Source organism: Tundrisphaera macrotermitis, assembly GCF_051175315.1.
GTDB lineage: Bacteria > Planctomycetota > Planctomycetia > Isosphaerales > Isosphaeraceae > Tundrisphaera.
On the sequence record NZ_CP195100.1, the window covers coordinates 1,319,670 to 1,781,042 of the forward strand.

Annotated in this window: 358 protein-coding genes, 6 tRNA genes and 2 pseudogenes (2 of these 366 running past the window's edge); 182 read left to right on the forward strand and 184 right to left on the reverse strand. The window is 70.3% G+C overall.

Features of this window, described 5'->3' with window-relative positions; translation table 11 throughout:
• The 4 genes from TA3x_RS05675 to TA3x_RS05690 all read right to left on the reverse strand — a co-directional run.
• On the reverse strand, positions 1-203 hold the beginning of the coding sequence (locus tag TA3x_RS05675; protein WP_435019149.1) for a PP2C family protein-serine/threonine phosphatase. It extends 1,099 nt beyond the left edge of the window; only the first 203 of its 1,302 coding nucleotides appear in the window; the start codon lies at positions 201-203; the stop codon falls past the left edge of the window.
• Positions 204-240: 37 nt separating this feature from the next.
• Positions 241-1,311, reverse strand: coding sequence for a sigma-70 family RNA polymerase sigma factor (locus TA3x_RS05680; RefSeq protein WP_435019151.1), 1,071 nt, complete (start codon positions 1,309-1,311; stop codon positions 241-243).
• Positions 1,312-1,401: 90 nt separating this feature from the next.
• The gene (locus tag TA3x_RS05685; protein ID WP_435019153.1) at positions 1,402-1,992 is read right to left on the reverse strand and encodes a TetR family transcriptional regulator C-terminal domain-containing protein; all 591 of its coding nucleotides are present in this window, start codon (positions 1,990-1,992) and stop codon (positions 1,402-1,404) included.
• Between the two features lie 288 nt (positions 1,993-2,280).
• On the reverse strand, positions 2,281-2,793 hold the full coding sequence (locus tag TA3x_RS05690) for a hypothetical protein (protein ID WP_435019155.1): 513 nt from the start codon (positions 2,791-2,793) through the stop codon (positions 2,281-2,283).
• Positions 2,794-3,094: 301 nt separating this feature from the next.
• Here TA3x_RS05690 and TA3x_RS05695 point away from each other — a divergent pair, with 301 nt between their 5' ends.
• Positions 3,095-3,604 (forward strand): heme-binding protein, encoded by a 510-nt coding sequence (locus TA3x_RS05695; RefSeq protein WP_435019157.1) that lies wholly within the window; start codon positions 3,095-3,097, stop codon positions 3,602-3,604.
• Between the two features lie 56 nt (positions 3,605-3,660).
• Here TA3x_RS05695 and TA3x_RS05700 read toward each other — a convergent pair whose 3' ends face one another.
• From TA3x_RS05700 to TA3x_RS05725, 6 genes are all read right to left on the reverse strand, one after another.
• Positions 3,661-5,577 (reverse strand): response regulator, encoded by a 1,917-nt coding sequence (locus TA3x_RS05700; RefSeq protein ID WP_435019158.1) that lies wholly within the window; start codon positions 5,575-5,577, stop codon positions 3,661-3,663.
• 54 nt (positions 5,578-5,631) lie between these two features.
• A complete protein-coding gene (locus TA3x_RS05705) occupies positions 5,632-6,081 on the reverse strand; it encodes a response regulator (RefSeq protein WP_435019159.1) in 450 nt (149 codons plus the stop codon).
• A gap of 2 nt (positions 6,082-6,083) precedes the next feature.
• On the reverse strand, positions 6,084-8,360 hold the full coding sequence (locus TA3x_RS05710) for an ATP-binding protein (protein ID WP_435019160.1): 2,277 nt from the start codon (positions 8,358-8,360) through the stop codon (positions 6,084-6,086).
• A 172-nt stretch (positions 8,361-8,532) separates the two neighbouring features.
• Positions 8,533-8,979, reverse strand: coding sequence for a response regulator (locus TA3x_RS05715; protein WP_435019162.1), 447 nt, complete (start codon positions 8,977-8,979; stop codon positions 8,533-8,535).
• Positions 8,980-9,002: 23 nt separating this feature from the next.
• Positions 9,003-11,291, reverse strand: a complete 2,289-nt coding sequence (locus tag TA3x_RS05720) for an ATP-binding protein (protein WP_435019163.1) — start codon at positions 11,289-11,291, stop codon at positions 9,003-9,005.
• A gap of 279 nt (positions 11,292-11,570) precedes the next feature.
• Positions 11,571-13,187, reverse strand: a complete 1,617-nt coding sequence (locus TA3x_RS05725; protein ID WP_435019165.1) for a SpoIIE family protein phosphatase — start codon at positions 13,185-13,187, stop codon at positions 11,571-11,573.
• A gap of 189 nt (positions 13,188-13,376) precedes the next feature.
• Between TA3x_RS05725 and TA3x_RS05730 the strand changes: the two genes are divergently transcribed.
• Complete coding sequence (locus TA3x_RS05730; protein WP_435019167.1) at positions 13,377-14,639, forward strand: SGNH/GDSL hydrolase family protein; 1,263 nt, start codon at positions 13,377-13,379, stop codon at positions 14,637-14,639.
• A 10-nt stretch (positions 14,640-14,649) separates the two neighbouring features.
• Here the strand turns inward: TA3x_RS05730 and TA3x_RS05735 are convergent, their stop codons facing one another.
• Together TA3x_RS05735 and TA3x_RS05740 are read right to left on the reverse strand one after the other, a co-directional pair.
• Positions 14,650-15,537 (reverse strand): RAD55 family ATPase, encoded by an 888-nt coding sequence (locus TA3x_RS05735; RefSeq protein ID WP_435019169.1) that lies wholly within the window; start codon positions 15,535-15,537, stop codon positions 14,650-14,652.
• A 125-nt stretch (positions 15,538-15,662) separates the two neighbouring features.
• Entirely contained in the window at positions 15,663-17,456 is a 1,794-nt protein-coding gene (locus TA3x_RS05740) for a glycoside hydrolase family 15 protein (RefSeq protein ID WP_435019171.1), read from the reverse strand.
• Between the two features lie 157 nt (positions 17,457-17,613).
• On the opposite strand from TA3x_RS05740, the gene TA3x_RS05745 reads away from it, so the two are divergent.
• From TA3x_RS05745 to TA3x_RS05755, 3 genes are all read left to right on the forward strand, one after another.
• Complete coding sequence (locus tag TA3x_RS05745; protein ID WP_435019173.1) at positions 17,614-18,339, forward strand: arginyltransferase; 726 nt, start codon at positions 17,614-17,616, stop codon at positions 18,337-18,339.
• 67 nt (positions 18,340-18,406) lie between these two features.
• On the forward strand, positions 18,407-20,017 hold the full coding sequence (locus TA3x_RS05750; RefSeq protein ID WP_435019175.1) for a hypothetical protein: 1,611 nt from the start codon (positions 18,407-18,409) through the stop codon (positions 20,015-20,017).
• Between the two features lie 92 nt (positions 20,018-20,109).
• Positions 20,110-22,608, forward strand: coding sequence for a heavy metal translocating P-type ATPase (locus TA3x_RS05755; RefSeq protein ID WP_435019177.1), 2,499 nt, complete (start codon positions 20,110-20,112; stop codon positions 22,606-22,608).
• 24 nt (positions 22,609-22,632) lie between these two features.
• Here the strand turns inward: TA3x_RS05755 and TA3x_RS05760 are convergent, their stop codons facing one another.
• From TA3x_RS05760 to TA3x_RS05785, 6 genes are all read right to left on the reverse strand, one after another.
• Positions 22,633-23,325, reverse strand: a complete 693-nt coding sequence (locus TA3x_RS05760) for a CAAX prenyl protease-related protein (RefSeq protein ID WP_435019178.1) — start codon at positions 23,323-23,325, stop codon at positions 22,633-22,635.
• Positions 23,322-24,005, reverse strand: coding sequence for an HAD family hydrolase (locus TA3x_RS05765; protein ID WP_435019180.1), 684 nt, complete (start codon positions 24,003-24,005; stop codon positions 23,322-23,324). The genes TA3x_RS05760 and TA3x_RS05765 overlap by 4 nt, the downstream gene beginning before the upstream one ends.
• Entirely contained in the window at positions 24,002-25,318 is a 1,317-nt protein-coding gene (locus TA3x_RS05770) for a lactate racemase domain-containing protein (RefSeq protein WP_435019182.1), read from the reverse strand. Before TA3x_RS05770 ends, TA3x_RS05765 begins: the two co-directional genes overlap by 4 nt.
• Before the next feature lie 112 nt (positions 25,319-25,430).
• Positions 25,431-26,240 (reverse strand): hypothetical protein, encoded by an 810-nt coding sequence (locus tag TA3x_RS05775; protein WP_435019184.1) that lies wholly within the window; start codon positions 26,238-26,240, stop codon positions 25,431-25,433.
• A 326-nt stretch (positions 26,241-26,566) separates the two neighbouring features.
• Positions 26,567-27,397 carry a DedA family protein gene (locus TA3x_RS05780; protein WP_435019186.1) on the reverse strand — a complete coding sequence of 277 codons (831 nt, stop codon included), beginning with the start codon at positions 27,395-27,397 and terminating at the stop codon, positions 26,567-26,569.
• 151 nt (positions 27,398-27,548) lie between these two features.
• Entirely contained in the window at positions 27,549-27,713 is a 165-nt protein-coding gene (locus TA3x_RS05785; protein ID WP_435019187.1) for a hypothetical protein, read from the reverse strand.
• A 290-nt stretch (positions 27,714-28,003) separates the two neighbouring features.
• Here TA3x_RS05785 and recO point away from each other — a divergent pair, with 290 nt between their 5' ends.
• From recO to TA3x_RS05810, 5 genes are all read left to right on the forward strand, one after another.
• A complete protein-coding gene (recO, locus tag TA3x_RS05790; RefSeq protein ID WP_435019188.1) occupies positions 28,004-28,750 on the forward strand; it encodes a DNA repair protein RecO in 747 nt (248 codons plus the stop codon).
• A 3-nt stretch (positions 28,751-28,753) separates the two neighbouring features.
• Positions 28,754-30,064, forward strand: coding sequence for a tetratricopeptide repeat protein (locus TA3x_RS05795; protein WP_435019190.1), 1,311 nt, complete (start codon positions 28,754-28,756; stop codon positions 30,062-30,064).
• An 81-nt stretch (positions 30,065-30,145) separates the two neighbouring features.
• A complete protein-coding gene (lptE, locus tag TA3x_RS05800) occupies positions 30,146-30,670 on the forward strand; it encodes an LPS assembly lipoprotein LptE (RefSeq protein WP_435019192.1) in 525 nt (174 codons plus the stop codon).
• On the forward strand, positions 30,664-31,506 hold the full coding sequence (gene folP / locus TA3x_RS05805) for a dihydropteroate synthase (protein ID WP_435019194.1): 843 nt from the start codon (positions 30,664-30,666) through the stop codon (positions 31,504-31,506). Before lptE ends, folP begins: the two co-directional genes overlap by 7 nt.
• 109 nt (positions 31,507-31,615) lie before the next feature.
• The gene (locus tag TA3x_RS05810; RefSeq protein WP_435019196.1) at positions 31,616-32,878 is read left to right on the forward strand and encodes a glutamate-5-semialdehyde dehydrogenase; all 1,263 of its coding nucleotides are present in this window, start codon (positions 31,616-31,618) and stop codon (positions 32,876-32,878) included.
• 196 nt (positions 32,879-33,074) lie between these two features.
• Here the strand turns inward: TA3x_RS05810 and TA3x_RS05815 are convergent, their stop codons facing one another.
• From TA3x_RS05815 to TA3x_RS05835, 5 genes are all read right to left on the reverse strand, one after another.
• Entirely contained in the window at positions 33,075-35,651 is a 2,577-nt protein-coding gene (locus tag TA3x_RS05815) for a YfbK domain-containing protein (protein WP_435019198.1), read from the reverse strand.
• Between the two features lie 18 nt (positions 35,652-35,669).
• Positions 35,670-36,212, reverse strand: coding sequence for an RNA polymerase sigma factor (locus TA3x_RS05820; protein ID WP_435019200.1), 543 nt, complete (start codon positions 36,210-36,212; stop codon positions 35,670-35,672).
• 158 nt (positions 36,213-36,370) lie between these two features.
• A complete protein-coding gene (locus TA3x_RS05825; RefSeq protein WP_435019202.1) occupies positions 36,371-36,940 on the reverse strand; it encodes an elongation factor P in 570 nt (189 codons plus the stop codon).
• A gap of 264 nt (positions 36,941-37,204) precedes the next feature.
• The gene (locus tag TA3x_RS05830; RefSeq protein WP_435019204.1) at positions 37,205-38,503 is read right to left on the reverse strand and encodes a serine/threonine-protein kinase; all 1,299 of its coding nucleotides are present in this window, start codon (positions 38,501-38,503) and stop codon (positions 37,205-37,207) included.
• A 141-nt stretch (positions 38,504-38,644) separates the two neighbouring features.
• Positions 38,645-39,424 (reverse strand): 3-ketoacyl-ACP reductase, encoded by a 780-nt coding sequence (locus tag TA3x_RS05835; RefSeq protein ID WP_435019206.1) that lies wholly within the window; start codon positions 39,422-39,424, stop codon positions 38,645-38,647.
• Between the two features lie 98 nt (positions 39,425-39,522).
• Here TA3x_RS05835 and TA3x_RS05840 point away from each other — a divergent pair.
• From TA3x_RS05840 to csrA (TA3x_RS05855), 4 genes are all read left to right on the forward strand, one after another.
• A tRNA-Arg gene (locus tag TA3x_RS05840) sits at positions 39,523-39,596 on the forward strand.
• A 45-nt stretch (positions 39,597-39,641) separates the two neighbouring features.
• Positions 39,642-39,714: transfer RNA gene (locus TA3x_RS05845), tRNA-Arg, on the forward strand.
• A gap of 209 nt (positions 39,715-39,923) precedes the next feature.
• A complete protein-coding gene (locus TA3x_RS05850) occupies positions 39,924-40,667 on the forward strand; it encodes an RNA polymerase sigma factor (protein ID WP_435019208.1) in 744 nt (247 codons plus the stop codon).
• A gap of 209 nt (positions 40,668-40,876) precedes the next feature.
• Positions 40,877-41,098 (forward strand): carbon storage regulator CsrA, encoded by a 222-nt coding sequence (csrA, locus tag TA3x_RS05855; RefSeq protein ID WP_435019209.1) that lies wholly within the window; start codon positions 40,877-40,879, stop codon positions 41,096-41,098.
• A 23-nt stretch (positions 41,099-41,121) separates the two neighbouring features.
• Here the strand turns inward: csrA (TA3x_RS05855) and TA3x_RS05860 are convergent, their stop codons facing one another.
• On the reverse strand, positions 41,122-41,691 hold the full coding sequence (locus TA3x_RS05860; RefSeq protein ID WP_435019211.1) for a DJ-1/PfpI family protein: 570 nt from the start codon (positions 41,689-41,691) through the stop codon (positions 41,122-41,124).
• A gap of 156 nt (positions 41,692-41,847) precedes the next feature.
• Between TA3x_RS05860 and TA3x_RS05865 the strand changes: the two genes are divergently transcribed.
• Positions 41,848-41,922, forward strand: a tRNA-Glu gene (locus TA3x_RS05865).
• Here TA3x_RS05865 and TA3x_RS05870 read toward each other — a convergent pair.
• Positions 41,904-43,259, reverse strand: coding sequence for a dicarboxylate/amino acid:cation symporter (locus TA3x_RS05870; RefSeq protein ID WP_435019213.1), 1,356 nt, complete (start codon positions 43,257-43,259; stop codon positions 41,904-41,906). The two genes, TA3x_RS05865 and TA3x_RS05870, sit on opposite strands and share 19 nt — an antisense overlap.
• The gene (locus tag TA3x_RS05875; RefSeq protein ID WP_435019215.1) at positions 43,256-44,194 is read right to left on the reverse strand and encodes a histone deacetylase family protein; all 939 of its coding nucleotides are present in this window, start codon (positions 44,192-44,194) and stop codon (positions 43,256-43,258) included. Before TA3x_RS05875 ends, TA3x_RS05870 begins: the two co-directional genes overlap by 4 nt.
• A gap of 241 nt (positions 44,195-44,435) precedes the next feature.
• On the opposite strand from TA3x_RS05875, the gene TA3x_RS05880 reads away from it, so the two are divergent.
• From TA3x_RS05880 to TA3x_RS05900, 5 genes are all read left to right on the forward strand, one after another.
• Positions 44,436-46,085 (forward strand): ArnT family glycosyltransferase, encoded by a 1,650-nt coding sequence (locus tag TA3x_RS05880; RefSeq protein WP_435019217.1) that lies wholly within the window; start codon positions 44,436-44,438, stop codon positions 46,083-46,085.
• Positions 46,082-47,434: a nicotinate phosphoribosyltransferase gene (locus TA3x_RS05885; RefSeq protein ID WP_435019219.1), complete on the forward strand. Its 1,353-nt coding sequence runs from the start codon at positions 46,082-46,084 to the stop codon at positions 47,432-47,434. The genes TA3x_RS05880 and TA3x_RS05885 overlap by 4 nt, the downstream gene beginning before the upstream one ends.
• A gap of 322 nt (positions 47,435-47,756) precedes the next feature.
• Positions 47,757-48,644 (forward strand): ParB/RepB/Spo0J family partition protein, encoded by an 888-nt coding sequence (locus TA3x_RS05890; RefSeq protein WP_435019221.1) that lies wholly within the window; start codon positions 47,757-47,759, stop codon positions 48,642-48,644.
• Positions 48,645-48,989: 345 nt separating this feature from the next.
• A complete protein-coding gene (locus tag TA3x_RS05895; protein ID WP_435019223.1) occupies positions 48,990-49,676 on the forward strand; it encodes a hypothetical protein in 687 nt (228 codons plus the stop codon).
• Between the two features lie 190 nt (positions 49,677-49,866).
• Positions 49,867-49,941 (forward strand) — tRNA-Pro (locus TA3x_RS05900).
• A gap of 18 nt (positions 49,942-49,959) precedes the next feature.
• Here the strand turns inward: TA3x_RS05900 and deoC are convergent.
• The 3 genes from deoC to rnc all read right to left on the reverse strand — a co-directional run bounded on the left by deoC (position 49,960) and on the right by rnc (position 52,875).
• Entirely contained in the window at positions 49,960-50,712 is a 753-nt protein-coding gene (gene deoC, locus TA3x_RS05905) for a deoxyribose-phosphate aldolase (RefSeq protein WP_435019225.1), read from the reverse strand.
• A gap of 14 nt (positions 50,713-50,726) precedes the next feature.
• Positions 50,727-52,013, reverse strand: coding sequence for a hypothetical protein (locus tag TA3x_RS05910; protein ID WP_435019227.1), 1,287 nt, complete (start codon positions 52,011-52,013; stop codon positions 50,727-50,729).
• 136 nt (positions 52,014-52,149) lie between these two features.
• Positions 52,150-52,875 (reverse strand): ribonuclease III, encoded by a 726-nt coding sequence (gene rnc, locus TA3x_RS05915; protein WP_435019229.1) that lies wholly within the window; start codon positions 52,873-52,875, stop codon positions 52,150-52,152.
• 224 nt (positions 52,876-53,099) lie between these two features.
• Between rnc and TA3x_RS05920 the strand changes: the two genes are divergently transcribed.
• From TA3x_RS05920 to TA3x_RS05930, 3 genes are read left to right on the forward strand one after another with little or no spacing between them, the layout of a single operon-like run.
• Positions 53,100-54,056: a tetratricopeptide repeat protein gene (locus TA3x_RS05920; RefSeq protein ID WP_435019231.1), complete on the forward strand. Its 957-nt coding sequence runs from the start codon at positions 53,100-53,102 to the stop codon at positions 54,054-54,056.
• Positions 54,057-54,075: 19 nt separating this feature from the next.
• Positions 54,076-55,017 (forward strand): nitrilase-related carbon-nitrogen hydrolase, encoded by a 942-nt coding sequence (locus tag TA3x_RS05925; protein ID WP_435019233.1) that lies wholly within the window; start codon positions 54,076-54,078, stop codon positions 55,015-55,017.
• Entirely contained in the window at positions 55,014-58,814 is a 3,801-nt protein-coding gene (locus TA3x_RS05930) for an FG-GAP-like repeat-containing protein (RefSeq protein WP_435019235.1), read from the forward strand. Before TA3x_RS05925 ends, TA3x_RS05930 begins: the two co-directional genes overlap by 4 nt.
• Here the strand turns inward: TA3x_RS05930 and TA3x_RS05935 are convergent.
• The 5 genes from TA3x_RS05935 to TA3x_RS05955 are packed head-to-tail and all read right to left on the reverse strand — an operon-like array spanning position 58,750 to position 65,409.
• Positions 58,750-59,751 carry a cation diffusion facilitator family transporter gene (locus tag TA3x_RS05935; protein WP_435019237.1) on the reverse strand — a complete coding sequence of 334 codons (1,002 nt, stop codon included), beginning with the start codon at positions 59,749-59,751 and terminating at the stop codon, positions 58,750-58,752. The genes TA3x_RS05930 and TA3x_RS05935 overlap by 65 nt on opposite strands.
• A 49-nt stretch (positions 59,752-59,800) precedes the next feature.
• Positions 59,801-62,278, reverse strand: coding sequence for an O-antigen ligase family protein (locus tag TA3x_RS05940; protein ID WP_435019239.1), 2,478 nt, complete (start codon positions 62,276-62,278; stop codon positions 59,801-59,803).
• Complete coding sequence (locus tag TA3x_RS05945) at positions 62,199-63,368, reverse strand: MraY family glycosyltransferase (RefSeq protein WP_435019241.1); 1,170 nt, start codon at positions 63,366-63,368, stop codon at positions 62,199-62,201. Before TA3x_RS05945 ends, TA3x_RS05940 begins: the two co-directional genes overlap by 80 nt.
• Positions 63,365-63,637, reverse strand: a complete 273-nt coding sequence (locus TA3x_RS05950) for a hypothetical protein (RefSeq protein WP_435019243.1) — start codon at positions 63,635-63,637, stop codon at positions 63,365-63,367. The genes TA3x_RS05945 and TA3x_RS05950 overlap by 4 nt, the downstream gene beginning before the upstream one ends.
• Positions 63,637-65,409: a proline--tRNA ligase gene (locus TA3x_RS05955; protein WP_435019245.1), complete on the reverse strand. Its 1,773-nt coding sequence runs from the start codon at positions 65,407-65,409 to the stop codon at positions 63,637-63,639. The genes TA3x_RS05950 and TA3x_RS05955 overlap by 1 nt, the downstream gene beginning before the upstream one ends.
• Positions 65,410-65,903: 494 nt before the next feature.
• On the opposite strand from TA3x_RS05955, the gene TA3x_RS05960 reads away from it, so the two are divergent.
• From TA3x_RS05960 to rnr, 3 genes are all read left to right on the forward strand, one after another.
• Positions 65,904-66,980, forward strand: coding sequence for a hypothetical protein (locus TA3x_RS05960; RefSeq protein WP_435019247.1), 1,077 nt, complete (start codon positions 65,904-65,906; stop codon positions 66,978-66,980).
• Positions 66,981-67,125: 145 nt separating this feature from the next.
• A complete protein-coding gene (locus tag TA3x_RS05965; RefSeq protein ID WP_435019249.1) occupies positions 67,126-68,121 on the forward strand; it encodes a 3'-5' exoribonuclease YhaM family protein in 996 nt (331 codons plus the stop codon).
• Between the two features lie 40 nt (positions 68,122-68,161).
• Positions 68,162-70,432: a ribonuclease R gene (gene rnr, locus TA3x_RS05970; protein WP_435019250.1), complete on the forward strand. Its 2,271-nt coding sequence runs from the start codon at positions 68,162-68,164 to the stop codon at positions 70,430-70,432.
• Between the two features lie 26 nt (positions 70,433-70,458).
• Here rnr and TA3x_RS05975 read toward each other — a convergent pair whose 3' ends face one another.
• Positions 70,459-70,731 (reverse strand): hypothetical protein, encoded by a 273-nt coding sequence (locus TA3x_RS05975; RefSeq protein WP_435019252.1) that lies wholly within the window; start codon positions 70,729-70,731, stop codon positions 70,459-70,461.
• Positions 70,732-71,067: 336 nt separating this feature from the next.
• Between TA3x_RS05975 and TA3x_RS05980 the strand changes: the two genes are divergently transcribed.
• From TA3x_RS05980 to TA3x_RS05990, 3 genes are all read left to right on the forward strand, one after another.
• Positions 71,068-72,072: a HEAT repeat domain-containing protein gene (locus TA3x_RS05980; protein ID WP_435019254.1), complete on the forward strand. Its 1,005-nt coding sequence runs from the start codon at positions 71,068-71,070 to the stop codon at positions 72,070-72,072.
• A gap of 25 nt (positions 72,073-72,097) precedes the next feature.
• Positions 72,098-73,516, forward strand: coding sequence for an APC family permease (locus tag TA3x_RS05985; RefSeq protein ID WP_435019256.1), 1,419 nt, complete (start codon positions 72,098-72,100; stop codon positions 73,514-73,516).
• Between the two features lie 437 nt (positions 73,517-73,953).
• On the forward strand, positions 73,954-75,513 hold the full coding sequence (locus TA3x_RS05990; RefSeq protein WP_435019258.1) for a hypothetical protein: 1,560 nt from the start codon (positions 73,954-73,956) through the stop codon (positions 75,511-75,513).
• A 159-nt stretch (positions 75,514-75,672) separates the two neighbouring features.
• On the opposite strand, the pseudogene TA3x_RS05995 reads toward TA3x_RS05990, so the two are convergent.
• A pseudogene (locus tag TA3x_RS05995) lies at positions 75,673-76,176 on the reverse strand (DinB family protein); the annotation flags it as partial.
• Between the two features lie 183 nt (positions 76,177-76,359).
• Here TA3x_RS05995 and TA3x_RS06000 point away from each other — a divergent pair.
• Complete coding sequence (locus TA3x_RS06000; RefSeq protein ID WP_435019260.1) at positions 76,360-76,842, forward strand: hypothetical protein; 483 nt, start codon at positions 76,360-76,362, stop codon at positions 76,840-76,842.
• A 591-nt stretch (positions 76,843-77,433) separates the two neighbouring features.
• Here the strand turns inward: TA3x_RS06000 and TA3x_RS06005 are convergent.
• The 12 genes from TA3x_RS06005 to TA3x_RS06060 form a co-directional block, all read right to left on the reverse strand.
• Complete coding sequence (locus tag TA3x_RS06005) at positions 77,434-78,348, reverse strand: phosphatidate cytidylyltransferase (RefSeq protein ID WP_435019262.1); 915 nt, start codon at positions 78,346-78,348, stop codon at positions 77,434-77,436.
• Between the two features lie 21 nt (positions 78,349-78,369).
• A complete protein-coding gene (locus TA3x_RS06010) occupies positions 78,370-79,182 on the reverse strand; it encodes an isoprenyl transferase (RefSeq protein WP_435019264.1) in 813 nt (270 codons plus the stop codon).
• 68 nt (positions 79,183-79,250) lie between these two features.
• Positions 79,251-80,546, reverse strand: coding sequence for an adenylosuccinate synthase (locus TA3x_RS06015; protein WP_435019266.1), 1,296 nt, complete (start codon positions 80,544-80,546; stop codon positions 79,251-79,253).
• 109 nt (positions 80,547-80,655) lie between these two features.
• The gene (carA, locus tag TA3x_RS06020) at positions 80,656-81,795 is read right to left on the reverse strand and encodes a glutamine-hydrolyzing carbamoyl-phosphate synthase small subunit (RefSeq protein WP_435019268.1); all 1,140 of its coding nucleotides are present in this window, start codon (positions 81,793-81,795) and stop codon (positions 80,656-80,658) included.
• Between the two features lie 120 nt (positions 81,796-81,915).
• Entirely contained in the window at positions 81,916-83,664 is a 1,749-nt protein-coding gene (locus TA3x_RS06025; protein WP_435019270.1) for an ABC transporter permease subunit, read from the reverse strand.
• Positions 83,665-83,703: 39 nt separating this feature from the next.
• Positions 83,704-86,433 (reverse strand): MMPL family transporter, encoded by a 2,730-nt coding sequence (locus TA3x_RS06030; RefSeq protein ID WP_435019272.1) that lies wholly within the window; start codon positions 86,431-86,433, stop codon positions 83,704-83,706.
• A 251-nt stretch (positions 86,434-86,684) separates the two neighbouring features.
• Entirely contained in the window at positions 86,685-87,851 is a 1,167-nt protein-coding gene (locus TA3x_RS06035) for a M48 family metallopeptidase (protein WP_435019273.1), read from the reverse strand.
• 91 nt (positions 87,852-87,942) lie between these two features.
• Entirely contained in the window at positions 87,943-89,292 is a 1,350-nt protein-coding gene (locus TA3x_RS06040; RefSeq protein WP_435019275.1) for a Mov34/MPN/PAD-1 family protein, read from the reverse strand.
• Positions 89,289-90,569: a HesA/MoeB/ThiF family protein gene (locus tag TA3x_RS06045; protein ID WP_435019277.1), complete on the reverse strand. Its 1,281-nt coding sequence runs from the start codon at positions 90,567-90,569 to the stop codon at positions 89,289-89,291. Before TA3x_RS06045 ends, TA3x_RS06040 begins: the two co-directional genes overlap by 4 nt.
• A 45-nt stretch (positions 90,570-90,614) precedes the next feature.
• Positions 90,615-91,268: a ubiquitin-conjugating enzyme E2 gene (locus TA3x_RS06050; protein ID WP_435019279.1), complete on the reverse strand. Its 654-nt coding sequence runs from the start codon at positions 91,266-91,268 to the stop codon at positions 90,615-90,617.
• A 61-nt stretch (positions 91,269-91,329) separates the two neighbouring features.
• The gene (locus tag TA3x_RS06055; protein ID WP_435019281.1) at positions 91,330-91,629 is read right to left on the reverse strand and encodes an EsaB/YukD family protein; all 300 of its coding nucleotides are present in this window, start codon (positions 91,627-91,629) and stop codon (positions 91,330-91,332) included.
• A gap of 160 nt (positions 91,630-91,789) precedes the next feature.
• A complete protein-coding gene (locus TA3x_RS06060; RefSeq protein ID WP_435019283.1) occupies positions 91,790-92,620 on the reverse strand; it encodes an RING finger protein in 831 nt (276 codons plus the stop codon).
• Between the two features lie 157 nt (positions 92,621-92,777).
• Here TA3x_RS06060 and TA3x_RS06065 point away from each other — a divergent pair, with 157 nt between their 5' ends.
• The 3 genes from TA3x_RS06065 (at position 92,778) to TA3x_RS06075 (ending at position 95,886) form a co-directional block, all read left to right on the forward strand.
• Complete coding sequence (locus TA3x_RS06065; RefSeq protein WP_435019285.1) at positions 92,778-93,644, forward strand: DMT family transporter; 867 nt, start codon at positions 92,778-92,780, stop codon at positions 93,642-93,644.
• 142 nt (positions 93,645-93,786) lie between these two features.
• Entirely contained in the window at positions 93,787-94,269 is a 483-nt protein-coding gene (locus TA3x_RS06070) for a fasciclin domain-containing protein (RefSeq protein WP_435019287.1), read from the forward strand.
• Between the two features lie 153 nt (positions 94,270-94,422).
• The gene (locus TA3x_RS06075; protein WP_435019289.1) at positions 94,423-95,886 is read left to right on the forward strand and encodes a sulfatase family protein; all 1,464 of its coding nucleotides are present in this window, start codon (positions 94,423-94,425) and stop codon (positions 95,884-95,886) included.
• 96 nt (positions 95,887-95,982) lie between these two features.
• Here TA3x_RS06075 and groL read toward each other — a convergent pair whose 3' ends face one another.
• The 5 genes from groL to TA3x_RS06100 all read right to left on the reverse strand — a co-directional run bounded on the left by groL (position 95,983) and on the right by TA3x_RS06100 (position 101,091).
• Complete coding sequence (groL, locus tag TA3x_RS06080) at positions 95,983-97,608, reverse strand: chaperonin GroEL (RefSeq protein ID WP_435019291.1); 1,626 nt, start codon at positions 97,606-97,608, stop codon at positions 95,983-95,985.
• Between the two features lie 75 nt (positions 97,609-97,683).
• Positions 97,684-97,974 (reverse strand): co-chaperone GroES, encoded by a 291-nt coding sequence (gene groES, locus TA3x_RS06085; RefSeq protein ID WP_435019293.1) that lies wholly within the window; start codon positions 97,972-97,974, stop codon positions 97,684-97,686.
• Between the two features lie 244 nt (positions 97,975-98,218).
• Positions 98,219-99,217, reverse strand: coding sequence for a membrane dipeptidase (locus tag TA3x_RS06090; protein WP_435019295.1), 999 nt, complete (start codon positions 99,215-99,217; stop codon positions 98,219-98,221).
• Between the two features lie 60 nt (positions 99,218-99,277).
• Positions 99,278-99,487, reverse strand: coding sequence for a hypothetical protein (locus TA3x_RS06095; RefSeq protein WP_435019297.1), 210 nt, complete (start codon positions 99,485-99,487; stop codon positions 99,278-99,280).
• Between the two features lie 146 nt (positions 99,488-99,633).
• Entirely contained in the window at positions 99,634-101,091 is a 1,458-nt protein-coding gene (locus tag TA3x_RS06100; RefSeq protein ID WP_435019298.1) for a hypothetical protein, read from the reverse strand.
• Between the two features lie 218 nt (positions 101,092-101,309).
• Between TA3x_RS06100 and nuoL the strand changes: the two genes are divergently transcribed.
• From nuoL to TA3x_RS06115, 3 genes are all read left to right on the forward strand, one after another.
• Positions 101,310-103,511: an NADH-quinone oxidoreductase subunit L gene (gene nuoL, locus TA3x_RS06105; RefSeq protein WP_435019300.1), complete on the forward strand. Its 2,202-nt coding sequence runs from the start codon at positions 101,310-101,312 to the stop codon at positions 103,509-103,511.
• A 19-nt stretch (positions 103,512-103,530) separates the two neighbouring features.
• The gene (locus TA3x_RS06110) at positions 103,531-105,216 is read left to right on the forward strand and encodes a complex I subunit 4 family protein (RefSeq protein WP_435019302.1); all 1,686 of its coding nucleotides are present in this window, start codon (positions 103,531-103,533) and stop codon (positions 105,214-105,216) included.
• 149 nt (positions 105,217-105,365) lie between these two features.
• A complete protein-coding gene (locus TA3x_RS06115) occupies positions 105,366-105,866 on the forward strand; it encodes a hypothetical protein (protein WP_435019304.1) in 501 nt (166 codons plus the stop codon).
• Positions 105,867-105,869: 3 nt separating this feature from the next.
• Here the strand turns inward: TA3x_RS06115 and TA3x_RS06120 are convergent, their stop codons facing one another.
• The 3 genes from TA3x_RS06120 to TA3x_RS06130 all read right to left on the reverse strand — a co-directional run bounded on the left by TA3x_RS06120 (position 105,870) and on the right by TA3x_RS06130 (position 108,888).
• Positions 105,870-107,219 (reverse strand): Gfo/Idh/MocA family protein, encoded by a 1,350-nt coding sequence (locus TA3x_RS06120; protein ID WP_435019306.1) that lies wholly within the window; start codon positions 107,217-107,219, stop codon positions 105,870-105,872.
• Positions 107,220-107,434: 215 nt separating this feature from the next.
• The gene (locus tag TA3x_RS06125; RefSeq protein WP_435019308.1) at positions 107,435-108,442 is read right to left on the reverse strand and encodes a CPBP family glutamic-type intramembrane protease; all 1,008 of its coding nucleotides are present in this window, start codon (positions 108,440-108,442) and stop codon (positions 107,435-107,437) included.
• 65 nt (positions 108,443-108,507) lie between these two features.
• Complete coding sequence (locus TA3x_RS06130) at positions 108,508-108,888, reverse strand: DUF2784 domain-containing protein (protein ID WP_435019310.1); 381 nt, start codon at positions 108,886-108,888, stop codon at positions 108,508-108,510.
• A 403-nt stretch (positions 108,889-109,291) separates the two neighbouring features.
• Between TA3x_RS06130 and TA3x_RS06135 the strand changes: the two genes are divergently transcribed.
• The 3 genes from TA3x_RS06135 to TA3x_RS06145 all read left to right on the forward strand — a co-directional run bounded on the left by TA3x_RS06135 (position 109,292) and on the right by TA3x_RS06145 (position 113,059).
• On the forward strand, positions 109,292-111,802 hold the full coding sequence (locus TA3x_RS06135; protein ID WP_435019312.1) for a diguanylate cyclase: 2,511 nt from the start codon (positions 109,292-109,294) through the stop codon (positions 111,800-111,802).
• Positions 111,803-112,111: 309 nt separating this feature from the next.
• The gene (locus TA3x_RS06140; protein ID WP_435019314.1) at positions 112,112-112,441 is read left to right on the forward strand and encodes a PadR family transcriptional regulator; all 330 of its coding nucleotides are present in this window, start codon (positions 112,112-112,114) and stop codon (positions 112,439-112,441) included.
• On the forward strand, positions 112,442-113,059 hold the full coding sequence (locus tag TA3x_RS06145) for a hypothetical protein (RefSeq protein ID WP_435019316.1): 618 nt from the start codon (positions 112,442-112,444) through the stop codon (positions 113,057-113,059).
• Between the two features lie 94 nt (positions 113,060-113,153).
• On the opposite strand, the gene TA3x_RS06150 is transcribed toward TA3x_RS06145, so the two are convergent.
• Together TA3x_RS06150 and TA3x_RS06155 are read right to left on the reverse strand one after the other, a co-directional pair.
• A complete protein-coding gene (locus TA3x_RS06150) occupies positions 113,154-113,708 on the reverse strand; it encodes a YcxB family protein (protein ID WP_435019318.1) in 555 nt (184 codons plus the stop codon).
• Positions 113,709-113,913: 205 nt separating this feature from the next.
• Positions 113,914-115,635 carry an ArnT family glycosyltransferase gene (locus TA3x_RS06155; RefSeq protein ID WP_435019320.1) on the reverse strand — a complete coding sequence of 574 codons (1,722 nt, stop codon included), beginning with the start codon at positions 115,633-115,635 and terminating at the stop codon, positions 113,914-113,916.
• A 312-nt stretch (positions 115,636-115,947) separates the two neighbouring features.
• Between TA3x_RS06155 and TA3x_RS06160 the strand changes: the two genes are divergently transcribed.
• Entirely contained in the window at positions 115,948-116,073 is a 126-nt protein-coding gene (locus TA3x_RS06160; protein ID WP_435019322.1) for a hypothetical protein, read from the forward strand.
• Between the two features lie 642 nt (positions 116,074-116,715).
• Positions 116,716-121,230, forward strand: a complete 4,515-nt coding sequence (locus tag TA3x_RS06165; protein ID WP_435019324.1) for a Calx-beta domain-containing protein — start codon at positions 116,716-116,718, stop codon at positions 121,228-121,230.
• A gap of 525 nt (positions 121,231-121,755) precedes the next feature.
• On the opposite strand, the gene TA3x_RS06170 is transcribed toward TA3x_RS06165, so the two are convergent.
• A complete protein-coding gene (locus tag TA3x_RS06170) occupies positions 121,756-124,380 on the reverse strand; it encodes a sigma-70 family RNA polymerase sigma factor (RefSeq protein ID WP_435019326.1) in 2,625 nt (874 codons plus the stop codon).
• A gap of 75 nt (positions 124,381-124,455) precedes the next feature.
• Here TA3x_RS06170 and TA3x_RS06175 point away from each other — a divergent pair, with 75 nt between their 5' ends.
• Positions 124,456-125,136, forward strand: coding sequence for a PEP-CTERM sorting domain-containing protein (locus TA3x_RS06175; RefSeq protein ID WP_435019328.1), 681 nt, complete (start codon positions 124,456-124,458; stop codon positions 125,134-125,136).
• A 235-nt stretch (positions 125,137-125,371) separates the two neighbouring features.
• A complete protein-coding gene (locus tag TA3x_RS06180) occupies positions 125,372-127,759 on the forward strand; it encodes a sigma-70 family RNA polymerase sigma factor (protein ID WP_435019330.1) in 2,388 nt (795 codons plus the stop codon).
• 235 nt (positions 127,760-127,994) lie between these two features.
• On the opposite strand, the pseudogene TA3x_RS06185 reads toward TA3x_RS06180, so the two are convergent.
• From TA3x_RS06185 to cimA, 7 genes and pseudogenes are all read right to left on the reverse strand, one after another.
• Positions 127,995-128,171 (reverse strand): annotated as a pseudogene (locus TA3x_RS06185) (histidine kinase); the annotation flags it as partial.
• A gap of 398 nt (positions 128,172-128,569) precedes the next feature.
• Positions 128,570-128,656: transfer RNA gene (locus tag TA3x_RS06190), tRNA-Ser, on the reverse strand.
• 24 nt (positions 128,657-128,680) lie between these two features.
• Positions 128,681-129,064, reverse strand: a complete 384-nt coding sequence (locus TA3x_RS06195; RefSeq protein WP_435022301.1) for a bifunctional nuclease family protein — start codon at positions 129,062-129,064, stop codon at positions 128,681-128,683.
• Between the two features lie 198 nt (positions 129,065-129,262).
• On the reverse strand, positions 129,263-132,169 hold the full coding sequence (locus tag TA3x_RS06200; RefSeq protein WP_435019332.1) for a valine--tRNA ligase: 2,907 nt from the start codon (positions 132,167-132,169) through the stop codon (positions 129,263-129,265).
• The gene (locus TA3x_RS06205) at positions 132,166-132,510 is read right to left on the reverse strand and encodes a hypothetical protein (protein ID WP_435019334.1); all 345 of its coding nucleotides are present in this window, start codon (positions 132,508-132,510) and stop codon (positions 132,166-132,168) included. Before TA3x_RS06205 ends, TA3x_RS06200 begins: the two co-directional genes overlap by 4 nt.
• Before the next feature lie 811 nt (positions 132,511-133,321).
• Positions 133,322-134,953: a serine/threonine-protein kinase gene (locus TA3x_RS06210; protein WP_435019336.1), complete on the reverse strand. Its 1,632-nt coding sequence runs from the start codon at positions 134,951-134,953 to the stop codon at positions 133,322-133,324.
• Between the two features lie 29 nt (positions 134,954-134,982).
• Positions 134,983-136,575: a citramalate synthase gene (cimA, locus tag TA3x_RS06215; RefSeq protein ID WP_435019337.1), complete on the reverse strand. Its 1,593-nt coding sequence runs from the start codon at positions 136,573-136,575 to the stop codon at positions 134,983-134,985.
• Between the two features lie 208 nt (positions 136,576-136,783).
• Here cimA and TA3x_RS06220 point away from each other — a divergent pair, with 208 nt between their 5' ends.
• The 18 genes from TA3x_RS06220 (at position 136,784) to TA3x_RS06305 (ending at position 166,255) form a co-directional block, all read left to right on the forward strand.
• Positions 136,784-137,764, forward strand: a complete 981-nt coding sequence (locus TA3x_RS06220; protein ID WP_435019339.1) for a glycoside hydrolase family 43 protein — start codon at positions 136,784-136,786, stop codon at positions 137,762-137,764.
• A 290-nt stretch (positions 137,765-138,054) separates the two neighbouring features.
• On the forward strand, positions 138,055-138,741 hold the full coding sequence (locus TA3x_RS06225; RefSeq protein WP_435019341.1) for a uracil-DNA glycosylase family protein: 687 nt from the start codon (positions 138,055-138,057) through the stop codon (positions 138,739-138,741).
• Between the two features lie 125 nt (positions 138,742-138,866).
• Entirely contained in the window at positions 138,867-139,289 is a 423-nt protein-coding gene (locus TA3x_RS06230) for a BlaI/MecI/CopY family transcriptional regulator (RefSeq protein ID WP_435019343.1), read from the forward strand.
• Between the two features lie 852 nt (positions 139,290-140,141).
• The gene (locus TA3x_RS06235) at positions 140,142-144,194 is read left to right on the forward strand and encodes a DUF642 domain-containing protein (RefSeq protein WP_435019345.1); all 4,053 of its coding nucleotides are present in this window, start codon (positions 140,142-140,144) and stop codon (positions 144,192-144,194) included.
• Positions 144,195-144,554: 360 nt separating this feature from the next.
• Positions 144,555-145,484, forward strand: a complete 930-nt coding sequence (locus TA3x_RS06240) for an NAD-dependent epimerase/dehydratase family protein (RefSeq protein ID WP_435019347.1) — start codon at positions 144,555-144,557, stop codon at positions 145,482-145,484.
• A gap of 274 nt (positions 145,485-145,758) precedes the next feature.
• Positions 145,759-146,721 carry an NAD-dependent epimerase/dehydratase family protein gene (locus TA3x_RS06245; RefSeq protein WP_435019349.1) on the forward strand — a complete coding sequence of 321 codons (963 nt, stop codon included), beginning with the start codon at positions 145,759-145,761 and terminating at the stop codon, positions 146,719-146,721.
• Positions 146,715-148,103: a glycosyltransferase family 4 protein gene (locus tag TA3x_RS06250; protein WP_435019351.1), complete on the forward strand. Its 1,389-nt coding sequence runs from the start codon at positions 146,715-146,717 to the stop codon at positions 148,101-148,103. The genes TA3x_RS06245 and TA3x_RS06250 overlap by 7 nt, the downstream gene beginning before the upstream one ends.
• 21 nt (positions 148,104-148,124) lie before the next feature.
• Positions 148,125-148,865, forward strand: coding sequence for a PEP-CTERM sorting domain-containing protein (locus TA3x_RS06255; protein WP_435019353.1), 741 nt, complete (start codon positions 148,125-148,127; stop codon positions 148,863-148,865).
• Positions 148,866-148,980: 115 nt separating this feature from the next.
• The gene (locus TA3x_RS06260) at positions 148,981-150,111 is read left to right on the forward strand and encodes a hypothetical protein (protein ID WP_435019355.1); all 1,131 of its coding nucleotides are present in this window, start codon (positions 148,981-148,983) and stop codon (positions 150,109-150,111) included.
• A gap of 29 nt (positions 150,112-150,140) precedes the next feature.
• On the forward strand, positions 150,141-151,109 hold the full coding sequence (locus TA3x_RS06265) for a redoxin domain-containing protein (protein WP_435019356.1): 969 nt from the start codon (positions 150,141-150,143) through the stop codon (positions 151,107-151,109).
• 158 nt (positions 151,110-151,267) lie between these two features.
• A complete protein-coding gene (locus tag TA3x_RS06270) occupies positions 151,268-152,371 on the forward strand; it encodes a hypothetical protein (protein WP_435019358.1) in 1,104 nt (367 codons plus the stop codon).
• 318 nt (positions 152,372-152,689) lie between these two features.
• Positions 152,690-152,929 (forward strand): CPCC family cysteine-rich protein, encoded by a 240-nt coding sequence (locus TA3x_RS06275; RefSeq protein ID WP_435019360.1) that lies wholly within the window; start codon positions 152,690-152,692, stop codon positions 152,927-152,929.
• Positions 152,930-153,376: 447 nt separating this feature from the next.
• The gene (locus TA3x_RS06280; protein ID WP_435019362.1) at positions 153,377-156,754 is read left to right on the forward strand and encodes a PVC-type heme-binding CxxCH protein; all 3,378 of its coding nucleotides are present in this window, start codon (positions 153,377-153,379) and stop codon (positions 156,752-156,754) included.
• A complete protein-coding gene (gene bioF / locus TA3x_RS06285) occupies positions 156,751-157,965 on the forward strand; it encodes an 8-amino-7-oxononanoate synthase (RefSeq protein ID WP_435019364.1) in 1,215 nt (404 codons plus the stop codon). Before TA3x_RS06280 ends, bioF begins: the two co-directional genes overlap by 4 nt.
• A gap of 78 nt (positions 157,966-158,043) precedes the next feature.
• Positions 158,044-160,539, forward strand: a complete 2,496-nt coding sequence (locus tag TA3x_RS06290; RefSeq protein ID WP_435019366.1) for a bifunctional serine/threonine-protein kinase/formylglycine-generating enzyme family protein — start codon at positions 158,044-158,046, stop codon at positions 160,537-160,539.
• Between the two features lie 88 nt (positions 160,540-160,627).
• Entirely contained in the window at positions 160,628-165,043 is a 4,416-nt protein-coding gene (locus TA3x_RS06295; RefSeq protein ID WP_435019368.1) for a PQQ-binding-like beta-propeller repeat protein, read from the forward strand.
• Positions 165,044-165,448: 405 nt separating this feature from the next.
• Entirely contained in the window at positions 165,449-165,928 is a 480-nt protein-coding gene (locus TA3x_RS06300; RefSeq protein ID WP_435019370.1) for an Hsp20/alpha crystallin family protein, read from the forward strand.
• 141 nt (positions 165,929-166,069) lie between these two features.
• A complete protein-coding gene (locus TA3x_RS06305) occupies positions 166,070-166,255 on the forward strand; it encodes a hypothetical protein (protein WP_435019372.1) in 186 nt (61 codons plus the stop codon).
• A 2-nt stretch (positions 166,256-166,257) separates the two neighbouring features.
• Here the strand turns inward: TA3x_RS06305 and cobA are convergent, their stop codons facing one another.
• The gene (cobA, locus tag TA3x_RS06310; protein ID WP_435019374.1) at positions 166,258-167,811 is read right to left on the reverse strand and encodes a uroporphyrinogen-III C-methyltransferase; all 1,554 of its coding nucleotides are present in this window, start codon (positions 167,809-167,811) and stop codon (positions 166,258-166,260) included.
• A gap of 20 nt (positions 167,812-167,831) precedes the next feature.
• Positions 167,832-168,866 (reverse strand): twin-arginine translocase subunit TatC, encoded by a 1,035-nt coding sequence (gene tatC / locus TA3x_RS06315; RefSeq protein WP_435019376.1) that lies wholly within the window; start codon positions 168,864-168,866, stop codon positions 167,832-167,834.
• 446 nt (positions 168,867-169,312) lie between these two features.
• On the opposite strand from tatC, the gene csrA (TA3x_RS06320) reads away from it, so the two are divergent.
• Positions 169,313-169,504 carry a carbon storage regulator CsrA gene (gene csrA, locus TA3x_RS06320; RefSeq protein WP_435019377.1) on the forward strand — a complete coding sequence of 64 codons (192 nt, stop codon included), beginning with the start codon at positions 169,313-169,315 and terminating at the stop codon, positions 169,502-169,504.
• Positions 169,505-169,547: 43 nt separating this feature from the next.
• Here the strand turns inward: csrA (TA3x_RS06320) and TA3x_RS06325 are convergent, their stop codons facing one another.
• Positions 169,548-170,435, reverse strand: a complete 888-nt coding sequence (locus tag TA3x_RS06325; protein ID WP_435019379.1) for a sugar phosphate isomerase/epimerase family protein — start codon at positions 170,433-170,435, stop codon at positions 169,548-169,550.
• 278 nt (positions 170,436-170,713) lie between these two features.
• Here TA3x_RS06325 and TA3x_RS06330 point away from each other — a divergent pair, with 278 nt between their 5' ends.
• On the forward strand, positions 170,714-173,458 hold the full coding sequence (locus TA3x_RS06330) for a glycosyl hydrolase (RefSeq protein ID WP_435019381.1): 2,745 nt from the start codon (positions 170,714-170,716) through the stop codon (positions 173,456-173,458).
• Between the two features lie 10 nt (positions 173,459-173,468).
• On the opposite strand, the gene TA3x_RS06335 is transcribed toward TA3x_RS06330, so the two are convergent.
• The 4 genes from TA3x_RS06335 to TA3x_RS06350 all read right to left on the reverse strand — a co-directional run bounded on the left by TA3x_RS06335 (position 173,469) and on the right by TA3x_RS06350 (position 179,807).
• Positions 173,469-174,605: a hypothetical protein gene (locus TA3x_RS06335; protein WP_435019383.1), complete on the reverse strand. Its 1,137-nt coding sequence runs from the start codon at positions 174,603-174,605 to the stop codon at positions 173,469-173,471.
• 63 nt (positions 174,606-174,668) lie between these two features.
• Positions 174,669-175,661 carry a type I phosphomannose isomerase catalytic subunit gene (locus tag TA3x_RS06340; protein ID WP_435019385.1) on the reverse strand — a complete coding sequence of 331 codons (993 nt, stop codon included), beginning with the start codon at positions 175,659-175,661 and terminating at the stop codon, positions 174,669-174,671.
• Positions 175,662-175,803: 142 nt separating this feature from the next.
• The gene (locus tag TA3x_RS06345; RefSeq protein WP_435019387.1) at positions 175,804-177,276 is read right to left on the reverse strand and encodes an APC family permease; all 1,473 of its coding nucleotides are present in this window, start codon (positions 177,274-177,276) and stop codon (positions 175,804-175,806) included.
• A 71-nt stretch (positions 177,277-177,347) separates the two neighbouring features.
• The gene (locus tag TA3x_RS06350) at positions 177,348-179,807 is read right to left on the reverse strand and encodes a M28 family metallopeptidase (protein ID WP_435019389.1); all 2,460 of its coding nucleotides are present in this window, start codon (positions 179,805-179,807) and stop codon (positions 177,348-177,350) included.
• Positions 179,808-180,064: 257 nt separating this feature from the next.
• Between TA3x_RS06350 and TA3x_RS06355 the strand changes: the two genes are divergently transcribed.
• Both TA3x_RS06355 and TA3x_RS06360 read left to right on the forward strand, forming a co-directional pair.
• Positions 180,065-180,589 (forward strand): hypothetical protein, encoded by a 525-nt coding sequence (locus TA3x_RS06355; protein ID WP_435019391.1) that lies wholly within the window; start codon positions 180,065-180,067, stop codon positions 180,587-180,589.
• Between the two features lie 58 nt (positions 180,590-180,647).
• On the forward strand, positions 180,648-181,154 hold the full coding sequence (locus TA3x_RS06360) for a hypothetical protein (RefSeq protein ID WP_435019393.1): 507 nt from the start codon (positions 180,648-180,650) through the stop codon (positions 181,152-181,154).
• A 21-nt stretch (positions 181,155-181,175) separates the two neighbouring features.
• On the opposite strand, the gene TA3x_RS06365 is transcribed toward TA3x_RS06360, so the two are convergent.
• From TA3x_RS06365 to TA3x_RS06375, 3 genes are read right to left on the reverse strand one after another with little or no spacing between them, the layout of a single operon-like run.
• A complete protein-coding gene (locus TA3x_RS06365) occupies positions 181,176-182,285 on the reverse strand; it encodes an ABC transporter ATP-binding protein (RefSeq protein WP_435019395.1) in 1,110 nt (369 codons plus the stop codon).
• Complete coding sequence (locus TA3x_RS06370; RefSeq protein ID WP_435019397.1) at positions 182,282-183,328, reverse strand: hypothetical protein; 1,047 nt, start codon at positions 183,326-183,328, stop codon at positions 182,282-182,284. Before TA3x_RS06370 ends, TA3x_RS06365 begins: the two co-directional genes overlap by 4 nt.
• Positions 183,325-185,244: a M20/M25/M40 family metallo-hydrolase gene (locus tag TA3x_RS06375; RefSeq protein ID WP_435019399.1), complete on the reverse strand. Its 1,920-nt coding sequence runs from the start codon at positions 185,242-185,244 to the stop codon at positions 183,325-183,327. Before TA3x_RS06375 ends, TA3x_RS06370 begins: the two co-directional genes overlap by 4 nt.
• Positions 185,245-185,418: 174 nt before the next feature.
• Between TA3x_RS06375 and TA3x_RS06380 the strand changes: the two genes are divergently transcribed.
• The gene (locus TA3x_RS06380) at positions 185,419-186,507 is read left to right on the forward strand and encodes an aminopeptidase (RefSeq protein ID WP_435019401.1); all 1,089 of its coding nucleotides are present in this window, start codon (positions 185,419-185,421) and stop codon (positions 186,505-186,507) included.
• Positions 186,508-186,551: 44 nt separating this feature from the next.
• Positions 186,552-187,868: a hypothetical protein gene (locus TA3x_RS06385; RefSeq protein ID WP_435019403.1), complete on the forward strand. Its 1,317-nt coding sequence runs from the start codon at positions 186,552-186,554 to the stop codon at positions 187,866-187,868.
• Positions 187,869-187,874: 6 nt separating this feature from the next.
• Here TA3x_RS06385 and TA3x_RS06390 read toward each other — a convergent pair whose 3' ends face one another.
• The 4 genes from TA3x_RS06390 to TA3x_RS06405 form a co-directional block, all read right to left on the reverse strand.
• On the reverse strand, positions 187,875-189,308 hold the full coding sequence (locus TA3x_RS06390; protein ID WP_435019405.1) for a sigma-54-dependent transcriptional regulator: 1,434 nt from the start codon (positions 189,306-189,308) through the stop codon (positions 187,875-187,877).
• Positions 189,309-189,402: 94 nt separating this feature from the next.
• Positions 189,403-190,944: a trypsin-like peptidase domain-containing protein gene (locus TA3x_RS06395; protein WP_435019407.1), complete on the reverse strand. Its 1,542-nt coding sequence runs from the start codon at positions 190,942-190,944 to the stop codon at positions 189,403-189,405.
• Between the two features lie 97 nt (positions 190,945-191,041).
• Positions 191,042-192,262 carry a tetratricopeptide repeat protein gene (locus TA3x_RS06400; protein WP_435019409.1) on the reverse strand — a complete coding sequence of 407 codons (1,221 nt, stop codon included), beginning with the start codon at positions 192,260-192,262 and terminating at the stop codon, positions 191,042-191,044.
• A gap of 89 nt (positions 192,263-192,351) precedes the next feature.
• A complete protein-coding gene (locus TA3x_RS06405; protein WP_435019411.1) occupies positions 192,352-194,013 on the reverse strand; it encodes a tetratricopeptide repeat protein in 1,662 nt (553 codons plus the stop codon).
• Between the two features lie 419 nt (positions 194,014-194,432).
• On the opposite strand from TA3x_RS06405, the gene TA3x_RS06410 reads away from it, so the two are divergent.
• On the forward strand, positions 194,433-194,879 hold the full coding sequence (locus tag TA3x_RS06410; protein ID WP_435019413.1) for a hypothetical protein: 447 nt from the start codon (positions 194,433-194,435) through the stop codon (positions 194,877-194,879).
• Between the two features lie 94 nt (positions 194,880-194,973).
• On the opposite strand, the gene TA3x_RS06415 is transcribed toward TA3x_RS06410, so the two are convergent.
• Positions 194,974-195,576 (reverse strand): hypothetical protein, encoded by a 603-nt coding sequence (locus TA3x_RS06415; RefSeq protein ID WP_435019415.1) that lies wholly within the window; start codon positions 195,574-195,576, stop codon positions 194,974-194,976.
• Between the two features lie 268 nt (positions 195,577-195,844).
• Between TA3x_RS06415 and TA3x_RS06420 the strand changes: the two genes are divergently transcribed.
• From TA3x_RS06420 to TA3x_RS06440, 5 genes are all read left to right on the forward strand, one after another.
• A complete protein-coding gene (locus TA3x_RS06420; RefSeq protein ID WP_435019417.1) occupies positions 195,845-196,828 on the forward strand; it encodes a GDP-mannose 4,6-dehydratase in 984 nt (327 codons plus the stop codon).
• Between the two features lie 90 nt (positions 196,829-196,918).
• Positions 196,919-197,908 carry a DHH family phosphoesterase gene (locus TA3x_RS06425; protein ID WP_435019419.1) on the forward strand — a complete coding sequence of 330 codons (990 nt, stop codon included), beginning with the start codon at positions 196,919-196,921 and terminating at the stop codon, positions 197,906-197,908.
• A 160-nt stretch (positions 197,909-198,068) separates the two neighbouring features.
• Complete coding sequence (locus TA3x_RS06430; protein ID WP_435019421.1) at positions 198,069-198,596, forward strand: ubiquinol-cytochrome c reductase iron-sulfur subunit; 528 nt, start codon at positions 198,069-198,071, stop codon at positions 198,594-198,596.
• Positions 198,589-200,379, forward strand: coding sequence for a cytochrome b N-terminal domain-containing protein (locus TA3x_RS06435; protein ID WP_435019423.1), 1,791 nt, complete (start codon positions 198,589-198,591; stop codon positions 200,377-200,379). Before TA3x_RS06430 ends, TA3x_RS06435 begins: the two co-directional genes overlap by 8 nt.
• Positions 200,380-200,857: 478 nt before the next feature.
• Positions 200,858-201,610, forward strand: coding sequence for a gamma-glutamyl-gamma-aminobutyrate hydrolase family protein (locus TA3x_RS06440; protein WP_435019425.1), 753 nt, complete (start codon positions 200,858-200,860; stop codon positions 201,608-201,610).
• A gap of 739 nt (positions 201,611-202,349) precedes the next feature.
• Here TA3x_RS06440 and thiC read toward each other — a convergent pair.
• Positions 202,350-203,693 (reverse strand): phosphomethylpyrimidine synthase ThiC, encoded by a 1,344-nt coding sequence (gene thiC, locus TA3x_RS06445; RefSeq protein WP_435019427.1) that lies wholly within the window; start codon positions 203,691-203,693, stop codon positions 202,350-202,352.
• Positions 203,694-203,975: 282 nt separating this feature from the next.
• On the opposite strand from thiC, the gene TA3x_RS06450 reads away from it, so the two are divergent.
• The 5 genes from TA3x_RS06450 (at position 203,976) to csrA (TA3x_RS06470) (ending at position 207,950) form a co-directional block, all read left to right on the forward strand.
• Positions 203,976-204,899, forward strand: coding sequence for a DUF1571 domain-containing protein (locus TA3x_RS06450; RefSeq protein WP_435019428.1), 924 nt, complete (start codon positions 203,976-203,978; stop codon positions 204,897-204,899).
• Positions 204,900-205,078: 179 nt separating this feature from the next.
• Positions 205,079-205,366, forward strand: a complete 288-nt coding sequence (locus TA3x_RS06455) for a hypothetical protein (RefSeq protein ID WP_435019430.1) — start codon at positions 205,079-205,081, stop codon at positions 205,364-205,366.
• Positions 205,367-205,408: 42 nt separating this feature from the next.
• Positions 205,409-206,713, forward strand: a complete 1,305-nt coding sequence (locus tag TA3x_RS06460) for a PmoA family protein (RefSeq protein ID WP_435019431.1) — start codon at positions 205,409-205,411, stop codon at positions 206,711-206,713.
• Positions 206,714-207,086: 373 nt separating this feature from the next.
• Positions 207,087-207,560, forward strand: a complete 474-nt coding sequence (gene fliW, locus TA3x_RS06465) for a flagellar assembly protein FliW (RefSeq protein WP_435019433.1) — start codon at positions 207,087-207,089, stop codon at positions 207,558-207,560.
• 123 nt (positions 207,561-207,683) lie between these two features.
• Positions 207,684-207,950: a carbon storage regulator CsrA gene (gene csrA / locus TA3x_RS06470; protein WP_435019435.1), complete on the forward strand. Its 267-nt coding sequence runs from the start codon at positions 207,684-207,686 to the stop codon at positions 207,948-207,950.
• A gap of 172 nt (positions 207,951-208,122) precedes the next feature.
• On the opposite strand, the gene TA3x_RS06475 is transcribed toward csrA (TA3x_RS06470), so the two are convergent.
• Entirely contained in the window at positions 208,123-208,632 is a 510-nt protein-coding gene (locus TA3x_RS06475) for an FHA domain-containing protein (RefSeq protein ID WP_435019437.1), read from the reverse strand.
• Between the two features lie 257 nt (positions 208,633-208,889).
• Here TA3x_RS06475 and TA3x_RS06480 point away from each other — a divergent pair, with 257 nt between their 5' ends.
• Positions 208,890-211,730 carry a hypothetical protein gene (locus tag TA3x_RS06480; protein ID WP_435019439.1) on the forward strand — a complete coding sequence of 947 codons (2,841 nt, stop codon included), beginning with the start codon at positions 208,890-208,892 and terminating at the stop codon, positions 211,728-211,730.
• A gap of 95 nt (positions 211,731-211,825) precedes the next feature.
• Here the strand turns inward: TA3x_RS06480 and purH are convergent, their stop codons facing one another.
• The 5 genes from purH to TA3x_RS06505 all read right to left on the reverse strand — a co-directional run bounded on the left by purH (position 211,826) and on the right by TA3x_RS06505 (position 217,688).
• Entirely contained in the window at positions 211,826-213,424 is a 1,599-nt protein-coding gene (gene purH, locus TA3x_RS06485; RefSeq protein WP_435019441.1) for a bifunctional phosphoribosylaminoimidazolecarboxamide formyltransferase/IMP cyclohydrolase, read from the reverse strand.
• Between the two features lie 86 nt (positions 213,425-213,510).
• Positions 213,511-214,764 (reverse strand): PQQ-binding-like beta-propeller repeat protein, encoded by a 1,254-nt coding sequence (locus TA3x_RS06490; RefSeq protein WP_435019443.1) that lies wholly within the window; start codon positions 214,762-214,764, stop codon positions 213,511-213,513.
• A 166-nt stretch (positions 214,765-214,930) separates the two neighbouring features.
• Complete coding sequence (locus tag TA3x_RS06495) at positions 214,931-215,731, reverse strand: hypothetical protein (protein WP_435019445.1); 801 nt, start codon at positions 215,729-215,731, stop codon at positions 214,931-214,933.
• Positions 215,732-215,912: 181 nt separating this feature from the next.
• Entirely contained in the window at positions 215,913-216,443 is a 531-nt protein-coding gene (rimI, locus tag TA3x_RS06500; RefSeq protein WP_435019447.1) for a ribosomal protein S18-alanine N-acetyltransferase, read from the reverse strand.
• Positions 216,444-216,812: 369 nt separating this feature from the next.
• A complete protein-coding gene (locus tag TA3x_RS06505) occupies positions 216,813-217,688 on the reverse strand; it encodes a DUF1571 domain-containing protein (protein WP_435022303.1) in 876 nt (291 codons plus the stop codon).
• Between the two features lie 516 nt (positions 217,689-218,204).
• Here TA3x_RS06505 and TA3x_RS06510 point away from each other — a divergent pair.
• The 3 genes from TA3x_RS06510 to TA3x_RS06520 are packed head-to-tail and all read left to right on the forward strand — an operon-like array spanning position 218,205 to position 219,907.
• A complete protein-coding gene (locus tag TA3x_RS06510) occupies positions 218,205-218,879 on the forward strand; it encodes an MBL fold metallo-hydrolase (protein WP_435019449.1) in 675 nt (224 codons plus the stop codon).
• A 34-nt stretch (positions 218,880-218,913) separates the two neighbouring features.
• On the forward strand, positions 218,914-219,633 hold the full coding sequence (locus TA3x_RS06515) for a metallophosphoesterase (protein ID WP_435019451.1): 720 nt from the start codon (positions 218,914-218,916) through the stop codon (positions 219,631-219,633).
• A 19-nt stretch (positions 219,634-219,652) separates the two neighbouring features.
• Positions 219,653-219,907, forward strand: a complete 255-nt coding sequence (locus tag TA3x_RS06520) for a hypothetical protein (protein ID WP_435019453.1) — start codon at positions 219,653-219,655, stop codon at positions 219,905-219,907.
• Between the two features lie 43 nt (positions 219,908-219,950).
• Here TA3x_RS06520 and TA3x_RS06525 read toward each other — a convergent pair whose 3' ends face one another.
• The 7 genes from TA3x_RS06525 to TA3x_RS06555 form a co-directional block, all read right to left on the reverse strand.
• Positions 219,951-220,664, reverse strand: coding sequence for a DUF3179 domain-containing (seleno)protein (locus TA3x_RS06525; protein ID WP_435019455.1), 714 nt, complete (start codon positions 220,662-220,664; stop codon positions 219,951-219,953).
• A gap of 84 nt (positions 220,665-220,748) precedes the next feature.
• On the reverse strand, positions 220,749-220,898 hold the full coding sequence (locus TA3x_RS06530; protein WP_435019457.1) for a hypothetical protein: 150 nt from the start codon (positions 220,896-220,898) through the stop codon (positions 220,749-220,751).
• Between the two features lie 187 nt (positions 220,899-221,085).
• Positions 221,086-222,126: a DUF1559 domain-containing protein gene (locus TA3x_RS06535; RefSeq protein ID WP_435019459.1), complete on the reverse strand. Its 1,041-nt coding sequence runs from the start codon at positions 222,124-222,126 to the stop codon at positions 221,086-221,088.
• A 108-nt stretch (positions 222,127-222,234) separates the two neighbouring features.
• On the reverse strand, positions 222,235-222,459 hold the full coding sequence (locus TA3x_RS06540; RefSeq protein ID WP_435019461.1) for a hypothetical protein: 225 nt from the start codon (positions 222,457-222,459) through the stop codon (positions 222,235-222,237).
• 701 nt (positions 222,460-223,160) lie between these two features.
• Positions 223,161-224,894: a peptidyl-prolyl cis-trans isomerase gene (locus tag TA3x_RS06545; RefSeq protein WP_435019463.1), complete on the reverse strand. Its 1,734-nt coding sequence runs from the start codon at positions 224,892-224,894 to the stop codon at positions 223,161-223,163.
• 147 nt (positions 224,895-225,041) lie between these two features.
• The gene (gene mfd / locus TA3x_RS06550) at positions 225,042-228,335 is read right to left on the reverse strand and encodes a transcription-repair coupling factor (protein ID WP_435019465.1); all 3,294 of its coding nucleotides are present in this window, start codon (positions 228,333-228,335) and stop codon (positions 225,042-225,044) included.
• A 95-nt stretch (positions 228,336-228,430) separates the two neighbouring features.
• Positions 228,431-229,252 carry a hypothetical protein gene (locus tag TA3x_RS06555; RefSeq protein ID WP_435019467.1) on the reverse strand — a complete coding sequence of 274 codons (822 nt, stop codon included), beginning with the start codon at positions 229,250-229,252 and terminating at the stop codon, positions 228,431-228,433.
• A 148-nt stretch (positions 229,253-229,400) separates the two neighbouring features.
• Here TA3x_RS06555 and TA3x_RS06560 point away from each other — a divergent pair, with 148 nt between their 5' ends.
• From TA3x_RS06560 to TA3x_RS06575, 4 genes are all read left to right on the forward strand, one after another.
• The gene (locus TA3x_RS06560) at positions 229,401-230,111 is read left to right on the forward strand and encodes a DUF429 domain-containing protein (protein WP_435019469.1); all 711 of its coding nucleotides are present in this window, start codon (positions 229,401-229,403) and stop codon (positions 230,109-230,111) included.
• A 521-nt stretch (positions 230,112-230,632) separates the two neighbouring features.
• A complete protein-coding gene (locus TA3x_RS06565) occupies positions 230,633-233,398 on the forward strand; it encodes a hypothetical protein (RefSeq protein ID WP_435019471.1) in 2,766 nt (921 codons plus the stop codon).
• A gap of 269 nt (positions 233,399-233,667) precedes the next feature.
• Positions 233,668-234,180 (forward strand): hypothetical protein, encoded by a 513-nt coding sequence (locus tag TA3x_RS06570; RefSeq protein ID WP_435019473.1) that lies wholly within the window; start codon positions 233,668-233,670, stop codon positions 234,178-234,180.
• Between the two features lie 24 nt (positions 234,181-234,204).
• Positions 234,205-234,675, forward strand: a complete 471-nt coding sequence (locus tag TA3x_RS06575; protein ID WP_435019475.1) for a peroxiredoxin — start codon at positions 234,205-234,207, stop codon at positions 234,673-234,675.
• A gap of 4 nt (positions 234,676-234,679) precedes the next feature.
• Here the strand turns inward: TA3x_RS06575 and TA3x_RS06580 are convergent, their stop codons facing one another.
• The 6 genes from TA3x_RS06580 to TA3x_RS06605 form a co-directional block, all read right to left on the reverse strand.
• Entirely contained in the window at positions 234,680-235,321 is a 642-nt protein-coding gene (locus TA3x_RS06580; RefSeq protein WP_435019477.1) for a sigma-70 family RNA polymerase sigma factor, read from the reverse strand.
• A gap of 107 nt (positions 235,322-235,428) precedes the next feature.
• The gene (locus TA3x_RS06585) at positions 235,429-236,142 is read right to left on the reverse strand and encodes an HAD family hydrolase (RefSeq protein WP_435019479.1); all 714 of its coding nucleotides are present in this window, start codon (positions 236,140-236,142) and stop codon (positions 235,429-235,431) included.
• Positions 236,139-237,500, reverse strand: coding sequence for a phosphoglucosamine mutase (gene glmM / locus TA3x_RS06590; RefSeq protein ID WP_435019481.1), 1,362 nt, complete (start codon positions 237,498-237,500; stop codon positions 236,139-236,141). Before glmM ends, TA3x_RS06585 begins: the two co-directional genes overlap by 4 nt.
• A 207-nt stretch (positions 237,501-237,707) precedes the next feature.
• On the reverse strand, positions 237,708-238,361 hold the full coding sequence (locus tag TA3x_RS06595; protein WP_435019483.1) for a Uma2 family endonuclease: 654 nt from the start codon (positions 238,359-238,361) through the stop codon (positions 237,708-237,710).
• Positions 238,362-238,382: 21 nt separating this feature from the next.
• Positions 238,383-239,918, reverse strand: a complete 1,536-nt coding sequence (locus tag TA3x_RS06600; protein WP_435019485.1) for a YifB family Mg chelatase-like AAA ATPase — start codon at positions 239,916-239,918, stop codon at positions 238,383-238,385.
• Positions 239,919-240,012: 94 nt separating this feature from the next.
• Positions 240,013-241,005: an N-acetylmuramoyl-L-alanine amidase gene (locus TA3x_RS06605; protein ID WP_435019487.1), complete on the reverse strand. Its 993-nt coding sequence runs from the start codon at positions 241,003-241,005 to the stop codon at positions 240,013-240,015.
• A 110-nt stretch (positions 241,006-241,115) separates the two neighbouring features.
• Between TA3x_RS06605 and TA3x_RS06610 the strand changes: the two genes are divergently transcribed.
• Positions 241,116-241,538 carry an archease gene (locus TA3x_RS06610; protein ID WP_435019489.1) on the forward strand — a complete coding sequence of 141 codons (423 nt, stop codon included), beginning with the start codon at positions 241,116-241,118 and terminating at the stop codon, positions 241,536-241,538.
• 2 nt (positions 241,539-241,540) lie between these two features.
• On the opposite strand, the gene TA3x_RS06615 is transcribed toward TA3x_RS06610, so the two are convergent.
• The 3 genes from TA3x_RS06615 to trxB form a co-directional block, all read right to left on the reverse strand.
• Positions 241,541-242,512, reverse strand: coding sequence for a carbohydrate kinase family protein (locus TA3x_RS06615; RefSeq protein ID WP_435019491.1), 972 nt, complete (start codon positions 242,510-242,512; stop codon positions 241,541-241,543).
• 94 nt (positions 242,513-242,606) lie between these two features.
• A complete protein-coding gene (gene ftsH / locus TA3x_RS06620; protein ID WP_435019493.1) occupies positions 242,607-244,664 on the reverse strand; it encodes an ATP-dependent zinc metalloprotease FtsH in 2,058 nt (685 codons plus the stop codon).
• A gap of 203 nt (positions 244,665-244,867) precedes the next feature.
• Positions 244,868-245,887 carry a thioredoxin-disulfide reductase gene (gene trxB / locus TA3x_RS06625; protein WP_435019495.1) on the reverse strand — a complete coding sequence of 340 codons (1,020 nt, stop codon included), beginning with the start codon at positions 245,885-245,887 and terminating at the stop codon, positions 244,868-244,870.
• Positions 245,888-246,232: 345 nt separating this feature from the next.
• On the opposite strand from trxB, the gene TA3x_RS06630 reads away from it, so the two are divergent.
• On the forward strand, positions 246,233-246,505 hold the full coding sequence (locus tag TA3x_RS06630; protein ID WP_435019497.1) for a carbon storage regulator: 273 nt from the start codon (positions 246,233-246,235) through the stop codon (positions 246,503-246,505).
• Here the strand turns inward: TA3x_RS06630 and TA3x_RS06635 are convergent.
• The 9 genes from TA3x_RS06635 to TA3x_RS06675 form a co-directional block, all read right to left on the reverse strand.
• Positions 246,444-247,151, reverse strand: a complete 708-nt coding sequence (locus tag TA3x_RS06635) for a response regulator (protein WP_435019499.1) — start codon at positions 247,149-247,151, stop codon at positions 246,444-246,446. The two genes, TA3x_RS06630 and TA3x_RS06635, sit on opposite strands and share 62 nt — an antisense overlap.
• 34 nt (positions 247,152-247,185) lie before the next feature.
• Positions 247,186-248,016, reverse strand: a complete 831-nt coding sequence (gene pstB, locus TA3x_RS06640) for a phosphate ABC transporter ATP-binding protein PstB (protein ID WP_435019501.1) — start codon at positions 248,014-248,016, stop codon at positions 247,186-247,188.
• A gap of 7 nt (positions 248,017-248,023) precedes the next feature.
• The gene (pstA, locus tag TA3x_RS06645; protein WP_435019503.1) at positions 248,024-248,953 is read right to left on the reverse strand and encodes a phosphate ABC transporter permease PstA; all 930 of its coding nucleotides are present in this window, start codon (positions 248,951-248,953) and stop codon (positions 248,024-248,026) included.
• Positions 248,950-249,912, reverse strand: a complete 963-nt coding sequence (gene pstC, locus TA3x_RS06650) for a phosphate ABC transporter permease subunit PstC (protein WP_435019505.1) — start codon at positions 249,910-249,912, stop codon at positions 248,950-248,952. Before pstC ends, pstA begins: the two co-directional genes overlap by 4 nt.
• Before the next feature lie 19 nt (positions 249,913-249,931).
• Entirely contained in the window at positions 249,932-250,957 is a 1,026-nt protein-coding gene (locus TA3x_RS06655; protein WP_435019507.1) for a PstS family phosphate ABC transporter substrate-binding protein, read from the reverse strand.
• An 81-nt stretch (positions 250,958-251,038) separates the two neighbouring features.
• Positions 251,039-252,346: a sensor histidine kinase gene (locus TA3x_RS06660; RefSeq protein ID WP_435019509.1), complete on the reverse strand. Its 1,308-nt coding sequence runs from the start codon at positions 252,344-252,346 to the stop codon at positions 251,039-251,041.
• A 111-nt stretch (positions 252,347-252,457) separates the two neighbouring features.
• A complete protein-coding gene (locus tag TA3x_RS06665) occupies positions 252,458-254,047 on the reverse strand; it encodes a serine/threonine-protein kinase (RefSeq protein ID WP_435019511.1) in 1,590 nt (529 codons plus the stop codon).
• 140 nt (positions 254,048-254,187) lie between these two features.
• Positions 254,188-254,946 (reverse strand): SPFH domain-containing protein, encoded by a 759-nt coding sequence (locus TA3x_RS06670; RefSeq protein ID WP_435019513.1) that lies wholly within the window; start codon positions 254,944-254,946, stop codon positions 254,188-254,190.
• A gap of 297 nt (positions 254,947-255,243) precedes the next feature.
• A complete protein-coding gene (locus TA3x_RS06675) occupies positions 255,244-256,281 on the reverse strand; it encodes a putative zinc-binding metallopeptidase (protein ID WP_435019515.1) in 1,038 nt (345 codons plus the stop codon).
• Between the two features lie 142 nt (positions 256,282-256,423).
• On the opposite strand from TA3x_RS06675, the gene TA3x_RS06680 reads away from it, so the two are divergent.
• The 4 genes from TA3x_RS06680 to TA3x_RS06695 all read left to right on the forward strand — a co-directional run bounded on the left by TA3x_RS06680 (position 256,424) and on the right by TA3x_RS06695 (position 259,890).
• Positions 256,424-257,401 (forward strand): D-alanine--D-alanine ligase family protein, encoded by a 978-nt coding sequence (locus TA3x_RS06680; protein ID WP_435019517.1) that lies wholly within the window; start codon positions 256,424-256,426, stop codon positions 257,399-257,401.
• A 91-nt stretch (positions 257,402-257,492) separates the two neighbouring features.
• Positions 257,493-258,074, forward strand: coding sequence for a tetratricopeptide repeat protein (locus TA3x_RS06685; RefSeq protein WP_435019519.1), 582 nt, complete (start codon positions 257,493-257,495; stop codon positions 258,072-258,074).
• A gap of 262 nt (positions 258,075-258,336) precedes the next feature.
• Positions 258,337-259,215, forward strand: coding sequence for a 4-(cytidine 5'-diphospho)-2-C-methyl-D-erythritol kinase (gene ispE / locus TA3x_RS06690; protein WP_435019521.1), 879 nt, complete (start codon positions 258,337-258,339; stop codon positions 259,213-259,215).
• A gap of 33 nt (positions 259,216-259,248) precedes the next feature.
• A complete protein-coding gene (locus TA3x_RS06695; RefSeq protein WP_435019523.1) occupies positions 259,249-259,890 on the forward strand; it encodes a septation protein SpoVG family protein in 642 nt (213 codons plus the stop codon).
• Between the two features lie 87 nt (positions 259,891-259,977).
• Here the strand turns inward: TA3x_RS06695 and mutS are convergent, their stop codons facing one another.
• Together mutS and TA3x_RS06705 are read right to left on the reverse strand one after the other, a co-directional pair.
• Positions 259,978-262,611: a DNA mismatch repair protein MutS gene (gene mutS / locus TA3x_RS06700; protein WP_435019525.1), complete on the reverse strand. Its 2,634-nt coding sequence runs from the start codon at positions 262,609-262,611 to the stop codon at positions 259,978-259,980.
• Positions 262,612-262,720: 109 nt separating this feature from the next.
• Complete coding sequence (locus tag TA3x_RS06705) at positions 262,721-263,080, reverse strand: STAS domain-containing protein (RefSeq protein ID WP_435019527.1); 360 nt, start codon at positions 263,078-263,080, stop codon at positions 262,721-262,723.
• A gap of 339 nt (positions 263,081-263,419) precedes the next feature.
• Between TA3x_RS06705 and sppA the strand changes: the two genes are divergently transcribed.
• On the forward strand, positions 263,420-265,213 hold the full coding sequence (gene sppA / locus TA3x_RS06710; RefSeq protein ID WP_435019529.1) for a signal peptide peptidase SppA: 1,794 nt from the start codon (positions 263,420-263,422) through the stop codon (positions 265,211-265,213).
• Positions 265,214-265,218: 5 nt separating this feature from the next.
• Here the strand turns inward: sppA and TA3x_RS06715 are convergent, their stop codons facing one another.
• The gene (locus TA3x_RS06715; RefSeq protein ID WP_435019531.1) at positions 265,219-265,683 is read right to left on the reverse strand and encodes a hypothetical protein; all 465 of its coding nucleotides are present in this window, start codon (positions 265,681-265,683) and stop codon (positions 265,219-265,221) included.
• 131 nt (positions 265,684-265,814) lie between these two features.
• Between TA3x_RS06715 and TA3x_RS06720 the strand changes: the two genes are divergently transcribed.
• A complete protein-coding gene (locus tag TA3x_RS06720) occupies positions 265,815-266,690 on the forward strand; it encodes a deoxyribonuclease IV (protein WP_435019533.1) in 876 nt (291 codons plus the stop codon).
• Between the two features lie 48 nt (positions 266,691-266,738).
• Complete coding sequence (gene ppk1, locus TA3x_RS06725) at positions 266,739-268,958, forward strand: polyphosphate kinase 1 (protein ID WP_435019535.1); 2,220 nt, start codon at positions 266,739-266,741, stop codon at positions 268,956-268,958.
• Between the two features lie 2 nt (positions 268,959-268,960).
• Here ppk1 and sixA read toward each other — a convergent pair whose 3' ends face one another.
• The 5 genes from sixA to TA3x_RS06750 all read right to left on the reverse strand — a co-directional run bounded on the left by sixA (position 268,961) and on the right by TA3x_RS06750 (position 274,172).
• Positions 268,961-269,449 carry a phosphohistidine phosphatase SixA gene (sixA, locus tag TA3x_RS06730; RefSeq protein WP_435019537.1) on the reverse strand — a complete coding sequence of 163 codons (489 nt, stop codon included), beginning with the start codon at positions 269,447-269,449 and terminating at the stop codon, positions 268,961-268,963.
• Between the two features lie 37 nt (positions 269,450-269,486).
• The gene (locus TA3x_RS06735; protein WP_435019539.1) at positions 269,487-270,350 is read right to left on the reverse strand and encodes a dimethylarginine dimethylaminohydrolase family protein; all 864 of its coding nucleotides are present in this window, start codon (positions 270,348-270,350) and stop codon (positions 269,487-269,489) included.
• A gap of 35 nt (positions 270,351-270,385) precedes the next feature.
• On the reverse strand, positions 270,386-271,654 hold the full coding sequence (locus TA3x_RS06740; RefSeq protein WP_435019541.1) for a TIGR00300 family protein: 1,269 nt from the start codon (positions 271,652-271,654) through the stop codon (positions 270,386-270,388).
• A 96-nt stretch (positions 271,655-271,750) separates the two neighbouring features.
• Positions 271,751-272,773 carry a DUF1573 domain-containing protein gene (locus tag TA3x_RS06745; protein ID WP_435019543.1) on the reverse strand — a complete coding sequence of 341 codons (1,023 nt, stop codon included), beginning with the start codon at positions 272,771-272,773 and terminating at the stop codon, positions 271,751-271,753.
• A 94-nt stretch (positions 272,774-272,867) separates the two neighbouring features.
• Positions 272,868-274,172, reverse strand: coding sequence for a glucuronate isomerase (locus TA3x_RS06750; RefSeq protein WP_435019545.1), 1,305 nt, complete (start codon positions 274,170-274,172; stop codon positions 272,868-272,870).
• 96 nt (positions 274,173-274,268) lie between these two features.
• Here TA3x_RS06750 and TA3x_RS06755 point away from each other — a divergent pair, with 96 nt between their 5' ends.
• Positions 274,269-275,009 (forward strand): phosphopantothenoylcysteine decarboxylase domain-containing protein, encoded by a 741-nt coding sequence (locus TA3x_RS06755; RefSeq protein WP_435019547.1) that lies wholly within the window; start codon positions 274,269-274,271, stop codon positions 275,007-275,009.
• Between the two features lie 39 nt (positions 275,010-275,048).
• The gene (locus TA3x_RS06760; protein ID WP_435019549.1) at positions 275,049-276,152 is read left to right on the forward strand and encodes an acyltransferase family protein; all 1,104 of its coding nucleotides are present in this window, start codon (positions 275,049-275,051) and stop codon (positions 276,150-276,152) included.
• Between the two features lie 26 nt (positions 276,153-276,178).
• On the opposite strand, the gene TA3x_RS06765 is transcribed toward TA3x_RS06760, so the two are convergent.
• Complete coding sequence (locus TA3x_RS06765) at positions 276,179-276,784, reverse strand: hypothetical protein (protein ID WP_435019551.1); 606 nt, start codon at positions 276,782-276,784, stop codon at positions 276,179-276,181.
• A gap of 395 nt (positions 276,785-277,179) precedes the next feature.
• Between TA3x_RS06765 and TA3x_RS06770 the strand changes: the two genes are divergently transcribed.
• Positions 277,180-279,552 (forward strand): DUF1592 domain-containing protein, encoded by a 2,373-nt coding sequence (locus tag TA3x_RS06770; protein ID WP_435019553.1) that lies wholly within the window; start codon positions 277,180-277,182, stop codon positions 279,550-279,552.
• Positions 279,549-280,901: a DUF1552 domain-containing protein gene (locus tag TA3x_RS06775; protein ID WP_435019555.1), complete on the forward strand. Its 1,353-nt coding sequence runs from the start codon at positions 279,549-279,551 to the stop codon at positions 280,899-280,901. Before TA3x_RS06770 ends, TA3x_RS06775 begins: the two co-directional genes overlap by 4 nt.
• A 49-nt stretch (positions 280,902-280,950) precedes the next feature.
• Here TA3x_RS06775 and TA3x_RS06780 read toward each other — a convergent pair whose 3' ends face one another.
• Positions 280,951-283,041, reverse strand: a complete 2,091-nt coding sequence (locus tag TA3x_RS06780; protein ID WP_435019557.1) for a sulfotransferase domain-containing protein — start codon at positions 283,039-283,041, stop codon at positions 280,951-280,953.
• 152 nt (positions 283,042-283,193) lie between these two features.
• The gene (locus TA3x_RS06785; protein ID WP_435019559.1) at positions 283,194-284,939 is read right to left on the reverse strand and encodes an arylsulfatase; all 1,746 of its coding nucleotides are present in this window, start codon (positions 284,937-284,939) and stop codon (positions 283,194-283,196) included.
• A 151-nt stretch (positions 284,940-285,090) separates the two neighbouring features.
• Here TA3x_RS06785 and TA3x_RS06790 point away from each other — a divergent pair, with 151 nt between their 5' ends.
• The 5 genes from TA3x_RS06790 (at position 285,091) to TA3x_RS06810 (ending at position 292,778) form a co-directional block, all read left to right on the forward strand.
• Positions 285,091-286,278 carry a M24 family metallopeptidase gene (locus TA3x_RS06790; RefSeq protein ID WP_435019561.1) on the forward strand — a complete coding sequence of 396 codons (1,188 nt, stop codon included), beginning with the start codon at positions 285,091-285,093 and terminating at the stop codon, positions 286,276-286,278.
• Positions 286,279-286,326: 48 nt separating this feature from the next.
• Positions 286,327-287,796, forward strand: a complete 1,470-nt coding sequence (locus TA3x_RS06795) for a trypsin-like peptidase domain-containing protein (RefSeq protein WP_435019563.1) — start codon at positions 286,327-286,329, stop codon at positions 287,794-287,796.
• Between the two features lie 405 nt (positions 287,797-288,201).
• On the forward strand, positions 288,202-290,094 hold the full coding sequence (gene dnaG / locus TA3x_RS06800; RefSeq protein ID WP_435019565.1) for a DNA primase: 1,893 nt from the start codon (positions 288,202-288,204) through the stop codon (positions 290,092-290,094).
• A gap of 26 nt (positions 290,095-290,120) precedes the next feature.
• Positions 290,121-291,806 carry an RNA polymerase sigma factor RpoD gene (gene rpoD / locus TA3x_RS06805; protein ID WP_435019567.1) on the forward strand — a complete coding sequence of 562 codons (1,686 nt, stop codon included), beginning with the start codon at positions 290,121-290,123 and terminating at the stop codon, positions 291,804-291,806.
• Between the two features lie 234 nt (positions 291,807-292,040).
• Complete coding sequence (locus TA3x_RS06810) at positions 292,041-292,778, forward strand: zinc ribbon domain-containing protein (RefSeq protein WP_435019568.1); 738 nt, start codon at positions 292,041-292,043, stop codon at positions 292,776-292,778.
• 31 nt (positions 292,779-292,809) lie between these two features.
• Here the strand turns inward: TA3x_RS06810 and cax are convergent, their stop codons facing one another.
• Entirely contained in the window at positions 292,810-293,979 is a 1,170-nt protein-coding gene (gene cax, locus TA3x_RS06815) for a calcium/proton exchanger (RefSeq protein ID WP_435019570.1), read from the reverse strand.
• A 175-nt stretch (positions 293,980-294,154) separates the two neighbouring features.
• Between cax and trxA the strand changes: the two genes are divergently transcribed.
• The 5 genes from trxA (at position 294,155) to TA3x_RS06840 (ending at position 298,620) form a co-directional block, all read left to right on the forward strand.
• Entirely contained in the window at positions 294,155-294,487 is a 333-nt protein-coding gene (gene trxA / locus TA3x_RS06820) for a thioredoxin (protein WP_435019572.1), read from the forward strand.
• The gene (locus TA3x_RS06825) at positions 294,484-295,164 is read left to right on the forward strand and encodes a phosphoribosylanthranilate isomerase (protein ID WP_435019574.1); all 681 of its coding nucleotides are present in this window, start codon (positions 294,484-294,486) and stop codon (positions 295,162-295,164) included. The genes trxA and TA3x_RS06825 overlap by 4 nt, the downstream gene beginning before the upstream one ends.
• Positions 295,165-295,265: 101 nt before the next feature.
• The gene (gene ahcY, locus TA3x_RS06830; protein ID WP_435022305.1) at positions 295,266-296,597 is read left to right on the forward strand and encodes an adenosylhomocysteinase; all 1,332 of its coding nucleotides are present in this window, start codon (positions 295,266-295,268) and stop codon (positions 296,595-296,597) included.
• A gap of 217 nt (positions 296,598-296,814) precedes the next feature.
• Entirely contained in the window at positions 296,815-298,113 is a 1,299-nt protein-coding gene (locus TA3x_RS06835; protein WP_435019576.1) for a DUF1015 domain-containing protein, read from the forward strand.
• Between the two features lie 30 nt (positions 298,114-298,143).
• Positions 298,144-298,620 (forward strand): SEC-C metal-binding domain-containing protein, encoded by a 477-nt coding sequence (locus tag TA3x_RS06840; protein WP_435019578.1) that lies wholly within the window; start codon positions 298,144-298,146, stop codon positions 298,618-298,620.
• A gap of 97 nt (positions 298,621-298,717) precedes the next feature.
• Here TA3x_RS06840 and TA3x_RS06845 read toward each other — a convergent pair whose 3' ends face one another.
• From TA3x_RS06845 to TA3x_RS06855, 3 genes are all read right to left on the reverse strand, one after another.
• Complete coding sequence (locus TA3x_RS06845; protein ID WP_435019580.1) at positions 298,718-298,894, reverse strand: DUF1328 domain-containing protein; 177 nt, start codon at positions 298,892-298,894, stop codon at positions 298,718-298,720.
• A gap of 74 nt (positions 298,895-298,968) precedes the next feature.
• Positions 298,969-299,391 carry a CsbD family protein gene (locus TA3x_RS06850; RefSeq protein ID WP_435019582.1) on the reverse strand — a complete coding sequence of 141 codons (423 nt, stop codon included), beginning with the start codon at positions 299,389-299,391 and terminating at the stop codon, positions 298,969-298,971.
• A gap of 178 nt (positions 299,392-299,569) precedes the next feature.
• Positions 299,570-299,830 (reverse strand): hypothetical protein, encoded by a 261-nt coding sequence (locus TA3x_RS06855; RefSeq protein ID WP_435019584.1) that lies wholly within the window; start codon positions 299,828-299,830, stop codon positions 299,570-299,572.
• A gap of 299 nt (positions 299,831-300,129) precedes the next feature.
• On the opposite strand from TA3x_RS06855, the gene TA3x_RS06860 reads away from it, so the two are divergent.
• The 6 genes from TA3x_RS06860 (at position 300,130) to TA3x_RS06885 (ending at position 304,593) form a co-directional block, all read left to right on the forward strand.
• Positions 300,130-300,564 carry a hypothetical protein gene (locus TA3x_RS06860; protein WP_435019586.1) on the forward strand — a complete coding sequence of 145 codons (435 nt, stop codon included), beginning with the start codon at positions 300,130-300,132 and terminating at the stop codon, positions 300,562-300,564.
• A 182-nt stretch (positions 300,565-300,746) separates the two neighbouring features.
• On the forward strand, positions 300,747-302,312 hold the full coding sequence (locus TA3x_RS06865) for a GTPase (RefSeq protein WP_435019588.1): 1,566 nt from the start codon (positions 300,747-300,749) through the stop codon (positions 302,310-302,312).
• A gap of 147 nt (positions 302,313-302,459) precedes the next feature.
• Positions 302,460-302,963 carry a hypothetical protein gene (locus tag TA3x_RS06870; RefSeq protein ID WP_435019590.1) on the forward strand — a complete coding sequence of 168 codons (504 nt, stop codon included), beginning with the start codon at positions 302,460-302,462 and terminating at the stop codon, positions 302,961-302,963.
• A gap of 54 nt (positions 302,964-303,017) precedes the next feature.
• Positions 303,018-303,230: a DUF883 family protein gene (locus TA3x_RS06875; protein WP_435019592.1), complete on the forward strand. Its 213-nt coding sequence runs from the start codon at positions 303,018-303,020 to the stop codon at positions 303,228-303,230.
• Positions 303,209-303,676, forward strand: a complete 468-nt coding sequence (locus tag TA3x_RS06880) for a phage holin family protein (protein ID WP_435019594.1) — start codon at positions 303,209-303,211, stop codon at positions 303,674-303,676. The genes TA3x_RS06875 and TA3x_RS06880 overlap by 22 nt, the downstream gene beginning before the upstream one ends.
• Positions 303,673-304,593, forward strand: a complete 921-nt coding sequence (locus tag TA3x_RS06885; RefSeq protein WP_435019596.1) for a lipid kinase — start codon at positions 303,673-303,675, stop codon at positions 304,591-304,593. Before TA3x_RS06880 ends, TA3x_RS06885 begins: the two co-directional genes overlap by 4 nt.
• Here the strand turns inward: TA3x_RS06885 and TA3x_RS06890 are convergent.
• A complete protein-coding gene (locus tag TA3x_RS06890) occupies positions 304,588-305,031 on the reverse strand; it encodes a CBS domain-containing protein (RefSeq protein ID WP_435019598.1) in 444 nt (147 codons plus the stop codon). The genes TA3x_RS06885 and TA3x_RS06890 overlap by 6 nt on opposite strands.
• Positions 305,032-305,111: 80 nt before the next feature.
• A complete protein-coding gene (locus tag TA3x_RS06895; protein WP_435019600.1) occupies positions 305,112-306,506 on the reverse strand; it encodes a sigma-54-dependent transcriptional regulator in 1,395 nt (464 codons plus the stop codon).
• Positions 306,507-306,832: 326 nt separating this feature from the next.
• Here TA3x_RS06895 and TA3x_RS06900 point away from each other — a divergent pair, with 326 nt between their 5' ends.
• The 4 genes from TA3x_RS06900 (at position 306,833) to TA3x_RS06915 (ending at position 310,304) form a co-directional block, all read left to right on the forward strand.
• The gene (locus TA3x_RS06900) at positions 306,833-307,030 is read left to right on the forward strand and encodes a hypothetical protein (RefSeq protein WP_435019601.1); all 198 of its coding nucleotides are present in this window, start codon (positions 306,833-306,835) and stop codon (positions 307,028-307,030) included.
• 175 nt (positions 307,031-307,205) lie between these two features.
• Entirely contained in the window at positions 307,206-308,270 is a 1,065-nt protein-coding gene (locus tag TA3x_RS06905) for an ATP-binding protein (protein ID WP_435019603.1), read from the forward strand.
• Between the two features lie 112 nt (positions 308,271-308,382).
• The gene (locus TA3x_RS06910; protein ID WP_435019605.1) at positions 308,383-308,880 is read left to right on the forward strand and encodes a hypothetical protein; all 498 of its coding nucleotides are present in this window, start codon (positions 308,383-308,385) and stop codon (positions 308,878-308,880) included.
• A 281-nt stretch (positions 308,881-309,161) separates the two neighbouring features.
• Complete coding sequence (locus TA3x_RS06915) at positions 309,162-310,304, forward strand: hypothetical protein (RefSeq protein ID WP_435019606.1); 1,143 nt, start codon at positions 309,162-309,164, stop codon at positions 310,302-310,304.
• On the opposite strand, the gene dprA is transcribed toward TA3x_RS06915, so the two are convergent.
• The gene (gene dprA, locus TA3x_RS06920) at positions 310,267-311,394 is read right to left on the reverse strand and encodes a DNA-processing protein DprA (protein WP_435019608.1); all 1,128 of its coding nucleotides are present in this window, start codon (positions 311,392-311,394) and stop codon (positions 310,267-310,269) included. The genes TA3x_RS06915 and dprA overlap by 38 nt on opposite strands.
• On the reverse strand, positions 311,391-312,518 hold the full coding sequence (gene aroB / locus TA3x_RS06925) for a 3-dehydroquinate synthase (RefSeq protein WP_435019610.1): 1,128 nt from the start codon (positions 312,516-312,518) through the stop codon (positions 311,391-311,393). The genes dprA and aroB overlap by 4 nt, the downstream gene beginning before the upstream one ends.
• Before the next feature lie 191 nt (positions 312,519-312,709).
• Here aroB and TA3x_RS06930 point away from each other — a divergent pair, with 191 nt between their 5' ends.
• The 10 genes from TA3x_RS06930 to TA3x_RS06975 all read left to right on the forward strand — a co-directional run bounded on the left by TA3x_RS06930 (position 312,710) and on the right by TA3x_RS06975 (position 323,064).
• Positions 312,710-313,816, forward strand: a complete 1,107-nt coding sequence (locus TA3x_RS06930; RefSeq protein ID WP_435019612.1) for a site-2 protease family protein — start codon at positions 312,710-312,712, stop codon at positions 313,814-313,816.
• Complete coding sequence (locus TA3x_RS06935; protein WP_435019614.1) at positions 313,803-314,594, forward strand: homocysteine S-methyltransferase family protein; 792 nt, start codon at positions 313,803-313,805, stop codon at positions 314,592-314,594. Before TA3x_RS06930 ends, TA3x_RS06935 begins: the two co-directional genes overlap by 14 nt.
• Before the next feature lie 552 nt (positions 314,595-315,146).
• Positions 315,147-315,635, forward strand: coding sequence for a YkgJ family cysteine cluster protein (locus TA3x_RS06940; protein WP_435019616.1), 489 nt, complete (start codon positions 315,147-315,149; stop codon positions 315,633-315,635).
• A 3-nt stretch (positions 315,636-315,638) separates the two neighbouring features.
• The gene (locus TA3x_RS06945; protein ID WP_435019618.1) at positions 315,639-316,193 is read left to right on the forward strand and encodes an HYExAFE family protein; all 555 of its coding nucleotides are present in this window, start codon (positions 315,639-315,641) and stop codon (positions 316,191-316,193) included.
• A 3-nt stretch (positions 316,194-316,196) separates the two neighbouring features.
• Positions 316,197-316,433 carry a hypothetical protein gene (locus TA3x_RS06950; RefSeq protein ID WP_435019620.1) on the forward strand — a complete coding sequence of 79 codons (237 nt, stop codon included), beginning with the start codon at positions 316,197-316,199 and terminating at the stop codon, positions 316,431-316,433.
• Positions 316,434-316,485: 52 nt separating this feature from the next.
• Positions 316,486-317,472: a biotin synthase BioB gene (gene bioB, locus TA3x_RS06955; RefSeq protein WP_435019622.1), complete on the forward strand. Its 987-nt coding sequence runs from the start codon at positions 316,486-316,488 to the stop codon at positions 317,470-317,472.
• Between the two features lie 10 nt (positions 317,473-317,482).
• Entirely contained in the window at positions 317,483-318,715 is a 1,233-nt protein-coding gene (locus TA3x_RS06960; protein ID WP_435019624.1) for a beta-ketoacyl-[acyl-carrier-protein] synthase family protein, read from the forward strand.
• A 130-nt stretch (positions 318,716-318,845) separates the two neighbouring features.
• The gene (locus TA3x_RS06965; RefSeq protein ID WP_435019626.1) at positions 318,846-319,631 is read left to right on the forward strand and encodes an ABC transporter ATP-binding protein; all 786 of its coding nucleotides are present in this window, start codon (positions 318,846-318,848) and stop codon (positions 319,629-319,631) included.
• Entirely contained in the window at positions 319,631-321,814 is a 2,184-nt protein-coding gene (locus tag TA3x_RS06970) for an ABC transporter permease subunit/CPBP intramembrane protease (protein ID WP_435019628.1), read from the forward strand. Before TA3x_RS06965 ends, TA3x_RS06970 begins: the two co-directional genes overlap by 1 nt.
• Positions 321,811-323,064: an amidohydrolase family protein gene (locus TA3x_RS06975; protein WP_435019630.1), complete on the forward strand. Its 1,254-nt coding sequence runs from the start codon at positions 321,811-321,813 to the stop codon at positions 323,062-323,064. The genes TA3x_RS06970 and TA3x_RS06975 overlap by 4 nt, the downstream gene beginning before the upstream one ends.
• A gap of 94 nt (positions 323,065-323,158) precedes the next feature.
• Here TA3x_RS06975 and TA3x_RS06980 read toward each other — a convergent pair whose 3' ends face one another.
• Complete coding sequence (locus tag TA3x_RS06980) at positions 323,159-325,102, reverse strand: putative bifunctional diguanylate cyclase/phosphodiesterase (RefSeq protein ID WP_435019632.1); 1,944 nt, start codon at positions 325,100-325,102, stop codon at positions 323,159-323,161.
• Positions 325,103-325,476: 374 nt separating this feature from the next.
• Here TA3x_RS06980 and TA3x_RS06985 point away from each other — a divergent pair, with 374 nt between their 5' ends.
• The 3 genes from TA3x_RS06985 to def all read left to right on the forward strand — a co-directional run bounded on the left by TA3x_RS06985 (position 325,477) and on the right by def (position 327,312).
• Entirely contained in the window at positions 325,477-325,818 is a 342-nt protein-coding gene (locus TA3x_RS06985) for a rhodanese-like domain-containing protein (protein ID WP_435019634.1), read from the forward strand.
• A 77-nt stretch (positions 325,819-325,895) separates the two neighbouring features.
• The gene (locus TA3x_RS06990; RefSeq protein WP_435019636.1) at positions 325,896-326,759 is read left to right on the forward strand and encodes a dienelactone hydrolase family protein; all 864 of its coding nucleotides are present in this window, start codon (positions 325,896-325,898) and stop codon (positions 326,757-326,759) included.
• Positions 326,760-326,784: 25 nt separating this feature from the next.
• Complete coding sequence (gene def, locus TA3x_RS06995) at positions 326,785-327,312, forward strand: peptide deformylase (protein ID WP_435019637.1); 528 nt, start codon at positions 326,785-326,787, stop codon at positions 327,310-327,312.
• 34 nt (positions 327,313-327,346) lie between these two features.
• Here def and TA3x_RS07000 read toward each other — a convergent pair whose 3' ends face one another.
• Complete coding sequence (locus tag TA3x_RS07000) at positions 327,347-329,530, reverse strand: sulfatase-like hydrolase/transferase (RefSeq protein WP_435019639.1); 2,184 nt, start codon at positions 329,528-329,530, stop codon at positions 327,347-327,349.
• Between the two features lie 201 nt (positions 329,531-329,731).
• On the opposite strand from TA3x_RS07000, the gene TA3x_RS07005 reads away from it, so the two are divergent.
• Positions 329,732-331,492, forward strand: a complete 1,761-nt coding sequence (locus tag TA3x_RS07005) for a hypothetical protein (protein ID WP_435019641.1) — start codon at positions 329,732-329,734, stop codon at positions 331,490-331,492.
• A gap of 27 nt (positions 331,493-331,519) precedes the next feature.
• Here TA3x_RS07005 and mqnC read toward each other — a convergent pair whose 3' ends face one another.
• The 3 genes from mqnC to TA3x_RS07020 form a co-directional block, all read right to left on the reverse strand.
• Positions 331,520-332,620: a cyclic dehypoxanthinyl futalosine synthase gene (gene mqnC, locus TA3x_RS07010; protein WP_435019643.1), complete on the reverse strand. Its 1,101-nt coding sequence runs from the start codon at positions 332,618-332,620 to the stop codon at positions 331,520-331,522.
• Positions 332,556-333,407 (reverse strand): menaquinone biosynthetic enzyme MqnA/MqnD family protein, encoded by an 852-nt coding sequence (locus tag TA3x_RS07015; RefSeq protein WP_435019645.1) that lies wholly within the window; start codon positions 333,405-333,407, stop codon positions 332,556-332,558. The genes mqnC and TA3x_RS07015 overlap by 65 nt, the downstream gene beginning before the upstream one ends.
• Positions 333,408-333,506: 99 nt before the next feature.
• Positions 333,507-334,037, reverse strand: a complete 531-nt coding sequence (locus TA3x_RS07020; RefSeq protein WP_435019647.1) for a DinB family protein — start codon at positions 334,035-334,037, stop codon at positions 333,507-333,509.
• 229 nt (positions 334,038-334,266) lie between these two features.
• Between TA3x_RS07020 and TA3x_RS07025 the strand changes: the two genes are divergently transcribed.
• Complete coding sequence (locus TA3x_RS07025; protein ID WP_435019649.1) at positions 334,267-334,650, forward strand: TraR/DksA family transcriptional regulator; 384 nt, start codon at positions 334,267-334,269, stop codon at positions 334,648-334,650.
• The gene (gene lspA / locus TA3x_RS07030; protein ID WP_435019651.1) at positions 334,647-335,228 is read left to right on the forward strand and encodes a signal peptidase II; all 582 of its coding nucleotides are present in this window, start codon (positions 334,647-334,649) and stop codon (positions 335,226-335,228) included. The genes TA3x_RS07025 and lspA overlap by 4 nt, the downstream gene beginning before the upstream one ends.
• On the opposite strand, the gene glnA is transcribed toward lspA, so the two are convergent.
• Entirely contained in the window at positions 335,216-336,628 is a 1,413-nt protein-coding gene (glnA, locus tag TA3x_RS07035) for a type I glutamate--ammonia ligase (protein ID WP_435019653.1), read from the reverse strand. The two genes, lspA and glnA, sit on opposite strands and share 13 nt — an antisense overlap.
• 160 nt (positions 336,629-336,788) lie before the next feature.
• Here glnA and TA3x_RS07040 point away from each other — a divergent pair, with 160 nt between their 5' ends.
• Entirely contained in the window at positions 336,789-337,160 is a 372-nt protein-coding gene (locus TA3x_RS07040; RefSeq protein WP_435019655.1) for a DNA polymerase ligase N-terminal domain-containing protein, read from the forward strand.
• Here TA3x_RS07040 and TA3x_RS07045 read toward each other — a convergent pair.
• Positions 337,076-337,867, reverse strand: a complete 792-nt coding sequence (locus TA3x_RS07045; protein WP_435019657.1) for a hypothetical protein — start codon at positions 337,865-337,867, stop codon at positions 337,076-337,078. The genes TA3x_RS07040 and TA3x_RS07045 overlap by 85 nt on opposite strands.
• A gap of 238 nt (positions 337,868-338,105) precedes the next feature.
• Between TA3x_RS07045 and TA3x_RS07050 the strand changes: the two genes are divergently transcribed.
• The 3 genes from TA3x_RS07050 to TA3x_RS07060 are packed head-to-tail and all read left to right on the forward strand — an operon-like array spanning position 338,106 to position 341,532.
• A complete protein-coding gene (locus tag TA3x_RS07050) occupies positions 338,106-339,014 on the forward strand; it encodes a hypothetical protein (protein WP_435019659.1) in 909 nt (302 codons plus the stop codon).
• The gene (locus tag TA3x_RS07055; RefSeq protein WP_435019661.1) at positions 339,011-339,778 is read left to right on the forward strand and encodes an ABC transporter ATP-binding protein; all 768 of its coding nucleotides are present in this window, start codon (positions 339,011-339,013) and stop codon (positions 339,776-339,778) included. The genes TA3x_RS07050 and TA3x_RS07055 overlap by 4 nt, the downstream gene beginning before the upstream one ends.
• A complete protein-coding gene (locus TA3x_RS07060; protein ID WP_435019662.1) occupies positions 339,775-341,532 on the forward strand; it encodes a putative ABC transporter permease subunit in 1,758 nt (585 codons plus the stop codon). Before TA3x_RS07055 ends, TA3x_RS07060 begins: the two co-directional genes overlap by 4 nt.
• On the opposite strand, the gene TA3x_RS07065 is transcribed toward TA3x_RS07060, so the two are convergent.
• The 3 genes from TA3x_RS07065 to TA3x_RS07075 all read right to left on the reverse strand — a co-directional run bounded on the left by TA3x_RS07065 (position 341,504) and on the right by TA3x_RS07075 (position 344,714).
• Positions 341,504-341,824, reverse strand: coding sequence for a VanZ family protein (locus tag TA3x_RS07065; RefSeq protein WP_435019664.1), 321 nt, complete (start codon positions 341,822-341,824; stop codon positions 341,504-341,506). The genes TA3x_RS07060 and TA3x_RS07065 overlap by 29 nt on opposite strands.
• A 212-nt stretch (positions 341,825-342,036) precedes the next feature.
• Positions 342,037-342,543, reverse strand: a complete 507-nt coding sequence (locus tag TA3x_RS07070; protein WP_435019666.1) for a tRNA (cytidine(34)-2'-O)-methyltransferase — start codon at positions 342,541-342,543, stop codon at positions 342,037-342,039.
• Positions 342,543-344,714 (reverse strand): hypothetical protein, encoded by a 2,172-nt coding sequence (locus TA3x_RS07075; RefSeq protein ID WP_435019668.1) that lies wholly within the window; start codon positions 344,712-344,714, stop codon positions 342,543-342,545. The genes TA3x_RS07070 and TA3x_RS07075 overlap by 1 nt, the downstream gene beginning before the upstream one ends.
• Before the next feature lie 206 nt (positions 344,715-344,920).
• Between TA3x_RS07075 and rsgA the strand changes: the two genes are divergently transcribed.
• The gene (gene rsgA, locus TA3x_RS07080; RefSeq protein ID WP_435019670.1) at positions 344,921-346,063 is read left to right on the forward strand and encodes a ribosome small subunit-dependent GTPase A; all 1,143 of its coding nucleotides are present in this window, start codon (positions 344,921-344,923) and stop codon (positions 346,061-346,063) included.
• Between the two features lie 283 nt (positions 346,064-346,346).
• Here the strand turns inward: rsgA and TA3x_RS07085 are convergent.
• Positions 346,347-346,419, reverse strand: a tRNA-His gene (locus TA3x_RS07085).
• 284 nt (positions 346,420-346,703) lie between these two features.
• On the opposite strand from TA3x_RS07085, the gene TA3x_RS07090 reads away from it, so the two are divergent.
• From TA3x_RS07090 to purN, 5 genes are all read left to right on the forward strand, one after another.
• Positions 346,704-347,051 (forward strand): hypothetical protein, encoded by a 348-nt coding sequence (locus TA3x_RS07090; RefSeq protein ID WP_435019672.1) that lies wholly within the window; start codon positions 346,704-346,706, stop codon positions 347,049-347,051.
• 229 nt (positions 347,052-347,280) lie between these two features.
• Positions 347,281-347,706 carry a TPR end-of-group domain-containing protein gene (locus tag TA3x_RS07095; protein ID WP_435019674.1) on the forward strand — a complete coding sequence of 142 codons (426 nt, stop codon included), beginning with the start codon at positions 347,281-347,283 and terminating at the stop codon, positions 347,704-347,706.
• Between the two features lie 17 nt (positions 347,707-347,723).
• Positions 347,724-348,554 carry a purine-nucleoside phosphorylase gene (locus tag TA3x_RS07100; protein WP_435019676.1) on the forward strand — a complete coding sequence of 277 codons (831 nt, stop codon included), beginning with the start codon at positions 347,724-347,726 and terminating at the stop codon, positions 348,552-348,554.
• 55 nt (positions 348,555-348,609) lie between these two features.
• Entirely contained in the window at positions 348,610-351,420 is a 2,811-nt protein-coding gene (gene ileS / locus TA3x_RS07105; protein WP_435019678.1) for an isoleucine--tRNA ligase, read from the forward strand.
• Between the two features lies 1 nt (position 351,421).
• A complete protein-coding gene (gene purN / locus TA3x_RS07110; RefSeq protein ID WP_435019680.1) occupies positions 351,422-352,075 on the forward strand; it encodes a phosphoribosylglycinamide formyltransferase in 654 nt (217 codons plus the stop codon).
• Here the strand turns inward: purN and TA3x_RS07115 are convergent.
• From TA3x_RS07115 to TA3x_RS07130, 4 genes are all read right to left on the reverse strand, one after another.
• Complete coding sequence (locus TA3x_RS07115) at positions 352,070-352,921, reverse strand: hypothetical protein (RefSeq protein WP_435019682.1); 852 nt, start codon at positions 352,919-352,921, stop codon at positions 352,070-352,072. The genes purN and TA3x_RS07115 overlap by 6 nt on opposite strands.
• Positions 352,922-353,200: 279 nt before the next feature.
• On the reverse strand, positions 353,201-355,033 hold the full coding sequence (gene glmS, locus TA3x_RS07120) for a glutamine--fructose-6-phosphate transaminase (isomerizing) (RefSeq protein ID WP_435019683.1): 1,833 nt from the start codon (positions 355,031-355,033) through the stop codon (positions 353,201-353,203).
• Positions 355,034-355,085: 52 nt separating this feature from the next.
• On the reverse strand, positions 355,086-355,808 hold the full coding sequence (locus TA3x_RS07125) for a queuosine precursor transporter (protein ID WP_435019685.1): 723 nt from the start codon (positions 355,806-355,808) through the stop codon (positions 355,086-355,088).
• Between the two features lie 4 nt (positions 355,809-355,812).
• Positions 355,813-356,040, reverse strand: a complete 228-nt coding sequence (locus TA3x_RS07130; RefSeq protein WP_435019687.1) for a hypothetical protein — start codon at positions 356,038-356,040, stop codon at positions 355,813-355,815.
• A gap of 233 nt (positions 356,041-356,273) precedes the next feature.
• Here TA3x_RS07130 and TA3x_RS07135 point away from each other — a divergent pair, with 233 nt between their 5' ends.
• The 3 genes from TA3x_RS07135 to recN are packed head-to-tail and all read left to right on the forward strand — an operon-like array spanning position 356,274 to position 360,282.
• Entirely contained in the window at positions 356,274-357,860 is a 1,587-nt protein-coding gene (locus tag TA3x_RS07135; protein WP_435019689.1) for a class I SAM-dependent methyltransferase, read from the forward strand.
• Entirely contained in the window at positions 357,784-358,545 is a 762-nt protein-coding gene (locus TA3x_RS07140; RefSeq protein WP_435019692.1) for an alpha/beta hydrolase, read from the forward strand. Before TA3x_RS07135 ends, TA3x_RS07140 begins: the two co-directional genes overlap by 77 nt.
• Positions 358,546-358,584: 39 nt before the next feature.
• Positions 358,585-360,282 carry a DNA repair protein RecN gene (gene recN / locus TA3x_RS07145; protein ID WP_435019694.1) on the forward strand — a complete coding sequence of 566 codons (1,698 nt, stop codon included), beginning with the start codon at positions 358,585-358,587 and terminating at the stop codon, positions 360,280-360,282.
• 20 nt (positions 360,283-360,302) lie between these two features.
• Here recN and TA3x_RS07150 read toward each other — a convergent pair whose 3' ends face one another.
• From TA3x_RS07150 to TA3x_RS07170, 5 genes are all read right to left on the reverse strand, one after another.
• Positions 360,303-360,953 carry a LutC/YkgG family protein gene (locus tag TA3x_RS07150; protein WP_435019697.1) on the reverse strand — a complete coding sequence of 217 codons (651 nt, stop codon included), beginning with the start codon at positions 360,951-360,953 and terminating at the stop codon, positions 360,303-360,305.
• Positions 360,950-362,368 carry a LutB/LldF family L-lactate oxidation iron-sulfur protein gene (locus TA3x_RS07155; protein WP_435022307.1) on the reverse strand — a complete coding sequence of 473 codons (1,419 nt, stop codon included), beginning with the start codon at positions 362,366-362,368 and terminating at the stop codon, positions 360,950-360,952. Before TA3x_RS07155 ends, TA3x_RS07150 begins: the two co-directional genes overlap by 4 nt.
• Before the next feature lie 2 nt (positions 362,369-362,370).
• Positions 362,371-363,114, reverse strand: coding sequence for a (Fe-S)-binding protein (locus TA3x_RS07160; RefSeq protein WP_435019699.1), 744 nt, complete (start codon positions 363,112-363,114; stop codon positions 362,371-362,373).
• Between the two features lie 252 nt (positions 363,115-363,366).
• Positions 363,367-363,807, reverse strand: coding sequence for a hypothetical protein (locus TA3x_RS07165; RefSeq protein ID WP_435019701.1), 441 nt, complete (start codon positions 363,805-363,807; stop codon positions 363,367-363,369).
• A gap of 354 nt (positions 363,808-364,161) precedes the next feature.
• The gene (locus tag TA3x_RS07170; protein ID WP_435019702.1) at positions 364,162-365,136 is read right to left on the reverse strand and encodes a hypothetical protein; all 975 of its coding nucleotides are present in this window, start codon (positions 365,134-365,136) and stop codon (positions 364,162-364,164) included.
• Between the two features lie 191 nt (positions 365,137-365,327).
• On the opposite strand from TA3x_RS07170, the gene TA3x_RS07175 reads away from it, so the two are divergent.
• Positions 365,328-365,576, forward strand: a complete 249-nt coding sequence (locus tag TA3x_RS07175; protein WP_435019704.1) for a hypothetical protein — start codon at positions 365,328-365,330, stop codon at positions 365,574-365,576.
• Positions 365,577-365,658: 82 nt separating this feature from the next.
• Here the strand turns inward: TA3x_RS07175 and TA3x_RS07180 are convergent, their stop codons facing one another.
• Positions 365,659-366,687: a hypothetical protein gene (locus TA3x_RS07180; RefSeq protein WP_435019706.1), complete on the reverse strand. Its 1,029-nt coding sequence runs from the start codon at positions 366,685-366,687 to the stop codon at positions 365,659-365,661.
• Between the two features lie 621 nt (positions 366,688-367,308).
• On the opposite strand from TA3x_RS07180, the gene TA3x_RS07185 reads away from it, so the two are divergent.
• Positions 367,309-368,199, forward strand: a complete 891-nt coding sequence (locus TA3x_RS07185) for a hypothetical protein (RefSeq protein WP_435019708.1) — start codon at positions 367,309-367,311, stop codon at positions 368,197-368,199.
• Between the two features lie 16 nt (positions 368,200-368,215).
• Here the strand turns inward: TA3x_RS07185 and TA3x_RS07190 are convergent, their stop codons facing one another.
• Together TA3x_RS07190 and TA3x_RS07195 are read right to left on the reverse strand one after the other, a co-directional pair.
• Entirely contained in the window at positions 368,216-369,064 is an 849-nt protein-coding gene (locus TA3x_RS07190; RefSeq protein ID WP_435019710.1) for an SIR2 family NAD-dependent protein deacylase, read from the reverse strand.
• A 104-nt stretch (positions 369,065-369,168) separates the two neighbouring features.
• Complete coding sequence (locus TA3x_RS07195; protein ID WP_435019712.1) at positions 369,169-371,103, reverse strand: ABC transporter ATP-binding protein; 1,935 nt, start codon at positions 371,101-371,103, stop codon at positions 369,169-369,171.
• Between the two features lie 618 nt (positions 371,104-371,721).
• Between TA3x_RS07195 and TA3x_RS07200 the strand changes: the two genes are divergently transcribed.
• Positions 371,722-372,018, forward strand: a complete 297-nt coding sequence (locus tag TA3x_RS07200; RefSeq protein WP_435019714.1) for a hypothetical protein — start codon at positions 371,722-371,724, stop codon at positions 372,016-372,018.
• Positions 372,019-372,309: 291 nt separating this feature from the next.
• Here TA3x_RS07200 and TA3x_RS07205 read toward each other — a convergent pair whose 3' ends face one another.
• Positions 372,310-381,237 carry a GH36-type glycosyl hydrolase domain-containing protein gene (locus TA3x_RS07205; RefSeq protein ID WP_435019716.1) on the reverse strand — a complete coding sequence of 2,976 codons (8,928 nt, stop codon included), beginning with the start codon at positions 381,235-381,237 and terminating at the stop codon, positions 372,310-372,312.
• A 606-nt stretch (positions 381,238-381,843) separates the two neighbouring features.
• On the opposite strand from TA3x_RS07205, the gene TA3x_RS07210 reads away from it, so the two are divergent.
• The 8 genes from TA3x_RS07210 to TA3x_RS07245 all read left to right on the forward strand — a co-directional run bounded on the left by TA3x_RS07210 (position 381,844) and on the right by TA3x_RS07245 (position 402,441).
• Positions 381,844-383,430, forward strand: coding sequence for a PfaD family polyunsaturated fatty acid/polyketide biosynthesis protein (locus tag TA3x_RS07210; protein ID WP_435019718.1), 1,587 nt, complete (start codon positions 381,844-381,846; stop codon positions 383,428-383,430).
• Between the two features lie 124 nt (positions 383,431-383,554).
• Positions 383,555-390,130 (forward strand): SDR family NAD(P)-dependent oxidoreductase, encoded by a 6,576-nt coding sequence (locus tag TA3x_RS07215; protein WP_435022309.1) that lies wholly within the window; start codon positions 383,555-383,557, stop codon positions 390,128-390,130.
• Positions 390,131-390,171: 41 nt separating this feature from the next.
• Positions 390,172-396,939 carry a beta-ketoacyl synthase N-terminal-like domain-containing protein gene (locus TA3x_RS07220; protein ID WP_435019720.1) on the forward strand — a complete coding sequence of 2,256 codons (6,768 nt, stop codon included), beginning with the start codon at positions 390,172-390,174 and terminating at the stop codon, positions 396,937-396,939.
• Positions 396,936-397,982 (forward strand): 3-oxoacyl-ACP synthase III, encoded by a 1,047-nt coding sequence (locus TA3x_RS07225; RefSeq protein ID WP_435019722.1) that lies wholly within the window; start codon positions 396,936-396,938, stop codon positions 397,980-397,982. Before TA3x_RS07220 ends, TA3x_RS07225 begins: the two co-directional genes overlap by 4 nt.
• Positions 397,983-397,984: 2 nt before the next feature.
• On the forward strand, positions 397,985-398,899 hold the full coding sequence (locus TA3x_RS07230; RefSeq protein WP_435019724.1) for an alpha/beta fold hydrolase: 915 nt from the start codon (positions 397,985-397,987) through the stop codon (positions 398,897-398,899).
• On the forward strand, positions 398,896-400,584 hold the full coding sequence (locus tag TA3x_RS07235; RefSeq protein WP_435019726.1) for a fatty acid CoA ligase family protein: 1,689 nt from the start codon (positions 398,896-398,898) through the stop codon (positions 400,582-400,584). Before TA3x_RS07230 ends, TA3x_RS07235 begins: the two co-directional genes overlap by 4 nt.
• Positions 400,581-401,600 (forward strand): NAD-dependent epimerase/dehydratase family protein, encoded by a 1,020-nt coding sequence (locus tag TA3x_RS07240; RefSeq protein WP_435019728.1) that lies wholly within the window; start codon positions 400,581-400,583, stop codon positions 401,598-401,600. The genes TA3x_RS07235 and TA3x_RS07240 overlap by 4 nt, the downstream gene beginning before the upstream one ends.
• Positions 401,593-402,441 carry a class II glutamine amidotransferase gene (locus TA3x_RS07245; RefSeq protein WP_435019730.1) on the forward strand — a complete coding sequence of 283 codons (849 nt, stop codon included), beginning with the start codon at positions 401,593-401,595 and terminating at the stop codon, positions 402,439-402,441. The genes TA3x_RS07240 and TA3x_RS07245 overlap by 8 nt, the downstream gene beginning before the upstream one ends.
• Positions 402,442-402,451: 10 nt before the next feature.
• Here the strand turns inward: TA3x_RS07245 and TA3x_RS07250 are convergent, their stop codons facing one another.
• Entirely contained in the window at positions 402,452-402,910 is a 459-nt protein-coding gene (locus TA3x_RS07250; protein ID WP_435019732.1) for an acyl-CoA thioesterase, read from the reverse strand.
• 980 nt (positions 402,911-403,890) lie between these two features.
• On the opposite strand from TA3x_RS07250, the gene TA3x_RS07255 reads away from it, so the two are divergent.
• Together TA3x_RS07255 and TA3x_RS07260 are read left to right on the forward strand one after the other, a co-directional pair.
• Positions 403,891-404,781: a tyrosine recombinase XerC gene (locus tag TA3x_RS07255; RefSeq protein ID WP_435019734.1), complete on the forward strand. Its 891-nt coding sequence runs from the start codon at positions 403,891-403,893 to the stop codon at positions 404,779-404,781.
• A gap of 279 nt (positions 404,782-405,060) precedes the next feature.
• The gene (locus tag TA3x_RS07260) at positions 405,061-406,575 is read left to right on the forward strand and encodes a sigma-54-dependent transcriptional regulator (protein WP_435019736.1); all 1,515 of its coding nucleotides are present in this window, start codon (positions 405,061-405,063) and stop codon (positions 406,573-406,575) included.
• Positions 406,576-406,728: 153 nt separating this feature from the next.
• Here the strand turns inward: TA3x_RS07260 and TA3x_RS07265 are convergent, their stop codons facing one another.
• Genes TA3x_RS07265 through TA3x_RS07275 form a run of 3 tightly spaced genes read right to left on the reverse strand, consistent with a single transcriptional unit; the run spans position 406,729 to position 412,928 of the window.
• Positions 406,729-408,255, reverse strand: coding sequence for a sulfatase family protein (locus tag TA3x_RS07265; protein ID WP_435019738.1), 1,527 nt, complete (start codon positions 408,253-408,255; stop codon positions 406,729-406,731).
• Positions 408,256-408,303: 48 nt separating this feature from the next.
• Positions 408,304-409,155, reverse strand: a complete 852-nt coding sequence (locus TA3x_RS07270; protein WP_435019740.1) for a hypothetical protein — start codon at positions 409,153-409,155, stop codon at positions 408,304-408,306.
• A gap of 50 nt (positions 409,156-409,205) precedes the next feature.
• Positions 409,206-412,928: a PVC-type heme-binding CxxCH protein gene (locus TA3x_RS07275; RefSeq protein ID WP_435019742.1), complete on the reverse strand. Its 3,723-nt coding sequence runs from the start codon at positions 412,926-412,928 to the stop codon at positions 409,206-409,208.
• Between the two features lie 346 nt (positions 412,929-413,274).
• Here TA3x_RS07275 and TA3x_RS07280 point away from each other — a divergent pair, with 346 nt between their 5' ends.
• Positions 413,275-415,269 (forward strand): S8 family serine peptidase, encoded by a 1,995-nt coding sequence (locus TA3x_RS07280; RefSeq protein WP_435019744.1) that lies wholly within the window; start codon positions 413,275-413,277, stop codon positions 415,267-415,269.
• 397 nt (positions 415,270-415,666) lie between these two features.
• Here TA3x_RS07280 and TA3x_RS07285 read toward each other — a convergent pair whose 3' ends face one another.
• On the reverse strand, positions 415,667-417,130 hold the full coding sequence (locus TA3x_RS07285) for a sulfatase (RefSeq protein ID WP_435019746.1): 1,464 nt from the start codon (positions 417,128-417,130) through the stop codon (positions 415,667-415,669).
• A 216-nt stretch (positions 417,131-417,346) separates the two neighbouring features.
• Here TA3x_RS07285 and TA3x_RS07290 point away from each other — a divergent pair, with 216 nt between their 5' ends.
• The 5 genes from TA3x_RS07290 to TA3x_RS07310 all read left to right on the forward strand — a co-directional run bounded on the left by TA3x_RS07290 (position 417,347) and on the right by TA3x_RS07310 (position 422,598).
• Complete coding sequence (locus tag TA3x_RS07290) at positions 417,347-417,829, forward strand: DinB family protein (protein ID WP_435019748.1); 483 nt, start codon at positions 417,347-417,349, stop codon at positions 417,827-417,829.
• 200 nt (positions 417,830-418,029) lie between these two features.
• Complete coding sequence (locus TA3x_RS07295; protein WP_435019750.1) at positions 418,030-419,253, forward strand: aldo/keto reductase; 1,224 nt, start codon at positions 418,030-418,032, stop codon at positions 419,251-419,253.
• A 158-nt stretch (positions 419,254-419,411) separates the two neighbouring features.
• Positions 419,412-420,998, forward strand: a complete 1,587-nt coding sequence (locus TA3x_RS07300) for an ArnT family glycosyltransferase (RefSeq protein ID WP_435019752.1) — start codon at positions 419,412-419,414, stop codon at positions 420,996-420,998.
• Between the two features lie 65 nt (positions 420,999-421,063).
• Positions 421,064-421,591, forward strand: a complete 528-nt coding sequence (moaC, locus tag TA3x_RS07305; RefSeq protein ID WP_435019754.1) for a cyclic pyranopterin monophosphate synthase MoaC — start codon at positions 421,064-421,066, stop codon at positions 421,589-421,591.
• A gap of 2 nt (positions 421,592-421,593) precedes the next feature.
• Positions 421,594-422,598 carry a polyprenyl synthetase family protein gene (locus TA3x_RS07310; protein WP_435019756.1) on the forward strand — a complete coding sequence of 335 codons (1,005 nt, stop codon included), beginning with the start codon at positions 421,594-421,596 and terminating at the stop codon, positions 422,596-422,598.
• Between the two features lie 10 nt (positions 422,599-422,608).
• Here TA3x_RS07310 and TA3x_RS07315 read toward each other — a convergent pair whose 3' ends face one another.
• The 8 genes from TA3x_RS07315 to TA3x_RS07350 are packed head-to-tail and all read right to left on the reverse strand — an operon-like array spanning position 422,609 to position 429,515.
• Positions 422,609-423,520, reverse strand: a complete 912-nt coding sequence (locus tag TA3x_RS07315) for a cobalamin-binding protein (RefSeq protein ID WP_435019758.1) — start codon at positions 423,518-423,520, stop codon at positions 422,609-422,611.
• On the reverse strand, positions 423,520-424,107 hold the full coding sequence (locus TA3x_RS07320) for a Uma2 family endonuclease (RefSeq protein ID WP_435019760.1): 588 nt from the start codon (positions 424,105-424,107) through the stop codon (positions 423,520-423,522). Before TA3x_RS07320 ends, TA3x_RS07315 begins: the two co-directional genes overlap by 1 nt.
• A gap of 22 nt (positions 424,108-424,129) precedes the next feature.
• On the reverse strand, positions 424,130-424,705 hold the full coding sequence (locus TA3x_RS07325) for a Uma2 family endonuclease (protein WP_435019762.1): 576 nt from the start codon (positions 424,703-424,705) through the stop codon (positions 424,130-424,132).
• The gene (locus tag TA3x_RS07330) at positions 424,702-425,760 is read right to left on the reverse strand and encodes a sialidase family protein (RefSeq protein WP_435019764.1); all 1,059 of its coding nucleotides are present in this window, start codon (positions 425,758-425,760) and stop codon (positions 424,702-424,704) included. The genes TA3x_RS07325 and TA3x_RS07330 overlap by 4 nt, the downstream gene beginning before the upstream one ends.
• 10 nt (positions 425,761-425,770) lie before the next feature.
• Positions 425,771-426,358 carry a Uma2 family endonuclease gene (locus TA3x_RS07335; protein WP_435019766.1) on the reverse strand — a complete coding sequence of 196 codons (588 nt, stop codon included), beginning with the start codon at positions 426,356-426,358 and terminating at the stop codon, positions 425,771-425,773.
• Positions 426,359-426,365: 7 nt separating this feature from the next.
• Positions 426,366-426,950, reverse strand: coding sequence for a Uma2 family endonuclease (locus TA3x_RS07340; RefSeq protein WP_435019768.1), 585 nt, complete (start codon positions 426,948-426,950; stop codon positions 426,366-426,368).
• A gap of 15 nt (positions 426,951-426,965) precedes the next feature.
• On the reverse strand, positions 426,966-428,204 hold the full coding sequence (locus tag TA3x_RS07345; protein ID WP_435019770.1) for a M16 family metallopeptidase: 1,239 nt from the start codon (positions 428,202-428,204) through the stop codon (positions 426,966-426,968).
• Between the two features lie 51 nt (positions 428,205-428,255).
• On the reverse strand, positions 428,256-429,515 hold the full coding sequence (locus TA3x_RS07350) for a M16 family metallopeptidase (RefSeq protein ID WP_435019772.1): 1,260 nt from the start codon (positions 429,513-429,515) through the stop codon (positions 428,256-428,258).
• Positions 429,516-429,795: 280 nt separating this feature from the next.
• Between TA3x_RS07350 and TA3x_RS07355 the strand changes: the two genes are divergently transcribed.
• From TA3x_RS07355 to TA3x_RS07370, 4 genes are all read left to right on the forward strand, one after another.
• The gene (locus TA3x_RS07355) at positions 429,796-430,863 is read left to right on the forward strand and encodes a DUF1559 domain-containing protein (protein WP_435019774.1); all 1,068 of its coding nucleotides are present in this window, start codon (positions 429,796-429,798) and stop codon (positions 430,861-430,863) included.
• A gap of 138 nt (positions 430,864-431,001) precedes the next feature.
• Positions 431,002-431,307, forward strand: a complete 306-nt coding sequence (locus tag TA3x_RS07360; protein ID WP_435019776.1) for a hypothetical protein — start codon at positions 431,002-431,004, stop codon at positions 431,305-431,307.
• 119 nt (positions 431,308-431,426) lie between these two features.
• Positions 431,427-432,980, forward strand: coding sequence for a carboxypeptidase-like regulatory domain-containing protein (locus TA3x_RS07365; protein ID WP_435019778.1), 1,554 nt, complete (start codon positions 431,427-431,429; stop codon positions 432,978-432,980).
• A gap of 256 nt (positions 432,981-433,236) precedes the next feature.
• Entirely contained in the window at positions 433,237-434,694 is a 1,458-nt protein-coding gene (locus tag TA3x_RS07370; RefSeq protein ID WP_435019780.1) for a carboxypeptidase-like regulatory domain-containing protein, read from the forward strand.
• Between the two features lie 10 nt (positions 434,695-434,704).
• On the opposite strand, the gene TA3x_RS07375 is transcribed toward TA3x_RS07370, so the two are convergent.
• Together TA3x_RS07375 and TA3x_RS07380 are read right to left on the reverse strand one after the other, a co-directional pair.
• Complete coding sequence (locus TA3x_RS07375; RefSeq protein WP_435022311.1) at positions 434,705-435,235, reverse strand: GNAT family N-acetyltransferase; 531 nt, start codon at positions 435,233-435,235, stop codon at positions 434,705-434,707.
• 54 nt (positions 435,236-435,289) lie between these two features.
• Complete coding sequence (locus tag TA3x_RS07380) at positions 435,290-437,269, reverse strand: Nramp family divalent metal transporter (RefSeq protein ID WP_435019782.1); 1,980 nt, start codon at positions 437,267-437,269, stop codon at positions 435,290-435,292.
• Positions 437,270-437,514: 245 nt separating this feature from the next.
• Here TA3x_RS07380 and TA3x_RS07385 point away from each other — a divergent pair, with 245 nt between their 5' ends.
• The 4 genes from TA3x_RS07385 to TA3x_RS07400 all read left to right on the forward strand — a co-directional run bounded on the left by TA3x_RS07385 (position 437,515) and on the right by TA3x_RS07400 (position 440,896).
• Positions 437,515-437,898: a hypothetical protein gene (locus tag TA3x_RS07385; RefSeq protein ID WP_435019783.1), complete on the forward strand. Its 384-nt coding sequence runs from the start codon at positions 437,515-437,517 to the stop codon at positions 437,896-437,898.
• Positions 437,899-438,047: 149 nt separating this feature from the next.
• Positions 438,048-438,464, forward strand: coding sequence for a hypothetical protein (locus tag TA3x_RS07390; RefSeq protein ID WP_435019785.1), 417 nt, complete (start codon positions 438,048-438,050; stop codon positions 438,462-438,464).
• 842 nt (positions 438,465-439,306) lie between these two features.
• Complete coding sequence (locus tag TA3x_RS07395) at positions 439,307-439,798, forward strand: hypothetical protein (protein ID WP_435019787.1); 492 nt, start codon at positions 439,307-439,309, stop codon at positions 439,796-439,798.
• A gap of 429 nt (positions 439,799-440,227) precedes the next feature.
• The gene (locus tag TA3x_RS07400; RefSeq protein WP_435019789.1) at positions 440,228-440,896 is read left to right on the forward strand and encodes an RNA polymerase sigma factor; all 669 of its coding nucleotides are present in this window, start codon (positions 440,228-440,230) and stop codon (positions 440,894-440,896) included.
• 701 nt (positions 440,897-441,597) lie between these two features.
• Here TA3x_RS07400 and TA3x_RS07405 read toward each other — a convergent pair.
• The 4 genes from TA3x_RS07405 to TA3x_RS07420 form a co-directional block, all read right to left on the reverse strand.
• On the reverse strand, positions 441,598-442,650 hold the full coding sequence (locus TA3x_RS07405; RefSeq protein ID WP_435019791.1) for an aldo/keto reductase: 1,053 nt from the start codon (positions 442,648-442,650) through the stop codon (positions 441,598-441,600).
• A 32-nt stretch (positions 442,651-442,682) separates the two neighbouring features.
• Positions 442,683-442,991, reverse strand: a complete 309-nt coding sequence (locus TA3x_RS07410; RefSeq protein WP_435019793.1) for a hypothetical protein — start codon at positions 442,989-442,991, stop codon at positions 442,683-442,685.
• Positions 442,992-442,999: 8 nt separating this feature from the next.
• Positions 443,000-443,851 carry a DUF72 domain-containing protein gene (locus TA3x_RS07415; RefSeq protein ID WP_435019794.1) on the reverse strand — a complete coding sequence of 284 codons (852 nt, stop codon included), beginning with the start codon at positions 443,849-443,851 and terminating at the stop codon, positions 443,000-443,002.
• Between the two features lie 72 nt (positions 443,852-443,923).
• On the reverse strand, positions 443,924-445,348 hold the full coding sequence (locus tag TA3x_RS07420) for an ascorbate-dependent monooxygenase (RefSeq protein ID WP_435019796.1): 1,425 nt from the start codon (positions 445,346-445,348) through the stop codon (positions 443,924-443,926).
• Positions 445,349-445,524: 176 nt separating this feature from the next.
• Here TA3x_RS07420 and TA3x_RS07425 point away from each other — a divergent pair, with 176 nt between their 5' ends.
• On the forward strand, positions 445,525-446,463 hold the full coding sequence (locus tag TA3x_RS07425; RefSeq protein WP_435019798.1) for a hypothetical protein: 939 nt from the start codon (positions 445,525-445,527) through the stop codon (positions 446,461-446,463).
• An 11-nt stretch (positions 446,464-446,474) separates the two neighbouring features.
• Here the strand turns inward: TA3x_RS07425 and TA3x_RS07430 are convergent, their stop codons facing one another.
• The 3 genes from TA3x_RS07430 to TA3x_RS07440 are packed head-to-tail and all read right to left on the reverse strand — an operon-like array spanning position 446,475 to position 448,785.
• The gene (locus tag TA3x_RS07430) at positions 446,475-447,359 is read right to left on the reverse strand and encodes an SGNH/GDSL hydrolase family protein (protein WP_435019799.1); all 885 of its coding nucleotides are present in this window, start codon (positions 447,357-447,359) and stop codon (positions 446,475-446,477) included.
• 53 nt (positions 447,360-447,412) lie between these two features.
• A complete protein-coding gene (locus TA3x_RS07435) occupies positions 447,413-448,390 on the reverse strand; it encodes a 2Fe-2S iron-sulfur cluster-binding protein (protein WP_435019801.1) in 978 nt (325 codons plus the stop codon).
• A gap of 26 nt (positions 448,391-448,416) precedes the next feature.
• Positions 448,417-448,785 carry a group I truncated hemoglobin gene (locus tag TA3x_RS07440; protein ID WP_435019803.1) on the reverse strand — a complete coding sequence of 123 codons (369 nt, stop codon included), beginning with the start codon at positions 448,783-448,785 and terminating at the stop codon, positions 448,417-448,419.
• Positions 448,786-448,899: 114 nt separating this feature from the next.
• Between TA3x_RS07440 and TA3x_RS07445 the strand changes: the two genes are divergently transcribed.
• The gene (locus tag TA3x_RS07445) at positions 448,900-449,376 is read left to right on the forward strand and encodes an RrF2 family transcriptional regulator (RefSeq protein WP_435019805.1); all 477 of its coding nucleotides are present in this window, start codon (positions 448,900-448,902) and stop codon (positions 449,374-449,376) included.
• A gap of 8 nt (positions 449,377-449,384) precedes the next feature.
• Here the strand turns inward: TA3x_RS07445 and TA3x_RS07450 are convergent, their stop codons facing one another.
• From TA3x_RS07450 to TA3x_RS07460, 3 genes are all read right to left on the reverse strand, one after another.
• Complete coding sequence (locus TA3x_RS07450) at positions 449,385-451,838, reverse strand: hypothetical protein (RefSeq protein ID WP_435019807.1); 2,454 nt, start codon at positions 451,836-451,838, stop codon at positions 449,385-449,387.
• Between the two features lie 91 nt (positions 451,839-451,929).
• Entirely contained in the window at positions 451,930-452,940 is a 1,011-nt protein-coding gene (locus tag TA3x_RS07455; protein ID WP_435019809.1) for an aldo/keto reductase, read from the reverse strand.
• Positions 452,941-453,201: 261 nt separating this feature from the next.
• Positions 453,202-453,777 carry a tetratricopeptide repeat protein gene (locus tag TA3x_RS07460; protein WP_435019811.1) on the reverse strand — a complete coding sequence of 192 codons (576 nt, stop codon included), beginning with the start codon at positions 453,775-453,777 and terminating at the stop codon, positions 453,202-453,204.
• Between the two features lie 266 nt (positions 453,778-454,043).
• Here TA3x_RS07460 and TA3x_RS07465 point away from each other — a divergent pair, with 266 nt between their 5' ends.
• From TA3x_RS07465 to TA3x_RS07485, 5 genes are all read left to right on the forward strand, one after another.
• Positions 454,044-455,003: an energy-coupling factor ABC transporter permease gene (locus tag TA3x_RS07465; protein WP_435019813.1), complete on the forward strand. Its 960-nt coding sequence runs from the start codon at positions 454,044-454,046 to the stop codon at positions 455,001-455,003.
• A 7-nt stretch (positions 455,004-455,010) separates the two neighbouring features.
• The gene (locus tag TA3x_RS07470) at positions 455,011-455,661 is read left to right on the forward strand and encodes an energy-coupling factor transporter transmembrane component T family protein (RefSeq protein WP_435019815.1); all 651 of its coding nucleotides are present in this window, start codon (positions 455,011-455,013) and stop codon (positions 455,659-455,661) included.
• A complete protein-coding gene (locus TA3x_RS07475) occupies positions 455,658-456,485 on the forward strand; it encodes an energy-coupling factor ABC transporter ATP-binding protein (protein WP_435019817.1) in 828 nt (275 codons plus the stop codon). The genes TA3x_RS07470 and TA3x_RS07475 overlap by 4 nt, the downstream gene beginning before the upstream one ends.
• Before the next feature lie 64 nt (positions 456,486-456,549).
• Complete coding sequence (locus TA3x_RS07480) at positions 456,550-457,746, forward strand: selenium-binding protein SBP56-related protein (protein WP_435019819.1); 1,197 nt, start codon at positions 456,550-456,552, stop codon at positions 457,744-457,746.
• Positions 457,747-457,757: 11 nt separating this feature from the next.
• On the forward strand, positions 457,758-458,342 hold the full coding sequence (locus tag TA3x_RS07485; protein ID WP_435019821.1) for an SCO family protein: 585 nt from the start codon (positions 457,758-457,760) through the stop codon (positions 458,340-458,342).
• Here the strand turns inward: TA3x_RS07485 and ada are convergent.
• The 3 genes from ada to TA3x_RS07500 all read right to left on the reverse strand — a co-directional run.
• Positions 458,274-459,347 (reverse strand): bifunctional DNA-binding transcriptional regulator/O6-methylguanine-DNA methyltransferase Ada, encoded by a 1,074-nt coding sequence (gene ada / locus TA3x_RS07490; RefSeq protein WP_435019823.1) that lies wholly within the window; start codon positions 459,345-459,347, stop codon positions 458,274-458,276. The two genes, TA3x_RS07485 and ada, sit on opposite strands and share 69 nt — an antisense overlap.
• A 104-nt stretch (positions 459,348-459,451) precedes the next feature.
• Entirely contained in the window at positions 459,452-461,104 is a 1,653-nt protein-coding gene (locus TA3x_RS07495) for a CRTAC1 family protein (protein WP_435019825.1), read from the reverse strand.
• A protein-coding gene (locus TA3x_RS07500; protein ID WP_435019827.1) for an alpha/beta hydrolase crosses the window boundary here: on the reverse strand, positions 461,086-461,373 show its 3' end. Its footprint extends 492 nt past the window's final position; 288 of the gene's 780 nt are visible here — the last part of the coding sequence; the start codon falls outside the window, past its right edge — the gene reads right to left on this strand; the stop codon is at positions 461,086-461,088. Before TA3x_RS07500 ends, TA3x_RS07495 begins: the two co-directional genes overlap by 19 nt.

Here is a 461,373-nt window from a genome sequence, read left to right on the forward strand (position 1 = left end):
TAGTACGGCGATTCCAGGCCGCGGCGGCTCAGGGAGATGTGGCCATCGGTGGGCTGGTGGCGACGGACCCGGGCGGCATAGGCCCGGACCATCTCCTGGGGGTCGTCGTGCAGGCTCATCTCCCGCATCGTCTCGACGACATGGTCGAGCTTTTCCCGCCAGCCTTCGTTCTCGGCGTCGAAAAATCCGCGATGCGGTGCCATCGAAGTCGTTCCGGGGGGGATGGAGGAGGCTCCGCCGTCAGGAGACGGCGGCTTCCAGTTTCTGCTCCACGGCGATCTTTCGCAACTTGATCTGGGCCCGCGCCTCGAGTTGGCGGATCCGTTCCTTGGTCACGCCCAGCTCGCGGCCGAGCTGTTCCAGGGTCTGTTCGCCGGCGCCGTCCAGGCCGAACCGGCTCACGATGATCCGCCGTTCCCGGTCGTCGAGCCGCCCGAGCATCCCCTTGACCGCGTCCCGCATCCTCCGCTGGGCGCTCTCGTACTCGTGCTCGTCGGTCCGGTTGTCGGCGGCGGCCTCGAACAGGTCCTCGTGCCCGGTGACGAAGCGATCGCGGCGATGGTTCTCGATCGGTATCGAGCGGATGAAGTTCTTCATGATCGCCCAGCTGGCGTAGGTGCTGAACTTGTTGCCCCGGGCGTAGTCGAACTTTTCAACGGCCCGGATCAGCGACATGTTCCCGTCGGACACCAGCTCGAAGAAGTTGTCGGAGCGCCCGACGTGCTTCTTGGCGATCGAGACCACCAGGCGAAGGTTGGCGCGGATGATCTGATTCTTGACGGCCAGCGCCTCCTCCAGCAGGCGTTCGATCTCGTCCAGGGCGGCGGTCGTCGCCTTGGCCGGGTCGAGGTTGGCGCGGAGGGTGAGGGCGCGGTGCTTCAGGTAGTTCATCTTGCGGAACAGGTGTGCTTCCTGCTCGCGGCTCAGCAACGGGACGTCATAGAGGCTGGCCAGGTAGGGCGGGACGCCCTCGGGCGGGCGGACCCGGCGAGGGGTCTTGCCGTCCGGAGACTCCGGCATCGGGGCCAGGATCTCGGCCCGGGCCGACTTGTCCTCGAAGCTGGGATGCTCCATCGCCTCGATCTTCTGATCCAGAAGGCGGCGGGCACGCACCTCGTTGATGATCCGCAGGACCGACGCCTTGGACCGGCCCATCTGGGCGGCCAGCGCCTCGATCGACGTCCCCTGAATGTGCTGACGGTGCAGCTTGGCCTTGGCGGCATCGTCGATCAGGATGCCCCGGGTCGGGCTGGCGGCCTTGGCGGTGGCCGCCCGTTCGCTGGGGTTCACGGCGGTATCGCGAGCGTCCATGGTAGGCTCCTCTCGCCGGGGCACCTTCGTGCGGCCAGCGTCCCGATTCGAATGGATCATTCAACCCGCAGAGATCGACTCGGCCCTACGTCAGGCCAGCGGTCGTCCGATGGACCCGAACACGACATGCAAGAAGGTTTCCAGGGGCGCCGAGCTACGCATCGTCTTGGCGCGGAGCATGGCACCTTGCCAGCTGTTGAGCCAGAACTCGGCCAGATCCCGAACATCCACCGAGGCCTCGACCTCGCCGAGTTCCCTGGCCTGGGCCAGGCACACCGCGAGTCGATCCACCCATCCCTCGAAAATCCTCTCCAAACGCTCCCGGAATGCCTCGCTGTGGTCGGCCATCTCCTGACTCAAGTTCCCGACCAGGCAACCTTCTCGGCACTCGCGGGCCTCCAGGCAGTCGCGGAGCGACTCGAAGTACCGACGGAGGCGATTCAAAGGAGAATGGGATTCGTCACCCAGGATCCGGTCCAGCTCTTTCCCTTTCCTCTCATCGAACCGATTCAAGACCTCGAGCGCGAATTCCTCCTTGCTGCCGAAGTAGTAGTAGAACGACCCCTTGGGGATGCCCGTGGTTCGGAGGATCCCCTCCAGACCGGCGCCGTTGAATCCCTTCTCCAGGAAGGTCTTCCGGCCGGCTTCGAGCAGAATATCCCGGGCCGTTTCCTTGCTCACGATCGTCTCGCCTTCGGAAGCTCGGCCTGTTGACGGTCAGGACGGGCGAGTTGCCAACCCCGATCGCCAATTATTAGACCGATCGACTACTCATTGCAAGAAGATTATCGATAATCTTTACGAACCTCCCGCAACTTTGTTCGTTCTTGCGAAGTTGGAGCCACGGTGATGATTTTTAGAACAAATTCGTGAAGTGGGATCACCGCGGCCCGATGCGTTCGGTTAGGCATCGGGGACGCGGTGATCCGGGGCGGTCGAGGTGATTCGGGGTGGGAGGCTCTGCCCCCGTTAACGAGGCGGGAATCCCAGGGTCGTGCCGGCGGGCGGGGCGGGCATGGCCGGAGCGGCCGCCGGGGCCGAAGGGGCGGGCATCGCCATCCGGGCCGGACTGAAGCTTCCCCGGACCAGGGCCCGCTCGGCCGCGGCATTCTGGACCGCGAGCGGTGATAGGCCCATGCTGAACAGCGGATTGGCGAACCCGACGCCGGACGGCCCATAGCCCGGGGCGCCGGGGATCACGCCGCCGTAGAGCGGGGAGACGCCGTAGGGCCCGCCGAGGACGGGATAGCCGGTCGCCACCACACCGGAGCCGAATCCCCAGGGGACGCCATAACCGTAGGCCGGATAGACATATCCATATCCATATCCAGGGACGCCATATCCGTAGCCATATCCGCCGTAGGCAAAGCCCCCACCGAACGGATACTGCGCCTGGGCCGATGGGGCGAGGCCCAGGCCGAGGCAAAGTGCGATTCCGAATCGCAGGAGGCGGCTCGGAAACAAGGAGATGACCAGTCGCATCGCGTTCCTCCCAGGTGAGGGCGGCCCGGATCAAGCGGCCGTCCGACGTTCGCTCGGAAGCTCCGAAACTTGATTCTAGATTTCAAACGTGCCGCGGTCTCGCCCGGACCGCGAAAGCGGCCATAATCAAAGGATCCGCCCAACCCCAACGCCCGAGAGCACCATGAGCATCGCCCGCCCACGCCTGGCCTTGATTCATCCGATCCTTGCGGCCTGCCCTTTCTTCTTCATTACGACGGCTGCCAGGGCCTGGGACGAAACGAAATCGACATCGCCCGCCAATTTCGTCGCCGAGGCGCCCTTGCCCAAAGGATTCCCGGCCCCCGGGGCCGTCGGCGAGGTGGTTGAGAAGCAGTATCCCCCGCTCCGATCCTACTCGGCGACCGGGCCCGGCGCCTTCGGCGACTGCTTCGGCTATCTCTCCCGCCACAAGCATGAGATGACGGCACCGGTCGTGATGGACGCCGCCTCGACGCAGGACGGGAAGCCCCGCGGGCTGTTCGGATCGCCGATCGCCGTGGACCGGATGCACTTCCTTCTCGAAACCCCCTCGCTCGATGAGCCCAAGACCGAGGGGTCGGTCACGGTCGCCGACATGCCCGGCCTGCGCGTCCTGAGCATCGCCCACCAGGGCGCGATGTCCCCCGAGACGGTCAAGGAGGCCGAGGCGAAGCTCTCCGAGGCAATCGCGGCCCGCCCCGAGTTGGAAGCGGCCGGCCCCATCCGGGTCCTGGGCTACAACTCCCCGTTCGTCGCCCGGGCCAAGCAGTACTGGGAGATCCAGAAGCCGATCAAGGACAAGGCCCGCTGAACCCTCGGCGACGTCTCCGAAGGCCCCCCGCCTTCGGGACGTCCGGCCGCGGCCGATCAGGTAGGCACGGCATCGCGTCGGGCCAGGATTGAGAGCAACGTGTCATAGTCCACCGGCTTCACCAGGTGATGGTCGAAGCCGGCCTCGCGCGAGCGGCGGATCGCCTGCTCCTCTCCGTAGCCGGTGATGGCGACGATGAACGCCGCCTTGAGCCTCTCGTCGCGGCGCAGTTGCTCGGCCACCTGATACCCATCCATCCCGGGCAGGCCGATGTCGAGGAGCACCACCTCGGGGCGATAGTCGCGCGCGGCCGTCAGGGCTTCGAGCCCGTTGTGGACCGAGTGGACCTCGTAACCGGAGATCTGGAGAAGCTCCGACAGGGCGTTGGCCGTATCCATGTTGTCGTCGACGACCAGGACGCTGGAGCCGGGCCGGGGGGCCTGGCTACTCGGGGGCGGGCTGATGCCGGCCGGCTCGGCGGCGTGGGGCTTGGAGGCCGGCAGCCGGATGGTGAACTCGCTCCCGCAGTTCCGCCCTTCGCTCGACGCGGTGATCCGGCCGCCGTGCAGTTCGACAAGCTTGTGGACGATGGTCAGCCCGATCCCCAGGCCCCCCTGGGACCGGTCGAGCGACTGGTCGACCTGCGAGAAGAGATCGAAGATCCTGGGCAACATCTGCGATTCGATCCCGACGCCGTTGTCCCGGACCGAGATCACGAATTCGTGGCCCGTGAACCGCGCCGAGAGGTCGATCCGGCCTCCCGTCTCCGTGTACTTGGCGGCATTGGTCAGGAGGTTGACGAAGATCTGCTCCAGCCGGGTCGGATCCCCCATCAGTTCGAGGGGCTCGTCCGGAATCGATAGGTTCAGGGTATGGCGCTGTTCCTCGATCTGGGGCCGTGTGGTCTCGACGGCCCGGGCCAGGATCGGCCCCAGTTCGACCCATTCGGGGCGGAGCCGGATCTTGCCCCGGGTGATCCGCGAGACATCCAGGAGGTCATCCACCAGCCGGGACAGGTGCTTGACCTGATGGACGATCACCTCCTTGGTCCAGCTCAGCCGCTCGGGAGAAAGCCCCGGGCGGAGGGCGAGTTGGGAGGAGTTGTGGATCGCCGACAGCGGGTTGCGCAGCTCGTGGGCCAGCATGGCCAGGAACTCATCCTTGCGGCGATCGGCCTCCTTGAGGGCCTCCTCGGCCTTCTTCCGCTCGGTCATGTCGCGGATGACCTTGGTGTAACCCTTGAGCTGGCCATGGTTGTCGAGCAGGGGCATGACCAGGCCGCTGCCCCAGAATCGGGTGCCATCCTTGCGGACGTGCCATCGTTCGTCGTCGCCCCGGGTCGGGCGGCCGGCCCGATTCAACTCGCGGCGAGGGATGTCCGCCTGGATGTCCTCGGCGGTGAAGAGGATGCTGTGGGGTTGGCCGAGGATCTCCGACTCGCGATAGCCCAGGACGTTGGTGGCCCCCGAGTTCCAGCTGGTCAGCCGGCCCTCGGTGTCCATCGTCATGATGGCATAATCCTTGACGCTATCCAGGATCAGGCGGTGCATCCGCTCGCGTTCGAGCAGCTCGACCTCGGCACGACGCCGCTCCGCCCGCTCGCTGGCCTCGGTCAAGGCGCGGCGCACCGCCGGCCCCAGCCGATCCAGGCGTTGCTTGAGGACGTAGTCGGTCGCCCCGCGCTTGAGCATCTCGATGGCGACTTCCTCGCCGAGGACTCCCGAGACGAACAGGAACGGCGTGTCCGGGGTCAGCTTCCGGGCCAGTTCCAGGGCGGAGAGGCCGTCGAAGCTGGGGAGGGAGTGATCGGCGAGGATCACCGAATGGCGGTGCGTTTCCAACGCGGCGATGAATTCATCCCGCCCGTCGACGCGCGAATATTCGAATTTCAGGTCGTCTTTCCGCAGGCACTTGCAGACCAATTCAGCGTCCAGGACGCTATCTTCCAGGTGCAGGATGAAAATCCGGGTCACATCAATTACCTCGGCGGAAATCCTTCGACGCGCGCATCCCCATCATCATTGATTTTATCGTTTCGGGCGGAGGCTGCCCGGCGGGGGCTCGTTGAGCAGGGCCCAGAACATGCCGAGTTCCTGGATCGCCCCGATGAAGTCCTTGAAGGCCACCGGCTTGACCACGTAGGCGTTGACGCCCAGCTTGTAGCTCTTGAGCAGGTCCTTCTCCTCGCGCGAAGCCGTCAGGACCACCACCGGGATGGCTTGCAAATCCGGGTCCTTCTTCAGCTGCTCCAGGACCTGGTGCCCGTCGATCTTGGGGAGCTTGAGGTCGAGCAGGACGACGGCGGGGTTCCCCTTCGGCCGATCGCTGTACTCTCCCTCGCACCTCAGGTAGTCGAGGGCGTCGGCACCGTCGCGGGTGACGACGACATCGTTGGCCAGTTGGCTGCGCCCGAGGGCGACCAGGGTTAGCTCGATGTCGTTCGGATTGTCCTCGACCAGCAGGATCGGCTTGAGCATGCTTAACCTCGCCCCCTCGTCCCATCCGTGGTTTCAGCGACAGATCTCGGCAAGGCGAAGAAGAAGGCCGCGCCCCGGTCGGGTTCCCCCTCGGCCCAGGCCCGGCCGCCGTGCCGGCCCATGATCCTGCGGACGTTGGCGAGGCCGATGCCCGTCCCTTCGAAGTCTTCCTGGCGGTGCAGCCGCTGGAAGACCCCGAACAGCTTGTCCACATACCGCATATCGAATCCGATCCCGTTGTCGCGGACGTGGAAGATGATCTCGGGCCCGGCGGCCCGGGCGCCGATCTCGACGACCGCTTCGGGGCGGTTGCGAGTGTACTTCACGGCGTTGGAGGCGAGGTTGCCCAGGGCCAGGCGGATCATCATGAGGTCCCCCTCGATCGTCGGCAAGGGGTCAATCTTCCAGGTGATCGAGCGGCCGCCCGCCTCCATCATCGCCTCGCGGACGACCTCATTGGCGAGGATGTTCATGTCGATCGGCACCGGATGGATCGTGGTGCGGCCCATCCGGGAGAACGCCAGGAGGTTGTCGACCAGGGTGCCCGCGTTCTGGGCCGCGTCGATGATGGTGTTCAGGTAGCGCCTCCCCTCGGCGCTGAGCCGATCCCCCTCCTCCTCGCGGAGCATGTCCGAGTAGCCGACGATGTGGCGGAACGGGGCGCGGAGGTCGTGGGACACCGAATAGGAGAACGCCTCCAGTTCCTTATTGCTCCGCTCCAACTCGGTGCTGAACTGGGCCCGCTCCTCGGCGTGGCGGAGGACGATGCCGACGATCGAATGTCGCAGCTCCGATGCCGCCTCGATCTCGGAGTCGAGCCACGGCTTCGATTGGAATCGCACGGTCTCCAGCCACGACTCGAACGATCGCCTCGGGTGGATCCGTCCGCCTTCCTCGGCCACCATCGCCTTGGAGGGGTCGCCCCCCCAGGCCACGGTCCGGATCACCTCCGGGCGGAACCAGAGGATGAACCCCCGATGGAGCTTCGAGATCGAGATGGCGATCAGACCGCTGGCCTCGTCCTTGAAATCCGAGGCCCCCAGGACCTCCCCTTCCAGGGACTCCCTCACGACCAGATCGTCGCGCCCCTCGCGCACCAGCCAGTCGGCGATCCGCTCGACCTCCTCGGGCCCGGGGGTCACCCCGATCAGGACGGTGCGCCCCTCGTTGAGGACCGCGGCGCCGGTCGCGTCGGTGAGTTTGAGCAGTTCGTCGCCGTGCTTTTCCAGCCCGGCCACGAAGTCTTCCTCCTCGGTCATCGCGGCCAGGAGCCGGGAATGGATCGCCTTGCGGCCGATCCGAAGCTCGGACTCGATCCGCTGCGTCTTGGCGGCCAACTGGATCGAGAAGACCTGGCCGATGAAGTCGCACGCGGCCCGATCGCGGAACGGGACGAACCGGGGCTCCCGATTGTGGCAGGCGATCAACCCCCACAGGGCACCTTCGCGGAGGATCGAAATCGACACCGAGGACGCCGTCCCCATGTTGATCATGTATTCGATGTGGACCGGCGAGACGGCCCGCAAGGTCGAGAAGCGCAGGTCGATGGGCTGGCCCTCCCGCCCCTCCGGGACGATCGGGACCGGGGCATGCCCGACGTCGAAGATCGAGCGGACGCGATTGGTCCGATAAAGTTCCCGGGCCGGGGCCGGGATGTCGCTCGCGGGGAATCGCATATCCAGATAAGAGGGGAGATTCTCGTTGCGATCCTCGGCGATGACAGTCCCATTCCATCCGTCGTCGAATCGGTAGACCAGCGTGCGATCGAACCCGATGAGCCGCCGGATCTCGGCGGCGACCAGCGAGCACAGGGCCTCGATCGTCGTGGCCTGATCGAGCCGGTTGAGGATGTCCCGCGCGAACGGGCCGGCTTCCGCCCACGAATCCGCCCGCGAACCACCGAGTCCCGACGGCTCGAATTCGAGGATGAGGCCGTCGGCACCTCGGTGGATGATCGCGTCGAACTCGGCCTCCCGGCCCGCGAAATCCATGGAGAGGGTCCGGAGGAGCTGGGGAGCCTGGTCGATGGCCGGGTGGTCCAGGGATTCGCGGATCAACCGGCCGAAATCGACGCCGAGCCAGTCGGCGATGCCGGTCCCGATCAGGTCTTCCGCCCGTCGCCCGAGCACCGTGCCGGCATTCCGGCCCGCGTGGGCGATGCGGAGGTCGGCCTCGTCCAGGATCAGGAGCGTCCCGTGAGGTTGGATCGAGCCGGGGGCGTGAATCGGCTCGCGATCGCAGTTGCTCAGGTCGACCGCGCCAGGAGGAGTCGTTGTCATCGGCCAGCCCTTTTCACGCCAGAAGGTCCTGCCGACGGGCCGATGAGGGGACCTGGCCCGCCCACCGGATTTCCCCCCCTGTCCGGCGCCGGACGACCGAGGCGTTGCGGATGGAGCGCCCCCCGGGGGATCTATAGCATTCCACGTACCAGTCTCGCCGATTGCCGCCCATTCAGGCCTGCTTGACGGGGAGGGTCACGGTGTTGAACCAGTACTCATTGAGGAGCCGGATCGAGCGGAGGAAGCGGTCGAAATTCACCGGCTTGATCAGATAGCTGTTGGCGCCGTATCGATAGCAGTCGTCGATGTCCCGGGGATTCGACGAGGTGGTGAGGATCACCACCGGCGTGAGCCGGGTCTCTTCGTTCGACTTGATCTGTTCGAGGACCTCCCGGCCGTCGGTGCCGGGCATGTTGAGGTCGAGCAGGATCATGGCGGGACGGGGTGCCTTGCCCGGGCCGGCATAGACGCCCCGCCGGAAGAGATAATCGATGGCCTCCTCGCCATCAGTGCATCGGAAGATCGGGCGAGTCACCTCGCTCTTGCGGAAGGCCCTTTTCGTCGCCTCGAAATCCTCGTCGCTATCCTCAACCACGAGAATCACCTGACCGCAAGACATGCCGGACCTCCCCCCCTCTTCGATCAACCGCGGAGCGTGAAGTAGAACGTCGTGCCCTTGCCCGGGGCGGATTCCACCCAGATCGTCCCCCCATGTCGTTCCACGATCTTCTTGGCGATGGTCAGCCCGGCACCGGTGCCGCCCCCGAATTTATCGCGGGCGTGGAGCCTCTTGAAGAGCCGAAAGATCGTGGCCTGGTAGCGCTCCGCGATCCCGATCCCGTTGTCTCTCACATAGAGTACCATCGAGGCCGGTTCGGCCCCAGGGCTCGGCTCGACGATCGGCCGGATGGGTTCTTCATACCCGACTTCGACCCACCGATCCACCTTGTCGGTGTACTTCAGCGCGTTGGCGATCAGATTGCTGAAGATCTCGCCGACCTGGACCCGGTCGCACATCGCGACCGGCAGCCGTCGGGGGATCCGGACCTCGGCCCCGGATTCCGACAGGGTCAGCGCCAGGTTGTCGAGGACTTCGGTCACGACCTCGTGGAGGTCGACCGGGCTGAAGGACAGGCCGACCCGGCCCAGCTGGGAGTACCGGAGAAGCGATTCGATCAGGTCCTCCATCCGCTGGGTCAGCCGGACCATCGTGTTCAGCTTGGAGACGCCGTCCTCTTCGAGCCGGTCGGCATAATCCTCCAGCAGGAAGCTGGCGTAATTGTGGATGCCCCGGAGGGGCTCCTTGAGGTCGTGCGAGGCGATGTAGGCGAAGGCGTCCAGGTCGGTGTTGCTCCGCTCCAACTCCTCGTTGAGCCGGGTCAGTTCCTCGGCGCGGCGGACGACCACGGCGATGATCGCGTCGCGGAGGCCGCGGGCCACGTCGATCTCGCAGGCCTGCCAGGGGAGCGACTTGAGACGGACGACTTCCTTCCACAGCTCGAACGACGTCCGGGGGGAGAGCGGGACGCCATCCCGCGCCGCCTCGACCGGCTTGTTGGGGTTGCCCCCCCAGTCGACCGTCTGGATGACCTCGGGGCGGAACCACAGGACGTGGTGGCCCTGGGATTTGGACGTGGCGATCGAGACCAGGCCGCAGGCCTTGTCCCGGAATTCGGCCGCATCCGGGTAGATCCTCGGCAGCGAGTCGGTGAAGAAGACATCGCTGGAGGCGTGGACCCGCAGCCACCTGACCAGGTCCAGGATCTGGTCCTCGTCCGGGGTCTCCCCCAGGGTGGCGACATGGGACCCGTGGACGATCGCCGCCCCGGTCGCCGCGGTCAGTTCGAGCAGGGCCGAGCCCGGGGTGGTCAGCCCCTCCACCAGGTCCGACGCCTCCGACATCCGCTGCATCAGGCTCTCGCGGATCGCCTGGAGCCGGGAGCGGTGGCCGATGTCCTCGCTATCCTCCTTGACCCCGAGCTGGACCGAGGTCAGGACGCCCAGGAACTCGCAGGTCGCGCGGACCTCCGGCGGGACGTAGCGCCCCCCCCGGTAGTGCATGCACGAAAGGAGGCCCCAGAGTCGCCCCTCGCGCGTCAGGGAGATCGACATCGAGGCCCCGGCGCCCATGTTCTCCAGGTACTTGATATGAATCGGCGAGACGCTCCGCAGGACCGAGAGGCTGAGGTCGAGCGGGCGTCCGTTGCCCGGATTGTTGGCGGGGATCAGCTCGGAGGGGGTCGAGGCGACGTCGGCGATCAGGCGGATCGGGTTGAGGTGGTACAGCCGCCTCGCCTGCTCCGGGATGTCGCTGGCCGGGAAATGCAGCCCCAGCAGGGGTTCCAGGCCATCCCGCTTGTCTTCGGCGAAGACGTGCCCATTCCAGGCGGGGTCGAACCGGTAGACGGTCACACGGTCGAACCCGGCCAACGACCGGAGTTCCGACGCGGCGACCTGGCAGAAGTCGCGGAGGGTGGACGTCCCCTGGAGCCGGGACATGGCCCGGCGAATCGATTGGGAGTGGTCGCCGCTGGCCCGGTCGGCCTTCAGCCGCCCGTTCTCGATCTCCAGGATCAGGACGCCGTCGACGTTGCGGTGGGCGGACCCGTCGAATGTCCGCGCCTGCTCGCCGGACCCGAACGTGAACCGCAGCGGGTTGCCCGCCCGGGCATCGGGCGAGAGCAGCGTCTCGCGAAACCCGTCCCAGCGGGCCGGATCGACCAGGATGCTGAGCGGCTTGCCGAGGAGATCGGCGGGGCGATGGCCGACCACTTCCTCCGCGTTGTCGCTGATCTGCTCGATGAGCAGCCCGGGCTTGCTGAGGGCGAACAGGACGCCGTGGGACTGGATCCGGCCGGGGATGTGGATCGGCTCTTTATCGCAATTCGTGACGTCGACGCTGTGACCGGCCACGTCCTGGCTCAAACGCATCGTGGGGCATCCTCGCGGGATCGGGCGGGGTCGGTGTCCGGATCACCCGGACAGCCTCGGGCCCACCCCATGGGGATGGTGGCCCGGCTGCACTCCGATCCCGGATGGGTCAGATCCCACGGGCGCGGTCCAGGACGGGCCATTCTCGGGGTCAATCATCGATACTGTCAAGTCGGCTCGGTCACGCCGGTCGCCCCAACCGGCGGCAGGTCGCGCACACTCCTGCCTTCACAGGAGATCGGATCCGGGACCCGCCGGGCCGGCGATGCCGCGGGAGGGTCAGGCATCCCGGCCGAAGCAGACGATGGCGATGTCGTCGCTCTGGGGATGGCCGAGGGCATGGACCCGGACGGCCTTGAGGATCGACCGGCCGATGGCCTGGACGCCCGGCGGGGACTGGGCCAGCGTCGCCCGGATGGCCTCCACCCCGAACAGGCGATCGTGGGCGTTGATCGCCTCGCTGACGCCGTCGGTGTAGGCGACCACGACATCCCCGGGGTCGAGCCCGACGGTCGTGATCCGATAGGGATGGTCGATCACCACGCCGAGGGGCGGCCCCGCGTCCTCATCGCCGACCACCTCGATCCTCCCGTTCGCCCGCCGGATCATCGGCGCGGGATGGCCGGCGTTGACGATCAGGATCCGATCCTTCGGGGCGTCGACGACGATCAGCAGGAACGTCACGAAGCGGTCGAGGATCTCGGCATCGAACAGGTGTCGGTTGAGACCGGCGACCACCAGTTCCGGCGAGGCCTCGGCGCGGACCCGGTGGCGGACCTCCGAGGAGAGGTGCGACATCAGCAAAGCGGCGGACATCCCCTTGCCCACCACGTCGCCGACCGCCACGCCCCACCGAGTCCACTCGTGCCGGCCGTCGGCCTCCGCCGGCTCGATCGGGATGTAGTCGTAGTAGTCGCCGCCCACCTCCTGGGCCGGCTCGTAATGTTCCCAGGTGGTGTAGCGGTCGCTGCGTGGTCGGTGTCGGGGCAGGAGGGCCCGCTGGACCTCGCCGGCCGCCGCCCATTCCCCCTTGTTCCAGAGCAGGCGGTGGTTCTCCACGGCCACCCCGACGGGGACCGCCACCGCAGCCAGCAGGTCGAGGTCGTCGGCCCGGAACCCCGGGCCCCCCGGGCGGCTGCTCAGCTGGATGATCCCGATCGACAGGCCGGAGCGCGCCAGCAACGGGACGCACAGGATCGTCCGCGAGAGGCCATCCGAGCCGTCCTCGGTGCAGATCAGCCCTTGTCCCTGTCGGATCGCGTGGTCCCGGGCGCTGAGGCTCAGGCTCAGCGGGGCATCGCCGTCGCGGTGGCGGATCGCGCGCTGGACCATGTTGGATCCGGGCTCGCCGGTCAGGATGAAGCCTCCTTCGGCCTCGTCGAACACCTCGAACAGGGTGCCCAGCGTCCGGCCCAAAGCCTCGTCCAGCTCGATCGTCCCGCCGAGGTTGCGGTTGATCTCCAGGACTGCGCGGAGGACGTCCTCGGGGCGGGCGACGCTGGAGACGATGTCCAGCGAGGTGAGATTGCCTAGCGTCCCCAGGATCGTCGATCCGTTCTCCTCGGTCTCGATCCGCACCGCCTCGCGGCGATACACCAGGATGTTCCCGCAGATCCGGATCCGATGATTATCGTCGAGCCGGCGCGGGTGGTGGGGCGAGAGCCGCTCCCCATCCAGGTAGGTCGCGTTCCGGCTCTCCCGATCCTCGACGAAGAACCCGCCGTCCCGGCGGAAGATCCGGGCGTGCGACCACGACACGTCCTTGCGGTTCAGGAAGATGTCCGAGCCCGGGTCGCGGCCGATCCGGACCTGATCCTTCGTCATTTCGAAGAGCCGGCGCGGCAGATACGTGCTGATCAGTTCGATCGTCGGCGCGACCGGCGACGCGTCGGGCATGGCGATCGACCTCGCTCCTCAAGACCAGCGGCACCGGAAGGCCGGGGCGACATCGCTCGGGCCTCGGTCGTCGGAAGGGGTGGAGTTGCAGACCATTATCGCGGCGGGCTGGCCGGTTGACTATACTTTCAGCCCCACATCCTCCGGGAAAATCGAAAACGAGGCCGGGGGTCCACGGGGAACCCATCGATGGTGTCCTGTTTTGCAATCGCCGTCGCGGCCGCCTGGATCGGGGCCGGGCCCCGGGTCGAGCAGGCCGAGCGGATCGTCTTCCTGGGCGACAGCATCACCTACGCCGGGACCTTCGTGCAGGATGTCGAGGCCTACCTCGCCACCCGGTTCCCCGATCGGCCACGCCGCGTCCTCAACCTCGGGCTGCCCTCGGAGACGGCCTCGGGGCTCTCGGAGAAGGAACACCCGTGGCCCCGGCCCACGGTCCATGAGCGGCTGGCCCGGGCCCTGGACGCCACCCACCCCGACCTCGTCGTGGCCTCCTATGGCATGAACGACGGGATCTTCCACCCGTTCGACGAAGGTCGATTCGCGGCGTTCCGCTCGGGGATGGAAGGGCTCCACGAGCAGGCAACAAGGGCCGGGGCCTCGGTGCTGATCGCCACGCCGTTCCCGTTCGACGTCCGCCCGACCGCCGATAAGGCCCGCCCGCTCGGGGCAGACGATTACGGATACAGCCATCCCTATGTCGATTACGACCGGACGCTGGGCCGCTATGCCCGATGGCTCGTGGGCCAGAAGGAACGGGGATGGGCCGTCGCTGATGTCCACTCCCCGGCCAGCCAGGCGATGGCGAGTTTCGCCGCCCTGGACCCCACCTACGCGATGGCCCGGGATGGCATCCACCCCGGCCCGGCCGGTCACTGGCTGATCGCCGAGTCGTTGCTCGCCGCCTGGGGCCTGCCGGAAGAGGTCGATGATGCCGCGATCGACGCGAAGGCGATGGCCGCGACGCAGGGCCGGGTCGAGGGACTGGCCAACGAGGACGGCACGATCCGGTTCGCCTGGACCACGCGCGTGCCGATGCCCCATGCCGCCGGCTGGGACCGCCTCCCGGCCGGCGCACCGCCCCGCATCGATCGCTTCAACCGGCATCGGCTCGCCGTCGCCGGCCTTCCCGACCCGCGTTACGTGTTGATGGAAGACGGACGCCGGATCGGCGAGTTCGACCGCGCGGCGTTGGCCGGAGGGATCGACCTCACGGCCCTGCCCGACCTGTCGTCCAACCGCCGGTCGGCGGCGATCCGGCCGATCCTGGAGGTCCGATCGCGGATGCTCGCGGCCGCGTGGCTCTTCGCCATCGGCCACAAAAGGCCGGGGGTGGCGCCCGGCCTGCCCCTGGAGGAAGCCCAGGAGAAGGCCGAGGCGATGGACCGCGAGATCCGCCGCCTGGCCCATCCTGTCCCGATCCGACTCGAACTGAGGCCCGTCGCCCGCTGACCGCTCCGGCTCAGTCGATCACCATCCCCTGATCGGTCAGGCGGTAGGGGCGGATGTCGTCCGAGCCTGCGCTCCCCCGATGCTTGGCGACGTAGAGGGCCCGGCCCATCCGGCCGGCCTCCTTGGTCCGCCCCATCAGGATGATCGTGTTGGCGTTGGAGAAGATGTCCCCCTCGCCGATCGGCTGGGCCATGAGGTCGTCGAGCAGGACGTGGGGCGTCGTGTAGAGGTACAGGCAGCCGATCGACTTCGAGTCGTAGCGATGGGCCTCGACCTGCGGCTCGTTCGCGCGGAACTGCTCGCGGAAGACCTCGCGGGCGGCCCAGTCGTCGTCCTTGCGGAGGATGTGCTGGTACAGGTACTCGAAGAACTCGAACTGGATCGACTCCGAGAACCGCTCGGTGGGCTCGATCCCATCGACGACCACCCGCCGCGTCCCCCGGACGAAGTGGGAGTAGAAGTAGGCGGCCGAGCCCCGGAGGTTCCGCGCCAGGTCGGACTTCCAGGCGTGCCACTCGTCGGCCTCCAGGTCGCGGCGGGTCACGCGGCGTCCGGCGCGGGCGAAGGGGTGGAAGTAGTCCCCCCACTTGCGCTCGAAATCCCACACGGCGTCGAGATCCAGGGGAGCGTCGGCGGGCTGCTCGGCCAGATCCCAGCCGAATTGGTCGCGGGCGTAGGCCTCGTGATTCTGGCCGTCCCCCCGGCTGCTGAGGTCGCAGATGATTCCGCGCCGGCCGTCGGCGACCTGTCCATGATTCGCCCACCGCAGGCCGAGCTGGGTCTTGCCGACCCCGGTCGCCCCCGCCAGGACGGTCAACGTCCCGGGCAGGAGGCCCCCGCCAAGCATCCGGTCCAGCCCTTCGATCCCGAACGCTTGCCGTGTCGTCGCCGTCGCCATCGCGTGTCCGTCCTCGATCCTCGACGGTCGGCGGGGCCGGCCCCGGCGGGCGCATCCGTCCGACCAAAGGCCCATTCTAGGCCGACCCCGGGGGCGACGGAATGGTTCGCCCCGGGCCCGCGGGCTCAGGTCGATGGTTCCACGTGGATCGGCCACCGGTGCTTGGACAGGGCGAAGGCGGAATTGACCAGCGAGATGTGGGAGAAGGCCTGGGGGAAATTCCCGGTCATCCGCCCGGCGACCGGGTCGTACTCCTCGGAGAGCAGGCCGACGTCGTTGCACAGGGACAGCAAGCGATCGAACATCGCCCGGGCTTCCGCCTCCCGGCCGAGCAGGTTGAGGCAATCCACCATCCAGAACGAGCAGGGCATGAAGGTGCCCTCGCCGGGGGGCAGCCCGTCCACGTCCTCATCATCGGCCTGGTAGCGGTCGATTAGCCCGCCCCGGTTCAGTTCCCGGCCGATCGCCTCGATGGTCGACCGGACCCGGGGATCGGTGGCGGGAAGGAAGCCGACCAGGGGCATCATCAAAAGGCTGGCGTCGAGCCGATCCGAGCCATAGCTCTGGACGAAGGCGCCGCGGGCGGCGTTGAAACCCTCGCGGCAGACCTCGGCGTGGATCTTGTCGCGGGTCTCGCGCCAGCGTTCGAGCGGCCCCTCCAGGCCAAACTCCTCGATGCCCCGGACCCCGCGGTCGAAGGCGACCCAGGCCATCATCTTGGAGTGGGTGAAGTGGCGGCGGGGACCACGCACCTCCCAGATCCCCTCGTCGGGCTCGTGCCAGAACCGCTCCAGCGACTCGTACAGGGCGCGGCCGAAGGCCCAGCCCTCCTCGTCCACCTCCAGCCCGGCGCGGCGGCATTCGTACATGGTCGCGGCCAGCTCGCCGAAGACGTCGAGCTGGAACTGGGTGGCCGCCCCGTTGCCGATCCGGACCGGGCCGGCCCCTTCGTACCCCGCGAGCCAGGGGAGGATCTGCTCGGGCAGCCGGCGCCGGCCGTCCAGCCCGTACATGATCTGGAGCGTCTCGGGGGTGCCGGCCACCGCGCGGTGGAGCCACGCCCGCCAGGCGCGGGCCTCGTCCAGGTAGCCGGCGTTGGCCAGGGCATAGAGGGTGAAGGTCGCGTCGCGGACCCAGCAGAAGCGGTAATCCCAGTTCCGGACCCCGCCGAGTTGCTCGGGGAGCGAGGTCGTGGGGGCCGCCACGATCCCGCCCGTCGGCTCGTAGGTCAGGGCCTTGAGAGTGATCAACGACCGGAGCACGGCGTCGCGCCAGGGCCCGTCATAGTTGCATCGCGACGACCACTCGTTCCACCAGGCCTCGGTCTCGACGAGCGATTCTTCGGCGTCGACCTCGCGCGGCTCGGGGCGGAACGAGGGGTGCCAGGTCATCACGAACGAGACGCGGTCCCCTTCCCCCACGACGAACTCGGCCACGGTCGTGAGGTTCTCGCCCCGGAGCGGGATGTCGGCCATGAGCCGGATGTGGTCGGGGCCGGCCGTCGCCGTGAGGCCCCCCGGGCAGGCGACCACCCACGGGACGATCGACCCGTAGTCGAACCGGAGGATCAATTCGAGATTCATCGGGACGCGGCCGCGCACCCCTTCGACGATCCGGATCAGGTCGGGCGCCTGGCCTCGGCTCGGCATGAAGTCGATCAGGCGGACGACCCCATCGGCGGTCTCGAACTCCGTCTCCAGGACGATCGAGCCGTCGCGATAGCGGCGGCGGGTCGCCGTGACCTCGGCCGTCGGCGCGATCCGCCACCGCCCGTTCCGCTCATCCCCGAGCAGGGCGGCGAAGCAGGCCGGCGAGTCGAACCGGGGGAAGCAGAGCCAGTCGACCGACCCATCCCGGCCGATCAACGCGGCCGACTGGCAGTCGCCGACCAGGGCATAATCTTCGATCCGAGATGGCATGCAAGATCCCCCGGTCCCCATCCCGGACGACCGGATCGGACTCGGCTCCCGAGTCGGCGGGATGCGGCATCGCCAGGGTCCGGCTATTCTATGGTCCGGGCCCCGACCTCCTCAATGCCGCCCATGCCGCGGCCTCGCCCCGGGAGCCGCCGCGACCATGAAACTCTGGCCCCCGATCCTCGACGACCCGGGCCGTTGCGGCTACCTGCCCGACCGCGACTGGACCCTGGAGTATCAGATCGCCCTGGAGATCGACGCCGCCGAGTACGCCTCCCGGATGCTGGCCGGCTGGCGCAGGTTCGGCCGGTCGCTGTTCCGCCCGGCCTGCGAAGGCTGCCAAGAGTGCCGGCCGATCCGGGTCGACGTCGCCCGGTTCGCGCCGGACCGGTCGCAGCGGAGGGCCCGCAAGGCCAACCAGGGAGACGTCCTCCTGGAGATCGGCGAGCCATCGGCGTCCCGGGAGAACCTCGACCTGTACCGGCGCTATCACGCCCACCAAGCCGGGGCGAAGCAGTGGCCGGACCGGCGTCGCGAAGGGGCGGCCGAATATGTCGAGTCGTTCGTGGACAACCCGTTCCCGACCGAGGAATGGCGGTTCCGCATCGACGGCCGTCTCGTCGGGGTCGGCTACGTGGACTCCCTGCCCGTCGGCCTGTCGGCGATCACCTTCATCTACGACCCGGACTGCCGATCCCGGTCGCTGGGCACCTGGAACGTGCTGGCCCTGATCGACCGGGCCCGGTCCCTGGGCCTGCCGCACGTCTACCTCGGATACCTGGTCGAAGGGTGCGGTTCGATGGCCTACAAGGCCCGGTTCCTCCCCAGCGAGATCCGGGGGGCTGACGGCATCTGGCGCGAATTTCGAGGAATCAGGAGTGGGTGATCGCGGCTAGAGGCCGCGCGCCCCAGGGATGGGACGACTCAACCACTCGACTCGACGCGTGACACCCATGACGACGATCGCTTCCTTCCTGTCGCGGGGCCGGACGCCCGCACGCCCTTCGAACGATGGGGTTTCGGCCCCGTCCGACGCGGCCGCGGCCCTCGACCCGAGGTGGGGGACCGCCGCCCTGACCCTGGCCGTGCTGCTGGGGGTCGCCTTCCGGCTGCGGATGCTCCTGGTCGGACGATCGCTCTGGCTCGACGAAACCATGCTCGCGCTGAACATCTGCGGGCGCTCGTTCGCCGGCCTGTTCGAACCGCTCGATCTCGACCAGGGGGCGCCGATCGGCTTCCTGATCCTGGAAAAGCTGGCGGTGATGGCGTTCGGGCCGACGGAACTGGCGTTGCGGCTCCTGCCGTTCCTGGCCTCGCTGGCGACGCTGGCGCTCCTGTATCGCTTCTGCGCCACCAACCTGGGGCGGTGGGAGGCGATCGTCGCTGTGGCCCTGGCCGGCGTCTCCCCGGCGCTGATCTACTACTCGGGCGAGGTCAAGCAGTACGGGATCGACGTGGCCGTGGGGCTGGCCATCCTGGTCCTGGCCGCCGACGCCATGCGTCTCGGGCTGAGCACCGGCCGGGCCGTCGGGTTCGCCCTGTGCGGCACCGCGGCGGTGTGGGTGTCGCATTCCTCGGTCTTCGTGCTGGCCGCGGCGGGCACGACGGTCATCCTCAACGAGTTGTGGGCCGGCCGGCGCGGTCGGGCGTTGGCGGGCGTGGGCGTCGCCGCGTTCTGGCTGGCCAACTTCGCGGTCGTCTACGTGCTGACCCTCAAGGATCTCGGCCAGAATCAGTTCCTGGAAGATTTCTGGGACGCCGGATTCCTGCCGCTGATCCCGACCTCGCCGGGCGACGTGCGCCGCTATCTGGGCGTCGGGTTCGGCCTGTTCCGGACCCTGTTCTTCAACCTCCAGTCGGACGTGGACCTGTCCTCCAAGATGGAGGTGGTGATGGGCGTGGGCTGGATGGTCGGGGTCGCGACACTGGCCGCGTCCCGGGAGCGCCGGCCCGTCCTGGCCCTTCTCGTCGGCCCGATCGCCGTCGCCCTGCTGGCCTCGATGCTCCACAAGTACCCGCTACGCGATCGCCTCGCCCTGTTCACCGCGGCGGCAACCCTGCCGACCATCGCGGCGGGATTCGTCGGCCTGATCCGCTCGCGGGATCGGACCGGTCAGGCCGCCGGGGTGGCGTTGCTGGCGTGCTGCCTCGCCCTGCCCTCCCTCCAGGCCATCCAGTTCCTCGCCGAACGGCCGAAACTCCACGGCGCCCGCAACGTGCTCACCGGGCTGGCCCGCGACTGGCGGCCGGGGGACGTGGCGGTCGTCGATCGATTCTCCGCCCCGCCGTTCGACTTCTACCAGACCTACGGCGGCATCCCCGGCCTCGACAAGATCCGCCCCGTCGCGCTCGACAAGGACGAGTTGACCGACCCGCGGACCCTGGCCCGCGAGATCCACGCCCACTCCGGCCAGCCTCGCGTCTGGTTCATCCTCGAGGCCGACCTGTCGGACAAGTCCGACGCCCATCGCCAGGCGCTCAAGGCGATCCTCGACGATGGTGGGGAATCGCTGGCGACCCACTCCTCACGACGCTATTCCGCCAACCTCTACCACATCCGTTGATCCGAATCGATCCTCCCCCTGTCGCCCCTTCCCCGACCGCCCCATAATCAGGGACGGTCAGGACGGGTTCGGCAAGCTGGGGAGATAGGCTCATGGGCGCCACGGAAACACGCGTCGAGATCCCGGTGGCCGGGATGACCTGCGGCCACTGCGTGGAGACCGTCCGCCGGGCCATCGAGGCGGTGCCCGGCGTCCGATCGGCCGAGGTCGACCTGGCGAACCATCGCGCGATCATCTCGGCCGACGGGGACGACGTCCCTCGCGGCCGGATCGAATCGGCGATCGTCGCGGCGGGCTATTCGGTCCCGTCGGGAGCCCCTGCCCCGCCGAAGCTCGTCACCATCGGGCTGGCCCCGCCCCGGAACCCGGACCCCATTCCGGCCCCTGCCCCGCCGTCGCCGGAGGAGTGGAACCTCGCCATCGGCGGGATGCACTGCGCCAGCTGCGTGGGCCGGGTCGAAGCGGCGTTGCAAGGCGTGCCGGGGGTCGCCGAGGCCCGGGTCAACCTCGCCACGGAGCGGGCCGGGGTCCGCGTCGACCCGGCCCGGGTGACAGAGGCCCAGCTGGCCGAGGCGGTGAAGCGGGCCGGATATCAGGCCCGGCGGGCGGAGTTGGTGATCGGCGAGGGGGCCGAGACCCTCCGCCGCGAGCGGGCCGAACAGGTCGGCCTCTGGCGCCGGCGGCTGATCGTGGGCGTGGTGGGCACCGTGCCCCTGATCGTCCTAGGGTATCTGCCGATGGCCTATCCCCCGGCCCGAGCCTACCTGACGGCCATCGGCTGGACGATGTTCGCGCTGGCGGCGATCGTCCAGGCGGTGCTGGGCGGCCCGTACCTGCGCGGGGCATGGGAGCGATTGCGGCAAGGGTCGTCGAACATGGATACCCTGATCGCGTTGGGGACCTCGACGGCGTTCGGCTTCGGCGTGGTCCGGCTGATCGACGGCCACGCCCATGACGCCCACTCGTTCATGGACGCGGGGATCATCCTCACGCTGATCACCCTGGGCAAGTACCTCGAAGTCCGCTCGAAGGGATCGGCGGGCGCGGCCATCGAGCGGCTGCTCGACCTGGCGCCCCGGACGGCCACGGTGATCCGGGACGGGGCCGAGATGGAGGTCCCGCTCGGCGAGGTCCGGCCCGGCGAGACCCTCCGCGTCCGGCCCGGCGAGGCGGTGCCCGTCGATGGCCGGGTCGTCGAGGGGGAGACCGAGGTTGACGAGGCGATGCTCACCGGCGAGTCGATGCCGGTGGTGAAGCGGGCCGGGGATCGGGTCGCGGGAGGGACCCGGAACGGCGACGGGACGATCCTGATCGAGGCGCACCGACTCGGCGGCGAGTCCGCCCTGGAGGCGATCGTCCGTCTGGTCCGCGAGGCCCAGAGTTCCAAGGCCGGCGTCCAGCGCCTGGCCGATCGGATCTCGGCCCGGTTCGTCCCGGCGGTCCTGGTGGTGGCGGTGGCCACGCTGGTCGGTTGGGGGACGGTGGGCGGCGACTGGGGCCGGGGCGTCCTGAACGCGGCGGCCGTGCTGATCATCGCCTGCCCGTGTGCCCTGGGGTTGGCCACGCCGATGGCCGTGGCCGTCGCCTCGGGCCGGGGGGCCCGCGCCGGGCTGTTCGTCCGCGAGGCGTCGTCCTTCGAACGCATGGACCGGGTCACGCGGGTGGTCCTGGACAAGACCGGCACCGTGACCGAGGGTCGCCCGGAGGTCGTGGACGTGTTCGCCGCCGACGGGATCGGCCGGGAAGCCCTGCTCGCCCTGGCCGCCGCCGCCGAGTCGGGCAGCGAGCATCCGCTGGCCCGGGCCCTCCAACCGCACCGGGATGGGTCGAAGGTCGAAGGCTTCCGCGCGATCCGGGGCTCGGGCGTGACGGCCACGGTCGACGGCGTGGCCGTCCGGGTCGGATCGCCGGAGTTCCTCGCTTCCGAGGGGATCGACCTGCCCCCGAATTCCGCCGTGGATGCCTGGGAAGACGGGGCGAGGACCGTGCTGCGGGTGGCACGCGACGGGCGGTTCGCGGGCGCCATCGCCCTCCAGGACGCGATCAAGCCGCACGCCCGCGAGGCCATCGCGTCGCTCCGGCGGATGGGCGCGAAGGCCGCCCTGCTGACCGGCGACCACGCCGCGACCGCCTCCGCCGTCGCCCGCGAGGTCGGGATCCCGTCCGATCTCGTCTTCGCCGGGGTCCGGCCCGACGGCAAGGCGGCGAAGATCGAGGAGATGAAGGCCCAGGGCGAGCGGGTGGCGATGGTCGGCGACGGCCTCAACGACGCCCCCGCTCTGGCCGCGGCCGACGTCGGGATCGCGCTCGGCACCGGCACCGACCTGGCCAAGGCGGTCGCCGACGTGGTGGTCGCGACCGGGGATCTCCGCTCGGTGCCCCGCGCCCTCCGGCTGGGCCGGAAGACGCTCCGGGCGATCCGCCAGAACCTGTTCTGGGCCTTCGCCTACAACACGGTCGGGATCCCCCTGGCCGCGTTCGGCCTGATGGGTTCCTACGGCCCTTTGATCGCCGCCGTGGCGATGTCGCTCAGCTCCGTGACGGTGGTCGCGCGGTCGAGCCTGCTGGCCGGGATCAGCCTGGACGAATGAAACGTCGGGATGATCCCGACCGCTTCACCAGTACTTCCACTGGTGCGTCGCCAGGACGTATAGCCCTAACCCCAGGTTGGCCACCATGTGGCTGACGACGCAGGCGAGCAGGCTTTTCGTCCTCCATAGCAGCCCCGCCCAGAGCAGCCCCGTCAGCAAGGCCGGGAGCCACTCCGGATGGGCCGACGCGAACAGGGCCGCGCTGACCCCGGCCGCCATCGGCGTGACCCGGCCGATGGGAACATCGCGGAAGTGGTCGGGGTCGATCACCCACCGGAGGAGGAACGACCGCCAAAACAGTTCCTCGAAGATCGGCACGACGACGACCAGCCCGAGCAACCGCACGGCCAGGAACCCGAACCGGGCGGCCGGCGGGAGGGTGAACGGATCGAAGGCGGCCCGGGCATCCTCCTTGTCGAACCGGTAGTACCAGCCATCGAGCCCCACCCACATCCCCGTCACCAGCACCCCCGCGCCGATCGCCAACGCCCAGCCGAGCATCCCCGGGCGGGGCTTGAGGTCGGACCAGGTCGATCGACCGAACCACATCGCCGCAAGGACCGCCGCGATCTTGGCGGTATAGGCAAGGGGATACCAGGTCGGGTGCGGGCCTCCCCCGCTGCCTTTGGGCAGGTAGCCTTCGAGCATGCTGAACCCGAGGAACACTCCCATCGGCAGCACGTAGGGGAGCCAGGGTCGATCGGGGGCTTCATTCATCGGTCGGTCGCATCGGGATGGAGGGGGAACAGGGAGAGGAGACGGGGGTCGGCCATCGTGTCGATCAGGAGGTCGGCCGCACCCAGGTCCTCGGCCGGGCTGTGCTCGTGGGGCACGCCCACGGCGAACGTCCCGGCCGCCTTCGCCGCAGCGAGTCCGGTCGGCGTGTCCTCCAGGACCAGGACCGACGACGTCGGCACGCCCAGGCGGGCGGCGGCGGTGCGATAGATCTCCGGGTCGGGCTTGTGCTTCGCCACGTCCTCGGCGGCCAGGACGAAGGCGAAGTTGTCGAACAGGCCATGCCCCTTGAGCAGCCGCTCCGCATACGCCCGCCGCGACGAAGTCGCCACCGCCCTGGGGATGCCGAGGGCGATCAGGCGATCGAGGAGCGCGAACAGTCCCGGGGTCGGATGGACGGCGGCGTCGATCTCGGCCATGAACCGCTCGCGGGCCTCGGCCATCAGGGCCTCGGGCTCGTCCTCCAGCCCGGTCATCGTCTTGAAGGCCAGGCCCGACTCGTTCCCCTGCCGGCCGATCATGGCCCGCATGATCTCCAGGGTGAATCGCTTCCCCCGGGCCTGGAGCATCTCCGACGCGACCCGGAAGAACAGGGCCTCGGTGTCGAACATGGTGCCGTCGAGGTCGAAGACCACGGCGCGAATCGGGGTGGGCCCGGTCATCGGGCGGCCCCGATCCCGGCCGAGGCGGCACGACGGCCCCGGACGCTCTCGGGGAATAGCGTCTCCTGATCGAGGGTCCCGTCCTCGGAGAGCGGAAGTGGCCGGAAGTCGGACTCGAACCGGAGGCCGGGGTTCGACTCGACCTCGGCGGCGAGTGCCGGGGTGACCCAGAGATGGGCGATCTCCAGGGTATTGGGGATCAGGACCATCCGCGCGTGTTCGGCCGGGTCGATCCGCCAGCAGGTATCCAGGCAGGCGTCGATCACGTCGCGGTCGGTGGACAGGGAGAGCGGGACGCGGGCGCGGGTCAGGAAATTGGAGGTGATGCTGTTGACCCGGGTCGGCACCGGGTCGATGCCGGCGACGAAGCGGTCGGTGGTCAGGTCGGCCAGGCCGATGCCGTTGGCGTTGCCCTTGGTCTCGGGCGAGAGGTCGAGCACGGCCAGCCGGGTGACAACCGGACGCGGCAGGTCGGGCATCGTCTCGACACGCTGCCGACCGATCACGTTGGGGTCCAGGCCGGTGCCGCTGTAGTTCTTGCCCAGTTCGCCGATCAGGAGGACGTCGATCTGGTCGAACGGGAGCGTGCCCATCAAGGTGCGGGACTCGTCGAGCAGTCGGGGCTCGACCTCCAGCAGATCCTCGGGCTCGACGCCGACGACCCGCGCGGTCCGCTCGTCGGCATTCTCCAGCAGGGCCACGCCGAGGGCGACCTTGGTGTTGGCCAGGAGGAAGGCCCCGACCTCGGGGATCATCCGCTTGAGCCCGGGGAGCCCCAGCTTGTGGACCTGGGTCGCCCCCTCCCGCTTGCCCAGCCCGATGGTGAGCATCTTGAGCAGGCCGCTCTCGTATCGCCCGGTGAACGAGGTGTGCGGCTTGATCCGGTTCAGGAGGACGATCCCATCGGCCCGGTGGGCGTTGGCGTCGAAGGCGATCGGCAGGCCGAAGCCGTTGGTCCCCAGCGTGACGGTGTCCATCTCGGAGCGGATGGGGCAGCCGACCGACGCCTCGGTCACGCCGAACTCGGCGAGCATGGCCTTCTGCCCTTCGGCGGTCCCCCCGCCGTGGCTGCCCATCGCGGCGACGATGAAAGGGTTGAGCCCGAGGGCCTTCAACGCATCCACGGCGGCGCGGGCGATGCCGTCGATCCCGGCGATGCCCCGGCTGCCGACCGTCAGCGCCACCGATCCGCCCGGCTTGATGCGGGAGGCGATCCGACTCGACCGGATCGCCCCGGCCACGGCGGCGGGGACGTCGTCGACCTGCGGCTGGCGGAAGACCTGGCGGACGCGGGCGATCGGGGGGCGTTTCATCGGGTGGGCTCGCTGGGGTCGATCGGGCCGCTGGATCATAACGCAACGAGGCGGGCGCCGGGGAGTGATCCCCGACGCCCGCCCGTGTGCTTCATCCCGGTTTCGGGAGAACTCAGGCCGCGGCGCGGTTGCGGCGGACGCGGCGGGCGACGGCGGCCCCGCCGATGATCCCGGCCCAGGCCAGGAAGGTGGCGGGCTCGGGGATCGGGACCGGGTTCACTTCGCCGCCGGTGGCGGTGTAGACGGTGGGGACGGTGCCCGTGGTGGGCGAGTCGCTCAGGATGCCGGCACCGACGGCGGTGAACGGCTGCTTGCTGATCACGACCAGGGTGGCGCTATCGGCCCCGGCGGGGAGGGGGTTGGTCTCGTCATTGGCGAAGGTCGCCACGATCGAGCCGAACTTCTTGGAGGAGTCGGGCCGCCAGCTCAGGGCGGTCGGGGCCTGGATCTCGGTGCCGGTGCCGGCCTGCGGGGGGACCAGGCCGCCGATCTGGCCGTCCTTCACCAGGTAGGTGTAGGCATCGACGGGGTTGCCGTCGCCGTCCGAGGAGAAGGAGGTCTTGATCGGGGTGGCGTCGAACCGCCACGACAGGCTGTTGACGTGGGCGGGGACGGACTGATCGTCCTCGCTGTTCACGTTGTTGACGCCGACCTGGTAGGCGTAGGCGAACAGGCCGGCGGCGGCGGTGCCGTCCTTGCCTTCGAAGACCTGGGAATAGATGGTCCCGGTGGGGCTGCTACCGTAGTTGGCGAACTGGTAGGTCGAGGCCATCGGGTCCGACTTGGCCGTGAACAGCTCGGAGAACTGCGAGGCGGTCAGTTCGGGGGTGGCGAGCGTCTGGGGCTTCAACGCGGCTGCCCGCAGGTTGGGGGCAGCGACGGATGCCAGGGTCAGGGCGAGCGCGAAGGTCAGCTTGTTCATCTATCTCGATCTTCCAAGGTTGATCAAGGAGGGTTCGTCCGTCGAACCCCTTCCAGCGGACCCAATCCGTGAGCCCACTGTCCGGGGGGTCTCCCCGGGTCATTCCCTCGGGCCGGACTCGCCGCGATGCGGCACGTCCGGTCGGTCCCCGATCGACGACGGCTGGTGGACGGAATCGAAGCGTCCTGGACTGGCCCCCGAGGGGGCCGTGAATCCGGGGGAGAAATCCTCAAGAATTTCTCGCCCGGTCAGCGTGTCGGGAAGGTACCCGCGGTTTCGATCGGGGTCAACACGGGAATTTTCGATCCATGGCCGGCCATCGCCGGTCAGGAGAGCCGCTCCGGCGCGAGCGACGACCCCGGCAGGACTTGGGCCTCTTCGGGGCAATCGCGTTCGGCGATCCTCGGCGAGACCGGTGCTGATACCACCTCCTCGCACACCACGACCACAGTCACCTCGGCCTCCTCGACCGCGACGGCCTCCGGCGAGGGGGTCGGCTCGTGGATGGCGTGGAGGTCGTCGGGCGGCAGCGGCTGGTCGTCCGCGGTGATCAGCACCGGTGGGCCGACCAGCTTCCCGGCGCGGAGCCGTCCCTTGATGTAGCGATGGAGGAGCCAGATGGCCAACGCCAGGCCGATCACGGGGGTGATGTAGGCCTTGGCGTCGTTGAAGCCCTCCTCGACCTTGCTCGCGAAGGCGTATCCGAGGCCGAACATCAGCAGGGTGCTGAAGGTCGCGGCGCAGAGGTCGATGAGGAACAGGCGGAGGACCGGCAGCTGGAGGATGCCCGCCGTGAGGTAGGCGGCCGTCCGGAAGCCGACCGCGAACCGGCCCAGGACCAGGATCTTCACCCCGTGACGGTGGAAGTATCCCTTGATCTGCGCCTCGCGTTCCTTGGTGAGGAACTTGCGGGTCAGCTTGAAGCCCAGGACCTTCTCGCCGTAGAAGTAGCCCAGGAAGAAGACGATGAAATCGCCGATCAGGACGCCCGACAGGCAGGAGATCAGCGCGGGCGGCCAGAGCATGGTCCCTTTGCGGACCAGGATCGCCGCCAGGATGATCGGGGCCTCCTCGGGGACCGGGAGGCCCAGCCCGCCCAGGACCAGGACCAGGAAGATGCCGAAATATCCGAAATGTTGGATCAGGGCGTCCGCCAAGATCGGCTCCCGGTTCGACCTCGGCGACGGCGATCGGCGCAATGCCGACGGGGACGACCCGGGCACACGATGCGCCCGGGTCGTCCCCGTCGTTGGTACCATATCGCGGGCGGATCGTCAAAACGGAGTCCGCCCGGATGTCCGAGATCGGTCAGCGAGATCGGCCCGACGCGCGGACCGGGATGGGCACCAGTGCGGGCTTGCGGCGACGACCGACGAGCGCCTCGGCGACCGAGGCGAGCCGGCTTTCCGCCGCCCGGACGGCGGCATCGGCCGCGCGAGCGATCGACTTGACGATGGCCCCTGATCCGATCATAACTCGGTCTCCCGAATGGGTCCGATGGGACGTGATCTCGGCATGGAGATCGCCGGGGAAGGCTCATGGCTTTTCGGCGATCGCTGACAACATCTTCGGCATTCTTCCGGCCGGGTCGACAGATTCACCGCCGTCGACCCGCGGCACCGGCACGCGGCCGAGTCGCGCCGGGCATCGGGGGAGGACCGCCCATCTTTTGTATTGTACGCCTGCGGTCAGGGTCGTGACCAGCCTCGGCGGCGGATTCCGCCGGAGCCGGCCGGCACCCGACCGGGGGAGGAGGCGATGCGATGGCGGCGGTCCGGACCCTGGCGTTGGTGATCCGATCCTCGGATGTCTTTGAAACGAGCACCATCGCGACTTTGTTCACCCGCGAACTCGGGAAGATTTCCGGGCTGGCCAAGGGGGCAAGAAGGCTCAAGTCGCCGATGCAGGGTGGCCTTGACCTCGTGGGCGTTTCCGATATCGTGCTGCTGCACAAGGCGTCCGACGCGCTGGACCTCATCATCGCGGCCACGCCCGTCGAACGGTTCGATCCCCTCCGCCGCGACCTGGCGGCCCTGTATGCCGGCTACTACATCGCCGAGCTGCTGTCGGAACTGACCGACTTCCAAGATCCCCACCCTCGCCTGTTCGACGCGGCCCTGGTGACGTTGCGGCATCTGGGCGAGCCCCGATTGCGGCCGAGGCGGCTGGCCCGTTTCGAGCTGGCGTGCCTGAGGGAGATGGGATTGATGCCCTCGCTGGACGAGTGTGCCCACTGCGGCGTCGAGGTGATCGCCGAGGGGGATCGCTTCGCGTTCGGCCTGGCGACGGGCGGGATCCTCTGCCCCGGCTGCCGGCCGGGGCAGCCCCACGTGGCGACCCTGAGCGGGCGGACCCTGGCCGCGATCCGGGCCCTGGCCGCGCCGGGCCCCGCCTGGCGCGACCTGGACTGGGACGAGTCCGACCTGCCCCCGCTCCGGGCGACCCTGGGCGCGGTGATCAGCCATGCGATTGGCCGGCGGCCCCGCCTCCTGCCTTACCTGGGAGTCTGAATGATGGCCAAGAATCCACGACATCCCCGACGCCGCCCCGCGATCGCGGCCGCCGCCCGCCGCGGGCTGGCCGTCGCGACGATCCTGGCCGCCATCGGGGGCACCGGGGAGGCCGGGCCGATCGCCCGCTGGTTGAGCGGCGACCCCGCCTATGGCCAGGGGGCCCCCAAGCCCACCGGCAACCAGACGCCGTCGCTCCTGGGCCGATGGCTGACCGGGGACCGCACCCCCCATGCGTCGGAGGTCAACGGCCCCTCGATCCGCCTCGGCGCCGACGGCTGGGAGTCGACCAAGGTCGCCGCCAACCCCGAGCTGGACGCCGAACTCGCGGCCGCCATGAAGGTGTTCGAGGCCGGCAAGTACGCCGAGGCCCTCCCCCTGCTGAACAAGATCGCCAATCGCGAGTCCAAGAAGGGGACCTCCCCCTGGTATCAGCAGGCCCTGTTCTACGCCGGGGAATGCCAGTTCCAGCTCGGCAAGTACGTGGACGCCAATAACAGCTTCGAGACCCTGGTGAAGAAGAACCCGGGGCTGGAGCCCAAGTACCTCGACAAGGTCGTGGCCCGCGAGTACCAGATCGCCCAGATCTGGCTGGCCGCGGAAGACCCCAAGGCCAAGCCCCTCCCCTTCACCGCCCGGTTCACCGGCCAGATGCCGATGGTCGACTCCGACAGCCACGCGGTGAAGATCCTGGAGCAGGTCCGGCTCCACGACAGCAAGGGGCCGCTCTCCGACGTCGCCGTGCTGCGGATGGCGGACCACTACCACACGATCGGCGACTACGAATCCGCCGCCCTGTACTACGACCAGCTCGTCGCCGACCACGCCAAGAGCGAGTATCGCGAGCGGGCGATGCGGTCGAGCATCGACGCCAAGATGAAGAGCTACCTCGGGCCCAAGTACGACAAGACGGGCCTGGAGTCCGCCCGCGAGATGGTCAAGCAGGCGATGGTCAACTACCCCGAGGACGTCGCCGCATCCAAGGATCTGTACCACACCCTCGACCTCATCAATGATGAGGAGGCGGCCAGCGTCTTCGAGGCCGGCATGTACTACGTCCGGGCGATGAAGCCGACCTCGGCCGAGTACCAGTTCGGCATGGTCATGGCGAAGTGGCCCAAGAGCAAGTGGGCCGCCATGGCCAAGAAGGAGATGGCCGCCATCGCCAAGGCCCCGCGCAAGGCGAGCCTGCCGAGCAAGATCATGACCCTCCCCGGCAGCACCGACTCGTTCACCGGCGGCGCCAGCTCCGGGGCCGGGACGGGCATGGGCGGGGCCAGCAGCGCGGGCGGCATGGGCGCCTCGCCTTATTGATTCCGAGGATCGGTCCCCCCACGGATGGGTTGACCAGCAGGGTGAACCGCCGCCAACGACGGCATCGGGAAGGAATCGACGATGCGACCCAACAAGCCCACCCGGAGAGCCTTCGGGCTCGGCATCGCCGCCCTGTTCGCCGTCTCCGGGGGGGGATGCGGCTACACGGTCCGCCCCCCGTATGATCCCAACATCCGCACCGTCTACGTCCCGATCTTCCGCTCCGTCACCTTCCGTCGCGACCTCAACCTGATGCTGACGGAGGCCGTGATCAAGGAGATCGGCCGCCGGACCCCCTACCACGTCGTCGGCACCCCCGAGGGCGCCGACACCACGCTGGACGGGACGATCAACTTCTCGGACAAGAACATCATCGTCCCCAGCCCGGTCAACCTGCCGCGCCAGCTCTCCACCCTCGTGATCGCGACGGTGACCTGGACCGACAACACGGTGGCCCCGGAAGACCGCAAGGACACCAACCCGGCGGTCGTCTCCGAGATGTTCAACTTCTTCCCGGAGCTGGGCGACACGACGCAGGCCGCCTTCGCCAAGTGCTTCGACAAGCTGGCCATCCAGATCGTCAACATGATGGAAGAGCCATGGTGAGCCCGACGTGGATGGCCCGCGGGCGGGCGGTGGTGGACGGCCCCCGCCCTCGCGTGATGGCGATCCTGAATGCGACCCCGGACAGCTTCTCCGACGGGGGGCAGGCGGCCGAGGTCGACGCGGCGCTGGCCCGGGCCGAGTCCTTCATCGAGGAAGGGGCCGACCTGATCGACGTCGGCGGGGAGTCGAGCCGGCCCGGGGCCGAACCGATCTCCGTCGACGAGGAACGACGGCGGGTAATCCCCGTCGTCCGCGCCCTGGCCGGGCGATTCTCAATACCGATCTCGGTGGACACGACCAAGGCCGAGGTCGCCCGCGAGGCGATCGACGCCGGGGCCTCCATCATCAACGATATCCGGGGGCTCGCCGACCCCGCACTCGGATCCGTCGTCGCCTCGGCCGACGCTGGCGTGGTGCTGATGCACATGGCCGGCGACCCCCGGACCATGCAGGTCGCCCCGCAATATAAGGATGTCGTCGCCGAGGTCCGCGACGCCCTCGCCCTGATGATCGCGCGGGCGGAAGCCCTGGGGATCCCGCGCGAGCGGATCAGCGTCGATCCCGGGATCGGGTTCGGCAAGACCTTCGCGCACAACCTCGAACTCCTCCGCCACCTCGAACAATTCGCCTCTCTGGGGTGTGCCCTGCTGATCGGCACGTCGCGCAAGGGTTTCCTCGGCCAGTTGACCGGGCAGCCGGTCGGCGGGCGCGGGGTGGCTTCGGCGGCCTCGGCGCTGGCGGCGGTCGCGGCGGGGGCGAACATCGTCCGGGTCCATGATGTCCGGATGACCGTCGACGCGCTCCGCGTCTGGAACGCCCAGCGCGGCGGTTGGTGATCGAGCGCGATTGCCACCCCCGAGGGCATCGAGGTATCGTGGCGGGGGGCGAGGCCAGAGAAACCGGCCCCCGCACGATCGCCCCGGAGACGTCCCCAGGACCATGAGCATGACGAACCCACTGGAGCAGGAATGCTCGGCGATGGCCGACCGGGCCCGGGCGGCCTCGCGCAAGCTGGCACTGGCGCCGGGGGCCCTCAAGGATGATTGGCTCCGTCGTTCGGCGCGGGCGCTCCGGGAGCGTGCCCCCGAGATCCTCGCCGCCAACGCCGAGGATGTGGCCGCCGCGCCGGGGCTCGGGCTGAACGCTGCGGCCATCGATCGGCTGACGTTGAACGCCAAGCGGATCGACGGGATCGCGGCCAGCCTGGAAGAAGTCGCCGCCCTGCCCGACCCGATCGGCGAGGCCATCACGGCGAGCCGCCGGCCCAACGGGCTCGACGTGGCCCAGATCCGCGTCCCGCTGGGCGTGATCTTCATGATCTTTGAGAGCCGCCCCAACGTCACGGCCGATGCCGCGGCGCTCTGCGTCAAGAGCGGCAATGCCGCAATCCTCCGGGGCGGCAAGGAAGCGATCCACTCCAACCGTGCCCTCCACCGGATCCTGGCCGACGAGCTGGAACGGTGTGGGCTCCCCCCGGCCTCGGTCCAGCTCGTCGCCACCACCGACCGCGCCGCCGTCGGGCACCTGCTCGCCCTGTCCGACCGGATTGACCTGGCCATCCCCCGGGGCGGCGAGAGCCTGATCCGCCGGGTCGTGGCCGAGGCGAAGATGCCCGTCCTGAAGCACTATCACGGCAACTGCCACGTCTACGTGGACGCCGACGCCGACCCGGCCATGGCCGTCCGGATCGTGCTCAACTCCAAGGTCCACCGGCCGGGCGTGTGCAATGCCGCCGAGACCCTGCTGGTCCATCGGGACATCGCGCCGACCTTCCTCCCGCTGGTCGCCGACGCCTTGGGATCCAAGGGAGTCGAACTCCGGGGCGACCCCGCCGCCGTTGGGTTCGTTTCGACGATGACCCCGGCCAGCCCGGAGGACTGGGACACCGAGTACCTCGACCTGATCCTGGCCGTGGGCGTGGTCGACTCGATCGACGCCGCGATCGCCCACATCGCCCGCCACTCGTCCGGGCACACCGAGGCGATCGTGACCCAGCGTCTGGCCTCGGCCCGCCGCTTCGTCGCCGAGGTCGACTCGGCGGCGGTCATGGTCAATGCCAGCACCCGGTTCAATGACGGCGGCCAGCTCGGCCTCGGGGCCGAGATCGGGATCAGCACCGACAAGTTCCACGCCCGCGGGCCCTGCGGCCTCCGCGAGCTGACGACCACCAAGTGGGTCGTCCAGGGGGACGGCCAGATCCGCGAGTGACTCGCCCTCCCCTGCCCGTTCCACGTGAAACGCGAACGGCGGCCCGGGGGGGTGGGGTCGCCGTTCGCCTGACTTGGGTTCGTTTTGGGGAACCCGACCCGAGGCGGGTTGGGTTCGTTTTGTCTGACTTCGGGACCGGGCCGGGTGGGGTTCGTCGTCCCGTCTCGGCCCGAATCGGCTTGGGTTCGTTTGGACTTCAGCGGGCCATGAGGCTCGCCGCCTTGCGGACCAGCCCGAGGAACTCGCCGCGATAACCGGAGTCGTCGCGGGCGGCGGGGCCGGCGGCGAGTTCTTCCACCACCGGCCAGGTCAGGCTCCCCTTGTGGGCCGAGTTGCGGAGCATCAGGCCGAACCCGGCGACCGCCGAGGCGAACTTGAAGTCGTCGGACGCGGCGGCGAAGTCCTTGCGGTCGTCGTCGATCTTCCGCTCGACCAGCCGGCTGACGTCGCCATCCGGGGCCTTGAAGCGGAGCCGGAAGTCCATCATCCAGCCGTCGTTGGCGGCGGGACGATTCTCCCTCGGGACGATTTCGTAGAGGGCGGTCACCGAGAGACCGGCGCCGATCTCGCCGGCGTCCTTGGTGTCGTCGGCGAAGTCCTGGGCCCGAAGCATCCGGTTCTCGTAGCCGATCAGCCGGTAGGCCGCGACCTCGTCCGGATTGAACTCGACCTGGATCTTCACGTCCTTGGCGATCGTGACCAGGGTCCCGCCGATCTGCTCGACCAGCACCTTGCGGGCTTCCTTCAAGGTGTCGATGTACGAGTACTGGCCGTTCCCCTTGTCGGCCATGCTCTCCATCCGATCGTGCTTGACGTTGCCCTGGCCGAAGCCGAGGACGCTCAGGGAGACGCCGGTCTTGCGCTTCTCCTCGATCAGCTTGTCGAGTTCCTCCTTGGAGCTGATCCCGACGTTGAAGTCGCCGTCGGTGGCCAGGATCACCCGATTGGTCCCGCCCGGAATGAAGTGGCGGACCGCGAGGTCATAGGCCAGTTCGATCCCCTTCCCGCCCGCCGTCGACCCGCCGGCCTGCAGTTGATCGAGCGTGGACAGGATCTCCCCTTTCTGGTCGCACCGGGTCGGCGGCAGGGCCAGCCCCTCGGCCTGGGCGTAGACGACGATCGAGACGCGGTCGTTCTCGCCGAGGGCGTCGACCAGGAGCTTCATCCCCGCCTTGAGGAGCGGGAGCTTGTCCATGTCCTGCATCGAGCCCGACACGTCGATCAGGAAGACGAGGTTGCTGGCCGGCCGGTTATCCGCGGCCACCGCCCTGCCCTTCAGGCCGATCCGGGCCAGGCGATGATCGCTCGACCACGGGGACCGGGCGATCTCGACGTTGGCCGAGAACGGCTCGTCCCCCTTCGGGGCGGGATCGTGATAGGTGAAGTAGTTGAGCAGCTCCTCGATCCGGACCGCGTCGGCCGGGGGCCGGACGCCCTGGGTCAGGTAGCGCCGGACGTTGGCGTAGGAGGCGGTGTCGACGTCGATCGAGAAGGTCGAGACGTTCGACTCCGAGGTCGTCACGAACGGGTTCTCGTGGATCGGCTGGAAGGCATCACCGCCGATCCCCTTGTCGTCCCGAGCCTCGGCCTGCTTGAGTTCAGGGACCGGCGCCGGGTCGATTGGGCCGATGTTCTGCAACTTCATCCGGGGCGAGCGGGCCGCGTCCTGCTCGCGAGGGGCCTCCGCGCGGAATCTCGCATCGACCTTGGGTTGCATCGCAGGGTCGACATCCTGGAGCGAGTTCAGGTTCGTGCCGGCGGAAGTTCCCGACTTCTGAGGATCGGCCGGGACCAGAGACTTCACCTCCTCAAGGTTCGTCCCATACCGGAGGGATCTGACCGGACGCGGCTGCGCCTGCGGACGGGCCGCGGGAGCGAGGGACATTTGATTTCCCTGGCCCCCCGGGCCGGTTGCGGCCCCACGGGCGAGGGCTTCCGACTCGGCGACTGCCGTGTTTGGCCGGAGGTAGTCCGCATTGCCGTACGTCAGGATCCGCTTCTCGTTCACATCTCGGGACGACTGCTGGGCGGCACCCGGAGCCGATGGGGCTGGAGAAGGCGCGGCCCCGCCCATTCCCCCGCCCTGCCCCATGCCCATGCCCATGCCCATGCCCATGCCCATGCCGGCGTTCCCCGCGGCGGAGGGGATTCGTCCTCGCGCGGGCTGGCCACCGCCGGCGGCGCGGGCCATCATCGGCGGGCTCTCCCCTTCGCCCTGGGCACCCTCCCGGGCGACCGGTGCGGGCATATCGGGCGGTGGGACGAAATACTTGACGTCGTCGTGCATGTATCGGCCCGACGGTAGTTGCGGTTCGTCGGCTTCCTTGGGCGACTCCGCCTCGACCCTGGGGCGTGCCCTCGTGGCCGGGTTGGGCCCCGGATCGGACCGGGCCAGAAGCATCTCGCTTGCATCACTCGACGGGGTCGCGAGTCGGGCCTGCAAGGAACCTTCACCTCGATCGCCCCGCTGCGTGAGCGTCACGACCAGCCCGAGGATTCCGGCGGCGATCCCCCCGCTGGCGATGATCCAGCCCAGGCGGGACGCGCGGCGTGGCGGAGGCTCGGATGGCATGGGGATCGATGAGGCGATCTCGGGCGTGGGTTCGGCCTTGAGTTGGGCCGTCAGGAGGTCGGCGGTGGCTCGGATCTCGGCGAGGACCCGCTCCGCTTCGGGGTCGTCGGCGAGCAGAGTTCGCATCTCGGCCATCTCGGCGTCATCGAGTTCGCCGAGGGCGTAGGCGGTGATCCGGTAGTCTTCGGGGTCGAACGGCATGATCGGGCTCCTCTCGGTTCAGGCTTGGATGGGAGTTCCGGTGGCCCGATGGTCGGCGAGATTCCCCCGGAGCGTTTTCAATCCGACATGGATTAGGTAGCCGACGTTGCCGATGCTGTGGCCGCTGATCCGGCTGATCTCCTGATAGCTGAACCCGTTCTGGAATTTGAGCCGGATCACTTCCTGCTGGCTGGCCGGGAGCAGCGTCATCAGGTCGAGGATCTTGACGACGGTGTCCTGGCGCTCGACGACTTCGGTCGGGCCCGGGTCGGGGCTGGGCCTGGCTAGCGTCTGTTCGTCGCTCAATCGGGTCATCCGTTTCTCCTTCCGCAGGACGTCCAGGGAGCGGTTGCGGCAGACCGTGAAGAGCCACTCCGCCAGGCGCGGCTCGACGTGGGACCGATCCTGCGCGCAGAGCCGCAGGAACGTGTCCTGGACGACGTCGCGCGCCGACTCGGCGTCCCCCACGAGGCGGACGGCGTACCGCATCAGCGGCCCCTGGAATCGCGAGACCGCCAACTGAATCCAGTCGGCCTCGTTGCCGGTCGGGCTTCCCGTCATGGCGTTCGCTCGGCAAGAAATCGTGTCGCATCCCACCCTTCAACGGATGAGCCGACGACTTCTTGGACCGGGTCGCGAGATTCGTCGGTGCGGGGAGATTCGGGGCGGCGCGGCATCGGCCACCGCCCCGGTGGTGACAACCCGGGAGGCCATCCGGCTCAGTTGGACCGGCCGAGGTACTCGCCGGTCCGGGTGTCCACCTTCACCAGGATGTTGGCGTCGAGATGCTCCGGGACCTGGATCACATGCCCGCTGGAGAGCGTGGCGGGCTTGGTCCGGCCGGTCGCCGAGTTCCCGCGGACGCCGGGGGCGGTGTCGGCGATCATCATCTCCACGGTGTCGGGGATCTCGATGCCGATCACCTCCTCGTCGACGACCAGCGCCTCGACCCCTTCCATGTTCTCGGTCATGTAGGGGGAGAAGTCCTCGACGTCCTCGGGCTTCAGCGAGAACTGGTTGAAGTCGGCCGAGTCCATGAAGTGGAAGCCGTCCGGGTCGCGGTAGAGGTACTGGACCGGGCGGCGCTCGAAGCTGGCCTCCACCAGGGCGTCAGTCCCCTTGAAGCTCTTCTCCACCCGGTTGCGCGTCTTGAGGTTCCGGGCCTTGACCTTGTAGAGCGTCGCGGCGCCTCGGGCCGAGGGGGACTGGACCTGGATATGCTCGATCATGTGGGGGGCGCCGTCGATCTCGACGACCATCCGGCGCTTGAAATCCTTGGCGGGCACCACGGCGGCTCATCCTCGATGGGGTGATGGGTTGGAAGCTCGCCGACCATCCTACCCCACGTCGCGGCGCCGATCGATCGAAGCTCGCACGATTCCCCGCCCCGCCCCGGCGTCCGCCCGTTCGAACGACCCTCGCCCCCGGGGCCCGGCGGATTGCGGGGGTTGGCCCGGGATCTCGGGCCCATCGGCGATCCCCGACTCGGAGTTGAAGACGTCGTCCGTCTCTCCGGCCGGCGACGACGACCCGGCCACGCCGGAGGAGCGATATTAGGCCACCAGCGAGATCAGGAACGATGCGGCGACCCCGATCGCGGCGATCGCCAGCCCGACCATGATCCCGCCCATGATCCAGGTCTTCAACGGAAGCTCGTCGCCCCGATGCCGCGACAGCGGGGGACGGGCTGCCTCCGGCTCGTCCTCCTCCAGGATCGCCGCGATCGAGGGCCGCATCGGCCTCAAGACCTTCGGCCCGGGCATGTCGGCATCGCCCGGGCCGTCCAGTTCGGCGAGTTCGGCGATCGAGACCACCGGGATCGCCTGGGCCGGGGCGACCCGCCCTGCCCCAGGCCGGATCGGCTCGTCGTCCAGCGCGACGAGTTCGGCGAGGGTGTACCCACGCCCCGAGGACTCCGGCTCGTCGGGCCGGTCGCGACGGATGTATTCGTCATCGTCGTCGTCGACCACCAGTGCGTCCAGGACGATCGGATGGGCCGCGTCCGCCAGTGCCTCGTCGAGGCTGCGCAGCAGGTGATCGTGGTCGGCGAAACGGTCCTCGGGCTTCTTGGCCATCATCCGGCGGGCGAGGCGGCCGATCGGCTCGGGGAGGTCGGGCCGGAGGACGCACGGATCGGCGACGGGTGCTGTCACGTGCCGGGTGAGCTTGTCCGCGAGGTTACCCCCCGGGTAAGGGGGCTTGCCCGTCAGGAGGTAATGGAAGGTGCAGCCGAGCGAGTAGATATCGCTTCGCACGCTGGTCTTGCGGCTGTCCCGGGCCTGCTCCGGGGCCATGTAGTCCACGGTCCCCACCGTGGTCCCATCTCGGGTGACCCGTTCGTCCTCATCGGAGAGCTGGAGGGCCAGGCCGAGGTCGATGATCTTGGTCTTCCCGTCCGGGGTCAGGAGCAGGTTGGCGGGCTTGATGTCGCGATGGATCATCCCCTTCGCGGCGGCGTACTTCAGCCCTTCGGCCGTCTGCCGGATCACCCGGGTTGCGTCCTCGACCGACAGCGGGCCCTCCGACCGGACCCGTTCCTGGAGGTCCCCCCCCTCGACGTATTCCAGGACGAGGTAGTGGCGGCCGCGGTCGAACCCCCGGTCGTAGATCATCACGATGGTCGGGTGGTCCAGCGCCTCGGCGCTCTTCGCCTCGCGGATGAACCTCTGGAGGAGGATCAGGTTCTTGGCCAGGTCGCCGGGCAGGACCTTGACCGCGACGATGTTCCCGGTCTCCTCGTGCACCGCGCGGAACACGGAGCTCATGCCGCCCGAGCCGAGTTGCTGGAGCAGGAGGTAGCTGCCGAGCCGGAGCGTCGGTCGCGGATCGGGACTCGGTTCGGCCTGGTTCATCCCCGCTCCTCGATCAGACCACCGATCCGACACCCCGGCGCGGGCCGGAACACCGCGCCGACCGTGCGGCACCTTCTACGTTCATTGTGGGGCGATGGTTTGCGGACTTCAACCGGAGAAGGCGCCGTCCGGCCCGGCCGATCAGAGCCGTCGCATGTGGAGGCCGCCGTCCACGTGGATGACCTCACCCGTGCTGAACGGGAAACCGCCGGTCGCCAGCGCGGCCACGGCCCGCCCGACATCCTCCGGCGTGCCCCATCGGGGGATCGGGACCAGCCCGTCGGCGATCCTCCGGTCGTAAGCCTCGCGTACCGCGCCGGTCATGTCGGTGGCGATGATCCCGGGCCGGACCTCGAAGACCCGGATCCCGCGGTCGGCCAGCCTCGCCGCGAAAAGCTGGGCCACCATGCTCAGCCCCGCCTTGGACACGCAGTACTCGCCCCGGTTGATGCTGGCGAACTCGCTCGACACGGACGTGATGAAGGCGATCATCGGGCCGGGGCCGTCGCCCGGGTCGCCCCGATCGAGCATCGCCTCGGCAACCGCCTGGGTCAGGAAAAATGGCCCCCGGAGATTCACCCCGAGCACGCGGTCCCAGCTGTCCGGGGAGAGGGCGAGCAGATCCTGGCGGGTCTCCGGCGCCACCCCGGCGTTGTTGACCCAGGTATCGATCCGGCCGAACCTCTCCAGGACCTGACGCGTCAACTCCTTGCCTTGCGACAGGTCGGCGACGTCGGCCCGGATGGCCACGGCCCGGGGCGATCCGCGTCGCTCGGCCTCGCGGCAGGCCTCCTCGGCCGCCCCGGAGTCGGAGCGATAGTTGACCACGACGGAGTATTGATGGGCGGCCAGTTCGGAGACGATCCCCCGGCCGATCCCCCGAGAACCGCCGGTCACCACGGCCACCCGCTCGTTGCCCATCGTCGTTCTCCCGGATACGGCTCGATCCCCAGCCCTTCGCCGTTGACAGGATACCGCCTTCGCGACAAGAATCGTATCCTCGATCGACATCTGATCGCGCGCCCGTAGCTCAGTTGGATAGAGCGGCGGTTTCCTAAACCGCAGGTCGCAGGTTCGAACCCTGCCGGGCGCATCCCTCTCATCTCCGGACGATCCGACGCCGACCCTCTCCCTTCATGCGCCCGTAGCTCAGCGGATAGAGCAACGGTTTTCTAAACCGTCGGCCGCAGGTTCGAATCCTGCCGGGCGTAATCGCGGCCACCGGGCCGAATCACCGGCCGGGATGTCGCTCTCGACACTTGACATCCGGGGCCGACTCGATTCCGATGGGGCCGTGACGCAGACAATGTGGATGCCGTCCCGGTTCCACGTGAAACCCACCGCGTTCGGGCCCGCCGAGCGGCCGGAGGCCGGTCCCGACCACCGTCAAGCGGTGCAACGCCCGGGGTGTGCGACTGTCATGGACATCACCGAAGACAAGACCTCGCCGAATCCGGGTCAGCACCTGACCGACCTGCAGACCAGCTGGACCATGATCCGGCTGGCCCATGCCCCGGGTCCGGCGGGCCAGGCGGCGATGTCGGAGCTGATCGGCCGCTATCACGACGCCATCCTCCGGTATCTCCGGCTGAAGCTCCGCGATGCCAACCTGGCGGACGAGGTCTTCCAGGAGTTCTGGACCAAGCTCCTCGGGCACAAGCTGGCGGGCGCCGACCATAACAAGGGCCGATTCCGCGACTATCTCAGGACGGTCCTCCATCGCCTGATCATCGATCACTTCCGGTCCAAGAAACTCCAGGCCCTCCCGCCGGGCGACCTGCTCGACCCCGATGTGCCCGACGAGGATTACGATCGCGTCTGGCGAGAAGCCGTGCTGAATCGGGCCTGGCTCCGGCTCGAAACGTACGAGGCCAGCACCCCGAATAACCGGTATTCGTCGGTCCTGCGGCTCCGCCGCGACTTCCCCAAGGAGTCCATCGAGGCGATCGCCGCGAAGTTGAGCGGCCAGTTCAAGGTCAACATCTCTCCGGAATCATTCCGGAAGACGCTCCAGCGAGCCCGGGCGAAATTCTTCGACCTGCTCATCCTCGAACTGCGCGAGACGATCCACCCCGCGACCGATCAAGATATCGAGGATGAAATCCAGGCCCTCGGGCTGGGTCATCTGTATCGGAAATATTCGAGCGGGGTTTCTACGGAGTGAGTCCGGCGCGCCAGTCTACGCCCTTGCCCCAACTTTGGTGGACCCTTTGCCTTCCCCGTTTGTCTAATTTTTGCGCCGACGCTTGACCTGCTCCCTGCCCGCGATACAGTTCTTGTACCAAACGTTGATCTATCGTTCGCGAACTGACGCGAGATGATGGACGCGGGACGGCTGCACCATTGATTGACCAGCTTCTTTGAGGAGCGGCGATGCTCGTACTTTCACGGAAGAAGGATGAGTCGATCATCATCAATGACCACATCCGGGTCACGATCGTCGAAGTCCGTGGCGACAAGGTCCGCATCGGCATCGATGCGCCGAAAGATGTCGCCGTGCATCGGCAGGAAGTCTACGAGGCGATCCAGAATCAGCGCAACCTGAGCGTCGAACCGATGCCCGTGGGTCCTCCGAAGGAAGATGAGCCGAACTGAGTCGGCCAACTTCCCTCCGAGAATCAACCCTTCGCGACCGCCTCGCGTTCCCTGACTGCCCGGATGAACTCCCGCATCCAGGGTCCGTTGTCGGGCCATGCGCGGGCCGAGATGATCGGCCCGTCGATGACGACGGGCTGATCGACGAAGCTCGCCTGCGCGACGGCCAGATCCGTCGCGAGCTCGGGATAGCAGGCCATCGACTTCCCGGCCACGGCCCCTGCCGCGATCAGGATCAGCGGCGCGTGGCAGGTGACCGCGATCGGCTTCCCGGTCTTGAGGAACTGGCCGAGGATCTCCAGCACCTCGGGGCGATTCCTGAGGTACTCCGGGGCCCGACCGCCGGGCAAGACTAGTGCGTCGTATTCGGCCGGCTTGACCTCCGAGAAGGTCAGGTCCGCGGCCACGCGGTAGCCCGGCTTCTCGGTATACGTGTCGAACCCCGGCTCGAAGTCGTGGACGACGGTCAGGATGGGCCGCTTCTCCCGGGCCGCGATGGCGACCTCCCAACCCTCCTCCTCCAGCCGGAACTTGGGATAGAGGATTTCGAGGGCTTCGCCGGCATCGCCGGTCAGGATCAAAACTCGTCGCATCGACCTGTCCCGGAATGGAGTGACGTGGCGGCTGAGGGATCAACCTATCGATTCGGGCACCATCTTGCAAGGGTACGACCCCGATCCGAAAGTCGGGCCGGTCCACCCTTGACCCGGGGCCCGAGGCACGCTAAATTGACTTCACGACTGGCACACGGCCCCATCGTCTAGCCTGGTCTAGGACACATGCCTTTCACGCATGCAACGCGGGTTCAAATCCCGCTGGGGTCACTATCCTCCTCCGCCTGATCTTCGAGTGACGGCACTGTGCTTCTGGTCCTGTCGAGCAGGACCGCCACGAGGAGATCGCTCGCCACGTTGGTGGTGGAGCGGCATCGGCCGAGGATCCAATCCACGGCCAGCAAGAACGGGACGACGTTGTTGACCTCGGCCTCCGGCAGCTGGACCGTCTTCAGGACCAGCAGCAGCGAGATGAGGCCCGCGTCGGGCACTCCCGAAATGCCAATCCCGGCGAAGATGCACGCGATCGACGCCACGACCTGCTGGCCGAGCGGCATCTCGACCCCGATCGCCTGCGCGACGAACAGGACCGCCATCGCCTCATAGAGCAGGATCCCGTCGTTGTTCAGGTTCGTGCCCACGCAGGCCGCCAGGCGGGCCGATCGGGCCGACACCCCCATCCGGTCCAGTGCCCGCAGCGTGACCGGCAGCGTGGCCAGGCTCGACCCGGTGCCGATCGCCGTGGCCAGGGCCTCCCGCCCCCCCATCCAGAACTTTCTCGGGGAGATCTTCGCCACGAAGATCATCCACCCCTGGTAGACGATCAAATTCTGGATCAAGAGCCCGATGATCCCGATGGCGACATAAGGGATCAGCCCGCCGAAGGATCGGAACCCGTGGCTCCCCACCGCCTTGGCGACCACCCCGAAGACCGCCAGCGGGATCAGGGCGACGATCCAGCCCAGGGCGATCTCCAGCCCGCGATAGATGGCGACGATCGAATTTTCCAGCGATCGGTATCCATCCTCGTCATTGCGGATCTGCTCGTCCTTCACGACCCGCAGCGCCGCGCCGCCGAGGACGGCCAGGATCACGATCGTGATGATCGAGTTCTCGACGAACGGCCGGACCAGCGAGGTCGGGATGTAGCTCAGGAGTTCCCGGGTGAAGTCGATCGACCGATCCGGGGCGATCTGGGATCGCATGGATCGGAACTCCGAGGAGACGGCGGCCGAGGCCGACGAGCGGGCCAGGTGGAAGCTCTTGCCCGGCTGGAAGACGTTGGACAGAGTCAGCCCGATCACGACCGCGATCGTGGCGTTGATGGCGGAGATCGCGACCATCGTGCGGGCATCGCGGCCGCGGATCCGGGTCCGGAGGAAAGCGTCCAGGACCGCGAAGAACAGGAGCGGGCCGGCGAGCCCCTTCACGACGTCGAGGATCGTCGTGCCGATCCGGGCGAGCGGCGCGGCCCGATCCCCGAGGATTTCGCCCGCCAGGACGCCGAGCGCGATCCCGATCAGGATTCGGGCGACCACCGGGATGCGCGGGAGGCGGGAGCGTGCGTCACGATCTGCCGAGGATGGCTCGGCCGGTTGGCTGGTCATGCGTGGTCACCGAGTCCTTCGAGATGGGCCATCACGCAACCGGCCAGCCGCGAGACGTTGTAGCCGCCTTCCAGCACGCTGACCAATCGGCCCCCGGCATGCTGGTTCGCCACCTCGATCACGTCTCGGGTCATCACGGCGAAATCCTCGGTCTCCAGCCCGAGGTTGCCGACCGGGTCCTCGGCATGGGCGTCGAAGCCGGCGCTGATCAGAACGAGTTGCGGCTTCATCGCGTCTGCAAACGTCTGGAGCTGCGTTCGAAAGGCGTCCAAGTAATGTCGTCTCTCGATCCCGGCGCGTAACGGGACGTTCTTCGTGGTGCCCAGCCCGCGCGCAGTTCCGGTCTCGTCGCCCAGTCCCGTTCCGGGATAGAACGGATGGCGATGGATCGAGAAGAAGGCCACCCGCGGATCCTCGTAGAAGATGTCCTGCGTCCCGTTGCCGTGGTGCACGTCCCAGTCGACGATCAGCACCCGGTCGAGCCCTAGCCGATGCACGGCATCGGCCGCCGCCACGGCGACGTTGCCGTAGAGGCAGAAGCCCATCGGCCGGTCGGGCAGGGCGTGGTGCCCGGGGGGTCGGACCAGGCACAGGGCCCGCCGGGTCTTGCCGGCGATGACGCTGTCGACCGCGTCGACGGCGGCCCCCGCCGCCAGCCGGGCGGCGACCTCCGACAGAGGCGAGATCCAGGTATCCTCTTCGACCTGGCCTCCGCCGGCGGCGACCTGCCGGGTGATGTCCGCCAGGTGGGCCGGGGTGTGGACCCGGAGCAACTCCGCGTCGGTGGCCAGTCGGGCCGGATGGGACGGGAATCGATCCAGCATCCCGCTTCGCTTCAACTCGCGGAGGATGGTGCGGAGCCGCTCGGGCTTCTCGGGATGGCCCGGGTTCGGGACGTGATCGAGCATCCTGTCGTCGGTGTAAAGTTCGACCATGTCTCAATCTCGGAGGTGGCGGGGCCTGCGGTCCGGGCCGGGTGGGCGTCATTATAGCGTGGCCCCAGCGGCGAGACAGGCCACCCGTTCCACGTGGAACGAATCCGGGCGAGGGGGATGAGACCGGCGAATTTCGCGAGTATGATCGGCCCCCATGACATCCATTCCCACCCCTGAATCTCGACGCGCCTCCCGTCGATACCTCGCGTCGTTGGGCGGGTTGACCTGCCTCGGCGCAATCTTGCGAGGCTGGGGCCTGGGCCGCCTGGGGCTGACCCACTTCGATGAGGGGATCTACGCCCTGGCCGGCCTCTGGTCGCTGAGCCCGGGGGGGATCGGGGCGATCTCGCCAGGGTTGATCCCCTATGCGCCTCCGGGTTTCGTCATCCTGGTGGGGATGGCGTATGGGGTGTTGGGGGCGTCGGATTTCGCCGCCATCGCCGTCTCGCAGGTCGTGGGGGTCGCCACCATCCCGACGGTCGCCTGGGTCGCCGGCCGGAGTTTCGGCCCGAGGGCCGGGCTCGCCGCGGCGGCGCTGGCGGCCAGTTCCGGGGCGCACGTCGCGTTCTCCCGCATGGCCCTGACGGATGTCTCGTTCCTCCTGGCCTGGCTGGTCGCGCTTGGTGCGGGTCAAATGCTCCTGGAGCGGCCGGGGCCGGGGCGGGCCATCCGGCTCGGGATGGCGGTCGGGCTAGCTCAGCAGGTCAAGTACAACGGGTGGCTGGCCGGCGCGATCGTGGCCCTGGCGGCCCTGGCGGGGCTGGTGGCCGAACCCGAGGAGCGCCGGCCGTCCCGATGGCTGCGCGTGTTCGGCTGGGGGATGTTCGCCGCCGCCGTGGCCAGCCTGGTCGTCTTGCCCTGGTATCGGTTCGTCGAGAACCATGGGGGGTACGCCGGGCTGTTGCGGCACCAGCGATCCTACCTGGGCGGGGCCAACCTGTGGCCAGGGCACCTCGACCAGCAATTCCGGCAGGCGATCGCCCTGTCCGGCGGCTGGTCGCTCGGGCTGGCCGGGTGGGGGTTGGCGGCGATCTTCGTTCTTTCGGCGGTCGCGGGAGATCGAAACGGTGCAGGGGGGCGTTTGCGACCGATCCTGGGGGGCGTCCTCGGCCCGATCCTCGCGAACCTTCCCTGGTGGATCGCGCTGGGCACCCTCCCTCGACGGATTGGCGATCGTGCCCCGGGCGTGAGGCTCCTCGGCGTGGCATGGGCCGTCCTGGCGATCCTCACCCCGTTCTATCATCCCTATGCGCGGCTCTGGCTCCCGCTCCATGCTCTGGGCTGGATCCTGACGGCCGGGTGGATGGGGTCGGTCGTCCCGATCGGGATTCGTTCCGAATCAGGCCCCCAGCCTGGTGAATCTTCACCGGGGCGACCGGCACGGTGGACCCCGGCCGCGATCGCCTGGTCGGTGGCCGTCTGCGTCGGTTGCCTCGGGTCGCACGCCTCGCTCGCGACGCGATCCCACGCGATCGCCGGGCTGTTCGATCCCTCGGATTCGGTCCGGCTGGCCGTCGATCGGCTGTCCGCCCGACTCCCCGAAGATGTGACGGCCCTGGATTTCCTGGGTCGCCCATCGGTGACATTCTACCTGGGCAGCCGGATCGCCCTCCGGACCCGGGATGGGCTCGAAGCGATGAGCCGGCCGTCCGGCCCCGGGATCTGGGGGCTGTACGACTCGGGGATCGCCGGCGGCCCGGGGGAGAGCACGAGTCTGCCTCCCGAACTGGATGAACGCTGGGAGGTCGTCGCCTCCGAGATGACTTCGCTTTCGCTCCCCACGCTGCTCGACGTCCATCCCGACGCACCGCGCTCCGAGGCGTCCGCGTCGGCGATGCGTCGGGCCCCCCTCTTGCTGCTCCGCCCCAGGCGTGCAGGATCCCTCCGATGAATCGCGAACCGTCCGGATCGCCGTGGCCCGACCCAGCCGCCCTGGGCACGCTGACCGACCTGTACCAGCTGACGATGATGGCGGGCTATGCGGCCGAGGGGATCGCCGGGAGGCGGGCCACCTTCGAGATGTTCGTCCGCAAGCTGCCGCACGATCGATCGTACCTCGTGATGGCGGGGCTGGAGCAGGCCGTGGAGGCCGTGCGGACCCTCCGATTCTCCGAGGAGCAGGTCCAGGCGATCCGGGCCTGGCCCGAGTTCGCGGGGATCGATCGATCCTGGTTCGATGCGCTCCGGGAGTTCCGATTCCGGGGCGACCTCTGGGCGATCCCCGAAGGGGCCATCGTCTTCGCCAACGAGCCGTTGCTCCGGGTCGAGGCGACCCTGGCCGAAGCGCAGCTGATCGAGACGCTGGTCCTGTCGATGATGGGCTACCCGACGCTGATCGCCTCGAAGGCGTCGCGGATCGTGGAGGCGGCCAGGGGCAGGCCGGTGGTCGACTTCGGGGCACGCCGGGGCCACGGGCCGCAGGCCGCCCTGCTCAACGCGCGGGCGTCGTACCTGGCCGGGTTCGCGGGGACCAGCCACGTCGAGGCGGCGCTCCGCCTGGGAATCCCGGCCTTCGGCACGATGGCCCATTCCTGGGTCCAGGCCTTCGACGACGAGCCGGGCGCCTTCGCGGCCTACGCGCGGCACTTCCCGGACGCCACCACCTTGCTGGTGGACACCTACGACATCCCGCAGGGGGTGAGGAACGCGGCCGACATCGAGCCGCCGATCCGGGCCATCCGGATCGACAGCGGCGACCTGCTGGCCGAGACCCGACGGGCCCGTGAGATCCTCGACGAGCGCGGGCGGCGGGACGTCCAGATCCTGGTCAGCAACGACCTCGACGAGTTCAAGATCGCCGACCTCGTGAACGCCGGGGCGCCGATCGATGCGTTCGGGGTCGGCACGGAGCTGATCACCTCGCGCGACGCGCCGGCGATCTCGATGGTCTACAAGCTGGTCGAACTGGGAGGGGCCGGGCGGATCAAGAAGGCGTCGGGGAAGAAGACCTACCCGCTCGGCAAGCAGGTCATCCGCAGCCGGGACGGGCAGGGGCGATTCGCCGGCGACCACGTGATCGCGGCGACCGAGCCCGCCGAGGTCGGATCGCTGCTCGAACCCATCCTCCGTGGGGGCGAGTTGGTGCGGCCCTGGCCGAGCCTGCAAGCGATCCGGGACCGGGCGCGGGCCGAGCGTGAGGGACTGCCCGATTCGCTCCGTGCCCTCGAAGGGTCGGGCTCCTATCCGATCACCTACAGCGACCTCCTGGAAGCCGAGGCGGCGCGGCTCGGGCTGGCCTGAGTGTCCCCGGCCCGAAGCTCCTGAGGGCGGGCCCAACTTGAACTGGACAGGGGGCAGGGGGGTCGCTACGATTCCCCGCGCCCGCTCCCGGCGATCCTGGATCGGCCCGCCCGATGGGCCGGGCGTCCCGGTCGGAGCGAGCGGGCCCATCACCGTTCGACACCCACCTCGATCGTCTCCACCGACCGACTCCCACCCGATCGCACGCCCTCGGCGCCCGCCGTCCCCGACCCGGGCAGGCCGCGCCGCCGCGTGTTGGATCGACCCCGCAGGCCCACGGATGGGCCCGGGGACGACGGCATTCTCACGGAGGCCTCCGATCGTGAATAAGCGACGCCTTGGACGCGGGCTCGACTCCCTGCTCGGCATGGGCGAGGGGGGTTCCGAACCCTCCTCGATCGAATCGGCCGACCTGATCCAGATCAACGTGGGCCTGATCGACCCCAACCCGTTCCAGCCGCGCCGGCAGTTCGATCCGGCCGAGATCACGGCGCTGGCCGACTCGCTCCGCCAGCATGGGATGATCCAGCCGGTGATCGTCCGCGCGGTCGGCGACCGCTACCAACTGATCGCCGGCGAGCGCCGGCTCCGGGCCGGGATGGAGGCCCATCTCTCCGAGATCCCCGCTCGCGTGATGGATCTCGATGATCGCCGCGTCACCGAGCTGGCGATGGTCGAGAACCTCCAGCGCGAGGATCTCAACGCGATTGAGAAGGCGATCGCGTTCCGGGACTATCTCAAGACCTACGGCGGGACCCAGGAGGTCCTGGCCAAGCGGCTCGGGCTGGACCGGTCGACCCTGTCCAACCTGATCCGGCTGCTCGACCTGCCCGAGGAGATCCAGGCCTCGGTCCTGGACGGGTCGATCACCCAGGGCCACGCCCGGGCACTTCTGGGGATCAGCGACCCCGACGCCCAGATCGCCGCCTGCCTCCGGGTCATCGACGAGCGGCTGTCGGTCCGCCAGACCGAAGCGCTGGTGGCGACCGGGGAGCCGACCTCCTCGAAGCCACGCGTCCGCAAGGACGCGGCCCACGGCCCGGCGACGGCGAAGGCCCCCCACGTGATCGAGCTGGAGGCCCACCTGAAGGACCGCTTCGGGACCTCGGTCCTGATCAAGCCCCGGGGGATCGAACGCGGGCAGATCGTGATCGACTACAACTCGCAGGATGAATACGACCGCGTGGTCTCCATGATCCGCGGCGGCTGACCCCTCCGGCCCGGCCCCCCGTCGGCTCGTATCGGTGCCGCGGGGGGAGGGCCTGTCATCTCAGCTTCCCCTAGGTATCGAGCACCCTCAGAAAATGGGAACCTGCACGACTCGGCTCCATGGCAGATGTTTTCAACCGACCTGTTTTTTCGATCTGCTGGAAAGAATCGGGAAGCTTCCCACGGGCCGGGCGACGCGATAGGATCTGCGGCACAATTCTTGTGAGAGGTCTCCCGGGTCGAGCAGGCATCCGCGAAATGTGCCGTCGACTTTCCAACCTCGATCCGCCGCGTTGACATCAGAGATCGACCCCTGGCCAATCCGTGAAGGGCAGGATGCTCCCGCATGAGTGGACACGATTTGACGCATCATCTGATGGGGATCGTGAGCGATGCAACGTTGCGACAATTCGTCTACGAGCACATGGGCGAGTATTGCCACCAATGCCGCAACCGACTCAATAGCCTGAAATTGTGCATCTACCTGGCGAAACGCCAGGTCCCCCCGGCTTCCGCCACCGACCTGGGCGTCCTGGAAGATCGGTATGCGGTCCTGGAACGTTCCATCGACCTGATCCAGACACTCTGCCGGCCGATGTCGCTGTCGCTCGCCTCGCTCGGCCTCGACCTGCTGATCCAGGACCGGATGCCGCGCTGGATCGCTCGGGCCATCGATCTCGACGTGGATTTCGTCTGCGCCCCGCCAACCGAGCGGGCCGTGGCCCTGTTCGATCCCGATCGGCTGGGGCAGGCGTTGGACCTGCTCTGGGATTGGCGGATGCGGAGGATGGAGCCCGGGTCGACGGTCCAGTTCGGCTGGCGGGTGGAGTACGGCATCGCCTCGGTGAACTGGCATGAGCATCCGAACGGGTTCGCGTCCAGCCCGCCTCCCGCCGCCGAGACCGATGCGTGGGCCCTCCCGCTGATCACGCGCGTCATCGAAGCTCATGGCGGCAAGGCGACCCTGAGCGAGTCCGATGCCTGGCGACTGGACCTGGCCTGGCCGATCCAGGCGACCCCCTCACCGGCCTGATCCGATCCGCTCCTGAAGTCGATCTTCTCCCGAGGACACGACTCCCGACGGCGGGAGTCGGCCCGTGATCGGCTGCGTCAGGGCAGGGGATCGAGAGCGGGGGAAACGGGGCGGTCCATCCGTCCCGCCGCCGCATCGTCCCGTCCGTCTTGACCCGATCCCGATGAACATGTAACATCAATCGCGATGACGGGGCGTAGCGCAGCCTGGCTAGCGCGCCTGCCTTGGGAGCAGGAGGTCGCCAGTTCGAATCTGGTCGCCCCGATTGCCCGTCGCTCGCCTATTAATAGTCCTGCCCCGGGGCGATGGGGGCGGACTTCGTTTCACGGGAAACATCCGGGCGATCATTGCCCGATGCTCCCAACCTCTCCTTGAGCGAGTCTAGGATTTCGACGGTCTTGCTCGTGCCAAGCCGGTCGCATCCGATCTCGATGAATCGGACGGCCGCATCCAGGTCCCGCATCCCCCCGGCGGCCTTGAGCTTTACGTGTGCCGGGCTGTGGGCCCGCATCAGGATCAGGTCGGCCTCGGTCGCCCCGCCCGACCCGAAGCCGGTCGAGGTCTTGACGTAGTCCGCGCCGACCTCGCCGCAGATCCCGCAGAGGCGGGCTTTCTGGTCATCGTCGAGATAGCAGTTCTCGAAGATCACCTTGAGGATGGCCCCGGCCTCATGGGAGAGGTCTGCGATCGACCGGATCTCCCCGGCGAGATCGTCCCAGAGCCCGGCCCGGGCCCAACCGATGTTGATCACCATGTCCAGTTCGACCGCACCGTCCTGGATGGCGGTGCGGGCCTCGAACTGCTTCACCGCGGTCGCCTGGCCGCCGTGGGGGAACCCGATCACCGTGCCGACCTTGACCCGGCTCCCGTCCAGGACCCGGGCGGCCAAGGCGACGTCGGCAGGCTTGACGCAGACGCTGGCCACCGCGTATGCCTCGGCCGTCCGGCACCCGGCTTCGACCTCAGCCGGCGTGAGCGTCGGCAGCAGGAGGGCATGGTCGATCCGCCCGGCGATCAATTCATAGCTGAGATTCATGGTGGTGCTTCGATTCAGTCGCCGGGGAACAGGGTTTTCTGGACGGTGCGGAGCGACCGGCGGTGCCGCAGGGCCGGGCGTCGAGCGGCCAGGTTCGGCCGGAACATCATCAGCACGAGCAGCGGCAGGTAGAGGATGATCAGCGTCCCGCCGGCGTCGAGATACCAGAACTGGCTGGCGATCAGCACGGCCGCAGACAGCGAGATCAACTCGCCCAGGTTCTTCTCGGCAGGCCAGTAGGCCGTCCCGATCACGAGGAACAGGTAGGCGATCAGGACCGGCAGGCGGAAGCTCGGCTCGAATCCCGACCAGAAGCTCCCGGTCACCGGCGCGACGACGTTGGGAACCAGGCCGGCCTCCGCCAGGCTCCGGGCCCCGAGCGCCCGCGCCCAGGTCGCCAGGCTGGTCCATTCCATCCCGAGGAACCCGCAGAGCAGCACCACGCCCAGCCCGACCGAGGTGAATCGGAGAAGCCCTCGCTTGCGGTAGAAGCCGGCCCACAGCGGGATCAGGCCGAGGCACGCCGGCATCCACCCGGCCGCCAGGCCGATCAGGGCCCCGACCAGCGCGGGGCGTTGGTAGAAGACCAGGGCCATGACGATCAACGCGGCCGGGACGACTTGCCCCGTATCGACCAGCGCGAACCGGGAGTAGGGGAGCAGGAGATAGCACACCGCCGCGGCGAGCCCGGCGATCGGCCGGTCGAAGTGGCGCACCCCGACCAGGATCATCCCGGCCACCAGGGCCAGGTGGGCCAGGCAGGCCAGGACCCGTTGTAGGACCACCGGCCTCGGCTTTTCCACCAGCGAGCGGGGCAGGGGGGCGATCTGGATCATGGTCTCGACCGTCTCGTCGACGACGGTCGAGTCGAAATGCGGGGGGTCGGCCCGCTGCCCCGCCGACGAATCGGCGGGATTCCGCTTGGCCCCTTCGCCCACGGGCAGGCTCACCGTCTCGGCGATGAACAGGCCGACCACGCCGATCACCAGGCACGCCAGCCCGGGGGCGTTGAGGTTGGGCTCCAGCAACGGCCGGCGGCTCAGCCCGAGGTCGACGAAACATCGGACCAGCCAGAGCATCGACCCGAGGAAGAGCAGCACGAAGGCCCAGAGCGAGGACGCCGATCGGTGCCCCACCAGGAGTTGCATGCCCGGGGCCATCGCGAAGATCAGGCAAAGGTCGAGGTTGCGCACGCTCCAGAAACGGCTGAACTTGAAGAACAAGGTCATGCAAGACAGGAACGTCATGAAGAGCCAGATTTCCGGTCCAACCCCGAGGTCGGCCACCAGCGAACCACTCACTTCGTCCTCGCGATCACGGGTGGGATGGGGTGGAGGGCCTTCGGAACGGCAAGGGCGGGCCGGACGGGCGCCGCTCACCTCGGGACACGGACGCCGATGCTCGGCCGAATGAATCGGTTCGCCGCGACCCGGGGGGTCACTCGGCGACGAAGGGTAGGGGGGCTCCGGTCATCTGGCTGAGAGCATTGAGGGCGGCCCTCTGCTCCGCGTCCTTCTTGTTCTTGCCCCAGGCCGGGGGGAACGCATGGCGGCCGACCTGGGCGGCTACCTTGAAGCACTTCGAGTGATCGGGGCCCTTCTCGTCCAGGAGCAGGTAGGTCGGGGTCTCCCCGAACTGCCTCTGGGCGAGCTGCTGGAGGTTGCTCTTGTAGTTGTTGCCCATGTGCCCGCCGACGGTCTCGTCGATCTCGGACTCGATGTGCTTGAGGATGAACTGGCGTGCGGCCTCCATCCCCCCGTCGAGATAGATCGCGCCGACCAGGCTCTCGAACACATCGGCCAGGACCGACGGGGGCGTCTTCTCCTGCGAGCCCATCCCCTTGCCGAGGATCAGGAAGCCGTCGAAGCCGAGGCGCTCGGAGATCTTGGCGCAGGTCTGGCGGGACACCACGACGGATTTGATCCGCGTCAGCTCCCCTTCGAGATACTCGGGGAACTTGAGATAGAGGATCTCGCAGACGATGGCACCCAGGATGGAATCGCCCAGGAATTCGAGGCGCTCGTTGGAGGCCAGCCTGTGATCGGCACCCGACGCATGCGTGAGCGCCGAGCGGAGGAACGACGGATCCCGGAACTTGTAGCCCAGGACCTCCTCGCAGTGGGCGAAGACGGTTCGGTCGTCGATGTGGACCGGGTCGTTCATCTTGATGCCAACGGGTTCGCGGCCGGAATTCTTGACGATCCGATCGAGGCTAATCCCCCCGTCTCCCCCTGTCAATCGCGGGCCCGCGGCGTCCGCCCGGATCGGCCCATTACGACAGATTTCGGGCCCGCGGCGGATTGCCATCCGCTCGTGCTCGGGGATACAGTGAGGACAGGGCGCCCGGAGTCGTCGCGAGCAGGAGGTCGGGAAGGATGTCTCGCTTCATGCAACGGATCGGCGGACGTTCGGCCCCGTGGTGGACGGCGGCCCTCCTGGCCACTTGCGTGACCATCGGGCCCGCCCCGGCCAACGGCCAGGCCAAGTCCGGGCCGACCGGATCGAACGCCTGGATCAGCTCGGGCACCGGCCCGGGAAGCTCCTGGATCAGCGGATCGGCCGGATCAAGCCAGGGCGGGGGCGGAGGGATCGTTGTCGGCGGAGGGTTCGGCGGCGTCGGCGCCGTGGGGTCGGGCCCGAACCACATCGATTACAACCCGCCGATCATCGTCGGCTACGGACCGTACGGCCCGATCTTCTATGCCAGCCCGATCATCGTGGTCGGGCCGGGCGGTTCGGCGCCGGTGGCCTCGCCCCTGATCCCGCCCGAGCCCCCCGCGGCCTTCGGCGGGGGAGGGGGCGGGATGATGTTGCCGGTGCCCCCCAAGGAAGCGGCCCCGGCCCGACCTCCTGCGCGACGTTCCAACCCGGCGCGGGCCCGTGAGCATGTCGAGATCGGCGATCGCTCGTTCCGGGGCGACAACACCAAGCGCGCCGAGGACCGGTATCGCCTGGCCCAGAAGGCCGACCCGGGATCCGCCACTCCCCTGGTTCGACTGGCCCAGGTGGCCCTGGTCCGCGGCCGCTACGCCGATGCCGCGCGATTCCTCCGCGAGGCCGTCGCCGCCGAGCCGGGCTTCCTGCTGAACGCCCCCGACATCCAGACCCTGTTCGCCGAGCCAGGGGATTTCGCCCGGGAGCTGGCCGCGTTGGAAACCCACCTCCAGACCCAGCCCGGAGACCGCGACGCCTGGTTCGTCCTGGGGGCCGAGTGGTACCTCTCGGGCCGGACCCAGAAGGCGGCCGACGCGTTCCGGAGGCTGACCGATCGGAAGCCCGACCTGGCGCTCGCCGCCTTCCTGGATGCCACGTCGCCCCGGCTCACCGAGGCGGCCCCCCAATGATCCCGGATGGCCCGACCCGATGAGCGCCCCCGGCCGGTACTATGCGGCGGCCTGCCAGACCGACCGGCCCTGCCTCCGCGATCGCTCCGAGATCCCCGGCCGGGTCGATGACCTGCTCGCCATGGTCGACAACGCCGTGGTGGGGTACGGCCCGTTCTTCGACGTCCGGCTGGTGGTCTTCCCCGAGTTCGCCCACACGGCGCCGATCTACCCGACCCTCGACGAGATCCGCGACCGCCTGGCGGTGCCGATCCCCAACGAGTTCACCGATCGGTATCGCCGCAAGGCACGGCAGCACGGGGTGTTCATCCAGACCGGGACGTTCCTGGAGGTCGACCCGGCCTGGCCCGGCGCGGTCTTCAACACGACCTGCCTGATCGGGCCGGACGGGCTCCTCTCGCGCTACCGCAAGGTTTACCCCTGGCTCCCCTGGGAACTGCACACGAGCCCCCACGACCTGCCGGGCTACGAGGATCCGATGTTCCCGGTCGTCGAGACCGAGATCGGCCGCCTGGGCGCCGCGATCTGCTACGACTGGCTGTTCCCGGAGGCGATCCGGGCCCTGGCCCAGGCCGGGGCGGAGGTCCTGCTCCGGGTGTCGGCGTACATGGATCCCTGGGGCGCCACGCCCCCGATGGACTGGTGGACCCTGTTCAATCGGGCCCGGGCCGTCGAGAATTTCGCCTACGTCGTGGCGGCCAATCAGGGGGCGAGCCTGGCCCACTACCCGCCGTTCTCCTGGCCGGGCGGGAGCATGATCGTCGACTTCGACGGCCGCATCCTGGCCCAGGCCGATCCCGGCCCAGGGGAGAAGATCGTGGTCGCGCCGATCGACCTGGCCGCCCTCCGGCAGGAGCGGGCCCGCCGGCGCGGCCACGCCTTCCTCGACCACCTGCGGACCGAGGCCAACCGCGGGACATTCTCCGCCCGTCCTCTCCCCGATCGAGGTTCGACGCCATGATGCGGTTTCGGGCGGCCTGGTTGTCCTGCCTCCTCGCCCTCCCGGCCTGCGGCAGCGCCGACGAGACGTCGGCCCCGGCCATACCGACCCCCCGGGGCCAGATCCCGCACGATCAGCTGAACGCGGTGATCGCCGCCCATTATCGCGGGCTCGGGGCGATGGAACGGTACGAGTACGCGGCGGGCATCGAGGCGTTCCGCGAGGTCCACCAGCGCGCACCGGGCTGGATCCCGGGCATGATCAACCTCGCCATCGCCCTCCTGAACGAGGGGGGCGAGGCCGCCCAGGAGGCCGACGACCCCGATCGGGCCCGGGCCGAAGGTCTGCCGAAGACCAACATGCAGCAGGCGCTCCGCCTCCTGGACGAAGTATTGAAGGAGCAGAAGGATCACCCCGCCGCATTGTACTGCAAGGGGATCATCCTCGAATTCGAGGGGCAGCTCGCGGAGGCCCACGCCCAGTTCGCCCGGGTCGCCGAGATCGATCCCGGCGACCCCAACGTCTGGCTCGAACTGGGCTCCACCCTGACCGACCCCGAGGACCCGACCCGGCTCGCCGGCCCGCCCCAGGCCGCGACCCTGATCGAGTACTACACCAAGGCCCTGGAACGGAACCCCTACCTCGTCCCGGCCCTGTTCAAGCTCCAGACGGCCTACAGCTGGTCCGGCGACCGCGAGGCCCGGGCGAAGGTTCTCGCGCTCTGGGACAAGCTCAACCCCAAGCGCAACGCCGCCGCGCCCGGCGACCTCGCCGCCCAGGTCTACGGCGAGATGGGCAAGTACGCCCGGATCATCAACCCGTTCGCCGTCCCGGAGCCTCCCCTGGCGAGCGACCCGCCGCCCCGCTTCGCGGCCCCCGAGCCGATCCAGATCACGCTCGACGAGGGGGACCGATGGTCCACGGCGGCGGACTTCCGCGGGGAGAAGGGGAAGCTCGGCTGGGCCCGCTCCCGGTTCGGGGCGGGCGTCGCCACCTTCGACGCCAACGGGGACGGCCGGCTCGACCTCTACCTGACCGCCGCCATCGTCGGGCCCAAGGGCCTGCGCGATGCCCTCCTGATCCGCCAGCCCGACGACCACTTCGTGGATGCGACCCGAGCGATGGGCCTGCCCGAGGATCGGGCCGGGATCGGGGTGGCCGCGGCCGACTTCGACGCCGATCGCCGGGTCGACCTGTTCCTTTTCGGCGTGGGGGATAATCGCCTGCTCCGGAACGCGGGAACAAAGTTCGAGGACGTGACCGAGAGGGCCCAAATCGATCGGACCTCCACCGTCAGCGTCGGCGCCCGCTGGCTCGACCTGGATCAGGATGGCGATCTCGACCTGTACGTCATCAACCACGCGCGGATGACGAATGGGGAAGGCGTCCCCCCGACCACACCCCTGGAGGGCGTGCCGAACGTGGCCTACCGCAACGATGGCCAGGCCGCACCGGTCGAGGGGCGACCCCAGGACAACTACGCCCCGCTCGCGGCGGCCACGCCGGACCTCCCGGCGACCCAGGGCCTCTCGATCGCCTTCTCCACCGCATGGCCGGGCGCCTCGGTCCTGGGCGGGGGGGACCACCCGTATACGGCGATCGCGGCGCTCGACATCGATGAGGATCGCGACATCGACCTCGTGCTCGCCTCCGATTTCCAGCCGCTCCGGGTCCTCTACAACGATCGGATCGGCACGTTCCACGAAGGCCCGCTGCCCGGCGTGAAGGTCGACGGCCGCATCAACGGCCTGCTCTCCGCCGACCTCGACAAGGATGGCCGGGTCGACCTGTTCGTGACCGCTGCAGGGCGGACCACGGGCTGGCGAAATCCGCCGCCGGGTGCCCCCGGGTCGGCGCCTCCCGAATGGACCCCGCTCCCGATCGGAGCCCAGGGTTGGTTCATGGCCCAGGCGATCGACCTGGACTTCGACCAGTGGCCTGACCTGGTGGGATGCTACTCGAGGTCCTCGGGCCCTGGGATGGGCATGGGCACGGGACGTTCATCCGCCTTCCCCACGTGGTCGAGAAATCTCGGCCATAAGTTCGCCACTGGCCTCCTGGCCTTCGGGCCCGACGCGCCCGACGCGCCCGATCCCCGGACCCCCGCCATTCGCCTTCGACCCGACGATGGCCTACCGCCCATCGGGTTCGCCCTGGCCGACCTGGCCGGGGATGTGCTCCCCGACTTCCTGCTGATCCGCGACGGGGCGCCGCCGCGGATCTCCCGCAACCTGGGGAATGGGCAGCACTGGCTGGCGATCGACCTGGCCGGCCGGTGGAAGACCAGCTTCGACCAGATGCGGACCAACTCCCAGGGGATCGGGACCCGCCTGACCCTGGAAGGGCAGGGGATCCACGTCCCGTTCGACTACGCCACGACGGCCGCCGGCACGTCCCAGTCGGTCGGGCCGATCGTGCTCGGCCTCGGACCCCACACGTCGGTCCCGCTGCTCCGCGTCCGGTGGCCCGACGGGGTGATGCAGAGCGAGTTGAACGTGACGGCGGACAAGATCCTCTCGCTCAACGAGGTGAGCCGGAAGACCGGGAGTTGCCCGGTGCTTTTCACGTGGAACGGGACCCGGTTCGAATGCCTGGGCGACTTCCTCGGCGGCGGCGGGCTCGGCTACCTGGTGGCGCCCGGGGTCTACGGCCAGCCCGACCGGGATGAGTCGGTCGCGATCGCCCCCGGCCAGCTCGCGGCCGTCGACGGCGTGTACCGTCTGGCGGTGGTCGAGCCGATGGATGAGGTCGCCTACCTCGACCGGCTCCGCCTGGACGTTGTGGACTCCCCGCCCGGTGCGATGGTCCTCCTCGACGAGCGGTTCGCCCCCGAGGGGCCCCGGCCTTCGGGCGACCTGATCGTCGCCACGCGACGGATCGACCCGGCCCACGCCAGCGACCACAAGGGCCGCGATCAGACCGGGACGATCCGGGCCTGGGACCGCCGCACGGTGGATGGGTTCCGCAGGCGGTCCGGGTGGGTCGGCTATGCCGAGGATCACAGCCTGATCCTCGACTTCGGCGATCGCCTGTCCCGGCTCGATCCGAACGATCGCGTCACCCTCAGCCTGGCGGGATGGGTCGAGTACCCCTACTCCCAGACCAATTACGCCGCCGCGACGGCCGGCGTCACGCTCCGGCCGCCCACCCTGGAACGACGCCGCAAGGACGGGACCTGGGAGATGCTCGACCCCAGCCCCGGCTACCCGGCCGGCCTGCCGAGGCGGATGAGCGTCGACCTGACGGGGAAGGTCGCCGGTCCGTCGTGCGTCCTCCGGCTGTCGACCAACATGGAATGCTACTGGGACGAGGCCTTCGTGGCGGTCGGGCGGGACGGGGAGCCGCCGGTCCGGACGACCACGCTGCCGGTCGCGCGGGCCCGGCTGGGCGACAAGGGATATCTCAGGGAGGTTTCCCCCGATGGCCGCCTGCCCCTGGTCTACGACTACGACCACCCCGACCCGGCCCCGCTGGCCCGGATGTCAGGGGTCCTGACCCGCCACGGCGACGTGGCCGGGCTGCTGGCCGAGGATGACGACCAGTTCTGCACGGTTGGGCCGGGGGACGAGGTCCGGCTCGAATTCGACGGCCGGGGGCTGCCCGCGCTGGGCGAGGGGTGGACGCGCCAGTTCGTGCTCAAGGCCGTCGGCTATTGCAAGGACGCCGACCCGTTCACCGCCGCGAGCGACTCGGTCGGCCCATTGCCCTGGGAGAGGATGCCGCCGTTCCCGTTCAAGGAGGGGGAGGGCCGGCCTACCGATCCGGCCTATGAGGCGTATCTCCGGACGATGCAGACGAGGCCGGCGGGCTCGCGATGAACGGGCCGACGGCGTCCTGATCCTCGGCCGGCTCGATGTGGACCAGGACGTCCCGGATCGAAGGCACCCGCTCGATCACGCGATCCTTGACCGCGTGGGCGATCTCGTGCCCGGCCCGGACGGTCTGCTCGGGATCGACCTCGACGTGGATATCCACCAGGTATTCCAGCCCGACCTTCCGGACCCGGAGCTTCTCGACCCCCAGCACGCCCCGGGCGGCCATCGCCTCGTCGCGGACGTTGGACAGGACCGCCGGGGTGGCCTGGCGATCCATCAGGTCCTGGATGTTCCCCCAGAGCAGGCTGCCGCCGACCCAGGAGATCGCACCCGCCACCATCAGCGCGGCCGCATGGTCGGCCCAGGCCCAGTCCGGCCCGCCCCAGCGCGAGAGCCCCACCCCCGCCACGACGGCCACGCTCCCGAGCGCATCGAGGCGGTAATCCCACGCCGTGGCCAGGAGGGCCCCCGACCCGGTCCGCAGGGCGACGCTCCGGGCGTAGCGATACAGCCCCTCCTGGAACGCGATGCCCCCGATGGCGATGGCCAGGGTGTAGGCCTCCGGGATGCCTCGCGGTCGCCCCAGGCCATGATAGGCCTCGTAGGCGATCCCGGCCGCCAGTCCGATCAGGATCAGGGCGACCCCGGAACCGGCCACGGCTTCGAATCGCGCGTGCCCGTAGGGATGCTCGTGATCGGCGGGCCTCTGGGCGATCCAGAGGGCGCCGAACAGGGCGCCGGAGATCACGGCATCCACCAGCGAGTGGGCCGCGTCGGATATCAGCCCGAGCGAGTTGCCGTACCAGCCCCCGATCAGCTTGGCCACGCCGAGCCCGAGGCTGATCGCCACGCCCCAGATCGCCGCCTTCCTCGCCTCGCGATAGAGCGAAAGATTCGGGGAACGGACGCCCGGGGGCGTCGTCCGAGCTTCGGTCATCATGATCCATCCTCGCCCGTGCACTCCAACCGCCGCCGGCCGCCCGGTCGGATCATCGTCCCGGGCCCGCCCCGCCCGGCCTGGCACCGGCCGGCCGATTCGCGTCGGCGGCCGTCGGGGGCGGGGCGGCGGCCAGGGCCTCCCAGCGCGGGATCTCCGCCTTCAGGTAGGCGATCGTCGCCGGGGCCAGCTTCTTGTCCGGGTGGGGCATCATGCCGTCGAGCTGGATGGCCAGCTTGGCCTCGCGGACGGCGTCGGGGTACATCCCCAGGTCGGCGCTCGCTCGGGCTAGCTCGACCCGGAGGCCGGCGTTCGCCGGGTAGGTCATGACCGACCGGCGCATCGCCTTCACGATCGTCGACTTGAGCTGGAGCAACTGCATCGGGGTCGCGTCGGCGGGCAGGGCGGCGAGGATCTGCCGCGCGTACATCGCCTGGCGACGCCGGACGTCCAGGCTGTTGGGGTCGCGGTCGGGGGCCTCCAGCGCCTTGTCCAGCGAGAAAAGGATCCGCTCCCAGTACGGTTCCTTGCGGTTGGCCGCCTCCGGGGATCGCCAGAATCGAAATTCGAGATCCGCCAGCGCGAGCCACGGCTGCACGCTGTAGCGATCGAGCTGGAAGGCCCGCGTGTAGGCGTTGCGGGCCGCCTCGAACTGGGGCGGGTTGACGCTCATCAACGCATCGCCGGCCGCCAGCTCGGCCGTCGATCGCCAGAACGGGACGATCGCCCCGTAGAACGTCCCCGCCAGCGCGGCCCAGACGCAGGCCATCGCGACCCCCGCCCCGAGCCCGTCCGCTTCGCGGTGCCGCCCGCACGGCCGATCGTCCCGGAGGTTGAGCCCCAGCGCCATCGAGATCCAGAGCATGAGCGCCACCGTCGGGATGCCGATCCCGCCGGCGCCCAGCAGGTTGATCGTCATGGCCAGGGTCGCGACGCCGAGGCCCGCGGCCGGGATCGGTCGACGACGCCACAGGGGCGAGCCCAATCCGATGGCGACGACCCAGCCCAGCCCCAGGATCAGCCAGCGGCCGAGCAGCCCGACCTGGAATGGGTTGAGCCGGCCCATGAGCACCACACCCAGCCATCCCAGGCTCGCCGCGCCGATCAGCCAGCCCGCGTGGGCCGGGGCAGGGGCGGGGTCGGCGGCCTGCATCTCGTTCGAGTTGGCCGGATCCATCTCCCTCGGCGGGCCGAGCATCTCGCGGAGCCCCCAGCCGAGGGCGACGACGAGGGCCAGGGCCGCGACCAGGCCGGAGCAGGCCCAGACTTCGAGGATCAGGTTGTGCGGATCCTTGATCTCCTCGCTCGCCTCGGGACGCTTGTGGCCCAGGTAGGCCCCGCCGAAGTTGCCCGGCCCGACGCCGGTCCAGTAGGTCGCCGCCCTCCGCGACGGGACCGACTCCTCCCCGCCCGGGAGGATGGCGCCGGCCCCCGACGTGCCGAACCGGGGCCGGGCGTCGGTGATCAGGTCCCAGGTCGAGGCCCAGTATTCCAGGCGGTAGCGGAGGGACTTCGGCGACTCCGTCAAGACCTGGCGGTCGAGTTGCCCCGTGGCCACCCCGCCCGCGATCAGCCCGCCGGCCACCACCGCGAGGCCAAGGGCGGAGCCGATCAAAACCTTGCGGGAGACGACCGCTCGGGACCGCCAGGCCAGGACGAGGATCGCGACCATCAGGCCGACCTGGGCGCTCCGGCACTTGGTCCAGACCAGGCAGACCAGCAGGATCGACCCGGGGATCGCGGCGAGCGCCAGCGCCCCGGCCCTGGGCCCCTTGCCGTCGCGGCGGAGGTTATCCAGGGCCACCGCCAGGCCGAGCGCCAGGGGGCCGACCAGGTAGCCCGCCAGCGAGTTGGCCAGGGCGAAGGTCGAGAACGGCTCGTTGGAAAAGAGGATGCGCTGGCGAATCCCCTCCGCCGCCGGAGAGCCGGGCGCGATGCCCAGCGGGCCCAGGATCAGGTCGGGTCGGGCGAGGAACAGGGCCCGGAGCGCAGGGTATTCGAACGGGACCTGGTAGAGCCCATAAGCCGCCACCGACACGGCGGCCGCGACCGCGACCCCGGCCAGGGTCGCCGATTCGCCCCGGGTCCGGGGCAGGTTCCGGGCCATCAGGTACATGAGCCCCAGGGCACCCCACTCCCAGGCGAGGTTGATCGCCGCCCGGCGATCGGCCGCGACCGTGGTCGAGGCGCCGACCGCGAGCATCAGGACCAGGACCGCCCCATCGGCCCACGACCACCGGAGCCGGACGACCCCGGAGAGCAGGGCCGAGGCAACCGCGATCCCGGCGACGACCAGGACCAGGAAGACCCAGACCAGCCCGTCGCCCCGCTCGGCCGCCTCGCTCTCGGCGTAGGCGCGGGTCACGAACAGGAAGGCGAGCAGGCCGAGCGAGACCCTGCGGAGGATCTCCCCCAGGCGGGCCAGCCCCTCGTCCCCCCCGCCGTCGTCGTCAGGCCTCGGGTATTGCGACCGGGCCGGGGCCGGATGCGGCCTCCGCCCTCGGGGGGTGTTGACGTCTCGCCTCGCCATCGCGGTGCTCCGGCCTGATCGGTGATACTTCGAGGAGGGCCACGACCCCGAGCAGGCAAATCGTCTGGGCCACCACCACCCCGGCCCAGGCCGGCTGGAGCCGGGGGAGCAGCAGGGCGCCGAGGCCGCACGCCAGAGTGATCAGGTCAATCGTGAGGACCGCCCGGCGCGGCGTCAAGCCGCGGTCGACCAGGCGGTGCGAAAAGTGGCGCCGGTCCGCCTCGAACGGGCTCCGGCCCTCGCGGATCCGGATCAGGATCACCGAGGTCGTGTCGTAGAGCGGCACGGCCATCACCAGCAGGGGGGTCAGGACCCCATACGGCGAGAAGCCCTGCTCCGGCCGCGTGAACGTCCCGACCACCGTCAGGACGCCCAGCAGGAACCCGAGGAAGTTGCTCCCGGCATCCCCCATGAACAGGCGGGCCGGGTAGCGGTTGTGGGCCAGGAACCCGGCCAGCGCGCCCACCAGGATCAGCAGGACCGCCGGGACGAACAGGCTGGCCACCTCCAGCTGCGCGATGGCGAACAGCAGGGCCGCGATCAGACCGACCCCGGCCGCCAGCCCGTCCATGTTGTCCAGGAAGTTGAAGGCGTTGGTCAGCCCGACGATCCAGAGGATCGTGACCGCATACGAGATCGCGACGTGGTCGAACGGCCAAAACAGCGTGACGCGATGACCGGACGCGGCGACCACCGCGGACAGCGCGACCTGGACGCCGAACCGCAACTTCCACCCCAGCCCGACGCGGTCGTCGGCCAGCCCCATCGCCATGATGAGGGTGGCCAACCCCATCAGCGCCGCCATCGGGCCGATGCGGGATTGCAACCCGGGGAGGTGGAGCGCCAGGTCCGGCGGCAGAGCCAAACCGGCGCCCCCGACCGCCCATGCCCCGGCCCCGAGCATCAGGACGACCGTGAGCCAGATCGCCACCCCTCCGCCGAGCGGGGTGGGGCGTCGGTGGTTCTTCCGCCCGCCCGGTTTGTCCACCAGCCCGAAGCGGGGGGCGATCGACCGGGTGGCCGCGCAGAGGATCGCCGACAGGGCGGCCGAGGCGAGGACGAGCGCGAGGACGATCGGGACGCCGCTCACGGGTTCGCCTCGGGGTCGCGGCGGGCCGGGGGGTTGGCCCGCAGTTTCCGGTTGTTGTTCAGGGCCATCATCAAGGCGGCGCCCATGAGGAGGAGGACCGCCCCGGACGTGCCGAACAGGGTGGCCCACTCGACGGGCCGGTCGGGGGGCCAGGACGCGCGGGCCCCGCCCCGGAGGACCGCCCCGATCAGGAGCGGCCCGCCGAAGCTGGCCAGGGTCATCGCCCCGAGCAGGGCCCAGGGGAGGCGGGGCGTCTTCGGGGCGGCCATCAGCCCTTGGCCGCCGCTCGGGACAGCCGCCGCTCGGTGGCCTGGGTCTCCAGGGCGCGCCGGGTCGTGTCCAGCTCGGCCAAAATCGCCTCGCCGGCGGTGGCCACGGAGACCATGTGGGGGGCCTCGTCGGTCCGCCACTTCACCTCCAGGGTCCCTTCCTTCAGCCCGCGCTCGCCAATCACGACCCGCAGGGGGATCCCGATCAAGTCGGCGTCCTTGAACTTGAAGCCGGGGCGCTGGTCGCGGTCGTCGATCAGGACCTCGTAGCCGCCGTCGATCAGGGTCTTCTCCAGGGCGTCGGTCAGCTCGGAGACGGCGGTGTTCTGGGGCTGGAGCGGCACGATCAGGACGTGGTAGGGGGCCAGGTTGAGCGGCCAGATGATCCCGTTGGCGTCGTGCCCGGCCTCGACGGCCGCCGCGACGATCCGGTTCACGCCGATGCCGTAGCATCCCATGATGACCGGGACCTCGTGGCCGTGCTCGTCGGTGAACTGGGCGCCCATCGCCTTCGAGTACTTGGTGCCGAGCTTGAAGACGTGGCCGATCTCGATCCCCTGGTTGACGTCCATCGCCTCGCCGCAGCGGGGGCAGGGGTCGCCCTGGACCGCGTCGCGGAGGTCCACGACCTTGTCGAGCGGGAAGTCGCGCCCCGGGATCACGCCCTTCACGTGGACGTCGACGGCGTTCCCCCCGACGATGATCGAGGGCATGGCGGCCACCGAGCGGTCGACGACCAGGGGGATCTTCAGGTCGACCGGCCCCAGGAAGCCGATCGGGGCGCCGGTAGCCTTCTGAATCGCGGCGGCGTCGGCCGGCTCCAGGGTGGTGGCCCCGAAGGCGCGGCGCACCTTGGCCTCGTTGGCCTCGTGGTCGCCCCGGATCAGGGCGGCGACCGGGCGGCCGTCGGCCAGGAAGACCAGCAGCTTGCCGGTCTCGGCCTCGGCGACCTTGAGGAAGTCGCACACCTCGGCGATCGTGCGGCGGTTGGGGGTCTCGACCGGGGCAGGGGGGGGCGCGGCGGGGTCGGCCGCGGGCGGCTCCGCCTTGGAGTCCCCCACCTCGGCGCGCTCGCGGTTGGCGGCGTAGCCGCAGGCGTGGCACTGGATCACCACGTCTTCGCCGGTGGAGGAGGGGACCATGAACTCGTGCGAGCTGTCGCCGCCGATCGGCCCGCTTTCGGCCTCGACCACGGCGTAGGGGATGCCGCAGCGGTCGAAGATCCGGCAATACGCCTCATACATCGCGTCGTAGCTCTGGTTGAGCTGCTCGATGTTGGCGTCGAAGCTGTAGGCATCCTTCATCAGGAATTCGCGGGTGCGGAGGATGCCGAAGCGGGGCCGGGGCTCGTCGCGGAACTTGGTCTGGACCTGGTAGAGCGTGACCGGGAGCTGCTTGTACGACTTGATCAGGTCGCGGACGAGGTCGGTGATGACCTCCTCGTGGGTCGGCCCGAGGGCGTACGGCTGGCCGTTGCTGGTCTCCAGCTGCATCAGCAGGTCGCCGAACGTCTCGTAGCGGCCCGACTCCTTCCACAGCTCGATCGGCTGGAGGGCGGGCATCAGCAGTTCCTGGGCCCCGGCGGCGTCCATCTCCTCGCGGATCAGGCGGGCGACCTTGCTCAGGACCCGGTGGCCCAGGGGGAGGTAGGTGTAGGCGCCGGCGCCGAGCTGGCGGACCATCCCCGCGCGGATCAGGAGCTTGTGGCTCGGCGCGGTGGCATCGGCCGGGGATTCTTTCTGCGTGGGGATCAGGGCTTTCGACCAGCGCACGTTCGGCTCCTGCCGACAGATGATGGGGCACGGGGCGATCGGCGAACGATCCCGCTCGCGGCGTCTCCCGGGGAACCGGCACAGTCTATCAGATCGGGGACTCCGGGCGCAGGGCCAAGCTCGGGAATCGGCCCGATCGCGACGGCCCCGAGAATCCCGACGATCCTCGCCGCTCTTACGCCGGGCACGCAAGGACTTCCGTCGCGACGTTCGGGCCAATTCGCGCTCATTTCCCGCCCGCGTCGGACGACTATTTGTTGGTAGGATGGCCGATGGTCGGCGCCTTCGGGGCGTCCGCCCCGGCCTGCGTGGTCGGATTATTGCGGGTCACCGGTGACGAAGGCCGGAGGTCGGTCGCCCCCCGCATCGGGACGGGCGGCCGCCCCCTCGGGCCGCTGGGAGGTGAGACGGTGCTGTCAAGTGATGACCGGAGCAGACAGGCCCGACGCCGGCCTCGGCGGGCCTCGGTCGAGGCATTGGAAACGCGCCAGCTGATGGCCTATTCCCCGCTCGGCTATTCCCTGCCGGACCTCCGGGTCAGCGCCTACGCGGCGAAGACGGCCGCGTGGGGCGGCCCGCTGGCCATCCAGGTGCGGGTCAACAACATCGGCGCCAGTTCGATCGTCGAGCCGACGAACCTCGCCCCGGGCTCGACCAGTTCGGCCGATGCCCCGGCGACGTCGGTCGCCGTGTTCGCGTCGACCCGGCCGGGCGCCAAGGGGAAGGTGGTCAACCTGGGCTCGATCGCCATCCCGGCGACGCCTCAGAACAGCGAGAACGACGTGACCGGGCAGGTGACCCTACCGCAGCGGCCCGCCGGGTTCGCCGCCAACGGCCAGATCTACCTGACGCTGGTCGTCAACAACGACCGGTCGATCCTGGAGTCGAACTTCGCCAACAACGTGCGGAGGATCCAGGCGCCGGTGGACATCTCCAACCCGCTGCCGGACCTCAAGGTCGTGGCGCTGGACATCCCCGCCGCGCTCCAGCCGGGCGACGTGATCACGCCGACCATCCGGATCGGCAACTTCGGCAACGCCGACCCGGCGGCGCAGGGGCCGGTCAACGTGATCCTGGTCGCCTCGTTGAACGACACCTACGGGCCGGGCGACGCGGTGCTCGGGTCGTACACGATCAACAGCCTGCCCGCCCTGTCGCAGGTGCCGACCACGTCGTTCCTGTCCGGCGACGAGAACGTCACGCCGCCGGCCAACTACAACACGACGACGCTGGCCCCCCTGCAGTTGCCGACCACCCCGGGCAAGTACTTCATCGGGGTGATCATTGACCCCAACGACACGATCCAGGAGCGGAGCGAGACCTCGGCGGCGCTCCAGTTCCTCCAGAGGGTCGGGCCCCGGGTGCGCGGCCTGTCCGCGGCCAACAAGCTGGCGGACATCTCGGTCGGCAACGTGCCGGTGTTCCCGCAGCTCCCCTCGGCGATCTTCAACCCGGTCACCCCGGTCACCCCCGGGGGGGGCGGGTCGGACGGGGGAATCCCGATCCTGAGGCGGGTGATCCCGGTCTCGACCCTCGCCGTCTCGGCGAAGTCGGGCAAGGCCCGGGGCTGAGGCCCCGTCGCATCGCGGGACGTCCCGGGGGCCCGCCCCCCCGGGCCGTCCCTTGACCCTGGCGCGGAACACCCCCTACAATCGTGCCTCGCGTGCCGATCGCCGGTCGCGCCATCCATCCCGTCCCGCACCGATCGAAGCTCGCATGACCCGCCGATTCGTGAATCAGCTCGCCAACGGGGACTCGGTCGACGAGGTCTTCCTGGTCGCGGACAAGCAGCTCCGGGCCAACCGCCAGGGCAATCTCTACCTGCACCTCGAATTGCGGGACCGATCCGGGACCGTGGGGGCGCGGCTCTGGAACGCCACCGAGGGGATGTCCCGGACCTTCGAGTCGGGGGATTACCTCCGCGTCCGCGGCAAGACCCAGGTCTTCCAGGGGGCGTTGCAGATCATCCTCTCCCACATCGAGGGGGTGGGGGCCGACCACATCGAGCCCGAAGACTTCCTGCCCCAGAGCACGCAGAACACGGCGAAGCTCTCGTCGCGGCTGCGCGAGCTGCTGTTCGGCCTCCGCAACCCGCACCTGCGCGCCCTGGCCGAATGCTTCCTGATCGACGAGTCGTTCTTCCAGAAGTTCACCACGGCCCCGGCGGGGATCAAGAATCACCACGCCTATCAGTCCGGGCTGCTGGAGCACGTCGTCACGATGCTGACGGTGGCCGACCGGATCAGCGACCTTTATCCCGACGTGGACCGGGATTTGCTGCTCATGGGCATCTTCCTCCACGACGTCGGCAAGATCGAGGAGCTGAGCTACGACCGATCCTACGGATACACGGACGAAGGCCAGCTCGTCGGCCACCTGGTCATGGGCATCGAGATGCTCCGCGACAAGGTCGAGCAGACGGCGGATTTGACCGGCGAGCCGTTCCCGGCCGAGCTGCTGCTCCGGCTCAAGCACATGATCGTCAGCCATCACGGCACGCACGAATTCGGCAGCGTGAAGGTCCCGATGACGCCCGAGGCCATCGCGCTCCATTACCTGGACAACCTCGACGCCAAGATCCACGCCTACACCCGCGAGATCCGCGACGACCCGGTCAAGGATTCCACCTGGACCCCCTATCAGCCGAGCATGAATCGCCGCCTGTACAAGGGGGGGGCCGGTGGGGCCCCGGTCGACGCCTCCGAGGAATAGGCCGAAACCCCGATCCGGGCCCGCCCGGGAGGACCGAAGCATGGACGATCACGCGGCCCGCGTCCTGGCCCTGGTGGCGGAGGACGACTATGTGCCCCTGACCGTCAAGGGGATGGCCCGACGCTTCCGGATCGGCGAGGACGACTACCCCGACTTCCGCAACGCGGTCAAGCGCCTGATCCGCGGCGAGCGGCTGGAGCTGGGCAAGAACAAGACCATCCTGAAAGCGTCGGCGATCACGTCCGGCACGGTGACCGGCACGTTCCGCCGCTCGTCCAAGGGGTTCGGGTTCGTCCGCACCCCGCTGTCGCCCGCCAAGGCCGACCAGATCTTCATCCCGCCCGAGGCCGCCCGCGACGCGTCGACCGGCGACGAGGTGCTGGTCCGCATCGTCCGGAAGTCGAAGGGCCCGGGGTATAACCCCGAGGGCCGGGTCATCAAGGTCGTGTCCCGCGCCTCCGGCCTGTTCGTGGGCACCTACGAGGAGCGGGAGGGCACCGGCTACGTCGTGATCGACGGCACCACCTTCCACGGCGCGATCTCGGTGGGGGACCCCGGCGCCAAGGGGGCCCGCCCCGGCGACAAGGTCGCGATCGAGATCGCCCGCTACCCGACGCATGCCCACGAAGGGGAGGGGGTCATCACCGAGGTCTTCGGCCCCAGGGGCGAGCCCAAGGTCGAGACCGTCGCCATGATCCGGGCGCTCGGCATCCCCGACGTCTTCGACGACGACACCCTGCTGGACGCCCGCGAGCAGGCCAAGCGGTTCAACGAGGAGGACGTGGAGGGACGCCTGGACCTCCGCGACCGCTTCACCGTGACGATCGACCCGGCCACCGCCCGCGACTTCGACGACGCGATCACCCTGGAGCGGGACGAGAAGGGGTACTGGACCCTGGGGGTCCACATCGCCGACGTCTCCCACTTCGTCCGGCCCGGCTCGTCGCTCGACCAGACCGCCCGCAAGCGGGGGACCAGCGTCTACCTGCCCGACCGCGTGATCCCGATGTTGCCGGAGATCATCAGCAACAGCCTGGCCAGCCTCCAGGCCGGGCACACCCGCTACACCGTCTCGGCGTTCATGGAGTTCGACCCGGACGGGATCCGGACCTCCACCAGCTTCGCCCGGTCGGCGATCCGGGTCGACCACCGATTCGCCTACGAGCAGGTGTTCGAGGCCCTGGAGAAGCCCGAGGTCGCCGCCGAGCTGTCCCCCGAACTCCGCGACATGATCGCGAAGATGCACCAGCTGGCGATGATCCTCCGCAAGCGTCGGTTCGCCCGGGGGGCGCTGGAGCTGAACATGCCCGAGGTCGAGATCGACCTCGGCGATCAGGGGGAGGTCGTCGGCGCCCACCTGGCCTCGCACGACGTCAGCCACCAGATCATCGAGGAGTTCATGCTGGCGGCCAACGAGGCCACCGCCTCCCGGCTGACCGAGGCCCGGGCCGGATTCCTCCGCCGGGTCCACGCCGACCCCGAGCCGAGGAAGCTCAAGGAGTTTGCCGAGTTCGCCCGCAGCCTGGGCATCGACATCGACGACGCCTTCAGCCGCTTCGAACTCCAGCGCGTCCTGGCCGACTCGGCCGACCAGCCCGAGGCCCACGCCGTCCACTTCGGCCTCCTGCGCAGCCTGAAGCAGGCGGTCTACTCGCCCGAGCAGGAAGGGCACTACGCCCTGGCCAGCGAGGATTACTGCCACTTCACCTCGCCGATCCGCCGCTATCCCGACCTCCAGGTCCACCGCCAGCTCACGGCCCTGCTCGCCGGCCAGAGGCCCCGGTCCGACGCCGAGGAACTCGCGGCCCTGGCCGAGCACTGCACCAAGACCGAGCGCCGGGCCGAGCTGGCCGAGCGCGAGCTGATCAAGATCAAGCTGCTGACCTTCCTCCAGACCAAGATCGGCGAGACGTACCACGCGGTGATCGTGGCGGTCGAGGATTTCGGCTTCTTCTGCCGCCTGGTCGAGCTGCCCGCCGAGGGGCTGGTCCACGTCACCGGCCTGGCGGACGACCACTATTACCTCGAAGGGGCCACCCACACCCTGATCGGTCGCCGGGGCGGCCGGAAGTTCCGCCTCGGGGATCGGATCGAGGTGCGGATCCTCCGGGCCGACGTCGCCCGCCGGGAACTCGACCTGGGGCTGGCCGAGATCCCGCACGCGGTCGCGGCCGGATCCCTGAGGGATGAACCCCAGCCCCGGCCGCCCCGCCGTGCCGCACGCCCCTCCGCATCCCCATCGGGGCGGAAGGGCAAGGCCCCCCGGACGACCAAGAAGCCGACCAAGGCGAAGCGCCGCAAGCGGTCCTGACCCCCGGCCCCGCCCGTCCCGCCCCTTCACCCCGTATCGTGGAGATCGGCCCCGTCCTGGACATCGGCCCGGCACGGGACGGCCAGGTACCAGACCCGCCCTCCCGGGTCGATCTCGATGTGATACCACCCCTTGCAGCTCGCGCAGGCCCCCAGGAATCGGTCCGGCAGGTCGGGGTCGGGCTGCATCAGGTCGAGCGGGGTTTTGCATTGCGGGCAGGGCGAACCGACGAGGTCCAGGCTGTTGGGCTTGACCTCCAGGACGCTTTGCACCAGGGACCGGATCGGGACCCGTTTCATGGTCGATCCTCTCCGCAACTGGCCGGGGATACCCACAGATATCCGATTTTTTCGATGAATTCGAGAGCGAGCCTGCGGGCGGCTTCGAGGCGACGGAGCCGGCTGTCCATCATTTCAAACACTGATGGAATTCGGCAATGGGGCACCTGGGGTATTTTCGGCAATTCTTGGCGGTTGATTCTCCTTATTGAGGCCCGATGGATTCGAATATCCGATTGCCCTTCTCAAATTCATCTTGGGGGATGAAAATCGGCGCCGGGTGACGGTCCCGGCTCGCTCCGGGGACCGGGATAGGGCGATGATCGGCCCTCGCGACGGCCGCTTCAGGGAGGAAGCATGAGACATCAGACGACGAGGACTTGGGGGCTGGCCTGCCTGGCCTGCGGCCTCGCCTTCGGGGCCGCGACGGCCCGGGGCCAGGTGGTCGAGCGTCGGCAGACGCAGACCGGGCCGGGCGGACGGTCGATCGAGCGGTCGATCCGGACCGAGCGGGGGCCCGGCTATATCGAGCGCAGGGTCGACGTGAATCGATCCAGCGGGGCGAGCGCCAGCCGGACCACCGTGATGCGGACCGGGCCGGGAGGGCGCCCGATGGGCGGCCCGCCGCCGCCTCGGCCTCGATACGGCCCGGGGCCGGCCTTCGGCCCCGCGTTCGGCCCGGCGGTCGGCCTCGGGATGGTGGCCGCGCCGTTCCTCAGCCTCTCGATCGGGTCGCCGCCGCCTCCTCCCCCGCCGCCCGTGGTCGTGGTCCCCGAGCCGATCTATGCCTATCCGGCCCCGCCGGTGGTGATCGCCGCCCCGCCGCCTCCGGTGGTGATCGCCGCCCCGGCCCCTCGTTACGTGGTCGAGGCCGAGCCGCCCCAGCCCCCGCCGGTGGCGGACCCCTGGGCCGATGCCCTGGGCCGGCTCAAGAGCTTCCACGCCAACAGCCGCCGCGACGGGTCGCTGGCCCTGGGCCACTTCGGCGACGACCGGGCCGTCCCGGCCCTGATGGAACGGCTCGAACGCGACGGCGACCGGGATGTCCGCGTGGCCGCGGCATGGGCCCTGGGCGAGATCGGCGATCCCCGCTCGGCGGTCGCCCTGGAACGTGCGGCCCTGTACGATAAGAAGCACGAGGTCCGCGACGCGGCCAACGAGGCCTATCGCCGCCTCCCCCGACCGGGCCAGCCGCGGCAGGAGTACGTCGAGCAAGCTCCCCCCCAGGGCCAGGCCCGGATCGACGACCCCGGCCCCTCGGCCTCGCCCAACCGCCCGGCCTCGGTGCCCGACAACGGCTATCCCGACGCCCCGGCGCTGGAAGGCCCGGCCGGGTCGACGGGCCAGGGCCGCCCCTCCTGATCCGCCCACCCGAGGACCGTCGCCCGTGCCCGTCGCCTCCGACCCTCCCGATGAGGCCTCCCCCCCGCCCGGCGTGGGCGGGGGATTCGGCACGGCGACCGCCACCTTCGTGATCATCTCCAGCATGATCGGGGTGGGGGTGCTCACGACCTCCGGCCTCGCCGTCGAGCGCCTGGGCAGCAACCAGTTGATGCTGGCCCTCTGGGCGATCGGAGGGGTCATCGCCCTCTGCGGCGCCCTCTCGCTGGCCGAGGTCTCCGCGGCGCTCCCGCGATCGGGGGGCGAATACGCGATCTTCCGCGAGGCCTACGGACGCCTGCCCGCGTTCCTGGCCGGTTGGGTCTCGTTCCTGTTCGGGTTCGCCGGCCCGATCGCCATGGCCGCGACCGGCGCGGTCGACTACCTGCTCGCCCCGCTCGGCGATCGCGTGCCGGGGCCGGGACCCGTCCGGCCGCTCCTGGCCACCGGCCTGATCGCGGCGATCGCCGCCTTTCACGTCTCCGGCCGGGAGCGTTCGATCCGTCTCCAGGGGTTCGTGACCCTGGCCGAGGTCGGTTTCCTGGCGGCCTTCGCGGCGGCCGGCCTCTGGGCGGGGCGGGGCGGGGTGGCCCACCTCGCGGATCGTCCCCCGGTCGGCCCGGACACCCTGGGCGGGATGCTATTCGGCCTCCTCTATGTCTCCTACGGATACACCGGGTGGAACGCGGCCTCGTACATCGCCGGGGAGATCCGGGCCCCGGGCCGGGATCTGCCGCGGGCGATCGTGCTCGGGACCCTGGCGGTGACGGTGCTCTACCTGGGGCTGAACCTGGTCTATGCCCTGGCGGTGCCTGCCTCCGTGATCTGCGAGATGGCGCGGACCGGGGGGCGTGAGACCATCGTCCCGATCGCCCAGGTGGCCGCCTCGCGCCTGTTCGGGCCGTCGTGGGCCGGCGGCCTCGCCGTCGGGGTCGGTCTGATGATGGTGGCCACGCTGAGCGCGTTGCTGCTCACCGGGCCCCGCGTCCTGCTCGCGATGGCCCAGGACGGCGTGTTCCCGACGAGGGCCGCCCGGACCTCGCGGCGGGACGGGACCCCGGCCGTCGCCACGTCCATGCTGGCCGGGTCGTCCGTGCTCCTGATCTGGTCGGGATCGTTCGACGCGATCCTCCTCTATTCCGGGGTCGGCCTGGCGTTAACCTCGCTGCTCTCGGTGGCCTCGGTGATCGTCCTGCGATGGCGGCGGCCGTCGCTGATCCGCCCGTTCAGGGTCCCGGGCTATCCCTGGGTCCCCCTCCTGTTCCTGGCGACGACCTCCGCGCTAACCATCGCGGTGATCCGGGCCGAGCCGGGGATCTCCGCCCTGTCGATGCTCAGCATCGCGGCCGGTTGCCCCATCTACCTCGCCCTCGTCTCCCGGGCTTCGCGAACCATACCGTCCGGCGGAACGTCTCACGATTTGTAAATCTTCGCCGAGTCGGCCGAGATGCACCGGTCGGGGCAGGGGATCCCGGCGCGATTCCCCGGATCCTGGAACTTGAGGAATTCTCCCGAGTTCCGACGAAATCCCGTCGTATCTTTCCTGCGGGCAGGCCCGACCTCGGCACGAGCTTTGCCCTAGAGTCCCCGCACTTCACCGAGATGGCAACCGAGGGGGAATTCGACCTTATCGACCGATCTTCCTCAGATTCTGAGGAATTCGCCGGGTAGGTCCTTATTCCCATCTTGCCCATGTTATATTGTATGGGACGCGCGGATCGATCGTGATTCGCGGGACGTGCGGCGTGCGAGCGGGAGCGAGTCGGCCGGGGGCGGATTTCGGGAGGAATTCCGGATCCTCGGCCCGCGGGTCATCAAGGCGAACGCATCAGGGACGCTGGTTCAGCTATCGAGGAGATTGGAATGTTGACGAATCGGTTGGGGATGGGCTGGGCCCTGGGGGCGTCGATGGCGGTCCTGGGCTGGGCCACGCCCGGTTGGGCCACCTACGGCGGCGGTGCGTGTCATCGGTGTGCCCCCGCCCCGGTCGTGGTCACGCAGACGGTCGCCCTGGCCCCCCAGTGCCAGACCGTCCAGCAGACGGCCTACGAGACCGTCTACGAGAACCAGGCCTATACCGTGATGCAGACGCGGTATCGGACCGAGTACCAGCAGCAGCAGTACACCGTGATGCGGCCGGTCTCGGAGACGACCACCGTCCAGCGCAAGTACACGGTGATGAAGCCCGTGTATCAGACGACCAACGTCCAGCGCAAGTACACCGTCATGAAGCCGGTCTATCAGACCCAGCGCATGGAGCGGAAGTACACCGTGATGAAGCCGGTCTACCAGACCAGCAACGTCCAGCGCAAGTACACCGTCATGAAGCCGGTCTACCAGACCCAGCGCATGGAGCGGAAGTACACCGTGATGAAGCCGGTCTACCAGACCAGCAACGTCCAGCGCAAGTACACCGTCATGAAGCCGGTCTACCAGACCCAGCGCATGGAGCGGAAGTACACCGTCATGAAGCCGGTCTACCAGACCAGCAACGTCCAGCGCAAGTACACCGTCATGAAGCCGGTCTACCAGACCCAGATGGTCAGCCAGCCCTACACGGTCTGCCGCCCGGTCACGACCACCACCGAGGTCGTCCGCGAGTGCGGCCGGTATGAGACCCAGTACACGACCGTCCCCGGCCCGATCGTCGAGCGCCAGGTCAAGGTCCCGGTCGAGGACTGCGGCTGCGAACAGCCCAAGAAGAAGTGCCTCCTCTTCCACCACAAGAAGAAGGCCTTCGCCACGGTCGCCGTCCAGTGCCCGCCCCGCACGGTCCGCGAGCGCGTCTTCGTCTCGCAGCCCGTCGTCCAGCAGGTGACCCAGACCCGGATGGTGGCCGAGACCGCCTACCGCCAGGTCCCGATCCAGACCTGCACCATGGTCGCCGAGGAGCGCGTCGAGAACATCCCGACCACCACCTGCACGATGGTCGCCGAGGAACGCGTCGAGCCCTACGAGGTCCGCACCTGCCAGATGGTCGCGGAAGAACGGGTCGAGAACTGCCCGGTCACCACCTGCTCGATGGTCGCCGAGGAACGCGTCGAGCCGTATGAGGTCCGCACCTGCCAGATGGTCGCCGAGGAGCGGGTCGAGAACTGCCCCGTCACCACCTGCCAGATGGTCGCCGAGGAGCGGGTCCAGCCCTACGAGGTCCGCACCTGCCAGATGGTGGCCGAGGAACGCGTCGAGAACTGCCCCGTCACCACCTGCTCGATGGTGGCCGAGGAGCGGGTCGAGAACATCCCGGTCACGACCTGCCGCATGGTCGCCGAGACGGCCACCCGCCAGGTGCCGGTCTGCGTCCCCGAGCAGGTCCCGGTCACGATGACCCGCTGCGTCAGCCGCGTGGTCGCCCGGCCCGTCGTCACCCAGCAGTGCACGGTCGTCCCCGTGGCCGTCCCCGCCTGCATGACCTGCCAGTAAGCCGAACCTGCCCGGCACGCACGCAGCCTGCCCGCACGACCCCTCCCCTCTCGGGAGGGGTCGTTTTCGTTGGTGGATCCGCCCGGGGTTGGGGAACAGCCGGCGGTACCCACCCGACCGGATCGGTTGAGGTCCCGGGGCCGGGTCGGCGAGGGCAAGATAACGCTGATAGTACGGGGCGGCGGGCTGGCCCCCCGCCATCCTGATCATCGCGTTGATCTGGCCGCGATGGTAGGAAGCGTGATCGACCACATGGATCATCGTATCGCCCAGGGGGAGGGAAAATCGTTCCCCATAGGTGTTGCAGGCGTCCACCGGGGTCCGCAAGGATTCCTCGGTCTGGCGATCGAGGAAGGCGAAGAGTTCGGAGTGGACTTCGGGCCATCGCCGGGCGAGGTCGGCCCGGGTCGGATACTGGGCCTCATCCTCGATCGCCGCCCTGCCATCCCCATGCCAGCGGCGGAGCCACACGTCCTGCGCGGCCATCTCGTGCACCAGCAGGCCGTGGATCGAGCCGTGCGAGAACCCCCGGGGCCGGTCATATTCGTCGTCGGAGACGGTCCGCGACGCCTCCATCATGAGTTCGTCGGCCCATCTCATGTAAGCAAAGAGACGGCGGATCAACCCGGGGGTCGGGGACATCGCGAGGGCCCTCATGCTCATTCGGATGACCTGGGCCGGGGTTGGACCCCAGCCGACCCTATCCTCTCAAGCGTGACAAGACACCGGATCGCCGATTCGCCACCAATCCGGGAGCGGCCGTGACGACTTTGACGCTCAGATTTGACGGGTCGATGACGTAGAGATGACGTAGAGAGGGGGGGCGTCACCATGCGAGTGCCACGCTTGCGTCTCACGATCGGCGGGCTGATGGCCCTGGTACTTTTCGCCGGCTTGGCCCTGTGGGTCAGGATCCAGGTCATCGCGCGGCTCACCCCCTCGATCCCCGAGCAGGCGGCACTCGCCGCTTATCAGCAGTCGATGCTCACGCGTGAGGTGGCCGAGGTCGCGTTGGTCGAATACGATTCGGGCCGATACAAGCAGGTTCTGAGCGAGTCCGTGCGTCCATCACATCCCGAAGTCGGGGGTGGCATGCCGATCCTCCGCTGGAAGGGAGATCGTCTACCAGGCTCGAATCCTTGGCCGGATCGTGGTCCGAAGGAAATCGCGAGGCGACTGGAGTTGGAGAAGCTGGTCGGAGAGTTGAAAGCGAAGGCCACGAAGGCCATGGCCGAGGAAGTCGCGAAAGCCAAGGCCGACGAGGCGAGCAAACTCATGACATATCATCGGGAACGTGCCAGGCGGATGCGACCCTTCGGTATCTGGTAAGCCCGTTCGGTCGGGGACCGCTCGCCGGGATCCTGGCCTGACGGCGGGCGATGCCCGCCCGACCGGGCCAGTCATCGTCCGCCGGATCGATCAGACCATCGGCCCCGCCACCTGCGGTCCATGCCCTGGACCCCCGCCGAAGTGAGCGGGTGAAATCGGGTGAAATTCCGAGGATCCGGCCGATCACGCACCGATGGCCCAGGTTTCGTCGCATCGTGCAGGATCCGGTCGACCCGGGAGTGTCGGAAGGCGACTCGCCCCGATCCAAGATAAGGAGGAGTTGTCTCGGGCCTGTCGGATCCGCGGCCCGCCCATTCGACCGGTGGGGAGCGCGATGCCAAAACGAACCCAACGTCGCCCGAGATTCCGGCAACCCGCGGGGCTGGTCGCAGTCGAACACGATGGAGAATCTCTTGCACCCCGAGCGGGCCTCCGACGCCAAGACCGTCGGGAAAAACGACCCCAACGACCCAAATAGTGATGCCGGGAACGGCCACGACAAGGCGCCCAAACGAACCCAACGATGGGCTCAGGCCGGCCGGGGCAGGGCGTCCCAAACGAACCCAACGACGGTGTCTCGCCGATCCCGCATCAGGGGCCGAAGGCGATCCAGTAGCCGTAGGCGACCGGGGCGGCGAACAGGAGGGAATCGAGGACATCCAGGACGCCGCCGAAGCCGGGCAACGCCGAGGAGGCGTCCTTCCGCTCGCAGTCGCGCTTGATCATCGATTCCATCAGGTCGCCGAGCTGGGCGGCCACGCCGATGGCGAGGCCGAAGCCGATCGCCGGGCCCCACTCCAGGCAGGGGGCGTGGAGGAGGTATCGGGAAATCGCCGAGACGGCCAGCGACCCTCCCACGGCGAACAGGAGGCCGCCGATGCCCCCCTCGATCGTCTTGTTCGGGCTGAGGACCGGCCAGAGCTTGTGGCGGCCGAGGATCCGGCCCAGGGTATAGGCCCCGATGTCGGTCCCCTTGGCCGTCGCCACCAGGGCCGCCAGCGGGATCAGGCCGTGGTAGGGGCCCTCGAACCAGCGCATCTGGAGCATGAAGCTGCCCAGGAGGCCGATATAGGCGACCACGAAGCAGGTGCCGGCGATCGTCGCGGTCGTGGACCCGGGGCCGCGGAACCGGACGCTCATCGCCAGGAACGTGGCCAGCAGGGTGGCGACGAACGCCAAGAACGGCCAGGCCAGGACCTCGATCCGGTCGGTCGGGTTGAAGGTCGCCGGCAGGTGCGGGTCGGCGGCCCGGCCGGCCCACTCGACCAGGTGCGGGGCCCAGTTGGCCGCGATCACCGCGACCAGCCCGCCGCAGACCGCCGGGGTCGACGGCCGGACCTCGGTGGCTTCGAGCAGCCCGACCATCTCCAGCCCGCAGCGGAGCATCACGACCAATGCGGTCGCCAGCCAGAGCGGGAACCACGGGGCCAGCCATTCGTCCAGGGCCAGGACGGCCAGCAGGATCGCGACCAGCGTGACGCCGGACGCCAGTCGGTGGGCGAGCATGGGGGGGCGGACCTCGTCGGATCAGGCCACGGGGTCGATGAGCCCGCCGAACTTGCGGCGACGCCCGGAATAGGCCACGCAAGCCGCGATCAGGTCGTCGCCCCGGAAGTCGGGCCACAGCACCTCGGTCACCCACAACTCGGCATAGGAGATCTGCCAGAGCAGGTAGTTGCTCAGCCGCATCTCGCCCGCCGTGCGGATCAGGAGGTCGGGGTCGGGCATCCCGGCCGTCGAAAGATAGCCGGAAAACGTCGCCTCGTCCACCGTCGCCGGGTCGAGCTTGCCGTCCCGGGCGTCCTCGGCGATCCGCCTGGCGGCCTCGGCGATCTCGGTCCGGCCGCCGTAGTTGATCGCCAGGCAGAGCGTCATCCCGGTGTTCTCGGCGGTCGCCTCGACCGTCCGGTCCAGCTCGCGGAGGACGTCGGGCGGCAGGCCGTCGCGGCCGCCGATCATCGCCAGGCGGACCTTCTGGTCCATCAGTTCCTCTCGCTCGACCACCACGAAGTGGCGGAGCAGGCGGAGCAGGAATTTCAGCTCGCGGGCGGGCCGTTTCCAGTTCTCGACGGAGAGGCAATAGAGGGTCAGTTGGTCGAGCCCGATCCGGCAACCCTCCTCGACCACCGCGCGGACGCTCTGGATGCCCCGGCGATGGCCGAAGATCCGGGGCTGGCCCCGGTTCTGGGCCCACCGGCCGTTGCCGTCCATGATGATGGCGACGTGGCGGGGGAGTTGGTCGGGTTCGAGCCCGCTGGACCGCAGCCGCGCCAGCCCCTCGGGGCCGAGGACCGGCGCCGGGGGGTGGGTCGGGCTCGGCCGGGCGGTCGCACGGTCCATCGCGGACAAGCCTCGCGGGCTCGCTGCCATCGTCGTCGATCCTCGGTCGGTCGGTCGTCGGAGTGATGTCAGCGCGAATGCCGCGGGATCGTCTGCTGCCGCTCCGGGCCGACCGAGACGATCGAGACCGGGACTTGGACCTGCTCGCTCAGGAAGTCGACGTAGCGGCGGGCGTTCTCGGGCAGGTCTTCCCAGGTCCGGGCCCGGGTGATGTCCTCGGTCCAGCCCGGCAGGTCGGCATACACCGGGCGGCACCGCTCCAGGTCGGCCAGGTGGGCCGGGAAGTCGTCCAGCCGGTTGCCCGATTCGTCCTCGTAGCCGACGCAGACGCGGAGCGTCTCCAGCCCGCTCAGGACGTCGAGGAGCATCACCGCGACCTCGGTCGATCCGCTCACCCGGGCCGAGTGCCGCACGGCGGCGGCGTCGAACCAGCCGCAGCGCCGGGGCCGGCCGGTGACCGTCCCGTACTCGCGGCCGACGCGGCGGATCCGCTCGCCGATCTCGTCTTCCAGCTCGGTCGGGAACGGCCCGCCGCCGACCCGCGTGGTGTAGGCCTTGATGATCCCGATCCAGCGGTCGATGTGCCGGGTGGGCACGCCCGAGCCGGCCGCGATCCCCGCCGCCGAGCTGTTGGAGCTGGTGACGTAGGGGAAGGTGCCGTGGTCGATGTCGAGCAGGGAGCCCTGGGCCCCCTCGAACAGGAGCTTCTGGCCCCGGCCCAGCGACCCGTGGAGCCACGAGGTCGTGTCCTTGACGTAGGGCCGAAGCCGGTCGGCGAAGCCGAGGTACTCGCCGACGATCTCGTCGGCATCCAGCGGCGTGAAGTCGGGCAGCATCGCCGAGAGCAGCCGGTTCTTGTAGGCCACGATCCGGGCGACGTGCTCGGCGAAGCGGTCGGGATGGTACAGGTCGCCGACCCGAACGCCGTGGACCCGGCCGACCTTGTCGCGATAGCACGGGCCGATGCCGCGCCGGGTGGTCCCCAGGTGGTCGGCCTTGGAGGACGACTCCTCGGTCAGCCGTTCCTCGGCGAGGTGGTAGGGCAGGATCAGGTGGGCGCGGTCGCTGATGAACAGCCGGCCCTCGGCCTGGACCCCCTGCTTGGTCAGGGTCTCGATCTCGGAGAGCAGGGCGGGGGGGTGGACCACCACGCCGTTGCCGATCACGCAGGCGATGCCCGGCCGGAGGATGCCGGTCGGGATCAGCGACAGCTTGTACGTCACGCCCTCGGCCACGACCGTGTGCCCGGCGTTCGCCCCGCCCTGATAACGCACGACGACGTCATGGCGATCGCAGAGCCAGTCGACGATCTTCCCCTTAGCCTCGTCCCCCCACTGGAGGCCCACCACGCAAGTCGATGACACGGCGCAACATCTCCCGAATCTGGTGGCAAGCCGAGGCGAGACCAGGGACCAAAAATACCGAGATTCCCCAGGTTCGTCAATTCACCCGGAATCTCGCATCAGACCGAGTTCAGCCCATCTGGGCCCGGAACTCGGCGAACAGGTAGGCACTGTCATGGGGGCCGGCGGCGGCCTCGGGGTGGTACTGGACGCTCGACACCGGCAAGCGGCGGTGCCTCAGCCCTTCCGAGGTGTGGTCGTTGAGGTTGACGTGGCTCTGCTCCACGTCGGGGGGCAGGGTCGACGAGTCGACCGCGAAGCCGTGATTCTGGCTGGTGATCTCGATCTTCCCGGTCCGTTCGTCGCGGACCGGGTGGTTGGCCCCCCGATGGCCGAACTTGAGCTTGAAGGTCCTGGCGCCGAAGGCCTGCCCGAGGAGCTGATGCCCCAGGCAGATGCCGAAGATCGGAATGCCCCGGGACTCGGCGGCGTCGGAGATCAGGCTCCGGAGGGTCTGGACGGCGTTGCCCAGGGCGCCGGGGTCGCCGGGGCCGTTGGACAGGAAGATCCCGTCGGGCTGGTGTTCGAGGATCGCCGGGGCGCTCGCCGAGCCGGGGACAACCGTCACGCGGCAGCCCGACTCGACCAGGTGGCGGGGGATGTTCCACTTCATCCCGAAGTCGAGCGCGACCACGTGGGGCCGGCGGGCCGCCGGGGAGGCGACGCCGGGCCGGTTTGCCTGGGCGAACCCGTCGAAGCCCGGCTCCCAGGTCACGGCCTCTTTGGGCATGACCTCGGCGGTTAGGTCGCGGCCGACCAGGCCGGGGCTGGCCTGGGCCCTGGCCACGAGGCGGGCGTCGTCGAGGTCGGCCGACGAGAGGATCCCCTTGAGCGACCCGCGCACCCGGGTGAGCTTGACCAGGGCGCGGGTGTCGATCCCCTCGATCCCCAGGACGCCATGCTCGGCCATGTAGCCGTCGAGCGTCCCGGCCGATCGGTGATTGCTGGCCAGCCGGCTCAGCTCGCGGACGACGAAGCCTCGGGCCCAGGGGCGGGCGCTCTCGGCATCCTCGGCGTTCACGCCGTAGTTGCCGATCATCGGGTAGGTCATCGCGACGATCTGGCCGTGGTAGGACGGGTCGGTCAGGATTTCCTGATACCCGGTCATGCTCGTGTTGAAGACGACCTCGCCGTCGACTTCACCCCGGGCCCCGAAGGCCCGGCCCGTGAACACCGTGCCGTCTTCCAGCGCGAGTTTGGCGATATCCATGATGCGGATCGATTTTCCCAGGAGTCCGCCCGGCGTGATCCGGGCCCGGCGACGTAGCCCCGCGTCGTGGGGCGATCCAGTGTATCCGGCAACACCGACGCGCCACCAGGGGAATCAGGTTCAGGCGCCGCGAAACCACCCCCCGATCGGCCCGGCCCGGCCGCGCGAGGCCAGCGCGAAGGCCCCGAAATTGGCCCCCAGCATCGCGGCGATCGGCAGGGCGAGCCGGCCATCGATCACGCCTCGCTCCAGGTAGCGGCGGAGCACCGCCGGGGCGGGCGTCCTCCGCTCGGGGAGCGGGACGAGCAGGAGGGCCGGGGCCAGGTTGGTCAGCGACAGGGCCAGGGTCAGCAGGGCCGGGCGGAGCGGGATCCGCCGCGCCGGGTGCCCGTCCCGGTCTCGCTGCGCCCGCCTCCGCGATGCCCCCATCGTCAGGGCCGCATCGGCCAGCCGGGGCCGGATCGGCCCCCGCGCCAGGGTCGCGGCCCGGGCCAGCATCGGCAGGTGGGCCGCCGCCAGGGCCAGGATCAGGGCCAGACCGGGCGATCGGGCGGGGTGCATCTCCCGGGCCAGCAGGGCGGCCCCCCGGCCGGCGATCGACCCCGGGGCCAGCGCGTCGGCCCCGGCGGACAGGAGCCACGGCAGGGCCAGCGCACCGACACCCAGCGCGAGCGGCGGGAACCACCCCAGGGCCGAGGAGAGGCCCCGGGCCAGCGGCCCCGGCGGGCGGCCCGGTCGTCCGAACAGGGTGATCAGTGCCAGCCCGTTCGCCGCCAGGGCCAGGGCCGCGACCATCGCCCCGTTGCCTAGCCAGCGGATCGCCTCGGGGCCGGGCCGGACGGCCCGGGCCAGCGCCTCGGTCGGGCCCTCGCCCGAGTCGGGGCGGAAGGCCGAGGCCAGGACCACCAGGATCGGGGCCACACCGACGACGATCCAGGCGCCCAGGGCCAGCGAGCAGATCAGCATCCGCCGCCGCGAGGCCATCGCCGGGACCCTCGGGGGCGCCGGACCGTCGGGCTCGGGCGGGAGGGTGTTGGCCCCGCCCCACCAGCCGATCAGGAGCCGCGCCAGCCAGGCCAGGGCGACCCCGATCAGGGCCAGCGTCGCGGCCCGGGTCGGCTCGTCAAACCGCCGGGCCGATGCGACCACCTGCACGGCCAGGGTCCGATGCAGGCCCAGCACCATCGGGCCGGCCGGTTCCATCAGGGCCAGGGCGAAGACCGAGGCGACGGCGCGGCCCACGTCGGGCCGGAGCAGCGGCCAGATCAGGTCGCGGGCGATCCGCCTCCGCGACGCCCCGGCGGCCCGCGCCGCCTCCGACCACGTCGGGTCGATCCGGGTCCAGGCGGCCGAGGTCGCCGAGGCCACGATCGGCACGCCGCAGGCGATCCCCACCCAGACCAGCCCGGCCCACCGCGCCAGGTCCGAGAACGGCAGCCCGGCGATCGATCGGGCGTCGAGCCAGTCCCAGCCGCCCCCCCGATCCCCGCCCAGGATCATCGCCACGCCGGGGGCGAGGATCACCGGCCCGGCCGCCAGCGGCGCCCAGGCCAGCCCCACCAGCAGCGGACGGCCCCAGAACCGCCTCCGCCCCGAGATCGTCCCCACCACCACCCCGATCAGCAGCGATCCGGCCGCCACGGCCGAGGCGGCCAGGGCGCTATTCGCGGCGCAGGCCCAGGCGAACGGGTCCAGGACGGCCAGGGCCAGCGGCAGGGGCGACAGCCGGGGCGTGCCGTCCGGCCCGCGATCGATGACGGCGGCCGGCACGATCGCCAGCGCCGGGAGCCACAGCACGGCCATCACACCGAACCCGATCGCCCGTGCCGCCCCGCCCATGCCGCGCACCACCGCCCGCTCTGGGGTCATCGAGGTCGGATCCGGGGTCCTGAGATGCGATCCATCGGCTTACCGGGCCATCGAGGCCACCGGCTCGGCGGCGGCGGGGGTCGGGGGCTTGGCCAGCTTCTTCTTCTCGATCCGGCGGTTGATCAGCCACTGGCCGCACGGCACCAGCAGGGGGCGGACCAGCAGGGCGTCGACGGTGATCCCGACCACCAGGGCGAACCCCAGCTGCCGGAGCGACCCGAGCGGGCTGAACAGGAACGAGGCGAAGCTGACCGCCGTGATCGCCGCCGCCGAGGTGATCAGACCGCCGGTCTGGGCGATCGCCTTACCGATCCCGGCGCGGAGGCCAAGCGTCCCGGTCTCCTCGCGCAGTCGCGTCATCAGGAAGACGTTGTAGTCCACCCCCACCGCCACCAGCAGCACGAACAGGAAGTAGGGCACCTTCCAGTCGAGCCCCTCGGCCCCCAGGATCGTGATGAACAGGAGGTGGGTGGCCCCCAGCGCGAACAGGTAGGTCAGCAGCATCGTGCCCACCAGGTTCACGCAGGCCACGATGTCCCGGAGGGCGACCAGCAGGACCAGGAAGACCCCGATCGGGATCACGAACCAGCTCTGGAACTGGTCGGCCCGGGTCAGCGTGCGGATATCGACCGACTCGGCGTTCGACCCGCCCACGAGGATCTTGACCGGGGGGACGTCCTTCGCCTCGGTGGCGGGGTCGTCCTCCTCCAGCCGGTCGCGGAGCTTGCGGCGGAGCGAGAGCACCTGGTCCATGGCCTTGCCCGAGAAGATCCGCTCGTTCTGGACCACGTCGATCCGGGCGTACCGGCCGTCCTGCGTGATATAGGCGTCGAAGCTCTCCTTCAGCTCGGGGTGGTCGCGGACCGTCTGCGGGGTGATGAGCAGGCGATCCAGGGCACGCCGACCGACCGGGTCGTTGAGGATGGCCTGGATCTCCAGCGACGCCAGGTGGATCCCGTCGGAGATCTGCCCGGCCCCGGCCACCGCCTGGGCCAGCTGGTCGGTCATGGCGTCGGGGGCGGCCGGCTTGGCGGGCTCCTCCTTCGGCTTCTCGCCGGGGATGAGCGCCGAGAGGGGGTTGGGATTGACCAGCGACGAGGTGGCCTGCATCAGAGACGACGCCACCGAATCGCGCGCGGCCTTGGAGGGGTCGCCCCCCCCGGCGGGCTGGCCGAACAGGCGGAACCCGGTCTTCTCGCCGAGCCATTTGGCCGCCTGGATCTTGGCCAGGCCCTCGTCGAGCCGATCGCGGAGCTGGCCGGCCCCGGCCTCGATCTGGCCGAACCCGTCGTTGACCGCCTTCAGCCGGGCCGAGAGCCGGGCGGCGTTGAGCGGGGCGGGGCTGCCCAACGGCTGGGTCGCCGAGCGGACCTCGTCCACGTTGCGCTGGCGGCTCAGGAGCCGGCTCAATTCGTCGATCAGGGCCAGGCCGCTCGACTCGCGGAGGTTCTCCTCCGACGCGATCACCACGGTCAGCGGGGCCGAGGACCCGGCCCCGAACTTCTCGGCGACCAGCCGGAGGCCGTTGGACGACGGGGTGTCCTGCGGCAGTTCCAGGAGGGTGTCCTGGGTGAAGCTCGTCCGCGTCCCGAGGATGGCCAGCGGGGCCATCGCGAGCAGGGCGCCGGCCCAGCTCAGGGTCGGGCGGGCGAGCACCCGCTTGGCGAACCGCTCCCAGAACCCCGTCGAAGGCCCGGTCAGCCCCGCGAATGCCCGGGGATGCTTGCGGGCGAGCAGGACCAGCAGCGCCGGGGTCAGCGTGAGCGTGGCGAACAGGGTGACCAGCAGCCCCAGGGCGACGCTCGGCCCGGTGGCCGAGAACAGCTTGAAGTGGTTGGTCCCCATCAGCATGAGCCCGACGAACACGGTGCCCGCGCTGGTCAGGATCGCCGGTGAGCCGAGCCGGAGCGTGGTCCGCATCGCCTCGCCGGGATCGTTCGGGTCCCAGTGCTCGCCGTAACGCCAGGAAACGAACAGGCAGAAGTCGGTGCCGCTGCCGAACAGGAGGACGATCAGGAACAGCTCGACCAGCGGCGACATCTCCCAGCCGAGGGTGGCGGCCCAGGCCAACAGGCCCCGGGCGATCACCACGCTGATCCCGATCGTGGCCAGGGGCACCAGCGTCAGCCAGATCGAGCGGTACACGACCATCAGGACGCCCAGCAGCAGGAAGACCGTCGCGATCGCGGCGCGATCCAGCGAGATCTGGACGTTCCGCATGTAGTCATGGCCGATCACCGCGTCGCCGGTCCAGATCACCTCCAGCCCGGCCGGGATCGCCAGCCCGGGGGCCGCGGCCTGGCGTTTCAGCCACGCCACGGCCAGTTCCGAAGAAGGGGCCACGAACGAGGTCGAGAGCGGGACGATCAGCAGCTCCAGCGTCCCGTCCTTGCTGATCAGGCGGTCGGCGATCGCCGGGTTCGAGGCCGGCCCGAGAACCCGGAGGACGTCGTCCGGCCGCCCCTCCGGGTTCGAGAACCGGTCGGACAGGCGTCGGGCGAAGCCGCGGTCGGCCTCGGTCAGCTTCGTCGCCCGGTGCAAGGCCACCACGATCTGGGATTCGGACGCCTCCTCGGGCCAGGCCTTCTCGATCAACCGGGCCGCCAGGAAGCTCTCGGCCGTGTCGTGGAGCAGGTGGGCCTGCCCCTCGGCGGCCAGGCGCGTGAGGTCGGGAGCGCCCAGGCCCACGACCAGGGCCACCACCACCCAGCCCGCGATCACCCAGACCGGATGGCGTGTCACCGTCGACCGCAGGGCTTCCATCGTCATCAACCCTCGCCTCCAACCCGCACGACCGACGGGCCCGACCCCGAAGAGGGGGCCCGGCCATCGCGACGCCACCCGGTCCCAACCTGGGACAACCATACAACCTGGGGACGTCCCGGGTGGCCGATCCGCGCCGCCTCGCGCCCCCGTGGGCGCGGCGGGGACGCGGATCGGCCCAAGGATCGTATCGTGAATCCGCCCGATTTCGAACCGGGTTGATGCAGGAATCGTGCCCAAGCCGAGCCCGGGGCCGCTCAGGGATCGCGGAAAAGCCCGCCATACTTCAGCGGCCGGCCATCCGACCACGGATGGTAGTCGTTGCAGAATTCGATCCGGTCGCCGAGCGCCGGGTGGCTCGAACGCCAGATCCGGGTGAACGGGTCGGGGTAGGGGACCGAGAGGTTGTGGCGTTGGAGGTTGAGGAAGGCGGAGGCCGCCGCGTGGTTGTCACGGGTAATCTCCAGGGCGAACCGGTCGGCCTCGTGTTCCATCGATCGGCTGACCGCGAACGAGATCGGATCGCTCGCCAGCAGGATCGCCAGCCCGATGGCGTAGGCCAGGGGCAGGGCCGCCACGTCATCCAGACCGCCGATCCCCAGCCTCGGCCCGACGCGCCGGAGCAGCGCGCGGGCAGCGCGGTCGAGCACGAACAGGCCGGCGATCGTGGCGAACGCCGACAGGCAGACCCCCAAGGCAACGTGGTTGAGGACGTAGTGCCCCATCTCGTGACCGACGATCGCCAGGATCTGGTCGTCCTCGAAGCGATCCAGGAGCGTGTCCCAGAGGACGATCCGCTTCGAGCCGAGCAGGCCGGTGACGTAGGCGTTGACCGTGGTGGTGTCGCGGCTCATCTCGACCTGCTCGATCGTCGCCCCGACGATGTTCGCACGCCGGGCCAGGGCGTCGATCCGCGCGGCCAGCTCGGGGTGATCGAGCGGGCGGAAGTCGTGGAACAGGGGGTCGATCACGATCGGCATGACCCACGCGAAGAAGGCCGCGATCGGCACCGAGATCAGCCCGACGTAGAGGCACCACCGCCTCGGGGCGCGGCGGATCAGGTAATACGGCCCGGGGAGAATGACCGCCGTCGTGGCCATCAGGATCCCGAGCCGCATCACGGCATGGCCGAGCCACCGGTCGAACGGCTGCTCCGAGAGGCCGTACTCGTGGAGCCGGACATAGCCGGCGTAGAAGCGCAGGGGCAGGTTGGCCAGGAACAGGACCGCCAGGAACAGGACCGCCGCGATCGCGACCGAACCGGGCCGCCAGGGGGACCAGCGCTCGGCCCGGTCGCGGATCCGGGTCGCCAGCCCCGAGGCGACGACCGCCAAGGGCACGGCGATCGACCACGCCTGGGCGAAGACCCAGAGCCAGAGGCCCGACCGGTGGAACCGCACCGCGGCGGCCGATGGCTCGGGCACCGGGACGCGGCCCGACTCGCCCCTCGCGGACAGGCCCGCGACGATCCCGAAAAGCAACGCGGCGAGCAGGCAGGTCGAGCCTCGACGCCATTCAGGTGATCGAATGGGGAGGCTCCTCCTTGGTGTAGATGACCTTGGGCCCTTCGGGCTCGGCCGGGGGGATCGGGGTCCGGACGGCCAGGTTCGCCACCAGCCCGAGGCCGGCCAGGACCGCCACCACCCACCCGGCGACGGCGGCATACCAGGCCATGTCATACTTCTGGGCGATCTTGCCGGCGTCGGACTCCTCGCGGGCCCGCAGCCGGTCCTTCTGCTGGCCGATCTCGGTGAGCAGGCTATCGATCTTGCGATCGGCCTCGGCCTTCTTGTCGGCCAGTTCCTTGACCGAGAGGTCGAGCCGGCGGGCCTCGGCGGCCAGGACGTGGTTCTGCGTCTCCTGGTCGGCGACTTTGATCTTCAAGGCATCGCGATCGGCCAGGGTTCTGGAATAGTTCTCCAGAAAGGTCTTGGGATTCGATCCCGGGTCGGCGCGGGAGGCCAGGGCATCCAGGGCGATCCGCTGGGCCTCGTCGGTCCGCGCCACGGACTGCTGGATCCGGTCCAGGGCCTCGGTCTGGCGGCCGAGCCCCTGCTGGAGCAGGTAGAGCCAGGTGACGGCGACGGCCAGGACCGCGCCGGCGAACAGGCCCAGGACGCCGAACGTGGCCGCGGCCTGCGCCCGGTCGATCGACGAGGAGGCGGCTTGATGGGGTCGGCTCAGCATGGCGATCAGCTCCGCCTCCAGACGGGGGGAAAGGGCACCGCCCCCGCCCGCGTCACCATTGGGGATCGATTCCAGGTCGTTGGCCAGGCGTGCCAGGGCGAGCCGCTCGGATCGGTCGGCCGACAGGTAGAAGCCGCCCAGCTGGACGATGCTCTCCCCCCGCCACTGGAAGAAGCCCCGATCCTGGCGGATCGGGTCGACCACATAGGCCACCTGGAGCGGCTGGGCGAAGAAGTTGCGGTGGATGAACAGGTCGTGGCTCGACAGGAAGATCCCGAAGTCCGGGTGGGTGTGATACCAGCCCACGATGTCGAGCCCGGGGTGGAGCCGGTCGCGCTCGCGGGAGATCTCCTCCCACGAGTCGTGCGTGTAGGTGAAGCTGGCCTGGGTGTTCTCGTAGTGCTTGGCTTCGAGCGACTCGGTCACCCGGACGAACGGGCGGCCGGTCGCCTCGTCGATGCATTCCTGGCCCAGCAGGATTCCGCCCAGTTCGACGCCGGTGTCGCGGAGCGCATGGCGTTCGATGGCGTCGGCCGCCCGGCGATCCAGGAAGATCGGCAGGTCGTCGGGGCCGGGCACCGCGTAGGCCACGCACGCCATGCGGCGATCGAGGTCTGGGCGGGTGGCCCGGACCGGCTCGCGATACTGGATGTCGCCGAAGACGATGTCGTCGCTCACGCCGGTTCGCCCCCCGGCCTCGGCCGTCCGAAGCCCCGGACGCGGTCGGCCTCCAGGAGGAAGAAGCCCGACCCCTCGGCCCCGTCCACCCGGACGATGTCGAAGGCCGGGATGCCCAGGTCCGCCAGCGGCCGCGCCGCGAGTTCCGAGCCTTCGGCGACCTCGCTCACGATCTCCGGCCGCCCCGCCTCGCCGCATCCGGGGCAGATGGCCTCGGCCATGCCGACCTTGGTCCGGGGCCGGAAGACCTCGCGGCGGGCGTCGCACCTCGGGCAGACGATGGCCGTGACGAGGTCACGCTCCAGGGGGAGCGTCAGCGGGCCGGCCAGGGTCTCCCGGGCGAGTTCGAACAGCCGATCCGCCGTGGCATCGTGGCCGATCGGCAGCGGCTCGGGGGCGGGATAGGTCTCGTGGCTCAGGCAATCTTCCCGGAACGGGAGCTTGGTCGAATAGAACTGGTTGGTCACGCCGTTGAAGACCAGGATGCTCCCGGCGGCGACGGCCATCCCGTGGACGATCTTGAGCGCCTCCTGGACCTCCAGGGCGCCCATCATCGAGGCGATCGTCGGCGCCGTGGGCACCTTGCCTTCGAGGATCTGGTCGCGGCGGAGGAGGGGGCAACTATATCGGACGTTCAGGAGCTGATAGTCCCGGGCCGTCATCCCGCACTCGTAGCAGGCCGAGTCGGGCGGGACGAACACCTTGACGACCCCCTGGATCTCCTGGATGCCCGAGTCGACCCAGGGCGTGCCGACCTTCCAGCACTGGCGGTTGACCCAGAGTCGGGCCTCGCGGTTGTCCAGGCAGCCGATCACCACGTCGACGTCGGCGAACAGGCCGAGGCCGAGGTCGGTGATCACGTCCCCCCGGATCGGGTGGAAGGCGACCTCGGGGTTGATCTCGGCCGCCCGTTCCGCCGCGACCTCGGCCTTGGGCCGACCACCATCGGAGAGCCGGAACAGGACCGAGCGCGACAGGTTGGACGGCTCGACCTCATCGAGGTCGATCACGATCACCGTGCCGACGCCCAGCAGGGCCAGGTTCTTGAGGACCTCGTTGCCCAGCGCCCCGGCCCCGACGACCAGGATCCGGGCCGCGGCCAGCTTCTCCTGCCGCCACCAGGGGATGAGTCGAAGCCGGCCGTAGCGGTCCTCTTCGTCGATGATCAGGTCGGGTGCGTCGGCGTCGGCGTCGGAGGACGTCCGGTCGGCCGGGGGGTGGACCGCGTCCCCGGGTTCGTCATCGAGGAAGGTCAGGGGAGGGGACTCGTCCATCATGATCTCGGGCGACGCGGGGCAGGGGGTCGGGTCCAGGTCCGCCGGTCAGTCCAGGAAGACGACCTCTTCGGGCTCCGGGCGCGGGGGGGGCGGCGGCTGGCGAGGCGCGGCGGGCACGCCGATCTCCATGTCGAGGAACTGGGCCGGGCCCTCCTCCGCCAGCCCGCCCTTCGCGATGTCCTGGGCCGACGGCGGGTCGACCCGCCCCAGGCTGGCGCGGGAGTCGCGCAACGGGCGGGCATCGATGGGGAACCGGAAGGTGGACTGGTTGGCGGCCCACTGGGCGGCCTCCCGGTTGTACGGGCTGCGGATGTCGTAGTTCTGGAACCGGGCCATATCCCAGAGCATCACGCACAGCTCGTCCAGGGCCAGGCTGGGGACCCAGTGGGTGCCGTAGGCCCCCAGGCAGACCATGCCGATCTCGGAGATGTTGGGGTGGTAGATCGGCGTGAGCCATCGGACCTCGGGCATGGTCCGTGGGTAGCCGGCCCCGAGCTTGATCTCGACCTGGTGCTGGTCCCGGGCCACGACCTTGCCCCGGTCGCGGGCCAGGCTCTTGCCCTGGAACGTGATCAGGTACTGCTGGGGCAGCACCCCGTTGGGGCGGAAGCTGAAGACCGAGCTCTCGGCCCTCAGCCGTTCGAGGGCGGCCAGGTCGGAGCGGAGTCGGCGGATTCGCGGCGATTCATAGGTCGACATCGGTCGACAACCCCCCTCGGGGACGGGCCAGGGACGGGGCGACGCGGGGCGGACGAGCCGATCAGTCCGAGCCGGCCACGACTTCCGGGTAGACGATCAGGTGGTCGCCGTTCTGCACGCCGGCCTCGACCAGCGTCTGGCTCTCGACCAGGCGCCGGCCGCCTTCCTTGTGGTCGAGCGAGTAGCTCATCGGCTGGCCATCGGGGCTGGTGGCCGGCAGGTTCATCTTGGTGATGATGTTGGGCAAGATCCGGCTGACCGGCACGCTGAAGGCGATGACGGCTTTGACCGACTTGGCCCCGGTCTGGTCCAGGAACGTGACCTGGATCCCCGAGGCATCCGAATTTCCGCCATATGACATGAGCAGGGTTCCTCCACTCCCCCATTCGTCGGCCGCCGGGCAATATTCGGGCGGGTCGGTCGCGAATTGGTCGCCCCGAGCAAGTCCCAGGATACTCGCGCGGACCCGATGCGGGAATGGTCCAGGGGGATCTTGATCCGATTTCCGAACGCGTCCCGGATCATCCGGGAACGCACGACTTCCCCTTGCACCCGAAGATCGAGCAGGCGCCGATGAATTCCCAGCAATCGCGATGATGGGGCGTCCGGCAGGCGGTGCAGACCACCCGGGGGTCGTCCCCGATCTCCACGCCGCAGACCTTGCAGATCGGGGGGCCGGCATCCTCGGGGGCGGCCGGTCCGGCGTCCACGATCGCCACCCCCTCGCCGATCCGGGCGGCGACCCCGGCCTGCAACCCGTCGTGCAACGCCAGCGCCTCGCGGACCCCGGCGGCGAGCAGCTCGGGCTTGAGGCCGAGGTTGGTGTCGACCTGCACCAGCATCCGCTCGGGATTGATGGAAACCAGCATCCCGCCCGGCGGGCCGAGCCGCTGGAGGTTGGCGATCGCCCAGCGCACCGGCGCGACCAGGAAGTCGCGGGCCATCTCGGGGTCGTTGGCCTGGACCACGAACCCGCGATCGAACTCGGAATCCCCCACCCGGATCGGCCGGGTCCCCTTGGGCGGCTGCGCCGGGGAAGGCCGGCCCACCGGGGCCAGTTCGAGCCGGAACGGCAGGCCCCGGGCGAACCGGACGACCACGCGGGTCCGGGGGATGGTCGGCTGCCCGGGGACGATCGGCGCCAGGCCGACGCGGACCAGCGCACCGTGATGGGTGAAGCTCACGGTCGGGGGGTCGGACATCCCCCGGTTCTCGTACTTCCCGCGATACTGGGCCGCCAGCTGGCGATAGGCCCGGAACCGGGTCCCGGCGATACCGCCGGCGACCTTGGCGCAGACCCGCACGAAGGCGTAGGCGAGGGCGATGAAGACGATCAGGACGATCCAGCCCACGTCGCAATTCTCCGTCTCTCACGCCGATCGGCCGCCCAACGACGAGTGTACGCCCGGCGTCCCCCGCATGCAACCATCGGGATCGCCTATCGCCCCGGCGTCGATCTGCGATACGATCGCGTCGATGGGTGGGACCGGGCGCGAGAGGGGGCGGATCGTGGATCGGCAGTCGGGCGGGATCGATGCGGCCACGCGGGGGCGGCTCTGCGTGCTGGCGGCGGCGGTGATGTGGAGCCTCAGCGGCGTCCTGACCAAGGGCCTGGCGATGGACGGGGCGCCGATCGCCTTCTATCGCGGCCTGTTCGGGGGGCTCGCCCTGCTGCCGTTCGTCCCGGCCCGGGACCGGGCGTTCCGGCCCCGGATGCTGCTGATGGCGCTGGTCTTCGCCGTGATGACCGGGCTCTACCTGGCCGCGATGAAGGCGACCACGGCGGCCAACGCGATCTTCCTCCAGTCGTCGGCGATCTTCTGGGTGATCCCGATCGGCTACCTGGCCCTGCGCGAACGGCCGGACCGGCTGTCGATGGCCGGGGTCGCCGTGGCGCTGGTGGGCATCGCCCTGATCGTGGCCCGGGGCCGCGACGGCCGCCCCGGGGAAGGGGTGGGCATCGCGCTGGGGCTGGCCAGCGGGGTGGCCTTCGCGGCGGTCCTCGTCGCGATTCGCTGCTTCCGCGACCTCGACCCGGCCTGGCTCAGCGCCTTCAACAACCTCGGGGGGGCGGCGTTCCTGGGCCTGTGGATCGTGGCGACGACGGGCTCCCTGCCGATCCCTTCCGGGGGGCAGTGGCCGACCCTTGTCCTGTTCGGCGTGGTCCAGATGGCGATCCCTTACATCCTCTTCGCCCGGGGCCTGCGGCACGTCTCGGCCGCCGAGGCCGGATTGATCGGGCTGGTCGAGCCGATCCTGAACCCGCTCTGGGTCTACCTCCAGCACGGCGAGCGTCCGGCCGACTCGACGATGATCGGGGGGGTGTTCCTGATCCTCGGGGTGGCCGTCGGTTCGCTGCCGAGGCGGCGCCGCTGACCCGCCCGGTATTTTGACAAATCGACCCTGGACCTTCTGTCCGCCCCGCCTACAACGCCCCAGCGAGGGGACGGCGGCCGGGTTTCATGCGTCGCCGGACCACTCTTTCATCCCACCACGCACACCTTGAGAGTCGACACCCATGTCCAAGTTCCTTGGCCTCGTGTTCGCCTGCGCCCTGGCCACGCCCGCCTTCGCCGCCGACAAGGACATCGTGGACACCGCCGTGGCCGCGGGCAAGTTCAAGACGCTGGTCGCCGCCGTTAAGGCCGCCGACCTCGTCGAGACGCTCAAGGGCGACGGACCGTTCACGGTGCTCGCCCCGACCGACGAGGCCTTCGATAAGCTCCCCGAGGGCACGGTCGAGAGCCTGCTCAAGCCCGAGAACAAGGACAAGCTGGTCGCCGTCCTCACCTACCACGTCATCCCCTCCAAGGTGATGGCCGCCGACGTGGTCAAGCTCGACGGCAAGGAAGTCAAGACCGTGCAGAAGTCCACGGTCCCCATCACCGTCAAGGGCGACAACGTGATGATCGGCAAGGCCAAGGTCGTGAAGACCGACATCGCCTGCTCCAACGGCGTGATCCACGTGATCGACACCGTGCTGCTGCCGCCGTCCAAGTAAGCCCGGACGGCCCGCACACCACCTCGAAGCCCGCCCGGCCCCGGCCCGGCGGGCTTCGTCGCGTTTCGTCCATGCGGCACCCGGGATCGGCGGGTACCATGAGGGGCCGATGTCGCCCGCCCTGGTCCCCGGATCCCCCACGAGGTTGCCGCCATGCGTCCCCCGAGATGCTCCCCCGGCCGGTTCGGCTGGTTGCCACCCCTCGCCGTCGCGCTCGCGTCGCTCATGGGCGAGGGCCGGGCACCCGCGGCGGAGAGGCCCAACATCCTGTTCGTCTTCACCGATGACCAGCGATGGGACGCGATGGGCGCGGTCCAGCGCGAGCAAGGGGACCAGGCCCGGTTCCCCTGGTTCCGGACGCCCGCCATGGACCGGCTGGCCGCCGAGGGGGCCCGGTTCCGCAACGCCTTCGTGGTCAACTCGCTCTGCGCCCCGAGCCGGGCCAACTTCCTCACCGGCCGCTACAGCCACCTCAACGGGGTGGCCAACAACCACACCCCGTTCCCCGTCGAGAGCGTGACCTTCGCGAGCCTGCTCAGGGACGCCGGCTACGCCACGGGCTACGTGGGCAAGTGGCACATGGGCCTGCAACGCGGGAAGCGGCCGGGATTCGACTTCTCGGCCAGCTTCGTCGGCCAGGGCCGGTACGTCGACTGCCCGTTCGAGATCGACGGCGTGGCCACCCCCTCCGAGGGCTGGGTCGACGATCGCTCGACCGACCATGCGATCCGGTTCATGGAAACCAGGCGCGACGCCCCGTTCGCGCTGGTGGTCGGGTTCAAAGCCTGCCACGGGCCGTTCGACCCGCCGGATCGGGCCAGGGATCGCTTCGCCGGCGCGGTCGCCCGGCCGCCGGCGAACCGGGACGCACCGGCCATCTACCGGGCCGCGATCGCCGATCCGCCGAAGGCCGCCGCCAAGAAGTCGGCGACCAAGAAGGCCAGGAACGCCGCCAACAACTCGCAGGAGGCGCAGCGGGCGGGGGTCAACCTGAACTACTTCCGCTGCATCTCGGCGGCCGACGACAACCTGGGGCGTCTGCTCGACGCGCTCGACCGGCTCGGGATCGCCGACAACACCGTCGTGATCTTCGCCAGCGACAACGGCTATTACCTGGGCGAGCACGGCCTCGGCGACAAGCGGACCGCCTACGACGAGAGCCTGCGCATCCCGCTCCTGGTCCGCTACCCGAAGCTCGGCGCCCGGGGGAAGACGATCGACGCGATGGCCCTGAACATCGACCTGGCGCCCACGCTGCTCGACCTCGCGGGCGTGCCCGTCCCGGCGGAGATGCAGGGGAGGAGCTGGCGTCCCTTGCTGGAAGGGCGGCCGGCCGACTGGCGGAAGGCCTGGCTCTACGAATACTTCAAGGAGGCCAACTTCGCCGCCCCGACGGTCGTCGCCGTCCGCACCGACTCCGCCAAGCTCATCACCTACCCCGGCCACGAGGATTGGACCGAGGTCTTCGACCTCCGCGCCGACCCGCACGAAATGTCCAACCTCGCCGCAGACCCGGCCCGCAGGGCGCTCCGCGACGAGCTTGAGGCCGAGCTGGCCCGGCTCAAGGCGGCCGAAGGGTTCAAGATCCCGGCCTATGCCGATGAACCCAACCCCTGAGGATGGGCCGGGCTTCGAAAGCGAAGCAGGCGGGAGGATTCACCCTCCCGCCTGCCCTGCGATGCGATCCGACGCGGCCGGCGAGGCCGCTTCGGCTCAATACATGTCGTCGTAGCCGCCGTGGCCGCCGCCGGAGGGCTTGCCGTCCTCGGGCAGGTCGGCGATCAGGGCGTCGGAGGTCAGCAGCAGGGTGCTCACGCTCGCGGCGTTCTGGAGGGCCGAGCGGGTGACCTTGGTCGGGTCGATGATGCCGGCCTTGACCAGGTCGGTGTACTCGTCCTTCAGGGCGTCATAGCCGAAGGTGCCGGTCTGCTCGGACACCTTGGAGACGACCACGCCGCCGTCCTGGCCGGCGTTCTGGGCGATCTGGTGGATCGGGGCCGAGCAGGCGCGGACGATGATGTTGTAGCCGGTGGTCTCGTCGGCGGTCAGGCCGGTCGGCTTGACATGGGTGGAGGCGCGGAGCAGGGCGACGCCGCCGCCGGGGAGGATCCCCTCTTCCAGCGCCGCGCGGGTGGCGTGGAGGGCGTCCTCGACGCGGGCCTTCTTCTCCTTCATCTCGCTCTCGGTGGCGGCCCCGACGTTGATCTTGGCCACGCCGCCGGCGAGCTTCGCCAGGCGCTCTTCGAGCTTCTCGCGGTCGTAGTCGCTCTTGGTGTCGGCGATCTCGCGGCGGATCGCCTCGATCCGACCCTTGATGTCGTCGGTCTTGCCGGCGCCCTCGATGATCGTCGTGTTATCCTTGTCGATCTCGATCTTCTTGGCCTGGCCGAGGTCGGCGAGCCCGACGTTCTCCAGGTCGATGCCCAGCGCCTCGAAGATCGGCTTGCCGCCGGTCAGCACGGCGATGTCTTCGAGCATGGCCTTGCGGCGGTCGCCGTAGCCGGGGGCCTTGACGGCCGCACAGCGGAAGGTGCCGCGGAGCTTGTTGATGACCAGCGTGGCCAGGGCCTCGCCGTCGACGTCCTCGGCGATGATCAGGAGGGGCTTGCCGGTCTGGGCGACCTTCTCCAGGACGGGCACCATGTCCTTGACCGACGAGATCTTCTTCTCGTAGATCAGGACGTAGGCGTCTTCCAGGACGGCCTGCATGGCCGTGGGGTTGGTGACGAAGTAGGGGGAGAGGTAGCCGCGGTCGAACTGCATCCCCTCGACCCACTCGACCTCGGTCTTCAGGGCCTTGCCCTCTTCGACCGTGATCACGCCGTCCTTGCCGACCTTCTCGGTGGCCTCGGCGATCATCTTGCCGACTTCGCTGTCGAAGTTGGAGGCGACCGTGGCGACCTGCTCGGTCTCCTTCTTGTCGACGATCTTGGTGCTCATCGACTTGAGCTGCTCGACGATGTCGGCGACGGCCTTGTCCATGCCGCGCTTCATCATGTTCGGGTTCACGCCCGCGACGACGGCGCGGAGGCCTTCGTTGTAGATGGCCTCGGCCATCACGGTCGCGGTGGTGGTGCCGTCACCCGCGACGTCGGAGGTCTTGCTGGCGACCTCCTTCACCATCTGGGCGCCCATGTTCTCGTACTTGTCTTCGAGCTCGATCTCCTTGGCGACGGAGACGCCGTCCTTGGTGACCGTGGGCGAGCCGAACGACTTCTGGATGATCACGTTACGCCCGCGCGGGCCGAGCGTGACCTTGACGGCGCGGGCCAGCTTGGCCACGCCTCGCTGCATCGCCTGGCGGGCTTCCTGATCGAACGCAATCTGCTTGGCGGCCATGGATGGGTCTCTTTCCCGTGGGTTCGTGGGGTGGTCGGATCACTCGTTCAACTGGGTCGAGCCGGGGTCGCCCGGTCAGTCGATGACCGCGAGGATGTCGTCCTCGCGCATCAGGAGGACCTTCTTGTCGCCGTCGATCTTGAATTCATCGCCGGCGTAGGAGTTGAACAGGACGCTCTCGCCGACCTTGACCTGCAGCTCGCGCTTCTTGCCGTCCTTGGTGATCCGACCTTCGCCGACGGCCAGGACCTTGCCCTTCTGCGGCTTGTCCTTGGCCGTGTCCGGCAGCACGATCCCGCCCGCCGTCGTCGACTTGGCTTCTTCCCGTTCCACCACCACGCGGTCGCCCAGCGGCTTCAGATTCATCGCAACCTCTTGCCTACGGATGGCCATGACACCGGGGGGATCCCCCGGATCGTCTCGGCGAGCCCTCGCCGTCACGACCGCCCAATGATGCAAGATGCGTGCCCCGCCCCAGCACGCAACCCAAGTCGTTTACCTGCATCAACCTAAGAAACCTGCCGCGTCCCTCCTCGGCGGCGGCATGCTGCCGAACGCGGTCCGGGCCCGGGGCCTCCTGCCAATCCGGCAGGTGGCGGACCGGGCCGGCTCAGGCCACCCCGGCGGACCGGGCGAGCAGGGCGCGGGCCGAGCCCTGGAGCAGGGCGGTGGCGGTGGCGGGATCGAACCGGGACCCGGCCCACTCGACGACCTCGGGCGCGGTGCCCAGGCCGGGCAGGGTGCGGTCGACGCCCAGGAAGTCGGTCCCGATGGCGATCCCCTCGGCCCCGGTTCGGCCGGCGAACGGCACCGCCGCGATCGCCTCGACGTCGGCCCGGATCTGGTCGGGGTCCGAATAGAAGGGCGGGCTGACGCCCAGGCCGATCGTGCCTCCCAACGCCCGGAGCCGCACCAGGTTGTCGCGGGTGAGGGCCCGGGGGGCCTCGTACCCTTCGCGGGCGAGGGCGCCGTGGCTGTACGCCAGGATCAGGCGGTCCGACCTCGCCGCGTCGGACTCGAACCAGCCGAGCACGTCGGCCATGCTCGTCGGGTTGAGGTGCGCCAGGTCGACGATCGGCCGCGGCCCCGAGCCCGACGGGGCGACCTCCAGCAGGGCCTCCAGGAACCGGACGCCGAGGGGGAGCAGCCCCCGGTCATCGCCCGGGGCGGCCGAGCCGGCCAGCAGGCCCGTCTCGTTGTAGGTCGGCTGGAACAGCCGGACCCCGCGGTCGAACAGGCGGGGCAGGTGGGCCAGGTCGTCCGGGGACCGGACCAGGGCGTCGAACCCCTCGACCCCGATCATGCCCCAGGTCAGGCCGTCCCGATCGTCATCCCATCGGGCCCAGTCCTCGGGCCCGATCAGCAGCCGGCCCGAGAATTCCGCCTCGATCCGGGCGATCAGCGAGGCCAGGGCCGCCCAGGGGTCGGGCTGGCGGGCCCAGTCGTCGGCCCGGCGGTAGCACGAAACGATCGCGGCCCGCGTGGTCTGGAGGTAGCCGACCGCCTGGCCGACCCGCGAGGCGACGCCCGGGTAGAGGTCGGCGTCGAAGGTCGTGGACTCGCCGGCGTACTGGAGGGTCCAATCCACGTGGAGGTCGATGAGAGGCATGGTCGCTCGCGGAGACGCCCGGGCCCCCAGAGCGGGGAACCCGGGCCGGGAAACGAAAAGTTAGTGGCCCGTGGCGTTGTCGATCTTGTCGCCGATCTTCTCGGCCGGGCCGCGAGGATCGACGGCGTCCTTGAGGTTCTTGCCCGCCTGGTCGATATTCTCGCCCGCCCGCTCGGCGGGGCCCTTCTGCTCGCAGCCGGCCAGGGTCACCACCGAGCCCAGGACCAGGCCGGCCAACATCACGAACGACTTGCGGATCTCGAACTTCATCGCGGTGACCCCTCGAAAGACTCTACCACGCCGGCGACGCCGCCCGGACATGGGCGACGCCGATGCCGACAATCCTGACCCCGGAGAGACTTCGCAAAGCGGGCGCCAGGATTGGGACCGACCGATGAAATCATCTCCCTCGGCCGTCACCGATCCGGGGGCGGGTCGAGCGGGATCCGGTCGAGGAATCTCCGGAGCGTCCCATCCAGCCCATCCCAGCGGATCTCGTCGCTCGATCCGGAGCCGGAATCTCTCCCCAACCACACGACCGGCGGCGACGCCTCCAGGGCGGGCCCGAGCGGGGGATCGGCGGGGAGGAGCGGGGCCAGCCCGCCCGGCCACAGGGCACCGACCCGGGCCGGAGGGTCCCCCTGCCAGCCCGCCCGGAGGATCGGCCCGGCCGACCGATCCGGCCGTTCGAGCGCCTCCAGGCTGGAGGCCAGGCCCTCTCCCCAGGCGATCAGGATCGACGGCCCGCGCCGGGCGACCTGGATCCGGCCGTCGGGGCGGATCGCAGCGAGGACGCGGGCGGCAACCGTTTCGTCGTCGAAGTGGGCGGCGACCATCCCCCGATCGGGCGACGGGCCCCGGCCCGGCGTGTCGCCGACCCAGCCGGAGACCCCGCGCAGGTGCGGGACGAGGTCCGCATCCACCCGGACCCCGACGGCCCGGGCCAGCAGGCCGAGCCGGAGGCGGGCGGGGGCGAGGTCGGCGCGGGCCGGGTCCTGCTTCTCGAAGCGATCGGCCAGGCCGAACAGCGCCTCCCAGCGATCGGGGGACAGGGCGACCGCGCCCGCCGCCACCACCCGATCCCGGGGCACCGGGTCGAGCCAGGCCGGGTCGATGGCCGCCGGGCCGGGAACCGGGCCCGCACCGGGCTCGCACTCGACGACTGCGCGGAGCGTGGCCCCCTCCAGCCCGGATCGCACGCGGACGGCCCGGGGACCCGCCGCCCGGAGCAGGCGGAGCGGGAGCGTCAGGGCGGGGATGGCATCGAGGGGCATCGTCTCGGGGTGGACCTCGGCGAGCAGGGCCAGCCCGCCGTCTCCGCCGGCCGGGCCGGGATCCTTCAACCCCGCGATCAGGTCGTCCCGGGTCCCGGCTATGACCAGGTGGCCCGGGCCCCGGGCCATCAGGGCGGAACCCGGCGGGCCGAGCCGGTCGACGGGGACGCCGTCATGGGGATCCTCCGACGCGCCGTCGGTCAGCACGAATGCCGAGGCCAGGGCCGCGAACGAGCCGTCGTCATGCGGCAGCGTCGCGAACCAGTGAGGACGGCCGCCATCACCCCACGATCGGACGACCCAGCGGGCATCTTCGAGCGAGCGGAGTTCGCCGGCCATGCGCGGGTTGAGCGCCGCGAGCACCGCTTCGAGCGGCTTGCCGAGGCGTTTGGGATCCGGGCTGGCCCTTTTCCAGGCGGCCATCGCCTCGGCCGGGTCGCCGACCTTCGACCCCCGGAACAGGTCGATCAGCCGACCGAGTTCCCGATCCGGGTGGGACAGGCGGATCGAGAGGGAGGGCGGGGGGTTGGGCTCGTCGCCCGAGGTCGGCCGCGCGGCGAGCCAGAACATCAGGGCGAGCGACACGATCCAGAACCTCATGCGGTCCCCTTCGACTCGACGCGTGGCGGGGCGTGGTGGGAGGCCGAATCTAGCCCACCCGCGTGGCGGACGTCCAGGGGTTCCGCTGGCGAGGTCTTGCGAGGCGGGCGACGACTGTGCCATAGTTCATGCCTTCCCGGCCCGCATCACGCGCGGGCCCGGGGCGACCGCGCCCGGCGCCGGGTCGTCCTGATGGGCGGTGGCACCAAGGATTTGCGATGAGCTGGCAGGCTGGGATCTATGTCGCCGCCGCGGTGATTCCGCTGGGAGCGGGGCTCGTCCAACTCGCGGCGGGACGGTGGCTGGGCCGCCGCGGGGCGCTGGTCGCCACCGGGGCCATCGCGACTTCCTTCGCGCTCAGCCTCCTCGGCCTCGTCATCTACCTCGGCTCGGCCGAGGGGATCTTCTCCGAGCACCAGGCCGGCGCCGCGACCGCCGCCCACGACCAGTTCGGCGAGCCCAACCCGACCAAGGGGCACGCCCCGCTCACCTGGACGGCCGGCTTCGATTGGGTGGCCCTCGGCGGCGGCGGGGATGGCATGATCACCATCGCACCGCTGACGATCCCGCTGGCCATCGCGATCGACAACCTGGCCGCCCTGATGTTCGTGATGATCACGTTCGTTGCGACCCTGGTCCACATCTACTCGCTCGCCTACATGAGCGAAGACCCGCGCTTCGGGCGGTTCTTCGCCTACCTCTCGTTCTTCTGCGCGGCCATGCTCGGTTTGGTGGCGGCGAGCAACATCTTCCTCGTCTTCATGTGCTGGGAACTGGTCGGGCTCTGCTCGTACCTCCTGATCGGATTCTGGCGCGAGGACCGGAAGAACGTCGACGCGGCTAATAAGGCCTTCATCGTCAACCGGATCGGCGACGTGGGCATGCTCATCGGCATGGGCCTGCTCTGGGCCCACCTGGGGACGTTCGACATCGCCGAGATCAACGGCTCGCTGCGGGATGCCGAGGGCGGCCTGCACGTCGCCACGGCCGAGGGGACGACGGTCGTCACGATGGGCGATCCGGCCCAGCCCCGGACGATGTTCGGGCAGCCTCGCCAGATCCCGTACTCGCTGCTGGTCGTGGCCGGGCTGGGGATCTTCGCGGGGTGCGTGGGCAAGTCGGCCCAGTTCCCGCTCCACGTCTGGCTGCCCGACGCGATGGCGGGGCCGACCCCGGTCTCGGCCCTGATCCACGCGGCGACGATGGTGGCGGCGGGCGTCTACCTGGTCGGCCGGTTCTTCCCGCTGTTCACGCCCGAGGTGCTGCTGGTCATCGCCTACACGGGCGGGATCACCCTGTTCGTCGCGGCGTCGGTGGCGATGGTCCAGTCGGACTTCAAGAAGGTGCTCGCGTACTCGACGGTCAGCCAGCTCGGCTTCATGATGCTCGGGCTGGGCGTCGGCGGGCGGGCGGCCGGGCTGTTCCACCTGCTGACGCACGCCTGCTTCAAGGCGTTGCTGTTCCTGGGGGCGGGCAGCGTCTACCACGCGGTCCACACCTACACGATGGCCGAACTCGGCGGCCTGTACCGCCGGATGCGGATCACCGGCCTGACCATGCTGGCCGCGACGCTGGCGATCTCCGGCGTGCCCCTGTTCAGCGGGTTCGCCTCCAAGGACGCGATCCTGGCGACCAGCCTCCACTTCGTCCAGCGATACCCGGCCCACTGGCTCCTGTTCGCCCTGCCGGTCGTCGGCGCGGCGATGACGGCGTTCTACATGGTCCGGATGTGGTTCCTCCTGTTCGCCGGGGAGCCCCGGAGCGCGGCGGCCGACCACGCCCACGACCCCGGGCCGCTGATGGCCTGGCCGTTGATCGCACTGGCGATCCCGACGGTCGTGATCGGCTGGCCGATCACGATCCTCCCGTTCTTCGGATTCGAGCCGATCCTGGAGCAGATGCTCCGCTACGGCGAGCCGATCCGGGCCCTGGACGTCGGGTCGGCGAAGTGGTGGGCGCTGGGGGCGTCGATCCTGATCGCCGCCGCGGGCCTCGGCGTGGGCGCCCTGTTCTACGGGCCGTGGGATGCGTGGCGGCGGCTCGACGCGAGGCGGCTGGCCGAGCGGTTCGGGCCGGTCCATCGCTTCGTCGCCAACGGCTGGTACTTCGACGCGCTCTACCGCGTGGCGGTGGTCACGCCGACGCTCCTGCTGGCGCGGCTGACGAGCTGGTTCGACCGCGCCGTGCTCGACCGGATCGTGGACGGGTCGGCGCAACTGGTGGTGGAGCTGAGCCGGTTCGACGGCTGGTTCGACCGGCAGGTGGTCGACCGCGCCGTGGACGCGGTCGCCCGGGGCACCATCGGGGCCGGGGAGTGGGCCCGGAGGCTCCAGGGCGGGCAATTGCGCGGGTATCTGATGGTGCTGGCCGCGGCCGTGGTCGGGCTGTCGGCGGCCCTGTTCGTGTGGATCCTGGCCTGAAAGACGGGGTGCGACGGTGTTGAGCGACGACCTGCTGCTGAGCCTCCTCTGGATCGTCCCGCTGGGGGGGGCCGCCGGGGTCCTGCTGATCCCCGACCGGAGGCCGGACGCGATCAGGCGGTTCGCGCTCGGGACCACCGTCCTCACCCTGCTCCTGTCCCTGGCCGCGTTCGCCCGCTACACGGCCGGCGGGTTCGGGTCGAAGCCGCTGGCCGAACGGGCCTTCGGCGCGATCCTTGATGCCAAGGGGGAGGCTTACCAGGCCGCGCTGGTGGTTCGGCACACCTGGATCCCCTACTTCGACATCCAGTATTACCTGGGCCTGGATGGGATCAACCTGGCGCTGGTCCTGCTCTCGGCGTTCGTCGGGGTGCTGGCCTGCCTGGCCTCGTGGAACATCGACCGGAAGATCAAGGCCTACTTCGGCCTCTACCTGCTGCTCCTTTCGAGCATGATGGGCGTCTTCCTGGCGCTCGACCTGGTGCTGTTCTACGTCTTCTTCGAGCTGATGCTTTTGCCGATGTACTTCCTGATCGCCATCTGGGGCGGCGACCGGCGCGAGTACGCGGCGATGAAGTTCCTGCTCTACACCCTGTTCGGCTCGGTCTTCATCCTGGTCGGGTTCCTGGCCCTCTACTTCTGGTCCGGGGATGCCACGGGCGTGACCGTGGGCGGCAAGCCGTTCGACGCCCACACCTTCGACATGGTCCGGCTGGCCCGGGCGGCGTCGGAGACCGCGTACTACGGCCGGTGGATCCAGGGGTGGATCTTCCTGCTCCTGTTCCTCGGGTTCAGCGTCAAGCTGCCGTCGATCCCGTTCCACACCTGGCTGCCCGACGCCCACGTCCAGGCACCGACGCCGATCAGCATGATCCTGGCGGGGGTGCTGCTCAAGGTGGGCGGCTACGGCTTCCTCCGCCTGGCCTGGCCCCTGGCCCCGGCCGGCGCCCACGACTGGGCCTGGGTCGTCGCGGTCCTGGGGACGGCGAGCATCCTCTACGGGGCGCTCGCGGCGATGGCCCAGGATGACTTCAAAAAATTGGTCGCCTACAGCTCGGTCAGCCACATGGGCTACGTCACGCTCGGCATGGCCGCGATGAACCTGGCGGGCGACCCCCGCTACTACGCCTATGGGCTCAATGGTGCCCTGTTCATGATGGTCGCCCACGGGATCACCTCGACGGCCATGTTCTTCCTGGTCGGCGTGATCTACGAAAGGACCCACACGCGGGACCTGCGCGCGATCGGCGGCGGGCTGGTCGGGCCGATGCCGATCGGCGCGGCGGTCTCGGCCGTGATCTTCTTCGGCTCGATGGGCCTGCCGGGCCTGTGCGGGTTCGTGGCCGAGGTCTTCGTGATCCTGGCCGCGTTCCGGTTCTCGCCCTTGCTCGGGGCCCTGGCGGCGGCGGCCGTGGTCCTCACGGCGGGGTACATCCTCTGGACCATCCAGCGCGTCTTCCTCGGCCGTCGAGAAGGGGAAGGGGGGCCGATCGCCGATCTCCGGCCGGTCGAGCTGATCATCGCCGTGCCGCTGGTTGTCCTGACGATCTGGCTGGGCGTCATCCCCGGCGCCTTGCTGAGTTGGGCCGGGCCGTCGGTCGACCGCGTGGCCCGGGACATCGTCTCGGCGAAGTCCCATCCGGTGCCGGCCCCGACCGCCGTGGCCCGGGAGGCGGCCGAGCCGACCCCTCGCCCCCTCCGGTGAGCGATGGTCTGATTGGCCTTGCGTCAATCGGCGGGTCTGAGTAATTTGCCGCCGCGTCCGGGAGATCCCGCGATCTCGCGGACGCTGGGCACCCCAAGGAGCGGGCGTGCCCGGATTCGACCCGAATCGGCCCGAAAGAGAGGGACAGCATGCAAAGACGGTCATGGATGGCCGCTTTGACGCTCGCCGCGCTGGCCGGGATCCCGGCCGGGGCCGACGAAACCGCCCAGGCGAAGACCGGTATCGAGCCCGCCTCGGCCCGGCCTGCCCACGAGCCCGGTTCGATCAAGCGTAAGGTCTCGCTCAACCTCAGGTTCAGCGGGCTTCTCTACCCGGGCGAGGTGGTCATCAAGCCCGGCAACGCCGGCTGCCGCTTCCAGCCGATCACCCTCCCGGTCCGGGTCAATGGCCCGGTCCCGATGGATCCCATCGAAATCGAGACCTTCAGCGCCGACCGCACCTGCTCCCTGGTGATCACGCTCAAGGAGCCGCGCCAGCCCGACAAGACGATGCGCCGGACCTTCCAGTTCGAGGCGACCGAGCCGGCGAAGGGCCCCCAGGTCTTCGAATGCATGCTCAGCGCCATGCCGAAGACGCCCGCCGCGACGGTCGCCGAGAGGACGACCGGCGCGACGCGGCCCAAGAAGTAAGGTTCAGGCCGGATTCGCCCCGGGGTGTTGCCACGGGGCCCGATAGGGGCGGATGAGGCGGCGATTGGCCTCGTCGTCGCCGATGACGCGGTGGGCCACCGGGTCCCATTCCAGGGTCCGGCCGAGCCCGAGCGCCAGGTTCGCCAGGATGCAGCTCGCCGTCGAGATGTGGCCCTGCTCGATGTCGGCCACCGGGCGGCCTCGGGACTCGATGTTGGCGAGCAGGTCGCGCATGTGCCCCCGGATCGCGGGGGCGACGTGCTTCTCCAGGTCCTTCTCGGTCCGGTCCTCGGGGTACTGGTCGAGTTCGTAGGCGACCTCGGCGTGCATCGGCTTCCCCGGCCCGTTCGGGGTGAAGTCGTAGCCCTGCACGCTCGCCTTGAGCGTCCCCTTCTCGCCGTAGATCGTGGCCCCCCAGGGGTATTTGGGGTCGGGTGCGGGCCCCCAGCTCCGATGCTGCCAGACGACCGGCAGGCCGTCGAAGTCGAACGTGGCCGTCTGGGTGTCGGGGATGTTGGCCTTGGTGCCCCCCTCGACCAGGATGCCGCCGGCCGACGAGATCCGCTTCGGCCAGCCCAGGCCGAGCATCCACCGGACCATGTCGAGCATGTGCACGCACATGTCGCCGACGATGCCGTTGCTGTACTCGGTGAAGGCCCGCCAGCTCCGGGGGTGGACCATCGAATTGTAGGGACGCATCGGCGCCGGGCCGGTCCACATCTCGTAGTCGAGGTGGGCGGGCGGGGCCGAGTCGGGCGGGTTCCCCTTGTTCCGCATGTGGTAGTAGCAATAGATCTCGACCAGGCCTGCCTTGCCCAGCAAGCCCTCGCGGACCACCCGGTCCCGCGCCTCGATCAGGTGGGGCGTGCTCCGCCGCTGGGTGCCCACCTGCACGACGCGGCCGTGCTTGCGGGCGGCGGCGACCATGGCCTGGCCCTCGGCCACGTCGATGCTGATCGGCTTCTGGACGTAGACGTCGGCCCCGGCCTCAACGGCGGCGATCATCGGCAGGGCGTGCCAGTGGTCGGGCGTGGCGATCAGGACGATGTCCAGGTCCTTCTCCGCCAGCATCGCGCGATAGTCGCGATAGGTGCGCGGAGCCTTCTTCGACGCCTGGCGCTCGGCGACCATCGCCGCCGCCCCTTCGAGCATCTGCGAATCGACGTCGCAGAGCGAGACGACCTCGACCGGGGCGACCTGGATCAGTCGGAACAGGTCCGCCTTGCCATACCAACCGCAGCCGATCAGGCCGACCCGCTTGGCCTCGCGGGAGGTTGCGCCGGCGATCCGGTCCACCGCCCCGGGGATGGCCAGCCCGGCCGCACTCGCCTGGAGGAACTCGCGACGCTGCATCGACCCGCTCCCTTCGAAGGAATCCATCGCGGCCCCTGGCGAGCACGGCGAGATAGCCCGGCGAATCGGCGGACGGGGCGGGCATTGCACCCGACTCGGCCCCCTCCGAGCGGCCGGTCGACCAGGCCGGCCCGCTCGCGCCTCGACGCGTGCCAGGGTAACGGGCGCCCCACCCATCGTCAAACCCCCATGCCTCCCGCGTCGCGACGATCCGGCTACTTCGGCTCGGGCGGGGTGGGTGCGATGGGGGGCATCGGACGAGCCTTCAACACCGCCTCGACATAGTGGGGCTCGTCCCCGCGGTCGTACCAGACCGGGAGCCGGTCCCCGGCCCGTTTCCACCCGACGATCCGGGTCAGGTCCACCCGGTTCCGGACCGCATATTCGCCCGCGTGCGTGATGATGTCCCCGGGCCTGAGGCCCGCCTCCTCGGCGGCACTCCCCGGGATGACCTCCTTCACGATGCAACCCTTCTCATGGGCCTCCCCGTAGACGCCCAGCACCGGGCCGTTGGCCGCGACGGAGATCGTGTAGAAGAGGCTCGCCATGCCCAGCGCGTTGACCAGGCCATGCAGGAGGATCGGGGCGACCAGCGTCTTCCTCCACCCGTACAGCAGGGCGAGGAAAAGCCCGCCCACCACGATGCTCAGCCTCTGCGCGAGACCGAACGGATGCAAGAGCCCGAAGATCGCGGCGGAAAGGATCGCGGCGAGGCCGATGGGCATCCTCTGCCGCAAGGCGTTGAATAACATGCCCCGGAAGAAGAGTTCCTCCGCGACGGGGGCGACCACGACCGCAAGGAGGACAAGGGCAACGGAGTGGTAGCGATCACCGGCCCCAGCAATGGGCTCGAAGAAGTTGTCCTCCTCCTGCGTCCGTGTGATCAGCCAGGCGATGACCGCGACGCCGTACACTGCTGCCATCAGGACGGGCACGGCGAGCAGGGCGTAACCGGCCTCGACCAGGATCCTCCGGGGCCGGGTAAAACGCAGACGTGGCCGCGCGACCAGGAGCGGCCAGCCGGCGAGCCAGGCATGCTGGATCAGTGCGAGCGGGATCCACGACCAGGCCGGGAAGGAATGGTGGAAGGCACCGGCGTAGAGACGCCCCACGACCCTGGCGATGATCACCGGAGCCAGGCCGATGAGGAGGTCGCGCCATCGCCAGCGGTGCTCGCGGAGCCCCGGGGGATCGACCGTTTCGACGGTTTCGGCGATGGACATGAATATGACCGTCCGGTGCGGGGGGGGGAATCGGAGGAAGCCGAAGATCCTACCCCTGCCGGGGATCAACGGCCAGGGGCCGAGCCGGACCGCCGATCGATCGTCCATGCGAGTGCCGTGGCGACCAAGATCGCGGCGAACACGCCGACCGCCAGGTTGCCGGCCGTCGCTCGGCCGAGCGGTATCCCGACGGACCCGGCGAGGAGTTGGATGAACGAGGACTCGGGGACGGGGTAGCCCAGGGAGCGGCGGACCTGGAAGTGCCAGTCGGTGCACAGGCAGTAGCCCCAGCCGTGATACGCCCCCATCACGAACCACGAGAACGCGGTCAGCCCCAGCACGGCCAGGTGGGCCACGCGGGTCCGCCTCCAGGCCCAGCCGGTCATGTTGAAGGCGATCAGCAGGGCGTGGAAGGCGAAGAACGCCCGGTCGAGCAGGACGAGCAAGGGCCGAACCTCCCATCTCGGCAGGCCCGGCCATCGCCGGAACTCCGGCCCGGAGCCCTCGGCCGGCGCCTGGATTTTCCGCCGGTGCCCGGCAGGCCCGAACCCGGCGGGGAGCGGCCCGACAATCCTCATCTCCCGGGCCGGAAACCACTTCGTTCCGCCGCGGGCCGAACTATGTGAGCGGTCGCCCGCATTCTTATTGTGACGCCGAACGGACGAATAATCAACTGATCACTATAAGCATTGAACGGGGGCCGGCCCGGCCCGGCCCGATCGCAAGGATCGGGCATCGGCGGGGCCTGCCGACTGGTGTGCGATTCGCCGGGACTCGACCTCGGGATCCCGCCGAGGAGCGATGGAATGGAGGAGCGTAATCCATGTTTGGCCCCGCGGAGATAATCCGGTGCTCGATTTCTGCTCGCAACTGTTCAGCCCGTCCGGGTTCATGCCCCGGCGATCCTGCGGCACCTGGTCGCCGGGGCTCATCTTCCTACATAATGCCTCCGACGCACTGACTACAGCCTCCTATTTCGCGATCCCCGCGATCATCATCCACCTGATGAGGCGCCGCCTGGACCTGCCGTTCCGCCCGATCTTCTGGCTATTCGGCGCCTTCATCTTCTCCTGCGGCGTCACGCATCTGCTGGAGATCGTGGTCTTCTATTCGCCGGTCTACCGACTCATCGGCGTGGTCAAGTTCGCCACGGGGTTGATCTCGGCGACGACCGCCCTGGTCCTGCTCCTGAGCTGCCCCCGCGCGCTGAAGTTCCGGGGGATCCCCTCGCTGGAGCGGGAGATCAAGGTCCGCAAGGCGGCCGAGGTGGCGGCGGGGGAGCGGGCCAGGCTGCTCGAAGTCCTGGTCGAGATGAGTCGGAAGGTCCTGACGATCAAGGACCTGGACACCCTGGCCGGCGAGATCGTATCGCGGGTGGCGCGGGGGCTGGGGGTGGAGCATTGCGCCATCCTCCAGGCCGTCCCGGATCGGTCGGAGTTGCGGCTCCGCGCCTGCATCGGTTGGGATGGCGGGCTGGTCGGGGCCACCATCCCGGCCACCCTCCAATCGCTGGCCTGCCTCGCCGTCCCCCAGGCCGCCCGGGTCACCGGCGAGGGCACCGAGGAGGCCGACCGCTTCGAGGCCGCGCTGAGGGTGTGCGAGCACGACATGGCCGGCGGCCTTGTCGTGGACGTGATCGGCCGGGACGGGCCGCACCGGGTCCTGTTCGCCTACACGACCCGCCCGCAATCCTACGTGCTCATGGTCCGGGCCACGGGGCGTCCATTCGGCGCCGACGAGGCGCGCTTCCTGCTCAGCGTCGTCACCCTGTTCGCCTCGAACCTCGGGCGGATCGAGGCGGAGCGGGCCCTCCGGGCCCAGGCCCGGACCGACTCGCTCACCTGCCTCTACAACGCGCGGCACCTGCACGAGGAGTCCCGGGCCGTCGAGGAGCGGGCGGCCCGATCCGGGGAGCCCCTCTCGGCGATCATGATCGACGTCGACAAGTTCAAGAGCTACAACGACGCCCACGGCCACCCGGCCGGCGACGAGGTCTTGCGCACGCTCGGGACGATCCTGAGGAGCGAGGCCCGGGCCGGAGACCTGGTCGCCCGATATGGGGGCGAGGAGTTCGCCATCCTGCTGCCCGGGGCGGACGCCTCGGAGGCGAGCGATTTCGCCGAGCGCCTGAGGAGGGCGATCGAGGCCCACCCCTGGCCGCTGCGTCCGGTGACGGCCAGCCTCGGGGTCGCGACCGAGGATACCCCCACCCCCAGCGTCTCGTCCCTGCTCGACCGCGCCGACCGGGCGCTCTACGTCGCCAAGCGAACCGGCCGGAATCGCGTCTGTCGCGATGTCTTCCGGGACGCGATCCCCGCCGTCCCCAGGGAACGGGGCGGGGCCGACGATCGCGGCGCGGGCGGGGAGCCGGCCCCCCTGGTGCTGCACCTCGACGACGACCCCGCCTACCGCAAGGCGCTGGGCCGGCAGCTCGCCCGCGCCGGCTTCATCACCGTCGAGGCGGCGACCGGGGCGGCTGGCATGGCCGCCGCCCTGACCGTCCCCGACCTGATCCTGATGGACATCAGCCTCCCGGACGGCAATGGCCTGGACTTCTGCCGCCGGCTCAAGTCGGACCCGGCCACCGCCGCGATCCCGGTCATGATCCTCTCCAGCAGCCTGATCGGCGGGGCGGACCGGGCCCGCGCCCTGGCCTTCGGGGCCTCGGCCGCGATGGTCAAGTCGTCCGACCCCGAGGAGCTGATCGCCGTCGCATCGACCCTGGTCCGGGAGACCCGCGGCCAGCAGGCGATGGGCCGCGCCTGGCGCGAGATGAAGGACCAGTTGCGCGAGCAGGCCTCGGAGATCGAGAAGTTCAGCAACGCGACGATCGAGGGCTGGGTCGGGCTCCTCGAGCTGCGCGACCACGAGACCGAGGGTCACAGCCGCCGCGTCGCCGAGCTGTCGACCCGGATGGCCCGCATCATGGGATTCGGCGAGGCCGATCTGCTCCACCTCTGGCGCGGGTCGCTCCTGCACGACATCGGCAAGATCGGGGTGCCCGACTCGATCCTCACGAAGCCGGGGCCGCTCGACGACTCGGAGTGGCGCGTGATGCGCCGACACCCCGAACTGGCCCGGCGGATGCTCGAACCGATCGAATTCCTCGGCCCGGCCCTGGAGATCCCGTGCAGCCATCACGAGCGATGGGACGGGGCCGGATACCCGGACGGCCTGCGGGGGGAGGAGATCCCGCTGTCGGCCCGGATCTTCGCGGCGGCGGACGTCTACGACGCTCTGAGCCACGACAGGCCCTACCGCGAGGCCTGGGCCCCGGAACGGGTCAGGGAACACATCGGCTCGCTGGCGGGCAGCCACCTCGATCCGGCGGTCGTCGATGCCCTGCTCACCATCATCTGAAGGTCGAGCCCGGCCGGCTTCCGTGGATCGGGCCTCCCAGGCGCCGCGCGAGCCCCCTCGAGGACGAGCAACGGCGGCGACCGCGACTCGGCCGGCGAGGAGGGTCGATCACGATCGATCAGGGATCCGGATCCCCGAGATCCTTGCCCCACCCCGCCGAATCCAGGTCCATCCCACCCGCACCGGGGCAACGCCCCGGGCCGGCGAACGGCCGACGACCCTGCCCAACCTTTTCTCATATTGAAGCTTGACAGCGGGAACCACCCCGGTACTATGCGTCGCAGGGTAGCAGCAATCGGAGGTTGATCGATGGACTCCTGGCATGCGCAAATGCGCAAGGGCGTGGTGGATCTGGCCATCCTGGCGCAGGTGGGTCGCGGGGAGACCTATGGCTACGAGATCGTCGAGAACCTCCGGCGATACGGGGGGCTGGAGATGACCGAGAGCACGGTCTATCCGGCCCTGACCCGATTGGCCCGCGACGGGGCGCTGGCGGTCCGCTCGGCCGCATCGCCAAACGGGCCACCCAGGCGCTACTACCGCCTCACGGACGACGGGCGGGACCGGCTCGCCCGGATGGCCTCCGGCTGGTCCGCGATGGCCCGATCGATCACCCTCATGCTGGAAGGAGACCCCTGAATGAGCATCGCCGATCCCCCCACCGCCCTGAATGCCAACGTCCGGGCCATCATCGACGCCCGGCTGGACACCCTGGACCGGATGCTGCTGGGCCGCGTCGGCCGGGCCGATCGGATCGCGATCGGCCGCGAGGTCGAATCGCAGATCCACGACCTGCTGGCCGAGCAAGCCCGAGACGAACCGACCCGGGACGATATCCTGGCCGTCCTGTCCCGGATCGACCCGCCCGAGGCGTACCTGCCGGAGGACGGGGAGGACGTCAACGCCCAGGTCGCCATCCGCCCCGGCCGCCCGGCCTTGGGGCATCCGATTCCGACTCGCAGCGATCAGAACGCCAGGTTGGGCAGGGTGGGCGCGGTGCTCGGCCTCGTCGCGCTCGGCCTCATGCTCCTGTCAGGATTGCTCCTGGGCGTCGCGTTCGTCGCGGACTCGGAACTGGCCTTCGTCTTCTCGCTGGGCCTCTCGGCGATCGGGATGATCACCGGGACGATCGGTTTCGTGATCGCGGCGACGGCCCGGCTGAGTTCGCAGGCGTCGATCATCGGGTTCGTCACCGGGCTGGTGGCCGCCCTGGCGTCGATCCTGCTGCTGACGATCCCCTGGCTCTTCTTTTTCTGAGCGGGTCGTCCGCGGGCTCGGAGATGCCGGAGAACCCTCTGGGGCACATCGAGGGGGGGAGTGCGTCAAAACGAAGCCATGCCGGGCCCCGACTTTATCGGCCCCCCTCGCCGGGACCGCCCCGGCGGCCGGAGTCCTTCCCGATGCGGGCCATCGCGAAATCCCGGACGCGGTTGTAGCTCTCTTCATCCGCGAAGCCACGGCGGGGGACGATCGCCGCCGACAGGCCGGTGACCATGATGAACGTGTGGTCGCCGACCTCCTCGACATGGCTCATGGTCTCCCACCGGGCCACGGTCCGGGTCGTCTCGGTGATCTCGGTCAGCCCCTCGTCGTCGAGGATCAATCGGATCGGCCCGATCGTGCCCCGGGTGCCCTGGCCCTCGGCGTAAGAACGGAGGGTCTTCCGGATGTTGGCCCGATGGACGGCGGGGTAGATCGCGGCATAGGCGACGCCCGAGACCGCCAGGATGACGGCCCATTCCCCCGGGCCGTTCGCCGCCGCCGCCAGCGAGCCGACCAGGCAGGCGATCGGGAGGAGAAGCCAGCCGATGAGGTAATGCCGACGGGCGACGGCCGACCTGTCGATGCAGTGGAGGCCGTAGGCGATGTAGTCGTCCACGGTCGTCGTGTAATCGGCCTGGAGCATCCGCAAGTCCTCGCCGTCAATCTCGCCCGCGGCACCCGGGGCGGTTCCGCCACCGCCGCCCGGCCCGGGCCACACTCTCATCGCGATCGGACATCGATTCGACCGCCCCACCCCGGATCGGCCGGGTCCCGGCGGATGCACGACGCGGATCGAAGATCCCCCGGCCCCCGGACCCGTTCCTCGTCGGCGATCTCGGCATGGACCTTCACTGTGCCCGGACCTTCGGGGCCAGCGTCGCGGCCTGGAACGATTTCCGATCGAAGATGGCCAGGAGTCGGACGCCGTCGACGCGGGCCGGGGCCAGTTCATAGGCCGCCGGCGCCCGGGCCAGGCGAGCCAGGAGGTTCGGGGCCTTCCCTTCCTCCGGCATGTACAGGCCCTGGCGGTTCTGAAAGATCAGGTAGTGCGGATCCGGGCCGAACATCTGGGCGAGGTTCTCGGCAGCGTCGGCCCCTTCCAGGGTGATCATCCTGAGGTCGGGGCGGAGCCTCCCCCAGGCCTGTTCCCAGCCGAACGTGCGGACATTCGGCGGGGGATAGATGAGGACCGTGGCCCCCCGTTCGATGTGGTCGTTCATCCATCCGAGGACTTCCGCCGTGGCCGAGTCCCAGAAGTAGGTCGTCTCCATGCCCGCCGCATCGGCCCCCCTGGGCCCGCCGATGGCGGCGTTGTAGTAGCTCATCTCGAAGGGGTGGACCCGCACGGTCTCGGCGGCCGCCGTCGCCAGGCAGGCCGCGGCCACGATGCGGCCGATCCAGGCCCGCCGCATCGACGCGGCGAGCACGCCCGCACCGATCGCGGCCAGGATCGGGAGGAAGTAGAACGCCGGGACGAGTTGGCGGAGGCCATCGTGGGCGGGCAGGAACGGGAGCATCCGCAAGAGCGGGTACGCCAGGAAGTGGATCGCCGCCCACCCGCCGACGACCCGGTCGGACAGCCTCCCCGACCCATCCTCCCCGGCGAGCTTCGGTCGGCGGAGGGTCGCGATCAGGCCGACGGCCGTTAGGGCCAGCAGGCCGAGTGGGACCATCGTCGCGATCAGGACCGCGGAGTTGTGCCAGGGGAGGAACGTATGGACCGAGTCGTAGACCCGCCCCAGGTAGAACACCGGGACTTTCTGGGGATAGGACAGGAAGGCCCGGACCCAGCGGGCCATGCCGCCGACGGGGTCGGGCCACCACGCCGGGTTGACCATCAGCATCGTCGCCGGCATCGTCACCCCGGCCCAGGCCAGCGGCCTCCAGGCCCCGCGCGGCCGGTAGAGTGCCGCCCAGGCCAGCGCGGCCGGGATCAGGAGCACGCCGGTCGCCTTGCACATCACGGCCAGGCCCGCCGCGACTCCGAACCACCACGGGCCCCGGCCGGTCTCGCACGCCCGGAGGTGCGCCAGGGCGGCCAGGAACCAGAAAACGCCCGTGTCCGAGTCGGCCGTGATCAGCTGCGCATCGATGAACGGGCGGGGGTCGGAGACGAGCGCCACGACCGCGGCCGACGCCAGGGCCGGCCCCCATCGGAGCCGGACGAACCGGAACATCACCCCGGCGGCCGCGGCGAACAGCCCGACCGTCGCCAGCCGGTAGCCCCGCAGGGGACCGAGCCAGGGCCCGAACACAGACTCGGTCGCCATCCCCAACAGGGAGGGGACCGGAGGGTGCTGGTCGGGCACCTCGCGGCAGAAGGGCCATCCCTTCGCCAGCTCGGCCGGCCCGAAGGCGCGGCGCCATCCGCCCGCCGGGTCGGCCAGCTTCGCGAGCCAGACGGAGACGGCCCGGGACCGTTCGAAGAAGTAGGGCTCGTCCCACGTCATCCCGGGCTCGCCACGCGCCGCCCACAGGATTCCGACGTAGGCGACCACGAGCACGGCGACGATCGGGATCTCGAAGCGTGCGACAAAGCGGCTCGTTCCGGCCCCGGGTTCCTGGCTCATCCGATCGATTCCCCCCGCCCCGGCGTCGGCGATGTCGCGGGGCGACCGCATCGGGCGTCGCACGCCGTCGACCACGAGGATGCTCGACGACTCCCCGATCGGATGCCGACGAGACGTCGGACGTGGCCGTCACCGGCCCGGGACGGCGTCGGTCGTCCCTTCGCGGTCGCTATCGGGACCGGATGGGGAGGGCTTCGCCCCCCCGGAGCGCCCTCGGACCCGAAGGTTTTCAAGACCATCCCACTTCGGCTGTAACCGTGGGCAGCCTAACAGAACGTTCGGCCATCGCCAAGCATTCATCCCTTCCTTCCCGTGCCCTTCGTCCCCTCCGACCTCGCCGAGGTCGCCGCCCGGCCGATGCTCAACGAGGAGGCGATGGCGGCCGTCCTGGCCCTGGCCGGGTCTCGCCAGGACCAGCCGCACGGGGCAGGGGGGTGATGCCCTCGGCGGACCGATCGAGGATCGGCGAGATCTGGGAGGCTGTCATCCCTGGATCGGAAGACCGAACGACGGGCAGGACGGGGTCCACCCATCGCGAATCGTTCCAACCGAGCCCATGTTCATCTTCTCCGTCGAGGCTCGCGGAATCCGGACGGCTGCCCCCTTCCATCGCTTCTCATCTTGCTTCCCTTGGAAATGCCCGCGATTACGACATGCTCTCGCGAACCGTTTCCATGAGATGGATTTGATCGTCGGGTTTCACTCGTCGGACGTCCGGACGCCCCCGACGTTGAAGCACAGTTTCCAACAGGCCGACCCGGGTCTCGGCGACGCCGCGTTCCGAGGGATCGGATCCGGCGAATCGGGAAGAAGGCCCGAGCCGCCGAGGCGGTCAGGAGGCGATGAGGCCCGGATCCGCCGGTGCGAGGTCGAGCACGAGGGGGCGGGGCTGGGACATCGAATGTGGGGGCACGGCATCGCCGTGGGATGGTCGACCCGAGCGCCTGTTGACGGTTTTCTGCATCAGTCGAATAAACGAGTGCGGCCATCCTTGCCGGCGCCGGCGCGCCCTGATAGGTTTACAAATCTGTTTTTTCGCGCTTGCCTCCCCCCGCCCCCGCGATCCCGGAGCCGTCGGCGATGTCGAACCGTTTTGCGTCGAGCCGTCGCCCGCCCCGTCCCGCCCGTCGTCGGGCCTTCGCCCCGGAATGCCTGGAGCCTCGCCAGCTCCTGGCGGCGTTCACGGTGACGAACACCGCCGACTCCGGGGCCGGGTCGCTGCGGCAGGCGATCCTCAGTTCGAACGCGACGGCCGGGCCGAACACGATCAGCTTCGCGATCGGCTCCGGGTTGCAGACGATCTCGCCGGCCACCGCCTTGCCGGCGATCACGATGGCCGTCTCGATCGACGGGACGACGCAGCCGGGGTTCAACGGGACGCCGATCATCGAGCTGGATGGCAGCAACGCCGGCACCGGCGACGTTTCCGGGCTGGTGCTCCAGGCGAGCAACTGCACGATCCGGGGGCTGGTGATCAACCGGTTCCGCTCCAACGGGATCTCGATCGGCCCGACCAACAAGTCGCCGAGCAACTTCAACCGGATCATCGGCAATTATATCGGCACCGACCCGACCGGCTCGATCGACCGGGGCAACGGCAAGAACGGCATCTTCATGGGGACCGCGTCGCAGAACACGATCGGCGGGACCGCCCAAACCGGCCCCCCCGGCAACCCCAACCGCAACGTGATCTCGGGCAACGACGGCGCCGGGATCCAGTTCCTGTTCCAGGTCGCCACCTCCAACGTGATCCAGGGCAACTACATCGGCACCGATGCCACCGGATCGGCGGCGGTCGGCAACAACGGCGCCGGGGTCGACTTCTTCGGGCCGGCCACGTTCAACACGGTCGGCGCCACCGCCTCCGACCCCGGCAACACCAGCGCCTCCAACGTGATTTCGGGCAACGGCAGCAGCGGGATCAAGTTCTTCGGCGACGACTCGACCGACAACCAGATCCGGGGCAATTTCATCGGCACCGACGCCACCGGCAGGGCCTCGGTCCCCAACAACGGCAAGGGCGTGGACGCCTTCGGGCCCGATCGGATCACCATCATCAACAACGTGATCTCGGGGAACCGCGACAACGGCCTGACGCTCAGCGACGATTTCCACGTGGTCCGGGGCAACAGGATCGGCACCGACATCTCCGGCCTGCTGCCGTTGCCCAACCAGGGCAACGGCATCGGCACCGGGTTCGGGGGCAAGGACCTGACGATCGGCGGCACCGGGCCCGGCGAGGGGAACACCATCGCCTACAACAGCCGCAAGGGGATCGCCCTGTCGAGCGGCAGCCTCCGGGTCCGGATCTCGGGCAACTCGATCTTCGCCAACAACGGGTCCGGCACCGGCTCGGGCGCCGGACTCGGCATCGACCTGAACGACGATGGGGTCACGCCGAACACCGCCGGCAGCCCGCACACCACGGGCGCCAACCTGCTCCAGAGCTTCCCGGTGATCGCGTCGGCCGGGCTGGACTCGGAGGACAACCTGTCGATCGCCGGCACCCTGGCGAGCGGCGCCAACTCGACCTACCGGATCGAGTTCTTCGGCGGCGACACCCCCGACAACACCGGCTACGGCGAGGGCCGCACCTACCTGGGCTCGATCGACGTCGCCACCGACGCCTCGGGCAACGCCTCGTTCGCCTTCCTGGGGGCGCGCCCCTTCGCCATCGTCAACTTCGTGGCGGCCACCGCCACCGTGATCTCGGCCCCCAACGTCACGGTCAACAACGAGTTGATCTCGCAGGTGGGCAACACCTCCGAGTTCTCGGCGGTCGCCCCGGTGGCACCGCCGCCGTTCAGCTCGTTCCGGTTCGCCTCGGCCACGGCCAGCGTCGGCGAGGCCGCCGGCTCGGCCACGATCACCGTCCAGCGGACCGGCAGTTCGGCCGGCACCGCCACCATCGCGTATGCCACCGGCGGCGGCACCGCCTCCGCCGGGTCGGACTACGCCCCGGCCTCGGGCGTCCTCACCTTCCTGGATGGCGAGACCATCAAGACGTTCGTCGTCCCGATCCTCGACGACCCCGCGGCCGAGCCGTCCGAGACCATCATCCTGACCCTGTCCGCCCCCACCGGCGCGTCGCTCGGCAAGCCGTCCTCGGCCACCCTCACCATCCTCGACGACGACATCGCCGGGTTCGTGGTCACGCCCGCCTCAGGCCTCGTCACGTCCGAGTCGGGCGGCCAGGCCACCTTCTCGGTCCGGCTCGCCAGCCGGCCCACCGCCGACGTGACGATCTCGCTGGCCTCGTCCAACACCGCCGAGGGGACGATCGACCGCCCGACCCTCACCTTCACCCCGGCCGACTGGGACACGCCGCAAACCGTGACCGTCACCGGCCTGGACGACCCGGTGGACGACGGCAGCGTCGGCTACACGATCGTGACCTCGGCCGCCATCAGCGGCGACGCCAATTACTCCGGCCTGGCGGCCCCCGACGTGGCGGTGGCCAACCTCGACGACGATACCGCCGCCGTCCTGGTGTCGCCGACCTCGGGCCTGCGGACGACCGAGGGCGGCGGCACCGCCACGTTCGCCGTCCGCCTGGCGACCCGGCCGGTCGGCACCGTCGTGATCGCCTTCGCCACGGCTGACGCGACCGAAGGGGCTCCCACGATCGCCTCGGTCACGTTCACCCCGGCGAACTGGTCGCAGCCTCAGATCGTCACCGTCCGGGGGGCGGACGACCCCGAGGTCGACGGCGACGTGGCCTACACGATCGTCACCACCGCCCTCGGCACCGACCCGATCTACACCGGGATCGCCGTGCCCGACGTCACGGTGGTCAACGCGGACGACGACGCGGCCGGGTTCGTGATCGCGGCCGGCAACGGCCCCCTCCAGGTCAACGACCAGGGGGCGACCGCCTCGTTCGCCGTCCGCCTCGCCTCCCGGCCGACCGCGCCGGTGTTCGTGCCGATCGCGTCGAGCCGCCCGGGCGAGGTCGCCGCCTCGCCCGCCGTCCTCGCCTTCACGCCGAGCAACTGGAACGTGCCGCAGGCGGTCACGGTCGCCGGGGTCCGCGACGAGGCGATCGACGGCGACCAGTCGGCGTCGATCCTGCTCGGCATCGCCGCGAGCGCCGACCCCCACTACTCCGGGCTCGACCCGGCCGACGTCGCCGTGAACTCGGCCGACGGCGACCGCGCCGGGGTCCTGGTGTCCACCCCGGGCGGGAACGCGACGACCGAGTCGGGCAACACCGCGTCCCTGAGCTTCCGGCTCCGGACCCGCCCCTCCGCCGACGTCACTTTCAGCCTCGCCTCGTCCAACACCGCCGAGGGGGTGGTCGATCGCTCGGCACTCACCTTCACCCCGGCCAACTGGAACATCCCCCAGGTGGTCACCCTGACCGGCGTGGACGACTCCGCGGTCGACGGCCCGGCCCTGTTCCGGATCGTGACCGGCGCCGCCTCCAGCGCCGACCCGAACTACAACGGGATCGACCCGGCCGACGTCGACCTCGTCAACCTGGACGACGACGCCGCCGCGATCCGCACCTCCACGGCCGGGGGGCTGGCGACCACCGAGGCCGGCGGCCAGGCCAGCTTCCAGGTCGTCCTGTCGAGCCGCCCATCGGGCAACGTGACGGTCCCGATCGCGTCGAGCAACCCGGCCGAGGGGGCCTCCGGCCCGTCGAGCCTGGTCTTCACCCCCGACAACTGGTCCAACCCGCAGGTGGTCACCGTGGCCGGCGTGGACGACCGCTCCGCCGACGGCGCGGCGGCCTACGCGATCCTGCTCGGCCCGGCGATCTCGACGGACCCGGCGTACAACGGCCTGCTCGGCCCGGCGGTCTCGGCCGTCAACGCCGACGATGACACCGCCGGAGTGGTGATCGAGCCGACCTCGCCCTCGCAGACGACCTCGGAGGGGGGAACCGCGACGTTCGCCGTCCGGCTCGCCTCGCGGCCCTCGTCGCCGGTCGTCGTCAACCTGGCCACGACCGACGCGGCGCAAGGGGTGGTCACCACCCCGCAACTGGTCTTCACCCCCGACAACTGGGACGCGCCCCAGGCGGCGGTGGTCGTGGGCCGTAGCGGCGGCGCGGCCGGGACGATCCCCTACGCCCTCTCGGCATCGGCCAATGGCGCGGATCCCGGCTACAACGGCCTGTCGGTCGCCCCGCTCGCCCTGACGAACCTGGTCTCGGCCCCGGTGGTCACGGCCCCGGTGGTGGCGGTCGCCGACGTGGCCATCGCCACGATCAAGGTCAAGAAGTCGAAGTCCCAGGCGATCGTGGTCCGTTTCGGCGGTGCGATCGACGCCGCGTCGGCCGCCAACCCCGGCAATTACCGGCTGGTCACGGCGGGCAAGGACAGGAAGCTCGGCACCAAGGACGACAAGGTGACCACGCCGGCCTCGGTCGCCTACGACCCGGTCGCCAGGACGGTGACCATCCGGACGCGGAAGAACGCCCCGCTGACCGGCGCCCCGATCCGGCTCACGGTGGTCGGCGACGGCCTGCGCGACCCGCTCGGCCGCGCCGTGGACGCCGACCGCAACGGCATCGCCGGCGGAGACCTGGTGGCCGTGATCTCCAGGAAGAAGGCGGTCATCCAGGCCGCCGCGATCCGAGCCCGATGACCTCACGGTCGAAAGCCACAACCGAGGGAGCGTACGATTCCGGGCAACGCATCGCCTCAGGGGATGCCTGAGGGATCGCTCCTGGACCCGTGCGACCGGATGGCGGGGGCGGCGGCGGCGGGCCCTCGCCGCCATCCGGAGGATCGGCCACGACCTCGGATGCAAAGCCCGAGCGTCGCCGGAGAGGAGGGGGCAGGGCCGTGCAATCCGCCTTCGTGCCCCGCTCCAAGATGCCGAGCCTGCCCTCGTGCGTCGTTTCCCCGATCGGCCCGGGGCCGGCGATCGTCTGATCGGCCGGCACCGGACGCATGCTCCATGCGGCGTCCAGCCTGGCATGCGATGCGGCCCGGATCCGCACGACCTCCTTCGCCTGCCAGGCATCTCGGGCCTTGGCCAACTTCTCGGATGCGGCCCGCTCCTCGGCCTCGATCCGGTCGCCGGTCCGCTTGACCGACGCGTCGACCTCGGCGGCCTCGGCCCGGAGGGCATCCTGGGGGCCTCTCGCGGGCCGTTGAGGGCGTCACTTCACCTCGGGCTTGGTTGGCCGCCCCCCACCTCCGTCGGGATCACGGCATCGGCCCGGGCGGCATCATCGCTTTCAAATAACGGGATCAGTGCGAGCCGGCAACTCCCGGGCCCGGCCTCGACCCCCTGCAAATCCAGCCCCAACCTGACATCCTGGCCGATCGGCAGGCGGTCGATCTGGGCCAGGATGAATTCGCCGGTCTCATCGTCGAACCGGAATGCATCCCCGACCCCGCCACGATGCCGGACGATCCTGAGGTTTTTGGACAGCTTGCCGCGGAGGATGACCCGGCCGACGTCCTTCCCGCCGACATTCGTGACGGTGATGTGATAAGAATGCGTCCCTCCGACGCCGATCGTCGGCGCCGATGGGAAGGCGTCGAGGTTGAGCCTGGCCCCCCCGGAGACCACATCGGTCTGGTGCGATGCAACGGCCCGAACATCGCCGGCGGTCGCCTCGGCGGTCGCCCGGTAGAGGCCCGGATCGCCCATGAGATAGACGAAGCTCACCTCCGAGGACCGGCCTGGGTCGAGTTGATCCAACTTCCACGACAACTGCCGCGATCGTTTTTCGAAGGTCACCGAGCTGTCGTTGATCCGGATCAGGCGTCCGCCACGCTTAGGCAGGTTGATGCGGATGTTCACACCTTTGGCCGCCGCCTGGCCCGTGTTGGCGATAGAAAGTCGATATTCCTCGCGTTGGCCGGGATGCAGGACGTCATGGCCGGTCAACTTGACCGCCAGCTCGGGGCGAACGATGCCCTCTTGCCTGGAATCTCGCCCGATCCCCCCATCGGGCGGCATCCGTAGCCCCTCGTCGTATTCTGCTATCAGGCGGCGGATGGATGCGGCCGATGCGTACAGGCCTCGATCCCGCATCGGATCGGCATAGCAGCTCATCCCGACCAATTCATTGTCGAGGCTGAACAGCCCACCTCCGGACCGGCCCAGCTTCGAGGCGAAGCGGCACTCGATGGCCTCCATCAGGCCGCCGTCATTCGCCAGGCGGCTGATCGGATCGAGCACCGTAGTCGACCAGGCCGATGCGTCCCTACCCTCCGAGCAGCCGACGCTGATAAGTTCCTGGCCGATGACGACCGGGTTCTCGGCCCCGGCGACCGGAGATGCCGGGAGAGGCCGCCCTGGCCGGATCCGCACCAAGGCCACGTCGTCCTCGCGGCGGATTCCGACAAGTTCCCCGTCATGGATGACGCTCGACTGCACCTCGTCCAGGGTCTTCCCCGCGAACGTCCCCTGGAGCCTCTCGACGCGGATCGCTCTCGGGACACCGTCCGCCACGGTTTCGAAGTCCCGGAAACAATGGGCGGCGGTGACGATCAGGGCCGTCTCTGCATCGCTCCGGACGATCACCCCGGAGGCGATCACTACCTTCATCTGCCGGACGTCCCGCTGGATATTGAGCCTAACGGCAGTCTCCAACGGGCGTGGGCGGGCCAGGGCCGGGGGGAGGACGCCCTCGGACGTTCCCCCGGCGAGATCCTTGGAGAGCGAAGGGTCCGGTTCGAGAGGTGAGGCGGCGGATGGATCCTCGGGCAAGGGCCCCGCCCCCGGCATTGGCCCGGCGTAGATCGCCCCACGGGTCGCGAGCCCACCCGCGAGGATGAGCCCGGACAGGATGGCCAGCTTGGGTACAGCCATGTCGCGGAGAGCCTTTCTCATGAGTAGGGCGACGCGGACGGGAACCTCCGCCGACGTCGAGGATCCGAACAGGGACGCGGGGGAATATGAGGAGGCTGCAGCGACCGGCGCACCGGCCCCGCCTCCTGCCGCCAGCAGCCACGCGGAGGATTGGCCTCCGGGCGCGAGCCCACGGCGGGCGAGGTAGCCCCTCAATCGCAGACGGCCCCTCGATAGGCGGCTCTTGACCGTGCCGACCGGCCAGCCCAGCCGAGCCGCGACCGCGTCATGGGTCAGTCCTTCAAGGTCGCAGAGGATCATCGGCGTGCGATAGCGGTCGGGGAGCCGCCCCAGGCCCTCGTGGACCAGGGCGGCCGACTCCTGATCCGGATCCCCCTCGACCGAGTCTGGGACCAGGGAGGCGGCCCGCCGCTCGTGGGCCCGCCTCCGGGCCGAATCCGCGCGGGCTGCCCGGGAGACGCGCAATGCCACCCCGTGGAGCCAGGGGGCCAGCGAGCCGGCCTTGCGGATCGAGCCGGCCCGGCGTGCCAGGATCAGGAAGGTCGCCTGATAGGCGTCCTGCGCGTCGTGGTGGTCGGCCAGGATCGAGCGGCAGACCCTCATCACCATCGGCCCGTGGAGCCGCACCAGCGACTCGAAGGCCAACTCGGCGTCGGCGCCGGCACCGTCGGTGAACCGTCGCAACAAGTCGACTTCGGAGAGCCCCGCGAGCGTCCCGCGCTCCAGGACCATCCCGAGCAGGGCTGGCCCGCCTTGGCGTCGATTCGTCTGCACCTCGTCTCCCCCTGAGGCCTGGTCATCGACAGTAGTGTATTGGGGCGGCAGGACCGTTCCGATTTTCTCCGGAAAGTTTCGCGGCGGGGATCGGCGCGGACGAGCAGCGGCGCCGCCCGCCTCCTCATCGCCGGGGATCGAAGCGTCTTGGCACTTCGAAGGCCATCGGTTTCCCCTGTCAGATCGAGACACCTTCGGTTATCCTGCGGGACTCGATGGGCCGTGGAAGGCCCGGTCGATCCTCCCCCCAGGCAAGGATGCCCGACAATGCGGCGCAAGTCCGTCCCGTGCTTCGCCCCGATCCTCGTCGCCCTGCTCGCCGGCACCGCCTCCGCCGAGCCGATCCGGTACTCGACCGAGCATAGCCTCGTCCCCTACCTGGGCTTCGAGGGCACGACCGGCACCTTCGAGCCCGGCTCGTCCTTCTCGCTGGGACGATTCGTGATCCCCGTCCCCGATGCGAAATCGCCCGACTCGCTCGACGGGGTCGAGTTCGCCATCCAGCTGGATGCGCCCGACTTCGCCCGGACCATCCCGCCGTCGGGCCCCGACGGCATCCCGACCCGTGTGCAGAGCCAGGTCGTCATTCGGGGGCATTTCCAGGGCGCACCCGGGAACGGGACGCACCCCGTCTCGTTGTCCGCCGTCTTCGACTCGGTCGGATTCGGGGGGGTCTTGCCCTTGATGCTCGATGCCCGCTATCAGGACTCCTTCCCTGTCTCGCCCGCGGACATCAAGCTCCCGCCGCCCCAGCTGCTCATGATCCCGACCGATAGCTGGTGGGTCCAGAACCCCCCGGGCTCGGCGATCCCCTACGAGCAGCGGCCGTTCTACTCCGGCGAGATCTTCGTGCAGGTCACCCCGGAGCCCGCGACGCTCGCCGCCTGGGGCCTGGTCGGGATCGGGGCGCTGATCGCCCGACGCCGCGCACGCGTCTCGGGCCGCTGATCGGGCCGGATGGCATGTCATGCGGATGGGCGACGCTCGCCTCCCCGGCGACGGGGAGCGGGCGTCGTCGCGTTTCGAAGAGGGCCGATTCGCGGGCGGGCGTCGAACCGCATGTCGGATCGTGCCCGGACGGCGACGCCGCCCGCCGAAAAATGACGCCTCCGGGGGAAAAAGTCGGAATCGTCGAGGCCCTTCCTCGCACAATGATCGTCGGCTCAACGGGAAGGGAGGATCGATGGCGGGCGGATCGGCTGGCTCGGACGTCCAGACTCAGCTCCGGGCGGCCTTCGCCCTGGGCGGTGCGGGCGGCCTCTCCGACGGGCAATTGCTCCGGCGGTTCCTCGGCTCGACCGACGAGGCCGCGCGGGCGGCGTTCGACGCCCTGGTGGCCCGCCACGGGCCGATGGTGCTCCGCGCCTGCCGCCGGGCGACCGGCGACCCCCACGACGCGCAGGACGCCTTCCAGGCCACCTTCCTGATCCTGGCGAGGAAGGCCGGCTCGATCCGCGACGGCGAGTCGCTGGCGGGCTGGCTGCACGGGGTCGCCATCCGCGTCGCGGGGCGGGGGAGGGTGGATGCGGCCCGACGGCGGCTGATCGAGCGGCGAGCCGCGGCCTCCCGGGCCCTCGACGCGAGGCCCGAAGACTTTGCGGCGGAGCCCTGGGACGGCCTCCACGAGGAGATCGAACGGCTGCCGGGCCGATACCGCGAGCCGGTCGTCCTCTGCTACCTGGAGGGCCTGACCGCCGAGGCGGCGGCCGCGAGGATCGGCTGCCCGCGGGGCACCGTCCTCTCCCGGCTGTCGAGGGCCCGCGAGCGGCTCCGGGCGGGGCTGGCACGCCGAGGGCTCGCCCCGCCCGCCGCCTTGTCGGCCTGGATCGGCACGCCGGGCCCGGCCCTCCCTCCGGCCATCATCGCCGCGACGACGCATGCGGCCCTGGGTGATTCGGGGAGGTGTGCGACCGAGGTCGCGTTCGCCTCCGCCTCGGCCACCGCACTGGCGAAGGGGACATTGAAAACGATGATGATCTCGAAGCTCAAGCTCATCGGCGCGATTGCCGCGACCGGCCTGCTCTCCCTGGGCGGCGTGCGGGCGCTGGCCCTCCCATCCGGGATCGAAGCCGGAGATGCCGCCCCCCAGACGGTTCGCGGCCAGGCCGAGGTCCTCGCCGTCGCCCCGCCGCCCCTCGGCGAGCTGTCCCGTCTCGCGCTGGAGGACGCCAGGGGGATCGAGGACCCGTCGGAGCGGGCCGATGAGTTGCGCCGCCTCGGCATCCGGATGGGCGAACGTGGCCTGCGCGAGGCCGGGCTCGACACCCTGCGCCAGGCCCTCGACGCCGCGATGGCCATCCCGCCCAACGCCCCGTATATGCTCCCACACCCCGCCATCATGGTGGCCCGGGCGATGGCCGAGGCGGGGCATCGCCCGGAGGCCCGCCATGCGTTCGGCGAGGCCCTCCGCGCCGTCCTCGCGGAGGATGAGGAGCACCAATCCCAGAACTGGGCCAACCTCCCCGAGATCCAACTGGAAGCCGAGGGCCGGGCCTTCGCCGGCGAGATGATCGAGACCTATCGCCGGTATCTGATGCGTGCCGGGCCACAGCCGGATCGGGCCCCCGCGATCGTGGCGGTCATCACCCAGGCCATGTCGGGCGACATCGCCGGCGCGACGCGTGCCGTGCAGGAACGTCCGGATTTCCAGGGCCCCGGCAGGGTCAGGGAACGGCGAGCCGCGGCCCTCGCGATCGTCGGCCAGCTTCAGGCGAAGGACCAGGAGGTGGCCGGCCCGGCGTTGGCCGAGGCGGAGGCCGCCGTCCATGCCTTCGCCGAGACCACCCCCAACTCGTGGGCCCATGACCTAGAGGCCATCCTCAGGGCGGAGGCGAGGCTGGGGTGGTTCGACCGGGCCATCGCCACGGCCCGGGCCATGGACCTCGGGGCGTCGGTCGTAAGCCGCCGGAGGGACCCGATGCTGTTCAACCAGGCCCTCGCCTTCGTCGCGATCGCCGAGGGCCAGGCCAAGGCGGGCGATCGGGCGGGCGCCCAGGCATCGGCCCGCGAGGCGATCGCCATCGTCGGCAAGATCACGGGGGATCAATACAAGCCCCACCCTCGCGCCCTGGCTTGCATCTTCCTGGCGAAGAACGGCGACGCCGACGGGGCCCTGCGGGAATCGTCGGGCCGCCTGCCGTTCGAAGAGATGGAAGTGCTGCCGATCATCGAGTCCGAGCGGCGCAGGGCGGGCGACGAGGCCGGGGTGCGAGACGCTTTGCGCCGGGAACTCGAGTGCACCCGGGCGATTTTACGCCTGGCGCGGGAGCGAGGACCCGGGGACAAGCCATCCGATCCGCGATTCGACCGGACCGTGCGGGCCACGGCGGATGTCGCGAGGATCCTGGCCCGCATGGGCGACCCCGACGCCGCGCTGGGGGAAATCGAGGTGCTTCCGCCGGGCGACCTCCGGGACGAGGGCCTGGCCCAGCTCGCCCTGGACCGTGCCATCATGGGGGATGAATCCGGTGCGCTTTCGACGATCGGTCGGATCGCCTCGCCGCAAGCCCGACGCCGGGCCCGGATCCTCGCGGCGTTCCGGGGCCCGACCGCGCCCGCATCCCGAGATTGAACCCCACGGGACGGGCGGGCGGCGACGATGCCGGCTGATCGGGCCTCCCGCCCACGAACCGGCACGCCGATCCGTATCGGTTCCCGGGCCCTGGAAGATCGTGGGGGATGGGCCCGGCGAAGGAGTCGAAGGCCGGCCGAGCGGCCCGGCTTCTCCCGGGTCTTCCCCATGACCCTTCGATCATCGATCCCTGTTCGAGGGCGGGCCAGAGGCCGAAGTCGTCCAGCGAGGTCGGGCGGAGCCGGACGGCCAGGCCGTGCTCCTCCCGCCCCAGTTCGTCGGCGATCCGTTGCGCCTCGGCCAGCCGGGCCGTCGTCGGGGGCGGGAGATGGCCCGAAGTCGCGACGGCCTTGATGGCCAGGGTGAGGCCGGCCATGAGCTGGCCGATCCAGTCGTGAAGCTCGCGCAAGATCCGCTTGCGCTCGTCCTCCCCGAAACCGCCCGCCGACGCCGCCCCTCATGATCGCGAGCCCGGATCCGCCGCTCTCGGCGCACCGATCCCGGCCGATCTCCGGGGCGACGGGCGTCGTCGCGAACTCGGCGTTCGCATCCGGGCTGCCGCTCGCAGGCTAGCGACCCCCGGCCGACGAGATCGGCCGGGTCGATCGTGTCGCCCTCGGCCCGGGGGGCGACCGCCGGCCTGCCGCATGGGGTCGGCGTTGCCCTTCGCCGGGGAAGGGCAGGGTCGGCTCCGGTCGGGATCATGGATGCGGCAGGGGCCGCACGCGGGGCGACCGAGGCAGGACGCAAGTCGTTGCCTTCAAAGGCCCGGGGCGGGCCTGGTCGGCCCCATGCGGTTGTTGTCGGGAGCGGAGGGGGAGGGATTCGAACCCCCGGGATCCGTGAGGACCCTACGGTTTTCAAGACCGTCCCAATCGGCCACTCTGGCACCCCTCCGGAAGCGGAGAACACGGACGACGGTTAGTGGCCGACCTCGTTGAGGACGTCCTCGGCCACGAAGATCGGCACATCGACGGTGACGGCGACGGCGATGGCATCGCTCGGGCGGGAGTCGACCTCGATCAGCTCCCCCTCGTGGCGGATGCGCAGCTTGGCATAGTAGGTATGGTCGCGCAATTCGCTGATGAAGATATCCTGGAGCTCGCCCCCGAGCAGCTCGATGGTGCTGGCCAGCAGGTCGTGGGTCAGGGGACGCGGGGCGGGGATCCCCTTCACGCGACGATCGATGCTGGTCGCCTCGAAGATGCCGATGACGATCGGGAAGTTGCGCTCGCCGTCGACCTCCTTGAGATAGATGATCTGCTGCTCATTGTTCTCGCTGATGATGATCCGCCTGAGTTCCATCTGCACGGCCACGTCGGTCGCCCCCTTCCGCGCCGACGCCAGGTGCCCGCCGGGTCGGAATCCCCGAACCTCGTCGCCTGGCGGGACCACGCCCATCGACTTCACCGGTTCGATGATAAGCCAGGCGCATGGGGTCGTCAATGAACCGCGACGGTTCTCGCGGTCCATCGACGCCGATTGTCGGGGCCCGGTCGTCCCTCAGGGGAGGAGCGCCTCGATGGTGGCCCGCTGCGCGGCCAGGTCGGCCTCCTTCTGCCTTTGCTGGGCCACGACCTCGGCCGGGGCCCTGGCCACGAACCCCTCGTTGCCCAGCTTCGCCCGGATCGCGGCCAGTTGCTTGTCGAGATCGGCCAGGCTCTTGCGGAGGCGGGCCGTCTCGGCCTCCTTGTCGATCAGCCCGAGTAGGGGCAGCAGGATCTCGGCGTCCCCCAGCACGGCCACGGCGCAATCCTTGGGGCGGTCGGCGACCTCGGCCACGACCTCCAGGGACTTGCTGTCGGTCAGCGCCCGGATGAATGCCTCGCCGGCCCGCAGGGTCGAGGCGGCCGGCTCGGCGGCGATCAGGATCGGGGCGATCTTGGCCTTCTCCGGCACCTTGCTCTCGGCCCGGAGCTTGCGGATCGCGGCGACCTTCTCGCGCCACTGGAGCACGATCCCCTCGGCCTCGGCATCATCCCAGGCCTTCGGGTACTCCGGCCAGGGGGCGATGCAGACGCTCTCGGCGGCCGGGCCGGGCTCGGGCAGCCCGCGCACCGGTGCGACCTGGCCGAGGGCCTGCCAGATCGACTCGGTCAGGAACGGCATGATCGGGTGGAGCAGGCGGCAGAGGCCGTCCAGCACCGTCGCCAGCACGCGCTGGGCGGCCGGGCGGGTGGTCTCGTCGCGGAGCCGGCCCTTGAGGATCTCGACGTAGCAGTCGCAGACGTCGTTCCAGGTGAAGTCGCGGAGCCTCCTGGTCGCCTCGGCGAACCGGAACGCCTCGAAGTCGGCCGAGGTCTCGGCGGCGACCCGGGCGAGCGTGCCGAGGATCCAGCGGTCCTCGATGGAGAGGTCGGCCGCGGCCACCGGCGCGGGCTCGAAGCCTTCCAGGTTCATCAGGGCGAACCGGGAGGCGTTCCAGACCTTGTTCGGGAACGTCCGGCCCTGCTCGAACCTTTCCGACGTGTTGACCTTGCGGCCGTCGGGCAGGGTGGTCGCCTCGACCGGGATCCGGAGATCCTGCGTCTCCGTGGCCAGCGAGGCCAGGGTGAACCGCAGGGCATCGGCGCCGTACAGGTCGATGATGTCGACCGGGTCGACCCCGTTGCCCGCCGACTTCGACATCCGTTTGCCGTTGCCGTCCTGGATCACCGGGTGGATGAAGACGTCGCGGAAGGGCACCTCGCCCAGGTTGAACTGGCCGAAGATCACCATCCGGGCCACCCACAGGGTGATGATGTCGCGGGCCGTCGAGAGGACCGAGGTCGGGTAGAACTTGCTCAGTTCGTCGGTCTTCTCGGGCCAGCCCAGGGTCGAGTGCGGCCACAGGGCCGAGCTGAACCAGGTGTCGAGCACGTCGCCGTCGCGGACGAAGCCGGCCCGCTCCAGGGTGGCGACGACCTCGGGGTCATCCCCCTCGGGGCAGGCGTGGATCGAGCCGTAGGGACGCTTGGCCAGGACCGATGCCAGGGCCTCGGGGCCTCGGGCCTCGGCCTCCTTCGCCTCGTCGTCGATGGCGGTCTCGACGAACAGGGTGCCGGCGGCGATGGGGGCCTTGAGGGCGGGATCGTCCCGGAGGGCCTCGGCGGCCGAGCGGAGGGCGTCGGCGTCGGGGTAGGTGCGCGACCAGACCGGGATCTGGTGGCCCCACCACAACTGGCGGCTGATGCACCAGTCGCGCTTGGCGCCGAGCCAGTCGAGGTAGCTCTTGCCGTAGCGGGCCGGGTGGATCGCGACGGCGCCGGAGGTCACGGCGTCCATCGCCTGCTGGGCGAACCCGGGCGAGCCGTCGGCGTCGTCCTCCATCCGGACGAACCACTGGTCGGACAGGTACGGCTCGATCGGCGTCTTGGAACGGTCCGACAGGCCGACCTTGTTGGTGTAGGCCTCGACCTTGGCCAGGAGGCCCTGGGCATCCAGGTCGGCGACGACGCGCTTGCGGACCTCGCGGCGGTCGAGCCCGGCGTAGGCGCCGGCGTTCTCGTTGTAGGTGCCGTCGGGGTTGAGCAGGTTGATCATCGGCAGGCCGTTGCGGACGCCGGTCGCGTAGTCGTTGGGGTCGTGGGCCGGCGTGACCTTAACGCAGCCGGTGCCGAACTTGGGATCGACCAGGATCGCGTCGCCGATGATCGGGATCGTCCGATCGGAGAGGGGCAGGGCGAGTTGCCGGCCGATCAGGTGCTTGTACCGGGGGTCGTCGGGGTGGACGGCCACGGCGGTGTCGCCCAGCATCGTCTCCGGGCGGGTGGTGGCGACCAGAAGCGACTCATCCGACCCGGCGACCGGGTAGCGGATCGTCCACAATTGGCCGACCTGCTCCTGATATTCGATCTCGTCGTCGGCCACGGCGGTGCGGAGGTGGGTGTCCCAGTTCACCAGCCTCTTGCCGCGATAGATCTTGCCGGCGCGGAACAGGCGGAAGAAGGTCTCGCGCACGGCCCGGGCGCACATCTCGTCCAGGGTGAACCGGGTGCGGTCCCAATCGCACGAGCACCCCATCAGCCGCAGTTGGCCGAGGATCCGCGCCTCGTACTCGTCCTTCCACGCCCAGATCCGCCCGACCAGCGACTCGCGGCCGATGTCGTGGCGGGTCTTGCCTTCTTCCTTGCGCAGGCGGGTCTCGACGACCGCCTGGGTGGCGATCCCGGCGTGGTCGGTGCCGGGCATCCACAGGGCCTCGTAGCCCTGCATCCGCCGCCAGCGGATCAGAATGTCCTGGATCGTGTTGTTGAGCGCGTGCCCCAGGTGCAGCGCCCCGGTGACGTTGGGCGGCGGGATCGCGATCGCGTAAGCCGGCTTGCCGCTGGAGGGGTCGGCGTGGAAGTACCCCTTCTCCAGCCAGAAGGCATACCACCGACGCTGGGCATCCTGGGGATCATACTGCTTGGGGAGTTCGGCGATGCTCATGCCTGGTCCGGGGATAAATGTGTGAAGGATCGTGTCAGTCGGGCAGACGGCGTTGTCTTGGTGGCCGGATCAACTTGCCCGAGTTGGATGCCAAGCCATGCGAGGAAGAAGAAAAACATCATCACGAACATCAGTCTCACGGCACGCTTCCATTGCCTCCGAGCCCAGGCGACCGCGGCCGAAAGCCCGACCACCCCGGCCGCGAGCATCATGCAGAGGCTCGCCACCATGATCCACGTCGGCATCGCGTGCGATCCCACGAGCCCGAAGGATATTCCGGGCACGTTCTCGTCCGCGATCGTCGAGAACGCGATGACAGCAAGCAACATCATGCCCGGCATCACCACTCCGTGCAGACCGTAGAAGGCGCAAAAGGCGGCCGGCAACCATCGGAGTCGCGCCCAGGGCGAATGCCGGACCCGGGGCGGGGCGGGATGGCCCAAAGCCGAGGACGGAGCCCGGTACGGATTCAGGTCAAGCTCCACTCTCGGACCCCCGATCGACAAACGCCGTTATACCGCGATCGAGGCCCGCGATCGATCCCGCCGATCCGGTCGCCGCTCATCCCTGCGGAGCAGGATGCGAGGGCGCCCGTTCGGACCATCCGTGGAATCGGCCGCGCCTAGAAACCTGGCCCGAACGGGACCCGAAGTCGGGACGATCCCAGGAGGAATAAGAAAAGCGGCCCGCCGAGGTACATGACCACGCTCAGGCCGACGGCGACCCACCACTTTCGCCGCATCCATGCGGCCGAGGCCAGAAAACCCAGGCCCCCCGAGCCGAGGACAATCATCACGGCCCCGACGCCGAGTGCGAGCGCCGTACCGGGGTCGGTCCCGGGCCTGGCAATCTCGTCCCACCCGCGGGATCGGTACAGCCGAGCAATCTCCAACGATACGATTCCTCCCATCAGGAGTTCCGCCGATCCAAGAACGACGCACAGCACGGCGGGCAGCCAGCGCAAGGGCGCCCACCGCGACCGCACGACCGGTTCTCGGAGTTCGGCCGATGGTGGCCGAAAGGGATTGTCGGTTGCTTCCATCTCGCAAACTCCCAACTCGTGGGGGAGACCTGAGGCCGGATCAACTCGGTGCTCCCACGAGCGGTCAACGACACCTCTCGGCGGAAGGATTTGACCGCGAGACCGGCCGTTCAGATCACCAGGCAATAGATCGATTCGGCGATCAGGCAAAGGTTCGCGGCGATGCAGGCCACGCTCACGACCCGCCCGAGCGAGTGGCCCATCAGGAAGAACCGGGGGGCCCGCATGACCGACTGTTCGTGCAGGGAGACGCCCATGATCACGATGAACCCCATCGTGATCATGACCGCAGCGATCCGGAACCATTGCCCCAGCAAGCCCGACGACAGGAGCCGGGCGTGGGCCTGCCCCGCGAGGATCATGGCGACGAGCATGGTGGCGGCCGAGGCCAACACCAGGAGGACATCCACCAGGCCGCGACTCCAGGGGGCACGGGTGCGGGCCGGCGCGGGCGGGTCGATGAGGTCGGTCCCGCAGAGGGGCAGGGGGACGGTCGGCCCCTCCGGGGTGGTCCGCACGCCCGAGGAAGCCCGGCCCGGATCGCTCCGCGAGGCCGCGGAAGGTTCGGTCGCGGCCTCGAAGAAGCCCGGGATCGTGGCGGTGATCGCCTCGCCCGAAGGGGCCGGGGGCTGGATGAGGAACGAACTCGTGGACTCCATCGGCACCCCGGCCCCGATCGCAACCGGGGCTTCGGAGGCCGCCTCGCAGAAGTCCCGGAACAGTTCGCGGGCGGTGGCCGGGCGCTGGGCGGGGTCCTTGCTGAGCAGGCGCCGGATCACCGCCTCGACGCCCGGCGCGACGCTCAGGCCGGGGTTGATCTCGGCGAAGCTCGGCGGCACCCGCTGGGCGTGGTGGAGCATGACCTGGAGCGGGGGGCCGGAAAACGGCAGCCGCCCGCCGATCATCTCGTACAGGAGGACGCCGACCGAATAGAGGTCCGACCGGCCGTCCACGGGCTGCGTCAGGACCTGCTCGGGGCTGCAATAGGACGGGGTCCCGATGAACCCGCCGGTGATGCTGCTGTCGTTGAGCTTGTTGTCCGGGTCGTTGCGGATCTTGGCGATGCCGAAGTCGAGCACCTTGAGGAAATCGGACCCGGACGGCCCGCGCCGGGTCAGCATCAGGTTGCTGGGCTTGAGGTCGCGGTGGACGATGCCCGCCTCGTGCGCCACGGCGAGGACGTCGCAGAGCTGGCCGAGCAGGAGGCGGATCGTGGCCAGGGGGAGCAGGGGGGCCGAGGGGTCGCGCCGGGCGTCGGCGCGGGCCGAGGCGAGCAGGTCGTGGACGGTCCGCCCCTGGACGTACTCCATGTCGATGTAGCCGCCGTCCTCGTCGAGCCCGGCGTCGTGGATCGTGACGGCGTGCTCGTGGTGGAACGAGGCCATCACCTCGAACTCGCGCCGGAACCGCGCCAGGGCCTCCCGGCTCGACGCCAGGTGGGGCACGATCACCTTCAGGGCGTGCTCGCGCTTGAGCTTCTCGTGCCGGACGAGCCAGACCTCGCCCATCGCCCCGTTGCCGAGGCGGCGGACGACCCGGTACTTGCCGAACAGGGTCTGGCCCTCCACGACCGGGATCCGCGAGGCGTCGGCCGACGTCGGGCCGGTGGTCGCCCCGGGGCCGCCCGTCCGGAATGGATCCTCGTACGTCGATTCCAGCGCGGCCCAGGAGGGCAGGTCGCCCGCGACCGCCTGGGTCGGCGGGACTTCGTCCTGGTCCGGATCGTCGGGGACGGTCGTCATCGCAACGTCCTCGCGCTGGGCGACTGGCATCAACCGCCCACCGGGACGCGGGCCGGCGACGGTCGGGCATCCTTGGCGAGCTTGTGGTCGAATGCGTCGATCAGGGCCATCCAGGAGGCCTCGATCATGTTCTCGGAGACGCCCACGGTGCCCCAGGTCTCGGCCCCGTCCTGGCTCTCGACCACCACGCGGACCCGGGCGGCGGTGCCGGCCCGGTCGTTGATGACACGGACCTTGAAGTCGACCAGCCGCATCTCCTTGAGCCGGGGGAAGGCCGGCTCCAGCGCCTTGCGGAGCGCCACGTCCAGGGCGTTGACCGGCCCGTCCCCCTCGCCCACCGTGTGGACGACGGACGAGCCGACGCGGAGCTTCACCGTCGCCTCGGTGATCGGCGTGCCGTCGGCCTCGCCGACCACGCTCACCCGATAGCCCAGGCGCTCGAACCGGGGGGCGTACCGGCCCGCCAGCCGCTCCACCAGCAGGACGAACGACGCCTCGGCGGCCTCGAACTGGTAGCCCTCGTTCTCCAGGTCCTGGATCCGGTCGAGGACCTTGGCCAGCAGGGCGGGGTCTTCTTCCAGGCCGTGCTCGCCCAGCTTCTCGGCGATGTTGGACTTGCCCGACAGCTCGCTGACCAGCACCCGGCGCTCGTTGCCCACCAGGGTCGGGTCGATGTGCTCGTAGCTGTGGGCCGCCTTGCGGACGCCGTGGACGTGCATCCCCCCCTTGTGGGCGAAGGCGCTCGACCCGACGAACGGCTGGCCCGGCCGGAGGCTGAGGTTGGCCGTCTCGAACACGAACCGGGACGCCTCGGTCAGGTGCTGGAGGCTGCCAGGCCGGAGGAGTTCATACCCCTCATACTTGAGCGACAGGTTGGCGACCACGGAGCACAGGTCGACGTTGCCGCACCGCTCGCCGATGCCGTTGATCGTCCCCTGGACCATCGTGGCCCCCCGGCGCACGGCCGCCAGGGTGTTGGCCACGGCCAGCTCGCCGTCGTTGTGGGTGTGGATCCCGACCGGCACCGAGAAGGCGGCCCGCACCGCGTCCACGGCGGCGGCGACCTCCTCGGGCAGGGTCCCGCCGTTGGTGTCGCACAGGGTCAGCCAGTGGGCCCCGGCCGCGACGGCCGCCTGGAGCGTCCGCAGGGCGTAGTCCGGGTTGCGGCGATACCCGTCGAAGAAGTGCTCGGCGTCGTAGACGACCTCCGACACCCGCGACGCGCAGAACGCCACCGAGTCGGCGATCATCCGCAGGTTCTCGTCGAGCGAGACCCCGAGGATCTCGGTCGCCTGGAAGTCCCAGCTCTTGCCCACCACGGTGACGACCGACGCCCCGGAGCCGACCAGCGCCTTCATCCCGGCGTCGTCCTCGGCGGCGATCTCCTTGCGGCGGGTCATCCCGAAGGCGACCACCTTCGCGTGCCGCAGGTCGAGGTCCCGCGCGGCGCGGAAATAGGCTTCATCCTTGGGGTTGGAGAGGGGATAGCCCCCCTCGACGTAGTCGACACCCAGCTCGTCGAGGCGCTCGGTGATCCGCAGCTTGTCCTGGAGCGAGAAGTTGACCCCCTCGCCCTGGCTGCCGTCCCTCAGGGTCGTGTCGTAGATCGCGATCCGCGTCATGTCCGGTCCACCTCGATGCGCCGCTGTCGTCTCGATCCGCATTTTAACCGGGAGGGGCGATCGCCGCGACACTCATCCCGGCACGCCGGGCGATCCCGCCTCGCCGGGGGCCGGGCCGCCGCGACCGGATTCGACTCCCGGGCGGGATCCCCCTATCCTGGGAGGAGAAGACGGACGACCATCATCGCGATTCGAAGGATCTGGCTCGATGGCTGCACTGATCAAGCGGGCGCTCTGGATGCTCGCCCTCCTGCCGATGTCGGTCGGGGCGTCGGCCCAGGAGGCGCCGGGCACGTTCACCAACCCGGTCTACGCGGGGGATTTCCCGGACCCGTTCTCACTCAAGCATGGCGGCCGCTACTACGCCTACGCGACCCAGACGCGGGGGACCGGCTTCCAGCTCCTGGAATCGGACGACCTCGTCCGCTGGACCCGGCGTCCGCTGGACTTCCCGATCCCGTGGGCGACGTCCCACCTGTGGGCCCCCGAGGTCGTGGAGCGCGACGGCCGGTTCTACATGACCTATTCGGCCCTCGACCCGGCGACGCGCCGGCACCACATCGCGATCGCCACCGCCGACCGCCCGGACGGGCCATTCACCCACCGGGCGATCCTGGTCCGGGGCGACGACAACGAGGTCGGGGTGATCGACGCGACGATCGCGTTCGATGGCGACAAGGCGACCCTGATCTATTCCGAGGAGCGGCCCCGGCGGATCGTGGCCCGGGCGATGACGCCCGACCTGATGGGCGTCGAGGGGCCGGCCATCGAGCTGCTCCGGCCCGACCTGGACTGGGAGAGCGGCGTGGTCGAGGCTCCGACCGTGGTCCGCCGCAATGGCCTATTCCACCTCTTCTATTCCGGGGGGCCCTACCAGGGCACGAAGGCCGGGTCGCGGTATGCGATCGGCCACGCCTCCGCCCCGGCGCTGCTCGGCCCGTATCGCAAGACGCCCGAGCCGCTCCTGGGGTCGGCCGAGGGGCGGGTCTACGGCCCCGGCCACCAGTCCCTGATCGAGGCGCCCGACGGGTCGACCTGGGTGCTCTATCATGCCTGGGACGCCCAGGGGGAGCCGAACTATGCCGGGAATCGGTCGGGCCGGACCCTCCGGCTCGACCCCGTCATCTGGGAAGGGGACACCCCACGCATCCCGGGGCCATCGACGACCCCGCGCCCCGCTCCGCGCTGAGGGCCGTCGGGTCGAGGTCGCAAACTGCAGGATCCCGGCGGGCCCATCCCCCCCATCCCGCCCCGGCGCGGGCCCCTGAACTAGATTCTGCGGGGGAGAATGAGTACAATCGGACAACGCGGCCTCACGCCCGATCGGCCCGGGCCCGATCCGTCCCGCTCCCACGCCGGAGACCTGGGCCTGATCGAGCCGATCGGACCCGATGCCGCGATCCCGCGACCCGCCGCCAGGCGCCCGGTCGCCGAGCTTCGCAGGCCGACCTTCCGGTAGATGGGGTCGGGGGGAACACAGTGCGAACCATCGATCAACTGATCGCTGCGACCCGGCTGGAGGCGGAACGGGCGCCCTTCCCCGTCGATCAGGACGTCTACGCCAGGGCGGGCAAGGACCCGCTCCAGCCGATCCTCTTCGGCGGGTCGCTCGACGCCCCGGTCTGCATCTTCGCCCGCGACCTCGGCAAGGACGAGGTCGCCCGCGGCGAGCCCCTGGTCGGGGCGGGCGGGCGGCTGGTCCGGGCGGGGCTGCACGCCGATGCCCACGGGGAGCCGCCCCCGAAGTCGGACCGCACCGTCGAGACGGCGCTGCGGCTCGCACTGCTGGCCAACACCGTGCCGTACAAGCCCCCCGGCAACAAGGCGTATGCCGGGGCCGTGAAGGAGCGTTTCCGCCCGTTCCTGGAAGAGCTGCTGGTCGGGCACTGGACCGGCCATCACCTGCTCACCCTCGGGACCGAGGCTTTCGAGTGGTTCGCCCCCTACCTGGCCCCGGGCCTGGGAGATGCCTTCTGGAGCCGAGAGGACCGCTATGAATCCGACCTGGAGTGCGTCCTGACCGCGGAAATCGACGGGACCAAAGCGTCCAAGCCGATCACGATCGCCCCGCTCCCCCATCCCTCTCCCTTGAATCAGAAGTGGCACGGGCGGTTTCCGGCCTTGCTCGCCGCGAGGCTGGCCTCGGCGCGGAAGAAAGGCTCATGACGGCCCCTCCGGCCCGTGCATGTTGTGAGGCCCCCCCCGAAAACCGGCCGAAACGGGTTGTCCGGCCGTGACTACGCGGCTACGTTACATCGATGAACCATGTCGTTCTCAAAGGATGTGCCACGGTGCGCAAAGTTCAGATGGTGACCGATCGCGAGCTTGAGATCCTCAAAGTCCTCTGGATGCGCGGCAAGGCGAGCGTCCGCGAGGTCCAGGACGATCTCAATCGGATGTCCGCGGGGCCCGTCGCCTACAGCACGGTGCAGACCCTGCTCAACATCATGGAAGACAAGAAGGGGCTGGTCCGCCACGTCGTCGAGGGTCGGACCTTCATCTACATCCCCAAGAAGTCCGCCGAGCGGACCACCCGCGAGCTGACCCGACGGTTCGTCGACCGGGTCTTCGACGGGTCCGTGGACCAGATGATCGTCGCCGTGATCGACTCCAAGCCCCCCTCGGCCGAGGAGTTCGTCCGGCTCCGCAGCGTGCTCGACGAGGCCCAGCGCCTCTCCGCGCACCGGGTGGAACAGGCCCTGCCGGTCGAATAAGCGACGCGACCGGGGTCGAGTCGGCGGGCTTCCCCCGCCGATCCGGGGAAGCCCGACGCCGGGGCATCCCCGCGACATCCCGGCATGGCCGACGCCCCGCCCCGGCCGCCGATGGCCGGACGGGGCATCGACGGCCCCATGCCCGATCCGGGAGCGGAGTCGCCCCCCGGACCGGGGCCCGGCCACCCGAATTCGGGGGGATGGCCGAGGCGCCGGCCCGGCGGCCGCGCCGGCGCGGCCGCCGCCGCACGCCCATCCGACCCGCCGGGCCCGGCGGGCCGGGCCTCATGGATCCGCGGATCGGCCCACCGTCGGCGGTCGGGGCGGGCCCGACGCCGCGATCCGGGCCGATCGGGGGCGGGCGCGGGATGCCCGACCGTCCTGTCAACTTCTCGTGACTCCGCCAGGCAACATCCCCCTCCGGGGCGATCGGGCCGTCCCGGCGGCCCGGCCCGGCACGATCCTGCGCCGGATCCGCCCGCGATCGGAGATCGAAGCCGGCCCGCGCCGGCCCGATCCCGCACGGCCATCCCGGATTCGGGGCGCGAATCCGGGCGAAATCCGCGATCCCCGCCCGCAATCCGCCCAAAGCATACCGATACTCTCACGCTTGAAGCCCTTGAATCTCTCACGCACGAGGGCGCCGTGACCCGGGCCGGGATGTTTATACCCCTGTCAAATCTCGGGATGCGTCCGCCTGCCGGTTTTCCCTAGATCGGTTGAAGTCGCGGGGCGGTTTCGCATAATCAACTCTGTCTGCCCCTTCTCCCGCAAGCGACGGCGATCCGCCCGCTCGCCCTGCAGCCCCTTCTTCGAGCCAAGCATCATCAATTCGCCGGGAGCCTTCGTTTGATGAGATTTTTCTCCAGGCCGGGCGCCGCTGGCCGCGGCTTCGGTGCGCGTCGCCGCGCTGATCGCTCGCTCCGCCCCTCGCTGAACGACCTCGAACGCCGCGACCTGCTCGCGGCCGGCGCCCTCGGGATCAACGCCGCCCCCGAATACGTGGATCTGATGAAGGGCGTGCGCGACTGGGAGCCGATCCCCGACTGGATGGACTACTGGAATTCGCCCGACGTGGTGACGCGCGACGACGAGGGGTGGCCGACCAGCGACGGCGGCGTCGTCGTCCGCGACGACCGCGTGAACATGTGGTTCAACGGCCCGGACCCGAACGCGCCCAAGGTGAACATCTCGGGGATCTACCACCTCTCCTTCGCGGGGACGGCGAGGCTGGTCAGCCCGAACAACATCTTCGCCGTCCGGGATCAGACCTACGACCCCGTCACCAACATCACGACCGCCGACCTGAGCGTCACCCAGGTGGGCGATAATGCCATCTTCCAGCTCTATTTCGCGCAGACCGCCAATCGCGCGAGCGCCACCGGCGCCGGGGTCACGGACATCCGGCTGATCCGGCCGGGGTATTCGGCGGACACCACCCAGGTGTTCACCACCCCCCTGCTCGAAGGGCTGAAGGGCTTCGACACGATCCGGGTCGTGGACGCGACCGGCACCAACAGTTTCGCCCCGGTCAAGGACGCCTCGGGCCGGCTCGTGCCGCTCGAATGGTCGCAGCGGCGGCTCCCCACCGCATCGTCCCAGGTGGACTACTACCGGGGCCAGACCGCCCAGGCCTGGGAATACCTGGTCCAGCTGGCCAACACCACCGGCGAGAATCTCTGGGTGAACATCCCGGGCCCCGCCAGCGACGACTACATCCGCCAGCTCGCCCTCCTGCTCAAGAACGGCAGCACGGTCGACGGCGTGACCTACCCGGGATTGAATCCGGGCCTCAAGATCTACCTCGAATATTCCAACGAGGTCTGGGGGGGCATGCCCATCCCCTCGGCCTACGGCGTCGAGGCGACCCGGCAGGACATCGCGTCGGGCCAGACGGCGATCAACAACGACGGCCTGACCGATCTCTACGCGCTGACCTTACGGCGCCAGATGCAGCGCACCATGCGGATCAGCCAGATCTTCCGGGACGTCTACGGGCCCGACCCGGGCCACGAGATCATCCGCCCGGTCGTCGAATGGCAGGCCGGGATGTCCTCCCTGGTGCGGGACACCCTGAACTGGTACAGCTCCCTCTACGGGCCGCCGAGCGATCATCTTTACGGGATCGGCGCCGCGAATTACTTCTTCCCGACCAACTATAGCTCGGTCGATGCCCTGCTCGATTCGCTGCGCTCGGGCGTGGCCGAGGCCACCGTCAGCATCAAGTCCTATGAGCTCCTGTCGAACTTCTACGGGCTGAAGAACATCGCGTACGAGGGGGGGCCGGCGATCGGCGGCCTGGCCGGTACCCCGCAGGCCACCGTCGCGCTCGCGGCCTCTCGCGACCCGCGATTGACCGAGATCATCGGCGAGTACTACTCGGCCTTCTACGCTTCGGGCATCGACCTGTCCAATTTCTACCGGGGCGTCTACGGCACCTGGACCCCGGCGGAGCAGTGGCCCGCCGTCGAGCTGGGGCAGGTCGATGACCTGACCTCCTCGCCGAAGTTCCGGGCCCTGAGGCAGATCCAGGCGGCCGCCCCGGTCACGCCGTCGGTCGGCCGGCCGGTCGGCGTCACGGCCCCGGTCGACCTCCCGGTGACCCAGGATGACCTCGGGACCTGGAACGCCAGCTTCCCCAACACCGGCCAGACGGGCGTCTGGCTGCTCAACGTCCAGCAGGCGGGCGATTACCGGCTCACCCTCCAGACCACCATCATGAACGGGGCGGTCGAGCCCGGCGTGATCCAGGTCCTCCTGAATGACCGGACGGTGCTGGGGACCTACACGGTCACCCCCTATGCGGACATCGACCTGGGCAAGCTCACCCTGCCAGCCGGCGTGGTCACCCTGGGCCTCCGGGCCGTGCGGGGCAGCAACGACCCGTCGAAGCCGGGCAATCCGTCCTATTACGCCTTCCGGATGAACACGCTGAAGATCGCCTCCGCGTCCTATACCCCGCCCGTCTCGACCAAATTCGAGCTGCTGGATCCCGGCTTCGAGTCGACATCGAGCGGCGCGACCGGCTACTCCTATCGCCCGAGCGGCTCCCCCTGGACCTTCGTCGGCACCGCCGGGATCGCGCTCGGGGCCTCGCCGTTCACCGGCCTCACGCCCGCCCCGGCCGGCAAGCAGGTCGCCTTCCTCCAGGATCGCGGCACGATCAGCCAGGCGGTCGGCGCCTGGCCGGCCGGCAACTACACCATCTCCTTCTCGGCCGCGAAGCGCTCCTATGGCGGCAACCAGGACTTCCGCGTCCTGGTGGACGGCGTGGAGGTCGGCCGATTCCGGCCCGACTCCACCTCCTACAAGGCCTATTCGACGGCCAGCTTCGCGGTCGCGGGCGGGCTGCACACGATCACCTTCGAGGGCCTGAACACGCTGGGCATCGACGCCTCCTCGCTGATCGACTCGGTCTCGGTGGACGCCGCCGCCGGCACCCCGCCGCCGACGACGCCCCCGCCGGGCGGCACGACGCCGACGCCGGGCGACGCCAGCTTCGAGGCCGCCTCGGCCGGGGTCGTGGGCTTCGCCTACAACCCGGCCGGGTCCGCCTGGACCTTCGCCGGCTCCGCCGGCCTCTCCGCCTCCGGGTCGGCCCTCTCCGCCGGGTCGGCCCCACCCTCCGGCAGCCAGGCCGCCTTCCTCCAGAATCGCGGATCGTTCAGCCAGTCGGTCGCCGGCTGGGCCGCCGGCAACTACACCATCACCTTCGCGGCCGCGAAGCGGTCCTATGCCGGCAATCAGGACTTCCGCGTCCTGGTGGACGGGGTGGAGGTCGGCCGGTTCCGGCCCGACTCCACCTCCTACAAGGCCTACGCCACGGCCAGCTTCGCGGTCGCGGCCGGCTCGCACACCATCACCTTCGAGGGCCTCAACTCCTCCGGCGGCGACAACTCCGCGCTGATCGACTCGGTCTCGGTGGCCCCCGCCGCCGCCGGCACCCCGCCGCCGACGACGCCCCCGCCGGGCGGCACGACGCCGACGCCGGGCGACGCCAGCTTCGAGGCCGCCTCGGCCGGGGTCGTGGGCTTCGCCTACAACCCGGCCGGGTCCGCCTGGACCTTCGCCGGCTCCGCCGGCCTCTCCGCCTCCGGGTCGGCCCTCTCCGCCGGGTCGGCCCCACCCTCCGGCAGCCAGGCCGCCTTCCTCCAGAATCGCGGATCGTTCAGCCAGTCGGTCGCCGGCTGGGCCGCCGGCAACTACACCATCACCTTCGCGGCCGCGAAGCGGTCCCACCTCGGCAATCAGGACTTCCGCGTCCTGGTGGACGGGGTGGAGGTCGGCCGGTTCCGGCCCGACTCCACCGCCTACAAGGCCTATTCGACGGCCAGCTTCGCGGTCGCGGCCGGCTCGCACACCATCACCTTCGAGGGACTCAACTCCTCCGGCGGCGACAACTCCGCGCTGATTGACTCGATCGCCATCGCCGCGGCGGCGGTCCCCTCGCCCAGCGACGGCGGCTTCGAGGCCACCTGGGCCGGGGTCGTGGGCTTCGCCTACAACCCGGCCGGGTCCGCCTGGGCCTTCGCCGGCTCCGCCGGCCTCTCCGCCTCCGGGTCGGCCCTCTCCGCCGGGTCGGCCCCACCCTCCGGCAGCCAGGCCGCCTTCCTCCAGAACCGCGGATCGTTCAGCCAGTCGGTCGCCGGCTGGGCCGCCGGCAACTACACCATCACCTTCGCGGCCGCGAAGCGGTCCCACCTCGGCAATCAGGACTTCCGCGTCCTGGTGGACGGGGTGGAGGTCGGCCGGTTCCGGCCCGACTCCACCGCCTACAAGGCCTACGCCACGGCCAGCTTCGCCGTGGGGGCCGGCTCGCACACCATCACCTTCGAGGGCCTGAACTCAGCCGGCGGAGACAACTCCTCCCTGATCGACTCGATCGCCATCGCACCGGCGTCCTGAGCCCAGAGTGCCACGCGGCCCCCGGTCGCGTGGCCTCCGGAAAAAAAATCCGAGGAAGGGGTCGGCCCGGGCACCGGGATTTCGACCTCAATGCTGGAGGGGCGAACGGATCTCCCCTCCGATGCCTCCCCAGGCCCCCGACCCGAGACCTCGGCGGGGGCCGGCAGGCCACGAATCCGAGCTATCTCGCGTCGGCCCACCCGGGGACGCCCCGGCCCGACCGAACGCCATCGCGAATCACGCAACTCAGTGGAGGCCGCACGGACGGGGCCTGGAAATCGCTCCCGTCCGACGTCCCGTGAATCCTCTTCGACACCGACGTCCCAGGCGCGTCTCACCACACCTAAGGATGGGTTTGCCATGAAGATTCTGGTCACCGGCGGCGCCGGCTACGTGGGCTCGACCCTGGTCCCGATGCTCCTGGAGCAGGGCCACAAGGTCCGGGTCTACGACATGCTCAAGTTCGGCGGCCACGGCCTGCTGCCCTGCTGCCAGAATACGAAGTTCGAGCTCCAGCGCGGCGACGTCTGCGACCGCGACGGCCTCAAGAAGGCCCTGGACGGCATGGACGCGGTCGTGCACCTGGCGGCCATCGTCGGCTACCCGGCGTGCAAGAAGGAGCCGCAGCTGGCCCAGGCCACCAACGTGGACGGCACCCGCAACCTGCTCGACCTCCGCAAGCCCGACCAGAAGGTGATCTACGCCTCCACCGGCTCGATCTACGGGTCGATCCCCGACTACGTCTGCAACGAGAACACGCCGACCGCGCCGATCACCCTCTACGGCGAGACCAAGGCCGCCGCCGAGAAGATGGTCCTGGATGCCGGCAACGGCGTGGCCTACCGCTATGCGACCGCCTTCGGCGTGAGCAACCGGATGCGGCTCGACCTGATGCCGAACGACTTCACCTACCAGGCCGTGAAGAACCGCAACCTCATCGTCTACGAGGGCGGCTTCAAGCGGACCTTCGTCCACGTCCGCGACATGGCCCGCTCGATCATGTTCGCCCTGGACAAGTGGGATTCGGTCAAGGACGACGTCTACAACGTCGGCCACGAGTCGATGAACTTCACCAAGGAAGACGTCGCCCGCACCGTCCTGAAGCACGTCGACTACTACCTCCACTTCGCCGAGGTCGGCACCGACGCCGACAAGCGGAACTACGAGGTCTCCTACGAGAAGATCCGGTCCAAGGGCTTCGAGACCACCATCGACCTGGACCGCGGCGTCGCCGAACTCGCCCGCGCCTGCAACCTGATCGAGTTCCAGAACCCGTTCGCCAACGTCTGATCCGGGCTGATATCGCGGATGGAACGGGGCGAACCCCATCGCCCCGGTCCATCGCGCGCACCGCATCGCCCCGTAGGCTGGGTCTGGACCCAGCTCAAGACGAATGGCGTACCGGCGGGTCCGCGTAGGGTGGGCACCGCCCACCGCCTCCGATCCCGCCAAGGTGGGCGATGCCCACCCTACGGGAAACCCCCGGCTCATACAGGCTGATTCCAGGCCCAAGCCAGGCCGACTGCCTCCTCCCGATCTGCTCACACACCAAGGATTGCACCCGATGAAGGGATTTTGGTCGGACAAACGAGTCACGGTGACGGGCGGCGCGGGGTTCCTCGGCCAGCACCTGGTCCGCCGTTTGGAAAGCTACGGGGCGAAGGTCTACGTCCCCCGCCAGCGCGACTACAACCTGACGACGCTCGACGCCTCGCTCCGCTGCCTGCTCGAACACCCCTGCGACGTCCTGTTCCACGCCGCGGCCTACTACGGCGGGATCGGCATCAACCAGACCCAGCCGGCCACCCTCTACTACACCAACCTGGTGATGGGGGCCAACCTGATGGAGGCCGCCCGCCTGGCCAAGGTCGACAAGTTCGTGGCCATCGGCACGGCGTGCAGCTACCCCGGCTACCTGGAAGGGGAGCTGAAGGAAGAGGACCTGTGGGCCGGCCCGTGCCACGCCAGCGTGGTCAACTACGGCCTGACCAAGAAGATGATGGCCGTCCAGGCCCAGGCCTACAAGCGGCAGTACGGGCTGGACTCGATCCACCTGATCCTGACCAACCTGTATGGCCCCGGCGACTCGTACAACCCCGAGCGGTCGCACGTCGTGGCGGCCCTGGTGCGGAAGTGGGTCGAGGCCGAGGCCGCGAAGACGCCCAGCGTCGAGGTCTGGGGCACCGGCAAGCCGATCCGCGAGTTCATCTACGTCGAGGACTGCGCCGACGCCATCGTCCTGGCGGCCGAGAAGTATGATGACGCCGCCACCCCGCTCAACATCGGCACCGGCATCGGCACCTCGATCAAGGAGCTGGCCGAGACCGTCCACGAGGTCAGCGGCTACCAGGGCAAGATGAACTGGCTGACCGACAAGCCCGACGGCGCCGCGAGGAAGGTGCTGGACGTGACCCGGATGAAGTCCGTCCTGGACGGCTGGGTGCCGCCCACCAAGCTCCGCGACGGCCTGGCCAAGACAATCGCCTGGTATCGCGCCAACAAGGCGGAGGCCGACGCGAAATGGTGACCCCGCGCCCCCGGACCTGGGCCGCGTCGGCGTCCGCGCCGGCCGGGGCGGCCCCGACACCCCGGACCATGACCCGGGTGAAATCGGTCGTCACCACCAGGCCCCGGCGGCTGCTGTTCGTCAACCAGTACTACTGGCCCAGCCACGCCTCCACGGCCCAGCACCTCACCGACCTGGTCGAGAGCCTGGCCGCCCGGGGGCACGAGTGCCACGTCCTGTGCGGCCGGGGGGCCTACAAGCCCGGCGCGGAGCGATTGGCCAAGAAGGAAGAGCGTAACGGCGTCCACATCCACCGCGTGGACGCCACGTCATTCGGCCGCAAGAGCACGCTCGGGCGGATGATCGACTATCTCAGCTTCTACGCCCGCGCCTTCGTCCTGGCCCTGTTCCTGCCCCGGTTCGACGTGGTGGCCACCCTGACCACCCCGCCGATCATCGGGCTGGTCGGGACGATGCTCCGCCGCCTCAAGGGGTCGCGGCACGTCTACTGGAGCATGGACCTCCACCCGGACGCCAGCATCGCCCTGGGCAAGATGTCCCGGCGCAACCCGGTCGTCGCCTGGCTGGCCTGGCTCAGCGACCTGGTCTACCGCCAGGCGGATAAAGTGGTCGTCCTCGGCCCCTACATGGCCGACCGGATCGCCGCCAAGGGGGCCCGCCGCGACCGCCTGGAGGAGATCCCGGTCTGGAGCCGCCGCGACGAGATCTACCCGATGCCCCGCGAAGGCCACCCGCTCCGCGAGTCGCTCGGGCTGGCCGACAAGTTCGTGGCGATGTACTCGGGCAACCTGGGCCTGGCCCACTCCGCGTCCGAGTTCATCGAGGGCGCGCGCCTCCTCCGCGACCGCGACGACATCGTCTTCCTGTTCGTCGGCGACGGCCCCCGGCTCAAGGAGGTCCGCGACGCCCAGGAGGCCGAGGGGCTGGCCAACATCCGCTTCCTCGACTACTTCCCGCGCGAGCAGCTGCACGCCTCGCTCTCTCTGGCCGATGCCCACCTGATCTCGATGCGGGCCGAGATGACCGGCGTGGTCGTCCCCGGCAAGCTCTACGGCGTGATGGCCTCGGCCCGCCCGGCCATCTTCGTCGGCCCCGCCCACTGCGAGACCGCCGACACGATCCGCAACGCCGACTGCGGCCTCACCGTCCGCCTGGGCGACGCCCCGGGGCTGGTCGATGCCATCCAACGATTGGCATCCGACCTCGACCTAGGACGGGCTTTCGGCGAGAAGGGCCGCGCCGCGTTCCTGGCCCGCCACGAGAAGGACGGCTGCTGCTCCGCCTGGGCCACGCTGATCGCCGACCTCCGCGTCCCCTCGGACGCCTCCGAGCCGGCGGCCGGCCGCAGGCTGAATCCGACCGCCATGCCGACTCCCCATTAACCGAACCCGAAGGACATCCCGATGCGCTCCGAGGTACTCCCCCCGCCTCGTCCGGCCCGGTTATCCCGCTTCCGGTCCCTCGGGACGCTCGCCGGGCTGATCGGGCTCGGCCTGATCCTCCCCGCCGGCCGCTGCCATGCCGCCCCGATCACCTTCGAATACGGCGGCACGATCACCTCGGCCCACCCCTCGACGGGGGCCGCGCCCGGCGCGCGATTCTCCGGGACGTTCCGCTACGATCCCGAGGCCAGGGTCGTCTCCAGCCAGATCGCCAACGCCCAGCTCTTCGAGTTCGGGAACGCCGCGGGGGCGCCTGGACTCTCGCCCGATACCTCGGCGTTGTCCCTCAAGGTCGGCGACCTGAACGTCAAGCAGCAGGAAGGCAAACTGCGACTGGGCGTCGTGCGCGAGTATCGCCCGTCCGACGGGACGGCCGGCTCGAGGGTCATCCTCTCCAGCGAGTACCCCGACTGGGTCAACGCCGAGTCGAGCATCGAGGTCTCCCTCATCTTGAGCAATCCGGATCGGTGGGTCCTGGGAACGCCCTATGCGCTGCCCATCCCCGAGGAACTCACCCTCGCCGCCCTCCCCGCATCCCGGTTGGTCGTGACCAAGTCGCCGAATGGCTTCCCCTTGAGCCTGTACGAAGGGACGATCGACACGCTGACCATCGTCCAGACGCCCGAGCCGTCGGCCATCGCCCTGCTGGGCCTCGGCGTCGCCGGCTGGCTGGTCCGCTCGCGACGCCGTCGGCTTTCCTGAAACCTCCTCGTTCGCCCCAAGCCGGCCGGGCCGGCAGGGGCCTTGTCGAATCACGGTTCGATGAACTCGCCCCGGGCTGACATCGGCCTTGGGGCTTTCAACAGGGAGGTTGTAGATGGGCCGTCGCCTCTGGAACGTCGCAGGGATCGGTCTCATCGCCTGGTGCTCGGGGGCCGGAAGCCTCCAGGCGGCCGGCTTGTACCACGTCACCAACCTTGGCACGACCCGGGGCACGAAGCTGAATGACGCGGGCCAGGTGATCGCCACCGAATGGGACGGGTCGATCCCGGTGTTCGGGCCCGATGGGGCGACCGTGGACTCTCGCCACGTGGCGACCCGCTACACCGGCTATGGCCCGGACGCCGGGAAGGTCGAGCGATTCGGCGACAGCGCCGCCGCCGTCGGGCTGAACAACGCGGGCCAGACGGTGCTCTGGGAGAATGGCGCCCTGTCCCTGACCGACGGCAGGACATCCATCCCGATCGGGCCGGGTCGGGCCGTCGCGGTGAACGATTCCGGCCAGGTCCTGGGGAACGATTTCATCGCTCCCGACGGCACCCGGGCGTCGTCCGCGATCTGGCAGGCCGGCCGGGTCACGCCCCTGGCCGCCATGGCGAATGCGGCCGGGTCCGACGTCATGGCGATCAACAATGCAGGGCAGGCCCTGGGCTATAGCTACTTCGCCGACGGCATGGTGCGGAGCCACCTGTGGGATCAGGGCGTGATCCGCGACGTCGGCTCGCTCGGCGGGCGGACCTACGCCAATGGCCTGAACGAGTCAGGCGTCGTGGTGGGGGGCTCGGAGGTGTATCGGAACCAGTTTCATGCGTTCGTCTCCCGAAACGGCGTGATGACCGACCTGGGCATCCTCCCGGGCGGCGGCAACTCTTATGCCATAGCGATCGGCGACGCGGGCGACATCGTGGGCACGGCGGCGATCAAAGACTTCGGCCCGATGCATGGGTTCCTCTTCCGCGACGGCCGGATGATCGACCTCAACACCTTGATCGCCGAGGACCTCGGGTTGACGATCACTTCCGCCATCGACATCAACGCCTCGGGCCAGATCCTCGGGTTCGCCACCGACCGCAAGACCGGGTTGTTCAACACCGTCCTGCTGACCCCCGACGGCCAGCCGATCCCGGCCGACCGGATCATCACCCCGGAACCGTCCTCGATGGCCCTGGCCGCCCTGATCCTGGCGGCGGCCGGTGCGCACCGGGCCCGGGCTCGTCGCCGGGCCTGATGAGATTTCCCACGGAGAACCGCCCGATCATGATGTCCCTCGCTCGCATCGCGCCGATCGTCGCCCTCTGCTCCCTGATGGCCTTCCCCGCCCGCGCCGACGAACCGGCGAAGAACGTGGCCGAGATCCAGGCCGCCGCCGACCGGGCCCTGATCCGCGACCTGCTCGACTACCTGGCCAGGAACCCCAAGGCCGTGGACATCGACCAGGCGTACATGAAGGTGTTCGACAAGGCGATCGAGCACGACTGGTTCGCCGACAACGAGCCGGTCGCCAAGGCCTACCTGGCCAACTACCCCGACGGCCCGGTGCGGGCCCTGGCCCAGATCGTCACCACGATGGCGCGGGCCCAGGCGGGCAAGTACATCGAGGCCCTGGCCTCCTACGACGCACTGATGGCCGGGCTGGAAGGGCCCGAGCAGGAGGAGTTCGCCTCCAACTTCGCCGACTCGCTGGCGCAGTCCGCCACCATCGCCGGCGAGCCCGCCGTGGCCCGCCAGGCGTACGAGACCCTGCTCAAGAAGTACGGCCAGGACAGCCCGAACCTCGCCCAGAAGGTCCGCGACGAACTCGCCCACCTCGACCTCGTCGGCAAGCCCGCCCCGGAGGTCAAGGCCCGCGACATCGCCGACGCCCCGTTCCGCCTGGCGGATGCGAAGGGCAAGTACGTCCTGGTCGACTTCTGGGCCACCTGGTGCGCCCCGTGCATCGCCGAGCTGCCCCGGCTCCAGGCCGCCCAGGCCAAGTACAAGGACAAGGGCCTGGTCATCGTCGGCGTCAGCCTCGACGAGTCCAAGGCCGCGGTCGCCGACTTCGTCAAGGCCCGCCAGGTCGACTGGCGGCAGATCCACAACGCCACCAGCGACGGCGACCTCGTCGAGGCCTTCTCCGTCAAGACGATCCCGGCCACCTTCCTGATCGACCCCAAGGGCACCATCGTCCGCCTCGACCTCCGCGGCCCGGCGCTCGACAAGGCCCTGGAAGAACTGATCAAGTGAGCCGGCCGGGGGATCCGCGCCGGGAAAAATCCCGCAAAATGGCCCCCGGACGGAAAAAACTCAGCTAACGAGCCCCAAAGCGATCTGAATATCAGGGGGACGGCGGCATCGCGCCCGTCGTCCCCCCGAGTTCGACGACCGCCCTGGAGCCCGCCCCGATGACTTGCAGCCCCGCCCGACTGGCCGCGAATCGGGCCAACGCCCGGAAAAGCACCGGGCCGACCAGCCCGGAAGGGCGTCGCAAATCGTCCCGCAACGCCCTCAAGCACGGGATGACCGGCGAGGGCATCGTCCTGCCGCCCGACGAGGCCGCCGAGGTCGACGCCTCGACCGCCCAGCTCGTCGCCGAGATGAAGCCCTCCGGGCTGATGGGCCGGATGCTCCTGCGGCGGATCGCCGTCTTCCACCACCGCCTCGACAAGTGCGGGCGACACGACGCGGCGATGACCGCGCAAAGGGTCCGCGATGCGGCCAGGGCCCGCGACGCGGCCCGCCGCGCCGAGGTCAACGACCTCGGCGCCATCCTGGACATCGACCCCGACCGCGCGGTCACCCGCATGCTGGAGACGCCCGAGGGGATCGACGGGCTGATCGAGGCGTGGCAAGTACTCCGGGGCAAGCTGGACCGGCCGAAGACGCCGAAGTCGCCCGAGTGGTCCGTCCACGACGACCGGCGCGTCGACCACCTCCTCGGCCGCCACCCCGGCATGCACCCGCCGACCCCGTTCGACCCGATCCTCCGCGCCCTCCGGGGCGACTTCTCCGGGCTGCGGGATGACCAGGGGGCCGGGCTGTCTCGCAACGCCCGCAAGCGGTGGGCCCGCGAACAGCTGGCCCGACTGATCGACGACGAGGTGCAAGCCCTGCGCGAGCTTCGCCCCCTGATCGACGACGAGGCCGAGGCCGCCGACCGGGCCGAGGCGGGCGACCGCGCCCTGTTCGACCCGTCGAAGGAGGCCCAACTCGCCCGGAAGTACGAGGCCGCCGCCGAGCGGGCCCTGTTCCGCGCCCTCCGCGAGTTCCACGAGGTCGAAGAGCGGGCCGCCGCGCCCGCCGCTCCCGCGCCGGTCCCTCCGCCGCCGCAGCCCGCACCGCCCGCGCCCCGCCCCCGGGTCGCCGCCCCGGCCCTCCCTGCCGCGACGCCCGCGACCATCGCGGCCCCAACCCCGCTCCCCGCGCCGCCCCAAACGAACCCAACGCCCTGGGGCTGCGGGGCGGCCATCGGCGGCCCCGACGAGTTGTTCCCCCGGGGATTCGCCTGAACGACCCGGGCCCGGCCTCGCAGGCTCCTTGGCAATCCGATGCGATCGGCCCCGTCATCGTCGGGCCGCGACCCCATCCCGCCCGCGGCTGCGCCGAACGTCCGGAGGGTGGCAAGGGTCTCGGCGACTCACCACCGATCGCGCCCAGCGACGGCTCACCGACCGGGGCCGGCTTCGCGGAAACCCCTGCAAATCGGTCATTCACCTACAATCAGGCCATGACCAGAGAGTCGAATCGAGGCTGATTATGGATCGAGTCTGGAGGGATGCCACTTGCCCCTGCTGCGGTTACAAAACAATCTCGACATCGTTTGAAATTTGCAGATCTGTACATGTAAATATGACCCTACGCAAACTCACCCCGATGACGCCGGTGGCGCCAATCGCGTTTCGCTTCGAGAGGCACAGCAAAACTTTCTCAGGTTCGGCGCCATAGCGGAGTTGTACCAGGACATGTCAGAACCCCCTTCTCCACAGGAGAGGAGGGATCCCGACTGGAGGCCGATCGATCCGTCTCCGCAGCCTTCTCCAGAAACCAGAGACCAGGACGTTATTTGAAGCAGATCCAATCTGGCTAAAGACGACCGGGTGGCTGTGGTTGGCTTGCCAACCACGGCGCCGGCGCCTCGAATCAACGGGGCGATCGACATTGAGGCATCGGGCCGGGCCCATCGATCCCGGAAGCGGCCGGGTGGCTGTGGTTGGCTTGCCAACCACGGCGCCGATGTGTCCGCCCGGCGATCGATGGCCGGCGTCGATGATCCCTGTCCCGGTGCCGCGATGACCATCACCCCGCGATCGTGTTCACTGGCGCCGTGGTTGGCAAGCCAACCACAGCCACCCAGATCCGCCGAGCCACGTTCCATAATGAAACGGCATACCCCGAAGCACCTCCGCGGTTGCGGGGTCGGGGCGCGATCCGTTAGGCTCGATGCGGGGTGTCGAGGCGGCCCGAGGCATGGGGCGGGGTCGTCGTCGATCCGCCTTCGCGAGCGGGACGACGTGATGATGCGACGATGGATGGCGCGGGCCCGGCGGTGGTCCGCCGGCCCGGCGTGGGCGTTGTTGTTGGCGGCGGCGGCACCGAGCCCGGCCTCGGCCCAGGACGAATCGTACAAGCCGGAGGTGGCGCAAGCCTCCGAGGAAGCCGGCCGGGCGATCTCCTCGATCCGGGTCGCCGACGGGATGAAGATCGAACTCTTCGCGGCCGAGCCGATGCTGGCCAACCCCGTCGCCTTCTGCATCGACGAGAAGGGGCGGTTCTACGTCGCCGAGACCTTCCGCCACCACGCCGGGGTGACCGACAACCGCAACCACATGGCCTGGCTGGACACCGATTTCGCCAACCGGACCGTCGCCGACCGCGTGGCGATGTACCGGAAGTTCCTCAGCCCCGAGGATTTCGCCGCCTACCAGACCGAGCACGAGCGGGTCCGCCTGATCGAGGATCGCGACGGCGACGGCAAGGCCGACTTCGCCGAGGTCTTCGCCGACGGGTTCAAGGACGCCGCCGCCGGCATCGGCGCCGGGCTCCTGGCCCGCAAGGGGGACGTCTACTACACCTGCATCCCCGACCTCTGGCTGCTCAAGGACACCAACGGCGACGGCAAGGCCGACGTCCGGGAGTCGCTCCACACCGGCTACGGCGTGCACGTCGCCTTCCTGGGCCACGACCTCCACGGCCTGAAGTTCGGGCCCGACGGCCGGCTCTACTTCTCGATCGGCGACCGGGGCGCGGAGATCACCGCCCGCGACGGCCGCCGCGTCTCGATGCCCGACACCGGGGCCGTGTTCCGGTGCGAGCCCGACGGATCGCGGCTGGAGGTCTTCGCCTTCGGCCTCCGCAACCCGCAGGAACTCGCCTTCGACGACATGGGCAACCTGTTCACCGGCGACAACAACTCCGACGGCGGGGATAAGGCCCGCTGGGTCCACGTGGTGCAGGGCGGGGACAGCGGCTGGCGGATCGGCTACCAGAACCTGACCTACCCGGTCCCGCGCGGGCCGTGGAACGCCGAGAAGCTCTGGTATCCCCGCTGGGATGGCCAGGCGTCGTACATCATCCCGCCGATCGCCAACCTCGGCGACGGGCCGTCGGGCCTGGCCCGCGACCCCGGCACCGGGCTGCCGGCCAAGTACCGCAACCACTTCTTCCTGGCCGACTTCCGGGGCTCCAAGGCCAACAGCGGGATCCGCTCGTTCGCCAACAAGCCCAACGGGGCGTCGTTCGACCTGGTCGACTCCGAGCAGTTCATCTGGTCGGTGCTGGCCACCGACGTCGACTTCGGCCCCGACGGCTCGGTCTACCTGACCGACTGGATCAACGGCTGGAACAAGCCCAACAAGGGGCGAATCTGGAAAATCTCGGCCAAGGACGCCGACCCCGCCGCCGCCGAGGTCAAGGCCCTGATGGCCGAGGGGATGACCGCCCGCCCGCCCGCCGACGTGATCAAGCTCCTCGGCCACGCCGACCAGCGGATCCGCCAGGAAGCCCAGTTCGAGCTGGCCGACCGGATGAAGGCCGGGGACGACGCCCTGTACCGATCGGTGCTGGAGGCCGCCAAGTCGGCCCCGAGCCTGGTGGGCCGCGTCCACGCGATCTGGGCCCTGGGCCAGGATGCCCGCCGCGAGGCGATCAGCCCGCCCGCCAAGCCCCGCCCGCTGTTCCCGCTGTTCTCGCTGATGCTCGACGACACCAACCCGGAGATCCGGGCGCAGGTGGCCCGCACCCTGCTCGACGCCGGCCGGGCCCCCGAGGGGGAGCACGACATCAAGCGGATCGCCGAGGCGCTGGCCAAGGACGAGGACCCCCGGGTCAAGTTCTTCTTCGCCCGCCTGCTGGGCACGACCGGCAATGCCGCGGCGGTCGCCCCGCTGCTCGGCCTGCTCCGCGACAACGCCGACAAGGACGCCTACCTCCGCCACGCCGCCGTGATGGGGCTGGTGGACCTCAAGGCCGCGCCCGCCCTGGCGGCCGCCGCGGCCGACCCCTCCGCGTCGGTCCGCATGGGCGTCCTGCTGGCGATGCGGCGGCTCGGCCTGGCCGAGATCGCCCGGTTCCTCGCCGATGCCGATCCCAAGGTGGCCACCGAATCGGCCCTGGCCATCTACGACGCCCCGATCGCCGGGGCCATGGAAACCCTGGCCGCCACGCCGGCCCGCAAGGAGGCCGGCGAGCCGATGCTCCGCCGGATCCTGAACGCCGCCTACCGCCTGGGCCGGCCCGCAGACGCCGCCACCCTGGCCGGCCTGGCCAACCGCGACGACATGCCCAAGGCCATCCGGCTCGAATCGCTCTCCGACCTGGCGGCCTGGACCACGCCCCCGGGCCGCGACCGCGTGACCGGCCTGTGGCGGCCGATCGCCGACCGCACGGCCGAGGCCGCCGCCGACGCCCTCCGGCCATCGATCGCGGGCCTGCTCCGGAACGCCCCCGAGGAGATCCGCCGCGAGGCGATCCGCGCGGCCGGCAGCCTCAAGCTCCGCGAGGCGGGCCCCGAGCTGTTCGCCATCGTGACCGGCGGCCAGGCCAACGGACCAACCCGGGCGGACGCCCTCAAATCCCTGGAAGCGATCGATGACCCCCGTCTGGCCGAGGCCGTCGGGGTGGCCGCCGCCGACAAGGAGGGGGCCGTCCGGTCCGAAGGGCTCCGGATCCTGGCCCGGCTCAGCCCCGAGAAGGCCGTCCCGGCGCTGGGGCGGGTGATCGAGGCCGGCTCGGCCGCGGAGAAGCAGAAGGCGTTCGCCGTCCTGGGCGGGATCGACCACCCGGACTCCGACGCCATCCTGGCCCGGTCGGTCGAGGCCCTGGCCAAGAGCCCGGACTCGCTGGCCGCCGCCCGGCTCGAACTGCTCGCCGCGGCGGCCCGGAAGGCCTCGCCCGAGGTCAAGCGGCAGCTCGAAGCCTTCGAGGCCGCCCGGCCCAAGGACGGCCCGCTCGCCGACCACCTCGGGGAACTCCAGGGGGGCGACGCCGAGCGGGGCGAGAAGATCTTCCGCGAGAACGCGGCGGTCTACTGCGTCCGCTGCCACAAGGTGAAGGGGGAAGGGGGGGAGGTCGGCCCCGAGTTGACCGCCATCGGCGCCAAGCACCCCCGCGAGTACCTGCTGGAATCGATCGTCGTGCCCAACAAGGCGATCGCCCAGGGGTTCGAGTCGGTGGTCGTGGCCAAGTCCGACGGCCTGGTCATCTCCGGGGTCTACAAGGGGGAGGACGACAAGACCCTGCGCCTGATCTCGGTGGAAGGCAAGCCGATCGAGATCAGCAAGGCCGACATCGAGGAGCGCAAGAGCGGGGCCTCGGCCATGCCCGACGACCTCGCCAAGAAGCTCACGCCGGCCGAACTCCGCGACCTCGTGGAGTTCCTGGCGACCCGCAAGTGATCGGGCCCGGGGACGGCCGGACGGACCTCCCGCCGGCCGACCCCCTGGCCTGGATCAACGCCGAGGCCGAGGCCCGCCGGGCCGCCGGCCTCGCCCGCCGCCTGGACCCGCTCGGGCCGACCACGCCCGGCCATGTCGCCGGGCCCGACGGCCGGCCCCTGGTCCACTTCGCCTCCAACGACTACCTGGGCCTGGCCGCCGACCCCCGGGTGGTCGAGGCCGGCCGCGAGGCGGCGCGAGACTACGGATGGGGATCGGGGGCATCCCCCCTGGTCTCGGGCTGGCGCGGGCCGCACCGGGACCTGGCCGACGCCCTGGCCGCCTTCGAGGGGACCGAGGCCGCGACCCTGTTCCCGTCCGGATTCGCCGCCAACCTGGGGACGATCGCTGCTTTGGTCGGCCCCGGCGACGCCGTGTACAGCGACCGGCTCAACCACGCGTCGATCTTCGACGGGATCCGCCTGTCCGGGGCCCGCGCGAGGATCTATCCCCACAACGATGCGGGCCGGCTGGGCGAGATCCTCCGCCGCGACCGGGGCCGGTTCCGGCGGTCTTTGATCGCCACCGACGGCGTGTTCAGCATGGACGGCGACCTCGCCCCGCTGGCCGGACTGGCCGAACTGGCCGATCGGTTCGGGGCGATCCTGCTGGTGGACGAGGCCCACGGGACCGGGGTGTTCGGCGACGGCGGCCGGGGCGCGGCCGAGGCCCTGGGCGTGGCCGACCGGGTCGACGTGACGGTCGGCACCCTGTCCAAGGCGCTCGGGTCGGTGGGCGGGTTCGCGGCCGGGTCGAGGCGGCTGATCGACCATCTGATCAACCATTCCCGGTCCTTGATCTATTCGACGGCCCTGCCGATGGCGGCGGCCGCCGCCGCCCTGCGGGCGCTCGAGATCGTGCGGGCCGAGCCCGAGCGGCGGGCGACGCTCCGGAGGCTGTCCGACCAGGCCCGCGACGGGCTGGCCGCGCTGGGCTGGCCGCGCGACCCGGGGTGGGGCCCGATCGTGCCGGTGATCCTGGGCGACCCCGGCCGGGCGGTCGCCGCCTCGGCGGCCTGCCGGGAGCGGGGGCTGCTGGTCCCGGCGATCCGACCCCCGACCGTGCCCCGGGGGACATCGCGATTGAGGGCGAGCCTGACGGCGGCCCACCGCGATGAGGAGGTCGCCGCCCTGCTGGGGGTCCTGGCGAAGTTCGCGGGCGACCCGCCTTAACGTGCGGTCCGCCAGACCGTAAGATGGCGCATTCGGTCCGGTGCGATTCGCCCCGCCCCCCGATGATGGGACAGCCCGATGACGCCGAACTCAGCCGATCCGGACGAGGTCGATCCGCACCAGACGCGGCAGCAGTTCGTCACCCATTCCGGCGACGCCCCGACCTCCCGCCGGCCGGCGTCCCGGACCGAGGAGGATACCCGCCGGTTCTCCCCGGACCTCCCCGCGACCACGCCCCAGACCACCGAGGGGACGCGCTACCAGGGGGGGGAACGCACCGCCGTGGGGCCGGGCTCGATCGAGGTCGGGCGGACCCTCTACGGCAAGTACCGGGTGATCCGCCGGCTCGGCGGCGGGGCGATGGGCGACGTCTGGCTGGTCCGCCATTCGAGCCTGAACCGCGACCATGCCCTCAAGATGATCGTCCCGCACCTGGCCTCCCACCAGGGGGCGCTGGTCCGATTCCAGCGCGAATTCCAGGTCATGGCCTCGTTCCACCACGAGCACGCGATCGAGATCTACGACGCGCGGCTCGATGAGGAAGGGGGCTACATCGACATGCAGTATGTCGAGGGCCAGACGATCACCGAGATCCTGGCCGCGGCCCGCAACCAGGAGGGCCGCGACCCGTCCGCCCCGCTCATGCCGTTCTCGTGGATCCTCCGCGTGCTCGGCCAGCTCTGCGAGGTGCTGGACGTGGCCCACGAGGCGGGCATCGTCCACCGCGACCTGAAGCCCAGCAACCTGATGCTCCTGGGCAAGCGGCCCCCGGGGCGCGAGTTCCTCAAGGTCCTGGACTTCGGCATCGCCAAGATCCGCAACGACCCGGAGAACAACCTCAACGACCCCACCCTCACCGGCGGGTTCATCGGGACGCCGTCCTACAGCAGCCCGGAGCAGGTCTACTCCAAGCCGATCGACGGCCGGTCGGACCTGTATTCGGTCGGCGTAATCCTGTACGAGATGGTCTGCGGCCGGCTGCCGTTCGTCGGGCAGCAGGTCCAGGTCATGATGCAGCACGCCCAGCAGCCCCCGCCGCCGCTCCGCGCGGCCAACCCGGCCCTGCGCGTGGCGCCGGAGGTCGAGCATGCGATCCTCCGGGTGCTGTCCAAGGACCCGGACCATCGCCCGGCGACCGGCCGGCTCCTGTACGAGGAGTTCGCCCAGGCGGCCGCGGCGCAGCATCCCCACTCGACCGCCTACGTCCCCCTGGACGAGGCCACGTCGGCCACCCCGCCGACCTGGGATGCCGTCCCGTGCTACTCCCCGCCGGTCGAGGCGACCGAGCCGGACTCGGCCGCCCCCCCGGGCCGGGGCCCGATCGCGACCGCCTCGCCAACCTCGGTCGCGGCCGAGCGCCCGCGGGAAGGCCTCGACGCGGACCCGGCCTCCGAGGCCGAGCAGCACGAGAGGCGCCGGCACCCGCTCCGGATCCCGGCCGTCCTCGCGTTCCTCGTGCTGGCGTCGGCCGGCGCGTTCTTCCTGATGAACCGGGGCGCGGGGAAGAAGCCCATCGAGGCCACGCCGATCGTGCTGGGGGGGGACCGGCCAGGCGGGGGGGACGGGCCGGCCGTCCCGAGACGCACGAGCCTGCCCGAGCTGCCCGACGGCTATCGGGCCCTGAAGGGCGCGGCCCTGGTCGATGGGTGGCCCGAGCAGATCGTCCGGGACGAGGACAAGAACCTCTACCGCTTCCATGCCCCGGGCATCTACCTGCCCGATGGGTTCGCGGCCGAGCCCTCCGCCGGCTCGCCGGAACTGGTCCAGGGCTGGCCCCGCGTGATCGTCCGCACCGACGACCCGACGCATGCCCGATACGTCCGGATCCCCGGCGGGATCGAGTTCGAGATGGGGTCCTGGGACGCGCCCAAGGACGTGAACCGGAAGGACTATCCGCCTCACCCGGTCATCGTCTCCGGCTTCTATCTCCAGGAGTTCGAGGTCAGCAACGGCCAAATCGAGAACTATTTCACGACCGCCGCCAGGCCGAGCCCGGTGCGCTGGCAGGAGATCTACGACGGGCTCAAGCAGCGGAACAAGGCGATGGCCCCCAACCATCCGGCCGTGAACATCTCGCGCCGGGATGCCACCGCCTATGCCGAATCCTTCGGCGCCAAGCTGCCCACCGAGGCCCAGTGGGAATACGCGGCCCGGTCGCTCGGCCAGCGTCGGCGGTATGTCTGGGGGGGGGAGCCGCCGAGCGACCGGATGGCCAACATCCAATCCGTCCGGGACGATGTCACGACCACCCCCTCCGGCGAGTATCCCCGGGACGAGACCGAGCAACATATCTTCGATATGGCCGGGAACGTCCAGGAGTGGTGCCGCGATGCCTGGTCCCCCTACCAGAAGCCTTCCAACGTCCTGCGCGACCCCTTCGTCGCGGAGGGTTCGCCGGGGAAGGTCGAGAGGTACGCGGTCCGCGGCGGCAGCTGGTACTCCACCGTCGACGAGGTCTACATCACCGAGCGCGAGAAGTCGTTTGCCGAGACGGAACTCCTCGAATACATCGGCTTCCGCGTCGTGATCGAATGCCCGGAATTCCCCCCGACGGGCGACGCCGGCCGGCCCTGATCGGCGCGGTCGGTCCGCCCGCCGAGGTCCCCCTGGTCCCCCCATCGGGCGTCCCCCGGCCGCCCGCACCGCGAGGCTTCCGAAAGCCATGAGACGCGCGAAGCTGGCCTTGTTCGGCACCGTCCTGGGCCTCCTGTCCGGGGCCGCACGGCCCGCCGCGGCCGACGACCCGCCGGGCAAGCCCCAGGTCTGGGGGATCGTGGTCGGCGTCGACCGCTACGAGGACCGGCTCATCCCGGGATGCTCGACGGCCGTCGCCGACTCGCGGGCGGTGGCCGACTGGATCGCCGGGACGGCCGGATGGCAGCGCGACCACGTCCTGCACCTGGAGGACCGGGGCGAACGGGCTCACGGGGCCCCGGCCCAGGCGTCCCCGCCGCTGCGCCCGACCCGCGCCAACCTCGACTGGGCGCTGACCGGCTGGCTGGCCCAGCGTGCCCGGCCCGGCGACGTCGCGGTGATCTACTTCGCCGGCCAGGCGGCGGTCCGCCCGCCCCTGCCCGGGAGCCCGGCGGGGAGGGGCTACCTGCTGCCGATCGACGCGGCGGCGGCCAACCTCGACCGAACCGGCTGGCCGCTCGAAGACGCCCTGGATGCCTCCGGGGTCGCGGCCCGGGCCCGGGTCGTGATCTGGCTGGACACGTCGCCCGGGGGCCGGGGGAAGCGGGGGATCGACCGGCCGGCGGGCTCCCCGTCGGCCTCGGCCTGGCTCAACGCCCTGGCCCGGTGGCCGGGCGTGACGGCCTGGATGGCGGGCGACGCCGGCCGGCCCTCCGAGGAGACGGTCCCCGGGCCGTTCGTCGCGGCGCTGGCGAAGGGGCTGGGCGGTCCGAGCCGGGCCCACAACCTCGTCGGCTGCCTCCGGTCGCTCCGCGAGGACGCCACGCTGGCCGGGCAGGGCTTCCTGGCGGCGGGCGGCATCGACCCGGCACTGACCCTGTGGCCCGACGGGATCCGCCCGGTCGAGGCGGCGGTGCCCGAGCTGATCGTCCAGAACGGCCACGGCGACCGCGTCTCGTCGCTGATCGTGACGGCCGACGGCGGCCACCTGATCTCGGCCGGGCAGGACAGCACGGTCCGCGTCTGGGGCCTGGCCGATCGCTCGCTGCTCCGGATCCTGACCGACCCGATGAACGGCGTGACCGCCCTGGCGATGAACCCGGACGGCACCGCCCTGATCGCCGGCGACGGGATGGGCCGGATCCTGGGCTGGGACATGACCCGGGATCGGCCCCGGTCGACGTTCGGCCCCCCCGAGCACGCCGACGGCATCGCCGCGCTGGCCTTCCTGCCCGACGGCCGCCGCTTCGTCTCGCTCGACCGTGGCGGCCGGTCGATCCTGTGGGAGATCGCCGACGGCCGGATCGGAAAGGTCCGCGACTTCGAGCCCACGCCCCTGGGCCGGATCGCGTCGGCCGATCGCCCGGCGCCCGGAGCCGCCGCGATCGTCTCGGCCGGGGAGGGGGGGGTGGTCCTCGCCCACGCCGCCGACGGCACCCTGCTTCGGCGGTTCGACCCGATCCGGGCCCACGTCACCGCGCTGGGCGTCTCGGCCGACGGGCGGAAGGTCGCGGCCGGCGACGACGAGGGGCGGGTCCGGGTGCTGGACGCGACGACCGGCGCGATCGAATTCGACCGGCCGGGCCGGGGCCCGGTGAGCCTGGTGAGGTTCTCCCCGTCGGGTCGGCTCCTGGTGGCCGACGCCGGCTCGCTCTCGCTGGTCGAGCCCCGGGACGGCGGCGCCGTCGCGGTGCTCCGGGACGCCAACGACATCCCCGCGCCGGGCGAGATCGAGCGGGCCGAGTTCTCCTCCGACGGCCGGTGGCTGGCCGCCTGCACCGGCGTGGATGGCCGGGTCCTGGCCTGGCACCTGCCGGCCTCCGGGAAGGCCGAGCCGGTCGCGATCGAAGCGGGCCCGTCGCCGGGGATCGCCCCGGCCTTCGGCCCGGACGGGCGGACCCTGGTCGTGGGCGACGCCGACGGCGGCATCCGCTCGTGGACGCTCGATGCCACCCCGGGGCGTCTCCGGGCCGAGGGCCTGCCGCCGATCCGCTCGGCCCGGGGCAAGGTGGCCTCGCTCCGGGTCTCCCCGGACGACGGGTCGATCCTGGCGATCACCCGGGACGACATCGCCCTGGTCTGGGACCTGAAGGACCGGAAGGGGGCCAGGCCCGTGCCCGGATCCTGGGTCGCGGGGGCCTTCCTCCCCGGGGGGCGGGCCCTGGCCCTGGCCGCTCACCCCGACCGGGGCGGGGACGTCGTCGTCTTCGACCGGGGCGAGGGGAAGCCCCGGCCGATCCGATTCGAACGGCCCCCGGGGCCGGACGGCAATCCCTCGACGGCCGCCTTCGGATCCGTGGCGGCGTCCCGGTCCGGGCGCTGGATCGCGGCGGCGACCCACGACATCCAGCTGCCGATGGCCTGCGTCTGGGAAGCCGCCACCGGCCGGCTCGTCCACTGGACCCGGATCCACGACGGTGGGCTGACCGACGTCGACTTCTCGGGGGATGAGGCGTACCTTCTGACCGCCTCCGACGACGGCACGGCGCGGGTCTGGCCGCTGGCCGACCCGGCCGTGGAGCTGCGGCAGGCGGCCGTCGTGCTCCAGAATCCCCGCGAGGACGACCCGGGGATCACCTCGGCACGGTTCTCCCCGAAAGACCCCCATCGCGTCGTCGTCGGGACGCGCGGAGGCCAGGTCCAGCTCTGGGATTGGGCGATGGAGCGGGGCCTCGGCCGAGGGACGCTCGCCTTCGAGGACCGGGTGGAAGGATCGGCCAACGCCGTGGCGTTCTCGGCCGACGGGGGCTGGATTGTCGCGGCCGGGGAGCGCGGCAAGACGATCCGGTTCTGGACCCTTCCCGACGGCGGGGCGCCCCGGGCGGTCCCCTTCCGGCCGCTGCCGCACCACACCGAGCAGGTGGGGGCCCTGGCCCCCTGGTCCGACGGGTCCCGCATCGTGAGCGGGGGGGATGACACCGCCGTCCGGGTGTGGGACCTGGCCGGCCGCTCCCTGATCGGCAGCCTGGTCGCGACCCGGCGCTCGGCCGATGCCTTCGACTGGATCGCCTACACCCCCGACGGGCTGTACGACGGCTCCCAGCCCGGCGAGGCCCTGGTCAAGTGGCGGGTCGGCGGGCGGGTCGTCACGCTTGAACAGGCGATGGACACCCACTACGCGTTCGGCCTGGCCGAGACGTTCGCGCAGGCCGAACGCCCCGCCCCGAAGCAAGCCTTGCAGGAGTCCCCGAGGCTCAAGTTCGTGGACCCGCCCGCCGGCCGCGATCCCCGGGCCCGCGAGGTCGAACTGACGCTCTGGACCGGCGACCGCGACCTCGCGGACCTCCGGCTCTACCAGAACGGCGTCCCGGTCCGTGCGCTCGGCGATTTCCGGGTCGACCCGGCCCGGCCCCACTTCGCCACGACCCGGGTCGCCCTGCGCGGGGGCGAGAACCGGTTCTATGCCCTGGCCAGCAAGCCCGGGGCGACCGACGGCCGGTCGGACGACCTGGCCGTCTCCTACGACGGGGCCGAGCCGGCCGGGCGGCTCCACACGCTCGCCCTGGGCATCAGCGCCTATCGGAGTCGTGCCCTGAAGTATGCCCACCTGGACGCCCGGCGGATGGCCTCGTTCCTCCACGAGCGCGGCGTCTCGGCCAAGGGGGAGCCCGGCGAGTTGATCGTCCTGACCGACGACCAGGTGACCGAGGCCCGGGTCCGCGACGCGTTCCTCCGGCTCTCCGAAGCCGTCAAGGGCCACCCCGAGGACACGGTGGTGATGTTCCTGGCCGGGCACACCGACACGGACGACCGACTCGACCAGTTCTGCCTGCTCCTGCCCGAGTACCCGTTCGGGGATCCCCCGGCGACGGGCGTGCCGATCGAGGTCGCGCTCCGGGGCAACGTCCGGGGCGAGGCGGCCGGAGGGACCGGGACCACGCGGGTCGGCGACCCCAACGTCCTGGCGTTCTCCGCCATCTACGCCCGATTGGCCCGGCTCGAATCGCTGCAACGCCTGGTGATCGTCGACGCCTGCCAGGCCGGCGCGATCCTCAACGACCCGATGGTCCGGAAGATCCAGCGCCTGGCCGAGACCGGCTCGCGGAAGACGCGCAACTCCTACCTGCTGGCCGCCCGCCGCGGCGAGCCCGCCACCGAGGCCGATGCGCTCCAGCACGGGCTCCTCACCTACGTCCTGCTCAAGGGGATGGGGGCGGACGGGCTGCGGACGATCCCCCCCGAACTCGGGGGCTACCCGGGACCGGCCTCCGCCGACCTCGACCGCGACGGCGTGGTCTCGACCTCGGAGCTGGCCCGGTACACCGACGAGACCCTCCCCCGGCTCACCCAGGTCTTCCCCCAGATGGTCCTCCGCGCGGGCGGCGCATCCGCCCCGACGGGAGGACTGGCCCCAACGGCCGAGCAGGAGAAGGCGTTGCGGCTCCAGTCGGCCGAGGCCGCCTTCCCGCTCATCTCCATCGAAGGGACTCCGGCCCGCCCCTGATCGCCGAGCGGACCGATCCCACCCTCTCGAGGCGCCGATGAGTCCCGAAAGCCCGGACGACGAGCCCGGATCCGCGTGCCCCACCCCTGCCGATCCCGCCGCGCGTCCGGATCGGTCCACGCCGCCCATCTGGGAGTGGGACGGGGGATGCGCCCCCGCCGACCAGGAATTGCGCGATGCGATCGGGCGGGCGAAGGAGGAGTGGGCGGCGAAGCAGGCCGGGGGGTCGTCGGGCGATCCCGATGCCGGCCTTCGGGATCCGGCGGGATGACGGGCACGCCGGCTGCGAGTGGAATAAGATGAGCCTGGCTCGCGAATGACTGAGAGGACGATCCGTTCCGGCGACTTCGACCCGGGGATCGATCCGGCGAGCCCAACCCAACCCCGACCGACTGAGAGCGTCCCATGATCCGACCTGGCCTCTGGCGTCGCGAGTTCTCGGTCCCGCTTCAGACCCTCCAGGGGGAGCTGAACCGCCTGATCGAAGGCTACTGGCAGTCGCAGGGCGGCCCGGCGAGCCCGGAGGCGGGCGTCGAACCCGACCCGTCGTCCGCCTGGACGCCCGCCATCGACCTCGTCGAGACGCCGACCGAGGTGATCCTGGTGGCCGACCTCCCGGGGGTCGACCCCACCTCGATCGACCTATCCCTGACCGGGAGCGTCCTGAGCCTGCGCGGCGAGAAGGCGGCCTTCGACGTCGCCGACCCTCAGGACCGGACCCGCGAACGCCCGTCCGGCCCGTTCCATCGGCAAATCGTCCTGACCGATGAGGTCGAATTCGACCTCGTCCAGGCGGAGTCCAAGAACGGGGTCCTGACCGTGCGGCTGCCCAGGCGGGTGGCGGCCAAGCCCCGCTCGATCCCGATCCAGACCGCCGCCAAATGACGGGGCGGGGCGGGCCGGATCGCCGCCGGAACGGCCCGCCCCCTCGCATCGGATTTGCCGAACCGACGTTGCACCCGGGCTCGTCCCATGTGATAAGCTGGGAAGTATCGACGGAATCGAGGCCGACCGGAGCGTCCGTTCATGGAAAGCGAGAAGATCCTCTGCTACATCTCGATGGGCGTCGCGGCCCTGGTGGCCGTCGTCTTCCTGATGGACGCCATCATCGGGCTGCTGGGCGGCCAGAGCCTGGTCCTGGACATCATGTTCATCCTGGGCGCCGCGTTCGTGCTCTGGCAGGGGTTCGAGACCAGCCGCGAACTGCGTTGAGATCAGGACGGGGCTGAGCGGCGGGCCGCCTCGGCGGCCACGATCGCGCCCACGACGCCTTCCCAGGTCGCGTCGGCGGCCTCCGCAGCGACCGGCCATCCCAGCCGGGCGATCGTCGCGGAGGTGATCGGGCTCAGGCTGGCCAGGGCGACGTCTCGCCCGATCCTGGCCCGCGCGCCCTCCGGCAGCAGGGCATGGAGCCGTTCGGCGATGGCCGAGCTGGTCAGTGTGATCCAGTCGACCGCCCCCTCGGCGATCCGATCCGCCAGGCCGGCGGGCAGGGCCTCGACGTCGGCATTGCGGTAGACGGCCACCTGCTCGACCCGGGCCAGCCCTTCCAGCTCGTCGCGGAGGATAGTCCGCCCCCGGTCGGCGCGGGCGAGCAGCACGCTCTGGCCCGCGACCCGCGGGGCGAGGGCCTCGGCCAGCGCCTCGGATCGGAATGTGGACGGCACCACGTCGGCGCGGAGCCGGAGGGCGCGGAGCGCCTCGGCCGTCGTCGGGCCGATGGCGGCGAACCGCATGTGCCCCACCGCGCGGAGGTCGCGGCCGGTCGCGTCGAGCCGGTCGAAGAAGTGCCGGACCCCGTTGGCCGAGGTGAAGACCAGCCAGTCGAAGGCCGGGAGCCGGTCGATCGCGTCGTCCAGCGGGCCCGGGTCGTCGATCGGCAGGATCCGGACGGTCGGGGACCGGATCACCTCGGCCCCCAGCGTCTCTAGCGCGGCCGCCGAGCGGTCGGCCTCCTCGACCGGCCGGGTGATCACGATCCGCCGGCCGAACAGAGGCAGCGACTCGAACCAGTCCAGCGCCGGCCGCCGGGCGACGACCTCGCCGACGATCATCAGGGCGGGCGGGCCGATCCCCGCCCGCTCGGCCTTTTCCGGGAGGTCGGCCAGGGTCGCGACCACCGTCCTTTGCCGGGGGAGCGTCGCCGACTCGACGATGGCCGCCGGGGTGGTGGCCGGCTTCCCCTCGCGGATCAGGGTCCGGCACAGGGCCGCCAGCCGGGTCACGCCCATGTAGACGACCAAGGTGCCGGGGAACCGGGCCAGGGCCGACCAGTCGAGCCGGTTGCGGTTCGGGCCGTCGCCGGTCGCCTCGGGGTCGCCGTGCCCGGTCACGAAGGCGACCGCCGACGCGGCGTCCCGGTGGGTGATCGGGATGCCGGAGTAGGCCGAGGCCCCGACCGCCGCCGTCACGCCCGGGATGATCCGGAACGGGATGCCCAGGCTCGCCAGGTGCTCGGCCTCCTCGGCCCCCCGGCCGAAGACGTAGGGGTCGCCCCCCTTGAGCCGGACCACCGACCGGCCGAGCCGGGCGTGCTCGGACAGCACCTCATTGATGGCGGATTGGGACAGGGTGGCATGGCCGATCGTCTTGCCGGCGGCGATCAGGAGGGCGCCCGGCGGGGCGAGGTCGAGCAGGAGGGGGCTGGCCAGGAAGTCGTAGACGACCACGTCCGCCCGCGCCAGGGCGTCGCGGCCGGCCCGGGTGAGCAGGCCCGGATCGCCGGGCCCGGCTCCGACCAGATAGACCATCCCCGATGGCTCGCCCATCCTCGAATCGACCTTCCCGATCAGGAGATGACCGCCGGCGTCCCCGCCTTCTTGTTGGTGCCCATCAGCAGGATCCCGACCTCATACAGGGCGATCATCGGGATGGCCAGGGCCAGCTGGCTGATCCAGTCCGGCCCCGGGGTGAGGATCGCCGCCAGGGCCACGATCACCACGATGGCGATCTTCCGCTTCGCCCGGAAGTCGTCGGCCGACAGGATCCCGATCCGTTCCACGAACAGCATCACCAGCGGGGTCTGGAACGCCAGGCCGAAGACCAGCGGCAGGATCGTCGCGAAGCTCATCCAGTCCGTCAGCCGGATCGTCGGCTCGATCTTGAGCCAGACGTTGAACTGGAGCAGGAAGCTCAGCGTCATCGGCAGGACGCCGAAGAAGCAGAGGAACACCCCGGCGAGGAATAGCCCCAGCGAGAACGGGAGGAACTTGACCACGTAATGCCGCTCGTGGCGGTACAGCCCCGCCCCCACGAAGGCCCACGCCTGGTAGAACACCCAGGGGGACGTGATCACCAGCCCGGCGACCATGCTGATCATCAGGTAGATGGTGACCGTCTCCAGCGGGTGGAGCGAGACCAGCGCGTTGCGGTGGAGCCGCCCTTGGTCGCCGAGGATCTGGGCCCCCAACTCGGAGCTGAGCGGCAGTTCCACGAGCTTGCCCTTGACCGCCTCCGGCTGGGGCAGGTAGGGCTTCAGCCCGGGGGCGATCTTGAGGAACTCGGAGACCATCACGTCGCCGGGGATCTTGGTCAGGACCGGGGCGCTGAAGCTGTTCTCCGCCCGGGCCTTCTCGGCGTCCCGCTCGGCCTGCTCGGAGTAGAACTCCTCCAGCGTCCGCTGCGCCGGGAGGGACATCGTCTCCATGATCCACAGGCCGATGCTCTGGCCGAAGTAGGGCAGGGGGATGAAGGTGATGATCATCCCGACGAACAGCCCGATCAGCCCGAGGACCAGGCGGATCCGCAGCTCCTCGATATGGTCGCCGAAGCTCATCGAGACCATCGTCTGTTCTTCGGCGAACAGGTCTTTATCGGTGGGCATCGTTCCGGACCACGCTCCCGGAGGAGCCTCGTAGAACAGGTGTTCCGACCCGGGGGCGTCCCTCTGCCCCGGGCCGCCCGAGGACGTCGGCCTCCCGATGGTAGCAGCCGGGGCGGTCCCTCCGCCACTGTGCCAAGGATTTCCCCCGAACGCCCCGCCCGCGCCGGCACCGATCCGTCCGCAGACACAGGGGTTACAAGTCGGGGGGATACCTGAGTTCCCATTTCGATGCGATGCGATGGGAATCGGGTAGTGAAGGTGCCAATCGTCCAGTACCGCCCGGCGACCGATCTCCGCTTCGTTCCGAAAATCCCGGGAAATAATTCATGTCACAGGCCGAATCGCTGTCGTAATGGTGTTGGTACGGAGCGTGCATCGACGAATGGCACGCAATGCGAAGCGATGCGAAGTCACACTCGGAAAACACAACCGGATGGGAGCGATCCATGTTGGTCCTGAGCAGGAAGCTGGGCGAGAAGATTCTGATCGGTGACTCCATCGTCCTGACGATCGTCAAGGTCGACCGGAACCAGATCCGCCTCGGCATCGAGGCCCCGTCGGATGTGGCGATCTTCCGCGAAGAGATCGCCCCCCAGCGTGCGGCCGGCCCCAACTCGATGACCGTCGCCAGTTCCTGAGGCCATCCTCGCCGGGGCCGCGCCCCGGCGTCGCGGCCCGAGATCAGGTCGGCCAGGCGGCGTTCAGCGCCTGCCCGACCTTCCGGGCGACCTCTATGGGTTGCAGCCCGGCCAGCGAGCGGCAACGGGGCATCGGCTCGACCGTGACCGGGCCGTCGTAGCCCTCGTCCTTCAGGCGACGCAGGAACCCGGCGACGTCGACCGCGCCGTTCTCGCCGGGCAATCCCCGGTCGCCATCGATGATCCGGTCGCGATCCGGGCCGACATCGGCCGGGAGGTCCGCGACGTGGACCCAGGCCACCCGGCCGATCCCCCGGGCCAGCCCGGCCTCGACCGGCTCGTCGGCCGCGTACAGGTGGAAGGCGTCCAGCAGGATCCCCAGGTTCGACGCCTCGTCCCAGATCCCCTCCAGGGTCGGGTCGAGGTCGGCCAGTCGGGTGATGAACGGGATCCCGCGCCCGGTCGGGAAGGACCGGACGCCGACGACCTCCAGTCCGATCCGGATGCCGTGATCGTCCAGGATGCGGGCGATCTGGCCGAGCCGCCGGACATGCATCGCCGCCACCTCGGCGAGGTGGGCGGCCCGCCCCTCCTCCGTTTCGGGGCGCTGGGGCGTCTCGACCAGCACCGCCGTCCCGGTCCGGAGCAGGCCGATCTCGGCCGCGGCGGCGGCATATCGGGGCAATTCCGCGAGGTCGCGGAGGAACGCCGGCTCGTCGCCCCGCCAGTCGACGGGCAGGTGCCAGGCGCCGGGGATCAGCCCGCGCTCCGCGATCCGATCGCGGATCGCCCGGGGGTCGGACCCGGCCTTCACGAGGTCGCCGACGAGGAGGTCGACGCCCTGGAATCCCCCCTCATGGGCCAGGTCGATCGCGGCCTCGGCCGGGAGGTGGGCCAGGCCGACGGCCTTGGCGCTGAAACTTCGATACATGGTCGCTCGCCCTTCGTGTGGGTCGGCCGGCCCCATCGGCCCCCGCCCGGGCCGCCGGGCGATCCGGGCATCTCTTGCACCTGCCGGGCCGGCCCCGGGTCGCCGTCCGCACGCCCGGGGATCGCCGTCGGGAATCCCTCTCCGAAGCTTGTCGAACCCTTGGCGCGGGCGGGATGAACGCCGACAATCGATGGCTCATCTTCCACCCTTGGTCCCAAGCAAGATCGATGTCGAGGCGGTCGGGCCCATCGCACCTGGCCCGACTTCAAGGAGGGACGATGCTGGCGACGTGGATCGAGGCGGCGGCGAAGGGGAGGCACGGCGGGCAGGTCCGCGCGGGGATGTGGTCGGCCGTGGTGGTCGGGACGCATCCGATCGAGGACGATCAGGAGGTCTGGCTCGAACTCTCCACCGACGACATGCCGGAGGCGGTGATCTTGCCCGCTTTCTGGCTCGAGAACAAGGGCGTCAACAGCCTCTGGCACGTCCCGATCCCGCCGCAGGGCGTCAATGTCCGGCTCCACTACCGCGCCGGGGCCCGATGCCGGGGCGAGGTCGTTTACGGGCCGTCGCAGGACGCGATCGTCCGCCCGAACCTGCCCGACCCGTCCGAGACGATCGAGGTGCCGCCGCCCGGCCCGGAGGGGATCGTCGGCAACCGGACGATGACCGTCCGCGTCGACGGCCGGGGCGGGACCCACGACATCTACTTCCCCTCGGTCGGCCTCCACTCCGACGTCCGCCCCGCCGAGGGGGAGCTGCCCCGGAGCCGGTCCCACTTCCGCGCGATCGTGGCCGGCCTGGCGATCGGCCGCCGCCTCGACTGGTTCGGCGAACGCCGGGCCTGGGGGACGTTCCAGCATTACCAGGGGGCGACCAACGTCCTGATGACCGAGCTGTCCTGGAGGCACGGGCCGATCCGCGTGCTGGCCGTGGACTTCGTCGCCAAGGGGTCGTGCCTGCCCCGATCGGCGGGGGGCACCGAGTCGCCGGGCCAGTATCTCAAGCGGTTCCGGATCGCGAACGACGGCCCCGAGCCGATCTCGGCGATCTTCGGCGTCTACGTCCAGGCGGAGGTCAACGGCGGGATCGGCGAGCCGGGGCTGAGCTGGCACGACCAGCACCGGACCCTGCTGGCGATCAACCGGGGGCACGGCCACGTCAACCGCAAGCTGGCCCGCGACGCCACCATCGAGTTCGCCATCGCCCTCGACGACGGCGGGCCGGTCCAGTGCGAGCCGACCGGGCCGAACGAGGCGATCCTGCTCCGCAACCTGGAACTGCCCGCGGGCGGTTCCACCACGGTCGACCTGCTGGTGAGCGGGGCCTTCACCGGCTGGCGGGGGGACTCGGGCACCTTCGAGCACTGGCTCCGCCCGGCCCTCGACTGGTTCCGCAGTTCGGACCTCGACGCCGTGGAGCAGGCCACGGCGCAGGAGTGGGACGCCTTCGTCGAGCCGGTCCCCAGCCTCCACTTCCCCAAGCCCAACCACGCCGTCAGCCTCCGCCGGTCGGCCCTGGCCGCCGCACTGCACGCCGACGAGTACTGGGGGGCGATCGCCGCCGGCTTCGATCGCGGGCTGAGCGCCTACTGCTGGCCGCGCGAGGCGATCTTCGCCGGCGCGACCCTGGATCGGTGCGGGCACCCCGAGATCGGCCGCAAGGTCTTCCAGTGGCTGGCCGGGGTGAAGGGGCAGACCCGGGCCTATCCCTACTGGTTCCACAAGTACACGATCGACGGCCACCCGGAATGGGAGACTCCGGCCATCGACCAGACGGCGACGATCCCCTGGGCGCTGGAGCGGCATTACCGCACGACCGGCGACCTCGACTTCGTCGCCTCATGCTGGCCGATGGTCGAGCGTGCCGTCTCGGTCTGCATCGGCCCCTCGGGGCACCCCGGCCTGCGCTGGCTGGACGACCTGGCGCTGGTCAGCTCGGCGGGCCTCTGGGATACCCGATTCGGGGCGTTCCTGTACGCGAACGCCTCGGTGGTCGCCGGCCTCAGGGCGGCGGCCCGGATCGCCCGATTGATCGACCGGGCCGAGGCGGCCCCGGCCTGGGAGGCGCTGGCCGACCGGATCTGGGAGGTCGGCATCCTGGGCGTCTCGACCAAGGACGGCACCGGCCCCGGGATGGTGGACCACGCGACCGGCCGGTTCCTGGACGCCCGCCGGATCTCGTCGCGGAGGGGACGCTGGGCCGACGACCCCCGGCGGTCCCTGGAGCGGTCGACCGCGCTCGACGTGAGCATCCTCGGGGTGGTCGTCCCGTTCGACCTCCTGCCGGCGGCCGACCCCAGGGTCCGGACCACCGCCGAGGCGATCTTCCGCCACAACGCGATCGCCGGCGACGCCAACTTCTTCACCCGCTGGTCGATCGAGCCGAGCCGCATCGGCAGCAAGCTCGGGCCGGCCGAGTCGATCCCCCCCGACCCGTCGAGCCTCGCCACGCTCTGGATCGTCCGCTACCTCATCCGCCTGGGGCGGGAGACCGGCGAGGCCCGCGCCTGGAACATCGCCACCACGATCCTCGACGGCCTGCTCGCCCGGCTCGGGACGCTGGGCCTGTTCGTCCGGACCAACCCCCGGGGCGGCGAATCGGCGCGGACCGGCGCCACGGTCGGCGGCGGCGTCTGGGGGCTGCAATCGATGCTCATCGATGCCCTGCTCGACCTGGCGGGTCTCGACGAGGACGTGCCCGACCGCCGTCTGCGGCTCGAACCGGCCTTGCCCGGGGCCTGGCCCCACGTCGGGATCTCGCGCCGGCTCCGCTGCGGCGAGGTCAAATACCGGCTGGAACGGCCCATCGGCTCCACCGTCCACCGGCTCACGCTCCGCGCCCGGCTGGCCCGGGCCGCCACCCTCGACGTGGGCGTGACCTGCCCGGGGCTGGCCCATCCGGGCCCCTGGCAGTCGCATCCCGAGATGCCGCCCCCCCGGCACAACCCCGCCATCGGGCGGCTCGACTGGTCCGTCGAGCTGCCGGAAGGGGAGTCGCACTGGGAATGGACCTGGGGCTGAACCGGCCGGCTCAGGCGGTCGCCTCGACCGCCGGGGCGGGCTCCGGCGTCGACGCCGGCTCGGCGGCGAAGCGGTCGCCCTCGTGCTCGGGCAGGGCGACGTCGTCCCATTCCTTGCCGTCCACGTCCCGGCGCAGGATCAGGTAGAGGATCGACGCCGCCGACCAGAAATAGCTGTAAGCCCAGCCGTGGAGCAGGAGCGCGACCAGGTAGGCCCAGCCGTCGGCGATCGACCGGGCCGACGGGGGGACATCCGGGTTGGCCGAGGCGCCGAGGGCCACGCTCCAGCCGGCCAGGTGCAGGACGAACCGGGCGAACTGGGCCGCGAGGAACAGCCCGACCATGCCGATCCCCCAGGCCAGGGCGACGTGGATCGCATAGCGGAAGAACCGCTGGTTGACGTAGGAGTAGGATCGGCTCAGCGCGTCCGGGGCGTCCTCATCCTCGGCGGCGATGGTCACGTGCATGAGCGGCCAGCCGAGGGCCAGGCCCAGCAGGATCAGGGCCGTCACCATCCCCAGGGCGATCGGGATGAATCCCAGGACCGCCACCACGGTGGGACCGACGCCGCCCGGGATCCGCGACACCAGCCCGAGCGCGGCATTCGCGGCGATGAACAGGATCACGGCCAGGAACGGGATCAGGGGCGCCCCGATCAGCGAGCCCGCCTTGCGGAAGGCGAACCGCACGGCCGAGCCGATGCCGATCCTCCGGCCGCAGGCGGCCTGGACGACGGCGATCCGGGCGATCGCGCCGCCGAAGATGCCCCAGACGATCAATGCCCACAGGCCCATCAGGGCGGATTGCAGCCCGACGGCCGCCCCGGCGGGCCTTGGGGAGAGCAGGTCGGCGAACGGGGCCACCACCGCCCGCGCCGGCTCGGCGACCCTCCGGGCCAGGGCGTAGGACCACCCTTCCGGCGTCCCCGCCCCGATCGCCAGCGGCGAGCCGGGGAGGATCGGCAGGGGCGCATGGTCGCCGAACGCCCGGGCGATGCCCCACCATCCGCCGCACAGCAGGGCAAGCCCCGCGGCGGCCAAGATCAGCTTCTTGGCGTCGGAGGCGATCCCCACGGCGCGGAGCATCGGGGCGAAGGCGAGGAACGTTCGGGCGGCGGGCGAACCGGACGACGAGGGGTCGTCGGCCATGCGACACTCCTTTGCGGCGGGGCGGCGGACCATCCAGGGCGGTAACGTCAGCATCGTCCCGGGTCAGGGGACGATGCACGTGAGCAGGGTCGCGCGGCCATCGGGGACGACCCGACACGCGCCGACCGAGGCCGGCAGCAGCACGGTCTGGCCGAGTTCCAGCCGGACCGACAGGTCGTCGGAGCAGATCTCCGCCTCCCCGTCGAGGCCGACCAGGATCGTGAATCGATCGGTCAGGCCGATCGTGGTCGGGCCGTCCAGGCGGAGCCGTTCCAGGGCGAAATAGCTCGAACGCGAGAGCGGCTCGCGGACCCCGCCGACGATCGGCTCGGGCACCGGGACGAGCGGGGAGACCGGGCCGGCGTCGAAGTCGATCGACTCCAGGGCCTCGGCGACGTGGAGCGGCCGGGGCTTCCCGTCGGGGCCGACCCGGCCCCAATCGTAGAGCCGGAACGTGGCGTCGGACATCTGCTGGACCTCGGCGAGCACCACCCCCGCCCCGATCGCGTGGACCGTGCCGGCGGGGATCAGGATGCAGTCGCCGGCGCGGGCCGGGAACGAGTGGAGCAACTCCTCGACCGTCCCGTCGGCCAGGGCGGCGGCCATCCTCTCCCGGGTGACCCCGGGGCGGAGGCCCGCATAGATCCGGCTGCCGGGCTCGGCGTGGAGGATCACCCAGGTCTCGGTCTTGCCGTTGTCGTTGGCCAGGCGGCGGCCCCCGACGTCATCCGGGTGGACCTGCACCGAGAGGTCCTGCTGGGCATCGATGAACTTCACCAGCAGCGGGAACTGGTCCCGGGACCCGATCGCCTTGCCGAACAGGTTCTCGCCGTGCTCCCGGATCAGGTCGCGGAGCGACGTGCCCGCCAGGGGGCCTTCGACCACGCGGCTGACGTCAGTCCGGTGGTCGGAGATCTCCCAACTCTCCGCATACTCCGACCCCTCGCCGATCGACTTGTGGAGGACCGTGCTGAGCCGTCGTCCCCCCCAGATCAGGCGTTTGTAGATCGGCTCGAAGCGGAGAGGGTGGAGCGGGTGGACCATGATGCGTTTCATCGCGCCCCTCGTGTGGAGTCCATTCCATCGGTTGTATCCCCAGGCGCCGGAGATTGTCTATCGTCGGCGAAAAAGATCAACGCCAGATTCTCGACGCCTCCGGCGGGCCGAACCACGCCGGATCGCGCCGGATGACGCCAGATCAGGCCGGATCCAGGGCCGAGGTGCGCGAGAAGAACCAGAACGCCGGGATGCCCGAGGCCACGATCAGGAGCCCGGTGACCGACTCGAAGGGGTTCCCATCCAGCATGCTCCAGAGCAGGAACAGCGAGGCGAGGGTATAGAGCACCGGCGTGACCGGGTAGCCCCAGGTGCGATAGGGGCGGTCGAGGTCGGGCCGGCGGGCTCGGAGCACGAACACGCTGGTGATCGCCAGCCCGTAGAAGATCGTCCCGCCGAAGATCACGTAATTATACAGGACGTCGTAAAGCGGCGTGGTGTGGAGCTTCTGCCAGGCGGCCTTGAGCCCATCGGGCAGGCCGCTCGTGTCCGGCTCCCAGAGGATCATCGCCGTCCCGGCGACGATCAGGATGATGGCCCAGGCCGACTGGGCGATGATGGCGTTGGCGGGCGTCTGGAACCGGGGGTGGATCCGGCACAACCCCCGGGGGAACAGGCCGTCGCGGGCCATCGCGAAGTAGGCGCGGGGCCCGGACAGGGAGTTCCCGTTCAGGGTGATGAAGACCGAGGTCATCACGACCAGGGAGATCAGGAGGGTGCCGCCGGGGCCGAGCAGGTGCCCGCAGAAATCGGCCGCCACCCCACGCGGCGAGCCCCTCTCGGACGACCCGACGCGGACTTCGTCCAGGGGCAGCACCATGTGGTAGATCAGGGTCATCCCCAGGTACAGGGCGATCAGCGTCAGCATGCCCCAGATCAGGGCCCGGGGGATGCTGCGGCCGGGGTCGCGGATCTCCTCGGCCAGGGCCGAGGCGTTGACCCACCCGTCGTACGTCCAGAGGACGCCGATCATCGCCGCCATGATCCCCTTGAGCACCGACATGTCCGCGGACGCCGGCCACATCGGCGTGAGCAGGGCGGGGTCGAGCTTGCCCATGGCGAACGGAAGGACGATCATCACGGCCAGCGCCCCGACCTTCAGCGCCGTGCCCACGACCTGGATCCGGCCGCCGATCTTGGTGCCCAGGACGTTGAGGACCGCCAGGCAGGCGGTGGCGATCACCGCCGCGGCCGTCTGCCAGATCAGGGGATGGAGGCCCGCCGGGGCCGGGATGATCAGCCCGAAGTAGAGCCCGAACGCCGCGGCCAGCGTCGCGATCGACCCGGACCGGATCACCAGGAACTCGGTCCAGCCGAACAGGAAGGCCGGGAGCCGGCCGTAGGCCTCGCGCAGGTAGACGTAGGGGCCGCCGGCGCTGGGGAGCATCGCGGCCAATTCGGCGAGCGTCAGCGCGCCCGCCAGGCTGAACAAGCCGCCCACGATCCAGACCAGCGCGATCCCGCCCAGGAAGGGGACATCCCGCGCGACCCGCGCCGGGACGATGAAGATCCCCGAGCCGATCACCGATCCGACCACGACGCAAAGCGCCTCGGTCGGGCCCAGGACCCGGGGCAACTTCGCCCTCCCGGCCTCCGCCAATGGTTCCGTCGACATGCGCCCTCGAATCGTACGAGATCAGGTTGGGAGGATCGGACGTGGTGGAGAGGGGGAGAGGGGAGGGGGGCTCAGCGGCCGCCTCGCCCGGGCGGGGGCGCGGCCGGCTGCGCCGGGGCGGGGGCAACGGCCGGGGCGGGGGCCGGGGCGGGGGCCGCAGCGGGGGCCGGGGCCGGGGCCGGCGGGGTTGGTTCGGTGGTCGCCGCGACGGTCACCGCGCGGAGGGCCGCCGCCGCGGCGTCGATCCGCTCGGCCAGGGCGTTGACCTGGTCGGCGAGGAGGGCGGGGTCCTGATCCTCGATCGCCTGGCGGACGCCGGGCAGGGGCCACGACGCATAGCCGGTCGTCAGCCCCGGCGCGTAGATCGCATGGCGGAACCAGGGGCGGCCGGGCAGGCCGTTGGGCAGCAGGAACGCCCGCTCGACCCGGACCAGGGCGTCGTTGACCCGGGCCAGCTGGGCCGGCGCGACGCCGTCGCGGCGGGCGAGGGCCTCGGTGGCGGCGTCGACCGCCGCGGCCTGGGCCTCGAACCCCTTGATCGACGCGACCAGCCTCGGCAGCCCCTCGAACGCGAACGCCGGCCGCGCCGGGGTCGCCTCGGCCGCCCGGGCCTTGCGGGCGACCTGCCGACGGAGGTCGTCGACGTACTCCCGGATCGCCTCCCCATAGGGCACGAACCGGAACGGGATGACCTCGGCGTTGGCCGCCCGCATGGCGATCAGGGTATAGAGCTTGGCCGCGCTGGCGTGGGTCAGGAACTCGGGGTCGCCGTACTTCTCCATCCAGTGGAAGCTGTCGTAGACCGAGTGGTAGACGCCGTAGCGGCCGTTGAAGCCGATGTCGACGGCCGGCACGCCCAGGTGGTCGACGAAGGCGGTGTAGTCCGACCCCGAGCCGAGCGGGTTCATCTTCGGCGAGAACTTGCGGGCGGGCGGCGGAGTCCCCGGCGTCGCGGGGCCCCACAGGTCGTCGAGTTCCAGGGGGCCCGTGCCGGCCCACGCCGCGCGACGCTTGGCGAGCCAGTCGTCGAGGATCGGCCGATTCGACCGGACGTCGGTCACCGCCCCGGCCGCCTCCAGCACCAGGTCGCGGAGCGACGGGACGCCGTCGAGGTCGAGGTCGGGCCCGGAGACGGCGGAGTCGACGTTGAGCATCAGGACCGCCTTCTCGTCGATCTCCTGGGCGTGGTGGTCGGCCCATTCGGTCGAGCCGACCAGGCCGTATTCCTCGGCGTCCCAGCTGGAATAGTGCAGGGTCCGGCGGGGCTTCCAGCCCAGCTTCACGACCGCCGAGCCCAGGGCCCGGCAGGTTTCCAGCGTGGCCGACGTGCCGCTGCCCGGGTCCACGGCGCCGTACACCCAGGCGTCGCGGTGGTTGCCGATCATGACCCAGCGGTCGGGCTCCACCTCCCCCTTGATCGTGGCGACCACGTTCCAGATCGGGCGGATCTGGTAGTCCATCGCCACGGCGAGGCGGACCTCCGCCGGCCCGGGGCCGACGTGGTACGCCAGGGGCAATCCGCCCTGCCAGCCGGCCGGGACGTTCGCGCCGCCCATCGCCGCCAGGATCGGCCTCGCCGCCTCGTAGCTGATCGGCAGCGACGGGATCGACGCGAAGTAATCGACCCGGGCCACCTTGGCCGCCTGCTCCCAGGCCTTGATCTCCGCCGCCTTCTGGGCGATGACGGCGGGGGGGGCGTCGGCGGGGGCTTCCAGCGGGAACCCGTGCTGGGGATCCCAGGCGAGCCGCTTCGCCCCCTTGATCGAAGGCCCATCGGGCGTGGAGGGGTCGCCCGGCCCCAGCGACAGGAACTGGACGCTGCCGCGCTGGAGCGCCGAGGCCGGCCGGAACGGGCCGCCGGGATAGGTGTCGCCCTTGGTGTAGCCGTCCTCGGCCGGGTCGGAATAGATCAGGACCCCTTTGGCGCCGGCCTTCTGGGCGTTGCGGACCTTCAGGCCCCGGAACAGCTCGCCGTAGCGGACCAGGACGATCTTGCCCCGGACGTCGACGCCGATGCGTGTCAGCGTCGCGAAGTCTTCCGGGCGTCCGTAGTTGGCGTAGACGACCTGAGCCGTGACGTCGCCCGAGACGCCGTAGCCGTGGAAGGCGGGGAAGACGTCGGCGCTGGCCGAGTCCTTGTCCACGGCGAGGGGATCCTCGACGACCTTCAAGGGGACGGGCTCGGGCCGGACCAGCTCGCAGACGACGCTGCCCAGCTTGGGGTAGTTCAGCAGGGCCTCGTATTCCTCGATCTGAACCTGCCAGCCCCAGGACCGGAGCTTGTCGGCGAGGAAATCGGCCGTCTTGCGATCGGCCGGGGTGCCGGCCACGTGGGGCTCCTCGGTCAGCTCGTGGAGCCAGGCTCGGGCGGCGTCCGGGGTGGGGACGCCCAGGGCATGGGCCTCGGCCTTGCCTTGCGCCTTGCGGGACGCCGGGGCGAAGCCGATCGGGCCGTCCTGGGCCCGCCCCGGGACCGAGATCATCGCAAGAGCGACCAGCCCGAGCCCGCCCAGGGTCCGACATCGCAACATGGAGACCACCCTTTTTCGAGGAGCCGCTTGACAGCGGCGGCGAGGCGGCAGCAAACTCGGGCGAACGGCCCGAAGCCACCACCAAAATACGGTCTCGGGCGGGGCGAATCCAGCCCCCGGCCCGGCTTCGGCCGTCGCATCGCGTCCGGATCCGCATCGAATCGACCGGCATCGCACGCTTCGATCTCGACCCGCGCGGCGCGGGCCGGCCCGACCCCGGGCGCGGCACCGTACCCCGCGCCTCAAGGGGGTGATCCGTGGGGCTGACGTTCACCGTCGGGGGGGCTAAGGGGACGTTCGAGGGGCGGTCCGCCGCCGCGATCGCCGAGGCGCTGGACCGCGCCTTCGGCGCCGAAGGGGAGTGGGAGGGCGTGCCCCCGCTCCGGTTCGGGGAGTTGGGCGACGCCCCCTGGGGCGAGCTGCAAGGCCGGGCCGTGGCCGACCTCGGCGCGGACAATGTGCCCAACCTGATGGCCCTGGTCGGCGACGGCCGGGGCGTCTACCTGCCGGCCCCGGTCCAGGCCCTTTCGCTCCCGCTCGAAGAAGGCGGGCCGCTCCGCTGCGCCAGCCTGCCGGGGCTCCGGGCCGAATTGGAGGAACTGGCCACGCGCTGGTCGCTGCCGCTCGACGAGCCGGGGCTGCGATCGCTGATCCAGGCCCATCCCGACGGCGAAGAAGGCGGCGTCTCCGACGCGCCGGAGGTGATCGCCTTCGCCCGGCTGGCCCTGGCCGCCAACGAGGCGGCCCGCCGCGATTGCCCGCTCTGGGTCGTCGGGCCGTAGCGGACCGGCCTTCATGCCCGGGCATCCTCGCCAATCGTCGAAAGGAAATCGGGCCCGAATGAGCGAGCAGACCCGGGCGTCCGCCCCGCGATCGCGACGCATCAGCATCGGTTGGCTCATGGTCTTCGTCGCGGTCGTCGCGATCGAATTCGGGGCCATCCGGGCGGCCTTTCCCCGGTCCAAGGCCCGGGGGTACGCGCCGCCCGTCAACAGCCGCAACAAGCTCGAATTCTGGGCGAGGGGAGGGTTGCCCATGGCCAATCTCCTCGCGATCGGCCTCCTGGCCGGCTGGCGTCGCCGGGTGGGCCGCACCTGGCTGGTGGGGTTCGAGCTTGCGGGATTCGCCGCGCTGGCCGCGTATGTCTTCGCGGTGCATCACGAATGCGAGAGGCGATATCTCCGATGGAGCGACGTGGTACCTTCCGACCTCCTGGGGAATCACGTCGTCGCCCAGGTCTGCGCATCGACGATCCTGGTCATGCCGCAGGTTGTGATCGCCCTGATCGGGGGGTGGCTCGCCCGATGGGCCCATCCTCCCGCGAGAGCGTCGGCCGCCGGGGATTGATCGGGGCGAGCCTGTCTCCGCTCAGCCGGCGGCGGGCGGGTCGGCGATGGCATGCTTGGCCGGCAGGACGATGATCGACTCGGGCGAGACCGAGACGGTCAGGGTCTGGCCCTCGCGGAGCGACGTGGGCTGGGACTGGAGGGCGAGGGCGAGCACCGGCCACTCGTTGGGCCCGCGCAGGTGGATCTGCCGGGTCTCCCCCTGGAACACCACCCGCTCGATGGTCGCGACGAATCGGTTGGACCCGGCCGGGACGTTGGGGCCCAGGCCCATCGCCTCGGGCCGGACGGCCACCGTGGCGGGCAGGCCGGGGGAGGTCGTCGCGTTCTCGTCGATCCGCCCGACCAGCCGGCCCAGCGGGGTCCGGACGACCACCTCGCCCGAGGCGTCGACCGCCTCCACCTGCCCCTGGATCAGGTTGATCGCCCCGAGCAGGCGGGCGGAGAAGGCGTCGACCGGCCGGTTGTAGACCTCGGCGGGCGTCCCCGACTGGACGATCCGGCCCAGGTCCATGACGGCGATCCGGTCGGCCATCGCCAGGGCCTCGCGGGGGTCGTTGGTGAGGACCAGGGCCGTCGTCTCGGACTCGGCCACCGCCCGGGCGATCTCCTCGCGGAACTCGCCCCGGACCCGATCCTCCAGCCGGCCCAAAGGCTCGTCGAGGATCAGCAGGTCGGGGTTCAGCACCAGGGCCCGCGCCAGCGCGACCCTCTGCCGCTGGAGGCCCGAGAGCCGCGCGGGCCGCTTGTCGGCCAGGCCGTCGAGCCGGGCGGCGGTGAGCGCCTCGCCGACCCGGGCGCGGCGGTCCCGTCGCGATCCGGGGCGAAGCTTCAGCGGGTAGGCGACGTTCTCGGCCACGGTCAGGTGGGGCCAGAGGGCGTCGTCCTGGAACACCATGCCGACGCCCCGGTCCTGGGGCGGCAGGGCGTGGACCAGCCGGCCATCGAAGTAGATCTCGCCGTCGTCCAGCGGTTCCAGCCCCGCGATCAGCCGCGCCAGGGTGGTCTTGCCCGCCCCCGACGGGCCGAGGACGTAGGTCAATTCGCCGGGGCGGATCTCCAGCGAGGCCCCGTCCACGACGGCCACGTCGTCCAGGCGACGCACCAGGTTTTCCAGGACGACTCGGATCACGACGGGACCCATCCCCGGGCCACGCGGGCGACCCGTCGGTAACGCTGGCGGGCCCAGGCCGTCCACTCGGCCCGGAGCCAGGAACGGAACCGGGGCTCGCGTGCCAGCCGGCCCCCGGCCGCGCCGACCAGGTCGTGGAGCAGCGCCCCGTCGATCGGCCGGGTCTTGCCACCCCAGCTTTCCAGGAGCCACGCCCGCTCCTCCGGGCCGGGCGCGACCTGCTCGGCCAACGTCTCCAGCAGCGGGGCATCGGCTGGGTCGGACCGGAGCCTCGTGACCGAGGCGGGCGGCCAGGGCGGTGCCTCGAAGAAGGGGGCCTCCGCCGCCGCCGGGTGCCCGTACCGTTCGAGCGCCGTCCAGGCCGATCGCATCTCGTCGTGGGCGTCCACCATCGTCGCCCCGATCAGGTCGGCGACCAGGCCATCGGCGCGGGCATCGAGGGGCGAGATCGCCGCCCGGTCCTGGGGCCCGGCCAGGGTGGCGAGGAACGCCATCGCCTCGTCCCGGTGCCGCGTCGATTTCACGACCGCGAACCCCGGACGGACGGACGGACTCGCCGATAGCCCCTGTTGGATGCGGCCCACGGCGGCCCGGCGCACCAGACCGGCATACTGCACCGGCCATTCCCCCCGGACCAGGAAGGCGACGATCTCCGCGAAGGCGGCGGGGTCGTCCCGAGGGTCGGCGAGCCCGGCCGGGGAGGGGCCCGGATCGGAAGCCTCCGCCGTCGGGGCGTCCGGTAGGGTCGCAAGCTCGACCCGGCCGGCCTCCGCGAGCCGGGCCAGTTCCTCCCTCGACCCGCCCACGATCAGGTCGACGCCGCCCCGGCGGGCGAGCGCATCGGCCAGGCGATCGCCGGGTTCCAGCGCCACCCAGGCGACCGGCCGCGACGGCTCCTGGCCCGATCGATACGCTGCGTCGGCCCGGTCCCGCTCGGGCTGGGGCCACGGCGAGGCGATGACCAGGGGGTCATCGCCGGCCGGGCGGCAGCCGAGCATGGGGGCGAGGAGGGCCAGGGCGAGGAGTTGCGGGAACCGCCTCATTGACCGGGCCGCGATCCCAGGGTGACGGTCAGGGTGACGTCCTTGCCGTCGCGCTTGACGACGATCTCGACCTTGTCGCCGGGCTTGGATCGGCCCAGGTTGTCGGTGTAGTCGTAGATCGTGGCGATCGGCTTGCCGCCGAAGCCGACGATCACGTCGCCCCCCTTCAGGCCCCCCTTGGCGGCCGGGCTGTCGGGCCGGACGTCGGACAGCTTCACGCCCTTCTCCTCGCCGGCGTAGTCGGGGACGGTGCCCAGGTAGGCCGAGGTCGAGAGCCGGCCGGGGTCGGCGTTGCCCGATCCCCCGCCGTGGCCGGGGCGGGGCGCCTCGGCCGCCTTGACGAACTGGGGCCGCTCGGGACGCCGGGCGATGTCCAGCAAGAGAAGTTCGCCGAAGTCGGCGATCCGCGTCATGCCGGCGTAGTTGATCTTGTCGGCGTCGTCGCTGGGGCGGTGGTAGTCCGCGTGGAGGCCGGTGAACGGGAACAGGATCGGCACGTCCTTGCGGTAGAACGACTCGTGGTCGCTGCCGCCGAACCCGTCGGACATCCCCTTGACCTTCTTGACCTTGAACCCGGCCGCCGTGCCCAGGGCGTCCACGATCTCCTCGATCCCGGGCGTGCTGCCGGTGCCGACGATGGTGAGTTCGCCCTTGTCGCTGAGCCGGCCCACCATGTCGAAGTTGATCATCATGACCGTCTTGTCGAGCGGGATCAGGGGATGCTCGACGTAGTGCCGCGACCCGAGCAGGCCCTTCTCCTCGCCCGAGAAGGCCATGAACACGACCCGCCGGGGCAGGGGGTCGGGCCGCCGGGCCAGGCGACGGGCCAGTTCCAGCACCATCGCCGTGCCCGACGCATTGTCGTCGGCGCCGTTGTGGATGTCTTTCGAGAAGAAGGCCAAAGAGCCCGACGTCAGGCCGCCGGTGCCGAGGTGGTCATAGTGGCCGCCCACTACGATCGTCTCGTCGGCCAGGGGGCCGGCCCCTTCCAGCACGCCGATCACGTTCTTGGTCGTGATTCCCTTGCGGACGATCGGGAACGAGCCGGAGACCGTCACGTTCTCGATCGGCCGGCTCCGGGGCTTGAGGTCGCCGTCGATCTCTTTCTCGACCTCCTTGAGCGACGGGAGCCCGCCGGCGGAGAGGAGGCCGTCCGCGAAGTCACGCTTGACCATCACGAACGGGATCGGCGAGTTCTCCTCCGAGCCGAACCCCTCGATCGGCACCAGGCGATCGGGGCCGTCCTTCAGGCCGGCGAGGTCGTTGACGAACAGGACGGCCGCCGCTCCGTGCTGGAACGCGTTGGTCAGCTTGTGGTTGACCGAGGCGTAGATCGTGGTCGTCTTGCCGGCGAACGGGCTCTTCTCGTCGTCGAGCTGGGGTTCGCGGCGGATGACCAGGACGACCTTCCCCTTGACGTCGATCCCGGCGTAGTCGTCGTAGTCGAGGTTGTTCTTCTCGTCCTTCGCGGTGATCCCGTAGCCCACGAACACGACCGGCAGCTTGTCGATCGTCCCCCCGGCGCCGATGGCCAGCGGCGAGAAGTCGTCCTTGCCGGCCTCGCTCTTGGGGTTGGCGGGCAGGGTCGCATAGAGGGAGGCGGCCCCGTCCAGGGCGGCGTTCCCCTTGATCGTGAACGGCTGGAAGAAGCCGTCGGCGCCCGGCGCGGGCTTGAGGCCGATCTCCCGGAAGACGCCCGCGATGTAGTCGGCCGCCGCCTCGATGCCCCGGGTGCCGGGGGCGCGCCCTTCCTGGGCATCGGCGGCCAGGTAGCCGACGTCCTGGCGGATGCGGGCCTGGCTCGCGCTCACGTAGGCCGGCGGGGAGTCGCCCCGGGCGGCGACGGCGGCCAGTCCGAGCAGGAGGGCCGGCGCGAGCGCGGCCGGGGTCCGGAGGGCGAACGTGCGGGATGCCATGCGGTGCGATCCTTCTCGGGGGCCTGGCGGAATCGAGGCCGGGCCGTTGGGCCGACGGTCGGTCGATTTTCGAGCCTGGGCTCCCCCCCGTCAAGCGGTTGCGACGGGCTTCGCGGTCGGGTAACGTCGATCTCGGACGGACGTCTTGGCCCGGATCGGCCGCGAGGGGTGACGATGACCGACGACCTGATCGAACGCTGGGCCACCCTGCTGGTCGACTACTGCCTCCGCGTCGCCCCCGGCGAGACGATCCTGATCGGCTCGGAGCTGGAAGCCCGGCCGCTGATCGAGGCCTGCTATCGCCGGGTCGTCGAGCGGGGTGCCAACCCGGTGGTCCGGGTCGAGTTGCCGGGGCTGGCCGAGCACTTCGTCGGCCACGCCAACGACGATCAGCTCGCCTACCTGTCGCCGATCTCGGTCCGCGAGGCCGAGGTGGTCGACGGCCGGATCCGGATCTCGGCGGAGTCCGACACCCGGTCGATGAAGGGGGTCGACCCGCGCCGGCAGGCGATCGTCGACCGAGCACGCGCCCCGCTCCGGGCCCTGGCCAGCAAGAAGCGGTGGGTGCTGACGCAATACCCGACGCCCGCTTACGCGGCGGACGCCGGGATGAGTTTGGAAGACTACGAATCATTCGTCGCCTCCGCCCTGTTCCTCGATCGCCCCGACCCCGTGGCCGCCTGGCAGGACCTGGGACGCCGGCAGGCGGGGCTGGTCGAGTACATGACGGGGGTGAAGCGGGTGCGGATCGAGGCCGAGGGGACCGACCTGACGCTCGACGTCGGCGGCCGGACCTGGATCAACTCCGACGGCCGGCGGAACATGCCATCGGGCGAGATCTTCACCGGGCCGGTCGAGACGTCGGCCCAGGGGACCTTGCGGTGCTCGTTCCCGGTCTGCCGGGGCGGGCGCGAGTTGAAGGGGATCGCGCTGGCCTTCGAGGACGGTCGGGTCGTCTCGGCCCGCGCCGACGAGGGGGAGGAGTACCTCCTGTCGATGCTCGACCTCGACGCCGGCGCCCGGAGGCTCGGCGAGTTGGGCATCGGCCTGAACGCGGGCATCGACCGTTTTACCGGGTCGATCCTCTTCGACGAGAAGATCGGCGGCACGGTCCACCTGGCGCTCGGCCAGAGCTACGCCGAGACCGGCGGGACCAACGAGTCGGCCCTCCACTGGGACCTGATCGTGGATCTACGCTCCGGGGGGAAGGTCACCGCCGACGGCCGGGTGGTGATGCAGGACGGGACGTGGCTGGTCGGCTGACGGGCTCGGTCAGAACTCTACAACCCGATCGGGGAGGGACGGCGATGCGTCGAGGATGGGGATCGGCCGCGGCGGGGATCGCGCTTTCCTTCGCCCTGCTTGGAGGATCGATGGCGTCCGGGCAGGTCTCGGACGCCGCGCTCAAGGATCGCGTGGCGCAACTGGTCGAGCGGCTCTCGGGACCGAAGGTGGAGGCCCGCGCCGCCGCCGAGAAGTCGTTGATCGACCTCGGCCCTCGGGTCCTGCCGTTCCTCCCGGCCGCCGGGGATGCTTCCAGGCCCGACCTGACCGAGCGGCTGGAGCGGATCCGCGACGCCCTCCGCCAGAAGGAGGAGGTCACCAACCTCGGCGCGAGCCGCGTGACCCTGAAGGGGCAGGGGCTGCGGCTGACCGAGGTCGTCAAGGCCCTGCAGACCCAGACCGGCAACGTGATCACCGACCTCCGCGAGCAATATGGCGCCGAGGCGACCAACCCGGCGCTCGACTTGGACATCGACGGCAAAACCTTCTTCGAGGCGCTCGACCTCGTGGCCGAGCAGGCCGGGGTCACCATCCAGCCCTACACCGGGGACGGCTCGATCGGCCTGATGGCGGGCACCCCGATGGAGCCGGGCATGCCGCCCCGGGCGAAGCCGATGGTCGCCTACAACGGGCCCTATCGGATCCTGTTCAAGCAGATCGCCGCGGCTCGCGACTTCCAGGCCGGCACCGGGACGGCCAACGCCCAGTTCGAGGTGGCCTGGGAGCCCCGGCTCCGGCCGATGCTCCTGTCGCTCAAGAACGAGGACGTGAAGGTCGTCGACGACCGGGGCGAGGAGGTCAAGCCGCAGGTGATGGAGGAGGCCGGCGAGGTCGCCCTCCGCGCGGCCGACTGCGCCGCCGAGATGAACGTGAACCTCGTCGCCCCCGACCGAGCCGCGAAGACGCTGGCCACGCTGTCGGTGAAGGCGTCGCTCTCCGTCCCCTCGGGCGTCAAGGCGTTCCGGTTCCCCAGCCTGGCGGCCGTCGACGCGGTGCAGAAGCAGGGGGACATCAGCGTCACGCTCGAATCGACCGAGGTCGACGAGCAGGTCTGGAAGGTCGCCCTGGTGATCCAGTACCCCGAGGGGGGCCCCGAGTTCGAGAGCTACCGCCAGGGCCTGTTCAACAACCGGATCTGGCTCCAGAAGCCCGACGGATCGCGGTTCATGCACAACGGCGGGTTCAACAACACCGGGGCCGACGCCGGCCGGATCAGCTTCGAATACCTGTTCGTGGACGCCCCGGGCAAGCCGGCCGACTACCAACTGGTCTACGAGGCCCCCAGCAAGGTCGTCTCGATCCCTCTGGAAATCGAGTTCAAGGATGTGCCCCTGCCCTGATCGGCGTCAGGCGTCGCCGATCGGGACGGCGTCGCGGCGTCCCGGGTCCTTGAACTGGGTGCGGTCGAGTTCGTACTTCTGGAGCTTCTGGGTCACGCTCCGCCGCGACAGCCCGCTGTGCTTGGCGCAGCGGGCGACGTTCCCCTTGTAGTAGGCCAGCAGGCGGGTGAAGTAGTCGCGCTCGACCCGGGAGACGAGGTCGCCGGTCAATTCGAGCAGGGGACGCTCGATGTCGATCAGGCCCGCCGGGGTCGAGGACTTCCCCTCGCGCGGGGCGACCGTGGCGGGCAGGGAGTCGCGGTGGATCACGGTGCCGTCGGCCATCGCCACGGCGGCCTTGATGGCGTTCTCCAGTTCGCGGACGTGGCCGGGCCAGGAGTGCTCCAGCAACGCCTGCATGGCCCCGGTGTCGATCTCGGTGACGGGCGGGGTGCTCTTGGCGGTCAGCTTTTCGAGGAAGTAGCGGGCCAGGAGCGGGATGTCCTCGGTCCGTTCGCGGAGCGGGGGCACGTCGAGCCGGACCACCGCCAGCCGGTAGTACAGGTCGGAGCGGAACCGGCCCGCCTTGACCTCGTCCTCCAGCTTCTTGTTGGAGGCCGCGACGATCCGCACCGAGACGGTGATCGTCTCCGTCCCGCCCACCCGTTCGAAAGTGCCCGACTGGAGGACGCGGAGCAGCTTGGCCTGCATGGCGTGCGAGATCTCGCCGATCTCGTCCAGGAACAGCGTCCCGCCGTCGGCCATCTCGAACCGGCCCTTCTTGCGCCGCTCGGCCCCGGTGAAGGCGCCCCGCTCGTGGCCGAACAGCTCGGATTCCAGGAGGGCATCGTTCAGGGCGGCGCAGTTCAGGGCGACGAACGGGCCGTCGCGGCGGGTGTCCGAGGCGTGGATCGCCTGGGCGATCAATTCCTTGCCGGTGCCGGTCTCCCCCCAGATCAGGATCGTCGAGCCCAGGGGGCCGACGTGCTTGATCAGGTCGAAGATCTTCCGCATCTTCGGGCTCTTGGACACGATGTTGTGGAACCGATAGTCCTCGCGCATCTGGACGCGGAGCTGCTCCAGCTCGTCGATCACCAGGCGTTGCTCCAGGGTCCGGCGGACCAGGAGCCGGAGCCGGTCGGGCTCGCACGGCTTGGCGACGAAGTCGTCGGCGCCGTCCTTCATGGCCTGCAGGGCGAGCTGCGGGTCGCCGTGGCCGGTCAGGAGGATGACCCCGCAGGGGATCTTCTCGGCCCGGACCGCGGCCAGAAGTTGCAGCCCGGTCATCTCGGGCATGATGTAGTCGGTCAGGACGATCTGGAACGGATGGGATCGGAGCCGCTCCAGCGCGGCCTTGCCATCGGCCACGACCTCGACCTCGCACCCGTCCTCCTCGAAGACCTGGCGCAAGGTCTCCCGGCTCAGGGGCGTGTCGTCGACCACAAGGATGCGTGGTTTCATGATGCGGGGGCCTTCTCGATGCCGTCTCAGGCGTGGTCCATTCCATGGACGGGGGCCCTCCCGGCGGGCCGGGCGGCCACCCCCGCGATGCGATTCAGTTCGGGTCGGGCCTCGGCGTCGGGGCCGCCGCGGGGAGCCGGGGCGCCGCCGGCTCGGGGGCCGGCCCCGAGGTCCGGGCGGGCCGGGGGATGATCCGCACGCCCGGCTTCGGGCCTCGCATGATGCCGACCCGAACGTCGCGATCGGGCAACGACAACGCGAGCAGGTCTTCGATCGAGCGGATCGGGGAACCGTCCAGGTCGGTGATTCGCATCCCCGCCTCCAGCCCGCCGAGATCGGCCGGGCCGTCGGGGGTCACCCGCTCGACGACGCACACGCCGGGCTCCTTCTCCGCGAGGGTCAGGCCGAGGTCGCCCAGGGTGGTGAACCGGGACACGACCCGCCCCGGATTCCCCTCCTGGAGGCGGGCGGTCGGGGCCGGGTCGGGCCGCAGGGGAGGCTCGTCGGCGGGGCCGACGTTCGGGGGCGTGGCCACGGTCGGCGGGGCGATCGGAGCGACGGGGGCGAGCCCGAAGCGATCCGGCTGGGCGGCGGGCACGACGGTGATCTCTCGCGACTCCCCGTCGCGATCGACGGTCAGAGCCAGGGGCTCGCCGACCGCCGCGACCTCGATCGCGGTCTGGAGCGGGCCGGTCCCGTTGATCGGCCGGCCGCCGAGCTGGAGGATCACGTCGCCGGGGCGGAGGCCCGCCTGGGCGGCGGGGCTGCCCTCGACGACCCCGAAGATCATCGCGGCGTCCGGGCGCCCGAGGCGGGCGGCGGTCGGGGGATCGACCCGGCGGATGTTGATCCCCAGGAACGACCGGCGCACCCGGCCGAAGGCGGCGAGTTCGTCCGCGACCCGCCGGGCCCGGGACGAGGGCAGGGCGAAGCCAACCCCCTCGAAACCGCCCCCGGCGGTCTTCATCGCGGTGGTGATCCCGACGATCTCGCCCCGGAGGTTGATCAGGGGGCCGCCCGAGTTGCCCGGGTTGATCGCCGCGTCGGTCTGGATCAGGTCTTCATACAGGGCCAGGCCGACGCCTCGACCCTTGCCGCTGACGATCCCGGCGGTGACCGTGCCCGACAGGCCGAACGGCTGGCCGATCGCCAGCACCCAGTCGCCGATGTCGATCGCCTGGGATTCGCCCCACTCCGCCTGGACCAAACCCGATGGGTCTGCCAGGGTCAGCAGGGCCAGGTCGCTCTTGGGGTCGCGATCGGCGCGGGCGACCTGGCGTTCGCGGCCGTCGCCCAGCGACACCACCACCGGCCCACCGTCGCCGAGCACGTGATCGTTGGTCAGGATCAGGCCCCGGGCGGCATCGATGACGACCCCCGATCCCCCCGGGGCCATCCGGCCGGGCAGGATCGGCGGGATGCCGAAGGGCGGGACGATCGCGCCGATGGGGGCCTGCGGGCGAATCGAGACGACCGCCGGCAACGCCCGGCGGGCCGCCGTCCGGAAGCTCACGGAGAGGGTCTCGGCCTCGTTCTGCCCGGGCGCCCGGCCCGGCAGAAGCCCCGGCCCGGCCAGGGCCGCCAGGGCGACCAAGACGAAGTCGATGCTCCGGGGTCGCGTTCGACGGCGAAACACGGCCGGTCTCCTTCCTAGAGCAAGCGATGCTGTGTGGCTTGCACCATAGCAAGAACGCCCCCCGTTTCCTAGGGGGTGCGTCTTGCCCCCGCCCCGCTCAGGGCCGGATCGGGGGCGAGGCCGGGCGGGCGGGGGCCGGGGTGGTCGCCGGGTTGGGGGCCGCCTTGGCCTCGGCCCCGTTCGGCTTCGTCTTGGGGTCGATGACCGGGCGTTCGGGCGGGGGGATGTAGGGGAGGACGACCTTGCGCCGGCCTTCCTCCAGGTGGATCACGATCGGCTTGAGGTCGGAGAGCTTGAGGCGGTGCGTTTCTCGGGCCTCGGCCGGCGTGCCCTCGTGCTTGATGACCTCCAGGGTCACCTCGGTGACGGGCTTCGCCGGGTCGTTGAAGATCACATCGACCTTGGCCGTGTAGTCGCCCGCGAAGGCCCGAGGGCAGACATAGACCTCCTCGGGATGCTTGCCGTAGCCGTTCTTGACGATCGCGCCGCCGAAGACGGTGCGGGGGTTGTTGAAGCTGGCGGTCGCCCCCAGCGGCTCGGCGACGGTCAGGTCGATGTCGGCCTCGCCCTCCCAGGTCAGGCGCAGGTAGAGGTCGCGGGCCTCGATCTCCGGCCAGCGGGCGAGCATCGCGTCGGCCTCGTCGGTCTGCCCCTCATCGCGGAGGATCTTGGCGAGCGCCTCGACCTGCTTCCTGGCATCCCGCCGCAACTGGTCGTCGGAGCCGGGCCAGCCGAGCGACAGGAGCTGGTCGGTCGATGCCATCATCCGCTTCGGGTCCTTGGTCCGCAACGCGAGGTTGATCGACATCATCGGCGGGAAGGCATTGGTCGGCGCGATCTCGGCCGCCAGGTCGATCAGCTCTCCGGTCGATGTCTGCGTGGCCCCTTCGCCGATGCTGCCGTCGATCTTCCGGAGGACCATCATGTCGGCGACCCGGATCAGGTCGTTGACGTTCCGATTCCGCTTGGCCAGGTAGGCGGCGTATTCCAGGGCCTGCTTGACTTCGGAATCCGGACGCTTGCGGATCTCCAGGATCTTGACCAGCCACTCGTACATCCAGGGCTCGGCCTGCTTCTTGTGCGCGTTGAGGTAGGCCTTGATCGCCGCCTCTGCGTTGACGAAGTCCTTGGCCTGGACCAGCTGGGCGACCGTCACGAAGAACTGCGACGGGGCCTCGTCGGACTTCTCGAAGTACCCCTTCCAGAACTGGGTCGGATCGACACCACGCGCGGGGCCGGCCTTGGGTGCGGCCTTCTCCGCGGGGGCTGACCTGATCGTCGGCTCGTCGTCGAGCTTGCGGGGCCGCCCCTTCGGCACGCCCCCGGGAATGGGAGCGGGACCGGTCGCCGGGGGGGCGACGCGGTCCCGAGGGGTTGTGGCGGTTGGCGGGGTCTGGTTAAGGGCGTTTAGTTGCTTTTTTTTTCCTCGAACGAGGAGCCGCCGCCGGGCAGGGTCGCGGGGTCCTGGGGGGCAACGGACATCATGCCGCCCATGCCACCCATGCCGCCGCCCATGCCACCCATGCCGCCGCCCATGCCACCCATGCCGCCGCCCATGCCGCCCATGCCACCCATGCCACCCATGCCGCCGCCCATGCCGCCCATGCCGCCGCCCATGCCGCCGCCGGACATGCCGAACAGCGAGAGGGGGATGATGGCGAGGTCGGCGACCTGGTAAACGCGGATTTCGGTCGGCCGGTCCTCGGATTCCTCCGAGACGATGGTGAGCAGGCCGTCCTTGACCGTGTAGGTCATGGCCAGTTGCTTCAGGAGCAACCGCAGGGTGGTCTTGAGGGGGATGCCTTCCAGGTTGATCATGATCGGCGAGGCAGCGGTCTTGTCGGAATCCACCAGGCTCTGCGGGTCAAGATAGATCGGGATGCCCGTGGGCAGTCCGGCGGCCTCATCCTGGGTGCTCTGCTGGATGTACTTGAGCACGTCTTCGAGCGGGGTCTCGTTGGGGAAGGCCATCGAGATCCGCTCGTTGAGCTTGGAGAGGATCGCCTTGGTCTTCTCGTCGCGATCGAAAAGGTAGTCGGCGTTTCCGTAGCGGAGGATCCGCTTCTCGGAGACGGCCTGCCACGCGGCCCGCTCGGGATACTCGATGGTCCGGGTGTCGTTGAACGGCACGGCCGACCGATCGACGTCGGCCATCGTGAGCATGAACCGGTATTCCTTGAGCAGGTCGAACGAGATCGCCTGGGCCAGGAAGCCGGTCGTGTCGGCCGTGAAGACGCCCGCATAGGGGGCCAGGGCGTCCGGCGCCAGGGCGCGGGCGGCCTGGGCCCGATACCGGGCGTCGACGAACGGCTGCGTCGTGGTGTTGATGTCGCCGAGCCCACCGGAGGCGGAGAAGCGGTAACGCCCCTCCTCCATCAGGCTGTCATACTCGGCCATCAGGGTGTTGACCGTGTCCTGGTCGCGGGACAGGCGGTCCAGGGCCGCCGAGCGGGCGGTCTGGGAGGCGTAGATCCGATATCGCTCGGCGCGTTCCAGGTTGGTCCGCTCTTCGAGCCGCTCGGTCGCGCCGATCTGATTGCGGACCTCGTTTTCGAGGCGGCGCCGGGTGTCCTCGGGGATCTGATCGGAAGACGTGACCACCGTCAGGGCGTCGCGGAGGACCGACAGGCCCCCTTCGGGATTGCCGGCGTTGTTGAGGTCGCGGGCGGCCTGGAGCCGCTGCCGGACGTCGTTGACGAATGCCTGGCGGGCGACGTCGGTGAACCGCTGCTGACGCTCGATCGGGGATTCTTCCGCGATCGGCTCGGAGGTCGCCGGGGGGGCCATGGCCGGGGCCGGCTCGGCCGGATCCTGGAAGGCGACCTGCCGCACGGAATCGGCCAGGCCCAGGCCGGCGCGGGCCTCGGCGTTGTTCGGGTCGAGCCTCAGGGCGTTGCGGTAGAACGATTTGGCCTCTGCGGCGTTGCCGCGGGCCGACGCCTGGCGACCGAGGTCGACCAGCTGCTGGGACAGGGAAGGAGTCTCGGCGAAGGCCGCTGCCCCGGACAGCATCACGCCGCCCAACGTCAAGGGCCCGACGCCTCTCCACCACCGCGCGGTTCGGGACATGATCGGGGATCTCCAGGATGGGTCAACCGGGCCGCGGGAACGGCTCGGGCGCAAGACGTTCAAAGTAATCTAGTTTTCGCACGATCCCGGGACAATATGCCGCCGGGCGACAACTCGGCTTTCGAGAGGTTCGGCTTGAATCCTCTCGACTCCCCCCATTATGCCACACGGACGGGGCCGAGGCCCCCACGGCATCGGCGACGCATCGCCCCCGAGATGGGCGCGGGCAGCGTTCTCCGACTCATCCTTCCAACGCCCCCGGTTTGACAGGCGGGTCGCCGCGACCTAGAGCCAGGGAGAGGCGGATCGCGAATGGCCGAGCGACTCCATCGAATCGCGGCCGGGCCGATCCCACGCCATCCAGGATCTCCGGGGTTAGGTTCGCGCGACGGGGCCGTAACTCGCGTTGAGAGGAGGAGATGATCGTGTCCGACATGATTCCTGATGAGACGCGACCCGCGACGCCGAAATTCGATTTTTCTGCCTATCCCCCCGATTCTCTCTTTCACGAGCGCCGGAGCGGCCACGATCGTCGCCGGCCCATCGCCCCCGAGGCCGACGCGCCGACGCCCGATGTCGAGGCGGAAACCGCTGCCCCCTCCCGGGTTTCGCGGACGCGGAAGGATCGTCGGAGGCGGATCGACCCCACCACGTTCGAAAAACAATACACCGACGATGAACTCGAGTTCATGAACGCTGTCCAGCAGTTCAAGGTGCAATCGGGCAAGCCCTTCCCGTCGCACGGGGATGTCCTGCGCGTGGCCGCCAGCCTCGGCTATCGCCGGGTCGAGTGGGTGGACGGGGCAGGGGACGAGGATTCCTCGGGCGAGTCCGAGCCCGAGTTGGCGGCCATCGCCCCGGCATGAAACGCATTCGAAAGGCACAAAGCCCGAGGGGCGACCCGGGACCGGTAGGTCTCGGGTCGCCCCTCGGGCCATCCCATCATCCGGCCGGCCCGCCTCAGCGGGACAGGACCACTTCGTCACCGACCCGGGCCACGTCGGACACCTGGATCAGGCAGGCCCAGGCCGCGACGGCCTTCCGAGTCAGCTGGACGGCATTGGACAGTCGGTCGATCCGGCCGGGCTCGGCGGGGGCCGCGGCCAGTCCCTCGGCGGGCGGGAGGCTCGCGTCGTCGTGCGTCATGTCGGACGCGACGAGTTCTTCGGCCTCGACCAGGCCCACGTTCGGGGCGAGAGGCTCGACCTCATCGGCGGGCTCGGCGATGGCGACGGTGGCGGCCTCGATCCGGGCGGCCTCGGCCCGGGCGATTTCGAACTCGTCGCCGAAACGGACGGCCATCCCCTCGACCACGACCTCGAAGGTCAGGTCATCGACGGGGTCGGCCTCGGCCGGCTCGGGCTTCTCAGGCGATTCCGCAACGATCGTGGGGGCTTCAACGGCCTCCGCCGGCGCCTCCCCGATCAGCGGGGCCGAGAACTCTCCGACCCGGGCCGCGACCCACTCCCGCCCCGACCGGCTCCACGTCTGGACCTCCTGCGAGGTCGGCAGCTCGAATCCCATGCTCGCAACCAGGCTCACCAAGATCAGTCGAAGTCCCATCGTCACATCTCCTGAGTCGTTCGCCATGGTCAGCCCGGCGGGTCGGGCTTCGCTCTCTCCCGCGATGTTGAACATGATCGACTGGATAAGCCTGGCCCTTTAAGGGCAATGGGATCTTTCTTCGGATCCGCAAAGCTGATCCTACTCCAAAGCAGATGCGGGTTGCGGGTTCGGTCCGGGACCGGGGAGGGATTCGCGTTGTGAAAGGGCGGGAATATCTTAGGATGGCGCCGATTGCGGGATATTGACCGGAGCAGGGAGGGTCGGCATGGGCAGGAAAGTGCTGGTGACGGGCGCGGGCGGTTTCATCGGGAGCCATCTCGCCGAACTCCTGGTCCGGGAAGGGCATGAGGTCCGCGCGTTCGTCAAGTACAACGGCCGCGACGACCGCGGCCACCTGGATCGTCTCGACCCGGAGATCCGCGACGCGATCGAGGTCCATCGCGGGGACCTCAAGGATGGCGAGGCGGTGCGGTCGGCGGTGCAGGGGATGGACTGGGTGTTCCACCTCGGGGCGTTGATCGCGATCCCCTATTCCTATCAGAACCCGCTCGACGTCGCGCAGACCAACGTGATGGGGACGATCCACGTCCTGGACGCCTGCCGATCCAGCTCCACGCTCCAGCGAGTCGTGCTGACCTCGACCTCCGAGGTCTACGGGACCGCGCAGTATGTGCCGATCGACGAGAAGCACCCCCTGCGCGGCCAGTCGCCGTATGCGGCCACCAAGATCGGGGCCGATGCGTTGGGCGAGAGCTATCACCGGGCGTTCGGGCTCCCGGTCGCCATCCTCCGCCCGTTCAACACCTTCGGCCCCCGGCAATCGGCCCGGGCGATCATCCCGACCATCATCAGCCAGGCCCTGGCGCGGTCGACCGTGAAGCTGGGCAGCCTGGATCCGCGCCGCGACCTGACCTATGTGAAGGACACGGCGGCCGGCTTTCTGGCAATCGCCCAGTGCGACGCCGCGATCGGCCGGGCCGTGAACATCGGCCGGGGGGATGACCTCACCATCGGGGAGTTGGTGGAGAGGATCGCCGCGCGGATCGGCAAGCCGATCCGGGTGGAATCCGACCCCGACCGGGTCCGCCCGGCGGCCAGCGAGGTCGGACGGCTCCTGGCCGGGACGGCCTTGGCCCGCGAGCTCTGGGGCTGGGAGCCGCGCTACACGCTCGACCAGGCGCTCGACGAGACGATCGCCTGGGTCCGCGACAATCTCGGCCTCTTCCGGGTCGAAACCTACACGACGTGACCGGGGGCCGGCCCGGCCCCGGTTGCGGGCGGGCCGCTCTCTGCGGTAAACTCAGACTTCCATCCATCCAATGATCCGGGACGCTCGCTCATGCCGCTCGACTGGTCGCCACTCGCCCACCTGATCGCCACCTGCGATCGCTTCCTGGTGACCACCCACGTCCGCCCGGACGGCGATGCCCTCGGCTCGGAAGTCGGGATGGTGGGCCTGCTCCGGCAGAAGGGGAAGGACGTCCGGGTGGTGAACGCCAGCCGGACCCCGCCTCGCTACGACTTCCTCGACCCGGACGGCACCCTGTTCGAACACTATGGGACGCAGACGAAGCCGGAAGACCTGGCCGATCGCGACGCCGTGGTGATCCTCGACCTGTCCGCCTGGAGCCAGTTGGGCGAGGTGGCCGAGTGGGTGCGGGGCTTCGCCGGCCCCCGGCTGGTCATCGACCACCACGTCAGCCAGGATGACCTGGGGGCGACCTATCTTAAGGATACGTCGGCCGAGGCCACCGGCACCCTGGTCACCCAGGCCGCCGAGGCGCTGGGGGTGGCCCTGACCCCGGAGATGAGCACCGGCCTGCTGACCGCCATCGCCATGGACACCGGCTGGTTCCGCCACCCCAACACCCGGCCCGAGACCCTGCGCACGGCGGCCCGGCTGACCGAGTCCGGGGCCCGGATCGAGGAGATCTACCGGCTCCTCTTCGAGCGGAGCACGCTGGGGCGGCTCCGGATGCTCGGCGAGTCGCTGAGCAGCCTTCGCACCGACCTGGACGGCCGGATCGCCTATGCCACTGTGACGCGCGACGACTTCGCCCGCACCGGGGCCATCCCCCAGGATACCGAGGACCTGGTCGACTATACGGTGAGCGTCGAGGGGGTGGAGGTCGGGCTCCTGTTCATCGAGCAGGCCCGGGGCGGGATCAAGCTGAGCGTCCGCTCCCGCAACGGCCTGGACTGCTCCAAGCTCGCCGGCCAGTTCGGCGGCGGCGGCCATCGCGCGGCGGCGGGGGCCTTGCTCCCCGACCCGATGTCCGAGAGCGTGCCCCGGGTCCTGTCGGCGGTGCGCGCCGCCCTGGGCGGCTGATCCTCGCGAAAAACCCGCCCCGTTCGGGCCATCGATCGGCGTCACCCGCGCCTTTCCGATGGCCCTCGCGCTTTGTACATTAGTCACATTGGCACCCCCCGCCAGCATGCCCCGCCCCCGCGCCCCGCGCGCCCACCCTCCCCGGTCCAAAGGCCCGCGTATGCTCCATCGACGTGACCTCTACCGCCTGGGCACCATCGTCCTGGGCAGCGCCTTCTCGCTGGCGCTGGCGATCCCCGGGATCCGTTTCTTCGTCGATCCGCTCACCAAACGCGGCGAGGACGGCGACTTCCGGTTCCTGACGCGGCTCGGCCAGTTGAAGGTGGGCGAGCCCCAATCGTTCTCGATCCTCGCCGAGCGCCAGGACGGCTGGGTCCGCTACCCGCGGCAGCCGGTCGGGTCGGTGTGGCTGATCCGCCAGCCGGAGACCGCCAAGGAGCCGGTGATCGCCCTGTCGTCGGAGTGCCCCCACCTGAGCTGCCCGGTCGCGCTGGCCTCCGGGGGCAAGTCATTCCTCTGCCCGTGCCACGATTCGGTCTTCAACCTGGACGGCACGCGGAAGAACGCCGTCTCCCCCCGTTCGATGGACCAGCTCGAAGTGCGCCTGATCGGCGACGACGACCCCAGGATCGAGGTGAAATTCCTCCGGTTCCGGCCCCAGTCCCAGGAGAAGACCCCCCTTGCTTAATTCCCTGGCCAGCTGGTTCGATGCGAGGACCGGCCTGCGCTCGCCCTGGAAGAAGGCCCTCGACCTCCCGATCCCCGGGGGCGGCAACTGGCTCTATGCCGTCGGCGCCTCGCTGGTGGCGGCCTTCCTGATCGAGGCGATCACCGGCCTCCTGCTGATGACCACCTACAGCCCCTCGGCCACGACCGCCTGGGGCAGCGTCTTCTATATCACCGAGCAGATGGACCTGGGCTGGTTCATCCGCGGGCTCCACCGCTTCGGCGCCTTCGCGATGGTGATCCTGGCCGGCGGCCAGTTGTCCCTATCCGTGCTGACCGGCGCCTACCGCGCGCCCCGGGAGCTCCAGTGGTGGATCCTCCTGGGCCTGGTGGCCCTGACCCTGGTCCTGGGCGTCACCGGCAACATCCTGCCGTGGGACCAGCGCGGCTACTGGGCCGCGGTGGTCGAGATGAACATCGCGGGCGGGACCCCGGTGCTCGGCCCGATCATCCGCAAGCTGATCCTGGGCGGATCCGAATTCGGCAACCAGACCGTCACCCGGATCTACGGCCTCCACGCCGTCGTCCTCCCCGCGATCTACGCGCTCGGGCTGGCCGCCTCCGCAGGGTTGACCCTGAAGCATGGGGTGAACCGGCCGCGAAAGGCGACCGTGGACGGACCATTCTGGCCGAAGCAGGCCTTCCTCAACGGGGCCGCCGGGATGGTCCTGCTCGCGATCCTGTCGGCGATCGTCCTGTATCGCCACGGATACTCGCTGGATGCCCCCGCCGACCCCGCGGCCGAGGATTATCCGGCCCGGCCGGAGTGGTACTTCCTCTCACTGAACCGGCTGCTCCACCGCTTCACCGGCGAGAAGGAGATCATCGGGACGATGATCATCCCGGGGGCCATCGGGACGGTCCTGTTCCTGCTCCCGCTCATCGACCGGGTCCTGCCCCGCCGGTTGGCCCACCTCGTGGCCTGCGGATTCCTGTTCGCCATCGTGGGGGGGGCCGGCTTCCTGACCTTCGAGGCCGTGGCCGGCGACGCCCGGGACCCCGGCTTCCTCGCCGCCAGGAAACGGGCCGATCAGGAGGCGACGCGGGCCCGCGACCTGGCCATGCACCAGGGGATCCCGCCGGAGGGTTCCTCCTATCTCCTGGGGCGCGACCCCCTGACCCGGGGCTCCGCGATCTTCGCCAGGAAGTGCCAGGGATGCCACGCCTTCGACGGCGAGGTCAACGGCCAGCAGTCGGCCGCCGAGCTCTCCGGATTCGGGACGCGGGAATGGGTCCACGGCCTCCTGAAAAAGCCAGACGCCGATGCTTACTTTGGCAAGGCCCCCCAGTGTGACGGGATGCAGACCTGGAAGGAGACCTCGAAGCTCTCCGAGGCGGAACTCGGCGACGTGGCCGACTTCGTGGCGTCGTTCGCGGCGATCCCCCCGGACATGACCCCGGCGGAATGGATGGCCGAGCCGTCGACCCGGGAGCATGCCGGGTTCAAGCCGTTCCAGAACGAATGCACGGAGTGCCATACGATGGGCGATCCGGGCAAGCGGGATTCGATGCTCCAGCCCGCCCCGGACCTGTTCGCGTGGGGCTCGGGACGCTGGATTTCCCGCATGATTCGCCATCCCGGGGCGGCCAACCTGTACGGCTACCTGGAGGACGAGCAGAAGATGCCGTCGTCCGAGAACCAGATGACCGACGCGGATCTGGATACCTTGATCCGCTACCTCAAGGGGGATTACTTCCTCCCCCGGGCCATGCCCACGGGATCGGCCCTCGCGCCCGGCCCCTGATCCGCGACCGCGGGGGGTGGCCGGGCCGGGCCGGATTCGGGCCGGACCGGCTACCTGACTTCCCGTTCTCGTGAGAGGGAAAATCGTCACAAAAATAGCGTCTTTGATTGTAAAACTTCTTGAGTCGAACCGACACATCCGGTAGACTTCACCCACCTCAGGCGGTGCATCAAAGAGATGAATGAGATGCAAATGCTCATACATCGCACCGGCTCTCCTCGTTCGACCCAGTGATCATCCGAAGTGGAGCTGCCCTCGATCGCCGACTCCGATGTCGGCGACCACCCGGCCATCTCGGTTCGGTTCTCGATCTCTGGCCAACATGCGTGAATGTGGCGATTTTTCACCCGAGAATCCGCCACGCCATGGGCATCGAAGATCGATGCTCGTCGTCCCGACGCGACCCGCGAAGGTCGCCGCGAGGGATGGTCAACGAACGGATTTCGCTGACGTACAACGCAAGGAAAGGAAGCCACCCATGAGCGACCGTCCGATGATTGGCATCAACACCGACTTTCGAAACGCCGCGAAGGGCCGGACCGCCCACAGCGCCCTGGCCTGCTGCTATTTCGATTGTCTCCTTTCCGCCGGAGCCGTCCCCATCCTCCTCCCCCCCATGACCAAGTCGGATGACCTTTCGCCGATCCTGGACCGGCTGGATGGCGTCCTCCTCACCGGGGGCGATGACCTGGACCCGAAGAAGATGGGCCTGGCCCCCCATCCCTCGGTCACGGTGATCGCGGAGCGTCGCGAGACCGCCGACCGGCTGCTGATCAAGCTGGCCCAGATGCGGCGGATGCCGGTGCTCGGCATCGGCGTGGGGATGCAGCTGCTCAACGTCGTCAACGGCGGCGGCAACTATCTCCACCTGCCCGAGGACATGCCCCGGGGCCTGACCCATCGCGACCCCAAGGGGGGCATCCACCGCCATCCGGTGGTCATGGAGCGGGGCACCCGCCTGGAAGAGATCTACGGGCCGGGCGAGGTCCGGGTGAACAGCTATCACCACCAGGGCATCCGCAAGCTGGCCCCGATCTTCCGCGTCGGAGCGACCGCGCCGGACGGGCTGATCGAGGCGTTCGAGGGGAAGGATGCCGGGTGGTGGGTCACCGGGGTCCAGTGGCATCCCGAGCACGAGGCGAACGCCGCGCTCGACATGCCCCTGATCGAGGCCTTCGCCTCGGCCGCGGCCTCATCCAGGTCGGCCCCGACCCTGGCCCGGGTCGGCTGACCGGCCCCGCCGCCATCGCCGACCCGCATCGGGTCCCGGACGATCGCGGCTCATTCGTACAAAGGACGGGGGCAGCGGCCGTTGGGCCGCGTCAGGATCGCTTTGCCCAAGGATGGGCTAGAAGAGTAGCCGAAGATGGCGCCTCTTGATGCGATCCTCCCCCGTCCAAACTCATCGAGGCCGGCGGAACCTGGGCATGGCCCGGCTCCGCCGGCCTCGTTGTTTTGATGCGAAGTCAGCCCCATCGCGATCGCGGGACCAGGAAAGTCCCCGACGGCACGCCGGGGACGCGGTCCCCGCTCGCCCGCCGGGCGGCCTTCGCCTGCTCTCGATGTTGGGCCTCACCGGGCGTGTGCGGCGGCCCGCCATCCCGGCCCTGAGGCGGGCCGGATCATGGCCTGGGCCGGCGACGGATCTTCGGGCTCAGCGACGTGACGGCCGACGGCGGATCGAGGGTGTGGACGCCCGCAGGCCGCTCTGCCGCACGACGGCGACACGCCGAACATCCGATCTCGCCGAAGTCCTGCATCATCGCAGGATATGATGCTACGTTCACAGCGCCGGCGCACGTCCGGTTTCGACCCGACGAGACGCCCGCGAACGAGTTGGAACGGCGGCCGCGAAACCATCGCGCCGCCGCGTCCTGGCTCCCCGCGACATTCGCACTGTGGCGGCGGGGGAGGGGGGCGGCCCGGAGGTCGGGGGCCGGGCCCCCGTTGCCTCCCGGCCGCCCGCGGGTTCAGCGGCCGGCGACGGCGGCTTCGAGGTCGACCTGGACCAGGCCGGCGGCCTCGTTGGCCTGGCGGCGGAGGTCTTCGGTGATCCGCATCGAGCAGAACTTGGGGCCGCACATCGAGCAGAAGGCGGCGGTCTTGAAGGCGTCCTGCGGCAGGGTCTCGTCGTGCATCCGGCGGGCCGTCTCCGGGTCGAGCGAGAGGTTGAACTGGGCCTCCCAGTCGAACCGATAGCGGGCGCGGCTGATGGCGTCGTCGCGATCGCGGGCGCCGGGGCGATGGCGGGCGAGGTCGGCGGCGTGGGCGGCGATCTTGTAGGCCACGACCCCCTGGCGGACGTCCTCGACCTCGGGCAGGCCCAGGTGCTCCTTGGGCGTGACGTAGCAGAGCATGCTGGCGCCGTGCCAGCCGGCCAGGGCCGCGCCGATGGCCGAGGTGATGTGGTCGTAGCCCGGGGCGATGTCGGTGACCAGCGGGCCGAGCACGTAGAAGGGGGCCTCGTCGCACTCGACGGCCTGCTTCTCCATGTTCATCTGGATCTGATCCATCGGCACGTGGCCGGGGCCTTCGACCATCACCTGGCAGCCGCGGGCCTTGGCCCGGCGGGTCAGCTCGCCCAGGGTCTTCAGCTCGGCGAACTGGGCGGCGTCGGAGGCGTCGGCGATCGAGCCGGGGCGGAGGCTATCCCCCAGGCTCCAGGTCACGTCGTACTCGCGCATGATGTCGCACAGGTCGTCGAACCGGGTGTAGAGCGGGTTCTCCTTCTTGTGGGCGAACATCCACTGGGCGATCAGCGAGCCGCCGCGGGACACGATGCCGGTGACCCGGTGGGCGGTCAGGCCGATGTAGTCGCGGAGGATCCCGGCGTGGAGCGTCATGTAGTCGACGCCCTGCTTGGCCTGGTGCTCGACCATGTCGATCAGGTCTTGTTCGCTCAGGTCCTCGACCTTCTTGACCTTCTGGATCGCCTGGTACATCGGCACGGTGCCGACCGGCACCGGGCTGGCGGCGATGATCCGGCGGCGGATCGCGTCGATGTTCCCGCCGGTGGACAGGTCCATGACGGTGTCGGCGCCGAGCTTGACGGCCATCTGGAGCTTGGCCAGTTCGTTGTCGACGTCCGACGTGACGGCGGAGTTGCCGATGTTGGCGTTGATCTTGCAGGTGGCCTTGATGCCGATGGCCATCGGCTCCAGGCCCTGCTTGAGGTGTTCGCGGTTCGCCGGGATCACCATCCGACCCCGCGCGACCTCGTCGCGGACGAGCTCGGGCTCGATCGACTCGCGTCGGGCGACGTAGTCCATCTCGGGGGTGATTCGACCGTTGCGAGCCTCTTCGATTTGCGTCATGACGCGAACGACCTCCGACGGCGATCCGAGCGGACGAGGGACAGGATGGACCGGGCCGATTCGGGCCCAGCCACCGGCAAGGCTCCATCCTAGTCTCGCGGCCCGCCCCGGTCAATTCGCCCCGACGATGCGAACCGGGCGCGGGCGGCAATCCGGCGTCATTTCCCCTGGATCGGACGCGGCCCGCCGCCGACAATCCCTCGTGAGACGTCCCGATGCGTCATCGATCCCGCCCCCCGATCACGGGCTCGCCCCCCCTGTCGCTCGTGGAGTCCCCGTCGCATGACCGTCCCGACATCGAAGCCGGAACGCTCCCGCTCGCGCCGATGGCGATATCTGCTGGCCGCCCCCCTGGTCCCGGCCTCCCTGGTCGGCGGGGCGATGTGGTGGTTCACCGCCCCCCTGGAAGACCACCCCGCCGCGATCGGGACGGGCCCCGTCGCCGAGCCCACCCCGGCCCCGGCCGCCCCCGCGGCGGAGGTCGCGCCCGCCTGGCCCGACGGCCGACTGGAGGGAGAGCCGGCCAAGACGCTGCTGCTCGCGATCCTGGACCGGGCGGCGGCCCGCCTGGCCCGCCACGAGGGCTACACCGCGACCTTTCGCAAGCAGGAGCGGATCGGCGGGGAGCTGCTCCCCGAGCAGACCCTGGCCATGAAGCTGCGCAACCGGCCATTCGCCGTCTACTTCAAGTTCCTGGCCCCCAGGCCGGGCAAGGAAGTGGTGTTCGCCGAGGGGCACCACGACAACAAGGTGATCGCCCACAACGGCGACTGGACCCGGCGGCTCGTCCCCCGGCTGGCGATCGACCCCGGCTCGTCGCTGGCCCTGGCCGACAACCGCCACCCGATCACCGAGGCGGGGCTCCTGAACCTGACCAACCGGCTGGTCGCATTCCGCCGGATGGACCTCCAGGACTCCGACGCCGGCACCATCCTCGACCGCACCGAGGACGGGCGCTGGCTCCGCTCGGTCCACACGCACACGATCCCCAACCCGGAGCGGCCGTTCGCCCGCGTCGAGGTCCTCTACGACCCGACAACCATGTACCCGGCGCAGATCAGCAGCTACGACTGGCCGAAGCCGGGGCAGGGGGGCGACCTGCTGCTCGCCGAGCGCTACGCCTACGAGAACGTCCGGTTCGACCCGACGCCGACGGCCGCCGACTTCGACCCCGCCAACCCGGACTACGCGTTCCATCGGTTCTGAACCGGGCCCGTCCGCATCCCCCGCTCCCCCGCCCGGCGGGGCAGGGGCGCGGGGCCGGGCGACGCGGATTCCGCCCCGGCTTCCGAAACCGGCGGCCGAATGCACTGGCCCCGGCCGCCCGGCTCTGGCATCCTGGCGAGTACCCCAGCCGGGTGAGAATGCGTCGGGAGGTCTTCGCTATGTCCTCGATGGTCGTCCGATGCGGCGTGGCCGGTTGTCGCGAGCCCGCCACCTACAAGATCGCGGCCCCCTGGAGCGACGGGGCGTTCACCGAGTTGAAGACCTACGGGCACGCCTGCTCCGACCACCTCGGCCAGGTGTTCCGCGAGTCCGAGGCGCGGCGCGAGGCGTACGTCTCGCTGCCCAGCGAGTCCGTGGAGGAGATCGGCATCTACCGCTACGAGCAGGGCAAGCGCGATCGCCAGCTCCAGCGCCTCTGGGGCCTGGAGGAGAATTATCGGTCCTGATCCCCGACGGGCATCACCGGCACCACCCTGGATCCCCACACCATGACGTCCGCACCCCTGCCGGCCCGGCTGGCGCTCGCCGCCGGGGCCTTGCTCGCCCTCGCGTCGGCCCCCGCCCGGGCCGCCGGCCCGATCACGATCCGCGTCGAGGCCGGAGAACACGAGCGGGAGGGGACGCCGCTCCACGCCTCGATCCCGCGGGACCGGCTCGGCCCGGCCGTCCGCGAGGCCCTCGCCTCCGGTCCGGTCGCGCTGACGATGGCCGACCTCGACGAGCCCGGGCGGGGCCCGACGACGGTCCAGCTCGACATCGATCCCGGCGAACCGGAGGTCCCGCCCCGGGCCACCTGGATCCTCCCCCGCCCCTTGCCGGCCGGCGCCACCGCCCGGTTCTCGCTCGACGTCGTCACCCCGGCGCCCCCGGCGGGTCCGTGGACCCTGGATCGCTCGACGCCGGGCGCCATCGACCTCAAGTCGGGGGCCCGGCCGGTCTTCCGCTACAACACCGCGCCGGTGTCGAGCCCGAAGTACAAGGAAATCCAGGACCGGGACGCCTACCTGCACCCGGCCTACACGCCGTCCGGCACGCTGATCACGGGCGACTTCTCGTCCGCGCACCCGCACCACCGCGGCTTCTTCCTGGCGTATGCCGCGGCCCAGGTCGGGGACGCCAAGGCCGACTTCTGGAACATCCACACCGACAAGGGGAAGATTTTCTTCGAGGCCCTGGACCTGGCGGTCGCCGGCCCGGTCTCGGCCCGGATCGTCGGCCGCCACCGCTGGGACATCAAGGACGGCCCGGCGAAGGCCCACCGGACCGTCCTCCGCGAGCGCTGGGAGATCGAGGCCCTGCCGTCGCCCGACCCGAAGTGCTGGATGTTCGACCTCACGTCCCGCCAGCAGGCGGCCGACCGGCCGGTCACGCTGACCCCCTACCGCTACGGGGGGATGGCCTATCGCGGCCCCGACCCGTTCCTGAAGGGGACGTTGGATGTCCTGACCAGCGAGGGGAAGCATCGCAAGGACGGCGACCAGAAGCCCGCCCGGTGGGTCGACCTGACCGGGCCGATCGCCGACGGGTCGCCCGACTATGCGGGGGCGATGATCGCCGAGCACCCGACCAATCCCCACGCGCCGACCGTGGTCCGGATCCACCCCACGACCCTCCCCTTCTTCAGCTACGTCCCGGCCCATGACGCGGCCCTGGAGCTGTCGACGACCGCGTCGACGACGTTCCGGTATCGCGTCCTGATCCACGACGGACGCCCGGATCGCGGCCTCGACGAGCGCGTCTGGCGCGACTTCGCCCACCCACCGAGGGTGGTCGTCGAACCGGTCGCGGATTGATCGTTTTGGGGTGCCCGGGCGCACCTGCGGCGGCCCGGCCAGAGGCCCCGCAGCCGTCACGACCGGAGCGACCGGACCAGCCGGTCCAACAGGCCGCGACGCGGCCATTTCCCCCGCCGCGATGTGGGCCGGGCTCGGGGTCCGGGACGATACAAAACCCGGTCAAACTTGCCTCGGATGAACGGCGGGAGCCGGGAGTTCGGGGTGGGGTTGTGTCCGCGGGATGCGTCGCTGCCCGGAACGGCCGCGGCGCGTGAAAGGAGTCGTCCCGAGGGTCCGAGACCCGACGGATCGGACGGGGAGAGCGGGGCGGCGTCGGCTTCGGCCGGCCCGCATCGGCGACCCGTCCCGACGAACAGAAGGGAAACAGGAAGTGAACATCGTCACGACCCGCTTCGGCATGATGCATGTCCAGGAGGGGGATCTGTTCCGCATCCCGGACGGCCTGGTCGGGTTCCGTGCCTTCACGCAATTCGTCCTGCTGCCAGACCCGGTCGCGGCCGGCCTGACGTGGTTGCAAAGCGCAACCGCGCCGGAACTCGCCTTCGGCCTGATCGCCCCGCCCCTGGCGATCGGCGATTATCGGGTGGAACTCCGCCCGGGCGACCGGGCGGCGCTGGAGCTGGACGAGGAGCGCTCGGCGCTGACCTACGTGATCCTCAACCGCGGCGACGGGGGCGGCCTCACGGTCAACCTCCAGGGGCCGCTGGTCTTCAACCCGATGCGTCGGCTCGGCCGGCAACTCGTGCTGACGTCCAGCCGCTACGCGGTGAGATACCCCCTGGCCGCCCACGCCCAGGCACCCACCCTGCTGCACGCCCCGGCCCCCCTGCGGGCCACGGCGTGATGCTCGCGGCCGGCCTCGCCGGCGACGTCCCATCCCGAGCCCCGTCGAGGTAACCCCGATCGCCCGGGCAACGTGACCATGGACGGTCATGGGTCTGGTTGGCTGGAGGAAGGAGCCTAGAAAATGCTGGTCCTGTCCCGACACCGCGACGAAAGCATCATCATCGGCGATGACATCGTCATCACCGTGGTGGATATCCGGGGCGATAAAGTTCGCTTGGGGATCGCGGCCCCGATCGAAATCTCGGTACACCGCCAGGAGGTGTACGAGGCCATCCAACGCGAGAACAAGCAGGCGAGCCGACTGGATCCCCAGGAAGCCCGCCAGCTTGAAAACCTGGTCCCTCCGCTCCGGCGCGACATCCGTCGCACCCGGACCGAAGGGGTCTGAATCTCGCCAGGACGGCGGGCTGACCCTCGGGTCTCGCCCTCGCCACCGCGATCGTCCTCATCCGCCGGACGCCCGGCCCCGAGTCATCGGGGCCGGGCGTCCGACGTCGTTTCGAACCGCCTCGCCGTCCCGAGGTCGGGGCAGGGGGGCGGTCCGGGCCCTCGCCGCCGGCTCAGTCCAGGTCGATCATCAGGTTCGACGCGTCCGCCTCGCCCCCCAGGCCGCTCAGCCAGGTGGGATCGTCGATGTTGAGCTGCGGGATGTCGTCGTCGATCGGCTTCGCCGGCCGCCGGGCCGGGGTCGGCGCGGGAGGCACCCCCGCCGGCTTCGCGGCCGCGGCGGGGTCGGCCGTCGGCTGCACGCCCTGGCCCGCCTTCTCCGACGGGGAGGGGAGGTTGTCGGGCCCGAGGTAGACCCGGAACTTGCACCGGCCGAAGCTGATCCGATCGTCCGGGAGCAGGGCCGCCCAGCGGATCTTCTGCCCCTTGACCTTGGTGCCGTTGGTGGTCGCCAGGTCGCGGATCACCAGCAGGCCGTCGGTCTTGACCACCAGGCAATGTCGCTTGGAGAGGCTGGGGTCATCCAGCACGACGTCGCAGTAGGAGCGACGCCCGATGACGGTCACGTCCCGGGTGATCGGGATCGGCGGGCCGCCGGCGATCGGGATCAGTTCGGCCTTCATCACCGACCTCGGCGTTCTCGGAAAGTCGGACGCGTCCCGCACTCGCTCGGAATTATATACCCGGGAGTCGAAAGCACCATCTCTGTCGTGGCACGGAAGCAACCGACCGCCCGGAATGGACAGATCCCCGGCGCCGGCCGGGGCTTTTCCCACGCTTTCGAGATGTTGCCCAACCAATCTGGCGCGGGATTCGTAGGATGGAATAGGGACTGGCCCCGCGTGTCGCCGGGCGCGTCCCCTGCGGAGCGAAGCACCACATGATGTCCATCTCGACCCCGATGATCCGCCGAGGCATGGGGGCCGCCCTCCTGTTCGGCGGCCTGGCCTCGGCATCCGCGTGGGGTCAAGATCGCCCCGCGGCGGACCCTTCCAATCCACCCGCGATCGACCTCGTCGCTCCCACCGGCATGCAGCCGGCCCCCGCGGCCACGGGACCGACCACCCTGGCCCCGCTCGACGACGTGAAGCCGGCCGAGGCCGCCGCGCCGTCGACCGACCTCGCCGCGGCCACGACCGAGACGGGCATCCCCGACTACAACGCGCCGGTCGAGCCGGACACCAGGCCGGTCAAGCCGGCCGCCGAGGGCCCGCTCCACGAGGCGTTCCTGTCGCCGGTCCGCGACCGCGAGCCCGAACACGTCCCCAAGGCCCCGCCCGCGCCGCTCGAAGAGCGCCCCGGGGTCGAGCCCACCGATCCCGGGGCCGTCTGGATCCCGGGCTACTGGGTCTGGGATGCCGGCAAGAAGGATTTCGTCTGGGCGACCGGCACCTATCGGATCCCGCCGCCCGGCCGGTTCTGGGTGAACGGCTACTGGAAACGCGACGAGCAGGGCTGGTCCCGCGTCCCGGGCTTCTGGAGCGATCGCCAGACCGATCGGATCGACTGGCGCAAGGATGGCCCGCCGACCACCCATCCCCCGGATGAGGTGGGCAAGTCCCCCGGCGAGGACTACTTCTACATCCCGGGACACTATGCCCCGGACGGCGACGGCGTGGTCTGGAAGAAGGGCTACTGGGCCAAGTCCCAGCCCGATTGGGCCTGGGTCCCCGCGCAGTGGGTCCGCCAGCCCGAAGGCTGGGCTTTCCAGGAAGGGTACTGGGACCGGACGCTCGAAGATCGCGGCACCCTGTTCGCCCCCGCGCTGGTCTCCGAAGAGGCCCGTCAGCAGGGCGTCACCTACCAGCCCGTGACCCAGGTGACCCCCGAGACCTTCGGCCAGCTCTACGGGGCGTTCGGCCGGCCGAACTCCTACTATGATGGCTATCCCGGCTGCTACTTCGACGAGTCGGGCAACTATTACGGCTATGCCAATTACGGCAACCTCGGCACCTACTACGGCTACCTGGACTACCCGTACAACACCTATGCCGGTGCCAACTACATCAGCACCGCCGTGGGGGGCTATGGCCTGGGTTATTACCCCGGCTATTACGGGGGCAGTGGGCTGGGTTTCGGGCGATTCGGGGGCGGCCTGCTGGGCGGGCTGTTCACCAACCTGGCGTACGGGTTCGGCTCATCGTACTACGGCGGGTTCGGCACCGGATACTATCCCGGCTACCTCGGTGGCCTGGGATTCGGCGGCCTCGGCTATCTCGGCGGGCTGGGCTATGGGCTCGGCTTCTTCCCCGGGTACGGCGGCTATGGCGGGTTTGGCGGGTATAATCGGTTCGGATACGGCGGCCGCAACTGGTACGGCCGCAACGACAATCACCATCGTCCTCCGTTCTACCCCGGCCATCAGCCGGGTCGGGGCCCCGGCCAGGGCAACTGGAACGGCGGCGGCGGGCCCGGCAACTGGAACGGCGGCGGCCGACCCGGGGGCGTCCGGCCGGGCTTCCCCAACCAGAATCTCGTGAACAACGCCGTCCGGAATGCCACGATCAACACCGGGGTCGTGAATCGGAACCCGAAGCAGCCGGTCGCGCGCAATTCGTTCGTCAACCACGTCGGCAATCCCAGCGACCTGTCGCGGATGCTGCGGAACCCGGCCTCCCTGCCGCCGGCGGCATCGCGGCCCTACGGCAATGCGTTCCGGGGGCCCAACACGGCGGCGAATACGCCCAATCGCGGGATCGCCCCCAACACGTCGAACTGGACTCCCGGCTACAACGGGGTCCGCCGCAACACGGTGAATCACACCACGGCCCGGCCTGCCTTCAGCTCGGGGTCGAATTCCGGCCCCATCGGCCGTCCCAACGGGACGCTCTCCGGCCCGATGCAGAACTCGATCAACTCGTTCCAGAGGGGCGGCAACCCCGCGAACCTCGGCAATCGGAGCACCCCCGGCGGCCTCAACACTCTCAGGCCCGGGAACTCGCCCAACCTCGGCCGGCCCGGCCCGGGGGGAGGCCCGTCGCAGAACAACTTCGCCCGCTCGGGCGTGGGGTCGAATCCCTTGCAGGGATTCACCGGCGGCAACCTGAACCGGCCCCAGGGGACCATGGGCGGGATCAACCGGACGCCCGGCTTGTCGGGCAACAACCTGAACGGACTCCAGGGTTTGAACCGATCGCCGAATGTCGGGATCGGCGGGAACCCGAACCTGGGCGGTGGCCGAGGCAATCCCAGCCCACTCGGCGGGGCTCGGCCCAACCTCGGCGCAGGGGCGCCGCGGCCCAATCTCGGCGCGGGGGCGCCGCGGCCTAACATCGGTGCGGCCCGGCCCAATCCCGGCGCCGGAGTGGGCGGACTTGGCGGGGGGGCCCTGGCGGCGCCGCGTCCGACCAACAGCTTCTCCCCCCGCCTCAATCCCAACTTCGCCGGGGCCGGCAGCTTGAACCGGCCGGGCGGGGCGTCGATGGGCGGCATGAGCCGGCCCGGCGGCGGATTCGCCGGTGGCCCGGCCATGGGCGGCATGGGCCGGCCCGGCGGCGGATTCGGCGGGGCCCCGGCCATGGGCGGCATCAACCGCGGCGGAGGGATGGCCAGCCCGGGCGGAGGGTTCGGCGGCCGTCCTGGCGGCGGATTCAGCGGCGGCGGACCCCGCATGGGAGGGTCGCCGGGCGGATTCAGCGGCGGCGGACCCCGCATGGGCGGCGGTGGCGGGGGCGGTGGCCGACCCGGTGGCGGCGGCGGTGGCGGGGGCGGACGCCGTTGATCCGCCCGCAAGCTTTTCGAGTTGGCCGATGAAACGAGGGCCGGCCCCGGTTGATTCCGGGGCCGGCCCTCGACGCTATCATCCTCGGCCGCGGATCAATGGCGGAAGTGGCGACGCCCGGTGAGGATCATGGCCAGCCCCTGCTCGTCGCAGGCGGTGACCGTCTCGGCATCGCGCTTCGAGCCGCCGGGCTGGATCAGCGCCGTGACGCCCGCCTTGGCGGCCACGTCCGGGCCGTCGCGGAACGGGAAGAAGGCGTCGGAGGCGAGGACCGCGCCGCGGGCCTTCTCGCCGGCCTTCTCCACGGCGATCCGCACCGAGTCGAGCCGGCTCATCTGGCCGGCACCGACGCCGATCAGCTGGGTCCCGCGCACCAGGACGATCGCGTTGGACTTCACCGCCTGGCAGACCCGCCAGGCGAAGCCGAGCGACGCCCGCTCCTCGGCGGTGGGCTGACGCCTGGTGGCGACGGTCCCGGAGGCCGGGTCGGGCTCCATCGCGTCCCAGTCCTGCACCAGCATCCCGCCTTCCACCCGCCGGAGGTCGAACCCCGAGGGCGGGGGGGCGTCGGGGCCGATCGGGGCATTGATGGCGACCAGCCGGACGCTGTTCCGCCACGTCGGCTTGGTGGTCAGGATCTTGAGGGCATCCTCATCGAACCCGGGGGCGACGATCGCTTCCAGGAAGCGGTTGGGCGTGGCCATCCGCTCGGCCGTGGCGCGATCGACGGTCCGGTTCAGGCCGACGATCCCGCCGAAGGCGCTGACCGGGTCCCCCTCGTAGGCCAGTTCGAAGGCCTCGGCGAGGTCGCCGGCCACGGCCGCCCCGCAGGGGTTGTTGTGCTTGAGGATCGTCGCGGCCGGCTCGGCGAAGTGGCGGATCAGCCTCAGGGCGCTGTCGAGGTCCAGCAGGTTGTTGTACGACAGTTCCTTGCCGTGGAGGATCGACGCGGTGGCGAGGTTGGCCCCGCCCGGCCCGGACTCCCCGTAGAAGGCCGCACGCTGGTGCGGGTTCTCCCCGTACCGCAGGACCGCCTTCCGCTCGAACCGGAGCGAGAGGGTCGGGGGGAACGGCTCGGCGGCGGGCGTCTCCTCCGAACCCCGAGACAGGTAGTCGGCGATCGCCCGCTCGTAGCGGGCGGAGAGCGTGAAGACGTCGCGGGCCAGCTTGCGGCGGAATTCCAGCGTCGTCCCGCCCGAGGAGCGGAGCTGCTCGATCAGCTCGCGGTACTGGGCCGGGTCGGTCAGCACGGCGACGTGGGCGTGGTTTTTGGCGGCGCCCCGGATCAGGCTCGGGCCGCCGATGTCGATGTTCTCGACCGCCTCCTCGAACGTCACCCCGGGGCGGGCCACGGTGGACTCGAAGGGGTAGAGGTTGACGACCACCAGGTCGATCGGCTCGAAGCCCTGCGCCTCCAGGGCCGCGAGGTCCTCGGGGACGTCGCGGCGGGCGAGGATGCCGCCGTGGAGCCGGGGATGGAGCGTCTTGACGCGCCCGCCCAGGATCTCGGGCTGGCCGGTGTAGGCGGAAACCTCGACGGCTTCGAGGCCGGCGTCCGTCAGGGCGGTGCGGGTCCCGCCGCTGGCGAGCAACTGGACGCCCCGGGCCGCTAGCTCCCGGGCCAGATCCACCAGGCCCGCCTTGTCGGACACGCTGAACAGGGCACGGCGGATCGGAACAACCTCGTCCTTCATTGACCCTCTCCGAAACGAAAAACGGGTGGGCCACGCCCACCCGATGAGACGAACGCGATCGATCGGCGAATCCTCGCCGATGGCGATCAGGGATTGGCCGGGGCCTCGGCGGCCGGCTCGGCCGACGGGATGGGCTGGGGGGCGTCCGGGTTGGGATAACCTTCCGGCGGGATGTACCCGAACGGCTTGGCGTTGGGGTCGCGGAGCAGCCGGGGCCGGACCTGGGCCGACTCGCGGAGGCAGATCAGCAGCCCGGTCTTCATCCCGAGGTAGAGGCGATCGTCGAACCGGTTGGTCATCCCCAGCGTGAAGTCGCGGAGGTTCACCCCGCTGCGCTGGTAGGTCATCCTCGGGTCGAAGATCGTCTTGCCGGTGGCCCGGTCGACAACGAACAGGTCGTCGTCGTGGGTCTCCAGGTAGAGCTTCGTGCCGCTGACGGACAGGATCCGGCCCCCCAGCGTCGAGATCGCCCATCGGGGTTGGCCGGTCTCCGCGTCGAGGGCGGACAGCTCGCCGGCTTCGTTGACGAGGAAGATGTCCTTGTCGGCGACCAGGGGCTCCTGGACGATGGCCGAGCCCGAGGCGTGATTCCAGAGCTCTTGCCCGGTGAACAGGTCCACGGCGTAGAGCACGTGGTCGGTCGAGGGGATCAGGAGCGTCCGGATACCGTAGTTGGCCAGCGGGGCGACGATCTTGTTGGATGTCGCGAAGCGATAGAGCTGGACGTACTTCTCGCTCCGCGACACCAGGACCTTGCCGTCCTGGCTGCCGACGGCCACCACACGCTCGGTCAACTGGGGCCGGGAGGAGATTCGGGCGTTGGTCGAGAAGAACCAGTCGGTCGCCCCGGTCTTCGCGTCGTAGCCGGCGAGCTTGCCCGACTCCAGCCCGACGACGACCCGCGTCTCGTTGGCGGCGGTGGCGCACGAAGGCGTATCGGACAGCTCCTGCGACCACATCTGGCCGCCGGTCCGGCGATCCAGGGCGAACAGGCGATTGGAATTCGTGACGAAGACGCCGAACGAGTTGACCGCCGCCGGGAACGACTGCGTGGTCACGCGCCCGAGGTGGGCGCTCCAGAGCATCCGGCCCGACTCGCCGTCGAAGGCGAAGAAGTTCGCCAGGTTGGTCTGGGCGAAGACCAGGCCGGAATCGATGCTCAGCGAGGTGACCTTCTCGGCCCCCTGGAGCGGGACCACGGCGGCCCAGTGCATATCGAGCCCGATCCGGGACAGCGCCGTCCGGGAGGGGATCGCCCCGGAGGCGATGGGGGCCTGGGCCCTGGCGGTCGCGGCGGCGAGCATCAGGCCGACGCAGGCCAGGGCGAGTCGACGCGGCATGACGAACCTCACGATCTCTCGGTAAGGAGGGGCCGTAACCCGGTCCGGGAGGGCCCAGCCCGGGCCCGTCCCCGACGCCCCGCCCGCGCGAATGGCGTGGGGCATCGCAGAATCATCCATCCTTGCCTCCGCCCGGTGTCGAGTCAAGTTGGCCGGCGGAGAAACCTCAGCTCGTTTCCCAGTTCCGCTCATTATTCAGGTCGAGCGGCTCGACCTCGCCCGGGTCGTCCTCGTCCGCCTCCGGGGCGCCCGCGTCGAACGGCCCGGCCGCCGGGGCGGCTTCCGCCTGGCACTTCGGGCAGAGGTCTTCCTCGCCGACGTGCGGGGCGCCGCAGCGAGGGCAGAGGCCGGCGCTCCTCCGGAGGGTCGGGAGGGCGGCCTTGAGGCTCGCCCCCTCGCTCGTGCCGCCGAACAGGGCGGCCACCGTCGCGGCCAGCTCGGCCACGTCGGCCCGGATCGTGCCGCCCCGGAGCCGCCGATGGATCAGCCCCATCAGCCACTTCACCAGGACCTGGTCGATCTCCCGGTGCGCGGCGGGTTCGAGAAGGGGGATCAGTTGGCCCCGGATCCCCAGGGCCCCCTCCACGTCGTTGACCGACCGCGCGGCCTCCAGGCGGGCGTGCAGGTCCTCGACCATCGCCCCACGGGCCCGGGCGAGCTGGTCGGCCATCCCGGAGACCGACGGATCGTCGGGCGGGAAGCCGTCGAGGATCGCCTCGGCGGCCTCCCAGTCCCCGAGCTTCAGGGCCTCGCGGAACCGGGCCGAGGCGGAGGCGCGTCCTTCCTGGAAGGATCCGCCGGCCGGCGCGACGGCCGGCCCCGAACCTTCCAGGGCGGCCGCGATCCGTTCCAGGAGGGGGATAACCCGCGCCTCCAGGAGGTCGGCCCGCCGGCTTTCGGCCTCGATCCGCAGGGTAAGCCGCTCGATCCAATGTTCCAGGGATCCGGCCGGGGCAGGCTCGCTCATCGAAAATTCCATCCGGCTCCGGGGGCGTGTGGGCGGCTCGATCTCCCCCGAATTATCGCGGCCCTCCGGCCGAAAATCCATCGCGAGCCGGCGCGGGATGCGCGACGAGGGCCGTCGGGCCGGGTCGTGCGACCCGGCCCGACGGCCCTCGATGTTGCGGCGTGATCGCCGGCCGGTCGGCTCAGTGCCCGAGCTGCTTGGCGATCCGGTTGACCGGGGTCGGCTCGTCGGAGACGGCCTCATCCAGCACGTAGTTCATCAGGTACGAGTCTTCGCCCGTGTCCTGGAAGTGCTCCCGGACGACCTCGACGGCCTTGAAGCCCTGGTCGCGGAAGAACAGCTGCGAGGGGAGGTTGCTCTCGCGGAGGTGGAGGACGATCTTGGTCCGGCGGTGGCTGGACAGCTTGCCGACGAGCTTCTCGACCATCTGGCGTCCCACCCCGTTGCGGCGGTGCTCCGGCTGGACGGCGAAGTCCAGGACGTTCAGGCGGTTCTTGTGCAGCTCGTAGATCATGAAGCCGACGACGCGCTCGCCGACCTCGGCCACCATCCCGATGCAGTTCCGCTGGCGGAGGACGCGGAGGAATTCCTCCTCGCACCAGGGGTATTCGAAGCCGGCGTGCTCGATCGCAAGGACCTCGGGCATGTCGCGCCGGATCATCCAACGGATATGGACGCGGACCTGGGTGTTGCTGGTCGGGACCGTGCTCATCGAGCCTCCTTCCATGGACTTGGCTTGGACGGACGAGACCGACCCCGCTGCGTGGGGAGGTGTTCGTCATCGGGCAGACCCGCATCATCCTGACGGCGGCGAGCGAGGCGTTTTTCGGGGCGGGGCCCCGGGCCGATCCATCGGGTCGGGGCCCGGCAGGGGCGGGGGTTTTTCCCGCCCGGATCGAGGCGGATCATAGCCAAGGCCCTGGACCCTGGCTAGACCGCTTACCCCGCGCCCTTCACGCATCCGGAAAGGTCGCGTACGGCCTCCCGAGCGGACTCGCGTGGGGTCTTTATCGGCCGGCGGATGCCCCGTCGTGAGGTTTGCAGGGAGGAAATCGACGGCGCCGGTCCCGACGGCCCGGGATCAGAACCGGCCGTACGAATAGAGGGGGTTGTTGGGGTCGAAGTCCCGCTCCAGGAGCCCCACGTTCACGCGGAGCTTCGCGTAGGTGTACTCCTCGACCAGCTCCGGCTCCAGGCCCGGCTTCTTGGGCCAGTCGTAGGCCTCGAACCGGATGGGCAGGCCCAGCTCGCGGTCGATGTAGAGCTTCACCTTGTGGAACAGGAAGTCATCCTGCCGAGACGGGTGGATCGTCTCGATCAGCAGGCAGGGCCGCTGGTCCACGCTGGCGGAGGGGTGGAAGGCGATCCGGGCCTCGCCGGGGTGGAGTTCGATGTCCCAGCGCTGCCGGACCGTCTCGATCAGGGCGCCGATGCCGGCCTCGGTGATCGGGTGGCGATTCTCCTCCATCGCCATCGACCCCCTGGGGTCGAGGTTCATGGTCCCGGCGAGCATCCGGCCCAGCCCCACGTCGTGGGCGTAGACCCTGCCCCGGTTCTTCCCGGTGACGTAGATCGCCTCGCGGCCGGCATTCGGCTGCTCGAATTTGAAGTAGAAGCTGAGCGGTGCGGTGCGCGACTTCATCTCCATGATGTGCGGCTTGACCAGCCGGCCGTCGATCCGCTCGCGCTTGTAGAACTTGCAGGTGTAATCCTTCACCGACTGGAACCGCTCCTGGCAGTCGGCGATCGCCCTCTTGGCGCGGTCGATCGCCTCGGCCTCGGGCTCGGCCCTCGCATCGGTCCCGAGCGGCCTGGCCGCCAGGTCGGCCCCCTTGGCTCCGGAGTTCTCGCGCGAAGCGGCGGCGATGCGGGGCGGGGCGGCTTCCGCGCCGGCGGGCGGGGGCCCGGACGCCTCGCCGGTGCCGGCCGGCGCCGACCAGCAGCCCAGCATCAACATCAAGGCAATGCCCGATGCCGGCCACCCTCCCTGGGGTCGCCCGCTCCCGGAGTGTTCCATATCGCGTCCGATGAGGTCAGCCATGAGGGGTCCTGTCTCCGAGCTCGGGCGAGGTGGACGGCGGCAGCCAGGATCGCGAGCGTGGCGTCGCCCCGATGGGCCTGGGAAGGCCGGGGCTCCGGGTGGAAGTGATGACGGCGTGGAAGATCGACGGCCCCACATCGCAATGATCAACTTTATCATCGCAAGATGCGGGCCAACGGGCCGGGCGTCTCGAAAACTGCGGCTCGCGACGATTCTCCGGGACGCGACGATCGTCGGCCGTCGTTTCGCGGTTCCGCAGGTCGGGATCTTGTCATATTTGCAGGCTCGCCCGAGAAATTTACAACAAGCCGCCCGTTTCGCGAAGGTCAACCCGAACCTTCCCGGGACCGGCCCGTTGGACTCCCCTTGCAACCGGGGGCGGCCGCAGTCACCATGATCGGTCGGCCCCGAATCCCCGCGAGAACCCCGTCCATGCCCGATCCGAATTACGTCATCGAGATGATCGAGTCGGCCCTGTTCGCCCAGAACTGCTACGTGCTCCGGCGCAAGGGGTCGACCCAGGCGATCGTGATCGACCCGGGGTTCGACACGCGGGCGATCCTCGACCTGCTCCGCCGCGAGGGCCTGACCCCGGCGGCGATCCTGAACACGCACGGGCACGCCGACCACATCGCCGGCAACGCGGCGATCAAGGCCGCCTTCCCCGATGCCCCGCTCTGGATCGGCGTCAACGATGGCCCCTTGCTGACCGACCCCGAGGCCAACCTCAGCCGCCCGTTCGGCCAGGACCTGGTCAGCCCGCCCGCCGATCGGCTCCTGCTCCACGGCGAGACGATCGACGTGGCCGGGTTCCGGTTCGAGGTCCGCGAGATCCCCGGCCACAGCCCCGGCTCGGTCGTCTTCATCGATCGCGACGAGGACCCGGCCCTGGCGTTCGTCGGGGACGTCCTGTTCGCCGGGTCGGTGGGCCGGACCGACCTGGGCGGGGACGGTCCCGGGCTCCTCGCCGGGATCAAGGCCCGGCTGCTCGACCTGCCCGACGACACCCTGGTGTTCTCCGGGCACGGGCCGCTCACCACCATCGGCGCCGAGAGGCGGACCAACCCCTTCGTCGGCGAGCAGCCCGGCGCCTATCGCCTCGACTGAGGCGGGGCAGGGCCGGGATCGGGACGAGAAGCCAATGGCCATCTGGGCGATCGCCGACCTCCACCTGTCGATGGCGCAGCCCGACCGCCGCGAGCGCTACGCCGCCCGGTGGCGGGACCATGCCGACCGGGTCGAGAAGAACTGGCGCGAGGCGGTGAAGCACGAGGACCTGGTCCTCCTGCCCGGCGACATCTCGATGGCCCGCAACCATCGCGACCTCCAACCCGACCTCGCCTGGCTCGACCGCCTTCCTGGGGTCAAAATCCTCTCGGCCGGCAACCACGACGGCTGGTGGAACGGGGTCGAGAAGGTCCGGCCGATGCTCCGCAAGAGCCTGGGGGCCGTCGGCGGCGATGCCATCTCGGTCGGCGGCATCGTGGTGTGCGGGACCCTGGGGGCCCCGGTCCCGCCGGACGACGTCGACCCGGATCGCGACCCCGCGACCGTCCGCGAGCTGGCCGCACTCGACCGGGCGCTGGAGCAGGCGGCCGCGATCCGCAACCCGGGCGATCCGCTCTATGTCCTGTGGCACTATCCGCCGTTCGACCAGCACCGCCGTCCGGGCCCGTGCGTCGAGCGGTTCGAGCGGGCCGGGGTCACGGCGGTGGTCTACGGCCACCTCCACATCCAGGGGCAGTGGTCGCTGGCCGTCCAGGGGGACGTCCGGGGCGTCCGCTATTGTTGCGTCCCGGCCGACGCGGTCGGCTTCCGCCCGCTCCGGGTCGACCGGGCGGCGTCCGTGTCGCGGCGATGAACTCGGGGAGATTTTGCGGATGGAGTGCATCGCCGTGATCGCCGGCTCGGCGGGGGTGATCTTCGCCAAGTTCGCCGACATCCAGGACCTGAACCCGTTCCTCTGGGGGATCCTGGCCGTTCTCGTCTACGCCGGGGCCCCGGCCCTGATGATCTACCGGGGGGCCGGCTGGATGGACTCCCCCTGGATCTGGGCCAGCTCGTTCGGGGGCCTGTTCGTCCTGTTCGTCATCCAGTCGATCGTCGCGGCCCGGAAGCGACATCGCAACCGCTGAACGGACGTCCTCGGACGTTCGGCGGGACCGGACGGCCGATGCCTCAGCGGCCGCCGGGTGAGATCGGTATCGGTGCGGAGGAGCCGAGCAGGGGGTCGCCGGGCCGGGGGTTGGGATCGCCGTCGCGGTAGACGTAGATGGCGGTCCCCGGGTGACGGGCCTTCCACTCCCCCCACGTCGTCCTCACCAGCGGATATTCCGGGTAGGGGAAGGGCACCGCGGGGTATCCCGGGTCGGGCTCATAAACCTCGCCCGTCGCCTGCTTGTAGGTGACGTGGCCGATCTTGACCAGCATCTCGTCGCCGAAGGTCCCCGCCTGCGAGATGTCGAGGGGGTCCGCCTTCCCCGGCACGGCGAACGCCCGCGTGCAGTCGGAGAGGTCGCAATAGGTGACCGTGACGGGCAGGCCGCCCACGACATCGTTGACGATGTGTCGCGTCGGCGCCCCCATCGAACTCAGGGCGTAGGCCCGCGCCTGCCCGCCCGCCACGACGCCGATGACCGGGGCGTCGTCGGGCAGCCCCGCCTCGGCCGGCGGTCGCATCGGGGGCGTCACCACGCCCGGGACCATGAATCCGACCCGGTTCGGCGGCAGCGGGGTGACGGTCTCCGTCTTCCGGGACCAGTCCCGCAACTTCGCCTGTTCGGAGAGATAGAATCCCCCCACCCCCAGCGATGCCAGGAGTACGGATCCCACCAGGAGGGCCGCCCGGGAGCGGAAGCCACGAGGTGCGGACGGGGTCTCGCCAGTGTCCACGGCAGTCATCCCGGTTGAGTGTCCTGGAAACGAGAATCGCCGCGGCCCGGCACGGGCCAGGCCACGGCGACGCGACGATTCATCTCATCCGATCAGCGCGCCCATGGGCGGGGGGAGTGCCGGGACGGCCTCGGTCTGGCGGGACCACGACTTCAGCAAGGCCTGCTCGGCGAAATAGAAGATCACGAGGCCCAGGACTGCGACCGCCAGGAACCCCAGCACGATGGTGGCCATGGTGCGGACGCCGCCTTTTGCGGGCGGGTCGCCGGCGGCCCCGGGCGCGGGGACTTCGAGTGGGGGAGGCTCGGCGGGTTCCATGCATTTTGCCCCGAGGATTTCTGGAAGCCCCTGACATCGGGCGGACATGGCCGCGGCCCGGTCGACGACCGGGCCGCGGCCCCGTGAGAGATCGTTGGCGCGATCAGTACGAGTCGGAGCTGACCACCTCGCCATTGGCGCGGGTGCCGATCGCCCAGTACGTCGGGAACGAGATCGTCTCCTTGATGAAGCGGACGCTGCCGTCGCCCATCACGAAGTTGGCGCCGCCGCTGTGATTGCTGGTGGCATTGGTGTAGTGGTCGTGGTTCGCGTTGACGCAGCAATCCATGCGGCACGCGCCCCACTTCACCTTGCCGCCGCCGTTGGGAGGCACCACCGTGTTGAAGATGCTGGCCCCCATCGATCCCCAGCCCCACCGCGAGCCGCGGCCCCCGGTGGAACCGCCGGGTGCCATGAACCAACCCGTGCAGGTGACCAGGTCCGCCTGGACCTGCGTGAGCATCCCGGAGATGTCGAGCTTGTCCGCGGCCTGGCCGCCTCCGCCTGCGTTGCCGGTCGCATTGCTCAGCTTCTTCAGCTCGGGGTTCTGGTCGCCCACGAGCGCCTCGCCGAACGCGATGGTGTTGGAGGTCCCGTCGGTGACGGCCGCGATCGGGTAGGACTGGATGTAGGCGAACATCCCGGTCGTGTTCTGGGGCACGATCTGCGTCGTGGTCCCCTGGCTGGCGTGGTAGCTGTTGATGTTCGACACCCCCGCGTTGGCGTCGGAGGGGCAGAGGAGGCTGTTGATCTTGGTGTTGTAGCCGGTCGAGTTGATCAGGAAGGCGGCGCCGGACCCGCGGGTCGGGCTCGCCCAGTTGAAGTTGATCGAGTTGTAGATCGGCGTCTGCTCCATGTACGGGAGCAGCAGCGCCTGGGCGCTCCAGCCCGACCACCCGTCGGGCGTGCCGCCGACGTCGAAGGGCTGGGGCGTCGATGCCATCGGGAATGTACCGACGGCCGAATGATAATTGTGCAGGGCCAGGCCGATCTGCTTCAGGTTGTTGACGCACTGGGACCGCCGCGCCGCTTCGCGGGCCGCCTGCACGGCGGGCAGCAGGAGGGCGATGAGCACCGCGATGATGGCGATGACGACGAGGAGTTCGATCAGCGTGAAACCACGCCTGCGAATCGGTCTGAGCATGGGCTACCTCACGAGTGAATGAGGACGGACGGACGGATCGACGCACGGCTGGCCGGGCTGCGGGACGCCGGCGGGACGGGCCGCTCGCGTGTCACCACACCCCGGTGTTCATTTCCTCCGGGCCTTGCCCGGCGGGTTGGTCTTGTAGTACTCGGACATCGACTTCACCTGCTGCTGGACGATGGGATCGGCCTGCACCATCTCGCCCGTCTGGTGACTCGACCCGCCGCACCCGGCGAGCATCCCGGAAACGGAGCAGGAAATGATGGCCGTGAAGGCCCACTGGCCAACCCGCCGGAAGCGCACGGCATCCGTGATTCGACTCTGCCTCATCAGTGCAGATCTCCGGTATTTATGAAGGGGCGCGCAGCAAGGTCGAGCCCGCCAGGTCGGGCAATCCAAGCCCCGCGCGAGCACGATCACGGCCCTCGGCCGATAACGCTAAATGAGACCGATTCTATAGAGATGTCGGAGGAGTCTACCGGGCGGCGCAAATGAAAAGAAAGTGAAAACCAGAAAAATAACCTACCTGATTTGTCACCCCGGAGTGGCAGAAAAGAGAGAAAGAAAAAATATCGTTGCCGTAGCCGTAAAACGACCAACGCCTTGGCCTTTCGAGGCGAATTCATCCCCGTCCTGATGCGTGCAATGGCCCCGGATGAATCAACCCGGCCGGGGCACAGAGACGCCGTCCCGATCCCCGAGTCAGGGGGGATCGCCGCGTCCGATTGATCGAACTCCGACCTGCCACCGCGGCGAGGCGACGACGATCGGCCGAGGGGATGCCGCGGGCAGATGTCCCGGGGCCGGCGACGCCCTGCGTGCGGATGATCGGGCCGAACCGCGATGGTGGTGCGGTCCGGCGCCGAGCCTGTCCAGGCGGAGGACACGACCGTGATGACTCGTCGGGGGCACACTGGGTGGGGCCCCTCGGATCCGGCCCGCCGGAGGGGCGGATCGCCCGTCCGTCGCCTGGACCAGCATCCCGGGCCGCAGGCGACGCCTTGGCCGACCGACGGACGATTTGCGGACGCTCAGCGAGCGGAGGAGGCCTGGACGGACGGGTCGGACTGTCGATAGGCGGCGGGGTCGCTGGCGGTCTTGTCGAAGATGGTGATGACCAGGTTCTCCTTGCGGAGCTTGGCCAGGTAGCGGTCGCGGGCCCGGTCGTAGTTCCGTTCGAACACGGCCTTGTTGATCTGGTCCTGGACCTCGTCGAACCGGGCCGGCCCCGCCTCGCGCCGGCCCTCGACCCGGACGATCCGGAACGAGGTCGGGCCTTCCAGGACCTGGCTGATCTGGCCGATCGGCAGGGTGTCCAGGGCGTGGTTGACGACGGGGTCGGCGAACCCGCCCGGGGTGGTCTCCCAGAGCCCGCCCCTGGACTTGGTCGCCCCGTCGCTGGCGGACCGGGCCACGACCTCGAAGTCCTCCCCGCGCCTCAGGCGGTCGAGCACCGCGTCGGCCTTCTGGCGGGCGGTCGCGCGGTCGGGCGACTTGCCGATGTCGACCTCGACCTCGCGCCAGGTCACCTGGGCGGGGCGGTCGAAGTTGGCCAGGTGTTCATTGTAATAGTCGCGCATCTCCGACACGTCGGCGCTGACCTTGGTGCGGATCTCGTTCCAGAGGAACTCCTGGGCCGTGAGCTTGCGGCGGAACGCCTCGCGCAGCTCGTTGACCGTGCGGCCGGACTCGGCCATCAGCTTGTTGTTCAGTTCGTACTCGCTGGACGAGGCGGTGCTGCGGAGCAGGGGGGTCAGTTCCGCCTCGCGGAACTTCCGCTCGGCGTACTCGTTGAACATGGTCTGGGACTTGGCGCTCTTGCCCATCTTCCGCTTGGCGACCTGGTTGATCAGCGATTCCTCGATCAGCATGTCCAGCGTCTGCGCCGCCAGGCGGTTCAGGGTCGCGCGGTCGGGCTGCTGCCCCTGCCCGTGCTTGCGGATCATGTCGTTGACGGCCATCTCCAGCTCGTGCATGGTGATGACCTCCTCGCCGACCGCCGCCGCGCGGCGGCTGGCCACCGGCGCGGACCTGGCCCGGGCGTTGGAGCGGGCCGAGGTCATCTCCTGGACCGAGGCCGGCATGAAGTTCAGGTCGATCGATCCGGGCTTCGCGGACGCGGCGGGCGCCTCGACGGTCACGGTCGGCGGCTCGGACGGGTCGGCGACGGCAGCGGCCGGGCCGGGGGCCGGGGGTTCCGCCTCGGGGGCCGGGGGCTCGACGGGGGGCGCCACCGACGCGGCCGGCCGGGGGGCCGGGGCCTGCGGACGGGGCCGGCTGGGCACCTCCTGCGCGTACGGTGCGGGGCGGCCCCCCGACGGGACCGACGCCGGCGCGGCCTGGAGCCGGGGCGAGGACGGGACCTGGCCGGCATAGGGGGCGGGGCGGCCGGCCGGCATCGCGGTCGATTCCAAAGGCGGCAGGACGAGGTCCGCGCCATCCACCAGGGTCGACGGGACGGTCGCCGGGTCGAGCGTGGCCGGCCCGGGCACGGGCGGAGGCGGCGGGTAGGTGGGCCTCGTCACGGCCTTCACCGCCTTCTTCGGGATCGGCCTGATGCCCGGCACGGTGGTCAGCGTCGACCCGCCGTTGATCGACGACCGGATCGAGTCCACCGGCTCGAAGCCGACCGGGGGCGACGACAGGGGCGAGGTCGGCAGCCGCGCCGGGGGCGGGGGCACGATGACCTGGGAATGGGCGGTCTCCGCCCGGACCCCGACGACGATCGCCACGCACGCGAAACCCGAGACGATACGTCGATCCATCGACAAACCTCCGACCCGATCCGTGGGGGGGCAGCATGAGTGCCGGCTGGATGATCGGTCGAAGGGGGAGCATCCGGGCCCGACGAGCCGGCGAGCAGCGAGGCCGACGCGCCGGCCGGCGCGTGGCGCGGGGATCGTAGCCGCGACTCAGCCGACCTGCAAGAGCGGTTTGAGGATCGACGCCACCACGCTACCCCGGGGCGATTTCTCGTCCAGGTCCAGCGGGATGTACGCCGTCCGGTCGTCCACCACACGCACCCGCCTGGGGTGGTGCTTGGCCAGGGCCTCGATCCGCCGGGCGATCCGGTAGGTGAGGACGGCGTATTCCCCCTCGACGTGGATCCGCGACAACTGCCACTTCTCGGCCAGGACCCGAAGCTCGGCCTCGCTCAGCATGTTCTCGGCGGGCAGGGGGGGCGGGCCGAAGCGGTCGGCCAGCTCCTTGCGGAAGTCTTCCAGCCGCTCCAGGCTCCGCACCTGGGCCAGCCGCCGATACAGCTCGACCTTCACCCGGGGGGCGGGGACGTAGTCCCTGGGCAGATACGCCCGCCAGGAAAGCTCGATCGAGCAGTCGAACGCCTGCCGCTCCGGCTTGTGGGTCAAGGACCGCACCGCCGATTCCAGCAACGAGCAATACAGCTCGTAGCCCACGCTCTCGATGTGGCCGGACTGCTCGGGGCCGAGGATGTTGCCGGTGCCCCGGATCTCCAGGTCGCGCAACGCGATCTTGAACCCGGCCCCCAGCTCGGTGAACTCCTCGATCGCCTTGAGCCGCTTGACGGCATTCGGCGTCACCGGCCGGTCCGACTCCAGCAGCAGGTAGGCATACGCCCGGTGCTTGTACCGGCCGACCCGCCCGCGCAGCTGGTGGAGGTCCGACAGGCCGTATTTATCCGCCTCGTTGATGAAGATCGTGTTGACGTTGGGGATGTCCAGCCCGCTCTCGATGATCGTCGTGGCCAGGAGGATGTCGGCCTCGTGGCGGAGGAACGACAGCATCGTCTTTTCCAGGGGCTCGGCCCCCATCTGGCCGTGGCCGATCACGATCCGGGCCTCGGGCACCAGCTGCTGGATCCGCTCCTTGACCTGCTCGATGTCGTGGATCCGGTTGTGGACGAAGTAGACCTGGCCGTCGCGGTTCAGCTCGCGGTGGATCGCCCGCTTCACGGTCTCCGGGTCGAACCGGGTGATCCGCGTCTCGATCGCCTTGCGGTCGGGCGGGGGGGTTTCCAGGTTGGAGATGTCGCGGATCCCCAGCAGGCTCATGTGCAGGGTCCGGGGGATCGGCGTGGCGGACAGGGTCAGGACATCCACGGTGGCCTTGAGCGACTTGAGCCACTCCTTGTCCTCGACGCCGAACCTCTGCTCCTCGTCGATCACCACCAGGCCCAGGTCCTTGAACGCCACGTCCTTCTGGATGATCCGGTGGGTGCCGATCAGCACATCCACGGTGCCCGCCTTGGTCCGTTTGAGGACCTCGCGGACCTCCGACTTGGGCCGGAACCGGTTGACCGACTCGACCACGAACGGGTATTCGGCCATCCGGGCGGCGAAGCTGCGGCGGTGCTGCTCGGCCAAAATCGTGGTGGGCACCAGCACGGCGACCTGCTTGCCGGCGTCGACCGCCTTGAACGCGGCGCGGATGGCGACCTCGGTCTTGCCGTAGCCGACGTCGCCGCAGATCAGCCGGTCCATCGGCCGGGGCTCGGCCATGTCGCGCTTCAGGGCCTCGATGGCGGCGAGCTGGTCGGGCGTCTCCTGGTAGGGGAAGGCCGCCTCGAACTCGGTCATCCAGTGGCTGTCCTCGGCCGGGTAGGCGATCCCCGGTTGGCTGGCCCGCGCCGCCTGGATGTCGATCAGCTCCCCGGCGAGGTCGATGACCGCCTCGGCGACCCTTTTCTTCCGTTTGTCCCAGGCCGACGAACCGATCTTGGAGAGCGGGGGCTCGGCCTTGCCGCCGCCGACATACTTCTGGACCAGCTCGATCCGGGCGATCGGCACGTACAGCTTGGTCTGCTCGGCGAATTCGAGCAGCAAAGTCTCCTCGTCGTGGTCGTTGCCACGCTTCACCAGCTGGAGGCCGCGATAGCGGGCGATCCCGTGGTTGATGTGGACGACCAGATCCCCTTCGGCCAGGTCCAGGAAGCTGTCGATGGCCCGGGTCTCGTACCGCCGCCGGGTTGCCGGGCGTCGGACGTCGGCGCGGGCGAACAGCTCGTGGTCGCCGATCACCAGGGTCTGGGCGTCGATCAGGTGGAACCCGGCGCGGACCCGCCCCACGGTCAGCTGGAGCCGGCCGCTCTGGGCGATCACCGTCTCCGCGAAGACCTCGCGCAGGCGGTCGATCTCGCCGGGGTTGTGGCAGGCGATCAGGACCTTGTCCCCGCCGGAGGCCTGGTCGAGTTCGACCTTGACCTTGGCCAGCTCGCCGGAGAACCGCTCGATGCTCTCGATCCGGAGGTGGCAGGTCGCCTCCAGGGAGGCCGCCGACAGCGTGGCGAGCGTGATCGAAGGGTGCTTGACCAGCCGGGCGAAGGTGGACTCGGCCGTGAACAGCCCGCGCGGGTCTTCCAGCCGCCCGAGGTAATGCTTGGCCTCCTCGCGGAGGTCGGCCGGCTCCACCAGGGCGACCCAGGTCCCTTCGGGGAAGGCGTCGGCGGCGTGGGCGAACCCCTTCGCGTCGTCGCCGTCGAAGGCCGGGGCCACGGTCAGCTCGATCTCCTTCTCGCGGCCCAGCGAGCGCTGGGTGCCAGCGTCGAACGGGCGGATCGACTCGACCTCGTCGCCGAAGAACTCGATCCGGTACGGATCGACCGCGTCGGGCGAGAAGACGTCGAGGATGCCGCCCCGGAGGCTGAACTCCCCGGCCACCTCCACCACCTCGACCCGATTCATTCCCCGCTCGACCAGCCACCCGGCCAGTTCCTCGACGCGAATGGTATCGCCCACCGCGATCTTGCGGGACGACTTCCGCAGGATCTCCCGGCCCGGCACCGGCTGGAGAAACGCCTGCATCGGCGCGACCACGAACCGGGGCGGGGTCGGCCCGGCCAGCGCCTTGACCACCCGCAGACGCCGGCCGTAGATCTCGTCGCCCGGCCCGGCCTCGCGCGGGAGGCGGTCCCAGGCCGGGAACATCTCGGGCATGATCCCGGCGAAGGTGGCCACGTCGTCGCGGAAGTCGTCGGCATCGCCGACGTGGGCGACCACGATCACCAGCGTCTTCGGCGCGTGGAGCCCGGCCGCCGCGGCCGCGAGCGGCCCCGCCGATCCCCAGGCCCCGTCGATCGTGGCGCTCCGCCCGTTCTTGAGCGCCGCCAGGACCTCCGGGAACCCCGGCGCCTTCTGGATCAGGCGGGTCAGTTCCTTCAGCTCCCGCCCGGGCGCGGCGGGTGCGGGCGAGGACGGCGCGGGACGGGCTGAGGTCGCGGATTTCGCCATGATGATGCCGCTGCGTTCCTGGTGCGTCGCCGGGGGGCTGTCGGATCGGCCCGGGGCGGGATACCTTCATCCCTCGTGCCATCGCCCGGACGATTCTAGGATCTCGGGCCCCGATCGACCACGCCGGGGGTCCGGGCCGGGGCCCGCTGCCGGGGGGCCGGGGGGATCTCGTGGGGCGGATCGGCCCGCACCGGGGAGGCCGTCACGCGGTCGAGCACGGCCAGCAAATCCTCGCCGTCGGCCATCGAATCGAGGCAGGCCGCGACCCCGACCTCCCAGGCCGCGGCGACCGTGGCCCGATCGGCGAACCCGATCACGGCAACCACCGGGGTCGACCGCGCCCGGTCCCCGATCGACGCGGGCCAGTCGGGCTCCAGCACCGGCACGTCCCACACCGCCGGGACCCCGGCCGGGGCTTCCGACCAGTCCCGCACCGCCTCGACGGCATACCCGCCCGCGCGGCAGGAGTCGCCCAGCGCCATCCGGATGTCGTGGACGCCGCTCACCACCACCAGCCTGGATCGCGGCCCCGCCGCCCGGTCCGGCCGGCGGTCCGGGGGCGTCGCGTGCCGCAAGACCACCGCGTCGGCGGTCGCCTCGGGCAGGATCGCGTCCACGGCCCGCGACCAGCGATCAACATCGACGTACCGGGCATGCGGCCCGACGCACAGGACGACCCGCGGCGGGACCTCGCACCGGGCCCGCAATCGCGTCAGGGACTGGGCATCGGCGGCGGTCAGATGCCCGCGATGGAGCACCACCGTCCGGGGCGCCGGGCCGGCGCTCTCCCAGGATTCCGGCAATGCGTCGGGGCAATCCCAGCGCACGGCGTCGCGGGGCAGGGCGTCGGCGATCGCGGCGACCCAAGGGTCGTCGAGTTCCCCGGCGAACCAGATCGGCCGTCCCGGTCCCCCCATATGCCTGATCCTCCGGGCCGATGGCGGCCGGCCCATCCCACGATCCCCGCCGGGACGCTATCAGATCCCCCCCAATCCGACAATCGCGGTTCCCGAGCCCGGGGCGGGCCCACTGGCACCACACCGGCCCAGCGCATAACATGGACTGATGTCCACAACACCCCATCCCGCTCCGCGACCCCGATCGCTGCGACCCGGCATCTGCGTCGGGATCGACCTGGCGGGGGTACCGCATCGCTCCACGGGGATCGCGATCCTCCGCCAGGGGAGGCTCTCGGTGCTGGCCACGGCCGGGGACGACGCCGAGATCCTCGCCTATGCCCGCCAGGCGGGGCGGTGGGGGACCGTCGCCGTGAATGCCCCGCTCACCCGGCCGATGGGCCGATGCTGCCTGGACGATGATTGCCGGTGCCGCACCGACCCGGGGACGCGGAGCCGGCAGTCGGAACGCGAGTTGGCCCGGATGGGGGTTCCCACGCTGGCCACGGCGATCATCAAGGTGCTCGCGCGTCGGGGGGCGTCGATCGCCGCCCAGTTGCGGGCGATCGGCCTGGAGCCCCTGGAGGTTTACCCCTTCGCCACCCTCCGCCTCCTGGGCCTGCCCGCCTCCGGCAAGAAGACCGAGGCCGGCCGTCGCCGGATCCACCGGGCCCTCAAGCCGCTGGTCCCCGGGCTCCGCCACCCCCGGGCCACCGAACACGAGCTGGACGCCGTGGCCTGCGCCCTCACGGCCTCGCTCTGGCGCCAGCGACGGACCCGGACCGTCGGCCACCCCGAGGAAGGACTCATGACGATCCCCGACGGCACCCGGGCCGGCCAGCGCCGCGCGGCCTTCCACCTCCCCGAACGCCGGCCCTGAACCCCACCCCCGTTTTTTTCCGGGTCGCCCGGGGAACGTGTGCGCAAAGCCACCCATTTTCCCGATAGTGTCGGGCGGGATCATCGACAGAACCGGCACCGCATGACATCCATGATCGCATCGCATGACCCATCGAACGTCGCCCAACCTTCGCGGGGAAAAAGGAACCCAATCGGCCCGGGATCGCAGGCGGGTGCCTTGCCCAAACGAACCCAACAACCCACCCATTGCCACCGGCGGGGTCCGGGAAAAACGAACCCAAGCCCCCCGTCAAAAGGCTGGCAAGCAGGGTGGCGAAACGAACCCGTCGGGCCGGGCTTCCTGGAGCGTCCCCGGCGGGGAAAAACGAACCCACCTGCGGGGGCGATGGCCGTTCGGTCGGGGCGAAACGAACCCAACGCGGCGGGTCGGGAGGAGGGGTCGGCCGGCAACCCGGCTTGCCCTGGCGGGGATGTCCGGCGATGATCGGGGCGGAGCGGGCACGGATAGGCCCGCGTAGCCGGGAACGGAGTCCGCACCTGATGCACGGTCCTGCGACGATTCGTCACCGCCTCGGGCGTCGGTGGTCCCTCCTGGTGGTCCTGGCGGCCTGGTTCGGCCCGGGCGTCGCCGCCCGCGCCTCCGACCCGCTGGTCGGGTTCGAACTCCCCGACGAATGGGAGGCCCAGTACTGGGCGAGCCCGGACGTCAAGGCGGTGCTGGAGCTGAAGCCGGACGCCCTGGCGAAGCTCGTCCCGAAGCAGGCGGGGTTGCGCTACTGCCGGTGCCCGGGGTGCGACGCCGCCGAGGCCGACGACCCGCTCGCCTGGTCGGCCCGCAAGCCCGACGTGGTCGCCTGCCGGAAGTGCAAGGCCGAGTACCCCAACGACAAGGTCCCGGCCAAGGTCGAGAACAAGGTCCCGACCGAGACGGTCCAGGTCACCCCGACCATCTCGCACGCCTATCCGTACGAGAAGCTGGCCGACGACAAGCAACGCTACCCCGACGAGCGGCTCTACCTCGAAGCCAAGCGCGACTACGAGGCCCGCGAGTTCCTGGCCAAGTTCGCCCTCTACGCGGCCGTCCGCCACGGCGAACAGCCCGCCGGGGCGAAGGACCCGGCCCTGGCGCGGGCGGCGGCGGTGCTGATCCTCCGGTTCGCCCAGGTCTATCCGCTTTATGCGCTCCACCTCGACCAGCCCGGCATGGCCAAGTCGCTCGAACCGGCCCGGATGGACCCGCCCTATCGCCGGGGCTACCGGACCGGCAAGTGGGACTGGACCGGGAGCCAGGATGTCCCGCTCAACCTGGTGATCGCCTACGCCAAGCTCCGCGACGACCCGGCGATCGCCGAGGCGGGCCGGCTCCTGAACGACGCCCACCCGGCCCGGACGATCGAGGTCGACCTGTTCCGGGCCTCCGCCGGGTTCGCCCAGGCCCAGCCGGCCGAGAACGACGAGCGGTCGCTCCAGGTCGATCGCGGCGTTCTGGCGGTCGGCCGCCTGCTGGGCGACGCGGCCCTGGTCGCGGACGCCAACCGCCGCCTGAACGCGTTCGCCGAGGCGGGGTTCTATCACGACGGGCTGTGGCGCCAGGGGGACGCCCGGTCGCACCGCACGGTCATGGCCCTGCTGGACGGCTGGATCGAGCGGCTGCTGCTGGCCGACGAGGCGCCGCCCCGGGCCCCGAAGGTCGGCGTGCGGCCCCCGGCGCGGAACGTGGCCGAGGCCGTGCCGATGCTCGCCCTCGCCCGGTCTGCCGGGGCCTCGGCCCAGACCGTCCCGGCCCTTTCCGACGTCCGCCTGGCCGCCTGGCCGGCGCCGACCTCGACCGAATCGGGCCATCGCCCGGCGTTGCTCGGCGGCGCGGGGCTGGCCCACCTGGCGGTCGGGCAGGGGGAGGACGCCCTCGACCTGGAGCTGCGCGGGATGGGCAACTTCGGCTCGACCCGGTCGCGGAGGCAGGCCCTCCGGCTGGCCGTCGGCGGGCAGGTCGTCCTCGGGGACCTCGACGAACTCCCCCCGCGCCCGGACGGCTGGGACCTGTCCTCGGCCGCCCACAACACGGTGATGATCGATGGGTTGAACCACCGCGAGTCGGTCGCCCGGCTCCGGGAGTCGGCCGTCGGGGGGAACTGGCTGTTCTTCGCCGCCGACCCCGACCTGCAGGTGGCCGTGCTCGACGACCCGAAGGCCTACCCCACCGCCGCGACCCGGTTCCGGCAGACGGTGGTCGTCTCGTCGGGGCCGAAGGAGCGATACGCCGTCTCGGTGTTTGAGGTCCAGGGGGGCCGGCAGCACGACCAGATCTTCCACGGCCCGGCCGGGTCGCCGGCCCGGTGGGAGCCGGCCACGCCGGTCCAGCCCGGCCCTGCGACGCTGCTCCCGCCGAACATCCCGTTCCTGGCGACGACCTCGGCGGCCGATAACCGCTGGTTCGTCCAGTCCTACGGCGAGTTCGCCGACCTGTCCCACGCCCGGCTGACCCGGCCCACCTCCGCCACCCTGGCCGAGCCCGGCCGGCCCGGCGTCCGGCTCCACGTCCTGGGGGACATGCCGGCCGCCCTGATCACGGCCCGGACCCCGCACGAGGTCGACGACGCGGAGGCCCGCCGCTCGGCCCTGCTCCTGCGCCGGCGGTCCAACGACGGCGAGCCGCTCCGGTCGACCTTCGTCTCCCTGTTCGAACCGATCGGCACGGGCCAGCCGGCGATGAAGGTCGGGCGGGCCGCGGCGCCCCCGGGGGTGGTGATCCTCTACCTGGAGACCGCCGACGGGCCAGAGCACCTGATCTTCAACGACCGGCCCGGCACCGCCCGGACGGTCGAGCTGGCCGACGGCCGCTCCCTGGTCGTCGACGGCCTGGTCACGCGGGTCCGGGGCGAGGACCTGGCGATGGCGGGCGGGACCGAGGCCAACCTGGCCGGGACCGTGCTCCGCCAGCCCCGGTTCCACGGCGAGATCCTCTCCTCCACCCGGTTCGCCACCGCCGAGGGCCGGGGCTGGTTCGAGACCGACGCCGCCGTCCCGCCCGGCATCGACCCGGCCGGCCGGACCCTGCTGATCCGCCACGGCGACGGGACCACGCGCGGCTGGACGCTGGTCCGGGTCGAGCCGGTCGCCGCCGGGCGGGTCCGGCTCCACGTCCGCGAGGAGCCCGGCTTCCTGGTCGAAGGCAAGGAGCGGGCGGCCCACTACTACCAGTTCCCCGGCACCACCCTGCGCGGGCCCCACCAGTTCAACATCTCCGGGATCGGGCGGGCCGGAGCGTCCGCCACCGCCCGCCTAAACGGGGAGATGCCGCGTTGATTCTTGACAACATGCCTCGACAAAATGAAGCAAAGCGATACACTTGATTTTGCCGGTCGTGAAGCCATACCGCCTCCACGCCACTCCGATCGGCCGAAGCGTTGGCTTCGATCATCCGCTCTTTTCTCGGGCCCCGCCGATCCGTCCCACGATGGATCGACGGGGTTTTTCGTCGTTTTCGCTTGCCCAGGCCTCTTGTTTGCATCAAATTTGTCCGATGTTCATGGACCCGGCTGACCGATTCATCGGGATTTATGGAGTGGCTCGTCATGGATCACCTCGAAACGCGGGAACCCGCCGTGGAGACCGATGACCGATTCCCGACCGGCGCCTGGACCGGGTTCTTCCTCCAGCCGAGCCGGCCCGGCCGCCACTGGATGGAGCTGGACCTCACGTTCCGCGAAGGCCGGATCGAGGGGGAAGGACGCGATTCGGTCGGGGCGTTCCGGGTCACCGGGCGTTATGCGGTCGAGGACGGCGTCTGCCGGTGGACCAAGACCTACATCGGCGAGCACAGCCTCAGTTATCTGGGGTACAATGAAGGCAAGGGGATCTGGGGCAACTGGGAGATGACGGCCGCCTGGCGCGGCGGCTTCCACGTCTGGCCGGTCGCGATGGGCGACCCGACCCTGGTCCGCCGGGCCGAGTCCGTGGAAGAGCCGATCTCGTTTTCCGACCTCTTCGCCCCGGAAGGGGAGCCGTGCGAGGTCGGGGCCCCGGTCGGCGCGGCCGTGGGCGAGCCCTTCGGATCGCCGGTCGATGACCCCGACCCGAGCTACTGAACCGAGATGTCCGGGAGTCCCGCGATGATCGAGCCTGGGCAGGTGGCCCCCGACTTCGCCCTGCTCGATGCCGACGGGCGCGAGGTATCGCTCGCCTCGCTCCGGGGCGAGTGGGCGGTCCTTTTCTTCTACCCCCGAGACAACACGCCGGGCTGCACCAGCGAAGCCTGCGACTTCCGCGACCTGGATGCCGATTACCGCGGCCTCGGCGCCCGCGTGATCGGGATCAGCCCCGACGGCGCCGCGTCGCACGACCGGTTCGCGGCCAAGCACCGGCTGACCTACACCCTGCTGTCCGACCCCGGCGGGGAGCTGGCGCAGAGGTATGGGGTCTCGGCCGAGAAGCGGATGTACGGGCGAGTCTCCCAGGGGATCGCCCGCACGACGTTCCTGCTGGACCCGGAAGGGGTTGTGCGGAAAGTCTACCGCAAGGTCAAGGTCGCCGGCCACGCGGCCGGCGTGCTCGCCGACCTGCGGGCCATGACCTCGAAGTGAGCGGTCAGCCGATTTCCGAAGCCTCGGCCGTCTCGCGGAGGTCGAGGACATCGCGATGGTCGGCGAGGTGGCGTTCGAGCTTCCGCAGGGCCTTGTACTTCTCGTCGCTGACCCGAGCCACCGGCAGGTCCATCTTCCGACTGATGTCGGGGACGGTCCAGCCGCGGGTCCAGAGTTCGACGATCTCGTCCTGGCGGGGCGACAGGACGGCATGCCGGGCGGCCTCCAGGATCTCGCCGAGTTCCTGGCGGTCGCGGTCGCGGCGGTCGTGGTCGGTGCCGGGGGTCGCGACGGGGTCGAGCGGCTGGTAGCGGCGGGCCCGCTGGACCCGCTTGCGGACCATATCGATGGCCCGGACGAGTTCGCGACGCTCGGGCGTCTCGTCGGCCAGCACGAGGTTCAGGTCGAGTTCCCCGGCGCGGGCCTTGCCCAGCAGGCGGCAGCAGACCTCCTGGGTGCAGTCATCCCAGAGGCCCGGGTCGAGCCGTGCATTCCGCCAGCAGACCGCGCAGTAGCGCTGGATATCGCGGACCAGGTCGGTCTCGCTGGCATGCGCCGTGAGCGCGGCGAGGCCCATGACCAGGGCCATGGCCCCGGCCCGGCGGTTCTTCGCGAGCTTGGCGAGATTCTTCGTGTCGAGCGGCATTCTGATCCACTCCCCGGGTAGGGGAAACCATCGGAGGGGGCGGGCCAACCCGCCCGCCCAGGACTGACAGGACGTCGCGGCATCGATTCTCGCCGGGCCCCATCGGGTCAACGGCGGCGGAATCGGGAGACGACACCCGGTGGGGTCCGGGGCGTCACGATCGTCCAACCCCGAGCCAGGGCCAGCCGCTTGAGCTTGCGATGGGGGTGGACCACCACGGCCCGCCCCACCTGCCCCAGCAGGGCCCGATCGCTCCAATTATCCGCGTAGGCGACCGCATCGTCCATCGCGATTTGCCGGGCGGCGGCCCATTCGCGGGCCCAGTAAAGTTTCCCCTCGCCGTAACATGGGGGCCCTTCGGCGATTCCGACGAGCCTCCCGCGTTCGATCCGCACCGGCGTCGTGAGGCTATCCGTGCAACCCAGGTAGATCGAGAGCGGTTCCAGGACGATTCCAGGCGACGACGAGACCAGGACCACGGCCGTCCCGTTGTCCCTCAGCCCATTGAGGTGTTCCACCACCCCTTCGTAGAGCCGAGGCCGGACATGCTCGACGAAATTGTCGTAGGCGATCCTCTGGAGGTCGATGATCGGGATCCGCGCGATGCTCTGGAGCCCGAAGGCGACGAGGCGGCCGTAGTCGAGCCGGCCGAACCGATGCTGGAGCCCGTGGTACATGGCCCGGAGCACGAACGACCGCTTGATCAGGCCGCGGCGGCGGAGGATCCGCGCGAACAGGAAGGTCGTCGTCTCGGCCAGCAGCGTGCCGTCGACGTCGATGAACGCCACGGCGGGGGGCTTGTCGAAGGTCGGCCAGGTCACGCGCCCCTCCCGGAGGAGACGCGTAGCCCCACCTCGTCGGCCAGCGACCGGGCGGCGGCCGGGTCCTGGGCCTCGGCGATCACCCGGACGATCGGCTCGGTGTTGCTGGCCCGGACGTGGACCCAGCGGTCATCCCAGGCCAGGCGGAGCCCGTCCCGGCGATCCACCTTCGCCCCGGAGTAGCCCGCCTCGATCCCGTCGAACACCCCCGCCACGGCGGCCACGCCCCCGGCCAGGGGGAACTGATCCTTGACCATCGCATACCGGGGCAGCCCGTCGACGAGCCTAGACAGGGGCTCGCCCGTCGCGGCCATCAGGTCCAGCACGAGGGCCATCGCGACGAAGCTGTCCCGAACGAACCCAACGCGGGGGTCGATCACCCCGCCGTTCCCCTCGCCGCCCAGGACCGCCCCATGAGCCTTCATCGCCTCGACGACGTGGATCTCGCCGACCGGGGTCCGGACCACCGGGCACCCCTTGCGGATCGCCAGGTCCTCGGCCGCCTTGGAGGTCGAGAGGTTGAGCACGACCGTCCCGGTGGCCTGGGCCAGGCGGTGCGAGGCGGCCAGCGCCAGGGTCAGTTCCTCGCCGATGTACCGGCCATTCTCGTCGATGATCGCCAGGCGGTCGGCGTCCGGGTCCTGGGCGAAACCGACCGCCGCGCCCAGGGAGGGCACGGTCGCGGAGAATCGGCGGAGGTTCGCCTCGGTCGGCTCCGGCGGGTGGTCGTAGCGGCCGTCCGGGGCGCCCCCCAGGACGATCGGGGTGCATCCCAGGGACCGCAACAGCGTTTCGCCCATCCGGCCGCCCGCCCCGTGGCAGGCGTCCAGGGCCACCGTGAACCGCCGGGAGCGGATCGCCACGACATCCACCGTGGCCAGGACGGCCGCCAGGTGGTCGGCGTCGGGGTCGTCCAGGGGGCGGACCCGGCCCAGGGCATCCCAGGCCGACCAGCCGAAGTCGCGGGCCGCGAGCCGATCCAGGACCCGACGCCCGGCCTCGGGGCCGAGCACCATCCCGCCCGGCTGGAAGAACTTCAACCCGTTGTACTGGGGCGGGTTGTGGGACGCCGAGATCTGCACGCCCCCGGCCGCCCCGAGGTCCCGCACCAGCCGACCGAGGGTCGGCGTGGCGACCGGGCCGGCCAGCCAGGCATCCCGCCCGGTGGCGAGGACCGCCGACATCACGGCGGGCAGGAACACCGGCGCCGAGGGGCGGCCGTCGTGGCCGACCACGATCGGGCCTCGCTCCATCCCCGAGGCGTAGGCCGCGGCGAACTCGGCGGCCGTCGCCGGATCGATCCCGTCGCCGACCACCCCGCGCACGCCCGATACACTCGCGATCCTCGTCCCGCCCACGCACCCCTCCGCCGCCGTGACTCGGGCACCCTGCCGGCCCGGAAGCCCACCCACTCTAGGAGAGGACCCACCCGGAGGGCAAGACCCGGCCCGCCCCGGGGATCAAGTCGTGGCCGCGACGCCCTCGGTTTCCGGCAACCGGCCCTCTCGCACCACCGCCCGCCCTCGGCCGACCGACGCCGGAGCCCTCTCCGTCGCGGACGCCGCTCAGTCTTGCCGGTCGAGCCCGGCGAACAGGTCTGCCAGATCCAGGGCGAACCCCGGAAGCACCGCCCCGCCATCGAGCGTCCCCCGCTCATCGATCCGGGTGCTCTCCCCGGTCGACTCGTGGACGGCGACGACCCGCGCCCTCGGGTCGACTTCCCAGACCAGCCGCACCCCGGCCTGGAAGTACTCCGCCCGCTTGCGGTCCATCTCCGCCCGGGTGTTGCTCACGCTCAACACCTCGACCGCCAGGTCCGGGGCGAAGCCGGCGATCGGTTCGGTCGGGAAGCGGCGGCCCGGGATCCGATCCCAGGACGCAAACGCCAGATCCGGCCCTCGAACCGTCCCGGCATACAGTCGCATCATCCCGTCCGGCCCGCTGACGATGCCGAGGTTGCGAGGGATGACGAACCCATTGAGAAAGCCGCCGAGCAGCAGCGCGATGACCGACTCGGCGTAGCCCATGCCCTTCTCCACCAGCGTCCCGTCGACCAGTTCGTAGATCTTCCCGTTCCGCGCATTGGCCTGGATCAGCTGGGCCTCGGTCGCGGTGCCGGGGGGCGGGTCGAGACGGACCCGGATCGGGTCGATCCCGCCCAGCTCTTCGAGCAGGTCGTGCATGGTCGGCCAGCGGACGGGCGAGGTCGCGGTCGCCATCGGTGCCTCCTTTCGATGAGATCAGGCCCAGACGCCGCGGTCGAGCGAGCGGAAGCCGACGGCCTCGGCGATGTTGTGGGGCTGGATGGCGTCCGAGCCTTCCAGGTCGGCCATCGTCCGGGCGACGCGCAGGACCTTGTCGTGGGCGCGGGCCGAGAGGCCGAGTTCTTCCATCGCCCCCTTGAGCAGGCTGGCGCAATCGGGGCGGAGCGAGCAGTACTTGCGGACCTGGCGCGGCGTCATCCGGCCGTTGACCCCGGGGCCGGATCGCCCGAACCGATCCGCCTGCCGGGAGCGGGCCTTGAGGACGTCGGCGAGCAGGTCGGCCGAGGTCGGCCCGGGCGGGGCCTCGGCCAGCTGGGCGAACGGGACGGCCGGCACCTCGACGTGGAGGTCGATCCGGTCCAGCAACGGCCCGGAGATCCGGCTCAGGTACTTCTCGACCTGGGGCGGGGTGCAGGTGCACGCCCGACGCGGGTCGGACCGATAGCCGCACGGGCAGGGGTTCATGGCCGCCACCAGCACGAACTCGGCCGGGAAAGTCGTGCTCCGCAGCGCCCGGCTGATCGTGACCTGGCCTTCTTCCAAAGGCTGGCGGAGCACTTCCAGGGTCTTGCGGTTGAACTCGGGCAACTCGTCGAGGAACAGGACCCCCTTGTGGGCGAGGGAAATCTCCCCCGGCTGGGGCGTGCTGCCCCCGCCCACCAGCCCGGCATCGCTGACCGAGTGGTGCGGGTGCCGGAACGGCCGGACCGCCTTCAGGGACTCCCCGGCGCGGAGCAATCCCATGGCGCTGTAGATCCGGGTCGTCTCCAGGCTCTCCGCCGGGCTCATCGGCGGCATGATCGTGGGCAGGCGTCGCGCCAGCAGGGTCTTGCCCGTCCCCGGAGGACCAATCATCAAAACATTATGACTTCCTGCGGCGGCGATCACCAGGGCCCGCTTGGCGTAGTCCTGCCCCTTCACATCGGAGAAGTCGTCCTCGTAGTGGGAGTTCTGGACGAACACCGCGCCGAGGTCGACCGCCCGGGGCTCGAAGTCGACCTGCCCGGACAGGAAGCCGACGGCCTCGGCCAGGCTGCCCACCGGGTAGACGTCGATCCCCTCGACCACGGCGGCCTCGCCGGCGTTGGCGGTGGGGACGATCAGCCCGGCCTTCCCCTCGGCGGCCGCCGCCAGGGCCATGGCCAGCACGCCCTTGATCGGCCTGGTCTCGCCGTCCAGGGCCAGCTCGCCGACGACGGCGAAGTCCCCCTTGCGCTCGAAGGCCACCTGGCCGCTGCCCAGCAGCAGTCCCAGGGCGATCGGCAGGTCGAACCCCCCGGCGTCCTTCTTGAGGTCGGCCGGGGCGAGGTTGATCACGACCCGGTCGATGGGCCGGCGATAGCCGGAATTGACCAGGGCCCTCTCGACGCGGTGGGTGCTCTCGCGGACCGCCGCCTCGGCCAGGCCGACCAGCACGGTCTTGGGCATCGAGGCCGAGGAGACGTCCACCTCGACCTCGACCGGAGACGCCTCGATCCCCACCAGCGTGTACGACGTGAGCTTCGCGAGCATGGCGGGGGGCACCGACGGTTAGCGGGGATCGGCCGGCCCCCTCGGCGGGGGACTTTCGTTCAGTCTAGCACGACCTCCCGCCGATCGCAGCCGCTCACTTCTTCATCAGCTTCTTCGCGCCGTCGATCACGGTATCCCACTGGAACGCCGGGCCGGGATCGGTCTTGTTGGCCTGGACGTGGTAGTGGCCCAGCACGCCGTGAAAGTTCTTGAAGTCGGCCTCGCCCAGCTTCCTGGTCACGAGCTGGCCGTCGGAGCCCCGAGGGTAATCGCAGGTGATCTTGGGGAAGACCGTGCACAGGGTCGCGGTCAGCTTGATGAGGGCCTCGTACTGCTGCGGGGTGAGGTCGTACTGCTGCAACTCCGTCCCCTGGACCTTGCCCACGACCGGCTGGTCGCGGCTGGGGCGGAGGACCAGGTCGCGGGACCGGGCCGGCAGGAGTTCCGGGTTGGGGAGGGTCAGCCGGGTCTTGCCCTCGGCGTCCTTGCCGTACCAGCGAGTCACGCTCGGGGTGTTGATGTTGGCATAGGCCCCCATGTTGGCGATCTCGATGCCGATCGACCGGGTGTTGGCGATCGAGGCGTGGTAGGCCCGCTCCTTGAGGTCGAGCGTCTGGTAGATCGTCCCGTCGAGGTCCAGCATGAACTGGACGCTCAGGGCCCGCTCGTCGTGGAGGACCCGGAAGCAGGTCTTGCTCGCCCCGGCGACGTCGTAGTGGATCACGAACTGGTCGACGACGCCCTGGAGCATCGGGAGGTCCCAGCCGCCGCCCCGGACCTTCTCGAGCTGCTCCGGGGTGAGGCCGGCCTCACGGATCCCGTAGCGGTTGGGCGACTTCAGCTTCTCCTGATTCTTCATGAACGCCGATTTCTCGATCGGGCCGAACCGCAGCTCGGTCCGGTAGGCGTCATATCCGCCCGGGTCCATCCAGGTGACGACCGGGGTCCCGGTGTGGAACAGCTGGCCGCAGACGACGATCTCATCGCCGCGGCGTTCCAGGCGGTCGCCGACCTTGGGCTCGTCGGCGAGGCCGGCCGATGCGAAGATGAGGAGGGCGAATGAGGCGAGGCAGGAAACGCGGATCATCGGAGGAGGATCTCTTCAAGGTGCGGAATGGTCGCGTCACGCGACGAACCTGGAGGGACCTCCACCATAGCACGACCGGGCCGATCAGGTCACGGGCCAGGGGGGATGGGATGGGCTCGATCGAGGTCTTCGACCACACCGCCGACGTCGGGCTCCGCATCCGCGCGGAGGACCGCGACGACCTGTTCCGCACGGCGGCGGAAGGGGTCTTCGACTACATCGTCGCCAATCGCGAGGCGGTCCGGCCCGAGGTGGCCGAGGCGATCGAGCTGGCCGCCGAGGATGTCGGGGAGCTGCTCGCCGTCTGGCTCAACGAGCTGATCTTCCGGTCCGAGACCCGGCATCGCCTCTATGGCCGGTTCGACGTCCGCGTCGCCGCCGACGGCCTGTCCCTGGCCGCCCGGATCGAGGGAGAGCCGCTCGACCGCGACCGCCACATCCTCGACCACGAGGTCAAGGCCGTGACCCGCCACGGCCTCGAACTGAGGCGGGACGGGGACGGCTGGCTGGCCGAGATCATCCTGGACATCTGACCTCAGAACGCCTCGACCGCGATTGGGTGGGCCGCCATGAACGGACCGACCTTTTCGCGGGCGAAGATGCCCGCCGTGGTGCCGACCGCCCGGACGCAACTCGCCCCGACGGCGCTGGCCATCTTGAGGCACTCGACCTCGGGCAGGCCCTCGATCAGACCGGCGATGTAGCCGGCGTCGAAGGCGTCCCCGCCGCCGGTCCCGTCGACGAAGGTGACCGGATAGGCCCCAATCCGGGCCCGGAGCTGGTCCGAGACGGCGATCGAGCCGTGCTCGCCCCGGGTCACGACCACCCGCCGGGCGCCGAGGTCGTGGAACGCCAGGGCCTGGCGGATCGGGTCGGGCTCGCCCAGGATCAGGGCGGCCTCGTCGGTGTTGGGCAGGAAGACGTCGGTCTCGCGGAGGACCGGGCGGAGGTGGTCGAGGTGCGGGCCGGGGCCCGGCGTGACCACGTCCAGGACCGTGGTGATCCCGGCCCGACGGGCCCGCGCGAACCGCTCGGCCAGTTCGTCGGGATCGAGGCCGGGCATGACCAGGTAGCCGCCCACGTAGAGGACGCGCGGGTTGCCGGCGAGGCTGCGATCGAGGTCGGCCGCCGAGAAGCCCTGGTTCGCCCCGAACGAGTGGATGAATCGGCGATCCTGCCCCTTGACATTGACGATCAGGCTCTGGCTGGTGGCCCGGGTCGGGTCCACGATCAGCCCGGAGGGGTCGACGCCGTGGCCGGCCAGCGACTCGGAAACGAACCGGCCGAAGAAGTCGTCCCCCACCCGGCAGCAGACCGAGGCCCGGACGCCGAGCTTCGCCAGCACGATCGCGGCGTTGGTGGCGCATCCGCCGATGTTCAGGATCAGTTCCTCGGACCGGACCAGCTCGCCGGCCGCCGGCAGGTGGGAGATCGGCGAGCAGAGGTGATCGGCCACGACGATGCCGGCGCAGACCACCGGGCACGCGGAGGATTCGGGGGCATTCACTGGGCTGGACCCTGGGCGGGAGGGTGGAGGGAGGACGCAGCGGGAAAAGCAACCGGCCCCGGTCGCGGCGAGGCGACCGGGGCCGGTTTCGCAATCATTCGGGCAGGCGAGTCGCCGGCGACTCGCCGGGGTTGTCGAGCGAGGCGACGACCTCGTCCCTCGGCTCCGACGCCAGCACCGGGCCGGGTCGGACGCCGATGATCGCCTCGATCTCGGCCACCGACAGGACCTCGCGCTCGATCAGCGCCTCGGTCAGCTTCTCCAGGTCCTCGCGGTGTTCGAGCAGGAGGCGGTAGGCGCGGTCGTCCTCCTCGCGGAGGATGCGGGCCACCTCCTCGTCGATGAGCTGGGCGGTGTGGTCGGAGTGGTCGCGGACCTCGCCCATCTCCCGGCCGAGGAAGGGGTGCTCGTCGGAGTCGCGGAAGTGGACCGGCCCGATCCGCTTGCTCATGCCGAACTGGGCGACCATCATCCGGGCCAGCCGGGTCGACCGCTTGAGGTCGTCGGCGACCCCGGCGGACAGGTCGTCGAACATCAGGCGCTCGGCCGCGCGGCCGCCCAGGCCGACGGCGAGCATGGCGCGGATGTCGCGCTCATAGAAGCTCATCCGCTCCTCGGCGGGCAGGAACTGGGTGAGGCCCAGGGCCCGGCCTCGGGGGATGATCGTCACCTTGTGGACCGGGTCGGCCTCCGGGATCAGCCAGGCGACCAGGGCGTGGCCGACCTCGTGGTAGGCGGTCAGCCGCTTCTCCTTCTCGGTGATGATCTCCTCGCGCTTGGCCCCCATCAGGACCTTGTCGCGGGCGGCGTCGAAGTCGGCCATGCCGACCCGATCCTTGTCCTCGCGGGTGGCGAGCAGGGCGGCCTCGTTGACCAGGTTGGCCAGGTCGGCGCCGCTCATCCCCACGGTGCCGCGGGAGATGCCTTCGAGGTCGACGTCCTCGGCGAGCGGGATGCCCCGGGTGTGGACCTTGAGGATCTCCAGCCGCCCCTTCTTGGTCGGCCGATCCACGGTGACGTGGCGGTCGAACCGGCCGGGGCGGAGCAGGGCGGGGTCGAGCACGTCGGGGCGGTTGGTCGCCGCCAGCACGATCACGCTCTCGTTGGGCGAGAAGCCGTCCATCTCGGTCAGGATCTGGTTGAGCGTCTGCTCGCGCTCGTCGTGGCCGCCGCCCAGGCCGGCGCCGCGGATCCGGCCCACCGCATCGATCTCGTCGATGAAGAGGATGCAGGGGCTGTTCTCCTTGGCCGTCTTGAACATGTCGCGGACCCGGCTGGCGCCCACGCCGACGAACATCTGGATGAACTCGGACCCGGAGATCGAGAAGAACGGCACCCCGGCCTCGCCGGCCACGGCGCGGGCCAGCAGGGTCTTGCCGGTGCCCGGCGGGCCGTTGAGCAGCACCCCCTTGGGGATCCGGCCGCCGAGGCGCTGGAACTTCTCGGGGTTCTTGAGGAACTCGACGATCTCCTGAAGTTCCCCCTTGGCGTTCTCCAGGCCGGCCACCTCGTCGAAGGTGGTCCGCTGCTTGGTCTTGTCGTGCCGCTTGGCCTGGCTCTTGGTGAAGCTGCCGAGGATCCCGCCGTCGAACTGGTCGCGGGCCCGCCGCATCATCAGGTAGACCAGGCCGAGGAACAGGATCGTCGGCAGGAGGAAGGTGATCCAGAGGAGGCCGCCGGCCCCCTGGGGCGAGATCGAGTCGATGACCGGGGTGGCCTCGGTGAACTTGATCGGGTTGCCGTCTTTGTCCTTGAGCGGGTTGCCATCTTTGTCCTTGCGCGTGATCAGGCGGTCGATGACCGGCTGGATCATGTCCTCGGACGGGAAGGTGGTGGTGAACCGCTTGTTGACCTTGATCGGGGTCTGGGGCGGGGGCGGGGCATATTCCGCCTCCCTGCGGAGCCGGCCGTGGACCTCCTGACCCTGGATCGACAGGCTCTCGATATTGTCCGCCTCAACCTGTTCGGTGAAGAACGGGTTGTAGTTGACCGAGACCTCGTATTTGGGCATCACCAGCCAGGAGATCAAGATCACGACGGCGATCAGGAAGCCCCAGAGCCAGGGCGGGGTGGGCGTGCCCCCCGGCCCGCCGGGCTTGCGCCCGGAGTTCAAGGGACGTCGCGGCGTCTCCTGTGGCGGTCGGCTCTCCATAAAATCTCAATTCCCCATAGATCCCTGACCGGGTCGGTCGGGAGGTGTCCGCGGCGCAACGATCGAGAGGCGGAGGATCAAGGCAAGGGCATTGTAGCCGACCGTTTCGGAAAAGTCAGCGTGCAGGGTCGAGGACGGCCGGGGGCGGCAGGATCGGCCGGGGCCGTCCGGCCCGCCTCGCCATACCGGCCCGGCCCTCGCGATCATTTGTGCTGGGTTTCGAGCCACTTCTCGCAGTCGATCGCGGCGGCGCACCCCGAGCCGGCGGCGGTGATCGCCTGGCGATAGTGGGTATCCACCACGTCCCCGGCGGCGAAGACCCCCTCGACGCTGGTCGCCGTCCCGTAGTTGGGCAAGGAGTCGAGGAGCCCGGCGGGGGCCTCGATCCCCTTCCACGCCAGGGCGGTGCGGTTGATCAGGTAGCCCTCCGGGGTCATCGCGAGCTTCCCCTGGAAGGCCTTGGTGTTGGGGGAGTGGCCGATCGCCAGGAACAGGCCGTCCAGCTCCAGGTCGCGGGTCGACCCGTCGTTCTGCCGGAGCCGGACGCCGGTCAGGGCCTTCTGGGGTTCGAGCGGGCCGAGATATTCCTCGGGGGTCGAGTTCCAGGCGTACTCGATCTTCTTGTTGGCGAAGATCCGGTCCTGCATGATCTTCGACGCCCGGAGTTCGTCGCGGCGGTGGATCAGCGTCACCTTGCTGGCGAACCGGGTGAGGAAGGTCGCCTCCTCGACGGCGGTGTCGCCGCCGCCGATCACGCCGACGTGCTTGCCCCGGTACAGGGCGCCGTCGCAGGTGGCGCAGGTGCCCAGGCCGTAGCCCATGTAGTCCATCTCGGACTTCAGCCCGAGGGTCCGGGCCGAGGCGCCGGTGGCGATGATCAGGGCGTCGGCGGTGTGCTCCGACACCTCGCCTTCCATGTTCATCGGGTCGTCGTTGGACTTGATCCGGAACGGTCGCCGGGAGAGGTCGACCTCGAAGACCTTCTCGAACCGGCAATCGGCGCCGAACCGCTGCGCCTGCTTGCGCATGTTCTCCATCAGCTCGGGGCCCATCACCCCTTCGGGGAAGCCGGGGAAGTTCTCGACCTCGGTCGTCCAGGTGAGCTGGCCGCCCGGTTCCTTGCCCTCGAAGACGATCGGGGCCAGGCCGGCCCGCGCCGCATAGAGGGCGGCGGTCAGGCCCGCCGAGCCGGAACCGATCACGATCACTGCCGAATGCGACATCGTTGCCTCGTCCGGGCCGGGCGGACCTGGTGGGACGCCGAGACCCCTGAATGCGCGATGGAGGGTTTCCCCCAACTCTGCCAAATTTCGGCCGGCTTGTCCAAGATCCCGACCCGAGCCCGTCCAGAATGAGGGATTCGACGGCCCGGACCCCGGCGGGGGGCTCCCGGCAGAAACCCCCGAACTGAATACGCCCAGGGGTCGTAAAGGTTCTGCAAGGATGGCCCGAGCAGGATTTCCGGGCGATCGCCCGGGCGTGACCTAGGGTTGCACCAGGACGCCCGCCACCCCGAAGTGACAGACCCGACGACGGGGGATCGGTCACGATACCGCGAGGACGACGCGATGCTGGTTCTGACGCGCAAACTGATGGAAAAGCTCTACATCGGCACGGACGTCTGCGTGACGGTGGTCCGCCTGGAAGGCGGGCAGGTCCGCCTGGGCATCGACGCCCCGAGGGACGTCCCGGTCGTCCGGGCCGAGCTGCTGGCCCCGCGCGACGAGGCGCGGGAGGTCGAGGCGTCCTCGGCCCCGGCGGCCGCCCCGATGGCCCCGTTCATGACGCGATCGGCCTCGGCTCCCGGAATCGGTATCCGACGCCGCGGACCGTCTCGATGAGGTCGGCCGCCTCGCCCATCTTCTTGCGCAGGCTCTTGACGTGCACGTCGATGGTCCGCTCCAGGACGATCGCGTCCTCGCCGATGGCCGCCGACATCAGCTCGTGACGCGAGAACGCCCGCCCGGCCTGCCGGAGCATGGTCTCCAGCAGGCGGAACTCGGTCGGGGTGAGCGGCAGCTCGACCTCGCCGAACAGCGCCCGGTGGCGATGCCGATCGACGACGACGCCCTGGCTTTCGTGGACCGTCCCGGACGCCGGCTCGTCGGCGATCTGGCGGCGCCGGAGTTCCTTCTTGATCCGCTGGACCAGCACCTTCATGGAGTAGGGCTTGGTCACGTAGTCGTCGGCCCCGGTCGCGAAGCCGACGAGCTGGTCGGTCTCCTCGGCCTTGGCCGTGACCATCACGATCGGGATCTGGCGGGTGCGGGTGCCCTGCCGCAGCTCGCGGCAGACCTCCAGGCCCCCCTTGATCGGCAGCATCAGGTCGAGCACGATCAGGTCGGGCAGCTTGATCTGGGCCTGGAGCAGCCCGTCCTGCCCGTCCCGGGCGATCAGGACCTCGAATCCCTCGCGCTCCAGGTTGATCGCCAGGACCTCGACCAGGGAACGTTCATCTTCGACGACCAGGATCTTGGGCTTTGCCATGATCGTGACGGCTCGCGGGGGGAACCGGTCGGCGTCAGCCGATCCGGCCGGTGATGTAGGCTTCGGTCCGGGGGTCGCGGGGGTTGGTGAACAGCCGATCGGTGGGGCTGAACTCGGCGATGATGCCGGTCCGGTGCCCGCCGACGGCGGTCTCGTCGAGCATCAGGCAGGCGGTCATGTCGCTCACGCGGCGGGCCTGCTGCATGTTGTGGGTCACGATCACGATCGTGTAGTCGGACGACAGGTCGTCCATCAGGTCCTCCACGCGGGCCGTGGAGATCGGGTCGAGCGCCGAGCAGGGCTCGTCCATCAGGATCACCTCGGGCTCCACGGCCAGCGTCCGCGCGATGCAGAGCCGCTGCTGCTGGCCGCCGGAGAGTTCCAGGCCGGAGCGGTGGAGCTTGTTCTTGACCTCGTCCCACAGCGCCGCGCGGCGGAGCGAGCGCTCGACCAGGTCATCCATGTCGCCCCGATAGCCGTTGATCCGGGCCCCCCAGGCGACGTTCTGATAGATGCTCTTGGGGAACGGGTTGGGCTTCTGGAAGACCATGCCGATCCGCCGGCGGAGCGCCACGGGGTCCACGTCCGGGGCGGCCAGGTCCTGGCCGTCGAAGGAGATGTGCCCCTCCATGCGGGCGCCCGCGACCAGGTCGTTCATCCGGTTGAAGCAGCGGAGCAGGGTGGATTTGCCGCAGCCCGACGGGCCGATCATGGCGGTGATCTGGTTGCGGGGGATCTCCAGCGTGATCGACCGCAGGGCGAGCGAACTGCCGTACCAGACCGACAGGTCGCGGGCCGCCAGGGCCACCGCGGCGGGGGCGGCCGGGGTCGTCGGCGTCAGGGTCGGGGCGTCTTGGGGGCTCATGGGCGGCTCAGCCTCGGGAGGATCGGGCGTAGCGGTTCCGGATCACGATGGCCACCGCGTTCATCGTCAGCAGGAGGATCAGCAGGAGCAGGATCCCGCCGGCGGCCACGGCCTGGAACCTCGGGTCGGATTCCTTGGCATAGACGTAGATCTCCACGGGCAGCGCCGTGTACCGGCTCGACGGCCCGCGCGGCACCCGGAGGATCGACCCCGCGGCGCCGACCATCAGCAGGGGGGCCGTCTCGCCGATCGCCCGCGACAGGGCCAGGATCGTCCCGGTCAGGATGCCGGGCATCGAGGCGGGCAGGACGTGGTCGCGGATCACCTGCCAGCGGGTCGCCCCCAGCCCCAGGGCGGCCTGGCGGAGCGAGTTCGGCACGGTCCGCAGCGCCTCCTGGGTGGCGATCACGATCACCGGGAGGATCAGCAGGCCCAGCGTCAGCGCCCCGGCCAGGAGCGTCGGGCCCATCGCCAGCCCCCGCACCCCGAACGCCCGGACGAACAGCGCCAGGCCCAAGATCCCGTAGACGATCGACGGCACCCCCGCCAGGTTGGCGATGTTCAGCTGGATGAACCGCCGCAGCCGGCCCCGCGGCGCGTATTCTTCGAGGAACACCGCCGCGCCTACTCCGACCGGGATCGAGATGGTCGCCACCATCCCCAGCAGCCACAGGCTCCCGCCCAGGCCGGCCCGGTAGCCCGCCATCTCGGGGTCCGACGACTGGAGCCGGACGATCAGGTGGCGCAGCTGCGCCCAGATCGGGCGATCCGAAGGCCCCTGCATGATGGCCCCGATGATCGCCCCCAGCAGGATCGACAGCACGACCACGCCGGTCATGGTCGCCACCAGGCAGGCCAGCCCGAAGACCGGGCCCAGGACCCGCCGGCTCCGCCGCTCCGGCTCGTAGATGGCGCGGGCTTCGCTTGCGTCGCTCAATGGTAGGCCTCGCGGTAGCGTCGCAGGATCAGGCCGGAGAGGACGTTGAGCGTCAAGGTCATCAGGAACAGGGCCATCCCCACGGCGAACAGCGACAGGTACTCCGGCGAGTCGCCGGCCGCCTCGCCGCCGGTCACCGCCACGATGTAGGCGGTCATCGTCTCGATCGACTCCAGGGGATTCAGGGTGATCTGCCGGCGCGACCCGGCGGCCAGGACGACCGCCATCGTCTCGCCGATGGCCCGGCTGATCGCCAGGATGAACGCCGCCGCCACGCCCGACAGCCCGGCGGGCAGGACGATCCGGGTGGAGACCTCGAACTTGGTCGCCCCCAGGCCGTAGCCGGCCTCGCGGAGCCCGCGCGGGACGGCCGACAGCACGTCCTCGCTCAGCGACGACACCATGGGGATGATCATGATCCCCACCACGATGCAGGCGCTCAGGGCGTTGTACGCTTCCACGTGGATGCCCAGAGGCGTCAGGATCGCGCGGATCAGAGGGGTCACGATCAGGAGGGCGAAGTAGCCGTAGACGATCGTCGGGATGCCGGCCAGGAGTTCCAGGGTCGGCTTCAGCACCGCCCGGAGCTTGCGCGGGGCGTACTCGCTGAGGTAGATCGCGCTCAGCAGCCCGATCGGCAGGGCGATCAGGCTCGACCCGACCGCGATCACCCCGGTCCCCCAGATCAGGGCGAGGATCCCGTACTGGGGCGGGTCGGCTTCCGGGCGGATCTCGGTGCCGGAGAGGAAGGCCAGGGGCGACACGCCCGAAGTTCGGAAGAAGCGGAAGGCCTCCACGCCGAGCACCAGCACGATCCCGGCCGTGGTCAGCACGGTGATCGAGGCGCAGCCGGCCAGGAACACCAGGACGGCGTACTCCTGGAACCTCTGGAATCGGGTGGGCCCGCCCCAGGTCGGGGCGGTCGTCGCGGGGCCATTGCGGGTGGCGGGGGCCGACATCTCGTCTCCAGTGCCGGTCTCAGGCGTCGGGCGGAGGGGCCTCGACGGCGGCCGGGCCCAGTGCCCTGCGATTCGCCTCGTCGTCCTCGGCGGTCGGCGCAACGTAGCCCCCCTTGGCGGCGAACGTGGCGACCTTGCCCAGGTAGAACCTCACGAACGAGGCGACCCCCGAACGACGGAGGGCCGACTTCTTGGCGTAAAGATAGAGCGGACGCGACAGCGGGACGTATGCCTTCGCCAGGATCGTCTCCGGCGATGGCAAGACGGCCGGCGTTGCCTCGTCCTTGCGGATCGGCACGGCGCGGAGCAGTTCTTCATTCGCCTTGTAGTAGGCGTAGCCGAAGTAGCCCATCGCGTCGGCATCGCCCGAGACGCCCCGGACCAGGACGTTATCGTCCGGGCTGGACTGGACGTCCTCCTTCTGGCTCCGGGCCTTGCCGCAGATGGCCGCGGTGAAGAACTCGAAGGTGCCCGAGTTCTTGTCCGGGCAATAGAGCCGGATCGGCCGGTCGGGCCAGGCGGGGTCCAGGTCCTTCCAGGTCCGGGCGTCGCCGTCCGGGCCCCAGACCCGCTTGAGCTGGGCGACCGTGAGATCCTTGACGAAGTCGTTGGACGGGTGGACCACCACGGTGATCCCGTCGTAGCCGACCACGAACCGGGTCCAGTCGATACCCTGCGCCTTGGCCTTCGCCTCCTCCTCGGGCTTGGCCTTGCGCGAGGCGCCGACCAGGTCGACCTCGTTCTGGAGGTAGCGGATGAAGCCGCCGCCGGTCCCGTGGTTGTCCACGACCACCGCGACCGAGGGCTCGGCCTCGGCGAACGCCTCCTGGGCGGCGCGGCTGATCCGGAAGACGGTGCTCGACCCATCGACCACGACGGTGTCGTCGCTCTCCTGCCCCCCGCCGCAACCGGCGAGGATCGCCGCAAACAGGGCGAGCGACGCCCATCGGGCTCGCGGGGCGGGGCGGGATCGGGGCGATCGCGCCAGGGACTCGGTCATGTGGGTCTCGATCGTCCGGTAGGGCGTGAGGGTCGGGGTCAGCACCGATCCCTCGAAACGCCGGATCCCAGCGTACCGCCGACCCGTGAAGCTTTCGTGAAGAAATCGGGAAAATCCCCACAGGCTTCAGGCGGGCCCCGCGGCCCGCTGCCGGGGCAGGTGGACGGTGAACCGCGACCCCTCGCCGAGCCGGCTGGCGACCTCCACCTGCCCGCCGATCGACTGCACCAGGTGCTTGACGATCGACAGCCCCAGCCCGGTGCCCCCGAGTTCGCGGCTGCGGGCCTTGTCGACGCGGTAGAACCGTTCGAAGACCCGGGGCAGGTCGTCGCGGGGGATGCCGATGCCGGAATCGACCACGTCCAGCGTGAAGACCGACCCGTCGGCCCGGCACCGGAGGCGGATCCGGCCCCCTTCGGGGGTGTACTTGATGGCGTTATCCAGGAGGTTGTCGAGGATTTGCCGGACGGCCTCCTCGTCGGCGACCACGCGGGTCTCGTCGTCCAGGTCGCCGAGGTCGAGCACGAAGTCCAGACCCTTGGACTCGGCCCGGCCCCGGTGGACTTCGGCCAGGGCCTCCACGACCCGGCGGATCTCCAGGGGGCCGTGGTGGAAGACCTCGCCGCCCGACTCCAGCCGGGCCAGGCTCAGGAGGTCCTGGACGAGTTGATGGAGCCGGTCGGCCTGCTCGTCGATCCGGCGGAGGAACCGGACGTTGACCTCCTCGTCGTGGATGGCCCAGTCCAGCAGGGTCTCGGTGTACGCCTTGATCGAGGCGAGCGGGGTCTTCAGCTCGTGCGAGGCGTTGGCGACGAAGTCCTGCCGCATCCGCTCCAGTCGGCGGAGTTCGCTGATGTCGTGGAACACCAGGACCGCGCCGGGGTTCCAGTTGCCCGGGAGCCTCGTACCTTGGACCGACAGGATCCGGGGGGCGGCCCGGGGCAGGACCTCGCGACCCGGGACGGCGAGCTCGCCACGAAAGTCGGGGTCGCCGGCCAGGGTGGCATCGACGGCCGCCTCCAGCTCAGGGCTCCGGATCAGCTCCGGCACCAGCCGGCCGATCGACCGGGCGTCGAGGCCGAACAGCCGGTCCGCGCTGGCATTGGCGAACAGCAGACGGCGCCGGGCGTCGATCGCGATGACCCCTTCGGACATCCCACCCAGGACGACCCTCAGCTGCTCGACGTCGCGCCCCAGCGCTTCGAGCCGCCCTTCCAAACCGGCCGCCACGGCATCGAACCGGCGGGCCAGCCGCCCCCATCGCCCCCCGCTCCGGGCCCGGATCGGCCGGATGGGCCGCCCGGCCTCGAGAGCCTCCAGCCCGCGCTCCAACCCGACGAGGATCCGTCGGAGGACGAACCACCGGCGGCACGCCAGGGCGCCCGCGATGAGGACAAGCGCCCAAACACCGAGCCAGGCGATCGGAGGCAACATCGACTCGCGTCCCCCGGCCGCGTCCGCCCGGACCCACGCGGGTCCGGCGCGGTCGAAGTATCCGGGACGGCATCGGCCGGGTCAACCGGCCGCCCCCCGCAAGGCCGTCGATCAAGGGCGGGGCGGGGCCTCGTCCGACTCGACGTGTTGCGTCGGGTTGCACTTGGCGCACGGCTGGTAGTCCGCCGCGATCGCCTCGTCCGGCCCGTCGAAGACGACCCGATTGCGGTCGAACATGTTGGCGAGCGCCGGGCATTCCGGCAGGTGGAAGTTCTTCGTCTTGCGGTTGCCGATGATCTTCCGGGCCGGGGCCTGGAAGCGGGGTTCCTCGGGCGCGGGGGTCGCCGTCGCGGCGGTTTCCGGGGCCTGCTTCGGCTCGTCGGCGGGCGGGGCGGGGGCCGGCGGCGCGGGGTCGACCGGTGTCGGCCTGGCGACGGTCCAGGTGACGTCGGGCGACCGTGCCGGTTCGACGGTGGCCGGCGGGGTCACTTTCGGGTCGGCCCGGCGGAAGGTGGCCCCATAGGCCAGGCAGAGCAGCGACGCCGCCACCGCGATGCCCACCCCGACCAGACCGCGCGACCAGTACTGGGGGGCCCGGGGAGGGGCCGCCGGCAAGACCGGTATGACAACGCTCCGCTCGAACGACCCGGACTTCGACCTTCGGGGCGCGACCATGTGGCGGGACAGGGCCTCGGCCAGCGACCGCCCGTCGGGGTATCGGTCTTCCGGGTGGAACGCCAGGGCCTTCATGCAGATCCGGTCCAGGGCGGCGGGGATGGCCCGGTCGACCGAACGCGGCGTCGGCGGCGAGGGGTTGGGCTTGAACCGCCAGGGCGGGCTGTCGCTGGGCAGGTCGGTCGGCCTCCGTCCGCAGAGCAGTTCGTAGAGGATCACCCCCAGGCTGTACACGTCGCTGCGGGCGTCGGCCTCGTGCGAGCGGCCGGCGGCGGCCTCCGGGCTCATGTAGTGGGGGGTTCCCAGCACGGTCCCTTCGCGGGTCAGGTCGGAGTCCAGGTCGATGCGCCGGGCCAGGCCGAAGTCGGTCAGGCGGGGGCGGCCCGTGGCATCGATCATCACGTTGGCCGGCTTGAGGTCGCGATGGTAGACCCCACGCGAGTGGGCGTGGTCCAGCGCCAGGGCCAGGTCGTGGACGATCCGCACCGACTCGGTCACCGTCGGGCGGTCGACGTCGCGGACGTTGGACAGGGTCCGGCCCACGACGAGTTGATAGGCGATCCAGCACCGGCCCTCATCCCGCCCGGCGTCGTGGATGCCGACGATGTTGGGGTGGTCGAGCCGGGCGGCGGCCCGGGCCTCGCGATGGAAGCGGGCGATCGCCTTATCGTTGAGCCGGGTCGTCTTGAGGATCTTGAGCGCCACCTCGCGCTCGAGGTTGGGGTCGTAGGCCCGGAAGACCTGGCCGTATCCCCCCTCGCCCAGCGGCTCGCGGATCAGGAATCGGCCGATCCGCTGGGGATCGAACGACGCCCGGGGCTCGACCCTCAGCGTCGGGTCCTCGGCCCCCACGGTCCCGTCCTCCGGGGACTCATGCTCCCCGGTCGATACGTCCGGGTCGTAGGGGGAGGCATCGACCTGCTGGCCGCAGAACGGGCAGGAGATCGGCGAGGACATGCCGGCCTCGCTCGAATACTCCAGGCTCTGCAAGCACGAGCGACAGACCACTCGGACCGGGGGACCCATCGCGTCGCTCCTTGAATCTGGTGTTCCTCGGCACACCCCGCCGCCTCGGGGCAAACCTAGAACAAGGAGCGACGATGTCAATTATTTCGCCGATGCCGCGGGTGCGGCCGCGAAATCGGGCCTAGAATGCGGCCCGCCGGTCACTCGGAGACGGCGCGATACCGGCGGTTCTCGGCGCCGGGGTCGCCGCCGGCGAACTCCCGCGAGAAGGGGATCGCGTCGGCCTCGTCGTGCGACATCGGGAAGATCCGCCGATCCTCGTCGTCGCGCGACGCGACCAGCGGCTCGTAGGCGTCGTCGGCCGACTCGCGATACATGTCGTCGTCGCCCCAGCCCTCGGGGGGCAAGGCCCGGCGGGCCGTCTTGGCGAACACGGCCCGATCCATCGTCTCGCGGAACGCGAGGGGGAGGGTCAGGTCCTTGAAGTCGACGTCGGACAGCTCGATGCCGAATTCGCTCGCCCGGTCGGCGACGACCATCAGCAGTTCCTCGCCGATCTCGTCGCGGCCGGCCATGATCTCGTCCAGGGTCATCCCGCGGAGGAGCCGGCGGGCGGCGGTCTGGACCTCGCCCTGGAGCATCTCGCCGGGGTTGCGCACTTCCTGGGTCGCCGCCCGGGGGTCGGAGACGCGGTACTGGACCACGAAGCTCGCCGAGATCGTCGCGCGATCGGCGGTCAGGAGTTCGGGCACCGGGATCGTCCGGTCGGTCTTCCGGATGTCGATCAGGAGCACCTCGGAGACCGGGGCCGGCCGGCCGAACCCCAGACGCCCCAGCCAGCCGGTCGAACGTCGCGCGATCAGGTGGCGGCCGGCGGGCAGCACGTCCTTCAGGATCCCATCCTCATAGAGGAGGCCGCGGTGCGAATCCTTGATGATCACTACGTCGTGACGACTCATGGGGAATCCTTTCCGGAGGATGGTCCCGAAGCGGGCACGATGCCGGCCCCCCAGTCCTGGGGGCCTGGGCCGTCGTCCGTCGCCCGGGGCGCGGCGATGTGCATTCGATTCCGTTCGAGACCGCGAGCCGGCCCCAAATCGCAGGGCCTCGATCCGGGCCATGTCTTCGACCGGATCGGGCGTGGCTGAGGTGTTCGGCTCGGGCGCGATCATAACGGTGAGGTGGGATCGTCCGCAAGGCATCATTGGACCTTCATCTTCCCAAATTTCCCCCGGGGCACAACGCCATTTTAAAGATCAGCCGACGAAAGCTCCCCGCGCCACGTGATTCAGCGCCAGCGTCGTGACCAGCGAGGTCACCGCGACGATCGCGGCCGGCTCGCGATCGGCCGGGTAGACCTGCCCCAGACGCTCGGCCCGCTCGGCCAGGTGCCGGACCAGCGGCCGGGTCCGCTCGGGGAAGCAGCCGGTCCACCGGAACACGTCGGCGGTCAGGTCCCCTTCGATCCGGCGCAACAGGGCCGAGGCCGGTAGCCGGGGCGTGTCGACGGGCGCGACCTCGGGCCGGCCCAGGTCTTCGAACATCGACCGCAGGACCGAGTCGAGGTCCGGGATCGGCCCATCGCCATAGCTGGGCGTCAGGTCGCGGTAGAAGTCGTCGATGGTGTAGGCCAGTTCGCTCACGTCCTCGTCGAGGTCGTCGGCCGAGACCAGGGGCTCGCGGTTGGTCGCCTCGTCCATGATCCGGTCGCAGTATTCCAGCTTCGCCAGCGCGATCGGCCAACCGGCGTACTCGGCCCGCCAGTCCCGGTCGGGCGTCATCCAGACGGCGAAGGTCTCGGCCCAGTCCTCGTCGGGGTGCTTCTGGGCATACCAACCGGGCAGGTGGCGGACGTACTTCCGGCTGAACGGCTCGGGGCGATACTCGTCGGGGTAGGGGGCGGAGATCGGGCCGAACAGGGCGGTCCATCCGGGGGCGTCGTGGAACCGGTAGGCGTAGTTGACGACGTGCCCCATCTCGTGCCGGAGATAGCGGAGGATCTCCGCCCGGCCGATCCCCTCCACGAACCCGGCGCGGTCGGCCTGGATCGCCTGGAGGTCGGGCCGGGCCAGGTAGAACGGGATCGCGATGGCGACCGTGCCGTCGGGCACGCCCCACTCGGTCGAGAGGTAGAACCGGGGCCGGACCCGCACGATCCCGGCCCTCCGCAGCTCCTCTCGGAACTCGGCGATGATCGGCTCCAGCGCCGACCCTTCCAGGCTCAGCCCCAGGTCGCGGATCGGGGTCAGGCCGGGGTCGGCCTCGCGGAACGAAGGCTTGGGTCCGTCCGTCATGGCGATCGTCTCGGTCGGGGCCATCCGGTCGTCGGTGCCGTCGGATCAGGGCTAACGCAAGCGATGTACCGCGAACTTGGCATTCCACTTGCGTCGTGTGGTCACGTCCTCACCTCCCGCCGGTCCTAGCAAGGGGCAATCGTTGAAGATTACCATCATCACGTACCTGGAGAACGAGACGGCCAAGGAGCACGACGTGGTCGTCGACCAGGTGGCAAGGGCCTTGCGGGCGGGCAAGCACACGCCGTCGATCCTCGGGGTCCACGGCGACCTCCGCAAGCTGGTCTCCGGGCTGGGCCGGCGGAAGCCCGACCTCGTCTTCAACCTGATGGAGATGTTCGGTCAGAACGTCCGGGCCGACGTCGCCATCGCCGGGGTGCTGGACCTGCTCGAACTCCGCTACACCGGCGGGGGGCCGGCCGAGTTGGCCCTGAGGCAGGACAAGGCCCTGGCCAAGCGGGCGCTGGCCTTCGACGGGATCCTCTACCCCGACTTCGCCGTCTTCTCGCGCGACGATTTCGAGACCGGCGGCAACCTCAAGATGCCCCTGTTCGTCAAGCCGTTGCGGGCGGATGCCTCGATCGGCATCGGCGCCAACTCGCTGGTCAAGGACGCCACCAGCCTGATGAAGCGGGTGATCGCGATCCACGAGAAGTTCAACGACTCGGCATTGGCCGAGGAGTACATCGAGGGGCGCGAGTTCTACGTCGGCGTCCTGGGCAACCGGGAGCCGGTCGCCTTCCCGCCGGTGGAGATGGACTTCTCGGGGCTGCCCGAGGGTGCGCCGCGGATCCTCGACTCCAAGGCCAAGTGGGCCAAGAACAGCGTCGAGTACAAGGGGACGAAGTCGATCATGCCCGACCTGCCCGACGAGCTGCGGGCCAGGCTCCAGAAGGTCGCCCTGGATGCCTACCGGGCGCTGCGGGTCCGCGATTATGGACGGGTTGACCTCCGGCTCACCGAGACCGGCGAGATCTACGTGATCGAGGTGAACGCCAACTGCTACCTGGAGGCCTCCGGGGAGTTCGCCACCTCCGCCGCCTCGGCCGGGCTCGACTACGACGCCCTGATCCAGCGCCTGGTCGACCTGGCCACGGAGCGGTACGACCGGGCCTCCTGATCCGGGCCCGCAAATCTTCCGCATCCGCCCGGCCGCCGGGTATCCTAAGAGAAAGGGCGACCGGACGCGGAGGGCGGGGAGGTTCACGGCGATGATCCAGCGGAGCGGCGGCAATCGCGACAATCGGAAGCCCCCGGCGCGGGGCCGGGGCGGGCGTCCCGCGGCGCCCGGGCGGGCGGCCGGGGCCGGCGGCTCGCGGGGCGGGGCCTCGAAGCGCGGCGGGCTCGGCCTGAAGCGACTGGGCGGCGACGAGTTCGTCCTGGTCCATCCCAAATGCGTCGACGAGATGGAGCTGGATTACGAGGAAGGGATCGAGCTGCGCAAGGCCGGCGACCCCGAGGCCGCCCGCGATGCGCTCCGCTTCGCCCTCCAGGGCTGCGGCGACAACCTCTGGGTGCACGTCGCGCTCGGCCAGATCGCGCTGGAGGACTTCAAGGACCCGACCCTGGCCCGCGGCCATTTCGGCTATGCCTACGAGTTGGTGGACCGGGCGATCCCGCGCGACTTCGCCGCGAAGCTGCCCCATGCCCACCCGGCGAACCGGCCGCTCTACGACGCGATCAAGGGGCTGATCGCCTGCCACGAGGCCCTGGGGGACCTGGAGTTGGCTCGCGAGTTGCGCGAGCGGTCGGCCCCGTGGTCGAGGCCCTCGTCCCCCCGCCGCCCGGGGTGACCCGGAATCGACGGAAATACCAGTCGTCGGCAGAATCTACATTGCGACTTTGAACTATTTTCGCATTGCGAGAAATTTGGGATCGGGTAGATTCCGTCGCACAGGACGACGAGCGAATGGATTCGCCCGAAACCGACCCCGGCCTGCCCGGCCGGGTGGTTCTAACTCAGGACGAGACCATGAGTTCGCGAGACGAGGCCGGGTCGTCCCGATCGCGGCCACGGACGCCCTCCCGGGCGATCCGCCGCCGGAGGACGGCCCGATGATGGTCCGCCCGATCGCCGGGGGCCTGGAGGCCCTCGCCCCCGCGAAACTCAACCTGTTCCTCGAAGTCCTGGGACGCCGCGCCGATGGCTATCACGACATCGAGTCGCTGATGGTCGCCGTCGACCTCCACGATACACTCACGTTCACCGAAGGGGATGAAGACGCGATCACGCTCCGCTGCGACGACCCCTCCCTGCCGACCGACGCGTCCAACCTGGTCGTCCGGGCCGCCCTGGCCCTGAAGGCCGCGACCGGATGCCGGCGAGGCGCCCGCATCGATCTCCGCAAGTCCATCCCGGCCCAGGCCGGCCTGGCGGGCGGATCGAGCGACGCGGCCGCGAGCCTGGTGGCCCTGGACCGCCTGTGGGGGCTGGGTTTGGGATCGGGACGGCTGGCCGAGATCGCCGCGACCCTGGGCAGCGACGTCGCGTTCTTCCTGCACGGCACCGCCGCGGTGTGCCGGGGAAGGGGCGAGGTCGTCACCCCCTGGGCCCTGAATCAACGACTCGACTTCGTGCTGGTCCGCCCCGAGGTGGGCGTGAGCACCGCCGAGGTCTATCATCACCTGACCACTGCCGGACAGCCACGCCCGATCGGCCCGATGCTCGACGCCTTGGCGGGCGGGGATCGGGGGGCCATCGGCCGGGAACTGTTCAATCGCCTCCAATCGGTCGCGGAAGCCCTCCAGCCGGCACTGACGCCGGTGCGGGATGCCTTGATCGGACTGGGCCCGTTGCTCGACGGGTCGATGATGAGCGGGAGCGGGTCGGCCTATTTCGGCCTTGCCCCTGACCGCGAAGCGGCTGAAAGCGCCGCACGACGTCTCGCAGCGCTCGGACAAGGATGGGTCCGGGTCGTCACCTGCGGCCCCTGAGCAGAGATCGCCACCACGTAAAGGAGTACCGCCGTGGAAATCACCGAAGTCCGCATCAAGCTCATGGAAGACAACTCGGGCAGCAACGAGCGACTGCAGGCGTTCTGCAGCATCACGTTCGACGACATGTTCGTCATCCGTGATCTGAAGATCATCGAAGGGGCCAAGGGCTTCTTCGTCGCCATGCCGTCTCGCAAGCTGACGGATCGGTGCGGGCACTGCGGCACCAAGAATCACCTCCGGAGCCGGTTCTGCAACCAGTGCGGCAGCCGCCTGGACGAGAACCGGGCCATCCGCGACGCCGACGGCCGTGCCAAGCTGCACGCCGACATCGCCCACCCGATCAACTCCATGTGCCGGGAGAAGATCCAGGGCGCGGTGCTCGCCTCCTACGCCGACGAACTCGAACGCTCCAAGCTGCCGGGCTACGTCTCGCGGTACGACGACCTCGACGGCGGCGAGCACGACGTCCCGTTCGGTGCCCCGGTCCCCGAGCCGATCGGCGTGTCCGAGAACGTCCCGCCGCTGCGTCGCGGCCCGCTCCGCGGCCACTCCCAGCACGGCCGCGCCGGCGTCCTCCGCGGGCCCCACGTCGCCGCCCGCCGCGAGCCCTCGGCCGAAGGCGTGATGTCGACCGAACGTGGCGAGTCGCAAGGCTTCGGCGGCGGCCTCTGAGCCCCCCCCGGGTCCGAGCCCGAATCGAGCCGGCCGCGACGTTTCCCCAGCCGGGAAACGTCGCGGCCGTCATCTTTGGGTCGGCGATCAGTCGGCCAGGTCGCGGAGCCGGCGGAGCAGGACGAGCGCCTGCTCCGGGGTGATGCCAATCGTCTCGATCTGCCGCAGCTCGTCCAGCAACGGGTCGGGCAGGGCGGCGAACAGGCTGTTCTGCAACGCCCGGCCGGTCTTGACCTTGCGGATCGGACCGCCCTCGGGCGCCGGGGCGGCCTGGGACGACTCGGGGACGTGCTGCTTCTCCAGGAACGCCAGGATCTCGCGCGACCGCTCCAGCACCGGGGCAGGCACGCCGGCCAGCCGGGCGACGTGGATGCCGTAGCTCTGGTCGGCCCCGCCCGGAACGATCCGGTGGAGGAAGACGATGTCGCCGTCCTGCTCCCGGACGGCCACGTTGGCGTTGCGGAGCCTTGGCTTCGTCTTTTCGAGGTCGATCAGCTCGTGGTAGTGGGTGGCGAACAGGGTCCGGGCGCCGACGAAGTCGTGCAGGTGCTCGGTGATCGCCCACGCCAGCGAGACGCCGTCGAAGGTGCTGGTGCCCCGGCCGATCTCATCGAGGATCACCAGGCTGTGGGCGGTGGCGTTGTTGAGGATGTTGGCCGTCTCGGTCATCTCGACCATGAACGTGCTCTGGCCCCGCCCGAGTTCGTCGGTCGCGCCGACGCGGGCGAACAGGCGATCGACGATGCCGACCTTCGCCCTCCGGGCCGGGACGAAGCTGCCCATCTGGGCCAGCACCGCCGTGAGCGCCACCTGGCGGATATAGGTGCTCTTGCCGGCCATGTTGGGGCCGGTGATCAGGAGGATCCGCCCGCCGTCCGGGCCGAGGTTCAGGTCGTTGGGCACGAACGCGCCGGGCGGGAGGATCTTGTCGAGCACGGGGTGGCGCCCGCCCTCGATCTCCATCACCGGCTCGCCCACGATCTCGGGCCGGCAGTAGTTCTGCCTCGCCGCCAGCTCCGCCAGCCCGCACAGGACGTCGAGCTGCGCCAGGACCACCCCCGCCTGCACCAGCCGGGGGGCCTCGGCCGCCACCCGATCGCGCAGGGACGTGAATAGCTCGAATTCCAGGGCGTTGGCCCGCTCGCGGGCGTTGCGGACCTTGTCCTCGTATTCCTTCAGTTCCGGCGTGTAGTAGCGCTCGGCGTTCTTGACCGTCTGCTTGCGGATGTAGTCGGCCGGGATCTTGGCGCCGTTGCCGCTCTGGGCGTGGGTCACCTCGATGTAGTAGCCGTGGACGTTATTGAACGAGACCTTGAGCCCGGCGATCCCGGTGCGCCGGACCTGCTCCGCCTGATACTTGGCGATCAGCGAGGTGCCGCCCCGGGATAGCTCGCGCTGCTCGTCGAGGCCGGGGTGGTAGCCGTCGCGGATCAGGCCGCCTTCCTTGATGACGTTGCCCGGCTCGTCGACCAGCGCCGCCTCGATCGCGGCGCGGATCTCGGGGCAAAGCTCCAGCGCGTTCTCCAGCTCGGCCAGCCGCCTCGAAGGCCGCGCGGCGAGCCGGGCCTTGATCCGGGGCAGGAGTGCGAGCGTCTGGGCCAGCGCCACCAGGTCGCGTGGGGTGGCCCGGCCGGTGCCGACCCGCGCAGCGAGCCGCTCCAGGTCGCTCGCATCGTCGAACCCGGATCGGAGGTCGGAGCGGAGCCCGGAATCCCGGACGAGTTCGGCGACGGCGTCGTGGCGATCGACGATCCGGGCCGGGTCGGTGAGCGGCGAGGTGAGCCACTCGGCCAGCAGCCTCGCCCCCATCGGGGTGCAGGTCTGGTCGATCGCGTGGAGCAAGGAGCCTTCGCGGCGGGCGTCGCGGAGGGTCCGGGTCAGCTCCAGGCTGCGGCGGGTCATCTCGTCCAGGCCCAGCACGTCCTGGCGGCGATAGGGGACCAGCCGGGCGATGTGGCCGATCGCCGTCTTCTGGGTGTCGCGGAGGTAGGCGATCAGGGCGCCGGCGGCCTGGACCTCCGGGGCATTGTCGTCGACGCCGAAGCCGGCCAGGGTGGTGGTGCGGAACTGCTCGTTGAGGACCTTGAGCGCCTGCTCGGGCTGGAAGTCCCACGATGGCCGCGACGTGATGGCCATCGCCGAGCCGACCTTCAGCGCGCGGGCCCAGGCGGCATCGGCCGAGGTCTCCGACACCAGGGTCTCGACCGGGGTGAGGCGGGCCATCTCGTCGACCAGCTCGGTCCGCGAGACGCCGGTCAAGGAGAAGTGCCCGGTCGACAGTTCGACCCAGGCCAGGCCGAGCTTGCCGCGGACCTCCACCACCGCCGCGAGGAAGTTCGACGTCTTCGAGTCGAGCATCCCGTCGTCGGTGAGCGTCCCGGGCGTGACGATCCGGACGATCTCGCGCTTGACCAGTCCCTTGGTCAGCTTGGGGTCTTCCACCTGCTCGGCGACCGCCGCCCGGACGCCCAGGCGGACGAGTTCCTTGAGGTAGCGGTCCAGGGCCGGGTGGGGGAACCCGGCCATCTTGGACGCGTTCTCCCCCTTGTCCTTGTCGCGGGTGGCGACGGCGAGGCCGAGCAGGTCCTTGGCCCGCTCCGCGTCCTCGTCGAACATCTCGTAGAAGTCGCCCATGCGGAACAGCAGCAACGCCTCGGGATCGCGGCTTTTCAGCTCGCGATACTGCTGCATCATCGGCGTCAGGGCGGAATCGCTGCTCATGGCGGATCGATCGCGGCGGCGTGGGGATGGGCGAGGCGACCGCCCGGAGGGCCGCCCTCAGACCAGGTTCATCGGCACCGCCGCCGTTCGGGATCGAGTCGAACCGGGATCAGAACTTGTCCAGGGCCGACTGCTCCTCGGCGTGGATCTCGAAGACCTGATCCAGGCGGGTGATCCGGAAGACCTCCAGCAAATCGGTGTGGATGCAGCAAAGCTTGAGCTTGCCCTTGACCGCGCCCACCTTCTTCTTGAGGTTGATCAGCTTGCCCAACGCGGCGCTCGACAGGTACTGGACGTTGCCGAAGTTGAGCAGGAGGTTGGTATGACCTTCATCCTCGACCAGGCTGTAGAGCTGGTCGCCGACTTCCTGGATGTTCTCTTCGGTCACGATCTTCGTGTCCACGAAGCTGACGACCGTGACTCCATCCACGTTTTCGAGGCGGAGATGACGGCGTGGGGCTTGCGACATCGAAAGCAACTCCTGTCCTGGGCAAGGACGCGAGACTCAGCGAGGAAGGACGACGGATGGGGCCGATCCGGTCCCCGAAAGTCATCGGGACCGGACCGGGTGTACGTCGCGAAAGCCATCCGACAAGATGGCCCATACCAGACTTACCACATGCCCGCCAAGAATCAAGTGTCGACCCGGGCGTGCCCCTCCGCCGATTGACAGGCGTCCGGGCCAATTTCTATAGTGCGCCGGCGAAATCCCTTCGATCGGCCCGACCCGTCGGGCCCCGCCAGCCCCTGCGAACCCGCGGGCCATCCGCCCGGCCCGGCCCGCATCCCACCCGGAGCGCCGTTTGCCATGACGCGATTCCTCGCCCGCTCCCTCGGCCTGACGTGCCTCCTGTTCGGCCTCGCGGCCCCGGCCGACGAAGCGAAGAAAGACGAAGCCAAGGCGCCCCCGGCCCCTCCGGTGGTCGTCGACCTCGTGCTCAAGGGGTCGCTGACCGAAGGGCCGTCGCCCGTCGGGCTGGACGGCGAGCCGATCGGCGACAACCTCAAGACCACCGTGGACAAGATCCTCAAGGCCAAGGATGACGCCGCCGTCAAGGCGATGATCGTCCGGATCCACGGCCTGAGCATCGGGCTGGCCAAGGGCAACGAGATGCGCCAGGCGCTGGCGAAGTTCCGCGAGTCCGGCAAGAAGGTCTATGCCTTCCTGGAGAGCGCCGAGAACGCCGACTTCCTGGTCGCCACCGCCGCCGACGAGGTCGTGATGCCCGAGAGCGGCTGGCTGATGCTCAAGGGGCTGGCCGCCGAGATCACGTTCTACAAGGCCCTCTTCGACAAGATCGGGGTCAGCGCCGACTGGATGCAGGTCGGCGAGTTCAAGTCCTACGGCGAGCCGTTCACCCGGACCCAGATGAGCCCGGCGTTCCGCGAGGAGATCACGGCCCTCCTGTCCGACAGCCTGGGCATCATGGCCGAGGCGATCGCCAAGAGGCAGGGGATCGCCCCGGCCGACGCCCAGGCCCTGATCGACGGCGGCCCCTACAGCCCGACGGCGGCGAAGTCGGTCGGCCTGGTCAACCGGATCTGCTACGAGGACCAGCTCGTCGACGCGATCAAGAAGGACCTCGGGGTCGACAAGGTCAAGCTCGACACCAAGTACGGCAAGAAGGACGAGACGCTCGACCTGAGCGGGTTCGCCGGCTTCATGAAGATGCTCCAGATGCTGTCCGGCGAGGGGACCAAGAAGGCCAGCACCAACGCCCCCAAGATCGCCCTGATCTACGCGTCCGGGCCGATCTCCACCGGCAAGTCGACCTCGTCCCTGTTCGGCGAGTCCACGATGGGGTCGGAGACGGTCATCAAGCATCTCCGCGAGGCCGAGAAGGACAAGACGGTCAAGGCGATCGTCCTCCGGGTCGACTCGCCGGGCGGCTCGGCCCTGGCCAGCGACCTGATCTGGCGCGAGGTGGTGCGGATCGAGAAGCCGATCGTCGCCACCATGTCCGACGTGGCGGCCTCGGGCGGCTACTACATCAGCATGGGCGCCGACAAGATCTACGCCGAGCCCGGCACCCTGACCGGCTCGATCGGCGTGACCGGCGGCAAGTTCGTCCTCGGCGGGCTGATGGACAAACTCGGCGTCTCCACCGACACCGTGACGGTCGGCAAGAACGGGACGATGTACTCGTCCAACCGCCCGTTCTCGGAGGCCGAGCGGGCCGCCATGAAGCGGCTGATGGACGACACCTACCGCCAGTTCGTGGCCAAGGCCGCCGCCGGCCGCAAGATGACGGTCGAGGCCCTGGACAAGCTGGCCGGGGGCCGGGTCTACACCGGCCGGCAGGCGCAGAAGCTCGGCCTCGTCGACGAGATCGGCACGACCGACGACGCGATCGCCGCCGCCAAGAACCTCGCCGGGCTCGGCAGCGACGTCACCCCCGAGTTGCTGGTCCTGCCCAAGGCCCAGGGGCTGCTGGAAGCCCTGGTCGGCCCGCTCGAAGACCGCGACGTGATGGCCCCGTCGCTCCGCGCGGCGATGCCCGAGCCGGCCCGCTCGATGATGGACCGGCTCGCCGTCCTCCAGGGCCTGTTCAGCCGCGAACGGGTCGCGGTGATCCTGCCGTTCGACCTCAAGATCCACTGATCGGATCAAGCCGGGCGATCGGGCAGGGGGATCGGCTCGTACCGCCCGTTGGCGACGAAGGCGTCGCCCGGCCGGGTCGCTTCGAGGCGCTTGCCGTCGGCGAACCAACGGCCGTTGCGATATTCGAACAGGGCGGTGGCGTGCCGGGCGTGGGGCTCGGACGGGTCGTCGTAGGGGTCGTCGTCGAAGTGGACTTCCACCAGGGCGATCAGCCGGCGGGTCTTGCTGTCCCGGGCCCAGTGGACCTCGTCGTGCCAGTGGGCCCCCTCCCAGCGCAGCCCCTCGACGGGCAGGCCCTGGGACAGGTTGCCCAGGAATCGGGCTTCGAGCCATTCCCGACGCTGGCGGAACAGGGCGCGGGCCTGATCGACCTGGACCTCCTCGACGATCCGCCAGAACGGATTCCGGGCGATCTGCCAGGAGGCGAACAGGCAGGCCGGGAGGATCATGCCCCAGATGAACCATCCCATGGTCGAATCCCCCGGCAAAAAATGTCCGCCTCGCCTCGCTCGACCCGAATTATAAAAGTGCGGTGAAGTCGCGGGCAAGGTTCCGGGAACCGGATTGGGACCGGGGCCGCCGCCGCGAAACAAGGATGGCGATGATGGCGAAATTCGGGGCCCACATGTCGATGGCCGGCGGGCATGACCGGGCCGTCCATGCGGCACACAAGGTCGGCTTCCGGTCCGTGCAGGTCTTCACCAAGAGCAACAACCAGTGGCGGGCCGCCGCGCTGACCGAGGCCCACACCTCGGCCTTCAAGGCGGCCCTGGAGTCGACCGGGGTCGGCGACCCGGTGGGCCACGCGTCCTACCTGATCAACCTGGGCAGCCCCGACGACGCGCTCTGGCAGAAGTCGATCGATGCCCTGGTGGTGGAGCTGGAGCGGGGCGAGGCGCTGGGCCTGACCGACCTGGTCATGCACCCCGGGGCCCACGTCGGCTCGGGCGAGGAGGCCGGCCTGGTGCGGATCGCCCGGGGGCTGGACGAGGTCCATCGCCGCACCCCCGGCCTGTCGATCCGGGTCGCCCTGGAGACGACGGCCGGGCAGGGGAGCTGCCTCGGGCATCGCTTCGAACACCTGGGTCGCTTATTTGAGCTGACCGAGGAACCGGGGCGGCTGGGCGTGTGCGTGGACACCTGTCATATTTTCGCGGCGGGGTATCCGATGGGCACGCCGTCGGAGTACGATGACACCATGGGGCAACTCGACCGGGCCGTGGGAACGGGCCGTGTTCGCGTCTTGCACCTCAATGACAGCCTGAAACCGCTGGGGAGCCGCGTCGATCGCCATGCCGGCATCGGCCGCGGGCATCTCGGCGTCGAGCCGTTTCGTTTCCTCGTCAATGACCCCCGGTTCCGGCATCTCCCGATGATCCTGGAGACGCCCAAGGGGATGGAGGAGGGGGAGGACCTCGACGCCGTCAACCTCCGCGTGCTCGGACAACTGGAACAACCCGCAGTCGTCACCGCCTGACCGATCTCTTCGCGGCAAGGCGGGGTGGGACCGGAGGCGCGGCCTCGCATGGATCATTCCCGGAACAACGGCCCCGTCGCGGCGGCCAAGCCGGCGCCGCCCACGGCGGCCGACCCCAGCCTGTTCATCAACCGCGAGCTGAGCTGGCTCGACTTCGACGAGCGCGTCCTCGAAGAGGCGATGGACCCGTCCAATCCCCTCCTGGAGCAGCTCCGGTTCCTGGCCATCTCGGCCTCGAACCTCGACGAGTTCTTCGAGGTCCGGGTCGCCGGCCTCCAGGCCCAGCTCTACGACAGCCTGGAGCCGCAGGATACCCCGCCCGACGGCCTGGGCCCGCTGGCGCAGCTCACCGAGATCTCGCGCCGCGCCCACGACTTCGTCGCCCGCCAGGCCAACCTCTGGCGCAACGAACTCCGGCCCCAGCTCGCCCGCCACGGGATCATCCTCTGCGAGGAATCGGACCTGACCCCCGAGCAGGTCGCGTTCCTGGACACCTACTTCGACACCCAGGTCTACCCGGTCCTGACCCCGCTGGCCATCGACCCGGCCCACCCGTTCCCGCACCTGCACAACAAGAGCCTGAACCTGATCCTGCGGATCGAGACGATCGGCCAGGACCCGCCCCGCCAGCTCTACGCGGTGCTCCAGGTCCCGTCGGTCCTCAGCCGCCTGGTCCGCCTGCCGGATGTCGGCGACGGCAAGTACCGGTTCGTCTTCCTCGAAGACGTGATCGCCCCCCGGCTGGACTCCCTGTTCGGCGGGTTCCGGGTCGCCGCCCGGGTCCCGTTCCGGGTCACGCGAAACAGCGACCTGTCGTTCCAGGAGACCGAGATCAAGAGCAGCCTGCTCTCGACGGTCCAGGAGACCCTGCGGCTCCGCAAGTGGGGCGACGCGGTCCGCCTGGAGATCGCCGAGTCGTCCGACGAGGGATTCCTCGGGCTGCTCCAGTCGACCTCGGCCCTCGACCTCGACAGCCGCGACGTCTACAAGGTCCCCGGGCCGATCGACCTCACCTCGCTGCTGGCCCTGTGCAAGATCGAGGGCTTCCGCGAGCTGAAGGAGCCCCCCTACGAGCCGCAGATGCCGGCCGCGTTCTCCAACCGGAGCGACGTCTTCGAAGCGATGCGGGGCCAGGACCTGCTGGTCCACCACCCCTACGAGTCGTTCGAGACGGTCATCCAGTTCATCGAGCAGGCGGCCGAGGACCCCCACGTCCTGGCGATCAAGCAGACCCTGTATCGCACCGCCGAGGCCAACCCGATCATCACGGCGCTGGCCCGCGCCGCTGAGAACGGCAAGCAGGTCACCGCCCTGGTCGAGTTGCAGGCGCGGCTCGACGAGGAGAACAACATCACCAAGGCCCGCGCCCTCCAGAAGGCGGGCGTCCACGTCGTCTATGGGATGGTCGGGCTGAAGACCCACTGCAAGGCCGCGCTGGTGGTCCGCCGCGACAAGGACGGGATCCGCCGCTACGTCCACCTGGGCACCGGCAACTACAACCCGACCACGGCGCGGATCTACACCGACCTCAGCTTCTTCACCTGCCGCCCCGGGTTCGGCGAGGACGCCAGCGCCCTGTTCAACCTGCTGACCGGCTATTCCCAGGGGCACGCCTGGAAGAAGCTGGTGATCGCGCCGACCCACCTGGCCGATCGCCTGATCTCGATGATCGACCGCGAGCGGAGGAACGCCGAGGCCGGGCTGCCGGCGCGGATCATCGCCAAGATGAACTCGCTGGTCGACCCCCACACCATCTCCGCCCTCTGCGCCGCGTCGCGGGCCGGCGTCCGGATCGACCTGATCGTCCGGGGAATCTGCTGCCTGCGGCCGGGCCTGCCCGGGATGTCGGAGAACATCCGGGTGATCAGCATCATCGACAAGTTCCTGGAACACTCCCGGATCACCTACTTCCAGAACAACGACGACCCCGAGGTTTACCTGTCGTCGGCCGACTGGATGCCGCGCAACTTCCGCCGCCGGGTCGAGATCATGTTCCCGGTGGAAGACCCCCGGCTCAAAAACCAGATCATCGACGGGATCCTGGGCATCTCCCTGGCCGACAACGTCAAGGCGCGGGTCCTGGACTCCGACGGCGTGTATCGCCGGGTCCCGCCGGCCCGCCCCGGCGAGCCGATGATCCGGTCGCAGATCGAGTTCCAGAACATGGCGCGCGAGCTGTCGGAGGCGGATCCGATCCGCCCCAACCGCTCCAAGGCCGACCCCGGCCACCTGTTCCGGGCCATCGAGGCCGACGACGGCCGCCCCTGATCTCAGTGGCGGAACAGCCGGGGGCGGGCGATCCAGTCGATCTGGTAGGCCCCCTCCGGCCCGGCGGACCTCAGGGCGACCACGCCCGCCTTGCGGATGTCGCAGATCAGCGGAGAGGCCTGGCCCGTGGTGAGCAGGGCCAGCAGCTCCGAGATCCAGGGGTTGTGGCCGACGATCATCATCCTCGTCTCGGTGCGGGCCGCCAGCCAGTCGCGGACGGCGGCCGCATCGCGGCCGGTGCGCAGCTCGTCGGCCTTCTCCAGCAGGTCGGTGGCCTTCAGCGATTGGGCGATGATCTGGGCCGTCTTCAGGGCGCGGGGCAGGGGGCTGGTCGCGATCCGGTCGACCTTCACCTTGTTGCGGCGGAGGCCGAGGCCGACCATCCGCACCTTGCGCTCCCCTTCGGGCGTCAGGAGACGGTCGTCGTCGGGGATGCCCGAAGGACCGGGGTCGACCGCGATGCCGTGACGGACCAGGTACAGAGTCTTCATGGGGTCGCTCGGGGCTTTCTTCCCGGTTCGTCCGGCCTCAGCCGGCGGCTCCCAGCGCGGGGATCGAGGGTCGGTCCTCGCGCCAGGCCGCGGCCTCCTCGCCGTCGAGCCGGAGGGTCAGGCACTTGGCGCTGCCGCCGGCCTTGATGAATTCGGTCAGGCGGAGGGGGCGGGTGGCGAAGCCGATAGAGCCGAGGTCCTCGGCCAACCTTGGCGCCCCGTCGTTGAGGAGCACCGTGCGTCCCACCACCACCGCGTTGCAACTGAACGAGGCGGCCTCCTCGGCCGAGACCTCGATCAGGGTCCCGATCCGGTCGCGCAGGACCGCGCGACCGTACTCGTCGAAGGCCCCAGGATAGTAGATTGCGGCATCCGGGGACAAGGGGCAGAAGCAGGTATCCATGTGGTAGAACCGGGGATCCACCAGTTCCAGAGGCAGGACCTCCACCCCGAGCCTCTGGCCGAGCCACTGGTGGCTGCGGGCGTCGCTCCGGTAGCGATACCCGGCGAACAGGGTCGGCCCGCAGAACAGGGCGTCCCCGGCCCCTTCGAAGTTGTGGCCGGGCGGGAGCGCCTCGACCGTGAACCCCAGCCGCCGGGCCGCGCGATCGAACAGGGGCGTCTCCCCCTGGCGGACCCCGTGGCGGAACCGGGCCGAGAAGAAGCGGTCGCCAAACACCAGCCCCGCATTGGCCGTGAACACCAGGTCGGGCAGGCCCGGCACCGGGTCCATCGTCTCGATGACGACCCCAAGGTCGACCAAAGCGTCGCGCAGGGCCCGCCACTGCCGGGCCGACTCGGCCGGGTCGCTCCCCCGGGCCCGGTCCATCCAGGGGTTGATCTCGTACTCGATCCCGTAGTGATCCGGCGGGCACATCAAGATCCGAGGCGTCGCGCTCATGATCCGAGTCCTCCGGCGAAAAGAAGGGGCGAAGCTCAGGTGCCGTCGGCCAGCAGGCCGGCCAGGCTCCGCAAGAAGGGTTCGACGTCGGTCACCAGGCCGACCGTCTGGAACGTCCCCCGGTCGCTCAGCTTGGTGACGGTGGACGGGTTGATGTCGACGCAGACCACCCGCACCCAGGCCGGGAGCAGGTTGCCGGTGGCGATCGAGTGGAGCGCCGTGGCGATCATCAGGGCGAAGCCGACGTCGCGGATCGACTCGCGCATCCGGGCCTGCGCCGCCACGGTGTCCGTGATCACGTCGGGCAGCGGCCCGTCGTCGCGGATCGACCCGGCCAGGACCAGGTCCACCTCGTTCTTGACGCACTCGTACATGATCCCCGACCGGATCAGCCCCGACTCGACCGCCGGGCGGATCCCCCCGGCGCGTCGGACGGTGTTGATGGTCCGGAGGTGGTGCTCGTGGCCGTGCTCGATCGCCTCCCCCTCGTCGATCGAGACGCCCAGGCTGGTGCCGTAGAGCGCCTGCTCGATGTCGTGGGTGGCCAGGGCGTTGCCGGCGAACAGGGTCTGGACCCAGCCTTCGCGGATCAGGCGGGCGACGTGCGGGGCCGACCCGGTGTGGACGATCGCCGGGCCGCCGACCAGCAGGACCTTCTTCCCCTCGGCCCGGGTGGCCTTCATCGCCGAGACCACACCGCGCAGGGTGGCGGCCTTGGGCTTTTCGGTCGAGACGCTGGAGCCCATGAAGCCGAAGACGGTCGAGTCCCGGGCCCGCTCCGACGGGGTCACGCGGACCCCGTCGTGGCCGACCACGATCGGCGTGCCGACCTTGACCTCGATCATCGGCACGCACCGGGCCGTCCCGGCCCCGAGGTCCAGCGCGATGCCGCAGTCCATCTCCTGATCGGCGACGTCCACCCAGCGGCCGCCGATGCGGACCTGGGTGCGCTGGTTGGTCGTGCTGTAGAAGCCGTCCGGGAAGGTGCCGGCGATGTCGGCCCGGGCGGTCCGGGCGTCCTCCGGGTCGGTCGGCGAGGCCCCGTGCTCGACCAGGTCGCCGAGGATCTCGTCGAGTGCGGCCGGGGTGGCGGCCCGGACCAGGATCCGGGCATAGCTCGGGTCGACCCGCCGCGAGCCGATCCGGCATTCGCGGATCTCGAAGGTCCCGCCCATCTGGAGGATCCGATCGAGGATCTTGGGCAGGAGCAACGAGTCGACGATGTGGCCCCGGACCTCGACCTCCTCGTTCGCCCCGGCCTCGATGGTCGGGGCTGCAATTTCCCTCCGGTCGTCGCGTCCCATGACGGATCGTCCTCTCGGGTTTCGGGGGTTCGTGGTCCGGTCGCTCTCCTGGATTCTACGTCGGTCAGCGGCAAAAGGCTCGGTCCGGGATCGGCGTCAGGGGTTGACGTGGACCGTCGCCGCGACGTCCAGGGGGGCTTCGCCGGGCAGGTCGGTGGTGATCCGGAAGGTCCGGTGCAGGTCGCCCCGGGTGGTCCCCTCGGCGGGGTTGTAGGTCAGGGCGATCACGTGCATCGACTTCGCCCCGGGCGTCGAGTCGACCATCTTGAAGCCGTCGCCCATCCCCTCGATCTTGGTGATCGAGAACGGCTTGGAGGACCGGACGATGAACTTGCCACCGACCGGCGCGGCGGCCGTGGCGTTGCCCAGCGAGAGCAGGCTGGGGGAGGCCGACAGGTCGCCCCGGATCTGCGCCGTGACCAGGACCGGGATGCCGGGGGTCTCGGGGTCGTTGGTCATCAGGCGGATCTCGTCGCGGACGATGCCCGACGGGGCATCGGGGCGGAGGCCGACGTTGAGCTGGTAGCCGACCTCGCCGTTGGCCCGCTTGGTCTCCTGGAGCGAGGCGATCAGCGCCTTGCTGGCCGAGACCATCTTGACGACCTTCCAGTCGGGCTTGCCGACGCGGTCGATGGTCAGCACCTGGCCGGTGGCCTGGCCGCGGCCGACCGTGCCGAAGTCGACCGAGCCGGGGTTCAGCACCACGTCGCTGAGGATCATCGACGAGACGCCCAGCCCGATCTCGGCCTCCTGGTTGCCGGCCATGACCGACACGAACAGCGTCGTGGACTTCCGCCCGACGAAGTTGCGTGTGTCCATCTCCGCCTCGATGATCGCCGTCTTGCCCGGCTCCACCAGGGCCACGTTCGCCCGGCCGCTGGTGCAGCCGCACGAGACGCGGAGGTTGGTGATCGACAGCGGGGAGCTGGTGCGATTGGTCAGCACGAACGGGTGGCGGACCTTGGCCCCGCGCGGGACCGGGCCGAAGTCGTGCGCCCGCTCGTCGAACAGGGTCTCGGACCAGTTCCGCTCGGCGGCGGCCCGGGCGGCCCCGGTCCCGATCAGGCCCGAAGCCACCGCGACGCCCCCGACGATCCATGACAACAGTAGCCGACTCATCACCGCCTCCATGCGACCGTCGTTAGCCGCGCGATCCTCCGCGGCGTCCATTCGGGATGATCGGCCCGACCGCCCCATCCGCTCCAGTCCGATTTCAGCGATCGCCCCGGGCGAAGATCCGCCGGGGGTTGTCCAGCAGCACCAGTTTCGCCACGTCCAGGGCCCGGTCGGCCGACCAGCCCCGGCCCTCGATGGCATCTTCGGCTAGGGTCTCGGCCAGGACGCGGCGGAAGGTGTTGAACTTGGGCAAGACGAATTCGAGCTTGTAGGCGTCCGAGTAGTAGCCGATCTGCTTGACCTTGGGCACCGCCTGGAGCCGGGCCTTGAGGTCCGCCGCGATGAACGCCGGGACGTTGGAGTACCACCAGTGGCCGTTGGGCACCACGTTGGGGAAGATCCAGGAATAGGCCACCAGCTCCGCACCGGCGTCGGGGGAGAGCGTCGAGACCGGGAACGTCACGTTGTGGAAGTGGTTGAACAGCTCGCGGTAGTCGTACAGGCTCACGCGGCGGTCGAACAGGTCGCGCCCGCCCGACACCCCGGCGGGGTAGACGTTGCGGACCGGCCCGATCATCAGGTCGAACGGCATCCGGAACTCGGCGCAGAATTCGGCTAGGGTCCAGAAGACGACCCGGCGGATCTCGGCGTGCTCGTCGGGCCGGAGGTCCATCCCGTGCAGGGCGCGGCGGATCGGCGTGACGGCCCGCAGCGGTGTCGAGCGATACGGGGCGAAGTCGGGCGGCAGGCTGATCGCGCAGGCGCCCGCCCCCTTGGCCGCGAACCGCTCGAACAGGACGCCGATCGCCTGGCGGAGCGTGGCGTAGTCCTGCACGTCCACCCCGGTCGATGCCCGGAGCCGTTCCAACGTCCGGGGCTCGTGGAGCTTGAGGACGAGGTCGTCGGTCCGCAGGCAGGGGACATACTGCTTGGTGTCCCACCCTTCCAACGGGTCGTCGAAGTCGTTGGTCAGGAACACCGCTTCCAGCTTGGTCCGGTCCCAGACCTCGCGATCCCAGGCCGGGCCCTTCTCGCCGGAGCGGTCGGCGTGGTCATACAGGGCCTCGATCGTCTCGCGCGAGATCCGCTCCTCGGTGAAGCCGTGGAAGGTCCGCGCGATCTCCATCAGCCAGGAAAACTGGACCGTGTTGTCGATCCGGTCGAGATAACCGGCGAGGTTGATCGCGCGTTCGCGGGGGTCCAGGTCGGGGGAGACCCGGTCGGCCGGCATCCCCGCCGCGTGGGCCAGTTCGGTATAGTAGTGGTAGCCGAGCACCTCGTCGAAGTTCCGGGCCGCCGGGCGGTGGGCGTCGATGTGCGAATGCGGGTCGAAGATCGGCCAGCGGGCCATCTCGTCGAACAGCTCGTTCGCGACCGATTCATAGCGGGTGGGGGCATTCATGGATGATGGCTCGGCTTCGACGACGGTGCGGGTGCGGGAGGGAGAGCCGATCGAGGCTAGCGACGGCCGGACCGCGAAGCAAGGGGAGAACCTCCGGTGATCCACGTCGTCGTGACCGCCGGCGGCACGGTGGCGCCGATCGATGACGTCCGCGCCCTCGCCAACGCCTCGACCGGCCGGTTCGGTGCCCGGATCGCCGAGACGGCGCTGCGGCGCGGGGCCATCGTCCATTACCTCCACGCCCCGGGCGCCCTCCTCCCATTCGCGCGGGACGCCCGCTTCGACCTCGACGCCGCCGACCCCGCCGCCGAGCTGGCCCGGCTGGCCGCGCTCCGCGAGGCGTGGGCCGGCGTCAGGGATCGCTGCCACCTCGCGCCGCTCCGGGTCGGCACGGTGGACGAGTATGCCCGGACCCTGGAACGGCTCTTGAAGGATCACCCGATCGACGCCGCGTTCCTGGCGATGGCCGCCTCCGACTACGCCCCGGAGCCGGTGGCCGGCAAGCTCTCGTCGGATGCGGAATCGCTCACGATCCGGTGCGTCCGCCAGCCCAAGGTGATCCAGCAGGTCCGGGACTGGTCCCCCTCAACCTTCCTGGTCGGGTTCAAGCTCCTGTCCGGCGTGCCGACCGCCGAGCTGATCCGCCAGGCCGAGATCGCGACCCGGACCAATCGCGCCGATTTGACGGTGGCCAACGACTTGAGTACCGTCCGTTCCGGCCGGCACGCGATCCACCTGGTCCAGCCCGGCCGCCCGGTCGCGACCGTCGAGCCCCCGGACGACATCGCCGAGGCCCTGGTGGATCGCGTCTTCGAAGCCCTCCCAAGGCCCCGCTGACCCGGGGCTTCCTCGCACCTCGGATCCATCGGAACTCGCATGGCATCGGACCCGACGAACGCAAGCGGCCCGATCCGCGAGGCCGATGGCCGCAGGCCCCAGCTCGACGGCCTCCGGTTCCTGGCATTCCTGGCCGTCTTCCTGTTCCACGCCCGGCCGGACAGGTGCCCGTGGGGCTGGGCCGGGGTCCAGTTCTTCTTCGCCCTGTCCGGGTTCCTGATCACCCGCATCCTGATCCTGGGGGAGACCGGGGACCTGTCCCGCGACCTCCGCCGGTTCTACTGGCGGCGGACCCTGCGGATCTTCCCCCTCTACTATGCCTTGCTGGCCTGGATGGCCCTGACCGGGCCGTTGCCCGACCTCGGGTGGTATCTGGCCTACCTGTCCAACGTCCGGGCGTATCTCGACGGCTCGCTCGGCGGCCCGCTCAGCCACTTCTGGACCCTGGCCGTCGAGGAGCAATTCTATCTCCTCTATCCCTTGCTCCTGCTGCTCACCCCGGCGCGGGGCCGGTTCCCGCTGGTCCTGGGGCTGATCGCGGCCTCCAAGGCGTTCCAGCTTTACGCCCACGCCCACCTCAAGATGCCGGTGTCGCGGGTGCTCCTGCCCTATTGCGGCGAGGATTTGCTCTGGGGCGCGCTGGCCGGGCTGGTCGATCTGCGCATGAGACCCCGGCGCGGGGTGGCGACCGTATCCCTGATCGCCGGCGTGCCCCTGCTGCTGGTCGGCTACCAGTTGCGGGACCGCCACCTGGCGATGATCCCGGGCAACGTGCAGGAGGCTTTGGGCGTCTCCCTGATGGCCCTGGGCAACACGTCGATCGTGTTCGGGGCCTGGCGGACCCGGAGCCGCTGGATCACCGCCCCGCTGGCGTTCCCCCCGCTCGTCTACCTCGGCCAGATCAGCTATGGCCTGTACGCCTTCCACATGCCCGTGGTGACCGGCGAATGGATGCTCGGCATCCCCTACGGCTTCATGATCCCCCGCCCCTACGGGGCATTGCTGCTCACGATCGCCCTGGCTTCCGCCTCGTGGCACTTCCTGGAACGGCCGATCAACCGGATCAAGGATCGGGCCCGACGCCCCGCCGCCCCGGGCGCCGAGGCCGATGTCCGCCCCTCGGACGCGGACCCTGCCCGCTGAGGCGGCCAAGTGGCATGATCCGGGGTCTACCGCGACCCGCACTGGTAGCGGAGGGATCGGGCCATGTCGACCGCGATCCAGAGCCCGAAGCCGCTCAGCAGGAAGGTCACCATGACGGCGGTCGCCCAGGCGATGAACGGCGTGCAGACGATCATGCTCGTCGTGAGCGTTTTGAAGGCTTCTCCCTGCCCTCTGGCATGATAGAGGCCCATCATGCAGAGGAAGAAACTGGCTCCGACCGTGAGCGCGAATTCCACCACCCCGATGACGACGGAGGTCCAGCCGAACATCTCCATCCAGCGGAAGTACCTCGGCTCCGGCCCCCGGCCGATCCGGCTGTCCGACCGGACTTCGAACGGAGGATCGTCGTCCTGATCGACCTGGATGATCGGAGGGAAGTAGGACGGCTCGGCCGGGGCCTGGGCGAAGGGGAGCGGATCCTGGATCGCCTGCGGCCCAGTTGCGTCGATGACGGGGGAGGTCGCAAAGCCGTGGAGGTCGCCTTGGTCTTCGGGACGGAAGGCGTTCCCGCACTTGCAACGGACCCGAGTCCCCGGGGGGATCGCCCTCGATGATGATCCTACCCTGCCGCAAGCCGGGCAGGTGAATGTCGACGTCGTCCCGGCGCTCATGGAATCCCCTCTCATGCGATCGAAAATCGGCCCGACACCGCAGCAAACCCATCATGATTTGTCAATGAAATGAGATGTTCCGAGATCACATGGGCGGCGAAGATCGCCGTCGGTCGCCGAATCTCGCCGCATCGGCCCACCGCCCCGAGACCGCCGGACGAATCGGTCCGAACCGGCGACCGGGCTTGCAGGAGGCCGTTCGAACGGGAGGGGTTCATCCCGCCCAAATTCCAAACTCGTAGGATTTTGGGGCTGGATTCGATTTGTTTAACGCCTATAGTGTTCGATGGCGTTCCGGGTCCCGGACGGCGTCGATCGGACCCGATCGCGCCCGACGCCCACGCCGCCCGCCCGGCCCTCCCTCCTCCCGCCGCGTCCGCCGAGGTCGAAACTGCATGATTGGGACGACGCTCCGTCGCTGCCTGTCGACCGGGATCGGTTTGGCGATCGCATCCTCCGCGACGGCGCGGGCCGATGACGCCGCGTCGGGCTCGTTCGGCGAGAACGTCGCGCCGGTCGTCTCGCAGTTCTGCGTCCAGTGCCACAACGCCAAGAAGGCCAAGGGCGAGATCAACCTGGAGGCGTTCGCCGACGAGGCGTCGATCCTCAAGGATCTGAAGACCTGGCGGAAGGTGCTCGACATCCTCGAAGACGGGTCGATGCCGCCCGCCGACCAGCCCCAGCCCGGGGACGAGCAGTCGGCCCACCTGCTGGCCTACCTCCAGAGCGTGGTGTCCAAGGCGGGCTGCAACGTGAACGCCGACCCCGGCCGGGTCACGATGCGGCGGCTGAACCGCGAGGAATACAACAACACGATCCGGGACCTCGTCGGGGTGGATTTCCGCCCGGCCGAGGACTTCCCCGCCGACGACGTCGGCTACGGGTTCGATAATATCGGCGACGTGCTGACCCTGCCGCCGCTGCTGATGGAGAAGTACCTGGCCGCCGCCGAGCGGATCGCCACCCTGGCGATCGTCGCCGACGAGCCCCCGACCGGCCCGACCCGGACCTTCACCGGCCTGGAACTGTCCAAGGGTTCCGGCCACGGGCCGGGCTCCGTCGACGACCAGTCGGGCGGCTGGTTCATGGCCACCAACGCCGAGGCCGTGGTCGGCAAGGCGTTCCCCGAGGCGGGGTCGTACCGCGTCCGGGTCCGGGCCTTCGCCGAGCAGGCCGGGGACGAGCCGGCGCGGATGGAGATCCGCGTGGCCGGCAAGAAAGAAAAGGCCTTCGAGGTCCCGGCGGAGCGTGGGGCGCCCGGGACATACGAAGCCATCGTCCGCCGCGCCGAGCCGGGCGGCCGCCTCGACGTCGCCTTCACCAACGACGCCTGGTTCCCGAACGAAGCCAATCCCGCGCGTCGCGACCGCAATCTCGTGGTGGTGTCCATCGAGGTCCAGGGCCCCCTGGTCGGCCAGGGCTACGACCTGCCCGCATCGCACCGCCGGATCGTGTTCCGCGAGCCCGACCGCACGCGACCGAACGAACCCAATGCGGCGACCGACCGGGCGCGGCCAAACGAAGCCATTCGGGCGATCCTCCAGCGGTTCGCCACCCGGGCCTTCCGCCGCCCGGCCACGCCGGCCGAGGTCGACCGCCTGCTCGCGCTGGTTGACGGGGTGATGGCCGACGGCGAAAGCTTCGAGCACGGCCTCCGCCTGGCGATCCAGGCGGTGCTGGTGTCGCCCCACTTCCTGTTCCGGGTCGAACTCGACGACCGGCCCGACGCACCCCGCGAGCTGTCCGACCTGGAACTGGCGTCCCGGCTCTCCTACTTCCTGTGGAGCAGCATGCCCGACGACCCGCTCCTGGATCTGGCCGTCCAGGGGCGGTTGCACGACCCCGAGGTCATGAAGGGGCAGGTCGCCCGGATGCTGGCGGACGGCAAGTCGTGGTCCTTGATCGAGAACTTTTCGAGCCAGTGGCTCCAGACCCGGGCCCTCAAGATCGTCAGTCCGTCGCTGGGGCGGGGCACCCGCTTCGACGAGCCTTTGCGGGCCGCCATGAAGCGCGAGCCGGAACTGTTCTTCGAGGCGGTCGTCCGCGAGGATCGGAGCATCCTCGACTTCCTCGACTCCGACTACACCTTCCTCAACGAACGGCTGGCCAGGCACTACGGGATCGAGGGGGTCGAAGGCCCCGAGTTCCGCCGCGTGTCGCTGACCGACGGCAAGCGGGGCGGGGTGGTGACGATGGCCTCGGTGCTGACCGTCACCTCCAACCCGACCCGGACCTCGCCGGTGAAGCGCGGCAAGTGGATCCTCGAAGAGATTTTGGGGACGCCGCCCCCGCCGCCGCCGCCCGGGATCTCGGACCTGCCCGACGAGAAGAAGGGCGTGCTCACCGGATCGGTCCGGACGCGGATGGAGAAGCATCGGGCCGACCCCAACTGCGCGACCTGCCATAGCCGGATGGACCCCCTGGGGTTCAGCCTGGACAACTACAACGCGATCGGGGCCTGGCGCGACAACGAGGGGCCGTTCCCGATCGACGCCTCGGGCGTCCTGCCGTCGGGGCAGACGTTCACCGGGCCCAAGGAGTTGAAGGGGATCCTGCTCGGCAAGAAGGAGGCGTTCGCCGCCTGCCTCACCGAGAAGATGATGACCTTCGCCCTGGGGCGGGGCCTGGATGCCAAGGATCATTGCGTGGTCGAGGCCGTGGCCGAATCGGTCCTCCGGGACGGCGGCAAATTCTCCACGCTGATTGCGGGGATCGTGAACAGCGGCCCGTTCCGGAAACGGGGCGCCGATGGGAGCCAATCGCCATGAAGCCGATCTCGCGACGGACCGTTCTGAGGGGCCTGGGCACCGCGATGGCCCTCCCCTGGCTGGAGGCGATGGCCCCCGCCGCCGACCTTGCCGCCAAGGGGGTCGCCGCCGCGGCGACCACGGCCCCGAGGCGGATGGCGTTCTTCTACGTCCCCAACGGGGTCCGGATGTCGGCCTGGCGGCCCGAGGGGGAGGGGGCCGACTTCAAGCTCCCCGAGATCCTCCGGCCGCTGGAAGGGTTCCGGGATTCGCTCAACGTCCTGACCGGGCTGACCCAGGACGGCGGCCGCGCCCACGGCGACGGCCCCGGCGACCACGCCCGGTCGATGGCCAGCTTCCTCACCGGCAAGCACCCGCTCAAGACCAACGGATTCAACATCAAGGCCGGCGTGTCGGTCGACCAGGTCGCCGCCAAGGTCGTGGGGAAGGCCACCCGGTTCCCGTCCCTGGAACTCGGGATCGACCGGGGAGCCCTCGCCGGAAGCTGCGACTCGGGATACAGTTGCGCCTACTCGGCCAACATCTCTTGGCGGTCGGAATCGACCCCGATGGCCAAGGAGATCAACCCCCAGCTCGTCTTTGAGCGGCTGTTCGCCGACCAGCTTTCGGGGCTGTCCCCGGAAGCCCGCTCCATCCGCGAGCGGCGGCGTCGGAGCGTCCTGGACTTCGTCGCCGAGGATGCCCGCCAGCTCCGGGGCCGGCTCGGCAAGCTCGACCGCGGCAAGGTGGACGAGTACCTGACCTCGGTCCGCGAGCTGGAGCAGCGGATCGCCCGGTCGGAGAAGGAAGAGGTGGTGGACCTCCGGGGCATCCCCCGCCCCGACGGGATCCCCCAGGACAACCGCGAGCACATCCGCCTGATGTTCGACATCCTGGCGCTGGCGTTCCAGACCGACGTCACGCGGATCTCGACCTTCGCCTTCGCCAACGAGGGGAGCACCAAGAGCTACAAGTTCATCGGCGTCCCCGAAGGGCACCATGACCTGTCGCACCACGGCCGCGACCCCGAGAAGCTCGACAAGCTCCAGAAGATCAACACCTACCACATCGAGCAGTTCGCCTACTTCCTCGACAAGCTGCGGAACAGCTCCGAGGGGGACAGCAACGTCCTCGACAACTCGATGATCGTCTACGGCAGCGGGCTCAGCGACGGCGACCGCCACAACCACGACGACCTGCCGGTGCTGCTGCTGGGCAAGGGGGGCGGCACCATCCCGACCGGCCGCCACCTGGTCTATCCCAAGGACACGCCGCTCAACAACCTCTACCTGTCGATGCTGGGCCGGGTCGGCGTCGACACCCCGACGCTCGGCGACGGGGCCGGGCCCCTGGACCGGCTGGACGGCTGAACAGACCGGGCCGGGCGTCGCTGCGATGCAGGACGCCCGGCCTTCCGGTTCAGGGTCGGGCCGACCGCTTGACCTTCCGGGCCTGCTGGTGGATCGCCCCCACCACGCCCAGCCGATCGAGCAGCCGATAGGGCCGGAGCTGCCGCTGGTATTCGACGACCCGGGTCTCATGCCCGGCCCGCTCGTGGTTCCAGCCCGCCATCTGGGCCTCGAACCGTTCCCGCTCCCGCTCGAACCGGGCCCGTTCGCGGTCGAATCGCTCGCACTCGGCGGCATGCCGGGCGCGATCTTCGGCGTGGAGGGCCTCGGCCTTCTCGCGGGCCGCGCGTTCCTGTATCGCCAGCCGGGCCCGCCGCGATGCCTCCGACTCCCAGGTCGCGCAATCGGATCGGAGGTCGTCCCGCTCCGCCTCGACCCGGGCGAGTTGCTCGGCGGCCCGGGCGGCCGCCTCGGCCAGTTCCCGGCCCATCCGCTCGCGTTCGGCGTGGTGGGCGGCCTGCTCGGCGAGCCGGGCGGCCTGCACGGCGGCGAGGCCGTTTTGCAGCTGGATCAGGTCGGCGAGCCGCCGCTCGCTCACGGGCGTGAGCTGGTTGACCTCGTTGCGGGCGACGTCGCGCTCGTGGCTCAGGGTCGCCACGGCGGCATCCCGCTCGTGCATGAGGCGGATCAGGGCCTCGTCCCGCTCCCGGGCCATGTGGTCATACCCGGCCTGGGCCTTGACCTTCTCGGCCTCGACCTCGGCCAGCAGGCGTTGGCACTCGTCGCGGAGCCGGGCCGTCTCGGCCATCTCGAACCGATCCCGCGAGTTGATCGGCGCCTGGACCAGGGGCACGGCCGCTTCCAGGTCGGCCCGGAGGAAGAAGCGGTTCACCCCGTCGGTGGCGGCGTCGATGTAGCCGCGATCGGCCAGCGGCGCGGTCCAGTGGGCGGAGGCCGGCCCCGCGACCACGAAGACCCGCGGCTGCCAGCGATCGAGCGGCATCCCGCGCAGGATCGGGGCGACCTCGGCCCCTTCGCCGATCAGGACGATGTCGGGCACGCCCAGGCGATACTGGTCGATTAGGCCGGCCAGGGCCCGGGTCGACGACATCGGCACGCCGGCCTCGTCGTAGGCCATCCCGGCGTCGGCGTCCGACAGGCGGATGGTGAGGTTGAGGTCGGCGGGACGCTCGGCGCGGAATCGGCCGTGGTCGGCCCCGGGCGCCTCGACGTTGATCCCGGTCCAGCCCCGCAGGTGGAAGAAGAACGAGGCGTTGTCCCGGGTCGGGTGGCCGGCGTTGATGTCGAGGAACAGGCCGGTCCGGCCCCGGAAGATCCGGTCGAGCCGGATGTCCTCGGCATTGGGGGCGTAGGAGACGCGCGGGAGGCTCGACTCGGCGGCGGCTTCTTGCCCGGAGATCCCGGCCCACTGGAGGTCGGCCTCGTAGCCCCGCTCGATCAGCCAGCGGCCGCAGATCGGGGCCAGGGCACGGCACTGCTCCGGCGAGAACGACTCGCGCCAGAGCCCGGTCCGGCCGTCGCGGATGTGATTCCAGTGGAGCAGGGAGGCCGGGTCGAACAGCGACAGGTCCTGTGGGAGCAGTTCGGTCCCCTCGGACCGGAGCTTGTCGTTGAGCTTCTCGATCCGCTTCCGGTTGGCCTCGCGGGACATCTCATCGGCGATGGCCTGAGCCTCGTCGTCGTCCAGCCGGACGCCGACGTGGGCGGCGATCTCCGCCACGGCGTTGGCCGGCTCGGAGACGATCGCCTCGTAGGTCTGGACCAGCACGCCCGGCCGGTGCCGCCAGAAGCGATCGTTGTCCAGGCACAGTTCGAGGAACCCGCCCTCGGCGATGATGTCCTCGAAGCTGGCGTCGGTCATGTGCATCCAGGAGAGGGCCACGTCGCGGATGTCGCGATGGGCGAAGATCCCCAGGGCCCGGCCTTCGTGGAGGATCTCGTCGAAGCAGGGGTGGGCGTCGTGGGCCTTCATGACCTGCCAGCCCGCCGAGGCGCGGTCGGCGACCGCCTTCTCGACGAAGGTCGGCCCATCGATGAAACCGATCCGCCGGCCGTTGCGATGGCGTTCCAGGATCAGGCTGGCGACGCCATACTGCCAGGTCGAGCAGGACCGGTACATTCCCACGCAGAGAACGATCATGGTTGACCCACTCTGTTTTGAACCGAGGCGGGCTTCTGGCCGTCGCCTCGGGCGAATCGGTCGGGTTATCGTGTGCAGGCGCACCCTTCCCCGGGAAGCCGGGCATTTTATCGATCGGCCGGAAAGCGCCTAGATCTCTACTGAGCCTCGGGTCAATTCCCGGGCGGGCCGCCGTCGTCGCGCCTCCGGACGTCGGCCTGGGAGACCCCGATCGAGGTCGGCCCCCGGCGGACCCAGGCCCGCAGCCGGGTCGGCCCGGCGGGGATCGGGATCCCCTCCACCCGGGAGGTGGCGGCCCGGTCGGCCACCTTCGCGCGGCGAGTCTGGCCGCCCACCTCGATCTCCAGGTCGCCCTCCGGCCCCGGTTCGAATCGGAAGGCCAGGTCGAATGTGCCGGCCCGGATCACGTCGACATCCCACCCGCCCATCTGCGACGCGTCCTGCACGACGCCCTCCCCGCGCCAGTCCTGGCGGGTCAGGGTCGAAGGGTTCTCGCGGGGCGATCCCAGGTCGATCCGGGGCAGGGCATGGGCCGGATCGGCGGTGACGTCGGCGAACCAGGCCTCATAGGCCTTGAGGAGAGCGGCGACCTCTTGCGGGTGGGTCGCCGCGAGGTTGTGGGCCTCGGCCGGGTCATCCCGGATGTCGTAAAGCTCATAGGGCAGGGGGGAGGGGAGGGGGGACGGGTCGACATTGGCCGCCCCCGAGACGCCGACCGGCTGCGCGAGCTTGTAGCGGTCGCCCCGTGCCGCGAACGCGCGGTACCGCTCGGGCCGATCGCCCCGATGCCACTGGAAGAAGAGGGTCCGCTCCGGCCAGGGCACGGGCTCGCCCCGGAGCAGCGGCATCAGGTCCCGGCCATCGAAGGCCACCGAGGCCGGCCGTTCGACCCGGCAGGCGGAGAGGATCGTGGGGACCAGGTCGATGTGGGCCGCGATCGGCCCGACCACGCGGCCCGCCTCCAGGGTGCCCGGCCAGCGGACGAAGCAGGGGACGCGGATCCCCCCTTCGTGGACGCTGACCTTGAGGCCCCGGAGCCCGGCGTTAAATCGGGGCTGCTGCGGGCCGTTGTCGGACAGGAAGATGACCAGGGTGTTGCGGGCGATCCCGAGTTCGTCGAGCCGGTCGAGGACCCGGCCGACGTTGGAATCGACCCGCGCCAGCATCGCGTAGAGCTTCGACGTGGCGTCGTCGGACTTCAGCAAGGCTTTGTCGGTGGCCGGGACGTCGAGGGGGACGTGCGGGGCGGTATAGGTCAAGGTCGCGAAGAACGGACGCGACCGATCCGCCCCGATGAACCGGAGGGTCGCGTCGGTGAACAGGTCGGTCGTGAAGCCCGGGGTGGGCTCGGGCTTGCCGTTGTGCTCCAGGACCGGGTCGAAGTTGCCCGGACCGCTGCCCGGCAGGTCCGACGCCTGGCCGACGCCCCCGCCCCGGATGACCAGGGACTCGTCGAACCCCTGATCCATGGGGCGGGACGGGGCATTGTCCCCCAGGTGCCACTTGCCGAAGATCCCGGTGCGATAGCCGGCGCGGGAGAGCATCTCGGCGATCGTGGTCTCGCCGGTGTGCATGATCGACCGCCCCCGGAAGGTGTCGACGACCCCGGTGCGGTAGGAATACCGGCCCGTCATCAGGCTGGCCCGGGTGGGCGAGCAGACCGGCGAGACGTAGAAGGAGGCGAACCGGACGGACTCGCGCGCCAGGGCATCGAGCCGGGGCGTCCGGATGTCGGGGTTGCCGTGGAACCCGAGATCGCCGTAGCCCTGGTCGTCGGTCACGATCAGGAGCACGTTGGGGGGCGGAGCCTGGGGGGCCTCTTCGCCCCGGGCCGGGGCGGCCATCAGGGGCCAGACGACGGCGGAAAGGCCCGCGATCACGCGGATGAGCGACGTCATGGATCGAGACTCGCGAGAGGGGTAGGGGACGGGTCTCTCTGTCGGCGGCTCATTGAAGGCGGCCGCCCGCGACGCAAGAATGAGACGGACGACGGCGCCCGGGCGGGGATCAAGCGGCCTCGCGGGGCGGCAGACCTGGGGGGTTCGCTCGATGTTCGATCTCGAGAAGGTCCAGTCCGCCCTGCACGAGGCGGGGCTCGACGGCTGGCTGCTCTACGACTTCCGGGGGAGCAACCCGCTCGCCCGCCGGATCCTCGACCTCGGCGACCGCAAGCCCGGCTCTCGCCGATTTTTCTATTTCATCCCAGCCCGAGGCACGCCGGTCAAGGTGGTGCACGCGATCGAGTCGGCGGCCCTGGATCATCTGCCCGGCACGAAGCGGGTCTTCTCGCGCTGGCAGGAACTGGAGGCGGCGGTCGGGGAGCAGGTCGCGGGCCGGTCCCGGATCGCCATGGAATACTCGCCCCGCAACGCCAACCCCTACATCGGCCGGGTGGATGCCGGGACGATCGAGATGGTCCGCTCGTTCGGCCCGGAGATCGTCTCCTCCGGGGACCTGATCCAGGAATTCGAGGCGACCTGGGACGACGACCAGTGGCGGATGCTCCTGCGTGCGGCGGAAGTCACCGACTCGGCGTTCGACGTCGCGTTCGGGCTGATCCGCAAGGCGGTCCGCGACGGCCGCAAGACCAGCGAGTCGGAGGTGCAGCGGGCGATCCTCGACCACTTCGCGGCGCACGGGCTGGTGACCTACAGCCCCCCCAACGTCAGCGTCGGGCCGCACAGCGGCGACCCCCATTATGAGATGACGGCCGAGACCGACGCCCCGATCGGCCCGGGCGACTTCGTCCTGATCGACCTCTGGGCCAAGGTCGACGACCCGAAGGGGGTCTACAGCGACCTGACCCGGGTCGGCTACGTCGGCGAGACGGTCCCGGAGAAGTACGAGCAGGTCTTCGACGTGGTGGCGCGGGCCCGGGACGCGGCGATCGCGGCGGTGCGGGACGCCTTCGCCGCCGGCCGGCCGATCCGGGGCGGCGAGGTCGACGACGCCGCCCGATCGGTGATCGAGGCCGCCGGCCTCGGCAAGTTCTACACTCACCGGACCGGGCACAACATCGGCCGCGAAGTCCACGGCAACGGCGCCCACCTCGACAACCTGGAAACCCGCGACGATCGGCTGATCCTCCGGCGGACCGGGTTCTCGATCGAGCCGGGCGTCTACTACCCCGACGATTTCGGCATCCGCAGCGAGGTCAACCTGTTCGTCGACGCCGGCGGGCAGGTCCACGTCACCGGCGGCGAGCCCCAGGAGCGGGTGCTCGCGATCCTGGCCTGAACGGCCGTCTCCCCCCCGACTCCTCCTCCATCGAAGCGGCACCCATCCATGACCTCGATCGACCCGCCGAACCCCGATGACGCCCCCGCCGGGGTCATCCTCCCGCCCCCCCGGCCGACGACGCCGCCGATCCGGCGGGGTTTCGTCCGCGTGTTCCTCTCCCTGTTGGCGCTGACGATCCTGGTCTACGGGATCCCGTATCTCCTGGAGAGGAGCGGCTACGCCTACGAGTCGGGCCGGGCCCGCGCCTCGGCCGAGGCCCTATCCAGGTTGGACAAGGCGGGGGTCATCGATCGGGCGTCCGAGCTGTTCCGGCTGGCGGCCAACGCGGTGTCGCCGGCCGTGGTCAACATCCGGACCCAGACGTTCGGCCCGAAGGGCGGGGGGACCGTGGGGTCGGGCGTGATCGTCGACAAGGCGAAGGGCTACATCGTCACCAATAATCACGTCATCGAGGGGGCTGACGAGATCGTGGTCCGGGTCGGCCGCTGGACCGAGGTCCAGGGCGAGTTGGTGGGGGCCGACCCGCGGACCGACCTGGCGGTGATCCGGGTCAAGGCGACCCTGCCCGCCGACGCCGGCTGGGGCGAATCCGACCGCCTGGAGATCGGCGAGTGGGTCGTCGCCATCGGCAGCCCCTTCGGCCTGGAGCGGAGCGTGACGGTCGGCATCGTCTCGGCCACCGAGAGGAACAACCTCGGGATCGTCGGCCCGGACCAGGCGTTCTATGAGAACTTCATCCAGACCGACGCCTCGATCAACCCGGGCAACTCGGGCGGGCCGCTCGTCGACCTGCGCGGGCGGGTGATCGGCATCAACACCGCCATCATCGCCGACGACCGGAATTTCAAGGGGATCGGCCTGGCCATCCCCTCGGACATGGCGCGGAAGGTCGTCGGCCAGTTGATCGGGTCGGGCCAGGTCGTCCGGGGCTTCCTGGGCGTGGGCTCCCAGGAGGTCTCGGCCGAGCAGGCCGCTCGGGCCCACCTGGAGGAACCCCGGGGCGCACTGGTCTCGCTGGTGCTGCCCGGCAGCCCCGCCGAGAAGGCCGGCCTCCGGGTCGATGACATCATCGTCGGCATCGACGGCAAGGCCGTGGACGACCCGATCGCGCTTCGCAACCATGCTTTCCTCCTGGAGGTCGGCGCCGACGTCCCGATCTCCTACCTCCGCGACGGCCAGGCCCGGTCCACCAAGGCCAAGATCGTCGCCATGCCCGCGGATCGGGTCGTTTCCCTGTTCGGCGTGACGGTCAAGGAAGTGCCACGGGACCAGGATGGCGTGCTGGCCGTCGATCAGGTCGTGCCCGGGAGCCCCGCCGACCGTGCCGGCCTGAAGGTCGGCGACCGCGTGCTCGCGTTCGGCATGCGGCCGATCCTGTCCAAGTCCGATTTCGACACCGGCATCAACCAGTTCGCCCTGACCGGGCGGTTGCAATTGCTCGTCTCCCGCTCCGGCAAGCGCGAAGTCGTGAGCGTCGGCATCGAGTCCGGCCCGCCCGCCCGAGGCCCGGGTTGACAGGGCCTGATGATCCCTGGCGGAAAAGCGACGATTAGACACCTGGTTTGCGAGACTCAGTCAAGGCAACCCAGCATCCCCTTCTTTTTCGCCGGGTTCTCCGCGAAATCTTCTCGGAACGAGTCGCGGCATGGGAGTCAAGGATAATTTGTCAGAGCCGGGGGAAGGCCCCGGGTAGGCCGCCCGACCGGACGACCTAACTGCCAAACTCAGGCCAGGTTACAGGGTCGACCATCGCGTCCAATCGGCGTCCGAAAAACTTGACCGAAACTTGTGACGAGGTATAATTTTTCGTTGCCGCCGAGTTCCAGGGCACGTTGGGTGGCATCGCGATCAGGCCTCCTCCCCCGCCTTGGCGTCGCCAGCCAAGGACCGGGCCTGTGACCTCGATTCCAGGAGCCCCCGGTGCCCCGCCAATCCGAAGCGACCCTCTCCGCCATCAAAAACGCGGTCGATCTCGTCGCCCTCGTCGGCGAGTCGATGACGCTCCACCGGTCGGGGGCGAAGTACAAGGCCCTCTGCCCGTTCCACGATGACCACACGCCTTCGCTCGAACTGAACCCCGACCGCCAGTCCTACAAGTGCTGGAGCTGCGGCGCGGGGGGCGACATCTTCGACTTCGTCCAAAACTACGAACGCGTGGACTTCCCCGAGGCGCTTCGCATGCTGGCCGATCGTGCGGGCATCTCCCTGGAAGACTCGGGCACGGCCACGGCCGCCGCCCCCGGGCTTTCCAAGAGCGAGCTGCTCGAGGTGACGGCCTGGGCCGAACGGGTCTTCGCCGACTCGCTGGCCCGCTCTCCGGAGGCGCTGGATTACCTGAAGTCGCGCGGTTTGACGCGGGAATCGGCCGAGAAGTTCCACCTGGGCTACGCACCCGAGGCCCGCGACTGGATGACCGCCCGGGCCAAGAAGGACGGGATCGGCGCGGCCGCCCTGGAGCGGGTCGGCCTGATCGTCCGGAGCGAGGACAGGCCGATCCCCCGCGAGCGGTTCCGGGGCCGGCTGATCTTCCCGATCCGCGACATCCGGGGCCGTGCCCTCGGGTTCGGCGGTCGAATCCTGCCGTCGATCGAGAAGACCTGGGCCGATTCCGGGCGGAAAGTCGCCAAATATTTAAACTCTCCCGAGACGCCTCTCTTCCAGAAACGCCGAGTTCTCTACGGGGCCGACGTGGCCCGACCCGCGGCCCGTGCCGAGGGCTGGGTGGCCGTGGTCGAAGGGTACACCGACGTGATCGCGGCGCACCAGGTGGGATTCTCGAACGTGGTGGGGACCCTGGGCACCGCCCTGGGGGATGACCACGTCGCGGCCCTCCGGCGGATGGCCGACCGCGCGGTGCTCGTCTTCGACGGCGACGAGGCGGGGCAGAAGGCGGCCGACCGGTCGCTCGAACTGTTCCTGGGGCACGAGGTCGACGTCCGCGTCCTGACCCTTCCCGAGGAGTTCGACCCGTGCGACTTCCTCCTGAAACACGGCGCCGACGCCTTCCGGTCGATGGTCGAGGGGGCCGTGGACCCGCTGGCCTATGCGATCGGCCGGGCCTCCGCCCGGTTCGACTTCGCCTCCCCGGAAGGTTCCCGGCAGGCCGCCGAGTGGGTTTTGGGGGCTTTGGCCAAGATCCCCGACCGGATCGGGGCCGGGCTCGATGTCAAGGTGGCGAAGGCCCTCGACACGCTTTCACGCAAGCTTTCGGTCCCGGTGGTCGATCTACGTCGGCGGCTTCATGAACTCCGACGCCCCGCCCGTGTCCATCGGGCGGCGGACGCCGTCGTCCCGTCGGAAACCCACGCGGCCGTCGCCCCGGCACCGATCCGCCTGTCCGACCTGGACAAGACCGATCGCCAGCTGATCCAGGTGCTCCTGAACGAACCCACCCTGGTGGGGCGTCTGATCACCCGGGTCATGGCGTCGTCCCTGCAGGACGCCCCGCTGCGGGCGCTGCTCCAGGTCTGCTACGACCTCCACGGGTCGGGGGTGGTGCCCACCTTCGACCGGATCACCGCCCGCATCGACGACCCGGCGCTCCGGTCCCTGGCGGCCGGCCTGCTGGTCCCGATCGGCGACCCGAACACCAAGATGCTCGATGTGAGCCGGCCGGCGTCGGCCGAGATCCAACTCTCCGGCCTGCTCGCCCGATACGAGGAACGCGACCGCCAGGCGAAGCTCAGGGATTTGCAACTGGCCCTGGCCGAAACCGACCCCGCCGAAGATCCCGAGGGCTATAAAGCTCTCATGCGTGAATCACTGCGTCTCAGTTATCAGCGGCCGGTCACGAAGAGAAACACCGCGTCCTGACCCGTCGTTCCGAGGGAGGTTTCTGGATGGATAAGATGGACGAGGGCCTCAAGACGCTCCTCGATTTGGGCAAGCGTCGCGGATTCCTGACCTTCGATCAGGTCAACGACGCCCTGCCCGACGCGGATAGCAGCACCGACAAGATCCAGGGCCTTCTGGAATCCCTCGAGGAGATGGGGATCGAGCTCGTCAACGAGGACGAGGCCGAGGTCCGCCTCAACGCCGCGACCGACACCGACGAGGAGACCGACGAACTCGTCGACGAGCCGATCGACGACGAGGATGAGGACGAGGACGGCGAGCTGACCGCCGAGGATCTCGACGAGATCTCCCGGCGGATCGACGACCCGGTGCGGATGTACCTGACGCAGATGGGCGAGATCCCCTTGCTCACCCGCGACCAGGAGATCGGCCTGGCCAAGAAGATCGAGATCACCCGCAAGAGGTTCCGCCGCAAGGTCCTGGAGTGCGACTACGCCCTCCGGCTGGTGGTCGACGTCCTCAAGAAGGTGAACGACGGCGAGCTGCCGTTCGATCGCACGGTCAAGGTGTCGGTCACCGAGAACCTGGAGAAGGACCAGATCCTCGGCCGGATGGCGCACAACCTCGCCACCCTGACCCACCTGATGGACTGCAACGATCGCGACTTCCGGTCGTTCGCCCGGGCCCGCAACAACAAGCCCGCCCGCCGCGCCCTCCGGGACTCGCTCAAGATCCGCCGCCACAAGGCGGTCACGCTGGTCGAGGAGCTGTCGATCCGGACCCAGAAGGTCCAGCCGCTGATGAAGCGGCTCGAGCAGGTCGCCAACCGGATGCGCGAGCTGGTCGAGATGATCAACGACTTCCGCGCCGGGCGGGGCGGCAAGGAAGAGCTGTCCAACCTCCAGAAGGAACTCAAAGACCTGTGCGTCATGACCCTCGAGACGCCGACGAGCCTCCGGCTCCGCGTCGAGGCCATGAATAGCCGGTTCCGCGAGTACGAGCAGGCCAAGCGCGAGCTGTCCGGCGGCAACCTCCGCCTGGTCGTCTCGATCGCCAAGAAGTACCGCAACCGCGGCCTGTCGTTCCTGGACCTGATCCAGGAAGGCAACACCGGCCTGATGCGGGCCGTCGACAAGTACGAGTACCGCCGGGGCTACAAGTTCAGCACCTATGCCACCTGGTGGATCCGCCAGGCGATCACCCGGGCCATCGCCGACCAGGCCCGGACGATCCGCATCCCGGTGCACATGATCGAGACGATGTCCAAGCTGCGGAACGTCAGCAAGAAGCTGCTCCAGGAGAAGGGCCGCGAGCCGACCATCGAGGAGACGGCCAAGGCCGCCAACATCTCGATCGAGGAGACGCGGCGGGTGATGAAGATCTCCCGCCACCCGATCTCGCTCGACCGCCCGGTCGGCGAGAGCGAGGACAGCTACTTCGGCGACTTCATCGAGGACGAGGCGGCCGAGAGCCCGATCAACGCGGCCACCCAGGAGATGCTCAAGGACAAGATCGACAGCGTCCTGAAGACGCTGACGTATCGCGAACGCGAGATCATCAAGCTCCGCTATGGCCTGGGCGACGGCTACACCTACACCCTGGAGGAGGTCGGCCGGATCTTCAAGGTGACCCGCGAGCGGGTCCGCCAGATCGAGGCCAAGGCCGTCCGCAAGCTCCAGCACCCGGTCAGGAGCCGGCAACTCGAAGGCTTCCTGGAAAGCACCGGTTGAAACGGCGACACCCACCGCCGGCCGTCCTTCGGGGCGACCGGCGGTTTTTTTTTCGACCGATCCCGCCTCCCCCCTGGGATTTACCCCGCCTGGCCTCTAGGATGGCGATCCACATCTCGGCCCTCACGATCGGCGGCCGTAGCCGGGTCGGCTGATCCCAGGCCTTGCGACTGACACCTCATCGGCCCGTCGGCCCCGCACTTCGCCGCACCGGCCCCCAGGAGTTGGAACGCCATGCCATCGACCGCCGCGAATCTCCGAGAACTCCACCAGCTTCACCAGCGAGCCAAGGCGCTCCGGGATCGGCTGAACTCGGGACCCAAGACGCTCGCCACCCGCCAGGCCAACCTCGCCGTCCGCCAGAAGGCCGTGGAGGACGCCCGCAAGGCCCTCCAGGACGAGAAGGTCAACGTCAAGAAGTGCGAGCACAACCTCCAGGCCCAGCAGAGCCGGGTCGATGACTTCACCGTGAAGCTCAACACGGTGAAGAAGAACGAGGAATATAAGGCGATCACCAACCAGATCGCCAACGACCGGAAGGTCATGGAGAAGACCGAGGGGGAGATCCTCGAGGCCATGGAGCGGGTCGACGAGAAGGCCGCCGCGCTCAAGGCCCTGGAACTCGAACTCAAGAAGTTCTCCGACGAGGTGGACGCCTTCAAGGCCCAGCTTGAATCCGGGACCGAGGCGCAGCGGGTCCAGCTCGCCGAGCTGGAAAACGCGATCGTCGAGGCCGAGGCCATCATCCCCGAGGATCAGCGCGACCGCTACCGCCGCACCGTCAAGCAGCGCGGGGCCGATGCCCTGTCCGAGGTGGACGGCAGCGCCTGCACAGGCTGCTTCACCACCGTGACGGCCCAGGGGATGAACGAGCTGATCAACGGCCACAACCTCATGTTCTGCATGACTTGCGGCCGGATCCTCTACCTGGCCGAAGAGGACCAGGCCAACACCCGGCGCACCGTCCGCTGAACGGGACGCCGGGGTCGAGGACGGTGGGGGCTCAGCGATGCGGGACGGCGGAGGAGGCGGCGGCCGGGGCCGTCCCCGCCGCATGCCCGGCCACCGAGTCCGGCAGGTAGAAGAAGGCCACGCCCAGGATCGCGTAGACCATCAGCAGCATGGCCCCTTCCAGCCAGTGGGACTCGCCGTCCTCGGCCACCATCTTGGCGATCAGGACGGCGAGGATCACGGCCACCACCTCCAGGGTGGAGAAGATCAGGTCCATGGGCGTGTCTCGGAGGTAGCTGGCGAACACCAGCACCGGCGCGACGAACAACGCCACCTGGAGGGCCGAGCCCAGGGCGATCCCCACGGCCAGATCCATCTGGTTCTTCATCGCCATCAGGATCGCCGTCGAGTGCTCGGCCGCGTTGCCGACGATCGCCACGATGATCACGCCCATGAAGACCGCGCCCAGGCCCAGGGAGTGCGAGGTCTCCTCCACCGCGCCCACCAGGATCTCGCTCATCCAGGCCACGGTGAGGGTGGCCCCGAGCAGCGCCCCGGACGAGTGCCGGATCCCCCAGACCTTCTCGTCGATCTTGGCCAAGTCCTCGTTGGGGACGCCGCTCATCAGGTTCTTGTGCGTGCCCAGGCTGAAGATCAGGTTCAGGATGTAGGTGATCACCAGGATCACGCATACCGCGATGCTCAACCGATGCTCCAGCCCCATCGCCCCCGGGCCGACCAGGTGGTGGAACATCGCCGGGATGATCAGGCCCATGGTCGCCAGGACCAGCAGGGTCGACCCGGCCGCGGCCGCCGTCCGGTTGAATTGTTGGAACGGGAACTTGAGCCCGCCGGCGAGCAGGCTGGCCCCCATCACGAGCAGAAGATTGCCGATGATGCTCCCGGTGAGCGACGCCTTGACCACGTCGTCCAACCCCCTGAACAGGGCGAACATGGCCAGGATCAATTCGGCGGCATTGCCGAAGGTGGCGTTCATCAGGCCGCCGATGGCCGGCCCCAGGCGGTGGGCGAGCTGTTCGGTGGCCCGACCCATCAGGCTGGCCAGGGGGATGATGGCCACGCCGGCGGCCCCGAACCGGAGCACGGCGGGCCCCTGGAGCAAGGACGCGGCGATCGCCACCGGGACGGCGGCCAGGAGGATCCCCTCCCAGCCGAACTGGCGGGGATCGTACCAGCTCATCCGCGCCGGATGACCGTGCACGACCGATTCGCCAGGCACTTCCGCCGCGACGGGCTTTCGGGGTCGGTTGACTCTGTTTCGCGCCACTTATATGATCTCCAGGGAACAAAAGGTCCCGTCGGGGCCCCAAAAACATCCTGTCGGAATACCACGCCCGGGCTCGTCAGACGAGTCGGCGGTTGCGAGGCTACCAAACATGGCCGGGAACGTGATCGAATTTACCGACGCCAACTGGGGGTCGGAAGTGCTGGAGTCCCAGGTTCCCGTGATGGTCGACTTCTGGGCCCCCTGGTGCGGCCCTTGCCGCCTGCTCGCCCCGACCATCGAGAAGCTCGCCGGCGAGCTGTCGGGCAAGGTCAAGATCGGCAAGATGAACACCGACGAGAACCAGGACACCCCGGGCGGCCTGCGGATCTCGGCCATCCCCACCGTCCTGATCTTCCAGGGCGGCAAGGAAGTCGATCGCCTGGTCGGCGTGAACACCGAGGCGAAGTTCAAGTCGGCCCTGTCCAAGCTGGGCGTGGCTTGATCGACGTCCGCATCAAGGTTTGCGGCCTGAAAGATGTCCCCTCGGCCCTCTCCTGCGCCGAGGCGGGCGTCGATTGGATCGGCCTGAATTTCCACCCGCCGTCCCCGCGTTCCATCTCCTTGGAACGGGCGGCGGAGATCACCTCGGCGTTGCCCGAGCACGTCGAGGCGGTGGGCCTGTTCGTCGACCGCGACCCGGCCGCCATCGCGGCCGTGGCCGACGGGGCGGGGCTCGACCTGATCCAGTTGCACGGCCAGGAGCCCCCCGAGGATCTCCTGGCCCTGGCCCCCCGCCGGATCGTCCGGGCCTTTCGCCTGGGCGACCTCGCCTCGATCGACCGGATGGTCGCCTACCTGCGACGGGCCGAGGAACTCGGCCACCCTCCCGAGGCGATCCTGGTCGATGCCTACGTCCCGGGCCACCCGGGCGGGACCGGCCACTCGATCGCCGCATCGTTGCTGGCCGACCTGCCGAGCCACCCCCGGCTGATCCTCGCCGGCGGGCTGTCGCCGGGCAACGTCGCCGAGCGCGTCGCCCTGGTCCGCCCCTGGATGGTCGATGTCGCCAGCGGGGTCGAATCGGCGCCGGGGCTGAAGGACTCCCGCCTGGTGAGTTCCTTCGTCGCTGCGGCCCGGCACGGGATCGCCGCCGGGGCAGATCGTCAAACCACTCCCTGAACTCCGGGCGTCATGGCGCATGGATCGCGTGACGGAGATCGGCGTGGATCATCCGCGTCCGATCGATGCTCGAAGCTTCAGGAGATCTCCCCGTGGCGACCATGCCTGCCGGTGATGTGAAGGATCTTGCCCTGGCGGGCGTCGGCCTCCGCCGCATCCAGTGGGCCGAGCGGGACATGCCCGTCCTGCGGGCGATCCGCGAGCGGTTCGAGGTCGAGAAGCCCCTGGAAGGGCTGCGGATGTCGGCGTGCCTCCACGTCACGGCCGAGACCGCCAACCTGGCCCGGACACTGGTGGCCGGCGGGGCTGATCTGGTGCTCGTCGCCTCCAACCCGCTCTCGACCCAGGATGACGTCGCCGCCAGCCTGATCCAGGATTTCAACATCCCGGTCTACGCGATCAAGGGCGAGGACGAGTCGAGCTACTACCGGCACATCGCCGCCGCGCTGAAGCACCGGCCCCACGTCACGATGGATGACGGGGCCGACCTGGTCGGCGCCATGATCTTCATCGCCCTGAACCGGCTCGACGACGTCCACTCCGAGATCCGGGGCTGGGCCAATGGCCTGAGCGGGGAGGAAAGGGCCGGCCTGGTTGGCAACGTCGTGGCCAGCATGGAGGAGACGACCACGGGCGTCATCCGGCTCCGCGCCATGGAGAAGGAAGGCGTCCTGAAGCTGCCGGTCATCGCCGTCAACGACGCGATGACCAAGCACTTCTTCGACAATCGCTACGGCACCGGCCAGAGCACCCTGGACGGGATCATCCGCGCCACCGACATGCTGATCGCCGGCAAGCGCGTGGTCGTGGCCGGGTACGGCTGGTGCGGCAAGGGCGTCGCGATGCGGGCCAAGGGCCTGGGCGCCAACGTGATCGTCACCGAGATCGATCCGATCCGCGCCCTGGAGGCCGCCATGGACGGCTTCCAGGTGATGGAGATGTCCCGGGCCGCCAAGGTCGGGGACCTGTTCGTCACCGTGACCGGCAACCTCCACGTCATCCGGGGCGAGCATTTCGAGCTGATGAAGGACGGCGCGGCGGTCTGCAACTCGGGCCACTTCAACGTCGAGCTGGCGCTGGAAGAACTCGCCGCGATCGCCACGACCACCAACAAGGGGGTCCGGGACCACGTCGACGAGTACGTCCTGGCCGACGGCCGCCGGATCTACATCCTGGGGGAAGGCCGCCTGATCAACCTGACCGCCGCCCACGGCCATCCGGCCAGCGTGATGGACATGAGCTTCTCCGCCCAGGCCCTGGCGACCGAATGGGCGTTGAAGATGAAGGACAAGCTCGACCGCAAGGTCTACAACGTGCCGAAGGAGATCGACCAGTGGGTCGCCGCCCTCAAGCTCCAGACCCTGGGCTGCACGATCGACACCCTGACACCCGAGCAGTCCGAGTACCTCGAACGCTGGGACATGGGCACCTGATTGCCCGACGGACCGGGGCGTCTGGTCGCGTTTCCTCGGGACATCGCGGGGTGCGGCTCACGCTCCGGTGATGGACACCGAGGGGGGCGGCCGGAACCCCGGGATTGCCCCGACGTGGGCCTGTCCGCTACGATGCCAGATGTGGCGAGGCCGACCGCCTCGCCCCGAAGTCCCACTGCGGTTAACGACTTTCGCACCCGACGGACGACTTTGCTCCATGCCCGACATCCGACCTTTTCGCGGCGTCCGTTACGACATGGCTCAGGTCGGGGCGTTGGCCGACGTGATCGCGCCCCCCTACGATGTCATCGATGCCACGCTCCAGGACGCCCTCTATCAGGCCAGCCCGTACAACATCGTCCGCCTGGAATTGAACCGCGAGGAGTCGGGCGACGGCCCGGAATCGAATCGGTACACCCGTGCCGCCCGATTCCTGAAGGAGTGGACGCGGGATGGCGTCCTTCGCGAAGACCCGCAGCCGGCCTATTACCTGTACCACCAGACGTTCGAGGTCGAGGGGCAGTCGTTCACCCGCAAGGGGTTCCTCGCCCGGGTGCGGCTGGAACCGTTCGGCTCCGGGAATATCTTCCCGCACGAACAGACCCTATCCGGCCCCAAGGCCGACCGGCTCGCCCTGTTCAACGCGACCAGGACCAACCTGAGCCCGATCTTCGGCCTCTACCCCGACCCGGACAATGAGATCCTCCGCTCGGCCGAGGCCAGCCTCCGCGACAAGACCCCCCTGGAAGCGACCGACCACCTCGGCGTGGTCAACCGCCTCTGGGAGATCCTCGACCCCGCGATGCACACGACCCTGCAAGGGTTGATGGCGGCCAAGCCGGTGTTCATCGCCGACGGGCACCACCGCTACGAGACCGGCCTGAAGTATCGCGACGACCTGATCGCGGCGGGGCAGCTCTCCGGGCCCGATGACCCGGCCAACTTCTGCATGATGATGCTCGTGGGCATGAACGACCCGGGCCTGCTGATCCTGCCGACCCATCGGTTGGTCCGCGGGTTCCCCGGGCTCGACTCCCAGACGTTGTCCGCCAAGCTGGCCCCCGACTTCATCGTGACCCCCGCGGGCACCGGCGAGGAAGGTTGCCGCAACGCCTGGGAGACCATCGAGATCCTGGGCGAACAGGATACGCTGGCCTTCGGCACCGTCGCGGACGGGGCCTGGATCACCGCCAAGCTTCGCAACTCGAAGTCGATGGACGCCCTGGTCCCCGACCACTCGCCCGAGTGGCGTTCCCTCGGCGTGAGCATCCTCCACGAGTTGGTCCTCAAGCACCTGCTCGGCTCGATCGGCGCGGCGTCCTGCACCTACGTCCATCAGATCGACGAGGTGCTGGACAGCGTCTCGCGGCATGACTGCGACCTGGCCTGCCTGGTCCCGCCCGCCGGGATGGAGCACGTCGAGGCGATCGCCTCCAATCACGAGAAGATGCCGCCCAAGAGCACCTATTTCTATCCCAAGCTGGTGAGCGGCCTGGTGCTCAACCCGCTCCATTGAACCGCGTCCAGCCCGGCTCGATGAGGTCTCATGTTCGATAATCGGTGGGACAACTGGACCAGCGACTTCGCCGAATCGGTCGACTCCCGGCCGTTCTCGGGAGCGGTGCGCGAGTTCATCCCGGACATCCTCTCGACGTTCGGCGATGCGGTGCGCGAGATCGATCGAGACTTTCCCGACGAGGTTTCTCACGGGACCTTCGCGAACGTGCTCGGTTCGACCATGACCCGGCTGAAGCTCGACGCGGAGGTCCGGGCCCAGGTGCCAGAGGTCATCGCCGCGTTCTTCGACCACCTCCAGGAAGCCGGGAAGCTCGGCGAAGGGTCGGACTGGGCCGCCCAGATCCGGGTGATCGGCAAGACGTTTCGCGAACGCATCAAGCCGGACGGCGGGGTCAAGGGCGTGACCATCCGCAAGCCGGCGAACGTTTCGCCGCTCGGCCGGAATGACCCGTGTCCCTGCGGGTCCGGCAAGAAGTTCAAGAAGTGCTGCGCCATCCGGGCCTGAGCCCCAGTGTCAGGACGCGACCTTCGAAACGAAACCGGGGCGGATGGCCATCGAGCCCTCCGCCCCGGTTCGTTGTGTTTCCAGCCCGTGCTCAAGCCTAGACGGTTGGCCCGCCGGCGACGCGGCGGCCCGCCACGACGGCGATCACGAACAGGACCAGGAAGACCAGGGCGAAGAGCTTGGCGATGTCGGCGGAGACGTTGCTCAGGCCGTAGAAGCCCATGGCGCCGGCGATGATGGCGATGATCGCGAACGTGATGGCCCAGCGAAGCATGGTTCAATCTCCCGATTGGCGGAAGGGAATGGGGATGGAAGCCCGGCCGGGCGGACGACCCGGCCGGTGGGGGTTCAGCGGGAGCGGAGCGACAGGCCGACGATCAGGCCGGCCACGATCCCGACGCCGAAGGCCGTCGCCAATGCCTGCGACGGGTTGTGGCGGACGATGTCCTGGGCCGATTCGAGGCGCTCGCGGGCCTGCTCCGAGACGTTGCCGTAGCGGTCGCGGAACCGATCGCCGGCCTGCTGGGCCAGGTTGGAGACCTTCTCGGCGGCCCCGGCCAGCGCGGAGCTTCCGCCGGAGGTCAGTTCGGTGAGGAACTTCTCGACGGCTTCGCGCCCTTCGCCGGTCTTCTGCTGGATCTTGCCGACCAGCTGATCGATGTTGCCGTTGTGGATCTGGAGGTCATCCTCGGTCAGCTGACCCCACTTCTCCTTCACCTTCCCCTGGAGATTGTTCCACTGTCCCTGCAGTTCCTGAGCGTTGATGGCCATCGTCGTCGCACTCCCCGGAGGCACCTGACGTCCAATCGGATGATTGGTCTCTGCCAGTCGGGAAATCGCAAGACCAGTGCCAATCGCCGTACCCCTCCCGATTTCTCGTCGGTTTCGAAACAAAAACACCCCCCGATGGAATCGGGGGGTGTCCGTGAATCTGGCGAGTGATGCCGGATTACTTGGGGGCTTCCGGGGTCGGGGTGGCGTCCGGGGCCGGGGTGGCGGGGGTCGTGGCCGGGGCCGGCTCGGTCGTGGCCGGGGCGGGGGCCGCGCCCTTGTCCGTCTCCACCGTGTGTTCCTTGGTTTCGGTCGTCTTGGTCCCGTCCGGGCTGGTGACGGTCGTCTGCGTCTCAACGCCGGCCTTTTCGCCTTCGCAGCCGACCATGCCGAACGAGGAAGCGCCGATGATGAGGGCCGAGGCCAGGTACCGCTTCATGACAAACCCTTCGGTTGAAGTCTCTGACAGCTTCGAGACGCCACCCCGATGGGGACGCCCGAAGCCGACTGTGTCAGGATACTCCAGGAGCAACCACGATGCCAGACATTCGATTGCCGTTTAACCCTCCGATGGGCGGCTCGCATGGCCTGGGGGGTTCCTGGATCCAAGCATCTCGATGCCCATTCTGGGTTCGGCCCCGGCGGCATGGGGGTTGCTTTCGAATTCCCCACGACGCCCAGGCCCGACGGATGGCCTGAGCCCCGGATCGAACCACCCGCTATCTCGGAGTAGCCACCATGTCGAGCGGTAATAAGAAGGGCGAGTCCCACCAGAATCCCGGTCAGAATGGCGGCGCGGCTTCGGGAGCCCGCGAGAAGGTCCAGCAAGTCGGCCAGCAGGTCCAGCAGGGCCTCGAACAGGCCTCCGGACGGCTCCGCGAGGGCTATGATTCGGCCCGCGAGAACGCCCTGCATGGCTATCGCCGGGCGGAAGGCTCGGTGGCCCGCAACCCGACCTCCTCGGTGCTCATCGGCTTCGGCATCGGGTTCGGCCTCGGGTTGGTGCTCACCTCGATGTTCTCCAGGCGCGAGGAGACCTGGGCCGAGAAGTACCTGCCCGAGTCGCTCCAGGATGTCCCCGACCGCTACAAGAGCCTGGTCGCTTCGCTGCGGGGCGTGCCCGACTCGGTGAAGAACAACCTCCCGTATTCGATCTCGAAGCACCTGGGTTGACCCGCGGGATGGGCTGCTCGCGGCCAAAAAAATCCTGGGGCCGCCCCGATCGCCGGGGCGGCCCTGTCCTTTTCGAACGGGCGGTTGCGTAGCCCTCCGGGGCGCAGAACAATGGTCGGGGCCGACCCGGCCCTCTCCCGGGGCTGATGACCTTCTTTGGCCATCGTGACAGGTGGTGTGGCGTGCGAAAGAACTGGCGATACGGGGTCCTTCTGGCGTTGTTCCTCGGTCCTTATCTGGCCTTCATGGGGCTCGGCTTCCTCTGGCTGACGCAGCAAGGCTGGATGTGGGCCAGCATCGCGGGCCTGATCTCGATCCTGACGTATATCGCCTTCTCGTTGCTCCTGGTGCGCTGGACCAAATCGTCCAAGAGCTTGCTGCCTCCGATCGACTGGGAAGCGCCGAGCACATTCTCCGCCTTCGATCGCCAGGCCCTGGCGCTGGTCGAGGCGGAGGCGGAGTTCGGCGACACGGCCCCGATGGCCGCCCTGACCTCGATCGATACGTACATCGATACCGGCCGGAGGCTCGCGGCTCGGCTCTCGGCCCACTACAACCCTCTGTCGTCCGACCCGCTGGATCGCGTCTCGGTCGTCGAGATGCTCACCGCCCTGGAACTGGCCTCCGAGGACCTGGCCCGGCTCTGCCGCCAGATCCCGGGCGGGGACCTCGTCACCCCCGGCGACTGGAAAAAGGCGGTCGTCGCCGCCAACTACATCCAGAAGGCCAGCGACATCTACACCTACCTTCTCCCGCTGTTCAACCCGATCACAGGCCTGCCCCGGCTGGCCTCGCAGCAGCTGATGGTGAAACCCGCCTGGAAGTCGATGCAGCAGAACGCCTTGCGTTGGTTCTACCGGGCCTACGTCAACCGGCTGGGGACCCACTTCATCGAGCTGTTCAGCGGCCGCCTGGTGATCGGCGCCGACCGCTATCGCCGGCTGACGAAGCACGGGGCCCGGCCGGGGGCGGAGGACGCGTCCGAATTCGGCGAACTGACGATCGCCCTCGTCGGTGCCCGCGATTCGGGCAAGTCTCGGCTCATCGAGCGCCTCGAAGCGGCCCGCCTGATCGACCCACCGGGCGATCCCTCCGCCGCTCCGCGCCCGGGAGGGGACCCGACCACGGCGAAGCGGATCAAGACCGCGAAGTTCGTGGAGGTGGAGAGCTACCACGCGACGGCCGGCAAGGAAACCGCCCGCGACCGGTCCACACGTCGGCATGCCGTGGCCGATGCGGTGGCCGCCGACCTGCTCATCCTCGTGATCGACGCGAGGGCCAACACCCACGAGACCGACGCCAACTTCATCCGGGATTGGGACAAGTGGTACACCGATCACCCCGGGCTGGAGCCCCCCCCGGCCATCGCCGTGTTGACGCACGTCGACGACCCGGTCTTCGGCCCGTCCTGGAACCCACCCTACAACTGGGCCACGGGCAAGAATCCGCGCGAGGTGGCGATCCATGCGCGGGCCGAGGGATTGAAGATGATGCTCGCGCCTCGCATCGAGGAGGTGATCCCCGTCGCGATCGGCGGCGATCCCCCGTTCGGCGTGGATGAGCTGCTCGCTTCGCTGCGGGTCGCCTGCCGGAGGGCCGAGCGGGTGGCGTTGATCCGCCACCTCCACGAGGCCTCGACCCGGTCCAAGGCGGGGCGGCTGGTTCGCCAGATCGGCGAGCACGGCCAGTCGCTCTGGAAACATCTGCGCGATCCGAGGGGGGGCAATTCGGTCGCCAAGTCCGGCTGAGGCCTGCCCGAAATCCTCGCCGTGGGGATGGCGAAGTCTTGATCTGACCTGGGCTTGGCACTCGGGTTGCGAGATGGGCAATCCATCGCGAGCAATGTCTCGCCCCCCAGGGTGCTCCGAATTTCTCGAATCGACGAGGGATGATCCGTGGCGACAGCACCCACCGACATCGATGACATCCGCCGCCGGATGGCCCAGATCCGCCGCGAGCTCCACGAGGACGTCCAGGGCGTCGTCGCCGGGGCCGAGGCGGTCGCCGATTGGCGCCGCTGGATCCGCAACTATCCCTGGGCCAGCGTGGGCGTCGCGTTCGTGCTGGGGTATGTCATCATCCCCCGGAAGCACCGATCGAGCCCGACGATCCACATCACCCACCCCGATGCCCCGCTCCCGGTCGCGGCCCAGGCGGTGCAGCCCCCGGCCAAGAAAAAGAAGAGCCTGATCCTGAAGGGGCTGGGCCTGCTGGCCCCGGTGGTCTTCCGGGCCGGGCAGGGCTACGCCCTGCAGTTCCTCGAGCAATGGATGGCCCAGCGGATGCAGGCCCAGGCCCAGCAGCCGTTCGATTTCGCCAGTGCCTTCGGGGTCCCGGGCCACCCCGCCCCGGGACAGCCGCCGAGGCCGGGCAATCCGGCGGAACCGCGTCGATTCTGATCGCCCGGCCGGGCGACCGCCCGGCCCGAGGCCGCACTCCACGGGGGCACAGCGATGGTGAATGACCCGCTCACGCTCGATCCGACGCCCGGGGCGCCGGGGGCCGATTATAAAGAGATGGCCCTGGATTTCGCGGCGAACGCGAAGGAACAGTGGTCCGAACGCAGTCAGGCCGTGCGCGAATTTATCGTCAATCAACCGATGCGGTCCCTGGGCATCGCTCTGGGCATGGGAGTGGTCCTCGGATGGCTAATCAAGCGTCGATGAACCGGACGGCCAGCCTGGCCAATGGGGCCGCCCCGGAGGGCGTGGTCGAGAGCATCGCCGAGTTCGTCAACGACGTCACGACTCTGGCCGACCTCCAGACCCGCCTGGCGATCTACGACACCAAGGAAGCGATCGGCCGCGCGACCTACCCGGCGATCTTCGTCGCGGTGGGCGCCTCGTTCGCCCTGGCAAGCCTCCCTCTGCTCCTCTTCGGCCTCTCCGACCTGCTGGCCACCGGCGCGAACCTCCACCCCGGCGTGGCCCGGCTGATCGTGGGGTTCCTGTCCCTGGCCATCGCGGGGGCACTGGCGTTCTTCTCGTTCAAGGCGGCCACCCGTAGCCTGGACAGCTATCGCCGGTCCCAGGAAGAATTGACCCGGAACATCGCCTGGCTCCGGACGGTCATCGTCCACAGCGGGAGGCCCGGCCCGAGGCGAAACGTTTGAGCGACCCTTCCCCGAATCACGGCCGGACGGCCCTGCTCATCAACGCGCGATCTCGGAAAGGCGGGGCCACCCAGCCGATCGTCGTGGAGGCGTTGGGCCGTCATGGCCTGACGCTCGATCGCGTCGTCCGGGTGCGCAAGCCGGCGCATCTCCCTTCGGCCATCGACGCCCTGGTCGATTGGGGCGTGGAACGTTTGATCGTCGGGGGGGGCGACGGGACGCTCAGCACGGTCGCACCCCGGCTGGCCCGGCGGGACATCCTGCTCGGGGTGATCCCGATGGGCACGGCCAACGACTTCGCCCGGACGCTGGGCATCCCGTTCCGGCCGGCGGCCGCCGCCGAGCTGGCCGCCTCGAACAGCATCCGGGCGATCGACCTGGCCCAGGCCAACGACCAGTTCTTCCTCAACGTCGCCAGCATCGGCATGTCGGTGTCCGCCGCCGATGCCCTCACCTGGCGGGTCAAGCAGCAATTCGGCACGCTGGCCTACCTCTATGCCGGCGCCCGGGTCTTCGCCCGGCACCTGACCTTCCTGGCGAGGTTGGAGGTCGGGACGGAGGTCATCGAGGCGCGGGCCCATCAGATCGTGGTGGGCAACGGGCGGTACTATGGGGGGGGCGTGCTGGTCTCCCGGCAAAGCACCCTGGATGACGGGCTGCTGGCGGCCTACGCGCTGGGCACGCGCGGGCGGTGGCACCTGCTCCGCACGATGGCGATGCTCCGGTTCCGGGTGCCCATTGACCGTCCCGGCGATTTCTACGTCGCGACGCCATCGCTCCGGGTCGAGACGACGCCGGGGATGAAGGTGAATCTCGACGGGGAGATCCGGACGACCACCCCGGTCGAGTTCAAGGTCGTGCCCGGGGCGCTGCGGGTTTTGGCCCCGACGCCCCCCGCCGGCGCCGGGCGGTCATGAATGCTCGACGACCTCGGTGACGACCCGCCCGATCCCCTGGTCGGGGAGGAACGACGCCAGGTCGGCCCAGGCCAGGATGCCCCGGAGCTGCCCGGCGGAATCGATCACCAGGAGGCGCCGGACGCCCTTGTCGCCGAACTTCGAGACGATGGTCTCGACGGGGTCCTCGGGCAGGACCGAGGCCACGCCCCGGGTCATGAAGTCGGTGACGGGGCGCTGGGCCAGGTCGGGCCCGGCCTCGGCGACCGCCAGGGCGACGTCGCGGTCGGTGAGGACGCCGATGGGCTTCCCATCTTCGAGCACGGGGACGGCGCCGCAGTCTTCGTCGCGGAAGATCAGGACGGCTTCCAGCACGGTGCTGAACGACGAGCACGTCCGCGGGCTGGGCGTCATCATATCGGCGGCGGTCGGGAACTTCGCGGGGTCGGTGGTCGCCATGTCGGAGCCTCGGAACCGGCGAATCGGCATTGGATCGGACGTGGGAGGCAATCACCGCAACTCGCGGACCGGCCGGGCCGTCACGCCGATTTGAAGGGGAACTTGTCGATGCCGTACTGGCTGATCTTGCCCGACACGCTCCGCCGCGACAGCCCGCACAACTCGGCGCAACGGCCGACATTGCCCCGGCTCTTCTTGAGGGCCTCCAGGATGTACTGCTTCTCGATCTGCTCGGTGGCCTGCTGGAGGTAGAAGGGCAGGGGCTGCGACAGGTCGATCTCGAATCGCGGGCGTTCCTCGGCGGTCGCTCCGGCCACGCGGGGCGGCAGGTTGTCGGTGTTGATCGTGTCGCCGACGGTGGTGACCGCGGCACGCTCGATGGCATTCTCCAGTTCTCGGATGTTGCCGGGCCAGCGATAGGCCAGCAACTTCTCCATCGCCTCGGGGGAGACCTTCTTGGCCACCTCGTTGGTGCGGGCGTACTTGTTCAGGAAGTGGGTGATGAGCAGGGGGAGGTCCTCGACGCGATCGCGCAGGGGCGGGACCTCGATCTTGATGACGTTGAGCCGGTAATAAAGGTCTTCGCGGAACTTCCCCTCCTTGACCTCCTTCTCCAGGCTCTTGTTGGTCGCGGCCACCACCCGGATGTCGACCTCGATGCTCTCGTGGCCGCCCACCCGTTCGAACCTCTTTTCCTGGAGGACGCGGAGGAGCTTGGCCTGCATGGCCGCCGAGATGTCGCCGATCTCGTCCAGGAAGATCGTCCCCTTGTCGGCCAGTTCGAACCGGCCCTTGCGGCGGGCATCGGCCGAGGTGAACGCGCCGCGTTCGTGGCCGAAAAGCTCGCTTTCCAACAGGCTTTCGGGCAGGGCCGCGCAGTTGATGGCGATCAGGGCGCCCTGGCGATCTTCGCTGGAATAATGGACCGCCTTGGCGATCAGTTCCTTCCCTGTGCCGGTCTCGCCCTCGATCAGGACCGTGCTCTTGGTCCCGCCGATGTGGCGGATCAGCTGGAAGATTTTGTGCATCTCCGGGTTCTTGCTGATGATGTTGTGGAAGCTGTAGTTCTCCTTGAGCTGCTGCCGGAGGCGGAGCACCTCGTCCTGGAGGGCGCGCTTCTTCAACGCCCGGTCCATCACGATCTTGAGGTTGGTCGGGTCGATCGGCTTGGTCAGGAAGTCGTAGGCACCCAGCCGCATCGCCTCGACCACGCGCTCGATCGATCCGAACGAGGTGGTGACGATCGTCGTCACCAGGACCCGGCGCTGGGCCACCTCGCGGATCAGGTCCATCCCCCCCATGCCCGGCATCCGGAGGTCGGTGATCAGGACGCTGTAGTCGGTGGCCGCCAGGGCCGCCAGGGCATCCTGACCGTTGGAGACCGCCTCGACGCTCAGATCCTCCGTCTCCAGCAGTTTTTTGAGCTGCGTGGTGCTGTAAGTATCATCGTCGACAAGCAAAACTTTGCGGTGCATCCCGAGACTCTCTCTGATGAAGGGCGGTCGGGCGATCGTGCTTCCCTGGGAAGTCACGGGAGGATGTGTGCGCATGAGCGAGGGCGAAGCAACGGCACTCCGACTGTCCTGGTCCCTGATTTTTCTGGGGATCGGGCGAGATGGATCGCTCGTGCCTCGCTGAGCAACAACCATCATAGGCAAACAGTTACTCGCGCGGCCAGCCCCCCAACAGTGAAGATCACGGCGCCCGATTTGCAAGTTACCCAGTGTCTGGAAATCCCACGGCCGTGCGTGCAGGCATCCGGTGACGTCCGCGATGCATGGCCGATCGGCGGAGGTCTGTCATGGTCGACACCGTGAGATCCCGGTTTCCCGAATCCATGCATCAAGCCGCCCATTCGTCCCAGGCCGGCGACCTCGAATCCCTGGCCCTCGACGCGGTGGAACGCGTCCGGAAATATGCCCGCGAAGAGCCGATTTCTTTCGGACTTTGGGCCCTGGGAATCGGGTTTGTCCTGGGATGGAAGCTCAAGCCTTGGTAATTTGGTCGCCCGGTGCCCCGGCCGAGCGCTCGGCCCGGGGATCCGGGTCGCCGGGCCATCCGGGCCCGGAGATCGCGGCCGGAGGCTTCGGCCTCCTCCTTTCACCAAGCGTCAGGCCGTCGCATCACGCGAGATTGCGCAGTCGCCTACCCGCTCGATCAACGAGATTGCTAACGTGACCGAATCCGATCCAGTGCTGATTTTCGACGCCGATGGCCTCCAGGCCGCGTCGATCGCCGAGGCGTTGAAGCCCTGGGGCCTGACCGCGATCCGGTGCCCCGATCCGGACGCCGCCGTCGAGATCCTGGGCGGATCGAACCCCGCGGCGATCCTCCGCGTCGAGCCCCGCGAGGCCAATCCGTTCGGCGCCGCGGAATCCTCCGCCCGGTCCCGCAAGATCCCGATGCTGGCCGTGGTCGGGGCCATCGGCGATCCTTCGGCGCTGTCGGCGCGGGTCCGGTCGTACGACGACTGGGTGGCGTCCCCGGTGGATGGGGCCCAACTCGCCGCGCGGATCCTGGGCCTGTCGGCTTCGAAGGCCCGCTCGGCCGCCATCGATCCGAGGTTCCTGGCGCTCACGGTCCACGACCTGCGCACTCCGTTGAACGTCATCGGCCTGACGATCCGGGCGATCCACCAGTCCATGCCGACCAAGAGCGTGGAGCTGGAGGAAGACCTGACCTTCCTCCAGGATAATGCGCGCCAGATCGAGAAGATGCTCGCGCAGCTCGGCGATTTCTGCCGCTTGCTGGAGATCGACGCCCCCCCGTTGGGGGTCGAATTCGACCTCTGCCGGTTCCTCTCCGACCTCGTCGAAGATCGGATGGGGCGGCCCGGCGCCGAGTCCACGCCGCTGCTGCTCGACCTCAACGGCCGATGCCCCCGGGAGGTTTCCCTCGATCCGAACCGGGTCAAGATGGCGGTCCAGCACGCGCTGTCCAACGCGATGACGGCGGCGGGCGATTCCCCGGTGCGGATCGAGTTGGGTCCGGATGAAGACCGGATCCGGATCGCGATCGTCGTCGACAAACCCCCGCCCACCACGGTCCACCCGATCACCCTGAGGCCCGACCTCTACGAGAGGCTCGCCGGATCGGCGGCCGAGCGGAGGGGCCTCGACCTGGCGATCGCCTCGCGGATCAGCGAACTCTTCGGCGGGTCGGCGCGGCTGGAGGTCGCCCCCGGCCAGAGTTCGACCATCGTCCTGGAGTGGCCGGCCCGGCTCGCGACTCATGACTGAGGGCCATCCCCCGAGGCCCCCCACGGGAATCGTGGCACGTCGGTTGCAATTGCCGAGATGCGACGAAACCCCATCCCCAACCAACGATTTTCGCACCGGAAGGTGACGCTCGATGGCCACAGCCCCTTCGATCAACCGCGACTGGATCGCGGCCGAATTTTCCAAGGGGATCGACGCCGAGCAATCGCTCCACGACGACGCCCTGGCAACCGCCCAGTCCCCGCCGGACCCCGCGTTCGGCGTCCTTTATCACGAGATCGCCGAGGCCGACAAGCGGCACATCGCCGCCATCGAGACGATCGCGGCCCGATACGGCCATGTCCCGTCCCAGGGCGGTTCCGGCGGGGTCAGCGGTGCCCTCGGCCGCCTCAAGCAGAAGGTCAGCGAGATCGGCTCGACGCCGCTCCAGGTGATTGAGCAGGACATGCTGGCCAAGGCCAGCGCGATCCACTGGATGACCGCATGGCTCGGGGCGTTCGAGGCCATCGGGGACGCGGAAAGCGCCCGCGAACTGGCCTCCCTCCTGACCGAGGAGAAGGCCCACCACGACGCCTTGCAGCAGGGATTCAACCGGCTGGTCGCCCGCGGCGCGGGGGCGACCACCGCCTGACCTCCGGCCGATTTCATCCGTCCGATCGCTCCGCGGTACATCCAAATCGGCGAGGCCTCCTTCGCGCGTTGGACCTCCGCATCGGGCCACCCCTGGTCGTCCGGGTTCTCTCATGGGCCCGGACGACCTTTTCGTTGATGCCGGGGTTTGGCTTCGAGGATTCTCCCCGTTCGCATTGCATGGTATTGAACATTCATGGAGGGCTTCGATACACTCGTCGGGTGAAGTGATCTTCAGGTTCATCCCTCGTCGCCGCACAGCGACGCCTCGAGGAGGAGACCATGAGCCCATCCTCGACGCTGCGGACTGCGTGGATCGTTCTCATCCTGGCCTCCGCCCCGATCGCCCGGGCCGACTACACCCTGATCGACCTGGGCGCGATCGCCCCGATCGGGTCGACTCGGGTCCAGGCGATGAACGCCTCGGGCGTGGCCGTCGGGACGATGCGTACCAACGGGGTGGATCAGGTCTACAGGCTCGACGGCGGGTCCGGGGGATCCAGCCTGCCCGGCACCGCGACATCCAGCGGGGCCCTGGGGGTTAACGAACATGGGGACTTCGCCGGGTCGTTCGTCGATCCCCGGAACGGCAATGTCGCCCATGCGTTCCGCGTCGTCGATGGCATGTTCCAGGACCTTGGCACGCTGCCGGGCGGGTCGGCCGTCGGGACGGCGATCAACGGGGCGGGGGATGTCGCCGGATACGGGTACTTGCCGGGCGGGATCCAGCGGGCCTTCCGATCGATGGGCGGGGGGTCGCTGACCGCGATCGATCCCCTGGCCGGAGGGATCTCGAGCTCGGCCTCGGGCATCAACTTGGCCGGGACGGTGGTCGGCACCTCGCAACTGGGCAACGGGGTGAATCGCGCCTTCATCGCCGAGTTGGGCGGCCCGGCGCAGGACCTCCTGGGCCTGCACCCGGGATCCAGCTTCACCGGCTCGACCTATGCCACGGGGATCAACGATCAGGGCGTGGTCATCGGCTACGGGGACTTCGGCGTCAACTCCCACGCCTTCCTGGCCCCCGTCTCCGGGCCCCTCATCGATCTCGGCGTCGCCGGGTCCGCCCGATCCAGCCTGGCCTATGGGCTGAACGGCAAGAATCAGGTCGTCGGGGTGCTCGGCTATGGCGGGGGTTTGACGCACGCTTTCTACTGGGACGAGCTGTCGCGGATGGTGGACCTCAACACGGTCCTGTCCGCCCGCGATCGGGAATCCTGGGTGCTGACCCATGCCTTCGCCATCGGCGACACGGGGCGGATCACCGGGCTCGGGTACAAGGACGGGGAACTCCACGCGTTCGCCTTGCAGCCCAACATCGTCCCCGAGCCGCCCGCCTGGGCCCTGACGGCCATCGGCGGGACGATCGCGGCGGGGTGGGCCCGGCTCAGGCGCGGACGAAGGCCGGGCCGGGCTGGCGCCTGACCAACCGCCGCATCTCCAGGACGCTCAGGGTCGCCATGACCTGCGAGGCCGTCAGCCCGGTCAGGGCGATCAGGGCGTCGATGGCCACCGGCTCGGCCCCCAGGTGGCCCAGCAGCGAGCGCTCCTGATCCGACAGCGTCAGCTCGACCGGATGCCTGACCGCCGGCGCGTCGGCCGAGGGCCGGACCTCGCGCACCAGCGGGCCGAGTTGCTCCAGGACATCGTCGACCGATTCGACCAGGGTCGCCCCGTCCCGGATCAGGGCGTGGCAGCCCCGGCTCGGCAGGCTGTCCACGGGGCCGGGCACGGCGAAGACCTCGCGGTTCTGCTCGGTGGCATGCCGGGCCGTGGAGAGCGACCCGCTGCGCGGGGTGGCCTCGACCACGATCACGCCCAGGCAGAGCCCGGAGATGATCCGGTTCCTCCGGGGAAATAGCTCGGCGAGCGGCCCCTGGCGCATCGGGGTCTCGCTGACGATCGCGCCCGATGCGGCGACCTCGCGCGCCAGCCCGTCGTGTTCCGGGGGATAGACCTCGGACAGCCCGTTGGCGAGGACGCCGATGGTCCGGCCTCCGACGGACAGGGCCCCGCGGTGCGCCGCGGCATCGATCCCCCGGGCCAGGCCCGAGACGATCGTGAGCCCGACCCGGGCCAGGCCCGACGCCAGCCGCTCCGCGATCCTGAGGCCATACGGCGTGCATCGCCGCGACCCGACCAGGGCGATCGCCAACTGATCGGCCGGCTCGATCGTCCCCCGGGCGTAGAGGAGGCTGGGCGGGTCGGGGATCTCGCGGAGCGGGTCGGGATATTCCTCCGAGCCGCGGGCCAGCGGGCGGACGCCCAGCGACCGGCACAGGGCCAGCTCCGCCTCGGCGTCGTTGGCCCGGTGGGCCTGCGCGATCGAGGTCGCGAGCTTCTTGCCCACGCCGGGGACATCCCGGAGCATCGATTCGGTCGCGTCCAGGACCCGGGTCGCCGACCCGAAGTGGTCGAGCAGCGCCTGGCAGATCCGGGGCCCGACGCCGGAGACCATCGTCAAGCGGATGAGTTCGAGGAGTTCGGCCTCCTCCCTGGGTGTCGGATCGCTCACCGCCCCCCCGATCCGGGATGGGCGACCATCTCCGCGAGCACGGCCCGGATGTCCTGATCCGGCGCCTCGGCCATCTCGACCCGGCCGATCGCACGCGGGAGGACGAACCGGACCCGGCCGCCCTGGTTCTTCTTGTCCCGACCCATGGCGTCGCGCAGCCCGGCGACGTCCAGGCCAGGCGCGACGGTGGGCAGGCCGAAGGCTTCGAGGAGGCGGACCATCCGGGCGGTCGCGTCGGGCCCGATCCAGCCCATGCGTTCGGCCAGGCGGGACTCGGCGACCATCCCGATCGCGACCGCCTCGCCGTGCTGGTAACCCCCGCCGTAGCCAGCCACCGCCTCGACGGCATGGCCGATGGTGTGCCCGAAATTCAACACGGCCCGGAGCCCGGTCTCCTCGCGCTCGTCCTGGGAGACGACGTCGGCCTTGATCCGGCAGCAGCGGGCGATCATGGCCCGGATCAGGGCCCGGTCGCCGTCCCGGATCGCCGCGGCGTCGCGTTCCAGGGAGTCGAAGAAGTCGGCGTCCAGGATCACGCCGTACTTGATCACCTCGGCCATCCCGCACCGGACCTCGCGGGGCGGCAGGGTGAGCAGCGAGTCGGTGTCGATCCAGACCCCGACCGGCTGGTGGAAGGCTCCGATGATGTTCTTGGCACCGGGGTGGTTCACCCCGACCTTGCCGCCCACCGAGCTATCGACCTGGGCGAGCAGGGTGGTGGGGATCATCACCAGGGGCAGCCCCCGGGCGTACGCGGAGGCGACGAAGCCGGCGAGGTCGCCGATCACGCCCCCCCCCACCGCGACGATGGCGGTGTGGCGGTCGGCCTTCATCGCCACCAGGCGGTCGAACAGGGTCGAGGCGACGGCCAGGCTCTTGGATGCCTCGCCGGGCGGGACGGAGGCGACCTCGGAAGTGATCCCGATCTCGGCCAGCGCCTCGACCGGGCCGCGGATCGCGCCGTGGAGGTTGTCGTCCGTGACCACGAGCGCCGACCGGCACCCCCGGCCCGACCATTTCGCATCCAGCGCGGCGCGGACGAAGCCGCCGAAGCCGCCGGAGTCGCCGCTCACGACCCGGATCTCGTAGGATCGAGGCCCCAGGTCCACCTTCACCGTCGTCATGTCGTCGTCTCGCGCATCGCCGGATCGAAAGCCCTCGACCCCAATGTAATCCGGAGGGGGCGGCGAGGCGACCGCCGACCGGCGGGGGTCGACCTTGCCGCTTCCCGAACGCCCCCCGCGGTGCTACCATGAATCATCACGGATGATCGCCTCGACCACCGATTTTGACATCCCGCCCCGGGTCAAACCACATGACCGATTTACTGGCGTGGTCGATCAAACTGGGACGCTGGTCCGGAGTCCAGGTCCGGGTCCATTACTTCCTCCTGTTCTTCGCGGCCAGCAGCCTGTTCTCGGCCGCTCTCGCCGAGGGGGGGAGCCGGGTCACCCAGACGGCGTGCTGGCTGGCCGTCATGTTCGTGGTGCTGGTCCTCCACGAGTTGGGGCACGCCGCCGTCGCTCTGGCGCAGAATGCCGAGGTCGAGGACGTCTGCCTCTGGCCGCTGGGCAACTTCGTCGTGCCGATGTCGCCGGCCCGGTCGGCGGACAATCCGGCGATCGCCATCGCCGGCCCGGTCGTCAGCGGGCTCCTGGCGTTCGGCTCGGCGCTGGTCCTGTCGATGTACGGGGCATCGATGGTCTTCAACCCGTTCGGCGGGGTGGAGGACTCCGGGGCGCCGCTGATCCATGCGGCCCAGGGCGTCCCGGCCCACGTCGCACGGGCGATGACGCCGCTCTGGTTCGTGGGCTGGTTCGGCTACCTGAACTGGGTGATCTGCCTGGTCAACCTGATCCCGGCGCTGCCGCTGGACGGGGGTCGGGCCTTCCGGGCCGTGCTGGCCCGGTCGTCGGTGGGCCTGGCCCGCGACCACTTCATCGCCCCGTGGACGGCCCGCACCTGCGCGGCCCTGCTGACCCTGGCCGGGCTGGTCCGGATGGGGCAGGGGGCGTTCAGCAACGGGACCGCCAACTACTTCGGTGATGGCCTCACCCTGTTCGCCCTGGCCCTGCTGATCGAGCTGGTCGTCCGGTCCGAGTCGCGGATGATGGACGACGGCGGCTACTTCGAGGACGGCGTCTTCGGCTACGACTTCTCCGAGGGGTACACCAGCCTGGAGGCCGGCAACGCCAAGGTCCGCCCGGCCCGCGAGAGCGCGATCAAGCGGTGGAGGCGGCGCCGGTCCGAACTCCGCCGGCGGCGGCGGGTCGCCCGCGAGGTCGCCGAGGAACGCCGGATGGACGAGATTCTCGAAAAGCTCCATACCCAGGGGAAGTCCGCCCTGACCGACGAGGAGCACCGATTCCTGGTCCGCGTCTCGGCCAAGCTCCGGAGCAACCGCCCCCGTGCCCGCGACTGACCCGGCCGGTCGCGGCCCGACCCTCCTCGACGCGGCGATCGGGACGCGGCTGATCGCCCTCGGCCTGCACCTCGACGCCGACGACCCGGCCCTGTGGGTCGTCGACTACCCCGAGATGATCCTCGACCTCCACCGGCGGGATGTCGCGGCCGGCGCCGAGGCCGTCCTGACCAGCACCTTCGGCGCCAACCGGGCGTGGTTGGATCGGTTCGGCAGGGCCTCCGACTGGAAGGCGATCAACGCCCGGGCCGCGGCGCTGGCCCGCCAGGCCGCCGGGCCGGATGGCCTCGTCTTGGGTTCGACCGGCCCGACCGCCGCCGGGCCCGACCTCCGCGACCAGGCCGGGGCGCTGGCCGAGGCCGGAGTGGATGCCCTGGTGCTGGAAACCCATTCGCTTGAACAGGCCGTGGCCGCCCTGTCAGACCTCCGCCCCGGTTCGGATTTCCCGATCGTCGCCAGCCTGTTCCGATGGACGGAAGGCGCGACCCGCCGGCTCGAAGACGCCGGGGCGACGGCGCTCGGGGTCAACTGCGTGGTTGGCATGGCCGAGGCCGTCCGGATCGCCCGATCGATCCGGGCGGAGACGCGGCTACCGATCTGGCTCAAGCCGTCGGCCGGGCTGCCCGGCGGGCCGATCGAATCTCCCGAAACGTTCGCCTCGTTCGCCCCGGCCATCGCCGGCTTGGGCGAAGTCATGGTCGGCGGCTGCTGCGGGACGACCGACGCCCACATCGCCGCCCTCCGGTCGGGTCTCGATGCGGCGCGGCCCGGGTCTTAGCTCCCCTGCTACCGCTTGCGCTCACGTCACGACGGTCCGCCCGAGTGGCCCCCACGACCGTCGCGGCCTGGTTTCCAGGTCGTCGGCCCAATCATATTCCCATTCGGGATTGTACACGCACCCCCTTCGCTTCCTGACGCGGTCATTCCACCGACGACGACGAGCGAGGATGCTCGGCTTCAAGTAGATGTCATGCCTGGGCTTGTGCCACTTGCAATGGTGAAGTGGATAGGCCCCCTCGGCCTGGATCTGTTTACGAAACCGGCGGAGTGCTTGTACGATCGACTCTTCGCCTTCCAACTCGATCCGGATTCCCATTCTGCGGCGTCTTGACGGCCGACGCGAAGCCGGTGGCAAAGCCTTCGTCCCTGGAACATCAGGATTCTCTCACGGGCCGGGGGTGGATTCAAGTAAGGATGGCGGCGAGCCACTCGAGACAATCGCCTTCCCAATCTCCATCACCCCGACTTCCCGGCCCGGCGGCTTGGCGGGTCGCAGCCGGTCGGGTAGGATACGGGGCGTCCGCACCGATCCCGAGACAGGAACGCACCGTTGGCGTCGAGCCGTCCTCCCGCGATCCCCGACCCCGGCCTGGTCCGGGACCGCCGCCCGGGCCAGCCCCGGCGCGAGGACCTGGCCCCCGGCGAATGCCTGTGCGACCACTGCTCCGGGAAGTGCTGCCGCTACTTTTCGGTCCCGATCAAGCAGCCGACGACCTGGGACGACTTCGACGAGGCCCGCTGGTATCTGGCCCACGGCCGGACCCTGATCTACGTCGAGGAAGGGAAGTGGTACCTGGTGGTCATGACCCGGTGCAAGTACCTGGGGCCCGACGAACGCTGCCGGATCTACTTCAGCCGCCCCAAGATCTGCCGGGATTACACGACCGCCGAGTGCGAGTATGATGAGGACTGGACGTTCGAGAAGGTCTTCGAGGCCTCCGAACAGCTCTGGGAATATGCGGAGGCGATCCTCCCCCGGCGACGCAGGCCCCGGCCGCCCGCCTCGCCCGGCCTCACCGTGATCTCGGCCCCGGGTTGACGCATGGCGATCCGCTCCAACCACTACGAGGCGGCCTTCGAGGCCTACATCCGGTCGATCCGGGTGCCGTGCGTGGCCGTGGACGAGGCCAAGCGGACGCTCACCGACGAGGGGGGGCTCAAGAGCCCCGATTTCCTGCTCTATCCGCGCTGCGGGCCGAACCTGGTGGTCGAGGTCAAGGGGAAGAAGGGGAAGGACGCCCGGGGGCGTCGCCCCTGGGAGAACTGGGTGACGACCGACGACCTGGACGGCCTGGCCCGCTGGCAGGAGATGTTCGGGCCCGGGTTCCGGGCGATCCTGGCGTTCGCCTACGCCGAGGTCACCGGGGAGTTCGCCCTGCCCCGCGACGACGGCTCGTTCCCGTTCCGGGGCCTGGCCTACCGGTTCTGGGCGGTCGGGCTCGACGACTACCTCCAGCATCTCCGGTCGCGGGGGCCGGCCTGGAAGGCGGTCGCCATGGCCCGCGCCGCATTCCGACTCCGGGTCCGGCCGCTCGACGAATGGCTGCCGATGTCCCCGCTCAGCCCACCACGACCCCGACCCGTCCCAGGAGCGTGACCGATGCTTCGCCGCTTCCGCCGCCTTGCCCTGCCGGCCTTCGGGCTCGCGCTGCTGCTCCCGCTGGCCGCCGCCCCCGCCTTCGGGCAGGCCAAGGACCCGATCGAAGGGTTCTTCGACATCCCGGTCGACCCGAACGCCGTCGAGGAGCCGAGCTACGGCGTGCCGGCCTACCTGATCACGTCGGGGCTGGGCGGGCTGGCCATCTTCATCGTCTGCAAGTCGGCCCGCCGCCAGTGACGGCGGCCGGATGGATCGTGATGGGCTGATGGACCTGGGACCGAGGGATCTGATGAGCGATTCGACCCCGCGCTGGACGTTCGACGAAGTGGCCGCGATCTACCGGACCCCGGTCCTGGAGCTGATCCACCGGGCCGGCGAGGTCCACCGCCAGCACCACGACCCGAGCGAGGTCCAGGTCTGCGTCCTGCTCTCGGTCAAGACCGGCGGCTGCCCGGAAGACTGCGGCTATTGCCCGCAGGCCGCCCGCTACCATACCGCCGTCACCCCCGAGCCGCTCCTGAGCGTCGACACCGTGCTGGCCGCCGCCCGCCGCGCCAAGGACGACGGCGCCGCCCGGTTCTGCATGGGCGCCGCCTGGCGTGAGGTCAAGGACAACCACCAGTTCGACCGCGTCCTCCAGATGATCCGGGGCGTCAAGGACCTGGGGATGGAGGCCTGCTGCACCCTGGGCATGATCACCCCGGACCAGGCCCGGCGGATGAAAGAGGCCGGGCTCGACGCGTACAACCACAACCTCGACACCTCGCCCGAGCACTACGACCAGGTCATCAGCACCCGGACCTATCAGGACCGGCTCGACACCATCAACAACGTCCGCAACGCCGGGATCACCGTCTGCTGCGGCGGGATCGTGGGACTGGGGGAGACCGAGGACGACCGGATCAACCTCCTGCTCACCCTGGCCAACCTGCCCGAGCCCCCCGAGTCCGTGCCGATCAACGCGCTGGTCGCCGTCGAGGGGACGCCCATGGCCGAGCAGCCGAAGGTGCCGATCTGGGACATGGTCCGGTCGATCGCCACGGCCCGGATCCTGATGCCCGAGTCGATGGTCCGGCTCTCGGCCGGCCGGGTCGGCATGAGCGAGTCGGACCAGGCCCTCTGCTTCCTGGCCGGTGCCAACTCGATCTTCGCCGGCGACAAGCTGCTCACCACGCCCAACCCCGGCGCCGATCGCGACCAGCTGATGTTCGACCGCCTGGGCCTGGTGCCCAAGCCGGCCGCCCCCAGCGCGGTCGGAGCGGGCGTCGAGGGCTGACGGGATCCCCATGACCGATCCTGATCGGGCGGTGGTGATCACCGGCATCGGCCTCGCCACCGCCCTGGGCCTGGGCCGCGACGCGACCTGGGCCGCCATCCACGCCGGGCGATCCGGGGCCGCCTGGATCGAAGGCCCGGGGTTCGACCCCGGGCACGCCGGCTACCCGATCGCTTGGCCCACCCCGACCGCCCTCGACCTCGACCCCGCCCACCGTTTGCTCGACCTCCTGGCCGACGAGGCCCTGGCCGACGCCGGATTCGATGGGGCCGATCCGCGGTTCGACCCCGACCGCGCCGCGGCCCTGATCGGCCTCAGCAAGGGGGGCGTGCGGAGCCTGGCCCGGCTCCACGAGATGATCCGCGCGGGCTCGTCCGACGACGCCGCGATGGCCCGCGCCTGGTCCGATTCCTGGCCGGGGGCCGGGGCGAGCCGGGTGGCCCATCGCCTCGGCTTCGGCGGTCCGTGCGTCGGCCCGGTCGCCGCGTGTGCCACGGGGCTGGTGGCCGTCCTGCAGGCGGCCGACCTCCTCCGCCGGGGGGCGTGCGACATCGCCCTGGCCGGCGGAGCCGATGCGTCGATCGAACCGATCGTCCTGGGTGCGTTCCGCAAGATGAAGGCCCTGGCCCGCATCGACGGCGACCCGTCCTCGGCCATCCGCCCCTGGGACCGCGACCGCTCCGGGTTCCTGGTCGGGGAGGGGGGGGCGATCCTGGTCCTGGAGCGGCTCGACTCGGCCCGTCGGCGGGGCGTCGTCCCCTATGCCGAGGTCGCCGGCGGCGCCCTGGGGGCCGACGCCCACCATGAGACGGCCCTGGACCCCGACCCCGCCAACCTTGCCGGGGTGATCCGCCGCGCCCTGCGCGATGCCCGGGTCGACCCCTCGGAGATCGACGCCGCCCACGTCCACGGCACCGCCACGGCGATCAACGACCCTTTGGAATGCCGCGCCCTCCGCCTGGCCCTGGGCCCCCACGCCGACCGCGTGGCCTGCTCGGCGAGCAAGCCGCAGATCGGCCACCTGCTGGGCGCGGCCGGCTCGGCCGAGTTGGCCCTGGCGGCGCTCTCGGTCCGCGACGGCTTCGCCCCGCCGACGCTCAACCTCGACCACCCGGACCCGGCCTGCGACCTCGACGGCACCCCCGGCGCCGGCCGGTCGTTGCCGATCCGGGCCGCCCTCAAGCTCTCTCTCGGCTTCGGCGGCCACCTCGCCGTCGCGGTGCTCCGGCGGGTCGAGGGTTGACGTCGCCCCGAACCTGAATCGGGGCGTGGGTGTTGCATGCGGAGGTTGTGCGACCCATGATGGATGGCATGGAACCCGCGCCGCGGTCGTCGGCGCGTGGGGCGGTCACTTCTTCGCGCCGAGTCGTCGCTTGATCCAGGTCGAACACCTTTCGAAGTCGTTCCGGGACTACCGACGCGGGTGGGTCTCGGCCGTGGCGGACGTGAGCTTCGCGTGCCGGCCGGGGGCCATCTTCGGGCTGCTCGGGCCGAACGGGGCGGGCAAGACCACGACGTTGCGGATCCTCAGCACCGTGCTCAAGCCGACCGGCGGCCGGGCGATCATCGCCGGGCACGACGTCGCCACCGAGCCCGAGGCGGTGCGGTCGCGGATCGGCTACATGTCGGCCAGCACCGGGATCTACGACCGGATGACGGCCTGGGAGCTGGTCGAGTACTTCGGCCGCCTGTATGGGATGGCCCCGGCCCACCTCCGCGAGCGGATGGAGACGATCTTCGACTGGCTCCAGATGAACGACTTCCGCGACACGCTCGGGTCGAAGATGTCGACCGGCATGAAGCAGAAGGTGTCGATCGCCCGGACGGTCGTGCACGACCCGCCCGTGCTGATCTTCGACGAGCCGACCTCGGGGCTCGACGTCCTGGTGGCCCGCGCCGTGCTGCTGAAGATCGCCGAGCTGCGCGACCAGGGGAAGACGATCATCTTCTCGACCCACGCCATGCACGAGGTCGAAAAACTCTGCTCGGAGGTGGCGATCATCCACAAGGGGCGGGTCCAGGCCGAGGGGACCCCGGCCGACCTGCTCGCCCGGTTCGAGCAGCCAGACCTCGAGGAACTGTTCTTCCACCTGGTCGAGCGGGCCGAGGCCGCGCGGGGCGACGGCGCGGTCGAGGCCGCCAACTGGGGGGATGCCTGATGGGCGGCAAGATCCGTTGGTCCAACGTCGGCGTGATCTTCCGCCGCGAGGTCCGCGACCAGTTCCGCGACCGCCGCACCCTGTTCATGGTCTTCGCCCTGCCGATCCTGCTCTACCCAATCCTCGGGATCGGCATGGCCCAGCTGGCGGCGACCTTCGAGCAGAAGCCCCGGACCGTGGTCCTGGTCGGCTCGGAGCACCTCCCGCCGGCACCTCCGCTGCTGAACCCGACGCGGGACCGCTTCCTCGAATCGTTCTTCGACCGCCCCTCGGACGCGGGCCGGCTCCGCGTCGAATTGGGGATCGAGGGGGTCAAGGATCTGGACAGGCCCGGGACGGCCCGCGAGGCGATCCGGGGCGGGCTGGCCGACGCCGTGGTCATCATCCCGGCCGACGTGGTCACCCAACTGGCGGAGTCGGGCACGGCCGATATCCCGGTGCTGTTCGACAGCACCGACGAGCCGAGCGAGATCACCGGCCGGCGGGTTCGCGACGTCCTGGAGCGGTGGCGCGACCTGATCGTCAAGGGGCGCCTGGAACGCGACCAGAAGCCGCCCGGCTACACCGAGCCGGTCCGCGTGGCCACCGAGGACGTGGCCCCGGCCAACGAGGCCGGCGGCAGCCTGTGGGGCCGGATGTTCCCCTTCCTCCTGGTGTTGATGGCCCTGACCGGGGCGTTCTACCCGGCCGTCGACCTGTGCGCCGGGGAGAAGGAGCGGGGGACCATGGAAACCCTGCTGATCAGCCCGGCCAGCCGGGGCGAGATCGTCCTGGGCAAGTTCTTCACGGTGATGCTGGCCAGCGTGACCACCGCCGTCCTGAACCTGGCGAGCATGGGCCTCACCGGCATCCAGCTCGCCGCGTCGGTGGGGGGGATGGGCAATGCGCGCCTGGTCACGGCGATCACCCCGCCGGCCTCGTCCGCGTACCTGTGGATGCTGCTGCTCCTGATCCCCCTGTCCGGCTTCTTCAGCGCCATCTGCGTGGCGCTGGCGGTGCTGGCCCGGAGCATGAAGGAGGGGCAGTACTACATGACCCCCCTCTATCTGGTCACGTTCCCGCTGACCCTGATCACGCTGGCGCCGGAGATCTCGCTCGACCTGTTCTACAGCGTCGTGCCGATCACCGGGGTGGCGCTGCTGCTGAAGGCTTTGATCGTCGGGGATTACGGCGTGGCCCGGCAGTTCTTCGTTCCCGTGCTGGTGCCCACGATCATCTACGCCCTGCTCGCGCTGCGGTGGGCCGTGGACCAGTTCAACCGCGAGGAAGTCGTGTTCCGCGAGGCCGAGGTGTTCGACCTCCGGGGCTGGCTCCGGTTCCGGATGCACGACAAGAGCGCCACCCCCGGCCCGAGCCTGGCGGCGTTCGGCTTCGCCCTGATCCTCAGCATGACGTGGTTCTCGGGCCTGCTCCTGCCCCGGCTGTTCGCGATGCTCCGCCTGCCCGAGTCGGCCGAGGGGCTGGTGAGCATGGCGACGGTCCACGTCGGGGTGATCCTGGGCGTCCCGGTGCTGCTGACGGTGATCTTCTGCTCCCGGCCCGGCGCGGCCCTGCGGCTCCGGATGCCGACCGGGCGCGACCTCCTGCTGGCCGCCGGGCTGGCCCTGGCGATCAACCCGGCGGTGCGGGAGCTGGCGCACTACGTCGAGTTCCTGTTCCCGGCGACGGAGACCGTCCGCAACCTGTTCGCCGACCTCGCCAAGCAGGTGCCCAACCTCTGGGTGGCGCTCCTGATCTTCGCGATCCTGCCGGCGATCTCCGAGGAATTCGCCTTCCGCGGCTTCATCCTGGCCGGCCTGGAGAAGAGCTACGACACCCGGACGGCCATCCTCCTGTCGAGCTTCCTGTTCGGCTTCCTCCACGTCCTGATGAGCCTGTTCCAGCAGCTGTTCACGGCGACACTGCTCGGGCTGGTCCTGGGGCTGATGGCGGTCCGGACCCGGAGCCTCTGGCCGGGGATCCTGTTCCATTTCCTCAACAACGCCCAGGCGATCCTGATCCAGGAGGCCGGGCGCAACCCCGCCATCGCCCGGGCCACGGGCTGGCTGTTCCGGGACCGCGACGAGGCCCTGTACCAGTGGCCGGTCGTCGTGGCGGGCGGGGTCATCTCGGCCGTCCTGCTTCGGATCCTGATGCGGAGCGGGCCGGCCAAGGACCCGGCCGGCGTCGAGGAGTTGGGATGAACGAGCGGCCACTCAGCCTCCGCGCCCGCTGGGTCTTCCCGGTCTCCGCCCCGCCGATCCGCAACGGCCAGGTCGTGATCGCCGGGGGGCGGATCGCGCACGTCGGCCCGGCCCCGAAGGGCGGGACGGCCGACCTCGACCTTGGCGACTCGGCCATCGTTCCCGGGTTCGTGAACGCCCACACACACCTGGAACTCGGCCCGGTCCCGGCGCCCGCCGGTGGCGGGCCCGAAGACGAGATCGACTGGCTGGCCCGCGTGGTCGCCGGACGTCGGGACGGGACCATCGCCCCGGGCCCGAAAGTGATCGCCGCCAACGTCGCGGCCAGCGTCACGGCCGGGGTCACGGCGATCGCCGACACGTCGACCGTGGGCCAGAGCTGGGAGGCGATCGCCGCCGCGCCGATGCGCGGGATCGTCTTCGCCGAGATCATCGGCCTCAACCGGATGCGCGGGCTCCAGACCAGCGAGGCCGCCTTCGACTGGCTGGCGCTGGTCCGCGACGACGACCCCGGCCGGAAGATCCGCCCCGGGCTCAGCCCGCACGCCCCCTACAGCACGGCGGGATGGCTCTACCACCGCGCCGCGGCGAGCAAGCTGCCGCTGTCGACCCACCTGGCCGAACTTCCCGAGGAGGCCGAGTTGCTCGGCACCCGGTCGGGCCGGCTCCGCACCTTCCTCGAAGGGCTGGGCGCCTGGGACGACGCCTGGGACCCGATCGGGCCCCGGCCCGCCGACTACATCCGCCGGGGGGACCTCCGCCATTCCGACTGGATCGTGGCCCACGGCACCTACTTCGACCCGTCGGAGTACTGGCAGCTCCGCCCCGGCGCCGCCCCCGAGGGGCAGAGGGTGGCGGTCGCCTATTGCCCCCGGACCCACGCCCGATTCGGCCATGCCCCCCACCCGTTCCGCTCCATGCTGGAACGGGGGATCGTGGTCTGCCTGGGGACGGACAGCCTGGCGTCGACCCCCTCGCTGTCGATCCTCGACGAGATCCGCTTCCTGTTCCGCCGGGACCCGACCCTCTCGGGCGAATTGCTGCTGACCATGGCCACCCTGTTCGGCGCCTGGGCCCTGCGCCTCGACGACATCGCCGGCAGCCTCGCACCGGGCAAGTCGGCCGACCTCGCCGTGATCCCGCTGCCCTCGGGCTCCGACATCGATCCGTATCGCCTCCTGCTCAAGACCGATGCCCCGGTGCTGGCCACCATGTTCGAGGGGAGTTGGGCCTCCGGCCCCTGGGCCTGATCGGCCGGTGCCCCGGGGCTGTCCGCGGCCCCGGATCGGTGGCCGGGAGCGGCACCCGTGCGGACGGGCCCCGTCGCCGCGAGGCCGCCCCGGCTCACACGCGCGATCTCCCGCCGGCCCCGGCATCCGCGCGGCTCGGCGAGTGCCTTCGGCGCACCACATGGGAGGTGGCCGCACCCCGGCCGGACTCGCGTCGGGCCGGGAACGAGGGCTTCGAGGCGAGCCATGATCGGAACTCGCCGGTGCCGACCGGCCGACCGAGGTGGTATCCCTGCACGAAGTCGCACCCCAATTCCGAGAGGATCGCGAGGGTCGCGGCGTCCTCGACCCCCTCGGCGGTCACGCGGAGCCCGAGGTTGTGGCCCAGGTCGACGACGGCGCGGACGATGCAGGCGTCGCTGTCCAGGCTGGCCATCTCGCGGACGAACGACTGGTCGATCTTCACCTCGTCGACCGGGAGGTTCTTGAGGTAAGCCAGCGAGGAGTAGCCGGTGCCGAAATCGTCGATGGCGACCGTCATGCCCATCTCGTGGAGCCGGTACAGCGACGCCCGGGCCTGGCCCGGGTTCGTCATCATGGCGCTCTCGGTCACCTCGATCTGGAGGCGTTCGGGGGGCTGCCCCGCCGTCTCGACGATCTCGATGATGCGGTCCACGATCCTGGCGTCCTGGAGCGACGAGGCCGACAGATTGACGGCGATCTTGCAGGCTTCTCCGGCCCAGCCCAGGTCTCCCGCGTCCTTCAGGACGGCGACGATCGCCCAGAGGTCCAGCTTCGCGATGTAGCCCATCTGCTCGGCCATGGGGATGAATTGCCCCGGGGCGATCAGCCCGAGCCGAGGGTGCTGCCACCTCATCAACGCCTCCGCGCCGCAGGGCCGGCCCGTGAGCAGGTCGATCTTGGGCTGGTAGTGGAGGACGAACTGGTCGGTCCCGACGGCGTCGCGGAGGTCGGTGCCCAGGGCCAGTTTCCCGGGGGTGGCGTTCGACTGCCCGGGGGCGAAGAAGGTCGGCCCGACCTGGCCCCGCTTGGCGGCATACATCGCGATGTCGGCGTGGCGGAGGAGCGTGACCCCGTCCGCCCCGTGCTCGGGATAGATCGCGATGCCGATGCTGGCGCCGACCCCGAATCGGTGCCTGTCGAGATCGATCGGGCCGTGGAGGCATCGGATCAGCCGCCCGGCGATCCGGGCCGCATGATCGGGCTTGCATCCGGGCAAGACGACGCCGAACTCGTCGCCTCCGAGGCGGGCCAGGGTGTCGCCCGGCCTCATGGATGACCCGAATCGCCGCCCGACGCACTGCAGGACATGGTCGCCGCAGTGGTGCCCGAAGGTGTCGTTGATCTCCTTGAACTGGTCGAGGTCGATGAGCATCACGGCGAGCGTCTGCCGGCCCGCCTCCGCCGCGCGGATCGCCTCATCGAGCCGGCGGCAGAACAGGTCCCGGTTGGCGAGGCCGGTCAGGGGGTCGTGGGTCGCCTGGAACTCCAGCCGTTCGTGCGACAGCCGGCGTTCGGTGATGTCGGCGAACATCCCCTGGATGCCGGACGGCCTCCCGTCGGCATCGTACGTCGGGCACTTGATGGTGTGGACGAACCGCCGCCCCCCCGGCAGGCGCGGATCCAGGTGCTCCTCCTCGATGTCCAGCGGCTCGCGACTCTCGATCGTGCGGCGGTCGTCATCGCGGTATTTGCAGGCGAGATCGGCCGGGTAGAGGTCGAAGTCGGTCTTGCCGATCAGCCCTTCCAGGTCCGTGCCGTGGAGGTCGCAATAACGCCGATTCCCGAAGGTGTAGCGGCCGTCCAGGTCTTTCCGGAAGATGGTGTAGGGGACGTGCTCGACGAGCGAGTGGTAGAGCCTCCTGGATGTCTCCAGCTCTCGCTCGGCCCTGCAGGACGCGGGTTCCTCGGCCCTCGGCGCCTCCCCGATCTCGCCCCGATCGACCCCCTCCCGTCCGGGAGATCCCGCGGCCGGTGGTGGGATGACACGCCCCACTCCACGATCCAGCTTCATCGGCGTCCACCATTCCAGGATCATCGCCGCCATCCGCGCGGTCGCATCACCGCTCTCGTTTGAGCATAGGTTGTGATTCGGCCGGAGGGGGTGGGGTTTATCGGCGATCCCATGGGGATTGACCCTCGCGGCCCGGCCGGTCGTCCCGGGGCGCGGCGATCCCCCTGCGGGGCCGAGGCGTCGAGGGATGAGCCCGAGAACCGCCTCGCATGGCCGGAGCCGCCACCCCCGTTCGCGGCGCCGCCTTGCATCCTCGCTTCGGCTCGCCGATCATGGCCGGGCGGACTCCGGCCTCGCGCCGGGCGATGGAGGGTCCGGCCCCCGAGGGATCGGCCCGGCCATCGCTCGAAGCGCGATCATCTCCCATTCTGGACGCATCCTTACGACGGGGGCCACGCATGGGTCCGAAGAGCGTCACGCCGGACGAGGTGAAGCAGATGCTCCGCGACGGCCAGGAGGTCGCCTTCCTCGACGTCCGCGAGCCGGAGGAGTGGGACGCATCGGAGATGATCCTTCCCGCGGCGATCCGGGTCCCGCCCGACCGGGTCGAGCCCAGCCTGGCCCGCATCCCCCACGGCCGCCCGATCGTCGTCTACGGCTCGAAGGCCCGGGCCGAGGCGGCGCCGGCGATCGCCGATCGGCTGCTCGCCCACGGCTGGGAAGCCGTCCACGCCCTGGAAGGCGGCTTCGAAGCCTGGGCCGACTCGGGTCACCCGGTCGAGGAGAAGCAGGAAGGTTGACCGGCGACCGGTTATGATGGCCCGCAGGCCCCACGCCCGCCGGATGAGCCCAGCCCAACCCCCGCGAGACGGACTCCATGAACGACGACCTGTTGAGCCTGCTGCCCGCCGCCGAGCTGACCCGCCGCGGCTTCGTGATGACCACCCTGGCCGCCGGCTTCGCCCTGTCGGTCCAGCCGGTCTCCGCCGAGACCATCACCACCGACGCCCAGGGGCTGGAGGCGGGGGAGGTCAAGATCCCGGTCGCCAACGGCACCATCCCCGCCTACCGGGCCATGCCCGCGATGGGGGAGAACTTCCCGGTCGTCCTGGTGATTCAGGAAGTCTGGGGCGTCCACGAGCATATCAAGGATCTGTGCCGCCGCCTGGCCAAGGCCGGCTACCTGGCCATCGCCCCCGAGTTGTTCGCCCGCCAGGGGGATGTGTCCGGCTACACCGACATCCCCAAGCTGATCTCCGAGGTCGTCTCCAAGGTCCCGGACGCCCAGGTCATGTCCGACATCGACGCAACGGTCGCCTACGTCAAGAAGACGGGCAAGGCCGACGCGGCGAAGCTGGCGATCACCGGCTTCTGCTGGGGCGGCCGGATCGTGTGGCTCTACGCGGCCCACAACCCCGAGCTGAAGGCGGGCGTCGCCTGGTACGGCAAGCTGGTCAGCCCGACCACGCCGCTCCAGCCCAAGCACCCGATCGACGTGGCCGCCCAGATCAAGGCGCCGATCCTCGGGCTCTACGGCGAGGCCGACGGCGGCATCCCGGTCGCCACCGTCGAGCAGATGCGCGAGGCCCTGAAGGCCGCGGGCAAGACGGCCGAGATCCACGTCTACCCCAACGCCCCGCACGCCTTCAACGCCGACTACCGTCCCAGCTATCGCAAGCCCGAGGCCGAGGACGGCTGGAAGCGGATGCTCGCCTGGTTCAAGGATCACGGCGTGGCCTGACCCCCGACGCGGAGATCCTCGCCCGATGCCGAACTTCCTGGAAATCGCCGAGTTGGGCGAGCCGGTCCTCCGGGCCCCGACCGGCCCGGTCGCCGCGCCGGCCGACGACTCGCTGCGGGCGTTCGCGGCCGACCTGATGGCGACCATGGAACGGAGCCAAGGCGTGGGGATCGCCGCGCCCCAGGTCTATCGCTCGGACCGGATCTTCATCGTCGCCACCCGGCCCAACCCCCGCTATCCCGACGCCCCGACGATGGAGCCGACCATCGTGCTCAACCCCGAGATCATCGAGCGGTCCGACGAGATCGTCGCGGGCTGGGAAGGCTGCCTGAGCATCCCCGGCATCCGGGGGCTGGTGCCCCGGCCGCGGCGGATCGTGGCCCGGTATCAGACCCTGGACGGAGAGGTCGTCGAGCGCGAGTTCGTCGACTTCCCGGCCCGGGTCTTCCAGCACGAGGACGATCACCTCCGCGGGATCGTCTTCCTGGACCGGCTGGCGTCCAACCGGGACATCATCACCGAGAAGGAATACCGCAAGATGGTCGCCGGCTGATCGGGATCGAACAGCCGGCGACCCGCCGCGTCGTTTACTTGACGACTTCGATCACCACCGATTCGACCTTGCCGGTGAATGGGAACGGGGACTCGTAGGGGCCGACGGCCCCGTTCTCGTCGCTGCCCACTTCCAGGCCGTCCTTGGGCATCCGGGCCAGGAGGCTGCCCTTGGCCGGCCCGGCGGCCGGGCCGCCGTCGATGGCCAGCGTGACCGAGCCGTCGGCGTCGACCCGGGCGACCGCGGTGTGCTCGCCGGGCGTGAGTTTGGGCCCGACGGCACGCGCCACGCCGTCGCCGGAACGGAGCAGGAAGCGGGGCCGATCTCCCTGGACGAACAGGGTAAACCCGGCCGCGGTGCCGCCCTGGGCGACGATCACGCCCTCGGTCTTCCCTTCGGCCGTGCGGAATTTCGCCTCGACCGTGAAGGCATGCCCGACCAGGCCCGGCGCCCGGGGCGCGGGGAGGTGGTCGCCCTGGTGGAGCGTGAACCGGGAGGCGGGGCTGCCCGCGGTCTGCGCCCCCTCCTTCTCCCGCCAGGCCCCCAGGGGCAGGACGTTGGCGCGGGCGGCGTAGGCATCCCACTGGGCGGCCATCGCCTTGACCCGTTCCGGCTGGGCCGAGGCCAGGTCGTGCATCTCGGCCCGGTCGGCGTCGATGTCATACAGTTCCCAGGGCTCGCCCGCCTTGGCCACCAGCTTCCAGCGGCCGTCTCGGACGGCGCGGTTGCTCTCGTGCTCCCAGAAGATCGGCTGCGGGCGGTTCAGCGACTCCCCGGCGAAGGCCGGGCGGAGGCTCACCCCTTCGCGGGGCTTGATGGCCTGGCCGCCGAACTCGGCGGGATAGGTGGCGCCGGACAGGTCGACGCAGGTGGCCATGATGTCGATCAGGTGCCCCGGTTGCCGCTCGAACTGCCCGGCCCGCTCCGGCTTGATCCCGGCCGGCCAGTGGGCGATCAGGGGGGTGGAGATCCCGCCTTCGTGGGTCCAGTGCTTGTACTCGCGGAACGGCGTGTTGCTGACGTTGGCCCAGTCGCGGCCGTAGGCCAGGTAGGTGTCGGCCGGGCCGGGCATCACGCCGGGGCCGGTGCGGATCCAGCGGCCGTCGCGGGTCTGCATCGGCGGGGCGGTCTTGGGCTGGAGTTCGTCGGGCCGCAGCGGACGGAGGTTGGCCGGGGCCGGCTCCGCCTCCTTGATCCGTCCGGTGGTCTCGGCGCAGGCGCCGTTGTCCTGGAGGAACAGGATCACGGTGTTATCGTACTGGCCCTTCGCCTTCAACTCGGCCACGATCCGGCCGATGCCGGCGTCCATGGTCGTGATCATGGCGGCGTAGACCTCCTTGCAGCGGGCCTCCCACGCCTTATCCTTGACGTCGGCCCAGGTTTCGGTGCCGGGCGAAAGCTCGGTGCCCGGCGGGATCAGGCCCATGGCCTTCATCTTCTCGATGCGGGCCGCGCGTCCCACCTCGAAACCGGCGTCGAACCGGCCCTTGTACCTGGCGATGGCCGCCTCCGGGGCCTGCATCGGCCAGTGGGCCGCGGTGTAGGCGAGGTAGAGGAAGAACGGCTTGTCGGGCGATTCCGCCTGGTGCTCCCCGATGTACTTGACCGCGTTGTCGGACAGGGCATCGGTGTAGTAGTACGACTCGGGCTTGTACTCGGGGTCGTTGGCGATGGTGATCGGCCTGTCCTGCCGGGTGAGCGTGCCGGGGTCGAAGTAGTTGCCGGCGCCGGCGATCGTGCCGTAGAACTTCTCGAACCCGCGGCCCAGTGGCCAGGTGGCGCGGTCGCCGTCCGGCCCCATGAACCGGGTGACGTGCCACTTGCCGCACATGTAGGTGCGATAGCCGGCCGGCCGGAGGGCCTCGGCGATCGTCACCGACTGCCGGTTCAGCACGCCGCGATACCCGTCGAAGCCCCGGTCGTTGGTCATGTGGCCGATGCCGGCCTGGTGGGGATACAGGCCGGTGAGCAGCGACGCGCGGGTCGGGCAGCAGCGGGCGGTGTTGTAGAACTGGGTGAACCGCACCCCCTTGCCGGCCAGGGCGTCGAGGTTCGGGGTCTCGATCTCCCCGCCATAGCAGCCGAGGTCGGAGAAACCCATGTCGTCGCTCATGATGAGGACGATGTTGGGCCGGGATTCGGCCGCTCGGGCCTGGTGCCCGGCGAGCCCGAAGGCCGCCAGGCTGGCGAGGACGATCCGTGGGAAGGCGAGCCGCATCGGGCGAGGTCTCCGGGACGATCGGGATCGTGTTCATGGGGCGTGGATTCGACCCAGTATCGGCGAGCGGCCCGGCGATGCAAGGGCCCCGCTCGCTTCCCGGTCGATCCCCAGGCCGGTACGATCGGGGCGTTCCGGGCCCGCGGGCCCCCCTCCGGGGAGGGGCGGCGAGGCCCGATCGGTCACCAGCGAGCCAGCTTCATGCCTTCGTTTCACGGGATCCGGACCGGGGGATTGATCCTCCTCGCGGCCGGTCTGTTCGCCGCGACCTCATCGGCCCAGTCGTCCGCGCCGTCGCTGACGACCGCCCCCTGGCCCCTGACCGACGCCCTGGGCCGATCGGCGCCGATGGCCGGCAAGGTCCCGGCCCCGCGCGGAGACCGCTTCGTCGGGATCTTCTACTTCCTCTGGCACAACAACCGGGGCGGGGCCAGCCCCGACGGCGGCCCGTACGACATCGCCAAGATCCTGGCCAGGGACCCGGACGCCCTCAAGCACCCCGAGTCGCCGCTCTGGGGCCCGTTCGGGCTGTATCACTACTGGGGCGAGCCGCTCTACGGCTACTACCTGGCCGACGACCCCTGGGTGATCCGCCGCCATGCCCGGCTTTTGGTCGATGCCGGCGTCGACACCCTGATCTTCGACACTACCAACGTCGTGACCTACCCCGAGGTCTACACCAGGATCGGCGAGGTCTTCACCGCGATCCGCCAGGAAGGCGGGCGGACGCCGTCGTTCGCCTTCATGGTGAACACCCGGGCCGGCGAGACCGCCCAGAATCTCTACAAGGACCTGTACCAGCCCGGCCGGTTCCGGGACCTCTGGTTCCAATGGCAGGGCAAGCCGCTCCTGATCTGCGACCCCAAGGAGGCGAGCCCGGAGGTCCGGGATTTCTTCACGCTCCGCCGGGCCCACTGGCCGTTCACGATGGAGGACACCAAGGACGCCTGGCACTGGGAGGCGACCTACCCGCAGCCCTACGGCTACACGGATGACCCGAAGAAGGCCGAGCAGGTGGTCGTCTCGACGGCGCAGAACCTCCGGGCGTCGGACGGCAAGGTCACGAACATGAGCAACGGAGACGCCCGCGGACGGAGCTTCCACGACGGCGTCCAGGACCGAACCCCCGGGGCCGTCCTGCACGGATACAACGTCCAGGAGCAATGGAAGCGTGCCTTCGAACTCGATCCCCCGTTCGTGATGGTGACCGGCTGGAACGAGTGGATCGCCGGCCGGTTCGGCAAGCGCGGGCGGATCGACTTCGTGGACCAGTACGACCAGGAGTTCAGCCGCGACATCGAGCCGATGCGCGGGGGGCACGGCGACAATTACTATGCCCAGCTCGTCGCCAACGTCCGCCGCTACAAGGGCGTCCCGCCGGTGCCCGCCGCCTCGGCCCCGAAAACGATCCCCATCGACGGCCCGGCGAACCTCTGGGACGACGTCGCCCCCGCCTTCGACGACGACCTCAACGACAACCTCCCGCGCGACCACGAAGGGGCGGGCGGCACCCACTACGTGAACCGCACCGGGCGCAACGATCTCGTCCTGATGAAGGTCGCCCGCGACGCCGCCAACGTCTCGTTCCTGGCCCGGGCCCGCGAGCCGATCGTGCCCGGCCTCTGGCTCCTGATCGACGCCGACCAGGATCCGAAGACCGGTTGGGAAGGCTACGACTTCATCGCGGGCCGGATCACCGAAGGCGATGCGCCCGTCCTGGAACGCAACACCGGGGGCTGGACGTGGGCCAGGGTGGGCACCCTCCCGGCCCGATCCAATGGCACCGACCTGACCCTGTCCATCCCGCGCGAGGCGTTGGGGATGGAAGGGACCTGGCCCGTCCGGTTCGACTTCAAGTGGGTCGACAATGCCCAGAAGCCGGGGGATGTGATGGACTTCTACGTCAGCGGAGACGTCGCCCCCGAGGGTCGGATGCGGTTCCGATACGTCGGCGATCGCTGAGTCGGATGCCGGCGGGACTCGCCCCGGTCAGACGGCCAGGGCGAGTTCCGACGGGTCGGCGTCGATGTACTCGTAGAAGACGTTGCGCTGGCGGGGGATGTAGCCGGACTCGGTGATCGCCCGGCGGATCTGCTGGAGCGACAGGTGGTGGACCGTCCCGGCCGAGGCGACCACGTTCTCCTCGATCATCAGGCTGCCCATGTCGTTGGCGCCGAAGTAGAGGGCGAGCTGGCCGATCTTGGCCCCCTGGGTCACCCACGACGACTGGATGTTGGGGACGTTGTCCAGGTAGATCCGCGACAGGGCCTGGGTCCGCAGGTACTCGACGGCCCCGTGGGCCGGGACGTGGGCCATCTCCGTGTGCTCGGGCTGGAACGTCCAGGAGATGAACGCGGTGAGCCCGCCGGTCTCGTCCTGGAGCTGGCGGACCCGGTCGAGGTGCTCGACCCGCTCCTCCAGGGTCTCGATGTGGCCGAACATCATCGTGGCCGTCGAGATCCCGCCCAGTTCGTGCCAGACCCGATGGACGTTGAGCCAGTCGTCGGTCAGGACCTTCCCCTTGGTCATCGCCTTGCGGACGCGGTCCACCAGGATCTCGCCGCCGCCGCCGGGCAGGCTGCCCAGCCCGGCCTCCTTGAGGTGGGTCAGGACCTCGCGGAGCGGCATCTTGAACTTCTTCGAGAAGAAGTGGATCTCCGGCGGGCTGAACCCGTGGATGTTGACCTGGGGATAGTGCGCCTTGATGTCGCGCAGGAGGTCCAGGTACCAGTCGAACGGCAGCTCGGGATGGAGCCCGCCCTGCATCAGGATCTGCTCGCCCCCCAGCTCGACCGTCTCGCGGATCTTGTCCAGGAGGACCGGCCGATCCAGGACGTAGGCGTCGGTCGCCCCGACCTTGCGGTAGAACGCGCAGAAGTCGCAGACCGCGGCGCAAACGTTGGTGTAGTTGATGTTGCGGTCGATGTTGTACGTGCGGTAAGGCTCCGGGTGGAGCCTCTTGCAGATCGCGTCGGCGGCCTCGCCGAGCGACAGGAGATCGGCCTCGCGGAGCAGGGTCACGCCCTCATCGACGGTCGGGCGATCCCCCGCGACGGCCCTGCGCAAGATCGCGGCGACGGTGGAAGACAAGGTCGGCTCCTGGAGGGGCGAGGCCCCGGTCGGCGGCCATCCCGGCGAACCGGCGGAGGCCGGCGATCTCGGGCTCGCCGAGGTCATAGGATAGCACGCGGGTCAGGTAATCGAAACACTCGGGGATGCCCAGGCCGAGCCTCGGCCCATGCTCACGGGCCAGGTCGTCGGCATGCCTCAGCCCATCGTCGCGGCACCGGGCCAGGGCCTCGGGCAGGTCGCCCAGGTCGACCCCCGGCCGGACCACCCAGAGGGCGAACACGAACGGCAGGCCCGTCAGGTCACGCCAGGCCTCGGCCAGGTCCACGACCGCGTGGAACGGGGCATCGGGCACCTTCATGGCCCGGTCGCCGATGGCCAGGACGGCGTCGGCGGTGCTTTCCAGGGGGGAGACGCCCATCGGCAGCGTCTCGATCACGGCCGGCTTCACCCCGTATCGGGCGTCGAGCCAGACCCGCGTCAGCGCCTGGCTGGTTCGCGACCCCTCGTCCAGCGCCAGCCGCTCGATCCGGTCGAACGGGACGCGGCTGAACAGCTTCACGCTCCGAACGGCCCCCTTCGCGGCGATCGCGAAACCGGGCAGGATCTCGTAGCCCGAAGCCACCCCGCGAAGGTACTCGACCGACGGGATCAGCGCGACGTCCAATTCCCCGGCATGGAGTCGGCTCGCCAGCCGGCTCGGCAGGTCCATCGTCAGCTCGGCCTCGGGCGCCCAGCGATCGAACCGGTGGTACAGGGGCTTGGCGTTCAGGTAGCTGACGGCGCCGACGCGCAGGCGAGGCGGCATGGCGACACTCCGGCCGGGATTCAGGGCCAGGCGGACCCGGCCTCCGGCCGGTCTCTGGTTTCAGATCCCTTTGAAAGTATAGGCCGACGCCCGGAAAACTCAACGCGGAATCGCCGGCGGGCTGCCTTCGGGCTGGGGGACCTGCTCCAGGACATAGAAGACGAAGTCGGTGAATGGGGCATCGACCCCGAGCCGCTTGAGCTTCGAGGCGAGCTGGCCTCGGTGGTAGGTCTGGTGGTTGGCCAGGTGGCGATAGACGGCCCAGAACGGGAGCCGGCGCGGGTTGCCGCGGGGGTCGTGGGTCTCCCAGATCGAGGCGAGGATCTCAGGGGTCGCCGCCGCCAGCAGGCGGTCGCACGTGTCGTAGGCCTCATGCAGCAGCTTGGCGGCGTCTTCGAAGGCCGGGTGCGACTCCTCATCGGGGAAGGCCCGGATCGTCGTCCCGTCGAGTTGGCTGGACCAGGCCCAGACCACCGACGCCATGTGGACCAGCGTGGCGCGGACCGAGGACCACCCCGGCGCGGGCTCCCGGGTGTATCGCTCGGGGTCGAGCGACCCGATGGTTTCGAGCATTCGCGTGTCGGCCCAACGCGTGTAGGCGAACAGGGTGGGCAGGTCGTCCTGGATCATCGAGGGGGCCTCCGGCGTGCGGTTTGGCCCGATCATGACCGGGGCGGCCCGTCCGGGCAACCGGGGAGGGGCCGGGCGGCTTCGTGCCGTTTCGGGGTGGATGAGGGAGGGTGGGCGGTGTAGTCTGGAAGCCTTCACGATCACCGACACCGGATCGGTCGACGGGGTCGCTCCGGGCGTCCGCGATGTCGCCAGCCCGGTCGGACGAAACAGGGGGAACCGCATCGTCATGGCCAGCGCGATCAAGCCCGAGGATCTGGAAGCATATCGCCAGACATTGCTCTCCATCCAGGATCGCCTCCGCGGCGACCTCCGGCAGATGACCGACGAGGCGCTGAGCAACGCCCCGGATTCCTCGGGCAATCTGTCCAACGTCCCGCTCCACCTGGCGGACGTCGGCACCGAGAACTACGACCAGGAATTCACGCTCAGCCTGATCGAGAACGAGCAGGAGACCCTCGAACAGATCAATGCGGCCTTCCGCAGGATCGACGCGGGGACCTACGGGCTGTGCGAGGAATGCAACCAGGCGATCGCCAAGCCCCGGCTCCAGGCGTTGCCCTACACCCGCCACTGCATCGAATGCGCCCGCATGCTGGAGAGCCGGGGATGAGCGATGCCAGCACCCCGGGGCCGGCGCCACGGCCGGTCCCGCGCGGCCACGTCATCCTGTTCCTCGCGATCGCGCTGGGCGGCGCCGCGTTCGACCTGGCGACCAAGACCTACTTCTTCCGGCTCGTCGGCGAGCCGATCGAACGCCGGACCGTCACGGTCATCCCCAACGTGATCGAGCTCCAGACGAGCTACAACACCGGGGCCCTGTGGGGGTTCATGCGGTCGGTCCCCTACAGCAGCAAGATCTTCGCCGTGCTGTCGATCCTGGCGGTGGGCGGGATCGCCTACTGGCTGTTCGTGGGCCGGGCCGCCACCGACCGGAGGCTGACGGTCGCGCTGGCGCTGATCACCGCCGGGGCGCTGGGCAACTGCTACGACCGGTTGGCGCTGGGCCACGTCCGCGACTTCGTGCACCTGCACATCGACCCGATCAACTTCGAGTGCGCGATCTTCAACTTCGCGGACAACATGCTGGTCGTCGGGGCGACGGCCCTGGTGTTCCTGGCCCTCCGGCCCGAGCCGCCCCCGGCCGAGGCCGAGGTGGCATCGGCCTCGACGGTGGCTCACACGTCGTAATAGAGCGTGAACTCATAGGGATGGGGCCGCTCGCGGAGGGCCTCCACCTCGTGCGTCCTCTTGTACCAGATCCAGGTATCGAGGATATCCGAGGTGAAGACGTCGCCCCGGAGCAGGAACTCGTGGTCGGCCCGGAGGGCGTCCAGCGACACGTCGAGCGACCGGGGCGTGGTCGGGACGTCGGCGAGTTCCTCGGGCTGGAGGTCGTAGATGTCCTTGTCCAGCGGGTCGCCCGGCCGGGTCTTGGTCTGGATCCCGTCCAGCGCCGCCATCAGCATCGCCGAGTAGAGCAGGTACGGGTTGGCGGCGGCGTCCGGCACGCGGAACTCGATCCGCCGCGACTTCGGGTTCGGGCTGTGGACCGGGACGCGGATCACCGCCGACCGGTTCCGGCGGCTGTAGGACAGCTTGGTCGGGGCCTCGAAGCCGGGGACCAGCCGCTTGTAGCTGTTGGTGGTCGGGTTGGCGAACGCGCACAGGGCCGGCGCGTGCTTCAGCAGCCCGCCGATGGCGTACAGGCCCAGGTCGCTGAGCCCCGCATAGCCGTTGCCGGCCAGCAGGTTCTGCTGGTCCTTCCAGAGCGAGAAGTGGACGTGCAGCCCCGACCCGTTGTCGCCGAACAGGGGCTTGGGCATGAACGTGGCCGTCTTGCCGTGGATCCGGGCCACGTTGCGGATGATGTACCGGGCCAGCATGACCTGGTCGGCCCCTTCGACCAGCGACTGAGGGAGGAGGTCGATCTCCGACTGCCCGCCGGTGGCCGCCTCGTGGTAGTGGGCGGCGGTGTCGATCCCGCATTCGGCCATCCGGCCGGCCATCTCGGCGCGGAGGTCGACCAGGCTGTCGGTGGGCGGGCAGGGGAAGAAGCCCAGGCCCGACCCGGCCTTATACCCCAGGTTCGGGTGGCTTGCCTTGCCCCGGTTCCAGGCCCCCTCGACCGAATCGACGTGGTAGTACGCCTCGTGGCCATTCTGGTCGAACCGGGCATCGTCGAAGACGAAGAACTCCAGCTCGGGGGCCAGCCGGCAGGTTTCGGCCAGCCCGGTGCTCCGCATGTAGCTGACCGCCTTGCGGGCGATGTTGCGCGGGTCCCGGGTATAATCCTGCTGGGTGATCGGGTCCTGGATGTTGCAGATCATCGTCAGCGTCGGCCGCGCCGTGAACGGGTCGATCAGCGCGGTCTCGGACTGGGGGACGACCAGCAGGTCGGCCTCGTTGATCGCACGCCAGCCGACCACGCTGGACCCGTCGAAGCCGATGCCTTCTTCGAAGGTCTCCTCGGTCAGGGCGACGGCCGGGATGGCGAAGTGCTGCCAGACCCCCGGGAAATCCATGAACCGGAGGTCGACCGTGGTGACCTCGCTCTGGCGGATCTGGGCCAACACTTCTTTCGGTGTCACCGCTCGAAGCCCTCGCGTCTCGGGCCGATCGCCGGAACCGGCCGGCCCCGGGTGGAGAATCGAGTTTACGGGGTCGGATCGGGATGGACCAGGGATCGACCGTCATCCCGGCGAATAATTCGCCGATCTGGATCGATCACGCCGGGAAGGAGGGTCGCTCATGCCGGGTTCGACAAGACGCTTCGCGATCCTGGAACACCACCACCAAGGAGTCCACTGGGACTTCCTGATCGAGGACGGGGACGCCCTGCGGACCTGGGCCATCGATGCCCCGATCGTCGCCGGCGCCGACCTCCCGGCGCGGGAACTCCCGCCCCATCGGCGGATCTACCTGAACTATGAAGGGCCGATCTCGGGCGATCGCGGGACGGTCCGGCGTTGGGATCGGGGGGAGTGCCTCGTCCTGGCCTGGGACGAGGGGCGCGTGGTCGTCGACCTGCGGGGCGATCAGCTGGTCGGCGTGGCCGACTTGCGGCGGGCCGAGGATCCGCCGAGCCGGGGCTGGCTGCTCCGCCTCGGGAAGGTGAGCTGAAGCAGGCGGCGGCTGGGCAGTCGCGGGGCCGCCAGCTCCTTGCGGGGGCGATCCGACCGGCCCGACAGGCGGATCTGGCCCTGGCGGATCTTGAGCCGTTCGAGGATCACGTCGCTGCGGGCCTGCTCGGGCCGGAACCGGATCTGCGCGACGGGCAGGCCGTCTTCCTCGGACCAGGCGACGTCCAGGCCGTGGTCGAGGGCCTGGTCGGTCATCGGCTTGACGAAGCGATCGACCGAGATCGGGATCACGCCGGCGCGGACCTTCTCGATGGTCAGGGCCAGGACGTTGTCCTCGGGGACCCGGGCCCGGGCCACGACCCAGATCACCGACCGGATCGGCCCCTGATCGAGCTGGAAGGCCAGGGTGACCCGGTCGGACTCGAAGGCGATCCGGGGCTCGTGGACCTCCGGAGGGATCTGGTCGGCGAAGTAGGTGACCAGGTCCTCGGCGAGCCAGGCGTTGACCTCCTGGTCGCTGAAGACGGCCTCCCAGTTCAGCTCGTTGGCGATGTCGTTGCGAAGCTGGAGGCTGCTGGCGACGAAGTGCTTGGCCTTGGCCTCGCGCTGCTCGCGGGGCAGCTTGGCCATCCGCCGGTAGAAGGTGGGCTGGTGGGTCAACATCAGCCACCCCGCCAGCGGGACGGTCACCACGACGGCGACGATGGCCGCGATCAGGGACACCCGCCTCAAGCTCGGGCCGCGCATGGTCATCCTGCCTTCCGGTGGGGACGGTGGGAATGAGGGCGCGTCCCGATGCCGTCGGGGGTCGCGTCCGGGCGGTGCGAGGCCGGGTCTCCGGGGGTGGTCGCCAAGGTCGGAGGATAAGGGGGACCGCCGGGCGCGTCAACCCGAAGAAACAGGCCCGGCGCCCGGCCCACCCGTTTGCTCGGCCGATCGGCTTTCGTATAGTGGAACGACCCATCCTCGTCCGAGAGAACGTCCCATGCCCTCGCGAATGGCCTGCGTCGCCATCCTGTCGTTCTGGGTGTATGCGGCGTTCGGCCTGTTCCGTCGGGATATCCTGCCCGACCTGATCATCACGCCCCCGCCCGACATGCGGTCGATCGCCAAGGCCGAGGCGAGCGCGGGGCCGACGCGGTGGGACATCATGGTGGCCGACGACGCCAACCTGAGGAACCTCCACTCGGTCGGCCAGGCCGTGACCGACTCCCGCCGCCGCGACGATGGCACGATCGAGCTGACCAGCGACATCCGGGTCGACTCGGCCCGCCTGCTCCGGGGCACGCCCCTGGCCTCGGCGCACGACGAGGCGGTCGACATCTCCAACTCGGCCGAGATCGACCAGTCGGGCAACCTCCTCAGCTTCCGGTCCACGGTCCGGCCGGCGGCCGGCGGCCTGGACCTGCGAAAGGCCCGCGACCGGGATCGGGAGCACGACTCGGAGAATCTCATCACCCTGGACGGCCGGGTCAACGGCAAGCAATTGTTCGTCGTCTGCCGGAGCCCGTACCCGGTCCCCCTCCTGAACTGGAATCGGCCCTTCCCCTACGAGCCGAGGGGCATGGTCGAGAACTCCGTGGGGCCGATCGACCGGATGCCCGGCCTCCAGGTCGGCCAGCGCTGGGAGAGCCGGGTGGTGAGCCCGCTCACCGGCCGGGTCGAGATCGTCACCGTCGAGGTGGCCGGCAAGCATGCCATCCACTGGGGCAACAGCGTCATCACCACCCTGGAAGTCGTCCACCACCTGCCGCCCAACCTGACGGCGCGGACCTGGGTCCGCCCCGACGGCCTGGTCCTCCGCCAGGAGGTGCCGTTCCCGTTCGTCAAGCTGATCCTGGAACGCATCCCCGGGCCCGGCGACGGCACCCCGACCGAGAGCAAAGCTCCATGATCGAACTGCGGGGCGTGACCAAGACCTTCGGGGCCCGCAAGGCCGTGGACCAACTCGACCTCGGCGTCCGGGCCGGCGAGCTGTTCGCCTTCCTCGGGCCCAACGGGGCGGGCAAGACGACGACGATCAAGATGGTCTGCGGCCTCTTGCGGCCGACCTCGGGCGTGGTCCGGGTGGGGGGCTACCCGGCCGCCAGCCCCCAGGCCCGGCAGCTGATCGCCTACGTCCCCGACCAGCCTTACCTGTACGAGAAGCTCACGGGCCGGGAGTTCCTCCGGTTCGTGGTCGAGATGTACGGGCTCGACCTCCGGGCCTCGACCCGGAAGATCGGCGAGCTGATCGACGTGTTCGAGATGAACGACTACGTCGACGAGCTGAGCGAGAACTATTCCCACGGGATGAAGCAGCGGGTCGTCTTCGCCGCCGCCCTCGTGCACGAGCCCAAGGTGCTGATCGTCGACGAGCCCCTGGTCGGGCTCGACCCGCGCAGCGCCCGGATCGTCAAGGACCTGTTCGTGGCCCAGGCCCGCTCCGGGGTCGCGGTCCTGATGTCGACCCACCTCCTGTCGATCGCCGAGGAGCTGGCCGATTCGATCGGCATCGTCGACCACGGCCGGATGCTGGCCCAGGGCACGCTGGCCGAACTCCGCGAGAAGGTCCAGCACCACGGCCCCCTGGAAGACCTGTTCCTCAAGGTGACCGGCGGCGACCGGCCGCTGCTCGATGGGACCCCGCTGGCTGGGGCCAGGGGCGTGGAATCGTGAACGGCAACGGCATCCCCCCCACCATCGTCGAGCCTCGCCTGACCACCCCCGAGCAGGCCCGCTCGGCCTTCCGGAACCTGAGGTGGCGGCTCGCCAGCAACGGCGTCCGGTCGATCCTGGCCGGGTCGCGGCTCCGCGTCAGCATGATCGCCATCTGCAGCGCGATCTTCTGGGCCGGGCTGTTCGGCTTCTTCTTCGAGGGATTCCAGTTCCTCAAGCAGTTCATCCCGAACCTGTCCGGGGAGCTGGTCGAGGTCATCTTCAGCATGTTCTTCCTGTCCCTGCTGATCATGCTGATCTTCTCGACAGGGATCATCCTCTACACCGGATTGTTCCAATCGCGAGAGGCGGCCTACCTGCTCACGACGCCCGCCTCGTCGGACCGGATCTTCGCCTACAAGTTCGCGGAATCGCTGGGCTATTCGAGCTGGGCGTTCCTCCTCCTGGGCAGCCCGATGATGGTCGCCTTCGGGATCGTCGAGGATGCGACCTGGCAATTCTATGCGATCTTCCCGATCTTCTTCGCCGCGTTCGTGCTGATCCCGGGGAGCCTGGGGGCGATCGCCTGCATCCTCGTGGCGGCGTTCTTCCCCCGACGCCGGAAGACGATCATCGGCCTCGGCGCCGGGGCCGTGGCGTTGTTGCTGGTGGTGTTCCTCGTCCGCGTCTGGCGGATGAGCGGCGACCCGTTCAGCTCGGACTGGATCGACGGCCTGTTCGGCCGGCTCGAATTCAGCCGCCACCCGCTCTGGCCGAGCCGATGGATCTCGGCGGGGCTGGTCGCGTCGGTCCGGGGCGACTGGGCCGACGCCCGGTTCTACCTGACGGTCATCGCGGCCCATGCCGGCCTGGCCTACCTGATCGCCGCGGCGACCGCCCGCGACCTGTACCGGCTCGGCTATGGCCGGGTCCAGGGGGGGCGATCCTCGCGGCGTCGGCACGGCCTGTACGGCCTGGATGCGGCCTTCCACCGGGTGTTCTTCTTCCTGCCCAGCCCGATCCGGCTTTTGATCCTCAAGGATTTGCGGACCTTCCGACGCGACCCGGCGCAGTGGTCGCAGTTCCTGATCTTCTTCGGGCTCCTGGCGTTCTACTTCATCAACATCCGCCGCCTGAGCTACGACGTCCAGAAGCCGTACTGGCGGAACCTGATCAGCTTCCTGAACCTCTCGGTGACGGCGCTGATCCTCTCGACGTTCACCAGCCGGTTCATCTTCCCTCTGATGTCTCTGGAGGGCCGGAACTTCTGGGTGCTCGGGCTCCTGCCGCTGAAAAGGGCCTCGATCCTCTGGGGCAAGTTCGCGTTCTCGGCGGGGATCTCGCTGGTCGCCACCGAGGTCCTGGTGATCCTGAGCGACCTGATGCTCCGGATGGGGCCGGCGATGATTTTGCTTCACGTCGGGATGGTGGCGGTGCTCTGCCTGGGGCTTTCCGGGATCAGCGTCGGGCTGGGGGCGCGGCTGGCCAACCTCAAGGAGGTGGACCCGTCGAAGATCGCCGCCGGGTTCGGGGGGACGCTGAACCTGCTGGTGAGCCTGGCATTCATCGTCGCGATCGTGACCTCGCTGGCGGTGCCGTGCCACTTCTACTTCGCCGGCGCCGACGCCCCGGACCTGGTCGGCACGACCCTGTCCGAGCCCCAGTTCCGGTTCTGGATGACCATCGCCATCCTGGTCAGCCTGATCGTCGGGGTGGTGGGCACGGTGCTGCCGCTGCGGATCGGGATCAGGGCGTTTCAGGAGATGGAACTCTGACGCCGGGCCGGGCGAAGGCATAGGTCGCCAGCCCGACGATCACCCCGGTCATGTCGGCGGCCAGGTCGTCCAGCCCGGCGTCGCGGTGGACGAACGGCATCATCTGCCCCAGTTCGCTGAGGATCGCCAGCCCCAGCCCGAGCAGAAAGATCCCACGATACCGGGGGGGCCCCGGCTTCCGGCCGGCGTACATGCCCAACCAGCCCAGGACCGCGAACATCCCGAAATGGACGACCTTGTCCAGGTGGGGGAGGTGCAGGCCGGTGCCGGCCCCTTCCTGGATCGGCATCATCGATTTCGGATACCAGCACAGCCCCAATATGATAACGACCCAGGAAAGCAGCATGACAGGGCGTGGGGACATCGCGAGGTGGCTCCACCGGGGTTCCGGATCGGGCGTCCCGGCCGCGCCGGCCGCCGGATCGGGGCGTCGGATGTCCGGCGAGCGGGGTGCCCGCCTGGCCGGCCCACTCTAACCGATCGCGGGCCGGGCCGGCACCCGGATCACCCCGGGGCGCCCGCCTGACGCACCGCCTCGAACAGCCCGATGGCGACGGCCGTCCCCAGGTTGAGGCTGCGTGCCTCGGGGCGGATCGGGATGCGCACGGACTGGTCGCCCTGGGTCGCGAGCCAGGACGACGCCAGGCCCCGGCTCTCCGGGCCGAAGACCAGCCCGTCGCCGGGCCGGTAGGCGGCTTCGGTGAAGCTCCGCCGGGTCTTGGTGGTGAACGACCAGAGGCGGCCGTCCCCCAGGGCCTCGACCACCTCGTCCATGTGGTCGACGACCCGATAGGTCAGGTGGGGCCAGTAATCGAGCCCGGCGCGGCGGATGTGGCGATCGGTGAGGTGGAAGCCGAGCGGGCGGACCATCCAGAGGATGGCCCCCGCCGCGACGCAGGTCCGCCCGATGGCGCCGACGTTGCCGGCGATCTCGGGCTCCACCAGGATCACATGAAACGCGCCGGCCGCCGACGCATCGCCGGCCCGCGCGATCTCCGGTTCTTCGCTCATCAGCGGTCCGAGGCCCGCCCGCGGGGGGAGACGCCGCCCGTCCCCGGGGCGGGGACGTTGGGATCCGGCTGCGGCCCGCCGGGCACGAACCCGGGCAAGGCCCCGCCCCGGGCGGCGGGATTGGCCAGCACCGCGGCCGCGGGGGCGTAGGACAGCCCGGAGATGTCCGGGAAGGCCACCCGGGAGATCAGGCGCACCTCGTCCGATTCGACCTCGACCCGGGTGATCGAGGGGAAGAGCATCCCCTTGACCGTATCGGCCGACGGCAGCTTGCCCGGCGCGACCTGGATCACGATCGCCGCCGGAGCCGCCGGCGGGGTGGATCCCGGGGCTCCGGACGCCCCGGGGGGCGTGGCCTCGGCCTCGGCGGGGGGGATGGCCGGGGCGTCGCCGGTCGGTGCGCCGGGGGCCGTCCCCGGGGCCGCCGGGGCCCCCGCGGGCTTCGGCCGGAAGATCGGCGAGTTCGCCAGGATCTGGACCTTCGCGGGCAGGCTCGCCAGGGTCGTCGCGATCCCCGCGCGGTCGTCGCCGACCTGGAGGAACTTCAGCTTCGCCGACATCGACCCGAAGGCCGCGGCCAGGTCGGCCGGGGGCGTCCATGTGGTCTTGGGTTCCAGGGCGTCGCGGGCGGCCTCCGAACTCATCGCGATGACCACGTGCTTGTCCCCGACCCGGATCGACGGCCGGAGCGACGGCGGGAAGGTCTTCGAGAGCTCGGGCGGGACGGCGAAGATGTAGGTCTTGGGCGAGCCCGGGCTGAGGCGGAACTCGGGCGAGGGGATCGCCAGGGCCCGGCCTCGCGGCGCCTCGGCACCGGCGGCGGGCGGCTCCGGCGGCTTGGGCGGGACGGCGGCGGCCTTGATCTCCCGATTCACGATGATCATCAACTCGTCGAGCGACCGGCCGAAGGCGACCGGGTCATCGACCTCGAAGATCGCCACGCCCCGGGGAACCTGGGTCATGCCCATCATCCCCAGCACGGCGCCGAGGGGCGGCGGGGCGGGGGGGTCCGAGGCCCGGACGGGCAGGGCATAGAAGGCCATCTTCGGGCCGAGCCGGCCCAGGATGTCGTCGCGGAGCTTGAGCTTCCCCTTGCCCTGGATCGAGTCGAGCGCCGCGTTGATCCGCCCGGCCGCGTCGGGCGAGGCCGAGCCGGCCGCCGCGAGGACCTGATCGAAGGCGGCTTTCGTATCGACCGACGCCACGGTGAAGCCGGTCACGTTGTCGGGCAGGGGGGGGAGAGACGCCTTATTGAAGGTCGCCCCCTCCGCGAACCCGAGCATCCCCCGGCGGGGCGACGGCGTCGCCACCCGGAACACGGTCTGGAGGGCGTCGTCCTGGAAGCCCCAGCGGACATCGATCCGGGTCGCTTCGTCGAGCCCGAGCTGGGGATTCTTCTTGAAGCCGGTGGACTTGGGGTTGATGAAGGCCGCGGCGACCGGCTCGAAGCCGTTCTCCGGGGTCATCAGCCCGGCGCGGAGGGGGTGGTCGATGGCGTTCGGCGTCTTGCCGTCGAGGGTATCCAGGATCAGGTCGGTCGCTTCCAGCGTTGGGAAGACCAGGACCACGTCCTCTTTTTTGGTCTCCTCGACCCACCACGAGTAGGTGTTGCCCGTGGGCAAGGCGCGGGCCATACCGGGGTCGAGGGTGCCGCTCATGACCTTGTGGCCCTGGCGGACGACCGCCTTGGCCTTGGTCTCCGGGGCGTCCAGGCTGGACAGGGCATACGCCAGCGCCGGGCGGACATCGCGATTGGAGAAGGCCTTGCGGATGACCACCACGATGTGGAACGGCTGATCGGTCTCCATCTTGCCGCCGGCCGCCACGACGAATCCGGCGCGGAGGGCATGCTCCACCAACGCCAGGTTCCGGCCGCCGCCCGGGACCTTGAGCTTGTCGAGGAGCTGGGTGAGCACGTCCCGGATCATCCCGCCGGCGGAGGTCGCGTTGAGGATCTTGTAAGCGGCGGTCCGCTGCCAGGCGGCGTCGTGGGCGTCGAGGCCGTCGAACTCCAGATAAAGGACGGTGTCATCCTTGGGGACGAACCGTGCCAACGAGTTCGCGTCCGCTCCCGGTGAGGGGGCCTGGCCGCGAGCCGGCAGGGCCGCGATCAGGGCCAGCCCGAGGGCCAGGCCGAGGGATGGGGAGAGTCGATGGGAGATGCGTCGCACGATGGCGATCCTTTCGAGGCTCGCTGGTCCGATCGGCCGGGTCGTGGCGCGGCGCCGGACGAGCCCCGCCCACCCGCATGGTAAGTCGGCCCCCGCCCCGCGCCAACACGCCGGAGGCCGATTTTGGGCAAGGCTTTGACACGGCCGTTCGCCGAGACATAGCCTGGAGACGATATCGAGTCGAACGAAAGGGTCGGGGGTCTTCCGTGGCAAAGAAGAAGAAAGTCCGGGTGGCGTTCAACAAGAACCGCCAGAAGCGGACCCGGGCCAACAACCTGACCCGCGATTTCGGCGAGGGGGAGCGGGGCAACGCGCTGGCCGACACCGCGTCGGCCGAGCGGGTCCGCGCCAAGGGGGAGCTGTCGCGGCACCGGACCGTGATCCACGAGGTCGCCGAGGGGGAGGACGAGTCGGCCTCCCCGCGGCTGGCCGTCGACCTGTCCTCTTGCCTGCCGGGCCGGGTCGTCCGGATCCACGGGCTGGTCTCGGTCGTCCAGGGGGACGACGGACGGGAGGTCCGGTGCAACGTCCGCCGGATCCTCAAGACCCTGGCCATCGACGGCCGCAACGTGGTCGCCGTCGGCGATCGGGTCTGGTATCGCCCCAGCGGCGATGAAGGGCTGATCGAGCGGGTCGAGCCCCGGTCCGGGATGATCACCCGCGGCTACCGCCGCCGCGAGCACGTGATCGTCTCCAACGTCGACCAGCTCCTGATCGTCTCGGCCCTGTCCGAACCCGGCCTGAAACTCCCGCTGGTCGACCGCTACCTGATCTCGGCGGAGAAGGGGGGCGTCCGGCCGATCATCCTGCTCAACAAGTCGGACCTGGTCGACCTGGCCGATTACCAGTGGATCATCGGCCTCTACACCCAGCTGGGCTACGAGACCCTGGCCACCTCGGCCGCCAACGGCACCGGGCTGGCGCGGCTCCGGGAATTGCTCAAGCAGGGGGCCACGGCGTTCTCGGGGCAGAGCGGCGTCGGCAAGAGTTCGCTGCTCAACGCCATCCAGCCCGGGCTCAACCTCCGCGTCCGCGAGGTGGCCGACTGGACCGGCAAGGGGAAGCACACGACCACCGCCGCCGAGCTGATCCGCCTGGAGTCGGGCGGGTTCGTCGTGGATACCCCGGGGCTCCGCCAGTTCGAACTCTGGGACGTGGACCCGGCCGAGGTCGAGGCCCATTTCGTCGAGTTCCGCCCCTACATCCCGTCGTGCAAGTTCCCCGACTGCACCCACACCCACGAGTCCGAATGCTCGGTGAAGGAGGCCGTGCACTGGGGGCAGATCCACCTGGGCCGCTACGAGAGCTACCTCAAGCTGTTCGCCCAGCAGCCCTTCGAGGAGGGCTGACCGGGCCGGGGACGATGGAGCACCCCGGGGCGCGGCGTCGTCGCACGCGGCAAACCGGGGCAGCCCGCGTCGGCTCGCGAGTCATAGCAGGGAGATGGATGACCCTGGGATCGGCGGCCCCGGCAAGGGGGCGCACATCGTTTCGACGCAGGGATCAAGGCTCGTCGAAGCCGCGGTTGATTTTCTGATCAACCGAGGCTGAGAAGCTCCGCCCGTTGGGGGGATGATTGGAGCTTTGCGATATGAGCGGGTCTGAGAGTTCAGACGGGGAAGGGGAAGGCAGGGTGGCTGACGGGATTCGAACCCGCGATATCCAGATCCACAATCTGGTGCCTTAACCGCTAGGCCACAGCCACCATCGTCGGCGAGTTCTCACGATAGTGGAGCGAGCCGGCGAAGTCAATAACCCAGGTCGATTTCCTCGGGCCCGGGCGTGGGAAAGGGATCCTCATCGATAATTGCCCGGGTCCCGGCCGGGATTACCCTGTTGGAGCGGCTTGACAACGACCGATGTCTCTCCTACCAATAAGGCTCCGCCCCCGAGGCATCGCGCCGGGATGCTGGGGGTGCGGGCCGAGATTCGCGTAGTCGACCGAGACGGGGGTCTTCGAGATCGCCCCCTTCCTCTGAGGACCGTAAGATGTGGGAACGCGCCGCCTTGGCCATGATCGCTGACCGTCCCGTCGAGGACGAGGCCACCGAATTCGGCCGTCTTGCCCCTCCGCTCTTCGACCGTCATCCCGGCGACGAAGAAGCCGAGGACGATCTCGACGACGACGACCTCGACGAGGATGACGACCTCGACGACGACGACCTCGACGACGACGACGACCTCGACGATGATGACGACCTCGACGACGACGACCTCGACGAGGAAGATCTGGAGATCGACGAGATCGACCTCGACGAGGATGATGACCTCGACGACGAGGACGACGACGATCTCGACGACCTCGACGAGGAAGACGAGGAACTCGACGACCTTTAATCGGGGTCGAGACCGACGGACCACGGCCCCTCCCGTCGCAGGCGGGGGGGTTCCCGAAACCCGGGGTGCCCTGCGACACCTCGCCGGTCGTTGTCGAAAAATGGGGACTTTCGCTTTGTTCCGGGTGTATCGTCGGCTATCCTATGGGTGGCCCCGCGACGCGGATCGGCGACGAAGCGGGGCCTGATCCTGATCCGATCGACACGGATAGGAACGGAGCGCCCCCGGAATGCCCGCGGACAACGATCGACCGGAAGAATCGTTCGACTCGTCGGTCCCCGAGACCTCGACACGTCGGCTGCGTGAGCAGAGCCAGCTCGATTTCGAACTGGATTTCCTCGGACGTGTCCTGGAACGCGATCCTCTCTATGGTGATGCGCTTCGGGTCCACGCGAATAATCTGGCGGCCAAGGGGCTCTACAATCGCGCCCTCCAGGCGGACCTGCAACTGGCCCGCCTCCGGCCCGAGCGCCCCATCCCCTGGTACAACCTGGCGTGCAGCTACGCCCTGCTCGGCATGACCGATCGGGCCCTCGACGCCCTGGAGCGGTCGATCCGGCTGGGGTATTCCCACATCTACCACCTCCGGCACGACCCCGACCTGAAATCGCTCCGCCGCGACCCGCGGTTCCAACGCCTACTCCGCCGCCATTGAGACGAGACTCCCGCACGATGCAATGCCACACCTGGGATGATGTCGAGGAAGCCGCCAAGGTCGTCCGCAGCCGCTGGAACGGCACTCCCAAGATCGGGATGGTCCTGGGCACCGGCCTCGGGGCGCTGGCCGAGGAGATCGAGGCCGAGGCGACGATCCCGTATCCTGACATCCCCCACTTCCCGCGCTCCACGGTGACCAGCCACAAGGGGCAGCTCGTCTGCGGGAAACTCGCCGGCCACACGGTCATGGCGATGGAAGGGCGGTTCCACAGCTACGAAGGCTACACCGCCGCGCAGGTCACCTTCCCGATCCGCGTCCTCCGCGCCCTCGGGTGCGAGACCCTGATCGTCTCCAACGCGGCCGGCGGCCTGAATCCGCTCCACTCCAAGGGGGATCTGGTCGTCATCGACGACCACATCAATCTGATGGGGATCAACCCCCTGATCGGCCCCAACGACGACCGCCTCGGGCCGCGGTTCCCCGACCTGATCGCCCCGTATGACCGGGCGCTGCAGGACCGGGCGCTGAAGGTGGCGATGGAGGCGAACATCGTCGCCCATCGCGGGGTCTACGTGGCGGTCTCCGGGCCGAACCTGGAGACCCGCGCCGAGTACCGCTTCCTCCGCGCCATCGGGGCCGACGTGGTCGGCATGTCCACGGTGCCCGAGGTCCTGGTCGCGGTCCACGCCGGGATGAAGGTGCTGGGCTTCTCGATCGTGACCGACCTGTGCCTGCCCGATGCCCTGGAGCCGGTGCGCATCGAGGAGATCCTGGCCGTCGCCCGCCAGGCGGAAAGCTCGCTGCGGCTGATCGTCCGCAAGGTCCTGGAAGGCCTGGACGCCTGAGAACCGAGGAAGCCCCTCCCGGCCCACCCGCCGGGCCCGGAAGCAAGAGCCATCGATGACGATCCCGGCCAAGCCCTACAAAGACACGCTGAACCTCCCCGTCACCGCGTTCGAGATGAAGGCCAACCTGGCCACTCGCGAGCCGAAGTGCCAGGAACGGTGGCGGGAGCAGGACCTCTACGCCCAGATCCGCCGGTCCCGGCAGGGCCGGCCCCGCCGGATCCTCCACGACGGCCCGCCGTATGCCAACGGCGAGATCCACATGGGGCACCTGCTCAACAAGGTGCTCAAGGACGTGGTGGTCCGCTCGCTGACGATGCGCGGGTTCGATAGCCCGTACGTCCCGGGCTGGGACTGCCACGGCCTGCCGATCGAGCACAAGGTCATGAAGGACCTCGGCTCCGCCGGGGCCGGCAAGACCACCGCCGAGATCCGCTCGCTCTGCCACGACGAGGCGATGAAGTGGGTCGGCATCCAGCGCGACCAGTTCCGCCGCCTGGGGATCTCCGGCGACTGGGAGAATCCGTACCTCACGCTCGACCCCCGCTACGAGGCGGGCGTGATGGACGTGCTGGCCGGCCTGCTGGACAACGGTTCGATCTTCCGCCAGCTCAAGCCGATCCACTGGTGCTTCACCGACCGCACCGCGCTGGCCGAGGCGGAACTCGAATACGCCGACGTGACCTCGTCCAGCATCTACGTCAACTTCCCGATCGTCGCAGGGACTCCCGAGGCGTGGGGGCCGGGGCCCTGGCACGCGATGATCTGGACCACGACCCCGTGGACCCTGCCGGCCAACGTCGCCATCGCCGTCCACCCCGACCTCGTCTACTGCGGGATCCGTTACAACGACCCCGCCACCGGGCAGGCCGTGCAGACGATCCTCGCCGCCGACCTCGTCAGCAAGGTGCTCGCCCTGCGGGGGATCGCGGAGCACGAGGAACTCGGACGGGCCAAGGGGCGTGACCTGGAAAACGCCCGCTATCGGCACATCTTCCTCGACCGCGAGTCGCCGATCATCCTGGCGCCGTACGTCAGCGCCGAGGACGGCACCGGGCTGGTCCACACCGCCACGGGGCATGGCACCGAGGACTACCAGGCCGGGCTCGCCTACAACCTCCCGACGATCAGCCCGGTCGACGCCTATGGGCGGTTCACCGACGAGGCCCCGGCGAACCTGGTCGGCAAGAACGTCCTGAAGGCCAACCCCGACGTGATCGAGATGGTCCGCGCCTCGGGGTTCTACTTCCACGACTTCACGTTCAACCACAGCTACCCCCACTGCTGGCGTTGCAAGAAGCCGGTGATCTTCCGCGCCACCGAGCAATGGTTCGTCGCCGTCGACCACGACGACCTGCGAGCCAAGACCCTGCAAAAGATCAACGACGAGGTCTCCTGGCATCCCGCCTGGGGCCGGTCGCGGATCGAGGCGATGGTCTCCGGCCGGCCCGACTGGTGCATCAGCCGCCAGCGATCCTGGGGCGTGCCGATCCCGGCCCTGGGCTGCGAAAGCTGCGACACCCAGCTTTTGACCGCCGACACCGTCCGCCACTTCCGCGACCTGTTCCGCGCCCACGGGGCCGACGCCTGGTTCTCGCGCGACGCGGCCGACCTGCTGCCGCCCGGGGCCGCCTGCCCCAAGTGCGGCGGGACCAAGTTCCGCAAGGAAGGGGACATCCTCGACGTCTGGTTCGAGTCCGGTTCGAGCCATCGCGCCGTGTTGAAGGAACCGTCCTACGGGCTCGACTTCCCGGCCTACCTCTACCTGGAGGGGTCGGACCAGCATCGCGGCTGGTTCCAGTCGTCGATCCTGACCTCGGTGGCTGTCAACGGCCGCGCCCCGTTCGAGTCGGTGCTGACCCACGGGTTCATCGTCGACGACAAGGGGAAGAAAATGGCCAAGTCGGGCGGCAACGCCATCTCGGCCGTCAAGATGACCGACCAGTACGGCGCCGACGTGCTCCGGCTCTACGTCGCCAGCCTCGACTACGCCGACGACCTCAAGATGAGCGAGCGGGGCATCAAGGAGGCGTCGGAGGCGTATCGCAAGATCCGCAACACCTTCCGCTACCTCCTGGGCAACCTCGGCGACTACGCCGGGTTCGATCCCGCCTCGGTCGACCCGGCATCGCTCCACGAGATCGACCGGTGGGCGCTCGGGCAACTGAACCGGGTGATCCGCGACGTGGTCGAGTCCTACGAAAGGTTCGAGCTGTACCGGGTCTATCAACGGATCTACCAGTTCTGCGCCGTGGACCTGTCGAGCTTCTACCTCGACGTCCTCAAGGACCGCCTCTACGCCGACGCCCCCGACGGCCCCGACCGCTCGGCGGCCCGGTTCGTCCTGGCCCGGCTCCACCGCGACCTCGCCCGGCTCCTGGCGCCGATCATCCCGCACACCGCCGAGGAGATCTGGGACGTCCTCCCGCCCGGCGACGACCGCGCCGCCAGCGTCCACCTCGCCGCCATGCCCGAGCCCGACCCCGCCTGGGACGATGCCGACCGCGATGCCCGCTGGGAGGTCCTCCGGTCGCTGCGAGATACGGCCCTGGTCGCCCTGGAAGGGATGCGGAAGCAGAAGCTGATCGGCAGCGCCCAGGAAGCGTCGATCACCGTCCACACCGACGCCGCCGGGGCCGCCCGGCTCGACCACGACCTGCTCGCGACCCTCTGCCTCGTCTCCGAGGTCGAGGTCGTCGCCGACGGGCAGGGGTCGGGCAAGGAGACCGTGACCGCCGCCAAGTCGCCGCACGCCAAGTGCGAGCGCTGCTGGAACCTGCGTCCGACCGTGGGCCAGGACCCGGCCCACCCGACCCTGTGCGGCCGGTGCGCCGGCGTGGTCTCGGCCCTCCCGGCGGGAGCTTGAGGTGGCCACGACCGGACCCCGACCCGTGCCGATCCTCGACCCGCCGATCCGCCTGGCCGTCTGCGCCTCGGGCGGCGGGACGACCTTGCAAAATCTCCTGGACCGGATCGCCGACGGCCGGCTCGCCGCCTCGGTGGTCCAGGTCATCGCCAGCCGCCCCGGCATCGGCGCCATCGCCCGGGCCGAGCGGGCCGGCATCCCGGTGGCCGTCGAGGGCCGGGGCAAGCGTCCCCTGGCCGACTTCAGCGCCGCCGTCTTCGCCCCGATCCGCTCCCAGGGCGTCGACCTCGTCGTGCTGGGCGGCTTCCTCGCCCTCGTCGACATCCCCGACGACTACGCCGGCCGGGTCATCAACATCCACCCCTCGTTGATCCCGGCCTTCTGCGGCAAGGGCTTCCACGGCCACGCCGTCCACGAGGCCGCGATCGAATCCGGCGTCAAGGTCTCCGGCTGCACGGTCCACTTCGCCGACGCCACCTACGACACCGGCCCGATCATCCTCCAGAGCACCGTCCCGGTCCTCGACGACGACACCCCGGACACCCTGGCCGCCCGCGTCTTCGACGCCGAGTGCGAGGCCCTCCCCGAGGCGATCCGCCTCTTCGCCGAGGGCCGCCTGCACGTCGACGGCCGGCGGGTTTCGATCCGGTCATAGCATCGCGTATTCGATCAACTCGTCGAGTTCGGGATCGTCGGACAGGAGTTCCTCGGCGGAGAACTTCAGGTTCGACGAATGGACGTCGAGATCATCGAACTTTCGCCCTGTAATGATGCAGTCGGGCGCGAGCGTCAGGAGCGGATGAGATGCCAGGACGCGATAAGTATATCTCGCGTAGGTCGCGTCCAGGGGCGGGCGATAATGCCCGCTGAAGTTGAGGTTGATCTGGCCAATCACGCCGCTCGGCTCGACGATGATCTGGCCAGCCGCCCCAACCTCGTTGCCGCCGGACAGGATGTGGTGGCCATTCCCGATGATGACCCACCCCTCGCGATCGATCACGAACGCCTTCCTGCCGCTAGTTAGGGCCGGCGAATCGGGGGAATAGGGAGGGACACCCGGGCCGATCTCGAACCCCTCCGCATCATCCGACTCGAGGTTGAGGACCTGCTGGTCGAGGTGCATGGCATAGCGTTGTGGCGGGGGTGAGGGTCGGTATCCGGCGAACGCTCGGCGTTCCTCGTCGGTGAACGGACGCTCGACAGCCGGGCCCTCCCCTTCGCGAACCAATAACTCCTGACGACCGGCCGGATCGGCGATGGGTTCGCCGTCCAAAGACAAGAAGTAAGTGCCGTATGTGTCACGCTTGAAGCGGAAGATCGCCAGCGGGCTCAATTCGAGCGCATGGTGATTCCGGAACGAGTCCATGACAAATATTGCCGTCGGATGCGATCCTTGGCGGACGAAGATCCGGTAATCAAGGCTGATGCAAAAGATTTCTGAGACGTTACCAGCCCGGTTGATCTGAAAATGCCCGGCGGCCCCGACCGGACCGCACTTCACGAACCCGGCGTGGGATGAGGTGTTGCCCCGCCGGATCCGGAAGCGTCCCTCCTCGTCGAGGACGAACGTATAGAAACCCGCCTCCAACGGCAGGTTCTCCTCGTACGGCTCGAAAACCTCGACCTCGCCCGCCTTCGCCCGGAACGCCGTCGTGTACAGGATCGGGGGCCTGCGAGTCAGCGAGAACGACCTGCGATTCGTCCCGAGTTTTTCCATGTCTCGTATCATGATTAGGGCCGTGGCGGTTCGTGGGTCGGGTTTCCGGTCGCATCGGGCCATTCATTCGACGGTCACGCTCTTGGCCAGGTTCCTCGGCTTGTCGATGTCGCAGCCGCGGAGGCGGGCGACGTGGTAGGCGAGGAGTTGGAGCGGGACGACGGCCAGCAGGGGCTGGATGATCTCCGGGGCGTCGGGGATCGGTAGGAAGGCGTCGCATAATCCGGAGAGGTGGTCGTCCCCCTCGGTGCCCACGGCGATCACCGGGCCGAGCCGGGCGCGGACCTCCTCGATGTTGCCTAGCGTCTTGCCGTGGAGGGCGTTCCGGGGGGCGACGAAGACCGTGGGCGTGCTCGGGTCGATCAGGGCGAGCGGGCCGTGCTTCATCTCGGCCGTGGGATAGCCCTCGGCGTGGATGTAGCTGATCTCCTTGAGCTTCAAGGCCCCTTCCAGGGCGACCGGGAACAGCAGGTCCCGGCCCAGGTAGATCACGCTCCGGGCCTCGGCCAGCCGCTCGGCGGCACGAACGATGAGGGGTTCCGTCGCCAGCACCCGCCCGAGCAGGTCGGGCACGCCTTCCAGGGCCTCGACGACCTCCAACCCGGCGGGGTAGGACAGGTGGCGGAGCCGGCCGAGGTGGAGCGCCAGCAGGGTCATCACCACGACCTGCGCCGAGAACGCCTTGGTGCTGGCCACGCCGACCTCCGGGCCGGCGTGGAGGTAGATCCCGCCGTCGGCCTCGCGGGCGATGGTGCTGCCCACCACGTTGCAGATCGCCAGCGTGGGATGGCCGCGCCGCCTGGCCTCGCGGAGCGCCCCCAGGGTGTCGGCGGTCTCGCCCGACTGGCTCAGGACGAAGACCAACGTCCGGTCGTCGAGCGGGGCGTTGCGATAGCGGAACTCGCCGGCGTACTCGACCTCCACCGGCAGGTTGGCCAGCCGCTCGATCAGGTACTCGCCCACCAGGGCGGCGTGCCAGCTCGTCCCGCACGCGGCGAACACCACCCGGCGGACCCGCCGCAGTTGCCTCGCGGAGAGGTTCAGCCCGCCGAACTGCGCCGTCCCCTCGGCGCGGCGGAGCCGTCCCCGGCAGGCGTCGCGTACCGTCTCGGGCTGCTCGCGGATCTCCTTCTGCATGTAGTGGTCGTGCTCGCCCAGCTCCGAGGCGTCGGGCGACCAGTCGAGGCGGTCGATCCTCGGGGTGATCGGCCCGTGCTCGCGGTGGCGGATCTCGAAGTCGCGCGGGGAGAGGCGGACGATCTCGCCATCCTGGAGGTAGGCCACCCGGGTCGTGTGCGGGGCGATCGCCGAGGCGTCGCTGGCGATCAGGTGCTCGCCGTCGCCGAGCCCGACCACCAGCGGAGATCCGAGCCGGGCACCGACCACCTCGCCCGGGCATCGGGGGCTGACCACCGCCAGCCCGTAGGTCCCCTCCATGTGGGGCAGGGCCCGCTGGACGGCCCCGAACAGGTCGGAGCCGTCGCCGAGTTCGCGGGCGATCAGGTGGGCGACGACCTCGGTGTCGGTCTGGCTCCGGAAGACGATCCCTACGGCTTCGAGGTCGCGGCGCAGGGCGGCATAATTCTCGATCACCCCGTTGTGGACGACCGCGACCGACCCGCCCCCGCCGACGTGGGGATGGGCGTTGCCGTCGGTGGCCGGGCCGTGGGTCGCCCATCGCGTATGGCTGATCCCGGTCGATCCCTGGGCCGGATCCGCCCCGAGCGACTCCTCCAGCGCCCGGACCCGCCCCGCCTTCTTGCGGACCGAGAGCGCGGCCCCGTCGAGCACGGCCAGCCCCGAGCTATCGTAGCCGCGATATTCCAGGCGACGCAGCCCGGCCAGGAGGATCGGGCTCGCCTCGCGCGGCCCGGTATAGCCCACGATCCCGCACATGATCCGCCTCCTTGGTCCGATCCGGCCGGGTCGTCCGTCCCGGCCCCTCCGATCAGGTCTGCAGCGAGAACGGCGTGAAGTCGGTATCGATGTCGTAATGATCTTCCGATTCGGCCCGTTTCAGGGCGTTCACGACGAAGTAGGTCAGCGGAGTGGCCAGGACTTCCCAGGTGACCTTGAGCGTGTAGTTCGTGATCAGCACCTGGATCAGCCGATCATTCGGCCAGACGCCCAGGAAGGCGATTGGGTAGAAGATCAGCGAGTCGGCGGCCTCCCCCACGATCGTCGATCCGATCGTGCGGACCCAGAGGAACCGGCCTTGCGTGCGGACCTTGACCTTGGCCATGACGTAGGAGTTGACGAACTCGCCGACGAAGAACGCCGAGATCGAGGCCAGGACCACCCGGGGGGCGTTGCCGAAGATCGCCTCGTACGCCTTCTGGTTCGGCCAGCGCGGGTCCGGGGGCAGCATCAGCACGACCCAGCTCATGAACGAGGCGAACACCAGCGCCGTGAACCCGGCCCAGACCACCTTGCGCGAACGGGCGTATCCGTAGACCTCGGTCAGGATGTCGCCGAACAGGTAGCTGATCGGGAAGAACAGGACCCCCGCCCCGAAGGTGAGCGGCCCGACCGTGACCCGCTTCGGCACCGAGATGAAGTTGGAGCAGATCAGGATCGTGACGAACGCCGCCATCAGGAAGTCATAATAACGATAGGTGCGCGGCCCCTTCGCCACCGCCCCCGGCTCGTCCCACGACACGTCGGTCGCCATGCGTTCAAAGCTCCTCGTCGCGACGCCGGCCGGGGAACTGGGAGAGGACGAGCCCGACGACGACCAGAACCAGCCCGAGGGCCAGCCCCGCATACAGGAAGTGTTCGAGCGGCCGCCCCAGCCACGTCCGGCCCTGCCGCCCGTAACGCACCAGGGCGACCAAACTCAGCCCTTCGATGGCCGGGCCGAGCAGGCGGAAGATCAGGCCGAGGCGTTGCCGAGGGATCGTCATGGCGAGGATTCTCGAAGTACCGGGACGATCGCGGCGCCGGGACGATCGTAACGGCCTAGGCTTCGGTTGGCCAGGGCAGGACCGGCCCGTTCGGCCCGCCCAGCCTGCGTCGAGTGGGGTGAGGCATCGACAAAGAGCATTTTTCCAGTTCTGTTCTTGCGTCCACCGATGGCTCGTTTCATAATCGTCCCGGATGGTGGCGTGCCGCCGGGGCGAATCGCGAGGTGACTGCGTTGAACGTTCGCAACGGAGACCCGGCCGCCTCGATCCGCAAGGATTTCGGCGATTGGCAGACGCCCCCGGGGCTGGTCGACGCGGTCCTGGATCGGCTCGGGCCGATCGGCGGGCGGTTCGATCGGGTGCTCGAACCGACCTGCGGGCACGGGGCGTTCCTCGCCGGACTGCTCCGCCGCCCCGACCGGCCCCGCGAGATCCGCGGCTTCGAGATCCAACCGGCCCACTGCGAAGCGGCGCGGGCCGTCGCCGCCGCCGCGCCGCGGGATGTCCGGGCCGTCGTCGAGCTGGCCGACCTGTTCCGGGTCGACCTGGGTGCGTTGGACTGGGCCGAGGCCGGGCGGTTGCTGGTGGTGGGCAACCTGCCCTGGGTGACGGTGGCCGGGCTCGGGGCATCGGGGGGCGTGGACACCGCGCCCCGGTCGAACCCGCACGGCTCGCGCGGGCTGGACGCCCTGACCGGCGCGTCGAACTTCGACATCTCCGAGGCCCTGTGGATCAAGTTGATCCGCGAGCTGGCCCACGAACGTCCCACGATCGCCCTCCTGGGCAAGACGGCCGTGGCCCGCAACCTGTTCCGGACCCTGGAGTTGGCCGACCTGCCGGTGGTCACTTCGCGGCTCTACCGGATCGACGCCCATCGCTGGTTCGGAGCCGCCGTGGACGCCGGGCTCCTGGTGGCCGAGATCGGGCCGGGCGAGAAGGCCCGCGAACTCCCCGTGCACGACGGCCTGGACGCCCCGGCCCCGAGCGTCCGGATCGGCCGGTCGGGGAACCGCCTGATCGCCGACCTGGACGCCTATCGGAAGGTGGCCCACGCCGACGGGATCTGCGGGATCGAGTGGCGCCAGGGGATCAAGCACGACGCCGCCGACGTGATGGAGCTGGTGGACGACGGCGATCGGATCCGCAACCGGCGCGGCGAGGTGGTCGACGTCGAGCCAGAGTACCTGTTCCCGCTGCTCAAGGGTTCCGACCTGGCCGCGAAGGATGGCCCGCGGCCGCGCCGGCTGGTGATCGTCACCCAGCCCCGGCTCAATCACCCCACCGACGCTCTGGAACAGGAGGCGCCGCGGCTCTGGCGTTACCTCCAGGACCACGCGGAGGACTTCGATCGGAGGCGGTCGTCGATCTATCGCGGGCGGCCCCGGTTCGCCCTGTTCGGGGTCGGGGATTACACGTTCGCCCCCGGCAAGGTGGCGGTGTCCGGCTTCCACAAGGAGCCGAAGTTCCGGGCGATCGCCCCGGTCGATGGCCGCCCGGTCCTGTTCGATGACACCTGCTATTTCCTCCCGTTCGAGACCCCCGCCGAGGCGGAGGAGGTCGCCGCCCTGCTCAACGGCCGGGAGGCGCTCGACTTGATCCAAGCCCTGAGCTTCCGCGACGCCAAGCGGCCGATCACCAAGGCATTGCTCGGGCGGCTGGACCTGGCGGCCCTGCGACGCATCGGCGACCATGACAGGCCTCCGAGCCCCCTCACGACCGCCACCCACCCGACGAGGCCGACCGATGGCTTTCGCGACGATCCAGTATCAGAGCCGGTCCTTGCAGAAAGCATCGGCCTTCAACATCATCTTCCCCGATGATCCGGCGATCCCGCGCCCCTGGTCGGTGTTCTACCTCCTGCACGGGCTGTCGGACGACCACACGATCTGGGCCCGCCGGACCAGCATCGAGCGGTACGTCGGCAACTTGCCGATGGTGGTCGTGATGCCCGACGGCGGCCGGGGCTGGTACACCAACGCCGTCGCCGGCATGGCCTACGAGGACGACCTGATCAAGGACGTCCGGGGCCTGGTCGAACGGACCTTCCCGGTCAAGGCCGAGAAGGGCGGACGCGCCATCGGCGGGCTGTCCATGGGCGGCTACGGGGCGATCAAGCTGGGGCTCAAGCACCTGGACCTGTTCGGCAGCATCAACTCCCACTCCGGGGCGGTCGGCCTGTTCCGCAAGCCGGAGGCGACCTCGCGGTTCGGCCCGGAGCTGACCCGGATCTTCGGGGCCAACCCCAAGGGCGGGATGGAAGACCCGTTCGCCATCGTCGAGAAGGTCGACCACGGCCTGATACCGCCGATGCGGATCGACTGCGGGACCGAGGACTTCCTGCTCGACCAGAACCGGGCCTTCCACGCCCACCTCGACGGCCTGCACATCCCCCACGAGTACCAGGAATTCCCGGGGTCCCACGACTGGGCCTACTGGGATGAGCATGTCCGCCAGGCGATCGCCTTCCACGCCCGCAACCTGGGCCTGGACGCCAAGAAACCCTGAACCGGCGGCCCCGCCGCCCGGCCCGGAGGATCTCGAGCCGTGCTCCGCGAACTCTCGGTGCAGAACCTCGCCCTGATCGAAGACGCCCGGATCGAACTCCGCCCCGGCTATTGCGCCTGGACGGGCGAGACCGGCGCCGGCAAGAGCCTGCTGCTGACCGCCCTGGGCCTGATCCTGGGCGGCAAGGCCTCGGCCGACCTGGTCCGCGCCGGGCGGGAGGAGGCGCGGGCCGCCGCCGCGTTCGACGTGTCCGACCCGGCGCTCCGGGCCGACGTCGAGGCGATCCTGGGCGGCCCGCTCGACGATGACTCCCTGATCGTGACCCGCCGGGTCTCGGCCTCGGGCCGGGGATCGGCCCACGTCAACGGCCTGCCGGCGTCGGTCGCCACCCTCCGCGCCCTGGGGGCCCGGCTGATTGACGTCCACGGCCAGCACGAGACCCGGACCCTGCTGGACCCCGACGGCCAGCGGAGGTTCCTCGATGCCTTCGGCGGCGTCGGCCCGTTGCTGGACGCCTACCAGTCTTGCCGCTCGGCCCTGCTCACTTTGCGCGATCGCCGGGCCGCCTTGCATGCCGCGGCCCACGGCCGGGAACGCGAGCGGGACCTGCTCCGGTTCGAGCTGGACGAGCTGGACGCCGCCGACCCCCGCCCCGGCGAGCCCGAGGAACTGGCCCGCGAGGCCCACCGCCTGGCCAACGCCGGTCAGGTCCGCGAGGTCGCTCTCGACGGGTTCAGCCTGCTCTACGAGTCCGACCGTTCGGCCCAGGAGCTGATGGAGCGGGTCGCGCGGAAGCTCGCCCCGCTGGCCGAGTCGATCCCCGAATACGCCCAGGCCGCCGCCGATCTGGCCCGGCTGGCCGACGAGGCCCGCGAGGTCGCCTACGCCCTCCGCCGCCTCGGGCAGAACTGGGACGACGACCCGGCCCGGCTGGAGGAGGTGGAAACCCGGCTGGCCCAGTATCGCCGGCTCGCCGCCCGTTTCCGCTGCGAGCCCGACGACCTGGCCGAGCGACGCGAGGCGATCGCCAAGCAACTCGCCACGATCGAGCATGACCAGGCCGACCTCGACGCCCTGGACGCCCCGATCGCCGCCGCCTGGTCCGAGGTGGTCGCGGCCGGTGCGGCCCTGTCCGCCGCCCGGCTCAAGGCCAGCAAGGGGCTGGCGAAGGCGGTCCAATCCCAACTGAAAGCCCTCGGTTTGGCCGACGCCCGGCTGACGTGCGAGGTCGTCACCGAGCCGTTCGGCAGCGACCCCGGATCGTCCCCGGCCGGGGAGTGCGGGGCCGACCGCGTGGAAGTCCTGTTCGCCCCCAACCCGGGGGTCGAGGCCCGCCCCTTGCGCAAGATCGCCTCGGGCGGCGAGCTGTCGCGGGTCATGCTCGCGGTGAAGACCGCGCTGGCCGGGGTCGACCGGACCCCGACGCTGGTCTTCGACGAGATCGACACCGGGGTCGGCGGACGGTTGGGCTCGGCCCTGGGCAAGAAGCTGGCCGAGCTGGCCCGACACCACCAGGTGATCTGCGTGACCCACCTGCCGCAGATGGCCAGCTTCGCCGCCCACCAGTGGATCATCCGGAAGCAGACCGAACGCGGCCGGACCTGGACCACCATCGCCCCGCTCGACGAGAACGACCGCGTGGCCGAGATCGCCGCCATGCTCCGGGGAGATTCCGCCGCCGAGGGGACCCGCCAGGAGGCGCTTTCCATGCTCCTGGAGGCCCGCTCGGCCATCTGAGGCCGCTCACTTTCTGCGTTTCAGCCGACGATCAACACCTCCAGCGTCCGGGGGCCGTGGACTCCTTCGACCCGGTTCAGCTCGATGTCCGACGTGGCCGACGGGCCCGAGATCCAGGTGATCGGCCGGCCCGGCGTGCGGGCCGAGTTGTGGAGCTTCGCCACCGCCTCGGGCACCAGCCCCACCACCTGATCGGCCCGGACCACGCAAAGGTGATAGTCCGGCAGCAGGGTCAGGGCCCGGCGTCCCTGCAACGGCCCGCCGTCCAGGACGATCGTGCCGGTCTGGGCGATCCCCAGGGCACAGCCGGTCAGTACGCCGTCGGACGCGTTCAACTGGTCGTTGGTCAATGGTTCGTCGCGCAGGCCGTTCACTTCGGGCGGCAACCACTCCGGGGGGATGTCGGCGGGGATGACCAGGTTGCGAGCGTTGCGCCGCTCGCAGGCCGCCCGGATCGCCTCCGGCAGGTCTTCGGGGGCGACCCGGTGGACCGTGGCGCGGTACTCGGCGACCCGTTCGGCGAACCGGTGGATCCGGTCGTCCGGCGTGGCCGGGTCGGCCGTCAGGTAGGCGCGGGCGACCGCCACGTCGTCGGGCCGTTCCTCGCGGGGCACGTCGCGGAGGGCCTTGCCGATCCGCCCGAGGATTTCCGCCTTGGCGTCCGCACTCATGATCGCTGGCTCCACCACTCGCGGAAGGTCTGATTGGCGACCGGGTAGACGTCGCGCATCGCGGTCCACCCGGCGAGCTGGCCCGGCAGGGACTCGATGTAACCCTTGCGGACGACGGCCTTCTGGCCGAACCGGCCGAGCTTCTGGGACCGCTCGAACAGAGACCGGCTCGCGAACACCCGGGCCAAAAGCTTCATGGCGGCGCCTTCGAAGCCGGCCGCTCCCTTCCGCTGCTTGTCCTGGATGACCCTGCCCCGGAGGTGGACGAGGATCTCGGGGATGTTGATCTTCACCGGGCAGACGTCGTAGCACGCCCCGCACAGCGACGATGCGAAGGGCAAGGAGCTGGCGTTGTGGACGCCCGCCAGTTGCGGCGTCAGGATCGCGCCGATCGGCCCGGGGTAGACCGAGTTGTAGGCGTGGCCGCCGGTCCGCTCGTAGACCGGGCAGATGTTCAGGCAGGCGCTGCAGCGGATGCAGTTCAGGGCCGATCGCCCCTCGGGGTCGGCCAACACCTTGCTCCGGCCGTTGTCCAGCAGGATCAGGTGGAACTCGCGAGGCCCGTCGCCGGGGGCCACGCCGGTCCAGAACGAGGTGTATGGGTTCATCCGCTCGCCGGTCGAGGAGCGGGGCAGGAGCTGGAGGAAGACCTCGAAATCTTGCCAGCGGGGGATGATTTTTTCGATCCCCATCACCGACACCAGCACCGGCGGCAGGGTCAGGCACATCCGGCCGTTGCCCTCGGACTCGACCACCGAGATCGTGCCGGTCTCGGCCACGCCGAAGTTGGCCCCGCTGACGGCCATCGGGGCGGACAGGAACTTGCGGCGGAGGTGGGCGCGGGCCGCGTTGGCCAGGGCCCTGGGCTCGTCGGACAGTTCGTCGATGCCGAGCCTGGCCCGGAACAGGTCGCGGATCTCCGATCGATTCTTGTGGATCGCCGGGACCAGGATGTGCGACGAACGGTCGCCGGCCAGCTGGACGATCAGCTCGGCGAGGTCGGTCTCGGTGGCCTCGATCCCTCGCTTGTGGAGGGCTTCGTTGAGGCCGATCTCGTCGGTGGTCAGAGACTTGACCTTCACCACCTCGCGGGCGCCGTGGTCGTCGGCGATCCCGGCGATGATCCGGTTGGCCTCGGCGGCGTCGCGGGCCCAGTGGACGTGGCCGCCGGCCCTCTGCACGGAAGCTTCCAGCTCCAGCAGGTAGTCGTCGAGGTGGCGGAGGATCCGCTCCTTGATCGCCCGGCCGGCCTCGCGCAGGGCCTCCCAGTCGGGCATCTCGTCGACGACCGCGGCCCTTTTGCCGCGGATCGTCTGGGTGGCCTTGCCCATGTTGCGGCGGAGCTGGCTGTTGCCCAGCGCGACCTTGGCGGCCTCGGGGAAGGGGACTGCGGGGGATGTCGGGATCGCCTCGATGGTCACGGGGTCGGCTCCTGTTCGGTCGAGGCGAGGATCTCGGCGAGGTGGAGCGTGCCCACCCCGGCCCTCTGGCGATGCAGGGCCCCGCCGATGTGCATCAGGCAGGAATTATCGGCCGCCGAGCAGACCTCGGCGCGGGTCTCGGCCACGCACCGGAGCTTGTCCGAGAGCATCGCCATCGACGTATCGGCGTTCTTCACCGCGAACGTCCCGCCGAACCCGCAGCACTCGTTGGCCCGGGGCAGCTCGACCAGATCGATCCCCCGGACCTTGCGGAGCAGCTTCAACGGGGCGTCGCCGACCCGGAGCATCCGCAGCGAGTGGCAGGTCGGGTGATACGTGACCCGGTGGGGATAGTAGGCGCCCACGTCCTCCACGCCCAGCTTCTCGACCAGGAATTCGCTCAGCTCGAACACCTTGGGGATGATCCGCTCGACGGCCTTGGCCAGCCCCTCGTCGCCCGACATCTCGGCCGCCTTGGGGTACATGTGCCGGACCATGCCGACGCACGACGCCGACGGCGAGACCACGACCTCGGCGTCCCCGAACACCTCGACGAATCGCCGGACCAGCGGGATCGCCTCGTGCTGATAGCCGGTGTTGAAGTGCATCTGCCCGCAGCAGGTCTGATCCATCGGGAAGTCGACCGTCTGGCCCAGCCGTTCCAGCAGGCGGACCACCGCCCGCCCGGTCTGGGGGAAGATCGTGTCGTTGAAGCACGTGATGAACAGGGAAACCCGCATGCGTCGCTCCGCCGGGGAAATCGGCCATGCACGCGGCGGTCGCGCGGCCCGAGATCCCGCCCCTGGCTCCGAGGAAGATCGCCGATCTTAACCGATCCGGAGGCCCCGGGTCAGCCTCGACCCCGGCATTCGAAGCCGGCCGTGCCTTCCGTTCCGGATGGGACGTTTCGCCGCCCTGGCGACCCTCGGGATCTTGTCGATCGCCCTGATGACCGCCGAGCCACCGACTTTAGGCCACGCCCATTTGGATGATCACTTGCGTCTCTTCTCGCTCTCCTCCAAGAACTCCGCAATCACCCTATTCACCCACCCGCTGCCCGTCTCGAGACGTCGGACCGCGGCGATGAACTCCTCATCTTCGAGGAATTCCCGAATCTCTTTGGCATTGTCGAGGATGAATCCCCAAACCTCATCCCTCACTCCTGGGTAGCGGAAGGGCAGGTTCAAGATTTCCCGGATGACGGCCACTCGCCCGGGGAGATGTAATCGGATGATCAATATCGCGCCATAGACGGCAATCGACTCGTCCGCCTCATCGATCTGCCCGTTGATGATTTCCGCGAGTTTGCGGAGGCCCGCTTGCCCGCAGCCCCGGGCGTAGTCGACGTAAAAATGGTCGTCCACCTCCCCATATCTCTCGGAACCTTCCCTGATGATTTCGATCAGGCGATCTGGATCGTACTGCTGTCCCATTCGCGACTCCTGGGTTCAGGTCTTTGGCTTCGTCGGGGGGGTGCCTTCGGCCAATCCCGGGTCGCAATCGAAATGGGTTCGTTCTGCACCGGAAGAAGTGAGCCAGGCGCCGAAATTGGGTTCGTTCCGTGATCGCTGACAATGCCCCACCGCGGCTGGTTCATTGCGGGCGTTCCGAAGGGCCGCGGACCGTGTAACGACCCGTGTCGCGATCATTCCCCGAGCAGAATCGATCCGCCCATATCACCGAATTCTCAAGGAACAGGGCCGAGGGACGATCGAGGGCGCAGCGGGACGGCTCCGGGCCGGGGGACGGCGGATCGATCCTCGAATCGGGGTGTTCGCAAGGCATCGTCAGCGGTCGAGGCGATCGGCGTGGCGCTTTCGCGCCTGGCGGCGGGCCAGGGCCTTCAGCGCGACCGGGTCGGGACGGCGGGCCGGGGCGGGTTCCTGGGCAACGGCCGGGGGTTCGGAGGTCGGATCCGGTACGATCTCGGTCTCGGATTCCGGTTGCGGCTCGGGCTCGGCGATCGGCGGGGCCGGTTGCGGCTCCGGTTCGGGCTGGTAGAGGTGGGCGAGGTTGGGGTTGGGCCGGTGGTGCCGGGGCTCGACGTGGAGTTGGTGCAGGGTCCAGCGCAGACGCTTGTGCAGGGCCGACTCGTGGCGCCGCAGCTGGCGCAGCTCGGGCGTCGATGCCTCGCCCATGTCGGCCATCGCCAGCGCCCGGTCCAGGGCGTCGGCCTCGGCCACCTCGGCCCGGCGGGCGCGGAGGCCGGCGATCTCGCGGGCGGCGAGGTCGGCTGGGGAGGGGCCCCGGCCGGGGGGCTCGGCGCGGAAGTCGGCCGGGGTGCCCAGCAGGTCGTGGGCGAGTGCGACGTGGGCCTCGGTCCAGCCCCGGCCCTGCTCGACCTCGCGGGCCAGCAGTTCCCAGCGGCCGATCATCCAGTCGCAGCCGTGGGGCGTGCGCCGTAGGCGTTCGGCCGAGCGGGCCGGGTCGAGGGCCAGCCGGGCGCCGATCTCCTCGGCCTCGGCGCGGCGGTCGTCGTCCCAGAACGTCTCGGCCCGCAGGGCGATCCGGTCGCGCTCGCGGCGTTCGATCCGGGCCAGGCGGTCGAGCCGCAGGGTGGTCCGCGCGGCGTCGTCGGCCAGCCACGCCTGCCAGTAGTTGCGCGGGTTCAAGGTGTGGAAGAACATCGCCTCGCGCTCCGAGACGTTGCGGATGTTCTCCGGCACGCGCGGGATGGGCGTGGCGTAGCCGTGGATCAGGACGTTGGCGTCGGGGTATTTGCAGCCGGCGGGCGGGTCGAGGTCGGGCCGGGATTCGGTCATGGGTGAAGTCCACGCGGTGCGACGAGCGGCGAGTTTTTCACCCGACACTATCGTGAAATCCCGGGGCGATTCGCACAATCTTTGAGGCGGGCCCCCCGATTTCGGCCGGACCGACCGGCTGGTGCTCGGCGCCGGCGACCCCGGCCACCCGCCGACGGGCCCTGGAACACTTCTTGAATTGGGAGTGACGAATGCATCCCTCCAAGCTTCTGTTCTGGCTCGGTTTTTCGCTGGCAGCCGTTCCCCTCACCATCTTGTTCGGGTCATTCGTCTACTTCTGGTTCTTCCAGGACACGCCAGTGATTCAAGATCCGTCCCAGCCCCGGCCCGAGATGGTGGCGGAAGGGATCTCCATTCTCCCCGTTTACTTGTTTTTGGGTGCAATGGCCGTCTCCATCGGACTGATGGCCACCGGTTGGCTGATGCAACCAGACAAATGAAAAGACTCGCGATGCCTGCCACCCGCCACCATTCAGACGAGTTGGCAGATCGAGGCCCGAAGATGAAATCAAGCTGGCGACGCTAGGCGTTCGGGCACCCGGGAGGGGGTGGCGTGTCGTCGTAAACGCCGACCCATTCGCTCGCCAGGTCGGAGTCGAAGAAGAGAATCCAGGATCGTTTCGGCACCCGCCCCGCCTGCAAGCGTTCGCGTATCGCGGTGATCGCCCCGGTCACATCCGTGAGGGCCAGATCGATGTAGGCGTAGCGAAGCCCCATGCCGCCGCCGACGTGGCAGCCCAGGCCCCGTGGGATCAAGGCTTCATCCAGGGCATCTTCGATGTCGCCCTTGTCGCCAAAGGTCGAATCTTCGAGTCCTTCGGCCCCGTCGACCTTCAGGTAGCAGAACGTCTCGCCGCAGCGAGAGAAACGTTCGGAGTGGAAGAGTCCGCCGGAGTGGGCCGCGACCCACATCGCGGGGTTGGCTGACTTCCCGACGAAGAGATCGGCCTGGTCCGGGAAGTCGTCGGCCGGCTCGGGCTTGAGTTCCCACATCGTCCACTCGGCCTGGACCGCCCATTCATGATGCGGGGTCGGTGGGAGTTGGTCACGAATGCCCTCGACGACGGCATCGACCGTCTCTTTGAACCGGCCGAGCTGGATGGCATGGCGCGGATTCTCCCCGACTCTCATCGGGCTGATCTCGATCGCCCCGATCCAACGGTCGAGGCAGTGCTCGCCGAGCAGCGTCTCGGTCGCGACGAACGCCGCGCCAAAGGCCGCCTCATCCTCGGCGCCCTGGATGCGGGGAGAAAAATAGCAGAGGTCGATCAGCCGCCCGTCGCCGACCGAAACCCGGACCAGAAAGTCCCCGATGTCATAAGACGTTCGCCCGGTGACCGTGGCCATCGTCGAAGCCAAGTCTTCCGGAAGTCGTGCGTCATAGAACTCCCACCCCGGAATCGAAGGGGCGCGTTCGAGGATTTTGGCGACCAAAGGCCGGAGTTCATGGGCCGACTCGGGGGTCAGGACCAGCCGGTGGCCGTCGCCATCGACCGCCGGCCCGAACTCCCACATGATCTCGGGGTGGATCGGATGAAGGACATCGTTCATCCATCGCGGCAGGTCCCAATGGGCCTCGCGTTTGAAGTGTGCTTGGAGGTCGTCGACTTTCCCCTCGAATGCGCGCCACCATGCGTCGATCCTGGCGAGGACGACCTCTCGCTCAGCGGCTTCCTGATCGCTGTCGTTGAAATAAATCCAGCGCAACCTGCCATCCTCCCTCGGCCAGAGAGTTTCCCGCAAGCCGCAACTGCCTGCGATGACGGCGATCCGAGCCGGTTCGCCCCAGCCACATCGATCGGGCCGATTCCCCGGTCCTGATCTTAGGCAAGGCACCCAATGACGAGCGAACCCTTTCCGGCGGGGATAAGCACCTCCGCCGACTCAGACCTGCCACGCTCACTTTCGCCGGGTTGCCGCGATCTCGGCGCCGGCCGGCTTCGGGCGGTCGTGGCGGTTCATGAGGTCTCGACGCTCCCGAATTCGATCCTGCCGCCCGACGCACCACGATAATCGGCAATTTTGCCGCAATCGCTCAAGTCCTCGCGGACGGTTGTCGATGAAGGGAGGCAGGCGATTCGGTCGCCCCCGAAGCATCCTCACCTTGATCGACCCCCAGAGATGATGCCGCCCCCCGACCCGCCCGGGATGGGGGGGCAGGAGCGACCCCCGATGAGTGCCATCCTTGCCAAGATCGCGCTGGTCGTCCTGACATCCCACGCCCTGAGGGTCATCGGCCGGGCCGCCGGGCCGAGGTGGGGGGCGTTGGCCCTGGGCTTGCCGTGCACGTCGGCGGTGGCGCTGGCGGGGTGCGGGATGGATCGCGGGGTGTCGGTCTCGCTCGACATGGCCGACCACGGCCTGGTCGGGCTGGTGGGGGCGGTGGCGTTGCCGCTGGCGTTCGTCGAGGCCGCCCGCCGCCGGCATCGGCTGAGCGTGTGCGTCCTGGCGTCGGCCGTGGGGTACTTCTTCGCGGTGTGGCTCGGCCAGTCGCTGGGCCTGATGGTGGTCGGGGGGCGCCTGGGGGTGGCCAGCCTGGCCGCTCTGGCCGGGTCGGGACTGGCCGCGCGGCTGCCGGCCTCCGATCCCGACGAAGCGAAGGGGCGGCCGCCCTCCCACTGGCAGGCTTTGGCGCTGCGGACCGTCGTCCCGATCGCCTGCCTGATGGCAATCCTGGCCGCGGGCGAGGTGGCCGGGCCGACCGCCTCGGGGATCGTCGCCACGTTCCCCGGCGTGGGGCTGACCCTTCTGATCCTGACCTACCTGGAAAACGGGCCCGGCACAGCGATCCGGCTGGCCCGGTCGGTGCCGTCGGGCGTGTTCGGCATGGTCGCCTTCCTGGGCAGCTTCCGGACCGCCTCGGCGCAGGTCGGGCTGGGCTGGGGGATGGCCATCGGCTACCTGGCGGCGCTGGGCGTGCTGGCGGCGGTCGGGCTGTTCGGGCACCGCTGGAGTTGGCCGACCTTCGGCCTGGGCGGTCGGGCCCGGGAGCAGGACCGGCCCCCGATCTGGCCGAGGCCGGGCCGGACGTTCTTCCCGGGGGTCGAGTTCCTGGCGGCGTGAGGGGAGAGCCCCGGCGTCACTCGCCCAGGGCCGCGTCGATCAGACGCAAGGTCTCCAGCGCCCCGCCGGGCAGGCCGATCTGGCCCCGGGGCACCTCGGGCTCGCGGGGGTTGATGCGGATCAGGGTGCCCCGGAACGTCCGCGCAAACCCCTCGCACATCCGGCGGATCGTCGCGACGGCGGAGCCGGCCCCCATCTCGACGATCGCGACCGAGGCCCCGCCGCGGGCATGGGCTTCGAGCCAGGCCATCAGGTGGACGGACTGCCGATCGGCCCGCATCGGGTCCCAGCCCGAGTCGCCGAACATGAGGATGTTGGGCCGGGCGAGCATGCCGCACCGGGGGCAGCTCGGCCAGGGGTGCATGGCCCGGAAGGTGGCCTCGTCGATGGCCACGTCCTCATCCCCGGCAGGGAAGATCCCCACCCCGCAGTTGACCAGGCACTGGCGAAAGACGATCGACCCGTGGACCTCGACGATCCGGTCCTCGGCGAACCCGGCGCGGGCGAAATGGTCGTCGACGTTGGACGTGACCACGAAGCCGCCGCTCGGCCGCCGATCGGCCCAGCGGCGGAGGATCTGGAACCCCTCATGCGGTCGGGTGGCGCGATACAGGTTGCCGCGATGGCCGTAGAAGCCCCAGGCCAGGGCCGGGTCGGTGCGGAACCAGGTCGGGCAGGCCACGTCCTCGAACCGGAGGCCCCGCTCGGCGAACGGGGGATAGGCCCGCCAGAAGCCCTGGGTGCCCCGGAAGTCGGGCAGGCCCGAGTCCACGCCCATGCCGGCACCCGCGCCGATGATGAGGGCATCGGCGTCCGCGATCGCGCGGGCCGCGCGATCGATCAGCGATGGATCGAGGCCGCTCATCCGTCCACCCTCCGAGACACCCGGGACGAAGAAGGGGCGGCGGGAGGGACCGAAATCCTTCCCGCCGCCCCGATGGAGACAATCAGGCCGACGGCCCGGTTCGCTCAGACGACCTCGACGCCGTCGATGACCGGCCGGACGTCGAACAGGTGGGACATGTCGGCCATGGCGTCGGCGTGGGAGGGCAGGGCCGGGGCCGGATGGGCCGGGGCGGCCTCGGCCGACGCGGAGTGGACCAGGTCGGCGAAGACGCCGCCGCGATGGACCAGTTCGTGGTAGGTGCCGGTCTCGGCGACGCGGCCGTCGTCGAAGACGAAGATCTTGTCGGTGTCCAGCAAGGTCGACAGCCGGTGGGCCACCAGGATCACCGTCCGGTCGGCGCGGGCGGCGTGGATGGCCCGCTGCACCTTCCGCTCGCTGATGTTGTCCAGGGCCGAGGTCCCCTCGTCGAGGATCAGGACCGGGGGATTCTTGAGGAAGATCCGGGCCAGCGAGATCCGCTGCCGCTGGCCGCCCGACAGGTTCTGGCCGCGTTCGGCCAGCATGGCGTCGTAGCCGCCGGGCATCGCCTCGATCTCCTCGTGGATGCACGCCTGCTCGGCCGCCCGGCGGATCTGGTCGAGGGTCGCCCCCTCGGTCCCGTAGGCGATGTTCTCGGCGATCGTCCCGGAGAAGACGAACGGGTTCTGGCCGACGTAGCCGATCATGTGGCCGATCGACTCCCGGGAGACGCTGTCCAGGGGCACCCCGCCCAGCAGGACGGTGCCGGAGGTGGGGTGGGTCAGCCGCATCATGACCTTCAGCCAGGTGGACTTGCCGCACCCGGACCGCCCGGCCACGCCGATCGTCTCGCCGTGGTGGATGGTCAGGCTCACGCCGTCCAGGGCCCGCTTGCGGCGGCCGTCGGCGGCGCGATAGTCGACGCACAGGCCGTCGGCCATGAACAGGGGGACGCTGCCGTCGAGCCGGGGCTCGGCGGTCTCGGCCGGGCGGAACGAGCGGTCGACCGGCTCGTCGAGCAGCTGCACCAGGTCGGCGACCTTGAGGCTGCACTCGTGCCCCTCGTCGACGAAGCGGTGGACCTCGTTGAGCGGCCCCATCACGCTCATGAACAGCATCGGGAACGCCATCAGGTCGCCGATGCCGATCTTGCCGTCGATGTAGAGGTAGATGCAGAAGGCGATGATCGCCAGGTAGAAGAACCCCTCGTTCAGCGCCTTGCCGCTGCCGAACAGCGACATCTCGAAGTGGTGCCGCAGCTCCTTGGCCCGGCGCCGCTCGGCCGCCTTCTCGACGCGGGCGATCTCCTGGCGGTGGGTGTTGGCGGCGCGGACGTAGTCGATCCCGCCGAGCTGCTCCACCACGGTGCCGTCCATCGCCTCGCGGATCCGGAGCAGGTCGAGCCGGACGCCGTTCTGGGTGACCAGCTGCCAGATCGTCAGGCCGACCGAGATCGGCACCACGCTCACCATGGCGAGGGCGACCCGGGGCTCCTTCCACATCGTGATCAGGATCGCGATGGAGCCGGCGAGGATCTGCGGGAGGAAGTCGATCATGGTCAGCCGGAGGAACCGGACGTAGCCCTCCACGCTCCGCTGGATCCGGCCGTGGATGGCGCCGACCTGCTCGTGGGCGTGGGTGGCCAGGTCGACCTCCATGAGGTGCGACACCAGGCGGACGCTCATGTCCTTGTCGATCCGGGTGCAGGTGCTGTTGACCATGTAGCGGCGGAGGACGCTCATCGCCTCGCGGATGAGGTAGGCCAGCCCGATCACCCCGAGGTAGAGGGCGGCCAGCCGGATCAGCTGCGGGCGGCCCATGCCGCCGTCCTTGGCCGTCTTGACGACATCGACCACGCTGCCCAGCGCGAGCGCGATGGCCGAATTGGAGCCCGACCAGATCGCGATGACGATCACGGCGAGGCCGAGGACCTTCTTCTGGTCGGCGGGCAGGAGGCGCCAGACGTCCTTGCCCCTCCGGGCGGTGTTCCGGAACTCGCGCCAGAGGCGATACGGGGCCCTGACCATCTTCGGGAACATTGCGAATCCTTCTCGGAAGGTTCGGGGCGTGATCGGCGGACGAAGTGACTCGGGGTAGAGACGGGAAAGGATCTCGGGAAGGGTCGCGGCCCGGAGGGCGGGGCCGCCGGGGGGGGTCAATCCCGCCCGCTCGCTTAGGGAACCCAACCCATCCTTCGGGCGTCCCGATCGGGGACGCAAGACGCGAGCCGCTCGGTCGGAATCCCCGGGCCGACGGGGCCGGGGCGTCGATCGGTGGATGGCCAATCGGGAGGGGTTCATCCCATCGATCCGGGCCATCAACCCACGATCGATATTACGGGAGCGGCCGGGGCGGCGTTGGAAGTGAGCGGCGAGATTTTACCATTTGGCCCGCCTGATCTTCGATACGATGGGATGTTATGCCTCATACCGAGCAGCAAGCAACAAAAATTGGCAGAAAATCTTCCAACGCTGGGCGCCCAAGGGCCGTACTTCAGTCGTTGGTCACGGAAGGCCTGGCCGAAATGCTTAGATTCTTGGCTCTTGACAACTCGCTTTTGTGATGACCAAGATCAACATGCTTTCGGTACGCTCTTTGCGTTTCACCGTGGCGTCGCTGATGGATCGATCCGGTTCATCACGAAGGAGACCCTCCCCGTGAAAGATGCCAAATTGATGACCCCGATCTCGGCGATCAGTGAGCCCCGCTTCGTTGCCTCGCCGCTCTCCTCGGACCTGCTGCTCGAAGCGGCCGCCGCCCCGCCGGCCCGTGCCCTCGCCGCCCGATTCGCCTCGCTGATGCTCCCCGAGGACTCGATGGTGGTCGATGATCGATCCCACCTGACGCCGGCCCAGATGGTCGAGAACAAGCTCATCAATCGGCTCCAGGCCTCGTCCCTGCCGGTCAGCCACCTCCAGATCCGCGGCATGGTCCGCAATCGCTTCGAGGCCTGATCCGCCTCCGGTCGGCCGGGCGGGTCGTCCCTGATTTATGGGCCGCGCCTTGCGAAGACCCGCCTCATCCATCCCGATCCGCTCGGTGCATCCCCCGCATCGGGTCGCCCTCCCCAAGTCGTCGGGCCCGCAGGCCCCACCGACCCTGGCGCATCACGCCCCCTGATCCATCTCCCTCTGCAACGCCGGGCCCGATCCGTCATCCGACGGGCGTCCGGCGTCGTGCGTTTCGAAACGAAACCGGCCCCGCGAACGGGGCCGGCACCGCGAGGGTTCGTCGCTGATCCGGCCTCAGGACGGCCGATCGCCCGCCGATCCCATGACCACGCGGACCGCGTGCTCGGCCCCGTCATCGGCCAGGGGGATCGCGGAGGCATCGACGGGCTGGCCGTCGAGGGTCGCCGAAACGACGCCGACCTCGACGCCGTCGGGGTTCTCGACCGCGATCCGATAGGTCGTCGGGCCGCGGCGATAGGTGATCTCGAAGCCCGGCCAGTCCGGGGCGATCCTCGGGTCGATGGCGAGGCGGTCGCCGGCGAGGTGGAAGCCGAGGATCGACTCCAACCCGACGCGATACAGCCAGGCCGCCGACCCGGTGTACCAGGTCCATCCCCCCCGCCCGGTGTGGGGCTCGCGGCCGTAGACGTCGGCGGCCACGGCGAACGGCTCGACCTTGTAGCGCTGGACGCCAGCCGGGTCGGCCGCGTGGAGGACCGGGTTGATCAGGTCGAACAACTGGACGGCCCGGCCGCCACGCCCCTGCATCGCCGCGGCCAGGACCACCCAGGTCGCGGCGTGGGTGTACTGCCCGCCGTTCTCGCGGACGCCGGGGACGTAGCCCTGGATGTAGCCCGGGTGCTGCTTGCCCTGGTCGAAGGGGGGGGTGAACAGGAGGATCACCCGATCCTGCTCCCGGACCAGCATCGAGTCGACGGCATCCAGCCCCTTGCGGACCCGATCCGGCTGCCCGGCGCCCGAGATGGCCGCCCAGGTCTGGGCCAGCGAGTCGATCCGGCACTCCTGGTTCGAGGCCGAGCCGAGCGGCGTCCCGTCGTCGAAATAGGCCCGGCGATACCAGTCGCCGTCCCACGCGTGGGTTTCGATGGCCTGGCGGAGGGCCTCGGACCGCTCCCGGCAGGTGGAGGCCCTGGAAGAATCGCCGCGAATTTCGGCAATCTTTGCAAACCGGTCGAGCGTGGCGATGAAGAACCAGGCATTCCAGACGCTTTCGCCCCGGCCCTGGGCGCCGACGTGGTTCATCCCGTCGTTCCAGTCGCCGGTGCCGATCAGGGGCAGGCCGTGGGGCCCGAGCCGATCGGCCCGATCCAGGGCGCGGCAGCAATGCTCGTAGAGCGTGCCCCGCTCCTCGGTGCTTTCGGGCAGGCTGTATTCATCCTCTTGCCCGGTGCGGAGTTCCGGCGCGATCAGGAACGGGGCGGTCTCGTCCAGGACGGAGTGGTCGCCGGTGACGGTGATGTAATGGCAGGCGACGTAGGGGAGCCAGACGAGGTCGTCGGTGATCCTGGTCCGGACGCCCTTGCCCGCGGGCGGGTGCCACCAATGCTGGACATCGCCTTCGCGAAATTGCCTCGCGGCCGAGCGGACCAGGTGGGCGCGGGCCTCGGCGGGGGCGCCGTAGACCAGGGCCATCGAATCCTGCAACTGGTCGCGGAAGCCGAAGGCCCCGCCCGACTGGTAGGTGGCCGACCGGCCCCAGAACCGGCAGCTCGCCACCTGGTAGGCCAGCCAGCGGTTGAGCATCAGGTCCATCGCGGCGTTGGGCGTCCGGACCTCGACGGCGCCGAGGATCCGGTCCCAGTGGGCGTGGGCCTCGGCGAGCGTGGCGGCGGCGCGGCCCGGCCCGCGGTGGCGGGCGAGCAGCGCCCGGACCTCCTCGGCGGAGTCCGCCTGGCCGAGCCAGAAGGTGATCTCCTCCTCGCCCCCGGCGGGGATCGTCAGCTTGGCCTGGATCGCGCCGCAGGGGTCGATGGCCGTCCCCACGGTCCCGCACAGCTCGACCCGGCCGAGGGCGGCGGGATCGGCGACCGAGCCGTTGCGGCCGAGGAACTCGGTGCGGTCGGCGGTCAGGGTCCGGGGCCGTCGATCGACGTCGAGGAAGGCGACCCGCCCGGCATAGTCCGGGTTCATCGGGTTGCGGGCCAGCAGGGCGCCGGTCTCCTGGTCGACCTCGGTGATGACCTGCATCGGGGCGTTGTCGCGGGCCCCGCCCAGGACCCATTCGGCGTAGAAGGTGGCCGAGATCGTCCGGGCGGCGAGGCCCGGGTTGGCGACCTTCAGGTGGATGACCTTGATCGGGTCGTCGGGCGGGACGTGGAGGGTCAGGATGTGGTCGAGCCCCTGGCAGCGGCGCTCGAAGGTGGTGGAACCCTGGCCGTGGCGGACCGTGGTCGGCTCGTCCGAGGGGACAGGCAACGGCGTGGGGGACCAGATCGCGCCGGTCGCCTCGTCGCGGAGGTAGAGCACCTCGCCGGGCGGGTCGGAGACCGGGTCGTTGCTCCAGGGGGTCAGCCGGTTGCTCTGGCTGTTGCCGGCCCAGGTGTAGCCCGACCCGGCCTCCGAGACGAGGAAGCCGAAGTCGGGGTTGGCCACGACGTTGATCCAGGGCGCCGGCGGGAGGATCGGCCGCGACGGGGCGACCCGTTCCACCTTGCCGTTGCGGGCGACGTCGGGCCGGGCCGTGGTGGCGACCGTGATCGCGTAGGTGCGGCCATCCGGGGAGAACCCGCCGATGCCGTTGTCGAATCGGAGGTCGTCCGGCCGCACCGCCGGCGAGGGGGCGTGCCGCGACGGGGATTCGGCCGGGGCCAGGAGATCGGGCAGGGGCCGGACCCGCTCGATCCGGTCGAGCTGGGCAGTGAGCGTGCCCTGGGCCCCCGACAGGACCACGCGGGCATAGCTGGCCAGCAGGATCCGATCGTCGGCGGCGACCTTCGAGGCAACCCGGACGAAGATCCCGCCCGGCTTGTCGATCCGGTCGCGCGAGTCGCCGGTCCGGGCCAGGTCCAGGAGGTGGGTCGCGAGTTCCTCGCCCCCGCCTTCCGGGTGCCCGGCCAGCAGGACGAGGTCGAAGTCCAGCCCCTTGACCCGGAGGTAGTTGTGGGCGATCAGCAGCTGGCCGGCGAGCGGGACCTCGTCGAATTCGGCGATCGTGGCCAGCACGATCGGCTTGTCGCCGGAAATCCCGTAGGCCCACAGGCCGGGCTGGCCCCGGTGGTTCGCGCGGATCAGGGCCGGGTCGGCCCGCAGGGTCGGGCCGGCGAACAGGACGTGCGAGGCCAGGCGCTGGAACAGGTGGGAATCCTGGGCCGACCAGTGGCGGGTGCGGTGCTCGACCTGGCTCTGGGCCCAGGCCAGCTCGAAGGCCCGCGCCACGGCGGACATGTCGTGGTAGTGGTCGGCCAGGGTCGCCGCCTCGTCGCGGCTCTCGGCCACTGCGGTCGTGAAGGCGACCTGGACCGACGTCCCGGCCTCGACCCGGACGCGGCGGCGGATGCTGAAGATCGGGTCGAGCACGGCGCCGGTGGTCCCGGACAGCTTCGCCCCGGGGTCCAGGGCCTCGGGTGCGATCGGCGTCCGGCCCCGGCCCAGGAACCGGGCGCGGTCGGTCTCGAACTCGGTGGCGGCGATCGACGGGGCGTCGCAGGCGACCGCATGGATCGCCCAGATCGGTTCCTGGTCCTGGGAGCGGGGGCGGCGTCGGCAGGTCAGGGCCTCGGCGGCGGGCGACCAGGAGGTCTCCAGGAACAGCTTGCCGAACGCCGGGTGGGCCAGGTCGCCGCCGTGGGAGATCAGGGCCAGCTCGACGTAGCTGGTCAGCTCCAGCTCGCGGGGGCGGGTGTCGTGGTTGGTGACGGTCAGGCGGCGGATCTCGGCGCGGGATTCGGGCGAGACGGTGATCTCGGTCAGGGTCTCGATCTCGCCGTCCAGGCGGCGGAAGGTCGCCTTGTCGGACGAGAAGACCGCCTCGTAGTGGTCGGCGGGCCGGCCGGTGGGGTGGTGCCCGGCCGACCAGGTCGCCCCCGACGCGGCATCCTTGATATAGATGAAGGAGCCCCAGGCATCCCGGGTCGAATCCTCGCGCCAGCGGGACACGTCCAGCCCCTTGCAGGTGCTGTAGCCGGACCCGGAGTTGGTCACCATCACGCTGTACTGGGAGTTCGACAGCAGGTGGGTCCGGGGGGATGGCGTGGCCGCCGTGCCGAGGCGGCGGCTCATCAGCGGGATCGCCTCGCGCTCCGCCTTCTCGGCGGCCGCCGGCTCCTCGGCCTCGCCGCCCGCCTCGGTCGCGTCGATGATCGGCACGTCGCGGGGCACCCGCTCCTGGAGCAGGAGTTCGGCGGCGCGGATCATGGGCTCGGCGTGGAACCGCCGGGGCATCGGCTCGTCCAGCAGGGCGTTGCCCAGGGCCACGAAGCTCATCCCGTGGTGGTGGGCCATGTAGGACCGGACCACGACCGAACGCTTCCCCTTGGGGACCCGCTCCCGGGTGAAGTCGACGGCCTCATAGTAGCCGTAACGCCCTTCGGCCCCCTCGGCGGCCAGCTTGCGGAAGTTCTCCAGGGACTCGCGCGGCCTCACCGCCACGGCCAGGGCGGTCGCGTAGGGGGCCAGCACCAGCTCGGCGGCCAGGTCGCGCTTCAGGCCCAGGCCGGGCGTGCCGTAGGACTGGTAGTGATAGTCGCCGTCGAGGTTGAACGCCGCATAGGCCGATTCCGAGATCCCCCACGGGGTCCCGCGCTGGCGGCCATATTCGATCTGGCGGGCGACCGCCGTCTCGTGGGCCTCGGCCAGCAGCGTCTCGCGCAGGGGGAGCAGGAGCAGCCGGGGCATGAGGTACTCGAACATCGAGCCGCCCCACGACATCAGGCCGACCCGCCCGGCCGCCTCGATGAACGGCCGGCCGAGCTGGAACCAGTGGCGGCGCGGGGCGTCGCCCCGGGCGATCGCCAGGAAGCTGGACAGGCACGCTTCCGAGGCCATCAGGTCGTAGCACGAGGCGTCGAGCCGCCCCAGGGCGAGGTTCATCCCGATCGAGAACAGGTGGCGATCCGGCTTGTAGAGGAACCGGAAGTCCATGCCGGTGGCCAGGGCGTCGAGCCGGTCGATCTGGCGGAGGCCGCGGTCCCGGAGGTCCCCGGCGACCGACCGGCCGGCCGCGTCGGCGATCGCGCGGAGCCCGCCGACCAGCGGACTCGGCGCGTCGGCGCCGGCGATCCGTTCCAGCTCGGCGACGCGCCCGGGCAGTTCCCGGACGGCCAGAGCCATCGCATCGACCGACGCGGGGGCGATCAGGTCGGCCCGCAGCCGCCGCCAGGCCCCGTCGAAGTCCGCGGATCGCCCCCGGGCCGCGTCGGCCGCGGCGTCCAGGGACGCCACCGGGGCCAGCCACGGGGCGAGCGCGGCGAGGTCGGCGCGATGGCCGCGCAACTGGGTTTCGAGGCTCCGGGCCCAGGCCTCGCCCCGCTCCAGGACCGCCGGGGCGAGCCCGGTCATGCCCCGGACCCGGGCCGCCAGCGCGGTCGCCGCCCAGTCGATCCGGCCCAGCCAGTCGTCCCACGCGAGCAGGTCGGCGGGCCGTTCGGCCAGGAGCACCTCGACGGCTCGGGCCGAGGCGTCGAACTCCTTGAAGGCCTCCGCGTTCCGGGCGGTGCGCTCGGGCTTCAGCTCGCCCAGGAGCACGACCAGGGCGTCGGCCAGACCCTCGGGGATCGCCGTGCCGAAGGACGGTCGGGCCAGCTCCTCGCGCAACCCCTGCTTCAGGGCGACCAGGCAGCCGAGCAGGTTGCCGCTATCGACCGTGGAGACGTAGGCCGGGGGCAGGACGCGGAGGGTCTGGGTGTTGTACCAGTTGATGAAGTGGCCCTGGTGCTTCTCCATCTTGTCGAAGGTGTCGAGCGTCTTCTCGGTCCGCTCGATCAGCGACCTCATGCCGATGTAGCCGAAGTCGTAGGCCGACAGGTTGGACAAGAGCAGCAGGCCCATGTTGGTGGGCGAGGTCCGGTGCGCGATCCGGCCGCCCGAGGAGATCGAATCTTCCTGGAAGTTATCGGGCGGGAGCCAACGGTCCTCGTCGCCGACGAAGGTCTCGAAGAACAGCCAGGTCTTCCGGGCGATCCTCCGCAACTCGACCCGCTCGGGGACGGTCAGCGGGGACTCGGCGAGCCGCTTCGGCCGGCTGATCCAGTAGGCGACCAGCGGGGCCAGGAACCAGGCGATCAGCACCGGCGCGGCGGCCGGGAGCGACGAAGGACGGGCCCACGCGACCAGGGCCGTGGCGGCGACCGCGATGGCGATCGACGGCCACATGTTGAGGAAGAACTGGCCGATGCCGGTGCCCAGCCTCTGCTCGGCGGCGGCGGCCGTCTCCCACTCCAGCATCCTCTTTTTGGACACGAACAGGCGCCAGAGGGTCCGCGCGATCGCGTCGGTGAGGCGGCGGGCCTGGTCGGCGAGGAAGGCGATCCAGAGCAGGGTCTGGCCGATCGTCGGCGGCAGGCTGTGGCCGAGGCCGAACATCGGGCTGAACGAGTGCCCCTTCACGGCGCTGAAGCTGGCCCCGAAGATGTTCTGGAAGACGGGCAGGGCCGGCACCGCCAGCGCGACCGCCGTCCAGAGCCACGGCGAACCGGGCAGGACGGTCCAGCCCAGGATCAGCAAGGCCAGGAGCGCCGGGGGGACCAGGCTGCGGCGGAGGTTGTCGAAGACCTTCCAGCGCTCGACGTCGGGCAGGGGGTTCCGCCTCGGGCCGTCCAGGGTGGGGACGGTCCGCCCCAGCCAGGGGAGGAGCTGCCAGTCGCCGCGGGCCCAGCGGTGTTCGCGGAGGGCGTAGGCGTGGTAGCGGGGCGGGAAGTCGTCGAATAGCTCGACGTCCGTGACCAGCCCGCACCGGGCGTAGTTCCCCTCGATCAGGTCGTGGCTGAGGATCCGGTTGTCCGGGAAGGCCCGGCCGACGGCCGACTCGAAGGCGTCGACGTCGTAGATCCCCTTGCCGGTGAACGTGCCGAGGTCGAACAGGTCCATGTAGATGTCGGACACGGCGTTGGCGTAGGGGTCGATCCCCGCCGACGCCGCCAGGAGCCCGGCGAACCGGGACCGGGTGGCCGCGAACAGGTGGTAGCTCACCCGGGGCTGGAGCACGCCGTGCCCCTCGACCACCCGGCCTTGCTCCGGGTCGAACCGGGGCCGGTTGAGCGGGTGGGCCAGCGTGCCGATCAGCCGGCGGGCGCTCTCGCGGGGGAGCTGGGTGTCGGCGTCCAGGGTGATCACGAACTGGATGCGGGGCAGGTCGGCGATCTCGCCCGACCGGACCACATAATTGGTCTCGTGCCCCCGGAGCAGCTGGTTGAATTCGGACAGCTTGCCGCGTTTCCGCTCCCAGCCCATCCACTTGCCCTGGACCGGGTTCCAGGTCCGCCGCCGGTGGAACAGGAAGAACTTGTCCGGCCCGCCCGCCGCGTAGCGGTCGTTCAGCGCCTTGACCCCTTCCAGGGCCTTGCGGATGTAGAGTTCGTCCTCGGGCCGATGCTCCTCGGCGGCGTCGGCGAAGTCGGTCAGCAGGGCGAACCGGAGCGACGGGTCCGGGTTGGCCAGGTGGTGGATCTCCAGCCGTTCCAGGAGGGCGGCCCCGCTCTCCGGGCGCACCAGCATGCTGGGCATGACCACGAAGGTGGAGCAGTCGGCGGGCAGGCCGTCGCGGAAGTCGAGCCGGGGCAGCTTGGTCGGCGGCAGCACCAGGGTCAGGGCGTGGTTGACCATCCCCACGGCCAGGTCGATGATCGGGATCAGAAGCGCCGCGACCAGCAGGACGGCCGCGCCCCAGCCCCATTCCCCGTGGCGGAGCCCCAGGGCGACCAGCCCGGCCAGGAAGCCGGCGACCAGCAGGCCGATCGAGCCGAAGTAGAGCAGGCGGGGGTGCGCCCGGGCGAAGTCGAGGCGACGCTCGGCCATGGTCGGCCGGTAGCCGAACTCGCGCTTCAGCGCCGGCAATCCGCGATCGATCAGGTAGTAGCCGATGTGGCCCTGGCGGGGGCTGATGGCCGCCCCTGCGCGGGCCAGCTCGACGACCCGGCGAGCCACGGCCGCTTCCTCGGCCCCGGCGCGGCGGGCGAGGTTCTCGACGGCCCGGCGGTAGCGGTCGCGGGTGGCGAAATCCTGGCGCTGGTAGACGCCCGAGGGGTCCTCGCGGAGCAGCACCTCGACCGGGCTGTTCTGCTCGAAGAAGACGTTCCAGTCGAGCGCCGAGAGCAGGCGGAGGCTGATCAGGCAGTTGCCGACGGAGACCTGGTTGGCGGCCTGGCGGCGGTGCTCGTCGCGGAGCAGGGCGTTGGTGTCGGCGCCGGTCTTGGCCAGCTCGGCCTCCAGCGCCTTCAGCGCCGGGGCGGCCGACGGCCCGCGGTCGCGGAGCACCTGCACCAGCCGGACCACGAACGGGTCGCTCAGCCTCGGCAGGGGGGGGATCGTCGCGGGCGGCGGGGCCTCGCCGTCGGCGGACCCGGAGGGCTCCTCGCCCCGCGCGGGCGGCAGCCACTGGGCGGCCCAGGCCTCGGCCCGGCCCGCCTCGTCCCAGTTGCGGACCATCCGCTCGGCGAGCCGGCGGAGGTTCTCGATCAGGACCAGCCGGAGCATGGTCGGCACGGCCCACAGTTCGCCGATGGTCAGGGCCGAGACGTCCTGGAACGCCCGCAGGAGGCGGGTGATCCGCGTCTCGTCCAGCTCGCTATCGGTGTGGGCGACCAGGGCCAGGGCCAGCGCATAGACCCGGGGATAGCCGCGGACCGCCTCCGGCGCCAGCTTGGGCAGCTCGGAATAGTAGCCGCTGGGCAGGTCCTGCCGGACCTCGCGGAGGACGTCCGAGATGATGTGGAAGTTGTCGGCGAACCACTCGGCGTCGATCCCGCGACCCTCGGGCCGGCCTTCCTCGGCGCCGAGCCGCTTCTGGGTGCGGTGGAGGACCTGGCCGTTCTGGGTGAACCGGCCGAGGAGCAGGTCCCCGGCCTTCAGCCCGGGGGCGATCACGCAGGCCTCCCCCAGCTGGCGCCCGAGCGCCTCCAGCCGCTCCAGCCCGTACAGCTCGGCGCGGATCGGCGCCTCGCCCCGGGGGTCGATGAACGGGGAGGCGATCGGCGACGCGCCGGCGGCGGCCGGCTCGGTGGTGGCTGCGAAGGAAGGGCTCATCCCGCTGACAATCTCCCTGGTCATTCCCCCGCTCCGCCGGGCGGCTCGGGGCAAAAAGGGCACGGGCCTGGGACGCGGGACGTTCGCACGGGCCGGGCGACGCGGGCGGGCCGCCGTCGCGGCGGCATCCGCCCCGAAGGCACCCGGCGGGCCGCCTCGGCCTCGATCGCCGACGATCCGGCGTCAAACATCGGTAGAAGTGCCAAGTCGTGCGGACATCTTACCCCAATCGGCGCCGCCGCACGATCTTCCCATCCCAAAGGGCGATTTCGGCCGCGCCCGGTCGACGCCCCGGCCGACCCCCATCGCACCCGGCGGCATGGCCGGGCCCGGGATGTCTTCAGCGGAGAGTATTTCGATGATCGCCCCGCGATGCAATCGCGATCGTCGCGAATCTCCGCCCAACCCGCGCCACGCCCGGCCCGATCGCGGCCTCCCCCTCGAATTTTCATCGTTTTTGCCGAAAACCGAGATTCGGGGTGGTCGGATCCGCCATGGGATCTCGATAATGGTCCCCTCTTCAAGGTAGGATAGTCCCCGCGCGGCATTGCGCTGTAAGATGGGCAAACTACGCCCCGGCCGCCCGTGCGGCATGGGGCGGTCCGCGATGGGTCCCGGCGGAGGGGTGGCGTGGTGTTGCTGACGACGAGCGTGGAACAGTTGGAGCGAGCGCTCGGCCGGATCTGCCAACCCTACCTGATCTCGGGGCGCCCGGGCGACTACCGCCTCGACGAGATCGAGCCGGGCCGGATCCCGCCCGCCCCCTCGGCGGAGGCCGTCGGCTACCTGCCCGCCGTCCGCCCGGACGCGATGGGGGACGCCTCGTTCCGCGAGGAGCACGGGCTCCGCTATTCCTATTATTCGGGCGCGATGGCCAACGGCATCGGCTCGGCCGAGATCGTCGAGGCGATGGCCGGGGCCGGGATGCTGGGCATCTTCGGCGCCGCGGGCCTGCCCCTGGCGAAGGTCGAGGCCGCCATCGACCGGCTCCAGCGGTCGCTCGGCGACCGGGGCCCGCACGGGTTCAACCTGATCCACAGCCCCAACGAGCCGGCCCTGGAGTCGGCGGTCGTCGACCTCTACCTCCGCCGGGGGGTCCGGATGGTCGAGGCCTCCGCGTATCTCGACCTGACCCTGCCGGTGGTCCGCTACCGGGTCAAGGGGATCCATCGCGACGAGGCGGGCCGGGTGGTCGCCCCCAACCGGGTGATCGGCAAGGTGTCCCGCGTCGAGGTGGCCACCAAGTTCCTGTCCCCGCCGCCCGAGCGATTCCTCCGCGAACTGGTCGCCGCCGGCGAGATCACCGAGGAGCAGGCCGGCCTGGCGGCGCGGATCCCGATGGCCGGCGACATCACCGCCGAGGCCGACTCCGGCGGCCACACGGACAACCAGCCCGCCATCGTCCTCCTGCCCACCATCCTGGCCCTGCGCGACCGGATCCAGGCCCCGTTCGGCTTCGACCGCCCGACCCGCATCGGCGCCGCCGGGGGGATCTCCACCCCGTGGTCGGCGGCCGGGGCGTTCGCGATGGGGGCCGACTACATCGGCGTCGGCTCGGTCAACCAGTCGTGCGTCGAGTCCGGCTCGTCGGACACCGTCCGCAAGATGCTCGCCCAGGCCCAGCAGGCCGACATCGCGATGGCCCCCGCCGCCGACATGTTCGAGGCCGGCATCAAGGTCCAGGTGCTGAAGCGCGGGACCATGTTCGCCATGCGCGGCGGCAAGCTGTTCGAGCTTTATCGCGCCCACGAGTCGATCGACCAGATCCCCCCGGCCGACCGGGCGATGCTGGAGAAGACGATCTTCCGCGCGCCCCTGGAAACCATCTGGGACGAGACGGTCGCCTACTTCCGCGACCGCGACCCGGCCCAGGTCGAACGCGGGATGCGCGACCCCAAGCACAAGATGGCCCTGATCTTCCGCTGGTATCTCGGCCGGTCGTCGCACTGGGCCAACTCGGGCGAGCCGTCCCGCGCCGTCGACTACCAGGTCTGGTGCGGCCCGGCGATGGCCGCCTTCAACGAATGGGCCCGCGGCTCCTGCCTGGAGGCCCCGGAGGCCCGGCGGGTGTCCGAGGTCGCCATGAACATCCTTTATCATGCCGCGGTCCTGGCCCGCGCACGGATCGTCGCGTCCCAGGGATTCCCCATCCCGTCGGGAATTCCGCGATTGGTCCCGCTCCCCCAGGCGGAAATCGACCGTCGAATTGTCCCATGAGATTGGGTTGAGCAACGTCGCCCCCGCCGCCTCGCCCTCCGCCTGCCCGACGCCACCTCGGCCGCATCCCGACTCGTCGCCCCTGAGGAACGTACCCTTGAACCCAGTCGATCGAAGCTCGTCGGTGCCCGTGGCGATCATCGGAATGGGCTGCCTCTTCCCCAAGGCCGAGGAACTCCGGCGGTTCTGGTCCAACATCCGCAACGGCGTCGACGCGATCACCGAGATCCCGGCCTCCCACTGGGATCCCGCCGACTACTTCGACGCCGACCCCAAGGCCCCCGACCGGACCTACGCCCGCCGGGGCGGGTTCATCGACCCGGTCGACTTCCCGGCGCTCGACTTCGGCATCGCACCGACCAACCTCGACGCCACCGACACCACCCAGCTGCTCGGCCTGATGGTCGCCCGCGCCGCCCTGGAAGACGCCGGCTACGGCGCCGGGCGCGAGTTCGACCGCGACCGCGTGAGCGTGGTCCTGGGCGTGACCGGCACCCTGGAACTGGTCATCCCCCTGGGCGCCCGCCTCGGCCACCCGATCTGGCGCCGGGCCCTGGCCGCCTCGGGCGTCGGCGAGCCGGTCGCCTCGGAGGTCGTCCAGCGGATCGCCGACAGCTACGTCGGCTGGCAGGAGAACTCGTTCCCCGGCCTCCTGGGGAACGTCGCCGCCGGTCGGATCGCCAACCGCCTCGACCTGGGCGGGACCAACTGCGTGATCGACGCCGCCTGCGCCAGCAGCCTCGGCGCCGTCCACCTGGCGATGCTCGAACTCGCCTCGGGCCGGTGCGACATCGCGCTGACCGGCGGGCTCGACACGTTCAATGACATCTTTATGTACATGTGCTTCAGCAAGACCCCGGCCCTGTCGAAGACCGGCCACGCCCGGCCGTTCGATGCCGAGGGGGACGGCACGACGCTGGGCGAGGGCCTGGGCGTCCTGGCCCTGAAGCGGCTGGACGACGCCCGCCGCGACGGCGACAAGATCTACGCCGTGATCAAGGGCGTCGGCTCGTCGAGCGACGGCAAGGGGCAGGCGGTCTACGCCCCCAAGTCGGCCGGGCAGGCCAAGGCCCTGCGAAGGGCCTACGAGTCGGCCGGGATCTCGCCGGCGACGGTCGGGATGGTCGAGGCCCACGGCACCGGCACCAAGGTCGGCGACGCGGTGGAGGTCGCCGCGCTGGACGATGTTTATCGCTCCGCCCGACCTAATGGCCCCGCCTGGTGTGCCCTCGGCTCGGTCAAGTCGCAGATCGGCCACACCAAGGCCGCCGCCGGCGCCGCCGGGCTGATCAAGGCGGCGCTGGCCCTGCACCACAAGGTCCTGCCGCCGACGATCAAGGTGGAGCGCCCGCTCGACGTCGCCCGGTCCGGGCCGTTCTACGTCAACACCGAGGCCCGCCCCTGGCTCCCCCGCGACGGCCACCCCCGCCGCGCCGCCGTGAGCGCCTTCGGCTTCGGCGGGTCCAACTTCCACGCCGTCCTGGAAGAGGCCGAGCCCGAGACCTCGGAGATCGCCTGGGACGGCGACGCCCAGATCATCGCCTTCTCGGCCGCCACGCCGGAAGCTCTCCTGGCCCGGCTCGACGGCTGGCCCGCCGACGCCGACTGGCCCGCCGCCCGGCTCGAAGCCGCCCGATCGCGGGCCTCGTTCAAGGCGTCCGACCCCTGCCGTCTCCTGCTTGTGGCCGAGCGGGCCGGGTTCGACTGGCCCCGCCTGGCGAGCCGGGCCCGCGCCCTGGTCGCCGGCCCGAAGCCGGCCACGGCGGCCGCGGCCCCCGAGGGGGTCTACTACGCCCACGGAGCCGAGGCCCCCGGCGGGCTGGGGATCCTGTTCCCGGGGCAGGGGGCCCAGTACGTCGGCATGCTCCGCGAACTGGCCTGCGTCTTCCCGGAGGTCCGCTCGGCCCTGGCCGAGGCCGAGGAGGCCGGGCCGATCGGCGACCGCCCCCTGGGCGACTGGATCTACCCGCACCCCAGCTTCGACGACGCCGGCAAGAAGGCCGCCGACGCCGCGCTCCGGTCGACCGACCGGGCCCAGCCCGCCATCGGCGCGGTGAGCCTGGGGGCGTACCGGCTCCTCCGGCACTTCGGCGTCGAGGCCGACGCCTTCGCCGGCCACAGCTTCGGCGAGCTGACCGCCCTCTGCGCCTCGGGCCGGATCGATGCCCCCGGCTTCTTCGCCCTGGCCAACCTCCGGGGCCGCCTGATGGCCGGCGACCCCGGCTCCGATCGCGGCGGGATGCTCGCCGTGATCGCCCCGGCCGACGAGGTCGAGAAGACGCTCCGCGAGGCGGGGATCGACCTCGTCCTGGCCAACCGCAACTCGCCCCGCCAGGTGGTCCTGTCCGGCGCCTCGGCCGAGATCGCCCGAGCCGCCGACGCCTTCAAGGCCCGGAACGTCACGACCCGGACGCTCGACGTCTCGGCCGCATTCCACAGCCGGTACGTGGCCGAGGCGAGCAAGCCTTTGCTGGCCGCCCTGGCCGACATCCCGGTCGCCGCCTCCGCCTCGCCCGTCTTCGCCAACACCACCGCCGAGCCTTACCCGGATGATGCCGCAGCGGCCCGCGCCCAGCTCGCCGAGCAGCTGGCGAAGCCGGTCCGGTTCGTCGAGCAGGTCGAGGCGATGGCCCGGTCGGGCATCCGGACGTTCCTGGAAGTCGGCCCCGAGAACCGCCTGACCGGCCTGGTCGACGCGATCCTGCCCGGCCGCGCCGGGGCGGCCCTGGCCCTCGACTCGTCCCGCGGCCAGCGCAGCAACCTGGTCGACCTGGCCCGCACCCTGGCCCACCTGTCGGCCCTGGGCCACCCGGTCCGGCTCGACCTGTGGGACGAGGGGTACGAGGCCGAGGCCGCCGCCCGCCCCAGGAAGGGCGTGACCTTCAAGGTGAGCGGGGCCAACGCCACGCCGCCCGCCAAGGCGACCGCACCCGCAGCCAAGGCGATCGCACCCGCACCCAAGGCGACCGCGCCCGCACCCACGCCCGCCAGGGCCGCCACACCCGCGCCCGCCATCATCCCCCCCGCGGCCCGCGCCGTAACCCTACCGGATGCTGCCCCCACGATGAGCCCAGCCCCCGACGACCGGACGCCCCGCCCCGCCGGCACCAACGGCATCCACCGCGACCATGCCAACGGGAGCGGCCACGCCACCGGCAACGGGACCTACCCGGCGACCCCGGCCGTCGCGCAGGCCACGCCCCCGGCGCCGATCGCCCGGCCGGTCGCGACGTTCGCCCCGGCCCCGGTCCCCTCGGCCCTGGCCGACGCCCTCCGGGTGTCGCAGGAAAACCTGGTCGCCCTCCAGCAGTTCGGCGAGCAGACCGCCCGGCTCCACGGCCAGTTCCTGGAAGGGCAGGACCGGGCACGGCAGACCTTCCAGTCGCTGCTCCACCACCAGCAGCAGCTGACCCTGGCCACGCTGGGCATGGCCCCGCCGCCGGCCGCGTCGCTGCCCGCCGCCTCGTATCCGGCCCCGGCCCCGGTCCAGCAGATCGCGGCCCCCGCGCCCGCGCCGATCATGCCGCCGCCCCCGCCGGCCGTGGTCGCCCGCCCCGCTCCGGTCGTCGCCGCCGCTCCGGCCCCACGCCCGGCACCCGCCCCGGCCCCGGCCCCGGCGGCCGTCCGGCCCGCGCCGGTCGCCGCCGCCCCCAAGCCGGCCCCCGCACCGATCGCGGCACCCGCCCCGGCCCCGGTCGCGGCCGTCGCGAAGCCCTCGGCCCTGGAAGCGGTCCACGCGGCCCTGGCGGAGGTGGTGTCGGAGAAGACCGGCTATCCGGCCGAGGTGCTCGAACCGGCCATGCAACTGGACGCCGACCTGGGCATCGACTCGATCAAGCGCGTCGAGATCCTCGCCGCCTTGCAGGAACGCCTGCCCGACGCCCCGGTCATCGGGCCGGAGCACGTCGGCACCATCCGCACCCTCGGGCAGATCGCCGAGTTCCTCGCCGGCGGGTCGGGCCCGGCCCCGACCACGACGACCGCCGCCCCGACCCCCGCCGCGACCGCCTCCGCGGCCTCGGTCGCCTCGCGGATCGGCGCCATCCAGGACGCCCTGGCGGAGGTGGTGTCGGAGAAGACCGGCTATCCGGCCGAGGTGCTCGAACCGGCCATGCAGCTGGACGCCGACCTGGGCATCGACTCGATCAAGCGCGTCGAGATCCTCGCCGCCTTGCAGGAACGCCTGCCCGACGCCCCGGTGATCGGTCCGGAGCACGTCGGCACCATCCGCACCCTCGGGCAGATCGCCGAATTCCTCGCCGGCGAGCCCCAGGCGGAGGCGGCCCCCGCGCCGGCCGCGGCGTCGATCGAAATCAAGCCGATCAGCAAGCCGGCCCCGGCCCCCGTCCCGGCCGCGCCCGTCCTGCGTCTGGTCCCGACGGTCTCCAGCCTGCCCGGCGACCGGCCGGCCGTGGCCGCCCGCCGCGACGGCGCGATCTGGGTCCTGGATGACGGCTCGGGCCTGGCCACCGCGATCGCCGAGCGTCTGCCCGCGGCCCGCGTGATCGCCCGCGACGGCATCGCCGGCCTCGCCGCCCCCGACCGCCTGTCCGGGCTGGTCCTGCTCGGCGGGTCGGCGGCCGACGCCTTCCGCCTGCTGCGGCTGGCCGCCCCGGGCCTCCGCAAGGAAGGGGCCGCCCAGGGGGCGATCCTCGCGACGGTCTCGCGGCTGGGCGGGACGTTCGGCCTGAACGGGCTCGCCGCCGGGTCCGACCCCGCCGAAGGGGCCCTGGCCGGGCTGGCCAAGACGGCCGGGCACGAGTGGCCCGAGGTCGCCTGCAAGGCGATCGACGTCGACCCGGCCGGTCGCGACATGGCGGCTTTGGCCGATGCGATCGTCGCCGAACTGTTCTTGCAAGGCCCGTCGGAAGTGGGGCTCACCCGCGAGGGGGCCGTCCGCATCGACCTGCCCGCCATCCCGACCCCGGCCGCAGCCGCCGACCCGCTCCGGGCCGGCGACGTGGTGGTGATCACCGGCGGGGCGCGGGGCGTGACCGCCGAGGTCGCCGTGGCCCTGGCCTCGGCCTTCCGCCCGACGATCGCGATCCTGGGCCGGAGCCCCGAGCCGACGCCCGAGCCCGAATGGCTCGCGCCGCTCCGCGACGAGGCCGCCATCAAGAAGACGCTCCACGCCCGGGCCAACGGCCACGCCAACCCCAAGAGCCTGGGCGAGGAGTTCCGCCAGGTCGCCGCCAACCGCGAGATCCTGGCCAACCTCCGCCGGATCGAGGCGGCGGGGTCCAAGGTCGTGTATCGCTCGGTCGACGTCCGCGACCAGGCCGCCGTCGCCGCCACGATCCAGGCCCTGGGCCACGAGCTTGGCCCGATCCGGGGCCTGGTCCACGGCGCCGGGGTTTTGGCCGACCGCAAGATCGAGGACCAGACCGACGAGCAGTTCGACCGGGTCTTCGCTACCAAGGTGGAAGGGCTCGACGCCCTGCTCGGGGCGATCGGCCCGGACGGGCTCAACGCCCTGGTCCTGTTCTCGTCGTCGACCGCCCGGTTCGGCCGGACGGGGCAGGTGGCCTACGCCGCCGCCAACGAGGTGTTGAACAAGACGGCCCGCCGCGAGGCCCAGGCCCGGCCGGGCTGCCGGGTGGTGTCGGTCAACTGGGGCCCGTGGGACGGCGGGATGGTGACGCCCGCCCTCCGGCCCCTGTTCGAGGCCGAGGGGATCGCCCTGATCCCGACCGAGTCCGGGGCGAGCTACCTGGTCGACGAGCTTCGCGCCGGGCCCGGCGGGCCGGTCGAGGTGGTGATCCTGGGCGACGGCAGCCGCCTGCCGGACGGCGGGACGCCGCAAACGTCCGAGCCCGCCCCGGCCGCCGCCCCGGCCCTGACCAAGGTCTTCGAGCGGCCCCTGGACCTGGCCTCGACCCCGATCCTGGACGCCCACGTGATGGACGGCCGGCCGGTGGTGCCGATGTCCTTGATCCTGGAATGGCTGGCCCAGGGGGCGCTGCACCGCAACCCGGGCCTGGTCTGCCGGGGGGTGGACGACTTCCGCCTGCTCAAGGGGGTCATCGTCCGCGACGACCGCCCGGAGACGATCCGCGTGCTGGCCGGCAAGCCGGTCCGGCGCGACTCGCTGGCGGTGGTGACCGTCGAGCTGCGGGGCGTCCTGGCCGACGGCCGCGAGGTCCTGCACGCCCGGGGCGAGGTGGTGCTCGGCGACCGCCACCCGCAACGGCCGATCCCGGTCGATGAGCCGTCGCTCGCCCCGTTCGGCGGGGATCGCGACGAGGCCTATCGCGACGTCCTGTTCCACGGCCCGGCCCTGCGGGGGATCGAGGCGATCGAGGGGTGCGGCGACGCCGGGATCGCGGCCCGGGTGGCCACCGCCCCCGCGCCGGCCGAATGGCTCGACCAGCCGCTGCGGAAGTCGTGGATCACCGACCCCCTGGCGCTCGATTGCGCCTTCCAGATGATGATTCTCTGGAGCTTCGAGCGATCCGGGGCCGGCTCGCTGCCCACTTACATCGGGCGCTACCGCCAGTTCCGCCGCGCCTTCCCGGCCGACGGGGTGCGGGTGGTGGCCCGCGTCACCGAGGCGAGCGCCCACCGGGCCCGCGCCGACATCGACTTCCTCGATTTCGAGGGGGCCCCGGTCGCGCGGATCGAGGATTACGAGTGCGTGATCGACGCCTCGCTGGCCTCGGCGTTCCGCCGCAACCGCGCGGCGCGGGCCGAATCGAAGTGACCCGAGACCGAGCCACGCAGCAACAGGACGGGCCAGCGACCATGCGACCGCGCGAACGGGTGGCCATCGTCGGGATCGGGGGGATTTTCCCCCGGTCCGGCGACCCCGCCCAGCTCTGGGACATCATCCGACGGGGCGAGGCCGCCGCCCGCGAGGTCCCCCCCGGCCGGTGGCCCCTGGACCCGCCCTCGGCCCTCGGCCCCGAGGTCGCCACGCCCGACCGCGTCGACTCGACGCGGGGATGCTTCGTCGAGGGGTTCCGGCTCGACCCCGAAGGGCTCGACCTCGACCCCGAGGCGCTGGCCGGGCTCGACCCGATGTTCCACCTGGCCCTCCACGCCGCCCGCGCCGCCTGGCAGGACGCGCGGACCGACGCGGTCGACCGCTCGCGGGTCGGCGTCGTCTTCGGCAACCTCGTCCTGCCCACCGAGTCGACCTCGGCGTTCGCCTGGGAGACGCTGGGGCGGACGTTCGCCGAACGTCTCGGCGTGGAGTCGGACGCAAACGACCCCACCGATCCGCTCAACACCCGCGCCGCCGGGCTGCCGGCCGGGCTGGTGGCCCGGGCCCTGGGGCTGGGCGGGGGCGCCTACACGGTGGACGCTGCTTGCGCCTCGTCGCTCTATGCCCTGAAGCTGGCGGCCGACGAATTGCTGGCCGGGCGGGCCGACGCGATGATCGGCGGCGGGCTGTCGCGGCCCGACCCGATGTACACCCAGATGGGGTTCTCGCAGCTCCGGGCGTTGTCGCCGTCCGGGGTGGCCTCGCCGTTCGGTGCCGACGCCGACGGGCTGGTGGTCGGCGAAGGCGCGGGGATGTTCGTCCTGAAGCGGCTCTCCGACGCGATCCGCCACGGCGACCGGATCCACGGCGTGCTCGCCTCTGTGGGCCTGTCCAACGACATCGACGGCGGCCTGCTCGCCCCGCAGTCCGAGGGGCAGCTCCGCGCCATGAGGGCGGCCTACGACGCGGCGGGCTGGTCGCCCGGCGACGTGGACCTGATCGAATGCCACGCCACCGGCACGCCGGTCGGCGACGCGGTCGAGGTCCGCAGCCTCCAGGCCCTGTGGGCCGACCAGAACGCGGAGCCGGGCCGGTGCGTCCTGGGTTCGGTGAAGTCCAACATCGGCCACTGCCTGACGGCGGCCGGCGCGGCGGGCCTCATCAAGGTGCTGATGGCCCTGCGCCACGACACCCTACCCCCCACCGCCAACTTCGACCGACCGGCGCCGGGGATCGACCTGGACGGCGGGCCGTTCCGGATCCTGTCCCGCTCGGAAGGCTGGCCCCGCCGCGAGGCCCATCGGCCCCGCCGGGCCGCGATCAGCGGGTTCGGCTTCGGCGGGATCAACGCCCACGCCCTGATCGAGGAATGGGTGCCCGGCGTCTCCGAGGCGCCGGTCGACGGGCCTCTCGACCCCGAGCCGGCCGGGCCCATCGCCGTCGTCGGGCTGGCCGCCCACTTCGGGCCGTTCGCCGGGCGGGCGGCGGTGCAGGGCCGGCTGCTCGGCGGTTCGGTGCCGGGCGAGCCGGACGGCCCCCGGGGTTGGTGGGGGGCCGAGGATTCCGACTGGTTCGCGGCCGAGGCGGCGGGCGTCCCGGACGCCGGGGCCTACCGGGTCGACGGGGCGACGATCCCGACCGGCCGGTTCCGGATCCCCCCGCGCGAAATCGAGGAGATGCTCCCGCAGCAGGCCCTGCTGCTCCACCTGGCGGGCGAGGCGATCGCCGACGCCGGGTGGGTCGACGACGGCCCCCGGCCCCGGTGCGGGGCGTTCGTCGGCGTCGGCCTGGACCCGAACGCGACCAACTTCCACGTCCGCTGGACCGTCGCCGCCCACGCCGACGCCTGGGCCGAGGAGCTGGGCCTGGACCTGGACGACGCCGCGAAGGCCGCCTGGGTCGAGTCGCTGCGCGAGGCGGTGGGCCCCGCCCTGAATGCCAACCGGACCATGGGCGCCCTGGGCAGCGTGGTCGCCAGCCGGGTCGCCCGCGAGTTCCGCCTGGGCGGGCCGAGCTTCACGATCTCCGCCGAGGAGGTCTCCGGCCTTCGTTCCGTGGAAGTCGCCTCCCGCCTGCTGAACCTGGGCGAACTCGACGCGGCGATCGTCGGGGCGGTGGACCTGCCCGGCGACCTCCGCTCCTGGCTGGCCGACCGCCGGATCCGGCCCGAGGCGGAGACCCCGCTGGGCGAGGGGGCGGCCGTGGTCGTCCTCAAGCGCCTGGCCGACGCCGAGCGCGACGGCGACCGGATCTATGCCACCATCACCGGCATCGGCACGGCGACCTCGGATGCGGACGGCGAGGACCCGTCGATCGGCCGGGCGCTGGCCGAGGCCGGCGTCGAGCCATCCTCGATCGGGCTGGTCGAGCGCAACGAGTTGGAGCCGATCGACGACCTGGCCGGGGCCTACGGGTTCGGTCCGGGGACGGTCCTCGGTTCAGCCTCGGGCCGGGTCGGCCACGCGGGGATCGCCTCCGGGCTGGCCGCGCTGGTCAAGGCGGCGCTGGAACTCCGCCACCAGATCCTGGCGCCGGAAGGTGCCCCGCCCCGGTTCTGGCTCCGCGACCGGGCCGACGGCCCCCGAAGGGCGGCGGTGGCGGCGGCGGGCGTCGACGGCAACCGCGTCCACCTGATCCTGGAAGGGCACGAGCCGACCGCCTCGGCCACCACGCCCGACCGTCTGCGGCCGCTCGGCCCGCGATCCGCCGCGCTATTCGCGGTCGAGGCCGGGGACGCCTCGGGGCTGCTCGCTGGGCTCGACGAGTTGGACCGCCTGGCGGCCTCCGCCGATGCTCCGATCGAAGAACTGGCCCGGCTCTGGTTCCGGTCCCGGCCCAACGACCCGTCGCAACCGCTCGGCCTGGCGATCGTCACCGGCGATCCCGCCGAGTTGCGGGGATCGATTGCCGAGGCCCGGGAAAGGCTGCAAACCGGGGCGAGCGAGGCAAAAGCCCGGCCCGGCGACCGCTGGTTCCTGTCCGATCGCCCGCTCGGGCCGGACGGCGGGTTGGCGTTCGTCTTCCCCGGCATGGGCAACCACTTCGCCGGGATGGGGCGGGCCCTTTCGGCCGAGTGGCCCGAGGTGCTGCGGGCCCAGGACGCCGGCAACCAGGGCCTCCGCGCCCAGATGGCCGGCGGGACCTACTGGGACGACGCCCCTCCGCCGTCGCCCGACGACCACCGCCCGATGCTGTTCGGCCAGGTGGCCCTGGGCACGGTGGTCGCGGACCTGCTGCGCGGGCTGGGCGTCCGGCCCGACGCGGCGATCGGCTACAGCCTGGGCGAGTCGGCGGCCCTGTTCGCCCTGGGGGCGTGGACCGACCGGGATGAGATGGCCGGGCGGCTCCATGCCTCGCCGCTGTTCCAGGCCGATCTCGCCGGCCCGTGCCACGCCGCCCGGCGGGCCTGGGGCCTGGCCGATGGGGAGCCGGTCGACTGGGTGGCGGGGATCGTCCCGCGCTCGGCCGACGAGGTCCGCGCCGCGCTGGACGGGATCGACCGCGCCTACCTCCTGATCGTGAACGCCGACCGCGAGGCCGTGATCGGCGGCCAGCGCGGGAGCGTGCAGCAACTCGTGGCCCGGCTGGGCGGGCACTGGCTGCCCCTGCCGGCGGTCAGCACCGTCCATTGCCCGGTCGCGAGCGAGGTCGAAAAGGCTTACCGAGACCTCCACCTCCTGCCGGTTTCGCCCACCCCCGGCATCCGGTTCTACAGCGGGGCCTGGGGCCGGTCGTATGAGGTCACGCAGGATTCGGCGGCCGACGCCATCGTGGCCCACGCGGTCCACGGGCTCGACTTCCCGGCCGTCGTCCGCCGGGCCTACGAGGATGGGGTCCGGGCGTTCGTCGAGATCGGCCCGGGCGGATCCTGCACCCGGCTGATCGGCGAGATCCTGGCCGGCCGTCCCCACCTGGCGGCCGCCGCCTGCCCGGCCGATCGCGAGCCGGTCGCCGCCGTGCTGGCGGTCCTGGACCGTCTGATCGCCGAACGGTTCCCGGTCGACCTCCGCCCGCTCTACGGCCACGCCGAGCCGGCGACCCCAGAACCCGCAGGCCGTTCGCTCCGCCTCCGCACCGGCGGCGACCCGTTCCGCCTGCCCCCGATGCCGCCCCGACACCCCGTCGCCCCGGCCCCCGAACCCCGGACAAACGAACCCATGCCCCGCCCCCGGTCGTGGGAGGAAGCCCCCGTGCCCGAACCCGTCGCCCACGCCCGCCCCCACGCCGTCCCCTCGCCGCTGCCCGCGCTCGCCCTGTCCGACCCGCTGGGCCGGCAGATGTTCGCCACCGAGGCCGCCGAGTCGGGCGCCCACGGCACGTTCCTCCGCGTCTCGGTCGGGCTGAACGAGGCTTTGGCCGGCCAGATGGCCTTCCAGATGGGCCTGATCGAGCGGCTCGCGGCCGGCGGGGATGGGGCCGTCGCCGTGCTCCAGGAAGCCCCGCCCGTCGCGGTCCCGGCGGGGCCGCCGGTGGCCCTGGACCGCGACCAGTGCCTGGAGTTCGCCGTGGGGCGGATCGGCGACGTGCTCGGTCCGGAGTTCGCGGCGATCGACGCCCACCCGACCCGCGTCCGCCTGCCCGACGAGCCGTTGATGCTGGTCGACCGGATCCTCACCATCGAGGGGACGCCCCGGTCGATGGGCTCGGGGCGGGTGGTCACCGAGCATGACGTCCTGCCCGGGGCCTGGTACCTCGACGGCGGGCGGATCCCGACCAGCATCGCGGTCGAATCGGGCCAGGCCGACCTGTTCCTGTCGGCCTACCTGGGTGTCGACTTCGAGACCGGCGGGCATGCCGTCTATCGGCTCCTGGATGCCGTGGTGACGTTCCACGACGCGCTGCCGGGGCCGGGGGCGGTGATCCGGTATGATATTTACATCGATCACTTCTTCCGCCAGGGGACGTCGCGGCTGTTCCGATTCCGGTTCGAGGGGACCGTGGACGGCCGGCCTTTGCTGACCATGCGGGACGGCTGCGCCGGGTTCTTCACCGACGAGGCGCTGGCGGCCGGGCAGGGGGTCATCAAGACCGCGCTCGACCTCCGGCCGATGCCGGGCAAGCTCCCCGACGACTGGCGGGTGCCGGTGGCGATGGCGGTCGAGACCTTCGACGCCGGGCAGGTCGAGGCCCTCCGCCGTGGCGATCTGGCGGCGGCCTTCGGGCCGGCCTTCGATGGGCTGCCGTTGCACCGCCCCGCGCCGTTGCCGGGGGGGAACATGACGCTGGTGGATCGGGTGGTCCACCTCGACCCGGCCGGGGGCCGGTTCGGGCTGGGGCTGATCCGCGCCGAGGCCGACATCCGGCCCGACGACTGGTTCATGACCTGCCACTTCGTCGACGACCGGGTGATGCCGGGCACCCTGATGTTCGAGTGCTGCCTCCATACGCTCCGCGTCTTCCTGATGCGGATGGGCTGGGTGGGCGAGGACGGGTCGGTCGCCTGCGAGCCGGTGCCGGGCGTGGCCAGCCGGCTCAAGTGCCGGGGGCAGGTCACGGTCACGACCCAGGTCGTCACCTACGAGGTCGAGATCAAGGAACTCGGCTACGGGCCCGAGCCGTATGCGATCGTCGACGCCCTGATGTACGCCGACGGCAAGCCGATCGTCGAGATCACGGACATGTCCCTGCGGATGGCCGGGCTGGACCGCGACGCGATCGGCCGGATCTGGGCGGGTCGCGCCGAACCGGCCGCCCCCGCGACGATCGCCCCCCGGCCGGCGATCTACGACCGCTCGCGGATTTTGGCGTTCGCCATCGGCAAGCCGTCGGACGCGTTCGGCGATCGGTATCGGCCGTTCGACGAGGGGAGGGTGATCGCCCGCCTGCCCGGCCCGCCGTTCCAGTTCATGGACCGGGTGGTCGAGACGGGGGGCGAGCCCTGGGTGATGGTCGCCGGCGGCCACGCGGTCGCCGAGTACGACGTTCCGCCCGACGCCTGGTACTTCGCCGCCGACCGCCAGGAACGGATGCCGTTCGCCGTCCTGCTGGAGACGGCCCTCCAGCCGTGCGGGTGGCTGGCCGGCTACGTCGGCTCGGCCCTGACCAGCGAGGTCGACCTGTCGTTCCGCAACCTCGGCGGGACGGCGGTCCAGCTCGCGCCGATCGGCCGGGACATCGGGACTCTGGTCACCACGGCGAAGCTGACCAAGGTCGCCAGCTCGGTCGGGATGATCATCCAGCACTACGACTTCCGCATGACCGACGCCGCCGGCCGAGAGGTCTACCGGGGCGACACCGTGTTCGGCTTCTTCAGCAAGGCGGCGCTGGGGCAGCAGGTCGGCATCCGCGACGCCTCGCCCTATCAACTGGCCGCAGCCGAGCGCGACCGGGCCAAGCGGTTCGCCTACCCGGCCGCCGCCCCGTTCCCGGAGGACACCTGGCGGATGATCGACCGGGTGGACGCCTTCGTGGCCGACGGCGGCGCCCAGGGGCTCGGCTTCATCCAGGGGTCGGCCAACGTCGACCCTTCGGCGTGGTTCTTCAAGGCCCACTTCCACCAGGACCCGGTCCAGCCGGGGTCTTTGGGGCTGGAGGCGATCCTCCAGTTGCTCAAGGTGGTGGCCGCCGAGCGCTGGGGGGCGGGGCCGAGGTCGGAGTTCGAGTCGGTCGCCGTGGGGGAGACGCACCGCTGGACCTATCGCGGCCAGGTGCTGCCGACCGACGAGGCGATCACCGTGCAGGCCACGGTCACGGCCGTGGACGACGCCCGCCGGATGCTCACGGCCGAGGGGTTCCTGTCGGTCGACGGCCGGACGATCTACCAGGTCAAGGACTTCACGATCCGCATGGAGGCCGGGGCCAGGTGAAATATTCCAACGTGTTCATCGACGCGATCGGCTACGAGCTGGCGCCCGTGGTGGTCGGCTCCGACGAGCTGGAAGCCCGGCTCCGGCCGCTCTACGACGCCCTCCGCATCCCGCCGGGCCAGATCGAATCCCTGACCGGGATCGTCGAGCGCCGGTGGTGGGACCCGGGCTATCCGGTGTCGGCCGGGGCGGCGGCGGCGGCCCGGCATGCCCTGGAGATGGCCGACGTCCGGGCCGATCAGGTCGAGGTCCTGATCTACGGCGGGGTCTGCCGCGAGCTGTTCGAGCCGGCGACCGCGTGCCGGGTGGCGGCCGAGGTCGGCGTCGGCCCGGACACCACGATCCACGACGTGAGCAACGCCTGCCTGGGCGCGCTGACCGGGATGGTGGACATCGCCAACCGGATCGAACTCGGGCAGATCCGAGCCGGGATGGTGGTGACCTGCGAGACCTCGCGGGAGATCAACGACATCGCCATCGACCGGATGCTCGCCGAGCCGACCATGGAGACGTTCCGCGACTCCCTGGCGACCATGACCGGCGGGTCGGGCGCCGTGGCGATCGTCCTGACCGACGGGTCGTTCGCGAACAAGGATCGTCGACGCCTGCTGGGGGGCGTCACCAAGACGGCCCCTCAGTTCCACGCCCTGTGCCGGTGGGGGATGGAGCGGATCGGCACGTCGGCGTCGTTCGGCCAGTTCATGGCCACCGACTCGATCTCGGTCCTCAAGCACGGGGTGGAACTGGGCACGAAGACCTGGAAGGCGCTGCTGTCCCGGATGGGCTGGGCGGCCGACCAGGTGGACCGGGTGATCTGCCACCAGGTCGGGTCGGGGCACCGGGACACCGTGCTCGGGGCGCTCGGGATCGACCGGGACCGGGACTTCTCCACATATCCCCACCTGGGCAACATCGGCACCGTGTCGGTGCCGTTGACCGCCGCCGTGGCCGAGGAGCGCGACTTCCTCCGCCCCGGCGACCGCGTCGGCTGGCTGGGGATCGGCAGCGGCCTGAATTGCCTGATGCTCGGGCTGGAATGGTAGGGATGAACAACGCTCTGCTCGCAGAATTCGACCGCAAGCACCCGGGGCGCGACTTCGATCGCGGCGGCGGGCTGAAGCTCCGCTACCTCGACGAGGGGTCGGGCGACCCGGTGGTGATGGTCCACGGCAACCCGACCTGGTCGTTCTACTTCCGGGGGCTGGTCGAGGCCCTGTCGCCGACGCACCGGACGATCGTGCCCGACCACATCGGCTGCGGCCGGTCGGACAAGCCGGGCGACGACCGCTACGACTACACCCTCAAGAGCCGGGTCGACGACCTGGAGGCGTTGCTGGATCACCTGGGCGTCGACCGCGGGATCACCCTGATCGTCCACGACTGGGGCGGGATGATCGGCATGGCCTACGCCGCCCGCCACCCCGGGCGGATCGCCCGTTTGGTGATCCTCAACACGGCCGGGTTCCCCCTGCCGGTGAGGAAGTCGTTCCCGCTGCCGCTCTGGATTTGCCGCAACACGCCCGTCGGCGCCGCGCTGGTTCGGGGCGGCAACGCCTTCTGCCGGATCGCCGCCCGGGTCTGCGCCAAGAAGAAACCGCTCTCCGCCGAGGCCCGCGAGGCCTACATGGCCCCGTATGACTCGTGGGACAACCGGATCGCCGTGCTCCGGTTCGTCCAGGACATCCCGCTGAGCCCCGACGACCGGGCCTATCCGATCGTCCAGGGCGTGGCCGAAAAGCTCCCGGCCTTCAAGGACACGCCGATGCTGATCGGCTGGGGCCTGAAGGACTTCGTCTTCGACCGCCACTTCCTGGACGAGTGGGTCCGCCGGTTCCCCAACGCCGAGGTCCACCGCTTCGAGGATTCCGGGCACTACATCCTGGAAGACCGGGGCGAGGAGCTGACCGCGGCGATCCTCCGGTTCCTGGCCGCCCACCCGGTCGCGCAGGAGGTGGGATGACGGTCGCCGCGTCCGGCGTCGCCGCAGGCAACATCGCCGCCGGCCTGCCGGCCATGGCCCGCGAGCGTCCCCACGCCCTGGCGGTGCTGGCGCCGTCGGGCCGCGACCACGCGGGGCGGGCCCGGCATACCCACCGGACGTTCCTCCAGCTCGACCGCGACAGCGACGCGATCGCCGCCGGGCTGGTCGCCTCGGGGATCGGCCCCGGGGTCCGGACCGTGCTGATGGTCCGGCCGAGCCTGGAATTCTTCGCCCTGACCTTCGGGCTGTTCAAGGCCGGGGCGGTGCCGGTGCTGGTCGACCCCGGGCTGGGGATCCGGAACCTCGGCCCCTGCCTGGCCCAGGCCGAGCCGGCCGCGTTCATCGGCATCCCCGCCGCGCAGGCCGCACGGCAGGTCCTGCGGTGGGGCCGGGAGACGATCCGCACCGTGGTGACGGTCGGCCGCCGCTGGCCGGGGGGCGGGCCGACACTGGACGACGTGATCCGCCGGGGCGAGGGCCATCCGGCGCCGATGGACGACCCGGGGGACGACGCGACGGCGGCGATCCTGTTCACCAGCGGGAGCACCGGGCCGCCCAAGGGGGTGGTCTACACCCACGCGATCTTCCGCAACCAGGTGGCGATCCTCCGCGACCTCTACCAGATCCGCCCCGGCGAGGTCGACCTCTGCACCTTCCCCCTGTTCGCCCTGTTCGGCCCGGCGCTGGGGATGACCTGCGTGGTGCCGGAGATGGACTTCACCCGCCCGGGGCAGGCCGACCCGACCAAGATTATAGGGGCGATCGAGGACTTCGGCGTCACCAACCTGTTCGGCTCGCCCGCCCTGATCCGCCGGGTCGGCATCGAGGCGCTGCGTGGCGTGCGGCTGCCGTCGCTCCGCCGGGTGATCTCGGCCGGCGCCCCGGTGCCGGCCCGGGTGCTGGAGACGTTCGGCCGGATGCTCGACCCCGAGGCGAAGGTCTACACCCCCTACGGGGCGACCGAGAGCCTGCCCGTCTGCTCGATCGAGGCCGGGGAGATCCTGGGCGAGACCCGATACGCCACCGAGACGGGGGCCGGGGTCTGCGTCGGCCGCCCCGCGCCCGGGATGCGGGTCGAGATCATCCGCATCGACGACGGGCCGATTGCCGCCTGGTCCGACGACCTGCTCGTGCCCGACGGCACCGTGGGAGAGATCGTGGCGAGCGGGCCGGTGGTCACCCGGTCCTACTTCCAACGCCCCGAGGCGACCGACCTGGCCAAGATCGACGACCCGGCCTCGGGCACGTTCCGGCACCGGATGGGCGACCTCGGCTATCGCGACGAGCAGGGCCGGATCTGGTTCTGCGGCCGGAAGGCGCATCGGGTCGAGACGGCGGACGGGGCCCTCTACTCGGTCGCCTGCGAGGGGATCTTCAACGCGGCCTCGGGCGTCGCCCGGACCGCCCTCGTCGGCGTCGGCCCTCGGGGCGCGATGCGACCGGTCCTCTGCTTCGAGGCGACCCCGTCCCGGCCGTACAACGAGTTGACCCGGGCTCGCCGCGAGGAGGTCGAGGCGGAACTCCGAGCGATCGGGGCGCAGCACGCCATGACCCGGGGTATCCAGACCTTCCTCCCCCACCCCGGATTCCCGGTCGACATCCGCCACAACGCCAAGATCAACCGCGAGGCCCTGGCCGCCTGGGCGGCGCGGAGGCTGCCATGATCGCCCTGGTCACCGGCGGCGGCGGCTTCCTGGGCGGGGCGATCGCCCGCCAACTGGTCGCCCGGGGGGACACGGTCCGGAGCCTGGCCCGGGGCGATTATCCCGAACTCCGGGCGATCGGGGTCGAGACGATCCGGGGCGACATCGCCGAACGATCCGCCGTCGATCGGGCCGTGCGGGGGTGCGACGCGGTGTTCCACGTCGCGGCCAAGGCCGGCGTCTGGGGCCCGCTCGCGGAGTACCACGCCGCCAACGTCGGCGGCACGTCCAACGTCCTCGAAGCCTGCCGGGCCCAGGGCATCGGCCGGCTGATCCACACCAGCTCGCCCAGCGTGGTCCACGCCGGGGGGGACCTGGAAGGGGTGGACGAGTCTTTGCCCTATCCCAAACGCTTCGCGGCCCCGTATCCCGAGACCAAGGCCGCGGCCGAGCAGCTGGTGCTCCAAGCCAACGGGCCCGACCTGGCGACGGTCGCCCTCCGGCCCCACCTGATCTGGGGGCCCGGCGACAACCACCTGATCCCCCGGATCGTGGCCCGGTCGCGGGCCGGGAAGCTCCGCCGGATCGGCCGCCGAACGGTCCTGGTGGACTCGACGTACATCGATGATGCCGCCGCCGCCCACCTGCTGGCCGCCGACCGCCTGGCGCCGGGATCCCCGGTCGCGGGCAAGGCCTACTTCATCTCCCAGGGGGAGCCCTGGCCGCTCTGGGACCTCGTCGATGGTATCCTTCAGGCGATGGGGGCGCCGCCCGTGACGCGGTCGATCCCGGAACCGGTCGCCGTGGCGGCCGGCGCGATCCTGGAGGCCGTCCACCGCGTCCTCCGGAGGGACGGCGAGCCGATGATGACCCGGTTCCTGGCGCATCAGCTCGCCACCGCCCACTGGTTCAACATCGACGCCGCGAGGCGCGACCTCGGCTATCGGCCCTCGGTCACGATCGCCGAGGGGCTGCGTCGCCTGGAAGACTGGGCCCGGACCCCGACCACCCCAGAGGGAAACCCCCGCCATGTGTGAGCTGATGGCGCTGTCGTTCGAGTCGCCGATCTCGGCCGACTTCTCGATCCGCGAGTTCGCCGCCCGGGGGGACGAGAACCCCGACGGCTGGGGCCTGGGGTGGTATCCCGACCAGTCCCTGGCGATCGTCAAGGAGCCGGTGAAGTGGGGCGCCAGCCACTACGCCGGGTTCCTGTCCAGCTACGCCCGGATCGAGAGCCGGATCCACATCGCCCACGTCCGCCACAAGACCGTGGGCGACGAGCCGTCGCACGCCGACACCCACCCGTTCAGCCGCGAGGTGGGGGGCCGGGACTACTGCTTCGCCCACAACGGGACGCTGGAAGGGCCGATCTGGGACCTCCCGCTGGGCGACCACCGGCCCATGGGCCGGACCGACTCCGAGCAGTTCTTCTGCCACCTCCTGGGCCGGATCAAGGCCTGGGGGCCGCTCGACACGAGGGCGGCCTGGGAGCGGCTCTACGAGTTCCTGGCCGAAGCCAACCGGATGGGCAAGCTCAACGTCCTGCTGTCCGACGGCCGCCGCCTGTTCTGCTACCACGACCTCGGGGGCTGGAAGGGGCTGAACTTCCGCAAGGTCCGGATCGGCGCGGACGAGATCCGCCACTTCGGCGACGAGACGCTGTCGCTCGACCTGGATACCGACGCGACCAACCGGGGATTCGTGGTCGCCACCTGCCCGCTCAGCGCCGTCGGCTGGCACACGTTCCACCGGGGGGAGCTGATCGTCTTCGAACAAGGCGCGATCCGCTATTCCAGCCATCGCGGCCACGACTCCCACGAATTCGGGCCGGCCTCGGCGGTCGCGGGCCTCGGTTCCAGCCCGGCCGGCGCCCGCTAGGCCCGCCGGCTCAGCCCCGGATCCCCAGCAGCCGCCTGGCCCGGTCCTGGAGGGCGTCCCAGGGGGCGGCCAGATCCTCGGGGGCGTCCGGCGGGGCGACCGCCAGCGGCTCGGGCCGGCCGGAGCCGTCGACCTGGACGAACTGCATCAGGCTGTCCATCCAGGGCCCCTTGCGGCCGGCCAGGGGCGAGCCGACCATCGCGACGACCACGTGCGCCCGGGCCCGGAAGATCTCCCGGCCCCGGATCTCCACGACGCGGCCGATGGCCACCGGCTCGAAGCAGCGGACGTCGAGCACCCGCTTCAGCACCAGGTTGGCCGCCTGCCCGACCGACCGGTACGCGGTGGCGTAGCCCGCCTCCAGCGCCAGCGAGAGCAGGACCCCGGCGTAGAGCGTCCCGTGGTGGTTGGCGTCCCGGGGCAGGATCAGCCGATGGGTCAGGGTTTCGAGGTCGGACGGGGTCGGCATCGCTGGCACTCGCGGGATCGATCGCTGTCGCGGTCCTCGTCGCCTGAAACCTATCACGCCAAGGCCCGGCCCGCAAATCCGCCGGCCTCCGCCGCGTCGGGGGGTGAAGATCCCGCGAAAATGTCCCCCGATTGTCCGATCGGCGCTTGCCAAGCGGAGGCATGGCCCTTTACCCTATCCATCCGGATGCGACGGCCCTCAGGCGCGATCCGGCATTTCTCCCGGCCCCCCTGGGCACCGGACCCGAGCTCGGCCCGGTCGCCGCCGGCCCCAGATCCCCCCGCCATCCATCCATCACCGCCGCCGCCCGAAACGCCGGGCCGGACGACCGGCGACCGATCGCGTTGGGCTCGGACATTCCCGGCGCCGCCTACCCGTCCCGGGACGCGAGCGACGGGGCTGACACGGGAGACTCCAGGGATGAAGGCCGCACCGACCGTCGCACGGAGAGCGGTTCGCCCTCGCACGATGCTCATACCGGACGGATTCGGCCGGGATCCCGGACGAATATTCTCGGGCCGAGTGTCCCAAACGCCACGGACGGGCGTAGCTTTATTGCACAGGACACGATACACGCACGCTCGCACGATCCGCGGCCCGATGATCCACCGATTTCGCCCGCCACAGTGCTCCATGTCGTCCTCCGGTCCATCTTGACGGTCCATCCTGGTCTTTGATCCGGCCCAACGCGATCGTCGTCCCCCGGCCCCGGCCCGGGGTGCGGTCCGTCGGATCTGGGGGCTACGGCGATTCACGAAGCGATCGGCCTCGCCATACCGCACGTTCCCGGAAGGGCGTCCCTGGGTTGCCTCCCGGATCTCGCGACGCCGGCGGGCCCTCCCTCGCCGGATTCGCCCGGATTCCATCCAGCCGCGGGGCCGGGCCGGCCGATCCGATCCGAAGCGATGTCGGGCCGATCGCCCCTCATGCCACGACGGCTCGTGGCGCGGGCCCCCCGGCCATCGATCGCGAGGACTCGGATGATGCACCCCTCGGTCGCGGCCTTCCTGGATCACCTCCGCATCGAGCGCGACGCCTCGCCGCACACGCTCCGCTGCTATCGGGATGACCTGGCCCTGTTCCAGGAGTTCCTGGACGGGGACCGGCGCGAGGAGCCGGCCGACCCCACCGGGGTCGGGCCGCGCAAGCTCCGGGACTACTCGGCGTGGCTGAGCGGCCGGGGCCACGCCCCGAGCACGATCGCCCGCCGCCTGGCGAGCCTGCGCTCCTTCTTCCGGTTCCAGAGGCGGCGGGGCGTGATGGCGGCCGACCCGTCGGCGGGCCTGCGCAACCCCAAGCAATCGCAGAGGCTCCCCAGCCTGCTCGGTTCCGAGGACGTGATCCGCCTGCTGGACGCGATCCCGACCGGGGGGAAGGCCGGGGTCCGCGACCGGGCGATGTTCGAGGTCCTCTACGGCGGCGGGCTCCGGGTGGGCGAACTGGTCGGGCTCGACCTGGACGACATCGACGAGGAGCAGGCGCTGGTGCGGGTCCGCGGCAAGGGGCGGCGCGAGAGGCTCAGCCCGATCGGGCCGATCGCGATGAGCTGGATCGTCCTGTGGCGGGCCGAACGCCGCCCGGCCCTCGCCGGGGAGAAGGCCCTGTTCCTCAACCAGAAGGGGGGCCGGATCACCGCCCGGAGCGTCGGCCGCCTGCTCCACGACCACCTGGTCGCCCTCGGGTTCGACCCCTCGGCCAGCCCGCACACGTTCCGCCACAGCTTCGCCACCCACCTGCTCGACCGCGGGGCCGACCTCCGGTCCGTCCAGGAGCTTCTGGGGCACCGCAAGCTCACCACGACCCAGATCTATACCCACGTCACCAGGGAGCGCATGCTCGATGCGTACAACGAGGCCCATCCGCGTGCCTGAGCGCGGATCGGCGATCGGGCATCGGGCCCGCTCCGATCTCGGCACCGATTTTGACGAGTGCATGGATATGGCGTATAGCAAAAACAACAGATGTCGCGGCCGATCAACGGCCGCCGTGTATCGGGCGGATTCCCCTTGCACGGCCGCAGTTGCGACGCCCCGCAGGCGACATCCCAGAAGCCCCCAGCGGGCCCCAGACGGGCCCGGATCCATTCCCTCAAGGATGACGACCAGGCCCCGAGACCGATCGGCGGGCCTCCTTCTCGAGAGAATGCACCCATGAACTCGGCTCGCATCCTCCTGGTCCATCCCGATCCCTCGATCCTGGCCCTGATGGCCTCGATGCTCCAGTCGGCGGGCCATCAGGTCGACGAGGCGACCAACGGCCCGGCGGCCGTCCGGCGCCTCGACCGGGGCAACATCGACCTGATCCTGGCCGGGGCCAACCCCTCCGACCCGGACTCGCTCGAATTGCTGTCCCTGGCCCGCCGGAAGCACCCCCGCGTCCCCTTCCTGCTCCTGTTCCCGGGCCTGTTCCCGGATCGGGCCCGGGAGGCGCTCCGGATGGGGGCCCTGTCGGTCCTGAAGTTCCCGATCTCCGCCAACGAGCTCCGGGCGGCCGTGACCCAGGCCTGCGAGTTCCACCCGGAGAACACCCCCTCCAAGTCGTCCGGCACGAACGGGCAACCGTCCCGGCCCCGCGACGACCACCGGGCGGGCCAGGAGCCCCGGCCGATCAACGGCCACCAGTCCGGGGCCGCGGGAGAGCCGCCCGCGCCTCCGGCCGACCAGCAGCCCGCCCCGTTCGCCTCCGCGATCGCCGGCGAGGACGCCGCGCTGAAGAAGGCGATCGAACTGGCCGACATGGTCTCGACGACGCGGGCCTCGGTGGTGATCTCCGGCGAGCAGGGGACGGGCAAGACCCTCCTGGCCCGCGCCATCCACCAGAAGAGCGGCCGCCGCGACAAGCCGCTGGTCGAGGTGGCCTGCGCCGGGGTCGACGAGTTCCTCCTGGAACGCGACCTGTTCGGCCAGAAGTTCGAAGGGGCCGAGGCCGGCGAGCGGGTCGGGTTCCTGGAGCGTGCCAACCGGGGGACCATCCTCTTCGAGGAGGTCGCCGCCCTGTCGCTCCCCCTCCAGGATCGCCTGCTGGCCGTCCTCCAGGAAGGGTCCTTCACCCCGATGGGGAGTTCCCGGAGCCTCCCGGTCGACGTCCGCTACCTGTTCACGACCCGCGAGAATCTCCCCAGCCTGGTCGAGCAGGGCAAGTTCCGCCGCGAATTGCACGAGCGGATCAACGAGGTCTGCCTGAAGCTCCCCCCGCTCCGCCAGCGGGGCGGCGACATCGCGATGCTCGCCGAGCTGTTCCGCTCGCGGTTCGCCGCCCAGTACGCCAAGCCCGTGGCCGACTTCTCGTCCGACGCGATCGACCTGATCCTCCGGCACGACTGGCCCGGCAACGTCCGCGAGCTGGAGAGCGTGATCCAGCGCGGGGTGGCCATGAGCCAGGGCTCGCGGATCACCCCGGCCAACCTGTCGCTGGGCGCGCTGCCGTCGCGGACCCTGCGGTCGCCCAACTATGCCCCGCGCCAGGCGGCGAGCTCCAGCCTCGGGCTCCGGCCGCTCAAGCAGGCCCTGGAAGAGCCCGAGAAGCAGATCATCATCCAGACGCTCCGGGCCCTGAACTGGAACCGCCAGGACACCGCCCGGGTCCTCGACATCAACCGGACGACCCTCTACAAGAAGATGAAGAAGTATGGGCTCCTGATGGAGGAGCCGGCCCTGTTGAACTGAGGGCTCTGGGCCGGCCCAATCCTCGAAACCTCAGGGTGAGTCCGACCCCACCGATACCGGGTCCCGGAACCGGCCGCTTCCCTCGCCGAACCCGCGTCGGGCCGAGGAGAGCCCATGGCCTCGCCTGGATACCTCGACGGCCGGTGCCGGATGTCATCGGGCGGTCGGGGACGCCGGGACTTTGAGTTCGGCCCGGAGCCGGGCCAGCTCCCGCTTCAGATCGGCCACCACCCCGGCCCGCGCCGGGTCGCCGTACACGTCCTTCAGCTCCTGGGGATCCTCCTTGAGGTCGAACAGCTCCCAGGAGTCGAGGTCGGGGGCCTCGTACCGGACCAGCTTGTACCGATCGGTGACGACCCCGTGGTGCGGGCGGACGTGGTGGGGCTGGGGGTACTCATAATATTGATAGTAGAAGCTGGTGCGCCAGTCGGCCGGGGGCTGCCCCTTGAGCACCGGGACGAGGCTCCGGCCCTGCATCTCGGCGGGGACGGGCAGGCCGGCCGCGTCCAGGAAGGTCTCGGCGAAGTCGAGGTTGGAGACCAGCCTCGGCTCGACCGAGCCGGGCTTCGCGACGCCCGGCCAGCGGACCAGCAGGGGGGAGCGGAGCGACTCCTCGAAGATCCAGCGCTTGTCGAACCAGCCGTGCTCGCCGAGGTAGAACCCCTGGTCGGAGGTGTAAACGACGATGGTGTTCTCGGCCAGCCCCTCCGCGTCGAGATAGTCCAGCACGCGACCGACCCCCTCGTCCACGGCCTTCACGCAGGCGAGGTAGTCGTGCATGTAGCGCTGATACCGCCAGCGGACGAGGTCGTCCCCTTCGGGCTTCGCCTTGCGGTACGCCTCGTTGCGGGGCTCGTAATAGGCATCCCAGGCCTGGCGCTGCTCGGGGTTGAGCCGGGCCGGCGCGGTGAGCTTCAGGTCGAGCGGGACCATCGTCCTGGCGATCGTCATGTCCTGGTCGCGCTCGGCCAGCCCGCGCCCGGCGTAGTCGTCGAACAGGGTCGGGGGCTCGGGGTAGACGCGGTCCTTGTCGTGCCCCAGCAGCCGCGTCGGCGGATCCCAGGCGCGATGGGGGGCCTTGTGCTGGCACATCAGGAGGAAGGGCTTCGACTTGTCCCGCCCCTTGAGCCATTCGAGCGACAGGTCGGTGATCACGTCGGTGACGTAGCCCGGCCGGACCACCCGCTGCCCCCCGTCGATCATCGGCGGGTTGTAGTACGCCCCCTGGCCGGGCAGGATCTTCCAGGTGTCGAACCCGGTCGGGTCGGAGACCAGGTGCCACTTGCCGATCACCGCCGTCTGGTAGCCGGCCTTCTTGAGCAGCTTGGGGAAGGTCGTCTGCGAGCCGTCGAACCGGCTGCTGGCGGAGTTGTCGAGGAAGCCGTTGAGGTGCGAGTACTTGCCGGTCAGGACGGTGGCCCGGCTCGGCCCGCAGATCGAGTTGGGGACCACGCAGCGGTCGAACCGCATCCCCTCGCGGCCGATCCGGTCGATGTTCGGCGTCTCGACCAGCTTGCGGGGGTCATTGTAGGCGGAGACCGCCTGGTACGCGTGGTCATCGCTGAAGATGAACACGATGTTGGGCGGGCGGCCGTCCGGGGCGGCGGATGCCCCGGGGGCGAACGCCAACGCCGCCGCACACGCGGCCAGCCACCCCATCAACCCGGATCTCGATCGCATGCGTGATTCTCCCTGGATGGATGCCGGTGGCGGCCGCGGATCGGGGGCTCAATCGTCCCGGTCGTCGTCGGGTTCCGGGGCCTCGGGCTCGTCGTCGGCCCCGGGCGCGGGCGGCTCCTCGATCCGGAGGTGGAGCCGGAGCGTCTGGATGAGCCGGTCGAAGCTGGCCGGGGTCATCGTCTCGGGGGCGCGGACCCGGATCGACTTGCCCGCGTCCTCGTCCCAGAGCCGGAGGTCGATCCGCACGTCGTTGGTGGCGGACCGGGCCCGGGGCGACTCGCCCGCGACGGCCGAGGGGCCGGCCGGCGCGGGGGACGCGCCGGCGGCGGGCACCGCCGGGGCGACGGGCTGCGTCGGGGCGGCGGCCGGCGCTGGGGCGGTCCCCTGGGGGCGGAGGATCAGGTCATCGCCGAGGATGCCCGCGAAGCGGGCCGAGTCCAGGAACGCCTGGGCCGCCGACTGCTTGGCCGAGGAGATGATCTGGTAATCATGATAGAGCACGTTGCCCAGGATCGCCGGGTCCGGCACCCTCTTGTCGGCGAACCGCTCGGCCAGGTCCTTGTACAGCGACGGCGAGAGCAGGGCCTGGCGGTGGAGCCGGGGCATGTCGCCGGGATCCACCGGGTGGAGGATCGACCGCGCCAGGGTGGTGAGGGTGTACCCCTCGTCCTTGAGCACCAGGAGGCCGAACTGCCGCGCCGCGCTGAGGCGGGCGGAGAACGTGTTGGTCTTGATGTTCTTGTAGCCCAGGGCGGTGGCGATGTCGGTGGCCGACAGGCCGTCCAGGCCGTGGCCCTCGATGAACTTGCACAATTCCACGCTCTCCGGCAGGGGGACGCCGGGGTAGCGGGTGCTCCGCTCGCGCTTGCCGCGAGGGGCGGTGGACTCGTCTTGGGACATCGTCGCTCGCTCGGTCCGTGATGCGGGGATGAGGTTTCTTCGGTCCGGGGTCAGGGGGCGGGGGCGGGGGCGCCCTGGTTGGCCGCCGCGTCCTTGAGGGTTTCCAGGTAGGCGATCAGGTCGGCGAAGTCGCGGGCGGAGATCCCCTCGACCAGCCCGTTGGGCATCAGCGACAGGTCGCTGGCCTTGCGCTCCTCGATGTCGGCCTTGGGGATGCGGGTCCGCCTGGCGTCGGCGTCCTCGATCTCCAGGGCGTCGGCGGTCTCGGACTTGACCAGGCCGGTGAAGACCCGGCCGTCGGCGGTGGCGACCACCGTCGGCTCGTAGCCCGAGGAGATCCGCGCCGAGGGGTAGAGGACCGAGGCGATCAGCTCCTCGCGGGGGTACTTGGCGGCCACGCCCGACAGGTCGGGGCCGACCGCCCCCCCCTGGCCGCCGACGGCGTGGCACTTGGAGCAGGCGACCCCCTTGAGGTCGAAGAACAGCTCCCGGCCGTGGTCGGCCTTGCCCTGTCCCTCGCGGGCCTGGGCCTGGAATTTGTCCGGGTCGAACCCGCCGCCGGACGGCCCGGCCAGGAATGCCGGCTCCTCGCCCGAGGTGGCCGAGACGGCGAAGGCCCACGGCCCCCCGTGGTTGCCGCAGCGGACCAGGATCCGGTTCTCCCCCCGGCGAAGCTCGACGTCGACCCGCGACTCCTCGGCGTTGAACGACCGGGAGCCCTCGAACTTGTACACGTCCTTGCCGTTGAGCCAGACCTGCAGGGTGTCGTCCGACCCGACCGCCAGCCGGGCCGGGCGGGCCGTCTCGCTGGTGAAGGTGGCGACGGCGAACACCGACTTCTCGGACTGGCCCGGCAGGATCTTCTCCAGGTCGACCATCCCGGTCGCCGGGTCGCCCTCGATCGGCTTCCAGGACAGCGGGGTCCCGTCCGGCCCGGCGATCGAGGCCGCCAGGTCGATCGGCTGTCCGGCCGGGACCGGCGGCCGTTCCTTGATCGGGAACGGGCCGACCCAGTGCCACCCGGCGATCGGCCGGAGCGGGTTGAATATCCGCCGCAACTCCGGCAGGGCGGACGGGGGCAGTTCCCTGCGTTCGGCGAGCGAGACCAGGGTCGGCTCCGCCTTGTCGCGGATCGCCGCGATCGCCCTCGCGGACGCCCGGCGCAGGTCCTGGCTCCGGTCGGACACGCCCCGGAGGTAGACCTGGAGGGCCCGCGGGTCGGGCAGGGCCGCCAGGGCCAGCGCCGCCTCGTACCGCGTCGGCTCGTCGTTGGCCGCCGAGATCAGGGCGGGGATGGCCCCGCGGTCCTTCAGGGCCGCGACCGCCGCGATCGCCGCGTTGCGGACCGGGACGGCCGGGTCCGCGACCAGCGGGCGGAGCTTCTCCGCGACGCCGTCGGCCGCGCCGATCGCCCCGAGGGCGCGGGCCGCCGCCTCGCGCACGCCCGGATTCGGGCTGGCGAGCCGCCCGCCGATCGCCTCGACGGCCCCCTTCGCCTTCGCCCGGCCCAGGGCCGCGATGACCTGCGCCTGCCGGGCATCGCTGGCGGCGACCTCGGCCACGGACAGCAGCTCGACCAGGGCCTGACTGACCTTCGGGCCGCCGATCGCCTCGACGCCGGACAGGGCCGCGTCGCGGACCGGCTCGGGCGTGGCGGGGTCGCGGATCGCCGCGACCAGGATCGGCACCGCCGGGGCGTCTTTCAGCTCGCCCAGGGTCCGGGCGATCTCGCGGCGCACCTCCGCGTCGTCATCGACCGCGAACCGGACGCGGAGGGTCGGGCGGGCGTTGGGGTCGTCGATCTCGCGGGCCGCCGCCACGGCGGCCAACCGGACGGCCGGCTCGCGATCGGACAGGGCGGCGCGGGCCGCGATGAGCGCGACGGGCGTCCCCTCCCAGTCGATCGAGCGGGCGGGGGCCCGCCCCTTGGTCGGCCGGGTCCCCCACCATTTGCCGTCCCACGGGGGCGTCTTGCGGTGGACCGTGGCCAGCGTCTGGACCGCCCGGGCCCGGTCGTCGGCCGTGGCATCCCCCCCGCCCACGGCCAGCGCCAGGGCCTTCAAGACTTCCACATCATACGTCGATTCCATCGCGGCCAGGACGCCGGCGCGGACCTTCGCGTCGGGCGAGTTCAGGCCGGCGGCGATCGCCTCCCACCTCCCAATCCGCCGGAGCGCCTGCCGGGCCGAGAACGCGAGCGTGCGGTCGCCGTCGGCCAGGATCGGCAGGAGCGTGGGGACCGCCGCCGGGTCGCCGATCCGACCCAGGGCGATGATCACCTGGAGCCGGACGATCGGGGAGAAGTCGTTGGCCTTTCCCTGGAGCTTCGCCAGCGCACCGGGCCGCCGTCGCTCGCCCAGCGCCCTCGCCGCCTGGGCCTGGACGTCGGCGACCGGGTCGTCCAGGGCGGCCATCAGCGGTGCGTCGGCCTCGGGCGTCCCGCCGGCGATGCCGTCGACGACCCACACCAGGTGGCGTTTGGCCAGGGGGGCGGTCGCGGGATCGGCCAGGGCCTTCGCGGCGAGCCCGAGGGCCTCGCGTCCCTTCCGGATGATCGCCTGCTGGGCCCGGGTCCGCTCGTTGTAGGAGGGGTGGGCGAGCGCCGCGAACTGGGCCTCGATCGGGTCGGAGTCGCTGCCGCGCGGGGTGGTCGGGGGCAGGGGGCCGTCGTAGGTGATGGCGTAGACCCGGCCGACCTTCTCGGACTTGTTGCCCCAGCCGCCCATGCCCCAGTCGGCCACGTAGAGGGTCTTGCCGTCGTAGGACAGGGCGAGGTCGAGCGGACGGAACTCGCCCGAGGGTTCGGGCTGGGCCAGCTCGGCCACGTCCTCGACCACGAACGAGGCGCCCTTTTGCTTGAACTTGAAGGCCCGGACGGCCCGCTTGCCCCACTCGGCCCAGATGGCCCGGCCGCGATAGCTCTCGGGCCAGGCGTCCTCGCGATAGACGATGCCGCCGCACGGCGACCCGCTGGCGTACTCGGCCATCCGGTCGAGGAAGCGGTCGGGGTGGTCGTGGTAGTCGTACGGATAACCGTAGTAGCCGCCGTCGACGTGGTGCGTGACCCGGGTCCACCAGCCGTCGCCGTCGTCGGTGTTGTCGTAGGTGAACAGGTTGTCGGCGGCGTCGAGGTTCGGCTCCAGGTGGTTCCGGGTGCCGGTCGTCAGCACCTCGATCCCGGTCCCGTCGGGCCGGCAGCGGAGCGTCCCCCCGCCGACGATCTGGGCGGTCCGGCCGTCGGGCCCGGTCGCGCGATAGATCCCCTTGTCGCCCGTCGAGATGTAGAGGTAGCCGTCGATGCCGAACTGGATGCCCGACACGATGTGGTCGTTGAGCCCCTTGTTGTCGGTGATCCCCAGGTCCTTGAACAACTCGGTGCGGGACTCGGCCTTCCCGTCGCCGTCGTCATCGCGGAGGACGGTCAAGTAAGGCATGTGGCTGACGTAGAGGGCCCCGTCGCGCCAGGCCATGCCGAAGATGGCGCGGAAGCCCTCGGCGAAGACCTGCGGATCCTTGCCGTCGCGGAGGATGAGGATCTTGCCGTGGTCGGATTCGTACGGGCCGACCTGGTCCATCGGGTCCTCGGCGATGAACACCGAGCCGTCCGGGGCGGTGGCGACCTGGCACGGGTAGACCACGGCGGGGACGTTGGCCACCAGGCGGATCTTGAACCCTTCCGGCACCACCGGCAGGCCCGCGCGGGCGGGCCCGGCGGGCGCCGCCAGAAGGAGCAACGCGGGGAGGAGGCCCCCGGCGAAAATCGACTTCGTCATCGGAGGTGGGGGCTCCCCGGGGAGGGTCGGGCGGCGGTCGGGCGGTCACCGGCCAGGATGGGATCATTCTAGCCCGGCGAACGGCGCCCCCACAAGGGGCCGAATCGGTTCCTCAAAGAACGGCCCCGACACGCATTAGGGAAAGCCGACCGCCGCCCGCCGGGCCCGGACCGCCGGCCGGGAGGCGGCATCGGGCCGGAAAACCTCAAGCGGAGGACCGACGTTTGCGCGGACGCCCCATCGCATGTTAAGCTATCCTACTTACGCATGATCTCCGCGACCCGATCCGCCCGGCCTGCGCCCCGAGCCGCACCAAGACGCCGCATCCCACGACGCCGGAGCCACGATGAGACGCCCCTCGCATCGCCTTGGTCGCGCGAACCGGGTCGAGCCGCTCGAATCGCGGACGCTCATGGACGGCGGGGGCGCCCGGGCGGCCGGCCCCTGGCCCGACCCCGATGCCTCGCGCACGGTCCTGGTCCGGTTCGCCGAGACGGCCACCGAGTCATCCGTCCGGGCCGCGTTGAAGCCCCTGCGGGCCGAGGTGATGCGGGCCTACCCCGGCGGGCTCCGGTCGATCGCGATCGGTCCCGGCATCGATCGCGACCGTGCCATCCGGGTGCTGGAGGCCCGGCCCTCGGTGGTCTACGCGGAGGCGGACGCGGTGGTCCGCCCCGCCGCCGTCCGGGTCACGCCCGACGACCCGGCCTTCCCCCGGCTGTGGGGGCTCGATCAGGCCAACAACATCGACATCGACGCCCCCGAGGCGTGGTCGATCTCGACCGGATCGGCGAGCACGATCGTCGCGGTCATCGACACCGGGATCGACCTGAACAACCCGGACTTCGCCGGCCGGCTCTGGACCAACCCCACCCCCGGCGCCGGGGGCTATGCCAACGACCTCCACGGCTGGAACTTCGTGAACGGGACGCCCGACATCCAGGACGACGACGGCCACGGGACCCACGTCGCCTCGGTGATCGCCGCCGCGGGGAACAACGGCTACGGCGTGACCGGGATCGACTGGAACGCCCGGATCATGCCCCTGAAGTTCCTCGACGCCCGGGGCAACGGCACGATCGACACGGCCGTCTCGGCCGTCTATTACGCGGTGAACCACGGCGCCCGGGTGATCAACGCCAGCTGGGGGGGCGGGTCGTATTCCCGGGCCCTCCACGACGCGATCGCCTTCGCCAACGCGCGGGGCGTGGTGTTCGTGACGGCGGCGGGCAACCAGGGGTCCAGCAACGACATCCGGGTCAACTACCCCGCCACCGACCCGCTGGCCAACGTCATCAGCGTGGCCGCCGTGGACCGGTCGGGCCGGCTGGCCAGCTTCTCCAACTACGGCCGCAACGTCGACATCGCCGCGCCGGGCTCGGAGATCCTCGGCCTGGTGCCGCCCCGCGTCGACCGCTCGGGGCTGGCCGTCTACTCCGGGACGTCGATGGCCACGGCCTATGTCAGCGGCGTCGCCTCGCTGGTCATCGGCCTCTATCCCGAGCTGAACGCCGCCCAGGTGGCCACCCGGATCGTCGCCGGGGCCAAGCCCCTGCCCGGGCTGGGCGGGCTGGTGGCCGCGCGCGGGATCGTCGACGCCGCCCTCGCCCTGGCCTCCGGCGCCGGATCGGCCCCGCCCTCCCAGTCCACGGTCAGCCGGGCGGGCACCGCCGCCGGCCTGGTCTCCGACGCCTCGGTCCGGGCGGCGATCCTCGGCTCCGACGAGTTCAAGGCCGCCAACGGCGGGACCAACGCGGGTTTCGTCGCTGGGCTGTACCTCGACGTGCTGGGGCGGGCCGTCGACCCGTCCGGGCTGGCGGGATGGGCCGGGTCGCTGGACGCCGGGCTCGCCACGCGCGACCAGGTCGCCCGGGCGATCCTCACGTCGCCCGAAGGGCGGATCACCCAGGTCGCCCGCTGGTATCAGGAAGACCTGGGCCGGGCGCAGCCGCTGGACGCCCTGAAGGCCGACCCGGGGGTCCAGGTCTGGGCCGGATGGCTCGTGAACGGGCTGGCCGACGACGCGGTCCGCGCCACCATCCTCTCCTTGCCCGAGGCCCTGGCCCGCGACGGGGCCCGCCCGCAAGGGCTGGTCGGCACCTGGTACGCCCGGTTCACGGGCCGCGAGGCCTCGGCCGCGGAACTCGCCCCCTGGGCCGCCCGGCTCGCGGCGGGGGCCTCGCCCCTGTCCCTGATCCAGGCGTTCCAGGGCTCCCCCGAGGCCCGCGCCGCCAAGGTCGCCCGCTGGTACCGGGCCGACCTGGGCCGGACCGCCCCCCTGGCGACCCTCAAGACCGACCCGGGCGTCCTGGCCTGGGCGTCGATCCTGGTCCTGGCCTGACCGCCCCCCGCGCCGAAGTGAGCGGCGGGGATGGCGCGGGATCCCCGCCGGATCGGCCGTGCGGAAGGCCTTCCGCCCGCCGGGACGGGCCCCGGCGCATCGGCCGGCATCGCCCGCCGGTCCAGGATAGGTGGGGGCGTTCGCCCGGCCTCCCCGGCCTCGGGCCGCCCGATCGCGCGGGGACGGTATCGGGCGAAACGAACCCAACGCGCCAGCTCGCCCCCCCGAGGAGGGCCGATCCCAAACAAACCCAACGCGCCGGCTCGCCCACCCGGAGGGCCGATCCCAAACGAACCCAACGCGCCGGCTCGCCCCCCCGGAGGAAGGCCGATCCGAAACGAACCCAACGCCGGAGGCCCGGGGCCTTCCGCCGTCGCGGGGGAGGCCTGGCGGGGCCTCACCGGGGCGGGGCATTCTCGCGCCACCCGGCGGCCAGCCGGCCGGCCAGGTCCGCCACGATCGCTTTGTTCGCGGCGACGTCGGCCACGTTCTCGGACTCGTCCGGGTCCGTGCGGTGGTCGTACAACTCGCGGGCCACGACCTCGGCGCCGCCTCGTTTCCTCCACTCGACGTAGCGGTATCGGTCGGTCCGCACCGCGTAGCCCATCAGAGGGCCGGTCGGCTTCCCGCCTCGGGGATACTGGCTGAAGGCGGCCGCCTTCCACGGGCGGGCCGGGTCGTCCAGCAGGGGGGCGAAGCTGTGGCCTTCCACCCCGTCCGGGGCCGGCAGCCGGCACACCTCCGCCAGGGTCGGGTAGATGTCCACGAGTTCGACCAGGGCGTCGGTGGCCCGGCCCGCCGCCTTCTGTCCCGGAACGCTCATCACCAGCGCCGAGCGGGTCGCCCGCTCGTAATTCGTATGCTTGCACCACATCCCGTGGTCGCCCAGGTGCCAGCCGTGGTCGCCCCAGAGGATCACGACCGTCCGGTCGGCCAGCCCTTCCTGCTGCAACGCATCGAGCACCCGCCCGACCTGCGCGTCCATGTAGCTGGCCGCGGCGTAGTAGCCGTGCACGAGCCTGCGGGCGAGGTCCTCCGGGATCGGGCCCTGCTTCGGGACGCCGTGATACTGCCGCAACTCCCCGCCGAACTGGGGTGCGAACGCCGGGGCGTCCCGCGGCGGCTCGGGCGAGTCGGCGACGGGCAGCCGGGCCGGGTCGTACAGGTCCCAGTAGCGCCTCGGGGCGACGAACGGCAGGTGCGGCTTGATGAAGCCCACCGCCAGGAAGAAGGGGGAGGGATCGCCGGCCCGCTGCTTGAGGATCTCGACGGCGCGGGAGGCGGTCCAGCCGTCGTTCAGCGACTCGTCGGGCACGTCGGGCGCCTCGACGGGCAGCCCGCGCACCCGCGACGCCTCCTCGCCGGAGGCCCGGGCCCGTTCCCGCAGGTCGGCGAACAGCTTGCGGCCTTCGGGGCCGAAGTTGGCGCCCCGGGTCCTTTCATGGGGCACGCTCCACGAGGGCGGATCGTCGTACCCGTCGTGGAAGATCTTGCCGACGCCCTGGGCGGAGTAGCCGTGCTGCTTGAAATGCTGCGGCAGGGTGACGACGCCCGGCAACGCCGCGCGGAAGTGCGTGACCAGGTCGAAGACCCGCGTCGAGTCCGGCCGCCGACCGGTCAGGAGCGACGAGCGGGAGGGGCTGCACACCGCCTGCTGGCAATAGGCGCGGGAGAACGCCGTCCCGCGCGCGGCGAGCCGGTCGATGTTCGGGGTCCGGGCGTGCGGGTCGCCGACGCAGCCGAGCGCCGGCCGGAAGTCGTCCACCGCGATGAACAGGACGTTCAGCCTGCCCGGGGCGTCCGCATCCGCGTCGCCGGCCAGGGAGGCCAGCGCCGCCAGGGTGAGGGCCAATCGCTTCATCGTCGCTCCTTGGGAAGTGGACCCCGGCCGATCGTCACCGTCCGGCCTTCGCACCCCAGGCTACCCGACCCGCGGGAAAAAGTCCGTGACTTCCGGGACGACCCGCGATTGCGGCCGACGGCTCGCCAGGCTCACGGGGCCATGCCTAGAATCATCGCTGAGCACGCGACCGCGGTCGAACCTCAACCTCGTCGAGAAACATCCAAGGAGGCGCGGATGTCCGTCGATCCGGCAACCCGAGGCATGCTGGCCCGTTCCCTCGGCTGGTCGGAGGCGCATGCCTCCTTCGACGACGCCGTGAGCGACCTGCCTCCGCACCTGCGAGGGGCCCGACCGGCGGGCCTCGCCCATTCCCCCTGGGAACTCCTGGAACACATCCGCATCGTGCAGCGAGACATCCTGGATTTCTCGCTCTCGGGGCCGTACGACGAGAAGGTATGGCCGGCGGGCTACTGGCCGGCCTCGCCGGAGCCGCCCGGTCCGGAGGCCTGGAATCGGAGCGTCGCCGCGGTGCGGGAGGATCGCGCCCGGCTCGAATCGCTGGCGCGCGACGCCCGGGTCGACCTGAACGCCGTCACGCCGCACGGCACCGACCAGACCTACCTGCGCGAGATCCTCCTGGTGGTCGACCACACGGCCTACCACGTGGGGCAGATGGTCATCGTCCGGAAGCTCCTTGGCTGCTGGGAGCCGGCCTGAATCCGGGGTCGACCCGATCGGCATTTCTCCCCCGGAGGCCGAACGGGTGGATCTTTCCGACCCGAAAGCCGATCCGATCAACCGGGCGATCGGCGGGCGAAATCGGTTGTTGGCCGCGACCGCCGCCCGGTAGACTGGCCCCAGGTGCGGGGACCGAGCCGCATTCCACGCTTGATCTTCAGGTCGAAGGGAGGACGCCCGTGTGTGATGGTGCGCAGAACCTTTCCCGGCGGGACATGATGCGGCTCGGGGCGACCGGCGTGGCCGCGGCGAGCGTCGCCGCCGTGCCGGCTTCGTCGGCGGCGGCGGACGAGAAGGCCGCCCCCGGCAAGCTGCCCAGCAGGCGATACGGCCGCACCGGCCTGGAGATCGGCTGGCTCATCGGCGCGTCCGACTGGCCGAAGGAGCTGATCCCCCGGGCGGTCAATGCCGGGGTCAACTACTGGCACAAGGCCCAGCGGTGGAACGCCGACACGCTCCCGCCCGCCCTCAAGGCCCAGCCCCGGGAGTCGTACTACCTCGAATGCGTCGTGGACCGCGTGGGCGGGGACCACAACCGCGGCCGCATCGACGAGGAGCAGCACTACCAGTTCGTCAAGGATCGGCTGAAGGAGTCGGGCGTCGGCTATTACGACGTCTTCAAGTTCCACTTCGGCTACCACTCCATCGACGAGGCGAAGCAGAACCCCGGCATGGTCCGGGCGTTCGAGCGGCTCAAGAAGGAGGGGCTGGTCAAGCACCTGGCCATCTCGCAGCACCACTACAACAACCTCCCCGGCGGGGGCATGGCCTGGGAGATCCTGGACTACCTGGCCGACAACCAGCCCTACGACGCGACCCAGTTCTTCTACACCCACGGCGACCGCAAGGAGGTGGCCGAGTGGATCGAGGTGGCGAAGAAGAAGGACATCGCGACCATCGCCATGAAGACCATGGGCGGGGTGGGCCGCGCCGCCAGCGATGAGAAGTTCAAGAGGCTGCTGGCCGACCCCAAGTACGCGGGCAGCACCGCCGGCGCGGCCATGGTCAAGTGGCTGCGATCGAACGAGAATCTCACCGGGGCGGTGATCGCGACCAAGAACTTCGACCAGTTCCGGGAGAACTTCGGCGCGGCCGCCAGCCTGGCCATGAAGCCCCAGGACCGGGCGACCCTCGGCCTGCTGTCTGGCTACAACAAGGGGCTGACCTGCCTGCTGTGCGCCCAGTGCGTGTCCAGCTGCCCCGAGCACATCGCCGTCGCGGACATCTTCCGCTATGAGCGCTACGCCCGGGATTATCACGAACTCGACCGGGCCCGGAAGGATTACGCCTCCGCGACCAAGAACGGCACGGCCTGCATCGGCTGCGGCGACTGCCTGCCGGCCTGCGTGCAGGGGATCGACATCCCCGCCAAGCTGCGGGACGCCCACCGGCTCCTGGGATGAGCCTAGGGGCGTCGCCGGCCCGGATCGGTCGCCGCGTCGCGCGGCCCGGCCGGCCCGGCGATCCGAGGACGAAGGGGGGATCGCCCGGCCTGACGGGATCCCCGCCGTCGTGGTAGGATCGCGGCCGGGTGACGCCCGAGGCCGAGGATGCGACGCAGATGCCGGAGACCGCCCCGTTCCGACCCTCATGGACCTCGCGCCGGATCGCGATCGGGCTGGGGGTGGCCGCCGCGATGGCGGTGCTGCTGACGATCGACGGGCCGGGGATCACCGTGGACGAGCCGCTCGACGTCCGGCCGGGGCGGAACTACGTCGCGACCCTCCGGGCGAAGGGGGTGCGATTCTTCGACCGGGCCGTCGGCGACGCGGTGTACCGCGACAACGCCGAGCACCCGCCCCTGGGGCGATGGCTGCTGGGGCTGGCGTCGACCGCGTTCGAGCCGATCGAGATCATCCTCCGGGGCGGGCCGGACCCGACCGGGACCTATGTCGCCTCGGGTCGGGTCGCGCCGGCGCTGGTGTTCGGGCTGCTGGTCGGGCTGGTCGCGGCCGAGGCCGGGCGGAGATGGGGCAGGGGGGCGGGACTGGTCGCCGGCGTCGGGCTGGCGATCATGCCCCGGGCGTTCGCCCACGCCCACCTCGGTGCGCTCGACACCTTCATCGCCGCCGCCTGGGCCGCCGCGCTGATCGCCGCGGCGCGGGCCGTCGAGTCGCGTCGCCCCTCGGTCCTGATGGCCCTGGCCGGGGTGGCGTGGGGGCTGGCCCTCCTGACCAAGATACAGGCCTGGTTCCTCCCGCCGATCGTCCTGGCCTGGGCCGTCGCGCGGCTCGGGCCGAAACGGGCGTTCGGGCCGATGGTGGCCTGGACCGGCGTCGGGCTGGCGACCTTCGTCGCGGGCTGGCCCTGGCTCTGGCACGACACCCTGGCGCGGTGGTCGGCGTACCTGGGCACCGGGGTCGAGCGGATCTCGATCCGCGCCCTCTACTTCGGCACGGCCTACGCCGATCGCGACCTCCCCTGGCATTACCCGTGGGTCTACTTCCTGGCCACGGTGCCGGTCGGGCTCCAGTTGCTGGGAGGCTGGGGGCTGATCCGGGGCTGGCGCGGGCGGCGGGCCGACCCGTTCCCGCTCCTGCTGGCCGGGTCGATCCTGGTGTTCCTGGCGGTGTTCAGCACCAACGCCCCGGTCTACGACGGCGAGCGGCTGTTCCTGGCGGCGTTCCCCCTGTGGGCGATCCTGATCGGCCTGGGGTTCGCCGACCTGTGGGGCCGGGCGGGGCGGAAGGCCCGGGTTGGGCTGGCGGGGCTGGTGCTGGCCCAGGGCTACGGGGTGGTGGCGCTCCACCCGTTCGGGCTGAGCTACTACAACGCCCTGGTCGGCGGCCTGCCGGGGGCCGAACGGCTGGGCCTGGAGCTGACCTACTGGGGCGACGCCGTCGACCGGACCCTGCTCGATCGGCTGGCCGCCGAGGCCCGCGCCGGGGAGGCCGCCGCGATGGCGCCGACCCTCGCCCCCCAGCAAGGGGCGTTCTCCACCACCCGCGCCCTGGCCCGGATCCCGACCGTGATGGCCGACCAGGACGGGGCCGCCACCGCCGAATGGCTGGTCGTCTCGCGTCGCGAGGCCTACTGGCCCCCCGCCGTCCGCGACCGCCTGGGCCGCGACCTCGTCGTGGAACGTCGGGCCCGGCAAGGCGTTTGGCTGTCCTGCCTGCTCCGCGCCCGAAAAAACGCTTCCCCCTAGCCAGCCTCGCCAGTTGCCTTATAATTGGTTTCAGAACGAATTGAATGTTGGCGGGAAGGGCAACGATGGGGGACCTGACGCACTTCGATCCCCGGGGCGGGGCGCGGATGGTCGATGTATCGGCCAAGGGTGCGACCGCCCGCGAGGCCACCGCCAGCGGGCTGGTGCGGATGGCTCCGGCGACCCTGGCGCTGATCCGGGATCGGGCGATGGCCAAGGGGGACGTGTTCGCCGTGGCCCGGCTGGCCGGGATCATGGCGGCCAAGCGGACCGGCGACCTGATCCCGCTGTGCCACCCCCTGGGCCTGGACGGCGTGGAGCTGGCCTTCGAGGCGATCGACGACGCGACGGTCCGGATCGAGGCGACCGCGCGGATCGTGGGCCGGACCGGCGTGGAGATGGAAGCCCTGACGGCCGTCTCCGTCGCCGCACTGACCATCTACGACATGTGCAAGGCCGTCGACCGGTCGATGACGATCGACCGGGTCTGCCTGGAGCGGAAGATCGGCGGGCGGGGTGGCGAGTATCGGCGTGAGGCCCCCGGCGACCAGGATGCTCCGGGCGGCGTCGGACCCGATCGGGAAAGGGGATGAAGATGGCGAGCGCTGCGTCTCAGGCCGAAGACACCGGCCGCAAGCTCAAGGCCCTGTATGCCCCGATCGCCGCCGAGATGGCCGAGGCGGAGCGGGTGTTCGCCGCCGAGCTGGGCAGCCGGCACCCGTTCGTCCAGCATCTCGTCGACCACTGCGCCGACTTCCGGGGCAAGCGGCTCCGCCCGGCCCTGGTGCTGCTGACGGCGAAGGCCTGCGGCGGCGTCCGCCCGGCCCACCCTGTGCTGGCGGCCGTCGTGGAGATGGTCCACACCGCGACGCTGGTCCACGACGACATCCTGGACGAGTCGCTGGTCCGGCGGCACGCGGCCACGGTCAACGCCGAATGGGGCAACGAGGCCGCCGTGCTGATGGGCGACTACCTGTTCACCCACGCCTTCCACCTGGCCGCGTCGCTGGAGACGACCCTGGCCTGCCGCTGGATCGGCCACGCGACCAACCTGGTCTGCGAGGGGGAGATGCAGCAGGTCCACAACCGGGGCAACCTGGACCTGGACGAGGACGCCTACTTCGCCATCATCCGGGGCAAGACCGCCGAGCTGACCGCCGTCTCCTGCCGGCTCGGGGCCCACTATGCCGGGGCGTCCGAGCAGGTGGTCGAGGCGTTCGACAACTACGGCCGCGACCTCGGCGTGGCGTTCCAGATCGCCGACGACGTGCTGGACATCTGGGGCGAGGAACGGGCCACCGGCAAGAGCCTGGGCACCGACCTGGAAAAGCAGAAGCTGACGCTCCCGCTGATCCGCCTGCTGGCCACCCTCCCCCGGGCCGAGGCCGACGACCTCCGCCACCGCCTCGGGGACGCCTCGCCCGAGTTCCGCCGCGAGCTTCGCCCCCGCCTGGAAGCCTCGGGCGCCCTGGACTACGCCTGGGAGCAGGCCAAGGCCTACGCGGCCCGCGCCGCCCAGGTCCTGGACCTCGTCCCCGACTCGCCGTCGCGGGCGGTCCTCCAATCCCTGACCTACCACGTCGTCCGCCGCTCGGCCTGAGCCACCGGGATCAGGCCCGGGGCGGGATGAAACGCCACGAGCCCTCGGGGGCCAGGTCGCCGCACCGATCCGGGTCGATCGCCGCGGCGGCGATCCGCAGGCTCTCCTCCAGCCGGGGGCCGGGCCGGGAGAAATAGGCCGAGCCGTCGGTCACGGCGATCTTCCCCTCCCGCGCGGCCCTCAGGGTGCCGATCGGCCCGGACGCCAGGGCGTCGGCCAGCTCGGCCTCGGTCCTTTCGACGGGGAACCCGCACGGCGCCAGCAGGATCAGGTCGGGGTCGCCCCGCGCGATCTCGTCCCAGGCGATGCGCCGCGAGGCCGCGCCGGCCCGGCCGATGACCTCCACGCCCCCGGCGAGGTCCACGATCTCGGGATTCCAGTGCCCCGAGCAGAACGGCGGGTCGAGCCATTCGAGTTGGAGCACGAGCGGCCGGCCCAGCCCCTCGCGCCGCTCGGCGATCTCCTGGGCCGTCCTTTCGAAGCGGGCGACGACCACCTCGGCGGCGGGCCGGGCATCCAGGAGGTCGCCGACCATCCGGAACATGGCGTGCAGGTCCTCCAGGCAGAGCGGGTTCACGCTCTCGACCCGGGGGTTCCCCGGCAGGGTCGCGGCCACGCGCCGCACCGTCTTCTCGTTCACGGCGCAGACGTCGCACTGCTCCTGCGTCAGGATCAGGTCGGGCCGCAGCTCGGCCAGGCGATCGGCGTCGAGGTCGTACAGGCTCCCGCGTTCCTCGGCCACCAGGGCATCGATGGCCGCGCTGGTGGCGGCGGCCGGGATCCGGCTGGCGGTCAGCGTGGGCAGGCCGACGACCTCCGGCGGGTAGTCGCACTCGTGCGTCACCCCGACCAGGTCCTCCCCACGGCCCAGGGCCCAGACCAGCTCGGTGAGCGACGGCAGCAGGCTCACGATTCGCATCATCACCCCTCGTTCGTTGTCGCCGGGAAGATCCGGCCCACGGGCAGGACGATCTCCGGGAACCGCAGCACCGGGACGTCCTGACCCGCCTTGAATGTCGTCATCTCTCGATAAACGCCGCCCACCGGGTCGCGAAAGACCTCGACGCACCGCCCCGGGACGTTCACGATCCAGTAGTCCCGGATCCCCGCCTCCGCATAGAGCGGCGCCTTGACCCGCCGGTCCCGCCTCAGGCTCGAATCCGAGACCTCGATGGCCAGCAGGATGTCGGCCGCCGTGGGCAACGCCAGCGTGTAATCCCGCGCGGCGAGCCAGGTGATGTCGGGCTCGGGCATGCTGTCCAGTTCGGCGATATCGACGTTTCGCCCGACGCTCAGGTCGACCCGATCGGGGACGATCTTGGCACACCACATCGTCATCGCGATGACCGTGCCGTTGTGCGGGGCGTTGCTCGGGCCCGCGTCACTTCCCGTATCCTTGGCGACGATCTCGCCCCGGATCAATTCGACGCGATGGTGGGGCGGGTCGAAGTCGCCGCGGTCCGCCATCGCCATGTACTGCTCGACGGTGATCCGGGTCGCGGTGCTCATGGCCGGGCCTCGCTCGATTGATTCAGGGGAAGATCCGGGCGACGGGCAGGGCCGCCCCCGGAACCGCCAGGGGATGGACGACCTCGGCGTCGGCGTACGGGGTGATGCTCCGATAGGCCGCGGCTTCCGGGTCGCGGTGGACCTCGATGCACCGGCCGGGGATGTTGACGATCCAGTAGTCCCGGATGCCCGCCTCGGCGTACAGCGCCGCCTTGGTCGTCCGATCTTTCTTCAGGGTCGTGTCGGACACCTCGATCACCAGGAGCACGTCGGCCGAGGTCGGCTTCTCGGCCCGATAGTCGCGGCGGGCGAGCCAGGCGAGGTCGGGCTCGGTCTCGCTGTCCAACGCCTCGATCTGGACCGATGACTGGACGCTGACCCGGGCGAGGCCGCGGGGTAGGACTTCATAGCTCCAGTCGGTCAGTTCGAAGAGGGCTGCGATATGGGGCGAGTTGATCGGGCTCATCGGGCCTCGCGGGTCCTTGGGGACGATCTCGCCCCGGATCAGCTCGACGCGGTGCTGCTCGCGCGGCTCGAAGTCGCCGCGCTCGATCATGGCGGCGTATTCCTCGACGGTGATCCGCGTGGACGTGCTCATGGCCGGGCCTCGCTCGGGTTCGGGCCCAGGAGGGCCGGGTCGAGGGCGACGTGCTTGATCTTCTTCCGCTTCCAGGTGTAGGTGATGTGGACCTGGCCGTCCTTCGCCTGGATCGCGGCGGGATAGGAGTATTCGCCGGGCTGGTCTTCGAGTACGACCGAAGGGGTCCAAACCTTGCCATCCGGGGAGAGGGAAACCTGGAGCGGCGTGCGCCCCTTGGCAGTGGGGTTGGAGACCAGCAGGTGTCGGCCGTCGGCCAGGGTGACGGCATCGGTGCCGGAGTTGGGGTTGGGCAGGGGAGTCAGGGTCATCGGCCCCCAGGTGAGGCCCCCGTCGTCGGACCAGGACTCGGCGATCTTGCCTTGCTCGGATCGGCAGAGGATCTGGAGCCGGCCTCCGGGATGCGTCAGGACGCTGGGCTGGATCGCGCCGATGATCTTGCCGTCGTTGAGCGGGCCAACCTTGGTCCAGGTCCGGCCGAGGTCGGGGGTCCTTTCCAGGAAGACCCGCCAGCCGTGGGCGTCGTCCTCGACGCTCGACGGGCAGAGCAGGGCCCCGTCGGGCAGCCGCAGCGGCTTGTTCTTGATCGGCCCGAGGATGCCGTCCGGCAGCCGTCGCGGCGTCGACCAGGTCGCCCCCTCGTCGGCCGAGGTGATGAGTTCCCCCCACCACTCGGACGGGCTTGGGCCGACCTTGTAGAACAGGAGGATCGGCCCCCCATCGGGGCGGAACAGGACCGGGTTCCAGCACGGCATCCGCGGCCCCGAGGGTTGGACCCCGGTGGCCACGGTCACCGGCTTCGACCACCGTCCCGCCTCCCACCGCGCCACGTCGATCACGACGTCGGGGTTCTTCTCGGCGGTGCCGGCGAACCACGCGGCCATCAGCACCCCGGGCCGCAATTCGACGATCGTCGACGCGTGGCACGACGGCGTCGGCGGCTCGTCGAAGACGAACTCCGAAGCCACCACCCCCTTAGGCCCTTCGGCCATCGCGCCCGACGAGGCGCCCAGGATCATCGCCATCCAGGCCCAGCCGATCCGCCTCGTCCGCATGGTCGCTTCCTCATTCTTCGGGTTGGGGGAACAGTCGGTCGACGTCCAGAGCCGCGTCGGGCAGGGCGAGCGGCCGGACCTGGGTGCCGGCCCCCCAGGTCGACACGTCGCGATACGTTGCCCCATCCGGGTCGCGCCGGACCTCGACGCACCGGCCGGGGATGTTGATGATCCAGTAGTCCCGGATGCCCGCCTCGGCATACAACGCCGCCTTGGTCGTCCGGTCCTTGCGCAGGCTCGAATCGGACACCTCGATCAGCAGCAGCACAACGGCCGGGGTGGGATGGCCCCTGGAGTAATCCTTCCGGGCCAGCCAGGCGAGGTCGGGCTCCGGGACGCTGTCCAGCTCCGGGATGCCCAGCGAGCCCTGGACGCGAACCCGGGCTATTCCGCGAGGGAGGACCTCGAAGCTCCACTCGTTCAGGATGTCGACGGCGGAACCATGGGGAGGGTCGATTGGGCTCATCGGTCCGCGTGGGTCCTTTGGGACGATCTCGCCCCGGATCAGCTCGACGCGATGATCCTCGCGCGGCTCGAAATCGCCGCGCGCGATCATGGCCTCGTACTGCTCGACGGTGATCCGCGTCGCCGTGCTCATGGTGGGCTCACTCGGGCTCGGGGAACAGCCGATCCACGTCCAGTGCCACATCGGGCAGGGCGAGCGGTCGGACCTGGGTGCCGGCCCCGAAGGTCGACACGTCGCGATACGTTGCCCCATCCGGGTCGCGCCGGACCTCGACGCACCGGCCGGGGATGTTGACGATCCAGTAGTCCTGAACCCCGGCCTCGGCGTAGAGCGCCGCCTTGGTCTTGCGATCCTTGCGCAAGGTCGTGTCCGAGACCTCGATCACCAGCAAGACGTCGTCCACGGCCGGCTTGCGACCCCGGAAGACGCGACGGCGGAGCCAGGCGACGTCGGGCTCGGGCACGCTGTCCAGGAGGGGGATGCCGACCGGCATCTGGAAGATCGGCTGGATCAGGTCGCGGGGGGTGACCTCATAGCTCCAGTTCTGGAGCTCGATCAACGCGGTGCAATGGGGTTCCTCGGCCGGGCTCATGGGTCGTGCGGGGTCCTTGGGGACGATCTCGCCCCGGATCAATTCGACGCGATGATCCTCGCGCGGCTCGAAATCGCCGCGCGCGATCATGGCCTCGTACTGCTCGACGGTGATCCGCGTCGCCGTGCTCATGGCCGGGCCTCGGGGTCAGGAGGGGGGATGGACCTCGGTCGTGGGGCCGACCGAGACCAGCGTCAGCGGAGCCAGCGGCCAGGCGTCCAGCACGCGGCGGATATCGCCGAGCGTGACGCCCTGGAGGGCTTCCAGCTCCTTCTCGATCGACTGGTACTCGCGGCGGTACGTCCAGTGGAACCCGAGCGAGGCCAGCCGGCCCATCGGCCGCTCGCTCCGCAGGACGGTGCGGGCCATCACCTTGTTCTTGGCCTGGGTCAGCTCGTCGGCGGTCGGGCCGTCGGCCATCATCGCCTTGAGCACGCCGGAGACGCGGGCGAGGTTATCCTGGACGTCGCCCGGCTCGCAGCTCAGGAAGGTGAAGAAGGCCCCGGCCCGGTTGTAATCCTGGTAGGAGACCTCGGCGCCGTCGGCGTGGCCGGGGTCGACCAGCTCCCAGTAGAGCCGGGAGCTGGTGTGGTCGCCCAGGATCGTCGCCAAAAGCTGCGCCGCGTAGCGGTCGTCGTCTTCCAGGGGCGGGGCGTCGGACACCCCGATCACCAGTTGCTGGAGGTCGTCGGCGCGGAGCAGGGCCTCGAACGAGTTCGTCCCGCGGGGGGGGACGGCCTCGCGCGAGGTGGGCGGGCCGGACCAGTCGCCGCAGTGCTTGCGGGCCAGTTCGACCAGCTGGTCCCAGTCGCCGTTGCCGGCGAACCCCAGGACGATATTGCCCGGGCTGTACTTCTGGGCGAAGTAGCCGCGCATCGCATCGACGTCCATCGCCGTGATCGACTCGACCGTCCCCAGGATGCTCTGGCCGAGTGGGTGGGGGCCGAAATGCCGGGCCTTGGCGGCGTCATACGCCACGGACATGGCACTATCCTGATACATCAGGATTTCCTCGACGATCACCTTCTTCTCGGTCTCGAAGTCGTCCGCCCGCAGGCTGGGGCGGAGGATGTCCGCCAGGACGTCGAAGGCCCTGGGCAGGTACTCGGGCAGGCAGGTGAAGTGGTAGAACGTGTCTTCTTCCGAGGTCTGGGCGTTGTGCTTGGCCCCGACCCGGTCGAAGTCCTTGTTCACCGCCAGGGCGTCGCGGCGGGGCGTGCCCTTGAAGATCATGTGCTCCAGGAAGTGCGAGACCCCGGCCAGCTCGCGGGTCTCGTCGCGGCTGCCCGCCTTGACGAAGAAGCCCGAGGCGACCGAGCGCGCCTGGTCGTTCAACTCGGCGATCACCTGGAGGCCGTTGTCCAGGACGGTGTGGTGGAAGCGCAACGGACGAGTCTCCGGGAGGATGCGATCGATGGACGTTCGATGAGGCTCGGATCAGGCGGCGGGGCCGGCCTCGGGGGGCAGGTCCAGCGGCGCGGGGCCAAGGGTCAGGATCGTGAGGTCGTCGGCCTTCTGGCCGGCGGCGAAGGCGCTGACCGACTCCGGTGTGAGGGCGTCCAGGGCCCCGGCGATCTCGTCCAGTGGGCGGACCCGGCCGAGGTAGTACCAGTCCGAGGCCAGCGAGCCCGACCGGCTCATGCTCGACTCCTGGGCCATGACCAGCGAGCTTTTCAGCCCCGCCCGCATCATGTCCAGTTCCTCGGCGTCGATCCCGTCCTGGCCCAACCGATGGATCTCGGCCAGGGTCACGTCCAGGGTCTCCTGGGCCCGCTCCGACGACGTGCCGGCGTAGCAGATCACCGCCGCCCGGTCGCGCTGGCTCTCGTAGCTGGAATAGACCGAATAGCACAGGCCGCGCTTCTCGCGGACCTCGGTGAACAGCCGGGCCGAGGCGTACCCGCCCAGGATGGCGATGGCGGCGCGGGCCTGGTAGTGGTCGGGGTGGGTCACGGTCACGGTGGGGAACGCCAGCGCGATCTGGGTCTGCTGGGTCTCCTTGGCGATGTGGTCGCGGCGGGGGCCGCCGGGCCGGACCTGGACGGCCGGCTCGGGCCCCGGCTCCCAGTCGCCGAACAGCCGGGCCACGGCGTCCTTCAGGGCCGGGAAGTCGATCGCGCCGGCCACGGCCAGGATCGCCCCGTTGGGCCGGTAGTGCCTGGCGTGGAACGCCCGCATCCCGTCCGGGGTGGCGTTGGCCACGCCCTCCAGCGTGCCCGGCGAGGGGCGGCCCCAGGGGTCGGGGAAGTGCCGCTTGCGTAGTTCGTAGATGACCTTCGACCCCGGGTCGTCCTCCAGCCCCTGGAGGTTCTGGAGGGCCAGGGCGCGAATCGGCTCGACCTCGTCGTCCTCCAGCCGGGGGCGGAGCAGGACGTCGGCGTAGATCTCCAGGGCCGGGATGATGTTGGTGCCCAGGGTGGCCGCCGACACGCTGGAGTGCACGGTCTGCGCCCCCTCGCCGTGGCTCACGCCCAGGGTGTCCAGCGCGGTCAGGAGGTCGCGGCTGTCGCGGTCGCCGGCCCCGCGCATGATCCACTCGCTCAGCATCGACGCCGTGCCGCCCGCGTCCTCGGGATCGTAGGCGGCCCCGGCCGGCACCAGGAAGGAGAACGCCGCCGACCGGACGGCCGGCATCGTCTCGGCGACCAGGACCAGGCCGTTGGGATAAACATGGTGCGAAACGGACGCTTGGGCCACGGTCACTCACCTCGCGCAATGGGGAACGCGGCGCCGCCCCGACGCCGGACCCCTCCAGTATGGCCCGAGGTCCCCCCCGCGTCGATGCCGGTCCGCCCCGGTCAAGAAATCGCCACGCGCGGCGAAATATTCCCCGAACGAATTCATCCCGGGCTCGCGCCGCAGGCCGCAAACCGATACAACCAATGGATATACCTCACGTCACGGCGGGCGGAACGGCCTTTGCCTAGGACGGCTCATCCCGCCCGAACCGACCCTCGACCGAAAGGCCCACCTCGCCATGAAGAGACGACCCGGCTTCACCCTGATCGAACTCCTGGTGGTCATCGCGATCATCGCCGTGCTGATCGCCCTCCTGCTGCCCGCCGTGCAGGCGGCGCGCGAGGCCGCGCGGCGGATGCAGTGCGTCAACAACCTCAAGCAGATGGGGCTCGCCCTCCACAATTACGAGGGGGTCGCCGGCGTCCTCCCCCCGGCGCTGGCCATCCGGCCGGCCGGCACCGGGTTCGTCACCAACTCGTTCGGCATCAATCCCCGCATCCTCCCCTTCGCCGAGCAGGGGCCGGTCTTCAACGGGATCAACTTCGACATCGAGATGTACTCGACGGGCGGGCAGAACACGACGGTCACGGGCATCTTCATCAAGCTCTTCGTCTGCCCCAGCGAGGTCCGGCCCGACTTCACCCACAACGTGGGCGGGCGGATGAACGTGGCCAGCTACGCCTATTGCGAGGGGGATTGGTTCGTCTGGGGCGGGCTGAACTCGAACCGGTCCAACCGCTCGGCCTTCGGGCCCAACCAGTCGCGCCGGATGGCCGAGTTCAACGACGGTCTGAGCAACACGCTCTGGATGTCGGAGTGCAAGGCGTACATGCCCTACTACCGCGATTGCACGGCCGACGGCACCCTGTCCAACTTCGGCCCCGGCAAGACCTACAACGCCGACAACGTCCCGCCCCCGGACGCCGACCCGTACGCCGTGGCCCCCGAGTACCGGGGCGGCGGCTGCGCCCTGCGCGATGGCGTGGCGGAGGGGTTGCACGTCGAGTGGGTCGAATCCAGCGTGAACCACGTCGGCTTCACCACCGCGTGGCCGCCGAACAAGCGGATCGCCGGCGGGCCGAACGGGCAATTCGTCGAGATGGACCTGAACAGCCGCCGCGAGAAGACCGGCCCCACCTCGGGCAACTTCGCCGCGATCACGGCCCGGAGCTACCACCCCGGCGGGGTGAACGCCCTGATGGGCGACGGCTCGGTCCGGTTCGTCAAGAGCACAATCAACGGGTTCGCCTGGCGGGCCCTGGGCTCGGTCGCCGGGGGCGAGGTCATCGGCTCCGACAGCCTCTGATCCCCCGGCGTCTCCGGCTCCGCGGCTCGCCAAGCGGCACGGGGCTTGCTGAGCCAGGCCCGATGTGGCGAGGGTCGGAAATGCCCCGATCGACGATCGGGGCCGCCCTCCTTACCCCCTCCAGTCGGGAGCCCGACGATGCCGAACATCTCGTCCCACAACGACAGCAACGCCAAGAACACCAGCTCCGGCCAGGGCGCCCACGGGATGGGCGGGCAGCCGGACGACGACCCCCGCGACCTCGAACGGGGCGGCACCGGCCGCTCGACCTCCGACGCGGGCGGCGGCACCGGCCCCATCCCCGGCGCCTTCGGCGGCCCGCTGGGCTCCGAGCCCGGGGGCGGCTCGGCCGGCAACCAGACCGTCGGCCCCATGGGCGACAAGGACGCCATGCCCGAGCTCGACGACGCCATCCGCAAGGCCCGCGAGCAGGGCACGACCTGAACCGGGATCTCATCGCCCGGGGCGACCCCTCCTCGCCCCGGCCCAGACGCCGAATAATCCTTTGATCTCACCGACGGCGCCGGATAGCATCGCCCCTATACCATCCAGGGAGGGGCATCATGCGTCGGATCGCCGCCGGACGAATCGTGTGGTCTTGGGTCATGGGCCTGGCCTTGGCGGGGTCCTCACTCCTCCCCGAGAACCCGCAAGCCCTCGCCCAGGAGCGGCCAGGCGATCGGGACAAGAGGCCCGCCGCCGAGCCGCCGAAGGCCGCGCCGGCTCCCCGGGCGCCAGCCCGGCCCCGCCGGCAGCCCGCCGGCAGCCGGGGCGTCCACGTCCAGGGCCGAGTGGTGGACGACGAGACCGGCCGGCCGATCGAGGGCTTCGGATTTCAGAAACGCCGGCCCGATGCCGACGACCCGACCCGGTCGACCCGGGACACCTCGATCCGTTTGGTCCCCAGCAGCTTCATGGTTCGGGACTGGAAGGCGGTTGCGGTCGACCGCAACCCCGAAGGAAAGTTCGACCTCTTCCTCCAGGTCCCGGCCGATGGGGGCCGGCAGGTCGACGGGCTCCGCATCCTCGCCGATGGCTACGAGCCCGAAATCATCGAGGGCCAGCGGTTCGTCCTGGAGGAGGCCGGGCGGACCATGGAACTCACGGTGCGGCTGAAGCGGGGCCGGACGATCGTCGGCACGGTGATCGACCACCTCGGGCGGCCGGCATCCGGGGCGAGGCTCTACCTGCTCCGGCCGAACACCGGGCGGATGCTGATCAGGGACGACATCATCGGCGAGGGGCTCGCCCCCGGCCTGCTCGACCCCTCGGTGACGCGGGCCACCGCCGACGCCGAGGGCCGCTTCCGCCTGACGGGCATCGGCGACGCCCATACGATCGGCGTCTCCGCCCCGGCCTTCCGCCACTGGTTCACGGCGGTGCCCGAACCGAGGGCGGAGGTGGTGCTCCGGCTCCCGGAACCGGCGACGCTCCGCATCCCGGTGAAGATCGAGGGGGATGGAGGCGAGGTCAGCCTCAGCCTGTATCCTCGCGGCGACCGGTTCGCCGGCGACGGCCTGACCATCTGGCGGACGTTCACGGTCGGCAACCCGGGCGAGCTCGTCCTGCGGGACATCGCCCCGGGCTCCTACCAGCTCTCCCGCGAGAAGCGGGTCATGGTCGGGGCCCAGGGCTGGGATGTCCGTATGGAGTCGCGGATCATCGATCTCGAGTCGGGACGCGACAACCTGGCCGACCTCGTCCGGAAGCCGGGCCGTCCCCTCGTCGGCAAGGTGATCAGCCCCGCCGGCGATCCAGCCAGGATGATCTTCGTCGGCATCGAGGCCCTCCCGTTGAAGGACCCGGGCCGCCTGGGCTTCACCCGCGACCTCCTTGATGTGGTCGCCTGCGACGATGCCGGAGGCTTCCGCACCGCCCGCGTACCGCCGGGCGAATATCAAATCCGGGCTGTGGGATATCGGGGCGGGCCGAGGTACGGCCCCTTCTCTCCGATCGAGCCGATCGACTTCAACGGCTCGGCGACGACGAGCCTCCCCGCCGAAGGCGATGCCCCGGCCGTCGCGGTCCGGCTCGAAGCCTTCCCAGCAAGGCAAACCAGGCCCGGTGGGATCGCGGCCCGCTCAGGCCGGCCCGACGGCGGGACTCCGACTCGGTGACCAGAGCGTGGCGTAGACGCACAGGCTTACCAGGACCACCGCCGCGGACAGGCTGCGTTCATGATGCCCACGTCGGGCCGGGTGGCAGGGTCATCGGCATCCGGGATTGACGGAGTAGACAGGCACGACGAGTCGGGCCTTCTCGAAGGGGCAGGCCGATGCCACTACCCCACGCCCCGACGCAGCGGCGAATCCCTTCGATCCCAAGCCGCCCGCGAGATACGATCGCCGCGAGATCACACCGGGGAGCGACACGATGCGTCGGATCGGAACCAAAAAGCTCGTCGGCAGGTGGACGGTTGGGCTCGCCGTGGCGGGCGTCACGCTCGTGCCGGGCCGCCTGATGGGCGTCGCCCTGGCACCGAGAGGCGACGTCAGGAGGGTGAACGTCCGGGGTCATGTGGTGGACGACGAGACCGGCCGGCCGATCGAAGCGTTCGGAGTCCAGCCACGCCAGGATGCGTCGCGAGATCCGACCCGGGCGACCTGGAGCGACTCGATCCGGATCGTCCCCGGCAGTCACACGCGGAAGGGCGGGAAGAGGGCCTATGCCCCCAACCCCGGGGGTGAGTTCGACTACAGCATCTCTTATCGGGAGGACCCCGACGGCCCGACCGACGGGCTTCGCATCCTCGCCGACGGCTACGAGCCCACGCCCGTCGAGACGATCAGCCTCGCGCCGCTCGATCGGTTCGATGCCGGGATGACGTTCGACATGGTGATCCGGATGAAGCGGGGCCGGGCGGTCGTCGGACGGGTCGTCGACCACCTCGGGCGGCCGGCGGCCGGGGCGAAGCTCTACCTGCTTCGCCCGGACTCAGGGCGGGTGACGATCCACGAAGACGTGATCGGCGAGGGTTCGGATCAAGGCCTGCTCGACCCCTCACTGACGCGGGCCACCGCCGACGCCGACGGGCGATTCCGGCTCGATGGCGTCGACGAGGCCGGCGCCATCGGCGTCTCGGCACCGACGTTCCATCACTGCATCGTCCCCCTGCCCGCGCCCGGGCATGAAGCCGCCATCAGCCTGCCGGAGCCGGCCACGCTCCGCATCCGCGTCGACCTGGAAGGGGATCCGCCCGAGGTGAAGTTCGACCTCTACTCGATGGAAGCCGCGGAGGCATCGGCCCGCGTGGCGGTCCGGAGGTCGTTCACCATCGCCAACCCGGGCGAGATCGTAGTGCGGAACGCCACCCCCGGCAGGTTCCGCATCGACCGCCGCAAGGTCATCGCCGGGTCGGCCGAGCCGCAGGACTACTCCGTCGAGGCGCGGTTCATGACGATCGAGGCCGGGCAGGCCCACGACGCCGACTACGTGCGTGATCAGGGCCGGCCCGTGGTGGGGCGGGTACGCCTCCCCGATGGGGAACGGCCCAGGGTGCTTTACGTCGGGATCGAGCCCGTGATCACGGGGCCGCGCGGCGGTCGGATCCCGAGCGCCCCGCCCCTCCTGGACATCGTCGCCTGCGACCTGGAAGGGAATTTCCGGACGGCCCGCATCCCGCCGGGCCGCTACACGGCCCGGGTCGACGGACACCTGGTCCGGGCCCGATACGGGCCGTTCCACATGATGAACGGCCCGGATTTCGAGGGGGAGCAGACCCTGACTGTCCCGGCCGACGGCGAACCGCCCGCGCCGGCGACGATCATCGAGGCCCGGCGGAAGCACTGGACCACGGTACCGATCCTGAAAGACGCGGTGGGAGGCCCCTGACCGCCCCGGCTCAGCGATCGACGGCCTTGTACAGCGTCTTGGAGCGGCGGAAGCCGATCTTGCGGTAGAGTTGCACCGCCGAGTCGTTCTCGGCGGTGACCTCCAGGTAGGCCCGGCGGAGGCCGGCCTGGTAGAAGCCTTCCAGGGCCTGGCGTACCAGGGCGCGGCCGAGGCCGAGGCCGCGATACGCCGGGACGACGCCGAGGTTCTGGATCGCGCCGATCGGGCCGCGATCCATGACCCCCTGGACCGTGCCGCAGAAGCCGTCCGGGCCGGCGATCAGCCAGGTGGAGACGGCCAGGAAGCCCGGCTTGCGGCGGATCTCGCGCATCAGGCGGAGGCAGCCGTGGCGTTCCCCCAGGCAGGGGAAGACGTGGGCGTCGATCTCCCCCCGGAAGCTGAGGTATTTGACCTCGGCGTGGGTGTCGACCAGGGCCTCATCCCAGCCCACCCAGCGGTAGGGCGGGGCGAGTTGGGGAGGATCGAGCGACCCGTCCAGGTCGATCTCCATCCGGAACCGCTTGTAGTAGGTGATCGCCATCGAGCCCATGCGGTCCGCATCGCTACCCGGTCCGAGATTGGTGGATGGCGTATTTTATGACAGCCGATCGGCCGAGGTCAACGGATCGGAAACGGGGGCCGGCGGGGCTTCGGACGTGCGTTCCGGGCGGGCCACCAGCATCGGGATGCTCAGGCCGTGGCGGACCTTGTCCACCGTCTGGCCGAACAGGAGGTCGCTGACCAGCCGGTGGCCGTGCGAGCCCACCACCAGCAGGTCCACCGGCTCCTTGCGGAGGTAGCCGACCAGCATCCCGGCGCGGTCGGGGCCGTGGAGCAGGTGGAATCGGGTGGCATAGCCCCGCCCGGTCAGGACGTCGGCCACCTCCGACAGGTAGCGGTTGTCGGCGTCGGTCTCGCGGTCGCGGGTCTCCGCGCCGTACATCCGCGTGGTCACCGTGTCCACGACGTGCAGCAGCACCAGCGACGTCCGGCCCGGCTGGGCCAGGCTCAACGCCCGGCTCAGGATCTCCGCGTCGCCGGGCCCGTGCTCCAGGGCCACGCCGATCGTCGTGACCGGGCGCGGGCGGAGCGCATCCACCCAGTCCAGCTCGACGCTCGGCGCCGGCTTCCACGCCGGGGACGGCCGGACGAACGGCTTGACGGTCACCCAACCCAGCAGCGCCAGCCCGGCCGCCGCCAGCCCATAGCCCGCGCCGGCCACCACCCACGACAGCGGGATCGGCCCGACGGCGATGCCCGAGCCCGCCGCCGAATCGACCCACTCGTTGATCTGGTCCAGCACCAGCTTCAGGTTCAGGGATACGATGATCGCCGCCGAGATCCAGGCCAGCACCTGGCCCCACCACGGCGTGGCGAACTCGCCCATGTTGCGGCGGTTCGACGTGAAATGGATCAGGGGGATCACCGCGAAGGCCAGTTGCATGCTCAACACCACCTGGCTCATCACCAGCAGGTGCTGCGTCGCCCCCTCGCCGGCCAGCAACAGCGTCACGACGGCCGGCACCAGGGCCAGGCTCCTGGTGATCACCCGCCGCAGCCACGGGGCCAGCTTCAGGTCGAGATACCCCTCCATGATGATCTGCCCGGCCAGCGTGCCGGTCAGCGTCGAGCTCTGCCCGGCGCACAGCAGGGCCACGCCGAACAGGATCGGCGCCGCCGCCCCCAGGAACGGCGCCAGCAGCCGGTGGGCATCCTCGATGCTCGCCACCTCGGCCTTGCCGTGGAACACCGCGGCGCTGACGATCAGGATCGACGCGTTGACCAGCAGCGCCAGATTCAGCGCCACGGCCGAGTCGAACAGGTTGTAGCGGCACGCCTGGGCCTTGCTCGCACGGTCCGGGCCGATCCGCCGGGTCTGCACCAGGGCCGAGTGCAGGTAGAGGTTGTGGGGCATCACCGTCGCCCCCAGGATCCCGATGGCCACGAACAGCGCCCCGGGCGGCAGGCTCGGCCAGGCCCCACGCACGATCGCCGCCGGGTCGGGCCCGGCCATGAAGATCTGCACCAGGAAGCAGCCGCCGATGGTCAGCACCAGCACCAGGATCACGGCTTCCATCTTCTTCATGCCGAACCGCTGGAGCCACAGCAGCACGAATGTATCCAGCGCCGTGACCAGGCACCCCCAGAGCATCGGGATGCCGAACAGGAGCTTCAGCGCGATCACCGTGCCGACCACCTCGGCCAGGTCGCACGCGGCGATGGCGATCTCGGCCAGGAACCAGAGCGCGATGTTGATCGGCCGCGAATATTCGGCCCGGCACGCCTGCGCCAGGTCGTGCCCGGTCACCACGCCCAGCCGCGCCGAGAGCGTCTGGAGCACCAGCGCCATCGCGTTGGACATCAGCAGGACCCAGATCAACGCATAGCCGAACCGGGCCCCGCCCTCCAGGTCCGTCGCCCAGTTGCCCGGGTCCATGTAGCCGACGCTGACCAGGTAGGCGGGCCCCAGGTACGCGAACAATCGCCCGAGAGGATGGCGTTGCGACACTGGGACCGTGCCATGGACGTCTTCCAGCGACCTGCGGCCGTCGACCACATCCTCATTCACGGGCATCAAATCCCTCCCCATCCAGCTCCTCGGGCGTAAGAATGCCAATACCTTAACAGGGCTCTAGACCGGCCACAAGTCGCTTTTAGGCAAATCGCAGGACGGACCAACCTCAACCACCATTCAGTTTTTCGGTCCACCAAAACTTTCTTTAGTAGCCGTCGGCACGAATTGTGCAGCCTCTACCGGCCATGTCAATCGATCCTCACTTCCGGATCGGATGATTCGATTGCCAACATTGGGAGCACATCATGACGCGTCGCATGTGGGGATTGATCCTGGCGTGCGGGATGGTCATCGGGATGGCCGACACGGCCAAGGCCCAGTTCAGCCTGACGATCGGAAACCCCTACCTGGGTTCGGGCCTGTCCATCGGGGCCCCCGCCTACGGCTACAGCTACAACTCGTTTTCGTCCTATGGCTACGGCGTGGGCGGGCTCTACGGGGCGCCGATCGTGACGGCCCCGGTCGTGGGGGCGCCGTTCGTCTACAGCTCTGGCTATCGGGGCTTCGGCCCGCCCCCGCCCCCGCCGCCCCCTCCCTTCTACCGCGGATTCCGGGGCGGCCCCGGCTTTGGCCCCGGCCCCGGCTTCCGGCCCGGCCCGTTCCGCGGCTACGGCGGGTTCCGCCGCTGAGCGAATCGGGATCGATTGATCGGATTGTCCGAAAACGGGCGGCCAAAAGCCGCCCGTCTTCGCGTTCGAAGCCGGCCCACGCCGGACGCGCGGACTATACTCCCTGTTGTTCCGGGATTGGCACCACGAACGATTCGGGGGGTGAGGGTATGCATCGCCGGACGGGACTGCTCGCGATGGTGTTCTGCGCGGCCATCGCCCCGGTGCGGGCCGAGGCCCAGGCGATCTACGGCGGGTACACGGCCCAGTATCGGCTCGACGGGGTGAAGGACGGCTCGACCTTCGGGACGAGCTGGGGAGTGGCCAGCTACGGCAGCCGCCGCACCTACTCCGAGTTCTCCTCACCGTATGGGGCGGGGTACGGCTACGGCTACAAGCCCACGACGTTCGCACCCGGGCCGTTCGGCATCGGCCTGTGGCGTCCGGGCGCGGGCGAGGGCTCGGTCTACGGCGCCCCCAATTCGTACCGCACCTTCCCCTATCCCTACGCGCCCGGCCCGGTCCGCTACGGCCCGCCGATCGGCGTCTACGCCCCGGGCTTCGGCCCGGACCTCCCCCCGGGCTGACCCCCGATCGTCGCCGGGTGTCGCTCTCGATCCCGGACATCCTCCGGCCGGCCTCGAACCGAGGCCGGCCCACCCCGACGCGTCGCCCCTCAGCATCCTCGACGCCATCCCCTCCATCCGGCCGGCGCACCAGGACCGCCCCGCGACCTCCCTCCGCCGGCCGAGGTGGCCGACGAGGGGCGTGGTCCCGGCGATGCAGCCGCTCACCTCGCCCGATGCCCCCGGCCCCCGATCGTCCTCCCGGAGGGCGTCGCTTCGGCACGTCCGGGCGGGCCATGGCCGACGACCGTCCCGGGAGGGACGCCTGGCGGATCGGTTCGGGCCGTGGGCGTCCGCCCCATTACCCCGCCTCCAGGGCGTCGGGATCGTCCCGTCACGCCAGCGGGCGGCCCAGACCCACGGAATCGAGAGCGATACCCGCCACGACTTCGGCCCCCAATAACCTCTTGATCCGAACGAGGCCTTTCGAGTACAACAGTGCACCTCTCGCCGGCGATCGGAGCCGCGAGGGGCCGGGTTGGTGGGATTTCGGAATCATTTTTGATTTCGCGCGAACCCGGACGAAGAGTTCCCTGTCAGACCGGCGGACACGCGGGGACAACGTTCATCCCGTCGCCCCTCAAGAGTCCGCGAATCGAACCCAGGTCGGGCGTGTGGCCCGGCCGGTAGACACGAGGAATCGGGAAACCAAGCGGCCCCCATCCACTTGTCTGCGCCCGAGGGGTTGAGCCCTCGTCTGCCTTGATCGATGCCCCGGCCTGAACGCCGGGGCGAATGGCCCGACGGCGACCGTCGCCGGGCATCTCCAACCCGCCCCCGCGTGGCGGAGTGAGGGTCTTGCCATGTTGAACCGCACGAACCGGACGCTCTCGGCCAATTCCACCCGGCTGAACCTCGGCACGCGGTCGTTCGCCCTCGTCGCGAACGCCAACATCGGCAACGAGACCCTGCGCCACGCCCACGCCGCCCCACATGCCGCCGTGCGCGCCGGGGCCGTACGCTATCCGGTATCCATTCGGTTTGATATTCCGCCGATGGCGGATCCCAAACCGTTGGAACCGAAGATGGCGAAGGCCTCCGGTTCATCGCCCCTGACCTCGTGGCCCGGTTCGGGCCAGCAGGCATGGGCCCAGGTCCCGCTCGTCGCCGATGCGTTCGTCGTCGTCAGGCCGGTTGTCGACACAGTCGTCAGCCAACCCGGACGGTGCGTCGCCCCGCCGGTCCTATCCCCGAGTCGCCTCGCGAGGCTACCCCTCGCGAGCTGCCGCCGACCCGAGATGGGATTGGCGGGCCGATTGGCCCGAGCTGCCATGGTCTCCGACGCCGCGCCATAAGCGTGGCCTCGGGGGATGAGAGCCGAACCCCCAGATCACTACCGATGGGTCGTCGCGAATGGTCGCGGTGCCGGGCCGCCCTGATGGGGCAGGGCCCGTGCCTCGATCGCCGCGGACCCCGGTCCTGACCGGGCGGTTTGGCCCGCGCGGGCGAGCATTGGTTTTGGCCGAGACCTTCGGCCCGGATCGATGGACGCCGCGCCCCAGCCGTCACCGTCGGTCGCCGTCCCCGGCGTGTCCGTGCCGAGGTCGATGTGCGCCGCCCGCGCCCGGGCCGCGCCCTCGCCGCCTCGCAGGATACCCCGATCGGAGGGCGCCCGGACCGTGTTCCGCAGCGGCGTCCGCCCGCGCCCGCCGAGACCTCGCCCCGCGAGGCCGGCCCGCGGCCGATCGGACGTCGAACCCCAGGGGATGGGGGGGCGAATTTCCGTGATCGCGACCTTGGATTGTCACGCGTCTACCGTCGGGGAATCGAAGTGGTCCGAGCTGGCCGACCTGGTCGTCCGCGCCCAGGATGGCGACCGCGCCGCCTTCGGCGAGCTGGTCGAGCAGTTCGAGCGGACCGTGCACGCCATCTGCCTCCGCCGGCTGGGCAACTCCAGCGAGGCGCTGGAGCTGACGCAGGAGGTCTTCCTCCACGTCATGAAGCGGCTCGACCAGCTCCGCGAACCCGAGCGGTTCGCCGGCTGGCTCCGCCAGGTCGCGGCCCGGATGGCGATCAATCGGGCGACCCGCCGGGTCCAGCCCCCCACCGTCGAAACCGAGATCCTCGAAGCCGCCGGCACCGAGCGCCACGGCGCCCCGCTCGACGAGCTGATCGCCCGCGAGCGGGCCCAGAAGCTGTGGGCCGGGCTGGAGCGGCTCAAGGACCTCGACCGCGAGACCCTGGTGGCGTTCTACATCCGGGGCCAGTCCCTGATCGAGATCGCCGAGGGGCTGGACACCCCGATCGGCACCATCAAACGGCGCCTCCACACCGCCCGGAAGCGGCTCAAGGCCGAACTCCAGGCCGGCGCGGCCGACGCCTCCGAGTGGTGCGACGACGAGCCCGAGGAGGAAGCCGAACTCGTCGGCGTCTCCGAAGAGTCTTACTTCTGATCCCGACCCCGGCCCTCGCCCCCCGGCGAGGGCCGGGGGCTCCTCCGCGGCTTGGGAGGTTCGCCAACATCATCCGGCCAGAGTGGATCGTATCGCAACTCAATTGGGTTGGTAGACCGGGATCTGCCGGCGGTCAAATCAAATCGGCATCGCTGTTCGGCGGGGTCACTTTTGTCCTTCTGCGTGCATACAAGCCGACGCCATAGAGCATGGGAGCCATGAGCCCCAGCTGAAAGGCGCTACGACCCAGCTCATCCCAAAGACTCCCATGCTTCTGAGCAGCCACAACCGGGACTATGCCCATGATGAACGCGGCAAGTCCATCCCTGCGTCGGCTCGCTGCACGATACGTCATCCAGAGGAGTAGGCCGACGAACGCTCCGTATGAGGCCAGGACTGCAAATCGGGCGTAGGTTTCCCCATGCCTCTCAGTCAGCAAGATGAGCCCGGTGATCCAACTCAGAGGCGTCATCAAGAGTGCCGGCCCCCAGAACTGAATTTGACGGCTGAGTCTCGTCGGCCTGGGGGTCATGGTCCTCTTACCTCACGACGCTCGGCTATCCGCTCCGTTTGACCGCCGACTCATTCGACGCCCTTGGACTGGTCAAACGCCATTGATGCTAATCTTGCGGGAAGGACTCGCACTACCCGCGACTGGCCCTCCGAAATCCGTCCTGGCTGGGTGATTTTGGCGAACCTCCTTAATCCCAGCTCCGGACGGTCGCGCCTCCGAACACAACCCGATTCACTTGAGGCGTGAAGATCGGGTAGGGGAAGCATGGCTCCAGGGCGCTGCCCGCGTCGAGGGCCTGGAGTTGCTCGGCCGACAGGCGGATCTCCAGCGAGGCCAGGTTGTCGTGCAGTTGCTCGACCGTGCTGGCCCCCAGGATCGGCGAGGTGATGCCCGGCCGGGCCGAGGCCCAGGCCAGCGCGACCTGCGCCATCGGCCGGTCGACCTCCGCGGCCGCCGCGCGGAGCGTGTCCAGGACCCGCCAGTTGCGGTCGGTGAACTTGGAATCCCCGAACGGGTTGCTGCCGATGAGCCGGCCCTCGCCGGCCGCCTTCTCCCCCTCGCGGCGGTACTTGCCGGCCAGGAAGCCGGCGGCCAGGGGGCTCCAAGGCACCACGCCGAGGCCGCACTCCCGCGCGGCGGGCAGGTGCTCGCGCTCGATGCTCCGCTCGACCAGGGAGTATTCGAGCTGCAGGGCGATCGGCCCGGGGATCGAATGGGCCGAGGCCAGAGTGGCGGCCTTCGCCGCGTACCAGGCGGGCATGTCCGACAGGCCGAAGTAGCGGATCTTGCCCGCCCGCACCAGGTCGCCGAGCGTCTGCATGACCTCTTCAACCGGCGTGACGAGGTCGTAGACGTGAATCCAGTAGAGGTCGACGTAGTCTGTGCGGAGCCGACGGAGCGACCCTTCCAGGGCGCGATGGACGTTCTTGCGTCCGTTGCCTCCGGCGTTGGGATTGCCCGGCGTCCCGCCGTGGAAGCCGAACTTGGTCGCGACCACCAGCCGATCCCGGAGGCTCCCGGCCTCGATGAACCGGCCGATCAGTTCCTCGCTGCGTCCCCTGGCATAGACGTCGGCGGTGTCGATGAAGTTACCGCCGGCCTCGACGTAGGCCCGGAAGATCGACTCGGACGCCTCGTCGGACGATCCCCACCTCGGGGTGCCGAAGGTCATCGTCCCCAGGCAGAGCGGGCTGACGACCAGGCCGGATCGGCCCAGGGTGCGGAAGTCGGTGAGCGGCATGGGGGCTCGCATCCCTTCGGTTGGCCGGGCGGTCAGTAGGGGGTCGGGGCGTCGTGCTCCCGTTCCCGGAGATAGGCCTGCGCCCCGGCCCGCAGCCGGGCGAAGTCGAACCAGGCCAGGGCCACGATGGGCGCGACCAGCAGGCCGACGACCGCAGCCCCGACGTCGGGGCGGCCGAATCCGGCGAAGATCAGGAGGAAGATCAGGCCGATGCCGGCCGGGATCGCCGTCAGGGCGATCGTGGCTCTCCGATGCCGTTCCAGCTGGTCGGCGATCGGCTCGGCGTCGAGCCGGAGCCGGCCGAGCCGGCGTCGCCAGTAGATTTCCCGTTGCTTGTCCATCGCCTCGGTCAGTCGAACAGGGTGGTGCGGGGCCTCTGCGGCGGGGACGGCTCGGCCTGGCCCAGCAGGGCGCGGAGGTCGCGGGCGGTCGCCGGGGAATGGCCGGCATAGTGGTTGTTCAGGAACACGGCCACCGGCACCCGCGCGGCCATGTCGCGGATCACCCCGGCGGTCTCGGCCAGCTCGGCCGAGCGGTCGACCACGACCTTGTCCCAGGTGGTCGTGATCTTCTCGATCGACTCGCGGTCGCCCAGCAGGCGGACGAACCCCAGGGGGCCGGTCACCGGGTCGACCTCCGCCGCCACCTGCGCCGGGCGGGGCATCCAGGTCTGCTCGGTCAGGGTCAGGGCGGCGTTATGGTCGCGGAGCACCTCGACCAGCTTCGCCCCCACCCATCGCGGGTTGCGGACCTCGACGGCCAGCGGCACCTGATGATGGGGCCAGTGGGCCAGGAAGTCGTCGAGCACGGCCAGGAAGTCGTCGAGCGACGCGAATGCCCCCCGGTTGAAGTAACCGAGCTGGAGCAACGCCGCCGTCAGCTTCTCACCCAGCGGGAGGATCGACCCGACGAAGGCATCGACCTCGTCCTGGCAGTCGCGCAACTGCTTCTGGTGGGTGATGACCTGGGGGACCTTGAGCGCGAACCGGAAGCCCTGGGGCGTGCGGTCGCGCCAGCCCCGGACCATCGCGGCCGAGGGGATCCGGTAGAAAGTGCTGTCGACCTCGACGATCGGGAAGCGGTCGGCGTACCACTCGAGGAACTCGCCCGCCTTCATCCCATCGGGGTAGAAGGGGCCGGCCCAGTCGGGGTAGCTCCAGCCGCTGCATCCGATCCAGATCGGGTGGGCCGGTACGTTCATGCGCCCAGTATATGAAGACGCGGGCCATCGGGAAGGGGGCAACGTCGACCCGTTTCCCGATGGCCCGCCGGTTCACTGGCCGCCGACGGCCTTGACCTCGGGCCTGGCATCGGCCGGCTTGGGGGTGTCGAGCGGGATGAAGTCGTAGATGCCGATGCACATCTCGTCGTTGGTCTGCTCGCCCCAGTGGACCAGCTTCGGCGGGCTCGACGGGTTGGCCGGGTTGTCGGCCGAGTTGTCGAAGTGGGCCGTCATCTCGAACCAGGCCCCCTTGGGCAGGCGGATCGGCTCGACCAGCGCATACGTCCCCTGCCAGTTGAAGTTCCAGCGGTCGATCTGGATCAGGGGGATCCGCGTCCCGGCCTCGTCGGGCAGGACGGCGTCGAACCGGAAGTCCTTGCCGAGCCAGTGCATGTGGGGCATCACGGCGGTCAGGAGGATGTCGCGAGAGAGCGGCTTGCCCCCCATCATCCCGGCCCGGGTGTTCCCCTTGACCGTGTATTCGGTCGATCCGGGCGGGATGACCAGGACATCCCGGAGCATCTCGTCCAGGCCAGGCCGCTTGCCTTCGGCCGCCATCGCCCGGGCCTTCGCCATGATCTTGAGGCCCTGGAGGGGCGGAACCTCGGGGAAGACGAACCCGGTGCGGACCTGCTTCGCCAAAGGCTTGTCGGACAGGTAGAGGCCGATCGAGGTGGCGTCGGTCTCCGGCTTGCCGCTCTTGTGGTAATGCATCTGGATCAGGACGTCGGCCTTGCTGGGCAGGATGTATCCCGCCCCCTCCGGGGCATAGCGCGGGCGGCTGCCCGGGGTCCAGATCGGCAAGAACCCGCGCAGGGGGACGCCGTCGCCGAACCCACCGACCGCCTCGTAGCCCGGGCCCGGGTCCTTGGCGTCGAGTTCACGGGCCCGGCCCGAGGAATCGATGGCCGCGATCACGTGGTGGACGACCTTGCGGTTGCCCGGCTTGAAGTCCACCGCCCGGATCCACCGATCGGACGGGAAGTCGGTCGGCAGGACGAACACGCGGAACTCGTCGTCCCCCTCGGCGGAGAGTGAGCGGGGCTCGGGCATGGTCAGGATCAGGTCGGGCGGGCCCAGCGGCCAGTCGCCGGCGAACTCGCGGGGCGCGGGCGCATCCTTGGGATCCCCCTCCGGGCACCCGGCGTCGGCCCAGGCCTTGAGGGTCGCGATGTCGGCGTCGGACAGGATCCTCTGGTCGCGGAACGGCCCGCCCACCTTTGTTGACGCCGGCCACGGCGGCATGAGCCGCTCGCCCGTGACGTGGGCGAGGTCGCCGGCACGCTTGCGGGCCTGCTCATACGTCGTCAGGGCGAACGGGGCGACCTGGCCGGGCCGGTGGCAGTCCTGGCAGTTGCTTTGGAGGATCGACGCCACGTCCCGGTGATAGGTGGGCGCCTCGCCCCGGGCCGGGGATCCGCCCAGGAAGGCGGCCCCGGCCGTCAGCAGCAGCCCGATCGCGGTGCCTCGTCGCATGAAATTTCGATCCTTGGATGTCAGTTCGGGTCGCGGGACACATCCCGCCCCGGTCGTTGTACCCGGCCGGCTGCCCCCCGGTTTCGCGAATCGACCGATCCCGGGCACGCCAGTTGCTTGATACATTCGTTCAGTGAGCCGAACGTCAATCACGGATCGAACCGAGGGACGAGCGCATGGCGAAGGCACGCGAGACCCAGGAAAAGGCGACCCCGAAGCCGAGGGCGAAGGCGGCCCCGAAGCCCAAGGCCGACGCGGCGAAGAAGGACGACGGCCACGCCGAATCGATCCGGGCGATGGCGGTGGCCGACGCCAGGGCGAATCCGACCCGGGTGGTCGGAACCGGGTCGGGCAAGCCGTCCGGTGACGGGCCGGTGCTGGAACGGGGCGATATCTTCTTCTTCTACCGGCCCGACGTCGACGACGAGGCCCCGAGCAGCCTGACCGACGTCCGGCGGTTCCACATCGTCCTCCGCCCGGCCGACTCCGACACGGTCCGGATGATCACGGTGGGCCGGAAGACGCTCCCCGGATCGGGGGAAGGGGGCGGCAACTACTGGGCGTTCGTGGATCGGGTCTTCCCCAAACCCGAGGACATCCGCGCCTACCTGGGCGAGGCGACCTACGAGACCGAGACCCAGGGCGAGCGCACCCTCCCGGCGGCCCGGCCGGTCGGCGAGGGGGTCTACGCCCTGGCCCGACACGCCCAGGGGACGGTTCTGGCCTACGTCCTGGAACTGCCCCAGCACGTCGGCGAGGTCCAGGACGCCTTCGGCATCGAGGCCCAGGGGCGGTTCGTGGTGAGCCTCAAGAACCCCAACGTCGGCTCCCCCTCGGGGTTGGGGCTCGACGACGACCGCAAGGCCGACCTGCCCCGGGAGCTGGCCGCCAAGTTCGGAGCCCGCAAATGGCTGCCCGCCGAGCCCCCCTCGTTCCTCGACCACGAGGGGGTCGAGATGGTCCTGATCGGAGGCCGGATCGACCCCGATGACGACCTCGGCCTGGAACTGGAACCCCAGCCCGAGGACGAAGAGAACGCCGAGGTCTTCCGGGACCTCCACATCGACCGCACGGAGCGCTCGCTCCGCCCCCTCTTCGAAGGCGAATGGGCCTGAGCGATCGGGCCCTACGATCCGGCCCGCCTACCCCCCGGGGCGGGCCGGATCACCTCCCCCATCGCCCCGGACATCAGCGCATGCCCGGCCGGGGAGAGGTGGATCGTGTCGACCGTCGCCCCTTCGGCGGTCAGCACCCCGATCAGCACCCGCTTCGGCACCAGGATCACGCCGTTTTCGCGGGCCAGTCGGCGCTGGATCTCGGCGAACCGGTTGAAGAACGGGGGCAACGGCAGTTCCAGCATCACCAGCGTCCGGCCCGGCCGGCGCAACGCTTCGAGCAACGCCAGCAAGCCCCGCTCGAAGTCCTCGGCCGAGGTCGCGCCCAGCACGTCGTTGCCGCCGATCTCCAGGAGGACGAGCCGATCGTCGGGCCCGACTCCCCGGGCCTGATCGCGTAATGCCTTGGCCACGTCGGACCCGGCCCGCGACAGGTCGTGGATCTCGACGCCGTGGGTCCGGGCGAGGATCTTCGGCCAGGTCTCGCGCTCCCCGCCCATCCCGGCGCTGACCGAGTCGCCGATGATCGCGACCGGTCCGCCGACCTGCGGCACCGAGGGCATCCGATGATGGGGGATCTCGATGGCCGCGCCGACGAGCCAGGCCGCGACGGTCGCCGCCCGGGCCCATCGCCGCGCGGCCGGCGGCACCTGCGCGATCCCTTCGATCGCCAACCAGGCGACGGTCGCCGTGCCCGCCAGCCCGTAGAACCACCCCGGCAACGGAGTGGACGACGCCGCGATCAGGCACGCCCCCGCGCAGGCCGCAATCGTCCGGACGAATGCCGCCCACCGTCGCAACGCCCCGAACGACGCCATCGCCGCCGCCACGATCAGGCCGGAGCCGAGGAAGAACGCCTGCCCGCTCCCGATCAGGAAGACGAAGGCATTGAGCATGCAAGTTCTCGCTGATGGGATCGGCCGTCGTCACGAGCCCGGCCGCCATCATGTCATTTCGAGGCGGGCGAGGCCAGGAAGGCGTCGACGAAGATCTCCTTGACCTTGGCCCCCTTCAAAAAGACCTGCTTGCGCAGGGCCTGGACCATCGCGGGGTTGCCGCACAGGTAGACCCGGCGGCCCGCATAGCCGGGGAACTCGCCGTGCATCACGGCCTCCAGCCGCCCGGCCCGGATGTCCGGCCGGTCGCCGGGGTCCAGGCAGCAGGGGATGTAGCGGAACCCGGAGTGCTGCCGTTCCAGGTCGCGCAACGGGCCGTCCAGATAGAGTCCGGACGGGTCGCGGGCGCCGTGGAACAGGGTGATGGGCCCGGAGTGGCCGTTTTGGATCGCGTCCCGGGCGATCCCGTAGAGCGGGGCCAGGCCCGTGCCGGTCCCGGCCAGGATGATCTCCTGGTCCGGCTGCCCCGGGACGTAGAAGCAATGCCCGGCCGGCCCCTGGATGGTGGCCCAATCGCCGGGCCGGGCCTCCTCGGCCAGCCATCGCCCCATCCGGCCTTCGGGCAGGACCCGGACGTGGAGTTCCAGCGCCGGGTCGAGCCCGGGGACGCTGGCGATCGAATAGCTCCGGGCCAGCCCGTCGTCGCGGATCAGGGTCAGGAACTGCCCGGCTCGATACTCGAACGGGGACTCGGGCTCCAGCAGCACCCGGAGGATGTCGGCCCCCGGGCGATCGATGGCCGCGATCCGCACCCGGGACCGGGGGAGGTCGCCCGCCCCGAGTTCCACGTCGAGGTCGGCCGAAAGCCGGGCGGAGCACGCCAGGAAGAACCCTCGGGCCTTGAGCCCCTCGTTCAATCCGAACTGGGAGCCGTCGGGCGGCGGGGTCGCCACCGCCCGGACCAGGCACGACTGGCAGGCCCCGGCCCGGCAGGCGTGAGGCACCGCATGCCCGGCCCGGAGCAGGGCATCCAGCACCGTCTCGCCGGGCTCGGTCGCGACGGGTTGCCCCTCGAATCGCAGCGTCGCCATGGTCTCGCCCTCCCCGTCAGGATGGTTCAGGCGGCCCGGCACAGGACGTCGTCGCGGACCGAGTTGGCGATCGCCGCCACCTGCGCGATCGGCCCCTCGCCGACGCCGAGCTCCCGCAGCGTGTCACCGAGATGCTCGATCACGATGTCCACGTGCGTGTCGTTCAGCCCCCGCTCCACCAGGTGGCGATGGCCCTCCCGCATGTCCCGCCCCGTGTAGTGGGCAGGGCCGCCGAAGGCCATCGTCAGGAAGGCCGACTGCTTGGCGATCTGCCGCTCCATGTCGGTGTCGTCGAAGAAGTGCGCGACCCGGTCATCCATCAGCATCTTGCGATAGAAAATCTCGACCGCCGCCGCCACCGCCGGCGCCCCGCCGATCTCCTCGAAAAGCGTCATGATCCCCCTCCATCTCGACCAGGGCCAAAATGAGTAATTTCAATACCAATTTAGAATACTCGACCCGCATGTCAAGATGATTCAGGGAACGACGCGTGGGATGGGAGGATCGATTTGCAACTGACGCAGTTTTCGGACTATGCCCTGAGGGTTCTCCTGTACCTGGCGGCGCACCCGGACGGGGCTTCCGTGGGCGTGATCGCCCGGAGCTACCGGATTTCCCACCACCACCTGGCCAAGGTGGTCCAGCGCCTGGCCGACCTGGGGCTGGTGGCCTCGACCCGGGGACGCGGCGGCGGGCTGAAGTTGGCGGTCGCCCCCGAGGAGATCAACATCGGGGCGCTGATCCGCCGGACCGAGCCGCATCTCGACCTCGTCGAGTGCTTCGACCCGGCGACCAACACCTGCCCGATCGCCCCGGCCTGCGGCCTGAAGGGGGCGCTCGCCCAGGCGAAGCGGGCCTTCCTGACCGTGCTCGACGGCTACACCGTCGCCTCGATTGCGGGTGGAGCCGAGCAGATGGTCGGGCTCTGGGCCACCGCCCGGGACGGGGCCGACCGGATCGGCCAACCCATCGACCCCGCCCCCTGATCCGACCGTCAGTCCCGATCGCGCCCGAAGGCGAAGCCCAGGCCCAGCAACCCCATCGCCGCGGCGTGGCAGAGCAGGGCCGGCCCCGCCAGCGGGCGTCCCGACCCATCGATCAGGCCGGGGCCGAAGCTGGCCACCAGGGCGGCCGGGACGGCGAACGCGGCGATCCGCGTCCCCTGGAACAGCGAGGCCACCAGCAGCACCACCCCGGCCACCCCCAACCCCAGCCCATCGAGGCGGGTTGCCAGGGCGGGCGGCAGGAACGAGAGCGTCAGGGGCTTGACCGGACGCTTCGACGCGACGTCAACAGCCCCGCGGACGCTCTCTGCGAGCTTCTGCTTGACCGCCTCGACATCGGCCAGGGCTTGCCCCCGATCCTCGACCGCCGCGATCGCCTCCTGCTTGAGCTTCGCCCCCGAGATGATTTGGTTCTGATCCATCCAGATCAGCGACCCGGCCAGGAGCAGGGCCCCGGCCAGGAATCGGGCTCGTGGGCCGACGAGCACGCCGGCCATCGTTTCGAGGGCGGTACGCCAGGCGGGGGTCTCGTCGCGGGCGGATTCGCTCCACGTGGCCGGGAGGAATGAGTCGGGCCGCTCGCAGGCGTCGATCATCGCCCGCATCAGGGGGCGGCCCAGCCCGTCGCGGTCGGACCGGGCGTACTGGTCGCCGATGTAGACCATGGCCTCGGCGGCCCGGCGCCCCTGCCGGCGAGCGGTCAGGAGGTTGGTCCCCTTGGCCTCGCGGCCGTGCTCCTCGATCAGTTGGAGCGTGGCCCGGTCGCGGGCCCGGCGGCGATCGGCGAGCTTGCGGTCGATCGCGTCGGCGATCGCGTCGCGCCAGGCGGCGTGGCGGGGCCTTTTCGCGCCGCCGATGTCGGTGCCCCAGCGGGAGCGGGCGGCCCGCAGGGAGTCGTAGCCGAACAGGGCCTCGTACAATTCCTCCCAGTCGCGGCCCGACTGGCGGCAGGCGAACCGGCGGATCGCGTCCTCCTCGACCCCGATCCGCCTCAATCCCTGCACCATCAGCCGGGCCCGTCCCAGCGCCTCGGCCCGCGCTGCGGCCAGGGGCCGGTCGAGGGCGAAGTGATACGCGAACGCCAGCCCCGCGGCGATCGCGCCCAGGAACAGACAGAGCCAGAGCAGGTGGGTCACGCCCAGGGCCAGGACCGCCAGCCCGAGCCCCGCCGCCAGCGTGCCCAGGTCGGCGCGGTCGCCGCCCAGGGCCAGTTCGCGGATCCTCCGGGCCAGGGGATCGGCCCCGAACCACCCCCGGACGGCCACCAGGGCCGCCGCGACCAGCCCGCCGAACCCGAACATCCCGAGCGCCCCGACCGGCCGGCCGAGCAGCAGGAACAGCGCGGCGATCAGCCCGCATAGGCCCCACCCGCCCAGGACGACCATCGGCCGGACCCGGGCCAGCGGCGGCTCGCGGAAGGCTTGCGCGGTGTCTTCCCAGGCGCGGGCCTCCTCATCGCGGGGGGTGAACGGCCCGAGTACGCCGAGTTCCGCCTCCAACTCGGCGATCACGGCGGCCAGGCCCTCGAACGGGCCCGAGGCACCGCCGTCGACCATCCGCCGGACGACCGACGCCAGCCCGGGCGGGAGCCCCCGGCCCGTGTCGCCTCCCAGGGCCGACCGCAACGCCCGCCCCAGCGCCGCGACGTCCTCGCGGGCGGCAAGTACCGCCGGGTCATTGAGGTCGGGCGGGCCGGCCGCCACGCCCGGCACCGCGATCGGGGCGAACGCCGGCATCGTGGGGGTTTCCGGGGCCAGCCCGGTCCCCAGGCCGACCACCCGGACGGTGCCCCACTCGTCGTCGACGAGGCTTCCCGGCCCGAAATGGCGATGGAAGACCGCCTGGTCATGGGCCAGCTTCAGGCCCCGGGCGGCGTGGAGGAACCGGGCCACGATCGCCGACCGGTCGGGCCGAGTCCCGACCTCGTCGGCGGGGGGAGGCACGGCCGGCTCGCTCGCCAGATACGGACGGCCCCGCACCACGCCCAGATCGCGGACCGTGGCGAGGTTGGGGTGGTCCAGGCGGCTGGCGGCGTAGGCTTCGCGGGCCCAGCGGGCCACGAAGGCCAGGTCGGCGGACCGCCTCGGTGTCATGATCGCCAGGGCCACGTCGCCCGCCGCCGCCCACCGATGGGCCCGGTAGGCCGGCATCGGCCCGGGACGGCCCAGGGCCTCGCCGACCCGGTAGCCGCCGAACCAGCGCGGCGGGGGGCCGGCCGAGTCGTCGGGCGTGGGGATCGGCGGAGGCGGGGGGGGTGTCGGCGAGACGACCGGCGTCGGCGTCACCGGGTCGGCCGAGGCGACCGGGGGCAGGGCGGGGTCGTCGGGCACGGCCAGCTGGAACGTCGAGGAGCATCGCGGGCACTTGATCCGGAATCGCCCCGGCCGGGCCTCCTGGATCGCGATCGCATTGGAACAGATCGGGCACGGGATCGCATGCGTCACGGACAGGCTCCTCACCTTCACCGAATGGCCCCAGCGGACCCGTCCATTCCCCCAGGGCGACGCGGCGAAGTCAAGGGACGAACGGCGGCGATCAGGCCCGGCCGGCCGGCTTCGGCTCGCTGTCGAGGAGCCGCATCTGGGGGGCCATGTAGCGGGTGCCGGCAACCGCGTCGGCGGGCACGGCGGCCTCGACCCGGGCCAGGTCGGCCGCGTCGAGCCGGACATTCAGAACGCCCAACGACTCCCGCAAACGCTCCCGGGTCCGGGCGCCGATCAGAGGGATGATGTCGTCGCCCCGGCCGGCCACCCAGGCGATGGCCACCTGCGCGGGGGTTGCACCTACGTCCGCCGCGACGGCGGCGAGGGCCTCGACCAGGGCCTGATTCCGGGCGAAGTTCTCGCCGGTGAACCGGGGCAGGTGGGCCCGGAAGTCGCCTGCGGCGGCCCGGCTCGGGTGCCATCGCCCGCTCAGGAGCCCGCGAGACAGGACGCCGTAGGCGGTCACGGCGATCCCCAGTTCCCGGCAGGTCGGCAGGATCTCCGCCTCGATCCCCCGGGACATGATCGAGTACTCGATCTGGATCGCGGCGACCGGGTGGACGGCGTGGGCCCGGCGGATCGTCTCGGCCGACACCTCCGACAGTCCCAGGTGCCGCACGTAGCCGGCGCGGATCATCTGGGCGATGGCCCCGACCGTCTCCTCGATCGGCACGGCCGGGTCGAGCCGGGCCGGCTGGTACAGGTCGACGTGGTCGGTGCCGAGCCTCTTGAGCGAGTAGGCCAGGAAGTTCTTGACCGACGCCGGCCGGTTGTCGATCCCGGTGAACCCGCCCTTGGGGTCGCGGAGGCCGCCGAACTTGACCGACAGGAAGGCTTGGTCGCGGCGGCCGTCCCGGAGCGCCTCGCGGAGCAGGAGTTCGTTGTGGCCCGACCCGTAGAAGTCGCCGGTGTCCAGCAGGGTCACGCCGGCGTCCATCGCCTCGCGGATCGTGGCCAGGCTCTCGGCCTCGTCGGCCGGCCCGTAGAAGTCGGACATCCCCATGCACCCGAGCCCGAGGGCGGAGACCCCCGGGCCATCGGTGCCGAGTCGTCGCATCTGCATCGCGAAATCTCCCCCGGTTCGATCGTGGTCCCCGGATGATCGTAGGCGGGCGGGGACCCGGCGAGGAGGTGCCCGCCGCGGCGGCCGGAACGACGGCCGCCGCGACGGCCAGGGGGAGGGTGTCCGGGTCGGGGCGGCCCGTCATGCCGCCGGGGAGTGGTCCCACCATCGCCCGAACGACGGGCGAGGTGTCTCCCCGGCGGCTTCGGGGCCACACCGGGAGGCGTGAATCGAGGATCGAACCCGGTCGCGACGGGTCGATCAGGCGGGGGACGGGGCGGAGAACAGGAGGAGCATCCGGCCGATCTGGCAGGCGCCGACGGTCGGGCAGGAAGGGGCGTCCTGGATGAGGTCGGCGGCGTCGTCGCGCCGTCCCGCCTCGACCAGCAGCGATGCCAGCAGGGCACGCGCCGGGAGGAAGCCGGGGTCGATCTCCACGGCGCGGTCGGCGATCGGGATCGCCAGTTCGGCCGGATACCCCAGCCGCTTCATCGCATAGGCCACGCCGAACAACGCCTCGGGCCGGCCGGGTTCGCGGCGTGCCGCCTCGCGGGAGGCATCCAGGGCCGTGGCGTGGTCGCCCAGGGCCGACAGCCCGGAGGCCACCCGGGGCAGCAGGGCGGTGGGGCACCGGGGATCGATGGCCAGCGCCCGGAAGAAGGCCAACGCCCACTCGCCCCGCCCGCCCCTGGCATGGGCCTCGGCCCGGTCGCAGGCGGCCGCCGGATCGGCCAGGCTCGGCGCGAAGGCCAGCCCCGGGATCGGCCAGGAGATCGGGGTCGCCATCGCCGGACCGGCCGTCGCGCCGTCGCCCGAGATGCTCTGCGAGATGTCCATCCGTGCCTCCCTGGTGTACCGGCCTCGGGGCGGCCAGGCATTGCGTCGGAAGCCTGGCGAAGCGTCTTAGGACTGAGATTCAATCTCAACAAATGCAATCTAGCGATGAGATTCCCGCCTGTCAATCGTCGAATCGGGAAAGATTTCGAGCGGGGACGCCGGGCCTGGTAGGAAACTTTTGACGATCGGTGTTACGATGCGATACGATTTTCGAGGGGCCCCGGCGGTCGGGCGGCGGTTCATGCAAGGGCGTGGAGCAGGCGACGATGCACATCCCCGACGGCGTGCTGGACCCTCGGGTGTCGGTCGCGACCGGCGTGATCGCCGCGGCGGGGCTGGCCTGGGGGCTGCGACGGCTCCGGGACCGCCATCGCGACCGGACGGTCGTGCTGATGGGATCGATGGCCGCCTTCGTGTTCGCGGCCCAGATGGTGAATTTCCCGCTGTTCCCGCTGCCGATCTCCGGCCACCTGATGGGCGGGGTGCTGGCGTCCGTGCTGGTGGGGCCGTGGGCCGGCGCGATCGTGATCGGCGCGGTGCTGCTGGTCCAGTGCTTCCTGTTCGGCGACGGCGGCCTTTCGGCGCTGGGGGCGAACTTCATCAACATGGGGCTGATCGGGTCGGTGGGCGGTTATGCGATCTACGACCCGATCCGCCGGGCGATCGGCGGCCGCAAGGGCGTGCTGCTGGGCGGGATGGCGGCGGCGTGGTTCTCGGTGATCCTGGCGTCCGGCGCGTTCGCCATCGAGCTGACGGCGTCGGGCCGAGGGTATGCGTTCCTGGATGTCCTGGGCTGGATGGCCCTGGTGCACGCGGCGATCGGCCTGGGCGAGGCCCTGATCACCGGTCTGGTGCTGCGGTCGCTCTTGCTGGCCCGCCCCGACCTGATCGAGGGGGCGGAGGCCGACGCCCGCCCGTCGGCCCGCTGGGCCCGGGTCGGCGCCGCCGGGTTGGGGATCGCCCTGGCGGTGGCCATCTTCGTGTCGCCGTGGGCGTCGGAGCATGCCGACGGCCTCGAATACGTGGGCGGGCGGCTCCGGTTCGTCCCCGAGGATGCCCCGGCGATGGTCGCGGCACCGATCCCCGACTACAAGGTGAAGGGCCTGGCCGGCGGGGATTCGGCGGCCACGGCGGCCGCCGGCGCGGTGGGCACCGCGGTCGTGTTCGCGGCCGGGCTGGTCCTGGCCCGTTCGTTCACCAAGGCCGGGCCCGCCCATGCGGCCTGACGGCGCGATGGGACTGGAGATCGCCGGCCCCGGGCCGCTCGGCCGGCTCGACCCCCGGGCGACCCTGCTGGCCACGGTCGCCTACGTCCTCGCCGTGGTCGCCACGCCCCCCGGGGCCTGGTGGGCTTTGGCGGTCGAGGCCGTCGCGCTGGCGGTCGCGATCATGGCGGCCCGGGTCGCGCCGTTCGGCCTGGTGCGTCGCTGGCTCCGGTTCCTGCCGGCCCTCCTGTTCCTCGCGGTGATGGTGGCCCCATCCCATCCGGCGCGGCCCCTCCTGGGCTGGGGGACGGTCGCGGCGGTGATCGTGCTCAAGAACAGCCTGGCCTTCCTGGCGATGATGACCCTGGCCCGGGTCACCCCGTTCCGGGCGATCCTGGAGGCGATGGGCCGCCTGGGGATGCCCACGCTGCTGGTCTCGACCCTCCGGTTCATGGAGCGCCAGGTCCACATCCTGGCCGACGACCTCCGGCGGATGCTCCTGGCCCGGCGGGCCCGCAGCTTCCGGCGCCCCGGCCGGCTCGACGCGACGATGCTGGGCGGGCTGATCGGCATGCTCTTCATCCGGTCCCTGGAGCGGGGGGAGCGGGTCCACGCGGCGATGCTGGCCCGGGGCTGGGACGGCACCGCCCGCACCCTGGACGGGGCCGACGACCGATGATCGACGGCCCAACCGGGGGAGGATCGGAACCGGCCGCGCGGGTGGCCGGGCTGCACTACCTGTATCCCGACGGCCGCCCGGCCCTGCGCGGGGTCGACTTCGCGATCCGGGCCGGGGAATCCGTCGCGCTGGTCGGGCCCAACGGCGCCGGCAAGAGCACGCTGCTGCTCCACCTCAACGGCGTCCTGCCCGGCCACGCCCGCGAGTCCCGCGCGGTCCACGGCGACGGCGTCGGGGCGAAGCCCCACCGCCACGACGGCCCGGCGATCTGGATCGACGGCCTGCCGGTCATCCCGAAGAACCTCCGCGAGATCCGCCGCCGGGTCGGCCTCCTGTTCCAGGACCCGGACGACCAGCTGTTCGCGACCTCGGTCCTGGAGGATGTCGCCTTCGGGCCGCTGAACCTGGGGATGCCCCGGGCCGAGGCCCGCCGCGTGGCGCTGGACTGCCTGGCCCGGGTCGACCTGGCCGCGATGGCCGATCGGCCCCCGCACCACCTGAGCTTCGGCGAACGGAAAAGGGCCTGCCTGGCGGGGGTCCTGGCCTGCTCGCCGATCCTCCTGGCGCTGGACGAGCCGACCGCCAACCTCGACCCCCGCGCCCGCCGCCGGTTCCTGGCCCTGATCGCCTCCTTGCCCGCCGCCAAGCTGATCGCCACCCATGATTTGGAAATGGCCCTGGACCTTTGCCCCCGGGCCCTGATCCTGGACGCCGGCCGGGTCGTCGCCGACGGGCCGACCCGCACCCTGCTGGGCGACCCCGACCTGATGGACGCCCACGGTTTGGAGGTGCCCCTCAGCCTCCAGGGCCGTCGGCCCGATTGATCCGGCCCGCCGAACGGCTATGATCGGGACATCCCCCGCACGTCGCCACCGGAGCCCGATCGCCATGATGCGCCGAGTGACCCTGGGCCTGCTCGTGCTGTTCGCCCCCGCCTGGGCCGGGGCCGAGACGTGCCTATCCCCCTACGTGAAGCGGCTGGACCGGCCCGAGAAGCTCCTCTACCTGTTCTGCGTGGACGCCGACGCCAGGGACAACGACTTCATGGCGGTGATCGACGTCGAGGCGGGCAGCCCCTCCTACGGCAAGATCATCCATCGGCTGGACCTCGGCTCGAAGGGGAACGAGACGCACCACTGGGGCTATACCGACGACCGGACGCGGATCTGGGCCGGCGGCCTGCTGTCCAGCCGGATCTGGCTGATCGACGTGGCCACCGACCCGGCACGCCCGAGGGTCGAGAAGGTGCTGGAGGACGTGCCCGCCGCGACCGGGATGACCGGGCCGCACACGTACTATGCCCTTCCGGGGCGGATGCTCCTGAGCTTCCTCGGCGGCAAGGACGGCGGGCTGCCGGCGGGGCTGGCCGAGTTCACCAACGACGGCAAGTTCATCCGCCGCATCGACCAGCCGGGGGACGCCCCCTACGGCTACGACGTGGCCGTGAAGCCGGGGCTGAACCGGATGGTCACCAGCAGCTTCACCCCGATGCGGAACTACCGCAAGCCGTTCGCCGAGATGGACGTCAAGGACTTCGGCACCGAGATGGTGGTCTGGGACTTCAAGGCCCGCCGGCCGATCCAGGTGGGACACGCCGGCGCGGCGCCTTTGGAAGTCCGGTGGTCGCTGAAGGAGGGGGCGGATTACGGCTTCACCAACTGCGCCCTGGACAATTCGCTCTGGCTGTTCCGGGGCCAGCCCGACGGCAAGTACGCCTTCAAGAAGGTCGCCGACACCGGCCCGTTGCCGGCCGACCTCCGCCAGAGCCCCGACGATCGCTACCTGTTCGTCAGCAACTTCGGGGCGGACAAGATCCAGCAGTGGGACGTCTCCGACCCCGACCATCCCAAACTGTTCAGCGAGGCCGCGATCGGCACCCAGCCGAACATGATGCACGTCACCGGCGACGGCCGGCGGATGTACGTCAGCAACTCGCTGCTCTCGACCCTCGACCGCGACGGCACCTTCTGGGTCCGGCTGATCCAAATCACCCCGGAAGGGCTGAAGGTCGACCCGGCGTTCCAGGTCGACCTCAACGGCTTCCCGACCGGACCGGCCCGGGGCCATGACATGCTGCTGAACTGAGGGACGAGGCCATGATCCGGGCGATCGGATGGATGCTCGCGGTCGCCCTCGGCGCGGCGACGGCAGACGCCGGCTCGCCGCTGGCGGTGATCGGACCGGCGCCCGAGGTGAAGCTGATCGATGCCCAGGGGCGGCCGTTCGACCTGGCCACGCTCCGGGGCAAGGCGGTCGTGGTGAGCTTCGTCTTCACGACCTGCAACGGGACGTGCCCGCTGACCTCGGCGAAGCTCGCCCTGGTCCGCGACCGGCTCGCGGCCGAGGGGCTGTTCGGCAAGGACGTGGCGTTCGTGTCGATCTCGCTCGATCCCGCCCACGACACGCCGGCCGTGCTCCGGCGCTACGGGCAGACCTACCGGGCGAATCCCCGCTCGTGGCACTTCCTGACCGGGCCGGACGACGAGGTCGCCCGCGTGGTCGCGTCCTGGGGGATGTGGGCCCGGCGGACCCCTTCCGGCACGCTCGACCACCCGTCGCGGATCTTCCTGATCGACCCGCGCGGGCGGCAACGCGAGATCTACGACCTGGAATCACTGTCCGCCCGGGTCGTCCTCGACGACGTCCGTGGCCTGCTCGCCGAAGAGGCCGGGCCGGGCTGAGGCTTCGGCGTCGAGCAGGGACCGTTTCCGCCCGATCCCCCAGCGGAACCCGCCCATCTGGCCGTCGCCCCGGACCACGCGATGGCAGGGGATCGCCAGGGCGATCGTGTTCGAGGCGCAGGCCCGGGCCACGGCGCGGGCCGCCGAGGGCTGGCCGATCCGGCGGGCCACCTCGGCATAGCTCGCCGTCGAGCCGGGCGGGATCTGTCGCAGGGCCTCCCAGACCTGGCGCTGGAAGGCCGTCCCCCGGATGTCCAGGGGCAGGTCGAGCCCCCGCGCCGGGTCGGCGAGGTAGGCCACCACGGCGGCGACGCGGGCGGCGAGGTCCGGATCGTCGCCCCGCAACTCGGCCCCGGGGAACCGGGCCGCAAGGCTGGAGCGGAGCGCGTCCGGGTCGTCCCCCAGTTCGATCCAGCAGACCCCGCGATCGGTGGCCGCCACCAGTACCCAGCCCAGCGGGCAGGGGGCGGACGCATGCCCGATCCGGAGCCCATCCGCCCCGCGCCTGATCTCCGAAGCCGTCATCCCCAGCATGGCATTCGCCCCCTCGGAAATCCGACCGCCCGGGCCGATGCCGGCCCCCCGGGCCAGGCCGTCGCGCAACCGCCGCGCCCGCACCGCCAGGGCGTAGCCCCGGGGCGTCACGCCCGTCTCGGCCCGGAACCGCCGGTGGAAGTGGGCCGGGCTCAGCCCCACCATCCGGGCCAGGCTTTCCAGGCCCGGCGGGTTGTCGGCCGCCTCGATCGCCCGGCAGGCCAGGACGATCGGATCGGCCGCTTCGGGACGCCCGGGCCGGCACCGTTTGCAGGCCCGGAAGCCCCGGCGCTCGGCCGCGTCGCAGGCGTCGAAGAACAGGACGTTGGCCCGGTTCGGCAGCCGCGACGGGCACGACGGCCGGCAATAGATCCCGGTCGTCCTGACCGCGTACCAGAACCGGCCATCGGCGGTCGGGTCGCGGGCGACGATCGCCGCCCATCGCGGGTCGTCGGTCGCCTGGGTCGTCATCGGGCCGGCCCCCGGAGCGGTCTTCGATCGCCACGGGTCCAGGATAGCCGCCCGGCCGGCGGGCGGAATGCCGGATCTTGCGGTGCAATTCGGTTCGGCCCGGCTCAGCGGGGGGCGGTGCCCTCGTCGAGCCGGATCGGCGGGCCGGCCGGCAGGCGGGCCCAGGTTTCGATCCGCCCCGACGGCCAGGCGACTTCGAGGCGGTCGACGGCCTCGGCGGCCCCGAGGCCGAGGTGGATCCTCGGATCGGAGGCCGAGAGGTAGCCGCCCCCGGCCACGACGTCGCGCACCAGGGTCCGGGATCCGACCGTCGCCCGGACCCGCGCCCCGACCGCCGAGCGATGGGCGGGAGGCCGGGCCGCCAGGTCGAGCACCAGCGACCGGCCGGCCGGGGCATCGACCCGGAGCAGGGCCAGCGGGGCGTCGAGCGCGGCGACCAGCAGGTCGGGCGGGCCGCCGTCGCCGTCGAGATCGCCCGAGGCGACCCCCCGGCCCAGGATCGGGCGGGCGAACCAGGGGCCGGCGCGGTCGGACGCGTCCGAGAACCGGCCGGCCCGGTTGCGGAGCAGGGTGGGCCTCATGGCGAACGGGTCGCCGAGCCGGGCGCGGTCCAGGACGTGGCCGTTGGCCTGGAACAGGTCGAGGTCGCCGTCGGCGTCGAGGTCGGCCAGGGCCAGCCCGAACCCCAGGACCGGGCGGGTCGGGGCGGCGATCCCCAGGGGGCCGGAATCCTCGGCGAACTGGCCGTGGCCGAGGGCCCGGAAGGCGACCGTCGAGCGGCGGAGGAAGTTGGTCGCCGCCAGGTCGGGCCGGCAGTCGCCGTCGAGGTCCCCCACCGCCACGCCCATCCCGGCCAGGGCGTCGCCCCGGGCGTCGAAGGCCACCCCGGCGGCCACGCCGACCTCGCGGAACCGCAGGCCGCCGAGGTTCTCGAACAGCCAGCAGGCCGAGCCGTCGTTGGCGACGTAGATGTCGGGGCGGCGGTCGCCCGTCAGGTCGGCGATCACCACGCCCAGGCCCCGGCCGCCGGGCAGGGCGATGCCGGATTCGCGGGCCACGTCGGTGAACCGGCCGTCGCCGTCGTTGCGGTAGAGGTGGTCGGGCTGGGCGGCGAACTCCTCCGGGCCGCAGTAGTCGCGCCGGCCGTCCGGGGCGGCGCAGAACGGGGCGGCGCCGGGGTCGTAGTCGAGGTAAGTCGCGACGTAGAGGTCGAGGTCGCCGTCGCCGTCGAGGTCGGCGAAGGCGGCCGACGTCCCCCAATCGCGGGACGACAGCCCGGCGCGGCCGGTCACGTCCTGGAACCGGCCCCCGCCCGCGTTGCGGTACAGCCGCTGGTCGCGCCAGCCGGAGACGAACAGGTCGTCGCGTCCGTCGCCGTCGAAGTCCCCCACCGCCACGCCCATCGCATAGGAGGGGCCCGGGGCGTCGGCGGCCGCGGTGATCTCCTCGAACCGGCCGCCCCCGGCATTGCGGAACAGCCGAGAGGGCGGGTCGGGCCCGTCCCCGGAGATCGGCCCGCCGTTGCAGGCGTAGACGTCGAGCCGGCCGTCTCCGTCGGCGTCGATCAGGCCCAGCCCGCCGCCCATGATCTCGGGCAGGTCGTGGCGGCCCCGCGAGCCGGCGTGGAACCGGAAATCGACGCCCGATCCGGCCGCCCGGTCCCGGAGGACCAGGGGGCCATCATCGCCCCGGGCCGGGCCGACGACGAGCAACAGCAGGACCCCGACCCGGCAGGCGGTCAGAGTTCCCGGGTGCACTGATTCATGAGCCAGGTATCGACGTCCGAGAGCATCGGGGCGGTGATGCGGTGGGCGCAGGGGTAGGACTGGAAGGCGACCTTGAGCCCGGCGTTGCGGAGGTTGCTCACGGTGCGGCGGGCGTGCTCCACCGGGACGCGGCCGTTCCACTCGCCGTGGACGACCAGCACCCGCAGCTCGCGCGAGGCTTCGAGCCGGGCGAGCGGGCGGAAGTTGGCCGGCAGCCAGCCGTTGATGGCGACCACCCCGGCGAACCGCTCGGGATAGCA

Excerpts from the sequence above, each read along its gene's own strand:
- TA3x_RS05835 (WP_435019206.1), bottom strand. The coding sequence starts at position 39,424 with ATGGGCAACGAGCGGGTGGCCGTGGTGACCGGCGGTTCTCGGGGGATC.
- TA3x_RS06340 (WP_435019385.1), bottom strand. The coding sequence starts at position 175,661 with ATGAAACGCATCATGGTCCACCCGCTCCACCCTCTCCGCTTCGAGCCG.
- TA3x_RS06005 (WP_435019262.1), bottom strand. The coding sequence starts at position 78,348 with ATGCTCGCCCACCGACTGGCGTCCGGCGTCACGCTGGTCGCGATCCTG.
- TA3x_RS06165 (WP_435019324.1), top strand. The coding sequence starts at position 116,716 with ATGTCGAACCGTTTTGCGTCGAGCCGTCGCCCGCCCCGTCCCGCCCGT.
- TA3x_RS07460 (WP_435019811.1), bottom strand. The coding sequence starts at position 453,777 with ATGGACATCTCGCAGAGCATCTCGGGCGACGGCGCGACGGCCGGTCCG.
- TA3x_RS07250 (WP_435019732.1), bottom strand. The coding sequence starts at position 402,910 with ATGCCGACCCCGTCCGACCTCGAAACCCTGACCCATCGGCTGATCCTG.
- ispE (WP_435019521.1), top strand. The coding sequence starts at position 258,337 with ATGATGGTCCGCCCGATCGCCGGGGGCCTGGAGGCCCTCGCCCCCGCG.
- lptE (WP_435019192.1), top strand. The coding sequence starts at position 30,146 with ATGCGACCCAACAAGCCCACCCGGAGAGCCTTCGGGCTCGGCATCGCC.
- TA3x_RS05940 (WP_435019239.1), bottom strand. The coding sequence starts at position 62,278 with ATGGCGAGGCGAGACGTCAACACCCCCCGAGGGCGGAGGCCGCATCCG.
- TA3x_RS06720 (WP_435019533.1), top strand. The coding sequence starts at position 265,815 with ATGATGGCGAAATTCGGGGCCCACATGTCGATGGCCGGCGGGCATGAC.
- TA3x_RS06405 (WP_435019411.1), bottom strand. The coding sequence starts at position 194,013 with ATGTCCCGAACCGCGCGGTGGTGGAGAGGCGTCGGGCCCTTGACGTTG.
- TA3x_RS06450 (WP_435019428.1), top strand. The coding sequence starts at position 203,976 with ATGACCGTCCCGACATCGAAGCCGGAACGCTCCCGCTCGCGCCGATGG.
- TA3x_RS06790 (WP_435019561.1), top strand. The coding sequence starts at position 285,091 with ATGTTCGATCTCGAGAAGGTCCAGTCCGCCCTGCACGAGGCGGGGCTC.
- TA3x_RS05740 (WP_435019171.1), bottom strand. The coding sequence starts at position 17,456 with ATGCCATCTCGGATCGAAGATTATGCCCTGGTCGGCGACTGCCAGTCG.
- TA3x_RS06045 (WP_435019277.1), bottom strand. The coding sequence starts at position 90,569 with ATGATGGACGAGTCCCCTCCCCTGACCTTCCTCGATGACGAACCCGGG.
- TA3x_RS06180 (WP_435019330.1), top strand. The coding sequence starts at position 125,372 with ATGGCGGGCGGATCGGCTGGCTCGGACGTCCAGACTCAGCTCCGGGCG.
- TA3x_RS07370 (WP_435019780.1), top strand. The coding sequence starts at position 433,237 with ATGCGTCGGATCGGAACCAAAAAGCTCGTCGGCAGGTGGACGGTTGGG.
- groES (WP_435019293.1), bottom strand. The coding sequence starts at position 97,974 with ATGAATCTGAAGCCGCTGGGCGACCGCGTGGTGGTGGAACGGGAAGAA.
- TA3x_RS06630 (WP_435019497.1), top strand. The coding sequence starts at position 246,233 with ATGCTGGTTCTGACGCGCAAACTGATGGAAAAGCTCTACATCGGCACG.
- TA3x_RS07335 (WP_435019766.1), bottom strand. The coding sequence starts at position 426,358 with ATGAGCACGGCGACGCGGATCACCGTCGAGCAGTACGAGGCCATGATC.
- TA3x_RS06345 (WP_435019387.1), bottom strand. The coding sequence starts at position 177,276 with ATGTCGACGGAACCATTGGCGGAGGCCGGGAGGGCGAAGTTGCCCCGG.
- ada (WP_435019823.1), bottom strand. The coding sequence starts at position 459,347 with ATGACGACCCAGGCGACCGACGACCCGCGATGGGCGGCGATCGTCGCC.
- csrA (WP_435019435.1), top strand. The coding sequence starts at position 207,684 with ATGCTGGTCCTGTCCCGACACCGCGACGAAAGCATCATCATCGGCGAT.
- TA3x_RS07095 (WP_435019674.1), top strand. The coding sequence starts at position 347,281 with ATGCCCGCGGACAACGATCGACCGGAAGAATCGTTCGACTCGTCGGTC.
- lspA (WP_435019651.1), top strand. The coding sequence starts at position 334,647 with ATGAGCGATGCCAGCACCCCGGGGCCGGCGCCACGGCCGGTCCCGCGC.
- TA3x_RS07340 (WP_435019768.1), bottom strand. The coding sequence starts at position 426,950 with ATGAGCACGGCGACGCGGATCACCGTCGAGCAGTACGAGGCCATGATC.
- TA3x_RS06150 (WP_435019318.1), bottom strand. The coding sequence starts at position 113,708 with ATGCTCCAGGCCGATTACACGACGACCGTGGACGACTACATCGCCTAC.
- rnr (WP_435019250.1), top strand. The coding sequence starts at position 68,162 with ATGGACGATCACGCGGCCCGCGTCCTGGCCCTGGTGGCGGAGGACGAC.
- TA3x_RS06715 (WP_435019531.1), bottom strand. The coding sequence starts at position 265,683 with ATGGGATGGTTCATCTGGGGCATGATCCTCCCGGCCTGCCTGTTCGCC.
- TA3x_RS05750 (WP_435019175.1), top strand. The coding sequence starts at position 18,407 with ATGACGACGATCGCTTCCTTCCTGTCGCGGGGCCGGACGCCCGCACGC.
- TA3x_RS06440 (WP_435019425.1), top strand. The coding sequence starts at position 200,858 with ATGAGCGACCGTCCGATGATTGGCATCAACACCGACTTTCGAAACGCC.
- TA3x_RS06945 (WP_435019618.1), top strand. The coding sequence starts at position 315,639 with ATGGCGATCCGCTCCAACCACTACGAGGCGGCCTTCGAGGCCTACATC.
- TA3x_RS06210 (WP_435019336.1), bottom strand. The coding sequence starts at position 134,953 with ATGACGACCGTCCCCGACGATCCGGACCAGGACGAAGTCCCGCCGACC.
- TA3x_RS05925 (WP_435019233.1), top strand. The coding sequence starts at position 54,076 with ATGAGCGCCCCCGGCCGGTACTATGCGGCGGCCTGCCAGACCGACCGG.
- TA3x_RS05820 (WP_435019200.1), bottom strand. The coding sequence starts at position 36,212 with ATGACGGGAAGCCCGACCGGCAACGAGGCCGACTGGATTCAGTTGGCG.
- TA3x_RS07420 (WP_435019796.1), bottom strand. The coding sequence starts at position 445,348 with ATGCGACGAGGCACCGCGATCGGGCTGCTGCTGACGGCCGGGGCCGCC.
- TA3x_RS07485 (WP_435019821.1), top strand. The coding sequence starts at position 457,758 with ATGATCCGGGCGATCGGATGGATGCTCGCGGTCGCCCTCGGCGCGGCG.
- TA3x_RS06855 (WP_435019584.1), bottom strand. The coding sequence starts at position 299,830 with ATGAAGCGGTACCTGGCCTCGGCCCTCATCATCGGCGCTTCCTCGTTC.
- TA3x_RS07055 (WP_435019661.1), top strand. The coding sequence starts at position 339,011 with ATGATCGAACTGCGGGGCGTGACCAAGACCTTCGGGGCCCGCAAGGCC.
- TA3x_RS07405 (WP_435019791.1), bottom strand. The coding sequence starts at position 442,650 with ATGCCGCTCACCGACTTCCGCACCCTGGGCCGATCCGGCCTGGTCGTC.
- ahcY (WP_435022305.1), top strand. The coding sequence starts at position 295,266 with ATGCCTGCCGGTGATGTGAAGGATCTTGCCCTGGCGGGCGTCGGCCTC.
- TA3x_RS05815 (WP_435019198.1), bottom strand. The coding sequence starts at position 35,651 with ATGCCGTTCGACCCCGAAGACTACCGGATCACCGCCTACGCCCTCGGC.
- TA3x_RS07040 (WP_435019655.1), top strand. The coding sequence starts at position 336,789 with ATGCCGGGTTCGACAAGACGCTTCGCGATCCTGGAACACCACCACCAA.
- aroB (WP_435019610.1), bottom strand. The coding sequence starts at position 312,518 with ATGACGACGGTGAAGGTGGACCTGGGGCCTCGATCCTACGAGATCCGG.
- TA3x_RS06675 (WP_435019515.1), bottom strand. The coding sequence starts at position 256,281 with ATGACGGACGGACCCAAGCCTTCGTTCCGCGAGGCCGACCCCGGCCTG.
- TA3x_RS07205 (WP_435019716.1), bottom strand. The coding sequence starts at position 381,237 with ATGACCAGGGAGATTGTCAGCGGGATGAGCCCTTCCTTCGCAGCCACC.
- TA3x_RS06560 (WP_435019469.1), top strand. The coding sequence starts at position 229,401 with ATGTCCACAACACCCCATCCCGCTCCGCGACCCCGATCGCTGCGACCC.
- TA3x_RS06155 (WP_435019320.1), bottom strand. The coding sequence starts at position 115,635 with ATGAGCCAGGAACCCGGGGCCGGAACGAGCCGCTTTGTCGCACGCTTC.
- TA3x_RS05725 (WP_435019165.1), bottom strand. The coding sequence starts at position 13,187 with ATGCCCGACGCGTCGCCGGTCGCGCCGACGATCGAACTGATCAGCACG.
- TA3x_RS07045 (WP_435019657.1), bottom strand. The coding sequence starts at position 337,867 with ATGCGCGGCCCGAGCTTGAGGCGGGTGTCCCTGATCGCGGCCATCGTC.
- TA3x_RS07130 (WP_435019687.1), bottom strand. The coding sequence starts at position 356,040 with ATGACGATCCCTCGGCAACGCCTCGGCCTGATCTTCCGCCTGCTCGGC.
- TA3x_RS07100 (WP_435019676.1), top strand. The coding sequence starts at position 347,724 with ATGCAATGCCACACCTGGGATGATGTCGAGGAAGCCGCCAAGGTCGTC.
- TA3x_RS06845 (WP_435019580.1), bottom strand. The coding sequence starts at position 298,894 with ATGCTTCGCTGGGCCATCACGTTCGCGATCATCGCCATCATCGCCGGC.
- TA3x_RS06875 (WP_435019592.1), top strand. The coding sequence starts at position 303,018 with ATGGTGAATGACCCGCTCACGCTCGATCCGACGCCCGGGGCGCCGGGG.
- carA (WP_435019268.1), bottom strand. The coding sequence starts at position 81,795 with ATGGATATCGCCAAACTCGCGCTGGAAGACGGCACGGTGTTCACGGGC.
- TA3x_RS06890 (WP_435019598.1), bottom strand. The coding sequence starts at position 305,031 with ATGGCGACCACCGACCCCGCGAAGTTCCCGACCGCCGCCGATATGATG.
- TA3x_RS06350 (WP_435019389.1), bottom strand. The coding sequence starts at position 179,807 with ATGTTGCGATGTCGGACCCTGGGCGGGCTCGGGCTGGTCGCTCTTGCG.
- TA3x_RS06840 (WP_435019578.1), top strand. The coding sequence starts at position 298,144 with ATGTTCGATAATCGGTGGGACAACTGGACCAGCGACTTCGCCGAATCG.
- rimI (WP_435019447.1), bottom strand. The coding sequence starts at position 216,443 with ATGAGCACGGTCCCGACCAGCAACACCCAGGTCCGCGTCCATATCCGT.
- mutS (WP_435019525.1), bottom strand. The coding sequence starts at position 262,611 with ATGAGCAGCGATTCCGCCCTGACGCCGATGATGCAGCAGTATCGCGAG.
- TA3x_RS07385 (WP_435019783.1), top strand. The coding sequence starts at position 437,515 with ATGACGCGTCGCATGTGGGGATTGATCCTGGCGTGCGGGATGGTCATC.
- TA3x_RS06685 (WP_435019519.1), top strand. The coding sequence starts at position 257,493 with ATGATCCAGCGGAGCGGCGGCAATCGCGACAATCGGAAGCCCCCGGCG.
- nuoL (WP_435019300.1), top strand. The coding sequence starts at position 101,310 with ATGAGCTGGCAGGCTGGGATCTATGTCGCCGCCGCGGTGATTCCGCTG.
- TA3x_RS07375 (WP_435022311.1), bottom strand. The coding sequence starts at position 435,235 with ATGGCGATCACCTACTACAAGCGGTTCCGGATGGAGATCGACCTGGAC.
- TA3x_RS05680 (WP_435019151.1), bottom strand. The coding sequence starts at position 1,311 with ATGGACGCTCGCGATACCGCCGTGAACCCCAGCGAACGGGCGGCCACC.
- TA3x_RS05965 (WP_435019249.1), top strand. The coding sequence starts at position 67,126 with ATGACCCGCCGATTCGTGAATCAGCTCGCCAACGGGGACTCGGTCGAC.
- TA3x_RS06335 (WP_435019383.1), bottom strand. The coding sequence starts at position 174,605 with ATGGCCGACGACCCCTCGTCGTCCGGTTCGCCCGCCGCCCGAACGTTC.
- TA3x_RS06370 (WP_435019397.1), bottom strand. The coding sequence starts at position 183,328 with ATGAGGCGGTTCCCGCAACTCCTCGCCCTGGCCCTCCTCGCCCCCATG.
- TA3x_RS05795 (WP_435019190.1), top strand. The coding sequence starts at position 28,754 with ATGGCCAAGAATCCACGACATCCCCGACGCCGCCCCGCGATCGCGGCC.
- TA3x_RS07315 (WP_435019758.1), bottom strand. The coding sequence starts at position 423,520 with ATGATGCGAATCGTGAGCCTGCTGCCGTCGCTCACCGAGCTGGTCTGG.
- def (WP_435019637.1), top strand. The coding sequence starts at position 326,785 with ATGCCGAACTTCCTGGAAATCGCCGAGTTGGGCGAGCCGGTCCTCCGG.
- pstB (WP_435019501.1), bottom strand. The coding sequence starts at position 248,016 with ATGAGCCCCCAAGACGCCCCGACCCTGACGCCGACGACCCCGGCCGCC.
- TA3x_RS07480 (WP_435019819.1), top strand. The coding sequence starts at position 456,550 with ATGATGCGCCGAGTGACCCTGGGCCTGCTCGTGCTGTTCGCCCCCGCC.
- TA3x_RS07230 (WP_435019724.1), top strand. The coding sequence starts at position 397,985 with ATGAACAACGCTCTGCTCGCAGAATTCGACCGCAAGCACCCGGGGCGC.
- TA3x_RS06090 (WP_435019295.1), bottom strand. The coding sequence starts at position 99,217 with ATGCCTCTCATCGACCTCCACGTGGATTGGACCCTCCAGTACGCCGGC.
- TA3x_RS06985 (WP_435019634.1), top strand. The coding sequence starts at position 325,477 with ATGGGTCCGAAGAGCGTCACGCCGGACGAGGTGAAGCAGATGCTCCGC.
- TA3x_RS06835 (WP_435019576.1), top strand. The coding sequence starts at position 296,815 with ATGCCCGACATCCGACCTTTTCGCGGCGTCCGTTACGACATGGCTCAG.
- TA3x_RS06300 (WP_435019370.1), top strand. The coding sequence starts at position 165,449 with ATGATCCGACCTGGCCTCTGGCGTCGCGAGTTCTCGGTCCCGCTTCAG.
- cobA (WP_435019374.1), bottom strand. The coding sequence starts at position 167,811 with ATGGGCGAGCCATCGGGGATGGTCTATCTGGTCGGAGCCGGGCCCGGC.
- TA3x_RS07260 (WP_435019736.1), top strand. The coding sequence starts at position 405,061 with ATGAACTCGGCTCGCATCCTCCTGGTCCATCCCGATCCCTCGATCCTG.
- TA3x_RS07310 (WP_435019756.1), top strand. The coding sequence starts at position 421,594 with ATGGCGAGCGCTGCGTCTCAGGCCGAAGACACCGGCCGCAAGCTCAAG.
- TA3x_RS06325 (WP_435019379.1), bottom strand. The coding sequence starts at position 170,435 with ATGTATCGAAGTTTCAGCGCCAAGGCCGTCGGCCTGGCCCACCTCCCG.
- TA3x_RS05980 (WP_435019254.1), top strand. The coding sequence starts at position 71,068 with ATGAGACATCAGACGACGAGGACTTGGGGGCTGGCCTGCCTGGCCTGC.
- TA3x_RS06330 (WP_435019381.1), top strand. The coding sequence starts at position 170,714 with ATGCTGGCGACGTGGATCGAGGCGGCGGCGAAGGGGAGGCACGGCGGG.
- TA3x_RS06765 (WP_435019551.1), bottom strand. The coding sequence starts at position 276,784 with ATGAGCGCCGGGACGACGTCGACATTCACCTGCCCGGCTTGCGGCAGG.
- TA3x_RS06505 (WP_435022303.1), bottom strand. The coding sequence starts at position 217,688 with ATGTTGATGCTGGGCTGCTGGTCGGCGCCGGCCGGCACCGGCGAGGCG.
- TA3x_RS06660 (WP_435019509.1), bottom strand. The coding sequence starts at position 252,346 with ATGTTGCCTCCGATCGCCTGGCTCGGTGTTTGGGCGCTTGTCCTCATC.
- TA3x_RS07140 (WP_435019692.1), top strand. The coding sequence starts at position 357,784 with ATGGCTTTCGCGACGATCCAGTATCAGAGCCGGTCCTTGCAGAAAGCA.
- TA3x_RS05930 (WP_435019235.1), top strand. The coding sequence starts at position 55,014 with ATGATGCGGTTTCGGGCGGCCTGGTTGTCCTGCCTCCTCGCCCTCCCG.
- TA3x_RS05715 (WP_435019162.1), bottom strand. The coding sequence starts at position 8,979 with ATGTCTTGCGGTCAGGTGATTCTCGTGGTTGAGGATAGCGACGAGGAT.
- TA3x_RS07365 (WP_435019778.1), top strand. The coding sequence starts at position 431,427 with ATGCGTCGGATCGCCGCCGGACGAATCGTGTGGTCTTGGGTCATGGGC.
- TA3x_RS06565 (WP_435019471.1), top strand. The coding sequence starts at position 230,633 with ATGCACGGTCCTGCGACGATTCGTCACCGCCTCGGGCGTCGGTGGTCC.
- thiC (WP_435019427.1), bottom strand. The coding sequence starts at position 203,693 with ATGACGCAAATCGAAGAGGCTCGCAACGGTCGAATCACCCCCGAGATG.
- pstC (WP_435019505.1), bottom strand. The coding sequence starts at position 249,912 with ATGTCGGCCCCCGCCACCCGCAATGGCCCCGCGACGACCGCCCCGACC.
- TA3x_RS07325 (WP_435019762.1), bottom strand. The coding sequence starts at position 424,705 with ATGAGCACGTCCACGCGGATCACCGTCGAGGAATACGCCGCCATGATC.
- ppk1 (WP_435019535.1), top strand. The coding sequence starts at position 266,739 with ATGGATCATTCCCGGAACAACGGCCCCGTCGCGGCGGCCAAGCCGGCG.
- TA3x_RS07190 (WP_435019710.1), bottom strand. The coding sequence starts at position 369,064 with ATGAGCGGCCTCGATCCATCGCTGATCGATCGCGCGGCCCGCGCGATC.
- TA3x_RS06270 (WP_435019358.1), top strand. The coding sequence starts at position 151,268 with ATGACTTGCAGCCCCGCCCGACTGGCCGCGAATCGGGCCAACGCCCGG.
- TA3x_RS06785 (WP_435019559.1), bottom strand. The coding sequence starts at position 284,939 with ATGACGTCGCTCATCCGCGTGATCGCGGGCCTTTCCGCCGTCGTCTGG.
- TA3x_RS06460 (WP_435019431.1), top strand. The coding sequence starts at position 205,409 with ATGACGTCCGCACCCCTGCCGGCCCGGCTGGCGCTCGCCGCCGGGGCC.
- TA3x_RS06515 (WP_435019451.1), top strand. The coding sequence starts at position 218,914 with ATGGCCATCTGGGCGATCGCCGACCTCCACCTGTCGATGGCGCAGCCC.
- TA3x_RS07025 (WP_435019649.1), top strand. The coding sequence starts at position 334,267 with ATGGCCAGCGCGATCAAGCCCGAGGATCTGGAAGCATATCGCCAGACA.
- TA3x_RS07180 (WP_435019706.1), bottom strand. The coding sequence starts at position 366,687 with ATGAACGATGTCCTTCATCCGATCCACCCCGAGATCATGTGGGAGTTC.
- TA3x_RS05875 (WP_435019215.1), bottom strand. The coding sequence starts at position 44,194 with ATGGTCGAACTTTACACCGACGACAGGATGCTCGATCACGTCCCGAAC.
- TA3x_RS05990 (WP_435019258.1), top strand. The coding sequence starts at position 73,954 with ATGTTGACGAATCGGTTGGGGATGGGCTGGGCCCTGGGGGCGTCGATG.
- TA3x_RS07065 (WP_435019664.1), bottom strand. The coding sequence starts at position 341,824 with ATGATGCCGATCCAGGAAGGGGCCGGCACCGGCCTGCACCTCCCCCAC.
- TA3x_RS07475 (WP_435019817.1), top strand. The coding sequence starts at position 455,658 with ATGATCGACGGCCCAACCGGGGGAGGATCGGAACCGGCCGCGCGGGTG.
- TA3x_RS07255 (WP_435019734.1), top strand. The coding sequence starts at position 403,891 with ATGATGCACCCCTCGGTCGCGGCCTTCCTGGATCACCTCCGCATCGAG.
- TA3x_RS06605 (WP_435019487.1), bottom strand. The coding sequence starts at position 241,005 with ATGATCCGCGTTTCCTGCCTCGCCTCATTCGCCCTCCTCATCTTCGCA.
- purH (WP_435019441.1), bottom strand. The coding sequence starts at position 213,424 with ATGAAGGACGAGGTTGTTCCGATCCGCCGTGCCCTGTTCAGCGTGTCC.
- TA3x_RS07090 (WP_435019672.1), top strand. The coding sequence starts at position 346,704 with ATGTGGGAACGCGCCGCCTTGGCCATGATCGCTGACCGTCCCGTCGAG.
- TA3x_RS05870 (WP_435019213.1), bottom strand. The coding sequence starts at position 43,259 with ATGACCAGCCAACCGGCCGAGCCATCCTCGGCAGATCGTGACGCACGC.
- TA3x_RS06545 (WP_435019463.1), bottom strand. The coding sequence starts at position 224,894 with ATGGATCGACGTATCGTCTCGGGTTTCGCGTGCGTGGCGATCGTCGTC.
- TA3x_RS06030 (WP_435019272.1), bottom strand. The coding sequence starts at position 86,433 with ATGACGATGGAAGCCCTGCGGTCGACGGTGACACGCCATCCGGTCTGG.
- TA3x_RS06610 (WP_435019489.1), top strand. The coding sequence starts at position 241,116 with ATGGGCTCGATCGAGGTCTTCGACCACACCGCCGACGTCGGGCTCCGC.
- TA3x_RS05765 (WP_435019180.1), bottom strand. The coding sequence starts at position 24,005 with ATGACCGGGCCCACCCCGATTCGCGCCGTGGTCTTCGACCTCGACGGC.
- TA3x_RS06385 (WP_435019403.1), top strand. The coding sequence starts at position 186,552 with ATGCGTCGAGGATGGGGATCGGCCGCGGCGGGGATCGCGCTTTCCTTC.
- TA3x_RS05830 (WP_435019204.1), bottom strand. The coding sequence starts at position 38,503 with ATGAACCAGGCCGAACCGAGTCCCGATCCGCGACCGACGCTCCGGCTC.
- sppA (WP_435019529.1), top strand. The coding sequence starts at position 263,420 with ATGACGCGATTCCTCGCCCGCTCCCTCGGCCTGACGTGCCTCCTGTTC.
- TA3x_RS07470 (WP_435019815.1), top strand. The coding sequence starts at position 455,011 with ATGGGACTGGAGATCGCCGGCCCCGGGCCGCTCGGCCGGCTCGACCCC.
- TA3x_RS06595 (WP_435019483.1), bottom strand. The coding sequence starts at position 238,361 with ATGGCGACCGCGACCTCGCCCGTCCGCTGGCCGACCATGCACGACCTG.
- TA3x_RS07395 (WP_435019787.1), top strand. The coding sequence starts at position 439,307 with ATGTTGAACCGCACGAACCGGACGCTCTCGGCCAATTCCACCCGGCTG.
- TA3x_RS06375 (WP_435019399.1), bottom strand. The coding sequence starts at position 185,244 with ATGGCATCCCGCACGTTCGCCCTCCGGACCCCGGCCGCGCTCGCGCCG.
- rnc (WP_435019229.1), bottom strand. The coding sequence starts at position 52,875 with ATGAACGACCCGGTCCACATCGACGACCGAACCGTCTTCGCCCACTGC.
- TA3x_RS06635 (WP_435019499.1), bottom strand. The coding sequence starts at position 247,151 with ATGGCAAAGCCCAAGATCCTGGTCGTCGAAGATGAACGTTCCCTGGTC.
- TA3x_RS07070 (WP_435019666.1), bottom strand. The coding sequence starts at position 342,543 with ATGAGCGAAGAACCGGAGATCGCGCGGGCCGGCGATGCGTCGGCGGCC.
- TA3x_RS06220 (WP_435019339.1), top strand. The coding sequence starts at position 136,784 with ATGGCTGCACTGATCAAGCGGGCGCTCTGGATGCTCGCCCTCCTGCCG.
- TA3x_RS06780 (WP_435019557.1), bottom strand. The coding sequence starts at position 283,041 with ATGATCGTTCTCTGCGTGGGAATGTACCGGTCCTGCTCGACCTGGCAG.
- TA3x_RS07160 (WP_435019699.1), bottom strand. The coding sequence starts at position 363,114 with ATGCGGGTTTCCCTGTTCATCACGTGCTTCAACGACACGATCTTCCCC.
- TA3x_RS07455 (WP_435019809.1), bottom strand. The coding sequence starts at position 452,940 with ATGCAGATGCGACGACTCGGCACCGATGGCCCGGGGGTCTCCGCCCTC.
- TA3x_RS06480 (WP_435019439.1), top strand. The coding sequence starts at position 208,890 with ATGATGTCCATCTCGACCCCGATGATCCGCCGAGGCATGGGGGCCGCC.
- TA3x_RS06735 (WP_435019539.1), bottom strand. The coding sequence starts at position 270,350 with ATGAGCGCGACGCCTCGGATCTTGATGTGCCCGCCGGATCACTACGGG.
- TA3x_RS07390 (WP_435019785.1), top strand. The coding sequence starts at position 438,048 with ATGCATCGCCGGACGGGACTGCTCGCGATGGTGTTCTGCGCGGCCATC.
- TA3x_RS05935 (WP_435019237.1), bottom strand. The coding sequence starts at position 59,751 with ATGATGACCGAAGCTCGGACGACGCCCCCGGGCGTCCGTTCCCCGAAT.
- TA3x_RS06115 (WP_435019304.1), top strand. The coding sequence starts at position 105,366 with ATGCAAAGACGGTCATGGATGGCCGCTTTGACGCTCGCCGCGCTGGCC.
- TA3x_RS06795 (WP_435019563.1), top strand. The coding sequence starts at position 286,327 with ATGACCTCGATCGACCCGCCGAACCCCGATGACGCCCCCGCCGGGGTC.
- TA3x_RS06280 (WP_435019362.1), top strand. The coding sequence starts at position 153,377 with ATGATGCGACGATGGATGGCGCGGGCCCGGCGGTGGTCCGCCGGCCCG.
- TA3x_RS06960 (WP_435019624.1), top strand. The coding sequence starts at position 317,483 with ATGACCGATCCTGATCGGGCGGTGGTGATCACCGGCATCGGCCTCGCC.
- TA3x_RS06255 (WP_435019353.1), top strand. The coding sequence starts at position 148,125 with ATGCGCTCCGAGGTACTCCCCCCGCCTCGTCCGGCCCGGTTATCCCGC.
- TA3x_RS06880 (WP_435019594.1), top strand. The coding sequence starts at position 303,209 with ATGGCTAATCAAGCGTCGATGAACCGGACGGCCAGCCTGGCCAATGGG.
- mfd (WP_435019465.1), bottom strand. The coding sequence starts at position 228,335 with ATGGCGAAATCCGCGACCTCAGCCCGTCCCGCGCCGTCCTCGCCCGCA.
- folP (WP_435019194.1), top strand. The coding sequence starts at position 30,664 with ATGGTGAGCCCGACGTGGATGGCCCGCGGGCGGGCGGTGGTGGACGGC.
- TA3x_RS06010 (WP_435019264.1), bottom strand. The coding sequence starts at position 79,182 with ATGGACCGTGCGACCGCCCGGCCGAGCCCGACCCACCCCCCGGCGCCG.
- TA3x_RS05950 (WP_435019243.1), bottom strand. The coding sequence starts at position 63,637 with ATGGCCGCCCCGAAGACGCCCCGCCTCCCCTGGGCCCTGCTCGGGGCG.
- TA3x_RS07150 (WP_435019697.1), bottom strand. The coding sequence starts at position 360,953 with ATGAGTGCGGACGCCAAGGCGGAAATCCTCGGGCGGATCGGCAAGGCC.
- TA3x_RS06235 (WP_435019345.1), top strand. The coding sequence starts at position 140,142 with ATGAGATTTTTCTCCAGGCCGGGCGCCGCTGGCCGCGGCTTCGGTGCG.
- TA3x_RS05735 (WP_435019169.1), bottom strand. The coding sequence starts at position 15,537 with ATGGCGACGGCGACGACACGGCAAGCGTTCGGGATCGAAGGGCTGGAC.
- TA3x_RS07005 (WP_435019641.1), top strand. The coding sequence starts at position 329,732 with ATGCCTTCGTTTCACGGGATCCGGACCGGGGGATTGATCCTCCTCGCG.
- TA3x_RS05770 (WP_435019182.1), bottom strand. The coding sequence starts at position 25,318 with ATGAAACGCCCCCCGATCGCCCGCGTCCGCCAGGTCTTCCGCCAGCCG.
- TA3x_RS06145 (WP_435019316.1), top strand. The coding sequence starts at position 112,442 with ATGAGCATCGCCGATCCCCCCACCGCCCTGAATGCCAACGTCCGGGCC.
- TA3x_RS06975 (WP_435019630.1), top strand. The coding sequence starts at position 321,811 with ATGAACGAGCGGCCACTCAGCCTCCGCGCCCGCTGGGTCTTCCCGGTC.
- TA3x_RS07280 (WP_435019744.1), top strand. The coding sequence starts at position 413,275 with ATGAGACGCCCCTCGCATCGCCTTGGTCGCGCGAACCGGGTCGAGCCG.
- TA3x_RS05975 (WP_435019252.1), bottom strand. The coding sequence starts at position 70,731 with ATGAAACGGGTCCCGATCCGGTCCCTGGTGCAAAGCGTCCTGGAGGTC.
- TA3x_RS05730 (WP_435019167.1), top strand. The coding sequence starts at position 13,377 with ATGGTGTCCTGTTTTGCAATCGCCGTCGCGGCCGCCTGGATCGGGGCC.
- TA3x_RS06120 (WP_435019306.1), bottom strand. The coding sequence starts at position 107,219 with ATGCAGCGTCGCGAGTTCCTCCAGGCGAGTGCGGCCGGGCTGGCCATC.
- TA3x_RS06910 (WP_435019605.1), top strand. The coding sequence starts at position 308,383 with ATGGCCACAGCCCCTTCGATCAACCGCGACTGGATCGCGGCCGAATTT.
- TA3x_RS05850 (WP_435019208.1), top strand. The coding sequence starts at position 39,924 with ATGGACATCACCGAAGACAAGACCTCGCCGAATCCGGGTCAGCACCTG.
- TA3x_RS06490 (WP_435019443.1), bottom strand. The coding sequence starts at position 214,764 with ATGCCGCGTCGACTCGCCCTGGCCTGCGTCGGCCTGATGCTCGCCGCC.
- TA3x_RS06455 (WP_435019430.1), top strand. The coding sequence starts at position 205,079 with ATGTCCTCGATGGTCGTCCGATGCGGCGTGGCCGGTTGTCGCGAGCCC.
- TA3x_RS07050 (WP_435019659.1), top strand. The coding sequence starts at position 338,106 with ATGCCCTCGCGAATGGCCTGCGTCGCCATCCTGTCGTTCTGGGTGTAT.
- TA3x_RS07020 (WP_435019647.1), bottom strand. The coding sequence starts at position 334,037 with ATGATCCAGGACGACCTGCCCACCCTGTTCGCCTACACGCGTTGGGCC.
- TA3x_RS05885 (WP_435019219.1), top strand. The coding sequence starts at position 46,082 with ATGAATCGCGAACCGTCCGGATCGCCGTGGCCCGACCCAGCCGCCCTG.
- TA3x_RS06705 (WP_435019527.1), bottom strand. The coding sequence starts at position 263,080 with ATGTCGCAAGCCCCACGCCGTCATCTCCGCCTCGAAAACGTGGATGGA.
- TA3x_RS05760 (WP_435019178.1), bottom strand. The coding sequence starts at position 23,325 with ATGAATGAAGCCCCCGATCGACCCTGGCTCCCCTACGTGCTGCCGATG.
- TA3x_RS05895 (WP_435019223.1), top strand. The coding sequence starts at position 48,990 with ATGAGTGGACACGATTTGACGCATCATCTGATGGGGATCGTGAGCGAT.
- TA3x_RS06535 (WP_435019459.1), bottom strand. The coding sequence starts at position 222,126 with ATGCTCAGACCGATTCGCAGGCGTGGTTTCACGCTGATCGAACTCCTC.
- deoC (WP_435019225.1), bottom strand. The coding sequence starts at position 50,712 with ATGAATCTCAGCTATGAATTGATCGCCGGGCGGATCGACCATGCCCTC.
- TA3x_RS07195 (WP_435019712.1), bottom strand. The coding sequence starts at position 371,103 with ATGTTCCCGAAGATGGTCAGGGCCCCGTATCGCCTCTGGCGCGAGTTC.
- TA3x_RS06745 (WP_435019543.1), bottom strand. The coding sequence starts at position 272,773 with ATGAGTCGGCTACTGTTGTCATGGATCGTCGGGGGCGTCGCGGTGGCT.
- TA3x_RS07220 (WP_435019720.1), top strand. The coding sequence starts at position 390,172 with ATGCGACCGCGCGAACGGGTGGCCATCGTCGGGATCGGGGGGATTTTC.
- TA3x_RS06100 (WP_435019298.1), bottom strand. The coding sequence starts at position 101,091 with ATGAGGTTCTGGATCGTGTCGCTCGCCCTGATGTTCTGGCTCGCCGCG.
- csrA (WP_435019209.1), top strand. The coding sequence starts at position 40,877 with ATGCTCGTACTTTCACGGAAGAAGGATGAGTCGATCATCATCAATGAC.
- TA3x_RS06295 (WP_435019368.1), top strand. The coding sequence starts at position 160,628 with ATGAGACGCGCGAAGCTGGCCTTGTTCGGCACCGTCCTGGGCCTCCTG.
- TA3x_RS07240 (WP_435019728.1), top strand. The coding sequence starts at position 400,581 with ATGATCGCCCTGGTCACCGGCGGCGGCGGCTTCCTGGGCGGGGCGATC.
- moaC (WP_435019754.1), top strand. The coding sequence starts at position 421,064 with ATGGGGGACCTGACGCACTTCGATCCCCGGGGCGGGGCGCGGATGGTC.
- TA3x_RS06175 (WP_435019328.1), top strand. The coding sequence starts at position 124,456 with ATGCGGCGCAAGTCCGTCCCGTGCTTCGCCCCGATCCTCGTCGCCCTG.
- TA3x_RS06240 (WP_435019347.1), top strand. The coding sequence starts at position 144,555 with ATGAAGATTCTGGTCACCGGCGGCGCCGGCTACGTGGGCTCGACCCTG.
- TA3x_RS07275 (WP_435019742.1), bottom strand. The coding sequence starts at position 412,928 with ATGACGAAGTCGATTTTCGCCGGGGGCCTCCTCCCCGCGTTGCTCCTT.
- TA3x_RS07290 (WP_435019748.1), top strand. The coding sequence starts at position 417,347 with ATGTCCGTCGATCCGGCAACCCGAGGCATGCTGGCCCGTTCCCTCGGC.
- TA3x_RS06540 (WP_435019461.1), bottom strand. The coding sequence starts at position 222,459 with ATGAGGCAGAGTCGAATCACGGATGCCGTGCGCTTCCGGCGGGTTGGC.
- recO (WP_435019188.1), top strand. The coding sequence starts at position 28,004 with ATGGCGGCGGTCCGGACCCTGGCGTTGGTGATCCGATCCTCGGATGTC.
- ftsH (WP_435019493.1), bottom strand. The coding sequence starts at position 244,664 with ATGGAGAGCCGACCGCCACAGGAGACGCCGCGACGTCCCTTGAACTCC.
- rpoD (WP_435019567.1), top strand. The coding sequence starts at position 290,121 with ATGGATAAGATGGACGAGGGCCTCAAGACGCTCCTCGATTTGGGCAAG.
- trxA (WP_435019572.1), top strand. The coding sequence starts at position 294,155 with ATGGCCGGGAACGTGATCGAATTTACCGACGCCAACTGGGGGTCGGAA.
- TA3x_RS06495 (WP_435019445.1), bottom strand. The coding sequence starts at position 215,731 with ATGAGCGAGCCTGCCCCGGCCGGATCCCTGGAACATTGGATCGAGCGG.
- cimA (WP_435019337.1), bottom strand. The coding sequence starts at position 136,575 with ATGACGCGGATCGCGATCTACGACACGACCCTGAGGGACGGCAGCCAG.
- TA3x_RS07355 (WP_435019774.1), top strand. The coding sequence starts at position 429,796 with ATGAAGAGACGACCCGGCTTCACCCTGATCGAACTCCTGGTGGTCATC.
- TA3x_RS06760 (WP_435019549.1), top strand. The coding sequence starts at position 275,049 with ATGGCATCGGACCCGACGAACGCAAGCGGCCCGATCCGCGAGGCCGAT.
- TA3x_RS05755 (WP_435019177.1), top strand. The coding sequence starts at position 20,110 with ATGGGCGCCACGGAAACACGCGTCGAGATCCCGGTGGCCGGGATGACC.
- sixA (WP_435019537.1), bottom strand. The coding sequence starts at position 269,449 with ATGAAGACTCTGTACCTGGTCCGTCACGGCATCGCGGTCGACCCCGGT.
- TA3x_RS06205 (WP_435019334.1), bottom strand. The coding sequence starts at position 132,510 with ATGCCGGGCATGATGTTGCTTGCTGTCATCGCGTTCTCGACGATCGCG.
- TA3x_RS07440 (WP_435019803.1), bottom strand. The coding sequence starts at position 448,785 with ATGACGCTTTTCGAGGAGATCGGCGGGGCGCCGGCGGTGGCGGCGGCG.
- TA3x_RS06580 (WP_435019477.1), bottom strand. The coding sequence starts at position 235,321 with ATGCCGCTCGACACGAAGAATCTCGCCAAGCTCGCGAAGAACCGCCGG.
- TA3x_RS06930 (WP_435019612.1), top strand. The coding sequence starts at position 312,710 with ATGACCGATTTACTGGCGTGGTCGATCAAACTGGGACGCTGGTCCGGA.
- TA3x_RS07270 (WP_435019740.1), bottom strand. The coding sequence starts at position 409,155 with ATGTCCCAAGACGAGTCCACCGCCCCTCGCGGCAAGCGCGAGCGGAGC.
- TA3x_RS05920 (WP_435019231.1), top strand. The coding sequence starts at position 53,100 with ATGCAACGGATCGGCGGACGTTCGGCCCCGTGGTGGACGGCGGCCCTC.
- TA3x_RS07300 (WP_435019752.1), top strand. The coding sequence starts at position 419,412 with ATGCCGGAGACCGCCCCGTTCCGACCCTCATGGACCTCGCGCCGGATC.
- TA3x_RS06900 (WP_435019601.1), top strand. The coding sequence starts at position 306,833 with ATGGTCGACACCGTGAGATCCCGGTTTCCCGAATCCATGCATCAAGCC.
- TA3x_RS06665 (WP_435019511.1), bottom strand. The coding sequence starts at position 254,047 with ATGGGTCCCCCGGTCCGAGTGGTCTGTCGCTCGTGCTTGCAGAGCCTG.
- TA3x_RS07425 (WP_435019798.1), top strand. The coding sequence starts at position 445,525 with ATGGCGAAGGCACGCGAGACCCAGGAAAAGGCGACCCCGAAGCCGAGG.
- TA3x_RS07125 (WP_435019685.1), bottom strand. The coding sequence starts at position 355,808 with ATGGCGACCGACGTGTCGTGGGACGAGCCGGGGGCGGTGGCGAAGGGG.
- TA3x_RS06750 (WP_435019545.1), bottom strand. The coding sequence starts at position 274,172 with ATGAATGCCCCCACCCGCTATGAATCGGTCGCGAACGAGCTGTTCGAC.
- TA3x_RS07410 (WP_435019793.1), bottom strand. The coding sequence starts at position 442,991 with ATGGACAAGCAACGGGAAATCTACTGGCGACGCCGGCTCGGCCGGCTC.
- TA3x_RS05775 (WP_435019184.1), bottom strand. The coding sequence starts at position 26,240 with ATGAACAAGCTGACCTTCGCGCTCGCCCTGACCCTGGCATCCGTCGCT.
- TA3x_RS06860 (WP_435019586.1), top strand. The coding sequence starts at position 300,130 with ATGTCGAGCGGTAATAAGAAGGGCGAGTCCCACCAGAATCCCGGTCAG.
- TA3x_RS07320 (WP_435019760.1), bottom strand. The coding sequence starts at position 424,107 with ATGAGCACCGCGACCCGGATCACCGTCGAGCAGTACATGGCGATGGCG.
- TA3x_RS05860 (WP_435019211.1), bottom strand. The coding sequence starts at position 41,691 with ATGCGACGAGTTTTGATCCTGACCGGCGATGCCGGCGAAGCCCTCGAA.
- TA3x_RS07330 (WP_435019764.1), bottom strand. The coding sequence starts at position 425,760 with ATGCGGACGAGGCGGATCGGCTGGGCCTGGATGGCGATGATCCTGGGC.
- TA3x_RS06555 (WP_435019467.1), bottom strand. The coding sequence starts at position 229,252 with ATGGGGGGACCGGGACGGCCGATCTGGTTCGCCGGGGAACTCGACGAC.
- TA3x_RS06420 (WP_435019417.1), top strand. The coding sequence starts at position 195,845 with ATGGGCAGGAAAGTGCTGGTGACGGGCGCGGGCGGTTTCATCGGGAGC.
- TA3x_RS05710 (WP_435019160.1), bottom strand. The coding sequence starts at position 8,360 with ATGACAACGACTCCTCCTGGCGCGGTCGACCTGAGCAACTGCGATCGC.
- TA3x_RS06380 (WP_435019401.1), top strand. The coding sequence starts at position 185,419 with ATGACCGACGACCTGATCGAACGCTGGGCCACCCTGCTGGTCGACTAC.
- TA3x_RS06980 (WP_435019632.1), bottom strand. The coding sequence starts at position 325,102 with ATGATCCTGGAATGGTGGACGCCGATGAAGCTGGATCGTGGAGTGGGG.
- TA3x_RS05705 (WP_435019159.1), bottom strand. The coding sequence starts at position 6,081 with ATGCTCAAGCCGATCCTGCTGGTCGAGGACAATCCGAACGACATCGAG.
- TA3x_RS06250 (WP_435019351.1), top strand. The coding sequence starts at position 146,715 with ATGGTGACCCCGCGCCCCCGGACCTGGGCCGCGTCGGCGTCCGCGCCG.
- TA3x_RS06575 (WP_435019475.1), top strand. The coding sequence starts at position 234,205 with ATGATCGAGCCTGGGCAGGTGGCCCCCGACTTCGCCCTGCTCGATGCC.
- TA3x_RS06050 (WP_435019279.1), bottom strand. The coding sequence starts at position 91,268 with ATGTCGACCTATGAATCGCCGCGAATCCGCCGACTCCGCTCCGACCTG.
- TA3x_RS06850 (WP_435019582.1), bottom strand. The coding sequence starts at position 299,391 with ATGGCCATCAACGCTCAGGAACTGCAGGGACAGTGGAACAATCTCCAG.
- TA3x_RS05745 (WP_435019173.1), top strand. The coding sequence starts at position 17,614 with ATGAAACTCTGGCCCCCGATCCTCGACGACCCGGGCCGTTGCGGCTAC.
- TA3x_RS06970 (WP_435019628.1), top strand. The coding sequence starts at position 319,631 with ATGGGCGGCAAGATCCGTTGGTCCAACGTCGGCGTGATCTTCCGCCGC.
- TA3x_RS07235 (WP_435019726.1), top strand. The coding sequence starts at position 398,896 with ATGACGGTCGCCGCGTCCGGCGTCGCCGCAGGCAACATCGCCGCCGGC.
- TA3x_RS07170 (WP_435019702.1), bottom strand. The coding sequence starts at position 365,136 with ATGACCGAATCCCGGCCCGACCTCGACCCGCCCGCCGGCTGCAAATAC.
- TA3x_RS06570 (WP_435019473.1), top strand. The coding sequence starts at position 233,668 with ATGGATCACCTCGAAACGCGGGAACCCGCCGTGGAGACCGATGACCGA.
- TA3x_RS06475 (WP_435019437.1), bottom strand. The coding sequence starts at position 208,632 with ATGAAGGCCGAACTGATCCCGATCGCCGGCGGCCCGCCGATCCCGATC.
- csrA (WP_435019377.1), top strand. The coding sequence starts at position 169,313 with ATGTTGGTCCTGAGCAGGAAGCTGGGCGAGAAGATTCTGATCGGTGAC.
- TA3x_RS06810 (WP_435019568.1), top strand. The coding sequence starts at position 292,041 with ATGCCATCGACCGCCGCGAATCTCCGAGAACTCCACCAGCTTCACCAG.
- TA3x_RS05690 (WP_435019155.1), bottom strand. The coding sequence starts at position 2,793 with ATGCGACTGGTCATCTCCTTGTTTCCGAGCCGCCTCCTGCGATTCGGA.
- TA3x_RS07175 (WP_435019704.1), top strand. The coding sequence starts at position 365,328 with ATGCATCCCTCCAAGCTTCTGTTCTGGCTCGGTTTTTCGCTGGCAGCC.
- TA3x_RS06125 (WP_435019308.1), bottom strand. The coding sequence starts at position 108,442 with ATGTCCATCGCCGAAACCGTCGAAACGGTCGATCCCCCGGGGCTCCGC.
- TA3x_RS06775 (WP_435019555.1), top strand. The coding sequence starts at position 279,549 with ATGAAGCCGATCTCGCGACGGACCGTTCTGAGGGGCCTGGGCACCGCG.
- groL (WP_435019291.1), bottom strand. The coding sequence starts at position 97,608 with ATGGCCGCCAAGCAGATTGCGTTCGATCAGGAAGCCCGCCAGGCGATG.
- TA3x_RS06290 (WP_435019366.1), top strand. The coding sequence starts at position 158,044 with ATGACGCCGAACTCAGCCGATCCGGACGAGGTCGATCCGCACCAGACG.
- glmS (WP_435019683.1), bottom strand. The coding sequence starts at position 355,033 with ATGTGCGGGATCGTGGGCTATACCGGGCCGCGCGAGGCGAGCCCGATC.
- TA3x_RS07430 (WP_435019799.1), bottom strand. The coding sequence starts at position 447,359 with ATGCTCAATGCCTTCGTCTTCCTGATCGGGAGCGGGCAGGCGTTCTTC.
- TA3x_RS06055 (WP_435019281.1), bottom strand. The coding sequence starts at position 91,629 with ATGTCATATGGCGGAAATTCGGATGCCTCGGGGATCCAGGTCACGTTC.
- TA3x_RS06305 (WP_435019372.1), top strand. The coding sequence starts at position 166,070 with ATGGAAAGCGAGAAGATCCTCTGCTACATCTCGATGGGCGTCGCGGCC.
- TA3x_RS06770 (WP_435019553.1), top strand. The coding sequence starts at position 277,180 with ATGATTGGGACGACGCTCCGTCGCTGCCTGTCGACCGGGATCGGTTTG.
- TA3x_RS06070 (WP_435019287.1), top strand. The coding sequence starts at position 93,787 with ATGTCCAAGTTCCTTGGCCTCGTGTTCGCCTGCGCCCTGGCCACGCCC.
- TA3x_RS06600 (WP_435019485.1), bottom strand. The coding sequence starts at position 239,918 with ATGCTCGCGAAGCTCACGTCGTACACGCTGGTGGGGATCGAGGCGTCT.
- TA3x_RS06360 (WP_435019393.1), top strand. The coding sequence starts at position 180,648 with ATGAGCGAGCAGACCCGGGCGTCCGCCCCGCGATCGCGACGCATCAGC.
- TA3x_RS07465 (WP_435019813.1), top strand. The coding sequence starts at position 454,044 with ATGCACATCCCCGACGGCGTGCTGGACCCTCGGGTGTCGGTCGCGACC.
- TA3x_RS07360 (WP_435019776.1), top strand. The coding sequence starts at position 431,002 with ATGCCGAACATCTCGTCCCACAACGACAGCAACGCCAAGAACACCAGC.
- TA3x_RS06670 (WP_435019513.1), bottom strand. The coding sequence starts at position 254,946 with ATGAGTCGTCACGACGTAGTGATCATCAAGGATTCGCACCGCGGCCTC.
- TA3x_RS06140 (WP_435019314.1), top strand. The coding sequence starts at position 112,112 with ATGGACTCCTGGCATGCGCAAATGCGCAAGGGCGTGGTGGATCTGGCC.
- TA3x_RS05720 (WP_435019163.1), bottom strand. The coding sequence starts at position 11,291 with ATGCGTTTGAGCCAGGACGTGGCCGGTCACAGCGTCGACGTCACGAAT.
- TA3x_RS06895 (WP_435019600.1), bottom strand. The coding sequence starts at position 306,506 with ATGCACCGCAAAGTTTTGCTTGTCGACGATGATACTTACAGCACCACG.
- TA3x_RS07015 (WP_435019645.1), bottom strand. The coding sequence starts at position 333,407 with ATGCCGCCTCGCCTGCGCGTCGGCGCCGTCAGCTACCTGAACGCCAAG.
- TA3x_RS06950 (WP_435019620.1), top strand. The coding sequence starts at position 316,197 with ATGCTTCGCCGCTTCCGCCGCCTTGCCCTGCCGGCCTTCGGGCTCGCG.
- TA3x_RS07185 (WP_435019708.1), top strand. The coding sequence starts at position 367,309 with ATGAGTGCCATCCTTGCCAAGATCGCGCTGGTCGTCCTGACATCCCAC.
- TA3x_RS06075 (WP_435019289.1), top strand. The coding sequence starts at position 94,423 with ATGCGTCCCCCGAGATGCTCCCCCGGCCGGTTCGGCTGGTTGCCACCC.
- TA3x_RS06520 (WP_435019453.1), top strand. The coding sequence starts at position 219,653 with ATGGAGTGCATCGCCGTGATCGCCGGCTCGGCGGGGGTGATCTTCGCC.
- TA3x_RS06195 (WP_435022301.1), bottom strand. The coding sequence starts at position 129,064 with ATGGAACTCAGGCGGATCATCATCAGCGAGAACAATGAGCAGCAGATC.
- TA3x_RS06740 (WP_435019541.1), bottom strand. The coding sequence starts at position 271,654 with ATGGGACGCGACGACCGGAGGGAAATTGCAGCCCCGACCATCGAGGCC.
- TA3x_RS07285 (WP_435019746.1), bottom strand. The coding sequence starts at position 417,130 with ATGAAGCGATTGGCCCTCACCCTGGCGGCGCTGGCCTCCCTGGCCGGC.
- TA3x_RS07265 (WP_435019738.1), bottom strand. The coding sequence starts at position 408,255 with ATGCGATCGAGATCCGGGTTGATGGGGTGGCTGGCCGCGTGTGCGGCG.
- TA3x_RS07165 (WP_435019701.1), bottom strand. The coding sequence starts at position 363,807 with ATGGGACAGCAGTACGATCCAGATCGCCTGATCGAAATCATCAGGGAA.
- TA3x_RS05785 (WP_435019187.1), bottom strand. The coding sequence starts at position 27,713 with ATGATCGGATCAGGGGCCATCGTCAAGTCGATCGCTCGCGCGGCCGAT.
- TA3x_RS07380 (WP_435019782.1), bottom strand. The coding sequence starts at position 437,269 with ATGCCCGTGAATGAGGATGTGGTCGACGGCCGCAGGTCGCTGGAAGAC.
- TA3x_RS06430 (WP_435019421.1), top strand. The coding sequence starts at position 198,069 with ATGCTCCATCGACGTGACCTCTACCGCCTGGGCACCATCGTCCTGGGC.
- TA3x_RS06990 (WP_435019636.1), top strand. The coding sequence starts at position 325,896 with ATGAACGACGACCTGTTGAGCCTGCTGCCCGCCGCCGAGCTGACCCGC.
- TA3x_RS05810 (WP_435019196.1), top strand. The coding sequence starts at position 31,616 with ATGACGAACCCACTGGAGCAGGAATGCTCGGCGATGGCCGACCGGGCC.
- TA3x_RS06510 (WP_435019449.1), top strand. The coding sequence starts at position 218,205 with ATGCCCGATCCGAATTACGTCATCGAGATGATCGAGTCGGCCCTGTTC.
- TA3x_RS06025 (WP_435019270.1), bottom strand. The coding sequence starts at position 83,664 with ATGACCCCAGAGCGGGCGGTGGTGCGCGGCATGGGCGGGGCGGCACGG.
- TA3x_RS07435 (WP_435019801.1), bottom strand. The coding sequence starts at position 448,390 with ATGGCGACGCTGCGATTCGAGGGGCAACCCGTCGCGACCGAGCCCGGC.
- TA3x_RS06410 (WP_435019413.1), top strand. The coding sequence starts at position 194,433 with ATGATCGTGTCCGACATGATTCCTGATGAGACGCGACCCGCGACGCCG.
- TA3x_RS07245 (WP_435019730.1), top strand. The coding sequence starts at position 401,593 with ATGTGTGAGCTGATGGCGCTGTCGTTCGAGTCGCCGATCTCGGCCGAC.
- TA3x_RS06095 (WP_435019297.1), bottom strand. The coding sequence starts at position 99,487 with ATGAAGTTCGAGATCCGCAAGTCGTTCGTGATGTTGGCCGGCCTGGTC.
- TA3x_RS06245 (WP_435019349.1), top strand. The coding sequence starts at position 145,759 with ATGAAGGGATTTTGGTCGGACAAACGAGTCACGGTGACGGGCGGCGCG.
- TA3x_RS05960 (WP_435019247.1), top strand. The coding sequence starts at position 65,904 with ATGGCCTATTCCCCGCTCGGCTATTCCCTGCCGGACCTCCGGGTCAGC.
- trxB (WP_435019495.1), bottom strand. The coding sequence starts at position 245,887 with ATGTCGCATTCGGCAGTGATCGTGATCGGTTCCGGCTCGGCGGGCCTG.
- tatC (WP_435019376.1), bottom strand. The coding sequence starts at position 168,866 with ATGCCCACCGATAAAGACCTGTTCGCCGAAGAACAGACGATGGTCTCG.
- TA3x_RS06200 (WP_435019332.1), bottom strand. The coding sequence starts at position 132,169 with ATGAGCATCGCCGAACTCCCCAAGCAGTATGATCCCCAGGATGCCCAG.
- TA3x_RS07000 (WP_435019639.1), bottom strand. The coding sequence starts at position 329,530 with ATGCGGCTCGCCTTCCCACGGATCGTCCTCGCCAGCCTGGCGGCCTTC.
- TA3x_RS06260 (WP_435019355.1), top strand. The coding sequence starts at position 148,981 with ATGGGCCGTCGCCTCTGGAACGTCGCAGGGATCGGTCTCATCGCCTGG.
- TA3x_RS06915 (WP_435019606.1), top strand. The coding sequence starts at position 309,162 with ATGAGCCCATCCTCGACGCTGCGGACTGCGTGGATCGTTCTCATCCTG.
- TA3x_RS06415 (WP_435019415.1), bottom strand. The coding sequence starts at position 195,576 with ATGGGACTTCGACTGATCTTGGTGAGCCTGGTTGCGAGCATGGGATTC.
- TA3x_RS06425 (WP_435019419.1), top strand. The coding sequence starts at position 196,919 with ATGCCGCTCGACTGGTCGCCACTCGCCCACCTGATCGCCACCTGCGAT.
- TA3x_RS07415 (WP_435019794.1), bottom strand. The coding sequence starts at position 443,851 with ATGAACGTACCGGCCCACCCGATCTGGATCGGATGCAGCGGCTGGAGC.
- ileS (WP_435019678.1), top strand. The coding sequence starts at position 348,610 with ATGACGATCCCGGCCAAGCCCTACAAAGACACGCTGAACCTCCCCGTC.
- TA3x_RS06530 (WP_435019457.1), bottom strand. The coding sequence starts at position 220,898 with ATGGCCACCATCGTGCTGGGGTTCCTGGCGGTCGCAGTCCTGGGCCTC.
- bioB (WP_435019622.1), top strand. The coding sequence starts at position 316,486 with ATGAGCGATTCGACCCCGCGCTGGACGTTCGACGAAGTGGCCGCGATC.
- TA3x_RS06265 (WP_435019356.1), top strand. The coding sequence starts at position 150,141 with ATGATGTCCCTCGCTCGCATCGCGCCGATCGTCGCCCTCTGCTCCCTG.
- TA3x_RS06390 (WP_435019405.1), bottom strand. The coding sequence starts at position 189,308 with ATGAAACCACGCATCCTTGTGGTCGACGACACGCCCCTGAGCCGGGAG.